The sequence below is a fragment of the Pseudomonas sp. BYT-1 genome, assembly GCF_023611805.1.
Classification (GTDB): Bacteria; Pseudomonadota; Gammaproteobacteria; order Pseudomonadales; family Pseudomonadaceae; genus Aquipseudomonas; species Aquipseudomonas guariconensis.
Genome location: NZ_CP072559.1, coordinates 1,374,030 through 1,833,135, shown reverse-complemented (window position 1 = coordinate 1,833,135; position 459,106 = coordinate 1,374,030). Strand labels below are relative to the sequence as shown.

The window sequence follows — 459,106 nt, the reverse complement described above, 5'->3', positions numbered from 1 at the left end:
AGGGGTATGGGAAAATGCTGCCCGGCTTGATAGGCCAGACCCGTTTAGCGTGTCGTTCCCTTTTGGGGGACGGGCACAGAGTGAACGCGTAGGTTAACCGTTTTACCCGGCAAACGCACTGGCACAGGCCTGCTTGTCCGATGTGCGTATGTTCTTGTCGTCTGGGTGACTCTGTGACGCGGTTAATGCTGGCAGATAGGATCAAGCCCGTCTGCCTTAAAATCCCTATCAAATCGATCGATTTTTCTTACAAGTTACACAAACCTGCCGAAAACGCCGGCTTGTCCTCGGCAGGTCATTCCTCAAAGCGGTTTGTCAGCCGCGTCTATCCCAACGCTCTGCCAAAAGCGTTTGATTTCGTGAATGTTGCCAAAGTTGTAGCGTGGCCCGGTGTAAAAGCCACCGTCACCGGAACAAAAAATTTCGGAGTCGACGCCGGTCTGCGGCAAGGTTTCGCTACCGGCGCTGTATAGACGGGCTTGCGCCCAAACAGGTTTGTGCATGACTTTCTACCTTTTTCACGGTTTACATCAGGATTGATGTGCTTGCCACAGCGCCTGGATGCGCTGGTGTATATGCTGCTCCTGCGAACCAAGCCCCGAATAGATCGGCCGCAGTTCCTCATCGAAACACCACTCCTGCCGCCCATTTCGGCTCGCGGCAGGAACAGCGACCATCAATGCCAACGACAGGGAAAACTCCTCGGGAGGAATCTGATAATGCAGGTCCTCAAAGGCACGCATATGTAGGAGCTTGCCTGGGCTCAAGCGAACTTCTTCAGGCTCACCCAGTACAGGCCTGGTCCGCGCGTCGACCTGCGCTGCATTGAGTATCGGGTACTTCATGGTTCGGTAGCCGCAGCCTTGATAACCCACGGCATACAGTTCGAAATCATGGGTATGTGGCACGCCATAGATGAAGGTTTGCCGCTCAGCCTGCGCTTGGGCCGGCAACCAGCAGGTCATTCGCAGCGAGACGTACTGCGAGGCATGCAACGCAAAACCGTACGGGCTGTACACCTGCTCCCCGCGGCTGAAGGCGTGTTGCTGGATGTGCTCATACATGCACTCCCCAAGCAGGCTGCGATTCTGCGCAAGCGCCAGAAGGTCGGCGCTGATCGCGTCCTGCTCTCGCTCAAGATCCCGCTGCTCGAGTCGCTCGATGAATGTATCCAGTTTCATGCCGCCCCCTGCCCAAGGTAGTTCGACAGCATGTCGTCGAGTGCAGGGTCGGATAGTGAGCGAAGGACCTTCAGATAATGCTCAAGATGCCCTGGAGCCAATCTCATCAACACCTCGAAAGCCCGCCAACGGACAGCCGAATGGTGGTGATAGATCAGCTCACCTGCCACAGCTTCCAGATACGGATCCTCGATGCGCTGGAGTGCATCGAGCCACACAAGAAAGCGCGAAACCTGCGGATCGGCGGGAAACCAGGCGATACGTGCCAGCGTGGTGCGGTCGAACACCTCGATGTCACTGCCGGGGTTTGGCAGGTTCAAGCTGAAGACCAGACGCTCTGACCGTTCATCTGGGCATAGCGCCACCACCTTACAAGCACCGTCTACAAGCACGGGCGCTTGGTGTGTCACCTCCACCTTCACACCGTTGCACAGGCGGTCGGATTCGCGGTTGAACAGCCATAGGGGGTATTCGAAGCCCTGGGGTGCAAACCAGATGCTGTAACCCGAAGTGGCATACAGATGATCCGCTGTCGAGCGCACCCGCGTGACATCCAGTGCAACAGGTTCATGTGGGGCATTGAGTCGTAGACGCTCACTGAAATGAGCGACCGTGCCACACAACATGGCCTTGCTCCCAGGCTCGCCCTGGTCTTTCATGCGTTGGTCAAAACCCTGCCATGCGGCGTTGACGAATGCACGCATGTCGGTACACCTCACCTGTTCCAACAGGACGGCCGGTTCGGGTTTCCTACTCAGCAATGCTTCCATGAAGTTTTCTTTCATCCGCTCTTCTGATCTCGAGCGGGATGATCTCTGACATGGGTAACGTCATTAAGATGGAAGTAATCCCCTGAAACGACAAAGGCCACCCGAGGGTGGCCTTTGTGCGCGTGGGGGGTAAAGCGTATTACTTCTTCATTTCCCAACCGGTCAGCTCGGCCAGCGCCTTGCCGATGTCAGCCAGGGAACGCACGGTTTTGACACCAGCGTCCTGGAGGGCGGCGAACTTCTCGTCCGCAGTACCCTTGCCACCGGAGATGATGGCGCCAGCGTGGCCCATGCGCTTGCCCGCAGGCGCGGTAACGCCGGCGATGTAGGAAACGACAGGCTTGGTCACGTTGGCCTTGATGTAGGCCGCGGCTTCTTCTTCAGCAGAACCGCCGATTTCACCGATCATAACGATCGCTTCGGTCTGCGGATCTTCCTGGAACAGCTTCAGGATATCGATGAAGTTGGAGCCTGGGATCGGGTCACCACCGATACCAACGCAGGTCGACTGACCGAAACCTGCGTCGGTGGTCTGCTTGACCGCTTCGTAGGTCAGGGTGCCGGAACGGGAAACGATACCGACCTTGCCTGGCAGGTGGATGTGGCCTGGCATGATGCCGATCTTGCACTCGCCCGGGGTGATGACACCTGGGCAGTTAGGGCCGATCAGGCGTACACCCAGCTCGTCGCACTTGACCTTGGCGTCCAGCATGTCGAGGGTAGGAATACCCTCGGTGATGCAGACGATCAGCTTGATGCCACCAAAGGCAGCTTCCAGGATCGAGTCTTTGCAGAACGGAGCCGGAACATAGATGACCGAAGCTTCGGCGCCGGTGGCCTCAACCGCTTCCTTCACGGTGTTGAACACCGGCAGGCCCAGGTGGGTGGTGCCACCCTTGCCTGGGGTTACGCCGCCAACCATCTTGGTGCCGTAGGCGATGGCTTGTTCGGAGTGGAAAGTACCCTGCGAGCCGGTGAAGCCCTGGCAGATGACTTTGGTGTCTTTATTGATCAGGACGCTCATTACTTGCCCTCCGCAGCTTTGACAACTTGTTGAGCAGCGTCGGTCAGGCTGGTTGCCGCAATGATGTTCAAACCGCTTTCTGCCAGTACTTTAGCGCCCAGTTCGGCGTTGTTGCCTTCGAGGCGAACGACGACCGGAACTTTAACGCCGACTTCTTTCACTGCACCGATGATGCCTTCGGCAATCATGTCGCAACGAACGATGCCGCCGAAGATGTTGACCAGAACGGCCGCGACATTGCTGTCGGACAGAATGATCTTGAACGCTTCGGTAACGCGCTCTTTGGTAGCACCACCGCCAACGTCGAGGAAGTTGGCCGGCTTGCCGCCGTGCAGGTTGACGATGTCCATGGTACCCATGGCCAGACCGGCACCGTTGACCATGCAGCCGATGTTGCCTTCCAGGGCAACGTAGTTCAGTTCGAACTTGGCAGCGTGGGCTTCACGGGCGTCGTCCTGGGACGGGTCGTGGAAGGTCTTCAGCTTTGGCTGACGGTACATGGCGTTGGCGTCGATGTTGATCTTGGCATCGAGGCAGTGCAGGTCGCCGTCGGCCTTGATGACCAGCGGGTTCACTTCCAGCAGGGCCAGATCGTGATCCTTGAACAGCTTGGCCAGGCCAACGAAGATCTTGGCGAACTGTTGAACTTGCTTGCCTTCCAGACCCAGCTGGAACGCCAGTTCACGACCTTGGAACGGCTGAGCGCCGACCAGCGGATCGATGGTAGCCTTGAGGATCTTCTCGGGAGTTTCGTGAGCGACTTTCTCGATGTCCACGCCACCTTCGGTGGAAGCCATGAACACGATACGGCGGCTCGAACGATCGACTACAGCGCCCAGGTACAGCTCTTTGGCGATGTCAGTGCAGGATTCGACCAGGATCTTGGAAACTGGTTGACCGTTGGCATCGGTCTGGTAGGTGACCAGGTTCTTGCCGAGCCACTGTGCAGCGAACGCCTTGGCGTCTTCCTTGCTGCGAACCAGCTTGACGCCGCCCGCCTTACCGCGACCACCAGCGTGGACCTGGGCCTTTACGACCCACTCGGAACCGCCGATCTTGTCGCAGGCTTCTGCAGCTTGCTCAGGGGTATCGACTGCGAAACCCTTGGAAACTGGCAGGCCGTATTCAGCGAACAGCTGTTTACCCTGATACTCGTGAAGATTCATGCTTTTTACCGTCTTCGTTAGGTACTGCGCTTCGGCGCTGCGCCATCACTGGCGCCGCACCACCTGTGACCGTTGACCCCGGGTTTCCCGTGTGATCCGGTCCGGCGGACGTTCCGCGGTGAGTCTTGCACGCAAGACCCACGACGGGCAGCCCGCCGTGGTTTCTTATAATTAACGCTTCTTACGGTTGGCGACGTGAATGGCGCCGCCATTCACAGCCAGCGCTGCTTCATGCAGCGCTTCGGACAGGGTCGGATGGCTGAAGACCATCATGCCCAGATCCTCGGCACTGGTGCCGAATTCCATTGCGATCGCGCCTTGCTGAACCAGCTCGGCAGCCGATGGGCCGATCACGTGAACACCCAGGACACGGTCGGTCTTGGCATCGGCGATGACCTTGACGAAACCGCCGGTATCGTTGGCTGCCATCGCACGGCCGCTGGCCGCGAACGGGAAGGTGCCCACGTTAACCTCAACGCCCTCGGCCTTCAAGGCCTGTTCGGTCTTGCCGACCCACGCGATTTCCGGGTGGGTATAGATGACCGACGGAATCAGGTCATAGTTCATCTGGGCTTTGTGGCCCTTGATGCGCTCGACGACCATGATGCCCTCTTCCGAGGCCTTGTGCGCCAGCATCAGACCACGGACCACGTCACCGATGGCGTACACGCCCGGTACGCTGGTCGCGCAGTAGTCGTCGACGTAGATGTAGCCACGCTCGTCGATGGTCACACCGCTGTCGGCAGCCAGCAGGTCGGTGGTCACCGGACGACGGCCCACGGCCACGATCAGTTTGTCGAAGACGATCTTCTGCTCGCCGTTGGCGTCGGTGTAGGTGACTTCGACTTCTTCGCCATTGACCTTCGAGCCGGTCACGCGAGCGCCCAGCTTGATGTCCAGGCCTTGCTTGGTCAGGGTCTTCTGGGCTTCCTTGGAAACCGCGGTGTCAGCGGCCATCAGGAAGGTGTCCAAGGCTTCCAGGACGGTCACCTGGGCACCCAGGCGGGACCATACCGAACCCAGCTCCAGACCGATCACGCCTGCGCCGATGACGCCCAGACGCTTCGGTACCGATTGGAATTCCAGGGCGCCGGTGGAATCGACGATGACTTTCTGGTCGACCGGAGCAGGCGGAATGTCGATCGGACGCGAGCCGGAGGCCAGAATCACGTTCTCGGCTTCGATGACTTCGGTGGTGCCGTCAGCCTTGGTGACTTCGACTTTCTTGCCAGCCAGCAGTTTGCCGTGACCTTGGATAGAGGTAACACCGTTGGCCTTGAACAGGGTGGCGACACCACCGGTCAGGTTCTTGACGATGCCAGCCTTGCGGCCAACCATCGCAGCAACGTCCATCTTCACTTCGCCAGTGGAGATACCGTGGACGTTGAAGCTCTCTTTGGCCTCCTTGTACTTCCAGGAGCTGTCCAGCAGGGCCTTGGAAGGAATGCAACCCACGTTCAGGCAGGTACCGCCCAGGGCCAGTTTGCCCTCGGCGTCGGTGTATTTCTCGATGCAGGCGGTCTTGAGGCCGAGCTGAGCAGCCTTGATCGCGGCCACGTAGCCGCCAGGACCTGCACCAATCACCACTACGTCGAATTTCTGGGTCATAAAAGATTCCTTTTTAGCTTCAAGCGGCAAGTTGCAAGCCGCAAGACTGGCAAGCTTCGACGTGAAGCTTGCCGCTTGCAGCTTGCAGCTGCGCGATTAGATGTCCAGCAGCAGACGAGCCGGATCTTCCAGCAGATTCTTGATGGTCACCAGGAAGGTTACCGCTTCCTTGCCATCGATCAGGCGGTGATCGTAGGACAGCGCCAGGTACATCATCGGGCGAATGACCACTTGGCCGTTGATCGCCATCGGACGCTGGATGATGTTGTGCATGCCCAGGATGGCAGCCTGCGGCGGGTTGACGATCGGGGTCGACATCATCGAGCCGAAGGTACCACCGTTGGTGATGGTGAAGGTACCGCCAGTCATCTCTTCGATGGCCAGTTTGCCTTCGCGGGCCTTCTTGCCGAAGGTGGCGATGCCGTTCTCGATCTCGGCCAGCGACATCGATTCGGCGTTGCGCAGGACAGGAACCACCAGGCCGCGGTCGCTGGAGACGGCAACGCCGACGTCAGCATAACCGTGGTAGACGATGTCGTTGCCATCGATCGAGGCGTTGACGGCCGGGAAGCGCTTCAGTGCTTCGGTGGCAGCCTTGACGAAGAACGACATGAAGCCCAGGCGTACGCCGTTGTGGGACTTCTCGAACAGGTCCTTGTACTTCGAGCGCAGGGCCATGACTTCGGTCATGTCCACTTCGTTGAAGGTGGTCAACATGGCCATGCTCGACTGGGCTTCGACCAGACGCTCGGCGATCTTGGCGCGCAGACGGGTCATCGGCACACGCTTCTCGGTGCGATCGCCTGCGGCGGTGACCACTGGCGCAGCAGCAGCGGCAGGCTTGGCAGCCGGAGCGGCGGCAGGCGCGGCCTTCTTGTTGGCGATGGCGGCAACCACGTCTTCCTTGGTGACGCGGCCACCTTTACCGGTGCCGGCAACCGAAGCCAGATCGATGCCGTTCTCTTCAGCCAGCTTGCGAGCGGCTGGAGCGGCGATCGGGTCTTCTTCGCCAGCGTCGGCGGCAGCGGCAGCCGGAGCAGCAGCGGCCGGGGCGGCGGCAGGCGCGGCGGCGGCAGCGCCACCTTCAACGATCGAACCCAGGACTTCGTCGGACAGGACGGTATCGCCCTCGCCCTTGACGATGTCGCCCAGCACGCCGTCGGCGGTGGCCAGAACTTCCAGGACGACCTTGTCGGTCTCGATGTCGACGATCAGCTCGTCACGCTTGACGGCATCGCCCGGCTTCTTGTGCCAGGTGGCAACGGTGCCGTCGGCGACCGATTCCGGGAAGGTTGGGGCTTTGATCTCGATAGCCATTATCAGTGTTTCCTTAAATTCGGTTTCAGGTGCGCGAAGGCGTTAGACAGTGAAAGCATCCTGCAGCAGTTTTTCCTGCTGCTCGGCGTGCATCGAAGCGTAGCCACAGGCTGGCGCGGCGGAAGCGTCGCGACCGGCGTATTCCAGGACCAGCGCCTTGTTGTGGCGGGTCAGGATACGGCGCATGTGATGCTGGCTGCTGTACCAGGCGCCCTGGTTCATCGGCTCTTCCTGACACCAGACCGCGTGCTTGAGGTTGGTGTAAGGCGCCAGGATTTCCACCAGGTCGTCCTCAGGGAACGGATACAGCTGCTCGATACGCACGATGGCGATGTCTTCGCGGCCTTCGGCACGGCGCTTTTCCAGCAGATCGTAGTAGACCTTGCCGCTGCACAGCACGAGGCGCTCGACCTTGGCCGGATCGAGAGTGTCGATTTCCGGGATCACGGTCTGGAACGAACCTTCGGCCAGATCTTCCAGGGTCGAGACGGCCAGCTTGTGGCGCAGCAGCGACTTAGGCGTCAGGACGATCAGCGGCTTGCGCAGCGGACGGATGACCTGGCGGCGCAGCAGGTGGTAGATCTGAGCCGGAGTGGTCGGTACGCAGACCTGGATGTTGTGCTCGGCGCACAGCTGCAGGTAACGCTCCAGACGCGCCGAGGAGTGCTCGGGACCCTGGCCTTCATAGCCATGCGGCAGCAGCATGGTCAGGCCGCACAGACGACCCCACTTGTGCTCGCCACTGGTGATGAACTGGTCGATCACGACCTGGGCACCGTTGGCGAAGTCACCGAACTGGGCTTCCCAAATCACCAGCGCGTTCGGCGTGGTGGTGGAGTAGCCATATTCGAAGGCCAGTACCGCCTCTTCCGACAGGAAGGAGTCGTACAGCTCGAACTTCGGCTGGCCCGGGAACAGATTCTGCAGCGGTACGTAGGTGCTGGCGTCCTTCTGGTTGTGCAACACCGCATGGCGGTGCGAGAAGGTGCCACGACCGATGTCCTGGCCGGTCATGCGGATCGGGTGACCTTCGAACTGCAGGGTGGCGTAAGCCATGGTCTCTGCGTAACCCCAGTTGATCGGCAAGCCACCGGCCTGCATCTTCTGGCGGTCTTCGTAGATCTTCGCGACCTGACGTTGGACGACGAAGCCTTCCGGCAGCTCGAGCAGCTTGGCCGACAGGTCCTGCAGGGTCTTGAGGTCGAAGCGGGTGTCGTGACGCGCAGTCCAGGCATGGCCCAGGTACGGACGCCAGTCGACGAACAGCTCGCGGTTCGGCTCCTTGACCAGGCTCTTGACCACGTGCAGACCGTTGTCCAGGGCGTTGCGGTACTCGTCGATCTTGGCCTGGGCGCGCTCGGCATCGATGCGACCAGCCTGGATCAACGCGTCGGCATACAGCTCACGGGTGGTGCGCTGCTTGCTGATCTGCTGGTACATCAGAGGCTGGGTACCATTCGGCTCGTCGGCCTCGTTGTGGCCGCGACGACGATAGCAGACCAGGTCGATGACCACGTCACGCTTGAACTGCATGCGATAGTCGATAGCCAGCTGAGTGACGAACAGCACCGCTTCCGGATCATCGCCGTTCACGTGCAGGATCGGCGCCTGGATCATCTTGGCGACGTCGGTAGCGTACTCGGTGGAGCGCGAGTCCAGCGGGTTGGAGATGGTGAAGCCAACCTGGTTGTTAATCACGATGTGCACGGTCCCGCCGGTCTTGAAACCGCGAGTCTGCGACATCTGGAAGGTTTCCATGACCACGCCCTGACCGGCGAACGCAGCGTCACCGTGGATCGAGATCGGCAGAACCTTGTCACCCACGGTGTCGTTGCGACGGTCCTGGCGGGCGCGCACCGAACCTTCCACCACCGGCGAGACGATTTCCAGGTGGGAGGGGTTGAACGCCATGGCCAGGTGGACTTCGCCACCGGGGGTCATCACGTTGGAGGAGAAGCCCTGGTGATACTTCACGTCACCGGAGCCCAGCTCGTTCATCTTCTTGCCTTCGAACTCGTCGAACAGCTCGCGCGGGTTCTTGCCGAAGGTGTTGACCAGCACGTTCAGGCGGCCGCGGTGGGCCATGCCGATCACGACCTCCTTGGTGCCGTAGGAGCCGGAGCGCTGGATCATTTCGTCCAGCATCGGGATCAGGCTTTCGCCGCCCTCGAGGCCGAAACGCTTGGTCCCCGGGTACTTGGTGCCCAGGTACTTTTCCAGGCCTTCGCCCGCGGTGACGCGCTCGAGCAGGTGAGTCTGCACGTCAGCGGAGAATTCAGGACGGCCACGAACGCTTTCCAGACGCTGCTGGAACCAGCTGCGCTGCTCGGAATCGACGATGTGGGTGAACTCGGCGCCGATGGTGCGACAATATGTCTTCTGCAGCGCATCGAAAATTTCGCGTAGGCTCGCTTCCTCTTTGCCGATGAACAGGTCACCGGTACGGAAGGTCGTATCAAGGTCGGCATTGGTCAAGCCGTAGTGATTGATCGACAGGTCTACGGGCGCAGGACGCTGCCACAACCCCAACGGGTCGAGCTTGGCAGCCTGATGGCCGCGCATACGATAGGCCTGGATCAGTCGCAGAACTTCAACCTGCTTCTTCTCGTGTTCACTGCTCACGCTCCCGGCGGATACCGGTTGGGCGCGGCGCTGGTTCTTTGCCAGCAGTACGAAATGGTCGCGGATTGTAGAGTGCGATACATCGGTAGCGGTGCTGCCGTCGGCGGGCAACTTCTGGAAGTAGGTGCGCCACTCTTCTGGCACAGCGTTAGGGTCGTGCAGGTAGAGCTCATAAAGCTCTTCCACATATGCAGCGTTACCACCTGAAAGGTGGGCGCTTTCCCACATGCGCTGCATCACGCTTTCTTGCATGCTTGGTCACCCTCGGTTAGGGGACTGATCGGCAAAAGCCACAGCAAACCTGGAAAAGTCCGAACACAGCGACTGAACCACGCCACCTGGATCCTGCTGATTTTCCGGGTACCAGCCCGGAAGCCCCTGCTGGTCTCATATCTTCATAGGTAATGAGCGCGGGCTTTGTGGGCCCTTGCTCGGGTTTTACCTTGGTGCGGGCTCAGCGCCCGCACCTCGGCTTACTGCAGGTGCAACATTTTTGAATCAGGTGCCGCTTTGCAGCAGCATGTTACGTACGTGACCGATTGCCTTGGTCGGGTTCAGACCTTTCGGGCAAACGTTTACGCAGTTCATGATCCCGCGGCAGCGGAATACGCTGAACGGGTCATCCAGGGACGCCAGGCGCTCCTGAGTCTTGGTATCACGGCTGTCGGCCAGGAAGCGGTAGGCCTGCAGCAGCGCGGCGGGGCCCAGGAACTTGTCCGGGTTCCACCAGAACGACGGGCAGGAGGTCGAGCAGCAAGCGCACAGGATGCACTCGTACAGACCGTCCAGCTTGTCGCGGTCTTCCGGCGACTGCAGACGCTCGATGGCCGGGGCCGGCGTGTCGTTCTGCAGGAACGGCTTCACCTTCTCGTACTGCTTGTAGAAGATGCTCATGTCGACGACCAGGTCACGAATGACCGGCAGACCCGGCAGCGGGCGCAGAACGAGCTTGTTGCCCTTGACCACCGACGACAGCGGAGTGATGCAGGCCAGGCCGTTCTTGCCATTGATGTTCATGCCATCGGAACCGCAAACGCCTTCACGGCAGGAGCGACGGTACGAGAAGCCCTCGTCCTGCTCCTTGATCAGTGCCAGCACGTCCAGGACCATCAGATCCTTGCCACCGGTATCGACCTGGAAGGTCTGCATCTTCGGCGCCGAATCGGTATCCGGGTTGTAACGATAAACTTCGACTTGCAACATAGCGGCCACCCTTAGTAAGTCCGGACTTTCGGTTCGAAGGCAGGAACTGTCTTCGGCGCAAAGTTGACGCCACGCTTGGCAACGCGCTTCTCACCCGGGTAGTACAGGGTGTGGCACAGCCAGTTCTCGTCGTCACGGTCTTCGTAGTCTTCACGGGCGTGAGCACCGCGAGACTCTTTACGGGCTTCGGCCGCGATGGCGGTAGCTTCGGCGACTTCCAGCAGGTTCTGCAGCTCCAGCGCTTCGATACGCGCGGTGTTGAAGGCCTGGGACTTGTCGTTGATCTTGACGTTGGCAATACGCTCGCGCAGACCAGCCAGCTGAGCGATACCCTTCTGCATGTATTCGCCAGTACGGAATACACCGAAGTAGTTCTGCATGCAGCTCTGCAGCTCGCGCTTGAGGCTGGCAACGTCTTCGCCAGTGGTGCGCTCGTTGAGCTTGTTCAGGCGGTTCAGGGCTACGTCGACGTCGGTGTCGCTGGCGTCGCGGTATTCGACGCCTTCGGTCAGCGCCTTCTCCAGATGCAGACCAGCTGCACGGCCGAAGACCACCAGGTCCAGCAGCGAGTTGCCGCCCAGACGGTTGGCACCGTGAACCGATACGCAAGCCACTTCACCTACAGCGAACAGGCCTGGGATGATCTGATCCTTGCCTTCGGCGTCCATGGTGATGGCCTGGCCATGAATGTTGGTGGCGATACCACCCATCATGTAGTGGCAGGTCGGGATGACCGGAACCGGCGCGACCACAGGGTCAACGTGAGCGAAGGTCTTGGACAGTTCGCAGATACCTGGCAGGCGGCTGTGCAGCACCTCCTCGCCCAGGTGGTCGAGCTTCAGCAGCACGTGGTCCTTGTTCGGGCCCACGCCGTTGCCGGCGATGATTTCCTTGACCATGGAACGGGCGACGACGTCGCGACCAGCCAGGTCTTTGGCGTTCGGCGCGTAACGCTCCATGAAGCGCTCGCCGTGGGCGTTGATCAGGTAGCCACCCTCGCCGCGGCAACCCTCGGTGACCAGTACACCGGCACCGGCGATGCCGGTCGGGTGGAACTGCCACATTTCGATGTCCTGCACCGGCACGCCGGCACGCAGGGCCATGCCGACACCGTCACCGGTGTTGATCAGGGCGTTGGTGGTCGAGGCGTAGATACGGCCCGCACCGCCAGTGGCCAGTACGGTAGCCTTGGACTTGATGTACAGGGTTTCGCCGGTTTCGATGCAGATCGCGATCACGCCGACAAAAGCGCCGTCCTGGTTCTTCACCAGATCAACGGCATAGTACTCGTTGAGGAAGGTGGTGCCTGCTTTCAGGTTGCCCTGATACAGGGTGTGCAGCAGCGCGTGACCGGTACGGTCGGAAGCGGCGCAGGTACGGGCGGCCTGGCCACCCTTGCCGAAGTCCTTGGACTGGCCACCGAACGGACGCTGGTAGATACGCCCAGTTTCGGTACGCGAGAACGGCAGACCCATGTGGTCCAGTTCGAAGACCGCAGCAGGGCCTTCCTGACACATGTACTCGATAGCGTCCTGGTCACCGATGTAGTCGGAACCTTTGACGGTGTCGTACATGTGCCAGCGCCAGTCGTCGTTCGGGTCGGCCGAAGCGATGGCGCAGGTGATGCCGCCTTGGGCGGATACAGTGTGCGAACGGGTCGGGAAGACCTTGGTGACTACGGCAGTCTTGTGACCGCCCTGGGCCAGCTGCAGCGCAGCGCGCATGCCGGCACCGCCGCCACCGATGATGATGGCGTCGAAAGAAATGGTTGGAATGCTAGCCATGGATCAGATACCCCAGAGAATCTGCACACCCCAGACGAAGTACGCGAACATCGCAACGCCGCACACAGCCTGGAACAGGAAACGAATCGCAGTCGCCGACTTGCCGAAGGACATCGGCGTCAGGTAGTCGGTGGCAATGGTCCACATGCCGACCCAGGCGTGAGCGCCCAGGGCAACGAGTGCCAGCAGACTGAAGATACGCATCGCGTTGTTGGAGAACAGACCGTGCCACTGGGCATAGTCGAGACCCGGGTGAACGGCGACGTAGCCGATCAGGAAAATGAAGTAAGCCGCGAGAACGACCGCAGATACGCGCTGCGCCATCCAGTCATAGAGGCCCGAACGCGACAGGTTCGTGACATTAGTTACCATACCCAAACTCCCGCCAGAACGATCAGCACCACGGAGATGACGATCACGATTTTCGAGCCCAGCTTGCCGCCCTCGAGCGTCTCACCGACACCCATGTCCATGATCAGGTGGCGTACACCTGCAACGAGGTGGTACAGCAGGCCGGACAGCAGGCCCCAAGTCACCAGCTTGGCCAGCGGACTGGTCAGACACGCCTTCACCTCGGCAAAGCCCTCCTCGGAACCCAGCGACTTGCCCAATGCGTAAAGCATGATGGCCAGGCCAAGGAACAGGATGACGCCGGAGATACGGTGAAGAATGGACGTGTACGCGGTGATCGGGAGTTTGATGGTCCTTAGGTCTAGGTTTACAGGTCGTTGGCTTTTCACGGCTTTTTTCACACTGAAGAGCCCCTAGCTAACAGGGCAAAGTTGTTGGTAAGTGTACTGGTCAGGTACCCACCACCCAGGGAGCGACGACCCCCAGCGGAACGGGCTTGCAAGCCCCTGGCGGTCGGTTGCGGAGTATAGACAGTTAGGCTGCTTATGACAACGTGAGGGGCTAGCCCAAATAGCGCATTGCCTTTAGCGAACAAAAGGCGTAAATGGGCGAGAATTTCGTGAAAAATCAGGGCTCAGAGGGTGTTTCAACCAGCCTTTAGGCAAATTGACATTCGAATTTATCCCTCTATAGTGGTGCGGGCCCTGCGTGGGGGGTCTGTCTGATGATTTCAAGCATTAATAGGAGGCCACATGGCTGACAAAAAAGCGCAGTTGGTCATCGAGGGCGCTGCCCCCGTCGAGCTGCCCATTTTAACCGGCACCGTTGGTCCCGATGTTATCGACGTCCGCGGGTTGGGGGCTACTGGTCACTTCACCTTCGACCCCGGTTTCATGGCGACTGCGTCCTGCGAGTCGAAGATCACCTACATCGATGGCGACAAGGGTGTCCTGCTGCACCGCGGCTACCCGATCGAACAGCTCGCCGAAAAATCGGACTACCTGGAAACCTGCTACCTGCTGCTCAACGGCGAACTGCCGAACGCCGAGCAGAAGGCCCAGTTCGTCAGCACCGTGAAGAACCACACCATGGTTCACGAGCAGCTGAAATCCTTCTTCAACGGCTTCCGCCGCGACGCTCACCCGATGGCGGTGATGTGCGGCGTGGTCGGCGCCCTGTCGGCGTTCTATCACGACTCCCTGGACATCAACAACCCGCAGCATCGCGAGATCTCTGCGGTGCGCCTGGTCGCAAAAATGCCGACCCTGGCCGCGATGGTCTACAAGTACTCCATGGGCCAGCCGATGATGTATCCGCGCAACGACCTGTCGTACGCGGAAAACTTCCTGCACATGATGTTCAACACGCCGTGCGAGATCAAACCGATCAGCCCGGTGCTGGCCAAGGCAATGGACCGGATCTTCATCCTCCACGCCGACCACGAGCAGAACGCCTCTACCTCCACCGTGCGCCTGGCGGGCTCCTCGGGCGCCAACCCGTTCGCCTGTATCGCCGCCGGCATCGCTGCACTGTGGGGTCCGGCCCACGGCGGCGCCAACGAAGCCGTACTGACCATGCTCGATGAAATTGGCGATGTCTCCAACATCGACAAGTACATCGCCAAGGCCAAGGACAAGAACGATCCGTTCAAGCTCATGGGCTTCGGTCACCGCGTTTACAAGAACCGCGACCCACGCGCCACCGTGATGAAGAAGACCTGCGACGAGGTGCTGAGCGAACTGGGCATCAAGAACGATCCGCAGCTCGAACTGGCGATGCGCCTGGAAGAGATCGCACTGACCGATCCGTACTTCATCGAGCGCTCGCTGTACCCGAACGTCGACTTCTACTCCGGCATCATCCTGAAGGCGATCGGCATTCCGACCAGCATGTTCACCGTGATCTTCGCCCTGGCACGCACCGTCGGCTGGATCTCGCACTGGAAGGAGATGCTCTCCAGCCCGTACAAGATCGGCCGTCCGCGCCAGCTGTACACTGGCCACGAGCAGCGTGACATCGTTGACTTGAAAGACCGCAAGTAAGCTCTTCGAGCCGAACGTAAAAAAGGCTGCCCTTGGGCAGCCTTTTTTATAGCGCAGCAACCGATAGACCGCTGCTCACCGCTTCGCGGGCATGCCCGCCCTCAGACTCAGGGCTTTTCAGCCTTGTCGCGCAACCCCTTGAGGGTATTGAACGGCGCGTCGACCACAAACTTGTTGGCCAGCCAGGACGGCACACTGCCTCCAGGCTCGGTGTGCACTTGGTAGGTAACCTCGGTGCTGTCACCCTTGGGCACCAGCTTCCAGAAGCCTTGGACCTGTGCCACACGCACATAGCCCTTTTCCTCCGGCAGGTATTTGGGGTCCTCCTCGAGCTTTCGGACCAGGCTGCCGTCAGCCTCCTCGGTGGTGGTCACGTGAAGGATCGAATCACGCGGCGTCACCGGCCAGGGCGTATTGAAACGAGTATAGGTCCAGCTCTGCGCGCCATCCTGCTTGAGCAGCTTTTGCGACTCGCACTCATGAATCCACTTGCAGGCACCTACGGTGTCCTCCTGCAAAGCCTTGACCTTGGCCAGCGGCGCCTTGATCAAGGTCACGCCGCGATAGGCTTTGTACTTCGAACCCGGCACTTCACTGAGGGACACCTTGATGCCGTCCTCATCCTTGGCCACCTGCCAGTTCTCGGCCCAGGCAGCCGGCGACAGCAGAACACCGACGCCACACAGCAGTGCAATACGCTTGATCGATCTCATCGTTTTGTTCCTTGTTGTCGAAGATCCAACCTGTTACGCCGCCGTCATTTGCTCCAACCAGCCGAGAATCCTGATCGCCTCGTCGCGATCATTGCCGCACACCTCCACGTCCGCCTTGAACCCACCACACACCGCCGGCCGCTCAGCCTTGCCGAACAACTCACAGAGGTTGTCAGTGGTCAGGTGCAGGCACCGCTCGCCAGCTGGCTTGCCCTGGGGCATGCGCGGCATCGGCGAGCTGATGGATGGGGCAATGCAGCATGCGCCGCAGCCCTCTCGGCATTTCATGAAACAGGACTCCCACGAGCAAAACGGGACGAATGTCCCTGGATAGTAACCGCTCAAACATATGTTTGAAATTGCGGATCGGATGAAATCTGCCGTGACCCGGCAGTCAGTTGGAACACCTACTGACGAAACTCGAAATCGATAGCAGCGCCCTCCACATCATGACGACTGTCGTTGCGCAGCTGTAACTGCATTTCGTTGTTGATCAGGCGCCCATTGAGTTGGAAGGGACTGTCATCGCTGACTGGCTTTTGCGGAAACATGGACGGCAGCAAAGGCTTGCGCCGCATCACCGGATCACCCACCTCTGGCTTGAGTTCTTCCACCATCGCGGCAGGCAAACTCAGGTCTAGCTTTGGCTTGGGCAACGGCTTGGCGACCGCCTTGGTCAAAGGTTTTTTGCGCACTACCTTGCCGGACGGCTTGGCCTTGCCCCTGCCCGGCGTCTTGCTCGCGACTTGGCCGGCCTTGTTCGCCGCCTGCTTGCGTACCGGCTTGGCCGCCGCCTTGGTTTGCGTCGCAGACGCTTTGGCCGCCGGCTGCGTGGCGTGTGCCATAGCAGCGGACAGGCACAACGGCGCCAGGCAAAGGAGTAGGACAAAAGAGCGAAGCGCTTTCATGGACATCAGGAGCGTGCTGGAAAAGTGTGCGTATGCTCTCTGTTCCGAACGCCACTGACAAGATTTACAACAGTGATCCTGTCGACGATTTGCATAACTGATGAGCCAGCAGACCCAGCGTGATCACTGCACGCTCGGCCTCCTTGTTCCATGGAATGCCGCAGTTGAGCCGAATGCAATGGTTGAACTGCTCGGTGTTGCTGAAGATAAGCCCCGGCGCGATGCTGATGCCTTGCTCCAACGCCCGCACATGCAGATCTTGGGTGTTGACCCTCCCAGGCAGGCTCACCCAGAGAATGAATCCTCCCGTAGGCCGGGTCATCTGCGTACCTTCAGGAAAATGCTGCTGCACGGCCAACTGATAGGCGCTGAGGTTCTTGCGGTACTCCTGGCGGATGTACCGCAGGTGGCGGTCATATCCGCCGTTTTCCAGATAGGCGGCCACACCCATCTGGGTGACGCTGCACGCCGAATGGGTGGTGAAGGTCTGCAGGCGCTGGATCTCGTCCTGGTAACGACCGGCGATCATCCAACCTACCCGCACTCCAGGCGAAAGGGTCTTGGAAAAGCTTGAGCAGTAGATGACCCGATCCAGACGATCGAATGCCTTGAGCGCCTTGGTCCGGCCTTGCTCGAACATCAGTTCGCCATAGATGTCGTCCTCGACGATCTGGATATCGAAGTCCGAGGCCAGACGCAACAGCTGCTTTTGCCGATCCTCAGGGATCGTACCCCCCAAGGGATTGCTCAGACGCGGGGTCAACACCAGGGCCTTGATTGACCATTGGTTGGCAGCCAACTGCAAGGCCTCAAGACTGATGCCGGTCGACGGGTCACTCGGAATCTCGATGACCTTGAGCCCCAACAAGTCGGCCAATTGCAGCAATCCATAATAGGTGGGCGACTCCGCAGCGATCAGGTCGCCTGGGCGAGTCAGTACCCGCAACGACATTTGCAGGGCATCGACGCAACCATGGGTCACCACCACCTCACGCGGATCGACCAGCACCCCGGCGTCACGCATACGAATGGCTATCTGCCGGCGCAGTGGCTCGAAGCCAGGACTGAACATGTAACTGAAGGCGCGCGGGCTGTGAAAGCGCGTCACTTTGGCCAATTGCTGATGCAGAGCCCGCACCGGCAAATAGTCAACGTGCGGGACTGCCGCACCAAAGGGGAAAACTCCGTCTCGTCGCGCCTCGGTCAGCACCTGTTGGATGATGCTCGCACGAGTGACCAGGCCCGGCCGCTCGACCCGGGCGATATCAGGGGTCTGTGCGGTGAGTGCCGGGGTCTGGTGCACGTAGTAGCCGGACTGCGGCCGCGCGCGGATCAGGCCTTGATCCTCCAGATTGGCATAGGCCTGCAGCACCGTGGCATGACTGACGTTGAGCTGGGCGCTCATCTTGCGCACGGAGGGCACACGCTCACCAGGCTGGTAGACACCTCGGCGGATGTCATCGGCCAGTTGCTGGGCAATGCGCTGGTACAACAGCAGGTTGGTCATGGCGGCTCTCGAAACGCGGACGGGTTCGTTGTTCTTGTGCGACTCAAAGCCGAGTCAGAATACCGTAACAGTTACGAAGTGTACTGGGACAGATTGGAGAATAGTCAACAATACAGTGAGGTAACAATCACAGAATCAACAAACCCGCCCGTTACCGACGAACGAGATAGCCAAAAACCTACAAGAACGCCCGGCTTCAACGCGCTGGCGCGAGCTTGCCCTTGTCGTCGGAAAAGACGATTTCGACCCGACGGTTCTGCGCCCTGCCCCGCTCGGACGCATTGGCGTCGATCGGATACTGGTCGCCATAGCCTTCGACCTGTATGCGTTTTTCGTCTACACCCAGGTCGATCAACATATCAGCCACGGCCTGGGCACGATCCCGCGATAGTGCGAGGTTATCCTCGGGCAGTCCGGTACTGTCGGTATACCCTTCGACCCGCACCACACGACGAGGATTGAGCTGCAGGAACTGGACGAGCTTGAGCACCGTGCGGCTGGCAGAGGTCTTGAGCTCGGCGCGACCAGTGTCGAACAGCACATCGCCCAACGTCATCACCAAGCCACGATCGCTTTGCTCGGAGGCCATGGCCGCAATCTGCGCTTCGACCCACTTACCCTGCTGTTGGACGCTGGCCAATTTGGCTTCGCGCAGACCCAGCTGCAAGCGCTGGCGCTCCAGGTCGAGCTTGGCCAGACGCTCTTGATTGAGGGCCAACTTGGCATGCTCGGCCGCGATCTCGCTGTAGCGCTTGCTCAAATAGGCGTAGTGACGCACGTCGGACCCGGTGCCGATGTAGCTCGAGAGACGCTCGGCACGCGCCAGGGATTCACCAGCACGAATCACATCGCGCGGCGCGCTGCGCAGCACATCGGCGTCATCCTTGACCTTTTGGAAGGCGACCGCCGCTTCATCGAGCGCCGACTCGCTGCGCTGGCTCGCGCAACCCTGCAACCCGACCAGCGCCATCAGCGCCAGTGCAGCCATTGATTGGCGACGCATCATGGCTGGACCTCCAGTTGCTTGCGAAGGCGCTTGACCCGCGCCTGCACGACCTGAAGCTGCTCTTCGCTCTTCTGGGTCAACACCCGAGCCTCGGCCAGGCGCGCATCCAGCTCGGCCTGCTCGGCGCGCATGCGCGCGTCACGGTAATCCTCGGTGGCCATGTTGGTCTTGGCTCTCGCCAGTTTGTCTTCGGCCAGTTTCAATTCCGCCACCTGCTCGGTGGCACCGACGGCCTTGGCCTGCTCCAGGGCCTGCTCGGACAGACGCATCTGCTCGTTGGGCGCAGGATCGTTGGCACAGCCAGCCAGGCCGAGCATGGCCAAGGCAAGGATCAGTGGTTGGGTTCTCATTGCATTCCTACTGTTTAGGGGCATCCAGCGGCGCCTGCATCTGCGCCTTCCAGCGCTCGACATTGCGCTGCAGCACAGCCTGGGACACCCCGGAGATCGGCAATTCTGTCAGTTTTTTTGCCAGTTGTCCGCGCAGCCAGGCGTCATTGCAGGCCGAGTTGTGCGACACAGCGAGGTACAGGCCTGGGCGGTCCACCGGCAAGCCTCGGGCGATCAAGTCATTGCCCATCCCCAGACTCTGGACCATGCCCATGCCCGAATAGCGCCCGGCCAGCACATAATCGACCTGGCCCAGTACCAGTTTCTGGAAGGCCTGAGTCAGGTTCTGCGCAGGGGCCAGCTTGAGCTGGGCCTTGGCGAAGGCTTCGAAAGCCGGAGTCAGGCGAGCCCGCTCGGAAATACTGCCTTGGTACTGGGCAAGGTCCGCCGGCCCGTCGAAGACCAACGTGGCGTCATGACGAGTCCAGACAAGGTACTCGTTGAGCTGCAACGGCGGATGGATGTAGTCCAGGGCGGTCAACTGTTCGACCTGCATGGGCGTATCGATCAACAGGTCCATACGCCCGCTGCGCACCTCCTCCAGCGCCTGGTCGCGCTTGCCGGCGTGCAGCACTTCGACCGACACCCCAAGCTCGGCGGCGACCTGACGCAGCAGGTCGACATTGGCACCGATCAGATGCCGAGGATCTTTCGGATCCTGCCAGGAATACGGCGGAGCATCCGGGCTGCCAGTCGCCACCAGGCGTTCGCACTTGCCTGCTGCCATTGTCCATGGCGCCGACAACGCCGCCATGCAGGCCAGCACCCTGCCCGCTTTGCGAAACTCCATGCCCTACTCCTTGCAGCCAGAAAAAAGCCCGGCCCTCGTTTCGGAGGGCCGGGCTTCTTTATAAGTGAAGCCGCCGGATCAGACCAGCTTTTCCAGCTCTGGAACCGCCTCGAACAGGTCGGCGACCAGGCCGTAGTCGGCGACCTGGAAGATCGGTGCTTCTTCGTCCTTGTTGATCGCAACGATCACCTTGGAGTCCTTCATGCCCGCCAGGTGCTGGATCGCGCCCGAGATACCGACGGCGATGTACAGCTGCGGCGCAACGATCTTGCCGGTCTGGCCGACCTGCATGTCGTTGGGCACGAAGCCTGCGTCGACCGCGGCACGCGAGGCACCGACAGCAGCGCCGAGCTTGTCGGCCAGGGCGTACAGATGCTTGAAGTTGTCACCGTTGCCCATGCCGCGACCGCCGGAAACGACGATCTTGGCAGCGGTCAGCTCAGGACGGTCGGACTTGGCCAGCTCTTCACCAACGAAAGCAGACTTGCCAGCGTCGTGCACGGCACCAACGGCCTCGACAGCAGCCGAACCACCCTCGGCGGCCACGGCGTCGAAGCCGGTGGTACGCACGGTGATGACCTTGACCGCAGCGCTGGACTGCACGGTAGCAATGGCGTTACCGGCATAGATCGGGCGCTTGAAGGTGTCGGCAGACTCGACCGAGATGATCTCGGAGATCTGGTCGACGTCCAGCAGCGCGGCGACGCGTGGCAGGATGTTCTTGCCATTGGTGGTGGCCGGAGCCAGCACGTGGCTGTAGCCCTTGCCCAACTCGGCGATCAGCGGCGCTACGTTTTCCGGCAGCGCGTGAGCGTAGGCGGCATTGTCAGCGATCAGTACCTTGGCAACGCCAGCGATCTTGGCGGCAGCTTCAGCGACACCACCGACGTTCTGGCCTGCGACCAGCACATGGATATCCCCACCGATCTTGGCGGCAGCGGCAACAGTGTTCAGGGTAGCCGGGGCAACGGCACCGTTTTCGTGTTCAGCGACAACCAGGATAGTCATTTAGATTACCTTCGCCTCGTTCTTCAGTTTCTCGACCAGTTCAGCCACCGACTTGACCTTGATACCCGCGCTGCGAGCAGCCGGGGCTTCGACTTTCAGGGTCTTGGTGGTGGAAGCGGTGGAGACGCCCAGCGCGTCTGGAGTGACAGTCTCCAGCGGCTTCTTCTTGGCTTTCATGATGTTCGGCAGCGACGCATAGCGTGGCTCGTTCAGACGCAGGTCGGTGGTGACGATCGCCGGCAGGTTCAGCGCGACGGTCTGCAGGCCGCCATCGATTTCACGGGTGACGTTGAGCTTGTCGCCAGCCACTTCGACCTTGGAGGCGAAGGTGCCTTGGGCGTAGCCGGTCAGCGCAGCCAGCATCTGGCCGGTCTGGTTGTTGTCACTGTCGATGGCTTGCTTGCCAAGGATGACCAACTGTGGCTGCTCTTTATCGACAATGGCCTTGAGCGCCTTGGCCACGGCCAGGGAGTTGAGCTCTTCGGCGGTCTCGACCAGGATGGCGCGATCGGCACCCAGCGCCAGGGCGGTACGCAGCTGCTCCTGAGCAGCGGTCGGACCGACGGCAACGGCGACGATCTCGGTCGCAACGCCCTTTTCCTTCAGGCGTACGGCTTCTTCCACGGCGATTTCGCAGAAGGGGTTCATGGACATCTTGACGTTTGCAAGGTCGACGCCGGAGTTGTCCGCCTTGACGCGAACCTTGACGTTGTAGTCGACCACTCGTTTGACAGCTACAAGAACCTTCATGGATTCCTCGTTACTCTCCGGTGAAAAGAATGTCGCCTGGGGCATGCCCGGCGATTGCGCGTGGGTACAAGGGCACCTCTAAAAACGTTCCTGACTGCGGGGAATTTCCTGTGACCGAACAGTCCTGTTTCGACTTCGCCGGCAAAACCGACGGGTCATTTTCTGTCGTGGCGTGTAGACTCCACTACAAAACCGGATTCGGCCCGAAAACCCTGCTCCATGCCTGGTCTTTAGGGGTACACCTGCGCCCGGCGGTCAGCCTACGGCGAGCGTAAAACCGCTCGTATCTTGACCGTAACACCTAATCCGGTCAATACGGCAAATCGGCCAGCCTCCAGCCGCGTTCCAGTGATTTTACTGGGCTCCGGCAAATTCAAACAAACGTTTGTATTGGACCCGCCAAGTGGTGTAGATATAATGCGCGGCCAAGACAAAGCGGTGTAGTCCGTCATCCACGAAGCTACAGCTTACACAGTCGTGCATGGCCCTCCATCACCCAAAAAGACAAGACAAGCAACAGCGATGAGCCTTGAGTAGGAGAGAACCAGTGGAACGCGAATACATGGAATTCGACGTGGTCATCGTCGGCGCAGGCCCGGCGGGCCTGTCCGCCGCCTGCCGCCTGAAGCAGAAGGCCGCCGAAGCCGGTAACGAGATCAGCGTCTGCGTGGTCGAGAAAGGCTCGGAAGTCGGTGCCCACATCCTCTCCGGCGCGGTGTTCGAGCCACGTGCTCTGAACGAACTGTTCCCCGACTGGAAAGAACTCGGTGCTCCGCTGAACACCGAAGTCAAGCGCGACGACATCTATGTACTCAAGGATGCGAGCAGCTCGACCAAGGTCCCTGACCTGTTCGTGCCAAAGACCATGCATAACCAGGGTAACTACATTATCTCCCTGGGCAATCTGTGCCGCTGGCTGGCCCAACAAGCCGAGAACCTGGGCGTGGAAATTTACCCAGGCTTCGCCGCCCAGGAAGCGCTGTTCGATGAGAACGGCGTGGTCCGCGGGATCATCACGGGCGACCTGGGGGTCGACCGCGAAGGCAACCCTAAAGACGGCCTGTACACGCCAGGCATGGAACTGCGCGCCAAGTACACGTTGTTCGCCGAAGGCTGCCGTGGTCATATCGGCAAACAGTTGATCAAGCGCTTCAACCTCGACAGCGAGTCCGACGTCCAGCACTACGGCATTGGCCTCAAGGAAATCTGGGAAATCGATCCGGCCAAGCACGAGCAAGGCCTGGTGGTGCACACCGCCGGCTGGCCGCTGGACGTAGTGAGCGCCGAGAACACCGGCGGCTCCTTCCTTTATCATCTGGAGAACAATCAGGTGGTGGTCGGCCTGATCGTCGACCTCTCCTATGCCAACCCCTACCTGTCGCCATTCGATGAGTTCCAGCGCCTGAAGCACCACCCGGTGATGAGCCAGTACCTCGAAGGCGGCAAGCGCATCAGCTACGGTGCCCGCGCCATCTGCAAGGGCGGCCTGAACTCGCTGCCGAAGATGGTCTTCAACGGCGGCGCACTGATCGGTTGCGACCTGGGCACCCTGAACTTCTCCAAGATCAAAGGCAGCCACACCGCCATGAAGTCCGGCATGCTCGCCGCCGACGCCGTGGCCGAAGCTCTGTTCGCCGGTCGCGAAGGTGGCGACACCCTCGACAACTATGTCAGCGCCTTCAAAGCCAGCTGGCTGTATGAGGAGCTGTTCGCCAGCCGCAACTTCGGCCCTGCGCTGCACAAGTTCGGCCCCTTGCTCGGTGGTGCGTTCAACTACATCGACCAGAACTGGTTCGGCGGCAAGCTGCCGTTCACCCTGCACGACACCAAGCCAGACTACGCCTGCCTCAAGCTGGCGGCCGATTCGCAGAAGATCGACTACCCCAAACCCGACGGCAAGCTCAGCTTCGACAAGCTGAGTTCGGTGTTCCTCTCCAGCACCAACCATGAAGAGGAACAGCCCTGCCACCTGAAACTGGCCGATGCCAGCGTACCGATCGCCAGCAACCTGCCGCTGTATGACGAACCTGCCCAGCGCTACTGCCCGGCCGGCGTGTACGAAGTGGTTACCCAGGAAGACGGCAGCAAGCGCTTCCAGATCAACGCGCAGAACTGTGTGCATTGCAAGACCTGCGACATCAAGGACCCGGCCCAGAACATCACCTGGGTCACTCCAGAAGGCGCAGGCGGGCCGAATTACCCGAACATGTAACATCGCCCCGCATGAAAAAAGCCCCCAAGGCCAGGCCTTGGGGGCTTTTTCGTTTGGGTTGCAGGCCATCACATCGCCGGGGTTTGCGTCCTGTATCGGATCTGCGTACTGCTCGTATCCAGCCCAAGTTGGGCCAGCCGTTCGCGCACATGTGCCAGACATGTGCCGCCATCGGGCAGGTAATGCCCGGACGCGTCGTTGATCATCCCCAAAAGATCCTGCACAGCCATGTGGGTCGCAACACGAGTGATGGTGAGCTCTCCGGCGCACACCACTGGATTGCCGGAGCCGAGTTGGCTATGACGGATATAGCTGCTGCGGGACGCGGTCTTGTCCCAACGCCGGATGATGATGCTTCCCTGTGGGGTGTAGACCCACGTGTAAGAATCGATTGCGGTATTGGGCTCAAGATAGACCGGTTTCTTGTCTTTGAGATCGTAGGCCAGAAGCCTGCCCTGATACTCGCCAATCAACTGGCACACCCCCGTGAGCGTTTCCGGTTCATACGAACGCCAATTCAGCCAATCGGACAGCAGTGGCCCCCAATTGACCGGATAGGTGCACCCGGCAAAGTCCAACGGCGTCTGACCGCCCTCCTCACGCCAGTCCAGCCAATTGATCGTACCCGTCCAGTTTGCGCCTGACGTTGGCAACAGCCATGGACTGTCGGACCCGAGCACACGGTTGCTCATGTGGTCATTGACCACCAGATCCAGCGCGTTCATACGCCATGCTGGACCGTAGCCGTCGCCGCTTACCTGATACAGCTCCACGCTGACGAGTTCGTCGGCAAAGATGGTGCGCCCTTGGAACATACTGGCCAGATCCACCTCGGCAGCCAGCGCCGAGCCTCGTTCGAAATTCCTGGCCAGAAGCTGCTGATGACGGCTGCCATTGATCGAGAAGTAGACGCTGTCCGAAGTCCCGGCGCTGTAGTCGTCGCAGACCTGCACATGCAGGACCAGCTTCTCGACCTGCATGCCCGACGCCTTGTTACGCGGTCGTTTCACCTGCCAACGCACAGATGGCAACCCCGGGTCCTGAGGCTGAAGCCAGACCTCGCCATGCGCCGGGTCTGCGCACAGCGCCTGCGCCTGAGGGCCAAACACAAGCACCCCTTCGGGAGAAAGATGCCATTTTTCAAGCCCTTGGGCGGGCGGCAGACAACGTACTCCCAGGCCAAGGACTTGACCGGTGGCGACGCTGCTCAGTTTTCCGTCCTTGAACATCCATTGCATGGCCAGGGTCTCCGGCCCCGAATCAATGCGCACGCCCTTTTCATCGGCCATCAGCAAAGCATGGTCATGGCCCAGGCAAAAAGGGATACCCACTGGCAATCCCTCGATTTCGGACTCGCGGCCGTCCTTGCCATCCAGCGAATCAAGTTCCAGGTGCGAGATTTCCACCTCATGGCCATTGGCATCGATCAGACGCAGTGCAACGCCACTGGCCGCCTCCTGGATATCAGCGATATGCCGGAACCCTTGCAGAGGTCGGCCCCCCGTGAGCCGCTGGCCATCCCCATAGACCACCAGCCAGGCCTGCTCATGGTGTACCCGGTCATCAAAGACGCAGGCTTTGCTGTTTCCCCAGCGTATGACGGGCGTACTCATCACAGGGGCATGACCGGGATCAGCCTCTGGCGTGTCGCGCGCCACACCGGAGAACAACATGTCCTGGGGGATTTCCGGCAGTTGCTCGCGCGTCTGCCACTTCACGTTAAAGCCATACATCGGCAGCCTCCAAATCCGGTAGATGCGGGTGCTTGAATCAAGCACCGAGCAATCTACGCAGAGGCTCCACCACCGACAGTCAGTGCCGTTCCCCTTACCTTGCGTGAACCCAAGCTCGCGCACCGTAGGACACGCACTGCACCTTCAGAGGGGCGAGGTAGCCGAGCACGACGTCGCGCACGCCACTCCACGACCGCGGAAGTAGGCCGCCGTCATGAAACCGACAAGCCCCATGATCAGGCAGAACCCGACGCACACCCAGGGGCTCCATGGCATCAATGCAATCAACGCCAGCGGCGTGGTGCTGGCCCATAAGGCATAGGCGATGTTGTAGGTGAAGGAAATACCCGACACTCGGATCTGCGCCGGGAACAACCCGACCATCACTGATGGCACCACCCCTACCACACCGCAGGACAACCCTGCCAAGGCATAGGCCAGCCACGTCCAGCCAAACTGCCCCACCAGACTTGCGTACAACGCTCCGATGCCCACAGGCAACAGCAGGCTGTAGATCATCAAGGCGCGCCAGGCACCGATGCGGTCGACCAGCAAGCCGGCCAGCACGCAACCCATGTTGAGAAAGACAATTCCCACGCTGCTCAGGGCGAAGGTGTGGCCCGCTGCGATGCCGAAGCGCTGCTGCATCACGGTAGGGGTGATCACCACCAGCACCACCACTGCCGACGTCAGCACGCAAGTCAGCAAGGCCGCCGGAATCAGTGCATGACGATGCGTGCCCAGCACGCTACGCAGCGGGAAGGCCACTGGCTGTTCCTGGCGTTCGCGCAGGGCCAGGAACACCGGCGTTTCACTCAACCAGCGGCGCAACCAGACGCCGACGACACCAAACACACCGCCCAACAGGAAGGGATAACGCCAGGCGTAGTCGAGAATCTCCTGCGGACTGTAAAGCTTCGCCAACAAGGTCGCGGTCAAGGCGCCCAGCAGGTAGCCGAAGGTCAGTCCGGCTTGCAGAAAGCCCAGGGCATAGCCGCGTCGGCCCACAGGCGCATGTTCGGCAACGAAGGTCCAGGCGCTCGGCACCTCGCCACCCACCGCAGCGCCTTGGAGGATACGCAACGCCAGCAAGATCAGCGGCGCGGCATAGCCGATATCGGCATAGGTCGGCATCAGGCCGATCAGCAGGCACGGCAGGGCCATCATCAGGATGCTCAGGCTGAACACCCGCTTGCGCCCCAGGTGGTCGGCGAAGTGCGCCATCAGGATGCCGCCCAGGGGCCTGGCCAGGTACCCGGTGACGAAAATTCCGAAACTCTGCAGCAGCCGCAACCACTCAGGCATTTCAGGCGGGAAAAACAGCTGGCTGAGGGTCAGGGCGAAGAACACGAAGATAATGAAATCGTAGATTTCCAACGCGCCGCCCAACGCCGCCAGGCCCAGGGTCCGGTGATCGCCGCGGCTGAACCGGGGTGCACGGGCGGTATCGATGACAGTCATGGCATGGTTCCGCAAATCGGCAAAGGGCAAGAGGATAGCAAATGCCACCCCCTTGCCCCACCTGACTCAGCTCGAACGGCTGAACACTGTGTGGCCGAAGTTTCGGTGCCGGATCGGATTGCCCTTGCCCGCCAGGCTCGCCGGCAGCGGCAACTGCCCTACCACCAAAGGCAGGTCGATGATCGCCATGAACGATTGCAGCGCCTCGTCATCCGGTACGCGCGGCAGGCTGATGTTCACCGCCTGGCGCTGGGCCTGAGGCACTGCGGGCACCTTCAGGTGCTGAGAATGGTAGAGCAAGGCATGCTGGATCTGGGTGCTGACCTGGCAAAAGCGCGCCAGGTCGACGCCGGCGTGGCTGGCCAGCTCGATGTTGCCGATCAATAGATTGAATGGCTGCAGCGCGCTCTGCACCAAACGCTGGAGGTCTTCGAAACTTTCCACCGGGGCGATGCGGTAGTAGCCCAGGCCATTGAGCATTTTTTCCAGCTGCAAACGTTGGCACGGATGCTCGTCGGCAATGAGGATGCGCATGGTCTTGTTTGCCATTGTCTGCACCTGGGCAACGAGGCGTTGAGGGAATATGCCCTGCCCCTACTGCGCCAGTACAGGCAACCACCACGACGGGGGCCCGGCCGGGGTCTTTCCTTGATAGTTGTCGGGAAAGCAGGAGAAATCAAGTCGCCAGCATGGGGAATTTTCATTTCCCATCAAGGGTGTAACGCGGCTGATACGGGTGTTTCAGGGATGTGTCGGCAACGTCAGGATTCCCACTCGCGCATGCGTACGCGGCAGTGTTTCATGGCATTGACAATATGCTTTTCCACCAGGCTGCGAGAAATCCCCAGGCGCTCGGCGATCTGCGGGTGAGACAGCCCTTCGAGTTTGCGCAGCAGGAAGCTGTCCCGGCAGGGTTTGCTCAGCTCATCAAGGGCGCGCTGCATCAATTCCAGGCGCTGGTCCATCTGCATGCTGTGGGACAACCCAGGCCCGTGCCAGCGCTCGTCGGTGTCCAGCACTTCCAGCGGCTCGGCCTGGCGCACCTGATGACGTCGGTGGCGATCGACCACCAGGTTCAGCGCAGTGCGGTACAAAAAAGCGCGCGGGTGTTCGATGCGCTGAGCGTCGGTGCGCTCCAGCACTCTCAGGTAGGCATCGTGGGCGACGTCCTCCGCCGCCTGACGGTTGCCCAGGCGCGCGGAAAGGAAACTCACCAGCTCACGATAGTAATGTTCCACGACGGTACCTGGCATTTCCTTGCTCGACACTTGCAATCGGAACACGGGACGAAGTGATATCAGCGCGACATATTACAAATTATAATTATTCTCAGCAACAACCCACCCCCACTTCTCGAATCGACTAAATCTCCCCGTTGTGGCTTCGTCTACCTGAGACCGCCCTGCGTGCCACGATTGGCCGCGTGTGACTTTCACCCCTGGCCGGAAGCCCGCATGAGACGCTTAATCCACACCCGCCGTCGGATCCTGCTCGGTGGCCTGGGCCTGCTTGGCCTGGGCGCCATCCTGGCCTGGAAGACCCTGCCCTTCGGCACCCTGCCGGTTAGCACCGTCCAGGTCGTGCGAGGCGATATCGAAAGCAGCGTCACGGCCTTGGGCACCTTGCAGCCCAGGCGTTATGTCGATGTGGGCGCCCAGGCCTCCGGGCAGATCCGCACGTTGCACGTGGAGGTGGGCGATGTGGTGCGCCAGGGTCAGTTGCTGGTCGAGATCGACCCGTCCACCCAGCAAGCCAAGCTCGATGCCGGTCGCTACTCCATCGAAAACCTCAAGGCCCAACTGGCCGAGCAACGCGCCCAGTACCAGCTGGCGACGCAACAGTACCAACGCCAACGTGATCTAGCCGCCGCAGGCGCCACCCGCGAGGAAGACCTGCAAACAGCCCAAGCCCAACTCAAAGTGACCCAGGCGCGCATCGACATGTACCAGGCGCAGATCCGCCAGGCTCAAGCCAGCCTGCGCAGCGACGAGGCCGAGTTGGGTTACACGCGCATCTATGCCCCCATGAGCGGCACCGTGGTCGCTGTGGATGCCCGGGAGGGCCAGACCCTCAACGCCCAGCAACAGACGCCGTTGATCCTGCGTATCGCCAAACTCTCGCCGATGACCGTCTGGGCCCAGGTATCGGAGGCCGACATCGGCAAGGTCCAGCCCGGCATGAGCGCCTACTTCACCACCCTGGCCGGCGGCAAGCGCCGCTGGAGCAGCCGCGTGCGGCAGATCCTGCCGATCCCGCCCAAGCCGTTGGACCAGGCCAGCCAGGGCGGCGGCAGCCCGGCCAGCGCCAGCGCCGGCACCACCGGCAACAAGGTGGTGCAGTACACCGTGCTGCTGGATGTCGACAACCCCGATGGCGCCCTGATGGCCGAAATGACCACCCAGGTGTTCTTCGTTGCCGGCCAGGCCAAGCAGGTGCTCACAGCCCCCCTGGCCGCTCTGGAGGACGCCGATGACGACGGCCTGTACTTGGCCCAAGTGCTCAATCGCGAGGGCAAGATCGAGCAGCGCCAAGTGCGAACGGGCCTGAGCGATCGTCTGCGCGTGCAGATCCTCGAAGGCCTGAGTGAAGGCGAACAACTGGTTATCGGCGCCCCGGCCGCCAGCGGAGGTTGAATGCCTGTCCCTCTGATCGAACTCACCGACATCCGCAAGGCCTATGGCGGCATCGACACACCGAAAGTCGAGGTGTTGCGCGGCATCAGCCTGACCATCCACCCCGGCGAGTTCGTCGCCATCGTCGGTGCCTCGGGCTCAGGCAAGTCGACGCTGATGAACATTCTCGGCTGCCTTGATCGTCCCAGCGCCGGCAGTTATCGCTTCGCCGGCAAGGACGTCGCCGACCTGGACAGCGATGAGCTGGCGTGGCTGCGTCGCGAGGCCTTTGGCTTCGTGTTCCAGGGCTATCACCTGATCCCCTCGGGCTCCGCCCAGGAAAACGTCGAGATGCCGGCCATCTATGCCGGAACGCCCGCCGCCGAACGCCACGCCAGAGCTCGTGCGCTGCTCGAACGCCTGGGGCTGGCCAGCCGCACCACCAACCGCCCGCACCAGCTCTCCGGCGGCCAGCAACAGCGGGTATCGATCGCCCGGGCACTGATGAACGGCGGACACATCATCCTCGCCGACGAGCCCACCGGCGCGCTGGACAGTCACAGCGGCGCCGAAGTCATGGCCCTGCTGGATGAGCTCGCCCACCAAGGCCACGTGATCATTTTGATCACCCACGACCGCGAAGTGGCGGCACGAGCTCATCGGGTCATCGAGATCCGTGATGGCCTGATGCTCAGCGACTCAGCCGACGAGCAACCTGCAACCGCTACGTACCCAGGCCTGCAAGCCGACGAGCTGCGCCAGCGTCTGGACCGCGGCGCCACCCTGCGCGGCGCCTGGAAAGGCGAGCTGCTCGAAGCCCTGCAGGCGGCCTGGCGGGTCATGTGGATCAACCGCTTCCGCACTGCCTTGACCTTGCTCGGCATCGTCATCGGCGTCGCCTCGGTGGTGGTGATGCTGGCCGTCGGCGAAGGCAGCAAGCGCCAGGTCATGGCACAAATGGCCGCGTTCGGCTCGAACATCCTCTACCTGTCCGGCAAAGCGGCGACACTGCGCGAACCTGCAGGCCTCATCACCCTCGATGATGTCGACGCGATCGCCGAACTGCCACAGGTCAAACGCGTCATGCCGGTGATCGGCGAAGAACTGATGGTGCGCTACGGCAACAACAGCCAGCAGTTCTATGTCGGTGGCAACAACACCTGGTTCCCGGAAGTCTTCAACTGGCCAGTGGTCGAAGGGGCCTTTTTCAGTGAGTCTGACGAGGCCAGTGGTGCTGCCGTGGCGGTGATCGGGCAGAAAGTGAAGGAGAAGATGCTCGGCAACCGGCGCGACCCGCTGGGCCAGTACCTGTTGATCGGCAACGTGCCGTTCCAGGTCGTGGGCATTCTGGCCGGCAAGGGTGCAAGCTCGGGGGACCAGGACAGCGACGAGCGCATCGTGGTGCCCTACTCCGCCGCCGCCATCCGCTTGTTCGGGCGCTATGAGCCCGAGTACATCGCCATTGCCGCTCTCGACTCATCCCAGGTCCACGCCACCGAGGCGGCCATCGACCACCTGCTGCGCCAGCGCCACCAAGGCAAGCGCGATTTCGAACTGACCAACGATGCAGCCTTGATCCAAGCCGAAGCCCGCACCCAGAACAGCCTGTCGCTGATGCTCGGCGCGATTGCCGCCATCTCCTTGCTGGTTGGCGGCATCGGCGTGATGAACATCATGCTCATGACCGTGCGCGAGCGCACCCGTGAGATCGGCATCCGCATGGCCACTGGGGCCCGTCAGCGCGACATCCTGCGTCAATTCCTCAGCGAAGCGGTGATGCTGTCGATGGTCGGCGGGGTCACCGGCATCGTACTGGCCCTGTGCATCGGCGCAGGCCTGATGCTGGCCGACATCGCCGTGGCCTTCGCTCTACCCGCCATGCTCGGTGCATTCGCCTGCGCCGTCGTCACCGGCGTGGTGTTCGGCTTCATGCCAGCCCGCAAGGCCGCTCGCCTCGATCCGGTCAAAGCCCTCACCAGCGTATAACTCATGACATTGCCCAGCCGCATCAGCCTGTTGACCCTGAGCCTCGCCCTTGCCGCGTGCAGCACACCGCCCAGTCCAGAGGCCGATATCACCGCGCCGGCGGCCTGGCAGGCGCAGCGCGAAGACGCCACCCGCCCTCTGCCCGATGCCATCTGGTGGAAGGCATTCGCCAGCCCCCAGCTGGACCAATTGATCGAGCGAGCCCTACGCAACAGCCATGACCTCGCCGCCGCCACCGCACGGGTGCGCCAGGCCCAGGCCCGCGCAGTGATCGCCGGCGCACCTTTGTTGCCAGAGCTGCAGTTCGGCCTGGATGCCAGCCGCCAGCGCCTGTTGCGCGGCGACGGCAACGACCAACTCGATGCCAGCAGCAGCGAGCGTACCAGCACCTCCTTCGGCACCCGCCTGAGCGCCAGCTACGAGATCGATTTCTGGGGAGGCCTGCGCGCTGCACGCGACAGCGCCTTGCATGGCCTGGACGCCAGTCGCTTCGACCGCCAGACGGTCGAGCTGACGCTGACCTGCGCGGTGGCCGACAGTTACCTGCAAGGCTTGGCACTGGAGGAACAACTGCGTATTGCCCGTCTGAACCTGGACAATGCGCGTGACGTGCTGGCGCTCGTACAAGCGCGGGAACGCTCAGGTTCGGCCACACGCCTGGAGTTGGCCCAGCAGCGCAGCCTGGTGGCCGCCCAGGAACGCCAGGTGCCGCTGTTTGAGCAGCGATGGCAAGACAGCCGCGTCACCTTGGCCACTCTGCTGGGCGAGCCGGTCCAGCACCTGCCCGCCAACCGTGGCACGATCGGCGCCTTGCAATGGCCGCGCATCGGCAGCGGCGTCCCCAGCGATCTGCTCGGCCGCCGCCCCGATATCGCCGCTGCCGAGGCACGCCTGGCGGCAGCCAGCGCCAACGTTCAGGTCGCCCGGACCGCGCTGTTGCCCAAGCTGACTTTGGGCGCCGACCTGGGCAGCGGCGCGCGCACCTTCGCCCAGATCCTGGACAGCCCCTATTACACCCTCACCAGCGGGCTGATCGCGCCGGTCTTCAACAACGGCCGCCTGCGTGCCGCCCGCGACCTGGCCACTGCCGAGCAGCAAGAACTGCTGGAAAACTACCGGACGAGCATTCTGGCGAGCTTTGCCGACGTGGAGAAGGCGCTCAATGCCATCCAGGGTGTGGACCACCAGCGCCAGTGGCAGGACGAGGAAGTGCGCCAGGCGCGCATCGCCTTCGATCTTGCCCAGCAACGCTATGCCGCCGGCGCAGAGACCCTGCTCAGCGTGCTGCAGACCCAGCGCACCCTATATGACGCGCAGGACCAGCAGGCGCAATTGCGCCTGGCCCGGCTACAGGGCAGCGTGGCGTTGTACAAGGCGTTGGGGGGTGGCTGGCAGGTGCCTTCGCGCTGAAGGGCATCGGGGCCGCAATGCGGCCCCTGGACATCGATCAGGACACGATGTTCTTCAGCGAAAGATGCCGCGCATACCAGGGCCGGCGAGGCACCCGCCGCACCAGATCGCCGATCGCATCATCCTCGCCAAAGGTGATGCGCAGCGCCAGTTTCATGATCTCGACATCCATCTCCACCGACTTGCCGGGACGCGTGCCAGGAACCGTGCTGCAACCATGGGTGTCCGGCCCCAGCCAGGGGTCATCGACCTCTACCCAGCGCCCTGGCGCGAACCAGTCCACACCGTTGACCTGCATACGCCGCACCTGGCCTGGGTGGTAGCGCTCCTGGGCGCGGTACCAGTCCTCGATCCGGTCGTCGATCCAACCATGGAAGCCCCAGAACACAGGGTTCACATGGGAAGAGAACGGGTCACCGAGAAAGTCGTTCTCCGGCCCGAACCAACGCAGGGCGAAGTCAGCCGGATCGCGGGCGAAAGGCACCGGCGCACCATTGAGCGGATCACGCGGCACCGAAGCCCAGCACATGTGCAGCCAGTCGTGCAGGGTCATCTCCATCTCCGATCCCAGCGCGCCCAGGCTCAGCTTCGCGAGGTACCGAGGGTCCTGGTATTGCGACTCCCAGACCTGGAAGTTACTGCAAAACGTCTCGCTGGCCTTGATCGCCGACACCCACTGCCCATAGGGCTCATCATCCGGCGCCTGCCAGCTCGGTGGCACACAGCAACCATCGTGATTCTCGTGATAGCGGGCAAAGCCTGCCCGGTCGAGCTCGACATTTGGCGCAGGCAATGGGAAGTGCGTCCAGGATGGTAAGTCCTGCAGCTGACGAGCGGTCTGCAGCATATGCCTGTGCATGAACAGAAAATCGATCCCCGAGCCATTGCGGTGCTTGCGCGGGCCGCGGGCATCGCGCTCACGCTCCCGTGGGCCTGGCTGCCAGCCCAGGCCACGCAGGGCGCCGCGCTGCTGTTCGGACAGGTCGTGCCATTTGTCCCGGGTGGCATGCCAAAGCTGGTGGAACAACCGATGCTCGGCACTGAGCACCCAGGCGTGCATCTGTGGCGTATAGCCGATGCGCTCGCGCGCTTCGGGGAAGCGCCGCTTGACCGCGACGAAGCGGCTGTCGGCCACCGGCAGCATGAGCGGTCGGTCCAACCGCTGCAGACGTCCGCTCAGGGTACCGGTGCCAGCATTGGCGAAATCGCCCCAGACCTCGTCGAGGCTGGCAATGCATTCGTAGCTGGCCCCTCCCTGCTGGTTCAGCAAGCGCCAACGCACCTGCGCAGACGATGCCTCGACCAGATCGCCCAACACTCGATAGCGGGCCACCCCGTCACTACGCAAGCGCTCACCGGTATCGACAAAGCCGCGCAAGCCGCGCCCCTTGGTGGCAACGTCGAGAAACAGCTCGACACCGACCACGGGCAACCCTTCAAGGCCCGCTTCTGTGCCTTCGAAGCGCAGGTCCCAGATGCCACGCAGGTGATCGGCCAGTACTTGTCCTGCGTAGTCGGCCAACTCGACGCTGGCCTCCCCTGGCGTGACGATGTCGTCCTCAGGATCGTGGGTCAGCGCCTTGTGTGCGTGATAGGCAGCCGTACCGGTTGCCCCCGCCACTGCCAGGCCTGCGATGAATCCTCGTCGGGAAATGCCCATTGCGCCTCTATCCGTTCCAGCCACACTGCGGGTTCTGTCCAAGCTAGGACGTAACCTGGATCGGGAAATTTACTGCTGGCAGAAGCCCCCGAGCCTTGGCAGGTTCCGTTCGTTCAACCGGCGGACACCGCTGCCTGCACGGCCTGAGCAAAGCGGTCGGCCACGTCGTCGATTTGTTCGGCACTGATGATCAGCGGTGGCAGGAAGCGCACCACCGCACCGTGGCGCCCGCCGAGCTCCAGGATCAAGCCGCGCCTGAGGCATTCGCGCTGAATTTTCGGTGCCAGGGTGCCGTTGGCCGGAGCCCGGCCCAGCGCATCGACGGCGCCATCCGGGTTCACCAGTTCGACCCCAAGCATCAGCCCACGCCCCCGAACATCTCCAAGCTGCGGATAATCCTGCTGCACACGCAGCAAGTGGCCACGCAAGCGTTGGCCCATGGCCTCGGCGTGCTCGGCCAGGCGATGCTCGACCAAGTAGCCCATCACCGCGGAACCTGCCGCCATGGCCATTTGGTTACCGCGGAAGGTACCGGCATGGGCTCCAGGCTTCCAGGTGTCCAGCCAGTCGCGATAGACCACCACCGCCAGGGGCAGGCTGCCGCCGATGGCCTTGGACAGGGTGACCACGTCCGGCACGATGCCGGCGTGCTCGAAGGCGAACATGCGCCCGGTGCGGGCAAAGCCACTTTGAATCTCGTCGACGATCAACGCGACGCCGGCCTGCTCGGTGATACGGCGCAGGCCACGTAACCACTGGATATCCGCAGGGATCACTCCGCCTTCGCCCTGCACCACTTCGACGATCACCGCCGCCGGCAACGCGACACCGGCTTCCGGATCGCACAGCAGGTTCTCCAGGTAATGCAGGTTGGCACGCACGCCCGCCTCGCCACCCAGGCCGAAGGGGCATCGATAGTCATAGGGATACGGCAGGAACTGCACGCCATTGGCCAGCAGCGCACCCAGCGGCTGTTTCGGCCCCAGGCTGCCCATCAGGCTCAACGCCCCCTGGGACATGCCATGGTAGGCCCCCTGAAAGGCCAGCACCGTGCTACGTCCCGTGGCGGTGCGTACCAGTTTCAGCGCCGCCTCTACCGCATCGGTGCCGGTCGGTCCACAGAACTGAACCTTTGCCTCCCGGCGCAAGGCTTCGGGCAGGATGCCGAACAGGTCCTGGACGAAGCGGTCCTTGACCGGCGTGGTCAAGTCCAGGGTGTGCAGGGGCAGCTCTTCGGCCAGCACGCGCTGGATGGCCTCGATCACCACCGGGTGGTTGTGGCCCAGGGCCAGGGTGCCGGCACCTGCCAGACAATCGATGAACTGACGGCCTTCGACGTCCTCGACATGGATGCCACGGGCACGCTTGAGTGCCAAGGGAATACGCCGCGGGTAACTGCGGGCGTTGGACTCCTGTTGCTGCTGGCGCAACAGCAGGGGGGAATCCTCGAACTCGTACAGCGTCTGTGGCGCGCTGCTCGGCAGGACCTGGGCAAGGCTGGAAGCGATCGACATCGGAAAAATCCTCGCGAACAAGCGAATGAGCCCCGCCACGCCCCGGTAAGCGGATGGGTGTCGGGTGGTTATCGCTTGGAAAACGCTTCAGCGAGGCAAGGATTTAGCTGTCAGGCAGGTTTTTCCGCAGGCGCACTCTTCGTGGGTAAACCCGCTCCCGCAGAGCCCAGGTGGGCCGAATGGGAACGGGTTTAACCGTCATGAGGTTTGCGCCACATCGAGGATCAAGCCTCCTGGCGCGCCGGCACCTGCAGCCACACCCGCAGCCCATCGTTGTGGCTTTCGAAGCGCAGGCTGCCGGCGCAGCGCTGCACGATGGCCTGGACAATCGCCAGCCCCAACCCGCAGCCACCGCTCTGGTCATGACGCCAGAAGCGTTCGGTCAGGTGCTCGATGTCCTCTTCGGCGATCCCCGGCCCGTGGTCCCGAACCATGAAACCCACCTGCCCGTCGGCCATCTGCACCTCCAGTTCCACCGCGTTTTCGCCGCCGTGGCGCAGCGCGTTGTCCAGCAGGTTGCGCAACGCCGCCACCGCCAGCGGCGCGGGCATGCCCAGGTAGATCCGGCTGGCCTCCTCCGGCAGGCGTACCACGATGCGGCGGTTGTCGCCGCCGCCGGCGTCTTGCACCGCCTGGCGTGCCACCTGCTCGGCGCTGCACTGCACGCCGTCGTCGAACGACAGGCTGCCCTCAACCCGGGCCAGCATCAGCAGTTGTTCGAGAGTCCGGTGCATGCGGTCAGTGCCTTGCTCGGCATGCTCAAGGGCCTGCTCGCGGACCGCGCCGTCAGTCATGCGCGCGACCTGCAGGTGGGTCTTGATCGCCGTCAGCGGGCTACGCAGCTCATGGGCGGCATCGTCGGTCAGGCGCCGTTCGCGCTCGATGGTCTGGGCGATGCGCAAGAACAGTTGATTCTGGGTCTCGAGCAATGGCTGCAGCTCACTGGGCATGCCCGCCACCTGCAGCGGCTCGACGCTGTCGGCGCGGCGTCTGCGCAGCGCATCGCGCATGCGGTTGAGCGGCTCCAGCCCTTTGCCGACGCCGATCCACAACAACCCTAGGCTGCCAAGCAGGGCCATCAATACCGGCGCTGAGGCTGCCAGCAAGATCGAGCGATTGAGCGCCTCGCGTTCCTGGTGACGGTCGGCGGTGGTGATGCGCACATCGCCATGGTTGTAGGTGAAAGTGCGCCACAGCGCACCGTCGATGGTCTGGTCACGGAAGCCACTGCGCTGATCGTCCATGGCACCGTCGTGCTTGTGGTTGCTGGCCAGGATCTCGCCGCGCAGGGAGCTGACCTGGCAGGCCATGCCATCCGGCACGCTGAGCTGGTCGGCGGAGAAATGCGCATCCTCGCCCTTGGCCGCCAGCGGCTGCGGCAGTTGTTCGATCAGCCCGGCGACCATACGCGCCGATGCGACCAGCCGTTGGTCGAGGGAAAACATCATCTGTTGGCGCAGGTCGCGCAGCATCCAGGCGGCGGCCAATGCCCAGATGATCACGAAGGCGCTGCCAAGGATCAGCGTCAGGCGCGCGCGCAGGCTCATGGTGCTGGCTCCTGCGGAGCCTGCGCCGGGCCTAGGCGATAACCCAGGCCGCGCACGGTCTCGACGATGCTGTTGCCGAGCTTGCGGCGCAGGTGATGGATATGGACGTTCAAGGCATTGCTTTCGACCTCGTCGCTGAAGCCATAGACGCAGTCCTTGAGCTGCTCGCTGGAGAGCACCCGTCCGGGATTTTGCAGCAAGGCCTGCAGCAGCGCCTGCTCGCGGCGGGACAGGTCCACCGCCCGGCCGGCCAGGGTGGCCTCGCAACTGCTGGGGTCGTAACGTAGGGGGCCATGCTCGATGACATTCACCGCACGACCCGCTACGCGCCGCAACAGAGTGTGCAGACGGGCCGCCAGTTCGCGCAGGTCGAAGGGTTTGAGCAGGTAGTCGTCGGCCCCGGCCTGCAGGCCATCGACCCGGTCGGTGACCGCATCGCGGGCGGTGAGCACCAGCACGGGCAGGGTCACGCCTTGTTGGCGCAGGCGGCGCAGCAGTTTGAGGCCATCTTCGTCGGGCAGGCCCAGATCGAGGATCATCACATCGAACTGCGCAGCCTGAAGCAAGGCCTGCGCGGCCGAAGCGGTGGCCACCCTGTCCACGGTCAAGCCTTGGGCGGCGAGGCCGGCGCAGATGCCGCTGGCGATCAGGTCGTCGTCCTCGCAAAGCAGTACGTGCATGAGGGGTCTCCGATGGGGAAGCTTGTATTGCACGCTTGGCGGATTAAGAACCGATTATGAATGATTAACGAGACGGCTGTACCCGCCCATTGCCAGTCGAACCTCGGGCGGCACTTGCAGAATGGCAGCAAAACGACACCGGTTAACTTTGGGTTAATCAGCCAAGGCCAGCATGGCCAGATTCACAGTACTGCCAAGGCGAAGACATGCGCGTTCTCCTGCTCTTCCTGACATTTCTGCTGGCCGGCCCGCTGCAGGCCAACCCGTTCGAGACCAAGCCCGACTTCCTGCCGGTCAACCAGGCTTTCGTCCTGACCCATGACCGCCAGGCCGACGGCCAGATGCGCCTGAACTTCCAGATCAAGGACGGCTATTACCTCTACCAAAAGCGTCTGAAGTTCGACGGCCTCGCGCCTGAACAACAGCCACAGCTCCCTCCCGCCGAAAACCACCATGATGAGTTCTTCGGTGACAGCGCGGTCTACCGCCACCAACTCCAATTGCTGATACCCGCCACTGCCCAGGGCCAATTGCGCCTGGGCTGGCAAGGCTGCGCCGATGCAGGCTTGTGCTACCCGCCTCAAACCACCGCCATCGACCTGGGTGGCCAGGCAATGCCGGCTTCGGATCAAGCCACTGACCAGGCCCTGGCCAGCGACCTGCAACAGGCCAGCCTGGCGTGGAGCCTGCTGGCGTTCTTCGGCCTTGGCCTGCTGCTGGCCTTCACGCCCTGTTCGCTGCCGATGCTGCCGATCCTCGCCGGGCTGGTCCTGGGCAATGGCGCCAGCGCCCGCCGTGGCTGGCTGCTGGCGGGGGTCTATGTACTGAGCATGGCGCTGGTCTATGCCGGCCTTGGCGTGGTGGCCGCCCTGCTCGGCGCCAGCTTGCAGGCGTGGCTGCAACAACCCTGGTTGCTGGGCAGCCTGGCAGCGTTGTTCGTGATGCTCGCCCTGCCGATGTTCGGCGCCTTCGAACTGCAACTGCCTGCCGCCCTGCGCGATCGCCTGGACCGTGCCGGCCAAGGCACCCGCGGTGGCAATGTGTATGGCGCAGCCCTGCTCGGCGCGCTCTCCGGTCTGCTCATGGGGCCCTGCATGACCGCACCGCTGGCCGGCGCATTGCTGTACATCGCCCAGAGCGGCGACGTGCTGCAAGGGGCGTTGGTGCTGTTCAGCCTCGGGCTGGGCATGGGCGTCCCTCTGCTGTTGCTGGTCACCCTCGGTAACCGCTACCTGCCCCGCCCCGGCGCCTGGATGAACCTGGTCAAGGGGCTGTTCGGTTTCGTCTTCCTGGCCATGGCCCTGTACACCTTGCGCAGCCTGCTGCCGGCCCCGTTGCTGCTGGCCCTGGGTGGCGCCTGGTTGATCGCCCTGGCCTGGGCCGCCTGGCCGGCCCTGCACCGTTTGCCGGCCCTGCGCGCGATCCCCTTGCTGGGTGCGCTCTGGGGCGGGCTGTTGCTGGTCGGCGCGGCCGCTGGCGGCGACGATCTGTGGCAACCCTTGCAGCCCTTTGCCGGCAGCGGCGTGCAAAGCGCGGCCAAGGCCGAGGACGCCTTCGTCACTGTCAGCCAGCCCCAGGATCTGCAACGCGAACTGGACGCTGCCAAGGCGCGTGGCCAGTGGGTCATGCTGGACTACTATGCCGACTGGTGCGTGTCGTGCAAGGTGATGGAGAAACAGGTATTCGCCCGGCCCGATGTGCTTGCCGACCTCGCCAGCGTGCACCTGGTGCGCCTGGACGTCACCGCCGACACGCCCGCCAGCCGCGAGTTGCTGCAACGCTACCAGGTGCCAGGCCCGCCCAGCCTGATCTGGATCGGTCCGGAAGGCGACGAGCGCCGAGCCCGGCGCATCACCGGTGAAGTGGATGCCGCAGCCTTCAAGCAACACTGGGCACAGACCAGGAGCCAAGGCTGATGCTGACTGTGACCCTGGGGCCACTGACCATGGCCCTCAACCACCTGCTACTGCTCGCGGCCCTGGCCGTGGCCAGTGTCGTGGGCTGGTGGGTGGCCCGGCGCGGCGGTGAAAGCCCCGAGTCGGCGCTGTTCAACCTGTTCCTGCTGGGGCTGCTGTGTGCCCGCGCAGGTTTCGTCCTGGCGTACTGGCCGATGTTCCGCGACGATCCGCTGCAGGCGATCGACATTCGCGACGGCGGTTTCCTGCTGTGGGCCGGCCTGATCGGCATCGTCATCGGCGCGCTGTGGCAGGGCCGGCGACATCCGGGCCTGCGTCGGCCACTGGGCTGGGCGCTGCTGAGCGGTGCGGTGTTCTGGATCCTTGCCAGCCTAGGCAGCCATCTCTACAGCAAAGGCACCGAGTTGCCGACATTGAGCCTGCGCAATGCCGGCGGCCAATCGGTGGCACTGCACGATTACCGAGGCAAGCCGCTGGTGATCAACCTCTGGGCCACCTGGTGCCCACCGTGCCGTCGGGAAATGCCTGTGCTGCAACAGGCCCAGGACGAGTACCCGCACGTGACGTTCCTGTTCGTGAACCAAGGCGAGACGCCGGAGAACGTCAGCACCTTCCTGGCCACCACCGGCTTGAGCCTGACCCACGTGCTGTTCGACGGTAGCGGTCAGCTGGCCCAGCAGGTGGGCTCCATGGCCCTGCCCACCACCTTGTTCTACACCGCCGAAGGGCGCTTGATCGGCAGTCACCTGGGCGAGTTGTCCCGGGCCAGTCTGCACCGCGCCCTGGAACCTTTCGAGCAGGCCAACCTGCCCGCCTCCGCCGCACAAGGAAATTGACATGCGATTGAATGCCCTCCTGCCCCTTGCCCTCATGGCTTTCACGGCCCCCGCATTGCAGGCTGAAGAGTTGCCCAAGGCCATCGAGCAACTGCAAGCCAAGGGCGCCGAAATCAAAGGCACCTTCGATGCGCCCAATGGCCTCAAAGGCTATGCCGCTGCCTACCAGAACAACGGCATCGCCCTGTACCTCACCCCCGATGGCAAGCACGTGCTGGTGGGCAGCCTGTTCGACGAACAAGGCAAGGACCTCAGCGCCGAGCCGCTGGAAAAACTCGTGTATGCCCCGATGAGCAAAGCGATCTGGGCGAAGATGGAAAAAACCGCCTGGATCGCCGACGGCAGGGACGACGCACCGCGCAAGGTGTACCTGTTCAGCGATCCCAACTGCCCGTACTGCAACATGTTCTGGGAGCAGGCGCGGCCTTGGGTGGAATCGGGCAAGGTGCAACTGCGCCACATCATGGTCGGCATCATCCGCGAGGACAGCCCGGGCAAGTCAGCGGCGCTGTTGGCTGCCAAGGACCCGGCCAAAGCGCTGCAACAGCATGAGAAAGCCGGCAAGGCGAGCACCCTCAAGCCGCTGGGGACCATCCCCGAGGCGGTGCGTCAAAAGCTGGAGGCCAACATGGCCTTGATGGAAGAGATGGGCTTGGCAGCGACCCCGGCGATCTTCTACCAGAATGACAAAGGCCAGTTACAGAGCCAGCAAGGCGCGCCGCGGCCCGAGATGCTCGGGCAGATTCTGGGCAAGCGCTGAACAGTAGCCTGCCCAGCCCCCTGATGCGCGGGTAAAACCGCCCCCGCAGGCACCGTGGTTGTGAGAACACCGCAGTGTCTGCCAGAGCGGGCTTCCCGCGAAGGGGCGCAACGCGGCCCCTACACCTCAAAGCGCCTCCAACTCCGCCATCAGGTCACTGAGCCGGTCGACCTTGCCCTCATCCAGCGCGCTGCCCTCCAGCGCTCGCACGTATTCGGCCAATGCCTCCACCGTGTTGCACTCGAACATCGCCCGCAGCGGCACATTCAGTTGCAACTGTTGTTGCACACGCGAGGCGATCTGGGTTGCCAACAATGAATGCCCGCCCAACTCGAAGAAGTTGTCGTGCACCCCCACGCGCTCGACCTTGAGCACATCGGCCCAGATCCCCGCTAGCGTGTGCTCCAGCTCGTCGCGGGGCGCCAGGTAGTCCTGGCTGTGCTGCGCGCCGATGTCGATCGCAGGCAGGGCCTTGCGGTCGAGCTTGCCGTTGGCGTTGTGGGGCAGGTTCGCCAGCCAGGCCCAGTGCAGCGGCACCATGTATTCCGGCAACTCGGCGCGCAGACGCGACTTGAGCTGCTCCAACAGCACGGCATAGGCCGCCACGCCCTGATGCGCCACCAGATAGCCGACCAAGTGCTTGCCGTTGATGCCTTCCTGTACGCCCACCGCCGCATCGCGAATCTCGACCTGCTCATGCAGACGGGCTTCGATCTCACCCAGCTCGATGCGGTAGCCGCGGATCTTCACCTGGTGGTCGATCCGGCCCACGTACTCGAGCACACCATCGACCCGGCGCCGTGCCAAGTCGCCCGTGCGGTACAGACGCTCGCCTGGGGCACCGTAGGGGTGAGGGATGAAAGCCAGCGCCGTGCGCAGCGGGTCCCCCACATAGCCACGCCCCACGCCGGTACCGGCCACGCACAACTCGCCCACCGCTCCCAAGGGCACCAGCGCCTGGGTCTCGTCGAGCAAGTACAGTCGGTTGTTATCGGTCGGCGTGCCAATCGGCAGGTAGCTGCCGCGGGTAGATGCAGCATCGACCCGGAAGAACGCCACATCGTCCGAGCACTCCGCCGGGCCATAGGCGTTGACCAGCCCGATGTGCGGATAGCGTTGCAACCATTGGGCGGCCAGCTCCGGAGGCATGGCCTCACCGGTTGGCAGCATCCAGCGCAGGCCCTCGAGTGCCCGCTGCTCGCTGGCGAGCATGCCCTGGATCAGCGAAGGCACACTCTCGAGCACCGTGATGCCAGTGGCCTGCACGTGCGCCAGCAGGCCTTGTGGGTCGTGGGCGATGGCGTTCGGCACGATCTGCACCCGGGCGCCGAACAAGGGCGCTGCGAGGAACTGCCACACCGAAATATCGAAGCTCTGGGACGCGGTCTGGGCGATCACGTCGTGCTCGTCCAACTCCAGGTACGGCACCTTGCTCAACTGGTTGTTGAGCATGCCGCGTTGCTCGACCATCACCCCCTTGGGCAGGCCGGTGGAGCCGGAGGTATAGATCACGTAGGCCAGGTTGTTGGGCGCGCTGTAGATGCCTGGGTTGTGACTGGCCATGGCACTGGCTTGCACCTGCTCCCATACCAGCAGCGTCGGCCTGGCGACCCCGGAGATCTCGTCGAGCAACTGACGCGCCTGCTCGGCGCAGGCCGCCGTGCACACCAGCACCGGCGTGCGGCTGAGTTCGACGATGCGCTGCAGGCGCGCAGGCGGCAGGCCCGGGTCCAGCGGCAGATAACCACCGCCGGCCTTGAAGCAACCGACGATCATGCCCAGCAGCGGCAGACCACGCTCGGCGAGCAGCGCCACCGGCTGATCGACGGCCACGCCCGCGGCGATCAAGGCATGGCCCAGGCGGTTGGCCACAAGGTTCAGCCCGGCGTAATCGCAGGACGCGTCCAGGCAGCGAGCGACCGTGCGCTCAGGGTGCGCGGCGACCCGCGCCTCGAACAGCTCGACATAGCTCTGCTCCAGCGCATAGGCGTGTTCGGTGCGGTTGCAGTCTTCCAGCAGGAAGCGTTGCTCGGCTTCGCCAAGCAACGGCAGTTCGGCCACATCACCGTCAAAGCCGTCTACAAGCGCCAGCAGCAGGCGCTTGAACTCGGCCAACAAGCGCTCGACGGTGGCGAAGTCGAAGTAACGCTGGTCGAACGACAGGTGCAGGCCCAAGTCGTCGCCCGGGTAGCACACCGCCGTGAGCGGGAAGTTGGTGTGGGTACGGCCCGAATCGGAGCTGGCGTTCAATTGCTGGGCATGGTCCAGCACGGCGGTTTCCACCGGGGCGTTCTCGAACACGAACAGGCTGTCGAACAGTGGCTGGCCCTTGGGCAGTTCGCTGCACTCCTGGATCGCTACCAGCGGCAGGTACTCGTACTCGCGCAGTTCCATATTGCGCTCAAGCAGGCTTTGCAACCATTGCCCCACGCGCTGACGCTGGCCCGGCTCGGGCAGTCGCACACGCAGGGCAATACTGTTGATGAACAGGCCGACAGTGCGCTGCATCTGCGGCAGGCTGACCGGGCGGCCGGCCACGGTGACGCCGAAGACCACGTCGCGCTCGCCGCTGTAGCGGGCCAGCACCAGCGCCCAGGCCGCCTGGGCGAAGGTGTTGATGGTCAACTGATGGGCCTGGGCCAGCTCGCGCAGTCGCACGCCGTCGCGCACGTCCAGGCGGGTGTAGCAGTCGCCGACGATCATGCCGTTGCCCGCATGGTCATGGCGCAGCGGCCGGTCGCTAGGGATGGCCGTGGCGCGCTCGAAGCCTGCCAGGTTGCGCTGCCACCACTGGCGCGCCTCACCCAGGTCCTGGCGTTGCAGCCAGCCGATGTAGTCGCGGTAGCGCGGCGGCACCGGCAACTGAGCGGCGCGCCCCTCGCCCAGGGCCTGGTAGAGCGCGAAGAAATCGTTCATCAGCAACGAACGGCACCAGGCATCGATGAGGATGTGGTGGTTGCTCATCATGAACCAGTAGCGGTCGTCAGCAACCCGTACCAGCCGCAGGTGGAAAGGAGCCTCGCGCAGCAGGTCGAAGCCGGCTTCGCGCTCCTGCTTGTGCAGCGCTTGCAGGCGCGCCTCCTGGGCCGCGTCGTCAAGACCGCGCCAGTCTTGGTAGTCCAGCGGCGTCTTGCCTGGTTTGTGGATGATCTGCAGCATCGCTTCGCCGGCGTTCCAGCTGAACGATGCTCGCAGGGCCTCGTGGCGCGCCACCACGGCCTGCCAGGCCTGGGCGAAGCGCTCGTGATCCAGGGCGCTGTGGATGCGGTAGCGGTCTTGCATGTAATAGATGCCTGTGCCCGGTTCCAGCAAGGTGTGCAGCAGCAGGCCTTCCTGCATGGGCGTGAGCGGGTAGACATCCTCGATCTGCGCTGCCGGTACCGGCAAGGCGTCGATCTGCGCCTGGGTCAGGCGAGCCAGCGGGAAATCCGAAGGCGTGAAACTGCCGGTGCCGTCGGCCAGGCAATGGCCGACCAGGGCCAGCAGCTCCTGGCGATAGGCCTCGGCCAACGCGGCGATGGTCGCCTCGTCATAGCGCTCGGTGCTGAAGGTCCAACGCAGTTGCAGGGCACCGCCATACACCTGGCCATCGACGCTGAGCCAATTGGGCAGCGGCGCATCCAGGTCATGGGCCAGGCCTGCCGGCGCATCCAGCGGCTGGAACAGCGCGGCACTGTCGAACTGCTGGTCGAATTGACCCAGGTAATTGAAGGTGATGCGCGCCTGGGGCAAGGCGGCCATGGCTTCGCGCCCGGTGGTGTCGGCCAGGTAGCGCAGCACACCATATCCCAGCCCCTTGTGCGGCACCTGGCGCAGTTGTTCCTTGATGCCCTTGATGGCCGCGGCGACGTCCTGTTCGGTGTCGCCCAGTTGCGGCGTCAGGCACAGCGGATAGGCATTGGTGAACCAGCCGACGCTGCGGGTCAGGTCCATGTCCTCGAACAGGCCGTCACGACCATGGCCTTCCAGTTGCACCAGTACCTGGCTGTCACCGCTCCAGCGGCACAGGGTGCGCGCCAGGGCGGTGAGCAGCAAGTCATTGACCTGGGTCCGGTAGACCGCAGGTGCCTGTTGCAGCAACTGGCGGGTCTGCTCCTCGTCCAGGCCGATGGCCAAGGTACGGGCATGGCGGTGCAGGTTGCCGCCCTGGGGATGATCGCAGGGCAGTTCGCGACGGGCAGTACCGAGCTGATCCTGCCACCAGCCAAGCTCGTCACGCAGCGAGTCGCTGCCGGCATAGCTGACCAGGCGCGCGGCCCAGTCAGCCATGGCGTGGGTCTTGGCCGCCAGTGGCTGGCCGCGGTAGAGCGTCTGCAGGTCCTCGAGCAACACGCGCCAGGACACACCGTCCACCACCAAGTGATGGATCGCCAGCAGCAAGCGCTGGGCGCCCTGCCCGTCGGTCACCAGCAGCGCACGCAGCAATGGGCCTTCGGCAAGGTCCAGGCTGCGCTGTACATCGGTGTACAGCGCCTGGCAATTCTCGAAATCCGCCACGGTGGCGACCCACAGTAATTGCTGGCCAGGCGATTGGACGTACTCGGCCTGCCAATGCCCGTTGGCCTGGGTAAAGCGCAGGCGCAGGCTGTCGTGATGCGCCACCAGCGCCGCCAGGGCGTGCTCCAGCGCCTGAGTCTGCAACGGCTGACGGACCTCCAGCAGCACGGTCTGATTCCAGTGTTGAGGGTGAACGATCTCGCTGTCGAAGAACCATCGCTGGATTGGCGTCAGGGCGCTGCTGCCCTGCCGAGCGCCCTGCTCGATGCCGCTTTGCGCCTCGCTACGGCTGACCACGGCGGCGAGCGCCTGGACAGTCTGATGTTGGAACAGATCGCGCGGGGTGAACTGCAAGCCCAGCTGGCGGGCGCGACTGACCACCTGAATCGACAAAATCGAGTCGCCCCCCAATTCGAAGAAGTTGTCCTGCACACCGATGCGGGCAACGTTGAGCACCTCTTGCCAGACCTGCGCCAGTTGCTGCTCCAGTTCGTTGGCCGGCGCCTGATAGTGCTGGCGTGCCTGCTCGATGTCCGGCGCCGGCAAGGCGCGGCGATCGAGCTTGCCGTTGCCCATCAGCGGCAGGCTGCTCAGCAGCACCAGGTGCGCAGGCACCATGTAATCCGGCAGGTGCTGCCGGGCATGGGCCTTGACCGCCTCGCGCAGGGCCACCTGGGTGTCGGCGTCAGCGCTGGCCTGCGGGCAGACCAGATAGCCCACCAATTGCTTGCCCCCCGGCAGGTCCAGGGCGACGACCACGGCTTCATCGACAGCGGCATGGGCCTGCAGCTGGCTTTCGATCTCGCCCAGTTCGATACGGAAACCACGGATTTTCACCTGCTGATCGGCACGCCCCACATACTCGACCAGACCATCGGCGCGCAGGCGCACCAAATCCCCTGTGCGGTACAGACGACCGCCCTCCTGACTGAACGGGTCGGCGACGAAGCGCTCAGCCGACAGCCCCGGACGATCGTGATACCCCTGGGCAAGACCGGCGCCCCCAATGTACAGCTCACCGATGCCGCCCTGAGGCAGTAACGCCAGGTCATCATCCAGAACGTAAGCCGTGCGCGCCCCGATCACCCGGCCGATCGGCACGCTGCCCGCATCCGCCGGCAACTGCTGCGGCGCAAGGCAGGCCAGCGGCATGACCACGGTTTCAGTCGGCCCGTAGGCGTTGAAGAACTGCTGTGGCAGGAATGCCTGGCGGATTCGCTGCAGATGCTCCCCGGTCAATGCTTCGCCCCCGGTGATCACCAGGCGCACCGGCAACTGCTCGTGCTGCCCAAGCAGGTACTGGGCCAACTGGCTACCGTAACTGGGGGTAAAGCCCAGGATGCTCACCTGCTGCGCGCGCACCAGCTGGCAGATCTCTTCGGCACCCCACTGGCCCTGGCCACGCAGCACCACCCGAGCGCCGCACAACAGCGGCGCCAGCAGGCGCTCAGTGGCGGCGTCGAAGTTGATCGAATAGAAGTGCAACTCGCAGTCGTCGCTGCGCATGCCGAAGGCCGCGATCACCGCCTGGCAATGCATGGCGATTTCGCCATGGCTGACCACCACACCCTTTGGCTGGCCGGTGGAGCCTGAGGTGTAGATCAGGTAGGCCTGATGCTGCGGCAGGTTGAGGTTGTCCAGTGGCGCATCGCTGTAATGCGCAAGCGACGCGGCATCGTCTTCCAGGCACCATTGGGCCACGCCTTCAGGCAGCCCCCCTATGGCATCGAACAGAGCACGCTGCCCGAGCAGCAGGCCGAGTCGGCTGTCCTCGATCATGTAGCGCAAGCGGTCGAGGGGATACTCCGGGTCCAGCGGCACATAGGCACCGCCGGCCTTGAGGATGGCAAGCAAGCCCACGACCATTTCCAGCGAACGCTCCAGGGCAAGGCCCACCCGCACCTGCGGCCCGACGCCACGTTCACGCAGGGCGCGGGCCAGGCGGTTGGCCTGCTGGTCCAGTTCAGCGTAGGTCAGGTGCTGGCCGGCGAAGGTCAGCGCCCGGGCCTGAGGGCTGCGCGAAGCCTGCAAGGCGAACAGGCCATGCAGGGTCTGCTCGAGCTCGAGGCCTTGCTCACCCTGCAACTGGCCGACCAGCGCGTGCTGCTCAGCGTTGCTGAGCATCGGCAGCTCGCACAGGCGCGAGCCCGGGGCATCGATCAGGCCGACCAACAATTGCTGCCAGTGCTCAGCCATGCGGGCGATGCGCGGCTCGTCGAACAGGTCACGGCTGTAGGTCAGGCAGCAGCCCAGGCGACCGTCCAGGTCAGTCACCTCCAGGTAAAGGTCGAATTTGGTCGCACTGGCGTCGTTGACCAGGTAATCCACGCTCATGCCCGCCAGTTCGCGGCTTTGCTGGAAGGCCCAGCGCTGGACATTGCACATCACCTGGAACAACGGGTTGTAGGCGCTACTGCGCGGGGGCTGCAAGGCCTCCACCAGCTGGTCGAATGGCAGGTCCTGGTGCGACTGGCCATCGATCACGGTGCGACGGACCTGTTCGAGCAATTGGCTGCCGGTCATTTGCCCATCGAGCTCGCAACGCAGCACCTGGGTGTTGAGGAAGGCGCCAATCAGCCCTTCGCTTTCCGGGCGGACACGGTTGGCCATCGGCGCGCCGATGCGCAGGTCGCGCTGACCGCTATGGCGGTGCAGCAAGGCGGCCAGGGTGGCGGTCATGGTCATGAACAAGGTCAAGCCATGCTGGCTGTTGAAGGCATGCACACGTTCGACCAGCGCGGGGTCGAGGTCGAAGCGGTACAGCTCGCCACGATGGCTCTGTACGGCCGGACGCGGACGGTCCGAAGGCAGCGCCAGCACCGGATGCTCGTGCCCCAGGCGGGCTTTCCAGTAGGCCAGTTGGCGGGCTGCTTCTCCGCTTTCGAGCCACTGGCGCTGCCAGACGCTGTAATCGAGGTACTGCACCGGCAGCGGCGCCAGGGGCGACTCGCGCTCATCGACGAAGGCCTCGTACAGCTCGCCCAGCTCACGGGCGAAGATGTCCATGGCCCAGCCTTCGGTGACAATGTGGTGCAGGGTCAGCACGAAGTAGTGTTCGCGCTCACCGGTCTTGACCAGGCAGGCGCGCAGCAACGGGCCGCGCGCCAGGTCGAACGGCAGGTGCGCCTGCTCATCGGCCAGTAGCTGCAAGCGCTGCTGGCGATCTTCGCCCTGGAGCGCGGAAAAATCATGCCACTGCACACGCAGCGGGCTGTCTTCGGCCACGCACTGATATGGCACGCCGTCGATCTCAGGGAAGGTCGTGCGCAGGGTCTCATGGCGCACGACCAGGGCCTGCAAGGCCCGCTCGAAGGCATCCACATGCAACACGCCGCGCAGGCGCGCCATACCGCCGACGTTGTAGGCCGGGCTCTCCGGCGCCATCTGCCACAAAACCCACATGCGCTGCTGCGAATACGACAGCGGCACTGCCTGGCGCCGATCGACCCGCTCGATGACGCCTTGCCGGTTGTGCCCGCCGTCGGCCTGAATGCGCTCGATCTCGGCGCAGAAGGCGCCCAGTTCGCTGGCCTCGAACAAGGCCTTGAGCGGCAGCTCGACGTCGAGCGCCTGGCGGGTACGCGAGACGATCTGGGTGGCGAGCAGCGAGTGGCCACCGAGGGCGAAGAAGTCATCCAGAAGACCGACCCGCGGCAGATTCAGCACCTCACGCCAGATCGCCGCCACCTGTTTCTGCACAGCGCTTTGCGGCTCGACATGACCGCGTTGCTGCCAGACCGGTGCCGGCAGTGCCTTGCGATCAACCTTGCCGCTCGGCCCTAGGGGCATCTGTGCCAGGTGAATCAGTTGCGCCGGCACCATGTAGGTCGGCAGGCGCTCGCCCAAGGCCGCGAGCAGCGCCTCGGACTGTTCGACACCGCTGTAGTAGCCGACCAGCTGCGCACCGACGGCATCGGGGTGGACCAGCACCAAGGCCTGGTCGACGCCCGGCTCGGCCAACAGGCAGGCCTGGACCTCCTGGGGCTCGACACGAAATCCTCGCACCTTGACCTGTTGATCGAGGCGGCCGAGGTATTCCAAGGCTTGCTGCGGCACCAGCCAGCGGGCACGGTCGCCGCTGCGGTACAGGCGCTCGCCGTTGCCATCGGGCTGGGGCACGAAGCGTTCGGCGGTCAGCCCAGGACGGCCCAGGTAACCACGGGCCAGTCCCGCGCCGCCCAGGCACAACTCGCCCGGTACGCCCGGCGCGGTCAGTTCCAGCTCGTCATCCAGCACTCGGCACAGCACGTTGCCCAGCGGCCGGCCGATCGGCGAGCGTTCGCCATCCTGCGTCTGGCAATGCCAGTGGGTGACGTTGATGGCGGTCTCGGTCGGGCCATAGCGGTTGTGCAACTGCACCTGCGGCAAGACTTGCAGCACGCGGTCACGCAGGTGCGCCGACAGCGCCTCGCCGCCGGAGAACACCCGGCGCAGGCTGGTACAGCTCGCCGCCAGCGGCTCCTGGACAAACACCTGCAGCAACGGCGGGACGAAATGCAGCGTGGTCACGCCATGGGCCTGCACCAGCTCGGCGATACGCCGCGGGTCGCGGTGCTCGCCAGGGCCGGCCAGTACCAGCGTGCACCCCTGGATCAACGGCCAGAAGCACTCCCACACCGATACGTCGAAGCTGATCGGTGCCTTCTGCATCAGCACGTCGCTGTCGTCCAGCGCGTAGGTGCCCTGCATCCATTGCAAGCGCTCAGCCAACGCGGCATGGGTGTTGCCCACGCCCTTGGGCTGGCCGGTGGAGCCTGAGGTGTAGATCACATAGGCCAGGTTGTCGCCGTCCAGGTGCAGGCCTGGGGCATGGCTCGGCCAGCTGTCCAAATGCAGCTGATCCAAAGCGATGGCACTGACGCCCTGGACCTGCGGCAGGCGTTCGAGCGTGGCGCTGTGGCTGAGCAGCAGTGCGGCGCCACAGTCGCTGAGCATGTAAGCCAGGCGCTCGGTCGGGTAATCGACATCCAGCGGCACATAGGCGCCACCGGCCTTGAGGATGGCTAACAGACCGATCATCAACTGTGGCGAGCGTTCCAGGGCGATGGCCACGCGGGTGTCCGGGCCGACGCCCTTGTCACGCAGGTAGTGGGCCAGGCGATTGGCCTGCTGGTGCAGGCTGGCGTAGTCGAGACTGCCACCTTCCCACACCAGCGCCGTACGCTCCGGTGTGCGTTGGCCCTGGTCGGTCAGTTGCTCGACCACCAGGCGCTGGGCGCTCGGCGCAGGCGCCTGCCCCCAAGCCAGCATTTGCGCATGGCCTGCGTCGTCGAGCAAGCGCACCTCGCCCAGCACGCGCTGCGGGCAGGCGCAGACTTGCTCGAGCAGGGTCAGCAGGTGCCTGGCCAGACGTTCGATGGTATCGGCCTCGAACAGCTCGGCGGCATAGTCGAACGCTAGACTCAAACGCCCCTGGTGATCCTGCTCGCTGTGCAATTGCAGGTCGAACTTGGCCTCGCGGCTATGCCAGGGCAATTCTTCGGCGAGCAGACCAGGCAGGCGGCGCAGCGCCGAAAGATCACGCTGCTGATGATTGAACATCACCTGGAACAGCCCCTGCTCGCGGGCATCTGGCAGCGCCTCGAGCAATTGCTCGAATGGCAAGTCCTGGTTGGCCTGGGCCAGCAGTGTGGCCTGGCGCACCTGGGCCAGTAACTGATTGAACGGCAGGCGGCCATGGAGTTCGGCGCGCAGCACTTGGGTGTTGATGAAAAAGCCCACCATGCCCTGGGTTTCCAGGCGCGGGCGGTTGGCGTTGGGCACACCGACGCGGATATCGCCCTGACCGGTGTACCGGTGCAACAGGCCTTGCCAGGCGGCCAGCAGGACCATGAACAGGCTAGCCTGCTGCTCGCGGGCCAACGTGTCCAGGGCAGTGGCCAGCGTGGCGGGCACCTTCACGCTCAGACGCGCGGCGCGATGGGTGCGCTCAGTGGCGCGCGGATGGTCGGTGCACAGGTCGAGCACCGGCAATTCATCGCCCAGTTGCGCCTTCCAGTGGTTCAACTGCCGCTCACCTTCGCCGCCGGCCAACCATTGGCGCTGCCAATGACCATAGTCGGCGTAGCCCAGCGGCAGGGGCGCCAGGTTGGCCTGAAGGCCTTGGCAATGGGCGGCGTACAGCTTGGCGAATTCGTCGAGCAGGATGTTCAACGACCAGCCATCGGCAACGATGTGGTGCAGGGTTACCCAGAGCTGGTGGTCCTCATCGCCCAGGCGCGCCAGCGTGACGCGCAGCAGCGGTCCTTGGGTGAGGTCGAACGGCTGCCGCGCCTCGGCCTCGCGACAGGCCAGGACCTGCTCGGCGTCCGCCCCTTGCAGATCCGTGCGGTGCAGCTCGAAGGTCGCCTCGGGCAAGACCTGCTGCATGGCCTGGCCGTCGACCTCGCAAAAATGCGTACGCAAGGACTCGTGACGTGCCACCAGCGCCTGGAAGCTCGCCTGCAGCGCCGACTCGTCCAACTCACCCCGCAGGTGCAAACCGGCAGGGATGTTATAGGCCGCCGACTCCGGCGCCAGCTGCCACAGTAGCCACAGACGGTTCTGCGCCAGCGATTGCGGCAGAGCCTTGCCACGCCCCAGAGCATCGATGGCCGCGGACGCGGTGCCACCTTCGGCCAGGCTCGCTGCCACCGCAGTGCTGTAATCGGCCAGGGTCGGCGACTCGAACAGCGTGCTCAGGCTCAGGCCGACACCCAGTGCGTCCGCCAGGCGAGCGGTCGCCTGGGTGGCGGCGATAGAGTTGCCGCCCAGCAGCAGGAAATGATCGTCCGGTGCCACCGTTTCGACCTTGAGCACCTCGCGCCAGATGGCCGCAATACGCTCCTGCAGCTCACCACCTATCGCCTGCGCAGCCACAGGCGCTTCGACAGTCGGAAAACGTGCATAGCAGTCCAGGCTGCCATCGGCCATGCGCAGGCGGCAGGCCGAGCGCTGGAGCTTGCCACTGGAGGTCTTGGGCAAGGCGCCGGGGTTGAGCAGCAGTACCACCGCAGGTGCCTGGCGGCAGGCATCGGCAATGACCTGGCGCACAGTACGGATCAGGTCCTGAGGTTTGATGACCTTCTGCACGTTGCGGCTGATCTCCACCGCCACGCCGATACCCTCTTCCCCCTGGTCGTCCACGGCGAATACCGCGACACGGCCTTTACGCAGCCCTTCGACCTCGCGTTCAAGGGTCTTTTCCAGGTCCTGTGGGTAGAGGTTCTGGCCCCGAACGATGAGCATGTCTTTCAGGCGCCCGGTGACGAACACCTCGCCATCACGCATGAAGCCCAGGTCCCCGGTGCGCAGCCAGGTCTGGCCGTCCTGCTCGACAAAGGTGCGTGCGGTGGCCTCTGGGTTGCGCCAATAGCCCTGCGCGATGCTCGGCCCTGCAGCCCACACTTCGCCGATGCGGTTATCGCCCAACACCGCCAGGCGCTGCGGGTCGACGATGCGCACGGCGTGGCCGGGCTGCGGATAGCCACAGCTCATCAGTACACTGCCCTGGCCAGGTTCGGCGCGATTGGCGGCGAGCGCCTCGGCGTCCAGGGCCATGGCAGCGATGCCCTGGCCCCGGCGGCTACCGCTGACGAACAGCGTCGCCTCGGCCAGGCCGTAGCTGGCAAAGAAGCTGCTCGCCTCGAATCCACATGCACTGAACTTGTCCGCGAAGGTCTGCAGGCTGTCCTGGCGAATCGGCTCGGACCCTGAATACGCCACCCGCCAACGGCTCAGATCCAGGCCAGCCAGGGCCGCCTCGCTGACCCGCTCGCTACACAGGCGGTAGGCGAAATCCGGACCACCGCTGATGGTGCCGCCATAGTCGCTGATCGCCTGCAGCCAGCGCTGTGGCCGGGCAAGGAAATAGCCCGGCGACATCAGCACGCAGGGCACGCCGCTGAAGATCGGTTGCAAGAGCCCGCCGATCAGGCCCATGTCGTGGTACAGCGGCAACCAGCTGACGATCACGTCGTCCGGGTTCAGGTCGATGCCAAAGCCCTGACGGATCAGTTGCTCGTTGGCCACCAGGTTGCCATGGCTGACCTGCACGCCCTTGGGCAAGGCAGTCGAGCCGGAGGTGTATTGCAAGAAGGCAATGTGCTCACCGGTCAGCACCGGCTCGCGCCAGTCGGCCGCCAGCGCCGGGTCCAGACAGTCCACGGCCAGCAGGCCAGGGGCGCCCTGCTGCGCTAGGGCATCGAGGCCCTGCAAGCTGTCGCGCAAGGCGTCGACGGTGAGCAGCAGGCGCGGCTGGGCATCGTCGATGATCGATAGCAGACGCTCCTGGTGATGGCGCCGCGAAGATTCCGGCGGATACGCCGGCACGGCAATGACCCCGGCGTACAGGCACCCGAAGAACGCCGCCACGTAGTCCTGGCCACTGGGAAACAGCAGTACCGCCCGGTCGCCAAAATCGGTACGCGCCTGCAGCGCCGCGGCAATGGCCCTCGCTCGCAGATCCAGCTCCTGATAGCTGAGCACGGCCTGCTCGCTGGGATCATCGGCCAGAAAGCGCAAGGCGATCCGGTCGGGGGTCCGCGTGGCGCGCTGCGCCAGGGCGTGGACCAACGAGAGCGGGAGTTCGAAGGCGTCCATCATGGGGAGTTCCTGCCAGTGTCTGGATAAGTCGTGCCGACGCTGCGCCGCGAGACAGGCGCAAAGCGTTCGACAGCCGGATGTACACAGGGGAACGGATGGGCGGGGCAAATAATTAAACCGCTTGGCAGCGGCAGACAAAGCAGACGAGAGGCGAAAGGGGCCGATTTCAACGGTCGAGGCTTAGAACGCAAACGCCACGCTACTAATTACTTTTCGCATTTGACAATCATTATCATTGTGAATAATTTGTCGCTCGTCGTAGGAAGCGTCCTACACAGACGCCTTCCCCTTCCCTTCAGCGTCCAGGTGATTTCCATGGCGGAACAACTATCCACAAGTAAGTGCGATTCACCACTGCTCCAGGCATTCGTCGACAACCGCAGCATCCTGGTCAAGATCGCGGCCCGCATCACCGGCTGCCGTTCACGCGCCGAAGATGTGGTGCAGGATGCCTTCTTCCGACTCAGCGCCGCGCCGCAGATCACCTCGTCGTTCAAGGCCCAGCTCAGCTACCTGTTCCAGATCGTGCGCAACCTGGCCATCGATCACTACCGCAAGCAGGCCATGGAGCAGAAGTATTCCGGCAGTGAAGAAGAAGGCCTGAACGTCGTCCTGCAGAACGCCTCGCCCGAAACCACCCACATCAACCTCGCCACCCTCGAGCACATCGCCGAGGCCCTCGGCGAGTTGCCCCAGCGCACCCGTTACGCCTTCGAGATGTATCGCCTGCATGGCGTGCCGCAGAAAGACATCGCCAAGGAACTTGGGGTGTCGCCGACGCTGGTCAACTTCATGATCCGCGATGCCCTGATCCATTGCCGCAAGCACACCCGCCAGGCCTGAACCCGATGGGGCCGCTGTGCGGCCCCATCGGCTCAGGACAGTGAGCAGCGGTCGAAGAACCGCTCCCGCCCCAAGATCATCAACGCCGCCCGTTTGTGCGGAAAATCGAACTCTTTTTCGCAATGGAAGCACTGATCGTGCATGTAGCCGATCATCTTGCCGTTGTCGGCACGCGGCTCGGCGACCACCCGCTGGGTCCGCGGATCGTCCAAGAACAAATAGTGCACCAGCGCCGACAGCCAACTGGCTACCTTGTGCGGACCGCGATGGGCCTGCTCGCCCACCAGCATATGGATACCCCGGTCGTAGTCGTCCGCCGGATAGAACGGCGCGATGCGGTCCTCCTTGGCCCAGTAGGCCTCGAAGTAGGCAAAGGGCTGGTCATCGAAGCAGCCGATCAAGGTAAGGGTATGCGGGTCGGCCTGAAGCTTGGTCAGGTATCGGCGATGCTGTTCGAGCGTGCCGCCTTCCTGCCAGAACTGCAGCACACGTGCATCGTTCTGCCAGCGATTGAAGCGTTCCAGGTCCTGTTCGATTTCAAGCGTGCGCAGCGACACCCAGGCCCCCAGGCGCGCATCGAATCGCCGGTACACCTCACCTCGGGGCTTGGGTGCACGACGAGGATGGCGCTTGCCATCGCTGATCTGCATTTGCTGCGGATAAGCGCCGGCTTGCGCATCGCCCAGCCAGGGCTGCGGCAGTTGCCAGAACATCGCTCGCTCGCACAGGTACAGCCCTGGCTGGTCACCGGGCACCAGCAGGCCGCTGGCCAAGGCCGAATCCACTGGATGCGGGCAATGCCAGACCAGGCGCTGGCGCGCTGGATCCCGCGAGAGCAGCCAGTAGCAGGCTGCCCACAGCGCTTGCGCGGGGCGCGCTTGGCACACCTGCTCGAGGTGGACGTGCAGCGGCTCGCCTGGGGTCAGGCGAACCCGGATCAACGCTTGCCCCTCAAGGGTCAGGCTCAACCGGCAATCGTTTTCATCGGCGCTGAGACTGCGCCAACGCGGCAGGGAAAGGGGCTGCGAATCGGCATCGAACGGCATGGTCATGGCTCACGGCATTGAAATGAAGGCTCAATCCGGTAGACGTGACGGGCATTAGGGAATTTAGTGGCCGCTCGGCGCCACGACGTTGATCCGATAGGGCTGGAAGATGCGCAGCAATTCGCCGCTCGCGCGCAGCCGATCGAGCAAGGCGGCGAATGTCCGGGCATCGATCGGCGCGCCTGGGCGCACCATCGCATAGTGGTGATAGACCTGATCGACCCGCTCGGAGGCCATCAGCTGCGCCCGGCTGTCCGGGTTTCGCGCCATGAAGTCGGCTAGAAACGATCGCGTCGCCAGGGCAATGTCGACACGTCCACGCTGCACCATCAGCAAGTTGCTGTCGTGGGAGTAGGTCAGCGTGGCGCTGAAGTTCTGGCTCAGATAGCGAGGGTCGGAATTGAAGTCGGCAAAGGCGTAGTGATAGCCGTGGAACAATGCCAGGCGTTTGCCTTGCAGGCTGCTGAAATAGTGCTGGTCTCGCCCGGCCTGTTGGCGTGCGACGAACACTTCGGCATCTTCCAGGCCCATGTCTACGCTTTCGTGGGGAACCTGTTCCCAGCCCCATTTGGGATTCTCGAATATCGCGATGTCCGTGCGCCCTTGCTGGAAATCGCCAAAACGCCGAGGAATCGACGTGGGAACCTGCACGAAGTGGTAGCTGTGCTGTTGCTGGTTGAGGGCTTTGAGCAATTGCGGCAACAGGCCGTTGTCAGCGCCCTGCTCGGGACGCACGGTATAGGGCGGAAAATGCGCCGCCCCGACCCTCACCTCGACAACCGCTTGCGCCGACGCAGGCAGCGCCATCCACACTGCGGCGAGAATCAACAAGGAAGACAAGGCCTTCGAGCCGGTCACGGAAGTCAAAAGCAGACACTCATCACGGTTTGTGAATGGATTCAACTAAGCTAGGCGCTTTCCCGCCAGGGCACAACCTTCTGCGATGTCAAAACAGCAGCATTGTGCCAGGGGATGCCCTTGGGCCTCAGATTGGCTACGCTCTAGCGACCACGCAGGGGACTGCGTCTTGCACGGGAGCCCGGTATGGGGCATTGGCTGGTGATTGACCTGGAAGCGACCACCGATGACGGTGGCTGGCCCGTCACGGAGATGGAAATCATTGAAATCGGGGCGAGCCTGGTGACACGCGAAGGTCGCGAGATCGATCACTTCCAGCGCTTCGTGCGGCCCAGGCGGCGACCACAGCTGACCCCCTTCTGCCGTGAGTTGACCCATATCACCCAGGCCAGTGTCGACGGCGCAGCCTCCTTTACCGAGGTCTGGGCGCAGTTCGAGCGCTGGCTCGGCCATCATCAGGGGCAGTTGCAGGCCTGGGTCAGCTGGGGCGACTACGACCGCCAGCAGCTGCAACAGGAATGGAAACAGCACCAGCTCACCAGCCTGCTGCAGGCCCTACCCCACATCAACCTCAAACAGCGCTTTGCCAAGGCCCGCCAACTGCAGCGCCCGATGGGGCTGAACAGCGCCCTGCAACTGGCCGGCCTGCAGTTCGCCGGCCAGCAGCATCGCGCCCTGGAAGACGCCCGCAACACTGCGCGGTTACTTCCGTTGAGCCTGCCGGCCAGCGGCACCTGAATTCAGATGACGAGGTGTTGGGGCTTGGGCATACTGGCCAGCCTTTTTTCCTCCCTTTTTTCAGGAGTCGCTCCATGTTCAAGGTCAATGAGTACTTCGATGGCACCGTCAAGTCGATCGCCTTCACGGGCGAGGAAGGTCCAGCTACCGTGGGTGTCATGGCGCCGGGCGAATACGAGTTCGGCACGGCCAAGCGGGAAATCATGCACGTGGTGTCCGGCGCGCTGACCGTGAAGCTGCCGGGGAGCGATAACTGGGAAGTCTTCAAGGCGGGGAGCCAGTTCAATGTGCCTGCGGACAGCAAGTTCCAGCTGAAGGTGGCGGTGGATACAGCTTACCTGTGTGAGTATCGCGACTGAGCTCTTCTTGGGTAGTGTGATTATCCGTTTCTGGTGGTGACGCCACCGACGCTTTTCGCCTTTGCGGCGACTACTGTTGCTGTTGGGCAAAAGTAGGTCGCCGCAATGGCGCAAAGGTGACCAAGCGGCGGCACATCAGACGGATCAGCCACAAACCTCAAACCAACACCACTACCTCATCAGAAACGCAGCAACCCGCTCAGCCGCCACCTGCAGATGCCCCTCATGCGTCAAACCCGACGCCTTCAGCGGCTTCAAGTCATGATCCGCTGCCGCCAACCAACACAACTCGATCGCAGGCGACAACACATACCCCGCCACCGCCTCCCGGTTCCCCAGGGCATCGCGCTCGCCCTGGACGATGAGCGTAGGCGTGCGCAACCCCGCCAGATGCTCGACCCGGGGTTTTTCCGGCTTGCCCACCGCATAGAACGGATACCCCAAGCAAACCAAGGCATCGGCCCCCAGCTCATCGGCCAGCAGGCTCGCCATGCGCCCGCCCATGGACTTGCCGCCAATGGCCAACGGCCCCGCGACCAATAGTCGCACCTGCCGATACACCTCGCGCCAGCAGTCGAGCAGCACCTTCTGTGGGTTGGGCGGCCGCTTGCCGCCGCCCTCACGACGTTGGGCCATGTAGGGGAACTCGAAGCGGATCACGCCTACCCCTTGTGCTGCCAGCCTTTGCGCCATGTCCTCCAGAAAGTCGCTGTCCATCGGCGCCCCCGCGCCGTGGGCCAGGATCAGGCAGCCCTTGTAGTCCTGATCCCCCCGAATTCTCGGAGGATCGCAGCGCAAGCCTGGGATATTTCCCACCTGCGCCCATTGATCCCCGTCAATACCGGCAATGTGCCCATTACTCATGCTTGCCTCGCTATCTAGCCTGCCTATAACCGTGGATGGGAACCCATACATGAACACAACCAGCAGTACCGCCTATAACTACAAGGTGGTCCGCCAATTCGCCATCATGACGGTGGTGTGGGGAATCGTCGGGATGGGGCTCGGCGTTTTCATTGCCGCGCAACTCGTCTGGCCCTCCCTGAACTTCGACCTTCCCTGGACCAGCTTCGGCCGCCTGCGACCGCTGCACACCAATGCGGTGATCTTCGCCTTCGGCGGCTGTGCCTTGTTCGCCACTTCCTATTATTCGGTGCAACGCACCTGCCAGACCACCCTGTTCGCCCCCGCCCTGGCGGCGTTCACCTTCTGGGGCTGGCAGCTGGTGATCCTGCTGGCGGCCATCAGCCTGCCGCTGGGCTTCACCAGTTCCAAGGAATACGCCGAACTGGAATGGCCCATCGACATCCTGATCACCATCGTCTGGGTCGCCTACGCCGTGGTGTTCTTCGGTACGCTGATCAAGCGCAACACCAAACACATCTACGTCGGTAACTGGTTCTATGGCGGCTTCATCCTGACCGTGGCGATGCTGCATATCGTCAACAATCTGGAAATGCCCGTCAGCCTGACCAAGTCCTACTCGATCTATGCCGGCGCCACCGATGCAATGGTCCAGTGGTGGTATGGCCACAACGCCGTGGGCTTCTTCCTGACCGCAGGCTTCCTGGGGATGATGTACTACTACGTGCCCAAGCAGGCCGAGCGCCCGGTGTATTCCTATCGGCTGTCGATCGTCCACTTCTGGGCGCTGATCACCCTGTACATCTGGGCAGGCCCGCACCATCTGCACTACACCGCCTTGCCCGACTGGGCGCAGTCGCTGGGCATGATCATGTCGCTGATCCTGCTGGCGCCGAGCTGGGGCGGGATGATCAACGGCATGATGACCCTCTCCGGCGCCTGGCACAAACTGCGCAGCGACCCGATCTTGCGCTTCCTGGTGGTCTCGCTGGCCTTCTACGGCATGTCCACCTTCGAAGGCCCGATGATGGCCATCAAGACCGTCAATGCCCTCTCCCACTACACCGACTGGACTATCGGCCACGTCCACGCCGGCGCCCTCGGCTGGGTCGCGATGATCTCCATCGGCGCGCTGTACCACACCATTCCCAAGGTGTTCGGCAAGGAGCGCATGTACAGCATTGGCCTGATCAACGCCCACTTCTGGCTGGCGACCATCGGCACCGTGCTGTACATCGCCTCGATGTGGGTCAACGGCATCGCCCAGGGCCTGATGTGGCGCGCGGTCAACGCCGACGGCACGCTCACCTACTCCTTCGTCGAGACGCTGGTGGCCAGCCATCCTGGCTTCATCGTCCGCTTCGTCGGCGGCGCGATCTTCCTCAGCGGAATGTTGCTGATGGCCTGGAACACCTGGCGCACCGTGCGCGCACCGGCCACCGACGCCGCCCCTGCGAACGCCCAGCTGGCCTGAGGAGACACGCCTGATGAAACATGAAGTCATCGAAAAGAACGTAGGCCTGCTGGCTTTGCTGATGGTCTTTGCCGTCAGCATCGGCGGCCTGACCCAGATCGTCCCGCTGTTCTTCCAGGACGTCACCAACAAGCCGGTCGAAGGCATGAAGCCCTACACCGCCCTGCAGCTCGAAGGCCGCGACATCTACATCCGTGAAGGCTGCGTTGGCTGCCACTCGCAAATGATCCGTCCGTTCCGCGCCGAGACCGAGCGCTACGGCCACTACTCGGTGGCTGGCGAGAGCGTCTGGGACCACCCGTTCCTGTGGGGCTCCAAGCGTACCGGTCCGGACCTGGCCCGCGTCGGTGGCCGCTACTCCGACGACTGGCACCGCGCGCACCTGTACAACCCGCGCAACGTGGTGCCCGAATCGAAGATGCCGTCCTACCCGTGGCTGGTCGCGCAAAAGGTCGACAACAGTCACACCGACACCAAGATGCGCACCCTACGCACCCTGGGCGTGCCCTACACCGACGAAGACATCGCCGGTGCCCGCGACGCGGTCAAGGGCAAGACCGAGATGGATGCCCTGGTGGCCTACCTGCAGGTGCTGGGCACCGCGATCAAGAACAAGAGGTAACGATGGAACTGTCACTGGATATCGGCATGATCCGCGGCCTGGGCACCTTGGTGGTGATGATCGCCTTCATCGGCCTGAGCCTGTGGGTCTTCAACCGCCGCCGCGACCGTGATTTCGCCGAAGCGCGCCTGCTGCCCTTCGTCGATGACCGCCTGCCCCCTGCCGGGCAGGAACCTGCCATGAGGAATAATCGGTAATGACCACCTTCTGGAGTACCTACATCAGTGTACTGACCATCGGCAGCCTGATTGGCCTGACCTGGCTGCTGCTCGGCACCCGCAAGGGCCAGAGCAACAACACCACCGACCAGACCATGGGCCACAGCTTCGATGGCATCGAGGAGTATGACAACCCGCTGCCCAAGTGGTGGTTCTGGCTGTTCGTCGGCACCCTGGTGTTCGCGGTGGGCTACCTCATCCTCTATCCGGGTCTGGGTAACTGGAAAGGCATCCTGCCGGGCTACGAGAATGGTTGGACCCAGGTCAATGAATGGCAAAAGGAAATGGACAAGGCCGACGCCAAGTTCGGGCCGATCTTCGCCAAGTTCGCCGCCATGCCGGTCGAAGAAGTGGCCAAGGACCCGCAGGCACTGAAAATGGGTGGCCGCCTGTTCGCCTCCAACTGCTCGGTGTGCCACGGCTCCGACGCCAAGGGCGCCTACGGCTTCCCCAACCTGACCGACAAGGACTGGCGCTGGGGCGGGGAGCCTGAAACCATCAAGGCGTCGATCATGGACGGTCGCCATGGCGTGATGCCAGGCTGGTCCGAAGTGATCGGTGAACAGGGCGTGGCCGACGTGGCTGCCTTCGTGCTCACTAACCTCGATGGCCGTACCCTCCCTGAAGGCGCCAAGGCCGACCCGGTCAAAGGTCAGGAGATCTTCGCGGCCAACTGCGTGGCCTGCCACGGTCCTGAGGGCAAGGGCACCCCGGCGATGGGCGCGCCCAACCTGACCCACCCGCAGGCGTTCATCTACGGCTCGAGTTTCGCCCAGCTGCAGCAGACCATCCGCTACGGCCGTCAGGGCCAGATGCCGGCCCAGCGCGAAATCCAGGGCAACGACAAGGTGCATCTGCTGGCAGCCTATGTGTACAGCCTGTCGCAGGATGACGCGTCCGAAACCGTGACTGCCAAGTAACACCCTTCGCGGGTAAACCCGCCCCCACAGGAACAGCGCCGATCCTTGTGGGAGCGGGTTCACCCGCGAATATCCCGCCCAAGCACCAGGACAAGCGACGTCCGCCAAGGGCTGCGCCACCGCCCTCCCCGCCTCATCCCTCCTTGCACCCCCTCTGAACAGAACTAAGCTTGTTGCCACAGTGGCCTCGCTTATAGCGAACCCACATGGCGCGGCGCATGGCCTGACTCCGCGCACCGGCTTTTGCGGGTCGATCGCACAGGTTTCGGTAGACGTCCCTTCTTACCGGAGCCCTGCAGAAAAAGCTTGACCGATCGATCAGAAAAAGGCGAAAAACGGTACACATTACAAACATTTATTTGTGTACAATCATCCAGCCCCTAAACCGCGGGACGGTGGTGGAAAGGGCCTGGACACGGGTCGGCGTCATGATCCTTGCGTTGCCATAACCCTGGTGGTTATCGATACTGGCGCCGATTTTCGACCAACAAGAACACCCAAAACCGTGGAACCTTAGAATGAGCACTGCAATCAGTCCGACTGCTTATAACTATAAGGTCGTCCGCCAGTTCGCCATCATGACGGTGGTCTGGGGGATCCTTGGCATGGGCCTCGGCGTCTTCATTGCCTCGCAACTGGTATGGCCCCAGCTCAACCTGGACCTGCCATGGACGAGCTTCGGCCGCCTTCGCCCGCTGCACACCAACCTGGTGATCTTCGCCTTCGGAGGTTGCGCGCTGTTCGCCACTTCCTACTACGTCGTGCAGCGCACCTGCCAGACTCGGCTGATCTCCGACAGCATGGCCGCGTTCACCTTCTGGGGTTGGCAGGCAGTGATCGTCGGCGCGCTGATCACCCTGCCGATGGGCTACACCACCACCAAGGAATACGCCGAGCTCGAGTGGCCGCTGGCGATTCTGCTGGCCATCGTCTGGGTCACCTACGGCCTGGTGTTCTTCGGCACCATCGTCAAGCGCAAGACCAAGCACATCTATGTCGGCAACTGGTTCTACGGTGCGTTCATCGTTGTCACGGCGATGCTGCACATCGTCAACCACATGTCCTTGCCGGTCAGCCTGTTCAAGTCGTACTCGGCCTACTCCGGCGCCACCGATGCAATGATCCAGTGGTGGTACGGGCACAACGCTGTGGGCTTCTTCCTGACCACGGGCTTCCTGGGGATGATGTACTACTTCGTGCCCAAGCAGGCCGAGCGTCCGATCTACTCCTATCGCCTGTCGATCGTCCACTTCTGGGCACTGATCACCCTGTACATCTGGGCAGGCCCACACCATCTGCACTACACCGCGCTGCCTGACTGGGCGCAGTCGCTGGGCATGGTGATGTCGATCATCCTCCTGGCCCCGAGCTGGGGCGGCATGATCAACGGCATGATGACCCTCTCCGGTGCGTGGCACAAACTGCGCACCGACCCGATCTTGCGGTTCCTGGTGGTCTCGCTGGCCTTCTATGGCATGTCCACCTTCGAAGGCCCGATGATGGCCATCAAGACCGTCAACTCGCTGTCGCACTACACCGACTGGACCATCGGCCACGTCCACGCCGGCGCCCTCGGTTGGGTCGCGATGATCTCCATCGGTGCCGTGTATCACATGATCCCGCGCCTCTACGGTCGCCAGCAGATGCACAGCGTCGGCCTGATCAACGCCCACTTCTGGCTGGCGACCATCGGTACCGTGCTGTACATCGCCTCGATGTGGGTCAACGGCATCACCCAGGGCCTGATGTGGCGCGCCATCAACGACGACGGCACCCTCACCTATTCCTTCGTCGAAGCCCTCCAGGCCAGCCATCCGGGTTATATCGTCCGCGCCCTGGGCGGTGCGTTCTTCGCCTCCGGCATGCTGCTGATGGCCTACAACGTCTACCGCACTGTCCGCGCCGCGAAGCCGGCCGAGGCTGAGGAAGCCGCCAAGATCGTCGTCGTGGGAGCTCACTGATGAAGCACGAAGCAGTCGAGAAGAATATCGGCCTATTGGCCTTCTTCATGGTCATCGCCGTCAGCATCGGCGGCCTGACCCAGATCGTCCCGCTGTTCTTCCAGGACGTCACCAACAAGCCCGTAGAAGGCATGAAGCCGCGTACCGCGCTGGAGCTCGAGGGTCGCGACATCTACATCCGCGAAGGCTGCGTCGGCTGCCACTCGCAGATGATCCGTCCGTTCCGCGCCGAGACCGAGCGCTACGGCCATTACTCGGTGGCCGGCGAGAGTGTCTGGGATCATCCGTTCCTGTGGGGCTCCAAGCGCACCGGCCCGGACCTGGCGCGTGTGGGCGGTCGCTACTCCGATGACTGGCACCGCGCGCACCTGTACAACCCGCGCAACGTCGTGCCCGAGTCGAAGATGCCCTCCTACCCCTGGCTGGTGGAAAACAAGCTCGATGGCAAGGACACGCCGAAGAAAATGGAAGTCCTGCGCACCCTGGGCGTGCCCTACACCGACGAGGACATTGCCGGCGCCCGCGACGCGGTCAAGGGCAAGACCGAGATGGACGCCCTCGTGGCGTACCTGCAAGGCCTCGGCACCATCATCAAGAGCAAGCGGTGACACTGATGGATATCGGGATGATTCGTGGCCTGGGCACCGTCGTGGTGATGGTCGCCTTCGTAGGCCTGGCGCTGTGGGTGTTCAACCCACGGCGCAAGAAAGAGTTCGACGAGGCAACCCAGTTGCCGTTCGCCGATGATCCCGAAGCCAGCCGGCACGTCGAGCAAGCGCAAGCGAAAGCTTCTAGGAGCAAAGAACAATGACAACCTTCTGGAGTCTGTACGTCACCGTCCTGACCCTGGGCACCATCTTTTCCCTGACCTGGCTGTTGCTCTCCACCCGCAAGGGCCAGCGCGAGGAAATCACCGACGAGACCGTCGGCCATGCCTTTGACGGTATCGAGGAATACGACAACCCGCTGCCCAAGTGGTGGTTCTGGCTGTTCGTCGGCACCATCGTGTTCGCCTTGGGCTATCTGGTGCTGTACCCAGGCCTGGGTAACTGGAAAGGCGTCCTGCCTGGCTACCAGTACCTGGATACCGAAAAGCAGACCGAGTTCTCCAACGGCCAGGCCGGCTGGACCGGCGTGCACGAATGGGAAAAGGAAATGGCCAAGGCCGATGCCCGCTTCGGGCCGATCTTCGCCAAATTCGCCGCCATGCCGGTCGAGGAAGTCGCCAAGGATCCGCAGGCGCTGAAGATGGGAGGTCGCCTGTTCGCCTCCAACTGCTCGGTGTGCCACGGCTCCGATGCCAAGGGCGCCTACGGCTTCCCCAACCTGACCGACAACGACTGGCGTTGGGGCGGCGAGCCGGAGACCATCAAGACCACCATCATGAATGGTCGCCACGGCGTCATGCCGGCCTGGGCCGAAGTGCTGGGCGAGCAAGGCGTGGCCGATGTCGCAGCCTTCGTCCTGACCAATCTTGACGGCCGCACACTGCCCGAAGGCGCCAAAGCCGATCCGGCCAATGGCCAGAAGCTCTTCGCCGCTAACTGCGTGGCCTGTCATGGCCCCGAAGGCAAAGGCACTCCAGCGATGGGCGCGCCTAACCTGACCCACCCGCAGGCGTTCATCTACGGCTCGAGCTTCGCTCAGCTGCAACAGACCATCCGCTACGGTCGTCAAGGCCAGATGCCGGCTCAGGCGCAGATGCAGGGCAACGACAAGGTCCACCTGCTGGCGGCCTATGTCTACAGCCTGTCGCATCAAGACGCTGCGCAGCAGAAAGCAGAGTAACCACAGCAAGCGGCCCCGGCGATCACCACCGGGGCCGTTTTTTCTGGGCTGGCAGGATTGATAGGAGGAATCGCTACCGGATTCCGAAGGACAGGACACTAGGAAATTCTCTGGTGGACAGGCATCGAGCCTGACTTACCCAGAGGATTTAAGAAATGGCCTACCCCACCTATCCCGTAGCCCTACCCCCAAAACAGCCTGGCCGCTATGGCAACCGCCCGACACCCAGAGCGTTCGTGTTCGCATCCGATCCACAGTACCCATGGACGCCCGCGTCCGACTATGGCGAATATGAAAGCGACGCTGAACGCAACAAAGAATCGAAAGCCCTGATCAACGAGCAGTACGCCAGCATTGCGAGCTACCGCAACAGCTTGGGTGGCACGGGCGTCCCGGTGATGATCAATGGCGACATGACAGCATACGGGCACGGCTGGCAACGCAAAGTCCTCTACCCGATCATCGAGCGCCACCTGCACAAGAACTACTACTTTGGCCTGGGCAATCATGATTACAAGAACAACATCACCGATGAATTCGGAGGCTCATTCAACAACGGCGGGCCCCGGGACAGCGTGATGGATCTGCTCAATCACCACCGAGATGTGGTGGACACGATGGATGTCGCGACGTCGAGCAGCTACAGGCTGACCAGCTACAGCGGCAGCCTGGCATACAGCATCAGTTTCGGCAGGGTTCGTCTGATCCAGCTGAACAACGAGCCCACCTACCGTGTGGATTTCGACAGTGGCTGGGCATGGCCTTTCGAGCCCCGCGATAAGTTCAGGATCAATGACGCACTAGGCTGGCTGGAGGGGCAGTTGAAAGAAGCCTATGAGAACGGCCAGATCGTCCTGCTCAACCTGCATCAGCCAGACGATTGGGACGGCACCGAGGAGGACCTGATGCATTTCAGGGACATGATCAACCACTTCCAGGTCAACGCGGTGTTCGGTGGCCACTATCACACCGAAGCCGGAGGCTGGCATCGCTCCAACCGGCAATATGGCGCGGTCCCGGTCTTCCTGAGTGGTTCGGCCTCCCAGCGCACCTACCTGCTGGCCGAACTGGACGACGATGCCCAAGGGTTGGCCATCAAACGCGTGAGGAACAATGACTGGACCCAGGCCGAAACACTGAGGCACCTGAGGCTGTATCGGGCATAGACACTTGCCTGCGGCGGGCACGCCTTGTCAATTGACCTGCGTCAAGGCGAGCCCCAATACACGATAATCAAATGCAACCCAATGCGACTTAACGCCGCAGCCACACTCCAGGTGCCATGACGGGCGTATCATGCACGGACACCTGATGGGTCACAAACGCGGTCGGCATGCACTGGCCGCAGCGTTTTTCCACTGCCGTGGGACATGATGATGAGCAAGCAAATTCCGGTACATGACGTCACCCCGCCCGCCAAGAAAGGCAAGGAATCCGTCGACCTCTACGCCTCACGGGAAAAAATCTACACCCGTGCCTTCACCGGCGTGTTCCGCAGGCTGCGCATGGTCGGCGGGGCCATCCTGTTCCTGCTCTACTTCGGCACGGTGTGGCTGAACTGGGGCGAGCATCAGGCTGTGTGGTGGAACCTGCCCGAGCGTAAGTTCTACATCTTCGGCGCCACCATCTGGCCGCAGGACTTCATCCTGCTCTCGGGCCTGTTGATCGTGGCGGCCTTCGGCTTGTTCTTCATCACGGTGTTCGCCGGGCGTGTGTGGTGCGGTTATACCTGTCCGCAGAGCGTCTGGACCTGGATTTTCATGTGGTGCGAGAAGGTCACCGAGGGTGACCGCAACCAGCGCATGAAACTCGACAAGGCGCCAATGAGCACCAACAAGTTTTTGCGCAAGGCCGCCAAGCACAGTCTGTGGCTGCTGATCGGCTTCGTCACTGGCATGACCTTCGTCGGCTACTTCTCGCCCATTCGCGAACTGGTCACCGAGTTCTTTACCGGCCAAGCCGATGGCTGGGCCTATTTCTGGGTCGCGTTCTTCACCCTCGCCACCTACGGCAATGCCGGCTGGCTGCGTGAGCAGGTGTGCGTGTACATGTGCCCTTACGCCCGCTTCCAGAGCGTAATGTTCGACAAAGACACCCTGATCGTCTCCTATGACCCACGCCGCGGCGAGACCCGAGGCCCGCGCAAGAAAGACATCGACTACAAGGCCAAAGGCCTGGGCGACTGCATCGACTGCACCATGTGCGTGCAGGTCTGCCCCACCGGCATCGACATCCGCGACGGTCTGCAGATCGAGTGCATCGGCTGCGCGGCCTGCATCGACGCCTGCGACAACATCATGGAGAAAATGGACTATCCCAAAGGGCTGATCAGCTACACCACCGAGCACAACCTGTCCGGGCAGAAGACCCACATGCTGCGTCCACGCCTGATCGGCTACGCCGTGGTGCTACTGGTGATGATCGGTCTGCTTGCCACCGCCTTCGCCACCCGCTCGCTGGTGGGCTTCGATGTCAGCAAGGACCGAGTGCTGTATCGCGAAAACGCCCAAGGACGGATCGAGAACGTATACAGCCTCAAGGTCATGAACAAGGACCAGCGCGACCACGTCTACGTGCTCGACGCCACCGGCCTGCCGGGCCTGCAGCTCGAAGGCCATCGCGAGATCCGCGTCGCTGCCGGCGATATCGTCAGCCTGCCAGTGCAGTTGTCGGTCGCGCCCGAGCAATTGCCCTCGACCACCAACGAAATCACCTTCATCCTCAAGGACGCTGATCAAAGCGCCACCCAGGTTGAAGCCAAGAGCCGCTTCATCGGCCCGCAAATACGCTGAGAGAGAATTCGACAATGCCTGCCGCAACCGCCGACAGCCCCTGGTACAAACACCTTTGGCCGTGGATCATCATCGGTATCCTGGCCACCTCGGTATGCCTGAGCCTGACCATGGTCAGCATCGCCGTGCACAACCCCGACAACTTGGTGAACGACAACTACTACGAGGCCGGCAAAGGCATCAATCGCTCCCTGGATCGTGAACTGCTGGCCCAGACCCTCAACCTCAAGGCCAGTGTGCACCTGGACGAACTGACCGGCGAAGTCGATGTACGCCTGACCGGCAACAGCGCCCCTCAGACGCTGGAGCTGAATCTGATCTCGCCCACCCAGCCAGACAAGGACCGCAAGGTACAGCTAGCCCGCAGCGAACCCGGTCGTTACCTCGGCCAGCTCGACGACCGGGTCGAAGGCCGGCGCTTCGTCGAACTGCTGGGCAGCGAAGACGGCCACGTCTGGCGTCTGTTCGAGGAGGAGAAAGTTGCCCATGGCGTGACCCTGGCGCTGGGCGACGAGGCCCTGCAGGGCGCCGAGCACCAAGAGTAAACGATTCCCCGTTAGAGCAGGTTTACCGCACGATGGCGCCCGACTGGCGATGAGACAGGCAGTCCGGCGCCATTACGCGGTGAACCCGCCCCACAGGGTTGCGCTGCAGCCAGAAGACATCACATGACCCAACCCACCCCCTGCTACCACTGCGCCCTCCCCATCCCCGCCGGCAGTCGTTTCACCGCGGTAGTCCTTGGCGAGCCGCGTCAGTTCTGCTGCCCGGGCTGCCAGGCAGTGGCTGCGTCCATCGTCGCAGGTGGCCTGGAGCACTACTATCAGCATCGCAGCGACACCAGCGCTAACCCCGAAGCCCTGCCTCGGCAATTGCAGGACGAACTGGCGCTCTACGATCGCGCCGACGTGCAGCAGGCGTTCGTACGTCACCAAGACGAGCTGTCCGAAGCCACACTGATGATCGAAGGCATCAGTTGCGCCGCCTGCGGCTGGCTGATCGAAAAGCATCTGCGTAACGTGGCCGGCGTCGCCGAAGCACGACTGAACCTGTCCAATCACCGCTTGCTGGTGAGCTGGGACGACCGCCAATTGCCCCTTTCCCAGCTGCTGGCCGAACTGCGCCAGATCGGTTACGCGGCCCACCCCTATCAACCGGACCAAGCCGCCGAACGCCTGGCCCAGGAGAACCGCAGTGCGCTGCGCCGCCTGGGCGTGGCAGGACTGCTGTGGTTCCAGGCGATGATGGCGACCATGGCCACCTGGCCGGAATTCAACATCGACCTGAGCCCGGAACTGCACACTATCCTGCGTTGGGTCGCGCTGTTTCTGACTACCCCAATCGTGTTCTACAGCTGCGCACCGTTCTTCAAAGGTGCCGCCCGCGACGTGCGCACACGCCACCTGACCATGGACGTCTCGGTGTCTCTGGCCATTGCCCTGGCTTATGGCGCCGGCATCTGGACAGCCATCACCGGCAGCGGCGAGCTGTACTTCGACACCGTCGGTATGTTCGCGCTGTTCCTGCTCACCGGCCGTTATCTGGAACGCCGTGCGCGGGAGCGCACAGCAGCGGCCACCGCCCAACTGGTCAACCTACTCCCCGCCTCCTGCCTGCGCCTGGACAGCGTCGGAAACGCTGAGCGCATCCTGCTCGGCGAGCTCAACCAGGGTGATCGGGTCCAGGTGCTGCCTGGCTCGGTGATCCCCGCTGACGGGCGTATTGTCGATGGCCGCTCCAGCGTGGACGAATCGCTGCTCACCGGTGAATACCTGCCTCTGGCACGGCAGGTCGGTGACCGGGTCACCGGCGGCACCTTGAATGTCGAGAGCACGTTGACCGTGGCGGTCGAAGCCATTGGCCAGGACTCGCGCCTCTCAGCCATCGTGCGCCTGCTGGAGCGAGCCCAGTCGGAAAAACCGCGCCTGGCCGAGATCGCCGACCGCGCCTCTCAATGGTTCCTGCTGTTCACGCTGGTGGCCAGCGCAGCCATTGGCCTGCTGTGGTGGCAACTCGATGCGACGCGAGCCTTCTGGATCGTCCTGGCCATGTTGGTAGCGACCTGTCCCTGCGCGCTGTCCCTGGCCACTCCGACCGCCCTCACCGCCGCCACCGGCACCCTGCACAAACTGGGCCTGCTGGTGACGCGAGGCCATGTGTTGGAAGGGCTGAACCAGGTCGATACGGTAATCTTCGACAAGACCGGCACCCTCACCGAGGGTCGCTTGGCGCTACGCAGCATCCTCCCCTTGGGGGCGCTGCCTGCCGATCGTTGCCTGGCGCTGGCCGCCGCCTTGGAGAACCGCTCCGAGCACCCCATCGCTCGCGCCTTCGGTCGTACCGCCGAGCCAGCCGAAGATGTGCAGACCGTGCCCGGGCTGGGGCTGGAGGGGCGCTTCGACGGGCAGCAACTGCGCATCGGCCAGGCCACGTTCGTTTGCGCGTTGAGTGGCGCCCAGATCCCGCCAGTACCAGAGGCGCGTGGCCAATGGTTGCTGCTGGGTGATCGCCAAGGTCCGCTGGCCTGGTTCGGCCTGGATGATCGGCTGCGTGATGACGCACCTGCCCTGCTGGCCGCCTGCAAAGCCCGTGGCTGGCACACCCTGCTGCTATCGGGCGACAACTCGCCAATGGTCGCTGAAGTCGCCACACAACTGGGCATTGACCAGGCCATTGGCGGCCTGCGCCCGGACGACAAACTGGAACGCCTCAAGGCGCTGCAGGCCGAGGGTCGCAAGGTGCTGATGCTGGGAGACGGGGTCAACGACGTGCCGGTGCTGGCCGCCGCCGACATAAGCATCGCCATGGGTTCGGCCACTGATCTTGCCAAGACCTGCGCCGACGCAGTGCTGTTGTCCAACCGTCTGGACGCTCTGGTGCAAGCCTTCGACCTGGCCCGACGCACTCGCCGCAATATCATCGAGAACCTGCTTTGGGCGACCTTGTATAATGGCCTCATGTTGCCGTTCGCCGCCCTCGGCTGGATCACCCCGGTCTGGGCAGCCATCGGCATGTCGGTCAGTTCGCTGATCGTGGTGCTCAATGCCCTGCGCCTGACCCGGCCGACAGGCGCGAGCCTGCTTGCGAGCCAGACGCCCGCGACCGAAAGGAAACCGCTATGCCCGCCCTCTACGTCATGATCCCCGCGGCTCTGCTGATCGTCGGCGTGGCCGTCTACATCTTTTTCTGGGCAGTGGACAGCGGCCAATACGACGACCTCGACAGCCCTGCCCACAGCATCCTGTTCGACGATCAGGACCCACGCCACCAGGCCGCTGTCAAACCCGACGAAAACCAGCCAGACGACAAGGATCCGCCCACCCGTGCCTGACCTGCTTCCCCTGCTCGGCTCGGCACTGGTCCTAGGCTTGCTCGGCGGTGGGCACTGCCTGGGCATGTGCGGCGGCCTGATGGGCGCCCTGACGCTGGCCATCCCTCCTGAGCAACGCAGCCGTCGCCTGCACCTGCTGCTGGCCTATAACTTAGGGCGCGTACTGAGCTATGCCACCGCAGGCCTGTTGCTCGGCCTGGCCGGCGTGGCACTGGCCAGCAGCCCACTGGCCCAAGGCCTGCGCGTGGTCGCTGCACTGCTGTTGATCGCCATGGGCCTGTACCTGGCGGGGTGGTGGAGCGGCCTGACCCGCATCGAAGCACTGGGCCGCGGCTTGTGGCGCCACATCCAGCCCCTGGCCACTCGCCTGCTGCCAGTCTCCAGCCTGCCCCGGGCGCTGCTGCTCGGAGCCCTGTGGGGCTGGCTGCCGTGCGGCTTGGTGTACAGCACACTGCTATGGGCTGCCAGCCAGGGCAATGCCGCTCATAGCGCGGCCTTGATGCTGGCGTTCGGCATCGGGACCTGGCCGGTGCTGGTGGCTACGGGGCTGGCTGCCGAACGCATCGGCGCGGTGCTGCGGCGGCGCGGCGTACGCATGGCCGGGGGACTGCTGGTGGTCCTGTTCGGCCTGTGGACCCTGCCAGGGCCGCACCAGCACTGGTTGATGGGACACTGACAGCGCCTCAGCCCCAGCTACGCGCTCCCATCCAGACCCCGTTGATGCAAATCAAGACGAGCCCCAGCGGGCCGCCCTAGACTCCGGACACTGCCGCTCTCTCCGGGGACCACCATGCTCGACGACCTACGCTGGGACTGCGACCTGATCCGCCGCTACGATCTGGCCGGCCCACGCTACACCTCTTATCCGACCGCCATGCAACTGCACGGCGAAGTGGGTTCGTTCGACCTGCTCCACGCCCTGCGCGAGAGCCGTCGCGCGGTCCGCCCACTGTCGCTGTACGTACACGTGCCGTTCTGCGCCAACATCTGCTACTACTGCGCCTGCAACAAGGTCATCACCAAGGATCGCGCCAGAGCCCAGCCTTACTTGCAACGTCTGGAGCAAGAGATCCAGCTGATCGCCTGCCATCTGGATGCCAAGCAGCGGGTCGAGCAATTGCATTTCGGTGGAGGCACACCCACCTTCCTCAGCCATGTCGAACTGCGCCAATTGATGGCCACCCTGCGCCAGCACTTCCACCTACTGGACGACGACTCCGGCGACTACGGTATCGAGATCGACCCACGCGAAGCCGACTGGTCGACCATGGGCCTTTTGCGCGAGCTGGGCTTCAACCGCGTCAGCCTGGGCGTGCAGGATCTCGACCCGGCCGTGCAGCGCGCGATCAACCGCCTGCAAAGTCTGGAGCAGACCCGCACCTTGATCGAGGCCGCACGCACCTTGCAGTTCCGCTCGGTCAACCTCGATCTGATCTATGGCCTGCCCCGCCAGACCCCGGAAGGCTTCGCCCGCACCGTCGAGGAAGTGATCCGCCTGCAGCCGGACCGCCTTTCGGTATTCAACTATGCCCACCTGCCCGAGCGCTTCATGCCCCAGCGACGCATCGACAGCGCTGAGCTGCCAACGCCTTCGGCCAAGCTGGAAATGCTCCAGGGCACCATCGAGCAATTGACGTGCGCCGGCTATCGTTACATCGGCATGGACCACTTCGCCTTGCCCGATGACGAGCTGGCGATCGCCCAAGAAGAGGGCACCCTGCAACGCAACTTCCAGGGCTATACCACCCACGGCCACTGCGACCTGATTGGCCTGGGCGTATCGGCCATCAGCCAGATCGGCGATCTCTACTGCCAGAACAGCAGCGACCTGGCCACCTACCAAGACACCCTTTCCAGCGCCCAGCTGGCCACCCAGCGCGGGCTGCTGTGCAACCCGGATGACCGCCTGCGGCGCGCGGTGATCCAGCAATTGATCTGCCATTTCGAGCTGGACTTCGACAGCATCGAGCAAGCTTTCACCATCGACTTTCGAGGTTACTTCAAGGACCAATGGCCACAATTGCAGGCCATGCAGCGTGATGGTCTGATCAGCCTGGATGCAAAGGGTATTCGGGTACTGCCTGCCGGGCGACTGCTGGTACGTTCGGTGTGCATGGTGTTCGACGCCTATTTGGCCATGCACAACCAGCAACGCTTCTCTCGGGTGATATAAACAAACCGAGTCGATCAACCGCATGGACAGAACGCCTTGTCAGGCACACTATGGACAGTTAACAGGCCTTGGCATACTCCCGCCAGAGCCCCGGCCAGGTCGCACCAAAATAGCGCACGCTGGCCTACTGCCTATGCTGTGAGTTACCCTTACAGCTTATGTGTGCTTTCCCACAAGGATCGATAGAAATGTCCGAGCCAGTCAAACTGCGCCCACACAACCAGGCCCATTGCAAGGACTGCAGCCTGGCCCCCCTGTGCCTGCCCCTGTCACTCAATCTGGAGGACATGGATGCACTGGATGAAATCGTCAAGCGTGGCCGTCCCCTGAAAAAGGGTGAGTTCCTGTTCCGCCAGGGTGACAATTTCGGCTCGGTCTACGCCGTACGTTCCGGCGCCCTGAAAACGTTCAGCCTCAGTGATGGTGGCGAAGAGCAAATCACCGGCTTCCATCTGCCGAGCGAACTGGTCGGGCTGTCGGGGATGGACACCGAGGCCTACCCGGTGTCGGCCCAAGCCCAGGAAACCACCTCGGTCTGCGAGATCCCCTTCGAGCGGCTGGATGAGCTGTCGGTCCAGCTGCCCCAGTTGCGTCGCCAGTTGATGCGGGTCATGAGCCGGGAGATTCGCGATGACCAGCAGATGATGCTGCTGCTGTCGAAAAAGACCGCTGACGAACGCATCGCCACCTTCCTGGTCAACCTGTCCGCCCGCTTCCGTGCCCGGGGCTATTCGGCCAACCAGTTCCGCCTAAGCATGTCGCGCAACGAAATCGGCAACTATCTGGGCCTAGCGGTGGAAACCGTGTCCCGGGTGTTTACCCGCTTCCAGCAGAACGGCCTGATCAAGGCCGAGGGCAAGGAAGTTCATATCCTCGACCCGATCCAGCTGTGCGCGCTGGCCGGCGGCGCGATAGAAGCCTGAAGCCGCACCGGCAAGGTATACTGGCGCATCCGTTTTCCAGGAAAGCCACATGCACAGCGATACCTTCGATCTCAAAGCCCTGATCCGCCCGGTCCCGGACTTTCCCAAGCCGGGCGTGATCTTCCGCGACATCACCCCTCTGTTCCAGTCGCCGCGCGGGCTGCGCTATGTGGCCGACCAGTTCATCGAGCGTTATGTCGAAGCCGAGTTCAGTCACATTGGTGCCATGGATGCCCGGGGTTTTCTGATCGGCTCGATCATTGCCCACCAGCTGAACAAGCCACTGATCCTGTTCCGCAAGCAAGGCAAGCTGCCGGCCGACGTGCTATCGGAGGCTTACCAGACCGAGTACGGCGAAGCGTTTCTCGAAGTGCATGCCGACAGTCTCTGCGAGGGGGATTCGGTACTGATCTTCGACGACCTGATCGCCACCGGCGGTACCCTGCTGGCGGCCGCCAATCTGATCCGTCGCACCGGTGCCGAGGTGTTCGAGGCTGCGGCCATCATCGACCTGCCTGAGCTGGACGGCTCGCGCCGCCTGCAGGCTGCGGGCGTACCCACCTTCTGCCTGACCGAGTTTTCGCTGAGCGAGTTCTGATTTTTTGTCAGAGCCCTGCGCCTACAGGCGACTGCAGGCGCGGTTCTGTTCATGATTCAGAGCGAGATCGGCTTACGCCCGGCGAAGGCATGAGCCAAGGTACCGCCATCGACCAGTTCCAGCTCCCCACCCAACGGCACGCCATGGGCGATTCGCGAGGCGATCAGGCCTTTCTCGGTCAGCAACTGGGCGATGTAGTGGGCGGTTGCCTCCCCTTCCACGGTAGGGTTGGTCGCCAGAATCACTTCGGTGAAGCTGCCTTGCTCCTCGATCCGTGCCATCAATTGCGGAATACCGATCGCATCCGGGCCAAGCCCGTCCAACGGTGACAGATGCCCCTTCAGGACGAAGTAGCGGCCTCGGTACCCTGTCTGCTCCACTGCATACACATCCATCGGACCTTCGACCACACAAAGTTGTGTGTCGTCTCGGCGCGTGTCGGCGCATTGCGGGCACAATTCCTGCTCGGTCAGGGTCCGGCATTGACGGCAGTGGCCGACGCCTTCCATGGCCTGGCTCAGGGCCTGGGCCAGACGCAGACCGCCACTGCGGTCGCGCTCGAGCAACTGCAGGGCCATACGCTGGGCGGTTTTCTGGCCGACACCGGGCAGCGTGCGCAAGGCGTCGATCAGTTGGCGGATCAGGGGGCTGAAGCTCATGGGAAAGGCCTGACAGATCAATAGGAGGCGGTTTATACCGGCCGGGGTCATATACGTCAAATACCCCCCTTCAAGCGCCACCAGCAACGACCTCACTTCCCGCCGCCCTTGCTCTTCATGCGCGATAGTCCAGACACCATCAATCACGTATGAAGAGGGGCATGGGCAGCGAACCCGTTGTCGCTGATGTGCTGGATCAGCATGGCTTTTCACAGCCAAATAAAAAAGCCGCCCCGATCATCGGTAGCGGCTTTTCGATGCGCAGCCAGTCATTGCCTGGCCAGGCAACAGTCAGAACGGCATCTTGAAGCCCGGTGGCAGCTGCATGCCTGCAGTCATGCTACCCATCTTCTCCTGGCTGTTCTGCTCGACCTTGCGCACTGCATCGTTCACAGCAGCAGCGATCAAGTCTTCCAGCACTTCTTTGTCCTCTTGCATCAGGCTGTCATCGATGCTGATGCGCTTGACGTCATGACGACCGGTCATCACCACGCTGACCAAGCCGGCACCGGATTGGCCAGTCACTTCAGCATTGGCCAGCTCTTCCTGCATCTTGGCCATTTTTTCCTGCATCTGCTGGGCCTGCTTCATCAGGCCGGCCATGCCACCTTTCATCATGGGGGTACACCTCGATTGGGTCATGTGATGCGCCCCGGCTCGCTACCGGGCGCATGGTTATCCGTTCATTCGCCCTGGCTGACCAGGGCTTGCACAGGCTCAATAGTATCCTGTCGTACCGTCGCACCGAACTGCCGGATCATCTGCTGGATGAGTGGGTCCTGCTCGATCGATACCTCAGCCTCGCGCTGGCGCTCTGCACGCTTGCGCGCAGCAGCCTGGGCCGGAGTTTCCTGCTCGGGGCGGATCAGTTCGATCTTCAGTCGCAGGGTTCGTCCCAAGTGCTGATTCAGCGCATCGTTCAGCCGGCGCTGCTGGGTCGTATTGAACAGCGCGCCCTGCCCCGGGTCCAGATGCAGCAGCCAATCGTCACCATCAGCGGCAATCAGCGTACAGTTTGCGGCGATGTTGCCTGTCATACCGGAGACAGGCAACTGTGGGAATAATTCCAGCCATTGCAGAGCCAAGCCCGTGGCCGGCTTGGCCGCTGGCAGAGGCTCAGGCGCCTTCGCCGGCTCGGCTTCGTGCACATGCTCGGCCAATTCGTCCAGGTAGCTGAAACCTGCCGGATCGCTGTCAGGCGTGTAGTAATCCTCATCGAGCGGCGGTTCGTCGTCGCGGTCCATGCCTGCCGAGCCGTAGGCTGACGGATCGAAAGGCGGCTCGTCATGGCTTGGGCTCTGACTGGACACCGGAACAGTCTGAGCCTGCGGCGCGGGCGAGACGTCGGGCGCAGGTGACGCGACGGGGTCTTCCCACGGCAGGTCGATGACGTCATCCACCACCACATCCGGCTCCGGCGCAGCTACCTCGACTTGTCGCTCGGGCTCGGGCGCAGGTACCGGGTCGACAACCGCTGACGGTGGTTCGACCGGCGGCACAGCCGCTGGCTCAGCAGCAACAGCTGCCTGGGCCGGCGTCTCGGATTGCTCGGGAACACTCGCGACAGGCGGCTCGACGACAGGCGTCGCGGCTGCCACCGGTTTTGCCGGATCAGCTGTGGCCTGGCTGATCCCCACCGGCTTTAGTACCGGCTTCGGCGCATCTTCGGCATCCGCCGGGCGGAAAGCCAGCATGCGTAACAGGACCATCTCGAATCCGCCCCGCGGATCCGGCGCCAACGGCAGGTCCCGTCGACCGATCAGGCCCATCTGGTAATAGAACTGCACATCCTCGGCCGGCAATGCCGAGGCCAGGGCCAGCACGCGGTCACGATCGCCCTGGCCGTTGTCCACGGCCTCTGGCAGCGCCTGGGCGATCGCGACCCGGTGAAGCACATTGAGCATCTCGGCCAGCACGCCGTTCCAGTCCGGCCCCTGTTCGGCGAGATTGCGCACGGCCTCCAGCAGCGCCCGCGCATCGCCCTCCAGCAGCGCCTGGAGTACGCCGTACACCTGACCATGGTCGAGGGTTCCGAGCATTGCCCGGACATCGGCGGCCAGCACCTTGCCTTCACCGAAAGCGATGGCCTGGTCGGTCAGGCTCATGGCGTCGCGCATGGAGCCATCAGCCGCACGGCCGAGCAGCCACAGGGCATCCTCCTCGAACGGTACGTTTTCGGCAGCCAGGACATGGCTCAGATGCTCCACCACCCGCTCCGGGCTCATGTTCTTCAACGAGAACTGCAGGCAACGAGACAGGATGGTCGCCGGAAGCTTCTGCGGATCGGTGGTCGCGAGGATGAACTTGACGTAAGGCGGAGGCTCTTCCAGCGTCTTCAACAGGGCGTTGAACGAGTGGGTGGAAAGCATGTGCACTTCGTCGATCAGATAGACCTTGAAACGCCCACGGCTCGGCGCGTACTGCACATTGTCGAGCAGTTCACGGGTGTCCTCGACCTTGGTCCGGCTCGCCGCGTCGATCTCGATCAGGTCGACGAAGCGCCCCTCGTCGATCTCTCGGCAGACCGAACAGGTACCGCAGGGTGTTGAGGTAATACCGGTTTCGCAGTTCAGGCACTTGGCGATGATCCGCGCGATCGTGGTCTTGCCCACGCCGCGCGTACCGGTGAATAGATAGGCATGGTGCAGGCGCTGGTTGTCCAGGGCGTTGATCAAAGCCTTGAGCACATGGGCCTGGCCGACCATTTCGCGGAACGAGCGCGGGCGCCATTTACGTGCAAGAACCTGATAACTCATCAAAAAACCATCGCAACCTGAACAAGCGGAAGATCGCTAATGCTAGCGGAGCGGGGGCAAAATTGCACCCTGCCGAACTCGTCTAAGCTAAGGACAAACGCACGCATTGGCAGCGATCAAGGAGGATTGACGTGCACAAAGCCCTGCTCATCCTCATGCTCTGGGCCGGCAACGCCCTGGCCGAGCAGCCAGTGCTGCGATTCTCCGTCGCCGAAAGCTGGAGCATGCCGCTGATCCGCATCGAACAGGACCAGCCGGTGGAGGGCATTCTGTTCGATCTGATGCAGACACTGGCCCGGGAGACGGGCACACGGGCGGAATATCACGTCATGGCACGCCTGCGGGTGCAACAGGCGATGGACGCGGACGAAGTCGATGTACGCTGCCATGTGACCCCGGCGTGGTTCGACAACCGCTTCGACAAGTTCCTGTGGAGTGTCCCTCTCCTTCACCAGCGTGACCTGCTGGTCGGGAGCCCCGGCCAGTACGCTCCTACCCGCCTTGAACAACTGCCGACTCAGGCCGTCGGCACAGTCCTAGGCTATCGCTACCCCGCACTGGACGCATTGTTTGACCAAGGTCGGTTACGTCGCGAAGACAGTCGCAATCAGGTTCTCGTCTTGCAAAAGCTCCAGGCAGGCCGCTACCGCCATGCCGTGAGCAATGAATTCTCACTGCTATGGTTCAATCGCACACTGCCCCCGGCGCAACAATTACAGGCCCTTGCCGTACTGGAGGAGCAGGACTTGCGTTGTATCGTGCGCAATGACCCGACAGTCCCCACCCAGGCAGTGCTCAACGCCCTGGCACACATGAAGCAGTCAGGGCAGATCGAGCGGATTCTGCAGCGCTACAGCACCCCGCCCACACGGCCGGTCAGCTCGCAGACAGTGACATCGTCCCAGATTCTCGATCGCTGACCCTCACCACGGGCCCGCCTGCACCAGCATCGCACTCAAGAACAACCCCACCCCGAACACCATATGCGTCGCGACGCTGCGCAGGCAGCTGACCAGCGGCTTGGGCGTACGCGACGCAAAGAAGCCTGCCCCCAAGGCAGGCTGCATGAAACAAAGCGGTGCCACGACCGAGCACAAGCCGAAAGCCAGGGCCGGCCAGAGTGTTGGCGAGCTCAGCCACGCCTCCCCTGCCAAACTCACCAGCAATGCTGCAAAGGCGAGGCCGGTGGCGTAGTGCATGAGCCAGCCCAGTGCGCGTTCGTGCCTAATGGGCGCGGCCTTGGCGATTGCTTCATGGCGCAGATGCCCATGTCCCATATGGCCTACCCAACGTCCGACCATCGCATAGTTCAAGGTGGCAACGCCTATACGCTTGAGCATCAACGTCCACAGGTCCATGACCAGCGTGGCGCCGATGCCGATCGACAAAGTACTTAGGAAAGCAGTTGTGGCAGACATACGAACGCCCTCTGGCATTGACGGAAAATTCCATGCCGCGCAGCATAGAAGTTGAAGTCAACTTCAAGTCAAGGGATGCACAAATGGACATCGCCGATGTGGCCAGGCGCACAGGGGTACCGGCCTCGACACTGCGCTACTACGCCAAGAAAGGTCTGATCAGGTCGCTGTCCAGGCAGGGCGAGCGCCGACAATTCCCTGCCGATATCGCCCAGCGGCTGGGGTTGATCGCCCTAGGCCAGGCTGCAGGATTTTCACTGGATGAAGTGGGGGCGATGTTGGTGGAGCAGCAAGTCGATCGACAGATGCTGCGAGACAAGGCCGACGAGCTGGATCAACGAATCAAGCGCCTGCAAGCGATGAGCAAAGGCCTTCGCCATGCGGCGGCATGTCCTGAAGAGGATCACCTGAACTGCCCGACGTTTCAGCGACTGCTGAAGCTTGCCGCCGCCAGTACACGAGCGAAAAAGCAGGCCAAGCCTCAGTAACCGTGCGATTCCCGGAACGGTTGGCTCTTATGGTAGGCCACCCATTCCTCTACCTCATAGGGCAGGTAAAGCTGACGCCGCGCCCGCGAAAGTGCGATGTACACTGCACAGACCCGAGCATCGAACGCATAGGCGTCCTTGAAGGGGTCGGTGCTCATCAGCTCCGGCGTCAACAGCACGCGCTCGAACTCCAACCCTCCCGCATCCTCGGCCAGCATCAACAGAACGCTGCCGGGCTGGCCGGTCACCCGAGCCTTGACCTTGTTCAGCTCAGCGATACGGAAGCCTTCCTGCAGCCTGGCCTCGACCCAGACGAATGCAGCATCGTGCTGATGGATTTCGCGAACCTGCCGCCAATCCGTGGAGTGAGCGAAGGACGGATGCGACTCGTCACTATCCTGCTCTCCCCTGAACAACCTGATCGCGGTTTCCATGAAGCCCTGCAGGTTCATCTGCTCGGCAAAGGCGATTGCGTAATGCTTGCCGGCCAGTTCCATCGCCCATTTCATCGCGTCCCAGTGGGATGCGGTCAACACCACGCAGCCCTCCGGCGGCACAAAGCCTTCTGGATAGAACTCCACGCCGACCTCGGCGCTACCCGCGCCCTCGAATGCCAGCTTGGACTTTTGCGAATGCACGCTGATCAGCGGGTTGATCAAGCGCTCGACCTGAGGACCGCTACGCACGGAGAAGGCGATATCGCGCTGACGCACCTCGCGCTGCCTGCGCAGTCCCGGCCCCCAGGCGCGCTGGTACTCATCGCCAAGGGTAATCAGGACCTGACGGCCACGCTCGATGATCTGCAACAAGGACGCCGGCACGTCCTGGCTCTCGTCGATGATCACGTGGCTATAGCGGGCCGGCACACTGCAACCGGCAAGGCTTGCACGCTTGATCAGCAACAGTGCCAGGAATCCCGTGTGGCTGTCCCAGGCAGGATTAGCCTGGAGGTAGGTCCACAGCCGGCTTGAATATTCCAGCAGTACCCGACTGTCGAGGTTGGACAGCGGGTGTTCGAAATAGGGCAGGTGCCGGGCAGTGATGCTGTAGTCCCAGGACTCGCAGTAGTTCTTCAGCAGCTCAAGGCAGATCTCCAGCGTTTTCTCCGGTCCGTACTGGCGAAAACCGAGAATGCCCAGTTCCTCGGCCAAGGCACGTTTGCGCGGAACCCTCACGGCCTTGGCAGGAGCGCGTCGCGAGCCCTGCAACAACTCATGGGCGAATTCGCCAAACGTCTTGCCTCGCTTGCTATCGGCAGCGACACCCAGGCGCCGCCGCAGCGCGTGCAATTTGCCGGAGGTACGCGCCAGCGGCAGCACGCTCCCCGCGGGCAGGCAGTCCATCAATGCCCCGAGCAAATAGCTCTTGCCGATACCCGCATAGCCTTGAACGTGCAAGTCCTCGTCCGGATTGGCCCGCACTATCCTGACCAGCTTGTCCTGCTCGGCGGTGAGCCAGCGCTCCCTGTCGAACCTGGTGATCGCTTGCTGACGAAACGGATTGTTGCGCTGGTGGCGGCGGATCTTGAACTCGAAATCCCACTTGCCATCAGGTAACAGGTACTCGCCGGCCGCCACTTCGTCAGCCATCAGCAAATGCAGCTTCGAGCCTTTGATGAGCTCCAGCCCGAAGTACAGTTTTCGCGCATCGAACAACCGCCGCGCTTCCGACAACAGCCCTATCCCAGGTGAATGGCGAACATCGACCGACCAGGCCAACAGCCTGGCCAGTACCTTTTCGGCTGCAGAGGGATCGAGCACCTGCCCCTTGGCCTCGACAAGATTCTGGATAACCAATACCGCTGCCAACTGCGCATCGCCCAGCGCATCGAGCGCGCTGTGATCCTGGGCATCGAGCAACCCCTGGCAGGTCTCCAGGGAGACCGGCAGGAACACGGGGTTGGTGAAATCGTAGTGTTCAGGTTGCATACGCGCTCACGGGAAAATCATTCAACGCGGCAAGGCCCGTCGGCCTCGGCCACTGTCAGGGTGTACTCGTACGTCCCAAGGCTGCCCGACATGCCGCCCGGATAGCTTCGTGCTTCTGGGAGGCCGGCTTCCAGCGTGCCGTCGAGTTCATAGATTGCCATTTCCAGCAGCTTGCGCAGGTCCCGGGCGCTACCAGCCGAAACCTTGAGCTCAAAACCCAAAGCCCCTTGAGCGACGACGCCCTGATCAGTGTTTGCAATGACTTCGGCCTCGCCGAGGATGCGCTCATGCTCCTCTTCCATCTGGTCGAGCACCCTCGACAGCTCCAGAACCCGCTCGGGATGGGCAGCCATCAGGTCCTTGATTTCCAGGCGACGGATTTGCCAATCACGGATCTTGTGGCGGGTCTGGTCATCTAGGTGATCCATGGGCGTACCTCAGGAGGTGAAACAGCGAACGGAATGCCTTGCATGATAAGGCGCTCGCAGGGGCGGGAGAAAGACGCGCGGTATTACCAGACGTTGAATTCTGGCGCAGGGAGAGGGGTAGGAGAGACAGGTGAATCGCTTGGCGGACGCCAGAAATGGAGGCGGCCCCACCAGCCACACCCCGGCACACGATGTTCCCGCTATGGCTGCTCCCTTCCGGGCCTGACCAGGTTAACGGGTAATCGTTGCGGGGGGACCGATGGGGCCACCACGACGGCTCGCCATGTGACGAGCCGCGCCATTGTACCGGTCTGGGGCGAAGTTACAACCTCTGCATCGAGAAAAAACCATCATTTCTCAATGACTTGTCCCCTCCGCTGGTCAGACGGCGATGCCGTGACCCTCAAGGAAGGCGACAAACGCTTCCTCATCCAGCACCTTGACACCTAGCTCGCTGGCCTTGGCGAGCTTGGAGCCCGCACCGGGCCCGGCGACGACGCAATGGGTCTTGCTGGAAACCGATCCTGCCACCTTGGCACCGAGGCTTTCCAGCTTGTCCTTGGCGATGTCACGGCTCATGCGTTCCAGGGTGCCGGTCAGCACCCAGGTCTGCCCGGCCAGGGGCAGCCCTTGCGCGACCCTCTTCTCGCTGGCCCAGTGCATGCCGAAGTCGAGCAGTTGCGCTTCAATGGCACGGGCCAGCTGCTGGTTGGCCTCGACTCTGAAGAACTCCCGCACCGCCTCGGCCTGCTTGGTGTTCAGAGCCTGGCGCAGGTCAATACCATCGGCTTCGATGATCTTGTCCAGGGTACCCAGCTTGTCCACCAGTTTTTCCGCGCCCGTCGGCCCGACCGAGGGGATATCGAGCTTGGCGATCATGCCCGCCAAGGTAGTACTGGCGGCGAACTCGGCCGCCAGTTCGCCCTCATCCTGCAGCTGCATACCACTGTCGAGCAACTGCTGGATGACCTCAAGGTTGTGGTCATCCTCGAAGAAGTTATGGATCTCGTAAGCGACTTCCAGGCCAATGTCAGGCAGATAGGTCAGCACCTGCGGCAGCGCCTTTTGCACCCGCGCCAGGCTGCCCAAGGAGCGGGCCAGGACTTTGGCGGTCTCCTCGCCGACATCCGGAATCCCCAAGGCGAAGATGAAGCGCGCAAGGCTGGGCTGCTTGCTGGCCTGGATCGCCTCCAGCAACTTGTTGCTGGACACTTCGGCAAAGCCCTCGAGCTCGACGATTTGCTCGAACTTAAGGTCGTACAGGTCGGCCGGAGAGCGGATCAATCCTTCGTCAACCAATTGCTCGACGCTCTTTTCGCCCAGGCCGTCGATATCCATGGCTCGGCGCGAAACGTAATGGATGATCGCCTGCTTGAGCTGGGCGGCACAGGCCAGGCGCCCTACACAGCGGTAAACCGCGCCTTCACTGGTGGTCTCCTTGCCTTTGCTGCGCTTGACCAACTGGGTGCGCTCGACTTGCGAGCCACAGACCGGGCACTGACTGGGCACAACCACCGGACGGGCGTTGTCGGGACGGCGCTCGATCACCACCTGCATCACTTGCGGAATGACGTCACCGGCCCGACGGATGATCACGCTATCGCCAATCATCAGACCCAGGCGGGCGATTTCATCCATGTTGTGCAGCGTGGCGTTGGAGACCGTGACACCAGCCACCTTCACCGGCTTGAGCCGCGCCACGGGGGTGACGGCGCCAGTGCGGCCGACCTGGAACTCGACGTCGAGCACTTCGGTGAGTTCTTCCATGGCCGGGAACTTGTGGGCGATGGCCCAACGCGGCTCCCGGGCTCGAAAGCCCAGCTCGCGCTGGGCAGCCAGGCTGTTGACCTTGAACACCACACCGTCGATCTCGTAAGGCAGATCGTTGCGGCGGGCGCCAATGTCGCGGTAGTACGCCAAGCATTGCTCCACCCCTGCGGCATGGCGCAGCTCGCGACTGATGGGCAAGCCCCAGGTCTTGAGCTTCTCCAGGATACCGATATGGCTGTCGGCGATGGCCTCGGAGACCTGGCCCAGGCCGTAGCAGCAGAATTCCAGGGGACGGCTGGCGGTAATCTTGGAGTCCAGCTGGCGCAAACTGCCGGCAGCGGCGTTGCGCGGATTGGCGAAGGTCTTGCCGCCGCTCTCGGCCTGGGCGGCGTTCAGGCGCTCGAAGCCGGCCTTGCTCATGTACACCTCGCCGCGCACCTCAAGCACCGCCGGCCAGCCTTCGCCGTGCAGCTTGAGCGGGATGTTGCGAACAGTACGCACGTTAGCGCTGATGTCCTCGCCCGTGGTGCCATCCCCCCGAGTGGCGCCCTGCACCAGTTGGCCGTCGCGATATAGCAGGCTGACTGCAAGGCCATCGAGCTTGGGCTCACAGCTGTAATCGACCGCGGCCTGCTCAGCGAACAGATCGCCGGCCGGCAGATCCAGCCCCTCCACCACGCGCCGATCGAAGTCGCGCAGGTCGTCTTCCTCGAAGGCATTGCCCAGGCTGAGCATAGGAATTTCGTGGCGCACCTGGCTGAACGCCGCCAGCGCCGCCCCGCCGACGCGCTGGGTTGGCGAATCGGGCGTCACAAGGTGCGGATACTCGGCCTCCAGCGCCTTGAGCTCGTTGAACAGACGGTCGTATTCGGCGTCAGGCACGCTCGGCTCGTCCAGCACGTAATAGCGGTAATTGTGCTGTTCGAGTTCGGCACGCAGTTCATGGATACGGTTTTCGGCGTTCATCGTTCATCTTCTCTTGCAACGCAAAAGAGCAGCACAGGGCTGCTCTTTTTGCTCAAATCGGGCGGGCAGGATCAAGGCAGGTCCGCCCGCTGGGGGCCATCAACGCTTCTGGGTCAGCGCGCGACGCTCGAACTCGACGATGCGCTGGCGGTAGTGCTCGATGGTCTGGGCGGTCAGTACGCTACGCTGGTCATCCTTGAGCTCGCCGTTGAGTTCATGGGCCAGCTTGCGGGCGGCAGCGACCATCACGTCGAAGGCCTGCTTGGGGTGACGCGGGCCTGGCAGGCCCAGGAAGAAGCTCACCGCGCGAGTGCTGAAATGGTCGATATCGTCCAGATCGAACACCCCTGGCTTGACCGCATTGGCCATGGAGAACAGCACTTCGCCGTGACCGGCCATGCTCTCGTGCCGATGGAAGATGTCCATCTCGCCGAAACGCAGGCCGCTTTCGAGGATGTTCTGCAGCAGGGCCGGCCCCTTGAACCCCCCCTCGTCGCGGGAGATCACGCTGATCACCAGTACTTCCTCGGCCGGAGGCAGTTCTTTGACTGTATTGCCCGCGCCTGCACCGTTGTGGCGGCTGTGCTCGGCAGGACGATCATCATCGGCGTCGGCAAACAGGTCCGGCTCACGCGGCTCGGCAGCCAGGTTCAGGTCGCCCTGCTGTGGCTCGCTGGCGCGCTTGCCACGTTTGTTGGTTTTGGCTGGCTTGGGCTCACGCTCACGCGCCGGGGCGCTGACCGAAGGCAGATCGCTTTCGTCCAGCTCGGGTTCTTTTTGGGTTTCCAGTACGCGTGCAGGGCCCAGTACCTCGGCGCTGCCCTCGTCGTCCGGCAGATTGGAGTAGCTGCGATCCAGACGGAATTTCAACTTGCCCTTGCCGCCGCGCATGCGGCGCCAGCCGTCGAAAAGAATACCGGCGATGACAATGACGCCGATGACGATCAGCCATTCGCGCAGACCGATTTCCATGTAATCCCGTGCCTCTAAAAAATATGCTTGAAAACAAAGGCTTCAAAGCCCTTTAACACGTGGCGCCAACTCTATGTTCTGACAGGCGTTTTACCCACGCAAAAAATAAGTGACATAAAGCTAGCACGACCAAAGGCAACTTTACACCGTCTGTCGCACATGTCGGGGGGATTTCCCCACGTATCCTGCCTTATCTTCGCTCATCAGGCATCGACCATGGCCAACGCTTCCTCCACATCAACTGCAACAAGACGTGAGCAGCCTGGCTCGTGCATGGTCACCCCCATCAATTGATCGGCCATTTCCATGGCAATCTTGTTATGGGTGATGTAGATGAATTGCACGCTTTCGCTCATTTCCTTCACCAACCTGGCGTAACGTCCGACGTTGGCATCGTCCAGCGGCGCATCGACCTCGTCGAGCATGCAGAACGGTGCCGGGTTCAGCTTGAAGATGGCGAACACCAGTGCGAGGGCGGTCAACGCCTTCTCGCCACCGGACAGCAGATGGATGGTGCTGTTCTTCTTGCCCGGCGGGCGCGCCATGATCGTCACCCCAGTATCGAGTAGATCTTCGCCCGTCAGTTCCAGGTAAGCACTGCCGCCACCGAAAACTTTTGGAAAAAGTGCCTGCAAACCGGCATTTATCTGATCAAAGGTATCCTTGAAGCGATTACGGGTTTCCTTGTCGATCTTGCGGATGACGCTTTCCAGTGTCTCCAGTGCTTCCACCAGGTCGGCATCCTGGGCGTCCAGGTAACGCTTGCGTTCGGACTGCTGCTGGTATTCCTCGATGGCCGCCAGGTTGATTGCGCCCAGGCGCTGGATGCGCCCGTCCAGTTGCTCGAGCTCTTGCTCGGTGCCCTGCTCGCTCGCCTCGGGCTCGAGGGTGGCGAGCACACCCTGCAAGTCATAGCCATCGGCCAGCAGTTGCTCCTGCAGCGTCTTGCGACGCACATCCAGGCCCTGGGACTCCAGGCGGGACTGCTCAAGCTGACCGCGCAGCAACTGAGCCTGTTGCTCGGCCTGGGTTCGACGGCGCTCGGCATCGCGCAGTTCACGGTCGGCTTCATCCATATGCAGACGAGCCTGGCGCATTTCCTCATCGACGCTCATTCGCCGCTCCAGCAGCTCTTCGAGCTTCAGGCGCTGTTCTTCCAGCGGCGCTTCGCCCTCCTCCAGATTGAGGCTCAGTTGCTCCTGGCGCTCGCTCAGGCGTGCCGCCTGTAGCTCCAAACGCTCCAGGGCCTGACGGGTGGAATCATGCTGGGCCCGCAGGGAGCCCAGGCGCACCGCCAACTGATGGGCATGATCCTTGTACTGACGAGCCTCCTGACGGATACGATCGAGCCCTTCGCGCAGAGTGTCGCGCCGGGCCATCAGTTGCTCGCGCTGCTCGGTGTCTTGAGCCATCCGCTCCAGGGCTTCCTGTAACAGCAGACGGGCCTCGCCCAGTTGCTCATGCTCCATGGCCCGCTGCTCTTGCAGCTCGGCCAATTCTTGTTGCAGCCGGCGGCAGCGCAGCTGCACCTGCTCGGCGCGGGCTCGCCCGGCCGAAAGCCGCGCCTTGAGTTCGCCGAGCTGGCGGTTTTCGTCCTGACTGCGTCGGCGCAGCTGTTCACGCTGCGCTTCCAGGTCGCGCTGTTGTCCGCGCAGGTCCTGAAGGTGTTGCTCCAGTTGCTCCAGACGCGACTGGAGTTCGAGCTGCTCATGCCCCAGGCGTTCGATTTCCTGGCCACGGGCCAGAACCCCGCCTTGGGACTCCCCGCCCCGGCTGATCCGCAAAAAGTGTCGACCGATCCAATATCCGTCTCGACTGACCAGGCTCTGACCTTCCGCCAGCCCGGCTCGCAAGGCCAAGGCCTGTTCGAGACTCTCCACGGGACGTACCTGACCGAGCCAGGGCGCAAGATCCGTACGGCCCTCGACTTTGTCCAGCAGGCTGCCCGGCAGTCGAGCCCCCTGCGTGCTCGCCAGCAGCAGCCGCAGTTCGCCCTGCTCCAGGGCAGTGAAATCCAGTGAGGCGAAGTTTTCGACCAACACTGCTTGCAGATCGGCACCCAGCACGGCCTCGACCGCCAGCTCCCAGCCTGGCTCGACCCGCAGCCCTTCAGCCAGCCGCGGCTTATGCTCCAGCCCTTGGCCGCGCAGCCAGTCACTGGCACCCGCACCGGGCTCCAGGGCCGCCTGCTGCAATGCTTCCAGAGATGCCAGGCGCCCACCTAAACGTTGCAGTTCGCCTTGGGACTGCTGATGAGTCTCAGTAGACTGTTGCAACTGCTCGCGTACCGCGTCGAGCTGCTCGAGCACCTGTTGCTCGCTCATCTGAAGCGTTTCGAGCTCCAGTTCGCTACTTGCCACTTGCTCGGTCAACTCGAACAACGCGGCGTCTTCGGGTTCGGCCGCGAGCTGCTCGCGCTCTTCCTCCAGCTTGCGTTGACGCTCGGCCAAACGCTCCAGGCCAGCCTCCAGCTGCTGCAAACGGGACTGTTGCACTTCAGCCTGGCGCCGCGGCTCGGCGGACTGGGTATTGAAACTGTCCCATTGCTCCTGCCAGGCGTGCATGCCCAGCTCAGCCTCCTCGAGGGTGGCGGTCGCCTCTTCGGCGCTAGCCAAGGTCAGTTCCTGCTCGGGTTCGAGCATCGCCAGCTCTTCACCCAGGGTCGCCAGCAACGTGCGGTCATGCCCTAGGTGCGACTCAGTTTCCAGGCGGGTGCGCTCGGCTTCCTTGAGGTCGTCTTGCAATTGGCGCAAGCGTTGCTGGCCATGCTGGATGCTCTGCTCCACACGGGCGATGTCGCCGGCGACGGAATAGAAGCGACCCTGGACCTGATTGAAGCGCTCTGACAGCTCATGATGGCCGTCACGCAGGCGCTCGATACTCGCATCGGCATTGCGCTGCTCGGCCACCAGGGCTTCAAAAGCCACCTCCTGATCGCCGATGACCGCTTCGCGCTGGCGCACGCGCTCATCCAGCTCGCGCCAACGCAGGGCTGACAGGCGCGCCTTGAGTTGGCGCTCCTGAGCCTTGTACTCCCGGTATTTCTCGGCGGCCTGGGCCTGGCGGTGCAGGCGTTCAAGCTGGCGTTCGAGCTCCTCGCGAAGGTCGGTCAGGCGCGCCAGGTTCTCCTGGGTACGACGAATGCGGCTCTCGGTTTCGCGGCGACGCTCCTTGTATTTGGAGATGCCTGCGGCTTCTTCGATGAAATTACGCAGCTCCTCTGGCTTGGCCTCGATGAGCTTGGAGATCATCCCTTGCTCGATGATCGAGTAGCTGCGCGGCCCGAGGCCGGTGCCGAGGAAGATGTCCGTGATATCACGCCGCCGGCATTTGGTGCCGTTCAGGTAATAGGTGTTTTGCCCGTCGCGGGTGACCTTGCGGCGGATGGAAATCTCGGCGTAGGCGGCGTACTCGCCCAGCAACGTAGTCTCGCTGTTGTCGAACACCAGCTCGATGCTGGCCTGGCTCACCGGCTTGCGGCCGGATGAGCCATTGAAGATCACGTCGGTCATCGACTCGCCGCGCAGGTTCTTGGCCGAGCTTTCGCCCATCACCCAGCGCACCGCATCGATGATGTTGGATTTCCCGCAGCCATTGGGACCTACCACGGCGGCCATGTTGCTGGGGAAATTGACCGTGGTCGGATCGACGAACGACTTGAACCCGGCCAATCGAATGCACTTCAGGCGCATCGATCAGACCTGCGCCAGGGCCGCCAACACCAGCTCGCAACTGCGCTGGCTGTAGGCGACCAAGACCTCGCGGATACGTGCCTGGTCGCGGGCGACCACGGCTTCGAGCAGGCGAGCGAACAGTTCGAGGTAGTCGACCATGTTGGCCTGGCGCTGGTCCAAGGCCAGGTAATAGGCGCGGCTCATGGCAGGCTGCAGGTTTTCGACGGTTTCCTGCAGATAGGGATTGTCGGCGAATGGATAGGCTGCGCGCATCACCGCGAAGCTCTCGGCGACGAAGGTTTCGATGTCCTGGTTGGCATGGGCCCGCTGCAAGCGCTGCTGGATCTCGAGGAACGGCTCCAGATCACGCTCATGGCGCCAGCTGCTGGCTACCGCGTTGCCCAGCAGAATGTAGAACTCGCCCATCAGAGTGCACAGGCTGCGCACGCCACGTTCGTCCAGTTCGGTGACGTGGGCGCCGCGGCGCGCCAGGATCGCCACCAAATGTCGGCGTTCGAGGATCAACAGCGCCTCGCGCACAGAGCCGCGGCTGACGTTGAGCGCCTGGGTGACCTTCAGTTCCTGGATCCGTTCGCCCGGCTTGAGTTCGCCGCGAATGATCCGTTCGGCCAGGTAATGGGCAATCTGCTCGGAGAGGCTGTCCGGCGCCTTGAACGTCATGGTTTTCCTTCAGAATCTTGAACGGGGCACAAGGAGGCGATTGTAGCCTACTTGCCCGGCCGTCGCGCAGGGGTTCGCTGCGCTTTAATTCGACCTGTGGACGTGCTGCGAAGCCGGCGCGTTCTATGCTTTGAATATGACGATCTTGTCCCGTCGGGACGTGGCGTACGCAATTTCTTGACCTTTGAGTCAGAAATTTATTGACCAAATGGTCAAGCGTGCTTAGAGTCCGACCGAACAACAATAAAACCATTGCGAGGCCTTCCCCGTGATCCAGTTTCTCGTCAACCAGGAGCTGCGTAGTGAGCACGCCCTGGACCCGAACATGACGGTGCTGCAATACCTGCGTGAGCACCTGGGCAAACCCGGCACCAAGGAAGGCTGCGCCAGTGGCGACTGCGGCGCTTGCACCGTGGTGGTCGGCGAGCTGACCCAGGACGACCAGGGCCGTGACACGCTGCGCTACCGCAGTCTCAACTCATGCCTGACGTTCGTCTCGTCACTGCACGGCAAGCAGCTGATCAGCGTCGAAGGCCTGAAACACCAGGGTGAACTGCACAGCGTGCAGCGAGCCATGGCCGATTGCCATGGTTCCCAGTGCGGCTTCTGCACTCCAGGCTTCGTCATGTCCCTGTTCGCCCTGCAAAAGAACAGCGACGGCCACGATCTGCACCAAGCCCAGGAGGCCCTGGCAGGCAACCTGTGCCGCTGCACCGGCTACCGCCCGATCCTTGCCGCGGCCGAGCAGAGCTGCGCCCAGCCTTGCCGCGACCAGTTCGACGAGCAACAAGCCCAGACCATCGCCCGCCTCAAGGCGATCGCCCCGACCGAAACCGGTGAGCTCAACAGCGGCGACAAGCGCTGCCTGGTGCCACTGACCGTGGCCGACCTTGCCGACCTGTACAGCTCGCACCCTGAGGCGCGTCTGCTGGCCGGCGGCACCGACCTGGCCCTGGAAGTCACCCAGTTCCACAAGTCGCTGCCGGTGATGATCTATGTCGGTCACGTGGCCGAACTCAAGCGCATCGAAAAAACCGAGACCCACCTGGAAATCGGCGCCGCCACCCCGCTGACCGACTGCTACGGCGCACTCAACGAGGAGTACCCCGATTTCGGCGCCCTGCTGCACCGCTTCGCCTCCCTGCAGATCCGCAACCAGGGCACGCTGGGCGGCAACATCGGCAACGCGTCGCCGATCGGTGATTCGCCACCCCTGCTGATCGCCCTCGACGCCCAGGTGGTTCTGCGCCAGGGCGAGACCCAGCGCGCCCTGGCGCTGGAAGACTACTTCATCGACTACCGCATCACTGCGCGCCAGGACAGCGAGTTCATCGAGAAGATCATCGTCCCGCGTGCCAGCGCAGACTGGACGTTCCGCGCCTACAAGGTTTCCAAGCGCCTGGACGACGACATCTCGGCGGTGTGCGCGGCGTTCAACCTGCGTATCGAGGACGGTGTGGTGCGCGAGGCGCGGATCGCCTTCGGCGGCATGGCGGCCATTCCCAAGCGCGCCCGCGCCTGCGAGGCCGCACTGGAGGGCAAGGCCTGGGACCAGGCCAGCATCGAGCAGGCCTGCCTGGCCCTAGACGAAGACTTCACCCCGCTCTCGGACTTCCGCGCCAGCAAGCAATACCGCCTACTGACCGCACAGAACCTGCTGCGCAAGTACTTCATCGAACTGCAATCGCCGTACATCGAAACCCGGGTGACCGCTTATGTCTAACCATCACGTAGCCAAAAGCCAGGCCGAGATGGCCGAACTGTTCAGCCAGGACCTGACCACCGGGGTCGGCCGCAGCATCAAGCATGACAGCGCCGACAAGCACGTCAGCGGCGAGGCGGTGTACATCGATGACCGTCTGGAATTCCCCAATCAGCTGCACGTCTATGCGCGTACAGCCGACCGCGCCCATGCGCGCATCCTGCGCATCGACACCACGCCGTGCTACGCCTTCGAAGGCGTACGCATCGCAATCACCCATGAAGACATCCCGGGCCTGAAGGACATCGGCCCAGTGGTCGCCGGCGACCCGCTGCTGGCCATCGACAAGGTCGAGTTCTTCGGTCAGCCAGTGCTTGCTGTCGCCGCCCGAGACCTGGACACCGCACGCCGCGCCGCCATGGCGGCGATCGTCGAGTACGAAGACCTCGAACCGGTGCTGGACGTGGTCGAGGCCCTGCGCAAAAAGCATTTCGTGCTGGACAGTCACACCCACCAGCGCGGCGACTCGGACAGCGCCCTGGCCACCGCCCCCCACCGCCTGCAAGGCACCCTGCACATCGGCGGCCAGGAGCACTTCTACCTGGAAACCCAGATTTCCTCGGTGATGCCCACCGAGGACGGCGGCATGATCGTCTTCTGCTCCACCCAGAACCCCACCGAAGTGCAGAAACTGGTGGCCGAGGTGCTGGACGTGCCGATGAACAAGATCGTCGTCGACATGCGCCGCATGGGCGGCGGCTTTGGCGGCAAGGAGACCCAGGCCGCCAGCCCGGCCTGCCTGTGCGCGGTGATCGCGCGCCTGACCGGTCAGCCGACCAAGATGCGCCTGCCGCGCGTCGAAGACATGATGATGACCGGCAAGCGTCACCCGTTCTACGTGGAGTACGACGTCGGCTTCGACGACACCGGCCGCCTGCACGGCATCAACCTGGATCTTGCCGGCAACTGCGGTTACTCGCCTGACCTGTCCGGCTCGATCGTCGACCGCGCCATGTTCCACTCCGACAACGCCTACTACCTGGGCGATGCCACCGTGCATGGTCACCGCTGCAAGACCAACACCGCATCCAATACCGCCTATCGCGGCTTCGGCGGGCCACAGGGCATGGTCGCCATCGAACAGGTGATGGACCATATCGCCCGCCACCTGGCGCTCGACCCGCTGGCCGTGCGCAAGGCCAACTACTACGGCAAGACCGAACGCAACGTCACCCACTACTACCAGACCGTCGAGCACAACATGCTCGAGGAGATGACCGCCGAACTCGAGGCCAGTGCCGACTACGCCGAGCGCCGCGAGTCGATTCGTCGCTTCAACGAGCACAGCCCGGTGCTCAAAAAAGGCCTGGCACTGACCCCGGTGAAGTTCGGAATTTCCTTCACCGCGACCTTCCTCAACCAAGCCGGCGCGCTGATCCACATCTACACCGACGGCAGCATCCACCTGAACCACGGCGGCACCGAGATGGGCCAGGGCCTGAACACCAAGGTCGCACAGGTGGTGGCGCAGGTGTTCCAGGTCGATTTCGAACGCATCCAGATCACCGCCACCAACACCGATAAGGTACCCAACACGTCGCCGACCGCCGCCTCCAGTGGCGCGGACCTCAACGGCAAGGCCGCGCAGAACGCCGCTGAAATCCTCAAGAAGCGCCTGACCGAGTTCGCCGCGCGGCATTACAAGGTCACCGAAGAGGATGTGGAGTTCCGCAACGGCCACGTGCGGGTGCGCGACCAGATCGTCAGTTTCGAGCAGTTGGTGCAACAGGCCTACTTCGCCCAAGTATCGCTGTCGAGCACCGGTTTTTATCGCACGCCGAAGATCTACTACGACCGCGACCAGGCCCGCGGCCGCCCGTTCTACTACTTCGCGTTCGGCGCTGCTTGTGTCGAGGTGGTCGTCGATACCCTGACCGGCGAATACAAGATGCTGCGGGCCGACATCCTGCACGACGTTGGCGCCTCGCTGAACCCAGCCATCGACATCGGTCAGGTCGAAGGTGGCTTCATCCAGGGCATGGGCTGGCTGACCACCGAAGAGCTGGTGTGGAACGCCAAGGGCAAGTTGATGACCAATGGCCCAGCGAGCTACAAGATCCCGGCAGTGGCGGACATGCCGCTGGACCTGCGCGTGAAGCTGGTGGAAAACCGCAAGAACCCGGAGGACACGGTGTTCCATTCCAAGGCCGTGGGCGAGCCGCCGTTCATGCTCGGCATCGCCGCCTGGTGCGCCATCAAGGATGCCGTGGCGAGCATCGCCGACTACCGCGTGCAACCGCAGATCGATGCACCGGCGACGCCTGAGCGGGTGCTGTGGGGCTGCGAGCAGATGCGCAAGGCGGTAGCCGCCGAGCAGCCTGCCGAGCAGGAACTGGAAACCGTGACTCACTGACAACGCGAATCCCTGTGGGAGCCGGTTCATCCGCTTCCACAGGGGGCCGTGGCGCAACTTAGAGAGGCTGCATCATGCACCAATGGATCAACGCCCTCGCCGACCACCAGGCCCGCGGTGAAGCTTGCGTTCTGGTGACCATCATCGAGGAGCGCGGCTCGACGCCACGCAACGCCGGCTCGAAGATGGTGGTCAGTGCCGCGGGTCTGTTCGACACCATCGGCGGCGGACATCTGGAATACAAGGCGCTGCACATCGCCCGGCAGATGCTCGCGGAGCAGCGCACCACCCCGCATCTGGAGCGCTTCAGCCTGGGCGCGAGCCTCGGCCAATGCTGCGGCGGCGTCACGGTGCTGCTGTTCGAACCGATGGCCGCAGTGCAGGCGCAGATCGCAGTGTTCGGCGCGGGCCATGTCGGCCGTGCTCTGGTACCCTTGCTCGCCGCGCTGCCCTGCCGGGTACGCTGGATCGATTCGCGCGAGCATGAGTTTCCCGAGGTCATCCCCAATGGCGTGACCAAGGTCGTCAGCGAGGAACCGGTCGACGAAGTCGCCGAGCTGCCAGCGGGCAGCTATTGCATCGTCATGACCCATAATCACCAGCTCGACCTGGAACTGACCGCCGCCATCCTCAAGCGCAATGATTTCACCTGGTTCGGCCTGATCGGCTCGAAGACCAAACGGGTCAAGTTCGAGCACCGCCTGCGCGAACGCGGCTACGACGACGCCATCGTGGCGCGGATGCGTTGCCCTATGGGCCTGGCTGAGGTCAAAGGCAAGCTGCCGATCGAGATCGCCGTGTCCATCGCCGCGGAAATCATCGCCACCTACAACGCCTGCTTCGGCCAGCATGACGCTGCCGCCAATTCAGGCCCAATCGCCCAACTGCTGCCGCCCTCCCGGCGCAGCCAAGCCAATTGACGAGACCGTTATGAGCGCAACCCGCAAAGCCTACCGAGCCGCCATTTTGCACAGCATCGCCGACCCGGCCGAGGTGGGCCTCGACGCCTCCCATGAATATTACGAAGACGGCCTGCTGGTGGTCGAAGATGGCCGCATCAGTGCACTGGGTCACGCCAGCGACTTGCTGCCCAGGCTCGGCACCGACGTCGAAGTGATCCATCACCAGCACGCTCTGATCACTCCAGGCTTCATCGATACCCATATTCATTTCCCACAGACCGGCATGATCGGCTCCTACGGCGAGCAGTTGCTGGACTGGCTGAACACCTACACCTTCCCTTGCGAAAAGCAGTTCGCCGACAAGGCCCATGCCGACCAGGTGGCCAAGATCTTCCTCAAGGAACTGCTGCGCAACGGCACCACCAGCGCGCTGGTGTTCGGCAGTGTCCATCCCGAGTCGGTCGATGCCTTGTTCGAAGAAGCCCAGCGCCTTGACCTGCGCCTGATCGCCGGCAAGGTGATGATGGATCGCAACGCCCCGGACTACCTGACCGACACCGCCGAGTCCAGCTATGCGCAAAGCAAGGCGCTGATCGAGCGTTGGCACGGCAAGGGTCGCCTGCACTACGCGGTGACCCCGCGTTTCGCACCCACCAGCACCCCCGAACAATTGGCTCTGGCCGGTCAGTTGCTCAAGGAGTACCCGGGTCTGTACATGCACACCCACCTGTCGGAGAACGTCAAGGAAATCGACTGGGTCAAGGCACTGTTCCCTGAGCGCAAGGGCTACCTGGACGTCTACGACCACTACGAACTGCTGGGCGAGCGCTCGGTGTTCGCCCACGGCGTGCACCTGTGCGATGCAGAGTGCCAGCGCCTGGCCGACACCGGTTCGGCTGTGGCCTTCTGCCCCACCTCCAACCTGTTCCTGGGCAGCGGACTGTTCAACCTGCCCCAGGCCGAGCGCTTCAAGGTCAACGTGGGCCTGGGCACCGACGTGGGTGCCGGCACCAGCTTCTCGCTGCTCAACACCTTGAACGAGGCCTACAAGGTCATGCAACTGCAGGGCGCGCGCCTGCACCCGTACAAGTCCCTGTACCTGGCGACCCTCGGCGGTGCCCGCGCCCTGCGCCTGGACGACCGCATCGGCAGCCTGCGCCCAGGCAACGATGCCGACTTCGTGGTGCTCGACTACAAGGCCACCCCACTTCTGGACTACCGCATCCAGCAGTCCAACAGCATCGAAGAAACCCTGTTCGTGCTCACCACCTTGGGCGACGACCGCACCGTGCGTGAAACCTACGCCGCCGGTCGCTGCGTGCACCAGCGCTAAGGCTCCCGAGCCAGCCCTCGGTACAGCGCGCCGCCGATCGCCGCCCCGATCAGCGGCGCCACCCAGAACAACCACAACTGCTGCAACGCCCAGCCCCCGACGAACAGGGCTGGGCCGGTGCTGCGTGCGGGATTGACGGATGTGTTGGTCACCGGAATGGAAATCAGGTGAATCAGCGTCAACGCCAGGCCTATGGCGATGGGCGCCAACCCCGCTGGCGCGCGCGTGTCGGTGGCGCCCATGATGATCACCAGGAACATCGCCGTCATCACCACCTCGCTGACAAAGCCCGCCGCCAGCGAGTATCCCCCCGGCGAATGATCGGCGTAGCCATTGGAGGCCAACCCCGATGACAATTCAAAGCCCGCCTTGCCACTGGCAATGAAGTAGATCACCGCTGCCGCCAGGATCGCCCCGATCACTTGGGCAATCACGTAGGGCACGAACTCCTTGGCCGGAAACCGCCCGCCCACCACGAGCCCGAGCGATACCGCAGGGTTGAGGTGGCAGCCGCATCAGCCCTGGCTTCCCGCCCCATTAGCGATCACTGCGGGGCTGAAATGAAAAACGCCACCGCTCCGGTTGGGGAACGATGGCGTTGGTAGCAGCGGTCTGCCCGTAGACCGGGCAAACGATCAACCTTTGACCGATACCTTCGGCTTCTTCAGCAAATGCGAGAACACAGCATGCAGGTCGTCGGAGGCGCCCTCTTCGTCCAGGTTCAGCTTGGTGTCGATGTGATCCATGTGATGCATCATCAGATTCACCGCCAGCTCTGCGTCACGAGCCTCGATGGCGTCGATCAGTTGCATGTGCTCGTCGTAGGAGCAGTGCGAACGGTTGCCGCTTTCGTACTGTGCGATGATCAGCGAAGTTTGCGAAACAAGGCTGCGCTGGAAACTGATCAGGGGGGCATTGCCAGCGGCTTCGGCCAGTTTGAGGTGGAACTCGCCGGAAAGGCGGATACCCGCGCCCCGGTCGCCACGAGAGAAGCTGTCGCGCTCCTCGCGTACCATCTGGCGCAGTTCGTTCAGTTGCTCGATCGTGGCGTGCTGCACGGCAAGCTCGGTGATCGCGCGCTCGACCATGCGCCGAGAGAAGAACACCTGGCGCGCCTCTTCCACCGTGGGGCTCGCCACCACTGCACCGCGATTGGGCCGCAGTAGCACCACGCTTTCGTGAGCCAGGCGCGACAAGGCACGACGGATGATGGTGCGGCTGACGCCGAAGATCTCGCCCAGCGCTTCCTCGCTCAACTTGGTGCCCGGTGCCAGACGCTGCTCGAGGATCGCCTCGAAAATATGCGCATAGACGATGTCGTCCTGGGTACCGCTGCGGCCGGCCTTGCCATTGCGCGCAGGTTTCTTCAGAGGTTGCAGCTGTTCGTTCATGGGTTCTCGAGCACGAGGATCCGCCAGTCGGGACCTTGACTGTAATACCTGTCAGAGGGTGGCTGGCAAGTCCTGGATAGAAAATAAAGGGACCAAGGTATCGGTCTATTGTACACAGGCCATTCGATTTCTGCAGGTGGCCTTTTCCCATATAGCCACTACGCGACAGATCGCGCACACAAAAAATAAAACATTATTTGCATTATTTGTACACAACAGCATAATCCAGCGAGCAACTTTCTGACTCGAAAGTCAACAAATCGATCAGACGTCTGCCAATCCCCTCGCGGAACCGCCCAAGTGCATTGGCGCAGGACCAAGGTTCCGAAACAACAAGAAAGACTTGAGGAGTACTCGCTGTGGAAAGCCGCAAATCCGAAGCCCCTACGCTGGATCTCGCTCCACCGCTCGAAACGAGTTGGCTGGAACGGATTTTCAAACTCAAGCGACACGGCAGCACCGTCAGGACCGAGCTGATCGCCGGGGTGACCACCTTCATCACCATGGCCTACATCATTTTCGTCAACCCCAACATCATGGCCGATGCCGGTATCGACCATGGTGCGGCCTTCGTTGCCACCTGTATCGCCGCGGCCTTGGGCTGCCTGTTGATGGGCCTCTATGCCAACTGGCCGGTGGGCCTGGCCCCCGGCATGGGGCTCAACGCCTTCTTCACCTACACCGTGGTCGGCACCATGGGCTACACCTGGGAGGCGGCATTGGGTGCAGTGTTCGTGTCCGGTGTGCTGTTCATGGCCCTGACTCTCTCGCGCGTGCGCGAATGGTTGCTCAATAGCATTCCGGTCAGCCTGCGCCACGCCATGGGCGCGGGGGTCGGCCTGTTCTTGGGGCTGATCGGCCTTAAAACCGCCGGTATCGTCGTCGACAGCCCTGCCACGCTGATCAAGCTGGGTTCTCTGCACGAGCCTGGCCCACTGCTGGCGGCGGTATGTTTCCTGATGATCGCGGTACTGAGCTACCACCGCGTGTTCGGCGCGATCCTCATCAGCATCATCACCGTCACCCTGGCAGGCTGGGGCCTGGGACTGGTCCAGTATGGCGGGGTGTTCTCCCTGCCACCGAGCCTGGCTCCGACCTGGATGGCCATGGATGTAGCGGGCGTATTCAATGTCAGCATGATCAGCGTGGTGCTGGCGTTCCTGTTCGTGCATATGTTCGATACCGCCGGCACCTTGATGGGTGTGGCCCAACGCGCCAACCTGGTCGGTGAAGATGGCCGCATCGAGAACCTGTCCCGTGCACTGAAGGCCGACAGCGCCTCCAGCGTGTTCGGTGCTGCCGTCGGCGTACCACCTGTGACCAGCTATGTGGAAAGCGCCGCAGGCGTCGCCGCCGGGGGGCGTACCGGCCTGACGGCCGTGGTGGTTGGCCTGCTGTTCGTCGCCGCCATGTTCTTCGCACCGCTGGCCGGCATGATCCCCGCCTACGCCACCGCAGGGGCGCTGATCTATGTGGCCATGCTGATGATGGGCAGCATGGCACACATCCACTGGGACGAGGCGACCGACAGCATTCCTGCGATCGTCACCGTGATCATGATGCCGCTCACGTTCTCGGTCGCCGACGGCATCGCCCTGGGCTTCATCAGCTACGTGGCGCTCAAGGCCGGGACCGGCAAGTTCAAGGATATTTCTGCCAGCCTGTGGGTACTCTGCGCGATCTTCATCGCCAAGTTCGTGTTCCTCTGAGAGCCTGGCGCTGCCGAGGGCGCCTCGAACCCTCTCTCGCTCAAACAAAAAAACCCGATGGCAGTTCCCTGCCATCGGGTTTTTTAGTGGGTAACCGATTTACTTGGCGACGGACCCGGCGGCGCCGGAGGCCTGTCCACTACGCTTGCTCTTGAGCATGTAGAAGGCATACATCACCACCAGCCAGACCGGAATCGCATACACCGAGACCTGGATACCAGGGATCTGCAGCATGATGCCCAGGATCAGCACCACGAAGGCCAGGCACAGGTAGTTGCCATACGGGTACCAGAGCGCCTTGAACAGCGCCTTCTGCCCGGTGCGGTCCAAGTGCTGACGGAATTTGAGGTGCGAGTAGCTGATCATCGCCCAGTTGATCACCAGCGCAGCCACCACCAACGACATCAACAGCTCCAGCGCATGTTGCGGCATGAAGTAGTTCAGCAGCACCGCCACCAGCGTCACGCCGGCCGAGGCCAGGATCGAACGGACCGGTACGCCGCGCTTGTCGATCTTGGCCAGGCTTGCCGGGGCGTCGCCTTGCTCGGCCATGCCGTAGAGCATGCGAGCGTTGCAGTAGGTCCCGCTGTTATAGACCGACAGCGCCGCAGTCAGGACCACGAAGTTCAGCAGGTGCGCCGCCACGTCGCTACCGAGCAGCGAGAACACCTGGACGAACGGGCTGCTGCCATAGCTGCCGCCGGAGGCATCGATGCTCGCGACCAGGCTATTCCATGGGGTCAGCGACAGCAGGATCACCAGCGCGCCGATATAGAAGATCAGGATGCGGTAGATGACCTGGTTGATCGCCTTAGGAATCACGGTCTTTGGCTTGTCGGCCTCGGCAGCGGTGAAGCCCAGCATTTCCAGGCCACCAAAGGAGAACATGATGATCGCCAGAGCCATCACCAGGCCACTCACGCCATTGGGGAAGAAACCGCCATGGGCCCAAAGGTTGGTCACCGAAGCTTCAGGACCACCGCTGCCGCTGGTGAGCAGATAGGCACCCAGGCCGATCATGCCGACGATGGCGAGTACCTTGATGATGGCGAACCAGAACTCGGCCTCGCCGAACACTTTCACGTTCATCAGGTTGATCGCGTTGATCAGGATGAAGAAGCCCGCCGCAGTGACCCAGGTAGGGATCTCCGGCCACCAGTAGTGAATGTACTTACCGACCGCGGACAGCTCCGACATGCCGACCAGAATGTACAGCACCCAGCAGTTCCAACCGGACAGGAAGCCCGCGAAACCGCCCCAGTACTTGTGGGCGAAGTGGCTGAAGGAGCCGGCAACCGGCTCTTCGACGATCATTTCGCCCAGTTGGCGCATGATCATGAAGGCGATGAAGCCGCAGATGGCGTAGCCGAGAATCATCGACGGACCGGCGGACTTCATCACGCCGGCAGAGCCCAGGAACAATCCGGTACCAATTGCGCCACCCAGGGCAATCAGCTGGATATGGCGGTTCTTCAGGCCACGCTTGAGCTCGCCTGAAGGCATGTTTTGTCCACTCATGAACGAAGTCACCTGCTTGTTTTTATCTGTGACGGAATCGGACCCACCGCGCTCGTGGCGCAGCGGAATGGGCAAGGTGGTTACCTTGGGTTTCTTGGACGGGGGTGATGACACCGAGGGACAGGCCCCGGGCGACTCAACCAGGCGTCAGCAAGAGTGCGCGGTACGCATTGGGGTCACAGGTAAAACGCGGCGCATTGTATACCCCTGCGTACGCGCAGGCGTCAACGCGTTGCGTCATTTCCTGATGAAAAAACGCAGCGATCCTGGCGGGAAGGCCTGAAAAGGCAAGATGATCGGCGTACATGGCGCCTCCATTTGTTGTTTTCGATGCCCAGCTCTACGGCCAGGCCCTGCACACGGCATGGGCGCTATATCAGCGTGCGGCGACGGGTTGAACAAGGGGGCGAGTGGCAAAGAAACAGCTCTGGAACGCGGCACTTGGCAGAATTTGTTTACATGCACAGGTGTACCGGCAAAAACGGTCGAAATTCGTAAAGATTTTGTTACAAGCTGGTCGATAGGGTTTCCAGACCCCATAAAAAATCGCGTCGGATCAAGATGTTAGATTTCTAGAGGCGCAAAAAAGGGGCCACGAGGGCCCCTTTCCTATGACGCTGAGCAATCAGCCGCGTGGCTTGCCGCGGCCACGGCCTGCTGGCTTTTCGGCCTCCGGCTTGGCCGGACGCTTACGCATCTCGCTGGGGCGTTCGGCAACCGTGCTGCTGCGACCGCCCTTGCGTGGCGCCTCTTCACGGGTCGGACGTTCACGCGCAGGACGCTCGGCTTGGCCATCTTGGGCGGGACGCAGGGTACGCACACGTTCGCCACGACCGAGCGGCCGGGTGGACTTGCGCTGCATGCGCTCGAGCTTGTCCTTGGCCTTGAGGTTCAACGCTGGCAACGCCACCGGCTGCAGGCCGACTTCCGCTGCCAGGATGTCGATCTCGCCCTGGGTCATTTCGCGCCAACGCCCCATCGGCAGGTCGGAATTGAGGAACACCGGACCGAAGCGCACGCGCTTGAGGCGGCTGACCACCACGCCTTGGGATTCCCACAGGCGACGTACCTCACGGTTGCGACCTTCCATCACCACGCAGTGGTACCAGTGGTTGAAGCCTTCGCCGCCCGGAGCTTTCTGGATGTCGGTGAACTTCGCCGGACCATCTTCGAGCATCACACCCGCCTTGAGGCGATCGACCATGTCGTCGTCGACCTCACCGCGCACACGCACCGCATACTCACGGTCCATCTCGTAGGAGGGGTGCATCAGGCGGTTGGCCAGTTCACCGTCGGTGGTGAACAGCAGCAGGCCAGTGGTGTTGATGTCCAGACGGCCGATATTGATCCAACGCCCTTCTTTCGGACGCGGCAGGCGATCGAACACAGTCGGACGACCTTCCGGATCGTCACGGGTGCAGATCTCGCCGTCAGGCTTGTTGTACATGATCACGCGGCGGGTGGCCTCGGCGGCCTCCACACGCTTGATCAGCTTGCCATCGACGGCAATGGCATCGTGCAGATCGACACGCTGGCCAAGGGTAGCCTCGACGCCATTGACCTTGATACGGCCCTGGCTGATCCAGGCCTCGACGTCACGACGCGAACCGACGCCGATACGCGCCAGCACCTTCTGCAGCTTTTCGCCGGACGGAGGGGTGGATTGGGTTTCTTGCAGGTCTTGGTCACTCATCTGGGCACCTCCCGGTGTAGTAGTGAAAGCGTTTTTTGGCGAAAGATGCGCCAAAGGGGCGCGCATCATACGCGGTTCGGCGGACGAACGCACTGGAGACTAACGGTTTATCGCGATTGGGCTGTGAGTTTCCGCCCGAAGGTGCTGCAGCGTCACCCGCAGCCCCGCTGCACCTATGAGCGCGGGTTCATCCGCGAACGGGCCAGAGCGATCTATGACTCAGGCTCATCCTCGACGTTGGCAGCCTCATTCCGCAGATCATCGAAATCGGTCTTGAGCCCATCTTCCATCGCATCGAGCTCCACCAGCAGCGTCCGGAAGCTGGTCTCCTCCCGAGGCGGCGCCTCGCCCTCCTCGTCCTCACCCAGGCTCGCATCGGCCAGCGCCTGCAGGTGCGCAGGCACGGGTGCGTCATCCGGATCCAGCAACGGCTCGGTGTCCATTTCGCGCAGTTCGGCCAGAGCCGGCAGCTCATCGAGGCTCTTGAGGTTGAAATGATCGAGCAATGCCTTGGTGGTGGCGAACATCGCCGGTCGGCCGGGCACCTCACGATAACCGACGATACGGATCCATTCACGCTCCATCAGGGTCTTGATGATGTTGCTGTTGACCGCCACACCGCGCACATCCTCGATTTCGCCGCGGGTGATCGGTTGGCGATAGGCAATCAGCGCCAAAGTCTCCAGCAGCGCCCGGGAGTAGCGCTGCGGACGCTCTTCCCACAGCCGGCCGACCCAGGGCGCAAAGTCCTCGCGGATTTGCAGGCGATAGCCGGTCGCCACTTCCTTGAGCTCGAAGGCGCGGCCATTGCAGGACTTGGCCAGGATTTCCAAAGCCTTCTTGAAGACAGCAGGCGCGGGGCGCTCGGCCTCTTCGAGCAACTCGTACAGGCGCTCGAGCGATTGCGGCTTGCCAGAGGCAAGGAGGAAGGCTTCGATCAGCGAGGCCAGGTCACGGGGTTCGTTCAGGTTCATCGGTAGGAAAGGCTTGCTCGTGGTCACTCGGCCCGGGCACGGACATGGATCGGGGCAAAGGGGTCATTCTGCACCAGTTCGATGAGCGATTCCTTCACCAGTTCGAGAATTGCCATGAAGGTGACGACCACCCCCAACTTGCCTTCCTCGGCGGTAAAGAGCTCGATGAACGGCACGAAGCCGCCACCCTTGAGTCGTTCGAGCACTTCACTCATGCGCTCACGGGTCGACAAGGTCTCGCGGGTGATCTGATGGCTTTCGAACAGGTCGTTGCGCCGCATCACCTGGGCCATGGACAGCAGGATTTCCTCCAGAGAAACATCGGGCAACAGCTTGCGAACCTTGGCCTGAGGCGCCTCCAGGCGCGGCACGACAATCTCCCGGCCTACCCGCGGCAGCTCATCGAGGCCTTCGGCGGCGGCTTTGAAGCGCTCGTATTCCTGCAGCCTGCGGATCAGCTCGGCACGTGGATCGCCCTCTTCCTCCTCGACCTCGCTGGAGCGCGGCAGCAGCATGCGCGATTTGATCTCGGCAAGCATGGCAGCCATCACCAAGTACTCTGCGGCCAACTCCAGGCGCACGCTCTTCATCAGCTCGACGTAGGACATGTACTGGCGGGTGATCTCCGCCACGGGGATGTCGAGGATGTCGATGTTCTGCTTGCGGATCAGATACAGCAACAAGTCCAGCGGGCCCTCGAAGGCTTCAAGGAACACTTCCAGGGCGTCAGGAGGGATGTACAGGTCCAGCGGCAGTTCGGTGAGTGCCTCGCCGTAGACCAGCGCCAGTTGCAGCTGTTGCGGCGCCTCGCTGTCAGCGACCGGGGCCGGGGCCTCTTGCACCGTGCTCACGCGGGCGCCAGGAACGGCGCAGGGTCGCCACAGCCAACACGGATGACTTCCGGCTCGTCACCTTCCAGGCTGATCACGGTGGAAGCTTTGAGGTCACCGAAGCCGCCATCGATGATCAGGTCCACATGATGCTCAAGGCGCGCACGGATCTCGTAGGGGTCGGTCATCGGCTCTTCATCACCGGGCAGGATGAGGCTCACGCTCATCAAGGGTTCGCCCAATTCCTCGAGCAGTGCCCGGGCAATGGGGTTGGAAGGAACCCGCAGGCCGATGGTCCGACGCTTTTCATGCAACAACAGCCTGGGCACTTCCCGCGTGGCATTGAGGATGAAGGTATAGGGACCGGGAATGTGCGCTTTGAGCAGACGGAAGGTCGCTGTGTCGATCTTGGCGAACAACCCCATTTGCGAAAGGTCGCAACACAGCAGTGTGAAGTTGTGGTTCTTGTCCAGCTGGCGCAGTCGTCGGACCCGCTCCACGGCGGTCTTGTCGCCGATCTGGCAGCCCATCGCGTAGGCCGAGTCGGTCGGATAGACCACGACACCGCCCTTGCGGATGATCTCGACGGCCTGTTTGATCAGGCGCGCCTGCGGGTTTTCCGCATGAATCTGGAAAAATTGGCTCACGTAGTCGTCCTGTTCATACCGCCAAAGGCTGTTCATGGCTGAATCGGCGCCACAAAGGTGGCAGATCCTCGGGCAATGGCCGGTAGGCACCGATCTCGCCCCAGGTGCCGGGGCCGTGGAAGTCACTGCCAGCACTTGCCAGCAGGCCGAACTCACGGGTGAGGATGGACATCGTGCCCACCTGCTCGGCCGGCATCATCCCGTTGACCACCTCCAACGCCTGCCCGCCTGCCTGAATATAGTCTGCAATCAGCCGTCTGCGCTTACTGCGAGTCAACTCGTAATGCATCGGATGGGCCAGACTCACCCAAGCGTTGGACCGACGCAGCGTGGCGACGGTTTCCTCCAGGGTCGGCCAATGCAGCTTGACGTCGCCCAGCTTGCCGGCGCCCAGCCACTTGCGAAACGCCTCACCGCGGTCTTTGACGTGGCCGGCACGCACCAGGAACTCGGCAAAGTGCGGACGCGCCGGGGCATTGCCGCTGTCGCCCAGCTCCTGCTGCACCGCCCTGGCGCCTTCGAGCGTGCCGGGCATGCCCTTGGCCGCGAGCCGTCGGTCGATTTCCTCGGAGCGCAGCCAACGGCCACGGTGCAAGGCCTCGATAGCCTCGAGTAGCGGCGGTGCATCGAGCGGGAAGTCATAGCCCAGCACATGGATCGTGGCGCCCCCCCAGGTACAGGACAGTTCCACTCCACTGACCCAGCGCATGCCGTTGGCGTGGCAGGCCTGACGCGCCTCGGCCAGGCCTTCTATGGTGTCGTGGTCGGTCAGTGCCAACGTCTGCACCCCGTGCTCGTGGGCCCGGGCGACCAGGGCCGAAGGCGACAAGGCGCCGTCGGAGGCCGTGCTGTGACAGTGCAGATCAACATTCATGGAGGAGCGCTTTCGCTGGAATCGATGTTTGTTATTATGCCGTCACATCCCGCTTCTGGCTGCCACTGTGAAACAATTCATCGATTTCATCCCGCTGTTGTTGTTCTTCATCGTCTACAAACTCGACCCGCGCGCGGTCGAAATCGCTGGTCACAGCGTCGAGTTCGGCGGCATCTACAGCGCCACGGCGGTGCTGATTCTCAGCTCCCTGGTGGTCTACGGCGCGCTGTTCCTGCGCCACGGCAAGCTCGAGAAGGGGCAGCTGCTGACCCTGGTCGCCTGCCTGGTGTTCGGCGGCCTTACCCTGGCCTTCCACAGCGAAACCTTCCTCAAGTGGAAAGCACCGGTGGTGAACTGGCTGTTCGCCCTGGCCTTCGCCGGCAGCCACTTCGTCGGTGACCGGGTCCTGATCAAGCGCATCATGGGCCACGCCCTGAGCCTGCCCGAGGCAATCTGGACGCGCCTGAACCTGGCCTGGATCGGCTTCTTCCTGGTGTGCGGTGCGGCCAACCTGTTCGTCGCATTCACCTTCCAGGACTTCTGGGTCGACTTCAAGGTGTTCGGCAGCCTGGGCATGACCGTGATCTTCCTGGTGGCCCAGGGCGTGTACCTGTCGCGCCACCTGCATGACAGCGACCCCTCCACTTCCAAACCTAAGGATTGACATGCTCTACGCCATCATCGCAAGCGACGTCGAAGGTTCCCTGGAAAAACGCCTGGCTGCCCGCCCGGCGCACATCGAGCGCCTGCAGCTGCTCAAGGCCGAGGGACGTGTGATCCTGGCCGGCCCGCACCCGGCGATCGACAGCAACGACCCAGGCGCCGCAGGCTTCACCGGCAGCCTCATCGTCGCCGAATTCGACTCCCTGACCGCCGCCCAAGCCTGGGCCGATGCCGACCCGTACATCGCCGCCGGCGTGTACGACAAGGTCGTGGTCAAGCCATTCAAGCAAGTCCTGCCTTGATCGGACCGGGCCTCATGACAGGTTCATGAGGCCCGCGCTCATCTATTACGACCTGCGGCCGACAACCTTCTGAACCGATAGGAATCAGGAGTTCCAATGCGCCGAGGTCCGATGTCACTGCTGCTTTGCCTGCTGTCGCTGTCCCCTTTCGCCATTGCCGAAGAACCACTGTCGTTGACTGCCGCTGCGCAGATCACCGAGCTGCAGCAACGTCTGCAGGACAGTGAACAGCAACGCGCCGCGCTCAACCAGCAATTGCAAGACACCCAAAACGGGCAAGACAATACCCAGCTCGCACGCCTGCGCCAGGAAAACCAGCGCCTTAAGCTTTCGCTCAAGGAGCTGCAAGCCAGCGCCCCGGTACCGCTGCTCAGCGACCAGCAGTTATGGTTCGTGATCGGCTCGGCCGTTGCACTGTTTTCGGCTGTCTGCGGTATCTTAGCCAGTGGCGGACACAGAAGACGCCGTCAATGGTTGAATTGAGTGAGTCATGAGCGAGCTGTTACTGATTGATGATGACCAGGAACTCTGCGAGCTGCTCGGCAGTTGGCTGAGCCAGGAAGGGTTCGACGTACGTGCCTGCCACGATGGCCAGAGCGCGCGCCAGGCCTTGGCTGCCCATGCGCCGGCGGCCGTGGTGCTGGACGTGATGCTGCCTGATGGCAGTGGCCTGGAGCTGCTCAAGCAATTGCGCACCGAGCATGCGGAGTTGCCAGTGCTGATGCTGTCGGCCCGCGGCGAACCCCTGGACCGCATCCTGGGCCTGGAGCTGGGCGCCGACGACTACCTGGCCAAGCCCTGCGACCCACGCGAGCTCACCGCCCGCCTGCGCGCGGTGCTGCGTCGCAGCCACCCGGCAGCCACCAGCACCCAGCTCGAAGTCGGCGACCTGACCTTCAGCCCTGCGCGGGGCGTGGTCAGTGTCGATGCTCGCGAAATGACCCTCACGCTTTCCGAAAGCCGCATTCTCGAGGCATTGCTGCGCCAGCCTGGCGACCCACTGGACAAACAGGAACTGGCGCAGATCGCCCTGGGCCGCAAGCTGACCCTCTATGACCGCAGCCTGGACATGCACGTCAGCAACCTGCGCAAGAAAGTCGGCCCGCACCCTGATGGCCGACCTCGCATCGTTGCCCTGCGTAGCCGCGGTTACTACTACAGCCTGTAGCGGCAAGCGATGAGCTGCAAGAAGGCAGCCCCCCTCACGGATCTGTCTTGTAGTTTGCAGCTTGCAGCCCAAGCCTTTACCAAGTCTTTACGCTCACCTGACCGCCCTTGACCTTGCTTTCCCTAGACTGGGCTCATCCGGTAACCACCGGCCCATGAAAGGAGAAACACCATGCGCAAGACCCTTATCGCTCTGATGTTCGCCGCCACCCTGCCGACCGTGGCCATGGCCATGCCCGAAGGCGGTCCGCACCACGGTGGCTGGCATCATCGCGGTGACGCGCCTTTCGCCCAACTGGACCTGAGCCGCGACCAGCGCCAGCAGATCGGCAAGCTGATGGGCGAGCAAATGAAGCACCGCCGCGACATCACCGAACGTTACATCGCCAAGCTGCCGGCTGCCGACCAGAAGGCCATGAAAGACGAGATCAAGGCCAGCCACGACAAGACCCAGGCCGATATCCGCGCCTTGCTCAAGCCCGACCAGCAGAAGAAGTTCGACGAGCTGCAAAAGGAACGCGCCGCCCGCAAGGCCGAGTGGCAGGAGTTCCAGGCCTGGAAAGCTGAAAAAGGCACCAAGGCCCAGTAAGCTGTCAACCCTGCGCCCGACCCGCCTCCCGGCGGGCCGGGTTTTTCTTGCTTTCAGGAGGTGCTCTTGCGGTCATTGTTCTGGCGCATCCTGGCCAGCTTCTGGCTGGCCATCGCCCTGGTCGCCGGCCTGTCGATCCTGCTTGGCCACATGCTCAACCAGGATGCCTGGATCCTCAGTCGCCATCCGGGCCTCAATACCCTGGCCAGCCGCTGGACCCAGCACTATGAGCAGGAAGGCCTGGAGTCTGCCCAGCGCTTTCTGGAACGGCGCAAGCACCGCTTTGGCATCGACGTGCAGGTGCTCAACGACAGTGGCGAGGCCGTGGTCCCGGGCACTTTCCCACGTCGCGCCGCCGCCTTCGAGGCCCGTCAGCACAATGACCAGCGCCGTCTGCCCTGGCGTCGCCTGACCCAGGAATACACCAGCCCGGACAGTGGCGAGACCTACCTGCTGATCTACCGCATTCCACATCCGGCGCTCAACGCCTGGCACCGCGAGAGCCTGCTGTGGCCGCTCAGCGCCTTGGGAATCGCCCTGGTGGTGCTGACGCTGTTCAGCCTGTTCGTCACGCTGTCGATCACCCGCCCGCTCAGCCGGCTGCGCGGGGCGGTACACGATCTGGGACAAACCAGCTACCAGCAGAACAGCCTGGCGCGACTGGCGGCCCGGCGTGACGAGTTCGGTGTACTGGCCAATGACTTCAACAAGATGGGCGCGCGGTTGCAAAGCCTGATCGGCAGCCAGCGGCAACTGCTGCGCGATGTCTCCCACGAGCTGCGCTCACCCTTGGCGCGGCTGCGCATCGCCCTGGCCTTGGCCGAACGTGCCGAGCCTGAGCAGCGCCAGGCCCTATGGCCGCGACTGACCCGTGAGTGCGATCGCCTGGAAGACCTGATCAGCGAAATCCTCGCCCTGGCCAGGGTCGACGCCGAGCAGTCCCATGCCGAGCCAGTGGACCTCAACGCCCTGCTGGGCAGCGTGCGCAAGGACGCCCAGCTCAGCGTCCCGGAGCAGGAAATACGCCTGGAGGCCACCCCGGGGCTCACCCTGCAAGGCTGGCCGACACTGATCGAGCGTGCCGTGGACAACCTGGTGCGCAATGCCTTGCGCTTCAACCCGCCAGGTCAGCCGATCGAGATCCATGCCGTTCGCGAGGCTGGGCGGATCGTACTGAGCGTACGTGACCATGGGCCCGGGGTGGCCGATGAGCACCTGGCGCAGTTGGGGGAGCCATTCTTCCGCGCTCCTGGGCAGGAAGCACCTGGGCACGGCCTGGGACTGGCCATCGCCCGACGGGCAGCGGAACGCCACGGCGGGAACCTAGTGCTAGGCAATCATCCGCAAGGCGGGTTTGTCGCGACGCTGGAGCTGCCCTGCGAGATGATTACCGACTGAAAGGACCCAGGGCCGTGCAGCGGCCCTGGTGAATCACTCACCCCAGGCGTTGACGAAGTCGGCGGTAGCCAGCACCGGGGCGGTCCGTGGCTCAGCCATGGGCGTGCCGACATACAGGTAGCCGATCAGCTCCTCGTTGTCGGCAAGCCCCAGGCCTTGGTGCACATGAGCATCGAACGCCATGTCGCCGGTACGCCACACAGCGCCGATCCCCTGGGCATGAGCGGCGATGAGAATGCCATGGGCAGCGCAACCGGCTGCAAGGCGTTGCTCGGATTTGGGCACCTTGAAGTGGTCCTGCAGGCGAGCCACCACCACGATCAGCAAAGGCGCACGCAGCGGCATGGCCCGCGCCTTGTCCAGCGCGGCCTGGCTGGCATCGCCCTTCTTCTGTACCGCTTCGGCGAACAGCTCACCGAGCTTTTCGCGAGCCGCACCCTCGATGGTCAGGAAGCGCCATGGGCGCAGCTGGCCATGGTCCGGGGCGCGCAAGGCCGACTGGAACAGCGCTTCGCGCTGGGCGGCATTGGGCGCCGGGTCGGTCAGGCGTGGCACGGAAACACGGTTGAGCAATGCGTCGAGAGCCTCCATGGGCTACCCTCCTGGCAGATTGAAAAAGTGCGGCCATTCTCAAGCTGCACGCCGCAAGCTGCAAGCCGCAAGAAAAACGTCCTCTCACGCTTACCGCTTGCAGCTTGCAGCCTGCCGCTTAAAATGGCGCCCTTTCCGTTTCGAGTCAGAGCAGATCACATGGCGTTGCCGACCTTAAGGATCATTGGTTTCATCATCGGCATCTTCCTGATCACCCTGGCGGTCAGCATGGTCGTGCCCATGACGACCCTGGTGGTCTTCGAACGCACCAGCGACATGCCTTCGTTCCTCTGGTCGAGCCTGATCACCTTCATCGCCGGCCTGGCGCTGGTCGTTCAGGGGCGGCCCGAGCACGTCCACCTGCGCCCACGCGACATGTACCTGCTGACGGTCAGCAGTTGGTTGGTCGTGTGCGTGTTCGCCGCCCTGCCGTTCCTGTTGACCCAGCACATCAGTTACACCGACGCTTTTTTCGAAAGCATGTCCGGCATCACCGCCACTGGCGCCACGGTGCTCAGCGGGCTCGACAACATGTCCCCAGGCATCCTGATGTGGCGCTCGATGCTGCACTGGCTCGGCGGCATCGGCTTCATCGGCATGGCGGTGGCGATCCTGCCGCTGCTGCGAATCGGTGGCATGCGCCTGTTCCAGACCGAATCCTCCGACCGCTCTGAAAAGGTCATGCCGCGCTCGCACATGGTCGCCAAGTCGATCGTGGCGGTGTATGTCGGCATCACCGTTTTCGGCAGCCTGGCGTTCTGGTGGGCAGGCATGCGGCCGTTCGATGCCATCAACCATGCCATGTCGGCGATTTCCACCGGCGGGTTCTCCACCTCCGATCAGTCCCTGGCCAAGTGGGACATCCCAGCCGTGCACTGGGTGGCGGTGGTGGTGATGATCCTGGGCAGCGTGCCGTTTACCCTGTACGTGGCCACCTTGCGCGGTAACCGCAAGGCCTTGATCCGCGACCAGCAGGTCCAAGGCCTGCTCGGTTTGCTGGTGGCCACCTGGCTGGTACTGGGCACTTGGTACTGGGCCACCACCAATCTGCACTGGCTCGACGCCTTGCGCCATGTGGCGCTGAACGTCACGTCGGTGGTCACCACCACTGGGTTCGCCCTGGGCGACTACAGCTTGTGGGGCAACTTCTCGCTGATGCTGTTCTTCTACCTGGGCTTCATCGGGGGCTGCTCCGGCTCCACCGCCGGTGGCATCAAGATCTTCCGCTTCCAGGTCGCCTACATCCTGCTCAAGGCGAGCCTCAACCAGTTGATCCACCCCCGCGCGGTCATCAAGCAAAAATACAACGGCCACCGTCTCGACGAAGAGATCGTGCGCTCGATCCTGACCTTCTCGTTCTTCTTCGCCGTCACCATCTGTGTCATCGCCCTGCTGCTGTCGTTGCTGGGCGTGGACTGGATGACCGCGCTGACCGGCGCCGCGGGCACCGTCTCCGGCGTCGGGCCGGGCCTGGGCGAGGTGATTGGCCCTGCGGGCAACTATGCGACCCTGCCGGATGCGGCCAAATGGATTCTTTCAGGCGGCATGCTGCTCGGCCGTCTGGAAATCATTACGGTGCTGGTGTTGTGCATGCCGGCGTTCTGGCGTCACTGACCGACTCTGCCTCAAGGCGGGCGCGATACTCGCTTGGGGTGACATCGAACCAGCGGCGGAACGCCCGGTAAAAGTTGCTCGGGTCGGCAAACCCCAGCAGGTAGGCGGTTTCCAGCAAAGTCATGCCGGGCTGGGCCAGGTACTGTTCGGCGAGTTCCCGGCGGGTGTCGTCGAGCAAGGTCTGGAAGCTGGTGCCCTCCTCCTGCAAGCGGCGCTGCAGGGTACGCTGGGACAGGTGCAACGCCTGGGCGAGGGTTTCGCGCTTGGGCTCACCCTGGGGCAGGACGCGACACAACACCTGGCGCACCCGATGAGTCACCCGGCTTTCCGAGAAGCGTGCCAGGTACTCCCCTGCGAATCGGTCGTGCAGCACGGCCATGGCCTCGTTGGCCGTCGGCAGCGGGGCCTCCATGTCCGCCCGCTCGAACACCAGCGCATCATGGGGCGCACCGAACACCAAAGGGGCATGGAACGCCGTCTTGTAGGGCTCGACGTTCTTCGGCTGTGGCCCTTGGATCAACACCCGGCGCGGCTGGATGGCACGCCCACTGAGCCAGGTGCACAAGGACAACGCGCAAGCCAGCGACGCCTCGGCGCTATGGCGGGTGGGAGGCAGGTGGTCGCCATGCACGGTCAGCACCAGCGCGTAACCCTCCGGCTCCAGGCGAAAGCTCAGATCGGCGCTCTCGGCGATGATTCTCTGATAACGCACCAGGCGTTCGAATCCCTCGGCCAGGGTGCGGCTGGACATCAGCGCATAACCCACCACATGGAACGATGCCGGACGCACCACCCGGGCCATGTTCAGGCCAATCGCCTCATTGCCCGAAAGCTCCACCGCCAGCTGCCACAGGCGGGTCATGGCGTCCTGGGGAAAGCGCGCGTCAGGATCGTCCAGGGCCGCAAAATCCAGCCCGAGCTGCTTGAACATGGCCTGGCAATCGAGCCCTTCCAGCTCGAGCGCTTTGACAATCCCTGATGCCCAGCTGGCTGACGTGGTTCTCTCGCTCATGGCAGGCTTCTTGTGCTGACCGCTTCATGCGGCGAATCGAAAAGATACTCAATTGGCGCCTTTGGTCACTGGCCGGCTCCGACAATCACTCTAGACTCGATTCAGGCTCCGCGCCGTGTATCTGTTCACAACGCGAACCTGACGGGAGTACTGCCATGACCCCTACCGCACATTTTCGAAGTTTTGCCGAGTTCTACCCCTATTACCTGGGCGAACACAGCAACCCCACTTGCCGCCGCCTGCACTTCGTCGGCACCAGCCTGGTCATCGCCCTGCTCGCCTACACCTTCGCCAGCGGGCGCTGGCAACTACTGCTGGTCGTACCCTTTGCCGGGTATGGCTTTGCCTGGATCGGTCATTTCTTTTTCGAGAAGAATCGCCCGGCCACTTTCAGCCATCCGCTGTACAGCCTGCTGGGCGACTTCGCCATGTTCCGCGATATCCTGCGCGGCAAGATCAGCCTCTAAGGCAGCTAGGCCGTCTCACGTAGCGCGGCCAAGCGCTCGGCCTCGCGGGCCTGGGCATCGGCCAGGCGATAGAGTTCGATCTGCCCATCCCAGTGCTCGATCAGCGCCGTGCATGACTCCACCCAGTCGCCGCAATTGAGGTATTGCACCTCTCCTACCTGGCGAATCTCGGCGTGATGGATATGACCGCAGACAACGCCGTGCAAGCCCCGCCGGGTGCATTCGTGGGCGATGGCATCTTCGAAGTCACTGATGAAGTTCACCGCCCCCTTGACCTTGTGCTTGAGGTACGCCGACAGCGACCAGTAGCCGTAGCCATAGCGGGCCCGCCACTGGTTGAGCCAACGGTTGAGCACCAAGGTGAATTCATAGGCCCGATCACCCAGGAACGCCAGCCAGCGATGGTAGCGAGTAATCACATCGAACTGGTCGCCATGGATCACCAGCAGGCGCCGGCCATCGGCGGTCAAGTGTTCGGCCTCGTCCACCAATTGGATGTTACCCAGGATCAACTTGGAGTAGCGCCGCAGGAATTCGTCGTGGTTGCCAGTGACATAGATGACCTCGGTGCCGCGTTTGCTCAGGGTGAGCAACCGACGGATGACATTGGTATGGGCCTGGGGCCAGTAGATGCCACCGCGCAGCTTCCAGCCATCGATAATGTCCCCGACCAGGTAGATGCGGTCGGCCTGGTACCCCTTGAGAAACTGCGACAAGTGTTCGGCCTGGCAATCGCGGGTACCTAAGTGCACATCGGAAATCCACAAGGTGCGCACGCGTTGCTTGCGCGACGGGCGGGCGAGTTCGGCATGGGTCATGGGCAGGCTCCTGCGCTGTTTGCTGGAGACTGGCAGTTGCGGATGACAGGTTGGTGGCAGCGGCGTGACGGATTCCCCGGGCAACAGCCCGGTGTGTACACTAGGGCTCGAATGCAATGTGTTCACGAAACGGAGCGGGCAAGCGCAGCGTATTAGCGTATACGAGCATTCCAAACCCCGTTTCAACGCAGTGTGGGCGAGTGCGGATACATTTCGCACAGAGCCTAGCGCCCTGCCCCGCGAGGAAGCTCCCATGACCGCCGGCCCGATCCTCTCCCTGCGCCACTACCGCCACGACCTGATTGCCCACAGTCACGACCATTCACAACTGGTGTTTGGCCTGGGCGGCCGCCTGGATTTCGAGGTGCAGGGCCATGGCGCTTTAGTCCAGCGCCAGGGCCTGATGGTGGTGCCAGCCGGCGCACATCACACCTGCGGCAGTCCATCCGGCAGCGACTGCCTGGTGCTGGATGTTCCTGATGAACACTGGTTGTACGAGCAATTGGGCCGCCACGCCGATGCCAGCCGCCGCCTGCTGGATCGTCCAGGCCCTCTGAGCCTGGACAGCCGGCAGCAACAGTTGGTCGACTGGCTCGCCAGCAGCCCGGTGGATGACCCCTTGATCGCCCAGCAGGGCGCAGTCCTGCTGCTGGCCAGCCTCAACGCGCACACCCTGCCGGCGAGCGTCCAGCGGCGCCTGCCCTACGCGGCATTCGATGCGCACATCGAGCAGCACGCGGCCCACCCGCTGCAGGTGGCCGACCTGGCACGCCTGGCCGGTTTGTCCAGCGCCCGCCTGCATGCGCGCTTCGCCAGCGAATGCGCGATGACGCCGATGGACTACATCCGCCAGCGGCGATTGCTCAAGGCGCGACGTTTGCTGCAGCAGACCTGCCTGCCGATCGGCGAAATTGCCGCGCAGGTCGGTTACAGTTCCCAGAGTGCGTTTTCTGCCGCCATGCTGCGCGACTTCGGCCGCTCGCCCATGGCCTTGCGCCGCGAGCCTGGCGACAACTGACGCGAGGATCTCGACAGACAGTACGCGACAGCCCTCGTAGACTGGCCCTGGAATATCGAGCCAGCGGGTTGTTCGCCGGCCGCCTGACCCATCGCCGGATAAACCCGCTCGACCGCGCCTGGGCCACTGTCATCACAAGGACTACCATGAACCACCGCACCGCCCTTGGCGCCCTGCACATCGGCGCCCTTTTCTTCGGCCTTACCGGCGTCTTCGGCAAGCTGGCGACCAGTGCCAGCCCCACGACCATCGTCTTCGGACGCGCCGCCTTCGCCGTGCTCGCTCTGGCACTGTTCGCCAGCCTCGCCGGCCCCGGTTGGCAACGCCTCAGCGCCCAGGATGCGCGCCGGCTGCTGCTCGGCGGCGTGCTGCTGGCCGGGCATTGGGTCAGTTTCTTCATTGCCGTCAAGGTCGGCGGCGTGGCCATCGCCACCCTCGGCTTCGCCAGTTTCCCCGCCTTCACAGTGATTCTCGAAGGCGTGTTGTTCCGCGAGCGTATACGCCGCAACGAGGCCGTGCTGGTGGTGCTGGTAAGCATCGGCTTGGTCCTGGTCACCCCTGCCTTCGACCTGCAAAGCGAAGCGACAGGCGGGCTGCTGTGGGCGTTGCTCTCGGGATTGCTGTTCTCGCTGCTGTCGCTGACCAATCGCGCCGGTTCCGGACGGCTGCCGGCGGTACAGGCGGCGCTGTGGCAGAACCTGGTGGTCGGCCTGTGCCTGCTGCCCTTCGCCGGCCCAGGCCTGAACCAGGTAGCGACCATGGACTGGCTGTGGATCGCCCTGCTCGGCATCTTCTGCACAGGCGTCGCCCACAGCCTGTTCGTCGCCAGCCTGGCAGTGATCAAGGCGCGCACCGCCGCCGTGGTGTTCGGCATGGAGCCGGTCTATGGCATCGCCGTCGCCTGGGTGGTGTTCGCCGAAACGCCGACCGTGCGCATGTTGGTGGGCGGTGTGCTGATCATCTTCGCCATCGTGCTCTCCAGTCGCATGGCCGCCGAGCAACCGCCCAGGCAGCGCTCACTGGCCGAAAGCGCCTGATCAGCGATCGTTATGGCCCAGGTCGCGCTGCGGGTCGATCTGGTCGCGCAGTCGCTGCTTGAGCACCTTGGCCTCGGGGAAGCCACCATCGGCCTTGCGCTCCCAGAGCTGGATGCCATCGCAGGTTATGCGGAACACGCCACCGGTACCCGGCTCCAGGGCCACGCGGCCCAGGTCGTCGGCAAAGGTGCTGAGCAACTCCTGAGCCAGCCAGGCCGCACGCAGCAGCCATTGGCATTGGGTGCAATAAGTGATGACGATTTCAGGCTTGGGCTGCGTCATGGCAACGCGTCTCCTTCGGGATGAGCCGCTTATACTAGCGGTCTTTGACCACGGTTTTGAGACTCACGATGCGCCGCCTGCTGTTCTGCCTTTTGCTGATAGTCACCAGTTTCACTACCCTGGCCGCTGAAGTCGCCCGGCCCAAGGTCGGCCTGGTGTTGTCAGGTGGCGCGGCCCGGGGCATTGCCCATATCGGCGTGCTCAAGGCTTTGGAGGAGCAAGGTGTACGCATCGACGCTATCGCCGGCACCAGCATGGGGGCGGTGATCGGCGGGCTGTATGCCTCCGGCTACAGCGTCGAGGAGCTCGAGAAACTCGCCACCACCCTCGACTGGCAGCAGGCGCTGTCCGATGCACCGCCACGCAAGGACGTACCGTTCCGGCGCAAGCAGGACGACCGCGATTTCCTGGTCAAGCAGAAGCTCAGCTTTCGCGACGATGGCAGTCTTGGCCTGCCCCTGGGCGTGATCCAGGGCCAGAACCTCTCCCTGCTGCTGGAAAGCAAGCTGGCCCACACCGCCGACACCCGTGATTTCGACAAGCTGCCGATCCCTTTTCGCGCCGTAGCCACCGACATCGCCAGTGGCGAAAAGGTGGTGTTCAGCCGCGGCCACCTGCCCCAGGTGATCCGCGCCAGCATGTCGATCCCGGCGGTGTTCGCCCCGGTCGAACTCGACGGCCGCCTGTTGGTGGATGGTGGCATGGTCGACAACATTCCCGTCGATGTGGCGCGGGACATGGGGGTGGACCTGGCCATCGTGGTCGACATCGGCACCCCCTTGCGTGACCGCAAGCAACTGGCCACGGTGGTCGACGTGCTCAACCAGTCGATCACCTTGATGACCCGACGCAACTCCGAGGAGCAATTGGCCAGCCTGCACCAGGACGATGTCCTCATCCAGCCCTCGCTCGCCGCCTTCGGCGTGACCGATTTCGGCCGCGCCCAAGACATGATCGATGCCGGCTATCGCGCCGCCCGAGCCTTGGACAACCGCCTGGCCAGCCTGCGCCGCGCCGAGGGCGATACCGGGCTGGCCGTGGCTCGCTCGCCACGCCAGCGCCGGCCGATCATCACCGCGATCAGGGTGGAGAACGATTCGAAGGTCAGCGACGATGTGATCCGTTACTACATCCGCCAACCCTTGGGCGAGCCCTTGGAGCTGGATCGTCTGCAGACAGACATGGGCACTCTGTACGGCTTGGACTACTTCGACCGGGTGCAGTACCGCGTGGTGCACAAAGGCGATGACAACACTCTGGTGATCAATGCCCGCGGCAGGCGTGGCGGCACCGATTACCTGCGCCTGGGCCTGAATCTTTCGGACGACATGCGCGGCGACAGCGCCTTCAACCTCGGCGCCAGCTACCGGGTCAACGGTATCAACCGGCTAGGCGCCGAGTGGCTGACCCGTGCCCAGATCGGCGACCAGCAGGAGCTCTACAGCGAGTTCTACCAACCCCTGGATGTGGGCTCGCGCTATTTCATCGCGCCCTATCTGGACTTCGGCTCGCAGAACATCGAGGCGACCCTGGACAACGACCCGATCGCCGAATACCGCCTTGAGCGCTACGGCTTCGGCCTCAACCTCGGTCGACAGATCGGTACCTATGGCGAAGTACGCGTGGGGGTGGGCAAGGCCTGGGGCGAGGCCGAGGTACGCATCGGGGACCAGGACCTGCCTTCGGTCAGCTTCAACGAAGGTTTCTACGAGCTGAAGTACTCCTTCGACACGTTTGACAACGTGTACTTCCCCCACAGCGGCGAAGACATCGGGCTGGCCGTGCGCCAATACGACAAGTCGCTGGATTCGGACGAGCAGTACCGCCAGTGGGAGTTCAAGCTGGACAAGGCCTTGAGCAGCGGGCCGAACAGCCTGGTGCTGGGCGGGCGCTATGGGCGCACCCTGGATGACGCCCAGGTGGTGACCTCAAGCTTCGTGTTCGGTGGGGCCAGGCAGTTGTCGGGCTTTCGCCAGGACTCGGTGTCGGGGCAGAACATCAGCCTGATGCGCATGGTCTACTACCGCCGCCTGACGCCCCGCGCCTACCTACCGCTGGACTTCCCATTGTACTTGGGGGGCTCGCTCGAGCGTGGCCGGGCCTGGAACAACGACAACGAGTTCGACAGCGGGTACATCAACGCAGCGAGCATCTTCCTGGGCCTGGAGACACCGTTGGGGCCGTTGAACATCAGCTATGGAGCCAACGATGAACATCAGAAGGCGGTGTACCTGAACCTGGGTCATACCTTCTAAACCAGTGGAGCCGCCGTGCGGCCCCACGTGGCATGGATTCAGGATTTTTCGAGGTTGGCGAGAATCTTCGCATGCACCCGCATGCAGACTTCCAGATCAGCCTCGTCGACCCCTGTGAACAACTCCTGACGCAGGGCGTTGGCGATGGTCTCGATCTGGTCGATCAGCGGCTTGGCCGGTGGGCACAGCAGGATTTTCTTCGCCCGACGGTCTTCCATCACCGCCTGACGGCGCACCAGGCCTTGGCTCTCCAGGCTGTCGAGCAACCGCGCCAGCGTCGGCCCCTCGACCCCGACGCTCTGGGCCAGCTCGCGCTGGGTCGGGGACTCTTCGAAGCGGGCCAGGTGCAACAGCACCAACCAGCGTGCCTGGGACAGGTTGAGCCCGGCAAGGCGGCGGTCCAGTTCGGCGCGCCAGCCACGGGACATCTGGGCCAGCTGCATGCCGAAGCGGTGTTGGTTATCGGTCAGGGGCATAAGCGACTCTATGAACAGAACTAATTATTAGCCAGCTAATCATGCCCGACGCCAACAGGCAAGGCTGCAGCGCGCGGGAATGTCCGATAATCGTCAAAAAGCGTGACGAGGGTCAGTCACAGCTCGAACTCCGCGGCCAATGCCGCACGCACACAATGCAGCACGCCTTCAGGTACGCGCTGGCCGAACAATGGTGACACTGCCGATACCGGAGGCAGTTCGCCTTCGCCGTCAAGGAAGGCATCCTGCACTTCCATCAGCAGGTCTTCGGGCAGATCCAGAGCCTGCTCAAGGCTCAACTCCTGGCGACCAAGGGCCTCGGCCAGCAGGCTGTAGACATTCTTCTCACTGCAATTGAGCTGGCCGGCGATCTGCGCCGGCGTCATGCCGGCACGGGCCAGGCTGACCAGCTCGTGGCGAAGGTCGAGCACCACCTTCGGCGCCTGATCCCCCGTACCGCCATTGAGTACCTCGAGGAACGCTTCGCCGTAACGCTCCAGCTTGCGCGCACCGACGCCACTGACCTGGGCCATGTCGCTGAGGCTGGTAGGTTGGCTGCGCAGCATCTCCAGCAGGGTCGAGTCGGGGAAGATGACATAAGGCGGCACGCTGTGCTCCTCGGCCAGCTTGCGCCGCAGGGCTCGCAGCGCCTCCCAGAGCTCGCGCTCCTCGGCACGCACCAGCTGGCTGGCAGGGCTGCCGCCACCGGAGGATTTGGCCACGGCCTGTGGTTTGAGGTCGCGGCGCAACTGCAAGGTGACTTCGCCGCGCAACAAGGGCCGGCAACTGTCCGTCAGACGCAGCCCACCGTAGCCTTCCAGGTCGATGTCCACCAAGGCACGTGCCACCAGCTGGCGGAACAGCGAACGCCATTCGTGTTCGCTCAGGGCCTTGCCGACGCCGAACACCGACAGCTTTTCATGACCGAAACTACGCACCTTCTCGGTATCCTTGCCCACCAGCACATCGACCAGATGGCCCACCCCGTAGCGCTGACCAGTGCGGTATACCGCCGACAGGGCCTGGCGCGCAGGCTCGGTGGCATCCCAGGTCTGGACCTGGTCTACGCAATTGTCGCAATGACCGCAGGGCTGTTCGAGCACTTCGTCGAAGTACGCCAGCAGTGTCTGGCGGCGACAGCGGGTTTCTTCACACAGCGCCAGCATGGCGTCGAGCTTGTGCTGCTCGATGCGCTTGTGGCGCTCGTCGCCTTCGGAGTTCTGCAGCATCTGCTTGAGCATCACCATGTCCTGAAGGCCGTAGGCCATCCAGGCGTCAGACGGCAGGCCATCACGGCCGGCACGGCCGGTTTCCTGGTAATAGGCTTCCATCGATTTGGGCAGATCGAGGTGGGCGACGAAGCGTACGTTAGGCTTGTCGATGCCCATGCCGAAGGCAATGGTGGCGACCATGATCAAGCCTTCCTCGTTGAGGAAGCGATGCTGGTTGGCCGCACGGGTCTCGGCGGCCAGGCCGGCGTGATAAGGCAGGGCCGGGAAGCCCTGTTCGCAGAGGAAGGCGGCTGTCTCGTCGACTTTCTTGCGCGACAGGCAATAGACGATGCCGGCATTGCCACGGCGCTCTGCGAGAAACGCCATCAGCTGCTTGCGCGGCGCTTCCTTGGGCACGATGCGGTAGAAGATGTTGGGCCGGTCGAAACTCGACAGGAATCGCTCTGCGCCCTGCAGATGCAGGCGCTGGACAATCTCCTCGCGGGTACGCATGTCGGCCGTTGCAGTCAGGGCGATCCGGGGTACCTGGGGGAACAGCTCGGCCAGTTGGCCCAGTTGCAGGTATTCCGGGCGAAAATCATGGCCCCACTGCGAGACACAGTGAGCTTCATCGATGGCAAACAGCGCGATATCCAGGGTCCGCAGAAACTCCAGCATGCGTGGCTGCACCAGGCGCTCGGGGGCCAGATACAGCATCTTCACCTCGCCACGACGCAGGCGCCCGGCCAGCTCGCGTTGCTGCTCGGCACTCAAGGTCGAATTCAGCGCAGCGGCCGCCACCCCCAGTTCGTCGAGGGTGGCGACCTGGTCGTCCATGAGCGCGATCAGCGGTGAAACCACGACAGCAAGGCCCGGACGCAGCAAGGCCGGCACTTGGAAACACAAGGACTTGCCGCCGCCGGTGGGCATCAGCACCAGGGCATCGCCGCCACTGGCCACGCATTCGATGATCGCTGCCTGGCGCCCCCGGAAACTGTCGTAGCCGAAGATGTCCTTGAGGACGCGCTGAGCCTGTTCGAGCATTGGAAACTCCAAAATCGCCGTACCATCCTGGACACAGGCTGGACGAAAAATCCGCCGGACACACTTGCCAATGCGTAAGCGGCTTTTGCCGGAATGCCGGGGAAACGGCACCCTGGGTGAAAAATCGCGAAGTATACCCCAGTGCCCGCTCGCGCAGGATGCCTTGACTGCTTCCCCACGACAGACGTTCCCTTGGCCCCCAGCCGCCGCAAGGTGCTAGAATTCGTTATCGTTTATTCCCCAAGGTAGCCCTGTAATGTCCTTCGCCGAGCAACTGACCCGCCTGCAAGCCTTCCTCGACGCCGACGAGCTGCACGAAGAAGCGCTGGACTACGTCGCCGCCCATGGCTACCTGACCGCGCTGTCGATCTGCTCCGAGGAAGTTCCCGAGCGCGAATGGATCGACGCCCTGTTCGCTGAAGAGCCCCACTACGCGAGCGATGCCCAGCGCACCGAGATCGAGGCGACCCTGGTGGCCCTCAAGGCCCACATCGGCCGCCAACTGGCCAGCGACGACGAGTTCGAGCTGCCATGCGACCTGGACTTGACCGACGAGCCGGACGACTCCGACCTGCGCGGCTGGTGCATCGGTTTCATGGAAGGCGTCTTCCTGCGCGAGGAAGCCTGGTTCGAGAACGCCGAGGAAGAAGTCAGCGAAATGCTGCTGCCGATCATGGTCGGTTCGGGCCTGTTCGACGAGCAACCGGAGTTCGAGGATATCGCCCGCAATGCCAGCCTGCAGGATGACATGATCGTGCAGATCCCCGAGGCGCTCACCGCGCTGTTCCTGCTGCTGCACGCCCCTGACGAGAAACCTGCCCTGCTCAAGCCGCGCCACCACTAAGGTGGCCATGCGCTACCTGTTGCTGGCCATCGGCTGGCTCAGCGTTGCGCTGGGGGTGGTGGGGATCTTCCTGCCGGTGCTGCCTACCACCCCTTTCCTGCTGCTGGCTGCGGCGTGCTTCGCGCGCAGCTCGCCACGCTTTCACCACTGGTTGATCAACCACCCCAAACTGGGTCCGTGGATCCGCGATTACCTCAGTGGCGAAGGCATCCCGCTCAAAGGCAAGGTCTACGCCATCGGCCTCATGTGGGCGAGCATCGGCCTTTCCTGCTACCTGGTGCCCCTGTTCTGGGCACGGGCCTTCATGCTCACCAGCGCCGTGTTGGTCAGCCTGTACATTCTCAAGCAAAAGACCCTGCGCCGCCCCGGTTGACGCTCAATCGCTGAGCGACGACGGTTCGGACTCCACCACCAGCAACAGACACCCCCTGGGCGAACGCAACCAATGCTCGGAGCCTGCGGCGTAGACCAAGCTGTCGCCCGCGCGAAACACCTGACCATCGACATCCATGACTTCGCCCTCCAGCACCTGCAGCAACTCGGTGGCTGCGTGCCGGTGCGGCACTGAGCGGCTGCCGGGCGCCATTTTCATCCAGTAGGCCTGCCAGGGGCCGGTATCGGCCAGGATTTTCCAGCTGACGCCTTCCAGGCGCTGACCGCCCAAGAGCATGGGCTGCCACTGGACCTGGCTGGGGGTATGGGATTCGCGTAGGGACATGTGGACTGATTCCGAGGTGGGCTCGATCACAGTCTAGGGAGCTGACGCAGGCCCGGTGCTGCAGGTACGACCAGGGCGTATGCCCTGGCGTCGCATTTGTGCCTGGATCGAGAGGCGAGCCCGCGCCTGCAGGCGCGGGTCTCACGCCGCCCGTAACATTCAGACAGTATCCACTTTCAATGAGTGGTCATTGAGCATCCCATTGATGATAGTTGCAGTGTCCTGCCCCGAGGCGATCACCCCACCCGCGCCGGCCGTGACACCATAATGCTGAGCCAAGTCGACCCCGGCCAGCTCGATGGTCTGGGTGGGCGCCGCGCCCGCCACACTGCTGACTTCGATGGTCGAGACCACATTGGTTCCGGTACCGGTGACCTTGAAGTGCAGGTAGTCGTCCAGCGAGGCGGACGTGGCATGCTCTCCCTGAAGCAACTGCGACAGGTCGAGGCGATCACTGCCGGGGATGAAGTCAGTGACGGTGTCGTGCCCCACATCCCCCTTCTGCCACACAAACGTATCGTTACCGCCCCCCCCGGTGAGCCGGTCATTGCCCAGCCCGCCGATGAGGACGTTGTTGCCGCTATTGCCGATCAGGAGGTCGTTGTAGTCGGAGCCGATCAAGTTATCGATGCCATTGAGGGTGTCGATACCAGCGCCCCCGGTATCCTGCGCCCCCGTGAGGTTCAGGTTGACCGTCACCGCGCCGGGGGCCGAGGCGTAGCTGGCGGTATCGGTACCTGCACCGCCATCGAGCAGATCATTGCCCGGGCCGCCGATCAGCAGGTCATTGCCTTCCCCGCCGTAGAGCTTGTCATCACCACCGCCACCGACCAGCACATCGTTGCCAGCAGCACCGTGCAGGGTATCGTTCCCCGCGCCGGCAACCAGGGTGTCGTTGTCGGCAGTGCCGGTGAGCACACTGCCGCCCTGGTAGGTGATGTCGGCATTGCCCGTCGCGCTGCCGCCGTGGCCATCGCTCACCGTGTAAGTGCCGTTGTAGGCATCCTGCTCGGCATTGCTGTAATCGATCGACATCGTCAGTAGGTAGTTCACATTGCCGTGGCTGCCATTGCCGCTGGACAAGTTGATCATGTGGATGGAGTACGTCCCGTCGTGGCTGGCAGTGAAACCTTTGTCATTGTCGATGGCCTGGTAGCTACCGCTTTCGTCCTTCCATGCCATGGCGACCTGACTTGCCGACACGTCATGGTGCAGGTTCAGGGTCTCACCTTTCTTGAGCGTGACCGTCAAAACATCCTGGGCGTTGGCGAAGTTGCCGTTGGGCGAGGCCAGGAAGCCGCTCACGATCAGCGCGGCCGCCATGCTGTCGGCCGGCCCACGGAACTCGCTGCGCGCAAGGTCACGCACCCGGTTGGACAAGTTGCTGCCGGTACCAGTGAAGTCGGCCACAGGCGTGTCGCTTCCCACGCCAAAACCTGCGCCGTTGGGGGAAAACCGAGTGTCGAAGTAGGTCGAGGACACCGAGAGCTTGTCGTAATCAGGGTCGTTGTCATTGGCCAGCAGGGCCTCGGCCGGCACCGTCATCCCAGTGCCGGCGATATTGGTGATGAGATGGTCGGCCCCAGCCACAGGAGGCGCGTTCGTCACCTGCGGTTCACCGATCCAGGGCTGGCTGTCCTGTACCTTGATGCTGACGGTGGTGGTGCTTTCATCGCCGTCGGCGTCGCGGATGGTGTAGACGAAGGTGTCGGTCGCGCCATCGCTGCCCACGCTGTTGGGGTTGGCGTGGTAGCTGGCGCTGCCGTCGGCCTTGAGGATCAGGTAGCCATAGTTGCCCATGATCTGTGTGCCAACCTCACCATGGGCGGCGGTCGAAGTGTCGCTGCCAGCGCGCACGCCAACCACGACGTTGCCATTGGTCACCTTGTCCGCGCCCAGGTCATCGTTGTACAGCACATTGCCGGTGACCACCCCGCCTTCATGCACGATCGACTTCGCATCGGCGATGGCCTGGGGCACGTCGTCGACGATGTTGATGACGATCTGGCTGGTGATGGTATTGCCCTGCTGATCCTTCGCCTGGTAGGTGAAGGTCTCGGTCGTGGTATTCGGGCCATCGTTGACGCCACCTGGGGTCTTCGGCGCCGAGGTCAGGGTGTAGGTGTAGGTGCCGTCTCCGTTCAGATGAATCTGACCGTATTGCCCGACGGCATTGCCCACCAAGGTGTAGGTCAACGCACCGACCCCGCCTTGCACCGCACCGACCAGGGTGCCCGTTCCCGTCTCTCCCGTGGAGGTTGGATCGCTGCCAGTGACAGTCCCGGCCGCCAGGTCCTTGCCATCCTGATTCAGGTCCAGGGCTTTTTCATAAACCGTTACATCGCGGTCTGGGCCGATCACCGAAAGCGGATTGCCCTGCACATTGAGAGTGACGGTCGTGGTGCTCTCGTCGCCATCGGCGTCGCGGATTGTGTAGACGAAGGTGTCGGTGGCACCGGCACCCGCCACACTGTTGGGGTTGGCGTGGTAAGTCGCCCAGCCGTTGGCGTTGATGACCAGGTAGCCGTAGTTACCCATGACCTGAGTGCCGACATCGCCATGTGCGGAAGTCGAGGTGTCGCTGCCGGCGCGCACACCGACCACGACGTTGCCATCGACCACTTTGTCCGCCCCTATGTCATCGTTGTAGAACACGTTGCCGGAGACGACACCGCCCTCATGGACGGGTGCCGAATCCGGGTTGGCCTTGGGCACGTCGTCGACGATGTTGATGACGATCTGGCTGGTGATGGTGTTGCCCAGTTGATCCTTCGCTTGATAGGTGAAGGTCTCGGTCAGGGTGTTCGAGCCATCGTTGGCGCCACCTGGGGTCTTCGGCGCTGAGGTCAGGGTATAGGTGTAGGTGCCGTCTCCGTTGAGATGGATCTGACCGTATTGCCCGACGGCATTGCCCACCAAGGTGTAGGTCAACGCACCGAGCCCGCCTTGCACCGCGCCGACCAGGGTGCCTGTCCCGGTTTCACCCGTGGAGGTTGGGTCGCTGCCGGTGACGTTGCCAGCCGCCAGGTCCTTGCCGTCCTGGTTCAGGTCCAGGGCTTTTTCGTAAACCGTCACATCACGGTCCGCCCCACTGACCGACAGTCCACTATCCAGCACCTTGATAGTGACGGTGGTGGTGCTCTCGTCGCCGTCGGCGTCGCGGATGGTGTAGACGAAGGTGTCGGTCGCACCGGCACCCGCCACACTGTTGGGGTTGGCGTGGTAAGTCGCCCAGCCGTTGGCGTTAATGACCAGGTAGCCGTAGTTACCCATGACCTGAGTGCCGACATCGCCATGTGCGGAGGTCGAGGTGTCGCTGCCGGCGCGCACACCGACCACGACGTTGCCATCGGCCACTTTGTCCGCCCCTATGTCATCGTTGTAGAACACGTTGCCGGAGACGACACCGCCCTCATGGACGGGTGCCGAATCCGGATTGGCCTCGGGCACGTCGTCGACGATGTTGATGACGATCTGGCTGGTGATGGTGTTGCCCAGTTGATCCTTCGCTTGATAGGTGAAGGTCTCGGTCAGGGTGTTCGGGCCATCGTTGACGCCACCTGGGGTCTTCGGCGCCGAGGTCAGGGTGTAGGTGTAGGTGCCGTCTCCGTTCAGATGGATCTGACCGTATTGCCCGACGGCATTGCCCACCAAGGTGTAGGTCAATGCACCGACCCCGCCTTGCACCGCGCCGACCAGGGTGCCTGTCCCGGTCTCACCCGTGGAGGTTGGGTCGCTGCCGGTGACGTTGCCAGCCGCCAGGTCCTTGCCGTCCTGGTTCAGGTCCAGGGCTTTTTCGTAAACCGTCACATCACGGTCCGCCCCACTGACCGACAGTCCGCTGTCCAGCACCTTGATAGTGACGGTGGTGGTGCTCTCATCGCCGTCGGCGTCGCGGATGGTGTAGACGAAGGTGTCGGTCGCACCGGCACCCGCCACACTGTTGGGGTTGGCGTGGTAGGTGGCGCTGCCGTCAGCGTTGAGTATCAGGTAGCCATAGGTGCCCATGATCTGGGTGCCGACATCGCCATGAACAGGTGTCGAGGTATCGCTGCCAGCCCTTACGCCGACCACGGCCTTGCCCTCAGGAGCACCATCGGCCCCAACCACATCGTTGTGCAATACGTTGCCGGTGACCACCCCGCCTTCGTGCACGATGGATTTGGTATCGGGATTGGCTTGAGGCACATCGTCGACAATATTCACGTCGATGCTGCCGCTGGCACTGCTGCCATCGCTGTCGGTCGCAACGACGGTAAAGCTTTCGCTCACACTGTTGGCGCCATCGGCGTTCGGGTGCGCCTCATTGTCGGTCAGGGTGTAGCTGTAGCTGACGACGCCGGTGGCCGGGTTGTAGCCGGTCACGGTCAGGGTATTGCCCAGCGGTGTGGTGATCGATTGCGGGAAGCCCGCCACCACCCCGCCATTGACCAGGGTGATTCCCCCAACGACCAGCGTTTGCAGGCCATCGGCTGCGGTGACGGTAAAGGTCCCGCTTTGCGTCAATGCCGAGGCATCGGGGGCACTGCCGTCGGCCAAGTGCTTCTCGTGAACGGTGAGCTCGCCCCCTTTTACAGCCAGCCCATCGAGGGTAACCGGGTCGTTGAGGTTGGTGACATTGAGCACCAGCGTCGCCGTGCTGCTGTCCCCGTCCGCGTCGGTCAAGGTGTAGGTGAAGTGCTCCACGCCCAAGCCGCCACCGTGCAGGTTGATGAAGTCCGGGTCGTTGGTGTTCAGCGTGTAGGTGTAGGACCCGTCCGCCGCCAGCACCAAGGTGCCATAGGTGCCGACATAGGTACCGGCGGTGATCGGCCCGGATGGCACACGGTCGGCCCCCTGCACATCGTTGCTCAGCACATTGCCGGTCAAGGTGGTCTGCTGCTCGGTCGCCACCGTGGGGTTGCTGTCGTCCAGGGCTTTGGGCGCGTCGTCGACAATGTTCACGTCGATGCTACCGCTAGCACTGCTGCCATCGCTGTCGGTCGCAACGACGGTAAAGCTTTCGCTCACACTGTTGGTGCCATCGGCGTTCGGGTGCGCCTCATTGTCGGTCAGGGTGTAGCTGTAGCTGACGACGCCGGTGGCCGGGTTGTAGCCGGTCACGGTCAGGGTATTGCCCAGCGGTGTGGTGATCGATTGCGGGAAGCCCGCCACCACCCCGCCATTGACCAGGGTGATTCCCCCAACGACCAGCGTTTGCAGGCCATCGGCTGCGGTGACGGTAAAGGTCCCGCTTTGCGTCAATGCCGAGGCATCGGGGGCACTGCCGTCGGCCGAGTGCTTCTCGTGAACGGTGAGCTCGCCCCCTTTTACAGCCAGCCCATCGAGGGTAACCGGGTCGTTGAGGTTGGTGACATTGAGCACCAGCGTCGCCGTGCTGCTGTCCCCGTCCGCGTCGGTCAAGGTGTAGGTGAAGTGCTCCACGCCCGAGCCGCCACCGTGCAGGTTGATGAAGTCCGGGTCGTTGGTGTTCAGCGTGTAGGTGTAGGACCCGTCCGCCGCCAGCACCAAGGTGCCATAGGTGCCGACATAGGTACCGGCGGTGATCGGCCCGGATGGCACACGGTCGGCCCCCTGCACATCGTTGCTCAGCACATTGCCGGTCAAGGTGGTCTGCTGCTCGGTCGCCACCGTGGGGTTGCTGTCGTCCAGGGCTTTGGGCGCGTCGTCGACGATGCGAACGTCCAGGGTGCCACTGGCCACACTTCCATTGGTGTCGCTGACATGCACCGAGAGCTGCTCGCTGACTGCCTGTGCGCCTCCGGCGGTCGCCAGGGTGTAGCTGTAGCTGACCGTACCGGTGACCGGGTCATAGCCGGTGATGGTCAGGACATTGCCCAAGGCGGTGGTCAGCGACTGGCCGACACCCGTTACCACGCCTCCGGTGACGACATTGATACCGCCGACATTGAGGTTGAACACGCCATCGGGCGCCGACACAGTGAAGCTGCCGCCCTGGGTCAAGGCACCAGGGTTACTGGCAGAACCGTGCGGCAGATGGGCCTCTTGCAGGGTCAGCTCGCCTCCGGCGACGTCCAGTCCGTGCAGGGTGACCGGATTATCGGGATCGTCTGGGCCATCGGTTACCGGTCGGCGATCATCATCGAAGCGCGTATCCCCGGCATCGGGAATCGTGAACTCAGGGATGCCATTGAACCCTGCGGTGAGGAAACCAATCACCGGGTCGACGCGCCCGGCCACCTCGGTCAGCAATACGAAGCTATGGCCACCGCCCACCGCACCGGGCGCGCCGGTGCTGCTGGGGCCTGCCGCCGTGGCCTCGGCCTCCTGGCTCGGGTCAGCACCTGCGGCAATTGCCTTTTGCAAGCGCTCGACATCACTCAAGTCAGCCTCACTGGGCGCTATCGCTTCAGGGCCCTGCACATGCTCCGCGGGGTGGGCCAACAGCTCCGGCCGCAGCTCAAGGCTGCTGTCGCGCCCCAGGGTGAGCTCGCCACCGTTATCCAGGTGCACGGCTACAGCCCCCGCGGCGCCGGTCTCGAGTTGTTCTCCGGCATACAGCCGGTCACCTTCGACCAAGACCCGACGGGTGCCGTCCTGACCGACCGCGAAGACTTGCCCGACAACCTTGCTGACCACACCAAGTGATTTAGCCATGAACCAATGCCTCCATTGCCGAGTGATTCCCGCAACGCGAGGCTTTTGGAGGAAGGAGGAATTCGCGGCGTTGACCATGCACGCAGCGATGCGTCGATAACTGCGCCAGGCCCCGATTTCACGGGGGATCAAGGCTTATGGATGATAGTCGACGATGAACCCGGCAAAACGCGATGGCAAAATGACAGATGTCAATAAAATGTCGCCAAATAACGTCCTGCCTCCCTCCCCTCGTTAGATCCCTGCCCTCTGCTGCAAGAAAAACGGGAACTTTTCTCAGAGGCCCGAAAAACAAAGCGTGTGCGCTTATTCAACGGACGACCTGAGTAGAACAATGTCCGGTATTTCTTAGAGCGCATAAGTTTTTTTTCGCATAAATCTTATGAGGAAATCTTCTTAGTTCGCCTGGTAAATGTTCTTAGCTCTGTTGTTACAAACCTGAAACGGTTTGACTCTTATTTTTCGTCATTTTTTTGGCGATTGCAGGACTTTTTCGAGACCAGGGAGATGTACTCCATGCGCGTTCTAACCCCCATCACCAGTGCAATTCTGTTGGCCATGGCATGCGCCAACTCTCAGGCGATGTCGATCACCGAGGCTGTCCAGAACGCGGTGGACCAACATCCCGAAATCAGCGCCAGCCGTAACAGCCGTTTGTCGGCTGATGAAGATGTGAAGTTCGCGCGTGGGGGCTACTACCCCAGTGTCGACCTTATTGCAGGCTATGGTCGCCAACGCTCCGACAACACCAATACCCGTGGCTTCAACCCTGATGGTTCGCGCAACCACAACAAGGAAACCCTCAGCTACACCCAGTCGGAACTGCGTCTGCGGCAGATGCTCTTCGATGGATTCAATACCGCCAACGAGGTGGGCCGTACCGAGGCAGTGGCCAACTCCCGTGCCTACTTCACCCAGGCGACGGCCGAAACAGTGGCATTGCGTGCGATCGAGGTGTACCTGGAGGTGCTTAAGCGTCGCGAACTGGTGACCCTGGCCAAGAACAACCTGCAAGCCCACCTGCGGGTCAACGACCAGATCGGGCTTCGCAGCGAACGCGGCGTGGGCAGTAATGCCGACCTGGACCAGTCCCGTGCCCGCCGGGCCTTGGCCGAAAACAACCTGGACACCGCCGAAGTCGACTTGGCCGACGCCGAGGCCAACTTCTACAGCGTGGTCGGACGCATGCCCGATGAGCTCGAAACGCCGGTCACCATCAAGGGCGAGGTGCCCACCACCCTGGAGCAGGCACGCCAGGGCATGTTGGAGAACAACCCCTACCTCAAGTCGGCCCAGGCCGACGTGAATGCCGCCGAGCAACAGTACGAAGTGGCCAAGTCGCCCTTCTACCCACGCCTGGACGCCGTGCTGGCCACCGGCGCCAACAACAACATCGCCGGCCAGCGCGGCCATGACAACAACGATTGGCAGGCCGGTGTCGAGCTCAACTACAACCTGTTCCGCGGCGGCAGCGACAAGGCGCGCCTGCAGTCGGACGCGCACAAGATCAACCAGGCCATGGACATCCGCAACAATGCCCTGCGCGAGCTCAACGAGAACCTGAGCCTCGCCTGGAACGCCATGAACAATGCGCGCAAGCAGACCCCGACCGCCCGCGAATACGCCGAAACCACCCAACGGGTGCGCGCCGCCTACCAAGACCAGTTCGGCCTTGGCCAGCGCACCCTGCTCGACCTGCTCGACAGCGAAAACGAGCTGTACAACGCCAATCGTCGTTACACCGAAGTGCGCTATACCGAGGAGTTCTCCATGTATCGCGTGCTGGCGAACATGGGCGAGCTTCTGAGCAAGCAACGTATTTCGCTGCCGCCTGAGGCCATCGCCAAGACCGAAGTGCGTAACGAAGCCCGGTTGCCCGACATGCGGTAGTTCGTGCGTACTGCTGGCTGTTCATCCAGAAAGGATTGGTTTCCACCGCGGCAGGAGTAGACCATCGTGACCAGTATGCAAAGCGCGCAACCGCGCCTGGATGTTGATGATCCTTTGCTCGATGGCCTGCTGATTCTGTGCAAGCTGCACGGCTGCCCCGCCAGCCGTGCCGGTTTGTGCAGTGGCCTACCCTTGGCCGACCAGCGCCTGCCCCTTGAACTGCTGCCCCGCGCCGCTGCCCGCGCAGGGCTTCAGGCACGGGTACTGGAACGCACTCTGGCCAACATCTCGGAACTCAACCTGCCGGTTTTGTTGATGCTCAAGAACGGGCGTAGCGCCGTGCTGCAGCGCTGGGGCAATGATGGCCGGGCATTGATCCTGCCCTGTGAAGCCGAAGGTGGCGAACAATGGGTCGAACGCGAATCGCTGGAACAGGCCTATGCCGGTCAGGCGTTGTTCGCCCGCCCTCGACACACCTTGGAGAACCTGCGCACGCCCCTGATCCCGCGGGTTGACGCCTGGTTTCGCGATACCCTCAAACATTCGCGCTGGCTGTATGGCGATGCCCTCTTGGCCAGTCTGCTGATCAACCTGCTGGGGCTGATGGTGCCCTTGTTCGTCATGCAGACCTACGACCGGGTGGTGCCCAACCAGGCGCTGTCGACCCTCTGGGTACTGGTCGTCGGCCTGTTCATTGGCACGGCTTTCGAACTGGTGCTGCGCATGGTGCGCGCCCATCTGCTGGACCAGGCCGGCAAGAAGACCGACCTGATTCTCTCGGCCACCCTCTTCGAACGCATCACCGGCATGTCCATGAAGGCCCGGCCCGCCACCATCGGCGGCTTCGCCCAGAGCATTCATGACTTCCAGGGGCTGCGCGAATTCCTCACCGCCGTCACGCTCACCAGCATCATCGACCTGCCATTCGTGGTGCTGATGCTGCTGGCGATCGGCCTGCTCGGCGGCTGGCTGGTGTTGATCCCGCTGATCGCTTTTCCCGTGGCCGTGGCGTTTGCCCTGTTCATCCAGGTGCGCCTGCGCGACACCGTACAAAAAAGCCTGAGCCTGGGCTCGGTCCGCCAGGCCCTGCTGATCGAGACCCTCGGCGGGCTGGAGACGCTCAAGGCCTGCGGTGCCGAAAGCGAGCGTCAGTACCAGTGGGAACACACCAACGGCGCCATCGCCCGCCTCGATGCCCATGCCCGCAATCTGTCCTCCCTGGCCAGCAACGGCACGCTGTTCATCCAGCAGTTCTGTGGCATGGCCACCATTGTCGCCGGGGTCTACAGCATCATCGCCGGCAACCTCAGCGTCGGCGCATTGGTGGCCAGCTACATGCTCGGCAGTCGGGTCCTGGCGCCATTGGGGCAGATCGCCGGCCTGATCACCCGCTATCAGCAAGCCCAACTGACCATGCGCAGCACCGACGCCCTCATGGCCCTGCCCCAGGAGCGCCAAGCCGAGCACCAGGCCTTGGAACACACCACGCTCAAAGGTGGTCTTGCCCTCAACCACGTGAGCTTTCGCTACCCAGGACAGAGCGCCCTTGCCCTGCAGGACGTGCACCTGACTCTGCAGCCCGGCGAGCGCATCGGCATCATCGGGCGCAGCGGCTCGGGCAAGAGCACACTCGCCCGCCTGCTGATGGGCTTTCATCATCCGGAAGAAGGCCAGGTGCTACTGGACAACCTCGACCTGCGCCAGCTGGACATCGCCGACCTGCGCGTGCAAATGGGCTATGTCGCCCATGACCTGCCGCTGCTGGCCGGCAGCCTGCGCGACAACCTCACCTTGGGTGCCCGCCATGTCAGCGACGCGCGCATGCTCGAGGTGGCAGAGCTGACCGGCGTCAGCGAACTGGCCCGCCTGCACCCGCAAGGCTTCGACCGCCCGGTGGGTGAGCGTGGCCAGTTGCTGTCCGGCGGCCAACGCCAGTGCGTGTTGCTGGCGCGGGCATTGCTGCTGGAGCCGCCGATCCTGATCCTCGATGAACCCACCAGCCACATGGACAACAGCAGCGAGGAGCAACTGCGTCAACGCTTGCTGGCTTGTGTTGCGGGTAAGACCGTGGTGTTGGTCACCCATCGCACGTCCCTGCTGAGCCTAGTGGACCGGCTGGTAGTGCTGGACAACGGCAAGGTCGTCGCCGACGGGCCGAAGGACGCGGTCATCGACGCCCTGCGAAAAGGCCGCATCGGTGCTGCCGTATAGGAAGCAAACAAAGCCCGCGGATTCCGCGAGCCAGACGGGAGCAGGTTTATGCAAGGTGCGTCACCGCCGCGTGGGCGGACGAGCCCGCCCACAGGCCCCGGGCAAATCCATGTGTATCGCGTGGGTCAAAGAGAGGTAGGTCATGTCCCTGAGCCAGAGCATCCGCAGCCCCCACGGCAACGACAAGCGCGCCGAACGCGACTATATGCCGGAGCTGGCCGGCGCCACCTTGCAGGACTCCCCTCGCCTGTCGCGACTAACCGTGTGGCTGACGGCCGCCCTGCTGCTCGCAGCGCTGGCCTGGGCCCACTTCGCGGTGGTCGATGAGGTCACTGTGGGCGAAGGCAAGGCCATCCCGTCGAGCAAGGTCCAAGTGGTGCAGAACCTCGAAGGCGGTATCGTCACCGAGATCTTCGTGCGCGAAGGCCAGATGGTCGACAAAGGCGCCACCCTGCTGCGCCTGGACGACACGCGGTTTCTCTCCAACAAAGGCGAAAGCGAAGCCGACCGCTATGCCCTGACAGCCCAGGTCGAGCGTTTATCGGCCGAATCCGAAGGCCGCCCGTTCAACCTTTCGGACGAAGTGCGCGCCAAGGCGCCCCAGGTGGCCGAAGACGAAACGGCCCTGTATGAGTCGCGCCAGCGCCGCCTGGCAAGCGAGAAGCAGACCCTCAACGAACAACTGCGACAGAAGACTCAGGAGCTGGCCGAATTTCGCTCCAAGGTGGACCAGTACCGCTCGGCCCTGGGCCTGCTGCAACAGGAACTGAACATGTCCACCCCGCTGGTGGGCACCGGGGCGATTTCACCGGTGGAGATCCTGCGCCTGAAACAACGCGCCGTGGAGGCACGCGGTCAGCTCAATGCCACCAGCCTGGCGATCCCCCGGGCCGAAGCGGCCGTGGCGGAGATCAAGAGCAAGATCCAGGAGTCCGACGCCACCTTCCGCTCCGAGGCCGCCAAGGAGCTCAACGACAAACGTACGGAGCTGTCGAAGATCACCGCCACCAGCATCGCCATCGACGACCGGGTTAACCGGACGACGGTGGTTTCGCCAGTGCGCGGGATCATCAAGCTGCTCAAGGTCAATACCATTGGCGGCGTGGTACAGCCCGGCAGCGATCTGGTCGAGATCGTGCCGATCGAAGACAACCTGCTGATCGAGGCCAAGGTGCGCCCGCAGGATGTCGCCTTCCTGCACCCAGGGCAGACGGCGATGGTCAAGTTCAGCGCCTATGACTACACCATCTATGGCGGGCTCAAGGCCAAGCTCGAGCTGATCGGTGCCGATACCGTGACCGACGACAAGGGCAACGCCTTCTACCTGATCCAGGTGCGAACCGAAAAGAACCACCTGGGCGGGGACAACAAACCCTTGCTGATCATTCCGGGCATGGTGGCAACCGTGGACATCATCACCGGGCGCAAGAGTGTGCTCGATTACCTGTTGAAGCCGGTGCTCAAGGCCCGGACAGAGGCGCTGCGCGAACGCTGAACAGGCAGTTGCCAAACAGCAGGCAAAAAAAAGCCCGCCAGTGTGAGAGCGGGCATAAGGACCTACGAAGATTCTTCTAGCGACCAACTAGCTTCCACGATAGGTCGAGTAACTGTACGGCGAGATCAGCAGCGGCACGTGGTAGTGCTCTTGCTTCTCATCGATACCGAAGCGCAGGACGACCACATCCAGGAATGCGGTCTCCGGCAATTTCACGCCACGGGCGCGGTAGTAGTCACCGGCGCTGAATTGCAGCTGGTAGACACCCGTGCGGTAGTCTTCACCCTGCAGCAGCGGCGCGTCGACGCGGCCATCGCTGTTGGTCAGGGCAGTGTTCACCAGCTCCAGTTGCTGGCCTTCGACACGGTACAGCTCAACCTTGATCGAGCTGCCCGGGCAGCCGTGAGCGGCATCCAGTACGTGTGTGGTCAAACGTCCCATTTGCTTGTCGCCTCTTGTCGTATGCGTGGGCAAAAAATACACGGCAATCACCGCGCCAAGGGCCTGCGGTGTGCGGGAATGGCGCCATTAAGACACTTTCTCGATAAATTGTACACAATTTTTTGAACCCCTCTTGCACAACCCTCTCGCCCTCTCGATAAATACGGCATTCACCGCAAAGACAGGCCCCATGCCGACCTCAATGTCGTTATCTGACCGTTCAGGCAGGTTTCTTGCAACCCATTCCCAGCCGACAAAAGGGAAGAAATGCGGAAAAACAGGCTTACAAATGATTTCAGAACTTGTATACAATCACCCTCATCCGGTGGTGCGACATCCCGACGCGGTCCGCCCACCACCCGCACTAACGTACAAGAAGGAAGACTGCAGTGAGCGCTGACTACCCTCGCGACCTGATCGGTTACGGCAACAACCCACCTCACCCGCACTGGCCAGGGAACGCACGCATCGCTCTGTCCTTCGTGCTCAACTATGAAGAAGGTGGCGAACGCAACGTCCTGCACGGTGACAAGGAATCCGAAGCCTTCCTGTCCGAGATGGTTGCCGCTCAGCCTCTGCAAGGCGTGCGCAACATGAGCATGGAGTCGCTCTACGAATACGGCAGCCGCGCCGGCGTCTGGCGCCTGCTCAAGCTGTTCAAGGAAACCGGCGTTCCGCTGACCATCTTCGCTGTGGCCATGGCTGCCCAACGCCACCCCGATGTGATCCGCGCCATGGTCGAAGCCGGCCATGAGATCTGCAGCCACGGCTACCGCTGGATCGACTACCAGTACATGGATGAGCAGCAAGAGCGCGAGCACATGCTCGAGGCCATCCGCATCCTCACCGAACTGACCGGTGAGCGTCCGCTGGGCTGGTACACCGGCCGCACCGGCCCGAACACCCGCCGCCTGGTGATGGAGGAAGGTGGCTTCCTCTATGACAGCGACACCTACGACGATGACCTGCCCTACTGGGAGCCGAACAACCCGACCGGCAAGCCGCACCTGGTGATCCCCTACACCCTGGACACCAATGACATGCGCTTCACCCAGGTCCAGGGCTTCAACTGCGGCGAACAGTTCTTCCAGTACCTCAAGGACGCCTTCGACGTGCTCTACGCAGAAGGCGCCGAGGCGCCGAAGATGCTTTCGATCGGCCTGCACTGCCGCCTGGTCGGCCGCCCGGCTCGCCTGGCTGCGCTCAAGCGCTTCGTCGAATACGCCAAGAGCCATGACCAGGTCTGGTTCGCCCGCCGCGTGGACATCGCCCGCCACTGGCACGCCACCCACCCGTACAAGAACGAGAACGCCTGATGACCGCTTTCAAGACCCTCAAGCCATCGACCCTGGACCGCGACGCCTTCGTCAAGGCCTTCGCCGACATCTATGAGCACTCGCCGTGGGTTGCAGAAAAAGCCTACGACCTGGGTCAGCTGGGCGAACTGGACGAGATCGAGGCGCTGCACCAGCGCATGAGCGACATCCTGCTCAGCGCCAACCATGAGGATCAACTGGCGCTGATCAACGCTCACCCGGACCTGGCCGGCAAGGCCGCCATCCAGGGCGAGCTGACCGAATCCAGCACCAATGAACAGGCCGGCGCCGGGATCCACCAGTGCACCGCCGAAGAGTTCGCCCGTTTCACCGAACTCAACGACGCCTACAAGGCCAAGTTCAAGTTCCCGTTCATCATGGCGGTCAAAGGCAGCAACCGGCACCAGATCCTGGCCGCTTTCGAAAAGCGCATCCACAACGACGCCGATGCCGAATTCAAGGAAGCCCTGGCGCAGATCAACCTGATCGCCCTGTTCCGCCTGCTGCAACTTTAAAAGATGGTGCGATGGCCGCCCCGAGCGCGCGACACACTCGCCCCGGGGCTCGGCCCACACCCTAAACAGAACACAGAACAAAGAGATAACCGCATGCGCACTTTAGTGATCGAGCCCCTGACCAAAGAAGCCTTCGCCCCTTTCGGTGACGTGATCGAAACCGACGGCAGCGACCACTTCATGATCAACAACGGTTCGACCATGCGCTTCCACAAGCTCGCCACGGTCGAAACCGCCGAGCCCGAGGACAAAGCGATCATCAGCATCTTCCGCGCCGATGCCCTGGAGATGCCACTGACCGTACGCATGCTGGAACGCCATCCGCTGGGCAGCCAGGCTTTCATCCCGCTGCTCGGCAACCCCTTTCTGATCGTGGTCGCGCCAGTTGGCGATGCACCTGTATCAGGCTTGGTCCGTGCCTTCCGCAGTAATGGCAGGCAGGGCGTTAATTACCATCGCGGCGTCTGGCACCACCCGGTGCTGACGATCGAAAAGCGGGATGATTTCCTGGTGGTTGATCGCAGTGGTTCCGGCAACAACTGCGACGAGCATTACTTCACCGAGGATCAGATGCTGATCCTCAATCCCCACCAATAAGAAAAGGTCGGTCATCGTCTCGGTGATCGGCAAGAGGTACATACTGTGGAAGCACACCTTCACGAATGGCTGAACCTGAGCATTCGCTGGGTTCACATGATCACCGGTATCGCCTGGATCGGTGCATCGTTCTACTTCGTCTGGCTGGAAAACAACCTGAACCGGAGCAATCCGCGCGAAGGTCTGTCGGGTGACCTCTGGGCCATCCACGGCGGTGGTATCTACCACCTTGAGAAGTACAAGCTCGCACCGCCGAAGATGCCGGAGAACCTGCACTGGTTCAAATGGGAAGCCTATTTCACCTGGATGTCCGGTATCGCCCTGCTCTGCGTGGTGTTCTACTGGAACCCGAGCCTCTACCTGCTGGCACCGGGCAGCACCCTGAGCGGTGCCGAAGGCGTGGCCATCGGTATCGGCTCGCTGGTCGCCTCCTGGTTCATCTACGACTTCCTGTGCGATTCGCCCCTGGGCAAACGCCCTGCCCTGCTCGGCGCCGTCCTGTTCGTGCTGATCATCGCGGCCTGCTTCGGCTTCAGCCTGGTGTTCAGCGGTCGTGGTGCGTACCTGCACACCGGCGCGATCATCGGCACCATCATGGTCGGCAACGTGTTCCGCATCATCATGCCGGCCCAGCGCCAGCTGGTGGCCGCCATCGAGAAGAACGAAACCCCTGATCCGGTCCTGCCGGCCAAGGGTCTGCTGCGTTCGCGCCACAACAACTACTTCACCTTGCCGGTGCTGTTCATCATGATCAGCAACCACTTCCCGAGCACCTATGGCAGCCAGTACAACTGGCTGATCCTGGCCGGGATCGCAGTGGCTGCGGTACTGATCCGTCACTACTTCAACACCCGTCACGAAAGCAACAAATACGCCTGGACCCTGCCTGTCGGCGCCCTGGCGATGATCTGCCTGGCCTACGTGACAGGTCCGAAGCCGATGCCGACCGCACCTGAGCAAGCCGCGGCGAAGGTCGAGTACCAACCGCTGCCAGCGACTGCCATCGGTGGCAAGACCGCTGCCGAGCAACGTGCCGAAGACGCCGCCAAGGCTGCCCAGGCACCTGCCGCCCCGGCCGAAGCTCCTGCCCAGGCAACCGCCCAGGCCGCCCCGGGTGGGTTCGAGAAAATCCACACGGTCATCCAGGAACGCTGCACCGTGTGCCACTCGGCCAAGCCGACCAGCCCGCTGTTCAGCGCTGCGCCCGCCGGCGTGATGTTCGACACTCCGCAGCAGATCCAGGCTCAGGCCGCGCGCATTCAGGCGCAGGCTGTCGCCAGCCAGATCATGCCGCTGGGCAACATCACCCAGATGACCCAGGAAGAACGCAACATGGTCGGTGCCTGGATCGCCAAAGGCGCTCCGGTCAACTGATCGAAGCTGCAAGCTTCAAACCTCAAGCTGTAAGTAGTAGGTAACAAGCAAGCATCGAGCCCTGAGCCTCAAGCGGGAACCCCAAGCTTTTTTAAAGCTTGCCGCTTGAAGCTCGCGGCTTGGATCCGAGAATAAAAACAAAACTCGAGGTGCTGCATGTCCGAGTCCCGCAAGGCGTACATCCCCGTTGCGCCCCCACGACAGCCTCTGCCCCTGTTCCAACTGATCCTGGTGGGTCTGCAACATGTACTGCTGATGTACGGAGGTGCGATTGCCGTGCCTTTGATCATCGGCCAGGCCGCCGGACTGTCTCGTGAAGAAGTCGCTTTCCTGATCAACGCCGACCTGCTGGTCGCTGGCGTTGCCACCATGGTCCAATCGTTCGGTATCGGTCCCGTCGGCATTCGCATGCCGGTGATGATGGGTGCCAGCTTCGCTGCCGTCGGCAGCATGGTCGCCATGGCCGGCATGCCCGGCGTAGGCCTGCAGGGGATCTTCGGCGCGACCATCGCCGCCGGGTTCTTCGGCATGCTGATCGCCCCGTTCATGTCCAAGGTCGTGCGGTTCTTCCCGCCGCTGGTCACCGGTACCGTCATCACCTCGATCGGCCTCTCGCTGTTCCCGGTTGCGGTCAACTGGGCCGGTGGCGGTCATGAAGCCGATACCTTCGGCTCGCCGATCTACCTGCTGGTCGCAGGCCTGGTGCTGGCTGTGATCCTGCTGATCAACCGCTTCATGCGGGGGTTCTGGGTCAACGTCTCGGTGCTGGTCGGCATGGGCCTGGGCTACGTCCTGGCCGGTTCGATCGGCATGGTGGACCTTTCCGGTCTGTCCGAGGCACCATGGCTGCAAGTGGTGACCCCACTGCACTTCGGCATGCCGACCTTCAGCCTGGCTCCGATCCTGTCCATGTGCCTGGTGGTGGTGATCATCTTCGTCGAGTCCACCGGCATGTTCCTTGCGCTGGGCAAGGTCACCGACCGTGAAGTCACCCCTGGCATGCTGCGTCGTGGCCTGATGTGCGACGCCGGTGCATCGTTCGTTGCAGGTTTCTTCAACACCTTCACCCACTCCTCCTTCGCCCAGAACATCGGTCTGGTGCAGATGACCGGGGTACGCTGCCGCTACGTCACCATCGTCGCCGGCGCCCTGCTCATCCTGCTCAGCCTGCTGCCGAAGGCGGCCTTCCTGATCGCCTCGATCCCGCCCGCTGTACTGGGTGGCGCGTCCATCGCCATGTTCGGCATGGTCACGGCCACAGGGATCAAGATCCTTCAGGAAGCGGACATCTCCGACCGCCGCAACCAGCTGCTGGTCGCAGTCAGCGTGGGCTTTGGCCTGATCCCTGTGGTCCGTCCGGAGTTCTTCGCGCAGATGCCGCACTGGATGGAACCCATCACCCACAGTGGTATCGCCATGGCAACGGTCAGCGCCTTGGTGCTGAACCTGCTGTTCAACATCCTGGGTGGCGCCGAGCGCGCCGTGCATAACGCAGCCCACCAGCATTGAGCCAAGGGCGGCAATCCTGCCGCCCTGCTCTTTCATGCAGTAACCGCAACACCGGTGACCCACGCACGTGGGTCGCAGGGGGCGCGCTTGCGCGTCACAAACCACAAACAAGAACAAGAACCGGGAATCTCAACATGAAACGCATCACTTCGTCCCTGTTGCTGGGCAGCAGCCTGCTGGCCTCCCTCCCCGCTGTCGCGGGCGACTTGTTGGAGTGGCACGGCGAAAGCCTGACCTACCTGTACGGCAAGGACTTCAAGGTCAACCCAGGCATTCAGCAGACGGTGACGTTCGAACACGCCAACCGGTGGAAGTACGGCGACACCTTCCTGTTCATCGACAAGACCTTCTACAACGGCCAGGCCGATGCCAGCAAAGGCCCTACCACCTACTATGGCGAATTCAGCCCTCGCCTGTCGCTGGGCCGGATCTTCGACCGCAACCTCTCGTTCGGCCCGGTCAAGGACGTGCTGATCGCCATGACCTACGAGCGCGGTGAAGGTGACAACGAAGCCTATCTGATCGGTCCTGGCTTTGCCCTGAACGTGCCGGGCTTCAACTACTTCAACCTGAACTTCTATGTACGTAATACCGAAGGCAGCCGCCCGGGTGATAACGTCTGGCAGATCACGCCTAACTGGTCCTACACCATCCCCGTGGGCAAGTCCGACATCCTCATCGATGGCTACATCGACTGGGTGGTGGACAACGACGAGACCCGTCGTGGTACCTACCACGCTAACTTGCAGTTCAACCCACAGGTCAAATACGACCTGGGCAAGGCGCTCAACTGGGGCGCCAAGCAGCTGTATGTGGGTATCGAATACAGCTACTGGAAAGACAAGTACGGCATCGACAACAGTGGCAACATCGACAGCAATCAGAGCGTCACCAGTGCCCTGGTGAAAGTGCACTTCTAAAAGTTGACTCGTAGTTCAGGTTTTATGCCATAGTTACTCCCGGACGGAGTACTTGAGACCGGGCGCGCAAGTGGGTAATCTGCGCGCCCCCTCGATCAGGGCAGGAAGGATCCTGCCCGCGTTTACTGACCGCTCAGTCAATGAATTAGGGCGGTTGGCCAACGTGTTGCCAGCCTGAAACACCCATTTCATCCGTTCAGAACGTAGTCGAGCAGGATGGTTGTGACCAACCGGAAATGTTGGCGCAGCTCTTGCCCATTAGCTGTGGCCAATCGAAAAAAACTGACTCAAAAGACAAAAAATGCGCCTCAAGAGCGCTGACAACAGATCCACTCAAGGGAGCGACCTGCGCAATGCGTACCATCAACAGCCTGATTCTTGCCGGCGGCCTGCTGGCTTCCGGTGCCAGCTTCGCCGGCGATCTGCTGCAATGGCAGAACAACAGCCTCACCTACCTGTGGGGCAAGAACTTCAAGGTGAACCCTGAAACCCAACAGACCGTCACCTTCGAACATGCCGACGGGTGGAAGTACGGCGATAACTTCATCTTCGTCGACAAGATCTTCTACCAAGGCAAGAAAGACGCGAACAACGGCCCCAACACCTACTACGGCGAGATCAGCCCGCGTCTGTCGTTCGGCAAGATCTTCGACCAGAAGCTCGAGTTCGGCCCGATCAAGGACGTGCTGCTGGCCATGACCTATGAGTTCGGCGAGGGCGACACCGAGTCCTACCTGATCGGTCCCGGCTTCGACCTGGCCATCCCAGGCTTTGACTACTTCCAGCTGAACTTCTACCAGCGCACTACCGACGGCAGCCGTCCGGGTGACAACGTCTGGCAGATCACCCCGGTCTGGTCCTACACCATTCCCGTAGGTTCGTCGGACATCCTCATCGACGGCTTCATGGACTGGGTCGTGGACAACGACGAGAACCGCCGTGGCGACTACCACGCGAACCTGCACTTCAATCCGCAGGTCAAGTACGACCTGGGCAAGGCGCTGAAGGTGGGCGAGAAGCAGTTGTACGTAGGTATCGAGTACGACTACTGGAAGAACAAGTACGGCATCAAAGACAGCGATGGCTTCACCACCGATCAGAACACCATGAGCTTCCTGCTCAAGTATCACTTCTGATCTGAGTGGAGGGGCTGCTGCGCGGCCCAGTCGCAATAAGGCCGTTCCTCACAGGCGTGGGAACGGCCTTGTGCCGTCACGAACTGGGCTGCGCCCTCGCTAGCGAGCGGGCCGCAGCGCCCGCCAAACCTTGCTCAGCACGCCCACCAGCGCCAGCACCACACCGCCAGCCACCACACCGGCCACGCCATTGAGCAAGCCGCCGGTCAGCGACCCGCCCCGCCCTTCGCTGAATGCCTCGATGGCGTGATGCAGCGGCTCGATGCCATGCACCAGGATGCCCCCACCGACCAGGAACATCGCCGCGGTGCCGATCACCGAGAGGCTTTTCATCATGTACGGCGCAGCCCGCAGGATGCCATTGCCCACGGCGCGGGCCAGGCTGGACGTCTTGGTCGTCATCCACAAGCCCAGGTCGTCGAGCTTGACGATGCCGCCCACCAAGCCGTAAACGCCGATGGTCATCACCACGGCGATGCCCGAGAGCACGACGATCTGCTGCGTCAGCGGCGAATCGGCGACGATGCCCAGGGTGATGGCGATGATTTCCGCCGAGAGGATGAAGTCGGTGCGCACTGCACCCTTGATCTTGTCTTTCTCATAGGCCACCAGGTCGATGTTCGGATCGGCCAGGGCCTCGTTGCGCGCGTTGTGCTGCGCCTGGTCTTCGTCCTTGCTGTGCAGAAACTTGTGCGCCAGCTTCTCGAAGCCCTCGAAACACAGGTAGGCGCCACCGAGCATCAGCAAGGGTGTCACCGCCCAAGGGATGAACGCACTGATCAGCAACGCCGCCGGCACCAGGATCGCTTTATTCACCAGCGAGCCCTTGGCCACCGCCCACACCACCGGGATCTCGCGATCTGCACGCACCCCGGTGACCTGCTGGGCGTTGAGCGCCAGGTCGTCGCCCAGCACCCCTGCGGTCTTCTTCGCCGCGACCTTGGTCATCACCGAAACGTCGTCGAGCACCGTGGCGATATCGTCGATCAGTACCAGTAGACTGCTTCCTGCCATGATTGCCTGCATCCCATGGATTGAGTGGGTCGATTCTAGCCGAAAGAGGCCGCCTTGAGCGCCCGACAAGGCGGGTGCTACCATGCCGAACCCTCTCTTAGAGGTGGCCAGACAAAGGAAGATTCCCGACATGAGCACCATTCGCGAGCGCAACAAGGAGCTGATCCTGCGCGCGGCCAGCGAAGAATTCGCCGACAAGGGCTTCGCCGCCACCAAGACCAGCGACATCGCCGCCAAGGCCGGCCTGCCCAAGCCGAACGTCTATTACTATTTCAAATCCAAGGAAAACCTCTACCGCGAGGTCCTTGAAAGCATCATCGCGCCGATCATGCAGGCCTCCACGCCGTTCAACCCCGACGGCGACCCCAAGGAAGTGCTCAGCGGCTACATCCGCTCTAAGATCCGCATCTCCCGCGACCTACCCCATGCCTCGAAGGTGTTCGCCAGCGAGATCATGCACGGTGCCCCGCACCTCTCGCCCAACCAGGTGCAGCAGCTCAACGATCAGGCGCGGCATAACATCGAATGCATCCAGCACTGGATCGAGCGCAAGCAGATCGCCCCGGTCGACCCGCATCACCTGATGTTCAGCATCTGGGCCGCGACGCAGACCTATGCCGATTTCGACTGGCAGATCTCCGTGGTCACCGGCAAGCCCAAGCTGGCCGACAGTGACTATGACGCAGCGGCCGAGACCATCATCCGGCTGGTGCTCAAAGGCTGCGAGCCCGAAGCCGCCTGACCCGATTGCGGGCTGCGATGCAGCCCTTTCGCGACAAAAAGCCGCACGCAGCTCGCGTCATGCCCCTGCGACAAAAGGCCGCTCCCCAGGCACAAAGCCCCCCTTACGAGGGCAGCGATGAACCTAGGGAGCGGCCTTTTTTCGCGACAGGGGCGCGAAGCGGCCCCAGGATTAAACACTTATGCAGCTACGCCAGCATCGGCCTTCAGCCCCGCCTCCTCGATCGCACTGATCGCGCATTGCTCGTCGATATCCGACGTATCCCCGCTGATCCCTACCGCACCCAGCACCTTGCCCGCCTGATCACGAATCAGCACACCACCAGGCGCCGGTACCACCGGGCTTTCGCCCAAGCCATTGAGCGCGGCGAAGAATGCCGGGCGTTGCTGCGCATCCAGCGCCAGCAGGCGCGAGCCCTTGCCCAGAGCGACAGCCCCCCAGGCCTTGCCCATGGCCACCTGCGGACGCAGCAGGCTGGCGCCATCTTCGCGCTGCAGCGCCAGCAGGTGCCCGCCAGCGTCCAGTACCGCCACCGTCAAGGGAGCGGCGTTGATCTTGCGACCCGCTGACAGCGCGGCGTTCACCAGGCTGACGGCGACTTTGAGGGTCAATGCGTTCATGGAAAGGTCCTCTTCTTGTTGTGAGAAGCCCTAAGGGCAGTTGAAAACCGGATAGAGACAATAGAACACAACGGCGAGATTTTTTGTATACAATAATTTTAGACGATCGTGCACGATCAGACGAAACGCCGTTTTCACAGGCTTCCCGACGAAAGCCACTTCCGCTGATGAAAATGGATTGACCTAAAGCGTCGAGCGTGAATACACTCTGTCGCAAAGCAAGTTGTATACAATTACAAAATCGATGAGGCACAAACCATGAGCAAAATGAGAGCAATCGATGCAGCCGTTCTGGTCATGCGCCGTGAAGGTGTAGATACCGCGTTCGGCATCCCGGGGGCTGCTATCAACCCGCTGTACTCGGCCCTGAAGAAAGTGGGTGGCATCGATCACGTCCTCGCTCGCCACGTCGAAGGCGCTTCCCACATGGCCGAGGGTTACACCCGCGCCAACCCGGGCAACATCGGTGTGTGCATCGGCACCTCCGGCCCTGCCGGTACCGACATGGTGACCGGTCTGTACAGCGCTTCGGCCGACTCCATTCCAATTCTCTGCATCACCGGCCAAGCGCCTCGTGCTCGTCTGCACAAGGAAGACTTCCAGGCCGTTGACATCACCAACATCGTCAAGCCAGTCACCAAGTGGGCCACCACCGTTCTGGAGCCAGGCCAGGTGCCTTACGCCTTCCAGAAAGCCTTTTACGAAATGCGCACCGGCCGTCCAGGCCCTGTGCTGATCGACCTGCCGTTCGACGTGCAGATGGCCGAAATCGAATTCGACATCGACGCCTACCAGCCACTGCCAGTCCACAAGCCAGCCGCCAGCCGCGTCCAGGCTGAAAAAGCCCTGGCCATGCTCAACGAAGCCGAGCGTCCGCTGATCGTTTCCGGCGGTGGCGTGATCAACGCCGATGCCAGCGAGAAATTGGTCGAGTTCGCCGAACTGACCGGCGTACCGGTCATCCCGACCCTGATGGGCTGGGGCACCATTCCTGACGATCACCCGCAGATGGTCGGCATGGTCGGCCTGCAGACTTCGCACCGCTACGGCAACGCCACCCTGCTCAAATCCGACCTGGTGTTCGGTATCGGTAACCGTTGGGCCAACCGTCACACCGGTTCCGTCGACGTCTACACCGAAGGCCGCAAGTTCGTTCACGTGGACATCGAGCCGACCCAGATCGGTCGCGTTTTCACCCCGGACCTGGGCATCGTCTCTGACGCTGGCGCCGCACTGGATGCCTTCCTGGAAGTGGCCCGCGAGTGGAAAGCCGCCGGCAAGCTCAAGTGCCGTCGCGAGTGGCTGGAAGATTGCCAGCAGCGCAAGTCGAGCCTGCAGCGCAAGACCCACTTCGACAACGTGCCGGTCAAGCCGCAGCGCGTCTACGAAGAAATGAACCAGGTCTTCGGCAAGGACACCTGCTACGTCAGCACCATCGGTCTGTCGCAGATCGCCGGTGCCCAGTTCCTGCACGTGTACAAGCCGCGTCACTGGATCAACTGCGGCCAGGCCGGCCCGCTGGGCTGGACCATCCCGGCTGCCCTGGGTGTGGTCAAGGCAGACCCTTCGCGCAAAGTCGTCGCGCTGTCCGGTGACTACGACTTCCAGTTCATGATCGAAGAGCTGGCGGTAGGCGCCCAGTTCAACCTGCCGTACGTCCACGTGCTGGTGAACAACGCCTACCTGGGCCTGATCCGCCAGGCGCAGCGTGGCTTCGACATGGATTACTGTGTACAACTGGCGTTCGAGAACATCAACGCCACCGAAGCGGGCAGCTACGGCGTCGATCACGTGGCCGTGGTCGAAGGCCTGGGCTGCAAGGCACTGCGCGTGTTCGAACCGGCTGAAATCGCCCCTGCCCTGCTCAAGGCGCAGAAGATGGCCGAAGAGTTCCGCGTGCCGGTGGTGGTCGAGGTGATCCTCGAGCGCGTGACCAACATTTCCATGGGTACCGAAATCAACGCGGTCAACGAGTTCGAAGACCTCGCCCTGGTCGGCAACGACGCGCCTACCGCGATCTCGCTGCTGGACTGACCGCCTGACGCCCCCGCGCCGGCTGTGCCGGGGGCCTTCTTCTGCAAGGAGACAACCATGCCTCGCTTCGCTGCCAACCTGTCCATGCTGTTCACCGAGCAGGACTTCCTGGCCCGCTTCAAGGCCGCCGCCGACGCTGGCTTCAGCGGTGTCGAATACCTCTTCCCGTACGATTTCAGCGCCACCGAGATCAAGCAGCAACTCGACGCCCACGGCCTGACCCAGGTGCTGTTCAACCTGCCGGCCGGCGACTGGGGCAAAGGCGAGCGCGGCATCGCGTGCAACCCTGAGCGTGTCGAAGAATTCCGCGCCGGTGTCGACAAGGCCATCGAATACGCCAAGGTACTAGGCAATACCCAGGTCAACTGCCTGGCCGGTATCCGCCCGCAAGGCCCGGACTGCGCCACCGTCCGCAAGACCTTCGTGGACAACCTCAAGTACGCCGCCGACAAGCTCAAGGCTGCAGGTATCCGCCTGGTCATGGAAATGATCAACACCCGTGACATTCCGGGCTTCTACCTGAACACCACCAAGCAGGCCCTGGAGATCCAGGCCGAAGTCGGCAGCGACAACCTGTTCCTGCAGTACGACATCTACCACATGCAGATCATGGAAGGTGACCTGGCTCGCACCATGGAAGCCAACCTGAAGCTGATCAACCACATCCAGCTGGCCGATAACCCCGGCCGCAACGAACCAGGCACTGGCGAGATCAACTATCGCTTCCTGTTCGAGCACCTGGACCGCATCGGTTACCAGGGCTGGGTGGGCGCGGAATACAAGCCGCTGACCACCACCGAAGCAGGCCTGGGCTGGCTGAAAACCCACAACGCAATCTGAAAGCCGAGTACAGCCCCTGTGGGGTAGCAGACACCGTGGACGCGGGTTCACCCGCGTACACCGGCCAAGCCGGTGCCATCCACCGAAGTGTCTGCTTCGCGGGTAAACCCGCTCCCGCAGAGACCGCGGCTCACTTGAGATTTCTACAAATATAAAGAGGCACATTCTCATGGCTAAAATCGGTTTCATCGGCACCGGCATCATGGGCAACCCAATGGCCCAGAACCTGCAGAAGGCAGGTCACAGCCTGTTCGTCTCCACCCACCACGACGCCGCCCCTGCCAATCTTGTCGCCGCAGGCGCCGTCGCCCTGGCCAACCCGAAGGAAGTGGCCCAGGAAGCCGAATTCATCATCGTCATGGTCCCGGACACCCCGCAGGTCGAATCCGTCCTGTTCGGTGAGAACGGCGTTGCCGAAGGTGCAGGCCCGAACAAAGTCGTGATCGACATGAGCTCGATCTCCCCCACCGCCACCAAAGTCTTCGCCGAGAAGATCAAGGCCACCGGCGCTGCCTACCTGGATGCCCCGGTCTCCGGCGGTGAAGTCGGCGCCAAGGCCGGCACCCTGAGCATCATGGTCGGCGGCTGCCCGAAGGCCTTCGAACGCGCTCTGCCGCTGTTCGAAGCCATGGGCAAGAACATCACCCGCGTCGGCGGCAACGGCGACGGCCAGACCGCCAAGGTCGCCAACCAGATCATCGTCGCCCTGAACATCCAGGCCGTCGGCGAAGCCCTGCTGTTCGCCGCCAAGAACGGCGCAGACCCGGCCAAGGTTCGTGAGGCACTGATGGGCGGCTTCGCGTCCTCGAAGATCCTGGAAGTGCACGCCGAGCGCATGATCAAAGGCACCTTCGATCCAGGCTTCCGCATCAACCTGCACCAGAAGGACCTGAACCTGGCCCTGCAAGGCGCCAAGGAGCTGGGTATCAACCTGCCCAACACCTCCAACGCCCAGCAAGTGTTCAGCACCTGCGTCGCCCTGGGCGGCGGCAACTGGGACCACTCGGCGCTGATCAAAGGCCTGGAGCACATGGCCAACTTCTCGATCCGCGACGAGAAATAAGCTTCAAGCTGTAAGCCTCAAGCGGCGAGCGAACGCAGATCTGCATTTCGCTCGCGGCTTGTAGCTTGAAGCTTGCAGCTCTGGGGACCGCCCCTGGTTCGGCCTGCACGGAGGCAGTTCCAGGGGCGTTTTCGATTCTGCAGAACAATAAGATTTTGGGAGCCTGCCATGTCGGTCGATCCACAAAGAATTCTCCGCGAGCTGTTCGACACAGCCATCGCCGCCGCTCACCCCCGCCAGGTTCTTGAACCCCACCTGCCCGCAGACCGCAGCGGCCGCGTCATCGTCATCGGTGCCGGCAAGGCGGCCGCGGCCATGGCCGAAGTGGTCGAGAAGAGCTGGAAGGGCGAGGTGTCCGGCCTGGTCGTGACCCGCTACGGGCACGGCGCCAACTGCCAGAAGATCGAGGTGGTCGAAGCCGCCCATCCGGTTCCCGATGCCGCCGGCCTGGCCGTGGCCAAACGCGTGCTCGAACTGGTCAGCAACCTCACTGAAGACGACCGGGTGATCTTCCTGCTCTCCGGCGGTGGCTCGGCCCTGCTGGCCCTGCCTGCCGAAGGCCTGACCTTGGCCGACAAGCAGCAGATCAACAAAGCCCTGCTCAAGTCCGGCGCCACCATCGGCGAGATGAACTGCGTGCGCAAGCACCTCTCGGCGATCAAGGGCGGCCGCCTGGCCAAGGCGTGCTGGCCCGCCACTGTCTACACCTACGCGATCTCCGACGTACCGGGCGACCTGGCCACGGTCATCGCCTCCGGCCCCACCGTGGCCGACCCAAGCACCTCGGCCGACGCCCTGGCCATCCTCAAGCGTTACAACATCGAAGCGCCCCAGGCAGTCATCGACTGGCTCAACAATCCAGCGTCGGAAACCGTCAAGGCCGATGACCCGGCGCTGGCACGCAGCCACTTCAAGCTCATCGCCAAGCCTCAGCAGTCCCTGGAGGCAGCAGCGGTCAAGGCACGCCAAGCGGGCTTCAGCCCGTTGATCCTGGGCGATCTTGAAGGCGAATCGCGCGAAGTGGCCAAGGTCCATGCCGGCATCGCCCGTCAGATCGTATTGCACGGCCAGCCACTGAAGGCGCCCTGCATCATCCTCTCTGGCGGCGAAACCACCGTCACCGTACGCGGCAACGGCCGTGGGGGGCGCAATGCCGAGTTCCTGCTGAGCCTCACCGAGAATCTCAAGGGCCTGGCGGGCGTGTACGCCTTGGCCGGTGACACCGACGGCATCGACGGCTCCGAAGAAAATGCCGGCGCCATCATGACCCCGGACAGCTACGCCAACGCCGAGGCCTTGGGCCTGTCGGCGTCCGACGAGCTGGACAACAACAATGGCTATGGCTACTTCGCCGCACTGGATGCGCTGATCGTCACCGAGCCGACCCGCACCAACGTCAACGACTTCCGTGCCATCCTGATCCTCGAGACCCAGCCATCATGACGCCTGATAAGAAAGTCAAAATCCTCGCGACCCTCGGCCCTGCGATCAAAGGCATCGATGACATTCGCCAGCTGGTCGAGGCCGGGGTGAACATCTTCCGCCTGAACTTCAGCCACGGCGAGCACGCCGACCATGCGCTGCGCTACCAGTGGATCCGCGAAGTCGAGCAGCAGCTGAACTACCCGCTGGGCATCCTGATGGACCTGCAGGGGCCGAAACTGCGCGTAGGCCGTTTCGCCGACGGCAAGATCCAGCTGCAACGCGGCCAGGCCCTGCGCCTGGATCTGGACAAGACCCCAGGCGACAACCGCCGGGTCAACCTGCCCCACCCGGAAATCATCGCCGCGCTGGAGCCCGGCATGGACCTGCTGCTCGACGACGGCAAGCTGCGCCTGCGGGTGACCGCCAAGCACAGCGATGCCATCGACACCGAAGTGGTCGCCGGCGGTGAGCTGTCCGACCGCAAGGGCGTCAACGTGCCCCAGGCCGTGCTCGACCTCAGCCCGTTGACCGAAAAAGACCGCCGCGACCTGACCTTCGGCCTGGAACTGGGTGTCGACTGGGTCGCCCTGTCGTTCGTCCAGCGCCCCGAGGACATCGTCGAGGCCCGCCAGTTGATCGGCGACCGCGCCTACCTGATGGCCAAGATCGAGAAGCCATCGGCGGTGGACCAGTTGCAAGCGATCGCCGAGCTGTCCGACGCGATCATGGTCGCCCGTGGCGACTTGGGCGTGGAAGTACCCGCCGAGAGCGTGCCGCAGATCCAGAAGCGCATCATCAACACCTGCCGCCAGCTTGGCCGTCCGGTGGTGGTAGCCACGCAGATGCTCGAGTCCATGCGCTTCTCCCCTGCCCCGACCCGCGCCGAGGTCACCGATGTGGCCAATGCCGTGGCCGAAGGCACCGACGCAGTCATGCTGTCGGCGGAGACGGCATCGGGTGAGTACCCGTTGGAAGCCGTGCAGATGATGAGCAAGATCATCCGCCAGGTAGAAAACGGCCCGGACTATCAGGCCCAGCTCGACGTCGGCAGGCCCAAGGCCGAAGCCACGGTGTCGGATGCCATCAGCTGCGCGATCCGTCGCATCAGCGGCATCCTGCCGGTGGCCGTGCTGGTCAATTACAGCGAGTCGGGTTCCTCGACCCTGCGCGCGGCGCGCGAGCGTCCACGTGCACCGATCCTCAACCTGACGCCTAACCTGGCCACCGCCCGTCGCCTGAGCGTGACCTGGGGCGTGCATTCGGTGGTCAATGACCGCCTGCGTCAGGTCGACGAGATCTGCTCCACGGCCCTGGAGATCGCCCAGGCCCAAGGCATGGCCAGCCGTGGCGACACGCTGCTGATCACCGCCGGTGTGCCTTTCGGCAAGCCAGGGACGACTAATACCCTGCGGATCGAGACCTTGGCCTGATTCACCCTGGGGCGCCTGCGCCCCTGATCGCGGTCCTCGCCAGCGCCCTGCGGATGTGCATTCCCGTGGGGCTGGCGAAGCCTGCGATCGAGGGCCCAGCCCTGCCCATGAACAACAACCGGCGGAAAATCCGAGGCCCAGAAGAGGCCCACCGCTTCCCTTCCCACCTTCCTGACTGCCCCATGTACACCAAGAATTTCGTCAACCCGTGCCCCGACTGGGCCACGGCTTTGCTCAACGGCTTCAGCCAGGTTCTGCTGCTGCGCAATCCTTTTTGCGGCCTGTGCTGCCTGCTGGCCCTTCTGCTGACCGCCCCGAACCTGGTCGGCGGTGCCCTGCTCGGCGCTCTGGCCGGGTTGCTCACCGCCCAGCGCCGCGGTTATGAGCGCGCCGACCGCCAGGCCGGGCTGTACAGCTACAACGGTGTGCTGATCGGTATCCTGATCGCCGCCCTGCTACCCTGGTCGGCCATCGTGCCGCCACTGATCATCGCCGCCGGTGGTCTTTCCAGCATCCTCACACACCAATGGCGCAAACGCGGCGGCAAACTGCTCGTCGCCTATACCGCACCCTTCGTGCTGCTCGGCTGGGGCACCTTGCTGATGACAGAACCGATGCCCGCCTTGTTCACCGAAGCCAACCCGCTGTACGCCCTGCTGCGTGGCGTGGGCCAGATCTTCCTGCTGGACAATCCGTTGGCCGGCCTGTTAATCGTCATCGGCATGCTCGTGGCCAACCCCTACGCCGCGCTCTGGGCTTTGCTGGGATCGGCCATCGGCGGTGGTGTCGCGTTGCTAGCAGGCGAAGCCCAGGCGGCCTGGATGGGGCTGTACGGCTTCAACGCTGCGCTCGCCGCGCTGGCCTTCAGCCGTCAGGGCGAGCGCTTCTGGGTGACCTTGCTGGCCATTGCCCTGGCTTTGCTGTTGCAACCTTTGTTCAACCAGATACCGATCGCCGGCCTGACCGCGCCCTTCGTCACCGCCTGCTGGTTGATGCATGTGGGCAGTCATTTGCTGCAACTGAGCCAACGTCGCAACGTCGATCGCTTGCACAGCTAAATCGCAGCCCCTAGGCTCTGCCCATCGCACAAGGGAACGAGCCCATGGAAAACCCTGCGAGCCTGCGCGAGCGGCTCTACGTCATCGTCTTCCAGACCGACACCGTCGCCGGCCGGCGCTTCGACAAGATCCTGCTCTTGATCATTCTCGCCAGCCTGGTGACGGTGATCCTCGACAGCATCGACGAGGTCCATCAGGGCTATGCCGGCATGCTGGCCATGATCGAATGGGGCTTCACGGCGATCTTCCTGGTGGAGTACCTGGCCCGGCTGTACTGCTCGCCCAAGCCTCTGCGCTACGCCTTCAGCTTCTACGGACTGGTCGATCTGCTGGCGATCGTGCCGGGGATCATCGCCCTGTACTACAGCGACGCCCAATACCTGCTGATCGTGCGGGTCATCCGGATGCTGCGGATCTTCCGCGTGCTCAAGCTCAGTCCCTACCTCAAGCAGGCTCATTACCTGCTGGCGGCGCTGCAAGGCAGCAAGCAGAAGATCATCGTCTTTCTGGTGAGCGTCTCCACCCTGGTGACGGTGTTCGGCACACTGATGTATGTCGTCGAAGGCCCTGAGCACGGGTTCACCAGCATTCCCAAAGGCATCTACTGGGCCATCGTCACCCTCACCACGGTGGGCTTTGGCGACATCGTGCCCAAGACTCCGCTGGGCCAGGTACTGTCGTCGCTGGTGATGATCACCGGTTACTCGATCATCGCGGTGCCCACCGGCATTTTCACCGCCGAGCTGGCCAACGCCTTGCGCGGCGAACAGCTGCAACACGACTGCCCCACCTGCCGCAAGCACACCCACGAGCATGGCGCTGCATTCTGCTCACGCTGCGGCAATGCACTGTTCCCGAAAAACGAATAAGCAAAGAGCCATTTGGTCTTTAAGGCCTCAAGAACCAAAGGTTATAGTCGCTGGCAAATTGCCAAACATTTGAACCAGAACAAGGATAGCTTCGTGAAAAAGCTCTTCACCGCCTCGCTGCTCGCCGCAGGACTCGCCTTGGGCAACCTGGCCCAGGCCGCTCCCACCCTGCTGAACGTTTCCTATGACGTGATGCGTGACTTCTACAAGGACTACAACCAAGCGTTCCAAAAGCACTGGGAAGCCGAGCACAACGAGAAGGTCAACGTACAGATGTCCTTCGGCGGCTCGAGCAAGCAGGCGCGGGCAGTGATCGATGGCCTGCCGGCCGATGTCATCACCATGAACATGGCCACAGACATCAACGCCCTGGCCGACAACGGCAAGCTGGTGCCGGACAACTGGGTTTCGCGCTTGCCGAACAACAGCGCGCCCTTCACCTCCGCCACCGTGTTCATCGTGCGCAAAGGCAACCCGAAGGCCCTGAAGGATTGGCCCGACCTGCTCAAGGACGGCGTGCAGGTGATCGTACCCAATCCCAAGACCTCGGGTAATGGCCGCTACACCTACCTCTCCGCCTGGGGCTATGTACTCAAGCAGGGCGGCGACGAAGCCAAGGCACGCGACTTCGTCGGCAAGCTGTTCAAGCAGGCTCCGGTGCTCGATACCGGTGGCCGCGCCGCTACCACCACCTTCATGACCAACCAGATCGGCGATGTGCTGGTGACGTTCGAGAACGAAGCCGAGATGATCGCCCGCGAGTTCGGCCGCGACCAGTTCGAAGTGGTCTACCCGAGCGTGTCGGCCGAAGCCGAACCGCCGGTGAGCGTGGTCGACAAAGTCGTCGAGCGCAAGAAGTCACGCGCCGTAGCCGAGGAGTACCTCAAGTACCTGTGGTCGCCGGCGGCCCAGGAGATCGCTGCGCAGAACTACCTGCGTCCGCGTGATGCCACTGTCCTGGCCAAATACACCGACCGCTTCCCGAAAGTCGACTTCCTGTCGGTGGAGAAGACCTTCGGTGACTGGCGCACCGTGCAGAAGACCCACTTCAACGACGGCGGCGTGTTCGACCAGATCTACACCAGCAATTAAGCGAAAAAGGGGGCCTGGAGCCCCCTTTTTCATGGTGTGGTTTGCGCGACAAAGGATCGGCGCAGCTTGCTTCAGGCCTGACGGAACACCAGCGCCTTCAGCCCACCTTCCGGATCCGCATCTGGAAACTCCGGCGGGTTGTCCAGCCGCTCGACGAATGCCAGCCCTGGCGCATGCTCGGCCATGCCCTCGATCAAGAAACCCGGCCCGATGCCTGGATCATTGACACAGGCCAGCACCGTTCCCCCTTCCGTCAACAACTCTGGCAAGCGTCGCAGGATCTTGGCGTAGTCCTGGGTCAGTACGAAACTGCCTTTCTGGAAGGTGGGCGGATCGATGATGATCAGGTCATAGGGCCCGTACTTGCGCACCTTGCCCCAGGATTTGAACAACTCATGGCCCAGGTACGCGACGCGGGATGAGTCATGATCATTGAGCCGGTGGTTCTCCCGTCCCCGGGACAACGCGGCCTTGGCCATGTCCAGGTTGACCACCTGCTGCGCACCGCCGGCGATCGCCGCCACCGAGAACCCACAGGTGTAGGCGAACAGGTTGAGCACTCGCTTGCCCGCGGCCTGCTGGCGCACCCAGCGACGGCCATAGCGCATGTCCAGGAACAGTCCGTTGTTCTGGCGCACCCCTAGGTCGAGCAGGTATTTGAGCCCGTCTTCCACCACCACCCGTTGCTGGCAAGGCTCGCCCAGCAGCCATTGGCCAGGGCTCTCGGGCAGGTAGCGGTGCTGGATGAGGATGGCCTGGCCAGTCCATTGCGGGCGCTCGGCGAGGCTGCGCAGCATCGCTTGCAATTCTGCCAGCTGGCCCTCGGGCGGCTCACGGAACAACGCCACCAGCAGCACGCCTTCCAACCAATCGACCGTGATCTGCTCAAGCCCCGGCCAGCAGCGGCCACGACCATGGAATAGGCGGCGGGTCTCTTGCGGGGCGGGGTCGAGGGCGGCGAGCAAGTGCTGCTCGAGGGTAGGGATCGGCGAGGTCATGATCGGGTCGCAAGCAAAAAGAAGGCATTCTACCTAATAGCGCTCGCTTGGGCTTTTGAGGCTGCTACGCGGCCCAACGCAGGCGTTGCTAGGAGCAGCCTTGTTTCGCGGGGGGGCGCAAAGCGCCCCCGGTGGTTCAGGAGCCTTCGATCATTGGCCCTTCAGCGCGACCCTGCCCGAGCGGAACCACCACCCCTGCTGCATCCCTGCTGCAGCCAGCAAAATCGCCGCCACACCCAGCCACTGCAGCGGCGCCAGACGATGATCGAAGGCCACCCAGTCGACCAGGATCGCCGCGATCGGGTAGATGAACGACAACGCGCCGGTCAGGGCGGTAGGCAGGCGCTGGATAGCGCTGTACAGCAACACGTACATCACGCCGGTGTGCACGACTCCCAGCGTCAGCAGGCTGGCCAGTGCCGACGTCTCAACGGGTAGCCCCTCACCGCCGACCCACGGCGCCAGCAACAGGATGCCCGTGGTCACCTGAATCAGCGCGATCAGGTGCGGCGGCGTACCGCTCAGGCGCTTGATGATCAAAGCGGCCACGGCATAGAGAAAGGCCGCGCCCAAAGCCAGGACGATGCCCAGCAGATAGTCGCCCGCCCCACCCTGGCCGTTGCCATGGGCGCTGACGATGGCCAGCATGCCGAGGAAGGCCAGGCTCAACCAGGTCATTTTGGGTAGGGTGATCTTTTCATCCAGGAACAACGCTGCCAGCCCGACCAGCATGAACGGCTGCACGTTGTAGACCGCCGTACCAATGGCGATCGAAGCCTTGGAGTAGGAGGCGAACAGCAGCACCCAGTTGCCCACGATAGCCACGCCACTGGCCACCGCCAGCAGGAAGGTAGCGCGAGTCAACACACCGGGTTTGAGAAAGCCCATGGCAGCGCAGATCAGCAACAGGGTGACGGCGCCGAACACGCAGCGCCAGAACACCACTTCCAGCACCGGTTGACCGGACACCAGCACGAACCAACCGATGGTCCCGGAAATCAGCATGGCGGCGACCATTTCCAGCGAGCCGCGGCGCAACGAATTGTCCATCTCACACCTCCTGTCGAACATGGCCACAGTATGCCCAGTGCCCTAGCGTGCCATCCAGCGGATAAAAAAGGCGATTTCGTCATCTTGCCTTTACTATCAAGGCAGAAAACAAAAAACGCCTAACGAGGTACCCATGACCGATGACATCGACCAACTGCTGATCAATGCGCTGATGGAAGATTCCCGCCGCTCGCTCAAGGCCCTGGCCCAGGTCAGTGGCCTGTCGGCCCCCAGTGTCAGCGAACGCCTGCGGCGCCTGGAGGAACGTGGTGTACTGCGCGGCTACACCGTCGAGGTGGATCCGCGCAGCTTCGGCTACCAGTTGCAAGCCATCGTACGGATCCGCCCGCTGCCGGGTCAGTTGCAGGAGGTGGAGCGGCAGATCATTGCCATCCCCGAGTTCACCGAGTGCGACAAGGTCACCGGGGAAGACTGCTTCATCGCACGCTTGCACGTGAGGTCAATGGAGCAACTCGACACGCTGCTCGATCGCATCAATGTGCTGGCGGAAACCAATACCGCGATCATCAAGAAAACCCCGGTTAAACGCCGATTGCCGCCAATGGCTTGAAGTGGGATTTACGAAAAGCGTTATTGACATTTATCGATCGATAATTTGTACACAAGAATGTCACCTAAAGTGTCATTTTTGTGTGCACTTTTGTCCGTCATCCACTCACTCCCCTACACACTTCCCACCTAAAAATCTGACCAATCGATCAACTAACAGCGACGACGAGAAATAAAACCTGTTCAATTGGTCAACATATATTGCGCTTAATTCATCGACTTAACTTTCAGCGGGTTAAGTTGCAAAAGGCCATACCCGTAAAGTTGGTTTTTACCTGGCATGGAACTCGCTTTTGTGTGCCTATGTTTTGTATACAAATCAGACAAAACATACATACAAGAACTCGCAGCGCCTGCCTTACACAACAGGCCGTTGCGCCCAGAACCCAGTGATGCCAACGCTGCACCGACGAGATGGCGAGCCCGTGCGCTGCCCGCTCATCGCAGTCCACGCGCATCAGGAGCCTGACGCATGAGTACCAGCCTCAACCTAGCCCCTGAACTATCCGTTGCCAGCACCGCCTCCCCCTCTCTTCCATTGAATGGCCATTCGCCGGCGCTTGAACTCAGCCCGCGCCTGCATAACAGAGACCTCGCCCCTACTCGTATCGAGGGCCGTCGCTGGGGCCGCTACAGCATCTTCGCGCTTTGGACCAATGACGTGCACAACATCGCCAACTATTCCTTTGCCATGGGATTGTTCGCCCTCGGCCTGGGCGGCTGGCAGATTCTTCTGTCCCTGGCGATCGGCGCAGCGCTGGTGTACTTCTTCATGAACTTGTCCGGGTACATGGGACAGAAAACCGGCGTACCCTTTCCGGTGATCAGTCGCATCGCCTTCGGCATCCACGGCGCGCAGATACCGGCGCTGATCCGGGCGGTGATCGCCATCGCCTGGTTCGGTATCCAGACCTACTTGGCGTCCGTCGTGTTGCGCGTACTGCTCACTGCCGTGTGGCCGCAGCTGGCGGCCTACGACGATAACAGCCTTCTTGGCCTGTCGAGCCTGGGCTGGGTGTGCTTCGTGGCGATCTGGCTGGTGCAACTGGTGATCCTTGCCTACGGCATGGAGATGGTGCGCCGCTACGAGGCCTTCGCAGGCCCGGTGATCCTCTTGACCGTGGCGAGCCTTGCCGGGTGGATGTACTTCCAGGCCGATGCCCGCATCGCCTGGTCGGTGGCCGAACCGCTGACCGGTTATGAGATGTGGCGCAACATCTTTGCCGGCGGCGCGCTATGGCTGGCCATCTACGGCACGCTGGTGCTGAACTTCTGCGACTTCGCTCGTTCCTCGCCATGCCGCAAGACCATCCGTGTGGGCAATTTCTGGGGCCTACCGGTCAATATCCTGGTGTTCGCCACCATCACCGCGGTGCTGTGCGGCGCACAGTTCCAGATCAACGGCCAGGTCATCGACAGCCCCACCCAGATCGTCGCCTCCATTCCCAGCACAGCTTTCCTGGTTCTCGGCTGCCTGGCCTTCCTGATCGTCACCGTGGCGGTGAACATCATGGCCAACTTCGTCGCCCCGGCCTTCGTGCTGAGCAACCTGGCGCCACGCCATCTGAACTTCCGCCGCGCCGGCTTGATCAGCGCCACCCTGGCGGTGCTGATCCTGCCTTGGAACCTCTACAACAGCCCGCTGGTGATCGTGTACTTCCTGTCAGGTCTGGGCGCCCTGCTCGGCCCCTTGTATGGCGTGATCATGGCGGACTACTGGCTGCTGCGAAAAGGCCAGGTCAATGTACCCGAGCTCTACAGCGAGAATCCCGCGGGGGCCTACTTCTACACGCGGGGCATCAACCTGCGCGCCGTCGCGGCCTTCCTGCCGGCAGCCCTGTTGGCCATCGTGCTGGCACTGGTGCCCCACTTCCACAGCGTCGCGCCGTTCTCCTGGCTGATCGGTGCCGGCACCGCAGCCACCCTCTACCTGCTGGTCGCCCCGCGCAACCGCCAGTACCTCGACGTCAGCGGTGAAGCCATCGCCGTCGACCACAGCAGCCATTGATAGGGAAATCTCCATGCGCATTCTGATTGCCAACGTCAACACCACCACCGCCATCACTGACGCCATCGCCGAGCAAGCTCGCAGTGTGGCCTCCCCAGGCACCGAAATCGTCGGCCTCACGCCTTGGTTCGGCGCGGAGTCCGTGGAAGGCAACTTCGAGAGCTATCTCGCCGCTATCGCCGTGATGGACCGGGTGCTCAATTTCGATCAACCCTACGATGCCGTGATCCAGGCCGGCTATGGCGAGCATGGCCGCGAAGGCCTGCAGGAACTGCTCGACGTACCGGTCGTGGACATCACCGACGCCGCCGCCAGCACCGCCATGTACCTGGGCCACAAATATTCGGTGGTCACCACCCTGGACCGCACCGTGCCGCTGATCGAGGACCGCCTCAAGCTCTCCGGGCTGTACGACCGCTGCGCCTCGGTACGCGCCAGTGGCCTTGCCGTGCTGGACCTGGAAGCCGACCCGCAGCGAGCCGTGCAAGCGATCGTCGAACAGGCCGAACGCGCCGTGCGTGAAGACAAAGCCGAGGTGATCTGCCTGGGCTGCGGCGGCATGGCCGGGCTCGATGAACAGATCCGTCAACGTACGGGGGTACCGGTAGTAGATGGGGTCAGTGCAGCGGTGTGCATCGCCGAATCCCTGGTGAGGCTGGGCTTGAGCACCTCGAAAGTACGCACTTATGCGACACCCCGAGCGAAGAAAGTCGTGGGTTGGCCGATGATGTTCGGACGTTAAGCCGTCACTGGACGGCTGTCGCTTCCACACCTGCGCCATTGCAAGTGTGGAAGCGAGCTTGGGCATTACCGACCAGCAAAGGTGGATTCCAGCCGGCCAGGCACATCACTTCATGTGCTGATCTCGACGCCAGAAAAGACACATCCCCATGATCATTGCAAAAATCTTGCATAGCATGAGGTCAATGCCGCAAAACGTCTCGAGATGTATATAGAAGAGGCTGGCCAGCCCTCCCATGAATACGGCGACGCCCAACCATTTGCGCAACCTGGGCGCTTTTAGCCGCTGGTCGATGAAGAACGCCGCCACGAACATCGATACAAGAGAAAATGCATTTTCGTGCATTGGAGGCTCAATGCTTGAGGATCATTGAGGTGGACAACTGCCGAGGCCCGAGACCGCCGTGAACGCTGGCATCGATACCAATCAATCTGTCTCCCACGTGATAGTGCCGCAATCGTTCAGCGACAATAGCGGGGACATTGATTTTGGCTGCCACAGCGGTCCGCTGACGTCGGGCTGTGCCCGGGATCAAGCTGGTTAACGTCCAGCGCTGAGCATTGAGTGCGTCGCATTGATCACGGTTCAGAGGCTTTGAAATCGAAACTTTCAGAAGGCAGGGACGTTCCCTTGCCTGCATACGGTCATAGACCTTTATTACTCTTTCGATGATGCGATCGTTTACCTGTCGTGCCACGTCGAAGTAAAGCGCCCCGAATTGAGAACGTCGCATCACCTCAAACTCCAGAACGTCAAAGACCACACCCCGATAGCCGATCATTTGATGAATGTTCGTGAATTGCATGTGCCCACCTTAGCGTTCAAAGTCATCGCTCGAACGCAGAAGGTGCCTTGCCGGTGGAGCGAGCAATACCCGTCGTTTCGTTGTTTACCGGATGACTTTTCCTCACCTGCAACGCGGGTAAGACGCGGATGACTCAGTCATCGCGCGTCAATACTTCCAGCAACTCGATTTCGAACGTCAAGTCCGAATGGGGCGGGATCGAGCCCACGTTGCGCTCGCCATAACCCAGGTGCGCCGGCACTATCAGCTTGCGCTTGCCGCCGACACGCATGCCCATTAGGCCCTGGTCCCAGCCTTTGATGACGCGGCCGGTGCCAATAACGCACTGGAACGGCTTACCCCGCGTCCAGGAGGAGTCGAACTCGCTGCCATCGGCCAGCCAGCCGGTGTACTGGGTGGTGATCAGCGCGCCCTTGACCACAGCCTTGCCGTCGCCTTCCTGGATATCGATGATTTGCAGTTCGCTGCTCATGGCGGTTTCCTTGAAGCGGATTTGTGGCCGCCCTTTTCTCAGGAATGTGCCACTTTGGCAAGGCTTGATGCGCTAGCCAAGTTGCTCGAATGCCTCCTGGCCGGTCAATTCCTTGGTCTGGTTGGCGAAGCAGTACCAGGCGGGTTTCTGCTCGATGAAAATCTGCAAGTCGAAAGCCCAGGCTTCTTCGCCGTCCAACAGGCCTACCGGGATGGCATAGAAATCGTTGGCTTTGAGGCGGTAGTACAGATGTGTGCCGCACCGGCCACAAAAACCACGCTGGGCCCAGTCGGAAGAGTCGTAGACGCTTGGCGTGCGGCCTTCGATCGTTGGAGGGTGGCTGCAATGGACGACCAGTAGCGGGCCGCCGGTCCACTTGCGGCACATGCTGCAGTGGCAGGCGCTGATGTGGGTGTTGTCGACGGTCACTTTCAGGTGGGTTTCGCCGCAGAGGCAGGTGCCTTGTTTTTCCAGGGTCATGGTGAGGCTCCTTGCATTTGGGACTGGGAAGTATAGGTGGTGATTCTATTTGGGCTTGGGCTTTCAGGCTGTGTGAATATCCGGGTTTGGTGGGGGCGCCACCGGCGCTTTTCGCCTTTACGGCGACCTACTTTTGCTCTTGGGCAAAAGTAGGCAAAAGCCGTTGGCTCCCGCATCCGGCCCCTGCGCTGCGCTCCGGGGTCCCCTCGCTCCGGTGCCTTGCGGGGCTCCGCGGCCTCCGGCTGGCTGCGCCAGCCTCCATCTCGCGTCTTCGGCTACCGCCGAAGGGCGCTGCGCGCCTGCCCCTACAGACACCTCCACTCGGCCTTCTGAGGTCGCGATGGGTGGTGTCTGGACTATCGCGTAGCAAAAGCAACGGCAACGGCAACGGCAACGGTAAACAAGTTAATTGTTTTGGTGTTTGTTCCGGCCTATTCGGCGTCCCGATTTACCCGCGAATAGGCTTAAAGGCTCACCCCACAACCCACTCAGACAAAGATGACCCCACGCAGGTACAAAGCCCCCCGCCCACTGATGATCACCCGCCCATTCCCTGGCACTTCACATTCCAGTTGCCCCTTACGCGCCCCGCCCTGCTCGCACACCAACCGGCGCTTGCCCAGCCGCTCGGACCAGTAAGGCGCCAGCGATGTATGCGCCGACCCTGTCACCGGGTCTTCATTGACCCCAACCCGAGGGCCGAACCAACGGGTAACGAAATCAAACCCACCTCCGGGTGCTGTCACCGCAATTCCTCGCACGTCAAACGCCGAAAGCGCAACGAAATCCGGCGTCAGCGTGCCGAGCAGCTCGGCATCGTCGATCACCAGCACATAGTCATCAGTGCGATACAACGCCCGGGCACTGGTCAGCCCTAGCGCCTCGAGCAACGCTTGAGGAATATCAACCGCTACCGGCTGCTTGGCCGGAAAATCCATCGCCAGCAGCCCATCGGCACCTCGACTGACGCGCAGTTCGCCGCTGCGGGTATTGAACCGCAGCACCTCGGCCTGCTCCCCCAACTGCTCGAACAACACCCACGCCGTTGCCAAGGTCGCATGCCCGCATAGGTTCACCTCCACGGTCGGGGTGAACCACCGCAGGTCGAATGCCTCGCCGTTACGCACGAAGTAAGCGGTTTCGGAAAGGTTGTTCTCCGCGGCGATACGCTTGAGTGTTTCGTCGGGCAGCCAGGTTTCCAGCGGGACGACTGCCGCCGGGTTGCCGCCGAACGGCGTGGCGGAGAACGCGTCGACCTGGAAAATTTCGAATTGCATGCAAAGACTCCTAAAGCCCAGCACCTGGCTGGGCGAGTTCTGGAAAACGTTCAGGAACGCAAAAGCGCCAGTGAGTGCCGAGCGGCAAAGAATGTTTGCAAGCGGGGGCAGGAAAATGGCGATAGCCGCGCCACGCGTCCGACAGGACAGTCGGGCTCGAACGCCCCCCCAGCTCAACGGTGAGCTGGGATTATGCGTGGCAACCCACCAGTACAGTCAATGGAAAGATAGGATCAAAACTGTACTGTAACGGTCGGATGAACTACTGAGCGAAGGCGCGTCCCAGACCGCCTGGCACACCACTGCTGTCGGTTTCCTGCCAGGGTCCATCAGGGCTGAGCGACCAGCTCCAGCCGTTGTTCCAGCGGTAGTAGGTGCGCTGGCGATAGAAGGTATTGGTCTTGTTCTCCAGGACATAGACACCCATGCGCGGGTCCCAATGGCTGGCCCCGCCTGGTGGCGGGGCGAAGCTGGCAGAGGTACGCGGCATTGCTTTGGGCGTGGCGGCGGGCTTGCTCGGCTGGGTGCCCGGCTGCCCCCCTGGCAACGGTTTGACCGCTGGCCCCTGGCGGGGATGAGGGGCCTCTATCGGCGGCAAGCGCTCCTGGCTCGGCGGCTGCACCGTACACGCGGAAAGACCCAATGCCAGGGTGATCAGGGTCAAGCGCACAGTGCTGTTCATTTGAATCGCTCTCTTAAGGATCTGGGCTGTCGATGGTCAGTTGTTGGGTGCCCTGGGTTCGGTTGGGCAGCGGCGAGCTCTGGCCGATCCACTCGCCTCGGGTCGGTTGTCCGGCGCGCGATACGCGTGCAACGAGTTGGACTTGCGCGAAGTCCGACAGTTTCATCTGCGGCATCATCGCATCCGCGTCGGAAAGCTCCACTTCCACTGGCAGCTGGGCAACCGTCACGCGCTTGGCGGCCAAAGGCATGGGTGGGCCATTGCTGGCCCGGGCGAAGATGAACACCGTGTCGTCTGGCCTGACCTTGTCCTTGAGCGCATCCGCCAGGGCCACCCGCACCTTCAGGCGTGCAGCCTCAGGCGCGGCGGCCAGGGTGCCCCCTGCAGCCTTGAGGCGTTCGGCGGCGCGGTCGATCCCCCCCTGCAAGGCTGCGCGCGACGCGTCGCCTTCGGGCAGTTGGGCCAACAGACGTTGCCAGTAATCGATCGCCTCCTGATAGCGCTCGCCCTCGAACGCCGCGATGCCACGCAGTCCAAGGCTGGTCACCTCCTTGGGGTCCGCCTGGAGCGCTTCGTCGGTCAGGGCCTGTACCTGCGGGCTCCATTGTTTGTTGGCGGCAAAATACAGGGCCTGTGCCCACTGCCCGAGCAGCTCGGGCTGTCGCCCTGCGAGCGTAACGGCTCGCTCGAAGGTACGAGCCGCATCGGCGGGACGCTGCTCGGCCATGTAGGCCCGAGCGAGGAAGTACAGACCTTCGGCCGAGTCCGGCTGGGCTTGCACGGCGCGCTCCAGGCGCGCAGTCATTTCTTCCATCGATTGCGGCGCCTGGGCGAACTCCTGGGTCAGCTCGACCTTGTCCGCAGCGCCGAAATGCAAATAGAGGCCCAGGCCCAGCACCGGCACCAGCACCGCCGCAAGCAGCGGCAAGGTCTTGCCCAAGTGGCCCTGACGTGGCGCCTCGGCGCCCTCGGTGTCGGCCAACAGCTCACGGGCCGCCTCGTCGCGGCCCTTGGCCAACTGGTCGTTGTCGAGTACACCGGCTTGCTGCTGGGCAGCCAGTTCTGCCACACGCTCCTGGTATAAGGCGACGTTGAGGGCAGTACGGTCTTCCTCCTGCTGCCGACGCCGGCCACGCAGGATAGGGATCAGCAGAAAAGCCAGGGCCGCGAGCAACAGCAGGCCCGCGCTAAGCCAGAATTCAGTCATGGGTCTGTTCTTTATCCAGCAGTTTGGCGAGGCGCTCGCGTTCCTCGGCGGACAGCTGCGCGCAAGGGTTTGCCACAGTATTTCGGCGACGACGCACGATCAACGCCAGCACCACGAAGCCACCGACCAGGAGAATCCCCGGGCCGAACCAGAGCAGCCAGGTACGCCCGGTGAGCGCTGGCTTGTAGCGCACGAAATCACCGTAGCGGTCGACCATGAAGTCGACGATCTGCTGGTTGCTCTGGCCTTCGCCGAGCATGCGGAAGATTTCTCGGCGCAGGTCGGCGGCAATCGGTGCATTGGAATCGGCGATGTCCTGGTTCTGGCACTTGGGGCAGCGCAGTTCCTTGGTCAGCTGTTGGTAACGCTCACGTTCGGCGTCATCACGAAACTGATACGTATCGATGGCAGCCTTGGCCACGCCCGTCAGACTCAACCCCAGTACGGCAGCAGCAAGCCAGCGCTTCATGGCTGAGCCTCATCGACCAGCCCCTGGTACAGCGGCGCCAGTTGCTCGCGCCACACGGTGGCATCGACCACGCCCACATGCTTGTAGCGGATGATGCCCTTGGCATCGATCAGGAAGGTTTCCGGTGCGCCATACACGCCCAGGTCCAGACCGAGGCTGCCCTGCTCGTCACGGATGTTCAACTGGTAGGGATTGTGGAAATCCGCCAGCCACTTCAACGCCGCGGCGTTGTCGTCCTTGTAGTTGACGCCGTGGATCACCACGCCCTGCTCGGCCAGCTGGTTCAGGTACGGGTGCTCGACCTTGCACGAGGGGCACCAGGTCGCCCAGACGTTGACCAGCGCTGGGCGCCCCTGCAGGTCCGCGGGGGTCAGCGTACGATCGCCCTGCACCGAAGCCAGGGAGAACGACGGGAAGGGCTTGCCGATCATCGCCGAAGGCAGTTCGTCGGGCTTGAGGAACAGCCCCTTGTAGAGAAAGACCGCCACCAGCAGGAACACCGCCAGTGGCAACACCATGATCCAACGCTTCATGCAGTCGCTCCAGACATGCCCAGGACATCACGCACCCGGGCCTTGACCTTGACGCGATAGCGTCGGTCGAGAGCCGCCAGGAATCCGCCCAGCGCGGTCAGCAGACCGCCCAGCCAGATCCAGCGGACATAAGGCTTGATATGCACCCGCACCGCCCAGGCCCCGTTGTCCAGGGGCTCGCCGAGGGCGACATACAGATCGCGGGTGAAACCGGCATCGATACCGGCCTCGGTCATCATCGATTGCTGCACCGTATACAGGCGCTTCTCCGGATGCAGCACGGTCACCTCGCGGCCATCACGGCTTACCCGGACAGTGCCCTTGTCGGAAATGAAGTTCGGCCCTTCGAAATGCTTGGCTCCCTCGAACAGGAAGTGATAGCCACCCAGTTCCACGCTTTCGCCGGGGGCCATGCGCAGGTCGCGCTCAGCACTGTTGCTGCTCGCCAGCACCACGCCCAAAGCGCAAACCGCCAGGCCCAGGTGCGCCAGCTGCATGCCCCAGTAGCTGCGCGAGAGGCCGCGCAGCCCTTTGGCCAGGCCCTTGTGGCGGGTCTTGTCGAAGATGTCGCGAACGCCGGCAAGCACCACCCAGGCGGCCAGGGCGAAGGCGCTCAAGGCAGGCCATTCGAAATCGTCGACGATCAAGCCCGCGACCGGTGCCAGGATAGCGCTGCCGATCAACACCGGAGTCATCATGCCCACAAGCCACTTGCCGGGGGTGTCTTTCCAGCGCACCACCACGCCGATGCCCAGCACCACCATCAGCAATGCCATCAGCGGCAGGAACAACGCATCGAAGTAAGGCGGACCGACCGACAGCTTGGCGCCGGTCAAGGCATCGAGCACCAGAGGGTAGAGCGTACCGAGCAGAATCATCGAGGCGGCCACGACCAACACCAAGTTGTTGGCCAGCAACAGGGTTTCCCGCGACCACAGGGCAAAGCCCACCTGGCTCTTGACCACAGGCGCTCGAAACGCGAACAGGGCCAGCGAACCACCTACCACGAAGAGCAGGAAGATGAGGATGAATACACCGCGCGAAGGGTCGGCGGCGAAGGCATGCACCGAGGTCAGCACCCCGGAGCGCACCAGGAAGGTACCCAGCAGGCTGAGCGAGAACGCGGCGATGGCCAGCAGTACCGTCCAGCTCTTGAACACCCCACGCTTTTCGGTGACGGCCAGCGAATGGATCAGTGCCGTGCCCACCAGCCATGGCATGAAGGAGGCGTTTTCCACCGGATCCCAGAACCACCAGCCGCCCCAGCCCAACTCGTAGTAGGCCCACCAGGAGCCCAGGGTGATCCCCACGCCCAGGAAGGCCCAGGCGACGATGGTCCAAGGCCGCGACCAGCGCGCCCAGGCCGCGTCCAGGCGGCCGCCGAGCAGTGCGGCGATGGCGAAGGCGAAGGCCACCGAGAAGCCCACGTAACCCATGTACAGCATCGGCGGGTGAACGATCAGGCCGAAGTCCTGCAGCAACGGGTTGAGGTCGCGTCCGTCCGTGGGCACCTGCGGCAGCAGGCGCTCGAATGGGTTGGAGGTGACGATCAGGAACGACAGGAAGCCCACGCTGATCATGCCCATCACCGCGAGCACCCGAGCCAGCATGACTTGCGGCAACTGGCGCGAGAACACCGAAACGGCGAAGGTCCAGCCGCCGAGGATCAGGGCCCAGAGCAACAGCGAACCTTCGTGGGCGCCCCACACCGCACTGAACTTGTAGTACCAGGGCAAGGCGCTGTTGGAGTTGCTGGCCACATAGGCGACCGAGAAGTTGTCGGTCATGAAGGCGTGAGTCAGGCAGGCAAAGGCGAAGGCCAGGAAGGCGAACTGCCCCCAGGCCGCAGGCCGCGCCAGGCTCATCCACAGACTGTCGCCGCGCCAGGCGCCAAGCAGCGGTACGCTGGCCTGGACCCCCGCGAAGCAAATCGCCAGGATCATCGACAATTGCCCCAGCTCCGGGATGACCAATGCCGCGTTCATGGCTTGGGCTCCGTGCCGGTCGCGGCCTGGCCGCTTTCTTTCAGGGCCTTGGTGACCTCCGGCGGCATGTATTTCTCGTCATGCTTGGCCAGGACCTCGTCGGCCACCACCACGCCGTCGGCATTCAGTTTGCCCAGGGCGACAATGCCTTGGCCTTCACGGAACAGGTCGGGCAGGATGCCACGGTAGGTGATCGGCACCGACTTGTTGAAGTCGGTGACCACGAAGCGCACGTCCAGCGAATCGGGGGAGCGCTGCACCGAGCCTTTCTCGACCATGCCGCCGGCACGGATGCGCGTGTCCAGCGGCGCCTCGCCGTTGGCGATCTGGGTCGGGGTATAGAACAGGTTGATGTTCTGCTGCAGGGCGCTCAGCGCAAAGCCCACGGCGATGGCGACACCGACCAGCAGGCCCAGGATGAGGAACAGGCGTTTCTTGCGCTGAGGATTCACTGGTTGTTCTCCCGGCGCAGACGACGCGCCTCTTCTTGCAGGTAACGGCGCCGAGCCAGCAGCGGTGCGGCGACATTGAGCGCCAGCACTGCGAGGCAGATGCCGTAAGCCGACCAGACGTACAGACCATGGTGCCCCATGGCCAAAAAATCATTGAAGGAAGCGAAGCTCATCACGCGGCCCTCCGACCCAGGCTGTTCAACACTTCCTCCTTGACCCAACTGGCGCGCGCCTCGCGCTTGAGCACTTCAAGGCGCATGCGCAGCAGCAGCACAGCGCCAAAGAAGCAGTAGAAACCCAATGCCGTGAGCAACAGCGGCAGCCACATTTCAGAAGGCATGGCCGGCTTCTCGGTCAGGGTGAAGGTGGCGCCTTGGTGCAGGGTGTTCCACCACTCCACCGAGTACTTGATGATCGGGATGTTCACCACACCGACGATCGCCAGAACCGCGCAAGCCTTGGCCGCGCTGTCACGATTGCTGATCGCCTGGCCCAGGGCGATGATGCCGAAGTACAAAAACAGCAGGATGAGCATGGAGGTCAGTCGGGCATCCCAGACCCACCAACTGCCCCAGGTCGGCTTGCCCCAGATCGCCCCGGTGACCAGCGCCACGGCCGTCATCCAGGCACCGATGGGCGCTGCGCACTGCACGGCCACATCAGCCAGTTTCATCTTCCACACCAGCCCCACCACGCCAGCCACCGCCAGCAGTACATAGCAGGACTGGGCCAGCATGGCGGCGGGGACGTGGATGTAGATGATCCGGAAGCTGTTGCCCTGCTGGTAATCCTGCGGGGCAAAGGCCAGGCCCCAGATGACGCCGACCAGCAGCAGGAGAATGGCGCACCCGCTCAGCCAAGGCAGCATGCGGCCACTGATGGCATAGAACCATTTGGGGGAGCCCAGCTTGTGGAACCACGTCCAGCTTATCTTCATCAAGGTACATCCACGGTATTTGCCGGGCTTGGAAGCCCGGGACTCGTTATTCGCCGACGCTGATCTTCAGGCCAGCCGCGATCGCAAAAGGTGCCAGTGTCACCGCCAGGGCCGTCAGGCTGGCCAGCCAGAGCAGATGGCCGGTCGCCGGCATATTCTGCAATGCTGCCTGCAAGGCGCCACTGCCCAGGATCAATACCGGGATATACAGCGGCAGGATCAACAATGCCAACAGCAGGCCGCCACGCTTGAGGCCCACAGTCAGTGCCGCCCCCACCGCGCCCAGCAGGCTCAGCACCGGGGTTCCCAGTAGCAGCGACCCCAGCAGCACCGGCAGGCAGCCAGCTGGCAGCCCCAACATCAAGGCAAGCAATGGCGCCAACAATACCAGCGCCAGCCCGGAAAAGATCCAGTGTGCCAGCACCTTGGCCAACACCAGCAGTGCCAGCGGATGCGGCGACAGCACCCACTGCTCCAGCGAGCCGTCCTCGAAGTCGCTGCGAAACAGCCCGTCCAGCGACAGCAATACGGCCAGCAATGCCGCGACCCAGACCAAGCCTGGCGACAAGGTTTGCAACAATTGTGTCTCAGGACCGACCGCCAGAGGGAACAAGGCGACGACTATCGCAAAGAACACCAACGGGTTGGCCAGCTCCGCCGGGCGGCGGCACAACAGACGCGCCTCGCGGCGCAACAACAGGATGAATACACTCATGCCGCCCACTGCCCCAGGTTCAGTTCTCGATAACCCGATGGCTTGCGCTCGAGGTTGTGATGGGTGGTCAGCACCACCGTGCCACCTTGCTCGCAATGGGCCGCCAGGTGGGCCTCCAGTTGCGCCACACCTTGCTTGTCCAGAGCGGTGAAGGGTTCGTCGAGTATCCACAACGGGGGGCTGTCCAGATACAGCCGCGCCAAGGCCACGCGGCGCTGCTGGCCGGCGGACAACGTATGGCAAGGCACATCTTCGAATCCTCGAAGCCCCACGGCCTCCAGCGCCTGCCAGATGGCCCGGGCACTGGCCGGCTGATGCAGTGCGCACAGCCAGGCGAGATTCTCTTCGGCGGTGAGCAGGTCTTTGATCCCGGCGGCATGGCCGATCCACAGCAAGATGCTGGCCAGCGCATGGCGCTGCTCGGCCAACGGTTGGCCATTGAGCAGAATCCGACCCGCGGTAGGCTGCATCAGGCCGGCCAGCAACCGCAGCAGGCTGGTCTTGCCGCTGCCGTTGGGGCCACTGATCTGCAGCATGTCACCGGGCCGCAACTGGAAGTCCAGATGCTCGAAGAGCAATCGCCAGTCACGCTCGCAGGCCAGGCCCGCGGCTTGGAGATGAAGGGTCACGGTTTCGCCTTATCAATGTTGGGTTCAGCGCCGCGCGCCGTAGTCCGCGCGAACCCGCGCTGAACCCCAGTGTCTCAAGTCGCCCCGGTCACTGCCGTTATAGTGGCAGTGGCGGACGGCGGGCATTATTACATGGGACGTCTCGCTGCCAAGAGGGCGGGTCCGACAGGTTGTATACAATCATGACTGAAATCAATAGTCTCGGCGCACAATCCACGCTCGGACTCCAGGCGGGCAAGGCTGCGATGACCGGCGAGCTGCTGCGTCTGCTGCAATCACAGCCCGGCCTGCTGGCCCCAGGCGAGACCGCCCGGGCCGATGTGCTCTCTCTGCGCCAGGTGGGCCAGGATTTCCAGTTGCTGCTGCGCCTGACTTTGGCCAATGGCACCCAGACCCAACTGCAGGCCAGCGCCAGCCAGCCCCTGCCCCAAGGCAGCCAAGTGACCGTCGCCCAAACTGACAGCAACCGCCTGACGGTGCTCCTGCAGCAAGCCAACGCCAACAACATCGCCACCCTCACTCGCCTGGACACCGACAAAGTACCGGTCGGCACCCTGCTGCAAGGCAAGGTGCTGACTAGCCAGGCGCAGGCCGTGGCACCTGGCGAGGCGGCGAGCTTCCGCTCTCTGGTCAGCCTGCTCAACAGCGCCCAGGCCGGGGCCACCCTGACGGTGGACAGCCCACGCCCCCTGCCGGTGGGCAGCTTGCTCAGCGCGCAGGTCCAAGGCGATCAGTCGTTGCGCTTCGTGCCGCTGAGCGGCCGTCAGGACCAGTTGGCGATCGCCCAACAGCTCGGCACCCAGCAAAGTCGCCAAGCCTCGTTATCGGGTCTGCTCAATGCGCTGCAGCAGATCACCCGCGACCCTGGCGCCAATGACGAGCTCAAGACCAGCGCCGAACGTCTGCTGGCCAGCCTGCCCGAGGCCCGCCAGCTCGGCGACGCCAAGACCCTCGCCCAGGCATTGAACAACAGTGGCGCGTTCCTCGAGGCCAAGCTACTCGGCGGTGGCGGTGCAGGCCTGGTGCCGGACCTCAAGGCACAGCTGGTCCGGCTGGTGGCCCAAACGTTTCCCGACCTGCCCAGCAGCGCGCTGAGCAGCCCCGCCACCGCCGCCACCCTGGCTCAGGCGTTTCCGGCCATCGCCCGCAGCGCCCTGGGCATGCTCGACAGAAATAGCCCACGGCCCCAGCCTGGCACCTTTCCCCTGCCCTCGCGCCTGCTCCAGAGCCTGGAAGCCGAAGGCGACCTGCAACAATTGCTGCGTCTGGCCGCCGCCGCCATCTCGCGCTTGCAAAGCCATCAGCTGGCCAGCCTGCAGCAGACCGGTGTCACCGAGAACGGCAACCTGCAGACCACCTGGCAGACCGAGATTCCCATCCGCCATGGCCAGGAGTTCATTCCACTGCAGGTCAAGCTGCAGCAGGAGCAGACCCCGGAGCAACAGGCCGATTCGCAGCGCAGTCAGCGCGATCCGCTGGAGTCGCTGTGGCGAATCGAGCTGGCATTCGACCTGCCACCCTTGGGCCCGCTGCAGGTCCAGGCGCAACTGAGCCAGGGCCGGTTGTCAGGGCAGCTGTGGGCAGAGCAGCAGCAGACTGCGCAGTTGATCGAACGCCAATTGGGCGAGTTGCGCGAACGCCTGGTGGCCCGAGGCCTGGATGTGGGCGAACTGCAGTGTCACCCGGGCATTCCGCCCCAGGGGGCACGCACGCGCCTGGAACAACGTTGGGTGGACGAAAACGCATGACCGACAAGCAACCGCGCCAGGCCATTGCCCTGACCTACGACGGCCAGCAGGCTCCCACCCTCAGCGCCAAAGGTGACGACGAGCTGGCCGAGGCCATCCTCGCCATCGCTCGCGAACACGAGGTGCCGATCTATGAGAACGCCGAGTTGGTCCGCCTGTTGGCGCGCCTGGAGCTGGGCGAACAGATCCCCGAAGCGCTGTACCTGACCATTGCCGAGATCATCGCCTTCGCCTGGCAATTGCGCGGCAAGGTACCGGTGGGCTTTGACGACGAGCCCGCCGACGAGCGCGACATCACGCCCTTGCGCTTGCGCCTGCCCAATGAGCGCGCCTGAGCCACACACTGCGTGGCGCAGTCACATTCACCGACACGTCCTCAGAAAACGACCAAGTCCTGGGTAACTCATCTGGCAGATCGGCAGAGGCCGTCATCCCCGGCCCGCAACGCAGCCCCCCCAAACCAGCAACGTCGGCACCCTGCTGGTCGCCTATGAGGCCGAACTCGCCCCCCCCCCCTCGAATCGAGCCTGAATCGGGAGATTCCGGTGCTGCTGCAATCAGCGCTTGGCGAAGGCCAGTGCATTAGTGCCGTCGGCACGCAAAACGTCGAGATGACGAACTGCAACAGCAACGATGCACGGCAGATGTGAGGGTTCGACGAGGCGCGACGCTACCGCAACCTCGCGCCCCGGAAGTGCATGGCCTTCAACGTGTCGAATCATCTCGCGGGCCTTGAAGAAACGCCCCCGCGCCTGGCCCGTTTGCCAAGCGATGCGCCTTGGCGAACAGGCGCTATTTAACTACCCCCTCCGGCCCCCGCATCCACGCCATCGTGCCCCCTCGACTAACCACGCGAGCCATTACGATGACCCCTTCTTATGTAAACGATGCCGGCGTGCAATTTGTGCGCGATCACCTGGCCAACGTTCCGCGCCCCGACCGCGCCGCAGCCCAAGCCATCCGCCAATGGGCTGGCGATCGCGGGCTGGATGTGAACCCCGATCGCTGCGATGTGGTGGTGCTTCATCATCAATGGCGACCGGGCATCGGTCGGGTCGCTGTCGTCACCCAGAAAATGACCCTCACCCAGGCCGTGCTGTCGAACTGGCAAGGCGAGTCGGCGAACGACCTGATCGGCGCCGCCCTTGGCGCGCCATGGGCCGGCGCCTTCCCCGATGACAAGCGCATCACCCTCGTCGATCACCTGGACCCGCCTTCCGCCCTTGCCAATGGCCCAGGCTACGGCATCTACAACGGCCTGTTTCGCCAGACCACGCCACAGAAATACTCCCGCGACACCCATATCCAGCTGCCAGCAGAGGCGTTCGAACGTTTTATCTGGGCGCTGGACTTCCACGCCAGCTACCGGGCGATGCTGGACAGGTACTGGTCCGCGCACCTGGAAGGCCACCGGACCTCGGCGAAAATCGCCTTCATCGCCGCCTGCAACAAACAGGCGGCCGAAGGCAGCCTGTCGGACGCTGCGCGTCAACTGGCCTGGCAGGCGGCAGGGCTGGCGTGCGCCAAAGACTCGACCCAGGTGCGATTGCTGAACGTCTATGGCTACGTGGCGAGCCACTTGCCATGCATTCGTGATACACGCAGCGGCCTCACCCTGCTCTACATGCCAGGCAACAGCGCGCCCCTGCTCGAGTTCGCCAGCGAAGGCCTGATGCAGGATTGGTTCGCCGATCAGTGCAAGGACGCAGCCAAACGCCAGGCGCTCAGGCAGTTCTTCGCGCTCCAGGACACACCGGATGGGCTCAGTTTCAGTGGCCTGGATACCGCACTCGCCGGCCTCGGCGCCTACCCCTCGATGTATCGCCTCTCGACGCAACGCGCCGGCTTCACCCGCAGCGGCTACTGGGCCCCGCGCGAATACGTCAACTATCGCCCGGACCACTACAGCCCCGTCATCACCGGTGACCTGTTCACCGCGCTCAGCGAACAGCAGCGCCAACGCAGCTACGCCGATGCCGATTTCATCATCACCAGCGATAACGAGGTGAGCAAAGCCCGTTGGCGCGACTACCTGACCTGCGCCATGAACCTGCTGGCCCCGCTGACCTTCGTGATGCCAGGCCTTGCCCCAATGCTGGCCGTGGGGGGTGTCGCCCAGTTCGGTCTGGGCCTTGACCAGATCATCCACGGCCGAACCCAGGAGCAACAGGCCAGTGGCGTGCAGACCCTCACCTATGGCCTGTTCAACGCATTGCCGCTGGCCTCGCAAGCGCTGAGCCGGGGTGCGAAGCTGTTTCGCGTGAAAAGTGAAGGCTTCGTTACCCCCAGCTGGATCAATGAGCGATGGGGTTACGCGCTGAGCCCGATCGAACCACCGCACCTGCCGCAGACGGACGTGGGGCCGTACTTTCACATTCCCGCGCCGATCCCTGCCTTGCCCGACGGCGACCCGGCGATCATCGAAGCGGTCACCAGGACACCCCGTTACAGCAGCAGCCCAGACCAGTTGAGCGCACGCATCGACGGCCATCGCACGCAGATGATCTATGACATGAAGCACGATGCCTTCGTCAAGCTCGACAGCCTCAACGAGGTCGATCCGGTCCGCTATGTCGCCCGCACCGGCAGCACGGACCTGGTGCCTGTCGCCCCCGGGCGGGAAGTCAGCAACGCCACGCGCACCGCCACCCTGCGCGCCCTTGGTGTCGACCTGCCGCTGCCGGTCGAGCTGCCATCGGGGCCTGGAGCCGGCGCCAGCCCTATACCAGCGAAGGTCTCGTGCATCTGGCTAGGCGACAAGGTCATCGAGCCCATGCTGTTGACCAACCTCGCGAGCAACGCCGCCCGTCTTCGCGACAGCCGATACACACTGCGCTTGTACCTGTCGAAGGCGACACCCGCAGCCTATGCCCAGAACCTGCGCCAGCTCGCCGAGCACGCGCCAGGGCTTGAGGTCGTCCCCCTCGAAGAGCAGCCGTTTTTCCACACGTTCAGCCAGGGCAACTACTACGCCCAGTACCAGGCGGCCATTGGCGGCAACGCCGGCGTGGCCCGCCACTATGCCTCGGCCTGCGACGTCCTGCGCTTTTGGTTGCTGTACCAGGAAGGTGGCTTGTACATGGACGTGGACGATTACCTGTTGGCGCCCGGTGAACCGCGCACCCTCAACGGCAAGCCTGGGGAGTCGATCGACCAGGTGGAGTTGCTGGCCACAGGAGAAAGCCTGCTGCTCGCGCCGCCAATGGCCAATGAGAAGATGAGCATGTACTGCCTGTACGCCAACAGCCTGATCGGCAGCCACGCGGGCAATCCGACCTTGCTGGCGATCTCCGAGGAAATGCGTGCCCGTTACCTGGCCGAACCGGACTTCTACGACCGCAAGCCCAGCCTGGCCGAGGACCCGGCCGGCTTCTACCGCTATGCCGAGCGCCTCAGTTACCTCACGGGGCCGGCGCTGCTCACCGAGGTGGTCGACCAGCGCCTACCCGCGCTGCGCACCCTGCGCCAAGTCATGCACCTGCATGGCATGCCCGTGGATTCGGACACTTTCATCGACCTGGACGCCTACCGGCAGGCACTTCGCACGCTGCTGCCGCTCAATCGAATTGCCCGGGTCGGCAGCTACAAATCCTGGGCGCGGGACTGAAGCGCGAGGCGACCCGTCATTCGCCGCGGTGCAGCTTGCTCATCAGCTCCGCCTCGGCTTGGGTCAGGCCACAGGTGCGGGTCAGCTCATCGATGCTGGCCCCCATGCCCACCAGCTTGGCCGCCTGGGTGAACGTCACGCTGTTGGGGTCGCGCTGCTCCAGTTGCTGGAGTTTATCCGGCAACGGCGCGAGCACTGCGCGCAATTCATGGATCGCCTCGCCCATGCGCACCGTGCCGTTCTGGTAGTCATCCAGACGCTTGGCCAGGTCCTTGATGCGCTGGTCTCGCAGCGCATCGCCCTGGGCCTGCTGGGCCGCCAGCTCACGCTGGCGCTTGCTGTAGTTGAGGAAGAACCACAGGCTCAGGGCCCAGAGCAGCGCCAGGAAAACGACAGCAGCCTCGAAAATCAACTCAGATGTTCTCCAGCTCGGACCACTCTTCCTCGGTCATCATTTTGTCCAGCTCGACCAGAATCAGCAGCTCGCCGTTCTTGTTGCACACGCCCTGGATGAACTTGGCCGACTCTTCGTTGCCGACATTCGGCGCGGTCTCGATCTCGGACTGACGCAGGTAGACCACTTCGGCCACGCTGTCGACCAAGATGCCCACCACTTGCTTGTCCGCCTCGATGATGACGATGCGGGTGTTGTCAGTGACTTCGGTCGGCATCAGACCGAAACGCTGACGGGTGTCGATCACCGTGACCACGTTGCCGCGCAGGTTGATGATGCCCAGCACGTAGCTCGGCGCACCAGGCACCGGAGCGATCTCGGTATAGCGCAGGACTTCCTGCACCTGCATGACGTTGATGCCATAGGACTCATTGTCCAGGCGGAAGGTTACCCATTGCAGGATCGGATCTTCGGAACCTTGTGCAGACGACTTTTTCATTCCCCTACCCCTCAAAATCCGCCATTGGCGGTGTGCTCGCTATGGCCACGGCAGTTGTGGCCTTCAGTCATTGGTGTTTGGCATGCATTTGCTTGACGGCGCCGCTGGCGATCAGCTCGGCCAGTTCAGCGACATCGAGCAAGGCGCACATGTGTTCGATCACGGTGCCGGCCAGCCAGGGCCGCTGGCCACGCTGGCTGCGCCACTTGATTTCGGCCGGGTCCAGGCGCAGGGAGCGGCTGACCTGATGCACGGCCAGCCCCCATTCATAGCCCTGAACGGAAATCACGTACTGCAGGCCCTGGCGGAAATCGTCGCGATAGCGGTCGGGCATGACCCAGCGCGCGGTATCCAGGACCTTGAGATTGCCCGCCTGGCACGTAAGGATGCCCAGGAACCAGTCAGGCTGGCCGAACAGCGGCGTCAACTCCTGACCCGCCAGGCTGTAGATCGAGCCCAGGCAGACCAGCGGCACCGCCAGGGTCAGCCCTGCGACATCGAACAGCAAGCACTCGAAGGGCTCTGCCGCCCAGGCCGGGCGACCGTCCACCGTCGCCGGTGGCACAGGAGGATTGGCGGCCGGCAGGTAGACATCCACCAGTGGCGCCACCGGCTCGATTGCCTGGGCCTCGACTGCTGGAGTTTCGGGTTCGACGTTGACGGCCGCAGGCTCCGGCGTCACCTCGACCGGTTTCAGTACCGTTGGCAACACGGCCACTGCACTGGGCTCGGCGAAGGGTCGCGCAACAACTGCTGCTGGGGCGGCCTGACGCTCAGCGTCCCTGGCTTGCTCCTCACGCACCGCGGCGGCGAATTCATCGACGATCGCCTCTTCAGCCGGCGCTTGGGGCGCATCGAGCTCCTCGGTGGCGTCCTGCAACAGGCCATCGAGGTAGGACTGCAAGGCCAATTGCGGCTTGGTGGTGGTCTGCCGTGCTGGGTTCATCAGGCCACCTGCAATGCGGGTTTGTAGGTCAACAGATGCTTGAGCAATGCCCGGTAGGCGATCAGCCCCCGGCTCTTGCCATCGAACTGCGAAGGTGTGACCCCCGCCCGGCTGGCATCGCGCAGGCGCGTGTCGACCGGGATGTAGCCTTGCCAGACCTGCTCACCATAGCTGTCACGCAAGACCTTGAGCGTGCCAAGAGACGCCTGGGTGCGACGGTCGAACAAGGTCGGCACGATCTGGTAGGGCAGCGCCTGGCGCCGCGAGCGGTTGACCATGGCCAATGTCCCGACCATGCGCTCCAGGCCCTTGACCGCGAGAAACTCGGTTTGCACCGGGATCACCAACTGCTGGCTGGCAGCCAGGGCATTGACCATCAGCACCCCCAAAAGCGGAGGGCTGTCGATCAGGGCGAAGTCGAAATCCTGCCACAGCTGCGCCAGACTCTTGGCGATCACCAGGCCCAGGCCACTCTGCCCCGGCGACTGGCGTTCGAGCACGGCCAATGCGGTGCTCGAAGGCAGCAGCGAGATACGCTCGTCGCTGGTGGGCAGCAACAGTTGTCCTGGCAAGCCCTCGGGCACCGTGCCCTTGTGCAGGAACAGGTCGTAGCAGCTGTGCTCCAGGGCATCAGGGTTGTGCCCGAAGTAGCTGGTCATCGAGCCGTGCGGGTCGAGGTCGACGACGACCACGCGCTTGCCCGCTTCGGCCAGCAACCCGGCCAAGGCGATGGTGGTGGTGGTCTTGCCGACGCCACCTTTTTGATTGGCTACTGCCCAGACTCTCATCGTGCGTTGCTTCCCCCCGCAATGGCCGCCTGCCCTGCCGGGAACGGTTTGAATTCAGTGACGGACAATTGACGGGCTCAGCCCCCAACCGCCGGTGCAGGCGTTGTCGGTGCAGTTTGTGTGCCAGCCCGCCGCAAGGCCGCGTCCGGCGTGGCATTGGCGCTACCGGACCCGGTCAGGCTGCGGCGTACTTCCAGGTTGCGGGAAATCACCAGCACCACTCGACGGTTACGCGCCCGCCCTTCGGCCGTCTCGTTGCTGGCCACCGGCTGGTACTCGCCATACCCCACCGAGGCCATGCGCGCCGGGTTCACACCGTTCATCGCCAACAGGCGGACGATGCTCGCCGCTCGGGCAGAGGACAGCTCCCAATTGGTCGGGTATTGAGCGGTACGGATCGGCAGGTTGTCAGTGAACCCTTCGACGTGCACCGGGTTGGCGTAGGGCTTGAGGATGTTGGCCACCTTCTCGATGATCGAGAACGCTGTGTCGCTGGGCATGGCGTCACCGCTGCCGAACAGCAGCGATGAGTTGAGCTCGATCTCGACCCACAGTTCGTTGCCGCGCACGGTCATTTGGTCGGATTTGATCAGGTCGCCAAAGGCGTCGCGCACGTCATCGCTAATGGTCTTCAACGGGTCGGCATTGCTCTGGGCAAGGCCTGCGTCGGTTTGCTCGCTGTCCTTGATCAGCGGCTCGGCGGGTTTGACGCTGAGCGGGCGTTCATCGCCGATCGGGATGGGCTTCATGCTGCGCTCAGGGTCGTTGAATACGCCGAGCAGAGCCTGGGAGATGACCTTGTACTTGCCCTCGTTGATCGAGGAGATCGAATACATGACCACGAAGAAGGCGAACAGCAAGGTGATGAAGTCGGCGTACGACACCAGCCAGCGTTCGTGGTTTTCGTGTTCCTCGGTGTGACGACGGCGGGCCATGGCTTACTCCATGAAGCCTTGCAGCTTCAGCTCGATCGAGCGTGGGTTCTCCCCTTCTGCGATCGACAGCAGGCCTTCGAGCAGCATTTCGCGGTAGCGCGACTGGCGCAGCGCGATGGCCTTGAGCTTGTTGGCGATCGGCAGCAGGATCAGGTTGGCGCTGGCCACGCCGTAGATGGTGGCGACGAAAGCCACCGCAATGCCATTGCCCAGCTGAGATGGGTCGGCCAGATTGCCCATCACATGGATCAAGCCCATGACCGCGCCGATGATGCCGATGGTCGGCGCATAGCCGCCCATGCTTTCGAACACCTTGGCCGCTTGGATGTCGCGACTCTCCTGGGTCAGGAAGTCGACCTCGAGGATGCTGCGGATCGACTCGGGCTCCGCGCCGTCCACCAGCAGTTGCAGGCCCTTGCGCGCATACGGGTCGGGTTCGGCGTCCGCCACCCCTTCAAGACCCAGCAGGCCTTCCTTGCGCGCGGTCAGGCTCCAGTTGACGACCCGATCGATACCGCCGGGCAGGTCAACGCGCGGCGGGAAGAAAATCCAGCGCAGGATCTGCAATGCCCGCTTGAAGGCCGACAGCGGCGACTGCAGCAGCGCCGCCGCCAGGGTACCGCCCAGCACGATCAACGCCGCCGGGCCGTTGAGCAAGGCACCGACATGGCCGCCTTCCAGGAAGTTGCCGCCGACGATGGCGACGAACGCGAGGATCAGGCCAATCAGGCTCAGGACATCCATCAGACGCACGCCTCGACCAGATGCTTGCCGATCTCGTCCAGGCTGTAAACTGCATCGGCCAGGTTGGCCTTGACGATGGCCATCGGCATGCCATAGATCACGCAGCTGGCCTCATCCTGGGCCCAGACGGTGCTGCCGCCCTGCTTGAGCAGGCGGGCCCCTTCGCGACCGTCAGCGCCCATGCCGGTGAGAACCACAGACAGGACCTTGTCTCCATAGGACTTGGCCGCCGAGCCGAACGTGATATCCACGCAGGGCTTGTAGTTCAGGCGCTCATCGCCCGGCAGGATCTTCACCGCGCCACGGCCGTCGATCATCATCTGCTTGCCGCCAGGGGCCAGCAGGGCCAACCCCGGGCGCAGCATGTCGCCATCCTCTGCTTCCTTGACACTGATCTTGCACAGTTTGTCCAGGCGCTCGGCAAAGGCCTTGGTGAAGGCCGCCGGCATGTGCTGGATCAGCACGATCGGCGCCGGGAAGCTGGCCGGCAGTTGCGTCAGCACCCGCTGCAGCGCCACCGGGCCGCCGGTGGACGTGCCAATGGCGACCAACTTGTAGGGCTTGCGCTTGGGTGCTGGCGAATGGCTGCTGGACGCTGGACGGGCCACAGACGCAGCCGGGGTCGAAACGCGAGCCGTCGAAGGGCTTGCGAAGCTGCTGGTCGGTGCATGGCTGGCAGGCGCAGGCGCCGGGCTTGCCGTCGCGAAACCGCCGAACCGGCGGTTGCTGCGCGAAATGGTGTGGACCTTCTCACACAGCAACTGCCGGACTTTGTCCGGGTTGCGCGAGATGTCCTCGAAGTTCTTCGGCAGGTAATCCACCGCGCCGGCATCCAGAGCGTCGAGGGTGACCCGGGCGCCTTCGTGGGTCAGCGAGGAGAACATCAATACCGGCGTCGGGCAGCGCTGCATGATGTGCCGCACTGCCGTGATGCCATCCATCATGGGCATTTCATAGTCCATGGTGATGACATCCGGCTTGAGGGCGATTGCCTGGTCGATCGCTTCCTTGCCATTTGTCGCGGTACCCACGACCTGGATAGTCGGGTCGGCCGAGAGAATTTCCGAGACGCGGCGGCGGAAGAAACCGGAATCATCCACCACCAGGACCTTGACTGCCATAAACACTCCATTAGGCGGCGCAACCGCCAAGGTGCGCCACCGAAATCAAATTCGCCGGGCGGCGTAACGCTTGAGCATGCTCGGCACATCGAGGATCAACGCGATGCGACCGTCGCCGGTGATGGTCGCGCCGGACATGCCCGGGGTGCCCTGGAGCATCTTGCCCAGCGGCTTGATCACCACCTCTTCCTGGCCCACCAGCTGGTCGACCACGAAGCCGATACGCTGGGTGCCGACCGACAGGATCACCACATGGCCTTCGCGCTGCTCCTCATGCACCTGGTCCTGGACCAGCCACCGCTTGAGATAGAACAGTGGCAGCGCCTTGTCGCGCACGATCACCACTTCCTGGCCGTCGACCACGTTGGTGCGCGACAGGTCCAGGTGGAAGATCTCGTTGACGTTGACCAGCGGGAAGGCGAACGCCTGGTTGCCCAACATCACCATCAAGGTCGGCATGATCGCCAGCGTCAAGGGCACCTTGATGACGATTTTCGAACCCTGGCCCTTGGCCGAGAAGATGTTGATCGAGCCGTTGAGCTGGGAGATCTTGGTCTTGACCACGTCCATGCCCACACCGCGACCGGACACGTCGGAGATCTCGGTCTTGGTGGAGAAGCCCGGCGCGAAGATCAGGTTGTAGCAATCGGATTCGCTCAGGCGATCGGCGGCATCCTTGTCCATCAGGCCCTTTTCGACAGCCTTGGCCCGCAGGATGTTAGGGTCCATGCCCTTGCCGTCGTCGGAGATCGACAGCAGGATGTGGTCGCCTTCCTGCTCGGCCGACAGCACCACGTGGCCGGTCCGTGCCTTGCCGGCGCCTTCGCGCTCCTCGGGCATTTCGATGCCATGGTCGACGGCGTTGCGTACCAAGTGCACCAGCGGGTCGGCCAAGGCCTCGACCAGGTTCTTGTCCAGGTCGGTGTCCTCACCGACCAGCTCCAAGTTGATTTCCTTCTTGAGCTGGCGGGCCAAGTCGCGAACCAGCCGTGGGAAGCGGCCGAAGACCTTCTTGATGGGCTGCATGCGGGTCTTCATGACCGCGGTCTGCAGGTCGGCGGTGACCACGTCGAGGTTGGACACAGCCTTGGACATGGCCTCATCGCCGCTGTTCAGGCCCAGGCGTACCAGACGGTTACGCACCAGCACCAGTTCGCCGACCATGTTCATGATCTCGTCCAGGCGCGCGGTGTCGACCCGCACAGTGGTTTCCGCTTCGCTGGCCGTAGGCTTTTCGGCGGCTGGGGCTGCTGCGCGGGCCGGCGCGGCCGGTTTGGCAGCCGCAGGCTTGGCCACCGGCGCCGGTTCAGGCTTGGCGACAGGCTTGCTGTCGGCCTTGGCCACGGCAGAGGCCGCCACGGCCTCAGGCGCAGCCACGGCCGCGTCACTGGAGAACTTGCCTTTGCCGTGTAGCTGATCCAGCAAAGCTTCGAATTCGTGCTCGGTGATGTCACCACTTTGGGCGCCCGCCTCGACCGAAGCCGGTGCCTGGGCCGTGGCGCCGGGCAGTGCATCGGCGGCGAAGGTGCCCTTGCCGTGCAACTGATCGAGCAACGCTTCGAATTCATCGTCGGTGATTTCATCGCTGCTCGGCGCCGCGACGCTGTCAGCCGACACAGGCGCAGGCGTCTGGGCAGAAAACTGGCCTTTGCCATGCAACTGATCGAGCAGCGACTCGAACTCGGCATCGGTGATCTCGTCGCTGTCGCTTCCCGCGACCTCACCCTGCAGCTGTTCGGTAGCCTCGGCCTGGGCCTTCACCGCATCGAGCGAGTCGAGCAGTTGTTCGAACTCGCTATCGGTGATGTCGGGCTCGACCGCAGGCTCGGCTTCGGCGACGGCTGGAGCCTGGGCCGCAGGCGCTGGGGCCTCGGCACCGGCCGGCTCGGCCAGACGCGACAGTGCGGCCAGCAACTCCGGCGTGGCCGGGGTAATGTCGCTGCGCTCGCGCACCTGGCCAAACATGCTGTTGACCGTATCCAGTGCCTCGAGCACCACATCCATCAATTCCGCATCGACCCGGCGCTCACCTTTGCGCAGGATGTCGAACACGTTCTCGGCGATATGGCAGCACTCCACCAGCTCATTGAGCTGAAGGAAGCCGGCGCCCCCTTTTACAGTGTGAAAACCGCGGAAGATCGCATTGAGCAGGTCCGCATCTTCCGGTCGGCTTTCCAGCTCGACCAATTGCTCGGACAGTTGCTCGAGGATTTCGCCGGCCTCTACCAGGAAATCCTGGAGGATTTCTTCATCGGCGCCGAAGCTCATTGAACGTGCTCCCTAAAAACCCAGGCTGGACAGCAAATCGTCGACGTCGTCCTGACCGGACACGACATCTTCACGCTTATCGGCATGAATCTGCGGACCTTCACCCCGAGTCGGATGTTTTTCTTGATCTTTTTCAGCACGCAGCTGCTGGTGGTCATGTTCGATACCGGCAAAACGGTCGACCTGGCTGGCCATCAGCACGAGCTTGAGCAGATTGCTTTCGACTTCGGTGACCAGCGCGGTCACCCGTTTGATCACCTGACCGGTGAGGTCTTGGTAGTCCTGGGCCAGGAGAATGTCGTTGAGATGGCCAGCGACCTTGCGGTTCCCCTCGGCGCTTTGCGTCAGGAAACTGTCGACGCGCTTGACCAGATCACGAAACTCCGGCGCTGCGACTTCACGGCGCATGAAGCGCTGCCAGTCGGTGCTCAGATTCTGGGCCTCGGCCTGCAGGTCGTTGAGCAGCGGCGTGCTCGCCTCCACCAGGTCCATGGTGCGGTTGGCCGCGCCTTCGGTGAGCTTGACCACGTAGGACAAGCGCTCGGTGGCGTCGGTGATCTGCGACACTTCCTCGGCCTGCGGCATGCGCGGGTCGATCTGGAAGCTGACGATCGCACTGTGCAGCTCGCGGGTGAGCTTGCCGACTTCCTGGTACAGGCCGCGGTCGCGGGTCTGGTTCAGCTGGTGGATCAGCTGCACCGCCTCGCCGAACCGGCCGTGCTCGAGGCTCTCGACCAGTTCCTGGGCGTGTTTCTTCAGGGTCGACTCGAACTCCCCCAACGATGTGTTCATTTGCTCCATGGCGCCCCCTGACGTGACTCAGCCGTTGACGCGTTCGAAGATCTTTTCGATCTTCTCCTTGAGCACCTGGGCGGTGAAGGGCTTGACCACATAGCCGTTGACCCCGGCCTGGGCCGCTTCGATGATCTGGTCGCGCTTGGCTTCAGCGGTCACCATCAACACCGGCATACCCTTGAGGCGGTCATGGGCACGGACCTTGCGCAGCAGGTCGATGCCGGACATGCCAGGCATGTTCCAGTCGGTCACGAGAAAGTCATAGTGGCCGTTTTCCAGCATCGGCAACGCCGTGGTGCCGTCGTCGGCCTCCTCGGTGTTGGTGAAGCCCAGGTCACGCAACAGGTTCTTGATGATCCGCCGCATCGTCGAAAAGTCGTCAACGATGAGGATTTTCATGTCTTTGTTCAATTAGACCTCCAAGCAGTCTTAAACGCGCCCGGCCCCCGGACGCGCATTCAATCAATTCGGTACAACATCCAACGACGGTGGCGAACCCTGGCTCAACGTGCCCGCCATTCCCCGAGACGGCTGCGCAGGCGCGCGGCGCACTGGCTGTGCAACTGGCTGACACGCGACTCGCTGACCCCAAGCACCTCACCGATTTCCTTGAGGTTCAGCTCTTCGTCGTAGTACAGCGCCAGCACCAGACGCTCACGCTCCGGCAGGTTGGCGATGGCTTCGGTCAGCGCGGCCTGGAAGCGCTCGTCTTCCAGGTCCCGCGAAGGTTCCAGCTGGCCACTGGCGCCATCCTCGTGCAGCCCTTCGTGCTCGCCGTCCTGCAGGAGGTCGTCGAAGCTGAACAGGCGACTGCCCAGGGTGTCGTTCAGAATCCCGTAATAATCATCGAGACTCAATTGGAGTTCGGCAGCAACTTCATGATCTTTAGCGTCGCGACCGGTTCTGGCCTCCACGGCGCGTATCGCGTCGCTGACCATGCGGGTGTTGCGATGTACCGAACGCGGCGCCCAATCCCCCTTGCGTACCTCATCGAGCATGGCCCCACGAATGCGGATGCCGGCGTAGGTTTCGAAGCTCGCGCCCTTGCTGGCATCGTATTTGTTGGCCACTTCCAGCAAGCCGATCATGCCCGCCTGGATCAGGTCCTCGACCTGTACGTTGGCCGGCAGGCGCGCCAGCAAGTGATAGGCAATGCGCTTGACCAGAGGGGCATAACGTTCGACCAGTTCGTACTGGGCATCACGCGCCGCCCGGCTGTACATCTTGAAACCGCTCGCATTCATAGTACCGGTCCTGCGCTGGTAGGCTGCACCAGACGCTCGACGAAAAACTCCAGGTGCCCGCGCGGGTTGGCAGGCAGCGGCCAGCTGTCGACCTTCTGCGCGATGGCCTTGAAGGCCAGCGCACACTTGGATCGAGGGAAGGCCTCATAGACCGCCCGCTGCTTCTGCACCGCCTTGCGTACACATTCGTCGTAAGGCACGGCACCGACGTATTGTAAGGCGACGTCCAAGAAGCGATCCGTGACCTTGGTCAACTTGGCAAACAGGTTGCGCCCTTCCTGCGGGCTCTGCGCCATGTTGGCCAGGACCCGGAAGCGGTTCATGCCGTAATCGCGGTTGAGCAGCTTGATCAAGGCGTAGGCATCGGTGATCGAGGTCGGCTCGTCGCAGACCACCAACAGCACCTCCTGCGCGGCGCGCACGAAGCTCACCACCGAGTCCCCGATTCCCGCGGCGGTATCGATCACCAGCACATCGAGGTTGTCGCCGATCTCGCTGAACGCCTGGATCAGCCCGGCATGCTGGGCTGGCGCCAGGTGCACCATGTTCTGGGTGCCGGAGGCGGCCGGCACGATGCGCACACCGCCTGGCCCCTGCAACAGCACATCGCGCAGCTCGCAGCGCCCTTCGATGACATCGGCCAGGGTGCGCTTGGGCGACAGCCCCAGCAGGACGTCGACGTTGGCCAGGCCCAGGTCGGCATCCAGCAACATGACCCGGCGGCCGAGCTCGGCCAGCGCCAGGGACAGGTTCACTGAAACGTTGGTCTTGCCCACGCCACCTTTACCGCCGGTCACGGCGATCACCTGTACGGGATGCATGCTACCCATGTTTGTTCTTTACCTTGTCTCGGGGCCCAGGCCACATCAGGAGCTGAACACGACGCTCAGGATGCAGGTACTTTGCGCTGTCCATTCGTCAACCCGCACGCTTGCCTGGGTTGTGGTAGAGATCAGCGAACATGTCGGCCATCGCCTCTTCGCTGGGCTCGTCCTGCATCTGCACACTGACCGCACGGCTGACCAACTGATGTTTGCGCGGCAGTTGCAGGTCGTCAGGAATGCGCGGTCCATCGGTCAGATAGGCCACGGGCAATTCGTGACTGATGGCAAGGCTCAGCACTTCGCCGAGGCTGGCCGTTTCATCAAGCTTGGTCAGGATGCAGCCGGCCAGGCCACAGCGCTTGTAGCTGTGGTAGGCGGCGGTCAGCACCTGCTTCTGGCTGGTGGTGGCCAGTACCAGGTAGTTCTTGGCGGCGATGCCGCGTCCGGCCAGGCTCTCCAGTTGCAGCCGCAGGGCCGGGTCGCTGGCCTGCAGGCCTGCGGTGTCGATCAGCACCACGCGCTTGCGCAACAGCGGATCGAGCGCCTGGGCCAAGGACTGGCCCGGGTCGACATAGGTCACCGGCACATTGAGGATGCGCCCCAATGTCTTGAGCTGCTCTTGGGCGCCAATGCGGAAGCTGTCCATGCTCACCAGCGCCAGATGCTGGGCGCCGTACTTGAGCACGTAGCGCGCCGCCAGCTTTGCCAACGTGGTGGTCTTGCCCATACCAGCCGGACCGACCATGGCGATCACACCGCCCTCTTCGATCGGCTCGATCTCGGGGACCTGGATCATCCGTGCCAGGTGGGCCAAGATCATGCGCCAGGCGTGGCGCGGGTCTTCGATCTCGCCGGCAAGCTCGAGTGCTTCGCGAGCGATCGGGCCCGACAGGCCGATACGCTGCAAGCGACGCCAAAGGTTGGCCTGCTGCGGCTTGTTGCCCTGCAGTTGGCTCCAGGCCAGGGATCCGAGCTGGACTTCGAGCAATTCGCGCAGGCCCGACAGCTCCGAGCGCATGGCATCGAACAGACGCGGATCGACCGGTGCCGGCGCTGGAGCCGCAACCTGCGCCGGCGCGTCAACCTGTGGCTCGACCAGTGGCTCGGAGGCGGTCAACGACAATCCGGCGAACAATTGGCGATTGCCGATCTCGTCGCTTTCGTTGCGTGTGCTCAGTTCGGCCTGGGCGGTAGCGATGCGCGTCTGGGTTTTGCGCAGCTCGTCCTCGAGTTCGATGTTCGGCACGCGTGGGGCCAGGGCGGACAGCTTGTAGTCCAGCGCGGCCGTCAACTCGACACCGCCGGCGATGCGCCGGTTGCCGATGATGGCGGCGTCGGAGCCAAGCTCATCCCGGACCAGCTTCATGGCCTGACGCATATCGGCGGCGAAAAAACGCTTAACTTGCATAACCCACTACCTCAGCCGTTGGGGCCCACGGTGGCAACGATGGTGACTTGCTTGTTGTCAGGTATTTCCTGATACGCCAGAACATGCAAATTCGGTACAGCCAGGCGACCGAAGCGCGACAGCATGGCGCGGATCGGGCCGGCGACCAGAAGAATGGCCGGCAGGCCTTGCATCTCCTGACGCTGGGCCGCTTCGATCAGCGAACGCTGCAGCTTCTCGGCCATGCTCGGTTCCAGGAGAACACCGTCCTCCTGGCCTTGCCCGGCCCTTTGCAGACTATTGAGCAAAATCTGTTCCAACCTTGGCTCGAGGGTGATCACAGGCAGCTCGGACTCAACGCCGACAATGCTTTGCACGATGGCGCGACACAATCCGACGCGCACTGCCGCGACCAGCGCGGCGGTATCTTGACTCTTGCCAGCATTGTTGGCGATTGCCTCGGCGATACTGCGGATGTCCCGCACCGGCACCTGCTCGGCTAACAATGCCTGCAGGACCTTGAGCAAGCCTGACAACGAAATGACACCCGGTACCAGCTCCTCGGCAAGTTTAGGCGAACCTTTGGCCAATACTTGCAACAGTTGCTGGACCTCTTCATGGCCGATCAGTTCATGGCAATGCTTCTGCAGGATCTGGTTGAGGTGGGTGGCCACCACCGTGCTGGCATCGACCACGGTGTAGCCCAGCGACTGGGCCTGGGCACGCTGCCCGACGTCGATCCACACCGCCTCAAGACCAAACGCCGGGTCGCGCGCAGCGATACCGTTGAGCGTGCCGAAGACCTGGCCCGGGTTGATGGCCAGCTCCCGGTCCGGATAGATCTCCGCCTCAGCCAGGATCACCCCCATCAAGGTGAGGCGATAGGCGCTCGGCTGCAGGTCCAGGTTGTCGCGAATATGCACAGTGGGCATGAGAAAGCCCAGGTCTTGGGACAGCTTCTTGCGCACCCCCTTGATCCGCGCCAACAGCTGGCCACCCTGGTTGCGGTCCACCAGCGGAATCAGGCGATAACCGACCTCAAGGCCGATCATGTCGATGGGCGTCACATCGTCCCAACCCAATTCCTTGGTTTCCAAGGCACGCTGGGGCGATGGCAGCAGGTCCTGCTGGCGCTGCGCTTCTTCCTGGGCCTTGAGCTTGGCCTGTTGCTGACGACGCCAGACCAGGTAGGCACCGCCCCCGGCCGCCGCGCCAAGCCCCAGGAAGGCGATATGCGGCATGCCCGGAACCAAGCCCATGACGATCATCAGCGCCGCCGAAACAGCCAACGCTTTGGGCGAGTCGAACATCTGCCGATTGATCAGCTTGCCCATGTCCTCGGAACTGGAGGCTCGGGTCACCATGATCGCGGCGGCGGTGGACAGCAGCAGCGAGGGCAACTGCGCCACCAAACCGTCACCGATGGTCAGCAAGGCGTAGACCTTGCCCGCCTCGCCGGCCGACATGCCATGCTGCAGGATACCGATGAGCATGCCGCCGATAAGGTTGATGAACAGGATCAGCAGCCCGGCGATGGCGTCGCCGCGAACGAACTTGCTGGCACCGTCCATGGAGCCATAGAACTCGGCTTCCTGGGCGACTTCGGCGCGTCGGGCCTTGGCCTGAGCCTGGTCGATCAGGCCCGCATTGAGGTCGGCGTCGATCGCCATCTGCTTGCCAGGCATCGCGTCAAGGGTGAAACGTGCGCTCACCTCGGAAATACGCCCGGCGCCCTTGGTGACCACGACGAAGTTGATGATCATGAGGATGGCGAACACCACCGCACCGACCACGTAGTTGCCGCCGATCACCACCTCGCCGAAGGCCTGGATCACCTTGCCCGCAGCACCGTGGCCTTCCTGGCCGTGGAGCATGACCACACGCGTGGAGGCCACGTTCAGGGCAAGACGCAGCAAGGTTGCCACGAGCAGGATGGTGGGAAACGCAGCGAAGTCCAGCGGGCGCAGGGCGTATACGCAGACCAGCAGGACGACGATCGACAGGGCGATGTTGAAGGTGAAGAAAACGTCGAGCAGGAACGGTGGAATCGGCAACATCATCATTGCCATCATCACCAGCAGCAACAGCGGCACGCCCAGGTTGCCCCGGCCGAGACCAGCCAGGTTGTTTCGGGCGCTGTTGATTAACTGAGTGCGATCCACCGCAAATCCTCTTCAAGCAAAACTTTGACGCCTGAATGGGCGTTTGGCGCTGCCTTTGCAAGAAGCCTTCCAACTTTTGGGCGCGGTGTTTGAGTCGGGCTTTTTGAGGGGGCTTGTTGAATCGCGTGTATATCTGGTGTGGGTGGTGGCGCCTTGATGGCGGGTCACTTTGGTCTTGGCCAAAGCAACCAAAGCCGCTGCGCCCCCGCATACGGCCCGGTGCTGCTGATGGGGCGCAAGTTACAGGCGGTGCCTGGGCTGGCGTTGTTTCATTCAGTGGTTTTTGTGGTGAGCTTTTTGGCCCATTCGCGGGTAAACCCGCTCCCACAGGTACAGCACCCTTCTCAAGGACAGCGGTGAGCCTGTGTGCGGGCTTACCCGCGAATAAGCCGGAACTGCCAACAAATAATTAGCTTGTTTGCCGTGCCGTTGCCTTTGATACGAGATGGTTCAGACACCACCAATCGCGACCTCAGGAGGCCGAGCGGAGGTGTCTGGAGGGGCAGGCGCGCAGCGCCCTTCGGCGGGAGCCGAAGTCGCGAGATGGAGGCTGGCAGAGCCAGCCGGAGGCCGCGAGGGCCCGTAAGGCACCGGAGCGGAGGGAACCCCGGAGCGCAGCGCAGGGGCCGTATGTGGGAGCAAAACGGCTTTGGTTACTTTGGCCAAGACCAAAGTGACCCGCCGTAAAGGCGGAAAGGTGACTAAGCGTCGATGAATCAAACGGATATGCCCACCAACACCAACACCAACACCAACCAATGCAACCCAAAGCGACTCACCGATCACGCCGTAAATCCGGCGGAATCGGCAAATCAGGCTTCAAAGGCTCCGGCGCCTTGCCCTTCCCCGCCCGGTATTGCCGGATCTGGAACACATAAGCCAGCACCTGCGCCACCGCCAGGTACAACCCCGCCGGAATCTCCTGCTCAAGCTCGGTGGAGTAGTAGATCGCCCGCGCCAACGCCGGCGACTCGAGGATCTGCACCTGATGCTGAACCCCGATCTCGCGAATCTTCAACGCGATGAAATCCGTCCCCTTGGCCAACAGCAAAGGCGCCACCCCGCCCGATTCCGGGTCGTACTTGAGCGCCACGGCATAGTGCGTGGGGTTGGTGATGATCACATCCGCCTCGGGCACCGCCGCCATCATGCGCCGCTGCGAGGCTTCGCGCTGCAACTGGCGAATCCGCTGTTTGACCTCAGGCTTGCCTTCCGAATCCTTGTATTCGTCCTTCACTTCCTGCTTGGTCATCTTCAGCTTGTTATGCGCCTGCCAGATTTGGAACGGCACGTCGACCGCCGCGATCAGCAGCAATCCGGCAGCCATCCACAACGCGCTCCACCCGACCACCTGGACGCTATGGATGATGGCTTGCTCCAGCGGCTCGTTGGCAATCGCCATCAATGCCTGGCGATCGCTGGAAAGTACCGCCAGCGCCACCACCAAAATCACGAAAAACTTGGCAAACGCCTTGAGCAACTCAGTCAGCGAGTTCAAGGAGAACATCCGCTTGATGCCCGACAAGGGGTTCATGCGGCTGAATTTCGGCTGCAACAAGCTGCCAGAAAACAAGAAACCACCCAGGACGATAGGTGCGATGAAGGAAATCACGAACAGCATGATCACGATGGGCTGAACCGCCCAGATCGCCATCTTTCCCGAGACCAGGAGCAGGGTTCCCATGGCACTCTCATCCACCACCATGTCGCGGGTGAGAGAAAAGCTCATACGCATCAGGTCCATCAACGTTTCCGCCAGATACCCACCGAATGCCAGCAGGGCCCCGGCGCCAGCGAGGGTCACCGCTACTGTGTTGAGCTCCTTGGAGCGAGCCACTTCGCCTTTTTCACGCGCATCGCGCCGGCGCTTGTCGGTGGGTTCTTCTGTCTTGTCCTGACCGCTCTCGCTTTCTGCCATCTTCAGCGCGCCCTTGCCAGCTCACGCAGCCATTGCAGCGCTTCGCTGGCCAACAGCTGGTAATGGGAAAAAATGTCCGCCAGGGTGACCCAGAAGATGGCCAGCCCCAACACGAGGGTCAACGGAAAACCAATGGAGAAGATGTTCAACTGCGGCGCGGCACGCGTCATGACGCCGAATGCAATATTGACCACCAGCAGCGCAGTGATCGCGGGCAATACCAACAACAGGCCAGCGCCGAGGACCCAGCTCATGCGCCCGGCCATCTCCCAGAAATGATTGACCATCAGCGCACTGCCGATCGGCAAGGTGGTGAAGCTCTCGGTCATTACCTCCAGCACCACCAGATGACCATTCATCAGCAGGAATAGAATGCTCACCAGCATGGTCATGAACTGGCTGACGACTGTCACGTTGACACCGTTGGCCGGGTCAACCATGGAGGCAAAGGCCATCCCCATCTGAACGGCAATGATCTGCCCAGCCACCACGAACGCCTGGAACAGCATCTGCAAGGCCAGACCGAACAGCGCACCGACAATCACCTGCTCGGCGCACAGCAACACGCCGCGCAGGCTCAGGGGGTCGATCTCAGGCAAGGGCGGCAGCCCTGGAACAATCACCACGGTGATGGCCAAAGCTGCATAGAGACGGATGCGCGCGGGCAACATCTTGGTACCCAGGATCGGCATGGTCATCAGCACCGCCGTCACCCTGAAAAACGGCAGGATGAACGTGGCGACCCAGGTGCCAATCTGCGTATCGGTCAGCTCCAGCATGACTGCATCAACCGATCAGCTGCGGAATGCTGGTGTACAGACGGTTGAAATACTCCATGAAGCGCTGCAACAGCCAGGGCCCGATGACGATCAGGGTGACCAGCATCACCAGCAGGCGCGGCAGAAAGCTCAGGGTCTGCTCGTTGATCTGGGTGGCAGCCTGGAACATCGCCACCACCAGGCCGACCAACAGGCTCGGCACCACCAGGATGGCCACCATCATGGTGGTCATCCACAGCGCATCACGAAAAATGTCTACGGCAACTTCTGGTGTCATGCAGGGCTCTCCTTGATGGCGTCAGACGCCACCGAAACTGCCGGCCAGGGTACCCATGATCAACGCCCAGCCATCGACCAGGACGAACAGCATGATCTTGAACGGCAGCGAGATGATCAGCGGCGAGAGCATCATCATGCCCATGGCCATCAGCACGCTGGCCACCACCATGTCGATGATCAAGAACGGAATGAAGATCATGAAGCCGATCTGGAACGCGGTCTTGAGCTCCGAGGTGACGAACGCCGGTACCAGGATGGTCAATGGCGCCTGTTCAGGGCTGGCGATGTCGGTGCGTTTGGACAGGCGCACGAACAGGTCCAGGTCGCTTTGCCGGGTCTGGGCCAGCATGAAGTCCTTCAGCGGCCCCTGGGCCTTGTCGATGGCCTGCTGGGCGGTCATCTGCTCGTTCAGGTAGGGCTGGATGGCGTCCTGGTTCACCCGGTCGAACACCGGGGCCATGATGAACAGCGTCAGGAACAACGCCATGCCGGTCAGCACCTGGTTCGAAGGCGTCTGCTGCAGGCCCAGGGCCTGACGCAGGATGGAAAAGACAATGATGATGCGGGTGAAGCTGGTCATCAGGATGACGAACGCCGGAATGAAACTCAGCGCCGTCATGATCAGCAGGATTTGCAGGCTGACCGAATACTCCTGCTGGCCGTCCGCCCCATTGGACAGGGTGATGGCCGGAATCGACAGCGGGTCGGCAGCCAAGGCCATCGGCGCAGCCAGCAGCAGCGCCAGGGTCAACAATGAGCGCAATGCGCCGGTCATCACTTCTTGTCCTTCTGATCCTTGCCCATCAGCTCGAGCAGCCGCTGGGCGAACTCCGGCGTGGCCGGGCGGGCACTGGCGGGCACCTCCACAGGCTCGGCCAACACGTGCAATGCCTCGATGTTGCCGGGCGAGTGACCGATGAGGATCTGCTCCTTGCCCACCTGCACCAGCAGCAGGCGGTCACGCGGGCCGATCGTCCGGCTGCCGATGATATCGATCACCTGTCCACCGCGCGGTGTCGCGCCCTGCATGCGGCGCAGCAACCAGGCAAGGGCGAAGATCAGGCCGACCACCAGCAACAGGCCGAAGACCATCTGTGCCAACTGCCCGCTGAGGCTGCCGGGTGCGGCCGCAGCGGGTGCCGCTGCCTGGGTGGCCGCGATCACCGTCTCGCTGACGAGCAATGCGCCGAAGGCCATCACGGCCCGCATCGACCCCTTCACTCAGCGCAGCTTCTTGATGCGTTCGCTGGGGCTGATCACGTCGGTCAGGCGGATGCCGAACTTCTCGTTGACCACCACCACCTCGCCGTGGGCGATCAAGGTGCCGTTGACCAGCACGTCCAACGGCTCGCCCGCCAGGCGATCAAGCTCGATCACCGAGCCCTGGTTGAGCTGCAGCAGGTTGCGGATGCTGATTTCGGTGCTGCCCACTTCCATGGAAATGTTCACCGGGATATCCAGGATCACATCCAGGTTCGGCCCCTCGAGGCTGACGTTTTCATTGGGCTTGGGGGAGCTTGCGAACTCTTCCATCGGCAGGCGGCCGGCGCCGGACTTGCCGCTGTCGGCAGCCAGCAGTGCATCGATGTCGGCCTGGCCGGCGTCGCCGGTTTCCTGCAGGGCGGCAGCCCACTCATCGGCCAGAGCCTGTTCCTCCGGGGAGGTGATTTCGTTTTCGTTAGCCATGATGTCCTCGACAGGCATTCAATTCGGAAGGAGCGACCGGCACGCCGTCAGCGACGTTCGATCGGGTCGATGATCTGCAGCGACAAGGTGCCCTTGTGCGAGCCCAGGCGCGCCTTGAACGACGGCACGCCGTTGGCGCGCAGCACCAGGTGCTCGGGCAACTCGACGGGGATCACATCGCCCGGCTGCATGTGCAGGATGTCGCGCAGCTTGAGCTGACGGCGGGCCACGGTGGCCGAGAGCGGCACGCTGACATCGAGCACGTCTTCGCGCAGGGCCTTGACCCAACGCTCGTCCTGGTCGTCCAGGTCGGACTGGAAGCCCGCATCGAGCATCTCGCGCACCGGTTCGATCATCGAGTACGGCATGGTCACGTGCAGGTCGCCGCCACCGCCGTCCAGTTCGATATGGAACGTCGAGACCACCACCGCCTCGCTCGGGCCGACGATGTTGGCCATGGCCGGGTTGACCTCTGAGTTTATGTACTCGAAGTTGACCGGCATGATTGCCTGCCAGGCTTCCTTGAGGTCGACGAAAGCTTGGTCGAGCACCATGCGCACCACGCGCAGCTCGGTGGGCGTGAATTCACGACCTTCGATCTTGGCGTGACGGCCATCGCCACCGAAGAAGTTGTCCACCAGCTTGAACACCAGCTTGGCGTCGAGGATGAACAACGAAGTGCCGCGCAGCGGCTTGATCTTGACCAGGTTCAGACTGGTCGGGACATACAGCGAATGCACGTACTCGCCGAACTTCATCACCTGCACGCCGCCGACCGCCACGTCGGCGGAGCGACGCAGCAGGTTGAACATGCTGATGCGGGTATAGCGGGCGAAGCGTTCGTTGATCATCTCCAGGGTCGGCATGCGTCCGCGGACGATCCGATCCTGGCTGGTCAGGTCATAGCTTTTGACGCCACCGGGCTCGGCGGCGCTTTCGGTTTGTACCAGACCATCATCGACGCCATGCAACAGGGCGTCGATCTCATCCTGGGACAGCAGGTCCTGCACGGCCATTTCGGGCTCCTACTGCAATACGAAATTGGTGAACAGCAGCTGGTCCACGACCGGCTTGCCGACTTCCTTCTGCGCCACTTCCTGGACCACCGCGGTGGCCTTCTGGCGCAGCATCTCCTGGCCTACCGGGCTGCTGGCCAGGGTGTCGAAACCTTGTCCCGAGAACATCATGACCAGGTTGTTGCGGATCACAGGCATGTGCACCTTGAGTGCGTCCAGGTCGGCCTGGTTGCGCCCCTGCATGGTGATGCTCACCTGCATGTAGCGCTGGCGACCGTTCTGGTTGAAATTGACCACGAAAGCCGGCGCCAGCGGCTCATAGATCGCCGCCGCCTTGACGTTGGCCTGGGCAGGATCGACAGCGGGTGCCGACTCGCTCTTGTGCATGACGAACCACGTGGCGCCCACCGACAGGCCTACGGCCAGCAGCAATGCGAGCACCAGCAGGAGGATCAGCTTGAGTTTGCCTTTAGTGGCGGGGTCTTTGACTGCTTCGCTCTTCGCCATGCCAATAATCCGTCGTCCATCGGGGTTTCAAAGAAGGATGACGTGGCTTGAGCAAGTGTTATGCCAGATTTGAGCCGAGCGGGAGCAACCGACAAGCGTAGGAGCTGGTGACGGCCTGAGATGGGCTGCGCCGCAGCCCTCAGGCGTAGTAATCGACGGCGCTGTCGCCGATCACCACCTGATGTTCGACCGGCTGTGCACCATCGGCCAGTTCACCATCGTCCTCGCCACCGGCCGTGGCGCGCCGCGCCGCGACCCCGGACAGGTTCGAACCCTCCTGCTGAGCCTGCTGTTGCTGCTGGCCGCGGGATTGATCGGCAACGTTGACATCAGGCTGGGCCAGACCCTGCTGGGCGAACAGTTCGCGCAGGCGATGCACCTGACTGTCCAGAGCGTCACGCACCCCGGCGTGACCACTGATGAAGGTGACCTGGGTAGACTGATCCGCCGCGACATTGACGCGGATGTCCAGGCGGCCCAACTCGGCGGGTTCGAGTTGAATGTCTGCGGACTTGAGGTTCTGGCTGGACAGGTACATGACGCGATTCACCAATCCTTCGGCCCAGGCGTTCTGGTTCATCGGCAGCGGCTGATGCAGTGGGCTGGGCGGTACGGCATTGGCGGTCTTGGGCGTTGCGGCCTGGGTCAGGCTGGCCAGGCGATTGGCGAAGTCGTCGACCCGCGTGTCGCTGCTGGCGCTCTTGGTATCCTTCAAGCCGTTATCGAGCAGCTCGCTGAAGGCTTTGTCACCTGGCTGCGAGGTGTCGCCTTCGGCTTGTGGTTTGTCGATCAGGCTCGCCAAGGTATTGACGGCTACCTGCCCATCGTCGGGCTGGCCGCTGTCACTTTGACTGGTGGGCGCCGCATGGGCGGAGATCGTCCCTTTGGCCTGTGCACTTTGTTCCAGGGCCAGGCGCAAGGTCGGCAGGTTGGCCAACGGATCGGCCGCAGGGTCGAAATCCTCCACGGCCGGCGCCTGCTCCGACGGCGTCTCGACAGGCGCGGCCTGAGGCTGCACCGCGGCCTGCAGCACAGGCGCCACTGCCTCTGCCTGCGCCTGAATCAATTGCGCGCCAGGCTGGGCATCGGTGACCTGCCCGGCCACGAGGCTGGCATCGAGCAAGCTCGATTCGCTGCTGTCGCTGGTTTGATCGACCATTGGCAAGCTTTTGCCGCCATCGGCAACCGGCTGCGTATCGGCAGGCTCGGTCTTGCCGTCGATCGCACTGTCGGATTTGTCCTTGGCCTTGGCTTGGGTCGCCTTGTCATCACGCCCCTGGCGGGCCATGACCTGATCGAAGCCCCCCGTCTGGGAGCCCGCCGCCTGCGGCTTGTCCGCCGTCTGAGCAGCCGCGCGCGATGGCTTGCTCACCACACTGGCTTGCAGCAAAGGATTGGATGCGACAGGCATTGAAAGGTCTCCGCGCCGAATAATCGTGAATCGTCCAGGCAAAGACAGGCAAAAGTCGCGCCAGGTTGCTTCAACCTGCGGAAATACGCGCGCGCTCGGCGCGGTAGAAGCGCTGAACCTCGAGATACTCCTGGTCGATCCGGTTGATCAGGTCCTCGATGCCATACAGAGAATGCTTTCGCACACGCTCCTCCAACTGCCGACACAGCTCGGCCAGGCCCACCGCGCCCATGTTGCCGCTGCTGCCCTTGAAGCTGTGGGCCGCCAAGCCCAGCTCCTCGGCGCTGCGGGCCCCGTGCAATTGGTCTAGGCGGCGCTCGGAGTCTTCCAGAAAAGTCTCGAGCAATTGCAGATACCCCTCCTCCATGACCTCTTGCAGGTCGCTGAGGATCTTCGGGTCGATATGCATGTCAGCCACTTGCTCACTCCTTTGATCAAGTCCATGGGGCCTGCTTGCGCAGGGTCCGGCGCCAGCTGCTCACCAACAGAATACCACCCGCGCACAACGTCCACCCTCAAGCCACTCGGCGCTCTGGCTGAGGCTGCGCACCAGGTTCAGTCCGCGCCCGCTCAACCCCTGGGCCTGCCGCTGGCTGGACAGCACCTGGGCAACGTCGAATCCCAGGCCGCTGTCGCGTACGTCGATCTTCAGACGCCCGCCCCTGGCCCAGGGTTCAACTTCCAGATCGATTCGCACGAAGCCGTCATCCTGCCGCGCCAAGCGAAGGCTACGCTCGCGGTAGTAGTCGGCAAATCCTTGGGCGTCGTGCTTGAGACGCGAATCCAGGCCAAGCACCCCATGTTCCAGGGCATTGGCGTACAACTCGCTCAGGACCGTGTGCAACAGGCCACCGTTTGGCCGCAGGCCATGGATCTCCTGCAGCAGTTGAACGAGGTATGGCACGGGATTGAAACGTTTCAAGCTTTCGCCACGCAATTCGAAGTGCAACGACCAATGCAACGGACCAGAACGGCTGGCCTCGCTGTCGGGCACGGCCGCTGGCGCCTGCCACTGGGGCTCGACCATGGACACGTCACACAGGCTGATATCGTCCCGGGGGCGCCCGCCAAAATGCTCCAGTGCTTGCATCAACTCCGGCAGCAACTGCGCCGGATCGCGATTGGCGCGCAGCACCTGCTCCAGGCGCTGCACGCCGAATAACCGCTCCTGGTCATCGCAGGTATCGACCACGCCATCGGAAAGCAGCAAAAGCCGCTCGCCCACCGCCAGCGGCAACACCTCGGTGCTGTCATCGAAGCGCTCTGGCGAGAGGATGCCCAGTGGCAGGTGCCTCGATTGCAGCGTGGCCAGCACCTCTCCTGTAGCGGACAAACGGTAACCATCCGGCATGCCGCCGTTCCAGACCTCCACCGTGCCACGTTGATAGCTCAGGTCGAGCATCAGGGCGCAGCAGAACATGTCCACTGGCAGGATGTGCTTGAGCTTGGCGTTCATCTCCCGCAGCGTTTCTGCGACACCATGACCCTTGGCGGCCATGCCGTAGAACACCTCGGCCAAAGGCATGGCGCCAATCGCGGCGGGCAAGCCATGGCCGGTAAAGTCGCCCAGCAGCACATGCAGGTTGCCGTTGGGGGTATAGGCCGCCAGCAACAGGTCGCCATTGAACAGCGCGTAGGGAGATTGCAGGTAGCGAATGTTGGGCGCGCGTAGGCATCCGGCATGGGCCACCTTGTCGAACACCGCCTTGGCGACCCGTTGCTCGTTGAGCAGGTGATGATGATGCCGGGCGATCTGGTCTCGCTGCTCGAGCACCGTGGCATGCAACCGACGCAGCCGATCCATGGCGCGGATCTTGGCGCCGAGGATCACCGCGCTGTAGGGCTTGGCCATGAAGTCGTCGCCGCCGGCTTCCAGGCAGCGCACCAAGGCGTCCTGCTCGTTGAGCGAGGTGAGAAAGATGATCGGCACCAGCGCTTCGCCGGCCAGCGCCTTGATCCGACGCGCCGCCTCGAAACCGTCCATCACCGGCATCAGCGCATCGAGCAGCACCAGCTGCGGCCGCCGTTCGGCGAACAGCGCCACGGCCTGCTCGCCGTTTTCCGCGGTGAACACTTCATGACCCTGGCGCCGGACGATCTGCGCCAGCAACAACCGGTCTGCCGCACCGTCTTCGGCGATCAGCACGCTCAGCGCCCGTTCGGCCGGCATGGCGACGCTCAACTGATATCGAACAGTTTTTCGAAATTGGAGATGGCGAGGATCTTGCGCACGTCAGGGCTGGTGTTGATCACGCTGATGCAGGCGTCTTCACCGCCCTCATGGTCGCGCAGCAACAGCAGCATGCCCAATGCCGAGCTGTCCAGGTAAGTGGCGTCCTTGAGGTCCACGACCACTGAGTCAGGGCGGACGGGTTGTCGTTCGTAGGCATTGCGAAATTCTTGATGCCTGCCGAAGTCAAACCGCCCTTTGACGGTGATCGTGAGTTTTTTCTCGTCCTGTGAAAAATCGGATTCGACAGCCATGCCAGCGATTCCTTCGATGATGATGGCGAATGCGATCCTAGTAGGTTTAGCAGGCGCTACCGGCAATCGCAAATTGGCGCAGATGCCAGCAAGACGGTTACAGGTGATGATGACGCGGCAAACGCTGGGATAATTCATCCAACAGCTTTTGCTCACGCTTGTCTTCCGCCCGCCGGGCTTCGTCGAGATATCGCTGCACCAGCTTGCGCAACCCCTCGACCCGCGCATGGGCCTGCTGCCAGATGCCCCGGGCATTGTTGAGGTTGTTCTGGTGCCAGGCCAGGCTCTGGCGCTGCTGAGTCATCGCCGTTTCCAACTGACCGAGAAAGCGTTGGTAGTTGACAAGCCAGTTGCCGTTAACCCCCTGTCCGCCGCGGTTGATCCACTGCAACTGATAGTCTTCGCGAAAACGCTCAAGCTCGGCCAGCTTGGCCTGGGCCTGGGCCAACTGCTGCTGGAAGTGGCCAAGGCGCTGGGCGGCCTTGCGCTCGGCCTCCTCGGCCATCTCCACCACCGGCGCCAGGCGCGCGGCTCGACTGGGCAAGGCCATGACCTATCAGCCGCCTGCAGGCGAAGCGAAGATGGCGCCGAGCTGCTCGCGGCTCTGGGCCATGCCGACGTTTTCCTGAAGGCCCTGACGCAAGAAGCCCACCAGGCTCGACTGCAAGGCGATGGCCTGGTCGGTCTCCGGGTCTCCGCCTGGCACATAGGCACCGACGCTGATCAGGTCGCGGCTTTGAGACAGGCGCGACCACAACTGCTTGAAGTGCTGGGCTTGGCGCAGGTGATCCGGATCGACAACTTGGGGCATGACCCGGCTGATGGACGCTTCGATATCGATGGCCGGGTAATGCCCTTCCTCGGCCAACCGCCGAGACAGCACGAAGTGGCCATCGAGCACGCCGCGCGCCGCATCGGCGATAGGGTCCTGCTGGTCGTCACCTTCGGACAGCACTGTGTAGAAAGCAGTGATCGAGCCACCGCCTGGCTCGCCATTGCCCGCGCGCTCGACCAGCTTGGGCAGTTTGGCGAACACCGAAGGCGGATAGCCGCGGGTCGCCGGCGGCTCGCCGATGGCCAGGGCGATTTCCCGCTGGGCCTGGGCGAAACGGGTCAGCGAATCCATCAGCAGCAGAACGTTCTTGCCTTTGTCACGGAAATATTCGGCAATTCGCGTGCAGTACATCGCCGCGCGCAGGCGCATCAGTGGCGCATCGTCGGCAGGCGAGGCCACCACCACCGAGCGCTTGAGCCCTTCCTCACCGAGGATGTGCTCGATGAACTCCTTCACCTCGCGGCCCCGCTCGCCGATCAGCCCGACCACGATGATCTCGGCCTCGGTGAAGCGCGTCATCATGCCCAGCAATACCGATTTACCCACACCGGTACCGGCGAACAGGCCCAGACGCTGCCCACGCCCCACCGTGAGCAGCCCGTTGATGCTGCGGATACCCACGTCCAGCGGCTGGCTGATCGGGTCGCGGTTGAGCGGGTTGATGATCGGGCCGTCCATCGGCACCCAGTCTTCGGCTTTCATCCCACCTTTGCCATCCAGGGCACGCCCGGCACCATCGAGCACTCGCCCGAGCATGCTCATGCCCATGGGCAGCCGACCGCTGTCGTCCAAGGGCACGACGCGCGCCCCGGGCGCGATACCCGCGATACTGCCCACCGGCATGAGGAAGACCTTGGCGCCGGAAAAGCCCATGACCTCGGCCTCGACCTGCACCGGGTGGTAGCTGTCGTCGTTGATCACCAGGCAGCGACTGCCGACTGCGGTGCGCAGGCCTTCGGCCTCCAGGGTGAGGCCGACCATGCGCAGCAAGCGCCCCTCCACCACCGGTTGGTCCGGTAATTTAACCGCCGCCGCATAACCGCTCAGGCGCTTGCCGAAGCTGGTGCGCTCAAGACGCATCGCCATGCTCCGGGATGCTTGTTTCCAGCTCAAGGGCAAGATCCGGCGCGGCCGGGTGCAGGGACTGGTCGTGCAATTGGTCGAACAATTGCGCCAGCGCCTTTTCCAGGCGCGTTTCCATGGTCGCATCGATGCGGCTGTGCAGCGTTTCGATCCGGCAACCGCCAGGCAACAGCGACTCGTCCTCGAGCAGCTTCCAACGCTCTTCGTGGCGTTCGCGCAGGGCCTTGGCCAGCTCGAAATCCTGAGGGTTCAGATGGATGCGGATATTCTCGGCGCCCATGGGCAGCAGCTTGAGCGCCTCGCGCAGCACATGGGTTATCTGGCTCGAATCGCTGCGCAGCTCGCGACCGATCACCTGACGAGCCATGTGCGCCACCAACTGCACCAGGCCACGCTCGATCTGGGTGTCCTGTTCGGCGATAGGTTCGAGCAGTTGCCCCATCAGTTGTTCGAGGCTGGCCAGCTTGGCCGCCAAAGCCACCTCGGCCTCCTGACGCACTTTCAGCTGGGTACTGTGGAAACCTTCGCGCTCACCGGTGGCGAACCCTTCGTTGTAGGCCTCCTGACGGATCGCTTCGAGCTCTTCGAGGGTCAGTGGCTGGACTTCCTCCAGCGGCACCTCCTCGATCTCTTCCTCGACGATCTCAGGTTCCGGTTCAGGCTCCGGCTCTGGCTCCGGGTCGAAGCTGGGCAACGCCCAGACATCGACGCCCTCAAGATCGCGGGCGCGGATCAGATCGCTGAGGTGTTCATTGGTGGACATGTCAAAACCTCATGGCTACGAGCTGCACGCTTGCAGCGACAAGAAAAGGCCATACGCTTTTCTTGCCGCTCCAAGCGTGCCACTTGCGGCTTAAATCATTTCTTCGGCGCCTTTGCCGCCAAGCACGATCTCGCCGGCCTCGGCCATACGCCGTGCGATGGTGAGGATTTCCTTCTGCGCCGTCTCCACGTCGCTGACCCGCACCGGCCCCTTGGCCTCCAGGTCGTCGCGCAGCAGTTCCGAGGCGCGCTTGGACATGTTGCGGAAGATCTTGTCCTTGACCTTCTCGTCGGCGCCCTTGAGCGAGACGACCAGCACGTCGGAGGACACCTCGCGCAGCAGCGCCTGGATGCCACGATCGTCGACGTCGGCCAGGTTGTTGAAGACGAACATCAAGTCTTCGATCTGCTCGGACAGGTCGCCGTCGATATCGCGGATCGCATCCATCAGCTGGCCTTCGACCGAACTGTCGAGGAAGTTCATGATGTCCGCGGCGCGCTTGATACCGCCCAGGGTGGTGCGCGCGGCATTGGAGTTGCCGGAGAACTGCTTCTCGAGGATCTGGTTCAGCTCCTTGAGCGCCGCCGGTTGCACGGTATTGAGCGACGAGACGCGCAGGATGATGTCCAGGCGCACCTTGTGGTCGAAGTTACTCAGCACCTCACCGGCTTGGTCCGGGTCCAGGTAGGCCACCACGATGGCCTGGATCTGCGGGTGTTCGTAGCGGATGACATCGGCCACGGCACGCGGCTCCATCCACTTGAGGCTGTCCAGGCCACTGGTGTTGCCACCCAGCAGGATGCGGTCGATCAGGCCGTTGGCCTTGTCCTCGCCCAAAGCCTGGTTGAGCATCTTGCGGATATAGCCGTCGGAGCCCACGCCCAGGCTGGTCTGGTCGCCGACGATTTCGACGAACTCGCTCATCACCTGCTCGACCTGTTCGCGATGGACGTTGCCCATCTGCGCCATGGCCACACCGACCCGCTGCACTTCCTTGGGCCCCATGTGTCGCAGGACCTGGGCGGCGTCGGTCTCGCCCAGGGAGAGCAGCAGGATCGCCGCCTTGTCGACGCGGCTCAGCTTGGCGGTAACGGCTCGGTTGTCACTCATCGGCGTTGATCCACTCTTTCACGACCTGGGCCACGCGACCCGGGTCTTCGGCCACCAGGCCTTTGATTGCGTTCAACTGTGCTTCATAGCCCTCGCTCGGGCTCGGCAACAGAATGCTTTGCGGGCCACCCAGGGTGACGCGGTCGTTGGCCAGTTCGCCATCCAGACCGATCATCCCGCCCAGCTCCATGTCGCTGTCGGTGGCGGCCTGCTTGCCGCCACCTGTGATGTTGTTGAGCACCGGACGCAGCACACCGAATACCAGCACCAGGATGAACACGACACCCAGCACCTGCTTGACGATGTCCCAGAACCAAGGCTGCGAGTAGAACGGAATGTCCTCCAGCTCCGTGCCACGGTCAGCGGAGAACGGCACGTTGACCACGGTCACGCTGTCGCCACGGCTGGCATCGAAGCCCACTGCGTCCTGCACCAGGCGAGTGAAGCGCGCCAGGTCCTCGGCACCCCATGGGGCGCGGGTGGCTTCGCCGGTGGCGGCGTCGACCTTGACCTGGTCGTCCACTACCACGGCCACCGACAGGCGCGTCAGGCGGCCCTGCTGCTGACGGGTGTGGCTGATGGAGCGATCGAGCTCGAAGTTCTTGGTGGTCTGCTGACGCTTGTCAGCCGGGTAAGGCGCCAACATCGGCTGGCCAGTGGCCGGGTCCATGATCTGTTGGCCATTGGCGTCCACCAGTGGCTGGCCTGGCTGGATCGCACCGGCAGGCGGCGCCGAGGCGGTGGCATTTTCAGGCGCCGAGGCACCGGCCGGCGGCTGGTTGCTCAGGGCACCGGGCACGCCTTGCGGGGGCTGGCTGCTGGAGCGCTGTTCATTGACCGACTGCTCGCTGCGAAGCGCTGGCTGATCTGGGTTGAACTGCTCGGAGGTGGACTCGACCGCGCTGAAGTCGACGTCGGCCGATACCTCGGCCTTGTAGCGGTCGTTGCCCAGCACCGGCTGCAGGATGTTGTGCACACGCTGGGTCAACAGGCCTTCCATGCGGCGGCTGTAGTCGAACTGCTTGCCGGCCATGGTCAAGGCGGTGTCCTGCAACTGCTCGGAGAGCAGGTTGCCCTTCTGGTCGACCACGGTCACCTGGGACTTGTCCAGTTCCGGCACGCTGGTGGCCACCAGGTTGACGATGGCCATGACCTGGCCGGCCTCCAGGGCGCGTCCCGGATACAGCTCGACCAGTACCGATGCGCTGGGCTTGCGCTCGTCGCGCACGAACACCGAGCTCTTGGGAATGGCCAGGTGGACACGGGCGGCCTTGACGTTGTTCAGGCTCGATACGGTACGCGCCAGTTCGCCTTCAAGGCCCCGACGGTAGCGGGTGGCCTCCATGAACTGGCTGGTACCCAGGCCCTGCTCTTTATCGAGAATCTCGAAGCCGATGTTGCCATCGCTTGGCGCGACACCGGCAGCAGCCAGCTTAAGGCGCGCGCGGGAGAGATCGTCGGCCTTGACCAGCAAGGCGCCGGAGTTGGGCTCCACGCGGTAGCCGATGTCCGCGGAGGCCAGGGTGTCCATGACCTGCTTGGCATCCAGGCCCGCCAGGCTGCCGTACAGCGGCCGGTAGTCCGGTTGCTGCGACCAAAGCACCACGGCGAAGCCGATCGCCACGCTCGCGGCCAGTCCGACCAGCAGGCCGACCTGACGCAGCATGGGCATCTGCGAAATGTTTTCCAGGAACGACATGCCGAACAGCGGCGGCTTGGGCGCTGGCGGACCACTCTTGGCGGGGGGATTGTCGACGACTGCTTCAGCCATGGCTCACTCTGTCCTCAAACCGGCATCTGCATGATGTCCTGGTACGCCTGGACCAGTTTGTTACGGACCTGGGTCAGGGCCTGGAACGACACGGAAGCCTTTTGCGAAGCAATCATGACGTCAGTCAGGTCAACACTGCGGATTCCACGGTCATCTGGCCACCCATTCCATGAGCATCTGACCACCGATTCCATGGTGATCCGGCCACCCATTCCACGCGTATCCGACCACTGATTCCACGGCCATCCGGCCACTCAACCGGGCAGGCAGTAACGCAGGATTTCTTCACTACCATCGACCTCTTTTTCGAAGCAGAGAGGTCGTCGTGGAGCGTTTATCCATGCGTAAGATTCGCGAAGTACTTCGTCTCAAGTTCGAGGTCGGGCTATCGGCTCGCCAGATTGCAGTCAGTGTGCAGGTCGGTCGTGTCACCGTCGGCGATTACCTCTGTCGCTTTGCCGCCAGCGGCCTCAGTTGGCCCTGTTCGTTGTCCGATGCGGAGTTGGAGCAGCAGCTGTTCCCGCCATCGCCGGCGGTGCCCAGTGAGCAGCGGCCACTGCCTGATTGGTCTTGGGTGCACGCCGAGCTGCGTCGCCCCGGCGTGACCTTGGCGCTGCTCTGGCAGGAGTATCGCCTCAGCCAGCCGAAAGGCTTTCAGTACAGCTGGTTCTGCGAGCACTACCGGGCCTGGCAGGGCAGGCTGGACGTGGTGATGCGTCAGGAGCATCGCGTCGGCGAGAAGTTGTTCGTCGACTACGCCGGGCAGACGGTGCCGGTGATCGACCGCCACAGCGGCGAGATCCGCCAGGCGCAGGTGTTCGTCGCGGTGCTCGGCGCATCCAGCTACACCTTCGCCGAAGCCACCTGGTCGCAGCAGTTACCTGACTGGCTGGGCTCCCATGCCCGCTGCTTCGCCTTCCTCGGCGGCGTGCCGGAGATCGTGGTGCCGGACAACCTGCGAAGCGCGGTGAGTAAGAGCCATCGCTACGAGCCGGACATCAACCCCAGCTACCGCGATCTGGCCGAGCACTATGGCGTGGCGGTGGTGCCGGCGCGGGCACGCAAACCGCGCGACAAGGCCAAGGCCGAAGTCGGCGTGCAGGTGGTCGAGCGCTGGATCCTCGCCGCGCTGAGGAACCGCCAGTTCTTCTCCCTGGATGAACTCAACAGCGCTATCGCCGGGTTGCTGGAGCGGCTCAACCGACGACCGTTTCGCAAGCTGCCGGGCTCCCGGCACTCGGCCTTCGAAGCCCTGGATCGTCCAGCGCTGCGCCCACTGCCGGAGCAGCCCTACGTCCATGCCGAGTGGAAGAAGGCGCGGGTGCACATCGACTACCACGTCGAGGTCGATGGGCACTACTACTCGGTGCCGTACCAACTGGTGAAGAAACAACTGGAAGTACGCCTGACAGCGCGCACGGTGGAGTGCTTCCACGCCAATCAGCGGGTGGCCAGCCACCTGCGCTCAGCGCACAAGGGCCGGCACAGCACACAGGCCGAGCACATGCCCAAGAGCCATCGCGAGCACGCCGAGTGGACGCCGCAACGGCTGATCCGCTGGGCCGAGCAGACCGGACCGAACACCGCCGGCGTGATCGGCCACATCCTCGAACGGCGCATCCACCCGACTCACGGCTACCGGGCCTGCCTGGGCATCCTGCGCCTGGGCAAGACCCATGGCGAAGTGCGTCTGGAGCTGGCCTGCCGTCGCGCCCTCAGCCTCGGTGCGTGCAGCTACAAGAGCCTCGAATCGATCCTGCGCCAGGGTTTGGAAAGCCTGCCGTTGGCTCAAGCCAACCTGCCCCTGCTGCCGGACGACCACGCCAACCTGCGCGGCCCCGGCTACTACCACTGAACCCAAGGAAACTCACCATGCTGCCCCATCCGACCCTGGACAAGCTGCAAACCCTGCGCCTGCACGGCATGCTCAAGGCGCTGAACGAACAACTGAAAACCCCGGACATCGACAGCCTGAGCTTCGAGGAACGCCTCGGCCTGCTGGTCGACCGCGAGCTGACTGAACGCGACGACAAGCGCCTGAGCAGCCGCCTGCGCCAGGCCCGGCTCAAGCACAACGCCTGCCTCGAAGACATCGACTACCGCAGCCCGCGCGGGCTGGATAAGGCGCTGATCCTGCAACTGAGCGGCGGCCAGTGGCTACGCGACGGCCTCAACCTGATTATCGGCGGCCCCACCGGCGTGGGCAAAACCTGGCTGGCCTGCGCCCTGGCCCACCAGGCCTGCCGAGAGGGCTACAGCGTGCGTTACCTGCGCTTGCCGCGCCTACTGGAGGAGTTGGGCCTGGCTCACGGCGACGGGCGCTTCGCCAAGCTGATGAGCAGCTACGCCAAGACCGACCTGCTGATCCTCGATGACTGGGGTCTGGCCCCGTTCACCGCCGAACAGCGTCGCGACATGCTGGAGCTACTGGATGATCGCTACGGCCAGCGCTCGACCCTGGTCACCAGCCAGATGCCGGTGGACAACTGGCACGAACTGATCGGCGATCCGACCCTGGCCGATGCCATCCTCGACCGCCTGGTGCACAACGCTTATCGGATCAATCTGAAGGGGGAATCGATGCGCAAACAGACGAAGAAATTGACGACACCGAGCGCCTCAGACTAACAATGCAACCCCTGCGTCGCTGCGCTCCGACTGCCCGGCCGGATGGCCGTGGAACAGGTGGCCAGATGGCCGTGGAATGCCTGGCCAGATGAGAGTGGACTGGGTGGCCGGATGGCGTGGAATCCGCAGTCAACACCGCTCTTGCCGATCTCGAAGGCGTTGGACAGCTGGGTCGAGGCCTGCTGTACCTCATTGACCTTGCCGATGGCCTGGCCGAGCATGTCGGCAAAGCTGCTCTGGCCAGGGGCCAGTTCAGGCGCGGCAGCGACCTTGGACTGGGACATGGCTTCGGCCTGCATGGCCCGCATGTCCAGCATCAGACGATTGAATTCAACACCTTGGGTCATGGACTTCTTCTCTCCGGCGGCCGCATTTTTTTGACGCTCATGCAGCGAATGGGCTGGAACTAGCAACAAGAGTGCCAGCCCTGCATGCGACCTTTAAAACTGGTTTCAGCCGTACAGGCTGGCTTCGACGTCGAACCCCGCATCACGCATCTGCGCAAGCTTGTAGCGCAGTGTCCGCGGACTGATACCCAAGCGCTCGGCGGCTTCCTTGCGGCGGCCACGCTCGGCGCGCAGGGTGTCGATGATCATCTGGAACTCATGGCGACGCATGTCATCGCCCAGCCCCCCGGATTCGGCAGGTACCTCGCTCACGGCCACCGCAGGTACCGACAAGGCAATGGCACCGGCCAGACAGAAATCCGCCGCCTCGATCACCCCACCCTGCTGCAGGATCAAGGCGCGCTGCAAAGCGTTGTCCAGCTCGCGCACATTACCCGGCCACGGATGCCCTTGCAGGCAGGCTCGCGCCTCGGCGGACAACCGCACCGGGGCATGCTTCATCTTGGCCACATGGCGCGCCAACAGGCGCTCAGCCAGCGGCAGAATGTCGGCGCTGCGCTCGCGCAGCGGGCGCCAGGCGAGCGGGAACACCGACAGGCGATAGTAGAGGTCCTCACGGAAGCGCCCGGCGGCGACCTCCTCGGCCAAGTCTCGGTTGGTGGTCGCCAGCACGCGGATGTCCAGGGCGATCGGCTTGCGCCCACCCACCCGCTCCACCTCACGCTCCTGCAGCACGCGCAGAAGCTTGGCCTGCAAGCCCAGGGGCATTTCGGAAATCTCGTCGAGCAACAAAGTGCCGCCATCGGCCTGCTCGAACTTGCCGGCCTGGGCGGCAATGGCCCCCGTGAAGGCGCCTTTCTCATGGCCGAACAACGTGGCTTCGAGCATATTGTCGGGAATGGCTGCGCAATTGATCGCCACGAAGGGCTGCGCCGCGCGCGGCGATTGCTGATGGATATAGCGCGCCAGCACTTCCTTGCCGGTCCCGGACTCGCCGGAAATCAGCACGGTCGAATCACTGCGCGCCACACGCGCGGCCAGCTCCAGCAATTGCCGGCTGGCAGGCTCACAGGCGACCGGCCCCTCTTCATCGGCACCGCCCACGCGCCCGGCGGCATGACGCTCCACCAGGCTCAGCAGCGCCTTGGGCTCGAACGGCTTGACCAGGTAATCGACAGCGCCCTGGCGCATGGCCTGCACGGCACGCTCCACCGCGGCGTGGGCAGTCATCAGCAACACCGGCAATTGAGGATGCTGGGTACGCAGCTGAGCCAGCAACTGGTGCCCATCCATGCCCGGCATGTTCACATCGCTGACCACCAGGCTGAAGGACTCGCCAGCCACTGCCTCGAGCGCCTCCTCGCCACTGCCCACCGCACGGTAGGCGAAACCGCCGATTTCCAGGGTATCGCCCAAGGCCTGGCGCAGGACACGATCGTCCTCGACCAGCAACACCTTGATCGTCATCACGCCTCCCCCATCGCCGGCCCGCCGATCAACGGCAGCACCACGTCCACACACGTTCCTCGGCCGACCTTCGAGCGCAGCCGCAGACTACCCTGGTGCGCCCGCACGACAGCCTTGACCACCGCCAACCCCAAGCCGGTGCCGGTGGACTTGGTAGTCAGGAAGGGCTCGCCCAAGCGCGCTAGCAGATCGGCCTCGATGCCACAGCCGGCATCGCTGATGCACAAGTGCAGGGCCTGATCGCGCCGGTACAGGTGCACCTTCAGGCGCGCCGGCCCGGTGCTGGCTTGCAAGGCGTTTTCGATCAGATTGAGCAAGGCGCCCACCAAGGTGTCGCGATTGCACAGCAGCTCACCGAGATGGCTGTCGCATTGCCAGCGCACGCTATGGCCTTGGACATGGGTTTGGGCTGCCTGCTGCAACGCCTGGAACAAAGCCTTGGGGCTCATGCGGTCGCCCAGCGGCAGTTCGCCGCGAGCGAACACCAGCATGTCACGGACCTGATGCTCCAGCTCGTGCAGGCGCTCCTTGAGGCTGCCGGCGAAGCGCTGGCGGGTTTCTTTGGGCAATTCTTTTTCTGCGTCGGCCAAATGGCCGGCATAGAGCATCGCCGCCGACAATGGCGTGCGGATCTGATGGGCGAGTGAAGCGACCATGCGCCCCAGCGACGACAATCGCTCATGGCGGGCCAGTTGATCTTGCAGGCGGCGGGTTTCGGTCAGGTCGTTGAGCAGCACCAGTTGCCCGGGCTCGGCATCGAGCGAGCGCGTTGCGATGGACAGACGCCGGCCGTCACGCAACGAGATTTCATGGCCGTCATCCTTGCGCGGAGCGAAGCTGCGGGCGATCACTTGGCGCCAGAGCTCTCCGACCAATGGCTCGCCCAGCAACTCGCATGCCGCCGGGTTGGCCTCGCGCACATACCCCTGATCGTCGATGACGATCACCCCGCCGGGCAGCAGGTCGAGCAGGTTCTGCAAACGATTGGCCAGGCGCTCTTTTTCATCCAGCTCGGCCATGCGCTGAGCACTGACCACGGCCAATTCACCCTTGAGCTGGCTTACCCGAGCTTCGAGCAGGCTGTAGGACTCACTGAGCTGATCAGAAACCTGATTGAACAGGGCGAACGCCTGCTCCAGGCCCTGACGGCTTTCCTGCTCGACCGAGGTGCGGCCGTGCGCGTCGGGGGTTCGGGAGATGTGGGCGACCTGGGGCATCATGCTCTCTCGCGTGGCTGACCGTCATAAAAACGGTGTGTTGCCAGCGGTGTAGCAATAGCCGTGCCGGGTATAAGGAAATGCCGCGACCTTCATCGCAAGGCGGCGTTGCACCACCCGGCTGCAGAGGGCTTGCCGGCGCGAAGGCTGCAAAGCAGCCCCGCTTGTAGAAAAGCAGAAGGCGTCAACCTTCTGCCTGATCGTCACCTTCTCGACGGCTCATGCCGTACTTGCGCATCTTTTCCACCAGCGTGGTGCGGCGGATACGCAAGCGCTCGGCGGCTCGCGCGACGATACCGTTGGCGTCGTCCAATGCCTGCTGGATCAGGCCCTGCTCGAGGTTGCCCAGATAATCCTTCAGGTCCAACCCTTCTGGCGGGAGCATGGCGCTGCCGGAGAAGCTTGGCGCGTGACCGTTGATCGCCGCACGTTCTTCCAGATCGCTGCGCAGGCTGTCGACCATCTGCTCGTCTTCGTCATCGACGTAACGGAATTTCTTTGGCAACTCGGAAACCCCGATCACCCCGTACGGATGCATGATCGCCATGCGCTCGACCAGATTGGCCAGCTCACGGACGTTCCCCGGCCAACCGTGACGGCACAGGGACATGATCGATGCTGAGTTGAAACGGATCGAGCCGCGCTTCTCGTGCTCCATGCGCGAGATCAGCTCGTTCATCAACAGCGGAATATCCTCGACTCGCTCACGCAGCGGCGCCATTTCGATGGGGAAGACATTCAAGCGGTAGTACAGGTCTTCGCGGAAGGTCCCTTCCTCGATCATGGTCTCGAGGTTCTTGTGGGTCGCGGCAATGATGCGTACATCAATGCTCTGGGTCTTGTTGCTACCGACCCGCTCGAAGGTGCGCTCTTGCAGCACACGCAGCAGCTTGACCTGCATCGGCAGCGGCATGTCGCCGATCTCGTCGAGGAACAAGGTCCCGCCGTTGGCCAGCTCGAAACGCCCGGCGCGGCTGGTGATGGCCCCGGTGAAGGCGCCCTTCTCATGCCCGAACAACTCGCTCTCGAGCAACTCGGCCGGAATCGCCCCGCAGTTGACCGGCACGAACGGCGCTTCGCGGCGTTTGGAGTGGTAGTGCAGGTTGCGCGCCACCACCTCCTTGCCAGTGCCGGACTCACCGAGAATCAGCACGCTGGCATCGGTATCGGCCACTTGCTGCATCATCTGGCGCACATGCTGGATGGCACGGCTGGTGCCGACCAGGCTGCGGAACAGATTGGGTTCGCGCTGGCGGCCGCGCTCGCGGGCCTGGTCGTACATTTCACGATAGACCTGGGCACGGTGCAGCGAATCGAGCAACTGGCTATAGCTCGGCGGCATTTCGAGATTGAACAGAACGCGACGGCGTAGGTCTTCCGGGAAGTCCGCAGAAGAAATTTCACCTAAAAGCAGAACCGGAAGGAACTCATCCCATGCAGCCACTGTCTTAAGCAGCCCAAGGACACCCGCCGGAGCATTCACGGTCCCGATCAGTACGCACAGCACATCGCGACTCGACGACAAAGAAGCAACCGCCTGCTGCCAATCATGGCTGGAGCAGGAGAGGTTTTCTTCGCCTAGAAAATTCAGGACCACCGCCAGATCGCGGCGGCGTTCGCTGTCGTCATCGATCAGGAGGATCTTGGTTTCACGCCACATGCGTTAGCAACTTCCCTAGTCATTTCGACGCCCGCAGGCGTGCTCGACATCATTCCGACTGAATGATCAGTGCTCGGACGTCTGATTTTGCGAAAACAGTCACTAGTTAAGTCAAAAAAACGCACACAGTCAAATTAATGGCGCGCGATTTTTTGCACCCCTCCAGCGTCAACTGAAGAGATGGTATACCTTTGCGGCATTTTTCGCCTGACGAATCTGCGTCATCTCGTCGACTATCGATTGACGTTCGCCACTTGCAATATCAATAAGTTGCCGATAAACGCCCAGCAACTGCTCTAGGCTGCCCTTTACCGCATCTTCGTTGAGCGAGGCCTCCGCCAGCACGTCATCGACGCAAATTCGGCACTCCAAGTCGAGCTCGCCGATCGCATCCCAATCACGACTATCCAATGCCGCCAGCAGCGCCTCACGGGTCTGCTCGATACGCTCGATCACCTCGCTCATTGCAACCTCTCCCGAATCAGTCTGCCGGCTGCTGATCGCCGATCGCGTCCCAGCCTTCCTTGACCGTGATGAGCAGACGCGCCACCTCATCAATGATCGCCGGATCGTTCTTGACGTTGGCTTCGACCAGGCGACGGCTCATGTAGCTGTACAGGTTGTCCAGATCGGTGAGGCTGTCGGCATGGTTTTCAAGGTCCAAACCTTCGCGCAACCCGCCGATGATGTCGATGGCCTTGCCGATCAGAATGCCGCGCTGAGGGACGTCGTTGCGCGCCATGGCGCCCTTGGCCTGGGCAAGACGATCGAGACCACCCTGCATGAGCATTTGTACCAGACGGTGCGGACTGGCCACGGAGGTCTGCGCCACACCATTGACTTTCTGGTATTGCCGGAGGGCCAACATCGGGTTCATGGATCTACCTCGTTGCAGCGAAAAAGGTTGCGTATACCTGTGTATCGTCGCGGCGTCAAAGAACTTTAGCTATAAAGCCAGAAGCCCGGGGCATCCTGTAGACGCCGCCGGGCTTTTTAGTGTCCGCCTGAAAGGATCAGGACTTCTTGGCCTGGGCGTTGATCGCTTCGAAGATCGAGGTGATCTGGTCGGCTTGGGCTTTCATCTTGCCCAGGGCGGTGTCCAGGGCGACGAATTTCTTGGTCAGGGACTCGGTCAAGGACTCAGTACGACGATCCAATGCAGCCTGCTGGTCGCTGAGGTTCTTGGCAGCCTTGTCGAGATTGGACTTACGAGTCGCTAAGCTGCCATCGGTGGCGTTGTACGGGTCAATGGCCTTGTTCATCCGCTCAAAAATGCCGTTGGTACCCGTGAACAGCTCTTGCACCTCAGTACCAAGCTTCTTGTCGTTCATTGCCGCGCTGAACTTGACACTGTTGAATTCGAGAGTGCCGTCCTTCGTAGTATTGACACCCAGCTGACTTAGGGTAGTCAGCTTGTCGCCCGCCCCAACCTCAGCAAGCACCTTACGCATGTCCGCAAGCAAGGAACGTGTAGTCGGGTCGTTGGTCAAGGGACCAAGCGATTTCACTGTACCATCGGTGTTTTTGGTGGGCGAGGTCAGATCGGTGATGGCCTTCTGCAAGGTGTTGTAGGCATCCACAAAACTCTGGACCGATTTCTTAAGCCCATCGTTATCAGCAGAGACCGTCAGCGCCGTTGGCGTTGCGTTGTTGCTGGCATCCTTGGCACTGACGCCCGTGAGCTCCAGGGTCAGACCACTGATGGCGCCCTCAACTTTGTTGGTCGCGCTCTTAACGGTCAAACCGTCGATGGTCAGCTCTGCATCCTGTGCCTTGGCAGTGATGAAGCCCGCACCATCGCCCGACATCTGCGTTCCGCCATCGATGATAAGCTCGGGTATGCCAGAAACGGAGAGATCGGTGTTTGCCCCTGTGGTGGTGGAACTGAGGACCAGTCTCGAACCGCCACTCTCGTTGATGATGTTGGCGGAGATGCCGCTCGCCCCCAACTCCTTATTGATCTGATCGCGAACGCTCTGCAGCGTAGCGCCATCGGCAATGTCGAGTTTGTAGGTCTTACCGCTAGCACCTTGACTAATGACCATCTGGCCGGCCGTGATTGGCGTACTGGCGCCGCCCGCTTGGCTCGCACTGGCAACCTTGGAGCTGGTGGCTAGCTGTTTCACCGCGATGTCATAGCTACCGGCCACTGCACTGTTGCTTGACGTGACCTTGACCACCGACTCGTTCGCCGATTTGGCCATAAAGGCATTGAAGGACGGAGCATTGCTGTCGTTGAGCTTCTTCATGGCGTCCTGGAACGCCGTGAGGGCACTGCGCAGCGAGCCAATACCCGAGATCATCGCGCTATTGTTGCTAGTCTGCCGGGCGATCTGCGCTTGCTTGGCGGCAGTATCAGCGCCCACTAGCGCCTTGACCATCGCACCAATGTCGAGACCAGAACCCAAACCTACGCTGGATGTAATCGGGCTTGCCATGCTGTTGTCCCTCTCGTCAACGCGTCAATCCTGCTCCGCAGAACCAACATGATTCACATCAATTGCTCGCCGCCGGTCAAACCTTGGCGTCGAACAGAACACTTTTGACATCGCTCAGACTATGGGCTATTCGCAGGGCCTCTTCCGAGGGAATCTGACGGATCAGCTCACCACTGTCGCTGGCAATGACCTTGACCACGATTTTGCCGGATTCTTCATCAGTAGAGAATTCCAGGTTACGTCGGGTTTCTTTCAAAAATTTTTCGATTTCCGCGACGGCATTCTTCACATCGTCGACGCCCTGCACCTTGACGGGGTCGCCCTTCTTAGCGTCGTCGGAAACTTCTATAGGCCGGACAACCGGCTTTTCGTCGACCTGCTCGGTTTGGCGTGTCGCCTGATAGGACAGGTTCAGCTTGAGGCTCATGTCCATCGTCACCACCTCACAATGAAAAGGCGGGGAAGCGCCACAGGTGCACTCCCCCGCCGACAACTGTCAGGCAGATTAGCCCAGCAGCTTCAGGACTGCCGACGGCAGCTGGTTGGCCTGGGCCAGAACCGAGGTGGAAGCCTGCTGCAGGGTCTGCTGCTTGGTCAGCTGGGCAGTTTCAGCAGCGAAGTCGGTGTCCTGTACACGGCCACGAGCAGCTTCGGCGTTCTCGTTGATGTTCTGCAGGTTGTTGATGGTGCTGGTCAGACGGTTTTGGGAAGCACCCAGATCAGCACGAGTGGTGTTGATCGCTTGCAGAGCGTCATCGATTGCGCTCAGGGCCGCAGTGTAGTTGGCCTCCATGCTACCGGTACCAGTACCAGTGGTACCGGTGATAGCCTTGCCAGCCAGACCGGTCAGTGCAGCGCCGGTGCCAGTGGTCTTCATCGCCGAGCTCAGGCTGATGGTGATCTGGTTGTCGCTACCGGTGTTCGAGCCAACCTGGAAGGTCATGACGCCAGAGGTGCCATCCAGCAGGTTCTTGCCGTTCAGCTGGGTGCTGTTGGCGATACGGTCGATCTCTTTCAGCATCGACTGGAACTCTTTGTCCAGAGCCTCACGGTCTTTGTCGCTGTTGGAGTCGTTTCGAGCCTGAACAGCCAGTTCACGCATACGCTGCAGAATGTTGGTCTGCTCCTGCATCGCACCTTCAGCAGTCTGAGCGATGGAGATGGCATCGTTGGCGTTCTTGATCGCCATGGTCTGACCGCGAATCTGCGAAGTCATGCGGGTAGCGATCTGCAGGCCAGCGGCGTCGTCTTTGGCGCTGTTGATTTTCAGGCCGGAGGACAGACGGGTCATCGAAGTGCTCAGTGCGTCGGAAGCACGGTTCAGGTTCTTCTGAACGCCCAGAGAGGTAGTGTTGGTGTTAACGGTCAAAGCCATGACGAATTCCTCGTTGGATTGGGTACTACGGCTTCCGGCCTTGGCAATTCGCCGGGGGTGTGGCCTAGAGAACCTTCGTAATGTTTATCGTCGTCAGGGCAGTTTGCTTTAGGGCCTTTTTCGTTTTTTTTTGCTGGCACCATGCCAGCCCAATGAAATCAAGCAGTTGACGCCAGAAAATCGCCGTTAAAAATAAAAAGCGCCGACCGGAACCCGGTCAGCGCTTTTTCATGCCACTACCCCTTAGTCGTTACGCTCAAGGATGGCAGACCCCCACGATAGGCCTACACCGAAGCCACTAAGTGCGACACGCTTGCATGGCGAATTCAGCACGTATTTCTCCAGCAAGAGCGGGATGCTTGAGGAGACCGTATTGCCCGTCTCGACCATGTCCTTGACAAACTTCTCGCGCTGCTTGCCCTCATTGAAACGCTGAGAAACAGCATCGACGATCGCAGCACTGCCCTGATGCAAACAGTAGAGATCGATATCGTCAGCCTGCAACCCGCTCGCCTCGAGCAACTGTTGCAGGTGCGCCGGAACCTTGACCAGTGCAAAGTTATAGACTTGGCGACCGTTCATGAAGAATTTGCCGTCGGTCGTACGCAGATGCTCTGCCCCTGCCCCATCACTGCCGAATAGCGACTTGCCCAGTTGCCAGCTCGCATCTTCACCCATCCAAGTCGCCGTGGCGGCATCACCGAACAGCATGGTGGTGTTACGGTCTTCCGGGTCGACAATCTTCGAATAGGGGTCGGCGGTGATCAGCAACCCATTCTTCAGACCTGCCGCCTCCATGAACCCCTTCAGGGCATAGATGCCGTAAACATAGCCGGAGCAACCCAGCGAAATGTCGAACGCTGCGATGTGGGTCGGCAGTCCGAGCTTTTGCTGGACGATAGCCGCGGTGTGCGGCAGCCCTTCAGCGTCGCCGTTCTGAGTGACGACAATCAGCGCTTCGATGCTAGCGGGGTCGAACCTCGGATTGGCTGCAAACAACGCCTTGGCGGCCTCGACACACAGATCGGAGGTTTCCTGCGAGGCGTCCTTGCGCGGCAAGAAAGTCGAGCCGATCTTGCCGAAAATGAAATCTTGATCTTTGCCGAATTTCGCACCTTGGGCGTAATTGTCGACGCCCTCCACAGGTACGTAACTGGCGATGCTTTTAATGCCAATCATTGTGGCTTCCCGGTAGACATGGCGGATAGTGCGGGATTGGCCCTGCAATGCAGGCCGTGCAAGCCTCGTCGACGTGGCTGCCCGCAGACTGAATAGATTAGAGATGCACGTTTCGACTGCCAAGTCACGGTTATACGACCAAAGCATCGGACGCGGCAATGCCGCGCCCGATGCTCACATCTTAAGTGGGGAGCCAGGCGTCGCGCCAAGCCTGTAAAGTGACACCTTCAATCAGTCCATCGGCCAAGACCGCATCGCGTAACGCATCCCCTAGCATGGCGCAAGCATCCAAGTCCGACAGATGAAGCCGGATAGCCTCTAGCCATGCTTGCGTCTGGTTGGGCACGCGTTTGAAGGGGTAACCAGCATACGATTGGTAGCTGGGCGCATCGGTGCAGATGACGGGCACACCGCAAGCGCCCAACTGCAGTAGCCGCACGTCGCTATTAAGGTCATTGAACATATTCTGCTCACGCGGCAGCAACGCCAGATCCAGATTCAATCCGGCCAACATCGCGGGGTACATTGCTTGCACTACCATAGGCTGAAAATGCCGCACACAGCCGCGCAGCTCTTCCGGGCAGTAGCCGTAAAACACCCAATCCACTTCATCCGCCAATGCCTTGATCACTTCCAGAATCGGCGTCAAATCCCCCATCCCCGAACCATCGCCTATCCAACCAACACGTGGTCGAGCCGATACCCGCCGTAGGCCCGACACCCCTCTCCAAACGGACGCCGGCAAACGCGTTGGCAATACCTGGATATCACCATGCAGGCCAGCATAAAGCTCCGCCATCGCTGGCGTGGCCACAATCAGGCGGTCGATATGGGTAAGCCCCCGATGCAAATATCCGAGCATATCCCTGGCCTGAACCAGACGGCTTCCCCGAAGTGGCGGCACCAGGGTGTGCCCCAGGTCCAACACTCTGAATGCGCGCGAGAACATGTGCATCTGTTGCATAGCTGACAAGCGTGTCTCGCTCAGGTGCTGGTGCATGACGATGACATCAGGCTGCACCCGCTCCAGCTCCACCACCGATAGCGGTTGCATACTCACCATTCCGTCGATCACGCCGCTTTCGCGTAAAGCGTCGAATGGATGAACGGTGCGCAGCCAAGCATTCTCAGCAAAGCCTCCGGGATGCGCGATCACTTTGGGTAATACCGTCCGCCCCACATCTGGGCGACGTATACATTGCCCTGAGGCAACCCTGAAACCTTGGGCCCTCACCAGCGAGAAGCCGCGGTTGTAGGCGGGGTCTTTTGCCAACACCGGCAACCAGCGCCGATACATGACCGCTTGCTCATCCTCCGTGCCCGCGTCGGTTGCCGCAGGCTCCACGACCAGCTGCGTCCAAGGGGTGAAAATATTGAGATATCCAGCCTGCTGCAGTTTGAGGCATAGGTCGACATCAGCCCAGCGAGCGAACAACGGGTCCTCATCGAAGCCGCCCGCTTGCAGGAACAAATCACGACGTAACAGCATGCACTGCTGACTGAGAGCCGAAACAGAGTGAGCCACCTGTAAGCGGTGCAGGTCACCCGTGTCCTGCATGCCAAAGCCCTCGAACGCCGGGCCGGCGACGCCACCGAGCCCCAACACGTAGCCTGCGTTGTAGATCTCACCGGAAGGAGTCAACAATTTGCCACCTACCACGCCCACTTCCGAGCGTCCGGCATGATCTAACAAATGATCCAGCCAGTCCTTCCCCAGCTCCACCACCGAAGCGCCGAGCCAGACCAGATAGTCGCCGCGCGCCTCCTGTGCCGCTAGATTGCATAGCCGCAGCCACGGCACCCCATCTGCGAAGGACAACACACGCATCACACCACCAGCTACTCGCTCGACGGCCTCAAGCCAGGCGTGTACTTCTGCATCCAAGTCCAATGGAGCGATCAACAAGATCTCCAGGCTCGGGTGTCGGGTCCGCTCCAGCAGCGAAGTGATGCAACGCTGGAATTGCGCCAGCGTCCCACGAAGCGGAATCACTATGCTCACCGATGCCTGGAGGTCGCTGCCATAACCAACGTGATAGTGTCCTGCCTGGTGGGCGACAACCTGCGCCTGAGTGAAACCGCGAGCCTGCAGATGACGCTCGATTGCAGCCTGCTCGTCGGTACAGATATGCGCCTGAGCCTGCTCCCGCACAAGTAGAGGTTCGGCCAGATGTACGACACTACCTAACCCGAACTGCTCAAGTAGACGCAATTGGTAATCCAACTCGAAAGCTTTGCCGCTCCTAGGATCGAAACCGCCCAGTTGCAGCAACGCCTCACGGCGCAGCAGCCAATGCGCCGACATGCCGTACGGATACCCCAGGAGCAAGTCTAAGTTCAGGTCTGGACGCAGCATCGGCTGAAGCCGGCCATTGGGCGCCCTAGACACCTCGTCCAAGTAAAGAGCCTTGCATTCGTCCGACAATCCAACGAGCTCACGGGAAATGAGCAACAAGGCGTCATGGCTGAACGCCACACCAGCTCGCACGATTAGCTGCCAGCCTGCCGCAGACTGCTTTATCAGCGCATTGAGCATGTCGCCAGCAAGCCCGCCTTGCCAATGCACATGGCGCATGGCGACACCGCGGGTTTCGCAAACACGCCAGGACGGCGCCAACACCGTCACCGCCAGCGTATCGAGTGGGCAGCCGTCAAGACTGGCCAAGGTACGCAGCAATGCCGAAGAATCCGGAGCCTCATCGAGCACCAGAATCTCCAGTACCGGTAGTGCCGCGCGTTCATCGCTAGTGATCAGCTCGAAACGACGTTTGGCTGCTCGCTGACGTTCTTGCAACCAGGCAGTCGGTGATTGCGCGGTTTCAGCTGGCAGCAGCTCGCACGCTGCTGCCTGGGTAGTGGCAATGAAGCGGTCTAGTGCAATCCAGAATTCTCTCTGTTGCTGCAGCAGCCGCTCGCGCGCCAGCCCGAGGGTACTTCTGGCTCGAGCGAGCTCCTCGGGCTCCAGGCTCCAAGCCACGCCATAACTCTTGCTTTCCTGGATGGAAATCTTGTTTGCCACCCACTCGCTTGGCAACACCACCGCCAGGCAACCGCAGAGCACAGCTTCGGCCGCCAAGCCGGAAGACTCACCGCAGTAGAAATACTCACATTGCTGGAAAAGATCGGAAAGCGCCTCCCAGCTCTCCGGCCAGGTGGACGTGATTTCGACCGCATCCTCTGGCAGCAAAGCGGGATCTATCGCTCGCTGTCCCCGGCCGCGGTAATAACAGACCTTACCCGGGATGCGCTTTCCAGGGTCATCACCGGGACGGAATATGCTCAGGTCGAACGCTGGCAAAAACAGCACCTGATCCGCCGACATGCCTGGTTGCACTAGGTCTCGTGTGTAGGCATAGAGAATGTCGTTATCGCCATAATCGCCAGTGCCGCGAATGAAACCCGGCTGGTTCAACAGGTAGCGAACCACCACATTGCCCTGCAGCGGATTGCCATCGACAACCTCCGGGTAAATGACGATCGGCTCCAGCCCAACCGCTTTGTGCTGGCGTTTAATCTCTTCGCTCAGGAAGGGAGTGAGAAGTTCGGGGTGTCCCTGGTCAGAGCAAATATAGGCCTCCTGACCGGACCGGTTGAGTGCATCGCAGAGCATATGCATGACCCGAATACCGGCGGAACTGCGGACATAAGACCAAATATAGATGTAGTAAGGCTGAGGACGCTTGGAAAAAAGTTCACGCATCGGCATCGCCTCATGAGCGAAATGGATAGGCCTGAGATTGGGGGGGCATGGTTCAAGACATCTAAAAATTTCTATTACGCCCAAGCGGTCGCGCCCATCGGGCCATACTGTCGATACACTCGTCCAGCGTGGTCCAAGCCTCCAGTCCCAAAGCCCTGGCCCGGCTGATGTCCGGTACGTAAAACGACCTGGACGCACCCTCAGGTCGTCCCAGGATGCGCAGCGGCTTGTGTGGCGCGATTCGAGCGATAACTCTGGCCGCCACTTCGGCGATGCTCACCGCGTGGTCAGAACCGACGTTATAGGCTTGACCGGGTTCGCCGCGAACAAGCAGCCACAACAGCCAGGCTGAAAGATCGGCACCATGCAAATAACTGCGGACTGCCTCGCCACTGGAATTGAGCACGATCTGCTCACCGAACAGCGCATCACGCACGAAGTTACCGATGGCAAAATGCGCATCAAGTGGCAAACCCGGTCCGGCGAAAGCGAAACAACGGCTCATGACAACTGGCAAACCGTGGACCTGGCTGTACAAGGCGGCGAGTGTTTCCTGAACACGCTTGCCTTCGCCGTAGGCGCTGCTGGCTTGGTTGCTGGGACAAGCACCGGGGTGATCTTCGCGAACGCCTCGACCATCGGGCAGCCCACCGTACTGGGCGCCGGAACCTGTGATGAGCACCCGCTCGCAGCCGCTGTCGACCGCCAGGTCGAACACTCGACAAGCACCCTCGGTGAGCGTCTGCAGCAGCTCCAGGGGGCGCGCATGCGCAGCGGCCGAAGTGTCCGCCGCGGCGTGCACGATCATCTGTACCGGACGCCCCGGCAATGTTTTTAAATGACGAATGTCGGTTGTTAGCCAGTTCAACCAAGGACAATCGCGATAACCGGGCAACATCGCCAAAAAAGCGTTGGGATTGCGCGAAATCAGAGTGACCTCGATGGTGGCCCCCTGATGATTTAGCAGGTTTATCAGTGCCAAGAGCCAACGCCCGAAGAATCCAGTCCCGCCAGTAATCAGCAGGTGCCGTCCCTCCAGTGCTTGGCGAAGTTCGCCAAGCACTGGCAAACGCAACAGCTCTTCACGCACCTGTCCATCGTTGCGCGGATCAAAAGCATTCAACATCATGCCAACCTCACCAGCACCCCTATCACCTCAGCCTGACGCCACCCCAGATCAACAGGCAATAGATGGCTATCCACCCGTTTCAGGCCACAGCCCTCGATCAGTCGCTGCAACGCCAACTCGGTGAAGAAGTTAATGTGTTCATGCCAGTGACGCTTGCTGGCAGCCAACGCCAGGCTGCCAGGCCGTTCACGCATGAGCCCTTCATGCGGTACTTCAAGATAGAGCAAGGTATCGCGGTCCATGGCAGGCAGCATTTGCTTGATCAAAGCACGGGGAGACGGTACGTGCTCGAGAACTTGGCAACAGGTGATCAAATCGTAGCGGCCACGCGCCAATTGCTCCGGCCCAATGGCTTCGGCGCCTTCAGCTAGTTCGACGGCAGAAATATCATGAACATGCAATAGACTGTGTCGCCCCCGAAACGGCGTATTCAGGCCGCTACCGCCACCCCAGTCCAGTACGGCGGGCCGCTCCGGCAGATGGGGTGCAAGCCAGCGCTCGATATCGGCGATGTACGCCTCACGGCCCTGATAGTGTTCGGCAATAGCAGCATAACCCGGCTCGTACTGTTCGCGCTCACGGGTGTATTGAGCACCCCGATAGCCGCTGTACAGTGCTGCCATCTGGGCATCGGAGAAACGGTAATCGAGGAACAGCGCACCACAAGCCTGGCATTGCAAGGAGTTGCACAGGGTATAAGCCATCCCAACGCGCAAGTCGCGCAAACCCCATTCGGCGGTAATTTCCACCGGTTCGTGATCGAATACCCGTTTGGCGACGAAAGGCATCAACACCGCAGCGGACTTGTCCAAATGGACGCTATCACAGCAGATGCAGGCCCTAGCGATGAAGTCGGAGGGGCTCACCATGTGCTTCGCCCTCCATCAACCACTAGGTTTGCGCCGTTCATGTAGGTAGAGGCGTCCGAGCAGAGGAATGCGATTGCACCGCGATACTCATCGGCCTCAGCCATGCGCCCGAGGGGGATTAATTGGGTCAGCCGACTGAGGAAAACATCGTTCTGTCCCGCGAATACCCCTCCTGGCGACAGGGCATTGCAACGCACACCTTGTTCGCACCAGTAGGTAGCCAGGTACTTTGTCAGACCGATGAGGCCATGCTTGACCACTGAATAGGTGACCGGCTTGACTGGTTGGTTGTCGGCGTCGCGATCCTCAAGCCGATATAGCCGCTGGTCAGGTGCAATGACCCCAAGGTCTGAGGCGATGTTGACGATCACACCCCGGCCCTGGCTCGCCATTAGGCTGCCGAATACCTTGGCGCAATTGAACGCCCCTCCCAGACCGACATCCAGATCCAGCCGCCACTGTTCCCATGGAAAATGCTCAAGGCGCGAGAAGTCCTGACCATCGGTGTTTTCCACTTTGGGGTTACGGGCTGCGTTGTTGATCAGGATGTCAACACGGCCTAAGCGCTGCTGCACGTCGTACGCGGCAGATTGCACGCCCTGCAGATCGGTTATGTCAGTGACCTTGGTGAACGCTTCGACACCATATGCCTCGTCCAGGCGCTCGGCGTTGCGAGCCAAACCTTGGGCGTCGATGTCAAGCAGCACGGGCCGGCCGCCAAGGCTCGCGATGGTGGCGGCATGCTGGTAACCGAGCAACCCAGCGCCACCAGTGATGATCGCCACGCGATCGGCAAGACTGAACAGGGCATGCATATCACTCATCTACCATCACCTCATCCAGACGGACCTCCCGTTGAGCCTTCAACGACTTTAAAGCGGCCAGAGCCAGACGCAGGCTTTGCACTCCGTCGGTCAGATCGACGACTGGCCGTTCACCGCTGGCCAGACACTCGAGGAAATGCCTGGTTTGAGCCAGAAACATGTCGTTGCGCACGAAGCCGGTGAAGGTATCTTCCTCACTGAGCTCGCCTTGGGCGTCGTATACACGCAAGCGATTGGCCAGCAGATCCATTTCAGCGATACCAGTATCACCGGCAATTTTGAACAGGCGAACCGGGGGGCGTTGCAGGAAGTCCTGATGCAACAGCACCGGGAAACGGCCCGTCTCGCCCTGGTAGCGAAGCAGCGACGACACGCTGTCTTCGACGTCAATCTCAAGACCACTCAACTGGCCACCGTGGCTGGTAATGCTCTGCGGCAATCCGAAGAACCAATAAAGCAGGTCCATCTCGTGGATTTGCGACAGCACCACACCGCCGCCTTGATCGGCCCGCGCCGCGTACATTTGCCGATAGTCTTCGTAGCGGTGCCAATTTGGCAGGTACTCACCGATTTCAGCGCGCACGCTAAGCAAACGACCGAAGAAACCGCCGTCGAAAAGCGCTTTCATGCGCTGCAGGCCGGGATGGAAGCGAAAGTTGTAACCGACGTGGAACAGTAGACGGCGCTGACGTACTTCGGCGAGCAACTCGGCAACGCCGTGCAGGTCACTGGCGAGCGGTTTCTCCATGAACACCGGCACGTTGGCCTTGACACAGGCCAGGGCAACCGGCACGTGCAGAGCATTGGGATTGCAGATGAATACGGCCGCAGGCGCTGCCGCTAGGGCCGCATCCAGGTCGCGATGTACGGTAATGGCGTAGTCCGTCTCGAGGTTGGCCCCCTCGTCAACGGTCAGGTTGTCACGCAGTTTGATCGTCTGCCCACGTACGCGGAAAGCATGCACTTCCAAACGCTCGCCAAGCAATTGACGTAAGTTTCGCAGATGGCGTTGGCCGATCCCGCCCAGGCCGCAGAACAGGATTCTCATAAGCGCGCCTCCGCTTTTTTCTCAAGCAAGGCAACGCCACGCAGCCACTGACAGGCAAGGTCTGCCATCTGCGCGAGCCAGCGCACTTCGTCACCCGCCTCGCCACGGGCGACTTGCAGCACAAAATCGCCGCGATAGTCAAAGCGGCGCAGCTGTTCGAGTAACTCGGCAAAGTCGGTATCACCCTGCCCCAGCGGCACGGTGCTGCTACCGAGCCGGCGGTCCTTGATGTGGAAGCTACCGATGCGTGCACCGTAGGCGGCAAATTCTTCACGCGGGCAATAGCCCAGCGAGGCACTATTGCCCGCATCGTAGTTGACCAGTACTAGAGGGTGCTGCAACCGCGAGAGGAATGTAGCGAAGGGTTGAGGCGCCAGGTCGGTTTCCAAGTGCAGCTCAACGCCATGACGCTCTGCGTCAGGTAGCACCTTGCACAGAGCGGCAATGATCTGCTCACGCTCTTGCTCGGTGCGCATACTAGAAGCATCGACAAACGGCAGCACTACGCGTGTCACGCCCATTTCCGGGCAGATCCCAAGCAGCCATCGCAAACGCTCGAGTAAGGCCTCGTGTTCGATGTCACTGCAACGCAACAGAGGGCAGTCCATGAAATAGTCGGCGCAGATCGACACCACCGAGACCTCATGTGCCGTCAGTGCCTCACGTAGTTGCGCACGCCCTTCGGCTGTCTCCAGAGGATTGGCCCCCTCGCCATACAGGTCGTAGATCCACTCGATGCCACGCAGGCCGGCCTCGCGAACACTCTCTATTTCGCGCATCCAGCCCTCGCGGGGAAACGACTGGAAGCGCCCACCCTCGGGCGCGCCAAGACGTCCTTGCATAGTGTATAGGCCGGCATCGGCGTACTGGCTCAGGTAATCGCTCATGTCAGTCATCCACTAGCGCAATCAACATGTTGGCCCGCAGCTCATCGGGCTCGAGGAAGGGGAAAAGGTCCTCCAAGGGTCTGGAGACCATCACACCGTTGTGGCCGATACGCGAGGTCACTCGCGGACCGATAGCCTGGTCCGGTTCAACCATCACTTCGCAGAGCACTGGTCCTTCTTGCGCCAGCACTTGGTCCAAGGTGGCCCGCAGATCAGTTTCGCCGTTGATTCGCACGGTCGGCAGACCGAAGGCCGCGGCCAGCGCCGAAATGTCAGGCAAAGTCAGACCAGAGTCCGGGTCGCACCCAATCGTCTCCTTGAAATAACCACCTTGAGACGCACGAATCGATGCGTAGCCGTTATTGTTCAGGACAAAATATTTGATTGGCAAACGCAACCGGCGGACAACTTCGAGTTCCTGAATATTCATGACGAAACCGCCATCGCCGTCCACCGATATAGTGCGGCGCCGTCCGCTGCCTAAGCAGCCACCGATCGATGCCGGCAGGCCGTAGCCCATCGAGCCCAGACCACCTGTAGCCACCGCACGCTGGCCACGCTTCAGACGCACGGCCAGCCAGAACGTATCCAGCGCGGCGCCGGAACTGCCCGGGATGATCTGGTCGCCCTCCGCCATGGCATCCGACAAAGTTTCGGCGAATACATAGGTGTTCACATAAGTGCTTGGCTTGCGGTACTCCGGTAACACCACCGGGTAACTGTTCTTCCAGGCGGTGCAACGCTCAATCCAGGCGGGATAGGCATACATCCCTTGAGCGGTAGCTTGAGCCAGACCATCGATGAAGGCTTTGGCATCGCAGATGAAGCGCTCGTCCGGCATGTCGCCGAGCTTGGCAATCTCGGCAGGGTCGATATCCACAACCACGATACTGGCTGCCCGCGCAAACTGTGCACGGTTGAAGCCGGTGATGGAGAAGTCCATGCGGCACCCGATGGCTAGCACCAAGTCAGCGTTCTGCACGGTGAAATTTGCCCCTCGGGCAGCCACCGTCCCACAACGACCGAAATACAACGGGTGGTCGTACTCCAGCAGGTCAGCCCCGATCCAAGTGGTCAGCGTCGGGATGCCAAGTTGCTCGACAAGATTGCGCAGGCTGTCTTCGGCCGAAGCGCAGTGTACGCCGTTACCTACCAGCAACACCGGGCGCTGTGCCTGCTTGAGGCGCTGCGCCAAGCGCGCCAACGCCGCACCATCGGGCTGCGCCAGCTCACCGACAGGCGGCTGGTAGCCCTGCAATTGAGCGGGATCGATCTCGGTAGCCTGCACATCCAGGGGCACATCCAGCCATACCGGCCCCTTGCGCCCGCTGTTCATCAGGTACACGGCTTTTTCCAGCTCGTAGCGTACCTGCGAGGGATCGAGCAAACAGACCGCGTACTTGCTCAAGGGTCTGACCACACTGACGATGTCCAGCTCCTGGGTACCGAGCTGGCGCAAGCCGGTGTCGCCCTTGAGGTCTGCACGCTTGACCTGCCCTGAAACGAACAGCATCGGCGTGGATTCGAACCAGCCGCCGGCCAGGCCGGTTAGAGCATTGGTTGCACCGGGCCCAGAGGTGACCAGGCAAGCGCCGAAGCGGCCGGAGGTACGTGCATAACCTTCGGCGGCAATGGCCGCACCCTGCTCGTGCAGCATGCTCACCGCACTCAGCCGCGGCTGACGGAGCAAGGCGTTGTTCAGGTGCATGGCACCGCCGCCTGGGAGGAAAAACACATGCCCTATGCCCTGGTCGGCAATGAATTGGAAGATATAGTCGGCAACGCGCATAGGGCTTTACTCGGCACTGTACTGGGAGGGAAGACGGTCTGCGGGCACAGCGTATAGAACCAGATCCCAGCCTTCAGCAAGGTGCGGTCCAAGGCTGAAGTGGTAACCCGGATAGTAGCCGTGCAACTGCAGCAGGATGCTCCAGAGGTGCTCCTGCTCGTGATACACGCACACAGCAATAACAGGATGGCGCTCACTGATCAGGCGCTGGCCGCCCGCCAAACACTGCGGCTCAAAGCCTTCGATGTCGATCTTGATGAACGTAGGCTCCGCAATGGCCTTAGCAAGATCGTCGAGCGTGGTCACCTCAACGCGCTCGCTACCGCTACCGACTCGAGCGGCAGGCCCGCCGCTGGCTTCGATGAATATTTCGCCACGGCTATCGCCCACCGCCATTGCATGAGCATAGAAGCGTTCCCGCCCATCGAGCCTGGCTAGTGTGGCGCACAACGCCGCATAGTTGGCCGACGAGGGTTCGAAGGAGTGGATCTGGCTGAACGGACGCCCGCTGTTCAAGTAGCCTTCGACGGAATCACCGTTGAATGCGCCGATGTCATAGACCACCTCATCGGCCCGCTCATTGCAGAACGCTGCATCGAAATAGATCGCCCGCGGCGAAGCCGGGGGCAGCAAGTCGTAGTCGAGGAACAAGCGCCATTGCACATGATCGACGAACAGCTGCCGTGACGCCTCGTCACCGAGCAATGCGTAGGCTTGTCGGATTTCATCAGCTTTTGCGACAACTTTTTCGGGCAGGTCGAGCGAATAGTGCGGCAGGAAACTTTGCGGATAGCGCCATGCCAAGTGCCCGAACAGTGCGATACGCTCGAAACCCAACGCCTGCAACGGGCCGAGGCGATCTTGCATACGGTCTGTGGCTTCCCCGCACCAGATGGTAGCGATCAGCCCTGGGAGTTCACCTGGGTGCTGCTCCACGTATTGGGCCGGACCATACACCTGCAAGCCAAGTATCTCACTGCCCCAGAGTTTGGGGTTGTTGTCGATGAACGCCAGGGGATGCAGCCCCATGCCTTGTAGCACCTTGAGCGCCTTTTTCCCTAGGTTGCCCGCACCGAACAGGATGAAGGGTTTATCCAACCCTCCCAGCAGTTGGTCAAGGGTCTCGAACTGGCGGCGGCGGATCGCTTCGACAGGCTCACTCAGCAAGCGCTCCAGACGGTCATTAAGGTGGTCAATTGTCATCTATGGCGCCTCACAATGATTCGAGGTAGCGCAATGCCGACCAGAAGCCGGCACCGTGGTCCTTGTGGCCCTGCCAGACTTCGGGAATGAAGCTGGCATGCCGATTGTTGACAATCTGCGCCCAAGTGGCAGGCCAATCGATGTCTCCAGTGCCCATCAGCACGCCCTCGCCATTGGTGCCCTTGGCATCGGCCACATGCAGATGTGCCGAGTACGGCAACAGCAGCGCCAACGCCTCCTGGAAGTCGAGGCCGAAGTGGAAACAGGTCATCTGCAGGTGTGAAAGGTCCAGGCACAAGCGCAGACCATGCTCACGGGCCTGGGCCGCCAATTCCTCGGGCATCATGAAGATGTTCTGATGGCGTTGACCGCCAAAGTGCCAAGGGAAAGGCGCCATGTTCTGTGGGATGAGTTCGGTGCCGCTGAAGTCGATCCGCGCACAGGACTCATAGAAGCGTTCGTACAGCTCCGGGCGCATGGCCAACGGGCGCGGTGCGTCGGCCGAGAAACCGCCGATGTTGGCGACGATCAGGCGAGCATCGGCATTGGGGAAGAACTCGCCCATCTGCAGTGTGGCGTCCACCACACGCTGCAGGTTGTCGATGGATCGTTGGCGGTAGGCCAGGTCATCGGCGACCAGATCCAGCAGCTCGCTGTTCTCGAACAGCTCCGGCGCATGCACCACCAGTCGCGAACATTCGACCGGTGCAAGGAACGGCTGCGGCTTCAGGCCCAGGTCACGGTACGAGAGGTGGAACTCGAACAGGTCTGGCTGGATGCGTCGACGGTAATCCAGAAAATCGTGATAGCGCACCGGCACCCCCCAGCGGATCGGTAGCTGGAACGCCAGTTTTTCCTCGGCCTGCTGCGCTTCGAGGTCGCTTTCGAACAGGAAGTCGCCCTGGGCGATATCGCGCTGGGCCGGCTTACCCAGCAACTCTGGCAGGCGGTACGGCGCCAAGCCCTGGCCAGGGCTGGCGATGCGCAGCATATCCTGCGTCAGGACACTGCCACGGGCGATGTCGCAAGAAGCAATCACGCTCTTGCCAAGATTCTCGCGGTTGAGCAACTCACCTTGGCTGGCATGGCGGCCTGGCCCCTGCCAGGGCAAGGCCAGTTCCAGTTGACGAATGCCGTCGACCAACTGACGGAACTCGGTAGGTTCCAGGCTGGCCAGATGGTCCGGCCCTTCCATGTTGCGATCCAGGGTGATGTGGCGCTCGACCAGCTTGGCGCCCAGCGCGACAGCCCCAAGGGTGATGGCAATACCGCGCTCATGACCGGAGTAGCCCACCAGACTGTGCAACTCCTGCAGGCGGCGCAGATAGCCGAGTTGAATATCGCTCTCCGGAGCAGGATAGGCGCTGTTGCAATGCAACAGCGCGAAAGGTGTACCGAGAGCATTGAGCTGTTCGACGGCACGAATGATCTCGTGCTCGAACGACATACCAGTGGAGAGGATCAACGGCTTGCCCAGGCTCGCGGCCTTGGCGATCAGGTAAGGGTTGCACAGGTCCGCCGAGGCGATTTTCAAGGCCGCCACATCGAACGAAGCCAGCGCATCGACACTGGGTTCGTCCCACGGCGTGCACAGGTAGGTGATGCCCCTCTGCGCACAGTACTCACGCACCTGGCGGTGCTCGTCGAGACTCAGCTCGACTTTGTCCAGCAGGTCCTGGATGTACTCAACGCCCAAGTCTTCGGCACGCGATCCATCGGCCTTGCGGCGATAGAGTGCTTCGCGATTGCGCAACTGGAACTTGACGCAGTCGGCACCCGAGTCGATGGCCGCATCGACGAGCTGGAAGGCCAACTCCAAGGAGCCGTTGTGGTTGTTACCCACTTCGGCGATGACGTAGACGCGCTCACCGCCAAGCGGGATGCCGTCGAGATAAAGGGTGGTCATTGGATTTTTGCTCGCCATGAGGTTACGCCGCTGGATTCAAAGCGGAAATTCTGGGTCTGGCAGCCAAGCTCGGACAGCACGCGTATCACGCGCTGGCGCTGTTGTGGCTGGACGTAGAACAGGAAGAAGCCACCACCACCGGCGCCCAGCAGCTTGCCGCCGACGGCTCCGGCTGCGATGGCGGCGTCATAGATATTGTCGAGGCGACCATGACTGATCGCCGAGGAGAACCGCTTCTTCAGGCGCCAGGCCTCATCCAGGCAGATACCTACCCCTCGCAACTCACCGCGAATCAAATGACGGTGCATGCGACGGCACAGCGCCACACTGGCATGCAGCAGTTCCGTCTGGGTTTCTTCGGCGGCGATTTCCTCACGCTGCAGCTCGTGCAAGCGCCCAGAATCGTGGGAGATACCGGTATCGCAAAGCAGCAGGCATGATTCGAACTCGTTGCGAATCGCCTCTTCCAGCCGGATCGGGTGAACCAGGTTGCGCTGGTTCTCGAACTCGATCAGGTTGAAGCCACCAAATGCCGAGGCGTATTGATCCTGCCAGCCGCCTGCAATGCCAAAGCACAGACGCTCAGCCTGGAAGGCAAGCTCAGCGATCTCGTAGGTGCTCCAGCGGTCCTGGCGCAGCTCGTTGAACACTGCAATGGTTGCCGTAGTCGCAGCGGAAGATCCACCCAAGCCGGAACCCACTGGGAAATCCGAACGTAGGAACAGATCGAAACCGTAGCTGGGCTTGATGACCGCGACGATGGTCGCCAGCAGGCTTTTGTCTTCTGTTGCCAACAAATCCGCCAGCGAATCGAAGTGTTCTTCCCGAGCAAGGTCCTCTGCATGAATGTTAATCAGCTTGTCCTTGCGCGGCACCAGAGTGGCATGGGCATACAGGCCAACCGTGCAGCTCAGTACCGCCGCCGGGTGATCGATGAAAAAATACGTAAGATCGGTGCCGCCACCACAGAAGCTCATGCGCACCGGCGCGCGCGCCCTAGCCAGCACAGGTACCTCGGGGCTGGCTGCGAGCTGGCGTGTGTAGACCTCGACCAACCGTTGCTCGGCATCCACCCCTGGAATGGCGAGATAACCCAAGTCGAAGAGCTTGAGCAGTTCCTCACGCGCGGTGCCGACGGGCACCGCGCGGAACTGCCGGTTCATGCAGGCAGTTACCGGCAGGTCCGTTTTCCCGCCTTGCAACAGATGACGACGCAGGTCGCCATTGGTCACCACGCCCACCAATCGCCCCACATCATCGACGACGAAGACGATTTGCAGCGCACCGGCTTCGATGTGCTCGACAGCATCAAGAATGCTGCGTCGATCGCTGATGCTCAGGGTTTGGACGAGTGAACTCATTGTGCGGTGTCCAATTGAAATTCAGTGGAATAACGGGCGAAGGACTCTGGCGTACCGATATCGATGAATCGGCCCTCGTACTCGCATACCATGACCGCCTCACGTTCCAGCAGCTCCGGCAGCAAATCACGCTCCAACGAGCAAGCCTGCACCACACGCCCGCTGAACGCTGCGGCGTCGAACGCATAAACGCCAGCGTTGATCAGCCCCGGGCCGACCACCCCCTTCTCCTCGATCGAACACAGCCCATTGGCCTGATCGAGAGACAGGCTGCCATAGCGGCTGCGATCATCGACCTTGACGCCGACCACGACGTGCCCCAACGCCTCTACCGCCAGACGATACGCAGGCGCGTCCAGATAGGTGTCGGCATTGAGCACTAGGTAACGGCCATGGGGGGCCTGTTCGGCCAGTGCGTTCAGCAGCGCGCCGCCGGTACCGAGTGGTTCGGCCTCGACCACCAGCCGCAGCACCAGGCCACAGGCCTTGGCCAATGCATCCAGGTGCTCGGCCATCTGGTCGGCACGGTAATGGGCACACAGCACTACCTCGGTGACGCCTGCTCGTGCCAACTGGCACAACACGACCTGCAGGAACGGCACACCATGTACAGCGACCAAAGCTTTCTGGGTGCCCTGGGTCACGCTCTGCAAACGCGTACCAAAGCCGCCACACAGAACGTAGGCGCGCATTAGCGCAGTCTCCGCACGTAGTCTTCGATATTGCGGGCGGCATGCTCGAGGTGTTCTTCGCCCAGGCCAGGCCACAGCCCGATCCAGAAGGTGTCCTTCATGACCTTGTCCGTCACGCTCAGGTCGCTCGCCACCCGGTACTGCTGGTCTTTCATGTAAGGCTGGCGCGTCAGGTTGCCGGCGAACAGCAGGCGCGTGCCGATCTTCTGCGCATCCAGATGACGCAGCAGGTCCAGGCGCTCGACGCCACAGCCATCGCGCAGGGTCAGGGGGTAGCCAAACCAGGATGGATCGCTGTTGGCGGTGGCCTGCGGCAGGATCAACTGCTCGGCGCACCCGGCCAGGCGCTCGCTGAGCCAAGTGAAGTTGCGCTTGCGCGCGGCGATGAAGTCATCGACACGGTCCATCTGCGCCAATGCACAGGCGGCCTGCATGTCGGTGATCTTGAGGTTGTAGCCCAGGTGCGAGTAGGTGTACTTGTGATCGTACCCCTGCGGAAGGTCGCCCAACTGCCAGCAAAAACGCTTGCCGCAGGTGTCGTCCTCGCCTGGGCCGCAGTAGCAGTCGCGACCCCAGTCACGGAAAGATTCCACGATGCGCTTGAGCAACGGAGAGTCGGTGAACACGGCGCCCCCCTCCCCCATGGTGATGTGGTGCGCGGGGTAGAAGCTCAAGGTACCCAGGTCGCCGAAGCTGCCGACTTGGCGACCATCGTAGGTGGAGCCCAGCGCGTCGCAGCAGTCTTCGATCAGCCACAGCCCATAGCGGTCGCACAGCTCGCGCACCACCTTGAGGTTGAAAGGGTTGCCCAGGGTATGCGCCAACATGATGGCCTTGGTGCGCGGCCCGATCGCGGCCTCGATCAGGCTCGCGTCGATGTTGTAGGTGCCCATCTCGATATCGACGAACACTGGCACCGCACCGAACTGCAGGATCGGGTTGACGGTCGTGGGAAAGCCCGCCGCCACGCCGATGACTTCGTCGCCTTTGCCAATGGCACGGTCACCCAAACGCGGCGAGGTCAGCGCGGAAAAGGCCAGCAGGTTGGCCGATGACCCGGAGTTGGCGGTCAACACGCCACGACGCCCCAGATAGCGCGCCAGGCGCTTTTCGAAAGCCTGGTTGAAACGTCCGGTGGTCAGCCAGCCGTCCAGTACGGCTTCGGTCATGGCTTGCAGTTCCGGCGCGCCGATGACTTTGCCCGACGGTGGTACGGCATGCTGGCCGGGTACGAACCCGGGCGTGGCGAGCTCCAGCTCCGCGTAACGACCTACGAGTTCGGCAATTTGCTGGCGCAACTGCTGCGCCGTCTGATCAGTCATCGGTTTTCGCCTTCATGGTCCGCGATCTGCGCGCGGCAAAATTGCTGCATGTCCTGGCCTTCTCGCCAGGCGCAATGCCATTGGAGGGTTCGCTGCAAGGCCTGCGCCAGGCCCCAGCTCGGACGCCAGCCCAAGCGCTGGCGTGCCATGGAAGAGTCGAGGGTCAAAAGACCTGCCTCATGGGGCTGCGCAGATGGCTCGACCGCCCAGCGCGCCTCGCCAGGCCAAAGCCGGGCCATGGTCTCTACCACCTCGCCAACTGTTGCGGTGCCTTCGCTGTCGGGGCCGAAGTTCCAGGCCTGGGCGACCGCCTGCCCCTGTTCGATCAGAGCCTGGGCCAGCATCAGGTACCCCTGCAGGGGGTCGAGCACGTGCTGCCAAGGGCGCACCGCGCCTGGGTAGCGCAAGGTCAGCGACTCGCCGGCGTCCCAGGCACGCAGGATGTCCGGAAGCAGGCGATCGGCGGACCAGTCACCACCGCCAATCACGTTGCCGGCCCGAGCGGTGGCCAGCGCCACGCCTTGGTCTTTCAGGAAGGACTCGCGCCAGGACGCGCAAAGCAACTCGACGCATGCCTTGCTGCTGCTATAAGGGTCATGCCCACCCAGGGCGTCCTGCTCGCGATAGGGCCACAACCACTCGCGGTTCTCGTAGCACTTGTCGGTGGTCACCACCAGGACCGCGCGAACCGAGTCACACTGGCGCACGGCTTCTAGCACATTCACCGTGCCCATGACATTGGTGGCGTAGGTTTGCGCGGGCGTGCGATAGGACTCGCGTACCAACGGCTGGGCCGCCAGGTGCAGGACGATCTCAGGGCGGAATGCCACCAGGCTGCTGGCGAGCCTGTCGGCATCGCAGATGTCGGCGAACTCGCCTGAAACCCGTTCGGCCAGCCGGGCCTGATCGTGGAGTGCGGGGGTAGTATTGGGCGCCAGCGAATAGCCGTATACCTCAGCACCCAGCTCGCTGAGCCACAAGGCCAGCCAGCCGCCCTTGAAGCCGCTGTGGCCGGTCAGGAAGACCCTGCGCCCGGCCCAGAAGCTGCGGCTTACGGCCATACTCGCCATTGCGCCTCTCCGGACTTCCAGCGCTCTTCCAAGTAGTTACGATCACGCAACGTATCCATGGCCTGCCAGAACCCGCGATGGGTATGGCTCATCAGTTGTCCGTCCTGTGCCAGGGCGCGCATTGGCTCGTACTCCCACGTCGTGCTGTCACCGTCGATGTAATCGAAGATGCCCGGCTCCAGAACGAAGAAACCACCATTGATCCAACCGCCATCGCCTAGGGGCTTTTCCTGGAAACCCTGGACCTGCTCACCACGCACATCGAGGGCGCCATAACGCCCTGGTGGCTGAACAGCGGTTACCGTGGAGAGCTTGCCGTGGTTTTTGTGGAAATCGACCAATGCGCCGACATCAACATCGGCTACGCCGTCGCCGTAGGTGAGACAGAAGGTGTCGTCGCCGACATAGTCACGAACGCGCTTGATGCGACCACCTGTGGCGGTATTTTCACCGGTATCCACCAACGTCACGCGCCAGGGTTCGGCATTGCGGTTGTGGATATGCATGCGGTTTTCCGACATGTCGAAGGTCACGTCGGACATATGCAGGAAATAGTTGGCGAAGTATTCCTTGATCACGTAGCCCTTGTAGCCCAGGCAGATCACGAAATCGTTGATCCCATAGTGGGAGTAGATCTTCATGATGTGCCAGATGATCGGCTTGCCACCGATCTCGATCATGGGCTTGGGACGAAGATGCGACTCTTCGCTGATGCGTGTACCCAGGCCGCCGGCCAGGATGACTGTTTTCATTGTCGACTTACCTTCAAAGGCCGCGGCGCGTGACCGGACTGACAAAATACTGACCAATTCAGCAACTTGAGCTTACAAAGCAAAAAGATTGCCAATTCGCGCTGTCACTTGAGCAAACAGTTGGAGCGCGCCCGTTGGCAAACTGCCAGAGACAGGGAGGACGACAGAGGTGATGGGCACAGAGGGAAGAGAAAGAGGGTGACGTAGTCAGCGGAACATGCACAACAACAGCCAAAGCGCCAAATGGGCCGCTGCAAATTCACTGCAGCAACCCCGACCAGATTGCCTGGTCGGGGAAGAGCTAGGCACGCTCGACTTTCAATTAATCATTTCGAAAGTGGGTGTCACTGCAACCGCTCGAGCCAGGCAAGTGGCGAGGCAGAAGCATCATGTCCAACGAACGCCCCAGGCCAACGTGCCTGAAGGGCCAACACCAAGCTGGCATCGGCCGCAGGCGCAGGCTGCGCGAGCAATTGTGCATGCGGCGTCCAGATTACGAGTTGCCCAGCCTCGGCAGCTGCCAGGCAAAGATCGATATCGGCCCCGAACTCCAACTGCAAGCCACCACAGTGTTGGAACACATCTGCGCGCACCATCAGGCAGTCACCACTGACCGCCGCGCAGCTACGCGCCGCCAGCGACCAACGTTCCTGGGTACGGATTTCTGCAGAGAGCCCTTGCCAAGGCGACACCAAGCGCGGCCCCTCCAGCAAAGCGTATCCTGCATGCAACAACGCACCATCGTCAGCTTGCAGCAAAGCCCCCACCACGCCGACCTCCGGACGCTGGGCCTCGTTGAGCAATTGCTCAATCCAGGCAGGGGTGATCACCTGACAACGCTCAGACAACAGCACCAGGTAGTCACCTCGCGCTTCACTGGCTGCCAGATTGAGCAGGGCGCTACGGGGTGCTCCTGCCTCTACGGGCACCAACCGCACACGCCCGCCCAAGTGCTGCAGGCCGACCAATGCCTGCTCGTCGCCCACCACCAGTACTTCATAGCGCGGATAACGAGTACGCTGCAGCACACTGGACAGGCACGCTAGCAGACGCTCCTGGTCACCCTCACTGGCGAGCAAGATACTGACCATTGGCGTCGCGGCATGACGATAGTCGATGGTCAAGCCATCTTTGTGCTCGCGGATCTGCGCTCGGTAACCCAGCTGTGTCAGGTGCCGGTTAAGCACCTTGGAAGCCTCCTCGAGCATTGCTGGGGACGACTGACTACCGATCACCAAGAAATCGTCAAGGTGCGCCAGGCAGCCCACTCCTTGGGTCTCGACCAGACGCAGCAGCAGATCGAGCTCCAGCGCTTGACGATAGGAATCGCTGTAGCCGAGATCCAGTACAGCTTGACGACGCATCAGCCAATGACGGGACATCAGCCCGGCTTGACTGCGTAGCAGGTCTAGGTCGGCGCCAGGACGCACCACTGCATGTAGGCGCCCTTCTTCGTCGCGCTGCACTTCGTTGGCACATACAGCTTGGCAGGCCGGCGCTGCCGCAAGCTCCACCAGCAGGTGCAACAAGCCACCCGCCAACAGCTCGTCGCCCGCCTGCAGCAGCATTAACCATTCGCTGGACAGCTGGCGCACCACCTGATTGAGATGGCCCACCCAGTTATCGTCATTGACCTGAATGAAATGCAAGGTGTCACGCGCGGTGGTGATGACCGGCGGCTTGCCACCCTTGAGCACCACGAGCTTAAAATCGCGGATGCCGCTGCTCAGCAGGCTGTCGAAGGTGCTCTGCAGGCTCATGTCATCGTTGCCCAAGTCCAGCACGATGAAGGCGATCTGTGCTGCTGGACGCTTGGCCAAATACGCGGCGACCTGCTGGCGCGCAGCAGCATCGGGCGCACCGGCCTCTAGCGCCGCCAACAATCTGCCCGACACAGTAGCCTGCAGGCGCGGCAGGCGATCGATACCTGGGATCTGCGCCAGACGCTCAAGCCATGCGCTCAACTCTCGAGCCCGGTCCATGTCGCCAGGGCCGGTCAGGGTATCAAGCAGGCGCCTGCAGACCTGCGGATCGAACAACCCCAGCCCCAGCGCCTGCCAATGGCGCAACTGCAAACTCTCGGGCGTATCGTTAGGGTGAACCTGCGCCAGGTGATGCTGACGCACCCAGCGCCCTTCCAACGCCTGGTGTTGTACTTCACCTGCCGGCCATGCGTGACAAAGAAACTCCAACGCCGTCATCTGCTCGAACAGCGCCTTGTTGTAGTAAGGCATTTCGACGAACTGGCGAGGCTCGAACAAGCGCTCTGGATCATCGAGCACACTGCTCCACGTCGACGTAAACAGCAGCGGAGTATCGCCAAGGTCAAAGGTCCCACGCACGAAACGGCTAAGTACCGCATAACCCGTATCGCCAGCGCACAACGCCTGATGCTCGGAATCCCACTGGCGCAAATCACGTAGTGCCTGGTTCAGTTGCTCATCATGGGCGACTAGGTTCGTAGCGTTTGGCCCGCAGGCGCAGAGCACGTCGGTCTGTTCGAGGCAGTCGATAGCGCCGAGCGACAGCAATGCGTAGGACAAACCCAGGCGAAACGCGGTGAACTCGGTGGTGACAGGGGTCGTCGTGAGCACCGCCTGCAAGGTAGACACCCGCATCACCGCGCGCCAAGCCTGGCGCTCAGCGTGGCCATACTGGCGCAGACGCGCAAGGGCAGTGTCATCCTCCAGCGGCGGTATGGGGGAACCCAGCTTGTGATACCGCACCTGCGCATTACCCACTCGATAGCCCAACGCATATCCTTGGGCTGCGATGGTTCGCGGCCGCTCGTGCAGGTATTGACTGGCCGCCTGCAGCGCCGCGGCGAGTACGAAATCAGTTTCCAGGCTCAGCACCACGAACGGGGTGGTGACCGACTGCAGCGCACGATGCAGAGACTCACGGTACGCCTCGCCAGTGCCCAGCGGCGGCAGCGGTTCGAGCGCCAGGCAGGGAATACCGGCCTGCTGGTAGTAATGTTGTGCACGGGTACGGTAATCGGCATCACCCTGCCCCATCAGGACGACAGTCACCTCGATGCTCGGTGCGGTTGCGATTTCGGCCATAGCGCCCTCTCAAGATAGCGATTCAGCACCCGGCGACGCCGGGTGTGCGGGTTCAGTCCGCCAACCAGGCATTGGCCCAGTGCTGCAAGTGGTGGGAATTGAGTACATAGTCACGCAGCACCGCCTCGCGCAGGGCATCGCCCTGGCGATAGCTGGCCTGCGGGTCGTTCAGGTGCATGCGAATGGCCTCAAGCCACTGCTCAGTGCTGTTGTCTTTGACGCGCGTGCACGGCAGGTAACCCGCATAGGCTTTGGTGTCCGTGCAGATCACCGGGAATCCGCAGGCTCCGTACTCCAAAAGACGCAAGTTGCTCTTGCAATCGTTGAATAGGTTCTGCTCCAGCGGCGCAAGCGCCAGATCAAGGTTCAGGCTGGCCAGTTTGCGCGGATAATCGGCGAACGGAATGCCCTCGTAGAATTCCTTGACATAGGGTCGCAGCATCTGCGGACACATGCCGAAGAACACCCAATCCACATCGTTGGCCAGGGTCTTGATCACCTCCAGCAGCAGTTCCAGGTCACCACGGTGACTGGTCCCGCCCGCCCAGCCAACCCTGGGCTTGGCACTGGTCTGCCGCTGACTGGTCAGCCCCGCCCATAGCGATGCTGACAACATGTTGGGGACCACGCGGATATCTTGGTGCATGCTTGATAGTGCATCGGCCAACGGCTCGGTGGACACCACTACCCGATCGCACAACCCTACCCCTTCCCGGACTAGTTCGCGGATGTTGCTTGGCAATTGCCGCACATGATCGTTCTTCTTCGACGGCTCGATCACGTAATCGTCCAGTTCGTAGATACGGCGCGCGTTGGAGTAACGCTTGAGCAGGCTCATTTCCTTGAGGCTGTGGGGCATATAGCGGCACTGCAGGATCAGCACGTCGGGCTTCTCCCGCTCCAGCTCGATCAAACCCGGCGTGGTGTAGTTGATCCGCCCCTGGATCCACCCGCCCCGTTCGAGCTCGGTGAACGGCTGCACGACTCGGTAATGGCCGATGGCCGAGGTGTTGCTGGGCAGCCCCAGCACCGACGGCATCGCGCGGGCAATGAACGGATCCCAGCCAGTGCGCAGGCCGGGTTCGAAGTTGAAATTTGCCAGTTTCAGGCTGAGGTTCTGGTTGTAAGCCGGGTCCCAAGCAATGCTTGGTAGCCAGCGCTCGAAAAAGCGGTCGCTGTCCTCCCCCTTGATCACCTCGCCTTGCTGCTCAGCGGGGAACTTTACAACGCGCGAGAATGGCGTCCACACCGCTAGGTAACCCAGCTCACGCGCACGCAAACACAGGTCGGCATCGAACAAGGACTGCTCCAGCGCCGTGATATCCAGCCCCTTCAACTCCATGAACAGTTCGCGCCGCACCGCCAGACAATCCAAGCTCAGCGCCGACCAGTTCTGCACCACACCCAGACGATTCATATAGCTGTCGGCATTCACCGCGCAGCCGACGAAAGCACTGCCGATCACGCCATTGAGGCCAAGCACCAGACCTGCGGACACGACCCGGCCATCGTTGGAGAACACCTTAGGGCCGACCATACCGACTTCGGGGCGCTGGGCATGCTGCATCATCTCGGCCAGCCAGGCCGGGTCGAACAGCACGCAGTACTGGTCCAGCAGCACTAGGTATTCGCCCAAGGCCTGTTGGCTGGCGAGGTTGAAACTGGCCGCCGCCCCTCGCGCCGCCACTTGCGTAACCCGCAATTGGCCGCTCCCCAGTCCCGCCATATCCGCCAGCCAGGCGACAATCTCTGGAGGCGTCTCCTCACTGGCGACCAGCAGTACCTCAAAATCGGCATACGACGTATTGGCCAGCAGCGACTGGACGCAGCGCATCAGGGACTGCAGGTTGAGGCCGGCATGGATCAGGATCGTGACGCTTGCAACACGTTCATGGGCATAGGTAACGCGGTTCGCACTACCCACTCGTTCAACTTGGGCCTGCACGCCCAAGCGCAGCAGGTGAGCCTCCACAATCCGGGCCGTCTGCGCCTGCACCTGCGGCTCAGCCAACCACTGGGCATAAGTGTGCTGACAATGCACCAACACTTCGGCGATATGCTCCACGGCCTGCAAACCATAAGTTTCGACCACACGCCATAGCAGATCCTGCGGCGCGAGGCTGTCGAAACTTGGATCGAAGCCGCCCAGTGCTTGTAACGCGGCGCAGTTGAACGCCAGCAGCCGGCCGGCATAAGGCAGGCTACGCATCAGGTCAAGGTTGAAATCCGGCTTGAGGATCGGCAATGAGGGCGCCAGGGTGTCATGACTGCCCTCATCGCTGTACAGGCACACGCAATCGGCCCTCAGCGCCATGCGTTCAGCCATGATCACCAGGGCGTGCGGGTGCAGGCGATCACCTGCACGCATCAGGTAGATCCACTCGGCCTGCTCATTGCCTAGCAGCCATTGCTCAAGCTGGGCCAAACCGTTGCCGTGTCGTGCAATGAACTGCGCCTGCCCGGCAAGGGCCTCACAGGAAGGCGGAGCGATCAGCAGAAGGCGACTTGGCGCATAGGATTGCTCGGCCAGGCTTTGCAGGGTGCTGCGCAGTGCACTGTCCTCACCTTCTTCGCAGAACACCACCGGCACGATACGGGGCAAGGTTGGCCATTGTTCCAGACGTTTGGGCAGCAGCTGCATCTGGCCCGGCGACAACTTGCGGTGCTCCAGCCATTGTTCGTACAACTCGGCGAAATCAAGGCTATGAGTGCCTACCTGCTGGTTCAGGCTGGCCATTTGCTTGGCGAACACCGCGCGCAGATCGACTTCTTGCCAGTCCTGCGTACCGTTCTCGGCATAAGCCGCGAACGGCAGGTAGCGCACCCAGCCAGTCGCCGGCGGTGCCTCGCCGGTACGCGCTTGCAGCATCTGACGTAACCACTCGGTCTCAACCTTGAACGCCTCGGTCATCGCACTGTGGTGACTGAGCCTGCCGGGATACACCCGCTCCAGACTGAGAATCTGCTCGAGGCTGCCCAGATCGCCACGACGCAGAAGACAGGCATACAGCGCCAGGTCGAGCCGAGCGGCGAAGCCCTGGCCATTCTGCACCAGCGCCGCCAAGTACTCCTCCACCTGGGCACGGCGGAACAGGGAATGACTGATGCCACCGAACAGATTGGGCAGGTTGTCAGCGATCGTGTCGAGCAGATCAGTGCCCTTGAGCACGGCACTTTCGGGGGAAATGACGAAATTCAGTGGCCGTGATGGCAGCAAAACGTCATCGGCGGCACACACCAGGCGCTGGCCGATGACCATGCTGACTCCTGGCCAATCGGCAAGCACCTGGGCTTGCAGACTGATGCAATGCCCCAAGAGCGTGTCGTCATCACAGAGAAACTTGATCAGCTCACCACGGGACTGCTCCAGACACGCCATCAGGTTACAAGCAAAGCCCAACCGCCGCGGATTGCGCACATGGCGTAACGATACAGACGACGCCTCACCCAGCTCGCGACAGATCGCCTCGATCTGCCCGTCTGCACTATCGTCGCAGACGACGATCTCCAGGTACGGATAGTCCTGAGCCAACGCACTACTGAGCGTACTGCGGAAGAAGTCGGGATTGAACGCTGGAATGGCGATGGTAACGAGGGGTTGTGCGTTCACGGATGCTCACTTAAACGATTGATCGTTCTGCTCGGGGGGCGGAGTCAACCGGAACTAACTGCCCCTGTGGCACTTCACGGCATTGCGCCGGACGGGAACAAGGCGACTGCCTGTCAGCCGCCTTGGGCGATCACGTCTCGATCAGATGTAGTTAACCAACGACAACCCAGCGATCTTGGCGTAAGACTGCATCGACGCCTGCAGCATGTTCTTCTGCATCTCCAGTCGAAGCATCACTTCAGCTGGATCACTTTCACGGATTGAACTTTGGGTCTTCTTGTTCTCGGTACTCAAGGACTCGTTGGTCTCGGCTTGCACATCCAGGGCCTGGCCACGACCACCGATAGCGGAAATCGACGAGGACACCTGATTGATCGCGCTGCCGATATTGCCCACCGCCGAGTCCAACGACGCCAGGAAATTCTGCCGCGCCACAGGATCGCCGTCCTGCGGCGTGGTCAGCGCCTTGCGCAGTTGCCCGATGGTGTCGAGCACGTTCTGGGTCTGATGGGTATCGACTTTCACCGCGAAGGAGTCGCCGGCATTCGGTGCGCCTGAGAGTTCGAAGTCCACCCCGGCAGCTGTCGCGGTGGTGCCGCTCAGCGTGCCGTTCGAGATTGGTCGGCTATCGGCGGTAACAGGCGCCGCATAAAGTTCGAAGTCCGTGGCGCTGGTGAATTTGAGCACTGCACCACCACCCGGGAACGCCGCTTTGTAGGCAGTGTCATTGCTGACGCTGGCGCCGGTGATCTGTGCAGTAGAGGTATTACCCGGGCTACGGGTACCGGCAATGGAGTCGGCTTTGGAGCTCAGGCTGAAAGTATGACCAGCCAGGGCAGCGTCCGGATCCGCCTCATCACCTGGCTGGAAGGTGACTTTCAGGCGCAGGTCGACACCACGGAAGCTGATGCTGCTGTTATCGCCATTAGGGTTGAAGGTCCCGCCCTGGCTGGCTTCCAGGGTCACATCCGTGCCATTGGCATCGAGAATCTTGAACTGAGTGCTGCTGGTGAACTCGATGCTGTACGGCTCGCCACTGCGGAAGCGATCGTTGTAGGTCGCGCTGCCGGAGACCTGACCATTGGACAGGCTGATACGGCCATCATCGATTGCCGGATTTGTCAGGCGGGTCTCGCTACGGCTGGTGTTCAGCGCCTGCTCGAACGCGTCGTAACCGGTCTCGTTGGCCGCCAGGCTGAGCATGTCGCCCACTTGCAGATTCAATTTGCCCTGGTCACCCTGGTAGGTGTAGGTGCCGTCAGAATTGCGCACATAGGGCGGGGTGTCGCCCTTGGAGCCGGAGAACAGGTATTTGCCGTTCTCATCCTTGCTGTTCATCAGCGAGAACAGTTGCTCCTCAAGCGACGCCAGTTCATCGGCGTTTGCTTTGCGGTCAGCATCTGTGAAACCACCGTTACCGGAACTCACCGCCAACTCATTGACCCGCTGCAAAATGGTCCCAATGGCATTGAGCGTGCTCTCAGCAGTCCCCAACGCATTGCGCACGTTGACGATGTTGTCGCTGTACTGCTCCAGCATGTTCTGCTGCTGCTCGAGCTGCAGCAGGCGCGCGGCGCCCACCGGATCGTCGGCGGCGGTGCGGATGCGCAGGAAGTCGCTGGCCTCCTGGCTCGTCTTGTTGACGTTGGAGAAGGTGCGCTGGTAGTTGGCGCTGCTGGTGTTGTAGAACTGCGAAGTGGAGATGCGCACGGTCTACGGCTCCTTAAAGACTGTTGATCAAGGTGGCGAAGGTTTCCTGGGCCGCCTTGATGATCTGCGACGACGCGGTGTAGTACTGCTGGAACTTGACCAGGTTGCCGACCTCTTCGTCGACCGACACGCCCGACACCGAATTGCGGCCGTCCAGCGCGGACTGCTGCAGGGCGTTGGTGGCATTGCCGTCCATGGTGGCCTGGGCGGTCTTGCCGCCGACGTTGGATACCAGCTTGGCGTAAGCGTCGGTGAAGCTGATGCCCTTGCCGTCGGCGCCAACGCCCACGGTGCCCTTGGTCTGCAGTCCGAGCACCGACTGGGCATTGCGGTTGTCGGCAGAGCCCGCGCCGGTCAGCGACACGGTGAAGTTGTCACCGCTTTTCGGCGCACCGGAGACGCTCATCTCGAAAGTGAAGGTCTTCTGGGTGGCGCCGTCCATGATCGGGTTGCCGCTGCCATCGACCATCGGCACCGAGAGCTGCAGCTTGTTTTCCTGGCCCGGAATGATGGTGCCGCTGCCGATGGCGTTGCCCTTGGCGTCGTACATCGTGTAGGCCTGGGGCGAGGTGCTGTCGTCACCGAACACCAGCTTGACCGGGGTGGAATACTTCAGGCCTGTCTGCAGGTCGGCGCGCTGGGCTGCATCGTAGATGTCCAGCTCCGAGGTCAGGGTCGGCGGGGTGACCGCACCGGTGCCCTTGTTGCCGGCACCGTTGGTGCTGGTCAGCGGGGCGGCCATGGCCAGGCGATTGGGGTCGGTGAGCACCGACTCCATACCGGCGGCGGCATTGCGGGTCGGGGTGATCTTGAAGCTGTCACCGGCGCTCAACGCACCGCCCTTGAGCGACAGGGTGAAACCATCGATCACCGGAGCCGGGTCATCGGAAAGATCGAACGAGCCCATCTCGGTGCCTTCGGGCAGCTTGCGCACGGTATAGGCCGTGGCACTGGTGAAGGTCACCTGGTAGTCGCTGGTGGTGAGCTTGCCGGTGTCCTTGATGTTCACATCCAGGTTGCCGGAGCCTGCGCTGTTGCCCAGCTTGGGCACGCTGCGCTCGCTCATGGCCTTGGCGCTGTTGATGTCGCCGAACAGAATCGCACCGAACTCGCCGTTCTTGTCGATACCCTGGGCCAGTTGGCTGTTGATGGCATCGGCCACCACCAGCGCCACACGGCCCAGCTCGTTGAGCGCAGGGTCGAGGGTCTCCTTGCGGTAACGCAGCAGGCCACCGAGCTCGCCGCCGGTGGTGCTGTTGGTGATGTCCATCTTGGTGGTGCCGCGATTGAGCACCAGGTTCATGCGGGTCGGATCGGTCTGGCTCGGCTCGACGCCCAAGGTCTGGGTGGTCTTGCCCAGCACCAGTGCCTGACCATTCTTCAGGTAGATGTCGTAGTTGCCTTCGCGCTCCACCACCTCGGCACCGATCAACGCGGTCAGCTCGCGCACGGCGCCATCGCGCTGATCGAGCAGGTCGTTGGGCTGGCCCTGTACCGCCGAGATCCGTGAGATCTGGTCGTTGTACTCGGCGATCGTCGAGGTGAGCTTGTTCACCTGGTCGGCGATCGAGGCCATGTTGGTGTTGATGTTGGTGTTCTGCTGGTTCAACTGCGCCGACAGGGTGTTGAAGCGCTTGGCCAAGGTCTGGGCGCTGGTCAGCAACAACTGGCGTGAGGCGTCCTCGTTGGGCTTGGCCGAGGCGTCCTGCATGGCGCCGAAGAAGCTCTTGAGCGCAGCGGTGATGCCGGTATCGGCGCTCGACAGGGCGGTGTCCAGCGGGGTGATCTGGTTCAGGTAGGAAGTGGCGTCGCTGGACAGCGACGTGGTGGTGCGCAGCTGGTTTTCCAGGAAGGCGTTGTACACCCGACGCACATCGGCCAGGGTGGTACCACTGCCAATGAAGACCTGGCCATACTGCTGCGAGCCCTTGGTCTTCTGCACGATTTGCTGGCGAGAATAACTGTCGACATCGGCGTTGGCGATGTTGTTACCCAGGGTGTACATCCCCGACTGCGCGGCGCCCAGGCCCGACATGCCAATATTGATCAAACTCGCCATGGTTCCAAACCCTTAAAGTTTCGTTGTGGTACCGAGCATCGCGTAGCTCTCGTACGACTTCATCTGTCTTGCGATCTGCGAGATCTTGCTGGCGTAGTTGGGGTCAGTGGCATACCCGGCCTTCTGCAGCTCTCGCACGAACTGTTCCGGGTTATCGGCCGACTTCACCGCATCTTGATAGCGCGCATTGTTCTGCAGCAGGCTGACCAGGTCATGGAAGCTGTCCTGATAGGAATCATAGGAACGGAACGCCGCAGTCTCCTTGACGAACTGCCCGCCACGAAACTCGCTGGTGATCGCCCTCGCCTGACCACCCTGCCAGCTGCCGGTGGCCTTGATGCCGAACAGGTTATGGCTGCTGCTGCCGTCGGCATTGCGCATGACCGACTTGCCCCATCCGGTCTCCAGGGCGGCCTGAGCCACCAGGTAACGGGGGTCGATACCGATGCGCTTGGCGGCCTGTTCGGCCATCGGCAGCATGGTGGCGACGAATTGGTCGCTGTCGGTGAAGGCCTTCTTCGGCGCAAGTGGTGGCTGGGCCACAGCGCGGCCAAGAATGCGCGTGCCATCCGGCGCGGCGAAGGCACGGGCAGCACTGGCCACCTGCTGACCTTCACGGGCCGGCACAGCAGCGGTATTGGTAGTGGTCGCCGACGGCACGATGCCGGCCAGCAAACGGTCGGTCAGCTTGCCTGGCAGCGCCAGGCGCCGCGAGTTGAGCGCGGCCACATCATTGCGGGTGCCGGCCGTCTCACTGAAATGCATGGGCTCGGCCACCTTGCTGCCCCACAGCGCCGGGGCATGCCCTTCGATACGTGGGAACGGGCTGGTGTTGACCGGCGCAGGCTTGTTCTTGGACAGCTGACGCACCAGCACATCCTGCAGACCGATACCGCCACCCTCGCGGGACATGCTCACGGCCAACTGCTGGTCGTACATGTCGCGGTACTGCTTGACCGTCTCGCTGTTCATCGGGTTGTCGTCGGCCAGCACGTCACTGGCTTTGCGCGAGGCCTTGAGCATCTCGCTGATGAACAACGACTCGAACTCCTGGGCCACCTTGCGCACGTTGGCATCGCTGTCGCGGTCACCGTGCTTGAGCGAGCTCAGGCGGTTGAGGTCGGTGTAGGCACCGCTGTCGGCGTGTCCGGAAACCAGGCTCTTGGAATTCATGGGCTGGCGTCCTCAGATCACGATCAGGTCGGCTTGCAAGGCGCCGGCCTGCTTCAGGGCTTCGAGGATCGCCATCAGGTCGCTGGGCGCCGCGCCCACCTGGTTCACCGCACGCACGATCTCGTCCAGGGTGGTGCCCGGGCCGAACTTGAACATTGGCTTGGCTTCCTGCTGGGCGTTGACCTTCGAGCGCGGCACTACAGCGGTCTGGCCATTGGAGAACGGTCCAGGCTGGCTGACGATCGGGTCTTCAGTGATGGTCACGGTCAGGCTGCCGTGGGTGACCGCCGCCGGCGAGACCTTGACGTTCTGGCCGATGACGATGGTGCCGGTACGCGAGTTGATGATGACCTTGGCCACGGCCTGGCCCGGGTCGATCTCCAGGTTCTCCAGGATCGACAGGTAGTCCACGCGTTGGCTCGGGTCCATGGGTGCGGTGACGCGCACCGAGCCACCATCGATGGCCTGGGCCACGCCTGGGCCGAGCATGTCGTTTATCTTGTCGACAATGTGCTTTGCAGTGGTGAAGTCCGGACGATTGAGGTTCAGCGTCAGGCTGTTGCCTTGGTTGAAACCGCTCGGCACGGCGCGCTCGACGGTGGCACCGCCAGGAATTCGGCCAGCCGACGGAACGTTGACGGTGATCTTGGAGCCGTCGCGGCCTTCGGCATCGAAGCCCCCGACCACCAGGTTGCCCTGGGCAACGGCGTAGACATTGCCGTCGATACCCTTGAGCGGCGTCATCAATAGACTGCCGCCGCGCAGGCTCTTGGAGTTGCCGATCGAGGAGACGGTGATGTCCACCACCTGGCCAGGCTTGGCGAACGCAGGCAGGTCGGCGTGCACCGACACGGCTGCAACGTTCTTGAGCTGCACGTTGCCCGACCCTGGCGGAACCTTGATGCCGAACTGCGACAGCATGTTGTTGAAGGTCTGCAGGGTGAACGGCGTCTGGGTGGTCTGGTCACCCGTACCGTTCAATCCCACCACCAGGCCATAGCCGATCAACTGGTTGGTACGCACGCCAGAAATACTGGCGATGTCCTTCAGGCGCTCGGCGTGAGCACCGAACGCGCAGGACAGGAGCAGGGTCGCGGCAATCAGCTGCCTTAGGTTGAACATGGTCATTGGACTCAGAAGGGCCAAAGCGGGCTCATGAAGAAGCGGTCCAGCCAACCGGGCTGGCTGGCGTCGGCGAACGAACCTGTGCCCGAATAGGTGATGCGCGCATCGGCCACACGCGTGGACGGCACGGTGTTGTCAGTGGCGATGTCATCGGCACGGATCAGGCCGGCGATGCGCACCAGTTCCTCACCGGTGTTCAGGGTCAGCCACTTCTCGCCGCGCACGGCGACGATGCCATTGGGCAGCACTTCGGCCACGGTCACGGTGATCGAACCGGTCAGGGTGTTGCCCTGGGTGGCCTTGCTGTCACCCTTGGTCGCCCGTTCGCCTTTGTAGCCGGCCTCCAGAGACAGGTCGCCGCCACCGAACGGGTTGTCGGTGTTCGGCGTGGTGCCGAACAGCGAGGTCAGGCCGATGTTGGCGTTGCTGTTTTTCTGGATCTGAGACCCTGCGTTCTTGCTCGCCGAGGTGCGCTCGTTGAGGGTGATGGTGATGATGTCACCCACCCGGAACGCCTTGCGGTCGGTGTACAGGTTCTGCTCGAAACCGGCCTGATAAATCGAGCCGTTGGCCGCCGACGCCGGCAACGGGGTACGCGGCAGAACCGGCGCATAGTACGGGTCGTTCGGCTTGGGCGTCGGTGCGACGCAACCGGCCAACAACACCGCGCCCCCCAGGGCGAAGACGGACAACAGACGATTCATGACGCTTACCTCACGTGTAACGGGCTTGGGTCTTACAGCTGCTGGGTGACGAACGACAGCATCTGGTCGGCGGTGGAGATGACCTTGGAGTTCATCTCGTAGGCGCGCTGGGTGGTGATCATGTTCACCAGCTCTTCCACGGTGCTGACGTTGGAGTTTTCCAAGGTCTGTTGCAGGGTGGTACCGAAGCCGTTCAGGCCTGGGGTGCCGACCTGTGGTGCGCCGCTGGCTGCAGTCTCGAGGAACAGGTTGTTGCCGATGGCCTGCAGACCTGCCGGGTTGATGAAGTCGGCGGTCTGGATGTTGCCGATGATCTGCGCGGCCGGGTTGCCGGCAGTGGTGATCGACACGGTGCCGTCCTGGCCAACGGTGAAGGTCTGGGCATCCGGCGGCACGACGATCGCAGGCTCAAGGGCAAAACCGTTGGCGGTGACGATCTGGCCGTCGGAGTTCAGGTGGAAGGTGCCGTCACGGGTGTACGAAACAGTGCCGTCAGGCTGCAGGACCTGGAAGAAACCGCGACCATTGACGGCCATGTCCAGCGGGTTCTCGGTGGTCTGCAGGCTGCCGGTCTGGAAGTTCTTCTGAGTACCGACAATGCGCACACCGGTACCGACCTGCAGGCCCGAAGGCAGCTCGCTGTCCTGGGTCGACTGAGCACCCGGCTGACGCTTGATCTGGTACAAAAGGTCCTGGAACTCGGCGCGATCACGCTTGAAGCCGGTGGTCGAAACGTTCGCCAGGTTGTTGGAGATGACGGTCAGGTTGGTGTCCTGGGCGGACAGGCCGGTCTTAGCGACCCAAAGAGCCGGAAGCATTTAGTGTTCTCCTCGTGCGCCTGTTTTACGGCACCCGTTCAAAAGTGATTAGCCGATTTGCAAAACACGCGCCATGGCTTCATCGCCTTCCTTGGCCGCGTTCATCATCTTGACGTGCAGTTCGAATTGACGGGACAGCGCCAGCACCGAGGTCATTTCCTCGACGGCATTGACGTTGCTCGACTCCAAAAAGCCCGACGCCACCCGCACGTTGACGTCGGCATCGGCGGGCTGGCCGTTCTTGGTGTGGATCATGCCGTCCAGGCCCTTGGTCAGGTTCTTGGTGTCCGGATTGACCAGCTTGATGCGGTCGACCTCGGCCATGACCCGCGGGTCCTCGCCCATGGCGCGAATGCTGATGGTGCCGTCTTCACCGATCTCCACCTTCTGCTCAGGCGGAATCGCGATCGGGCCACCGTTGCCCATCACCGGCATGCCATTGCCGGCACGCAGCACGCCCAGGGCATCGATGTTCAGGCTTCCGGTGCGCACATAGGCTTCGCTGCCGTCCGGCGCCTGCACGGCAATGAAGCCATCGCCGGTGACTGCCACGTCCAGTTCGCGACCGGTCTCGACCATTGCGCCAGCAGTGAAATCCGTGGCCGGGCGTTCGCTCATGGCGAAGGCGCGCGCCGGAAAGCTGTCACCGAACACCGGCATCGAACGCGCCTGCTCCAGGTCGCGCTGAAAACCGTTGGTGGAAACGTTCGCCAGGTTGTTGGCGTGGGCCCGCTGGGCCAGCGCGTTCTGGCTGGCACCGGTCATGGCCACGTAAAGCATTTTGTCCACAGTCATTCTCCACTGCACTGACGAGCGATTGCCGCCGACGTTGCTGTGCAGGCACTAAAGCAAGTTCCGAACCAACTTTTGAAAAGCATGAAAAAGCCCGTGAATACGGGCTTTGAGGGAAGCCATTTGTAATGGGCAACGCCGGATATCCGGCGCCATCTTGCCGCTGACGGCAATCAGCTACAGCTCGCGGCAACCGGCGTTGTTGTACGGGCCGGCGAAGCGCTTCCACCCCTCCCCCGGCGACCACTGCGAGCACACCAGGCGGCCGTCGGCCTGACTCTCCCAGCGCCACCACGGCGCAGCAGCCGCGTGAGCCTGGAGCAGGCACAGCGCTGCGGCGAGCGTCACGATCCATTTCTTCATGAGCCTTTCCTCGAAAACGACGAACCCCTTTACCAGGAAAGGGGTTCGCGCACACTCGACCGACCAGCGACCATCAGGTCATCTGGATGATGGTCTGCATGATGGTGCTTTCGGTGGAGATGGTCTTGGCGTTGGCCTGGTAGTTGCTCTGCGCCTTGATCAGCTCGACCAACTCCTGGGTCAGGTTGACGTTGGAGGCTTCCAGCGAGTTGGACTCCACGCTACCCAAGGTACCGGTCTTGGGTGCGTCGATGCCTGGAATGCCGGAGGAGAAGGTTTCGGTCCAGCGGGTGCCACCGATCTGCTGCAGGCCCTGCTCGTTGGCGAAGCTGGCAACGGCCACCTGACCGATCGCACGGGACTGCTGGTTGCTGAAGCTGGCGAACATCACACCGGTGGAATCGATGCTCAGGCTCGACAGAATACCGGTGGCGTAACCGTCCTGGGACTGCGACATACGCGCGGTCTCGGTGTTGTACGAAGTGGTGCTGTTCATCGACAGACGCATGCCACCGGCATTGCCCGCCGCGCCATTGGCAGCCCAGTTACCCGAAGCATCCTTGGACGCCGGAATCCAGCCAGTCATGGTGAAGGTGTTGTTGTTCACGGTGAACGACGAACCAGGCGGCAGGCCGGTGTTGTTGGCCGTCATCGCATTGACCGAACCGTCGCTGTTGAAGCTGATGGTGCCGCTCAGCGGCGTGGTGCTGGCCGGGTCGAACGGATTGCGTCCATCGACCAGGGTGTACATGGTCCACTGGTTGGTGCCGGTCTTGCGATAGAACTGCTCCATGGTGTGCTCGTTGCCCTGACTGTCGTACACCTTGGTCGGGAACGACTTGGTGTAGGTGGTTTCGTCAGAGGGATCGAACGGCTTGTTCGGCACCATGGTACCGGTACCGTCGTCGACCATCAGCGGAATGTCGGTGGCCGAGGAATTCAGGTTGATGCCCTGGTCGATCAGGGACGTGGCCTTGGGGGCCAGAGCGGAGGTGTCGATCTTCAGATCGGTCAGCACGCCCTTCTGGATCTTGCCGGTCGAGTCGGCGGCATAGCCTTGCAGGCGCAGGCCGTCCGAGGTGACCACATAGTTGTCTTTGTTGGTCTGGAAGGCACCGGCACGGGTATAGACCATCGAGCCGTTGTCCGACAGCACGAAGAAGCCCTGCCCCTGGATACCCATGTCCAGTACGTTGCCGGTGTTGTTGATGTCACCCTGGCTGAATTGCTGGGAGACGGCCGCCAGACGCACACCGTTGCCCACTTGGTTCTTGCCGACACCCAGGCGGTTGGCACCTGCGTAGACGTCCGCGAACTCGGCGCGCGACGACTTGAAACCAACGGTATTGACGTTGGCGATGTTGTTACCGGTGACATCCAGCTGCTTGTTGGCAGCGTACAGACCACTAAGACCGATGTTGAAAGACATGAATTCGCTCCTTGTGCCGCTCTAGCCGGCCTTAGATACCAATGGTTTGCACGCTGGACAGAGAAACTTTCCCGAGCCCTGCAAGGTTGAGCATCATCTCGCCATTGGGGTTGATGCTGACGCTGGTGACCTTGGCTGGCAGCAGGGTGTACATCTGCGTCGACTTGCCATCGACCATGGTGGTGGCCGAGAAGCTATAGGTGCCCGGGTCGACCTTTTCACCCTTGTCATTGGTGCCATCCCAGATGAAGTCGGCGTAACCGGCTTTCTGCTGGCCCAACTCGATGGTCTTGATGGTGTTGCCGTCTTTATCCTTGATGGTGATCTTCGCCTCGCTGATACCTTGCGGGACGATGAACTGGCCATTGAAACTCTGGGTGGTGTCGACCACCGCTTTATCGTTCTGCACGATCACCGAACGACCCACCAACGACGAAGCCTGCAGGGCCTGGGACGAACCCATGGCACCGGCAATGGAATTGACCGTGCTGTTGAGCGTGGTGATGCCTTCCAGACTGCTGAACTGCGCCAGCTGGGCGACGAACTCGCTGTTATCCTGAGGATCGAGCGGGTTCTGGTGCTGCATCTGGGTGACCAGCAACTGCAGGAACGCATCCTTGCCCAGGGCGTTCTTGTCAGTGTTCTCGGGTGCGGGCTTCTTGGTGGTGCCAGTGCTGACGCCCGACGCCGCGAGGACGTCGTTGAGGTTCACACCGCCGGTGCTGTTGACTGCCATGATCCTGACTCCTTATCACTGACCGAGGGTCAGCACCTTCTGCATCATGGTCTTGGCGGTGTTCATCAGCTCGGCGTTGGTCTGGAACGCACGGCTGGCGGAGATCATGTCAGCCATCTCCTCCACCACATTGACATTGGGGTAGTAGACGTAGCCGTCCTTGTTCGCCGCCGGATGATTGGGCTCGTAGCGCGCCTCAAGGTTGCTCTGATCCTCGACGATGCCCATCACCTGCACACCCTGCCCCGCTTCGCCCTGATCCTGGAACAGCGACTGGCCAGCGCCGTTCTGGGCTTGCTGGAAGGTAGTGGCGAACACCGGATGACGCGCGCGATAGGTCTGGTCGATGCTCGAGGAAACAGTCTCGGCGTTGGCGATGTTGGAAGCGACGGTATTGAGGCGGGTGTTCTGCGCGCTCATGCCGCTACCGGCAATATTGAAGACACTGGCAAGGGACATGATCACTCTCCGCGCAGGGCCGAAACCAGCCCTTTGAATTTGCTGTTGAGCAGGGTGAAGCTGGCCTGGAAGCCGATGGCGTTCTCTGCGTAGTTGGACTGCTCGATCTGGGCGTCTACGGTGTTCTGGTCGATCGACGGCTGCATCGGCGTGCGGTACTTGAGGGTATCGTCGCCCATGGCCAGGCCTTCGGCCTCGATGTGGCGGTTATTGGTGCGATCCAGGGCAATGCGCCCTTTCTGCTGCTTGTCGGCTTCAGCGGCGAGCACCGCCGAGAAATCCATGTCACGCGCCTTGTAGTTAGGCGTGTCGGCGTTGGCGATGTTGTTGGCCAGAACCTCGGCGCGCTGGGCGCGGAAGCTCAATGCCTGCTCATGGATGCCGAGCGCCTTGTCGAAGCTGATGCTCATGTCTGGGAAACCTTCGAAGGTTGACCGGAAGAATCGTGAGCAAGCTAGAGCAAGGTTTGTGCCAAGCGATAAAGCCCCAGTAAAACCGGGCACTGAGGCCCTGCTTGCCGGCGGCAATGCCAGAAAAGCGGCAATGGATTACCGCTTGGCGTCAGCAAAGCGGCAATGGGCACCGGCAAAAAAAGGGGCCGCGATGCGGCCCCTGTCTGGGTTTATTTTGCCTGGTAGATGATCCCCGGGCTGCACTGGACCATCTGGTAGTGATCCGGCAACCCGTTGAGCGCCTCGGACGCCCCCAGGAACAGATACCCGCCCGGCTTGAGCGTGCTGTGGATGCGCATGAGGATGTCCTTCTTGACCTGGGCCGAGAAGTAGATCAGCACGTTGCGGCAGAACACGATGTCGAACTTGCCCAGCGCCGCATAGCTGTCGAGCAGGTTGAAGGAACGGAACTCGACCCGGCTGCGGATCGGCGCTTTGACCGCCCAACGACCCGGCCCCTTGGTGTCGAAGTAGCGCTGCAGGCGCTCCTGGGACAAGCCGCGACCAATGGCCAGGCTGTCGTATTCACCGGTCTTGCAGTTGGTCAGCATCGACCCGGACAAGTCGGTGGCAACGATCTGCGCCCCCATCTTCAGTTGCCCCAGGTTGCTGCGCTCGAACTCGTCGATGGCCATGGAGATCGAATACGGCTCTTGCCCCGAGGAGCATGCCGCCGACCAGATCCGCAGGCGCTGGCCCGGGTTGTTCTTGATGAACTCCGGAATCACCTTGTTCTTGAGCACCTCGAACGGATAGGTGTCACGGAACCACAGGGTTTCATTGGTCGTCATCGCATCGACCACCTGCTCACGCAACCCGCTGCGCGGCTGGCTCTGAATTCGCTGCACCAGCTCACCGAGCGACTTGATGCCCTGCTGCTCCATTAGCTTGTTGAGACGGCTGGAGACCAGGTATTGCTTATTCTCGCCCAGCAAGATGCCACAGGCTTTCTCCAGGAAGACCCGGAACTGTTCAAAATCCAAATTACCCGTAGACAATGCTGCCGCCTCTTTCAAATCCCTGGTGCCAGGGGTTGCCCCCCCGGCCGTTTCAATGCGTCGCCTTGATCCGATCGACCACCCGCTGGGCGAGGTCGTCCGGCTTGAATTTGGCCAGGAAGTCGTCGGCGCCGACCTTCTTGACCATGGCCTGGTTGAAGACCCCGGACAGCGAAGTATGCAGGAGGATGTGCAGCTTTTGCATGCGCGGATCGCTGCGAATCTCCGCCGTCAGGGTGTAGCCATCCATCTCCGGCATTTCGATGTCGGAGATCATCATCAGGAATTCTTCTTCCGGACGCTTGCCCTCTTCCACCAACTTGTTCAGGTAGTCCAAGGCCTGGCGACCATCGTTGAGGGCTACCACCTCCACCCCTACCGACTGCAGGCAACGGCTGACCTGCTTGCGCGCCACCGACGAATCATCGACGGTCAGCACGCGCAGCATCATCGCCTTGTCTTGCACCTCGGCATCGACCACCCCCACGGACACGTCCTCGGACGATGGCGACACTTCGGCAAGAACTTTCTCTACGTCGATGACCTCCACCATCCGCCCGTCCACACGAGTGACAGCGGTCAGGTAGTGGTCACGTCCGGTCCCCTTGGGTGGCGGATGGATCTCCTCCCAGTTCATGTTGACGATGCGCTCGACCGAATGCACCAGGAAACCTTGGGTCTTGGTGTTGTACTCGGTGATGATCACGAAACTGTTGCGCGTCTCTTCCTGCAGCCCCGGCAAGCCGGTCGCCATCGACAGGTCGAGGATGGGGATGGTCGCGCCGCGAATGTTGGCCACCCCACGCACCACCGGGTGGGACTTGGGCAACAACGTCAGCTCCGGGCACTGCAACACCTCCCGGACCTTGAACACGTTAATGCCATAGAGCTGCTCGCCATTGAGGCGGAACAGCAACAGCTCCAGACGATTCTGCCCCACCAGTTGCGTGCGCTGGTTGACCGAATCCATGACTCCAGCCATGCCAGACTCCTCTAGTTTTGGCCCATTTACCGACTCGGCACGGGCTTTGCTTTTTTGAGCGCCATGTACACGAAAACGACATTTTACCGACGCCTGACGCGCCTGATGACCGGCTTGATAATGGCGCTATGCCTGCTGGCACCCGGCACACGCGCGCTGGCCGATGCGGTTACCTTGCCTGAACAACTTATCGGCGTCACCCAGGGGTTTCTTGAATTCACCGTGGAGGATTATCTGGCCACCACCCAGACCACTGGTCGCTACGAGATCCAGGTCAACCCGCTCGACCCGCGCCTACGCATGCCGCTGTGCAGTCAGCAACTGGACGCTTCGCTTGAAAGTCCAGCACAGCCGCTGGGCAGGGTCACGGTGCGGGTACGCTGCAACGGCAGCGCCCCCTGGACCGTGTTCGTCCCGGCCCAGGTGAAGCTGTTTCGCGAGGTGGTGGTGATGACCCGCCCGCTCAGGCGCGAGAGCGTGATTGGCGAAGGCGATGTCAGCCTGCGTGAGCGCGACGTGGGCACGCTCAATCAAGGCTTTCTCACAAGCCTGGAACAGGCCGTGGGCATGAAGCTGCTGCGCCCGACGGTGCTCGACCAGGTCCTGACGCCCCAGCATCTGGAGCAGGCCGAGGTGGTACGCAAGGGCGATCATGTGGTGATCACGGCCCGCAGTGGCAGCCTTAGCGTGCGCATGCCTGGCGAGGCCTTGAGCAAAGGCGGGCTGTCTGAGCAGATTCGCGTGCGCAACCTGAACTCCAAGCGCGTGGTCAAGGCACGGGTGATTGGGCCTGGACAGGTAGAAGTGGCCATGTAAGGCATTTGCGGCGCCCGCGAGGCGGGACAGGATAAAAACTAGCGACGGGGAACGGGTTTTCCTAAACTGTGTCAGAAAACGGGTCATGCGCGCTTGCCGACAGGTGGCGATACATTCGTGCCTAAAGTTTTTTTCGGGTTGGCCGAAAACAGGGCAAGCGTCCAAATTCCCAGAGGTTTCTGATCATGGTCATCGACTTCAGTCGTTTGAATAATTCTCCGGCCGTCACGGGCGGGGTTCGCAGCAATACCGCGACCGGTAGCGCCCCGAAAGCCGGCGAAACCAGCGAAGCGCCACAGACTGCCAGCGGAGAAGCGGTACACCTCAGCCAAGAGGCCCAGCAGTTGCAGAAGATCAGCGACAAGCTGCGCGACCAGCCAGAAGTCAACAGCGCCCGCGTGGCCCAGTTGAAACAGGCGATCGCCGACGGCAGCTATCAGGTCGATGCCGGCCGGGTCGCCAGCAAACTGCTTGATTTCGAAGCCCAGCGCTAACCCTCCGGGGCGCTGACTTCAAGGACGCAAAAGCCAAGAGCCAGCCATGCACGACACCACTTTGCTGCAACTGATCGAAGACGACATCGCGCCAACGCAGGAACTGCTCGAACTGCTTCAGAAAGAAGCCGTCGCCCTGCATGGCCGGGACATGCAGGTGCTGGAGAACATCCTGGCACGCAAGCAGTCCCTGATCGTCCTGCTCGAGCAGCAAGGCATGCGGCGCAACCAACTGCTGGTCGGCCTGGGCTTATCCGCCGACCGGGCCGGTGTGCAGGCCCTGGCCGCGCAATCCTCCCTGGGCGAGGTCATGCTGCAACAACTCGACGTACTCACCCAATTGATGGATGCCTGCCAAAAGGTCAACGAGACCAACGGCCGGATCATCCAGCTGCAGCAACACGCCACGGCCAATCAGATCAGAATCCTCATGGGTGGCGATTCCCCGTCGCTCTATGACAGCCGCGGCGCCACCTCGCCCATGGCTAAGGCCCGCGCCATCAGCCAAGTGTGATTATTTCTATCAAGGCACGGAACATACTGGCAAAATGCCGTTACTTGCGTGTGTCGTTTTTGCCTGGAGATTGATTACCCGTGTTCAATGCATCCGATGCTCCCCAGCCGCCCAAGGTGCTCACCACACCCTTGGAAATCGCAGCCAACCTGCGTCAATTGCTGGATAGCCACGATCCGCTGATCATCACCTTCCCTGAGCGCAGCCAGCGGTTCCAAAGTTACGTCGTGCATGTGGACCGTGACGCCAATACCCTGGCGCTGGACGAAATGATCCCTCGCGACGGTGAAAAGTACATCGAGAATGGCGAACCCTTCCGCATCGAAGGTTTCCATGATGGCGTGCGCATCGCCTGGGAATGCAACACCGCGACCACCATCACCGAGATCGATGGCCATCGCTGCTACCGTGCCCCCCTGCCGACCGAGATGACCTACCACCAGCGCCGCAACGCCTTCCGCGCCGCGCTCAAGCTGTCGCAGCTGGTCGATATCGTGCTCGACGGTGAACGACTCAAGGGCAAGGGCGCCCTGCGTGGCAAGTTGCTGGACATCTCCGCCACAGGCTGCAAGCTGCGCTTTGAAGGCAACATCGAAGAGCGCCTGCAACTGGGTGAGGTGTATGAGCGCTTCGCCGCCAGCAATCCGCTGGGCATGTCGCAGGCGATGGTAGAACTGCGTCACCTGCACTTCGAAGAGCGCCTGAATACCACCTTCGCTGGCGTGCGCTTTCACAACCTCAATGGCCAGATGCAGCGCAAGATCGAGAGTTTCGTCTACCAGTTGCAGCGCGAGGCACGACGCTTCGACAAAGACGACTATTGAGTGTCGAATGTCCCATGAAAAACGCCACCCATCGGGTGGCGTTTTTCATTGCTTTGCAGCTTGCCTGAAGACCGGCTCAAACCGACTTGTCGACCTCGGCCTGGGGTGCACCCGCCTCTTCCCGGGGCTTTTGCTCCTCGGCTTCGGTGTCTTCGGCCGCCACCGGCGCTTGCATCACGTCCTGCACGGTCTGCTCATCGACCCGAGGGTCCAGCGCTGCCGACAAGGGTGAGCCCGCCGCTGGCATGGCCACGTGGCCCAGCGGCGCGTCCTGCACCTGATGCAGGCCGGTGACGGCCTTCGGCCGGATCCGCCACACCAGCACCAAGGCGAAGAACAGGAAGAAGGCATAGAGCATTTGCGGCCCCAGGACCTTCATCAGCACACCCGCCGCCAGCGGACCGATACAGGCCCCCACGCCGTAGGTCACCAGCAACATGGCCGTCAGCGAGACACGGCGCTCGCTTTCGACATGGTCGTTGGAAAACGCGACCGCCAGCGGATAGAGGCAAAATTGCAACAGCGAAATCACGAAACCGACGGCGAACAGCAACTCCAGCGGCACGCTGGGCAGCACCGCCAGCGGCAATGCAGCCAGCGCCAGACCGATCGAGACGCTACGGATCAGCACCGCACGATCATAGCGGTCCGACAGCCAACCCAGCGGCCACTGCACCACCAAGCCCGCGAAGATGCAGCTCCCCATGAACAGACCGATCTGCTCGGTGGTAAGCCCCTGCTTGGCCGCATACAGCGGCGCCAGACCATAGAAAGAACCTACGATCAGGCCCGAACCCAGCACCGTCGACAACGACTGCGGTACCCGTTTGAGGAAGAACTTCGGCTCCATCGGCGCCGGGCGCAACGGTGCCGGGTGGATGCGCCGGGTCATCGCCACCGGCACCAGGCACAGGGCAAAGCACATGGCGACCAGCATCAGCAGTTCAGGGCCGAGCTCCGGATGCACCACCAGGATCAATTGGCCGAGTACCAAACCCAGGTAGGAGGCGATCATGTATCCACTGAACACCGCCCCGCGGTGCTTCACATCGGCCTGCTCGTTGAGCCAGCTTTCGATGACCATGTACTGGCACATCATCCCCAGGCCCACGATCATCCGCAGCCCTACCCACACCGGGAGCCAATTGGTCATGCCATGGCCGAGCACCGCCGCGCAGACGATGCCCGCGCACGTGGCGTAGGCGCGGATGTGCCCGACCCGGCCGATCAGCCGGTGGCCGACCTTGCCGCCCACGGCCAGGCCAAAATAGTTGGCGGCCATCAGGGCACCGACCCAAAGGCTGTCCACATGGTCGGCGGCCAGGCGCAAGGCCAGGTAGGTACTGAGCAGGCCCGAGCCGATCAGCATCATCAAGGCAGCGAAATACAGCGACTGAAACGGCTTCCAGATGTTTCGCATACGTCCCGTCGGGCTCCCTGGTCAGGTGGCGTTAGCTTGCAGGCAAGCATAAAAGCAAATTCGCCGCAGCGCAGGCCCCCATCGGCTAAATAGCCAGCCGGGGGGCGTGTCCAGTGTCGGTTGTGTCGCGATCAGGCCTGTGCGGCTAGCACCCGCCGCTCCCAAGGGGTGATTTCGTCGAGGAAATCCGTCAGCTCCAAGGTCTTGGTTGCGACATACCCATCGATGAATTCGTTCCCGAACATCTGACGCGCCAATGCGCTGCGCTTGAGGCGTTCCAATGCGCCATGCAGGGTGCAAGGCAGGTTCAGGTGCTCCGGCACTTCGAACTCGCCCTGGATCGCGGCCGTAGGTTCCAGGCGCTGCTCGATGCCGTGCAGACCAGCGGCCAAGCTCGCAGCGATGGCCAGGTACGGGTTGGCGTCGGCCCCAGGTAGCCGGTTCTCGACCCGTCGAGCCACAGGCGAACTGGCCGGGATGCGCAAGCCGGCGGCTCGGTTGTCATGGGACCAACAGGCATTGTTGGGCGAGGCGTACGGGTGGCACAGGCGTTGGTAGGAGTTGACGTTGGGCGCGAACAACGCGGTGAAGTCAGCCATGCAGGCCTGCAGACCGCCGATGAAGTGATGGAAGGTATCGGTCGGCTGCCCGGCCTCATCGCTGAAGACGTTGCGGCCACTGTCGATGCGCACCAGGCTCTGGTGGATATGCATCGAGCTGCCCGGTGTTCTGGCCAAGGGCTTGGCCATGCACACCACGGTCAGGCCATGCTTGAGTGCGACTTCCTTGAGCAGGTGCTTGAACAGGAAAGTCTGGTCGGCCAGCAGCAACGGATCGCCGTGAAGCAAATTGATCTCGAACTGGCTGACGCCCATCTCGTGCATGAAGGTGTCACGGGGCAAGCCTAGGGCGGCCATGCACTGATACACCTCGCTGAAAAATGGCCGCAGGCCATTGTTGGAACTGACGCTGAACGCCGAGTGCCCCAACTCGCGACGGCCATCCTTGCCCACCGGCGGCAAGAACGGCTGGTGCGGATCGGTATTCGGTGCAAAGACGAAGAACTCCAGCTCCGTGGCCACCACCGGCGCAAGGCCAAGCGCGGCATAGCGCGCGATCACGGCCTTGAGCTGGCCCCGGGTGGAAAGTCCGGACGCCACACCGTCGAGCTCGACTGCATCGCAGATGGCCAGCGCCCGCGGCTCGTCGCTCCAGGGCAGGCGATGGATCTGGGCAGGTTCGGCCACCAGGGCCAGGTCGCCATCATCGCTGCCATAGAAACGGGCTGGCGGGTAACCGCCCATGATGCATTGCAGCAATACACCCCGAGCCATCTGCAAGCGGCGCCCTTCCAGAAAGCCCTCGGCAGTCATCACCTTGCCGCGGGGTACACCATTGAGGTCGGGGGTGACGCATTCGATCTCGTCGATGCCGGTCAGACGTTCGCTGAGGGAACGCGGGGCTTCGGTCGTCATGACGCTGTCCTTCTTGTTGTTTTGCAGGCCGGAAATGGCGTTAGGCACAACATAGGCGTCCGCTGTTGAAAATATCAAGCGAGGATGGGCGGCAGTGTGGAAATTTATTAACACCCGCGGTCGCGCCGCTGTATTCGCCACCGGATTGGCGCAACCTCGGGCTCCCATCAGCCCGATACGACGCTATTCGCGCAAGGTCATGCCATTGGCCGGCAAAGGCAGCGCGGTCTTGTAGCGCACCTGCTTGAGGGCAAAACTCGAACGGATGTTAGCCACTCCGGGCAAGCGAGTCAGGTAGTCGAGAAAGCGCTCCAGCGCCTGGATGCTGGGCAACAGTACGCGCAGCAGGTAGTCCGGATCGCCGGTCATCAAATAGCACTCCATCACCTCAGGCCGCTCGGCGATTTCCTCCTCGAAGCGGTGCAACGCCTGCTCCACCTGTTTCTCCAGGCTGACGTGGATGAACACGTTGACGTCCAGCCCCAGCACCTCGGGTGCGAGCAAGGTCACCTGCTGACGGATGACGCCCAGCTCTTCCATTGCCTTGACCCGGTTGAAACAGGGCGTAGGCGACAGGTTCACCGAGCGGGCCAGCTCTGCGTTGGTGATGCGGGCATTTTCCTGAAGGCTGTTGAGAATGCCGATATCGGTGCGATCGAGTTTGCGCATGAGACAAATTCACCGGTTTTTTGTGTTTATGCGGAATGTTTATCTGCGCCGTCAGGCAAAGGCAATCAACTTGAGAGAAAAATTCTTCAGCGGTCCCCCTATGATGTAGTTAGCGCTGACCTACCAGTCACAAGCCGGTACTCAGCGGCGACCGCTTCAAAGCTCACAAAAACAACATTCGAGCGAGCGTAAAAAGCATGAACGAGTACGCCCCCCTGCGTCTGCATGTGCCCGAGCCTACCGGCCGGCCAGGCTGCCAGACCGATTTCTCCTACCTGCGTCTGAACGACGCCGGCCTAGTCCGTAAACCCCCGATCGATGTAGAACCCGCCGACACTGCGGATCTGTCCTACAGCCTCATCCGTGTGCTGGACGAACAAGGCAATGCCGTCGGTCCATGGGCCGAGGACATCGACCCGCAGGTCCTGCGCCAGGGCATGCGCGCCATGCTCAAGACGCGGATCTTCGACAACCGCATGGTCGTTGCCCAGCGCCAGAAGAAGATGTCCTTCTACATGCAGAGCCTGGGCGAGGAAGCCATCGGCAGCGCCCAGGCGCTGGCCTTGCAATACACCGACATGTGCTTCCCGACCTACCGCCAGCAGAGCATCCTGATGGCCCGGGACGTGTCCCTGGTCGAGATGATCTGCCAGTTGCTGTCCAACGAGCGCGATCCGCTCAAGGGGCGCCAACTGCCGATCATGTACTCGGTGCGCGAGGCAGGCTTCTTCACTATCAGCGGCAACCTGGCCACTCAGTTCGTCCAGGCCGTCGGCTGGGCCATGGCCTCGGCCATCAAGGGCGATACCAAGATCGCCTCGGCCTGGATCGGCGACGGCGCCACGGCCGAGTCCGACTTCCATACCGCCCTGACCTTCGCCCACGTCTACCGCGCCCCGGTAATCCTCAACGTGGTCAACAACCAGTGGGCGATCTCGACCTTCCAGGCCATCGCCGGCGGTGAGTCCACCACCTTCGCAGGCCGTGGCGTGGGCTGCGGCATCGCCTCCCTGCGGGTCGACGGCAACGACTTCATCGCGGTCTACGCCGCCTCGCGCTGGGCCGCCGAACGTGCCCGCCGCGGCATGGGCCCGACCTTGATCGAATGGGTCACCTACCGCGCAGGCCCACACTCCACCTCGGACGATCCATCCAAGTACCGCCCGGCCGATGACTGGAGCCACTTCCCGCTGGGCGATCCGATCGCTCGCCTCAAGCAGCACCTGATCGCTATCGGCCACTGGTCCGAAGAAGAACACCAGGCCGTCACCGCCGAGCTCGAGGCCGAGATCATCAAGGCGCAGAAAGAAGCCGAGCAGTACGGCACCCTGGGCAATGGCCACATTCCTAGCGCCGCCTCGATGTTCGAGGACGTGTACAAGGAAATGCCCGACCACCTGCGCCGCCAGCGCCAGGAACTGGGGGTCTGAGATGAACGATCACAACAACAGCATCCATCTGGAATCCGCCATGTCCACCACCACCATGACCATGATCCAGGCCCTGCGCTCGGCCATGGACATCATGCTCGAGCGCGACGACAACGTGGTGATCTACGGCCAGGACGTCGGTTACTTCGGCGGCGTGTTCCGTTGCACCGAAGGCCTGCAGAACAAATACGGCAAGTCCCGCGTGTTCGACGCACCGATCTCCGAAAGCGGCATCGTCGGCACTGCCGTGGGCATGGGCGCCTATGGTCTGCGTCCGGTGGTGGAGATCCAGTTCGCCGACTACTTCTACCCCGCCTCCGACCAGATCGTCTCGGAAATGGCCCGCCTGCGCTATCGCTCGGCCGGCCAGTTCATCTCTCCACTGACCCTGCGTATGCCGTGCGGCGGTGGCATCTATGGCGGCCAGACCCACAGCCAGAGCCCCGAGGCGATGTTCACCCAGGTGTGCGGCCTGCGCACCGTGATGCCCTCGAACCCCTATGACGCCAAAGGCCTGCTGATCGCCTCGATCGAGTGCGACGACCCAGTGATCTTCCTCGAGCCCAAGCGCCTGTACAACGGCCCGTTCGACGGCCACCACGACCGCCCGGTAACGCCGTGGTCCAAGCATCCGCAAAGTGCAGTGCCCGATGGTTACTACCAGGTACCGCTGGACAAAGCCGCCATCGTCCGCCCAGGTAACGATGTCACCGTACTGACCTATGGCACCACGGTGTATGTGTCCCAAGTGGCCGCCGAAGAGACCGGCGTCGATGCCGAAGTCATCGACCTGCGCAGCCTGTGGCCATTGGACCTGGAAACCATCGTCGAATCGGTGAAGAAGACCGGCCGCTGCGTGGTGGTCCATGAGGCGACCCGCACCTGCGGCTTCGGCGCCGAACTGGTGTCGCTGGTGCAGGAGCACTGCTTCCATCACCTCGAAGCGCCGATCGAGCGCGTCACCGGTTGGGACACCCCCTATCCCCATGCACAGGAATGGGCTTACTTCCCAGGACCTTCGCGGGTAGGTGCGGCATTGAAACGGGTCATGGAGGTCTGAATGGGCACGCACGTCATCAAGATGCCGGACATCGGCGAAGGCATCGCACAAGTCGAGTTGGTGGAGTGGTTCGTCAAGGTCGGCGATGTGATCGCCGAAGACCAGGTGGTAGCCGATGTCATGACCGACAAAGCCACCGTGGAGATCCCCTCGCCGGTCAGCGGCAAGGTATTGGCCCTGGGCGGCCAGCCCGGTGAGGTGATGGCGGTCGGCAGCGAGCTGATCCGTATCGAAGTCGAAGGCAGCGGCAACCACGTGGACGAACCCCACGCCAAGCCGGTCGAAACCGTCGCGCCAGCCGCACCCGCCCCGGTTGCTGCCGCACCGCGCCTCGAACCGCAGCCGACCGCCAGCCCCGTGTCCAGCGCCAGCGTCGCCGCGCCGATCGTGCCACGCCAGGCGGGCGAAAAACCCCTGGCCTCCCCAGCGGTGCGCAAGCGCGCGCTGGATGCCGGTATCGAGCTGCGCTACGTGCACGGCAGCGGCCCGGCCGGGCGCATCCTGCACGAAGACCTCGACGCCTTCATCAGCAAGCCGCACAGCACGGCCGGCCAGGCGCCAAGTGGCTATGGCAAGCGCACCGACAGCGAGCAGATTCCAGTGATCGGCCTGCGCCGCAAGATCGCCCAGCGCATGCAGGATGCCAAGCGTCGCGTCGCGCACTTCAGCTATGTCGAAGAAATTGACGTCACGGCCCTCGAGGCCCTGCGCCAGCAACTGAACGCCAAGCACGGCCAAGACCGCGGCAAATTGACCTTGCTGCCGTTCATCGTGCGCGCCATGGTCGTGGCCCTGCGCGACTTCCCGCAGATCAACGCCACCTATGACGACGAAGCCCAGGTCATCACCCGCCACGGCGCGGTGCACGTGGGTATCGCCACCCAAGGCGACAACGGCCTGATGGTGCCGGTGTTGCGCCATGCCGAAGCCGGCAGCCTGTGGAGCAACGCCAGCGAGATCGCTCGCCTGGCCAATGCCGCGCGCAGCAACAAGGCCAGCCGCGAGGAACTCTCCGGCTCGACCATCACCCTGACCAGCCTCGGCGCACTGGGCGGCATTGCCAGCACGCCGGTGGTCAACACACCGGAAGTGGCCATCGTGGGCGTCAACCGCATGGTCGAACGGCCGGTCGTGGTCGATGGCCAGATCGTCGTGCGCAAGATGATGAACCTGTCCAGCTCCTTCGACCACCGGGTGGTCGATGGCATGGATGCCGCCTTGTTCATTCAGGCCGTGCGCGGCCTGCTGGAACAACCTGCCTGCCTGTTCGTGGAGTAAGCATGCAACCGATCCTCAACACGACCCTGCTGATCATCGGTGGCGGCCCTGGCGGTTACATCGCCGCCATTCGCGCCGGCCAACTGGGCATCCCTACGGTACTGGTCGAAGGCCAGGCCCTTGGCGGCACTTGCCTGAACATCGGCTGCATTCCGTCCAAAGCACTGATCCATGTGGCCGAGCAGTTCCACCAGGCCTGTCACCACGATGAGCAATCGGCGCTGGGCATCAGCGTATCTTCGCCGCGCCTGGACATCACCCGCAGCATCGCCTGGAAGGACGGCATCGTCGATCGCCTGACCTCCGGCGTTGCCGCCTTGCTCAAGAAGAACGGGGTCAAGGTGATCCATGGCTGGGCGAAGATCCTAGACGGCAAGAGCGTCGAGGTCGACGGCCAGAAAATCCAATGCGAGCACTTGCTGCTGGCAACCGGCTCCACCAGCGTGGAATTGCCCATGCTGCCGCTGGGCGGCGCGGTGATTTCCTCCACCGAGGCCCTGGCCCCGAAAGCCCTGCCCCGTCATCTGGTGGTGGTCGGCGGTGGCTACATTGGCCTGGAGCTCGGCATTGCGTACCGCAAACTGGGCGTCCAAGTCAGCGTGGTGGAAGCGCGCGAGCGCATCCTGCCGACCTATGACGGCGAACTGACCCAGCCGGTGGCCGACTCGGTGAAGAAACTGGGCATCGCCCTGTACCTGGGCCACAGCGTCGAAGGCTATGAGAACGGTTGCCTGCTCGCCAACGACGGCCAGGGCGGCCAACTGCGCCTGGAGGCCGATCAGGTGCTGGTCGCTGTGGGCCGTCGACCACGCACCCAGGGCTTCAACCTCGAGTGCCTGGACCTGAAGATGAACGGCGCGGCCGTGGCCATCGACGAGCGCTGCCAGACCAGCATGCGCAACGTCTGGGCCATCGGCGATGTGGCGGGCGAACCGATGCTGGCCCACCGGGCCATGGCCCAGGGCGAGATAGTCGCGGAAATTATCGCGGGCAAGTCACGGCGCTTCGAGCCTAGCGCCATCGCGGCGGTGTGCTTCACCGACCCGGAAGTGGTGGTGGTCGGCAAGACGCCCGAGCAAGCCAGCCAGCAAGGCCTGGATTGCATCGTCGCGCAGTTCCCCTTCGCCGCCAACGGCCGGGCCATGACCCTGGAATCGAAAAGTGGCTTCGTGCGGGTGGTCGCCCGCCGTGACAACCACCTGATCCTCGGTTGGCAGGCCGTAGGGGTGGCGGTCTCGGAACTGTCCACCGCCTTTGCCCAATCCCTGGAAATGGGTGCCCGCCTGGAAGACATCGCCGGCACCATCCACGCCCACCCGACCCTGGGCGAGACAGTCCAGGAAGCGGCATTGCGGGCCCTGGGCCACGCACTGCATATCTGACACTGAAGCGGCGACAGCCGATTTGGCCCGCTGCGCCCCAGGCGCGGCGGGCATTTTTTTGTCCTCATTCCCCGGATTTCGCCGATGTCTGTAGAAGCGGGTTTACCCGCGGCTGCGGCAGCGCACTCAACGACGCATTCGCGGGTAGACCCGCTCCCCTAAGGTGCGCACGACGCTCAAGAACAGGGGGTGGCCCTCACTCGAAGATGGTGTTCTTGCCCGCAGCCTTGGCCCGGTAAAGCGCTTGGTCAGCGCGCGCCAACAGACCATGCTGGTCCTCATCGTCCTGCCAGCGCACCACGCCAAAACTCATGGACAGGCGACAATCGCCGATCGGCTCCATGTCGTCCAGCGCCTGGCGGATCTGCGTGGCCAGCTCCACCGCTTGCTCCACCGGGGTCTGGGGCAAGACGGCGACAAATTCGTCGCCTCCCCAGCGCGCCAGCAGGTCCTGCTTGCGCAAACACGCCCGGACGCGCTCCACCGCCTCGACCAGCGCTGCATCGCCTCGGGCATGGCCGTAGCGGTCGTTGATCGGCTTGAAATCGTCCACATCCATGACGATCAGCGACAACGGCTGGCGGAAGCGCCGGGCACGCTCGCACTCCTGGCGTAGGGTCTTTTCCAGCCGATAACGATTGGCGGTGCGGGTCAGGGCGTCGCGCTCGGCGAGCTCGAGATTCTCGTCAAGCTGGCGCTGCAGTTGCTGATTGACCCAGGACAGCTCGCGGGTACGCTCGGCTACCTGGGTTTCCAGCGACTGGTTCCTCTGCTGCAGTTCGATCACCAAGCGCTTGCCCGCGTCGATGTTGCGGTGGGCGCCGAGCATGCGCGCCACCGAGCCATCTTCGTTGCGGGCGATAATGTGGCCGCTGTCTTCGATCCACAGATAGCTGCCATCCTGGCAGCGGCAACGGTATTCGATGCGGTAGCGCTCGTTGCGCTGGTTGATGTAAGCCTCGAAGTGGGCCATCACCCGTGGGTAGTCCTCGGGGTGGATCACGCTCTCCCAGGTCAGCACGGTGTTGGCCATCGAGTGGCTCTCGTAGCCGAGCATGGCGTACCAGCCAGGGTTGCGGTACACGTACCCGGAGTTGGCATCCCAATCCCAGATGCCGTCGCTGATAAGGTCGAACAAGGTATGCAGTTGCTGCTCGCTGAAGCCGGCAGGCATCGGCCTGGACTGCTGACTCATGGACGCTCTCTCCTGGTGTCCAGCAACTGCGCCTTTCTGGGCTGCTGATGGTCATGGTGATTGCCGCCAAGCGGCAAACCTGTGCCTCTGAATGGCAAGCTTAGCGCCAAACTCGATTGGATCCAGATAGCCGATGCGGCCGCTTTCATGCCTTTTCAAGCCGCTGGCACAGGTTTTGCCCCTTCGGTGGCGTCATTGATTCGCAAGGAGCAAACCTGATGATCACCCTTAATGGCCTGGGCTGGCAGACTGCCGTTCAGCAGTACAACCGCACCGGCGCCGAGCAGCCGTTGGCCGCAGTGCTGCCGATGCGCCTGCCCGTCGCCCCTGCCACCGCCACGCCACAGCAGAACGGCCAGAGCAGCACCTCCGGGCAGAACGCCGAGGATGCACGCAAGGAAGCCTTCGCCAAACTCATGGTGATGCTGCAGAACCCGGACGTCGCCGCGCGCCAGCAGGCCAGCGTCAACGAGCAGGACACCAGCGGTGCCCTGGAGGCGTTCCGCGACTACATGGCCAAATCACCGGAAGAGAAGATCAAGGAGAAGTACCTCGCCGAGCTGGGCCTGAGCGAGGAGGAATACAACGCCTTGCCGCCTGAGCAGAAGGAAAAGATCGACCAGCAGATCGCCCAGCGAATGCAAGAAGACGTAGAGCTCAAGACCCAGGCGAAGATGGCCGGGCGCCAGGACGTGGAGCTGTAAGCGCGCAGCCACCTCCCACAAGGCTAGCGCTGCGCTTGTGGGAGCTGGCCACGCCTGGGATGGGCCGCAACGCGGCCCCCTGTCACCTCACGGCTCCTTCACTCCTATGGTATCGCCGATCAGCGACTGCGCCTTCAGTGCAGGCCGAGGCGCGGTGCGCAAATCAGCCACCTGGCTGGCCGTCACCGACGCTGCCTGGTTACCCCAACTGCTGCGAATGAAGTTGACCACATCGGCTACCTCCTGGTCCGTCATGCGCCAGGCGAAACCCGGCATGGTGAACGTCGATGGCGCAGTTGCCGTGGCCGGCAGGGTATAGCCGTCGAGCACGATGTGGATCAACGAGGTGGCATCAGCGCTCTGCAACACCGGGTTGCCCGCCAACGCCGGGAACACCCGCGCATAGCCCTTGCCATCGGTGCGATGACAGGCAGCGCAGTTGTCCACGTAGAGAGCCGCGCCGGGCTTGGTATCGTCCCCTTTCCACAATGCCTCGGCGACCTGGCGATCTTCCTGGAATGGCTTGTCGTCCGGATTCAACGGTGGCAAGGACTTCAGGTAGCGGGCAATGGCAGTCAGGTCGGCCTCGGTCATGTACTGCATGCTGTGCTCGACCACATCGCTCATGCCACCGAATACCGCGGTACGCTCGTTTCGCCCGGTCTTGAGGAAGGCGACGATTTGCGCCTCGCTCCAACTGCCCAGGCCATCCTTGTGATCCCCTCGCAGGTTCTTGGCGATCCAGCCTTCCAGCGGCGCGCTGCCGGAGAGGTAGGCATCCCCACCGGCAGCATCCAGGGCTTTTTCCTGCATGGTCAAAGCCCGGGGCGTATGGCAGGCGCCGCAGTGGCCAAGGCCTTCGACCAGGTAGGCGCCACGGGCCAGTACCGGGTCACGTCCTGCTGCGTCGAACGGTTTGACCTCAGGTGCGAACAAACCACGCCAGAACGCCAGCGGCCAGCGCATGCTCAGCGGCCAGGGGATATCGCTCTCTTTGTTTGCCTGCTCAACCGGCTGCACGCCGTGCATGAAATAGGCATACAAGGCCTTGATGTCGTCATCGCTGACCCGCGCATAGGACGGATAGGGCATGGCCGGATACAACGTGCTGCCGTTCAGCCCGATGCCCTGGCGCACGGCACGCTCGAAGTCTTCGAGGCTGTAGTCGCCAATGCCGGTCGGATCCGGGGTGATGTTGGTCGAATAGATCGTGCCGATGGGCGTCTGCATGGGCAGCCCACCGGCGAAGGGCTTGCCCCCCTTGGCGGTGTGGCAGGCCACGCAATCCCCAGCCCGGGCGAGGTATTCGCCCTGCTTGATCAACGCCGGGTCGCTCATCTGGGCTGCGTGCAACAGGGTGCTGGCGCCCAGGCTCAGGGCGGCGATCAGAATACGTTTCATGGTCGGCCTCCTATGCCTGCACCAGCGGGCCGGGATTTTTCAGGTACTGCTCGCGAATGGCCCGCGCCGACCAGTACGTCAGCGCCGCTACCAGACCGGTGGGGTTGTAGCCCAGCCCTTGTGGGAAGGCCGAAGCGCCTGGCACGAACACGTTGTGGACATCCCAGCTTTGCAGGTACCGATTGATCGCGCTGGTCTTCGGATCGGTGCCCATGATCGCCCCGCCATTCAAATGAGTGGTCTGGTACACCGTGGCGTCGAAATGCTGACCGAACGCCTTCATCGACGCGGTGATCGCCTTGGGCCCCATGGCCTCGGCGATCTTGCGCATGCGCTCGACCATGAAGCGATTCATCTTCACGTCGTTGTCCTTCCAGTCGAAGGTCATGCGCAACAGCGGCTGGCCGTAGGCGTCCTTGTACACCGGGTCCAGATCCAGGTAGTTGTCGCGATAGGACTGATGCGCACCATGGGCATCCATCGACAGCATATGGCTGTAGCTATCGGCCACTGCGGCTTTCCAGGCGCTGCCCCATTTGGGCGTGCCCGGCGGCACCTTGGTACCGGAGATGGGTTTGGTCCCGGCCTGGTTGACCCAGAACGGCGAGCCGCCCACGAACCCTTCGGGGCCGTGGTCGAAGTTGTCGGCATTGAAATCGTCCACCGCCACGCCATTGCCCCCGGCGCCGATGAACGGGTTGGTGTGGTGGCTGTTCTTGTCGAAGAACGCCGTCACGGTGGAGAGGTTCTGGAAGGCGAAGTTGCGGCCCACGACGCCTTCATTGCTGATCGGATCGTACGGCTTGCCGATGCCCGAGAGCAGCATCAGGCGCACATTGTTGAACTGGAACGCACCGAGGATCACCAGGTCCGCCGGTTGCTCCACTTCACGGCCCTGGGCATCGACGTAGGTCACGCCGGTGGCGAGGTTCTTCTCGGCATTGAGGTTCACCCGCAGCACATGGGCATTGTTGCGCAGCTCGAAGTTCGGCACCTGGCGCAGGGCCGGAAGAATGTTCACATTGGGCGATGCCTTGGAATACATGTAGCAGGCGTAGCCACTGCAGAATCCGCAGAAATTGCACGGCCCCATCTGCGCGCCGTAAGGGTTGGTGTAAGGCCCGGAGGTATTGGCCGAAGGCAGGTTGTAGGGGTGGTAGCCCACTTCCCGGGCAGCCTTCTCGAACAGCTGCGCCGAAACGGTGTTCTTTTGCGCCGGCAGCGGGAAGTCATCGGAGCGGTCCGCAGCGAACGGGTTGCCACCTTTGTCGCGGCCCACCACCTGCCCCTTGATCGTCCAGGCGGTGCCGGAGGTGCCAAAGACTTTTTCGGCGAAATCGAAGTACGACTCGAGCTCTTCGTAGCTGACACCAAAGTCTTGGATGGTCATGCCCTCAGGGATGAAAGCCTTGCCATAACGTTCCTCGTAATGGCTGCGCATGCGCAGTTCCATCGGGTCGACCCGAAAGTGCACGCCTGACCAGTGCAGCCCTGCCCCACCGGTGCCTGTGCCAGGCAGGAAAGCGCCGAACTGGCGGTACGGGACGGCAAGGTCGTTCACGCTGTGGCGCAAGGTCACGGTTTCGCGAGAGATGTCCATGAACAGCTTCTTGCGCGAGTTGTAGGTCAGCTCGTCCATGGTCTGCGGATAGACCCCGTCCGGGTAGGTGTCACGGGCAGGGCCTCGCTCCAGCGCCACCACGTGCAAGCCTGCCTCGGTCAGCTCCTTGGCCATGATCGCGCCGGTCCAGCCGAACCCGACGATGACTGCATCGACTTTCTTCATCACTTGGGCCATCTCAACCTCGCTCGCCACTGATCGATACCGGCGGGAAGGGGTAACGCTCATCGCGCTCCACCCAATCCATGAAATCGGCGCGCGCGCCAGGGAAGCCAATCAGCTTCCAGCCGGCCAGCCCTTGGTTGCCACCGTGCAGTGGGTCACTGAAAAAGCCTTCGCGGGTATTGAGCCAGAGCATGGCGAAGAAGGTCACCGCCGGTACCGAGGCAAGTGCTGCCTGGCCGCTGTCCAACGCTTCCAGGGCTTGCTGCTGTTGGGCCGGGCCCAGCTCGGCGAACGGTTTGCCCCATTGCGCCTGGCACCAGGCATCGGTCTCCTGGATGCCCAGGCGGTAGATCTCCTGTGGGCTGAGCTTGAGCTGGTAGCCCAGTTCGGCCGGGGCATCCGGGCGGAACGGCCCCTGCATGTACCACATGCCGCCGCTGCCATAGCGCGTATTGAGCTGACGGTCGATGAACTCCGGCACGCCGGCTTCGGCGGCGCCCGGGCCGAGTGCGTCGGATGGAATCAGCACGGCCACGGCGGCGCTGATGAAGGCCCACTCCTCGGCAGTGAAAAAGGTCGGCTGATAGGCACGCGCCCTTCCCTGTTCAGGAGCAGCGGCAGGTGAGGGATCGGCAGGCTTGGCGGTTTCAGCGAGCACCACGCTACCCATGCCGGTGCTGGCGAGGGTCGCCACCGGGATGAGCGTCAGGGATTTTCGCAAGAACTCGCGCCGCGCCGGTTGTGCGAAGGCAGGTTCGTCGTTGGACATGGCTCAGGTCTCTTCTTCAATAGGTCAATCAGGTCGTGCAAGGCATACGCTCCGTTGGTCGGGGCTGTTGTTTTGGGTAAAGCATAGACATCGGGGTTGTAGCGACGCCCTCGCAGGCAAGCCTGCGAGGGGGGGAACGCGGGATTACCCTGCCCGGCGCTCCCAGGCCTGGGGGTTGACCAGGTTCGCCGGACGCTCGCCTGCCAATGCCGCGAGCAGGTTGTCCACCGCACAGCGCGCCATGGCTTCACGGGTCTCTTCGGTGGCCGAGCCGATGTGCGGGGTCACCACCAGGTTGTCCAGTTGCAACAGCGGCGAGTTCGCCGGCAACGGCTCCTGCACGAAGACATCCAGCCCGGCACCGCGAATGCGCCGCTCACGCAAGGCCTGCAACACGGCAGGCTCGTCCAGCACGCGACCACGGGAGATGTTCACCAAGATCGCCGAAGGCTTCATCAAGGCCAGCTCAGGGGCACCGATGAGGTTCTCGGTTTGCGCGCTCAGGGGCACGCACAGGCAGACGAAATCCGACTCGGCCAACAAGGCCTGAAGACTGCGATGGCGTGCCCCGTAACGCGCCTCCACCTCGGGGCGCGGCTGGCGGGTGTGATACAGCACCTGCATGCCAAAACCAGCGTTGGCCCTGCGCGCCAAGGCCTCACCGATACGACCCATGCCGACGATACCGAGGGTCTTGCCATGCACGTCGCAACCAAACTGCGCAGGGCCTATCCCGGCGCGCCAATGGCCGTCGCGGATCCAGCCGTCCAGCTCCACGACCCGCCTTGCGCAGGCCAGCAGCAGGGCGAACCCGGTGTCGGCTGTGGTCTCGGTGAGCACGTCGGGGGTGTTGGTCAGCAAGACACCGCGCCGGTCCAGCTCAGCGATGTCGTAGTTGTCCACCCCCACCGAAACGCTGGAGACCACCTCCAGTTCCGGCGCCAGGTCGAGCAGTTCGTCGCCCAGGCGCAGGCTCGCACCCAGCAGGCCGTGGGCGCCTGGCAGTGCCGCGCGCAGGCGGGCCAGACCGTCGGCCGCGGGCGCCTCGACCAGCGTCACTTCGGTGTGGGCCTGCAAACGCTGCATGAGCTGATCGGACAGGCGTTTGTAGAGAACGATGCGTTTCTTCATGGTCGGATCCTATTGACTGGGCGCCAGGCGCGGGCGCTGCACCTGTTGCGAAGGGTTGAGAACGGCGGTCAGGGCCACAGCCACCAGCAGCGCGCCGCACATGAACAGGTAGGAGGCACCTGGGCCACCCGTGGCGCCATTGAGGTAGCCCACCAACCACGAGCCGGAAAACGAGCCCAAGGCCCCCATGCTGTTGATCAGGGCCATGGCACCACCGGCGACATTGCTCGGCAGCAGCTCCGGGACGATGGCGAAGAACGGGCCATAGGGGGCGTACATGCAGGCACCGGCAATCACCAGCAACGTGTAGGACCACCAGAAGTGCTCGGTGCCCAGAACATAGGAGCCATAGAACGCCAAGGCGGCGATCAGCAATGGCGGCCAGACGAAGCGTTTGCGCTTTTGCATCCGGTCCGAGGCCCAGGACACGCCCAGCATGGCCAGCACCGCCCCCAGGTAGGGGACCGCCGACAGCCAGCCAGCGGTAACGATGTCCAGCGCGGCAGCCTGCTTGAGAATCGATGGCAGCCAGAGCACGAAGCCGTAGACCCCAATGCTCCAGCAGAAGTATTGCAACGACAGGATGATCACCTTGGGCGAGCGGAAGGCTTCGCGGTAGTTCTTCACCGGCTTGATGCCCTGCTGCTCTGCGGCCAGAGCCTCGCGCAGCGCTGCCTTGTCTTGCGCGGCCAGCCACTTGGCCTGTTCTGGGCGGTCATCCACCAGGCGCCACCAGATGAAAGCCCAGAGCACGGCAGGCAACCCTTCGATGATGAACATCCAGCGCCAGTCGAAGTGCTTGACCAGGTAGCCGGAAACCACCGACATCCAGAGGATGGTCACCGGGTTGCCGAGGATCAGGAAGGTATTGGCCCGCGAGCGCTCGGCCCGGGTGAACCAGTGGCACAGGTAGATCAGCATGGCCGGCATCACCGCCGCCTCGACCACACCCAACAAAAAGCGGATGCCGATCAACAGGTAGACGTCCTGGACCATGCCCGTGAGCGTCGCCAGCCCACCCCAAAGGATCAGGCTGACGAAAATGAGTTTCTTCACGCTGCGCTTTTCGGCATAGATGGCGCCGGGAACTTGGAAGAAGAAATAACCGAGAAAGAACAGCGCCCCCAGCAGCGAGGACAGGGCCGGGGTGATGTGCAAGTCATCGGCCATGCCTGAGGCCGCCGCGAAACCGTAGTTGGCACGGTCGAGGTAAGCGAGGCTGTAGGTGATGAAGACGATCGGCATGATGTACCACCAACGCCGTGGAGCAATTCGGTCGATCTGCATGGTGTGTCTCCTGAGCTTTTTGTTCTTGTTGCAACAGGTCCCGGCCAGGCCGGCAGGTTCGGTCGTCATGCGCTCGCGCGCATCTCGAAATGGTCCAGCTCAAAGCGTTGCGGCAGCCCTTCCATGTCTCCGCGCGATTGCACAGCCCGGCTGCCACACCAGTTGCCGCGCGTCACGGCGCGACGCAGGTCGTGGCCTTCGAGCAAGGCGCTGATCACGCCGACGGCAAAGGCATCGCCCGCCCCCACCGTATCCACCACCTGGGCCACCGGCTGCGGCGCTACCATGCCCTCGGCGCCCGCGGTATTGCGGTAGTACGCGCCTTGTGCCCCAAGCTTGATTGCCACCTGCTGCACACCACGCTCCAAGTAGAAGCCGGCGATGGCCTCGGGTGACTGCCTGCCGGTCAGCAGACGCCCCTCCTCCAGGCCCGGTAGCACCCAGTCGGCCTTGATCGCCAGGGCATTGATTTCCTGCACCATGGTCTGCAAGTTCGGCCACAGCGACGGGCGTAGGTTCGGGTCGAAGGACACACTCCGCCCACAGGCACGCATGGCATCCAGCAAACTGTGGGAAAGTTCACGGCAAGATGCCGACAAGGCTGGTGGGATACCCGTGGCATGGAGGTGTCGCGCTTTGAGCAGGCTTGGCCGTAGCACAGCGGATGACAGGTGACTGGCCGCAGAGCCACGACGAAAATACTCGACCTGCGGATCTCGCCCGTCGTCGCAGCGGGCCTTGAGTTGAAAACCTGTCGGATGTTCAGGGTCGATTTCGACGTCGTCACAGCTCAGCCCCTCACGGCGCAGGCTGGCGAGCACGAAGGCGCCGAGAGAGTCGGCGCCCACCCGGCTCAGCCAGTTCACTTTCAGACCCAGGCGGGCCAGGCCGATGGCCACATTGCTGTCGGCTCCGGCGATGCGCTTGGCGAATCCCTCGACCTGGGCCAGATCGCCACACTGCTCGGCCACGAACATGGCCATGGTTTCGCCGAAGCAGAGCACGTCCCAGTCAGCCATGGCACACCTCCGCCTCGAGCGCGGCCAACTGCACAACCTGCTCACGCGTGAACGTCAATAGATCGTCACTCACCAGGGGGTACTCGATTGCCCGCGGCACGCCTGGGGCAAAACAGGCCATCAGCTCACGCCAATCGGCCAAATCGCTCGCTTGCGGCGGGATCGCCGCCCTGCGGCCATCGGTGCGGCGCTCGACGGCCTTGCAGTGCACGTAACGCACCCAGGGTCCCAAGGCCCGCGCGGCCTGCAGGGGACACTCGTCCTGCCAGTACCAGTTACCGATATCGAAGGTCATGCCCGGTGCCAGGCCTAGGTTCGCAGCACGCTGGAAGAAGCTCAGCAGCGGCTGCAGACGCCCGCCTTGAACGGTCTGGTCGTTCTCCACGTAGAGGGCTGTCCCCTGCCCCAGCAATGGGCGCAAGGCCTGAAGGTCGCAACTCTCGCGATAGTGGCCGAGGGAGACCTTCAAGGCTACAGCACCAACCTCGTTGGCCAATTGCAACCGTCCCGCCACGTGCGGCTCCAAACTGCCATCCTCGCGCCACAGTTCCAGCGGTGTGGAGAACAGGCTTTCCAGGCCCAGCGCCGCACTGGCACTGGCAAGTTCGGCGGCGTCAGGCCATGCCTCGAACAACTCCTCGCGCCACTCCACGCGACACGCACCGGCCGCAGCCAGCAGAGGCAGGTAAGCGAGCTGACCATGGTGGCGTACGGTATCGGCGCCGAAGCTCGACAGGCTGATGGAAACAGGGTTCGCGTGCATCGTTGTAGTCCTTGTTCTTGTCGAATGAAACCGGTTTCATTTCCAGGTAAAAAACAGCGCGACACGCAGGCCGCGCTGTTTTTCAGTCAATGGGTCGGCTGGAACCTCGAACGATGAGTTCAGCACGAAGGTCCAGGCGCCGGGCGGGCAATCGACTGCCTTGCATACGCTCCAGCAGGCACTGGAACGCGGCCGCGCCGATGCGCTCAGTGGGTTGTGCCAGGGCAGTGATGCCGCCCCCGACCAACGGGTACCAATCCAGATCATCGAGGGAGACCAGGCCCAGATTATGGAACGGATGCTCGGCACGTCGGTGCAGATGCCGCATGACTTCAAGGGTAGCCACACCGTTGCAGCTGAACAGCGCCTGCGGACCATGACCTGCGCCCGCCAAAAATCCTGCCAACTGCTCCGGCAGGCGACTGCTCACTTCCAGGACTTGACCGCGCATGCCGGGCCTGCGTGCGATGGACGCCTGGAACGCAGACACCCGCTCCTGACGCGAACTGGTGCCATCGAGGGGCTCGGTGACCGCCAGGATGTCGCGATAACCTTGCCGCTGCAGGTGCTCCAATGCTTGTTCGACGGCGTCGGTGTTGTCTAGCCCCACCAGGTCGGTCTGCAGCTCGGCCAGTTGTCGGTCCACCAACACCATCGGCAGCTCGCGGCCCAAGCTGGCCAACTCACCCGCATGGTGGCCAAGGGTGTTCACGATCAGACCATCGACGTTGTACGACTGCAGCGCCTGCAAGTGCAGGCACTCCTGTTCGTCATCGCAGTCGGTGTTGCACACCACCAAGCTGTAGCCATGCTGGCGGCAAGCCAGCTCGACGCCATGCATCACCGCCACGGAATAAGGGTTTCGGATATCGGCCAGCAGCATGCCGATCAGGCCGGTACGGCCTCGCTTGAGCGCGCTGGCCATACGATTGGGGCGATAACCGAGCCGTTCGATCACCGCCTCGATACGTTGGGCAGTGGCATCGGCGAGCAATTGCCGGTCGCCGCCGATGTAGCGCGAAACCGTAGCCTTGGAAACGCCGGCAGCCTGGGCTACCTCGCTGATGGTGACCCGCCCGCGGGCAGGCGCATGCATCTTGTTCACCCTATGACCTTCTTGTCTGTACTTATGGGCAGGGTTATGAAAACGGTTTCAATAAATCAGGGATACGGAATTCCGTCAATCGAAAATCCCAAGGGGGACTGATTGCTTGATGATCGGTGATGGGGGACGAAAAGGTAATGCAGCATTACCGAAAGATGGCGTCCCCGGCAGGAATCGAACCTGCATCAAGGCCTTAGGAGGGCCCCGTTCTATCCATTAAACTACGAGGACGGATAGCTGGACTCCCACATGGGGAGCTCCATTCAAGATGCTTCGCAGCAGCCAGACTGGTGTGCGAAGGCGGCGAGCATCTTAACCAGCGTTCAACCGTTTGTCATGCCTGAATCGGCTTTTTAGCCGTAGCCCTTTTCAGCAAAGCAAGACTGCTCAGGCCCGCAGGAACGGCACCTCCAAGCGGGTCATGCCTAGACAGCCGGCTGCGCGATCACGCCCTCCTCGACCAGCAAGCGCAGCAAGGCCTTGACGGTATCGGCCAGGGAAGTCGAGTTGTCCAGCACATGCACGTCAGGGTCATCTCCGGCCTGCAACAGGGCACTGCGCGCCAGGCGCTGCTCGACCTGCTCCACTGACTCCCGCCCCCTGGTCAACAGCCGCTCACGAAGCACCTGGGGCGCCACTTCCAGGCGAATGGCCAGCAGGTTTGGATACCGCCGGCGCGCTTCTGGCAAATAACCACGAGACCCATTGACCAAGACATGGCGACCACTGGACAGCCATTCATTCACCTGCACCGGAATCCCATACTGCAGGCCGTTGGCCTGCCAGTGCATGGCAAATTCCCCGTCCTCGCACATCTGCTCGAACACCTCGGGGCTGACGCTAAGGGCAGCCTCCCCCCTGGACTCGGCCGATCGGGTAATGACGCGTCTGGCGACTTCGACGCCGTTTTCGAGTAAATGCACGCGCGCAGCATCAATAAGGGAATCTTTTCCCGATCCAGACGGTCCTATCAGAAATATCAGGCGACCTCCCAGCCGGGACGTCCCGCTTGCGTCATGTCGCATAGCCACTATGCTCAAATGAGGGAACCTGCATATTTTAAGGATTTTCTATAGCCATTGCTGATTTTTGACAGATTTTGGCGGCAATAAACTGACAGCCTCACGGGTCGAAAAAAGCAAAACTTTTCAAACCAGTACTCATTTCTGATAATTGGTACTGGCAAAAAGCCTTTATTCGGATCACTATTTGTCACAGAATTGACGCCAATGAAACGGCGGCCATAGGGCAAGATGAGCACCCAGATTTGAGAACACGGTTGAACATTTTGTCACCGCCACGGTCGTAGCCACCACCGTGCGGCCAATTTGAGAACCGCTTCCCCTGAACCAGAAAAACCGGTCAATGTATATGCGCCCAATGAAACAGGCTATCTATTCAAGCCGCACCGCTGACAAGTTCGTCGTCCGCCTGCCAGACGGAATGCGTGAGCGCATTGCCGAGGTAGCGCGCAACCACCACCGCAGCATGAACTCCGAGATCATCGCACGCCTGGAACAAAGCCTTATCCAGGAAGGTGCGCTGGGCGACGAGCTGAGCATGCGCCTGGACAGTCCCGAGCTGAGTCTGCATGAGCGCGAGCTGCTGCAGCGCTTCCGCCAACTCTCCCACCGCCAGCAGAACGCGCTGGTCGCCCTCATCGCTCACGATGTGGAAATGGCTGCAGACGCTTCCTGAGTTTTGCACCACCCATAAAAAAGCCAGCTCAATGCTGGCTTTTTTTATTGCAGATCTGGTCCGGATGCTCAGAGCAGGAACAAGGTGGCCAACCCTAAAAAGATGAAGAAACCACCACTGTCGGTCACGGCAGTGATCATGACACTCGACCCCATCGCTGGGTCGCGCCCCAGACGGGTCAGGGTCATCGGAATGAGTACTCCCATCAACGCAGCCAGCAACAGGTTCAGCGTCATCGCGCCGGTCATCACCAGCCCCAGCGACCAACTGCCATAAAGCCAGAAGGCCACTGCACCTATCACCCCACCCCAGATCAGGCCATTGAGCAGCGAAACCGCCAGCTCCTTGCGCATCAGACGACCGGTATTACCCGGCGAGACTTGGTCCAGTGCCATGGCACGTACGATCATGGTGATCGTCTGGTTACCAGAGTTGCCACCAATACCCGCAACGATCGGCATCAAGGCGGCCAGGGCGACCAGCTTCTCGATGGAGCCTTCGAACAGGCCAATGACCCGCGAAGCCACGAAGGCGGTGATCAGGTTAATGGCCAGCCATGCCCAGCGGTTACGCAGCGAACGCCAGACCGAAGCGAAGATGTCTTCTTCTTCGCGCAGACCCGCCATGTTGAGCACTTCGCTCTCACTCTCCTCGCGGATGAGGTCGACCATTTCATCGATGGTCAGACGACCGATCAAACGGTCACTTTTGTCCACGACTGGCGCGGAAATCAAATCGTATCGTTCGAAGGCCTGGGCGGCATCATAGGCATCTTCCTCGGGATGGAAGGTCACCGGGTCATTGGCCATGACCTCCGCGACTTTCTTTTCCGGGTCGTTGACCAGCAGACGCTTGATCGGCAGCACGCCTTTGAGGATGCCGTCGTAGTCGACCACGAACAGTTTGTCGGTATGGCCAGGCAGCTCCTTGAGCCGGCGCAAGTAACGCAACACCACTTCCAGGCTGACGTCTTCGCGGATGGTCACCATCTCGAAGTCCATCAGCGCACCGACCTGCTCCTCGTCGTAGCTCAGGGCCGAGCGTACGCGCTCACGCTGCTGCGCATCGAGGCTTTCCATTAGCTCATGGACAACATCTCGCGGCAATTCCGGCGCCAAGTCGGCCAGTTCGTCCGCATCCATCTCCTTGGCGGCCGCGAGCAACTCGTGATCGTCCATGTCGGCGATCAAGGTCTGGCGTACGGCGTCGGAGACTTCGAGCAAGATGTCGCCGTCACGCTCGGAGCGCACCAACTGCCATACCGTCAGACGGTCTTCCAGCGGAAGAGCTTCAAGAATATAGGCGATGTCGGCGGGGTGCAGGTCGTCGAGCTTGCGCTGCAGCTCGACCAGGTTCTGACGGTGGACAAGGTTTTCCACCAGATCGTGGTGGTGACCTTCCTGACGGTGCGTCAGGTCCTCGACCACCCGCTGGCGCTGCAACAGTTCGATCACCTGGGCCAGGCGATCCTGCAGGCTCTCTTGGGCTTTCTTTACTTCTACTTCGGTCATAGGCGAACTCCACTCCCAGCAGCGGAGCACGCCGGGAGAATCAATCGGTCAGATCTAGCTTGGTAAATCGTGTTATCGAGTAACTACTGGGTAAGTCCATGGTGGTATTCCACTAGCCCCGGCGGGGCTGACGGGCGCAATCATACACTGCATCAGCTGTCAGATCGCTTAAAATTTTGGCCAGAACAATCGTTTGCGCGATAAAGCTACGACAACGCTCGAAACCAACAGTGCGACGGCGGCAAAAAAGAAAAAAGCACATACGACAGAATGTGTCAGACCTGTGCAACACCTGTTCTTGAGGGCATCGCACCTGGAATGAGCTTAGTTCGACATTGCTGACAATTCAGCGACACGGAAAAACAAAAAGCCCGCTCTAATCGAGCGGGCTTCTTGGTGTGTGGCGGACTCAGGAGGATTCGAACCTCCGACCGCTCGGTTCGTAGCCGAGTACTCTATCCAGCTGAGCTATGAGTCCGTAGGGTGGTATTTTTAGACCAGATTACCACTGGTTGCTGAAGCTGCCTTGACTGGCAAAACCGCCTCAAAAGTGGCGGACTCAGGAGGATTCGAACCTCCGACCGCTCGGTTCGTAGCCGAGTACTCTATCCAGCTGAGCTATGAGTCCGTAGGTGGTATTTTTTAGACCAGGTTACCACTGGTGAATGAACTGCTTTGACTTAACAAAACCGCCCATTAAAATGGCGGACTCAGGAGGATTCGAACCTCCGACCGCTCGGTTCGTAGCCGAGTACTCTATCCAGCTGAGCTATGAGTCCGTGTCTTGCCGTGCATTATAGTTCGCTGAATCGCTTTGCCAAGCACTTTTTCGTTTAATTTCAACGACTTAAGTGATCTGCCAATTACAGCGCCCTACACGAAAAATGGCGGTGAAGGGGGGATTCGAACCCCCGATACCCTTATGAGGTATACTCCCTTAGCAGGGGAGCGCCTTCGGCCACTCGGCCACCTCACCGCAACACGGGGCGTATAATAACCAGACCCTTCCCCGTTTGCAAACCCTTTTTTGAAAAAAAATCGATAAAAATTAAAGGGTTGGTTCTTCGTCCTTCTCTTTCTTGATCCGCAGGTAGATTTCTTCGCGGTGAACGGCCACTTCTTTAGGGGCGCTCACACCAATGCGCACCTGGTTGCCTTTCACACCCAGGACCGTCACGGTGATCTCACCGTCTCCAATGATCAGGCTCTCGGCGCACCGACGAGTCAGAATCAACATAACTTTCTCCTCACGCAATTCAATCAGGGACAACAGTCTGTAATGGGCAGGGCCTAGGCCGGGAAAGCAGCAGGCCCAGGTGAGCCATCGCGCGAGGCAGGACAGGTACCTGCGCAACAGCCAGAAACGCGAAGGGCGCGGCAAGCCGCGCCCCTCCAGGCAGCGTCTTACTCGCCCTGTCGGGCAGGAGCGTCAAGTTCGAACGCGGTGTGCAGCGCGCGAACAGCCAGCTCCAGATACTTCTCTTCGATGACGACCGAGACTTTGATCTCGGAGGTGGAGATCATCTGGATGTTGATGCTCTCCTTGGCCAGGGCTTCGAACATGCGGCTGGCGACACCCGCGTGGGAGCGCATGCCGACGCCGACGATGGAAACCTTGGCGATGTTGGTGTCGCCGATCACTTCACGGGCGCCGATTTCACGGGCGGTGTTCTCCAGCACGCTATGCGCCTTCTCGTACTCGTTGCGGTGCACGGTGAAGGTGAAGTCGGTGGTGTTATCGTGCGAGACGTTCTGCACGATCATGTCGACTTCGATGTTCGCCGCGCTGATCGGACCGAGGATCTTGAAGGCAACGCCGGGGGTATCCGGCACGCCGCGAATGGTCAGCTTGGCTTCATCACGGTTGAAGGCGATACCGGAAATGATCGGCTGTTCCATGGATTCCTCTTCATCAATGGTAATGAGGGTACCCGGACCCTCCTTGAAGCTGTGCAGCACGCGCAGCGGAACGTTGTACTTGCCTGCGAACTCGACCGAGCGGATCTGCAGCACCTTGGAGCCGAGGCTGGCCATTTCCAGCATCTCCTCGAAGGTGATCTTCTCCAGGCGCTGTGCCTGTGGCACCACGCGCGGGTCGGTGGTGTAGACACCATCGACATCGGTGTAGATCTGGCACTCATCAGCCTTGAGCGCTGCCGCCAGGGCCACGCCGGTGGTGTCGGAGCCGCCACGACCGAGGGTAGTGATGTTGCCGTGCTCATCGACCCCCTGGAAACCTGCCACCACGACTACGCGACCGGCCTTGAGGTCGGCGCGAATCTTCTGGTCGTCGATCTGCAGGATGCGCGCCTTGTTGTGCGCACTATCGGTGAGGATTCGCACCTGGTTGCCGGTGTAGGACACTGCCGGCACGCCACGCTTGATCAGGGCCATGGTCAACAGGGCAATAGTCACCTGTTCGCCAGTCGATACGATCACATCCAGCTCACGCGGGACGGGATGATCGGTAATCTGCTTGGCCAGGTCGATCAGGCGATTGGTTTCTCCGCTCATGGCCGAAAGCACTACCACCAGGTCGGTGCCTTGGTCGCGGAATTTCTTGACCTTGTCGGCAACCTGCTCGATCCGCTCGATGGAACCGACAGAGGTGCCGCCAAATTTCTGTACGATCAACGCCATTTCAAAGCTGCCTCAGCCCACGATGGGCACCCAATAAACAATCCATCACGCCAAGGCCCACTACTAGACAGTGGGCCTCGGTCATCTCAAAGCCCCTGCTCGGCGAACGGCACGGCCAGGGCCAGGGCATCGTCCAGCGCAGCGACGTCGACGCCACCACCCTGGGCCATGTCCGGACGGCCACCGCCCTTGCCACCGACTTTCGCAGCGGCCTGTTTCATCAGGTCACCAGCCTTGAGTTGGCTGGAGAGGTCCTTGGTCACGCCGGCCACCAGCACGACCTTGCCCTCATGCTCGCTGCCCAGCAGGATCACTGCGTGGCCGAGCTTGTTCTTCAGCTGATCGACCAGGGCCAACAGAGCCTTGCCGTCCTGCCCATCCAGGCGAGCGGCGAGAACCTTGGCGCCCTTGACCTCAACGGCCGCATTGGAGAGATCGTCCCCGGCGGCGCTGGCGGCCTTGGCCTGCAGCTGCTCGAGCTGCTTTTCCAGCTGACGGTTGCGCTCGAGCACAGCCGACAGCTTGTCGATCAGGTTGTCACGATTGCCCTTGACCAGCTGCGCGGCTTCCTTGACCTGCTCTTCGGCAGCGTTCAGGTAGGCCAGCGCGGCGGCGCCGGTGATCGCTTCGATACGGCGTACGCCAGAGGCCACGCCGCCCTCGCTGATGATCTTGAACAGGCTGATATCACCGGTACGCTTGGCATGGATACCGCCGCACAGCTCCACCGAGAAGTCGCCACCCATGGTCAGCACGCGCACGGTATCGCCGTACTTCTCGCCGAACAGGGCCATGGCGCCCTTGCGCTTGGCGGTTTCGATGTCGGTGATCTCGGTTTCCACCGCAGTATTCTTGCGCACTTCGCGGTTGACGATGTCTTCCAGCGCCTTGATCTGTTCAGGCTTCACCGCCTCGAAGTGGCTGAAGTCGAAACGCAGGCGCTGGCTGTCGACCAACGAACCCTTCTGCTGGACATGCTCGCCCAGTACTTGGCGCAGCGCTTCGTGCAGCAGGTGAGTGGCGGAGTGGTTCAGCGAGGTGGCGTGCTGCACGTCGGCATCGACCTGCGCCGCGACCTCGGCACCCACGCTCAGCGCGCCACTGGCGACAACGCCGTGGTGCAGGAAGGCGCCACCGGTCTTGGTGGTGTCACGCACATCGAAACGCATGTCGCCGGCCTGCAGGTAACCGGTGTCACCTACCTGGCCACCGGACTCGGCGTAGAACGGGGTGCGATCCAGGATCACGACGCCCTGCTCGCCTTCGCCCAGTCGCTCGACGGACTGACCATCCTTGTACAGGGCAACGACCTTGCCCTTGCCTTCGGTGGTGCTGTAGCCGAGGAAGTCAGTGGCTACATCGACCTTCACCAGGCTGTTGTAGTCCATGCCGAAGGCGCTGGCGGAGCGGGCACGCTCGCGCTGGGCCTCCATCTCGCGCTCGAAGCCGGCTTCGTCGATGGTCAGTTCGCGCTCACGGGCGATGTCGGCAGTGAGGTCCATGGGGAAACCGTAGGTGTCGTACAGTTTGAACACCACGTCACCTGGCACTACGTCACCCTTGAGCTGGGCCAAGTCCTGTTCGAGGATGCGCAGGCCTTGTTCCAGGGTCTTGGCGAACTGCTCTTCCTCGGTCTTGAGAACGCGCTCGATGTGCGCCTGCTGGGCTTTGAGCTCAGGGAAGGCGTCGCCCATTTCGGCCACCAAGGCCGCGACGATCTGGTAGAAGAAGCTGCCCTTGGCGCCGAGCTTGTTACCGTGACGGCATGCACGACGGATGATGCGGCGCAACACATAGCCGCGGCCCTCGTTGGAGGGCAGTACACCATCGGCGATCAGGAAGCCGCAGGAACGGATGTGGTCGGCGACAACTTTCAGCGAAGGTTGATCGTCGTTGCTGCAACCGATGGCCTTGGCCGCGGCGGCCAGCAGACTGCGGAACAGGTCGATCTCATAGTTCGAGTGCACGTGCTGCATGACCGCACTGATGCGCTCCAGGCCCATCCCAGTGTCCACCGACGGGGCCGGCAGCGGGTGCAGGACGCCATCGGCGGTGCGGTTGAACTGCATGAAGACGTTGTTCCAGATCTCGATGTAGCGGTCGCCGTCCTCTTCTGGCGAACCGGGTGGGCCGCCCCAGATGTCCGGGCCGTGATCGTAGAAGATCTCGGTGCATGGACCGCATGGGCCGGTGTCGCCCATGGTCCAGAAGTTGTCGGAAGCGTACGGCGCCCCCTTGTTGTCACCGATGCGCACCATGCGCTCGGCCGGTACGCCGACTTCCTTGGTCCAGATGTCGTAGGCTTCGTCGTCGCTGGCGTAGACGGTGACCCAGAGCTTTTCCTTCGGCAGGTTCAGCCACTTATCGGAGGTCAGGAAGGTCCAGGCGAAGGTAATGGCATCGCGCTTGAAGTAGTCGCCGAAGCTGAAGTTGCCCAGCATTTCGAAGAACGTGTGGTGACGAGCGGTATAACCGACGTTTTCCAGGTCGTTGTGCTTGCCGCCGGCGCGTACGCACTTCTGGCTGCTCACGGCACGGGTGTAGGCGCGCTTCTCCGCACCCAGGAAGCAGTCCTTGAACTGGTTCATGCCTGCGTTGGTGAACAGCAGGGTCGGGTCGTTGTTCGGGATCAGCGAACTGGAGGCGACTCGGGTATGTCCCTGCTCTTCGAAGAAGCGAAGGAAGGCTTCACGGATTTCGGCGCTTTTCATAGGTTCTTCCACGGAAACGGCGGCCCTAAGGGGCAAACACGTCGACGAAACGACGGCAAAGGGCCGCATTATATCGGTCCTGCAAGCAAGGTGCAGTGTGTTTATGCGATAGAAAGCGTCGTTTCGACGGCTTTTAAGGCGCTTGCAAATTAAAAAGACATGGCCGGATGCTAAATGCAGCCTTTCGCCACTGGCAAGCCCATTACCGCCCAAGGGAATGGAAAATGGAACAGACGGTGAATGAAAAGGTTTTTATCAGAGATTGGCGGCCAGAATCGGACTGCCCCCCCATTAGCACAGGGGCCACCTTTTCGGCCCTACATGTATAGCGACGCGTCCGCCCTCTACCGACTTAGCCTGCCCTCCCCATTCAAAGGAGGTCACGCTGATGACAACCCAAGCAGCAAACGCACAGATCATCGATGGCAACGGCAAAGTTCAGGAAGTCGCTATCGGCGAGATGGACGAGGCCATCGCCTACGACAATCCGACCGAGTCACAGCTCACCGCAGCACGGGTCTATTTCAACTACGAGCTGTTTGATCTCTACAAGGCAAGCAATGTCCATGTTCAGCGCAGGCTCATCGAAGCGATCGACGCCGGGACTGTGGCCGGCACATTCGACGAAATCCTGGTCTGGCTCACCACCACCGACGTGACACTGCGCCAGGAAGGCGCCTTCACCCTGCAAGCCGATGGCCAGCCTTTGACCATCCAACAAGCCTCGCCGAAGCAGCGCATTCATCTGCTGTTCATGGGCACGGAAGCCCCGGCGCATCTCACCGAGGGCATCACCCTTCCTCTGCGCGTGGACGGCAACGCAGGCGCGCAGGCGCAATTCGAGGTCACGGCGATCGACCATCTGTATCTCTACGGCACACCGCAGTTCCAGGAAAGGGTATTCGAGCAGTTGGCCTTGCTGCCAGGCTATCCGCAGCTCAGCCGGCTATTGGATACGGCGCGCAAGCAGTACGCCACGGTGCCTGACATCGTATTGATGCAATGCCATGCAGGCCCGCCCCAACAGGGCCCCGGCTTCGACCTGCACAGGGCGATGCCGGACAAGTACGCCCATCTGTTGAGCGGAAACTACACAGTCGTGCTCTATGATCCCTACGATGCAGAAGGCCTCGACGGGCTCACCACGCTCCTGCGGATGCTGCAACACGCATACGACACCCTGGCGTCCGGCATGTTATTCCCAGCCCCAACGCAGGGCGACTGACCACCTCAAGGCCGGCTGAGACCGGCGCCGGACACAATGAAAACCCCTGCCCTGAGGCCGCTTTTGGCCTTGGGGCAAGGTTCAGGATCTGGGTATGAGCTTGGCCAAAGAAAGGCGCGGACGCGCCAGGCCTGGAAGTACGAGAGTCTGCGAACGCGTCAGCCAAGCTCACCGGCCAACGCAGGCACGATCAAGATGCCAGCGCGCAGCCCATTCCTGACCTTGGGGTTGGGGAAAATGATGCGCGCGCCCTCCTCCTCGACGACCCAGCGCATTTCAGCCAGGTCTTCAGCCAGCAGGTAGCCCTTGCTGAGCTCAGAGAAGTTTTCGATGTCAGCGGGCAGGTGCAGGTGGAAGTTATCGCTGTGCTTGATGATCTCGCGGGCGACGCTGAACAGCTGCAATCCATCGAGGCTCTCTTCGCCCTCAGGCTCGTTGCCCTCGATGATCTGCAACAGGCGAGCCTGCAAGCGGTCCAGGTTGACTTGCTGGTTATGACCAAACGGCCGCGCCTTGCCCAGCTCCAGCGTGAAAGCCTCGGCTTCCAGTTGCTCGTAGGTGAAAGCACTGAAGGTGATCGATGACTTGTTCTGCAGCAACACCGCTTCCATCCCCGCGGCGTTCAGGCGAGCCAGCTCACGACGGGAATGGCGACGCCCTTCCTTGTACGGATACAGCGCGAACTGCTCGATCTTCGAACCCCGGATCGCCGTGTGCAGGTCGTAATGCAGGCGGGTACGCCCCGGCAGGCTGAAGAACACCCGGGCGAACTGCTCCAGCTCTGCCGCGCGCAAGGCCTCGGGGCCACTGGAGAGTTCATGCCGACCGTTGAACAGGCGGTTGATGTCTTGCTCGACGTAACGCTCGCCCTTGCGGATCGCCTCGGGATTGCCGAACAGGAACAATACACGCGCCCGTGGCTTGATCTCGCCACGGGCCACACCGTGGAGGAGCTCGTCGAGCAGTTCAATGGGTGCGGTTTCATTGCCGTGGATGCCGGCCGACAGCAGCAGGTCCAGGCCATTGTCCTTGCCTTCGGGCGGACGTACCTCAAGGGCGCCCTCCCCCAGCCAGCGCAAGCGCACGCCCTCGACCGTCACTTGCGTTTTCTCGGCCGGTTCATGATCGGCCAGGGTCAGGTCAAGCAGTTTTCCGAGGGCGAGCATAGGGCGTTTCCTTAGTGATGGTGACCGCAATCCGGGCCATGCACGTGATCGTCGTCACCGACTTCAGCCGGCTCCATTTCCAGTTGCAGGCTGACCAGGTTGGTCGCCATGGGGCGCAGCAGCAGGTTGGCGTATTCGGTATCGCCTTCCTCCACGTCGACGCCGATCAGCAGCTGGCCGCGGCCATCCTGCTGGATCCAGACTTCCTTGCCCTGCCAGACCACAGCAAAGCGAGTGCAGGAGGTTTCCAGCTGGGTACCATCGTTGTCTTCAAGGATCAGCCGCAGGGCATCGGACATTACAAGTTCTCTCTCAAGGTTGGCGTTGGAACGGATAGACCGAACCCAGTTTCAGGATTTGGGTCAGCTCATCCAGTGCCGTACGGCATTCGTCCAGCAGTTGCGGGTCGGCCAGGTCCGCTTCGCTCAGGCGATCGCGGTAGTGCTTGTCGACCCACTGGACCAAGGTATCGTACAGCGGCGCGGTCATGATAACGCCTGGATTGACCGCTGCCAGTTCGTTGTCCTTCAAAGCGACCCGCAGACGCAGGCAAGCCGGGCCACCGCCGTTCTGCATGCTCTGCTTGAGGTCGAACACCTGGACTTCCTTCACCGGGCCACCCTGGCTGGTCAACTGCCCCAGGTAGGACCATACCCGCTCGTTGTTACGGCACTCCTCCGGCACCACCAACAACATGGAGCCATCATTCCGGCTGAGCAGCTGGCTATTGAACAGGTAGGAGCGCACCGCGTCCTCCACCGTCACCTCGGCCCGCGGCACACGGATCGCCTGGAAGTTGCCGCCCTTGCTGGCCAGTTTAGCCTGCAACTGGCCAAGCACCGTATCGGTCTCGAGGAAGGCATCCTCGTGATAGAACAGCACTTCGCCATTGCCTACCGAAATCACGTCGTTGTGGAACACACCCTGATCGATCACCGCCGGGTTCTGTTGAGCGTAGACCACACCGTCATCGGCGAGCCCGTGCAGCCGTGCCACAGCCTGGGACGCTTCCAGGGTCTGGCGCGCCGGGTACTTCTGCGGCGCCGGGTACCGGCTGTCGAAGGCGCTGCGCCCGTAGACGAAGAACTCAACGCCTGGCTCGCCATAGGTACGGCAGAAGCGCGTGTGGTTGGCCGCACCTTCGTCACCGAATTGGGCGACTGCCGGCAGGGCCTGGTGGTGGGCGAAGTGCTTTTCGTCCGCGAACATGGCGCCCAGCACACGGCTGGTGGTGGGATGCTCGATACTGCGGTGGTACTTGCAGTTCAGGTTGGCAGCGGTGAAATGCACGCGGCCATCGGCGGTGTCGGCGCTGGGGCTGACGGTCGCGGCGTTGGCCACCCACATGCTCGAGGCCGAGCAGCTTGCCACCAGCAGAGGCATGGCCTCTTTCGCCGCGCGGCGGATCACCTCGGCGTCGCTGCCGCTGAAGCCCAGGCGACGCAAGGCTGCAACGTCCGGACGCTCCTGCGGGGCCAGCACGCCTTGCTTGAAGCCCATGTCGGCCAGAGCCTTCATCTTCGCCAAGCCTTGGCGCGCCGCTTCACGCGGGTTGGACTGCTGCTGGCTGTTGCTCTGCGAAGCCACGTTGCCGTAGGACAGACCACCATAGTTGTGGGTAGGCCCCACCAGGCCATCAAAATTCACTTCGTAGGATTTCATCGGCTAGGCTCCGAGACCTGTTGTTATAGGGTGACGCCCGGCGTCAGGGTCGCCGGCAGAGTGAGGCTCGCGGTCTCCAGCGAAGCCACTGGGTAGGCGCAATAATCAGCCGCGTAATAGGCGCTGGCGCGGTGGTTGCCGCTGGCCCCGACGCCACCGAACGGCGCGCTGCTGGCGGCGCCGGTCAGTTGTTTGTTCCAGTTGACGATGCCGGCGCGACTGCGCAGCCAGAAGTACTGGTAGCGCGCCCGGGAGTCCGACAGCAGCCCTGCGGCCAGGCCGTACTGGGTGTTGTTGGCCTCGTCGATCGCGGCATCGAAGTCGCTGTAGCGGATCACTTGCAGCAGGGGGCCGAAAAATTCTTCGTCCGGGCGGCCAGCCACAGCAGTGACGTCGATGATGCCGGGGGTCAGCAGGGCAGCGCCGGCTTGTGGCTGGGTCATCTCCAGCAGCGCCACGGCGCCTTTACCCAGCAACTCGGCCTGGGCATCCAGCAGTGCGCGGGCAGCCTGCAGCGAAATCACCGACCCCATGAACGGCGCCGGTTGCTGGTCGAACGCGCCGACACTGATGGCACGGCTGACTTCGACCAGACGCGCCAGCAGCGCGTCACCCCAGGCGCCTTGAGGCACCAGCAGGCGGCGAGCGCAGGTGCAGCGCTGGCCGGCGGAAATGAAGGCAGACTGGATGATGGTATAGACGGCAGCGTCCAGGTCCTGGACCTCGTCCACCACCAACGGGTTGTTGCCGCCCATCTCCAGGGCGAGGATCTTGTCCGGACGACCAGCGAACTGCTGGTGCAACAGGTTGCCGGTACGGCTGGAGCCGGTGAAGAACAGACCATCGATACCGGGATTGGCGGCCAGCGCGACACCGGTCTCACGGGCGCCTTGCACCAGGTTGAGCACGCCTGCCGGCAGCCCCGCCTCGATCCAACACTTGACGGTCAGCTCGGCCACCTTGGGGGTCAGCTCACTGGGTTTGAACACCACGCAATTGCCCGCCAGCAAGGCCGGGACGATGTGGCCGTTGGGCAGGTGCCCAGGGAAGTTGTAAGGGCCGAACACCGCCACCACGCCGTGGGGTTTATGTCGCAGCACGGCAGTGGCGTCGGCCAGGGGCCCACTCTTCTCGCCCGTACGCTCACGGTAGCTCTGCACCGAGATGGCCACTTTGTTGACCATGCTGGTGACTTCGGTGGCCGATTCCCACAGAGGCTTGCCGGTTTCCTCGCCGATGCAGCGGGCCAGGGCGTCACCATTGGCCTTGAGCTTTTCGGCAAAGGTTTCCAGCACACCGATGCGCGCATCCAGGCTCAACTGCGCCCAGGCTGGAAAGGCCTGGCGTGCGGCCTGCACGGCTGCCTGCACCTGCGCCTCGTCGGCCCCCTGCCCCTCCCAGACTACGGCCTGGGTCACCGGGTTGAGCGATTGCAGGGCCTGGCCCTGCCCGGCCTGCCATTGGCCGGCGATGTAATGGGTCGTCATTTAATTGGCCTCCCGGCTAGCGGACAGCGTCACGGCGCGCACACTGTCGCCGGCCCCCAGGCGCAGGCGCTTGGCGGTCTGTGGATCGACTACCAAAGTGCCAGCCGCCAGGCGTGCCGGCGCCGCGGTGATGCGGCAGTCCTCGCGCTTGCGGTTATGAATCAGATAAGGGGTCGCATCGTCGCCTGGCGTCCCGACCGCCAGCACCAGGGTCTGGCTTTCGCGCACGGCACGGATCTTCGAGGTTTCGCATTCGATGGCCGGGCCGGCGTCGAAGATGTCGACATAGCCCTGGTAACTGAAGCCTTCGCGCTTGAGCATGGCCAGCGCAGGCTCGGTGTCGGGGTGCACACGACCGATGATGTTGCGCGCAGCCTCCGACAGGAAGCAGGTATACAGCGGGAACTTGGGCATCAGTTCTGCGATGAAGGACTTGTTGCCTACACCGGTAAGGTAGTCGGCCTGGCTGAACTCCATCTTGAAGAAGTGCCGTCCCAGGCTCTCCCAGAATGGCGAACGACCGTTCTCGTCGGACATGCCACGCATTTCGGCGATGATCTTGTTGCCGAACAGCTCTGGGAATTCGGCGATGAACAGCATGCGCGCCTTGGACAACAGGCGGCCATTGAGGCCGCTGCGGTAGTCGCCCCGCAGGAACAGGGAGCACAGCTCGGAGTTGCCCGTCAGGTCGTTGGCCAGGAACAGGGTCGGGATCTCGCGATAGATCTTCAGTTCCTGGGAGGCGCTGACGGTCAGGCCGACGCGGTAGTTGTACCAAGGCTCGCGCAGTCCCACGGCGCCGGCGATGGCGCAGATGCCGACCACCAGGCCTTCGTCGTTCTCCAGCACGAACAGGTAGTCGGTATCAGCGCGCTCGGCCTCGCCACGGAAGCTCTTCTCGGCCCAGCCGACACGGTGTCCGAGGCGACCTTCGTTGGCCGGCAAGGTGGTCAGGCCGGTGCCGGTGCTGCGTGCCAATTCGATCAGCGCGGGTAAGTCGCTGCTGCGTACGGGACGAACGATCATGCTATCTCCTTGTGCGGCGGCTCGTGCCTACCGCGAATCTCTCTGAACCGGCGCCCCGACACGGGCGGGCCGGGCGCAGGCTTAGACGGCGACCAGGCGGACACTGCCGCCCTCACCGACCCCCAGGGCATCAGCGGCTTCGTGGCTGAGGCTGACCGGTTTACCCGGCACCCAGTCCAGCTCCAGCAGCACGGCGCGGTAATCCTGCAACTGGCCGTTGCAGACCAGATAGGCGCGCCCGCCCTTGATCGGGCTATCGTCGAGTTTTACCGGCACCACCCGGCTCTGGGCGATCGAGCGGATGCCCGAGGTGCGCGCGTGCAACGTCGGGCCACCGTCGAAGATGTCGATGTAGTGCTCGGTCTCGAAGCCTTCGCGCATGAGGATGTCGAAGGTGATCTGCGCTCGCGGATGGACCTGGCCCATGGCCTCCTGAGCCTCATCGGCCAGCAGCGGCACGTAGATCGGGTAGTGCGGCATCAGTTCGGCGAGGAAGGTGCGGCTCTTCAGGCCACACAGGCGCTCGGCGTCGGCGTAGTTGAGGTCGAAGAAGTTGCGACCGATGGCGTCCCAGAACGGCGACTCCCCCTGCTCGTCGCTGTAGCCGACGATCTCGGTGACCACCGAATCGGCAAAGCGCTCCGGATGCGAAGCCATGAACAGCAGACGACCGCGGGAGTTGAGTTCGGCGAAGGCGCCGTTCACCAACTCCGGCAGCACGTAGAAGCTGGTCAGCAGGCTGTTGCCGGTCAGGTCGTGGCACAACGACAGGACGTGGATCTTGTTGTGGATCTTCAGCTCGCGCGAGGCGTGCACGAAGGTCTCGTTACGAAAACTGTAGAACGGCTCGGAGTAGCCCGCCGAGGCGACGATCGCCGAGCAACCGACGAGCTTGCCGGTTTCGTTGTCCTCAAGGACGAAGAAGTAGCTTTCTTCGCCGTTGAAGCTCACTTCGGCGGCAAACGACGTTTCCGAGGCGGCGATCTTGTCGCCCAGGCGACCGGCGTCGTCGGGCAGCGAGGTGACACCAATGGGGCTGTCGGCAGCCATGCGCTGCACTTCGTTCAGATCCGCCATTTGCGCGGGGCGCATCACCAGCATGGTGTCACTCCTTTGGGAAAACAGGCCGACGCATCGGCACGGAAAAACAACGGGCGCGCTACTTCGTTGGAAAGCGGGCGCCCGCGCAGAAATTCGGGTATCGCCAGCCCCGACCGCAGTCAGGGCCGGCGAAGGTGACCGCGGGCTATCAGCCCTGGGTCAGCTTGGCCACAGCACGCTCGAAGCGCGCCAGACCTTCGTCGATGTCAGCATCTTCCACCACCAAGCTCGGGGCGAAGCGCACCACGTCCGGGCCGGCTTGCAGGACCATCACGCCTTCTTTCTCGGCGGCATTGAGGATGTCCTTGGCCTTGCCTTTCCAGGCATCGCTGAGCACGCAACCGATCAGCAGGCCGACGCCACGCACCTGGGTGAACAGGCCGGACTGCTGGCCGATCTTCTCCAGGCGAGACTTGAAGCGCTCGTGCTTGGCCTTGATGCCGGCCAGCGTCTCAGGCGTGTTGACCACGTCGAGCACGGCGCAGGCCACGGCGCAGGCCAGCGGGTTACCGCCATAGGTGGTGCCGTGGGTGCCGACGGCCAGGTGCTTGGCAAGGTCGGTGGTGGTCAGCATGGCGCCAATCGGGAAGCCGCCGCCCAGGCTCTTGGCGCTGGTGAGGATATCCGGGGTCACGCCATAGTGCTGGTAGGCATACAGCGAGCCGGTACGGCCCACGCCGGTCTGCACTTCGTCGAAGATCAGCAGCGCGTTGTATTCGTCGCACAGCTTGCGCGCGCCTTCCAGGTAGGCCTTGTCAGCCGGAACCACACCACTCTCGCCCTGGATCGGCTCGATCACCACAGCGCACGTCTTGTCGGAAATCTGGGCTTTCAGCGCTTCGAGGTCGTTGTATGGCACATGGCTGATACCGGTGATCTTCGGACCGAAGCCATCGGAGTACTTGGGCTGGCCACCGACACTGACGGTGAACAGGGTGCGACCGTGGAAGCTGTTCACGGTGGCGATGATCTCGTGCTTCTCCGGGCCGAAGCGGTCATGGGCCACGCGACGGGCCAGCTTGAAAGCGGCCTCGTTGGACTCGGCGCCAGAGTTGCAGAAGAAGGCACGCTCGGCGAAGGTCGCGTCCACCAGCTTGTGGGCCAGGCGCAGGGCCGGCTCGTTGGTGAAGACGTTGGACACATGCCACAGGGTATTGGCCTGCTCGGTGAGGGCCTTGACCAGCGCCGGATGGCAGTGACCCAAGGCGTTCACGGCGATACCACCGGCGAAGTCGATCAGTTCGCGACCCGACTGGTCCCAGACTCGGGAGCCCTCGCCTCGCACAGGAATGAAGGCCGCCGGAGAATAGTTGGGAACCATGACCTGGTCGAAATCGGCACGTTGCACCGGGGCTTGCTCAACGGACATCTGAGTCTCCTGAAGAGGAACGCTGGCCTGGAAGTGGCGAGCGATGGGGGGATTGTAAGGACTGATCGGCGCCTGTCCTTGCTGCCAGGCGACAACTTGTTACAGCGCAAAACCCTGTTTCAGGCAGGTTTTCGGCAATGCGACAAACACTGTCGCAATCGCGCAGTGTACGGGAGAGAAAGGGATGGGTGAACGGGTGTTCACATAAGAAGAGCGGTGGCCTTTTCGCAGGTGAGCCCGCCCGACAGGCCACGCCGGGCACCAACGCCGACGGGGACCTGCAGGCGCAGGTTCACCTGCGAAAAAGGCCGACTCGAACGATCAGACTCAGCCCTTTTCGGCAGGCGCCGAACTGAGCTCGAACGGGCTGGCGCTGCGCCGCTGATTGCGGTCTTCGCGCGGGGTGGCCCCAAAGAAGTTGCGGTAGGCACTGGAGAAATGCGGCCCGGAGGAAAACCCGCACGACAACCCGATCTGGATGATCGACTTGCTGGTCTGCATCAGCATCTGCCGCGCCTTGTTCAGGCGCAGCTCCAAGTAATACTGGCTGGGTACGCGATTGAGGTACTGCTTGAAGATTCGCTCGAGTTGCCGACGGGACACGCACACGTGCTGGGCGATTTCGTCGGTGGTCAGCGGCTCTTCGATGTTGGCCTCCATCAGCAGCACCGCCTGGGTGAGCTTCGGATGGCTGGAGCCGAGCCGATTCTGCAGCGGAATACGCTGGCGCTCGCCTCCTTCACGGATGCGCTCGACCACCAGCTCCTCAGACACCGCTCCGGCAAGCTCGGCGCCGTGATCACGCGCCAGCACCGCCAGCAGCAGGTCGGTGACAGCCATGCCACCGCATGCGGTCAGGCGATCACGGTCCCAGTCGAATAGGTGACTGGTGGCGATGACCTTGGGAAAGCGCTCGGCAAAGTCATCCTGCCAACGCCAGTGCACTGCGGCGCGATAACCATCGAGCAGACCCAGCGCCGCCAGCGGGTACACACCGGCCGACAGACCACCGATCAGGCAACCGCTGCGCGCCAATTGCTTGAGCGCGGACGACAGGGCCGAGCCCACCGCCACTGGCGGCTCATCCGCCAGAAGAAAGAGCTTCTGACAGCCCTCCAGACGACCGCTCCAAGGCTCGCCCGGCAAGCGCCAGGCCCCGTCGGGCGCTACTTCAGCCTGGAGAAACACCAACTCGTAAGACACATCCGGATGCACCCGCTGGGCGACCTGCAGCACTTCCTCGGCCAGCGCCAGGGTCAGCGGCCGGGTACTGGGCCAGATGAGAAATCCGATTCGCTGGGTGGTCATAGGGCGTGGTCCGAAACCTGGGATCGTTCGTGTCTGTGGCGCCGGGTCAGGCTGCGCTTCGCTGCGCAGCATGCCCTATTCTGGTGCAAGGTGCAGCCTTTACTTCAGGCTGCCGGAAAGAAACTGCTTGAGTCGCTCCGACTGCGGATTGACCAGCACTTCACGCGGGTTGCCGCGCTCTTCCACCAACCCCTTGTGCAGGAACACCAATTGGTTGGACACCTCACGGGCGAAGCCCATTTCGTGAGTCACCACGACCATGGTGCGGCCTTCCTGAGCCAGCGATTGCATGACCTTGAGCACATCGCCCACCAGCTCCGGGTCAAGGGCCGAGGTCGGCTCGTCGAACAGCATCACCTCAGGCTCCATGGCCAAGGCCCGGGCGATCGCGACCCGCTGCTGCTCACCACCGGACATGTGCCCGGGGAAGGCATCCTTGCGATGGGCCACGCCCACCTTGTTCAAGTAGTGCTCGGCTTTTTCCAGCGCTTGCTTGCGGCTCACGCCCAGCACATGCACAGGAGCCTCGATCACGTTCTCCAGCGCCGTCATGTGCGACCAGAGGTTGAAGTGCTGGAACACCATCGACAGGCGCGAACGCATGCGCTGCAACTGTTTGGGGTCGGCGGCCTTGAGGGCGCCATCCTTGCCGGGGACCAGCTTGAGCTCTTCATTGTTGAGCAGGATCTTCCCGGCGTGCGGCTGCTCGAGCAGGTTGATGCAGCGCAGGAAGGTCGACTTGCCCGAACCACTGGAGCCGATGATGCTGATCACGTCGCCCGCCTTGGCTTCGAGCGAAATGCCCTTGAGCACTTCGTGGCTGCCGTAGCGCTTATGCAGGTCTTGGACTTGAAGTTTGTACATGCTGTCGGTTCTCACAGAGCGATCAGTGCTTGCGTGGCGCCAGGTAGCTGAGCCAGCGGCGTTCGGCCATCTTGAACAGGCGCACCAGAATGAAGGTCAGGCACAGGTAGAACACGCCCGCCGTGATGTAGGCCTCGAAAGGCAGGTAGTACTGGGCATTGACGGTACGTGCCGCGCCCGTGATGTCGATCAGGGTGACGATCGAGGCCAGACTGGTGGTCTGCAGCATCATGATCACCTCGTTGCTGTACTGCGGCAGCGCCCGGCGCAAGGCCGACGGCAGCAGGATGCGGCGGTACATCATCATGCGCGACATGCCCATGGCCTTGGCCGCTTCGATCTCACCGTGCGGGGTGGCCCGCAGACTGCCGGCGATGATCTCGGCCGTGTAGGCGCTGGTATTGATCGCAAAGGCCAGGCACGCGCAGAAGGTCGCGCTCGACAGCCAGGGCCAGAGGAAGCTTTCGCGCACGGCTTCGAACTGCGCCAGACCGTAGTAGATCAGGAACAGCTGCACGAGCATCGGCGTGCCACGGATCACATAGGTATAGAGCCAGGCGACCAGGCTCACCAGCGGCTGCTTGGAGACACGCATCAGGCCCAGGGGAATGGCCGTCAGCAAGCCGAAGAACAGCGACAGCGCCAGCAGCTTCAAGGTGGTCAGCAGGCCGCCCAGGTAAAGGGGCATGGCCTCCCAGATGACGTTGTAGTCGAAGATCATAGTTCAGCCACCTTTACGCCCACCGAATAGCGTCGCTCGAGGTACTTCAGGGCCAGCAGCGAGATGCTGGTGAGCACCAGGTACAGTGCCGCTACTGCCAGGAAGAAGGTAAAAGGCTCGCGTGTGGCGTCGGCCGCCTGCTTGGCCTTGAACATCATGTCCTGCAGGCCGACCACCGAGATCAGCGCCGTGGCCTTGGTCAGCACCAACCAGTTGTTGGTGAAGCCCGGGATCGCCAGACGGATCATTTGCGGCACCATGATGCGGAAGAAAACCTGCATGCCGCTCATGCCATAGGCCATGCCCGCCTCGGCCTGCCCTTTGGGTATACCCAGGAAGGCACCGCGGAATGTTTCGGAAAGGTACGCACCGAAAATGAAGCCCAAGGTGCCCACACCGGCCACTAACGGATTGAGGTCAATGTAGTCTTCATAGCCGACCAGCGGCGCAATGCGGTTGATCAGATCCTGACCGCCATAGAAGATCAGCAGGATCAGCACCAGATCTGGAATGCCACGGATCACCGTGGCGTACATATCACCCAGCCAGGCCAACCAGCGTACTGGCGACAAACGCAGCGCCACGCCGATCAGGCCAAGCACGATAGCCAGGGCCATCGACGACAGGGCGAGCTGCAGCGTCAGCCATGCCCCATCGAGGATGACTGCCCCGTAGCCTTTCAACATGATTGGGATTCCTCGGGACTTGGAATGAAAAATGGTGCAAACCTCAGAGCCTCTGCTGTTTGCACCATTGCACAGGTGAAACCCGACGTCTTACTGAGCTTCAGGCCCATAGATGTCGAAGTTGAAGTACTTGGCTTCGATGGCCTTGTACTTACCGTTCTTGCGGATCGCGTCGATCGCGGCATTGATGCGCTCACGATTGGCGTTGTCGCCCTTGCGCACGGCGATGCCGACGCCGTCACCGAAGTACTTCACGTCGGTGAACGATGGACCGACGAAGGCAAAGCCCTTGCCGGCGTCAGTCTTGAGGAAGCCGTCCTCGAGCAGGGTGGCGTCGGCAACGGTGCCGTCCAGGCGACCGGCTGCGACGTCGAGATAGATTTCGTTCTGAGTGCCGTAAGGCACGACGGTGGCCCCTTTGGGCGCCAGGACTTCCTTGGCGAAGCGGTCATGGATCGAACCGCGCTGCACGCCGATCTTCTTGCCGCTGAGTTCATGCAGGTCTTCGCTGACCTGAGTGCCATCCTTCATGACCAGGCGAGCCGGGGTCAGGTAGTAGCGCTTGGTGAAGTCGACCGACTTCTTGCGGTCTTCGGTGATAGACATGGACGAGAGAATGGCGTCGATCTTGCGCACTTTCAGCGCCGGGATCAGGCCGTCGAACTCTTGCTCGACCCAGGTGCACTTGGCTTTCATCTCTTCGCACAGGGCGTTGCCGATGTCGTAGTCGAAACCGGCGATGCTGCCGTCGGGTTGCTTGAAGGCGAAGGGTGGGTAGGCAGCCTCGATACCGATTTTCAACGGTTTCTCATCGGCCTGCGATACCAGGGACAACACGGACAGCGCCAGGGCGCCAAGCAGTGCGAGCTTCTTCATCAGGTAACTCCATCGGTACAGGGCAATACAAGGCAGGTGTAACGACTGCCCGACATGCGAATGGGTACAACGCGAGCCGCGGGGGTATCGACCAAGGTCGCAGACCACGAGCGAGTGAGTGGCATTTTAACGACAGCCCGGTGGCCGATATTTCTTCAAAGCGACAACTACTTACAGAAGCGCCTTGAACCGCGGCGGGCGATATTGACAGCTCCCGCGCAATATGCAAGAGCAAAAGAAAAATAACCTATAAGCCAAGCAATAAGCGGGCCTATTATTGGCAAAGCCTTGTACTCCGGCAAGTCCAGCGTGCCAGCTTGCAAGAAAAGCCCGCGCGCAGCACCACAAAGGTATCTAACTGTTTCGACTCGCCCCGCTTTTGTGCGAATCCGGTGACAGGAAAGGTTACCGATGAATGTCGGGTAACATCCCTCCAGTAAAGCAAAAACCCCGCCGGTTGCCCGAGCGGGGTTTCGTTGTTTCGAAAAACGCGAGCGAAAGGGGCGCGAAGCGCCCCACAACCATCACGCCGACGCCAACGCCATCGACTTGTGGGTGTCGATCAGATGCTGCACCACCCCAGGGTCGGCCAGCGTCGAGATGTCCCCCAACGCATCGTATTCACCCGTGGCGATCTTGCGCAGGATGCGCCGCATGATCTTGCCCGAGCGAGTCTTGGGCAGCCCCGGCGCCCACTGGATCACGTCCGGCGAAGCGATCGGGCCGATCTCCTTGCGCACCCAGTTCTTAAGCTCCAGACGCAGCGCCTCGCTCGGTTGCTCGCCAGCATTGAGCGTCACGTACACATAGATGCCCTGCCCCTTGATGTCGTGCGGCACGCCCACCACCGCAGCTTCGGCGACCTTGGCATGCGCCACCATGGCGCTTTCGATCTCGGCCGTGCCCATGCGGTGACCGGAGACGTTGAGCACGTCATCGACGCGGCCGGTGATCCAGTAGTAGCCATCCTCGTCACGGCGGGCACCGTCACCGGTGAAATACATGCCGCGGAAGGTCTTGAAGTAGGTATCGACGAAGCGGTCGTGGTCGCCGTACAACGAACGCGACTGGCCCGGCCAGGAGTCGAGGATCACCAGGTTACCCTCGGCAGCGCCCTCGATCAGATTGCCCAGGTTGTCCACCAACGCCGGCACTACGCCGAAGAACGGACGGGTCGCCGAGCCAGGCTTCAGGCCCGTGGCGCCTGGCAGCGGGCTGATCAGGATGCCGCCCGTCTCGGTTTGCCACCAAGTGTCGACGATCGGGCAACGCTCCTTGCCCACAGTCTGGTAGTACCAGTTCCAGGCTTCAGGGTTGATCGGCTCGCCCACCGAACCCAGCAGGCGCAGGCTGGAGCCGTCGGCACCGGCCACTGCGGCCTGCCCTTCGGCCATCATGGCGCGAATGGCAGTCGGTGCGGTGTAGAGAATGTTGACCTTGTGCTTGTCGATGATCTTCGACACGCGGGTGATGTCCGGGTAGTTCGGCACGCCTTCGAACAACAGCGTGGTCGCGCCGTTGGCCAGAGGGCCGTAGACGATATAGCTGTGACCGGTGACCCAACCCACGTCGGCGGTGCACCAGTAGACTTCGCCCGGACGGTAGTCGAACACCCGCTCGTGGGTCAGTGCGGCGTACACCAGGTAGCCACCGGTGGTGTGCAGCACACCCTTGGGCTTGCCGGTCGAGCCGGAGGTATAAAGGATGAACAGCGGCTCCTCGGCACCCATTTCCTTCGGGGCGCAGTGGCTGGAGGCGACCTTCATCAAGTCCTCGTACCAGATGTCACGGTGCTGGTGCCAGGCAATGTCACCGCCAGTGCGCTTGCACACGATGATCTTCTGAACGCTGCTGGTTTCAGGGTTGGTCAGAGCCAGGTCGACATTGGCCTTGAGCGGGGTACGACGACCACCGCGCACACCTTCGTCGGCGGTGATGACGACCTTCGAGCGGCAGTCGATGATGCGCCCAGCCAACGCCTCGGGCGAGAAGCCACCGAACACCACCGAGTGGATCGCGCCGATGCGTGCGCAGGCCAGCATGGCCACCACGGCCTCAGGGATCATCGGCATATAGATAGTCACCACGTCACCGCGGTGCACGTCCTGGCCACGCAGGGCGTTGGCGAACTTGCAGACCTGTTCGTGCAACTCGCGATAGGTGATGTTACGGCTGTCAGCCGGGTCGTCGCCTTCCCAAATGATGGCGACCTGATCGCCACGCTCGGCCAGATGACGGTCGAGGCAGTTGTAGGAAACGTTCAGAGTGCCATCAGCGAACCACTTGATGTCGACATGGTGATCGTCGAAGGAGGTCTGCTTGACCTTGGTGAAGGGCTTGATCCAGTCCAGGCGCTGGGCCTGCTCGCGCCAGAAGCCGTCCGGGTTGATCACCGACTGCTGGTACATGGCCTTGTAGGTGGCCTCGTCGGTCAGGGTATTGGCCGCAACCTCGGGACGAACGGGATACAGGGGAGCCGCACTCATCTGTTTTACCTCGGTGTAATAGTTGTTTTTGTATGGAATCGTTTGTAACTGTACCAGAGCGCGAAAAGCCATTCGACGTTGGTAGTAGCGAAACGCTGAATTCCCTACAAAAACTTACACAACCGCTCTAACCCAGCACTCACAGGGCGGTGAAGAAAAAAAAACGAGGAGCCGATCCTGGGGATTGTTACAGATTCTGTCAAAAGGCAAAAAAACTTTATCAAAAGTCCATCTGTTTCAGTGCACTGCCCCGCCATAAAATTCATCTCGCCAACAACGGCAAGGCGATTAACTCAAGTAACAGCCCCCACGAAGGCAAGTTGATCCCTCTCTTGATCCGATAGTTAAGACCTGGCTGTACTCGCGGCGCCAAAAGCGCCGCGTGCCCCCTCACGACCTAAAATAGGTAAATTGAAAATGAAAGCGTTACTGGCATTGGTACTTGGCGGTCTTTGCAGCGCGGCGATGGCCGACGAAGTTGCAAAGGATGTCGAGCAGATTCCGGTTGAGCAGTACAGTTACTCGCAGCATCTGGACATCGCCCGGGTGCTCTCCATGAGCGAAGTCCCGAACGTCTGTGAAGTGGTTCCAGCCCGCATGACGTATGAGGATTCCCAGGGCCAGAAGCACATCCTCGAATACCGCGTGATGGGCAACGGCTGCTCCAACGGCTGACATTGGCAGTAACGCCCGCTGCGCCTCGAACATCCCGAGGCGCGGCGCCAAAAGTTGTGTTTACTCAATATCCGAGTAATTCATATCTCTTACTTCATTCCGCCGATTTGTTGAGCGAGTAATCGCGCAACTTATTGGCTATTGTCGTATGTGAAACACCCAGACGTTTGCCCAGCGCTCGACTACTGGAATATTCCGTCATCAAGGATTCCAGCACGGCCTTTTCAAATCGTCCGACAATTTGCGCAAGATCCCCTTCCAGCGAAAACTCACCCAATGGTTGCCGCGCCCCATAGTCTGGCAGGCGAATATGCTCGCCCTTCACTACACCGCCCTCGCACAACGACACCGCCTGGAACAGCACGTTCTCCAACTGGCGCACATTGCCTGGCCAGTGGTACTGGCTGAGCTTGTCCATCGCCGCTGGCGCCAGACGCGGCATCGGGCAACCAATCTGCCGACTGGCCTGGTCGAGAAAATGCTGCACCAGCCCGTCCAGCCCGTCCATGCACTCGCGCAGCGGCGGGATATGCAGCGACAACACATTGAGGCGGTGATACAGGTCCTGGCGGAACTCGCCCCGGGCGCACAACTCGGAGAGATCGACCTGGGTGGCGCAAATGACCCGCACATCGAGATACACCTCCTCGTCACTGCCCACCCGGCGGAAGCAGCCATCCTGCAGGAACCGCAGCAGCTTGACCTGCAGGCGCGGGCTCATCTCTCCCACACCGTCGAGAAACAACGTGCCACCGGCGGTCAGCTCCAGCAGGCCCAGCTTGCCTTCGGCCCGGGCGCCTTCGAAAGCCCCCGGGCCATAGCCGAACAGCTCAGTCTCAGCCATCGATTCCGGAAGGCCCGCGCAGTTGAGTGCCATCAGCGGCGCCTGGCCGCGTGGGCTGGCCAGGTGACAGGCACGCGCCAACAGCTCCTTGCCGGTACCCGTTTCGCCTTCGATCAGCAGCGGTGCATCCAGAGGCGCCATGCGCCGCGCCTCGCGCACCACCGCAGCCATCACCCGAGAGCTCTGGAAAATACTGTCGAAGCCGCGCAGCTCCTGCTTGCGCACGTTGTAGATACGCTCACCGATACGATCTGCCCGGTGTAGCGTCAGCACCGCACCCGCCAGCGCCTCGCTGTCGTCGTGCTCCGATTGCAGCGGCGCGATATCGGCAAGAAACACATCGCCCTTGACCTTGACGCGCAAGCCGTTGATCCGCGACTTGTTGGCCCGTACCAGTTCCGGCAGGTCGAAGTCCTCGACATAGCGCGCCAGCGGAAGCCCCGGCACTTCGTCGACCCGCACCCCCAGCAACTGGGCGGCGCCGCGGTTGGCCGCGACGATGCTGCCGCCCATGTCGACCGACAATACCGGGAAATCCAGCGCACCGAGCAAGGCGTTGAGTTCCATGTGCCGGCGTTCGCTGGGCATCAAGCCTACGCGTTTGACCCCGAACACACCGGCGATCGACTCGAACTTGGGCCGCAGCGCCTGGAACTGCAGGTTGATCAGGTTCGGGCAGTGCAGGTAGATGGCATTGCCGTGATCGCCGCCAACCTCCCCACGCAACACGTTGATGCCGTATTCCACCAACAGGTTGAGGATGTCCCGCAGGATGCCGATGCGGTTCTGACAATGCACTTTGATACGCATGGAAAAGCCCCGAGGCGCGCAGAAATTTCAGCGACGCGTGGAAAAGTCGTAAAGATAAGCTGACAAAAACCCAGCTAAGGCCAGCTCGATGCCTGTGATTTTCCGGCATCCCGGCCTTTTTGTAAAATTAACGTTACAGAAACTACGTAGCGATTCGGCCCACCCACGCGCCATACCCCGTGCAAAGGCTCAGGCAAGGGGATATTCCTTAAGGCATGTCCTGCACATAACAAGAAAGCCCTCACCAGGAGAGCCACATGAAACAGACGCAATACGTGGCACGCGAGCCCGATGCGCATGGTTTTATCGACTACCCGCAACAGGAACACGCGGTGTGGAACACCCTGATCACCCGACAGATGAAAGTGATCGAAGGCCGCGCCTGCCAGGAATACCTCGACGGCATCGAGCAGCTCAAGCTGCCCTACGACCGCATCCCGCAACTGGGCGAAATCAACAAGGTCCTGGGCGCCACCACCGGCTGGCAAGTCGCCCGCGTCCCTGCGTTGATCCCTTTCCAGACCTTCTTCGAGCTGCTGGCCAGCAAACGCTTCCCGGTGGCCACGTTCATCCGTACCCCCGAAGAGCTGGACTACCTGCAGGAACCGGACATCTTCCATGAGATCTTCGGCCATTGCCCGCTGCTGACCAACCCCTGGTTCGCCGAGTTCACCCACACCTACGGCAAGCTGGGCCTGGCGGCGACCAAGGAAGAACGCGTCTACCTGGCCCGCCTGTACTGGATGACCATCGAGTTCGGCCTGATGGAGACTGCCCAAGGTCGCAAGATCTACGGCGGCGGCATCCTCTCCTCGCCCAAGGAAACCGTCTACAGCCTGTCCGACGAGCCAGAGCACCAGGCGTTCGATCCGATCGAAGCCATGCGCACGCCCTATCGCATCGATATCCTGCAGCCTCTGTACTTTGTCCTGCCTAACCTCAAGCGTTTGTTCGACCTGGCCCACGAAGACATCATGGGCATGGTCCACCAGGCCATGAAACTGGGCCTGCACGCGCCGAAGTTTCCACCCAAGGCGGCTGCCTGAGCTGCCTTGTCGATAACAACTCAAATCGGAAAAACACCCATGAATGCCTTGAACCAAGCCCATTGCGAAGCCTGCCGCGCCGACGCCCCTAAAGTCACCGACGAAGAACTGGCCGAACTGATCCGTGAGATCCCGGACTGGAACATTGAAGTGCGTGACGGCCACATGGAGCTGGAGCGTGTCTTCCTGTTCAAGAACTTCAAGCATGCCCTGGCCTTTACCAACGCCATCGGTGAAATCGCCGAAGCCGAAGGCCACCACCCTGGTCTGCTGACCGAGTGGGGCAAGGTCACCGTTACCTGGTGGAGCCACTCGATCAAGGGCCTGCACCGCAACGACTTCATCATGTGCGCCCGCACCGACGAAGTCGCCAAGACCGCCGAAGGGCGCAAGTGATGCATTTCGCGGCCATTGGCCGGGTCCCAGGCGACCCGATCCTCGGGCTGATGGAAGCCTACGCCCGCGACACCAACCCGGCCAAGTTCGACCTGGGCGTGGGCGTGTTCAAGGACGCCCAGGGCATGACCCCGATTCCCGCGGCGGTCAAGCAGGCCGAACAGCGCCTGGTGGAGCATCAAGCCACCAAGAGCTACGTGGGCGGCCATGGCGATGCTGAGTTCGGCCGCCTGGTCAGCGAACTGGTCTTGGGCAGCGCCTCGCCGCTGCTCGACAGCCACCGTGCCGGCGCCACCCAGACCCCTGGCGGCACCGGCGCCCTGCGCCTGGCGGCGGAGTTCATCGCCCATTGCCTGCCGGGGCGTGGCATCTGGCTCAGCGACCCCACCTGGCCGATCCACGAGACCATTTTTGCTGGCGCCAAGCTTAAGGTGTCCCATTATCCCTACGTGGGTGCGGACAACCGCCTGGATGTCGCCGGCATGCTGGCCGCTTTGGAACAGGCTCCGGAAGGCGACGTCGTGCTGCTGCACGCCTGCTGCCACAACCCCACCGGTTTCGACCTGAGCCAGGACGATTGGCGCGCCGTGCTCGAAGTCGTGCGCAAGCGCAACCTGCTGCCGCTGATCGACTTTGCCTACCAAGGTTTCGGTGATGGTCTGGAAGAAGACGCCTGGGCGGTTCGCCTGTTCGCTGCGCAACTGCCTGAACTGCTGATCACCAGTAGCTGCTCGAAAAACTTTGGCTTGTACCGCGACCGGACCGGCGCACTGCTGGTCTGCAGCCATGACGCCGAAAAGCTCCTGGATGTACGTAGCCAACTGGCGCTGCTGGCCCGCAACCTGTGGTCCACACCACCGGACCATGGCGCCGCGGTGGTCGCACAGATCCTCGGCGATCCGGCCCTCAAGGCGCTCTGGATCGAAGAGGTCAACGCCATGCGCCAGCGCATCGCCGAATTGCGCGAGGGACTGGTCAAGGCCTTGGCCCCCCATGGTCTGGCCGAGCGCTTCGCCCACATCGCCGCGCAACGCGGGATGTTCTCCTACACAGGGCTGAACCCGGAGCAGGTCCGCCTGCTGCGTGAAAAGCACAGTGTGTACATGGTCGGCACAGGTCGGGCGAATATCGCCGGGGCCGATGCGCAGCGACTGGAGCAACTGGCAGCGGCCATCGCCGACGTCTGCCGGTAAGTGCCTATTCGCGGGTAAACCGCTCTGCCAAGGCTTGCACGAGGCCTTTGCCGGAGCGGGCTTACCCCCGCGAAAAAGCTTCCCCGATTGTCCGATAGCCGCCCGCAAAACCGCGCCGCAGGGCGGAAAAAACTCAAACTGTCATCCGGACTCCTGTATCCTGCCCCAGCTTTTCGAAGCCACACACGCGCCTGGCGCAGTCTTTTCACTCACACTTGCGAGGAACGACGAGATGCATGAAATCCCGAATCTTCCCTTCCCAAGCCTGAACCCCGAAGAGCAAACCGTTGCCGCCCACACCGAACCGACGCCTGCCGTCGAACAGGATGGCGACGATCAATCCAGCGCTGACCAGGAATAAATCGCGCATCCCCCAGACTGTGTGAAAACAGCTGACTCGCGGGAACTTGCCCGTCATCGCGTTTTCACACCGTCCAGAACCCTCTACCCGCCAAAGACCTCCATGCCCGACTCACCGCGTCCCCTTGCGGTCACCCTGCAAGTCGTCTCCATCGTCCTTTTCACCTTTATCGGCTACCTGAACATCGGCATTCCCTTGGCCGTGCTGCCGAGTTATGTGCACAACGACCTGGGTTTCAGCGCAATTGTTGCGGGGTTGGTGATCAGCGTGCAGTACCTGGCCACCCTGCTCAGCCGCCCCCATGCCGGGCGCATCATCGACAATCTCGGCAGCAAGAAGGCCGTGATGTATGGCCTGCTCGGCTGCGGCCTGAGCGGCGTGCTGATGCTGGCCAGCAGCTTCTTCCCCCACCTGCCCTGGCTGAGCCTGGCGTGCCTGCTCATTGGACGCCTGGTGCTGGGCAGCGCAGAAAGCCTGGTCGGCTCAGGCGCCATCGGCTGGGGCATCGGCCGGGTCGGTGCCGAGCACACCGCCAAGGTGATTTCCTGGAACGGCATCGCCAGCTATGGCGCCCTGGCGGTTGGTGCGCCGCTTGGAGTGCTGATGGTGAAAAGCCTGGGGCTGTGGAGCATGGGCGTGAGCATCATCCTGCTGGGGATCATCGGCCTGTTGCTGGCCTGGCCCAAGCGTGCCGCGCCGATCGTCGCCGGCGTGCGGCTACCGTTCCTACGGGTCTTGGGCAAGGTATTCCCGCATGGCTCGGGGCTGGCCCTGGGCTCGATCGGTTTCGGCACCATTGCCACCTTCATCACGCTCTATTACGCCAGCCGCGACTGGAACAACGCAGCGCTGTGCCTGAGCGTGTTCGGGGCCTGCTTCATCGGGGCCCGCTTGTTGTTCGGCCACTTGATCAATCGTATCGGCGGGTTCCGCGTGGCCATCGCCTGCCTGGCCGTCGAAGCCCTTGGCCTGTTGATGCTATGGCAGGCGACCAGCGCGGAGCTGGCCCTGGCGGGCGCCGCCCTCAGTGGTTTCGGTTTTTCGCTGGTATTTCCGGCGCTGGGCGTGGAGGCAGTCAATCAAGTCTCAGCTGCCAACCGCGGGGCTGCGGTGGGCGCCTATTCGCTATTCATCGATCTGTCGCTGGGCATCACCGGGCCCTTGGTGGGCGCGGTGGCGTCGGGCTTCGGCTTTGCTTCGATCTTTCTGTTCGCCGCCGGCGCGGCGGCTTGCGGGCTAGTGTTGAGTCTCTATCTGTACCGCCAGGCACGACGCCCGCGCCAGCACGCCGACGAAACCTGAGAGCCCTGCACTGCCTGATCCGTTTCTTCGCGGGTAAGCCCGCTTCCACAAGGGTTGGCGATGATCCTTGTGGGGGCGGGTTTACCTGCGAAGAGGCCAGAACGGCTAACGCTGCGCGTACTGCAACACCACTTCCAGTGGATGGCGCATCTGACGCTCGGTCATGCGCTTGACCTGGCTGCGGCACGAATACCCCGTGGCCAATGGCTCTCCCTCCTTGTCCAGCTTGGTGGCCCAGGACTGCTCGAAGATGGTCCGCGAGGTCTGCTGGTTGCGCGCCTCGTGGCCATAGGTGCCGGACATGCCGCAGCAACCGGTAGCCTCAGTGACCAGTTTCAGGCCCAGACGCGCGAACACCTGTTCCCACTGCCGGGTGCTGGCCGGCACATTGGTCTTCTCGGTGCAGTGGGCCATCAGGCGGAAGCTGCCAGCGTCGACGGCAGCCTGCTCCGGCAGCACGTCCATCAGCCACTCCTGGGGCAACAGTACCTTCGGACAGCCGTCCAAGCCATCGACCTTCTGGTACTCCTGGCGATACACCAGGGTCATGGCCGGGTCCAGGCCTACCAGCGGTACACCGCATTCGGCCAGCGCCTTGAGCTGGGTGGCATTGCGGATCGCCGCCTTGGCGAAGGCCCCCAAGAAGCCCTGCACGTGCAGCGGCTTGCCATTGGCGCTGTAAGGCGCCAGGAACACCCGATGGCCCAGACGATGCGCCAGCTCGATGAAGGCCGCCAGCAATGGCGTCTCGAAGTAACGGGTAAAGGCATCCTGAACCAGCACGATGGCGCGCTCGCGCTGGGCCGGGGTCAGCTCGCGCAGAGCCGGCACACTCGCCACACCGACGCGGCAGCGGGTCAAGGTCGACTGGAAGTTGAAGCGGCTGATCAACGGGCTGTCGACCATGCCGACCTTGTCGGCCAATAGCTTGCTCACCCATTTGGAGCCCATCACGGCGTTGTACAGGCCAGGCGCGTGAGCCAGATACGGGATGGTGAACTCCAGCGAACCGATCAGGTAGTCGCGCAGCGGGCGCTGGTAACGGCCGTGGTACAGTTCGAGGAAGCGCGAGCGGAAGTCCGGCACGTTGACTTTGATTGGGCACTGTCCGGCACAGGATTTACAGGCCAGGCAGCCGGCCATGGCGTCATAGACCTCGTGGGAGAAATCCTCCTGCCCCTGCTGACGGGCGCGGGCATTGCGCAGGCGTGCCGGCAAACCCTTGAGCCAGGACACCTTGCCACGTGCGGCAGCGAGCACATCGATATCCGCCTCGCCCTGCAAGCGCAACCATTCGCGAATCAGCGAAGCGCGGCCCTTGGGCGAATGCTGACGCTCGCGGGTGGCTTTCCAGGAGGGGCACATGGCGTCGTTGGGGTCGTAGTTGTAGCAGGCGCCGTTACCGTTACAGTGCACCGCGCTGCCAAAGCTCTGCCAGACACGCTCGTCGATGGTGCGGTCCAGGTCGCCGCGCAGGGTCACGCCATCGACCGGGGTCAGGCCTTCGCTGCTGTCCGGCGGGGTGCAGATCTTGCCCGGGTTGAGCTGGTTATGCGGGTCGAAAGCGCCCTTGAGGCGTTGTAGCGCCGGGTACAGCTCGCCGAAGTATTCCGGCACGTATTCCGAGCGCAGGCCCTTGCCGTGCTCGCCCCACAACAGGCCGCCATAGCGTTGAGTCAATGCGGCGACGGCATCGGAGATCGGCTTGACCAGCGCAGCCTGGGCCGGATCCTTCATGTCCAGGGCTGGGCGCACGTGCAGCACACCGGCATCGACGTGACCGAACATGCCGTAGGCCAGGCCATGGCTGTCGAGCAATGCACGGAAATCAGCGATGTAATCGGCCAGTCGCTCCGGCGGTACCGCAGTGTCTTCGACGAACGGCTGCGGGCGAACCTCGCCCTCGACATTGCCCAGCAAGCCCACCGAGCGCTTGCGCATGGTATAGACCTTGGTCACCGCCTCGGCGCCTTCGGCCAAGGTATGGCCCAGGCGCTCGACGCTGGTATCGGCTTTCAAGTGAGCGATGAATGCCTCGACCCGAGCGTTGACCTCGGCCGGCTCGTCACCGCAGAACTCGACCAGGTTGATGCCCAGGGTCGGACGCTCGGGGTCGGCCGGAAAGTATTCAGCGACGCTGTGCCAGACGATGTCCTGCATCGCCAGCATCAGCACCTTGGAATCGACGGTCTCGATCGACAATGGCTTGTGCGCCATCAGCGCGTTGGCATCGCGCAGGGCATCCATGAAGCTGGTATAGCGCACGTTCACCAGCACAGCGTACTTCGGAATCGGCAGCACGTTGAGCTTGGCCTCGACCACATAGCCCAGCGAGCCCTCAGCGCCGCACAGCACGCTGTTGAGGTTGAAACGGCCCTGTTCGTCGCGCAGGTGCGCCAGGTCGTAGCCGGTCAGGCAGCGGTTTAGCTTGGGGAAAGTGCTCTCGATCAGCTCGCCCTGGGTTTGCTGGATCTCCCGGGCCATGCGGTACACCTCACCGACCCGGCCGGGCGCAGCGCAGGCCTGCTCCAGCGTGGCATCGTCAATCGGCAGGCTGTGCAGACGCTCACCGCCGAGCAGGATGCTGTGCAGTTCGAGCACGTGGTCGCGGGTCTTGCCGTAGGTGCAGCTGCCTTGGCCGCTGGCGTCGGTGTTGATCATGCCACCGACGGTGGCACGGTTGGAGGTGGACAGCTCCGGGGCGAAGAACAGCCCATGGGGTTTGAGCGCAGCGTTGAGCTGGTCCTTGACGGTGCCGGCCTGAACCCGGACCCAACGCTCCTCGACGTTGATCTCAAGGATCTTGTTCATGTGCCGCGACAGGTCGACAACGATACCGTCGGTGAGCGACTGGCCGTTGGTGCCGGTGCCGCCACCACGCGGGGTCAGCTTGATCTGACGGAACCGTGGCTCGGCCATCAAGGTGGCAACCCGGGCGACATCGTCGGCGTCCATCGGGAACACCGCCGCCTGGGGCAGGCGCTGGTAGATGGAGTTGTCCGTGGCAAGCACGGTACGGGTGCCGTAGTCGGCGCTGATCTGGCCACGGAAGCCGCTGTTGCGCAGCGCTTCGAGGAATTCTGGGTAGTGGGCGGCGGGCGCACGGGTCGACAGCTGGGCGATCATCGAAGGATGGCCTCTATATAGGCAAATTCACGGAAATACTGTCACTCCGGCATGGATGGACTGTGCAGGGATGACGAATGCGCCAATGTTCCTGTAGTTTCCAGCCAAGGGCAAACGGATATTCCTGCCGCTATCGATGAGTTTTGCGAATGAATTACCGCCACCTGACCCCATCGATGTCGTTACTGCTGGCCTTCGAGGCCGCCGCCCGACATGAGAGCTACACCCGCGCTGCTGCCGAACTGTCCCTGACCCAGAGCGCGGTCAGCCGACAGGTGCAGGCGCTGGAGCAGCAGCTGGGTTTGACGCTGTTTCGCCGTGAAGGGCGCCAGGTCCAGCTGACCGACGTAGGCCGCCTGTATCAGCGCGAGCTCAGCGAAGCCCTGGGGCGCATCCGCAGCGCCACCTTGCAGGCCCTGGCTTACCAGTCGGGCGTCGGTACCTTGCGCCTGGCTACCTTGCCGACCTTCGGCTCCAAATGGCTGCTGCCACGCCTGCATGCGTTCTATACCGCGCACCCCGGGATGCTGGTGCACATCCATTCACGGATCGAAGCGATCAACTTCGACACCAGCGAAATCGACGCCGCCATCGGTGTCGCCACCCATGACCTGCCGGGACTGATCTGCCATCGGCTGCATGCCGAAGAGCTGGTCGTCATCCTGCCACCAACGGCTGCGGACGATGTCCAAGGCTGGGACCCTGCGCGCATCAGCGAACAAGTGCTGCTCAACGTCGCCAACAACCCGCATGCGTGGGGCGAGTGGTTCTCCCACCATGGCCTGCCCCATCGCAGCATGCGCCTGGGGCCAAGCTTCGAGCTGACATCGCATCTGATCCAGGCCGTACGGGCGGGAATCGGCATCGGCCTGGTACCGCGGATCCTGGTGGAAGAAGAATTGGCCAGCGGTGAGCTGGTCAGCGCCGGGGGCGCCTTTGCCAGCCAGCGCAGCTATTACCTGATCTATCCACCGCGCAACGAGGCGCTGCCCTCGCTGCGGGCGTTCCGGGGGTGGTTGCTGGAACAGATCTGATCGCCGCCTAGCCGTGATTGCGCTCGAACGTCTCCCGCCCCATCGCCTCGATCTGCCCTTCGATCAAGGCATCGAAAGGCCGGCACAGCGCATCGAAACGCCCAACGCCCTCCAGGGCATTCAAGGCTTCGACCACGGCCTCGATGGTCGACAAGGCGCCCGGCTCCGGCGCCTTGCGCAACCGGTAGCGTGAGGGCGGTACCTGACCCAGGGTCACCCGTGGCAACGCGTCGAGCAGCGGATTGAGATACAGCAGCTTGCGTGCCTTGCGCCAAGTGCCATCGGGCACGATCAACAACAGCGGCGTATCGTCTGCGATTTCGTAAGCCGACAACACCTGCGCCTGCTCCCCTGGGAACAACAGCACCGGCCGGTACCCGGGTGTGGCGAGCAGCGCCGGCAGGTCATCGAATACCTCGCCTACCCGCAGTTCGGCGTTCACCAGGCCAAGCGCGGCCAGGCGTGCGGTGTTCAAAGCATGGGACACTTCGCTGGGATGCTGCAGCAGGACCACGCGGGTCCTGCTGTCGAGGCTGGGAATCAATGGGCAAAGGCAGTGATCGAGCGGACGCTGGCAGCGTTCGCAGCGGGGTCTGGACATCGGCTTCTCCTTACCCGGCGCAGTGTGCCACAGCCGCTCGGAAAAGCCCCACATCCCTGTGGGAGAGGTGAATTTTCAGCGATTGAATCGTTCGGCCAGGCTGTGCAGGTACTCGGCCATGCGTTCGAGGTCCTGGCTGATCTGCGCGCCCTGCTTGGCCTGCCCGGCGCTCTCGTCGCACAAGTGGGCGATCCGCACGATCTGCTGATTGATGTCCTCGGCGACATGGCTCTGCTGCTCCGAGGCCGTTGCCATCTGCTGGCTCATGCCAGTGATACGGCTGACCGCCTGGACGATACCGGACAACGCCTCCTGGACCGCTTCGACGCTGTGCACGCTGTCTCGGGAAATCTGCTCGCCGCGGTTGGCGGTGGTGACCGCCCGCTCGGCGCCCGAACGCAGCGAGGCGATGATGTGATGGATTTCGTCGGTGGAAGCACGGGTGCGCTGGGCCAGGGAACGTACTTCATCGGCCACCACCGCGAACCCACGCCCCTGCTCGCCCGCCCGCGCGGCCTCGATCGCTGCGTTGAGCGCCAGCAGGTTGGTCTGCTCGGCAATGGAAGTGATCACATCCACCACGCTGCCGATCGACTGGGTCTGTTCGGCCAGCGCATTGACCGCCTGCCCGATGTCGTTGACCGCATCGCTCATGCTGCCCATGGCCTTCAGACTCTGTTGCGCCAGCTCACTGCCTTGCTGGGCCAGATGATCGGCATCGCTGGCGGCGTGAGCGGTGCTTTGCACGTTGTGGGTAACTTGCTGGATGGTTGCGGCCATCTGGGCGATGGCGGTGGCCGACTGGTCGGTCTCGCTGCGCTGGCGGTCGAGCATCTGCGCCTGGGCATCGGACAAACCGGCCGACTCCGCCGCCCGCGACTTGACCCCGACGCCGGCATCCACCAGACGGGTCAGGGCTGTTTGCAGGCGAGCCTCTTCACTGATGATGGCCAAGTCCAACTGCCCTTGCAGACCAGGGTTGTCGCTGTAGGTCAGGGCCACCAACGGGCTGGTGAACGCCTTGGGGTGCTCGGCCAAGGTCCGGCGAATGGCTTGGTTCTGCCGGTGTTCGATCCAGTACCAGGCCCCCAGCATGCTGGCCATCAGCACGCCCAGCGCCGCGTACTGCGGTAACCAGAGATAAGCGGCGGCCGACGCGAGACCTGCGCCAATCAGCGGCAAGCCATGTTGCAGCCCGGACCCGAGGCGTGCGGCCCAAGGCACTGCCGAACGTCCGCCACGCAAACGCGCATAAAGCGCCTCGGCACGGCGAATCTGGTCACGGGTCGGGACCGAACGTACCGACTCGTAGCCGCTGATCCGGCCATTTTCATAGATGGCCGTGACGTAGGCGCTGACCCAATAGAAATCACCGTTCTTGGCGCGGTTCTTGACCACCCCCATCCAAGGTTTGCCCTGCTTGATGGTTTCCCACATGTGGCCAAACACCGACGGTGGCATGTCGGGGTGCCGCACCAGGTTGTGCGGCTGCCCCACCAGTTCGTCGTAGGTAAAACCGCTGATGGCCACGAACGCGTCATTGCAATAGGTAATGCGGCTGTTCAGGTCGGTGGTGGAAATGAGCCGCTGGTCGGACGGGAAGGTTCTTTCTTGCTCTGTGACGGGCAAATTCATGCGCATCTGGGCAGTCCTTGCTTTGTTAGATGATGGGAAATTTCATCAAAGCAAATAGATATTTAGCAGAACGCCATCACTCCAGTCGCATGCCTCCCAGGAAATTTACACAGCCTGACGCAATGTTCTAAAAGCGACGTTTTTTAACTGACATTCAGTTGCGACTTGAGCAGGTCACGGAAGGTCTGGATCAAGGGCTCGCGGCTACGCCCACGGCGGATGATCAACGAAAACGGCGCCTGATAGCCAAAGGTGGCAGGCGACAGGACGCGCAGGTCTCCCTTGTCGACCCAGGCCTGGGCATAGTGTTCGGGCAGATAACCGATATAGGCGCCGGAGAGGATGAGAATCAACTGGGCCTCCATGCTCTCAACCGTCGCCGCGCTGTGCTTGAAACCGTGGCGCGCCAGCTCCGCTTGGCTCCAGTAGCCCCGCCCCACCATGCGTTGTTGGGTGATCACTTCTTCCGGCACCCGCCGCTCGCCGAACAACGGGTGCCGGCTGCTGCAGTACAGCCAGTGCTGCTCGCGGTACAACGGCTGATACACCAGACCGCTCATGCGCGAAGAGAAGGCGCCGATGGCCAGGTCCAGGCGGTTGTCCTGTACCCCCAGTTGCAACTCATAGGGGCTGGAGACCGACAGGTGCAGATGCACCGCCGGATGCTCCTGGCTATAGGCCCCGATGGCCTCGGCCAGCGGCAGGGCGCGGTCGCCCACGGTGGAGTCGATCACCCCGAGATTGAGGGTACCGCGCAGCTCGCCCTTGAGCGCCGCGGCGTATTGCTCGAAGCCATCGAGTTCGGCCAGCAGGCGCAAGGTCTCCTGGTGGAATAGCTCGCCTTTGCTAGTCAGGCTGAAACCGCCACGGCCACGGTGACACAGGACGATGCCCAAGGCGCTTTCCAACTGGCTCATGTAAGTGCTGATGGCCGATGTGGAGAGGTTCAGTTCGCGCTGGGCATTGGCGAAGCCCTGGTGGCGTACCACGCTGACGAAGATACGCAGCAGTTTCAGGTCGGGCAGTGAAGAAGCCATGGTGCAACGGTTCCGCAGGGTGGAAATCACCAGAGTCTAACCCGCTGTGAACGGATAGTTTAGAAAATCCTGAAGTAAGTATTTGTCTGTAGCGATTCCTCCTGCCCACTACCTTGCGCAGACTGGCTCCCAATGTCCCTGCCCGCCGGCGTCTCCTTGCCTGCCTGGCACGCTGCGGCACAGGTTCGAACAAACAAAACAATCGACCGACTGATGAGGCCCACCGTGGAAAAGATTCTCCACCAACCACTGGGCGGCAACGAAATGCCGCGTTTCGGCGGCATCGCCACCATGCTCCGTCTCCCCCACCTGCAAAGCGCCGAAGGCCTGGACGCCGCGTTCATTGGCGTACCGCTGGACATCGGCACTTCGCTGCGCTCGGGCACTCGTTTCGGTCCGCGTCAGATCCGCGCCGAGTCGGTGATGATCCGTCCGTACAACATGGCGACCGGAGCCGCTCCGTTCGATTCGCTGTCGGTCGCCGACATCGGTGACGTGGCGATCAACACCTTCAACCTGCTCGACGCCGTGCGCATCATCGAAGAGGCCTACGACGAGATCCTCGAGCACAACATCATCCCCCTGACCCTCGGTGGCGACCACACCATCACGCTGCCGATCCTGCGTGCGCTGCACAAAAAGCACGGCAAGATCGGCCTGGTGCATATCGACGCCCACGCCGACGTCAACGATCATATGTTCGGTGAGAAGATCGCCCACGGCACCACCTTCCGCCGCGCCGTGGAAGAAGGCCTGCTCGACTGCGACCGCGTAGTGCAGATCGGCCTGCGCGCCCAGGGCTATACCGCCGATGACTTCAACTGGAGCCGTCGTCAAGGTTTCCGCGTCGTGCAGGCCGAAGAGTGCTGGCACAAGTCGCTGGAGCCGCTGATGGCCGAAGTACGTGAAAAGGTCGGTGGCGGTCCGGTGTACCTGTCGTTCGACATCGACGGCATCGACCCAGCCTGGGCGCCTGGCACCGGCACCCCGGAAATCGGTGGCCTGACCACCATCCAGGCGATGGAGATCATCCGTGGCTGCCACGGCCTGGACCTGATCGGCTGCGACCTGGTCGAAGTCTCGCCGCCCTACGACACCACCGGTAACACCTCACTGCTCGGCGCGAACCTGCTGTTCGAGATGCTCTGCGTTCTGCCGGGCGTGGTACGCCGCTGAGCGAGTAGTCACACACCTTTGTAGGCGCAGGCTGCCTTGCGATGACGATGGCATGACCGGCCATGCAGTCCTCGCGACCGTGATCGCCGGGCCAGCCCGCACCGACGAAGGACGTGAACGCAATACCTGCGGCAGGAGCCATTAGGAAGGGCCATAGAGGCCCGTCAACACAAGACAAGACCGCTGGGCGCCATGAACCGCCCGGACGGTCGATCTCGCCATAATAAAGATAATCGGGAGACCCCCAATGGCCTTGGACATCTTCGTTGTACTGATCTATGCCGCAGGCATGCTCGGCCTCGGCTGGTATGGCATGCGACGCGCGAAAACCCATGAAGACTACCTGGTGGCAGGGCGCAACCTCGGCCCTACCTTGTACATGGGCACCATGGCCACCACCGTGCTGGGCGGCGCTTCCACTGTCGGCACCGTGCGCCTGGGCTACGTCCACGGCATTTCCGGCTTCTGGCTGTGTGCGGCCCTGGGTCTGGGGATCATCGCCCTGAACCTGTTCCTCGCCAAACCCCTGCTGCGCCTGAAGATCTTCACCGTCACCCAGGTTCTGGAGCGCCGCTACAATCCGATGGCCCGTCAGGCCAGCGCAGCGATCATGCTCGCCTATGCCTTGATGATCGCGGTCACTTCGACCCTGGCCATGGGCACCGTGCTGCAAGTGCTGCTGGATGTACCGTTCTGGATGGCCCTGCTGTTCGGCGGTGGCGTAGTGGTGGTGTACTCGACCATCGGCGGCATGTGGTCGCTGACGTTGACCGACATCGTCCAGTTCATCATCAAGACCGTGGGCCTGATGTTCATTCTGCTGCCGATCTGCCTGTACAAGGCCGGTGGCTGGGACACCCTGGTAGCCAAGCTGCCGGCGGCCAGCTTCAGCTGGACCACCATCGGCTGGGACACCATCATCACTTACTTCCTGATCTACTTCTTCGGCATCCTGATCGGCCAGGACATCTGGCAACGTGTGTTCACCGCCCGTGACGAGAAGGTCTGCCAGCGCGCCGGTACTGTCGCCGGTATCTACTGCGTCCTGTACGGCCTGGCCTGCGCCCTGATCGGCATGGCTGCCCACGTGTTGCTGCCTGACCTGGCCAACCCGAACAATGCCTTCGCCGAAATGATCAAGGGCCAACTGCCAGAAGGGGTCCGTGGCCTGCTGATGGCTGCTGCCCTCGCAGCGATGATGTCCACCGCCAGCGCAGGCCTGTTGGCGGCCTCGACCACCCTGACCGAAGACCTGCTGCCTAAACTGCGTGGCGGCAAGCAATCGAGCCTGGGCGTCAACCGCCTGTTCACCCTCCTCACCGGTCTGGTGGTACTGGGCATCGCCCTGGCGGTGAACGATGTGATCAGCGCCTTGACCCTGGCCTACAACTTGCTAGTCGGCGGCATGTTGATTCCGCTGATCGGGGCGATCTTCTGGAAGCGCGCCACCACCGCAGGCGCCATCACCAGCATGGCGCTGGGCTTCGCTACCGCACTGTTCTTCATGTTCAAGGACGGTCTGGATGCCAACTCGCCGATCTACTACAGCCTGGCGATCGGCCTGGTGAGCTTCGTGGTGGTCAGCCTGCTGTCGCGCCGCCCGGTGGCAACCGTCAACCTGGCGTGATGTAAAGCGAACGCTTGGCGCCCCGACGGGCGCCAGGCAAGAAAAAGCAAAGGCCGCGGCATCGTCAGATGCGGCGGCCTTTTCGTTTCAGCGGCGACGCGGTTGGCGCTTGCGCTGCTCTTCGTCGGTAGGAATCGGCACCGGTTGCAGCGGAGGTGGGAGCAAGCCCAGGGCGACGGCAAGGTCATGGAGCCAGTTGTACATTCGATTGTTCATAAATGCCCCCTTAACGGGTCAACCTCACGGCGATTCAGTCCTTCGATGCTTCATACAGATCATAGCCCGATGTCCTACATCGCGCATGCCTCTGATCCTACAGATAGGGGCGAGTTTGACGCGGATCAAGCGGAAATGGCACGTGCCGACCGTCGGTCAATTGTTTCCCGTTGTTGCACATCGATCCACGCCTGCAGATTGGCCCCCAGCATGCCCTGGCGCCACATCAGCCAGGTGACTGCATGATCGAACGGCGCCTGCAAACGGTGCGCCTGCACCTGGTCGCGACCAGGTAGGGTGTCGAGCATGGACTGGGCCATCAATGCCACCCCTGCCCCGGCAATTACGCACGCCAGCATGCTCTGGTATGACTCGATCTCCATCACCCGCCCCATGGGGGTGTGGTCATGGGCGTACCAGGCTTCCAGGCGCATGCGGTAGGAACAGCCCTGCCGGAACGCGAACACTGCACGCCCCGCGACGTCCCGCGCGCTGTGAACCGGCGGATGTTCCGGGCGGGTGATCAGCACCAGCACCTCCTCGCACAACGGCACGCCATCGAGCCCGGCCAGGCTCAGCGGGCCGTCCACCAGCGCTGCGTCCAACCGGTGGGCCAGCAACCCCTCCAACAATTCACCACTGGGCGCGGCTTGCACCTGCAGGTTCACCGCCGGGTAGGTTTGGTGATAACGCGCCAGCAACGGCGGCAAATGCGTCGCCGCGGTGCTGTACATGGTACCGAGGACGAAGTCGCCTGCCGGTTGACCGCCCTGCACCGCAGCGACCGCCTCATCGCGCAGGGTCGACAGACGATTGGCGTAGTCCAGCAGGACCTTGCCTGCCGGAGACAACTGCAAACGCTGGCGCTCGCGCACGAACAGTTCCACCCCCAGTTGCTCTTCCAACTGACGCAGGCGCGTCGACAGGTTCGAAGGCACCCGATGCAAGCGCTCGGCAGCACGCGTGACCGACCCCTCCTCGGCCACGGCCTGGAAGATGCGCAGTTGGCTGAACTCCATGGCATTCTCCAAAACAGAATAACTTGATCATCATTATTCAATTTTATTGAAAGTCAATCCCCTCTAACCTGCCCTCATCATTTTCGTCTGGCAGGAGACGCCGCCATGTCACCCTTAGTGCAACTGCTGGCCAGCGCCATGGCCTTGATGATGGCCATGGGCATCGGCCGCTTCGCCCTCACCCCGCAACTGCCACGCCTGATCACCGAAGGTCAGCTCGACCTGACCGCAGGCGGCCTGGTCGCAGCGGCCAACTACCTGGGCTATTTTCTCGGCGCGGTCGACAGCATGTTCGCCCGTCAGCCGGGCCAAGTGCGCCTGCGTCTGCATGCCGGCCTCTGGCTATGCGTGTTGCTGACCCTCGCCTCCTGGGCTGCCGATGGCTTCTGGGGTCATATGCTCCTGCGCTTCGGCACAGGGGTGGCCAGCGCCTGGGTGTTGGTGATGATCACCAGTCTCAGTCAGCAAGTGGCCACCGCATACGGCCGTCCTCGCCTCGGCGCCCTGGTATTCGCCGGGCCAGGCGTGGGTATCGCCTTGACCGGCCTGCTGGCCCTGGGCGCACACTTGCTGGGGCTGGGGTCGGCCGCCCTTTGGCTGATCTATGCGGTGGCGGCGCTGGTCGTGCTGTTGGCCGTATTGCCCTGGCTGCCGCAGCCGCAGGCCACGAAGGTGCCGTCGGGCATGACCGACAGCGCAGCTGTACCCACCACCGGGATCGGACGGCTGGGCGTGATCTACGCCCTGTATGGCATCGGCTACATCCTGCCGGCGACTTTTCTGTCACAGATGGCCAGCCGTCAGTTTCAGGGACATTGGGCGGCCGATCTGTTCTGGCCGGCGTTCGGCCTGGCGGCAGCATTGGGCGTGGTGCTGGTCAATCTGCGGCGCCCCACCCGGACATCCACCTGGCTGAGCGCGACTTTGTGGTTGCAGGGCCTGGGTGTGCTGGCGTGCTTGCTGGGCGACGGTCTTGGCCTGGCCTTGGGCGTGCTGCTGTGTGGCGCCCCCTTCCTGGCATGCATGCAGCTGGTAATGCAGCGCTCGCGAGAGTTGGCGCCCCATGCGACCCAACGGAATGCCGGCCTGTTGACCGCCTGTTTCGCGTTGGGGCAGCTCAGCGGCCCCTTGCTGGCAGCAGCGAGCACTCACTATTGGGGCGGGCTGCAGCCTGCCTTGATGCTCGCCGCAGGCGGGCTGGGGTTGGCCGGTGTATTGGCGCTGACCGGCATCAGCGCCGCCCAGGTCAGCACGCCAAGGGCCTGCACCAGTTCCTGAAGTCCGATCGTGTTCGTTCCATCAGCCCACGAATCTGCGTAACTGCTGACGCACCCAGGGTTCGGCGCTGACCAGGATGACCCCGCCCAGGACCATCAATGCGCCCAACACGAAGTTCAGGCTCAAGGGCTCGCCCAGCAACAGCACGCCGAAGGTCACGCCGAACAACGGCGTGATGAAGGAAAACACCGCCAGGTTGGAGGCCAGGTACTTGCGCAGCAACCAGAACCAGGTCAGGTAACTGATGAAGGACACCACCACCGCTTGGAACAACACGCTGCCAACGGCTACCGGTGTGAACGCAACCCTGCCGATCTGGCCGCTGACCAGCGCAATCAGCAGCAACCCGACAAAGCCCACCAGCAACTGATAGAACAGGGTCAGATCGGCCGGGGCTTCCGACAGTCGCGACCCACGCACCACCACAGTGGTCGCGCCCCAGGCCAGGCCCGCCAGCACGCCCAAGGCGTCACCGAGCAACATTCGCCCATCCAGTTGGCTCAGCGACATTCCGCCGGCGAACGCCGTGGCGATCCCGGCGAAAGCCAACAGGATGCCCAGCCACTGCAGCAGCCGCAGGCGCTCGCTTGGCAGCGTGAAATGCAACCCCAGGGCTGTGAACACCGGGGCAGTGTAGAGAAACACCGACATGTGCGCCGCCGATGTCAGCTTCAGCCCCTCGGCGATGAACAAGAACTCCAGGCCAAACAAGGCGCCGGCCAACATGCCCGCCCGCCAGGTGCTGCCCACCATGGACCAGCCGCCGCGCCAGCAGACCAGCAGCCCCACCAGCACCGCGGCGATCCCGGAACGCAACGCCGCCTGCATCACCGGCGCAATGTCGCTGGCGGCCCATTTGATCATCACCTGCTGGCTGCCCCAGATCAGGCACAGGCCCAGCATGACCTGCAACGCAAAAGCATCGGGGTTCTTGCGGGCCGCGCTCATGGGCGACCCCCGTGGTCTATCGATGGCATGGGCGAGGTCCTGTCTCTGGCAAATGAGTGCCGATTATCGGGTTTGCCAGGGTGCCCATGCCAGTCTCAAAACGACCTCAAGCGATTTGCGCCTTGGTGGCCACCTGTTCGAAAGTCGCCTCATCGAGGGCGTCGTCCTGTTCGTCCAGCACCTGACGCGGATGCTCGAACCCAGGGATGCTGCTGTCGATCAGGCTGAGCAGGCGCGAGCCACGCTCGGTGAGAACGAAATTCTCGCCATTACCGCCGTCCTCCTCCGGACGGCTTTCGATGTAACCGCGCTCGAAGAGGATCTTCTCGTACTCGCAGGCCCGCGTCTTGAGATGATCCAGATCGCCCACCGGCTGACCGGCGGCGGCCAGGGCAGCCGCATGCTGCTCGGCATAGGGACGTGGCGTGAAGCTGTGGCCTGCGCTGTTCTGCACTTCATGCAACAAGCGTTCGATCAGGTCCCAGTCATAGGTGCTCATGTGGTGGCCTCCTGCTGTGAACGTGTGGGGTACACAGCATGGGACCGGTGAGTGGTGATGGGTGTTCCGGCGAAATCGGATGGCTAAAAAGCCGCTGGGACATACAGCGCTCTGTCAGGGTCAATGCCACCCATGCCATCTCGTTGAACTTCCAGAGTTCCCGTCTTTCAACCGCGTACACCCCACTCGGGAGGAAAATGGATGAAACGCTTACTGCCCTTCATGTGCGCGAGTGCATTGCTCTACGCCTTGCCCGGCTGGGCCTGCACACCGGAAGAAGCGACTCAGAAACGCGAGGAGCTGGCCGGGCTGGTGACCCAGTTGACGGAGCAGAATCCGCAGAAGGCCAAGGAAATCAACGAGGAGTTGCAGGGGATGGATCTGGGCACGGCCAGCAAGGACCTGCCGGACAAGTGCCAGCTGATCGACAAGCGAATCCAGGAACTCAAAGCAGCGGAGAAAAAGGCAGACTAACCCGCTGAAGGCCCTTTCACGGCAAACCCGCTTCCACAAGGATGACGCCCCCCCCAGGTGGTGGGAGCGGGTTGATCCGCAAAGGGCCGCGCAGCGGCCCTGATGAGCTTACTCCGCCTTGGGCGCGCGTTTCTTCAGCGGGGCCATGCCATCGGCACTGGCCAAAGGCGCCTTGGACTTGGGCTTGGCGGCCGGCTTGCGCTTGGCGGTGGCGCCTTTCTTCTCGCCTGCCTTCTTCTCGATCTTTTTCTTCTTGGTACCGGCGGCCTTGCCCGAGGCCTTGACCTTCTTCGGCCCGCTGTAGGTGCCTTTGACCTCTTTGATGACCCGGCGCTCGAACTGCTGCTTGAGGTAGCGCTCGATGCTCGACATCAGGTTCCAGTCGTTGTGGCAGATCAGCGAGATCGCCAAGCCCTCGGCACCTGCGCGCCCAGTACGACCGATGCGGTGTACATACTCGTCGCCACTGCGCGGCATGTCGAAGTTGATCACCAGGTCCAGACCATCGATGTCCAGGCCACGCGCGGCCACGTCAGTCGCCACCAGGACCTTGGAACCGCCTTGTTTGAAACGGTCGATCGCCAGCTTGCGGTCCTTCTGGTCCTTCTCGCCGTGCAACACGAAGGCCTTCACATCCTTGGCCACCAGGTGACCGTAGATCCGGTCGGCCAGGGCACGGGTGTTGGTGAAGATGATCGCCTTCTGGTAGGTCTCGTTGGCCAGCAGCCACTGGACGATCTGCTCTTTGTGCTGGTCGTGGTCGGCGGTGATGATCTGCTGGCGGGTGCCCTCGGAGAGCTGCGACACGCTGTTGAGCATCAGGTGCTCAGGATCCTTCAGCACCTTGCCGATGATGTCGCGCAGGGCTGCACCACCGGTTGTGGCAGAGAACAGCAGGGTCTGCTCACGGTTTTCGCATTCTTTGCACAGGCGCTCCATGTCCTCGGCAAAGCCCATGTCCAGCATGCGGTCGGCCTCGTCCAGTACCAGCACCTGGACATGGGACAGGTCCAGGTTGCCGGCATTGAGATGTTCCAGTAGACGACCCGGGGTACCGATCAGCACGTCCGGGACCTTGCGCAACAGTGCGGCCTGCTCCTTGAAGTCCTCGCCACCGGTAACCAAGCCCGACTTGACGTAGGTGAACTGGGAGAAGCGCTGCACCTCTTTGAGGGTCTGCTGGGCCAGCTCACGGGTCGGCAGCAGGATCAGCGCGCGGATCTCGACGCGGCGCTCGCGCAGATCGACCAAGCGATTGAGCAATGGCAGCACGAAGGCAGCGGTCTTGCCGCTGCCGGTCTGCGCGGTCACCCGCAGGTCACGCCCTTGCAGGGCCAGGGGAATGGCCGCTGCCTGCACCGGAGTCGGCTCGACAAAGTTCAGCTCGGCCACAGCTTTGAGCAGGCGTTCGTGCAGGGCGAATTGGGAAAACACGGATGTACCTCGGGCAGTCGCTGGAAATTCAGTTGCATAGGGTAACGTTTTCCATCGCTGGCGCCGAATTTCTTTTGGCAACTTGTTGCCGATCCGCGCTCTAATGGGCCTCGTTTTCGCAACACAGACCCTGCTATTACCCTCATGGATATACAACGACTCTGGAACGACGCCCTGGACCTCTGGGGCACCCTCGATCAACACCCCATGCTGCATGCGGCGCTAGGCCTGACGGTGCTGCTGTTGATTTCCCTGATCATCGGCCGCCTCGCGCGCTTTCTGATGCTGCACGCCAGCCGGTTGCTCGCTCGGCAGCAACCGCTCAAGTGGCTCGATGACCTGCGTCACAACAAGGTCTTCCACCGCCTGGCCCAAACCACCCCCTCGCTGGTGATCCAGTTCGGCCTCAAGCTGGTGCCGGAGCTGGGCGACACCGCCCAGCATTTTCTCGGCAACGTCGCCCTGGCCTTCACCCTGCTGTTCATGACCATGGCCGTCTCCTGCCTGCTCGATGCCCTGCTGGACATCTACGCCCGAACCGAGCACGCCCGCACCCGCTCCATCAAGGGTTACGTGCAGCTGGCCAAGATGATGCTGTGGATCTTCGCCTCCATCGTCATCGTCGCCACGCTCATCGACCGCTCGCCGCTGTTGCTGCTGTCCGGTCTGGGTGCCATGTCGGCGGTGCTGCTATTGGTGTACAAGGACACGCTGCTGTCGTTCGTCGCCAGCGTGCAGCTGACGAGCAACGACATGCTCCACGTCGGAGACTGGATCGAGATGCCTCAGGTGGGCGCCGATGGTGACGTGGTGGACATCACCCTGCACACGGTCAAGGTGCAGAACTTCGACAAGACCATCGTCTCCATCCCCACCTGGCGCCTGATGAGCGAGTCCTTCCGCAACTGGCGCGGCATGCAGCAATCAGGTGGGCGCCGCATCAAGCGCAGCCTGTTCATCGACGCTGTGGGCGTACGCTTCCTTACCCCGGAAGAGGAGCAGCGCCTGAGCCAGGTCCGCCTGCTGGGTGATTACCTGGCGCAAAAGCGCAAAGAGTTGAGCACCTGGAACGAGTCGCTGGGCCCGGTGGCCGCTCTGTCGGCCAACCGTCGCCAATTGACCAATATCGGTACCTTCCGCGCCTTCGCCCTGGCCTATCTGCAGAACCACCCCGACGTGCAGCAAGGCATGACCTGCATGGTCCGCCAGATGCAGGCCACTGCCGAGGGCGTGCCGCTGGAGATCTACTGCTTTACGCGCACCACTGCCTGGGGCGAGTACGAGCGGATCCAGGGCGATATCTTCGACTATTTGCTGGCCGTGTTGCCGGAGTTCGGCCTGAGCTTGTATCAGCAGCCAAGCGGCAACGACATGCGAGTGGGTCTTGCTGGCAGGCCTCATTCCGCACAACGGCTGAGTGAACTCACCGAGGCTTGAAGCCGGCAGAACGGGGCCGCGCTGCGGCCCCAACGAGCCCTGACACTGTCAGCCAGATGCTGTTGCCGGGCGCTGCAGGCCCAGCCGGCTCATCCAGACCGACCCCAGAATCACCGCCCCGCCTATGAACAGCCGCCCCAGCGGCTCGTCCTGATTCCAGATCAGCAAGTTGAGCAACAAGCCCACGGGCACATGCAGGTTGTTCATTACCGCCAGTGTGCCACCACTGACCAGGCAGGCCCCCTTGTTCCACCAGTACAGTCCAAGGGCGGTCGGGAACAAACCGAGGAACAACAACACCAGCCATTGCACGTCGGTGCTTGGCAGGTGCTGGGCGTTGCCGAACAACGCAAAGGCCGGCAGCACGACGATCAACGCCCCGAGGTAGAAGTAGCCAAAGCGCCGGTAGTGCGGCAGATCACTGGGATGCCGGGCGACCAGATGACGGTAGAGCACCTGGCCGGCGGCATAAGTGAAGTTGGCCAACTGCAGCAACAAAAAGCCCATGAAGAACTCACCACTGATGCTGTCGAAGCGGATCACCGCGGCACCGGCCACCGCCACCAGCGCAGCCAGCAAGGCCCAAGCGTTGAAGCGGCGGTTGAGCGCATCTTCGATCAAGGTCACATGCAGCGGTGTGAGGATGGTGAACAGCAGCACTTCCGGCACCGTCAGCACGCGGAAGCTCAGGTACAGGCAGACATAGGTGATGCCGTACTGCAGCGCCCCGATCAACAGCATCGCACGCATGAAGCGCGGCTCCACCTGGCGCCAGCGGGTCAGTGGCAGGAACACCAGCAGCGCCAGCACCACCCGTGCCAGCACTGCGAAGTAGCTGTCCACGTTGCCGGCCAGGTAGACCCCGATCAGGTTGAAGGAGAACGCCTGGATCAGCGCGACGATTATCAGATAGCCCATGATTGCCTCTCGTGAATCAAGGCGGCGACCTTAGCCGGTTGGCCTGCCGTCGTTCAACTATCAAGGCTTCGGCTAGCGCCGGGAACACAAGGCAGTGGCCTCGGCTGACGCGGCAAAAAAAAGCCCGGCCATCATATGGCCGGGCGGATACACCCAAAGGAGCGACAGGTGTCAGGGGTTGGGAATGCGTTGCGTGTCAGGCCACTGCCGCCAGCTTGGCCTTGGCCTGATTCAGGCCCTTCTCGTGGAAATCGCTGCTCATGTTCAAACCTTCGGCGTGAATGAACTCAACGTCGTGGATGCCGATGAAGGCCATGACCTGGCGCAGGTAGGGTTCCTGGTGGTCGGTGCTGGCACCGGCATGAATGCCGCCACGGGCAGTGAGCACAATGGCGCGCTTGCCAGTCAGCAGGCCCTGCGGGCCGGTCGGGGTGTACTTGAAGGTGATGCCGGCACGCAGTACATGGTCCAGCCAAGCCTTCAGCGTGCTGGGGATGGTGAAGTTGTACATGGGCGCAGCCATCACCAGCACGTCAGCGGCCAGCAGTTCATCGGTCAATTCATTGGAGCGAGCCAGAGCCTGAAGCTCGGTCGGCGAGCGCTGCTCCTGTGGCTTCATCCAACCACCGAGCAGGTCCGCGTCCAGGTGCGGTACAGGGGTAACCGCCAAGTCGCGCACACTGATTTCATCGCTCGGATGAGCGGCCTGCCATTGCTGGATGAAGTCGCGGGTCAATTGACGAGAAACGGAATCCTGCTGGCGGGCGCTGCTTTCAATGATCAGTACGCGGGACATGGGAGCCTCCATCGGCAAACAAGGGGATGCGATTCGATGGAGGTGAGATTAAGACTTGACCTATCGATAAAAAAGCGTAAAAAGTGGGTGCAATCTATCGATTAATCAGTTCCTTCGGCTTTGCAGCTCAATGCGATGCGCAGCTTGATGATCTCCCGGTTGAAGGTGGCCGTGACATCGCGGCTCTTGCCCGCCGGCACGTTCACCCGTCGCACCCGCGGCGCTTCAGGCCCATTGCGGAAGGTTACCTTGCACGCCGCCGGGACCTGCCCATAGTTGTTCAGGGTGATCGAGCCGATATTGCGCGCGGTGTCGTAGGTGGTGTAGTCGAGCTTGACCCCTTCCAAGTCCTTCTCGACATCGATGGGGTAATAGGCCATCGCCCCGAGGGGCAGGCACATCAGCAATGCCGCACAACATTTCTTCATAGGGCGCTCTCCTTGACAGAGCGCAGCTTAGGACAACAGGAGCCGAAGATGAAAGCGCCACGCGTAACCCTGGATCAGTGGCGAACTCTCCAGGCAGTGGTCGATCATGGCGGATTCGCCCAGGCCGCCGAGGCCCTGCACCGCTCGCAATCGTCGGTGAGCTACACGGTCGCACGGATGCAGGAGCAACTGGGCGTACCACTGCTGCGCATCGATGGTCGCAAGGCGGTACTGACCGAAGCCGGCAACGTGCTGCTGCGCCGCTCACGCCATCTGGTCAAGCAGGCCAGCCAGCTCGAGGACCTCGCCCACCACATGGAGCAAGGCTGGGAGGCCGAGGTGCGCGTAGTGGTCGACGCCGCCTACCCCAGCGCCCGGCTGGTCCGCGCCCTGAGTGCCTTCATGCCGCAGAGCCGCGGTTGCCGCGTACGCCTGCGCGAGGAGGTGCTGTCGGGCGTCGAGGAAGTCCTGCACGAGGGAATCGCGGACCTGGCCATCAGCAGCTATAGCATTGGCGGCTATCTGGGCGCCGAGCTCAGTTCGGTGGAATTCATCGCCGTTGCCCACCCCGATCACAGCCTGCATCGCCTGGGACGGGAAATCACCTTCCAGGATCTGGAAAGCCAACTGCAAGTGGTTATCCGCGACTCCGGTCGCGCCCAGCCCCGCGATGTCGGCTGGCTCGGCGCCGAGCAACGCTGGACCGTCGGCAGCCTGGGCACCGCCGCCACCTTCGTCAGCAGCGGGCTGGGCTTTGCCTGGCTGCCACGGCACATGATCGAGCGCGAGCTGCAAGAGGGCGTGCTCAAGCCTTTGCCGCTGGATCAGGGTGGCAGCCGCCATCCGCTGTTCTACCTTTATTCGAACAAGGACAAGACCTTGGGTCCGGCCACGCAGATCCTCATCGAGCTGCTGCGCAACTTCGACACCGCGCCACTGGACGTGCCCTTCGCAGCCCCCCCGCAAGCCTGAGAGGACCGCGCCCATGGCCTATTTCGAACACGAAGGATGCACGCTGCATTACGAGGAATACGGCCAGGGCGAACCCCTGGTGCTGTTACACGGACTGGGCTCAAGCTGCCAGGATTGGGAGCTGCAGGTCCCGACGCTGAGCCGAAACTACCGGGTGATCCTCATGGACATCCGCGGCCATGGGCGCTCCGACAAACCCCGTGACGGCTACCAGATCGCGACCTTCAGCGCTGACCTGCTGGCGCTGCTGGAGCACCTGCACACCGGCCCCGTGCACTTCGTCGGCCTGTCGATGGGGGGCATGGTGGGTTTCCAGTTCGCCGTCGACCACCCCGCCTGGCTGCGCAGTCTGTGCATCGTGAACAGCGCACCTGAGGTCAGGCGCAACTCCGTCGCCCACTGGATCTGGTGGATCAAGCGCTGGAGCCTGGCCCGCATCCTGAGCGTCGAGACCATCGGCAAGGGCCTGGCCGAACGCCTGTTTCCCAAGCCCGAACAAACCGAGCTGCGTCACAAGATGGCCCAACGCTGGGCACGCAACGACAAGCGCGCCTACCTCAAGAGCTTCGATGCCATTGTCGACTGGGGGGTGCAGGAACGCATCGGGCAGATCCACTGTCCCACCCTGGTGATCGCCGCCGACCATGATTACACCCCGATACAACTGAAGGAGCGCTATGTCGCCCTGATGCCCCAGGCAACACTGGCGGTCATCGAGGATTCGCGGCACGCTACGCCCCTGGACCAACCCGAGGTCTTCAACCAGACCCTGCTGTGTTTTCTCGCAGCCGCCTCCACTCCTCAAGGATCTTTGAGCCCATGCTGAAAAAACTTCTGCTCACCGCCTGTTCGGTCGCCTTCGCCACCAGCGTCATGGCCTCCGACAAGACCCCTCACGTCCTGCTCGACACCAGCTTCGGCCCGGTCGAAATCGAGCTCAATGCCGAGAAGGCGCCGATCAGCACGAAGAACTTCCTCGAGTACGTCGACAGCGGCTTCTACAACAACACCATCTTCCACCGCGTGATCCCGGGCTTCATGGCCCAGGGCGGCGGTTTCACCGACCGGATGGTGCAAAAGCCAACCCGCGACCCGATTCGCAACGAAGCCAGCAATGGCCTGGCCAACACCCGCGGTACCCTCGCCATGGCCCGCACCTCGGACCCGAACTCGGCCACCAGCCAGTTCTTCATCAACGTGGCCGACAACGACTTCCTCAACCCAGGCCGCGACCGTGGCTATGCCGTGTTCGGCAAGGTGACCAAAGGCATGGAAGTGGTCGACCAGATCGTCAACTCACCCACCACCATCAAGCAAGGCATGCGTGACGTGCCGACGGACCCTGTGTACATCAAGTCCGCCAAACGCATCGACTGACCGAAGGTCTCACAAGGACGTGAAACCGCCTCAGGGTCGGATGGAACAGGAGTGTGCCCATCATGCTGTACCGTCGTTTCGAACAATTGATCGACATCTTTCGCGAGGCACCGAGCGAAGCACCGCCTAGCCAGGTATGGCCGTTCTACCTCTATTACCTGCGCCAGGTCTGGCCCAGCTTCCTTGCACTGCTGGTCGTCGGGCTGGTGGCGGCCCTGATCGAAGTGGCCATGTTCAGTTACCTGAGCCGCATCATCGACCTGGCCCAGGCCACCCCGGGCAGCGAGTTCTTCAGCCTGCACAGCGGCGAGCTGATCTGGATGCTGGTGGTGGTCCTGGTGCTGCGCCCCGTGTTCTTCGGCCTGCACGACCTGCTGGTGCATCAGACCATCAGCCCCGGCATGACCAGCTTGATCCGCTGGCAGAACCACACCTATGTGCTCAAGCAGAGCCTGAATTTCTTCCAGAGCGACTTCGCCGGGCGTATCGCCCAGCGCATCATGCAGACCGGCAACTCCCTGCGCGACTCTGCCGTCCAGGCTGTCGATGCCCTGTGGCACGTGCTGATCTATGCAATCAGCTCGCTGGTGCTGTTTGCCGAGGCCGATTGGCGCCTGATGCTGCCGCTGCTGACCTGGATCGTCTGCTACATCGGCGCGCTCTATTACTTCGTTCCGCGGGTCAAGGAGCGCTCGGTGATTTCCTCCGATGCCCGCTCCAAGCTGATGGGGCGGATCGTCGACGGCTACACCAACATCGCCACGCTCAAACTGTTCGCCCATACCGACTACGAGCAACAGTATGCCCGCGAGGCGATCAGCGAACAGACCGAGAAAACCCAGCTGGCCGCACGGGTCGTCACCAGCATGGACGTCGTCATCACCGGCCTGAACGGGCTTCTGGTGGTGGGGACCACAGGCCTTGCCCTGTGGTTGTGGAGCCAGTCGTTGATCACCGTCGGTGCCATTGCCCTGGCCACAGGCCTGGTGATCCGCATCATCAACATGTCCGGCTGGATCATGTGGGTGGTCAACGGCATCTTCGAGAACATCGGCATGGTCCAGGACGGCCTGCAGACCATCGCCCAACCGGTCAGCGTCACCGACAAGCCCAATGCCCCTGCGCTGAAGGTCAGCCGTGGGGCCGTGCATTTCGATGACGTGAGCTTTCACTATGGCAAGGGCAGCAAAGTCATCGACGGGCTGAGCCTGGATATTCGTCCCGGCGAGAAGATCGGCCTGATCGGCCCGTCCGGAGCCGGCAAGTCGACCCTGGTCAACCTGCTGCTGCGCCTGTACGACGTACAGGGCGGGCGGATCACCATCGATGGCCAGGACATCGCCGAGGTCAACCAGGCCAGCCTGCGCGCGCAGATCGGCATGATCACCCAGGACACCTCTCTGCTGCACCGCTCGATCCGCGACAACCTGCTGTATGGCCGTCCGGATGCCAGCGAAGCGCAAGTCTGGGAAGCCGTGCGCCGGGCCCGGGCCGATGAGTTCATCCCACAACTCTCAGATGCCCAGGGGCGCACCGGCTTCGATGCCCATGTCGGCGAGCGTGGGGTCAAGCTTTCAGGCGGGCAGCGGCAACGGATCGCCATTGCCCGGGTACTGCTCAAGAACGCGCCCATTCTGATCATGGACGAAGCCACCTCGGCGCTGGATTCGGAGGTCGAGGCGGCGATCCAGGAAAGCCTGGAAACCCTGATGCAGGGCAAGACGGTGATCGCCATCGCCCACCGCCTGTCCACCATCGCCCGCATGGATCGGTTGGTGGTGCTGGACAAAGGGCACATCGTCGAGAGCGGCACCCATGCCGAGCTGCTGGCCCAGCATGGGCTTTATGCCCGGCTCTGGCATCACCAGACCGGAGGGTTCGTCGGGGTGGATTGATCGCCGCAACTGCGCCCGTTCGCGGGTTTACCCGCGAACAAAGGGCCAGGCGGCGGCTCTCAATCCTTGCGGTAAGGCAACATCCCCAGCGCCTCTTCGGCATAGGCCTTGACCCCTGCCCGCTCCTGCTCGAGAAAATCCTCGACCGCCCGACGCAACCCCGGATGCAACAGGTAATGCCAGGAGCGCGTCAGCACCGGCTCGAATCCGCGTATCAGCTTGTGCTCTCCTTGGGCCCCAGCATCGAACCGCTGTATCCCTTGGCTGATGGCAAAGTCCATACCCTGGTAAAAACAGGTCTCGAAATGCAGGCGGTCGAACTCGGCCAGGCAGCCCCAATACCGGCCGAAGAGGCTGTCGCCACCGACCAGGCTCAAGGCCATGGCCACATCCCGCCCTTGCTGGCGCGCGATGACCACGCGCACTGCCTCGGGCATGCGCTCTGCCAGCAGGCTGAAGAAGTGGCGGGTCAGATAGGGCGTGCGGCGGCGCACCGCGTAGGTGTTGGCATAGCACAGGTAGATGAAGTCCCATTGCACCTGGCTCAACTCATCGCCACGGTACCAGTGGAAGTCGATCCCCTGCCCCGCCACTTGTTCACGCTCCTTGCGCATCTGCTTGCGCTTGCGTGAGCTGAGGGTGTCGAGGAAATCCTGGAAGTCCCGATAGCCACGATTGTGCCAATGAAACTGGCAGCCCAGGCGCTCCATCCAGCCCGGCACATCGGCGATCTGCTCATCCAGGGCACGGTCGGTGAAGTTGATGTGAGCGCCTGAGAGCCCTCCCTTGACCAGGTACTCAGGGATGGCCTGGAGCAACAGCAGGCCATCGGCGCAGTCTGCCGCCAGCAGGCGGGGGCCACTCACAGGGCTGAAGGGCACCGCGCCAAGCAGCTTGGGGTAGTAGGGAATGCGGGCTCGCTCGCAGGCATCGGCCCACCCCTGGTCGAACACGTATTCGCCGAACGAATGCCATTTGCGATACGCCGGCAGCACCGCGCGCACCTTTTCATCACGCTCCAGCACCAGGTGCTCGGTGGCCCAGCCTGTGGCAGGCGCGACGCTGCCGCTGTCTTCCAGAGCGCTTAGAAACGCATGGCGCAAGAACGGCTGGCCCTCGGGGACCAAGGCGTCCCAGGTCGCCGCCGGCAGATCGTGCAAATGAGCAAGGCTGTACAGGCTGGTCACGATTTCGACTCGCTGCAAAGAGATGGCCAGTATCCCGGATATGGGGCCCCGCACTCAAATGAAGGGGCGCTTGGATCCCACGCACTTAACCGCAGTGCCACCAAATAGACATCATTCTGTCATTCCCCCTCGCAATACTTGCGCCTGTTTTTCGGAACCCCAGCAACCTGTCTATTCAGGCCCTTTCCGAAGACATGCCAACTTGGGGGTGGGCGCCAAAGCCTCCCCACTTTTTTCCAACAGGGAGAACCTTATGCGTCTTGTTTCTACACTTACCGGAGTCAGCCTCACCGGCATGATGCTGGCACTGAGTGCTCCGGCCAGTGCTGCAGTCGACGCCAAGCTGCTCGAAATGCTCCGCGCCAACGGCTCGATCAACCAGGCGCAGTACAACGAACTGCAGGCCGATCTGGCCAAGGAAACCAAGGAAAAGGCAGAGCAGAAAGCCCAGTCCGAGCGTCTGAGCTCCTTCGAACAGAAAGTGGCCTGGGCCGCCAAGACCCAGATCAAAGGCGACGTGCGCCTGCGCTACGAAGACGTCAACGTCGACGACCCCAACCGCAAGAGCCCCAACCAGGACCGCGAGCGCGTCCGTGCCCGTGTCGGCTTCTACAGCGAGATCAACCCGCAGGTCGATGCCGGCGTGCGCGTGGCCACCGGCAGCAGCGCCGATGCCCGCTCCACCAACCAGAGCCTGGACAATTACTTCGAGAAGAAATCGTTGTGGGTCGACCTGGCCTACCTCGACTGGCACCCCACTGCCGTGCCGAACCTGCACTTGATCGGCGGTAAGATGATGCAGCCTTGGGTGAGCATGGGCGACATCATCTGGGACAGCGACATCAACCCAGAAGGCGTGGCCGTCACCTACAAGACCGACCTGGGCGCGGCCGAGCTGTTCGGCAGCGCCGGTCACTACAACCTCAAGGACAACGTCGACGGCGAAGGCGTACAGTTCAAGCACGACGCGCAGCTCTATCACGGCCAGTTGGGCGCCCGCTTCAATGCCGGCGACACCGTCAAGGTCACCGTGGGCACCAGCATCTACGGCTATGACAATGACAAGGACGCAGCCCCACTGCAGGCCTTTGGCAACACCACCAACGAGTTCAACCTGGTGGAAGGCTTCGGCCAGGTCGACTTCACCGGTTTCGCCATCCCGCTGTCCGCCTATGGCCAGTACGTGAAGAACACCGAAAGCACCGACGGCGAAGACAAGGCCTGGCTGGCCGGTCTGAAGACCAAGCTTGGCGCCTGGAGCCTGGATTACAACTACCGCGACGTGCAGCGTAACGCGGTGGTCAGTGCCTTCACCGACTCCGACTTCGGTGCCGGCTACACCGGTTCCCGTGGTCACAAGTTCAAGGTCGGTTACGAAATCGACAAGAACTTCTCGCTGGGCGCGGCCTACCTGATGGCCAAGACCGACCTGTCGCAACTGCCGAACAGCGATGCCGATGTCGACACCCTGCAGGTCGACCTGGAAGCCAAGTTCTAAGCGCGAGCTCCCCTGCGTTGCTCAGGCGGGAAGTGCCGACCCCATCCGGCGCTTCCCGCCTTTTTTATAGGCCATTGGCAGATAAACCCGCCCTCACCAATTGGGCGCTGCCCGTTGAGGGCGGCACTCTACCTGTGGAAGCGGGTTTACTCGCGAAAAGACCTGGGCAGGAATCAGCGCTTGCGCAAGATCACACTACCGATCGAATAGCCTGCGCCAAACGAACTCAGCACACCCAGCGCACCTTTGGGCAGATCATCCTGATACAGGTGGAAGGCAATCACCGAACCTGCCGAGCTGGTATTGGCATAGCGATCCAGAATCACCGGCGCGTCTTCCTCGGCCACATCACGGCCGACCAGCTTCTTGACGATCAGGTGGTTCATGCTCAGGTTCGCCTGGTGCAGCCAGAAGCGCTTGACGTCGGTGGGCTGCAACCCGTTCTCGCCCAGGTGCTGGCCGATCAGTTCGGCGACCATCGGGCACACTTCGCGGAACACCTTGCGGCCTTCCTGGACGAACAGTTTGTCCGGCGCCCCGATGCCCTCCTCCGCCGCGCGGTTGAGGAAGCCGAAGTTGTTGCGGATGTTGTTGGAGAACTGGGTCAGCAGCTTGGTACTGACAATGTCGAACTGATGCTTGGAGGTGGCTTGGTCGGCACGTTCGATCAGCACTGCAGTCGCTGCGTCACCGAAGATGAAGTGGCTGTCGCGGTCGCGGAAATTCAGGTGGCCGGTGCAGATCTCAGGGTTGACCATCAGCACCGCACGCGCCTGGCCCAGTTGCACGCTGTTGGCGGCGGTCTGGATGCCGAAGGTGGCCGAAGAGCAAGCCACGTTCATGTCGAAGGCAAAACCCTGGATGCCCAGTGCCTGCTGCACCTCGATGGAAATGGCCGGGTACGGGCGCTGCAGGTTGGAGCAGGCGACGATCACACCGTCGACATCGGCCGCTGTGCGTCCCGCGCGCTCCAGGGCCTGGCGAGCAGCGGCCACGGCCATCTCGCAGAGGATCGACGGTTCGTCGTTGGAGCGCTCCGGCAGGCGCGGCTTCATGCGCTGGGGATCGAGGATGCCCGCCTTGTCCATGACGAAGCGGCTCTTGATACCGGAAGCCTTCTCGATGAAGGCCGCATCGGACAGCGGCGCAGCTTCGATCTCGCCACGCTCGATGGCGGCCGCGTTGTCTTGATTGAACTGCTGGGCCCACGTGTTGAAGGATGCCACCAGTTCTTCGTTGGAAATGCTCTGGGCCGGGGTGTACAGGCCGGTGCCGCTGATCACGACGTTATGCACGGTCGTTCCTCTGGTCAAAGGCCACCACCACACGGCGCTGGCCGGAAAAGGGCAACATAATGGCACTTTAGTGCCAATTTGTAGGCAAGGGTTTGCCCCTCGGTCACGGAGCAAACCTGCACCCACAGAACCTGCGGGGGCGGGCGTGTCCCGCGATGGGTCGCACAGCGGCCCAAATTCCCACAAGTTTGCCACATTTCCCGGGCTTTAGGCTTCCACCTGCCCCCACTGTTTGCTCAAACGCTTGTCGGAAACCGGTACCTTGGTTCCCAACTGCTGGGCAAACAACGACACCCGGTATTCCTCCAGCCACCAGCGGTAGACCGTCAGTTGTTCGTCACGCTTGCCCTCTTGGGCATGCTTGTCGGCCCGGGCCTTGTACTGCGCCCACAGATTGGCCAGCTCGCCACTCCAGACACGGTCCTTCTGCACCTGGGCGCCAAGCTTCTCCAGACGAAGTTCCACCGCCTTGAGGTAACGCGGCAACTCCTTGAACCACGCAGCCGGTGTCTCGCGGACAAAGCCCGGATAGACCAGGTTGGCCAGCTGCTGCTTGATGTCGTTCAAGGCCACTGCCTGGCTCAGGTCGATCTTGCCCTTGAAGCGCTTCTGCAAACCGTGCCACAGCTTGAGCACCTCCAGGGTCTGGCGGGCCAAGCGTTCGGCGTGCTCGGCCCAGTTGCCACGCTTACGCTCGGCAAGGCCGGCCAGGGCAGCGCCATCTCGGGGCAGCGGCGCCTCGCCTTCAAGGATGCAGCTGTCCAGGCTGGCCAGCAGAATGTCCTCCACCAACGCCTCGACACGCCCCAACTCGCGATACAGCAAGCCCAGTTCGGTCAGCCCCGGGAGCTTGCCCCGCAGGAACTTGGCAGGCTCGGCCAACTGTTGCAGCAACAGCCGTTGCAAGGCTCGGCGATGCTGGAACTCGGCTTCGGCCTGGGTCGAGAATCGCCCTTCACGCACGGTGCCGGCCTCTTCCACCAAGGCCGGGTAGACCGTCAACGACAGGCCAGCGATCTTCTGCTGCGCCGTCTGCGCCACTTCAGAGAACGCCTTGGCCTGCACCGGTTGCTCGGCCTTGTCGTTGCGCGGCATGGCCAATGCCGCCTGGCTCGCGGCGGCAAATCGTGCTGTCAGCTCGGCCAGGTCACGACCTTCGCCAAGGAACTTGCCTTGGCCATCGACCACTTCGATGTTCATGCGCAGGTGGCTTTCGACCAGCCCGGCAGCTTCCGTCCAGGCCTCGTCGGACACCCGAGCGCCCGTCATGCGCAACAGCTCCTGACCCAACGACTGAGGCAAGGCCCCCTGGCCAAATGTCATGCGCGCCAGGGCGGCCTTGACGAAGTCCGGCACCGGCACGAAGTTCTTGCGCAGGGCCTTGGGCAAGTTGCGCACCAAGGCCACGCATTTGGCCTCCAGCAGGCCTGGCACCAGCCACTCCAAGCGCTCGCCCGGCAGGTTCGGCAGCAGCGGTGCCGGCACCCGTATGGTGACGCCGTCTCGCGGATGACCCGGCTCGAAGTGGTAAGTCAGCGGCAGGCGCAGGTCGCCGACCTGAAGGCTGTCGGGATACTGCGCGGCCGTAACCTCGCTGGCCTCACGGGCCAGCACGTCCTCTTCGCGCATGATCAGCAGGTTCGGATCCTTCTGGCTGTTCATCCGGTACCAGCTGTCGAAGGTCGCAGTCTGGTGGATTTCTGCAGGCAAACGCGCCTCATAGAAGGCATAGAGCGTTTCTTCGTCGGCCAGGATGTCGCGCCGACGAGCCTTGGCTTCCAACTCGTCAAGCTGCTCGAGCAGGCGCTTGTTGGCGGTCAGGCACTTGGCCCGCGACTGGATCTCGCCGCCGACCAGGCCTTCGCGGATGAACAGCTCGCGCGAGGCCACCGGATCGATAGGCCCGAAATGCACAGGCCGGCGGCCGACCAGGATCAGCCCGTACAGGGTGATCTGTTCGTAGGCCACCACCTGGCCTCGCTTTTTCTCCCAGTGCGGCTCGAAATGGTTCTTCTTGACCAGATGCGTGGCCAGCGGCTCGATCCAGTCCGGTTCGATCTTGGCCACCATGCGCGCATAGAGCTTGGTGGTTTCCACAAGCTCGGCAGCCATCACCCATTGCGGACGCTTGCGGCCGATGCCCGAGGACGGGTGGATCCAGAAGCGCCGCTGGCGTGCGCCTTGATAGTCGCCCTCTTCAGTCTTGTGGCCGATCTGGCTGAGCAGGCCACTGAGAATGGCCTTGTGCATACGCGGGAAATCCGCAGGCTCTTTGTTGACCGACAATTGCAGGTCGCGGCAGATCAGCGCTAATTGGCGATGGGCGTCGCGCCACTCACGCAGGCGCAGGTAATTGAGAAAATGCTTGCGGCACCAGTTGCGCAGCGGGTTGGCGGTCAGCGCCTGGCGCTGTTCCTCGAACCCGCGCCACAGGTTGACCAAAGCCGCGAAGTCGGAGTCAGGATCTTTCCACAGGGCATGGGCCTGGTCGGCGGCCTGCTGGCGTTCCGGAGGACGCTCGCGCGGGTCCTGCACCGACAGGGCGCTGGCGACGATGAGCACCTCCTGCAGGCTGCCCTGGCGAGCGCCTTCGAGCAGCATGCGCCCCAATCGGGGGTCGATCGGCAGACGCGCCAGTTGGCGGCCCAAGGGTGTCAGCTGGTTCTCGCGGTTGACCGCCGAGAGCTCCTGCAACAGGTTGAAACCGTCGCTGATGGCTTTGCCATCCGGCGGCTCGATGAACGGAAACGCATCGATGGCGCCCAGGCGCAGGTGCAGCATCTGCAGGATCACCGCGGCCAGGTTGGTCCGCAGGATCTCTGGGTCAGTGAACGCGGGCCGTGCGTTGAAGTCCTCTTCGCTGTAAAGACGTACGCAGATGCCCGGTTCGACACGACCGCAACGGCCCTTGCGCTGGTTGGCGCTGGCCTGGGATACCGCCTCGATCGGCAAACGCTGGACCTTGGCGCGGTAGCTGTAGCGGCTGATGCGCGCGGTGCCGCTGTCGATCACATAGCGGATGCCCGGCACGGTCAGCGAGGTTTCGGCAACGTTGGTGGCCAGCACTACCCGGCGCCCGGTATGGGGTTGGAAGATCTTCTGCTGCTCGGCCGGCGTCAGGCGCGCGTACAACGGCAGGATCTCGGTATGGCGCAATTGGGCCTTGCGCAGGATCTCGGCGGCATCGCGGATCTCACGCTCGCCCGGCAGGAACACCAGCACATCGCCGGGGCCCTTGCCCTCGCTGCGTTCGTGATGGGCCAGCTCATCGAGGGTAGCGAGGATCGCCTGGTCGACGGTCAGGTCGTCCTCGACCCGGTTGCCCTCTTCGTCCTGTTCGCTGGTCAGCGGGCGGTACCAGGTTTCCACCGGGAAGGTACGGCCGGACACCTCGATGATCGGCGCCCCGTCGAAATGCTTGGAGAACCGCTCCAGGTCGATGGTTGCCGAGGTGATGATCAGTTTCAGGTCCGGGCGACGGTGCAGGAGCGTCTTGAGGTAGCCGAGCAGGAAATCGATGTTCAGGCTGCGCTCGTGGGCTTCGTCGACGATGATCGTGTCGTAGCGCTCGAGGAAGCGGTCATGCTGGGTTTCGGCCAGCAGGATACCGTCGGTCATCAGCTTGACCAGGGTGCCCGCATCGCTCTGGTCCTCGAAACGCACCTGGTAGCCCACCAGAGCGCCCAGCGGTGTGCCGATCTCCTCGGCCACCCGTGCCGCGACGCTGCGCGCGGCGATCCGGCGGGGCTGGGTATGAGCGATCAGGCCATGCTGACCGCGGCCCATTTCCAGGCAGATCTTCGGCAACTGGGTGGTCTTGCCCGAACCGGTCTCGCCGGCAATCACCAGAACCTGGTGCTCGGCCAGGGCCTTCTTGATCTCGTCGCGCTTGGCGGCGATCGGCAAGCTGTCGTCGTAGCGGATGCTCGGCACGCTGTTCTGGCGCGCGACAACCTGGGCACAGGACGCCTGGACCCGCTCCACCCATTGGGCAAGCTTGGCCTCGTCGGGGCGCTTGCGCAGCTCGTGCAGTTGCCGCCGTAGCCGATGGCGGTCGGCGATCATGGCGTGGTCGAGGTTCTTCAGCAGTTGATCGATGGCGTGGTCTGTCATGGGGCTTTTTGATGATGCAGGTGAGCCTGCTTTTTCATGATCGTCATTCGGAAAGTCGGGCGATTGTCGCAGATTTGCCGGTTCTCTGCTGCCTATGCGGGACTCTTCGCGGGTAAAGCCGCTCCCAGCAATTGCACAGAACTTGGAGGCCGCCCGGTCCTGTAGGAGCGGGCTTACCCGCGAAGACGCCAGCACGAATGTTTAGCCAATCACGGAATGAAGGTTGCCATTCACTGCTTTAATCAACCTTATGCCCCGTGTGAGTATCCACCGATGACCTGCCGACCGAGCAATGCGCGCCCCACCCTTCCCAAGGCCCGGGCCCGCGCCGGCGAAAACCCGCTGGTACATGTCATCCTCGCCTTCTGGGCCCTGTGGCACTGCCGCCACGCTCGCCCACCGGATACTTCGTTCGCGCCTCACTGATCCAGCCTCGGCCATCCCTGGCCGACATCAATCAGCCCGACTCGCCGCCCACCTGCGGCCGGTCCTGTGCGCCTGCGGGCGCGAGCGAACATCATGCATTTTGCCAACCCCGAGCAAGCCCGTCGCTTTCTGGCCGACAACCCCGATATCGAACTGTTCGAGCTGTTCATCCTCGATGCCAACGGCGTGCCCCGCGGCAAGCTGCTGCACCGGGACGAACTGCTGGCCGTCTATGAAAGCGGCCGCCCGCTGCCGAGCACCATTCTGGGCCTGACCTTGAATGGCGACGATGTGGAAAACTCAGGCCTGGTCTGGGATGTCGGCGACATCGACTGCCGCGCCTACCCTCTGGAAGGCAGCCTGGTGCGCCTGCCCTGGCGGCGCGTGCCGACGGCTGCCGTGCAGGTCAGCATGCACCCCAGCCAAGGGCTGCCCGCCAGCGTCGCCGACCCGCGCCACGTGCTGATTCGCACGCTCGATGCGCTCAAGGCCGACGGCTATTACCCGGTGATGGCCTGCGAACTGGAGTTCTACCTGCTCGACCAGCAGCGCGACGCCCAGGGGCGTCCGCAACCGGCGCTGGACAATGACGGTGGTCGCCCCCGCACCACCCAGGTCTATGGCCTGCGCGAGCTGGAGCAGATCGAGCCGTTTCTCGCCGACCTGTACGCCGCCTGCAAAGCCCAGGGCATCCCGGCGCGCACCGCCATCTCCGAATATGCGCCCGGCCAGGTGGAAATCACCCTGGAACACGGCGATGCACTGCAGGCCATGGACCAGGCCGTGCGTTACAAACGCCTGGTCAAGGGCATCGCCCATGCCCACGGCATGCAGGCCTGCTTCATGGCCAAACCTTTCGCCCACCTGGCCGGCACCGGCATGCACATGCACCTGAGCCTGGCCGACGCCGAGGGCCGCAACCTGTTCGCCAGCGATGATCCCGCCGGCACCCCGCTGCTGCGTCAGGCCGTGGGCGGGATGTTGCGCCACCTGCGCGAGTCGCTGTTGCTGTTCTGCCCCAACGCCAACTCCTACCGGCGCTTCCAGGCCAACAGCTATGCGCCGCTGGCGCCCACCTGGGGGGTGGACAACCGCACCGTGAGCCTGCGCGTGCCGGGCGGGCCTGCCAACAGCCGGCATGTAGAGCACCGCATCTGCGGCGCCGACGCCAACCCTTACCTGGCTTCCGCCGCGATCCTCGCCGCGACTCATCAAGGCGTACGCGAACAACTCGACCCGGGTGCCCCGATCGAGGGCAACGGTTACGCCCAGGCCACCGAACACCTGCCCACCGAATGGCTCACCGCCCTCGAGGCGCTGGAGCATTCGAGCTGGGCCCGGGAAGCACTCGGCGAAGCCTTCCTCGGCGTCTATCTGAAGGTCAAGCGCGCCGAGTATCGCCAGTTCATGGCCGAAGTCGGCGAACAGGACTGGCGCTGGTACCTGCACCAGGCCTGAGCCCCATTCACAGTAAGGAACGAACATGAACTCAGCAGTGAACAACGGGCCGGCCCAACGGGCGCCGTCCTACTACACCGCCACGCTCAACGACCCGACCCAATACCCCACCCTGACGGGCACCGAGCAGGTCGACGTGGCCATCATCGGCGGCGGTTTCACGGGCGTCGCCACCGCCGTGGAACTGGCCGAACGCGGCCTGAAGGTGGCCATTGTCGAAACCAACCGCATCGGCTGGGGCGCTAGCGGACGCAACGGCGGTCAGGTCACCGGCAGCCTGTCGGGTGACGAGGCCATGCGCACGCAGATGCGCAAGCGCCTGGGTGAAGACGTGGACGATTTCATCTGGCACCTGCGCTGGCGGGGCCACGAGATCATCGAGCGGCGCGTGGAGCGCTACGGCATCGACTGCGATCTCAAGCGCGGGCACCTGCACGCAGCGATGAAGCCTTCGCACATGGATGAACTGCAAGCGAGCTACGACGAAGCCCAGCGCCGTGGCATGGGCGACCTGGTGCACCTGCTCGATCGCAATGCCGTCAGCGAACATCTGCAAAGCCCGCTGTACCTGGGCGCCCTCAAGAACCGTCGCAACCTGCACCTGCACCCGCTCAACCTATGCTTGGGCGAAGCGCGCGCAGCCCATGGCCTGGGCGCACTGGTTTTCGAGAACTCCGAGGTGCTGGAGATCGTCCATGGGCCACGCCCGGCGGTGGTCACCGCCCGAGGCCGGATCGAGGCGCGCCAGGTGCTGCTGGCCGGCGATGTCTATCACAAGCTGGAAAAGCGCCAGCTCAAGGGCAAGATCTTCCCGGCCATGGGCGGCATCGTCACCACTGCGCCGCTCGGTGAGCTGGCCGACCAGATCAACCCCCAGGATCTGGCGGTATACGACTGCCGCTTCGTTCTCGACTACTACCGTCTCACGGCCGACAAGCGCCTGCTGTTCGGCGGTGGCGCCAACTATTCGGGCAAGGATTCGCGGGACATCGAAGCCGAGCTGCGCCCGTGCATCGAGCGCACCTTCCCAGCGCTCAAGGGTGTGCCGATCGAGTTCAAGTGGAGTTGTGCGATGGGTATCGTGGTCAACCGCATTCCGCAATTGGGCAAGCTGTCGGACAACGTCTGGTACTGCCAGGGTTACTCCGGGCACGGTATCGCCACCAGCCACATCATGGGCGAGATCATGGCCGAGGCGCTGACCGGGACGTTGGAGAAGTTCGACACCTTCGCGGCGTGCAAGCACATCAAGGTGCCAATGGGGGACTTGCTGGGCAATCCGCTGTTGGCGGCAGGTATGTGGTACTACCAGATGCTCGAGAAACTGCGCTGATCACTGAGGGCTGCGTGACAGCCCCAGGATCCGAACCTTGGTTGCGCAGGGCTGCAATGCAGCCCTGCATGAGCAACGTCAGGCGATCTTCTTCAGGCCCTGCTTCTTGAGCTCTTCATCACGCAGCTCACGGCGCAGAATCTTGCCGACGTTGGTGGTCGGCAGCGCATCGCGGAACTCGATGTGACGAGGGACCTTGTAGCCGGTGACGTTGGCGCGCATGTGCTCCATCACCTGCTCCTTGGTCAGGGTCATGCCCGGCTTGACCACGATGAACATCTTGATCACTTCGCCCGACTTTTCGTCCGGCACACCGATCGCCGCGCACTGCAGCACGCCCGGCAGACTGGCCAGTACGTCTTCGAGCTCGTTCGGATAGACGTTGAAACCGGAGACCAGGATCATGTCCTTCTTGCGATCGACGATGCGCATGTAGCCATCGGGCTGGATGACTGCGATATCGCCCGTCTTCAGCCAACCGTCCTGGTCGAGAATTTCAGCGGTGGCCTCTTCGCGCTGCCAGTAGCCCTTCATGACCTGCGGGCCCTTGACGCACAGCTCACCGACCTCGCCCAGGCCCAACTCGCGACCGCTGTCGTCGATCACCTTGCACAGGGTTGAAGGCACAGGAATGCCGATGGTCCCGACCTGGTTGGCCTCGGCCGGGTTGACCGCTGCGACCGGGCTGGTCTCGGTCATGCCGTAGCCTTCGCAAATTGCGCAGCCAGTGACGGTCTTCCAGCGCTCGGCCACGCTCAGTTGCAAGGCCATGCCACCGGAGAGAGTGATCTTCAGCGCCGAGAAGTCCAAGGCGCGGAAGGCGTCGTTATTGCACAGGGCAACGAACAGGGTATTGAGGCCGACGAAGCCGCTGAACTTCCATTTGCCCAGCTCCTTGACCATCGCCGACAGGTCACGGGGGTTGCTGATCAGCACATTGTGGTTGCCGATCAGCATCATGGCCATGCAATGGAAGGTAAAAGCATAGATGTGGTACAGCGGCAGCGGGGTGATGAGGATCTCGCAGCCTTCGTGCAGGTTCGCCCCCATCAGGGCGCGACATTGCAGCATGTTGGCCACCAGGTTGCGGTGGGTCAGCATGGCCCCCTTGGCAACCCCGGTGGTGCCGCCGGTATACTGCAGCACCGCGACGTCGTTCGGCTGTGGGTTGGCTTCGGTCACCGCGCCGCCCTTGCCCAGCGCCAAGGCATCGTTGAAGCGTACGGCGCCCGGCAGGTTGTAGGCCGGCACCATCTTCTTCACGTACTTGATTACGCTGTTGATCAGCAGGCGCTTGAGCGGTGGCAGCAAGTCGGCCACTTCAGTGACGATGACGTGCTTGACCTGGGTCTTCGGCACCACCTTCTCGGCCAGATGCGCCATGTTGGCCAGGCACACCAAGGCCTTGGCGCCGGAGTCGTTGAACTGGTGTTCCATCTCCCGCGCAGTGTAGAGCGGGTTGGTATTGACCACGATCAAACCTGCGCGCATGGCACCGAATACGGCCACGGGGTATTGCAGGACATTGGGCAGTTGTACGGCAATCCGATCACCCGGTTTGAGGTCGGTATGCTGTTGCAGCCAGGCGGCAAAGGCGCCCGACAGGGTGTACAGCTCACCATAGGTGAGGGTTTTGCCCAGGTTGCTAAAGGCCGGTTTGTCGGCAAAGCGTTGGCAGGATTGCTTGAGCACCGCCTGGATATTGGGGAACTCGTCAGGATTGATTTGCGCCGTTATCCCGGCTGGGTACTTATCCTTCCAAAAATTTTCGATCATGGAAGCCCGCTCCTTCAGCAACAGCGAATTCGTCACGCATTACGCGTTTATTATTGATATGGGATGACGGCTCATTGCAAACCGGATCATCTGGAAGCGCGCCGAGAGTAACAGCTTTGCCAGGGGTCGACTAGAGCCCAAATCGGCCCAATCGGTCACAAAAATGACTCAAAGAAATGTATCGGTCATTTTTAGAGTATTTATCCAAAACGTCGCAATTCAAGCCGAAAACGGCAGGATAGAGCGGTTTACAACCACCCTATTCTGCCGCTCGAAGAAACCTGCGTGAAAATCAGGCGATATCCCGCAGCTCGCGACGCAGAATCTTGCCCACCGGGGTCATGGGCAGCGAGTCACGCAATACGATGTATTTGGGCACTTTGTAACCGGTGAAGTTGGCTTTGCAGTACGCCTTGAGCTCGTCGACGCTCAAGCCTGCTTCTCGCGGCACCACGAATAGCTTGACCGCCTCGCCGGAGCGATCGTCGGGCACACCGATGGCCGCGCAGTTGGCAACCTTGGGATGGCCCATGACCACTTCCTCGATCTCGTTGGGGTACACATTGAAACCCGAGACGATGATCATGTCCTTCTTGCGATCGACGATCCGGGTGAAACCGTCCGGGTCGATCACGGCGATATCGCCAGTCTTGAGCCAGCCGTCGGCATCCAGCGTCTGTGCGGTGGCCTCAGGTTGGCGCCAGTAGCCTTTCATGACCTGCGGGCCTTTGATGCACAACTCGCCCCGTTCGCCCAGAGGCAGCTCGTTGCCCTCGTCATCGATGACCTTGAATGCTGTGCCAGGCACAGGAATACCTACCGTCCCCAGACGCGCCAGCGCGCCGTAAGGATTGGTGCTGGCGACCGGAGAGGTCTCGGTCAGGCCGTAGCCCTCGACGATGCGACAGCCCGTCAGGCTCTCCCAGCGTTCGGCCGTGGCCTTGACCAAAGCCGTGCCTCCGGAGTTGGTGACCTTGAGCGAGGAAAAGTCCAGGGACTTGAAGCCAGGGTGATCCATCAAGGCGACGAACAAGGTGTTCAAGCCAAGCAAGGCAGTGAAACGCCACTTGCCCAGCTCCTTGATGAAGCCGGGAATATCACGGGGATTGGTGATCAACACGTTATGGTTGCCGGTGACCATCATGCACATGCAGTTCGCGGTGAAGGCATAGATGTGGTACAGCGGCAGCGGTGCGATCATCACCTCCTGGCCATCCTTGATCAGCTTCTGCCCATCCGGGCCGTGCTGGGAGAAACAGGCCAGCACTTGCAACATGTTGGCCACCAGGTTCCCATGAGTGAGCATGGCCCCCTTGGCCAGCCCCGTGGTGCCACCGGTGTACTGCAGCACCGCGACATCATCGAGGCTCAGGGGCACCGGCTTGGGCACCCCCGACCGGCCCTGGCGCAGCACCTGCTTGAACGATATGGCCTGGGGCAGCCGGTAGGCCGGCACCATCTTCTTGACCTTGTCGACCACGGTATTGACCAGCCAGCCCTTGGCGAACGGCAGCAGATCGCCCATCTTCGCCTCGATCAGGTACTCGATATCGGTGTCGCCCAATACCTCTTGGACCCGCTTGCCGAACATGTTCAGGTAGACCAGGGCACGGGCACCGGAATCCTTGAACTGATGGCGCATTTCTCGCTCGGTGTAGAGCGGGTTGGTGTTCACCACGATCAGCCCGGCGCGCATCGCGCCGAACACGGCAATGGGGTATTGCAGGACATTGGGCATCTGCACCGCGATGCGATCGCCCGGAACGAGGTCGGTGTGCTGCTGCAACCAGGCGGTGAAGGCAGCGCTATAACGCTCGAGGTCGCTGTAGCTGAGGGTCACGCCCAGGTTACTGAAGGCCGGACGGTCCGCAAAGCGCTTGCAGGAGCGCTCGAACACGTCGACGACCGATCGATAAGCAGTGATCTCGAGGGTGGAGGGCACGCCCGCCGGGCGTTTGTCGTTCCAGAAGTCGGCTTGCATCTTATTGTTGTTCCTCTGCCATGCGCTGTCCCTGACCTGCCTGCCCAAGCTCACGAAGGGGCAAGAAGGCGTTGAATCGACGTTAGCAGGTAAGCAGGAGACGGCATATACGCCAAGTGCCGCCATTAACATTGTGAATCTTATTTGTGCCCTTCCTGCAATCAGGCCCATTGGGCATACACTGTCTGCAACCCATGAGCCAAGGACTCGCCATGCCCCATGACGCCTTCTGGCTGCCCGCCAGCGAGCATTGCAGCTTGTATGTCCATCAGTGGTTGCCGACAACACCGGTCAAGGCCGTGGTGCTGCTGGCCCACGGCATGGCCGAGCACGCCGGTCGCTACCAGCGCCTGGGGCATGCCCTGGCCGATGCAGGTTTCGCCCTGTTCGCCCCCGATCTACGCGGCCATGGCCGCACCGCGGAACTCGGCAATCTCGGCCTATTCGCCCGCCATCATGGCTGGAACACCGTGGTCAACGACCTTGGGTTGGTGGCCCAGCACATCGGCCAGCAGTTTCCCGGCACACCGCTGTTTCTGTTCGGCCACAGCATGGGCAGCTACATCGCCCAGGCCTACCTCATGCACCACAGCGCCAGCCTCCAGGGTGCCGTGCTCAGTGGCTCGAACTTCCAGCCGCCGCTGCTCTACCGCACCGCCGCGCTGATTGCACGCCTGGAGGCCTGGCGCCAGGGCTATCTGGGCAAGAGTGCACTGATCGAATGGCTGTCCTTTGGTTCGTTCAACAAAGCGTTCAAGCCCAACCGCACGGCCTTCGACTGGCTCAGCCGCGATGCCGAGGAGGTCGACAAGTACATCGCCGACCCCCTGTGCGGTTTTCGCTGTTGCAACCAGCTGTGGATCGACCTGCTCCAGGGCCTGGCGCAGATCAGCCAGCCGAAGAACCTCGCGCAGATTGACCCGAACCTGCCGATCCTAGTCCTGGGCGGCGAATGTGATCCGGTCAGCGACGGCAAGCGTCTGAAGCATCTGGCCGACGCCCTGCGCGCGACCGGCAACCGCCATGTGCAGCTGCGCCTGTACCCTGCAGCGCGACACGAAGTGCTCAACGAAACCAATCGCGACGAGGTCACCGCCGACATCCTCGGCTGGCTGGAGCAGGCGCTGGCCCTTGGCCGCCCTGCCCGCAGTGAATGATGTACACTTGCTCGTCCGCCCCTTAAGGAAGCCCAGATGTCCCAGGTCACCAACACGCCCTACGAAGCCCTCGAAGTCGGGCAGAAAGCCAGCTATGAAAAGTCCGTGGAAGAGCGCGACATCCAGCTGTTCGCTGCGATGTCCGGTGACCACAACCCGGTACACCTGGATGCCGAATTCGCCGCCAAGAGCATGTTCCGCGAGCGTATCGCCCATGGCATGTTCAGCGGTGCACTGATCAGTGCCGCGGTTGCCTGCACCCTGCCAGGCCCAGGCACCATCTACCTGGGTCAGCAGATGAGCTTCCAGAAGCCGGTCAAGATCGGCGACACCCTGACCGTGCGCCTGGAGATTCTCGAGAAGCTGCCCAAGTTCAAGGTGCGCATCGCAACGAATGTGTACAACCAGAACGACGAGTTGGTGGTCGAAGGCGTCGCCGAGATCCTGGCTCCGCGCAAACAGCAGACCGTCGAATTGGTCAGCCCACCGAACTTCGTTGCCAGCTGATCGAGCCCGTCGACAGTACGCCTTCACGGGTGAACCCGCTCCTACCAGGCCAGCGCTGCCCTGAAAACCGTGGGCGCGGGTTCACCTGCGAAAGATTCACTCGCGCCGCCTAGCGTTCCAGCTCCCGCAGACACCGCTCGATGTGCCGCCTCTCCGGCCCCTGCCGGGTAAGCGCCAGCGCCTGCTGCCAGGCTGTGCGGGCCTGCTCGTCCTGACCCAACTGACGGTGCAACTCCGCCCGGGCAGCATGGGCCAGATGATAGTCGCGCAACTCGCCACGCTGCAGAATCGCCTCGATCGCCACAAGCCCCGCCCTTGGCCCGTCACGCCTGGCCAATGCCGCCGCCCGGTTAAGCTCGACCACCGGTGACGGCCAGTGCCGTTGCAACACATCGTACAACCCTACGATTTCCTGCCAGTCGGTCTGCTCGGGACTGGAAGCCTCGGCATGCACCGCGGCAATGGCCGCCTGCACGCTATAGGCACCGAACTGCCGGCTGCGCAGTGCTTGTTGCACCAATTGGCAACCTTCGGCGATCTGGGCACGATCCCACAGGCTGCGGTCTTGTCGGTCCAGAACCACCAACTCCCCCGCCGCATCGCTGCGCGCTTGCAATCGCGAGGCCTGCAGCAGCATCAACGCCAACAGCCCAAGCACCTCGGCATCCGGCAACAACTGGGCAAGCAACCGTCCGAGCCGGATCGCTTCGTCACACAGCTCACGCTGTATCAGGTCATCACCCGTGGAGGCCGAATAACCTTCGTTGAAGACCAGGTAGACCACTCGCAGCACACTTTCCAGGCGCTCTGGCAGTTCGGCCAGCGCCGGTACTTGATAGGGAATGCGCGCATCGCGGATCTTGGCCTTGGCGCGCACGATGCGCTGGGCAATGGTCGCCGGGCTCTGCAGGAAGGCTCGGGCGATCTGCTCGGTGGTCAGGTCGCAGACTTCACGCAGGGTGAGCGGCACCTGGGCATCGGCTGAAAGCGCCGGGTGGCAACAGGTGAAGATCAGCCGCAGACGATCATCCACCAAGTCCTCCTCCTCGCCGGGACCCTGCCGTTGGTCCTCGAGCAACATGACCAGATCCGCCTGGGATCGGTCGAAGCGGGCGCGCCTGCGCAAGGCGTCGATGGCCTTGAAGCGGCCCGCAGACACCAGCCAGGCACGCGGGTTGTCTGGGATGCCATCGCGTTGCCAACGCTCGACCGCAATGAAAAAGGCGTCGTGCAGGGCCTCTTCGGCGAGATCGAAGTCGCCCAGCAGGCGGATCAGCGTCGCCAGGATACGCCGGGAGTCCTGCCGATAGACCGCCTCGACCTCCCGCCGCACCTGTTGAGCCTCGAGCATCAGTCCGGCATCCGCTGGGTCACCACCTCGACCAGCCGATCCAGGCTTTCACCCCAGCCCTGGTAAAAACCCATCTCCTCATGAGCACGGCAGTCGGCGGCGTTCCAGTGCAAGGCGCGTGCGGTGTAGCGGGTCTTGCCCTGTTCCTCGTCGAAGGTGATCACGGCCGTCATGAACGCTTTGTCCGAAGGTGCCCAGCCCGGCCCGAAGGCATCGGTAAACACCAACCGCCGCGGCGCGACAATCTCCAGGAACACCCCCTGGTTGGGATACTCGGCGCCATCGGGCGCTCGCATCAAGGTCCGGAACAGCCCGCCCACCCAGAGTTGCAACTCGCACTCGGGGGTGGTCATGCCATGGGGGCCCCACCACTGTGTCAGCCACTGTGGCTCGGTCCAGGCGCGAAACACCTTGGCCGCAGGAGCATCGATCAAGCGTGTGATGGACAACTCGTGTGGCGACTGTTGCGGGCCGGGCTGTGCAAGGCTCATGCTGGTCGTTCTCCGTCGTCAGGGTTGCAACTCACGTACAGGCCGTACCTCGACGCTACCGACTCGCGCCGCCGGAATGCCTTTGGCGATGTTCAGTGCCTCGTTCAGGTCGCGCGCATCGACCAGGTAGAAACCCGCCAATTGCTCCTTGGTCTCGGCAAACGGACCGTCGGTCAGGCTCATGCGCCCACCCCGCACACGCACTGTGGTGGCGGTCTGCACAGGTTTGAGCGCCTCGGCCGCAAGCATTCGCCCGGCCCCCTGCAACGACTCAGCGTAGGCCATGCATTCGGCATCTTCAGGGCTGTCGGGCAGGCTGTGCAGCAGCCCTTCGTCACAATAGACCAGGCACAGGTATTTCATGGTCGTCTCCAATGCTGCGCAAAGGTGCGTTTGCCGATGAGCGGCAGGGTCGTTAAGGCTTGAGGTTGAACAGGGCTTTCTGGGTTTGCATGTCGAACGGTGCCGACCAGTGCTCGTGAATGACCTGCCATTGCCCGCCACTACGACGATAGCCTACGGTGGCCCGCATGAAGCCGCATTGGCTCTCGTCGTCCGAAGGGCCGCAGCGATTGAGCCAATGGGCAAAGCCCAGGTCACCGTCGGCATGCACGGTCAGTTGCGCCAGTTCGAACACCATGGGCCCGGTGCAGAAGCTCATGCACATTTCCCAGTGCGCCCGGTAGGCGGCCTTACCCTTGAATTGCAATGCGTTGATGGCATCGAAGGCGACGATGTCGTCAGCGTACGGCGCGCAGATGGCGTCCAGGTCGCGGTCGCGCACGGCCTGCATCCAGCGGTCGATCAATTGGTTGAGTTGGGTTTCGGCGGTGTTCATCGGTGTTTCCTCCAATCGGTCATGAGCGGTTGGCGCCTCAAGTTTCGGCGCCTTCATGACTGGTCGAATGGTGATTGGGGAAATCGACAAGGCAGGCGAAAAAAAATCAAAGCAGCAAACACTGCGGCTTTTCAGCTTTGACGTGTAGGAGCGGGTTTACCCGCGAATACCAAAATCGTTGCTCACGGACAAATCACAGCCCCGGAAAATCACATGGCAGGGCTCGCAAGGATGAACTCACGGTACCCTGAAAGCACCACGTATCCGGCAAAGTAACAGAAGATCGCCGCCGAAAGCAGGTACGACCACGTCAGCAGACGATCCCCCAGCAAACGCCCGCCGTGACTGGCGATAGCACACAGGCCCAGGCACCACACCACCCCGGCCGCAAAGAAGCCGCCCAGGAACAGTCCGGCCTCCAGCGGCCCACCGGCACCGGAGCGGGAAATCAGCACCCCGCCCACTGCCGCGAACCAGAGGATGGCACTAGGCGAAGACATGGCCAGGAACATCCCCCGCAAGAATTCGCGCCAGGCCGGCTCCACCACTGCCTGTCCACTGGCCTCCAGATGCCCACCGCGCCAGGCCGCCAGCAACATCTTCAGCGCGAACCACACCAGCAGGGCCGAGCCGCCCAGCCACAACGTCCAGCGCACCGCTTCGAACTGCAGCAGCACGGTCATGCCCGCGAGCGCGGCAACGGCATAGATCAGATCACCCACGCACGTCCCCAGCCCCAGCCACACGCCTTGCATGAAACCGCGTTGCATGGCCAGGGTGATCATGGCGATGTTGGCGACACCGATGTCCAGGCACAGGGACAGGCTGAGGAGGAATCCATTCGAAAAGGGCATGGGAGACTCGGTCATGCAGGTTCAAGGGAAGGCGATTGTGCCTGAGCGCGTGATGCCCTGTTCAGATCTTTCGCGCATGAAACATCGCCTGAATACCCTCAAGCACCGAGCAGCACCCGCGCATAGCGCTCTCGATCGATGTTCGCCCCGCTCAGCACCACCGCCACACGCTTGCCGGCCTGACGCGCGCGCTCTTGCATCAACGCCGCCAGGGCCGCTGCGCCGGCACCTTCGGCGGTGTTGTGGGTGGCTTCGTGGTAAAGGCGCATGGCCTGGGCGACTTCATCGTCGGTGACGCGCACGATGCGTGCGGCGTGTTCATGAACCAGCGCGAAGGCATCAGGGTGCGGAACCCGGCAGGCCATGCCGTCGGCGAAGGTGTCGGCGGTCTCGGTAGTGACGATGCGTCCCTGCTCGAAGCTCTGGGCATAAGCATCGGCAGCACTGGAGACCACGCCGACGATCTGGGTCTTCAACCCCAGCAGGTTGCGCGCCTGGATCAGACCACAAATACCCGAACCCATGCCGATCGGCACGTAGACGCAATCCAGGTCTGCCACCGCATCGAACAGCTCCAGCGCATAGGTGGCCACGCCGCGCACCAGCTCCGGATGGAATGAAGGCACCATGGCGTAACCCAGCGACTCTGCAAGCCTGGCGGCTTCTTCGCGGGCCACATCGAAATCGACCCCGTGTTCCACCAATTCGGCGCCCAAGGCACGCATGGCGGCGTTCTTTTCTCGCGAGTTGCCTTCCGGCACTACGATCACCAGCGGCACCCCAGCCTGACGCGCCGCCAGCGCCATGCTCTGGCCATGGTTACCACGGGTGGCGGTGACCAGCCCTCGCGGTGGTTTGCCATTGGCCAACAGCGACCGCACATAGACCAGCCCGCCACGAACCTTGAAGGCACCGGTCGGCGCATGGTTTTCGTGCTTGACCCAGACCTTGCAACCCAAACGGTCGGCCAAAAGCGGCCAGGCATGCTGCGGTGTGGCGGGAACGTGCTGGTGGACGAAGTCGGCGGCTTCACGCAGGGCGGGCAGGTCGAACATGGACGATATTCCTTCATCAAAGGGAGATCGATCCTAAGCCCGACCCGACGCCGAGGTAAACCTTATCTGCCCACCGACAGTTTCAGCCCTGGCTGCAACCCTCGCCCATGGCGCGGTACTGGATGGTGTGTACCTGGCCCTGGTGGTCTTCGTAGGTCATGGTCGCAGGCACCACCTCGCAGACGTTGGGGATGGTCGACAGGCTGATCACCCGCTTGATGTCCAGGTTGGTGGAATAGTCGTACTGCTCGACTGCAGGTTGGTTGGTGGCGGTCTTGACCTCATCGGCGAAGGCGAGCGAGGACATACCGACCAGTGCGAGAATCAGTAAAGCTTTCATGAGAGGTTGGCCTTAAAAGCAATCAACTCGATTGACTTCATATGCCGTGAATGGCGCGGAGAAGTTGTCATCACTCCGAAGATGACACGAAGTACCGATCCCGTTTCGTACTGCCGGGGGATGTCTGAAAGTCTACTCCCCGCCTGGAATAGTTGAACCCCGAACTCGGACAATCACTCTTGCGAACCCTGCAACAATCTGCGAAAAAACGCCTCCACGAAAACCCTTGTCCACGCCCATGAATCCGCTCCATTGCAGCCCTCTGGGGCCCCTTGAACGTAAGCTACTCGATCATTTCTACCGCCAGCACGACTCTCGCATGCGCGCCGCGGGCGATGGCCAATGGTGGGTGGCACGGGCGGGAGGTATCGTCGCGGGCATGAGCCTGAGCCCCGTGGCCCAAGGGCACTGGCTCACAGGCCTGTTCGTTGCGCCAGCGTGGCGTGGCCAACAGGTCGCGTCCCAGTTGATCGAAGCGGCACTGCAGGTCACCTGCGGCCCGACCTGGTTGTTCTGCCATCCTGATTTGGAGGCCTTCTACCAGCGCCAGGCCTTCACCCTGACAGATACGCTGCCCGAGGCACTGGCCTCACGGCTGGCGCGCTACCAGCGCAGCAAGCGTCTGGTGGCAATGGTGCGAGATCAGTCGTCACGTGCATCGAGCCCAGGGAACAGCACCTCGGTATAGCCGAACTTGCTGAAGTCCTGAATGCGCGACGGGTACAGCCGGCCGATCAGATGGTCGCATTCATGCTGCACGACACGGGCGTGGAAACCGTCGGCGAAGCGGTTGATCGGATTGCCATCGGGGTCGATGCCCTCGTAACGGATGTGCTTGAAGCGCGGCACCACACCGCGCAGCCCCGGCACCGACAGACAGCCTTCCCAGCCGTCCTCGACCTCCGGGGACAAGGGCGTGATCACCGGGTTGAGCAGGATGGTCTGGGGTACGGGTTCGGCATCCGGATAACGCTCGCTGCGCTCGAAGCCGAAGATCACCAGTTGCAGGTCGACGCCGATCTGCGGTGCGGCCAGGCCCACGCCGCCCACATGGCGCATGGTCTGGAACATATCGTCGATCAGCGCCTGCAACTGCTCGCTGCCGATCAGGTCCGCCGGTACCGGTGGGGCGATGCGCAACAAGCGTTCGTCGCCCATCTTGAGGATGTCACGGATCATCGGGGGTTCGGCTCACTCGGCTGGGGCTCGACAGGATGTTCATGGCCGAGCACTGTCAATGTCTCCTTGGAGGTATGACCTGCGGCTTCCTTCTCACCAGGGTTCTTGCCTTCGGCCGACATGTGCTCGATCACCGCGTTCATCTCGGCACCGAGCAGCAGCACGGCGGCGGAAATGTAAAAGTACAGCAGCAGGACGATGATTGCCCCGATACTGCCGTACATGGCGTTGTAATCGGCGAAGGTCTTCACATAGTAACCGAATGCCAGCGAAGCAATGATCCACACGACCACCGCCAATACCGAGCCTGGGGTGATGAAGCGAAACTCCTGCTTCACATCGGGCATGACGTAGTAGATCAGCGCCACCGCCACCATCATCAGAATGATGATCGCCGGCCAGCGCAGGATGGTCCAGACCGTGACGATGACCTCCTGCATGCCCACCTGGGCGGCGATCCACTCCATCACCTGCGGCCCTAGCACCATCAGCGCCGCCGCCGCCAGGAGCATACCGGCGATGCCGATGGTGTAAACCACCGACAGCGGGATGCGCTTCCAGACCGGCCGCCCTTCGGGTACGTCGTAGGCGGCGTTCATCGCGCTCATCATCAGGCGCACGCCGGCCGAAGCCGTCCACAGGGCGATGACGATACCCACCGAGAGCAGCCCCCCCTTTGACTGCTGCAGCTGGTCGATCACCGGATTGACCTGCTCCAGGGCCTGGGGCGGCAGCACCAGCTCCGACTGCAGGCGCAGCCAGGAGAAGAAGTCCGGCAGGTGCAGGAAACCGATCAGGGCGATGAGGAACAACAGGAAGGGAAACAACGAAAACAGCATTTGGTAGGCGAGCGCGGACGCATAAGTGGACATCTCGTCATCGAGAAACTCGCGGACGGTGCGCACCAGCACGCGGTGCAGGGGCAAACCGCGCAGGTTGGGGAAAAACATAGCGTCTCCTTTCGCTGCAGGATCGTGTCAGGTGAAGGCCAGCCAATCGGGCAGGCACGTTTCAATGATGCAAGTCTAATAGACCACATCAGACACGTTGCAGCTCAACGCCAGGCCAACAAAAGAAAACAGCTACAAATGCCTGTAGACCGACCGGGGCTGAACCGTAAGCGCCTTGCTGCTGGACCGGGCCGCTGCTCCCAGGCTTGTTTGCCCGCAGCCGGCCCCGCACAATACCAGGCCTTATCTCGCGTCAACCCGCAGGAACCTGCATGAAACTCGACAAACCCACCGCCATCGCCCGCCGTAACCAAGCGCTGGAGCGGCCGGTGCTCAACCGCGACAACACCCTGCTCGCGATCCTGGACCGCAAACGCAACCTGTGGTGGTTCGATGTGCCGACGGCGCTACTGCGCAAAGGCCAGCCCGACTGGGTCAACCTGCTGCTGCACACCCCCGAGACCGATGAGCTGCAGCACCTGAAAGTGCCGACCAACTTCCTGCGCGCTCACCAGGAGCAGATGGAAGTCCGTCATCCGGGCAAGCGGCGCTCGACCATCAGCCTGGCCCTGAGCGCCGACCGTGACTCGCTGCTGCGCGACACCCGCCCCGGTGGCGAGCAGCTGGACTTCACGCCCTTCCTGCAGGGTTGATCAGGCCCGTTCGATGCGATCGTCAAGGATGACGATGCGGCCTTGCTTGTAGAGGGCGCCGATCGCTTTCTTGAAGTTGCCCTTGCTGACATTGAACAGTCGGCTGATCACTTCAGGGTCGCTCTTGTCGCACACCTCGAGCATCCCGCCCGCAGCCTCCAGGCGCGCCATGATCTGCTCGGGCAGGCTGTCGACCAGGACCTTGCCCACCGGCTGCAAGCTCAGGGCGATCTTGCCGTCGTGGCGCACTTCCTTGATGTAACCCTTCTCATGCATGCCCGAACGCAGGAACTTGAACACCTCGTTCTTGTGGATCAAGCCCCAGTGGCGGTTGTTGATGATCGCCTTGAAGCCCATGGGCGTCTGCCCGGCCACCAGCAGTTCCACCGGCTGGCCGGCCTGGTAGTCGGCCGGGGTGCGATCGAGGTAGCGGTCCAGGCGTGCGGTGGCGGTGATGCGACGGGTACGTTTGTCCAGGTAGACGTGCACCACGCAGTAGTCGCCGATCTTCAGCGGACGCGACTCTTCCGAATAGGGCATCAACAGGTCCTTGGACAGCCCCCAGTCGAGGAAGATGCCCGCGCCGTTGATGTCCTTGACCTTGAGACTGGCGAACTCACCGACCTGTACCTTGGGCTTTTCGGTGGTGGCGATCAGCTGGTCTTCGCTGTCGAGGTAGATGAACACATTGAGCCAGTCGTCGATCTCGGCGTCGACGTCCTTGGGGATGTAGCGCTTGGGCAGCAGGATCTCGCCATCCGCACCGCCATCCAGGTACAGGCCGAAGTCCGTGTATTTCACGATTTGCAAACTGTTGTAACGCCCAAGCAAAGCCATTTACGAAGATCCTCAAGACAAGGCGGCTATTCTACACCTGAACAGCCTTCGCCGCCTGGCCGTCCGTGCCCAGGAACCGACGGAGCTCCCTTGCGTCTACTGCCCGGCAAGCTCCAGCAAGGATTCGCCCATGCCAGTCACCCTACGCCCTGTGTTCATCATCGTCCTGTGCCTGACCCTGGCAGTGGCCGCCTGCAGCCGCATCGACCTGGCCTACCGCAACCTCGACGTGCTGGTGCCCTGGTCCCTGGATGACTACCTGAACATGAACCGCCAGCAGAAAACCTGGCTCGATGAGCGTCTCAAGCAGCACCTGGCCTGGCATTGCAAGACGCAACTGCCCGGCTACCTGGAGTGGCTCGACCAGATCCGCCAGATGGTCGTCACCGACCAAGTCACCGACCAGGCACTACTGCAGCGCACCACCGAAGCTCGCCAGGCCATCGGCCGGGTCGCCGAGGCGATCACCCCCTCCGCCACCCAGCTGTTGCGTGGCATGAGCGACGAGCAGGTCGCGCAGATGCGCCAAGCCTTTCTTGATGACATCCGCGAGCGCCAGGCCAACTATGTCGAGACGCCCCTGCCCAAGCAGATCAACGACCGCGCCAAACGCATGGAAAAGCGCCTCGAACCCTGGCTGGGCGAACTCAACGCGTCCCAACGCCTGCGCGTGCTGACCTGGTCCCAGGCCCTCGGCGACCAGAATCGTCAGTGGATCGCCAACCGCGCCCACTGGCAGCAGCAACTGGTGCTGGTCATGGCTCAGCGCGACACGCCCGCCTTCGAGCCCCGCATCGCGCAGTTGCTGCAACGCAAGGAGAGCCTATGGAGCCCGGAATACCGCATTGCCTTCCAGCATTCCGAACAACAGGCCCGCAGCCTGCTGGTGGACCTGATGAAGCAGAGCACCCCGGTACAACGGCAGTACCTCCAGGAACGGCTGAGCAAGGTGCGCAACGACTTCACCGAACTCAAGTGCATGAAGGGGTAGCACCTTTGCGCTGTCGCCAGCCTCCAGATCAGGCTGTAGCGCCTGGCGACAACCTGCGATGGGCTCTAAGCCAGCCTCAAACGCTCACCGCACCTTGCGCCGATACGGAAACACGTCGATGACCTTCCCGTCACGGATCGTCGCCTGCAGCCCCTTCCAGTAATCGGCGTCATACAGCTCGCCATGCAACCGGCTGAACAGCCGTCGCTGGCCGATGTCGGCGAACAGAAACGGCGGAAACTCCTCCGGAAACACATCGTGCGGCCCGATCGAATACCACGGTTCGCCGGACATCTCGTCCTCCGGATAACGCGGCGGCGGGATATGCCGGAAGTTCACCTCGGTCAGGAAGCTGATCTCGTCGTAGTCATAGAACACCACCCGACCATGACGGGTGACGCCGAAATTCTTGAGCAGCATGTCACCAGGAAAGATGTTCGCCGCCGCCAGTTGCTTGATCGCCAGGCCGTAGTCCTCCAGCGCTTCCAGCACTTGGGCTTCACTGGCCTGTTCCAGGTAAAGATTGAGCGGCGTCATGCGCCGTTCGGTCCAACAGTGACGGATCAGCACTGTGTCGCCCTCAAGCTTGACGGTCGAGGGTGCCACCTCCAGCAGCTCGGCCAGGCACTGCGCTTCGAACTTGGCCTTGGGGAAACGGAAATCGGCGAATTCCTGGGTATCGGCCATGCGCCCGACCCGATCGACGCTTTTGACCAGACGGTACTTGTCGATCACCGTGGCCCTGTCCACGGTCTTGGACGGCGAGAAGCGGTCCTTGATGATCTTGAACACAGTATTGAAGCCGGTCAGGGTGAACACGCTCATCACCATGCCGCGCACCCCAGGCGCCATGACGAAGCGATCCTCGGTACTGGCCAAGTGATTGATCAACGCACGGTAGAACTCGGACTTGCCGTGTTTGTAGAAGCCGATTGAGGTGTACAGCTCCGCGATGTGCTTGCCCGGCAGGATGCGCTTGAGGAAATTGACGAACTCCGCCGGCACCGGCACATCGACCATGAAATACGAGCGGGTGAAGGAGAAGATGATCGACACCTCGGCTTCGTCGGTGATCACCGCATCCGCCTCGATGCCATGGCCCTCGCGGTGCAGCAGCGGAATCACCAGCGGCCACTGCTCATCCGGCGTGTACAGCCGCCCCACCAGGTAGGCGCCCTTGTTGCGGTAGAGCACCGGTGAGAACAGCTCGACGGCCAGCGAGGGATCCTTGCAGACCCAATCGGGCAAGCATTCGCGCAGTTGCTGCTCAAGACGTGCTACGTCCCCGTCCAGGTCGCCATAAGGCACACTGAACGGGTAATCAGCAAAGATCGAGCGCAACAGGCTCCGGACGCTGCCGTCAGGCTGATAGATACGGGTCTGTGCAGCCCGCTCATGTCCGCGCATCGACGGCCGGGTGGTATGGATGAACATGCAGCCATCGCTGATCAGGTCGTGGCTGAACAGGCTGCAGAAGATCGAGTTGTACCAGGTCTCGGCCAACTCATCGTCAAGGCGCGGGTCGATCAGACGGATGTAGGCGTTCTTCACCAGTGGCCATTGCTCGACATCCAGCAGTACCGCCTCGGCAAAGCCATCGCGCAGCCAGCCATTGACCTGGGCGACCTTTTCTTCATAGAGATTGATGCGTGCCGCCGCAGCCTGCTGGATCTGCTGCCACAGCGCCTGTTCGAAGCGCTCGCGCGCGCCCAGGGTGATGCGCCGGAAATGTTCGCGGTAGTCGTCGAAACCATCGAGGATCATCCGGGCGATCTCGGCCGCCGGCCATGACTGGGACATGCAGGGGACTCCATGCGGGGGTTCAACACGCAAGCTTAGTTGCCCCTGCTTTCGTCGTGCCCTTTTCACAGGCAAACCCGTTCTTGCAGGACAATCGCCGCCCTGTGAGCGCGCACCCACGAAAGGCCACGGACAAATTCTCACAGCAAGAAAGGACAAGAACCGCGCTCAGTCGATGGCGTACACTCGCGCCCTTGCCGATTGCTGGAGACCGCTGTGAGCCCCATCGCCCTTGCCCGTCTGCTGACCCTTGCCGCTGTCTGGGGGGCGAGCTTCCTGTTCATGCGCATCATCGCGCCGGAACTCGGCACCGTGCCGACAGCGTTCTTTCGCGTCTCGATCGCGTGTTTGGGTCTGATCGCCATTCTCGCCGCGGCGCGGGTGCGCTGGGACTTCAACGGCAAGCTTGGCGCCTGTCTGGTATTGGGGATGATCAACTCCGGGATCCCGGCCACCTTCTATTCAGTGGCCGCGCAGGTGCTGCCAGCCGGCTACTCAGCCATTTTCAACGCCACCACGCCGCTGATGGGTGTGCTGATCGGCGTGCTTTGCTTCCGCGAGCCCATGACCCTGGCCAAGCTGTGCGGCATATTCCTGGGGCTGTTCGGCGTCGGCATCCTCAGCGGTGCGGGCCCGGTGGCGTTGGATCTAGCCTTGTTGCAAGGTGCCCTGGCCTGTCTGGCCGCGACCACCTGCTATGGCTTTGCCGGGTTCCTTGCGCGACGTTGGGTGAGCGATCTGGATAGTCGGTTGTCGGCCTTGGGCAGCATGCTCGGCGCGACCTTGCTGCTGACGCCGGTGTTCGCCTGGAGTGCCCTCACCCAGCCACCGGCCAGCTGGGGCGGTTGGCCGGTGTGGCTGTCATTGCTGGGCCTGGGCCTGCTGTGCACGGCGTTCGCCTACATCCTGTACTTCCGCCTGCTGGCCGAGATCGGACCGGTCAAGGCCAGTACCGTGACCTTCCTGATTCCGGTATTCGGCGTCCTGTGGGGCGCCTGGCTGCTGGACGAGCCGCTGTCGATGGCGCATCTCTATGGTGGAGTGCTGATCGGTGTGGCCTTGTGGCTGGTGCTGCGTCCGGCCAAAAAATAGGGCCATGGCCCTATCACGGGACAAGGCCCTGCGTCTTGGCAATGGCGTACACCCATTCGCGAAGAGGGCCGCAAAGCGGCCCTCGGTGCATCAGGCTTCAGCCGTACGCAACACCGGCTTGCGGAACACGAACAGCAGCCCGACGACGATCAACCCCATGCCCAGCAGGCTGAGCGGTGCCAGACGATTGCCGAAGATCAGATAATCCATCACGGCAGTCACCGCAGGCACCAGGTAGAACAGGCTTGTGACATTGACCAGGTTGCCACGGGCGATCAGGCGATACAGCAGCAAAGTCGCCAACAGCGAGACCACCAGCCCCATCCATGCCAGCGCACCGATGAAGCTTGCACTCCATTGCACCTGGAGCGGCTGAAATGGCGCGAACACTGCGCACAAGGCAAAGCCGGCTATGTACTGTAACGGCAAGGTACCCATGGGGTTGTCGGTGATGCGCTTTTGCAGGATCGAGCCCAACGTCATGCTGGCCAGCGCCAGCAGGGCGAACAGCATCCCAGCCAGGGATACCCCGCCCAGGTTGAGGCCTTGGTAGACCACCATCACCAGCCCCCCAAGCCCCAAGCCAAGCCCGAACAGCCGGCTCCAGGAACGCTGGCGCTCCATCAGCACAACGGTAAGGATCGGTTGAACACCCATGACCGTGGCCATGATGCCAGGGGTGACGTGGGTGTTGAGCGCAAGCAGATAGAAGATCTGGTAAGCGCCCAACAACACGCAACCGGTACCCAGGGCGCGCAGCACGGCACCACGACCACGCGGCCAGCGCAGCCCCAGCAGTGGGCTGACCATCAGCAGGCCGGCAAGCGCCAGGGCCGAGCGTAGCAGGAGGAAGGCAAAGGGGCTGGCCTGGGCAAGGCCAAGCTTGGAGACGATCGCCCCGCTGCTCCACAGCAGGACGAACAGGCTGGTCGTGGCCGCCGAGGCCACGGATGCTTTGGAAAAGACAGACATGTATTGCCACCTGTATAGGGCAAATGAGCCGAACGGCAGGCTGTCGCGTTAGCGAGGGAGGTAGCCGACCGTGTTCAGTAGGTTGCGAGTGTGATGGGAGGCGGCCAGAGGCCGATCAGCCCAGCACCACTGCGCAAGGAGGCGGAGCTACGCCGCCTACCACGCCACTGACAGGTGGTGGGTAATGACTGATCATGGCCGGCTGCTGACTGCCACGCACAACCACGCCCGCGACAGGCGCGAGGACGACAGCTGTGATGGAAGGGATGGCAGGCATGATCGGGTCTTCGGAGAAGAGAATGTTTCGGAATATAACGGCGAATCCCGGGCCGGGCAATAGCTGCATTCTGGATTGGCAGATCAGGCCCTTTCGCCGGTAAACCCGCTTCCGCACGTTCCAGGTTGAGCCGGTGGGAGTGAAAAACCCGCTCTCAAGGTTTGCGCTGAGCCTGTGAGAGCGGGTTTACCGGCGAATGCGATGACAGGTGATTCAGAACAGCCAACGGTACAGCAGATACGCCACCACCACCGCCAGCACTGGCCGCAGGATGCGGTAGGCCTTGGGATTTGCGCGCTTGAACTGCTTCACGCGGGTGCTGATCTTGTTGCTGAAGCGCTTGCTCCAGGCATAGGCCTGGTTGATCCCGCCCACGCGCTCGTCATCGGTGTTCTGCGGCGCAGTGGCGCGGCCCAGGAAGGCGCTGACCTTGCGGTTGATGCGGGTCATCAAAGGGCTGCTGAGCGGGCGCTCGATGTCACAGAACAGAATCACGCGGGTTACGTCGGTTTCGTTCTTCACCCAGTGCACATAGGTCTCGTCGAACATCACGTCCTCACCGTCGCGCCAGGCGTAGGGCTGGCCGTCGACGTAGATGCGGCAATTGTCAGAATTCGGAGTAGACAGGCCCAGGTGATAACGCAGGGAGCCGGCAAACGGATCGCGGTGCGGGTTCAGATGGCTGCCACCGGGCAGCAAGGCGAACATGGCGCCCTTGACATTGGGGATGCGGCTGACCAGTTCGACGGTCTTGGGGCAGAGCATTTCGGCCGAGGGCAGCGGCTTGTCGTACCACTTCAGGTAGAAGCGCTTCCAGCCCTTCTTGAAGAACGAGCCGAAGCCTGCGTCATTGTCCTTTTCCGCGGCACGAATGTAGCCCTCGTCGAACAGGCGCATGGCCTCTTCGCGGATCACTTCCCAGTTGTCCTTGAGCACATCGAGCTCGGGAAACCGCTGACGGTCCAGGTAAGGCTTGGACGGCACGCCGGAAAACAGGTACATCAGGCTGTTATAAGGTGCGAACAGCGCCGAATGATTGACGAACTGGCGCAGCACGGGAAGACGTGCCTTGCCGCGCAGGTGCACGAACAGCACACTGGAGAAGAACACCAGCAGGACACCTGCCTTGGCGGCGAAGGAAAAGGTCATGCAACACTCCTTGGAGAAGAAACCAGGCCGTGGCCTGCTCCATTCAAAATCATCCGGCCATCATAAACCCATCTGCCCCTGGTAAAAACCTCCAGGGACGCAGTGCAGTTTTCAGGATCTTGCAACAAAGAGTGCTGCCCGGCATTGCTCCGGATCAGCGGTGCATCAGAAAAGCGGGGCCGCCACACGGCCCCGGTATCGCCAGGACCGCGTGTTACTGCTGGTTTTCCTGTTCGGTGAACAAGTCACTGAACAGCATGCTCGACAGGTAACGCTCGCCCGAATCCGGCAGAATCACCACGAGCGTCTTGCCCTGCATCTCGGGCTTCTCGGCCAGGCGCACGGCGGCAGCCATCGCCGCGCCACAGGAAATACCGCAGAGAATGCCCTCTTCCTGCATCAGGCGCAGGGCCATGGCCTTGGCCTCGTCGTCGGTGACGGTCTCGACCTGGTCGACGATGGACAGGTCAAGGTTCTTCGGCACGAAACCTGCGCCGATGCCCTGGATCTTGTGCGGGCTTGGCTTGAGCTCTTCACCCGACAGAGTCTGGCTGATCAACGGCGAGGCCACCGGCTCCACCGCCACTGACAGGATCGACTTGCCCTGGGTGTGCTTGATGTAACGCGAAACCCCGGTAATGGTACCGCCGGTGCCGACGCCCGCCACCAGGACGTCTACCGCGCCATCGGTGTCGTTCCAGATTTCCGGACCGGTGGTCTTTTCGTGAATCGCCGGGTTGGCGGGGTTATCGAACTGGCCCGGCAGGAAGTAGTTGGCCGGGTCGGAGGCGACGATTTCGTTGGCTTTCTCGATCGCGCCCTTCATGCCCTTGGCCGGGTCGGTCAGCACCAGTTCGGCCCCCAGCGCCTTGAGCACCTTGCGCCGCTCCAGGCTCATGGATGCAGGCATCGTCAATACCAGCTTGTAGCCACGGGCAGCGGCGACGAAGGCCAGGCCAATGCCGGTGTTGCCCGAGGTGGGCTCGACGATGGTCATGCCCGGCTTGAGCTTGCCGCTGCTCTCGGCGTCCCAGACCATGCTCGCGCCGATCCGGCACTTGACCGAATAGCCTGGGTTGCGTCCTTCGATCTTGGCCAGGATGGTCACACCACGCGGAGCGATGCGGTTGATCTGCACCAACGGCGTATTGCCGATGGAGTGGGCGTTGTCTGCGTAGATGCGGCTCATGGCAGGAGTCCTTGAACTTTGTAGGAGCAGGGAAAGCTTCAAGGGTAAGCCTGCCCCGGGGGGCAGTAAAGCCCGTTCGAACTCCCCACAGGCCATAGCGGTCAACCGGACAACCTGCCCCGGAGAGCCCTCGATGAAAGCTCGCTATCGTTGGCCGCTGATAGGCCTGGCCAGCCTGGTCGCGCTGTTGCTGGCCCTGCACCTGGCCCTGCCCTACCTGGTCCGTGACTACCTCAACGACCGGCTCGCGGACATGGGCGACTACCGCGGGCACATCACCGACGTGGACTTGGCCTGGTGGCGCGGGGCCTACCAGATCAATGAGCTGAAGATCGTCAAGACCAGCGGCAAGGTACCGGTGCCGTTTCTCGATGCCCCGCTGATCGACCTCTCGGTGAGCTGGCGTTCGCTGTGGTACGACCATGCCGTGGTCGCCGAGGTCGTCTTCGTGCACCCAGAGCTCAATTTCGTCGACGGTGGCAACAAGCAGAACTCCCAGACCGGCCAGGGTACCGACTGGCGCCGGCAGCTAGAAAAACTGCTGCCCATCACCCTCAACGAGGTGCGCATCGAAAACGGCACCCTGACCTTTCGCAACTTCAATTCCAAACCGCCTGTCGATCTGAAGGCCACCCAGTTGGACGCGAGCATCCGCAACCTGACCAACGTACGCGACGAAAAAGGCCGCCGCGACGCCCATTTCGACGGCACAGCGCGGCTGCTGGGCGATGCCCGGGTGGAAAGCCGTGCCACTTTCGACCCGTTCAGCGATTTCGACGATTTCGAGTTTCGCCTGCGCGCGACCGGTATCCAGCTGCGCCGGCTCAATGATTTCGCCAGTGCTTACGGCAAGTTCGACTTCAATGCAGGCCATGGCGATCTGGTGATCGAAGCCCAGGCCGAGAAAGGCCGTCTGCACGGGTACATCAAGCCTCTGCTGCGGGATGTGGATGTGTTCAATTGGCAGCAGGACGTGGAAGACAAGGACAAAGGCTTCTTCCGTTCGATCTGGGAAGCGCTGGTCGGCGCCAGCGAAACGGTGCTCAAGAACCAGCCCAAGAACCAGTTCGCCACCCGCGTGGAGCTGAGCGGTAGCGTGCACCAGCGCAACATCAGCGCCTTCGAGGCGTTCCTGCAGATCCTGCGCAACGGCTTTATCCAGGCATTCAATGCACGCTACGAACAACCGCCGCCCGATTCCGACTGAAGCGGGGCGCGACGCACCATTCAGAGACTGAATGACCAGTCTGCGTTTTCTCTCGCCTGGGCCCGCGTTATAGTCGCTGGCAATGACAAACACGTATCGCCTCTTTCGCGGGTGAATCCGCTGCCACAGGGCTAGCGTCACCGCTTCCTGTGGGAGTGGTCTGCCCGCGAAAGGGTCTTGAATGACACCCCGCAGAGGATCGGTTCATGAAGTTCGAAGGCACCCGCGACTACGTCGCCACAGACGACCTGAAGCTGGCGGTCAACGCAGCCATCACCCTGGAGCGCCCGCTGCTGGTCAAGGGTGAACCGGGCACCGGCAAGACCATGCTCGCCGAACAGCTCGCCGCCTCCTTCGGCGCCCGCCTGATCACCTGGCACATCAAATCCACCACCAAGGCCCACCAAGGCCTCTACGAATACGACGCGGTCAGCCGCCTGCGCGATTCGCAACTGGGTGTGGACAAGGTCCATGACGTGCGCAACTACCTGAAAAAGGGCAAGCTCTGGGAGGCTTTCGAGGCCGAAGAACGTGTGATCTTGCTGATCGACGAGATCGACAAGGCCGACATCGAGTTCCCCAACGACCTGCTGCAAGAACTCGACAAGATGGAGTTCTACGTCTACGAGATCGACGAGACGATCAAGGCCAAGCAACGTCCGATCATCATCATCACCTCCAACAACGAGAAGGAACTGCCCGACGCCTTCCTGCGCCGCTGCTTCTTCCACTACATCGCCTTCCCCGACCGCGACACCCTGCAGCGCATCGTCGACGTGCACTTCCCCAACATCAAGCAGTCGCTGGTCAGTGAAGCGCTGGATGTGTTCTTCGACGTGCGCAAGGTGCCGGGCCTCAAGAAAAAGCCATCCACCTCCGAGCTGGTCGACTGGCTCAAACTGTTGATGGCCGACAACATCGGCGAAGCCGTGCTGCGCGAGCGCGACCCGACCAAGGCCATTCCGCCGCTGGCCGGCGCCTTGGTCAAGAACGAGCAGGACGTGCAACTGCTCGAGCGCCTGGCCTTCATGAGCCGGCGCGGCAACCGCTGACAGGAGCCGGCCATGCTGCTCAATCTGTTCAACGAAATGCGCGCGGCCAAGGTGCCGGTGTCGGTGCGCGAACTGCTCGACCTGCTCAATGCCTTGCAGCAGCGGGTGGTGTTCGCCGACATGGACGAGTTCTATTACCTGGCGCGGGCCATCCTGGTGAAGGACGAGCGGCATTTCGACAAGTTCGACCGGGCCTTCTCCGCCTACTTCAAGGGCCTGGAGAATCTCGACCGACACCTGGAGGCGTTGATCCCCGAAGATTGGCTGCGCAAGGAGTTCGAGCGCTCGCTCAGTGACGAGGAACGTGCGCAGATCCAGTCCCTGGGCGGGCTGGACAAGCTGATCGAGGAATTCAAGAAACGCCTTGAAGAACAGAAGGAACGTCACGCCGGCGGCAACAAATGGATCGGCACCGGCGGTACCAGCCCATTCGGCTCCGGCGGCTACAACCCCGAAGGCATCCGCGTGGGCGAGGCCGGCAAACGCCAGGGCAAGGCGGTCAAGGTATGGGACCAGCGCGAATACAAGAACCTCGACGACCAGGTCGAACTGGGCACACGCAACATCAAGCTGGCTTTGCGTCGCCTGCGCAAGTTCGCCCGCGAAGGCGCTGCCGAGGAACTGGACATCGATGGCACCATCGACCACACCGCACGGGATGCAGGGCTGCTGAACATCCAGATGCGCCCGGAGCGGCGCAACACGGTCAAGCTGCTGTTGCTGTTCGACATCGGCGGCTCCATGGACGCCCACGTCAAGGTCTGCGAGGAGCTGTTCTCCGCGTGCAAGACCGAGTTCAAGCACATGGAGTACTACTACTTCCACAACTTCGTCTACGAGTCGGTGTGGAAGAACAACCTGCGCCGTACATCGGAGCGTTTCTCCACCTTCGACCTGCTGCACAAGTATGGCGACGACTACAAAGTGGTATTCGTCGGCGATGCGGCCATGGCGCCTTACGAGATCACCCAGCCGGGCGGTAGCGTGGAGCATTGGAACGAAGAAGCCGGGTACGTGTGGATGCAGCGTTTCATGGAGAAGTTCAGGAAGATCATCTGGATCAATCCGTATCCCAAGCAGGCCTGGGACTACACCGCCTCCACCCATCTGGTGCGCGAGCTGATCGAAGACAAGATGTACCCGCTGACCTTGCAGGGGCTGGAAGACGGGATGCGTTACCTGTCCAAGTAATGGCGTTGCCCGTTTCGCGGGTAAACCCGCGCCCACAGGTGCAGCACATCCATTGCGGACTGTGCTGCACCTGAGCAACTGCCCTGCATAGGCCCGTCGCAGGCCAGCCCGCACCTACCGGCTTAAGCACGTACCTTGTGCAAGCCGGGGTCCGGCGCTCCGATTGCCCCGCCAGAGGGCCGGCAGCCTCACCGCCAACGTTGCAGATAAGCCTGCTGCTGCTGCCAGGCCAGCTCCTGCACCACCGCCCTGAAGCGCACCACCGCCCCGGGCAGGCACTGCGCCAGTTGCGCCAGCGCCAGGGGCGTCAGCGCTCCAAGCCGTGGATACCCACCAATGGTCTGCCGGTCATTGAGCAGCACGATCGGCTGCCCGTCCGGCGGCACCTGCACGGCGCCCAAGGGGATACCCTCCGAAATCATCGGCGCGCCCTGGTAGACCAACTGCGGCCCGAGCAGGCGCATACCCATGCGGTCGGCGCGGCTGTCCAGGGTCCACTCACGATTGAACGCCTCGAACAAGCTGGTGCCGCTGAATGCGCCGATCTGTGCGCCCATCACCAGCTCCAGTTCGGGCTTTTGCGGGTAGGTCGGACGCAAATGCTGCGCCACTTCACGCAAGGCAGGCGCCCCCTTGGCGAACGACAACACTTGCCCTTTGGCCAGCGCCTTCCCTCGCCCATCGAGGCCGCCGAGCGCCTCGCGTGCCACGGTCGCGCAACTGCCCAATACCGTCTCGGCCTGGAACCCGCCAGGCGCTGCCACGTAAGCCCGCGCGCCTTGCCGAGGTTGGCGAAGACTCAGGCGCTGGCCCTTGCCCAAACGCAAGCTGCGCCAGGGCTGGACAGGCTGATCGTCGACACGCGCATCCAGATCTCCACCGGCCAGGGCCAAGGTGCAATCGTCCTCGGCGACCAGCGTGAAGCCCCCCAGCGTCACCTCCACCACCGGCGCATCCAGCGCATTGCCCAGTAGCCAGTTGGCCCAGTACATCGCCACCCAATCCAACGCCCCACCCTGGGTCACGCCTAGGTGGCGTACGCCGAAACGCCCGGCATCCTGCAACTGACACAGCGCGGTGCTGGACTCGATCGTCAATCGCTTCATGCCAGGGCCTCCAACGGGCTGTCGTCGCCGCCCAATGCCATGAACTGCTCGTGAGACACCGCCACGAAACGCACCCGATCACCTGGTTGCAGCAGGCTGTAACCCTCACGTGCGTGGTCGAACAAGCGCACCGGGGTGCGGCCGATCAGGTTCCAGCCGCCTGGCGAGACCGCCGGGTAGGCGGCGGTCTGGCGCTCGGCGATGCCCACGCTGCCCGCTGCCACGCGCTTGCGCGGGGTACTCAGGCGTGGGCTGGCCAGGCGTTCATCCACCAAGCCCATGAAACCGAATCCCGGCGCGAAACCCAGGGCAAACACCGGGTACTCCCGCTCGCTGTGCAGGCCGATCACCTCCGCCTCGCTCAGGCCGCTGCGGGCAGCCAGCACCGGCAGCTCCGGCCCGACGCTGGCGTGGTACCAGACCGGGATCTCATGGCGACGCCCGGTGTTGCCCGCATCCGGCTGCAAATCCGCCAATGCCTGGTCGATCAGCGCGCGCGCCTGCCCAGGTGCCTGCTCGAACTGCACCATCACGGTGGTATAGGAGGGGACCAAATCCACCAGCCCCGCCCCGAAGGCTGTGCGCAGGCGCTGGCTGGCAGCCAGGATCCACGGCATGTTGGCCTCATCGATGACGTCGAACAGGCGCACCATCAAGCTGTCGATGGCCACCACCTCGATGCATGGGTTCATGGCTGCTCCAAGGCGTCGAGGGCCTGGCGGATCTGCCGCACGGCCGCCACGGAGCTGTCATTGTCGCCATGCACGCAGAGGGTACCGGCATCCAGTTGCACAGCACTGCCGTCATCGGCCACCAGCGCCTCACCACGGGCCAGGCGCAAGGCCTGCTCGATCACCAAGGCCGGGTCGTGATGCACCGCGCCGGGCAGGCGCCGGGAAACCAGATGACCGCTAGCGGTATAGGCCCGGTCGGCAAAGGCCTCGAACCACAACGGCACACCGATCGCCTCGCCCAGGGCGCGTGCGGCGCTGTCGTCGGCGGTGGCCATCAGCATCACCGGCAGTCCCGCATCATAGGCGGCCACGGCCTCGAGTACTGCGCGCAGCTTGAGTGGGTCGGCCATCATGTCGTTGTACAGCGCGCCATGGGGTTTGACGTAGGCCACGCGGCTGCCCAGCACCTTACAGATCCCCTCCAGCGCGCCGATCTGGTAATGCAGCAGGTCTCGGATCTCCTCGTTGCTGCACGCCATGGAGCGGCGGCCGAAACCGACCAGGTCCGGGTAAGCCGGGTGCGCGCCGATGGTCACGCCGTGCTCCAGTGCCAGGGCCACGGTGCGGCGCATGGTGCCAGGGTCGCCTGCGTGGTAGCCGCAAGCGATGTTGGCGCAATCAATGTAAGGCATCACCTCGGCGTCCAGGCCCATGCGCCAACTGCCGAAACTCTCGCCCATGTCGCAATTGAGAAGCAGGCGTTTCACCGGTCGAACTCTCTTGTGGTTGTTCATGTGCCTACCTTACCGTGCCTGGAGTTGTTTGCCGCGTGTTTCAGGCAGGCTCAGGGCCGCGAGGATCACCACACCGTAGGACACCGCGGCAAAACCACCAATGCCCAGGCCCAAAGGCACTTTCTGGCTGAGCATGCCGATCAGCAGCGGGAAGAACGCAGCGATGGCGCGCCCCACGTTGTAGCAAAAGCCCTGCCCCGAACCGCGTATGCGGGTGGGGAACAGCTCGGTCAGGAAAGCCCCCATGCCGCTGAAGATGCCCGAAGCGAAGAACCCCAGCGGAAAACCCAGCCACAGCATGACGCCGTCACTGACCGGGATCTGGGTATAAAGCAGCACGATGACGAACGAGCCGACAGCGAACAGGATGAAGTTCTTCTTGCGACCCAGCAGATCGGTCAGGTACGCGCTGATCACATAACCCACGTAGGAGCCGACGATGACCATGGCCAGGTAGCCGCCGGTGCCCAGCACGCTCAGGCCACGCTCGTTCTTGAGGAAGGTCGGCAGCCAGGAGGTGATCGCGTAGTAACCGCCCAAGGCGCCGGTCGTCAGCAGCGAGGCGCGCAGGGTGGTCCAGAGCATGCCTGGGGCGAAGATTTCATAAAAATGCGACGGCGCCTGGGCCTTTTCCACAGCCTTGGCTTGGCGGTAGACCTCCGGGTCCTTGACCAGGCGGCGGACGAAAATCACGAACACTGCCGGCACGATGCCCAGCAGGAACAGCGCCCGCCAGGCCTGCTCCGGCGGCAGGAAGGAGAACAGCAACGCATAGAGGATCGCCGTCAATCCCCAGCCGATGGCCCAGCCGGACTGCACCATGCCCACGGCCTTGCCACGGTCCTGGGCGCGGATCACCTCACCGATCAGCACCGCGCCGGCCGTCCACTCGCCGCCAAAGCCGAAGCCCATCAGGGTCCGGGCGATCAGCAGTTGCTCATAGCTCTGGGCGAAGCCGCACAGGAAAGTGAAGAAGGCGAACCACAGCACGGTCAGTTGCAGGGTGCGCACCCGGCCGATGCGGTCGGAGAGAATGCCGGCAATCCAGCCGCCCAGGGCCGAAGCGATCAGGGTGCTGGTATGGATCAGCCCAGCCTCGGCGGTGGTGATGCCCCACATCAGGATCAACGTGGGGATGACGAAACTCAGCATCTGGGTGTCCATGCCATCGAGGCCGTAGCCGATCTTGCAGCTCCAGAAGGTGCGTCGTTGCTGACGGTCGATGTCGCGGTACCAGGCGAAGGGGCCGTTGGACGGCCGGGGGGCTGCCTGCTGCACGCCGGTTGGGTTCATGATTGCCTCGGCTTGTTGGTATTGTTCTCTGGGCGACGCGTTGCGTCGCGGCCTGGGCGTCATTGTTCAGAGGCCGTGCGCTGGGCGTCCAACGATAAAAACCGCCGGTCTGGAACAAGAAAAACTGATCATGAACCTTCGCTTCCTCGAAACCTTCGTCTGGGTTGCCCGGCTCAAGAGCTTTCGCCTCACCGCCGAGAAGCTCTTCACCACCCAGGCCTCGGTGTCCAGCCGCATCGCCGCGCTGGAGGCGGACCTGGGCGTGAAGCTGCTGTTGCGCGATTCGCGCGGAGTCAGCCTGACACCGGAGGGCAGCAAGGTGCTCGAATATGCCGAGCGCATGCTCGACACCGCCAAGGCCATGAAACAGTCGCTGGACACTGACCGGGCCAAGGTCGGGCGGATCCGCATCGGCGTGATGGATACGGTCATCCACACCTGGATGAGTGCCCTGGTGGCCGAACTGACCGAGCGCTACCCGCAGGTAGAGATCGAACTGGTGGCCGACACGGCCCTGAACCTGCGCGAGCAGCTGCAGAAGGGCTTTCTCGACGTGATCCTGCAGACCGACCTGCTGCGCCAGGAGTCGATCCGCAGCCTGGACCTGGCACGCTACCCCATGGGCTGGATCGTTGCCGCGGGCTCGACCCAGCAGCATGACTATGCCTCGCTGGCCGAGCTTGCCCGCGAACGGATCATCACCTTCTCGAAGAACTCGCGCCCGCACCAGGAGGTGCTCAGCCTGCTGCAGGCGGCCGGCGCCGAGACACCTCGTTTGAATTGCGTGAATTCAGTGGCAGCCATCACCCGCCTGCTGCGCGATGGCTTCGGCATCGGCGCCCTGCCCCCGGCGCTGGTCGATGCCGAACTTGCCCGCGGCGAGTTGGTGCTGCTGGGTGGCTTGCAGCCACCGCCGAGCCTTGAGCTGGTGGTGGCCTGGCAGACCGGGGTGGAGCTGGTGGAAGAAGTGGTGAGCCTGTGTCGGCAAGTGCTGGAGCGCTACGCGCAGGATGCGGGGGAGCAGCGGATCGTGCTGGTCTGAATCGACGGCGGTGTCATCTACAAGGGCAAACCCGCTCCCACAGGCACGCCGCTGAACGTGAAGTTTGCCCCGGCCCTGTGGGAGCGGGTTTCCCGCGGACCTTAGCGCCAGCTCTCTTTGACGGCCGTGCGACGCCCGCCGAGCGCCACCCAACCAAGCCCCAGCAACAGGCTTTCGATCACCAACGCCAGCACGAAGCCGGCGCCCAAGCCCCAGCCGATCGCCTCGGGCACCAGCAGGATCTGATAGCTGTAGCCATTGAGGGTTTCCTCGCGCAACTGAGGATCGGCCTGCACCAGCACATGCCAGGTGCGGCTCAGCCACGGGCCTTGCAGCGCCTGCCACTCGTTTTCCAGCAACTGGTTGCGGATCAGCAGGCTTTCGATGCTGTTGGCATCGCTGTTGAACACCGGGTCATCGCTGCTGCGGTAATGGCGTATGAGGGCTTGCAGGTCGCCTTTGAAGAAGCGTTGCGCCGTCTCTTCGAACCCTGAGAGCGCCTCACGCGACTCGAACAGGTGCGCTTCGACCCGTTGGCTGTAATCCTTGATCAGCCCCGGAACCTGAAGACCGACCAACAAGCCGAAGGTGAACAACAGCAACCGCAGGTAACCTCTGAACATGCAATGGCTTCCCTAGCTCTGCCCCTGGGCTACGCACTCGCCATGCCGCCACAGGGCCCATTGACCCGGCTCGTAGCGGTGCCAGGTCTCGTTTTCGGTCAGGGCCTCGGTGGCGATCACCGTGACCACATCGTTGGGGGTGGTTTCAGCCTGGAAGTCGACGTTCAGGTCGAAGTCCTTCAGGCGCGCCGGCCCGAACGGCGCACGGCGGGTGATGTGCACAAGCTTGGTCGAGCAGAAGCAGAACAACCAATCGCCGTCGCTCAGCAGGCAATTGAACACGCCTTGGCCGCGATATCCGGCACAGGCTTCGACCAGCACCGGCAGCAGCTGTTCGATTTCAACCGGTTCCGGGAAGGCTTCACGCACGCGGTTGAGCAAGTCGCAAAACGCCGCCTCGCTGTCGGTATCGCCCACCGGGCGGTAGAAGGTGGTCTGGCCACGGAAATCGCCCAGCTGGCCGTTGTGCGCAAAGCACCAGTTGCGGCCCCAGAGCTCACGCACGAACGGGTGGGTATTGGACAGGCACACCTTGCCGACGTTGGCCTGTCGGATATGACCGATGACCACTTCACTCTTGATCGGATAGCGCTGCACCAGATTGGCCACTTCCGACTCGCTGCTCGCGGCCGGGTCCTGGAACACCCGCAGGCCACGCCCTTCGTAGAAACCGATGCCCCAGCCGTCGCGGTGCGGGCCGGTACGCCCACCGCGCTGCATCAGGCCGGTGAAACTGAAGACGATGTCAGTGGGGACGTTGGCACTCATGCCCAGCAGTTCGCACATGTTCGATGCCCCTTGCCTACAGACGTGGCTCGACCCGGCCACGGCCGGTGCCGACAGGCACCGCCGGCAGCGGATCGTCGCGGTAGCGGTCGCGACGGTCGGCGGCGACCGGCGCCTCGACCATCACCTGCTCATCCTCGGCAGCCTGGCGCTTGGCGGCGGCATCGGCCTTGGCCCGGCGTTCGCGGGCGCGTTTTTCCAGCGGCCAGCGCACCACCACGAACACCCCGTACAGGATGAACGCAATCAAACCGTACATAGCCAGGTCCGAAGCAGCGCGCCAGGCGTTGTTGCCGACCTTGAAGGCCACGTCCAGCGCCGTGATGGCGATGGCCGGCGCGAAGCTTTCCTTGACCGGGTCAACGATGGTGGGCGTCAGCAACAGCACCGCCATGACCACCCGCAGCGGTTCGCGCAGCCAGCGCCACATCCAGCCAGTGAGCTTGAAACCCACCCACAGGCAGCCCAGGGCGGCAAGGGCGTACAAGCCCCAGGCGAGCGTATAGTCGTTCTCGGTCATGGTGTTCGTGCAAGCCAGGTAAAGAGACGCCTATGATAAACACTTTTGGACCGCGCCGCCCTCTTCACGGGCAATCCCGATTCCACAGGTCGCAAGCCATGCAGACGACCCGTAGGAGCAGGCTTACCCGCGAACAGGCCCATGCAGCCCACCCCTTGCCATGAGACTGCCAATGCCCAACACGCCCCAGCCGCCGATCGCCCACGCCGACAACGCCCCCGACCCGTACGCTTGGCTGCAACAGCGCGACACGCCCCAGGTGCTGGCTTACCTGAACGCGGAAAATTCCTACCAGCAGGCCTGCCTGGCCGACCAGGCTCCCTTGCGCGAGCAACTGTTCGAGGAAATCAAGGGCCGTATCCTGGAAACCGACCTGTCGCTGCCCTCCCCCTGGGGCCCGTACCTGTACTACACCCGCACCACAGCAGGCGATGAATACCCGCGCCACTACCGCTGCCCGCGTCCGGCGGACGACAGCAACACCGTCGATGAAAGCCGCGAAGAACTGCTACTCGACCCCAACGTGCTGGCTGCTGACGGCTTCCTGGCGCTGGGCTCCTTCAACGTCAGCCCCGACCATCGCCTGCTGGCCTACAGCCTCGATACCAGCGGCGACGAAATCTATACCCTGTACGTCAAGGACCTGACCAGCGGCGCGGTCACCACCCTGCCCTTCGAGGACTGCGACGGCAGCATGACCTGGGCCAACGACAGCCGCACGCTGTTCTTCGCCGAGCTGGACGACACACACCGCCCATGGCGCCTGCGCCGTCACACCCTCGGTGAGGACACCGCCCAGAGCGTGTTCGAGGAAGCCGATGGGCGGTTTTTCCTGCATTGCTATCGCACCAGCTCCGAGCGCCAGCTGGTGCTGCTGCTCAACAGCAAGACCACCAGCGAAGCCTGGGTACTGGACGCCGCGACTCCACAGGCCGCGTTCACGTGCCTGGCGCCCCGGGTCGAGGATCACGAGTACTACCCCGACCACGGCCAGCTCGACGGCCAGTGGCGCTGGTTCATCCGCAGTAACCAGGACGGTATCAATTTCGCCCTGTTCCACGCCCCGGCCGAGCAGGTGCCGACCCGTGATCAATGGCAAGTGCTGGTCCCCCATCGTGACGACATCATGCTCGAAGGCCTGAGCCTCAATGCCAGCGCGCTGACCCTGAGCCTGCGCGAAGGCGGCCTGCCGATCATCGAAGTGCACCCGCGCGACCTGCCGCCCTACCGCGTCGAGCTGCCGGATGCCGCCTATAGCCTGTACGTGCAAGACAGCCTGGAGTTCGTCAGCCCCCGCGTGCGCCTGCGCTACGAAGCGCTCAATCGGCCGGCCCAAGTGCGCCAGCTGGACTTGGCCAGCGGCGCCCAGGCCGTGCTCAAGCAGACGCCGGTGCTGGGTGAGTTCGACGCCGACGACTACGTCAGCCAGCGCCTGTGGGCGGTGGCCAAGGACGGTACCCGGGTACCGATCAGCCTGGTGCGCCGCCGTGACGATCTGGGCAAATGCGTGCCGCTCTACCTGTACGGCTATGGTGCCTATGGCGAAAGCCTCGATCCTTGGTTCTCCCATGCCCGTCTGAGCCTGCTGCAACGGGGCGTGGCCTTCGCCATCGCCCATGTGCGTGGCGGCGGCGAGCTGGGCGAGGCCTGGTACCGGGCTGGCAAGCAGGAACACAAGCAGAACAGCTTCGATGACTTCATCGCCTGCGCCGAACACCTGATCGCCGAAGGTGTGACCGACTCCGCGCACCTGGCCATCAGTGGCGGCAGCGCCGGCGGCTTGCTGATAGGTGCGGTGCTCAACCAGCGCCCGGAGCTCTTCCGTTGCGCCATTGCCGAGGTGCCGTTCGTCGACGTGCTCAACACCATGCTCGACCCAGAGCTGCCGCTGACCGTCACTGAATACGACGAATGGGGTAATCCGCAGGAGCCGGACGTGTACCAGCGGATCAAGGCCTACGCCCCCTACGAGAACCTCAAGGCCCAGGCCTACCCAGCCATGCTGGTGGTCGCCGGCTACAACGACAGCCGCGTGCAGTATTGGGAGGCAGCCAAGTGGGTGGCACGTCTGCGTACCTGCAAGACCGACGACAACCTGCTGCTGCTCAAGACCGAAATGGGCGCCGGCCACGGTGGCATGAGCGGCCGTTACCAGGGGCTGCGCGATGTGGCGCTGGAGTATGCCTTCGTGCTCAACGAGCTGGGGGTGATGTAATCCGCATTTCACCCAGCCGCTAATGCTTGATCGGCGCCTTCGGCGGCTCCGGCTGTAGCCCTGGCAGAGGCTGGTCTTTGCGCGGCCCGGGCAGCGGCATCGGCGGCAGCAGCGGCGCACCGGGCCGGTTGTCGCCGGCCTTGGGCGGCGTGCTCGGGGTGATCTGTGGGTAAGGTGTCGGCGTCGGCGTGCCCGGCGCCCCTGGCACTGACGTGTTGATCCGCGGCGTCGGCTGGCCCGCAGCCTCGGCGCACGGCGCAAGAGCAAGGATCGATACGGCGAGGATCGCAGGAAACATCAGCAACCTCCTGTCTGGAACCTACCTACAGGCTATGCCCATTCCTGCGTTTTCGCCTGTCCGAGGACAGCGCAGGCGCGCTAGACTCAACGGTAAAACCGTCATCCGCCTGAACACTAGAAAGGTAACACCCATGAGCTCGGCCTCTACTTCCGCCGCCACTGCCCGCCTCGACCGCATCCTCGCCGACGCCAAGCGCGACAAGGAAATGGGCTACCGCGACAAGGCCCTGAAGATGTACCCGCACGTCTGCGGCCGCTGCGCCCGCGAGTTCTCCGGCAAGCGCCTGAGCGAACTGACCGTGCATCACCGCGACCACAACCACGACAACAACCCCCAGGATGGTTCGAACTGGGAGCTGCTGTGCCTGTACTGCCACGACAACGAGCACTCGCGCTACACCGACCAGCAGTATTTCAGCGAAGGTTCCACCAGTACCCCGAGCATCGCCAAGGCAACCCACAACCCGTTCGCCGGCCTTGCGAGCCTGCTCAAGAAAGACTGATCGTCGAATCGCCTCCGCTGCCGCCGGCGAGTCCGTATAATCGCGCTTTTTTTGCGAAGGACCCCGGCACGTGGCAAACAAACGGTACAGCTGCATCGGCCTGTTCAATCCCAAGTCGGCAGAGAACGTAGGTTCGGTGATGCGCGCAGCAGGTTGCTACGGCGTCAATTCGGTGTTCTACACCGGCAAGCGTTATGAGCGCGCCCGCGACTTCGTCACCGACACCAAACGCGTGCACTACGACATCCCGCTGATCGGTATCGACGATCTGCAGCGCATCATCCCCCTGGGCTGCACCCCGGTGGCCGTGGAACTGGTCGAAGGCGCCCGCCCCCTGCCCGAGTACACCCATCCCGACCGCGCGCTCTACATCTTCGGTCCCGAAGACGGCAGCCTGAGCGCCGATGTCCGGGCCTGGTGCGAAGAAACCATCTACATCCCCACCGAAGGCTGCATGAACCTGGCGGCAACGGTGAATGTGGTGCTGTATGACCGCATGGCCAAGGGGCTCAATACCCGCTCGGGGCCCAAATTCAAATGAACACCACCTTCGCGAGGGGGCCTTCGCGCGGTTGAAACGCTCTCCAACAGGTTCCGCCTGGCAATCGAACTGAACGGCCAGCAGCCGTAGCGGGTCAGTTACTTACACCCCACACGGAGACCAAGCCATGCGTGATACCCCTTTGCTTGTGCATACCCATAATGTCCACGGCTGGGAGCGTGCCAGCTCCCTGGCAGGCGGCGCGCTGATGATCGGCAAGGGGCTGCGCCATGGCGGCGCGCTCGGGCTGCTGCAGATCGTGGTAGGCGGCATGGCCCTGGCCCGCGGGATCAGCGGACACTGCTCGACCAAGGCATGGTGGCAACGTCACAGGGCGGAGTACCTGCGCCTGCGCGACGATATCGAACGCAGTGCGGAGCAGTTGAAGGCGCTCAAGGCCAAAGGCTGAGCCGCCTGCGTGGCGCATTCGCGGGTAAAGCCGCCTCACAGTGGGAACATCGAAACATCTGTGGAGCGGGCTTACCCGCGGACAAACCCTCGGAACTTCAGCGCAGAACCTTGCTGTCCAGCACCTCGGAAGATCGTCCCAGCACGCTTTCGCTGAGCTGGATGAACTCTGCCGTGCTGACGCTGGGCAGGCGCATCAACGCACGGGTGACGTCGTCCAGCGAGCGTTTGTTCTGGGTGTGCAGGCGGATCTCGCGGTCCAGGGCCTGGAGCAGCAGCACACCTCGGGCAACCTGGGCGGCATCAGCCCTCTCCCCTCTCAGACGGGTGACCTTGGCAGCCTGTTTGTGCAGGCGCGCCTGCCAGGCCTCGTAACGGTCATCACTGAGCCCCCCAGCCCGGCGCAGCAGCTCGGTGGCGTAGTAGTCAGCCAGGCTTTCCCCGAGCCAGTCGCTGCCCTCACGGTCGTTGATCTGGGCGAATACCTGAACCAACTCACGCATCAAAGGGCTGGCGCCACTTTCACCGATCAATGGCCGGTTGCTGTGCAGATAGATGGAATTACGCCCGGCCAGCGCCCCGCGCCACATTTCATCCCGCGCCCCCACCAACAGCAGTTTGGGCGGATTGCGCGGGAACACGGCCTGCACCTGCGGCCAGACGAAAGTCAACAAAGTCAGTGTGTCCATCCGCCGCAAGCCCTGGCCTTGCGGCGCGGCCACGGTGACCTCCGTCTCGCCCAACCGCGCCCGGCGACTGCCAAGGTTGCCAGCAAGCATCCAGCCGGTCGGACGGTCGAACAGGCGCGAGACATCGTCGATGCGAAACTTCTGCTTGCCGATACGTGGCCAAGCGGTTTCTACGCTCTTCCAGCCTGTCGGCAACTCGAACATCAGGCGCGCCACCAGCTCGGTGCCGTCCTGCTGGTCCAGGCGCGCTGGCGGCACCAGCTGGTCCCCGCGAAACAACGCCCAGTGCGGCGTGATGCGGCTTTCATAGGCGCCGCCCCGTGGTTTTTGGTCGAGCTGCACGCGATAGCTGAGCTGGGTCTTGCCCGAGGCCGGGCGCCAAATCCCCCGCTCGCCCTGCACCTGCCATTGGCCATCGGCGTGAAAATCGCTGTACGCGCTGTGCTTGCCCAGGTCGAAATCCAGGCTGCGCACCACACTGCCATCGGCCAGGGTCAGATGCACCTCGGCCTGCCCGCTCGCCGGCAGCAGGCGCACCTGGTAATCCAGATCGACTTTCTTGGCCCAGGCCGGCGTACAGGCCAGAAGGCCCAGAACCCACAACAAATGGCAACGCATGCAGAAACTCCTTGTTCCCAGAAGCGAAAGACAAAAATGCGCGACGTGATCAGCCGGCGCGGAAGATGAGGTGGTCTTCCCAGTCGTCCTCGTCGACATCGTGCTCGCTGAGCATGCGCCCAGACTGGGAAATACGCTGTTCATGCACTTGGTTGCGATCCCCGCAGACCAAGTGATGCCAGGCAGGCAAGTCCTTGCCTTCACTGACCAAGCGATAGCCGCAGGTGGTGGGCAACCACTTGAACTGGTCGGCCTTGCCCGGGGTGAGCTGGATGCAGTCGGGCACCTGGGCGAAGCGGTTCGGGTAGTCGCTGCACTGGCAGGTGGTGAGGTCCAGCAGTTTGCAGGCGATGCGCGTGTAGTAGACGCTGTTGTCGTCCTCGTCCTCGAGCTTCTGCAGGCAACACAGGCCGCAGCCGTCGCACAGCGACTCCCATTCTTGCGGGTCGAGTTGCTCGAGGGTCTTGCGCCGCCAGAAGGGCGCGGTATCGGCGATCATCACACGTGTTCCTGCTTGGGCCAGCGGCATGCTTGAAACAACACGCTTCAAGCAAGAGCGGGCGTAACGGCTTTTTCTTGTGGCTAGCAGCTTCAAACGCGCAGCTGCCGCCATGGCGGCGCCAGTCTAGAGCCTGTCCCGAACCAAAGCCAGACCGCTTGTCAGTGCCGACCAGACGCAGTAGCGTGCGCGCTTTCCCGTCCATTTGCAGGAGCACGCATGAGCGCCAACCCACGCATCGCCGACTACGCCATCAATGAGCAGTTCATCAACCGCTGGTCGCCACGGGCGTTCACCGCCGAGCCGATCAGCGAGCGGACCCTGCTGAGTTTCCTGGAGGCCGCGCGCTGGGCGCCTTCGGCCTACAACTCACAGCCTTGGCGCTTCCTGTATGCCCGCCGTGACACGGCGAACTGGGAGCGCTACCTGGGCATCCTCAACGAGTTCAACCGCAGCTGGGCGCAACAGGCCTCGGCGCTGGTACTGGTGATGTCCAAGACCACCTTCGCCGCCCCTGGCTCCAGCGAGGAAAAACCGGCCCTGTGGCACACCTTCGACACCGGTTCCGCCTGGGGCCACCTGGCGCTGCAAGCCAGCATCAGCGGCTGGCACACCCATGGCATGGCCGGTTTCGATCAGGAGCTGGCTCGCAAGGAGCTGAAAATCCCCGAAGGCTATGCGCTGCACGCGATGGTGGCGATCGGCAAGCTCGGCGACAAGGCCACCTTGGCCGAGGCCCTGCAAGCGCGTGAAGAGCCAAGCCCACGCCGTCCGCTGAGCGAACTGGCGGCCGAGGGCGACTTCAGCCTCTGAGGCTCTCCCGGCCCTGATGCGCGGATGAACCCGCTCCTGCAAGAGACCGTGCGGTCTTTGTGAGAGCGGGTTCATCCGCGAACTGCGACCGACTCAGTACCCGCGCTTGAAATCCACTTCCCCGCGCAACCCCTGCCCCGCCTGATACGCCTGCATGTTCTCGACAAACAACCGCACCATCGCCACCGGCGAGGTGGGCGCCGAGCTGTGCCCGGTCAACAGCAGGCCCCAGGCCGTCCAGAACGGATGGCGCTGAGGCAGCGGCTCCTGCCGGCAGACATCGATCACTGCCCCGGCCAGATGGCCCTGCTTCAAGGCTTCCACCAGGTCGGCATCGACCACTGCCACGCCGCGCCCGGCATTGATGAACAGAGCGCTGGGCTTGAAGCACTTGAACAGAGCAGCATCGTAGAGATCATGCGTCGCCGGCGTGTCCGGCAGCAGGTTGAGCACGTAGTCGGCCTGCGCCACCATGCGCGGCAAGTCCTCGAGCCCGGCCACCTCGACGAATGGCGCCTGCTCGCGGGCACTGCTGGCAATGCCATACAAGGTCACGCCGAACGGCACGAGAAACTCGGCGACCCGCTGGCCGATATCGCCCGTGCCCACCACGAGCACCCGACGACCTTCGAGGGAGCGCCCCGGACGATCATCCCAACGGCGCTCGACTTGACTGACCAGACGCGCCAGCACGTCGCGCTCGTGAATCAGCATGTAGGTGAGCATGTATTCGGCCATCACCTGGCCGAAGATACCGACCGCACGGGTCAGGCGGTAATCACGCGGCAGGCCTTTGGCCAGCAGCGGCGTGATGCCGGCCCAGGTGGACTGTATCCACCGGGGCGCATGGCCCTGGCGCAGCAGACTGGCAAGCAGGTCGGGCTGGCCCAGCCATACCGGGCAGTCAGGCGCCAGACGCGATAATTCGGCGGAATCGCCGCTGGTCACGATATCCAGCTCTGGCGCCGCCTCGCCCAGCAGGCGGGCATAGTTGGCATGATCCTGTTCAGCGATCAGAACGCGCATGTAGAAGACAACCTTGGCAAACAACGAAAACGACCCGGCAGGCGGGTCGCTTGACGAACGATGGGGACCGGGCCGAGGTCAGGCCGGGTCGTTGCGGCGCAGCAGCTCTTCGGGCAGGTGCTCGATGTAGTCGTCCTCGGGCGGTGGCATCTGCAGGTGGTAGCCCTGGTTGTCGAGGTTCTCAAGCACCTTGGCGATGTCCTCACGCGCCAGCTTGCGCTCGGGGGTCAACACCAGGTCGAAGGCATGCACCGGGGTGCCAAAGAAGGGCAGCAAGGCCTCGGGCACTCGCGCCAGCCCCTCGGCCTTGAGCACATAGAGGTACATTTCGTTCTTGCGAGGGCTCTTGTAGATCGAGCAAATACGTTTCATCAGGAGTCTCCGGCGCCTGCCAGGCTGTCCAGCAGGGCCTGGCCCATGCGCTCGCGGCGCCAGCCGCGCAGCGAATCGGGCAGTTGATAGGGGCCGTTGGGGAAGCCGCTCTTGAGCAAGGCTTCGAGGGTTTTCTTGCGGAGCATCAGTTCCGGGGCGATACCCAGACGCTCGCCTTCGGCCTGGCCGACCGCGCGCAGACGCTTGAGGATGCCGGAGGCCTCGATCGGCAGCGGCTCGGGCAAGGCTTGCGGCCACTGTTCGGCCGGCAGGCTCGCCGCGCGCTTGATCAAGCCAAGCAGGAACTCGCCGTCTTGGCGGATGGTGCGCGGGTGCATGTCGTCGATCCGGGCCAAGGCCGACAGGTTGTCCGGCTGGCTTTTGGCCATGGGCCAAAGCGAGTGCTCACGCAGCACGCGGTTGCGCGGCACATCACGGCTGCGGGCCTCACGCTCGCGCCAGATGCACAATTCGCGCAGCACCGCCAGTTGCTGGGGGCTGAGCTTCCAGGCGAGCTTCACGTCGCGATAAAGCAGCTCCGGCTCGACTTCGCGGCGCAACTGGGCAACCAGCTCGGCGCCGTCTTCGAGCACCCAAGCATACTTGTCGTCCGACAGGCGCGGGCGCAGGGCACTGAACAGCTCGGCCAGGTGCACGGCATCCTCGGCGGCGTAGCTGACCTGGGTTTCGGACAATGGCCGTTGCAGCCAGTCCGAACGGGTTTCGCCCTTGGGCAACTCGATGCCTAGGACCTCTTGCACCAGGCGCGAGTAGCCCATGGAGAAGCCGATATTCAGATAGCCGGCAGCCAGCTGGGTGTCGAACAGCGGTTGCGGCAGCTTGCCGGTCAGGCGCAGGAGCACTTCCAGGTCTTCGCTGCAGGCGTGCAGCACCTTGACCACGCCGTTGTCCTCAAGCAGCTCGGCCAGCGGCTGCCAGTCGCGGATCAGCAATGGGTCGATCAGAAAAGCCCGGTTGCCTTCACCGACCTGGATCAGGCCGGCCTTGGGATAGAACGTGTCGACCCGCATGAACTCGGTGTCGAGCGCCACGAAGGGCAGCTCGCGCCAGGCCCGGCAGTGTTCGGCCAGGGTCTGGTCATCTCGTATCCAGTGTATTTCGATGCCCACGAGGCTCTCCCACAAATAATGGCGGGCAGTATATACGGCGCGGGCATTGGGGGTGAAACCTGCGCCATCCTTGGTTTGATCAACGGTCGGCGGTCATCCACGGCCGGCAGCTGGCGAACATATCCATCGATTGCCGGTAGACCTCGGTACGCACCTGCAACAGGCCGAGCATCGAATGGAACAGATTGTCCTGGCTCAGCGGCGCGTCGCGCAGACGGCCCAGGCAGTCGGTGTCGAGGGCGAAGTCCTGGCGGTAGCTGTCGGAGAACCACACCAAAAGCGGCACATGACGCTGTTGCTCGGGCGCCAACATGTAGGGTGTGCCATGCAGGTACAGGTTGTATTCGCCCAGCGACTCGCCATGGTCGGAGAGGTAGATCATCGCGGTGTCGACCTTGTCCTGACGGCTGCGCAGGAGATCGATCAGCGAGCCCAGCACCTGGTCAGTGTAAGCCAAGGTGTTGTCATAGCTGTTGACGATGGCCTGCTGGTCGCACTGGTTCAGGGCGTTGCTCTGGCACACCGGGGTGAAGCGCTCCGCGCTGGCCGGATAGCGCTTGTAATAGTCCGGGCCATGGCTGCCCATCTGGTGCAGTACCAGCACGGTGTCCTGAGTCAGATTGTCCAGCAGCTCGCCAAGGCCCTGCAGAAGGATCTCGTCGTGGCATTCACCATCGGCGCAGAGCTTAGGGTCCTTGAGGTTGCTGACATCGACGAACTGCACCCGGTCGCAGGTGCCTTTGCACCCGGACTGGTTGTCGCGCCACTGCACGCTCAGGCCGGCGCGCTGGAGGATGTCCAGGAGTCCTTCGCGGTTCTTGGCAACGCGAGCATCGTAGTCCTTGCGTGGCATGCCGGAGAACATGCACGGCACCGACACGGCGGTTTCGGTGCCGCACGAATGCACATCGCTGAACGCCAGCAGGCCTTGCTCCTGGTTCAGGCGAGGCGTGGTGTCGCGTCCATAACCCAGTACCCCGAAGTTCTCGGCCCGGGCGCTCTCCCCCACCACCAGCACGGTCAGCGACTTGCGTTCGTGGCGCTGCCAGGCATGGGGGTCGCGCTTGGCGTCCTCACCGTAGTGCTGGAACGGCCGCGCGGCACTGCTCAGGCGCTCGCTGACATAACCGAACGAGGCGCCGACGATGTTGCTCGGGGTGAGCATCAGGCGGATTTCATGGTGGTTGCGAAACAGCGAAGACAGCCCCTGGTAGTTGACCAGCGCCACTGAGCCCAGGGCCGCCACGCAGGCACCGCTGACCACCAGCTTGCCCAGCAGCTCGCGATGCCAGGGCCGATAGGCGATCCTGGCCTTCCACAGCAGCACCGACGGCAGGACGCCGAGCAGGCCGATGTAAAGGGCAAACTTGATCGACAGCAGGTCACGGACTTCGGCGACGTTGGTCTCGGCCATGTTGCGGAACATGCCTGTGTCGATCAGCACACCGTACTGGTTCATGAAATAGGCAACCCCCGCGCCGCTCATGAACAACACGATCAACAATGGCTTGAGCACATACCTGAACGCCACCAGCGTCAGCAGCAGGTTGAACGCGAACAGCATCATCACGGCGAAGGCCAGTAACAGCCACATGCCCACCATGCCTGGAGGTACAGCGGTTTCCAGGTGCTCCCAGAGCGCGGTATTGAACCCGATCAACAGGTAAAGACTGGCCAGCAACGTGACCCATTCGGCCCGCAGTGTTTTTACGTTCAAGATGATGTTCGCAGTCGAGAATTAAGATCGGCCCACGCACCTGCCAGGGCACCGGGGAAGTTGGCCGAACTCTAGAAAGCACACCATCAAGATTTTGTGAAAAAGACGCCAACAAAGGGTTGGCTGATATCTTTTTAACATTAAATGAATTTCATCTTTTCCCGGCGGGCAGATGTAGCTTGGCGTAAGGCTCGCGGTCGATATCCTGCACCTCTACGCACAGCTGGATATCCAGCCCCTCGCGAGCGGCGATTACTTCGCTCAGCACCTCCAGCAGGCTGGCGGACAACTGCTTCTTCACCTGCGCCGAACGCCCGCTGAGAATCGCCAGCCGTACATGGGCAAACGCCCGTTCGAGCGGTGCGGTGCCCACCCGGTAATGGGCGAAGGCCTGGGCACGGCTCTTGATATCCAGCTCGTCGGCGAACTGCCCGCTGCCCACCAGGGTGTGGTTCAGGCGCATCAGCAGCAGATCGACATTCAGATCGGCCAGGTTGTCGCTGTATTCCAGGTTCAGATGAGGCATGGCGCGGGTTCCAGGTCATGGCGGGAGTGCCACAGCCTACTCCAGTCCCGCAACCGGGCAAAGGCGACTATCCTCAAGGTTCAGGACTTTTTGCCAACCCCTGACCCGAGGTGAAGAAATGCCAGTCCCGCATGATCTGCTCGCTGACCTGCACATTTCCGCTGACGATTTCCAGGCGCTGATCGACAAGGACCAGACGCTCCATCAACTGCACAAGGAGTACAACGCCAAGGACAAGGAAGTGGTGGCCGCCGAAGGCAACGGTACCGCTGACGACGCGGTCAATCGCTTGCGCAAGGAGCGCCTGCTGATCAAGGACAAGATCGAACGGATCGTTCATCCCTCCAGATAACATTCCCTCTTCAAAAACATTCGCGGATGAACCCGCTCCCACAGGTTCTGCAAAAGCCAATGGGAGCGGGTTCACCCGCGAAAGCCAGACATACGACCCAAGCGGCTGTCGTTACGCCCCGGCCGAAGCCTTGAGCCCGGTCTCCAGATCCTCGATCAGGTCGCGGTAGTCTTCGATACCCACCGACAGGCGCAGCAGGTTCTCGCTGATGCCCATCTGCCCCTTCTGCTCGGGGCTCAGGGAGTTGTGCGACATGCTCCAGGAGTGGTTGATCATGCTCTCCACCCCTCCCAGCGAATCGGCCAGCACAAAGATCGACAGCGCTTGCACCAGGCGGTTGACCGCAGCGCGGTCGCCCTTGATCTTCATCGCCACCACCGCGCCGCCGCCGCGCATCTGTCGCTTGCACAGCTCATGCTGCGGATGGCTTTCGAGCTGCGGGTAATACACCTGCTCGACCTGCGGATGCCCCTCTAGGAACTGGGCCACGCGCAGGGCGTTGGCGCACTGGCGCTCCATACGCACATCGAGGGTCTTGAGCCCGCGCAGGGCCAAGTAGCAGTCGAACGGCCCCTGGATCGCGCCCACGGCCATGCTGATGCGGCGCAGGCGCTTGAGCAGCTCGTCGTTGGCCGCCACCACCACGCCACCGATCAGGTCGGAGTGCCCCCCGATGTACTTGCTCGCCGAATGCATCACCAGATCGACCCCCAGGGTGATCGGGCGCTGGTTCCAGGGTGAGCAGAAGGTATTGTCGATGCAGGTGAGGATGCCGCGCTCACGGGCCAGCGTGCACACTGCCTGGATGTCCACCAGGTGCAGCAACGGGTTGGTTGGCGACTCGATCCAGATCAGTTGGGTCTCGGGGCGGATGGCGGCGGCGACGGCGTCCAAGTCGTTGAGATCGACATAGGTGGTGGTCAGGCCCGAGGTGCGGCTGCGGTAGTCCTCCAGCAGGCGGAAGGTACCGCCATACACGCCGTTCATCACCACGACGTGGGCGTCTTTGGACAGCAGTTCCAGCACGGTGGCCGTGGCGCCGACACCCGAAGCGGTGGCGACCGCGCCCACGCCCTCTTCCAGGGCGGCGACGCAGGTTTCATAGGCGTGGCGGGTCGGGTTGCTGACCCGGCTGTAGGCGTATTCGGGGTGGTCATCCAGACCGCGCTTGATGAACGAGCTGGTGGTGACGATGGCCGGGAAGATGGCGTTGTCGGCGACGCTGGTCTGCTCGCCGGCGTGGATGGTACGGGTGGCGAAATTGCGCGGCTTGTTGTCGGACATGGTCGGGTCCATTGACGATGATGAGGAAGGAAGGCGCCACTATGGCATATCCACTGCCCTTCGCCGAGCGGGGGATGAATCTGCTGCCTGGGCTGTTTGGCTATTCTCGTTATTCTTCAAGCACGCTAATCTCGAGAAACTTTTTCTCAACGGGCGCCCGATAACGGTATGGACAGTTTCGATCAACATATCCTCACCCTGCTCCAGCGCGATGCCTCCATCTCCCTCAAGGACCTGGCCGAAGCCGTCAATCTCTCGACCACGCCTTGCTGGAAGCGGGTCAAGCGCCTGGAGGATGAGGGTTTCATCCGCGGCCGCGTCGCCCTGCTCGCCCCCGAAAAGCTGGGCCTGGGACTGACCGTGTTCGTCCAGCTCAAGACCCAGCGTCACGACAGCGCCTGGCTCGAGCAATTCGCCAGGGTCGTGACCGGGTTCGAGGAAGTGATGGAGGTGTATCGAATGTCCGGCGACTGGGACTACATGCTGCGGGTAGTGGTGGGCGATATCGCCGCGTATGACCGTTTCTACAAGAAGCTGATTACCAGCACCGACGGCCTTTCGAACATTACCTCGAGCTTTGCCATGGAGCAGATGAAGTACACCACGGCGTACCCGGTTCACCGCTGAACGCTGGGGCCGCAAAGCAGCCCCGGCCTTCAGTCAGTCTGCGTGGCTGACTTCGATTCTGTTGTCCGCACGCGCCTTCTGAAGCTTGATCGCCACGAACTTCGACGTTGGAGTGTAGGTCCCTTCGCCGTAGCTCTCCAGCGGCACCAGCGGGTTGGTCTCCGGGTAGTAGGCAGCCGCCTGGCCCTCGGGCAGGTCGTAGGCCACCAAGCGGAAGCCCGATACGCGCCGCTCACGGCCGTCTTCCCAGAGCGAGACCATGTCCACCTGCTCGCCGGGCTCGAAGCCCAGGCGGCGGATGTCAGCTTCGTTGACGAACACCACCTCGCGCAGGCCGAACACGCCCCGGTAGCGGTCGTCCAGGCCGTACAGGGTGGTGTTGTACTGATCGTGCGAGCGCAGGGTCTGCAGGATCAGGTCCGGCTGGTCGCCGCGGGCCAGGACCTTGGCGTTGACCAGTTGCTCAGGCAGTTCGCTGGGCGTGAACTGAGCCTTGCCGGTCGCCGTGTTCCACGTACGATCGGCGGCCGCGTTGCCCAAATGGAAACCACCCGGCTGCGCTAGGCGCGTGTTGAAATCGGCAAAGCCTGGGATCACATCGGCAATCAGTTCGCGGATGCGTCCATAGTCGCCGATCACCCATTCCCAATCGATCGGATGGTTACCCAGGGTCGCCTTGGCCATGCCGGCAATGATCGCCGGCTCCGAGCGCAGGTGCGGCGAGCGGGGTTTGAGCTGGCCGTGGGAGATGTGCACCATGCTGAACGTGTCTTCGACCGTGACGCCTTGCGGGCCTTCGGCCTGCAGGTCGATTTCGGTGCGGCCCAGGCACGGCAGGATCAACGCATCACGGCCGGTCACCAGGTGCGAGCGGTTGAGCTTGGTGGCGATGTGCACCGTCAGTTCGCAGTTGCGCATCGCCGCATGGGTGCGCGGTGTATCGGGCGTGGCCTGGGCGAAGTTGCCCCCCAAGCCGATGAACACCTTGGCCCGCTTCTCTTCCATGGCCTTGATCGCCAGCACGGCGTTATCGCCATGCTCGCGGGGGACCTTGAACTGGAAGCGTTTTTCCAGGGCATCGAGCAAGCGGGCCGGGGGTTTCTCGTCGATGCCCATGGTGCGGTCACCCTGCACATTGCTGTGGCCGCGTACCGGCGAGAGGCCTGCGCCAGGCTTACCGACGTTACCGCGCAACAGTTGCAGGTTGACGATTTCCTGGACGGTCGGCACCGAGTGACGATGCTGGGTCACGCCCATGGCCCAACACATGATCACCCGCTCAGCCTTGCGGTACATGCGTGCGGCCAGCTCGATCTCAGCCAGGCTCAGGCCGGACTGCTCGACGATATGCTCCCAGGAGGTCGCATCCACCGCTGCCAGATAAGCCTCCACGCCATCGGTATGCTCGGCGATGAAAGCGTGGTCGAAGACGGCCGGCTCGCCCTTGGCCTGGGCCTCGCGTTCCCACAGCAGCAAGAACTTGGCGATGCCGCGCATGACCGCCATGTCGCCGCCCAACGCCGGGCGGAAGTACGCAGTGTTGGTCGGCTCCGAGCCGTTGCTGAGCATTTCGAAGGGGTGCTGCGGATGCTGGAAGCGCTCCAGGCCACGCTCCTTGAGCGGGTTGAAGCACACCACCTGGGCACCGCGCTTGACCGCTTCGCGCAGCGGTTCGAGCATGCGCGGGTGGTTGGTGCCGGGGTTCTGGCCGATGACGAAGATCGCGTCGGCTTCCTCCAAGTCATCGAACACCACAGTGCCCTTGCCCACACCCAGGGTGCTGGACATGCCCACGCCACTGGCTTCGTGGCACATGTTCGAGCAGTCCGGGAAGTTGTTGGTACCGAAGGCCCGCACGAACAGCTGGTACAGGAACGCCGCTTCGTTGCTGGCCCGCCCAGAGGTATAGAACTCGGCCTGGTTGGGCGACTCGAGCGCCTGCAGGTGCTGTGCGATGAGCGCGAAGGCGTCGTCCCAGGAGGTTTCCACGTAATGGTCGGTGGCCGCGTCGTAGCGCATCGGGTGGGTCAGTCGGCCCTGGTATTCGAGCCAATAGTCGCTCTGCTCGGCCAGGGCACTGACGCTGTACTTGGCGAAGAAGGCCGGGTCCACCGAACGGCCGGTGGCCTCCCAGTTGACCGCCTTGGCACCGTTCTCGCAGAACTTGACCATGTCGCTTCCCGGCGATTCGCCCCAGGCACAACCGGGGCAGTCGAAGCCGCCGTTCTGGTTGGTCTTGAGCATCATGCGCAGGTTCTTGAAGGCGTTCTCGCTGCCCAGCCAGGCCTTGGTCACACTCTTGAGCGCACCCCAGCCAGCGGCGGGGCCGTTGTAATCCCTGATGTGGTTGTCTTCGCTCATGGGGGTCCTCGGGCGCTTGAAAATGCACCGGCAGTGAATCTCCGGCTTTTTTCCAGCCTATGAAGAGCGGCCCCAACGCGTCCAATCGATATGCCTGACAGTGTGATAAACGGTTTCGATCAAGACCGGCAAGCCGCGTATTTCTTGGCCTGCGGCCATGATAGAGGAGACTGATCGTTTAGTCGGGGAAAGCAATTTGACGGGGGTGCGCACAGGTTATAGCTTGGAACTAGTCCGCGGCGCCCCGCCGCTTCACCTAACCTGCAGAGCACGATCGTGGAAGAAAACACCCGGGCACTGATCGACGGATTCAATCGGCGCATCGACTATCTGCGGATGTCGGTGACCGACCGCTGCGATTTCCGTTGCGTCTACTGCATGGCCGAAGACATGCAGTTCCTGCCGCGCCAGCAGATCCTCAGCCTCGAGGAGCTGTATCAGGTGGCCGAGCGTTTCGTCGCCCTGGGGACCCGCAAGATCCGTCTGACCGGTGGCGAGCCTCTGGTACGCCAGGGCATCGTCGAGCTGTGCGCACGTATTGCCGCGCTGCCTGGTCTGCGCGAGCTGTGCCTGACCAGCAACGGCTCGCAATTGGGCCGTCTGGCCCAGCCGCTGTTCGATGCCGGCGTATCACGCCTGAACATCAGCCTCGACAGCCTCGATGCCGAGCGTTTCCGCAGCCTGACCCGCACGGGTGACTTGAACCAGGTGATCGCCGGCATCGACGCCGCGCGCAGCGCCGGGTTCCAGCGTACCAAGCTCAATTGCGTGGTGCTAAAAGGCCGCAACGACCATGAAATCATCGACTTGGTGCGCTTTGCCGTCGATCGGGAACTGGACATCTCCTTCATTGAAGAAATGCCCCTGGGCGTGATCAACGAGCATGAGCGCGGCGAGTCCTACTGCTCCAGCGATGAGGTGCGCGCACGCATCGCCGAGCATTTCACCCTGGTCGACTCGGCCGAGTCGTCCCAGGGCCCGGCCCGTTACTGGCGCCTGGCCGAAGCACCACACACCCGGGTCGGTTTCATCTCGCCCCACAGTCACAACTTCTGCGCCACCTGCAACCGCGTACGCCTCACCGTCGAGGGCCGCCTGCTGCTGTGCCTGGGCAACGAGCACTCGATGGACCTCAAGCAGATCCTGCGCGCCCATCCAGGCGACGCCGAGCGCCTGGAACGGGCCATTCGCGACGCCATGCAGCTCAAGCCCTACCGCCATCACTTCGAAGTCGGTGGCGAGGTGCAGATCCTGCGTTTCATGAACATGACCGGCGGCTGACCGGCCGCCTCTGGAACACCATGATCGTCCATCCCCGCCCCGATGTGCTGCGCGTGCTGTTCACCCTCAAGGGGTCGATCGTCAAACGCATTGCCCTGCGCTGCCTGATGGTGACCTTGCTGGCCGCCTTGATCGTGCTGATAGAGCATCACTTTCCGGCGTTCTTCTACCCGGTCAGTGCTACGCCATTCACGCTGCTGGGCCTGTCGCTGTCGATCTTCATGAGCTTTCGCAACAACGTCTGTTACGACCGATGGTGGGAGGGTCGCAAGGCCTGGGGGCAACTGATCATCGAAGCGCGCTCGTTCATCCGCGAAAGCCAGGTGATCAACGATGAGCACCTGCGCGCCCGGCTGCTTCGCGGGCTGTGCGGCTTTGCCCACGCCCTGAATGCGCGACTGCGCAACGAAGATGAACTGCAGGCTGCCGGCCCCTGGCTGGCCGAGGCTCCCCGCGCAGGCTCTTACAACCCATGCGACGCCATCCTGCGCGAGATCGGCGAGCAGTGCTCGCGCCTGGCCGCAGACAAGCACATCAGCGAATGGCGTTACACCCTGCTCGAACAGCGCCTGGTGGGGATGTCGCAGGTGCAGGCGACCTGCGAGCGGATCAAGAGCACACCAATGCCCTTCCCTTACACGTTGCTGTTGCATCGCACCAGCTACATCTTCTGCCTGCTGTTGCCCTTCGCCCTGGCCGAACCCCTAGGCTGGCTGGCCCCGGCGTTCACCACCATCATCAGCTACACCTTTTTCGGTCTGGACGCCATCGGCAACGAGCTGGAAGACCCGTTCGGGCGCGATGAAAACGATCTGCCGACCGATGCTCTGGTACGCACCGTCGAGCGCGACGTGCTCTCAGCCCTGGGACACGAGCCACTGCCGCCGGCGTTGATGCCGGTCGATCATGTGCTGAGCTGAGCAACCGCCGCGCGGCCTGTCGCAGTGGGCTTATGCGTGACTACATCAGTGGGCCCACCAGCGCATTCGCGGGTGCCTGCCAAGCGCTTGTCTAGCCGCGGCTTTCGCAGGCTCCCACCGCCTTGAGGTGCGGGACGAAGTTGCATGGCCGGTGCCGCGCATCCAGCTGCTCCACCAGAATGCCTTCCCAGGCCGTGCGACAGGCGCCGGTCGAGCCCGGCAGGCAGCAGACCAAGGTGCCGTTGGCCAGCCCGGCCAGGGCCCGGCTCTGCACGGTCGAAGTGCCGATATCGAGAATCGACAGTGCCCTGAACAGCTCGCCGAAGCCATCGATACGCTTGTCGAGCAGGCACTCCACCGCTTCGGGGGTACTGTCGCGACCGGTGAAACCCGTGCCACCGGTGATCATCACCACCTGCACCTGTTCATCGGCGATCCACTGGGCGACCTGGGCGCGGATCTTGTAAAGGTCGTCCTTGAGCAGCGCGCGCGCCACCAGGCGATGACCGACCTCCACCGCTCGGGTGGCGAGCAGCTCGCCCGACGTATCGTTATCGAAGGTGCGGGTATCGCTGACGGTCAGCACGGCGACATTGAGCGGTACGAACACTGCATCCGGTTTCACACTCACCTTGGTTTCCTCTGCATGGGGCATGGTCACATCACGCTAGGGCCAACCCTTGGGCGACGTCCAATCGATATGACGAACCAAACCATCAACCGGCTCTATCATCACGAAACAATGGCCAGCCACGGCAGACTTGGTTAAGGTCGCGCAATCGACTCCTTGCCTGCCAGACCGCGCCATGGACATCAAACAGCTCAAATTCCTCATCGCCCTCGACCAGACCCGACACTTCGGGCAGGCCGCCGCGTTGTGCCACATCACCCAGCCAACCTTGTCCATGCGCCTGCGCAATCTCGAAGACGAACTGGACCTGGTACTGGTCAAGCGCGGCCAGCGCTTCGAGGGCTTCACCGAAGCCGGCGAGCGCATCCTGGCCTGGGCCCGCACCCTGCTCGCCGCTCACGACGGCCTGCAGGCCGAGGCCGCCAGTTGCCGTGGACAGGTGGTCGGCAGCCTGCGCCTGGGCACCGTGCCGCTGGCCAGCTTCAATCCCATGCACCTGCTGCTGCCGTTGCGCGAGAAGTACCCGGAGCTGCACTTTCAGGTCAGTTCGCTGAGCTCCGAGCAAATCATCGATGGCTTGAGCCGCAACCAGCTGGACCTGGGGATCTGCTACCTGGACCAGGTCAATACCAGCTTCTTCGAGGTGATCGAACTAGGCACCACCACCATGGGCCTGCTGCATGACACCCGGCATTTCGCCTTCGACGGACCGCAACTGCGCTGGGAAGCCTTGGCCAACCTGCCGCTGGGCCTGCTGAGCAAGGGCATGCACTACCGTCAGTCGTTGGACCTGAGCCTGCGCAGCCGGGGCCTGGAGCCAGCTGCGGTGCTGGAGAGCGACTCCACGTTCCAGCTGATCCAGGCCATCAACACCGGCCTATGCTGCGCGGTGATGCCGCTCGATTGCGGGCTGGAAGAGTTGTCCGAGCACTTGCGCATCCTGCCCATCGCCGATGCCAGCATTCACAGCCCGGTAGGCTTGCTGCTGCGCCGTAGCGAGCCGCGCTCGGCGATTGCCGAGCAGTGCTTCGACGAGGCCAAGGCGCTGTTTGCCCAGCAACCCTGAGCGTGTCCCGGTAGATCTCAAGGATGCTCCGGATCGTGCCCCAACGACTGCCGGCGATGAACCTTGACGGTTTGCGGAGAAATCGCCAGACGTTCAGCCATGGCCTTGGATGAGGAACCACGCAGGATCAACCGAGCGCCCCGCCCTGAAATGACTCAACGCATCGCGCACCTGGGCCGCCACCGGCTCGCCCGCCGGGATCAGGCGTTGGCGCAGATCTCATCAACGACCACCAAAACTAGGAAACAGAGCGCAAGCTACCCAGCGCCTCGCCCGTCAGGAACAACAGCGAGAACAGCTCGCTCTGGGAGTTCACGTCCAGCTTGCGGTACACGTTGCGCCGATGGACCTTCACCGTCTCGGCGGAAAGCGCGAGCTTGGCCGCGGCCTCCTTGTTGGAGTGGCCGGAGAGGATCAAGCGCACCACATCCAGTTCCCGTGCGGTGAGCACCGACTCCAGCTGCCGGCGCGCTTCATCGCGACCTTGGGCAAAGTCCAGCGCCGGTTTGCCCGCAGGTGCCCGCTCCGGCAGGCTCTCGAAATGCAGGCGCTGGCGCATCAGGCCGATCAGCCATGGGCGGATCAGCTCCAGCATGGCGAGCTGCTCGGCGCTGAACCGTCGGCAGCCCCCCAGCGACAGGCACAGCGTGCGCCCCTGCCCCACCACCACGTTGAACTGGACTTCGTCGGCGACCACGTTATGGGTGAAATACAGCCGGTAGTAATCAGTCTGCTGGAAGTGCTCCGGGGCGATGTCGGCCAAGCGCACCAGACCGGTCTGCGCCTGCTCCCGACTGTTGAGGTAGAACGGGTCCAGCAGGTACAGACCATTGGCGTATTCGCTCACCAAGGGGTCGATGCCCTCCCGGTCATAGGGGCTTTGGTCGAAGATCAGTGGCTTGTCTTGGCTGAACAACAAGGCAACCCAGGAATCCACTTCGACGAAGTCGCCCAGCAACGTGGCCAGCGTGCGCCAGAAGCTTGGTCGATCGAGGTGCTCGATGCACTGGCCTATGCCCTGGTGCCACGAAAGATCCTGCAGACTCAGGCCCATGCCTACCCCCGGGTTAACCACTCGGCGTGATTGTTTTGACAGTCGTTGTTTTCATACTTGCATCACCCTTTGCAAAAGTCACCCGACCTCAAAGCGGTCGGACACCACGAGACGGACGCCCTATGAAGATCGAAGTCATACAAACCACGACGCGCGATGGCGACACGCCCTACAACCTCAGTTGCATCCTCAAGGACATCGCCCAGTGTGCGCCGGACACCGACGTCGTGCTGTTCCCCGAGTCGCACCTGACCGGGTTTCTCAGCCAGGAAGACGTCGGCATGCTCTCGGAATCTGTCGAGGGCGAAGCCGTGCAGGCGGTGGTCGAAGCGGCGCGCCAGCGCAATGTGGCGGTGGTGCTGGGGCTTTATGAAAATGCCCATGGCACCTTCTACAACACCACGCTGTTCATCGCGCCAGAAGGCATTCTGCTCACTTACCGCAAGACCCACCTGTGGGTGCCGGAGCATGGCATCGTGGTGCCTGGGGATCGCTTCTCCACCGTGGAATGGCGTGGGGTGCGCATCGGCCTGCTGATCTGTTACGACAGCGAGTTCCCCGAGACGGCCCGGGCACTGACGGCGCTCGACGCACAGGTGATGCTGATCACCGATGGCTTGGCCGAGCCCGAGGATGACGTGCATCGTGTGTCGGTGATGGCCCGGGCGATGGAGAACCAGGTGTTCGCCGTGGTGGCCAATCGGGTGGGCAATGGGCCGGACGACTGCATGTTCGTCGGCAACAGTCTGGGGGTCGACCCCTTTGGCAGGACGCTGTTCGAGGCAGGCCGGGGCGAGTCACGGCATACCGTGACCCTGGATCTGTCGCTGATCGGCAAGGCCCGTGCCTTCCACGACTACCGCGCCAACCAGCGCATCGCCCTGCCGGGTGAGCGCATCGAGCATCCCAACGGCCTGCGCGAACTGCTCATCGGCTAAGTCCCGGGTGGCGCCTGTACTAAACCGCGGCGCCTGCTTCGCGAGTAAACCCGCTCCCTCAAGTGCTGCAGTGTCATTAGAAACACTGCTGTACCTGTGGGAGCGGGTTTACCCGCGAAGTGGCCAGATCTGTCGATACAGGACTATCGCCATCCCCTCTCAATGCCGGGCCAGCACCGCCTCACCCGCCACACCAGCAGGCGCTTCGTCGATCTGCGCCATGCTCAGGCGCGAAGTCTCGCGCAGCATCAGCGAACACACCGCTACCAACGCCAATGCCCCAGCTCCATACAGGGCCACGCCCAGCGGGTTGTGGTCGGTGAGGATGAGGATCGCCGTGGCGATGCTCGACGCTGTCCCACCGCCCAGCGCGGCACCGATCTGATAGCTGGCCGAGATCCCGGAATAGCGCATGCTACGCGGGAACTGCTCACCCAGAAATGCAGGGATCGGCCCCTGGGTCGCGCCCATCAGCAAGCCCGTGAGGCTGTAGGCGAACAAAGCGATGCCGAAACTCTTCATGCCTACCAGTTCGAAGAAGGCGAACAGCCCGAGCGCCATGACCACCGCACCGAACACCATCACCGTGCGCCGGCCCAAACGGTCGGACAGGTAGCCGAACAGCGGCGCGGAGAACACGATAGCGATCGACAAGGTCAGGTCGAACATCAATGCCTGGGTGCTGCCGAAGCCCACCTGGGTGGCGTAGGTCAGGAAGAACGTGCTGCCGATGTAGGCGATGGTGCAATAGCCGAAGGCAATGCCGGTGCACAGCAACAACTGGCGCGGACGCTGGCGCAAGGCTTCGGCCAAGGGTGCACGGACCGGCTTGACTGCCGGGGCTGCGACCGGTGCCGGTGCTTTCAAGCGTGCGTACAGGCCGATCAGCACCAAGGTGCCGCCGAGCCAGAACGGGATGCGCCAGGCAAAATCCACCAGGTTGTCGTTGAAGGCGGCACTGACGATGGTGAACACCACAGCGCCGAGGATGCCACCGACGCCGATGCCCATGCTGGTAAAGCTACCCCACAGTCCTCGCCTGCCCGGCGGCGCCGACTCGATGCCGAACAGCGCGGCACCGCCCCACTCGCCACCGGCGGCGAAGCCCTGGATCAGACGCAACACCACCAGCAGGATCGGCGCAACGACGCCGATACTGGCATGGCTTGGCAAGCAGCCGATGAGGAAAGTGCTCAAACCCATGAGCAGCAAGGTCGCGACCAGCACCTTCTGCCGGCCGATGCGATCGCCATAGTGGCCGAACACCAAGCCGCCCAGCGGCCGGGCGAAGAAGCCGGCACCAAAGGCGCTGAAGGCCACCAAGGTCGCGGTCAGGTGATCCATCTGCGGGAAGAACACCTGGGGAAACACCAGCGCAGCCGCGGTGCCGTAGATGATGAAGTCATAGAACTCCAGCGCAGTGCCCATGCCGGAGACGCAGAAGGTCCGCAGCGCAGACCGGGACGACGCAGGGTTGGATTGTTCCGCATGCATTGTTGTTGTTCTCGTTGTCAGCGGGTGCCGCCCTGCTCAGGCGGCACCGAGTGGGGCTCAGAAACGTTCGAAGCCAGCCTTGGCCAGTTGCAGCGGCGTGCCCGCCACGTATTCCAGTACGCAGCGCTCGGTATCGATCCCCACGCTCAGCAGGGTTTCCCAACGTTCGGTGTCGGGCATGGCCATGTCCGGGTGGAAGCAGATCGGCGCGCTGTCACCTTGTGCGCCACACATGGCTTCGGCGCGGGCGCGCAGATCGGCACTGCCCATCTGGCCGATTACCTGCTCCAGGTGGCCCAGGCGGCACTGGGTATCGGCACGGTCGGCAACCTGCTCGCCCAGGCTCAGTTGCGGGTCGAGGAAGTGGTTGGTGTGCAGCAACCAGCCGTCTTCACGCGGCAGCACCAGCGCCGTGCGCTCAGGGCTGAGCTCGATGCTGACGGCGCGCGGGCTGCTGTCCTCGCGGGAGAACACGGTGAGCACGGTGGAGGCACTGACCCGCGCCGAACGGGCCAGCTCGATGGCCTCCTCGACGCTGCTGGCCTCTTCGAGCAGACGACGGGCAATGGCGTGCACCGGCACACCGCCGCTGTCGTTGTCACTGGTGTGGTGGAGAATGTTGAAGTGCAGCCCCAGACCTGCGCTGTTCACGCCCAGCTTGGCAAGCATGCCGAATTCGCAGAACAGCTTGACGTTCATGCCACGTTCGGTGTGCAACGCCAGCATCAGGCCATGAGGGCAAAGGCTGTCGTGCCAGTCCCAGGTCTGCAGGGTCTGCGGCGCCCGCGGACCGCGCGGGGCATGCACGGTGGTGGAGCATTCGCTGTGGCGGGTGCGTGCAGCCAGCACCTCGGTGCGCGCGTTGAGGCTTGCCAACTGCCACACCGGCAGGTCGGCGCCGCTAGCCATGCCGATCACCTCGGCCGCCAGATTCGGGCTCCAGGCTTCCAAGGCGGCCAGACTGTTTTCGCCGATACGTTGCGCCTCGCGCACGGACACGCCAACCCGAGGGAAGAAGTCCAGATAGAGCTGGGTGGTATGACGGATCTGCTCGGCGAAGCGCTCGCCGATCTGGCGACCACGCTCGGCAGGCGTGCGGATATCGGTGACTAGGGTATGGATCTTCACTGCGGGGAACTCCTGGTACAGCAGGCTCGGGGCATCGTTGCTGTTCTGGAAAGAGTGGGGCCGCCTCGCACCTCCGCTGCATGCACCTGCCTTGGGGGTGGCAGATGGTACTGGACCGGGCACGAAGTGGCCGCTGTGTTCAGGCAACCACCGCTAGCCTAGCGAGCCGCCCGCGGTGGATCATCGCCACAACCCGCACAACTTTTGTGCCCAGGCGGAACAATTGCGCCCCGCAGCCCGATCACAGCCCCTGGCTGCGCAGTTGCTCGTGCAGCAAGGCGATGAACGCCTGCACCTTGCGCGTGTTGCGCCGATGGGGCAGGTACAGCACGTGCACCCAGGGCCCGAAGGCACTCAAGGCCCGCCAGTAGTCCGGCAATACTTCCACCAGTTGCCCGCTGGCCAGATAAGGCGCGGCGCACCAGGTGGGCACGAACTGCAGGCCATGGCCATCGAGCAGGCAGGCGAGCAAAAAGTCGAAATTGTCGCTCACCAGCCGGGGCGTGGGCTGGCGCACACGCAACGTCTGGCCTTCATGCTCGACCCACCAGAAGCTGCGGTTTAGCAGCGGATGACGCAACAGCAGCCAGTCGTGCTGGGCGTAGTTCTCCAGGGTGATGGCCTCACCACGTCGGGCCAGGTAGTCGGGGCTGGCACACAGCACCACGCGGTTCTCGATCAGCGGCTGGGCAATCAGTTCGGGCTGGTCGGTGGGGCCATCGCGCAGCGACAGATCGTAACCGCCATCGATCAGGTCTTCATTGGCATCGTTGAGGTTCACCTCCAGACGCACCTGCGGGTGTTCACGCATGAAGCGAAAGCAGACCTGGTTGAGAAACGCCGGGCCGAACGAAGGCGGCGCGGTGATGCGCAAGGTGCCGCGCAGTTCGTGCTGCAACTGCTCCACCTCCTCGGTCACCAGTTGCAGATGCATCAAGGCCTGGCGCGCACCTTCCAGATACACCGTCCCGGCCTCGGTCAGGGCCATACGCCGGGTGGTGCGCTCGAACAGGCGCACGCCGAGCTCGGCTTCCAGGTGAGCGACGGCCTTGGTGATGGCCGAAGGCGTTTTACCCAACTGCTCGGCCGCACGACTGAAGCTGCCGTGTTCGGCGGCGGCGACGAAGATGGTCAGGGCCGTCATTTTGTCCATGGTTTCTTCCTGTTCGGCACAAGCGAGGCAATGAAGAGCGCGTGCGGGTATCCACGCCTTTCCATCAAACCCGCAAACACCGCGGATTTGAATAGGCGTCGAGCGGCGTGTGGCTTGCGCCATGGCAATCATAGGCCAGGGATTGTTTCCCGATCGCGAAAAAAGTTGTGCCTGTCGTCGCATTTAACCGGCCTTGCGCGTTGGCTAGGCTGCGGCGCAATCACAACAAGAACGAGGCACCGAATGAAGCACCTCCTGAAGATGGCGATCAGCGCGGGCCTGGCCTGCACCTCCCTGCACAGCTTCGCGGCAGTGGACGTGATCTTTCACAACGCCAAGGTCTACACCGCCGAGCCAGGCCAACCGCTGCAGCAAGCGGTGGCGGTCGAGGGAGAGAAGATCGTTGCCGTGGGATCCGACCAGGCCGTGCTGCGCCTGAAGGCCGCCGCCACCCGCGTCATCGACCTGGGTGGCAAGGTGCTGATGCCGGGCATGCTCGATTCTCACTCCCATGCCATCAAGGGCGGCCTGCAACTGGAACTGGCCAACCTGATGGGCGAGCAGATCCCGCTCGATGAACTGGAACAACGCCTGCTCGAGTGGCGCAAGGATGGCAAGGCCGTGCGAGGCGAATTCCTGGTCGTCGGCGGCGTGCCAGGGGCCTATTGGGATGACATCCCAGCCCTGGAGCAGCGCTTCAACCACGGGCAATGGGCCGAGCAGCCGATCCTTCTGGCCGCCAATGATATGCACACCGGCTGGGCCAACCTGGCCCTGCTCAAGCGCGCCAAGATCGATGCCAAGACCATCGCGGCATTGCCTGCCGAGGCGCGCAGCACCATAGGCCAGCATGAGGACGGCACACCCAACGGGTTCCTGGCCGATGCCAGTTACTACCCGGTGACCGACCTGCTGCCACCGCTCTCCCACGAAACCCTGATGACCGCCGGCCGCATGGCCCTGGACTACTCCAAGCAGCTCGGCATTACCGGCTGGATGGACCCACTGGCCAACGAACTGCCCGGGGCGGACGTGAAGAACGACTCGCTCGGCGTGCTGCCGGTCTATAAGGACCTCTCCCAGCGCGGCGAGCTGACGGCCCACATTGCCGCGCTGCTGATGGCCGACTCAAAGGCCCGCCCGGCCGACCTGGATGAGCTGGACAAGGTACGCCAGCAGTTCCTCGGCGTGCGCAACCTCACCCTGCCCGGCATCAAGGTCTTCGCCGACGGCGTGGCCGAGATGCCGGCGCAGAGCGCAGCGATGCTCGAACCCTACAAGAACTCCGGCCAACGCGGCGAACTGCTGCTGGACCCGAAACACTTCGGTGAGCTGGTCGATGCCGCCGATGCACGCGGCTGGCTGGTGCACGTCCATGCCATCGGCGACCGCGCCGTGCGCGAGGCGCTCAATGGCGTAGAACAAGCCCGACGAGCCCGTCACAGCGGCGTCCCCCATTCGATCACCCACCTGCAGATGGTCAGCGCCCAGGACTACCCGCGCTTCAAGCAGCTCGATGTGATCGCCTCGATGCAGTTGTACTGGGCCAGTGCCGACGAGACCAACCTCGATCTGGTCAAGCCGTATGTCGATGAACACGCCTTCGCCCATAGCTATCCGGCCCACTCGCTGTACAAGGCCGGGGCGACCATCGCCGGGGCAAGTGACTGGCCGATCACTACCCCGGAGCCGTGGAAGGCGATCTACCAGGCAGTGAGCCGCAAGGGCCCCAAGGGGGTGCTCAACGCTGACGAGGCCATCGACCGGCAAACCATGTTCCAGGCCTACACCCTCAATGCCGCCCGCGCCATGCGTCTTGAGCAGCAGGTGGGCTCGCTGAAAGTCGGCAAGCAGGCGGACATGATCGTCTTGGACCGCGATGTGCTCAGCGTCGACCCCGAGGCGCTGCGAGATACCCAGGTGTTGCAGACCTGGTTCGCCGGCAAGCAGATCTACCAGCGCTGATCGCTTGGCGGGCCAACCCGCTCCACAGGTGCAACACCGACGCCTGTGGAGCGGGTTTTATCCGCAAAAAGCCACACCCCGCGTCACCCGTGCACAACAACAATAAACGGAAAGCATCGAATGACCTTACGCAACCTCATCGCAGGCGGCCTGCTCGCCTGTGCCCCGCTGGCCCATGCCATCGACCTCAATGACGATTTCAGCCTCGAGGCCAAGGCTGGCGTGTTCAGCGACTACCGCACCCGTGGCATCTCCCAGACCCAGAACGATCCAGCCCTGCAGGGGTCGCTGACCCTGGCGCACGCCAGCGGCCTGTACGCAGGCGTATGGAGTTCGAACGTCGACTTCGGTTTCGGCAGCAGCACACGCCAGGAGCTGGACTACTATGCCGGCTACTTCTGGCAGATCAACGACGATGTCACCCTCGATACTTCGTACATCAAGTACGTGTACCCGCGTCAGGGCAACTTCAACTATGGCGAGTACCACACCGAACTGCGTGCCTGGGGTGTGCTGCTCGGTGGTAACTACTCGGAGAACTTCAACGGCGACCAGTCGATGCTCTACAGCTATATGGGCTACACCACCCTGCTGCCGTTCGACACCGACCTGCTGGTGCGCTACGGGCGCAACGACTACAAGGACCCAAGCTGGTTCGCCAATGACGGGACCAGCCGGGACGACTATCACGAGTGGGAAGTTAAGCTGACCCGCACGATGCTGTCGCTCGATTGGTCGGTCAGCTACATCGACACCGACCTTTCCGAAAACGAATGCGCCAGTTACCTGGGTTTCAAGGATGTCTGCTCGGCCACGGTGGTGGCTGCGGTCAGCAAGACATTCTGATCCCTGCGGCCCCCAGGGCTGCCGCCGGCTCCCACGGGTACTGCGCCGAGCCTGAGAACGGCGCGATACCTGTGGGAGCGGGGCTACCCGCGAAGGACCCGCCTCAGATCCTGAAGCTGCCCACCAGTTGCTTCAACCGCCCCGCCTGCTGGCTCAGGGCATCGCAATGGCGCAGGGTTTCGTTGAGGTTCTCTACCCCTTGCTGGTTGAGGCTGTTGATCTGGGTGATGTCCAGGTTCAGGCTCTCGACCACTGCGCTCTGCTCCTCGGTGGCGGTGGCCACCGACTGGTTCATGCCGTCGATCTCGCCGATGCGCTGGGTCACGCTGGCCAGGCGTTCACCCGCCTGGTTGGCCACCTGCACGGTCTGTTCGCTGGACACCTGGCTTTCGTTCATGGTGTACACCGCCTCGCGCGAGCCCACCTGCAGGCTGGTGATCATGCGGTGGATTTCTTCGGCCGACTCCTGGGTGCGGTGGGCCAGGTTGCGCACTTCATCGGCCACCACGGCGAAACCGCGCCCGGCCTCGCCAGCACGGGCGGCCTCGATGGCGGCGTTGAGTGCCAGCAGGTTGGTCTGCTGGGAAATGCCCTTGATCACGTCGAGGATCTTGCCGATCTCGTCGGTGCTGGCGTTGAGCGTCTCGATCTGCTCGCACGACTCGCTGATCTTCTGCGAAAGCGCGGTCATGGCGTTGATCGCATCGTCCACCACCTGACGCCCGTCGTTGGCCTGCTCGCTGGCGCCGCTGGCGTGTTGCGAGGCGTCGGCGGCATTGCGGGCGATTTCCTGGGTGGCTGCGCCCAACTGGTTGATCGCCGCGGCGACGCTGTTGGTGCGCATGCTCTGCTCCTCGGAGCCGATGATCGAAGCATTGGAGGCGTGAACCACCTTCTCCGACAGGTCATGCACCAGGCGGGTGGCCGAGGACACCTCGCTGATCGAGGCGTGGATGCGCTCGACGAAGCGGTTGAACGACGTGGCCAGCTCGCCGAACTCGTCCTTGTGCTGCACCGCCAGGCGGCGGGTCAGGTCGCCTTCGCCTTCGGCGATGTCCTGCATGGCGCGGCCCATGGTGGTCAGCGGGCGCATCAGCACCGGGATGAGCAGGCCCAGCAGGCCGGCGATGGCAGCCACGGCGATGAGCATGGCGATGATCGCCGAAGTACGGAACTGGCTCAGTGCGGCGTAGGCTTTGTCTTTGTCGATGGACAGACCGATATACCACTGCGCCGAAGGCAGGCCTTCGACCGGAGCAAAGGAGATGATCCGATCCTGGCCGTTGAGGGTGACGTCCTGCATGCCTGGCTCGACCTTCAAGGCGGCATCGGGGTAGATGTCCTTGAGGTTCTTCATCAACTGGTCCTTGTCGGGGCTGACGATGACCTGGCCGTTGCGATCGGCGAGGAAGGCGTGGCCGATGCCGCCGAAGTCTACCGAATTGATGATCTTCACCAAGGTATCCAGGGTCAGGTCGCCACCGACCACCCCAAGCAGGGCGCCGTCGGCGCGGCTTTTGACGGGCGAGGCAATGGTGACCATCAGGCCACCGACAGCGCCTTGGTAGGGAGCTGTGATCACCGTATGGCCGGCACTGGTTGCCGCGTTGTACCAAGGCCGTTGGCGCGGGTCGTAGCCATCGGGCATCTGCGTGTCGGGACGCTGGGTGAACACGCCAGTGGCATGGCCCAGGTAGGTGAAGAGGAAGTTACTGGTGTAGGACGGTTGCTCGATCAACCCGGCCAGGTTCTCGCCGGCGCCCTGCTGGGCGATGTCCTGGGCCAGGTTTTCCAGTACCAGGATGCGTCCGGACATCCAGTTCTGCACGCTGCTGGCGGTCAGGGCGCCCGCCTGTTGCACGGACGACTCGATGTTCTGGCGGATGATGTTGCGCTGCAGGTAGTCGTTGTAGAGGGTAAACAAGGCAAACGCCAATACCACGATGCCACAGGCACTGAGCAGAATCTTATGGCGGAATTTCAGGTTCATGTTCAGAGACCTTGGTGATTTTTCTTTTTTTTAAGGTTGCACGCTCACCCCGCCGTCGCGGGGTTCTACCCATTCGCTATCGGCTGCCCACGCTCGGTTCTTGAGTACCCCTTAGCGGTTTTCCGACCTGCGGCACGCAACGCCTTCGCGCGCCCTCATGCCTGGCAGATTTCAAAGGCTCACCTGCATCTGTAGGGGTACGCCTCCTACAAACGCCCCAAAAAACCCTTTGACCCATGCAGATCGCAAGGTGCCGCCCGACGTTTTGCCCACCGATAATGGACCCACAACAACAAAGGGGCTCACCCCCGCAGAGGCACGAAGACAATGTACAAAGACCACATAGTCAAAACGCGTGCGACCGATAACGTCGCGTTCATGGGAACGATCGCTGTCGTCATCTTCGTCGTCGCGCTCTTCTCTGGCGTAGGTGAAGGCAGCCTGGCCCGGCTCATGGGGCCGATCGTGCTCGACCTGCAAGCCCCCTTGCTGCGCAATATCGCCGTGGCGGCCACCCTCTCGACCACGCTGGTCCTGAACCTGTTCATCCTCGGACGCTTCCCGTTGCGGGCGCAGATCATCACGGTCTGGTGTGAACTGCTGGTGCTGTTCTTGCTGTTCTTCGACACCTTCAACCTGTCTTACAGCTTCATCGCCAGCAAGGTCGGCTACATGATCACCCAAGGGGTGTTCACCACCGTCTATGTTTCCACTCTGTCTATTGCCATCGCGTTCGTCCTGGCCCTGCTGGGCGCCACGGCGCGGTTGTCCACCAACGGCTTCGCCATCGCCATCGCCAGCTTCTACACGTCGTTCTTCCGCGGCGTGCCGCTGTTGATCCAGATCTACCTGATCTACCTGGGCATTCCACAGCTCGGCTACGTGGTCGGCGCAGTGCCTGCCGGGGTACTGGCGCTGTCGCTGTGCTACGGCGCCTACATGACTGAAATCTTCCGCGCCGGTATCAGCAGCATCCCGAGGGGCCAGTGGGAAGCTTCGCGGGCAATCGGTCTGACGCCCTGGCAGACCATGAGCCGGGTGATCCTGCCGCAGTCGATGCGCTTGATCATTCCGCCGACCGGCAACCAGTTCATCTCGATGCTCAAGGACAGCTCGCTGGTCTCGGTGATCGGCGTCTGGGAGCTGATGTTCCTGGCTCGCACCCAGGGACGCGCCGAGTTCCGCCACCTGGAAATGCTCATCACCGCCGCCGTGCTCTATTGGCTGCTGTCGATTGTCCTGGAGACCGTCCAGGCCCGCCTCGAAAAACGCTTCGACCGCGCCCACCGCTGAACAAGGAGCATCACGATGAATCAAGCCTTCGCCTGCGCGGCGCCACACGCTGCAGTCTCGATCCGTGACCTGCAAAAATGGTACGGCGATTTCCATGTGCTCAAGGGCATCGATCTGGAGATCGCCAGCGGAGAAATCGTGGTCGTCTGCGGCCCTTCAGGGTCAGGCAAATCCACATTGATCCGCTGCCTCAACCTGCTCGAGGACTTTCAGAAAGGCCAGGTGCTCATCGCCGGCGCCCCGTTGACCCGCAGCGCCGACAGCGTAGCCGGGATCCGCCGCCAGGTGGGCATGGTGTTCCAGCAGTTCAACCTGTTCCCGCACCTGACCGTGCTGGAAAACCTGATGCTCGGCCCGCGGCTGGTAAGCAAGCTCAGCGAGGCCCAGGCACGCGCACTGGCCTACGAGTACCTCGATCGAGTACGTATCAAGAGCCAGGCCGACAAGTTCCCCGGCCAGTTGTCAGGTGGCCAACAGCAGCGTGTCGCCATCGCCCGCGCCCTGTGCATGCGCCCGCGCATCATGCTGTTCGACGAGCCCACTTCGGCGCTGGACCCGGAAATGGTCAAGGAAGTGCTCGACGTCATGGGCGAGCTGGCCCAGGACGGCATCACGATGCTGTGCGTGACCCATGAGATGGGGTTCGCCCGCAAGGTCGCCGACCGGATCATCTTCATGGACCAAGGCCGCATCATCGAGCAGGCCAAACCCAACGACTTCTTCGACACCCCCCAGCATGCGCGGGCCCGGGAGTTCCTCTCGCAAATCCTCAGCCACTGAAACCACACCTTGCTACCGCACGCATTCGACACCCACTACCGTGTAACCGGAGACGTACCGATGACCTCAGTTGCTCGTATCTTCGCTGCCGCCGCCGTCGCCAGCGCCTTATCGATCACCACCTGCGCCGCCTGGGCAGGCGCGACCCTGGACCGAATCCAGCAAAGCAAGGTCCTGAAAGTGGCCACCGCCGCGAACTGGCCGCCCCAGTCATTCCTGGGCGAGGACAACACCTTGAAAGGTTTCGACATCGATGTGGCCAACGAGATCGGCCGCCGCATCGGCAGCAAGGTGACGTTCGTCACGCCGGAGTACGGCATCATCACCGCCGGGCACTGGTCCAGCCGCTGGGACCTGTCGGTCGGCTCCATGACGCCGACCACCGAACGTGGCCGGGTGCTCGACTTCCCTGCCATCTACTACTACACCCCATACGTCTTCGCCGTGCACAAAGACGCCGCCGGTACCCAAGTCGCCGACCTCAACGGCAAGACCATCGGTGTCGAAGCGGGCACCACTTCCGAGGATTACATCAATCGTCGGCTGAAGATCGACGCCGCAGACGTGCCGCCGTTCAGCTACAGCATCGAGCCCGGCGACGTGCAGACCTATGGCGATAGCATGGGCCCGCTCGACGACCTACGCATGGGCAACGGCACGCGCCTGGATGCCACGCTGTCCGCCCTGCCCACGGTGATGGGGGCCATCAAGCACGGGTATCCGATCGTGCCGGTGGAGGGCAAGCCCGCCTACTACGAGCCCCTGGCCATCGCCGTGGACAAAGGTGACGAAGCCTTCAATGCCCAACTGGCCAAGATCATCGCTGACATGAAGTCGGACGGCACACTCAAGCAACTCTCCGAGAAGTGGTACGGCACCGACCTTACCCGCGTCCAGTAACCCCTGACTGCCCGGCCCACGCCCTTCATCACGAAGGGCGCACGGCCCGCCTGCGCCTCGAAAAAAGGATGACCGACCCGATGTCCAGCTACACCAACAACTATTACACCGCCACCATGCGCCCTGCCCCTTCGCGCCCGACACTGGCGGGCAAGGCGCAGGCAGATGTGTGCATCATCGGTGGCGGCCTGGCGGGCCTGAGCACGGCCTGGGAGCTGCTTGCCCGAGGGCGCTCGGTGGTGCTGCTGGAGGCAGCCCGCGTGGCCTGGGGCGCCTCCGGTCGCAACGGCGGCTTCGTACTGCAGGGCTGGTCCGAAGGCCTGTCGGCCATCGAACGACGCTGCGGTACCCATACGGCCGGGGCGTTGTTCCGCCTCTCGCTCGAAGGCGTCGACATCGTGCGAGCGACGATCGCTCAACATGGGCTACCCGGTTGCGCGCCCACCACGGGCAAGCTCAGCGTGGTGCGCTATGACGACGGCGACAACCTCCAACGCCAGCGCGATCGTCTGGCGCGCGAGTTCGGTTTTGAAATGGAGTACCTCGACACTCGGGCGATCCGCGACAAACTCAACACTGACCGGTACTTCCAGGGGCTGCGCGACAGCCACGGCTTTCATTTCCATCCCCTGAACTACTGCCTGGGCCTGGCCGAGCTGATCGAACTCAAAGGTGGCAGGATCCATGAGCAGTCGCCGATGGTTCGGGTCGAAAGCCGCGCCGGGCGCCATCAGGTGATCACCGCACAGGGCAGCGTCGAATGCGCTGAGGTGGTGTACTGCTGCGGCGGCTATGGCGGCCCAGAGTTCGGCCCGCTGCGTCGCGCCTTCCTGCCGATTGCCACCTACGTGGTGCTGACCGAACGCCTGGGCGAGCGCCTCGCGGACGTGGTTCGTACCACCGATGCAGTCGGCGACAACCGCCGCGCCTCGGACTACTACCGCATCGTCGATGGCGACCGCCTGCTCTGGGGCGGACACATCACCACGCGCAACTTGCAGGATGAAAAGCGTCTGGGGCAACTGCTGACCCAGGACATCCTCGCTGTCTACCCACAACTGCGCGGCCTGAAGATCGAAAAGGCCTGGTCGGGCCTGATGGGCTACGCCCGCCACAAGATGCCGCATATCGGCCCGTTGGGCGCGGGGCGGTGGTCTTGTGCATCGTTTGGGGGCCATGGTATGAACACCGCACCTGTCGGGGCGCGCGTGGTGGCCGAGGCCATCTGCGGCGAAACGGACCGCTACCGCCTGTTCGATGCCTATGGCCTGGAATGGAACGGCGGCCCCTTTGGCCCTGCGGCGGCACAGACGGTCTATGCCGGCCTCAAGCTGATGGACAAGTTCCAGGAGGCGCGGTCGCAACGGCGGGCCATCAAGTACTGACCACCTGATCAAGGCCCACGTCCATGGATGCGCAAACCCCCGGTTCACTGTTCAGCCTGACCGAAAAAGACCGGCAACTGCTCGCGCTGCTGCAAGCCAACGCGCGCGAGCCCACCGCCTCGCTGGCACGCAAGCTCGGCGTCTCGCGTTCGGCAGTGCAAGAGCGCATCGCTCGCCTGGAAAAAGCCGGTGTGATCACCGGCTACAGCGTGCGCATCGACCAGGACAAGCTGCAGCAAACCATCAACTGCTTCACCATGACCTCCTGCACCAACAAGAGCTACACCGATGTGATGACCTCCTTGCGCAAGATGGAGGCGGTCCAGGCGGTGTATGCCGTATCGGGCGAAACAGACTTCATCATCCACCTGGCCACCCACACTTTGGGCGAGCTCAACGCCGAGCTCACCCGCATCAACATGATCAAGGGCGTGGCGCACACCGCCTCGCATATCGTCATGGAAACCAAGTTCAGCCGGCGGTTGATGCTGTAGTCATCGGTTGCGCTCATCCATGTCCAACGCACTGTATGGCCGGTTTCCTGCGGATCTGTCACTAACGCCCGGGATGGGCCTGCACTAGCATCGGTCACTCCGTCGGAGTGCAGCGCATGAATGAATTCCCCTGCGATATCGATTTCTCGGGCCTGACACCTCGCAGGCTGGAAGTGAACGACCACGCGATGATCTGTGACCACCGAGAACGGATGTTCCGGGAGGCCGGGGGCGATCCTTCGCAACTGCGTGTGATGACCGAACACTTTCGGCCCTGGCTGCTGCCGCGCCTGACCGATGGGCGCTACTACGGGTTCGCCTTGATGGACGGAGCAGTCAACGCGGCGGCGATCGGTCTGATGAGCATCGACTGGCCGCCCCACCCTTCCCATCCGAACCAGGATCAGCGCGGTTATGTGCTCAATGTGTTCGTCGAACCGGCCTACCGGCGGCGGGGGTTGGCGTCGGCCTTGATGCGACTGGCCGAGGCTGAGTTCCTCGCGCGTGGGGTTGGCTTTGGGGTACTGCACGCAACGGAAGTTGGCCGGCCGGTATATGAGGCACAGGGATGGAAGGCCACTGCCGAGATGGCCAAGTCACTGTGTTAGATAGTTGTGCTTTTGGTTTGGATGGTTGGACCTCAACAACTAATATCATAACGCCACTACTTGTTGGGCTCGGGCAATAAAAAACCCCCTACTCCATTAAGAGAGGGGGTTCTGATTACACCCAATCGAGGTGTAATCCATGCATCCAAAATTACTGCTGTTGTGGCAGCTTGTCGATCGGGCCGCAACCACCGATAACTTTGGAAATGGAAACCGATGGGTGGAACAGGTAGTCGTACGAGCAGTTCTTTGGCTGGTTGTAGACTTGGCCGGTGCAGCCGGAGAGCAGGGCCACGCCCGAAATGACAGCAACAGCGGCAGTGGCTTTGATCAGCTTTTTCATTACTAAATCCTTTAATTTATAATTCACCATCGCACTGATGGCGGCGCGATATTAACCACTTTGTCAAAAAAAATAAACGTCGTTTTCATGGTGCCATAACAAGAGTCGGCAACTTCCTGAGCGCACATAACGCACCGTTATCCAATTGGATTGTTTTTAACTAGCGAGCCATGCAAACAGCAACGCAAGCAACATCCGATTAAAACAAATGTTCGAACGTTACTTGCACGTTGCAACCAGCGCCTAGTTGTATTCAGGTAGCGCTTGAAGTCCACTTCACAGCAGGCGTCGAATGTCCTCGACGACCTGACGATTCACCCAGACGCCTTGGGCCAACGAGCGCTTGCGAGCATTGAAGCGCCGCTGGGAAGGCAAGCGTGCCCCCTGGCCGGTGATGGCGACGAACAGATGCTCTGCCCGCTGCAACCCGGCTTCGAGGTCGTCGCCGAGAAACGCCTTGGGGTCAAACGCCAGCAACAGTTCGCCATGGCAGGGCGTGGCACCGGCGCCGCCATCGAAGGCCATGGACTCAAGGCTGGTCATGTCGCCAATCAGTGCGCCTGCCAGCAGCTCGATCATGGCTGCCAGGGCCGATCCCTTGTGTCCACCGAAGGTCTGCATCGCGCCGGCCAGCGCAGCGCTGGCGTCGTTGGTCGGCTGGCCCTCGCTGTCCAGCGCCCAGCCATCGGGGATCGGCTTGCCCTCCCGCGCATGCAGCTCGATATCCCCCCGGGCGATGGCACTGGTGGCGAAGTCGAAGACGAACGGCTCGCCAGCCGGGCGCGGCCAGGCGAACGCCAACGGGTTGGTGCCGAACACGCCCCGCTTGCCTCCTGCCGGCGCTACCCAGCTGTGGCTCGGGGTCATCGCCATGCCGACCAGGCCATGGGCGGCGATGGCCTCCACCTCCGGCCACAATGCAGAAAAGTGGAAGCAGTTGCGAATCACCAGGGCAGCAATGCCCTGCCGACGGGCCTTTTCCACCAGCACGGGAAGGCCGGTCTGGAAGGCCAGCAACGAGTAGCCCTGGTGGGCATCGACCTTGACGATCGAAGGCCCGACGTCATGCAGCGTCGGCAGCACCGCCGGATCGACCTTGCCAGATCGCAGCGAACGCACGCACACCAGCACCCGGTACAGGCCATGGGAATGGCACTCGTCGCGTTGACCTTGGGTGATCACTTCGGCGATGGCCTGGGCGTGGGCAGTGGACATGCCGTTGGCCAACAGCGCGCTGACGGCCAGTGCATGGACCTCTTCGAGCGTCATGTGGACCCTGTCATTCATTTGCGATTACTCCCTGAATGCGACCGCGGCAGCCCTAGGCTGCCGCGGTGCGTGCGTGAAAATGCCAGGCGTGGCGGAGTCGACCTGCGACTCAGCGTGCGTGGGCGGTGGTGAATCCTTTGGCGCTTGGCTGGACGTTCGGTTGTTCTTCCTCTTCATCGGCATCCAGACGCAACAGGTGTGCCGGCACGCCGGTGCGTGCGCCCCAGTAGTAGATGCCCAGGGAGCACAGGCCAACGACGACATTGTCCAGCGGATGGGCGAGCACGCCGATGCCACCGAAACTGCCGAGTTTGGAGAACACGATGATCATCGCGTAGAAGCCCACCAGCCACAGCGACGAATGCACTTGCTGCTTGAGCGACAGGTGTTCGGTGGGCACGAAACGGCCGGCCAACAGATAGACGACGAACATCAGGATCTGCAGGCTCAGCAGCCAGGACACCGTGCTCCAGCCCGACCAGTAGACGATCAACGAAGCGATGATGAACGACACCGGCCCCAGCACGCTCATGGCCTTGACGCGGAATGGGCGCTCCAGGTCGGGTGCGCTGCGGCGCAAGGCGGCGACCGAGACCGGAGCGACCGCGTAGCTCAGCACCAGGGCTGCCGATACCACGTTGATCAGCGCCTCCCAGGAAGGGAACGGCAGGGTCCAGAAGATCGACAGGCCGAAGGTCAGCCACAACGCCGGGCGCGGGATGCCGGATTTCTCGTCGATGCGGGTGAACACCTTGAAGAAGGTGCCGGTCCGCGCCCAGCCGTAGATGACCCGTGGCGTGGCGTTCATGTAGATGTTGCCGCAGCCGCTCGGCGAGATCACCGCGTCGGCGACCACCAGGTAAGCCAGCCAACCCACGCCCAAGGCGACGGCGATGTCGCGGTAAGGCAGCGAGAATTCCTTGTTGATCAGGCCCCAGCCATTAGCCAGCATCTCGGTCGGCACACTGCCCAGGAACGCCACTTGCAGCAGCACATAGATGGCGGTGGACAACAGCACCGAGAGGATCAGCGCGATAGGAATGGTTCGTTGCGGATTACGCACTTCGCTGGCCACCGAGATGATTGGCGTCAGCCCCAGGTACGCGAAGATGATGCCACCGCCGGAGACCGCCATTTCGATGCCGGACATGCCGAACGGCGCGAAGCCCTGAACCTCGAGGTTTTCCGGGCGGAAGAAGCTGTAGAGCACGACGATGACCAGCAGCGGCACGATGAACTTGAACGTGCTGATCAGGTTGTTGGCCTTGGCGAAGGTCTTGACGCTGCGGTAGTTGACCACGAAGAACAGGCACAAAAGGGCGAATTGCACCAGCCAGCCGGCCAGGGTCGCGTCATTGGTACCCGGATGGGTCAGTTGTGGAAACCAGGCCGCGGCGTACTGACGCGAGGCGACGACTTCGATCGCCACCAGGCTCGAGAACGCGATGATGGTGATGAAACCCATCAGATAGCCCAGCAAGGGCCCGTGGGAAAACACCGGATAGCGCACCACGCCACCGGCGCGCGGCAAGGCGGCGCCCAGTTCGCAGTAGACGATGCCCAGCAGCAGCACGGCGAAGCCGCCGATCAACCAGGAGATGATGCCTGCCGGGCCTGCGATGGCCGACACATGGCTGGCGGCGAACAGCCAACCGGAGCCGAAAATGGCCCCCAGACCGATGAACGTTAAGTCCATCAGCGACAGTTGTTTCTTGAATTTACCTTGGCCTGACATAGCTAAGCCCTTTTTTGTGGATTATTGAAATAGGCAGAAACTGTGTTGCAGATCAGTGTGCTTGGGCGGTGAAGTTGCAGCCTCTCGATTCGAGAATGCGCGCTCACCGGGTGTCCGGTGCGTGGCGCTCTGTTTTTAAGCGATGGGTGAACAAACCCCCGTCCCAGAGAGGCGGGTGGTCTATGGCCGCCTGTGGATCGAAGGGTCCGACGAGGTGCCTGGCACGCTCTGTCTTTTTTAGGTTGAACTGATCGCGGCCACGATTGCTTGATGGTTTTCATCAGCCCTGATGACGAATTCAGCACAATTTGCAGCCACGACTTGACGCGAGGGCCAGCCGCCGAGGCATCCTGAACGGCAAACACAGCCCCTGTCGAAAGCACCCCAGGCTGCCTTCGCTCTCTCAGGACACGCACCATGCCCGAGCAGCATTTCTCCACCTTCAGCGAAGGCCTCACCGCCCACCGGCCGAAAGACATGAAGGAGCTGATGGCCTGCATCTCGCTGATGCAGCCCATGCTCGACGCCATTCCCAATGCGGTGATCTTCGTCAAGGACGCCCAGGCCCGTTACCTGATGGCAAACCGCACGCTGGTCGAGCGTTGTGGCCTCAAGTCCCTCGCCCCCCTGCTCGGACGCACCAGCGCGCAAGTCTTTCCCGCACAGCTCGGGCCGGGCTATACCGAGCAGGACCGTCGCGTCCTGGAAGGCGGCCTGGTACTGCAGGATCAACTGGAGGTGCACCTGTACGGCAGCCAGGAGCCGGGCTGGTGCCTGACCCACAAGCGCCCGATTCTCAATCGCCGCGGCGAGGTGATGGGGCTGATCGGCATTTCCGTCGACCTGCAGTCAGCCGCCCAGGCTCACCCGGCGTACCAGCGGCTATCGGCGGTGGACACGTACATCCGCGAGTACTACCACCGCCCGATCACGCTGGACGACCTGACCGAAGTCGCCGGCCTCTCGGTGGCGCAACTGGAGCGGTACTGCAAACGCATCTTCCACCTCACGCCCCGGCAGATGATCCACAAGGCACGCCTCGAGCAGGCGCACCTGCTGCTGCGCACCGACCTACCGATCACCGAGATCGCCCTGCGCTGCGGCTACACCGACCACAGCGCGTTCTCGCGCCAGTTCAAGACCATGACGGGCTTCACCCCGCGCCAGTACCGACAGGCAACCCGCAGCTGACCATCGGACAAAACACCTGACCGCACGTCACTGTGGGCGCGGGTTCACCCCGCAAATACGGGGCTGAACTCACCACCGCACTCTCGGCTGAACACGCTTGCACAGGTATCGATATCCGCCGAGGGAACGCATGAGGGGGTTGATTGTATAAAATCTACATTGTATAAAATCTGCAATCCGCCCATCCCAGCCCCCCGGCGAATGCGTTCAGAGGATTTACAATTTCAATGAAAAGCATCCATGTCATCGACTCCCACACCGGCGGCGAACCTACCCGCCTGGTCATGAGCGGCTTCCCTGCCGTCGCCGGCCAGACCATGAGCCAGAAGCGCGACGCATTGCGTAACGACCATGACCAATGGCGCCGCGCGACCCTGCTCGAGCCACGCGGCAATGATGTGCTGGTCGGCGCCCTTTACTGCGAGCCCGTCTCGCCGGACGCCACCTGCGGAGTCATCTTCTTCAACAATACCGGCTATCTGGGCATGTGCGGCCACGGCACCATCGGCCTGGTCGCCTCGCTGCATCACCTGGGGATGATCGAACCAGGCGAGCACAAGATCGACACCCCCGTCGGCCCGGTCAACGCCACTCTGCACGCCGATGGCGCCGTCACCGTGCGCAACGTGCCGGCCTACCGCTACCGCCATGATGTGCCGGTCCAGGTGCCTGGCTATGGCGAAGTGCGTGGCGACATCGCCTGGGGCGGCAACTGGTTCTTCCTGGTGTCCGACCACGGCCAGGTGCTGGAACTGGCCAACGTCGAAGCGCTGACCGCCTACACCTGGGCGATCCTCCAGGCTCTGGAGGCCAGCGGCATCTTCGGCGAGGACGGCGGCGTGATCGACCACGTCGAACTGTTTGCCGCCGACCCGCAGGCCGACAGCCGCAACTTCGTGATGTGTCCGGGCAAGGCCTATGACCGTTCCCCGTGCGGCACCGGCACCAGCGCCAAGCTCGCGTGCCTGGCCGCCGACGGCAAGCTCGCCCCAGGCCAGACCTGGGTCCAGGCCAGCATTACCGGCAGCCGATTCGAAGGCCGTTATGAACAGGAAGGCGAGCGCATCCGCCCTTCGATCACCGGCCGCGCCCATGTCACCGCCGACAGCAAGCTGCTGATCGACGAGCAGGACCCCTTCGCCTGGGGCATCTGCCAATAACCCCCACGCGCGTCGCGTGCGATGCGCGCCTCCTTCACGACCGACCTGAATGAATGCTTCAAGGAGCCCACAATGACTGACAACATCTTCACTGGCTGCATTCCTGCCCTGATGACCCCCTGCACCCCGGACCGCAAGCCAGACTTCGACGCGCTGGTGAAAAAGGGCCGCGAGCTGATCGATATCGGCATGAGCGCCGTGGTGTACTGCGGCTCGATGGGTGACTGGCCGCTGCTGACCGAAGCCGAGCGCCAGGAAGGCGTGGCCCGCCTGGTCGCCGCTGGCATCCCGACTATCGTCGGCACTGGCGCGGTCAACTCCCGTGAAGCCGTCTCCCATGCCGCTCACGCCGCCAAGGTCGGCGCCCACGGCCTGATGGTCATCCCACGCGTACTGTCCCGTGGCTCGTCCATCCCGGCCCAGAAGGAACACTTCAAGGCCATCCTGAACGCGGCGCCGAACCTGCCGGCGGTGATCTACAACAGCCCCCACTACGGCTTCGCCACCCGCGCCGACCTGTTCTTCGAACTGCGCCGCGAACACCCGAACCTGATCGGCTTCAAAGAGTTCGGTGGCGCGGCCGCCATGAGCTACGCCGCCGAATTCATCACTTCCAAGGATGAAGAAGTCACGCTGATGGCAGGCGTCGACACCCAGGTCTTCCACGGTTTCGTCAAGTGCAACGCCACCGGCGCAATCACCGGCATCGGCAACGCACTGCCACGTGAAGTGCTGCTCTTGATCAAGCTGTGCAAGGAAGCGGCCGTGGGTGATGCCAGGGCACGTCGCCTGGCCCTGGAGCTCGAAGGCGCGCTGGCGATCCTGTCGTCCTTCGACGAAGGCGTGGACCTGGTGCTGTACTACAAGCACCTGATGGTCCTGAACGGCGACAAGGAATACACCCTGCACTTCAATGCCACCGATGTGCTGAGCGACAGCCAGCGCCGCTACGCGGAGAACCAGTACGCCCAGTTCCGCCGCTGGTACGCCAGCTGGTCGGTTGAAAACAACCTGGTCTGATCCCGCCCCGCGTCACCTCCCTGAGGCGGCGCGCCCCCTTTGGCGCGCCGCCCTCACCGTCCCGCCCGACGCGAGAATCCGTCTTTCCCGACCTCAGGAGAGCCCCATGAGTCTTTCAGGTAACCTGCTGATCGGCCAACGCGCCATCGCCGGTACACAAGCCCCGGTCTTCGCCATCAACCCCGCCACCAACGCGCAGCTCGAACCGGCCTATCCAGGCGGCAGCCGTGAGCATGTCGAGCTCGCCTGCAGCCTGGCCTGGGAAGCCTTCGACCGTTATCGCGATACCTCGCTTGAAGCACGTGCCGCCTTCCTCGAACGCATCGCCCAGAACATCGAAGCCCTCGGCGACACGCTGGTCCAGCGCGCCGTGGCTGAAAGCGGGCTGCCGCAAGCACGCATCCAGGGCGAAATCGGTCGCACCTGCTTCCAACTGCGCACCTTCGCCCGCACCGTCCGTGCCGGCGAATGGCTCGACGTGCGTGTGGACGAAGCGCTGCCTGAGCGCCAGCCACTGCCGCGTCCGGACTTGCGCCAGCGTCATGTCGCCCTAGGCCCTGTGGCGGTGTTCGGCGCCAGCAACTTCCCCCTGGCCTTCTCGGTGGCCGGTGGTGATACCGCCTCGGCCTTCGCCGCCGGCTGCCCGGTGATCGTCAAGGCCCACAGCGCCCACCCGGGAACCAGCGAACTGGTTGGCCGCGCCATCCAGCAGGCCGTTCAGGATTGCGAACTGCCCGAGGGGGTGTTCTCGCTGCTGTATGGCTCCGGTACCGAAATCGGCATTGGCCTGGTCAATGATCCACGCATCAAGGCCGTCGGCTTCACCGGCTCGCGCAGCGGTGGCGTAGCCCTGACCCAGGCCGCCCAGGCACGCCGCGAGCCCATTCCGGTGTATGCCGAAATGAGCTCGATCAACCCGGTATTCCTGTTCGAGTCGGCACTGGCCAACCGCGGCGCCGCACTCGCCGAAGGCTTCGTCGCCTCCCTCAACCAGGGCGCCGGCCAGTTCTGCACCAATCCGGGTCTGGTGATCGCAGTCAAGAGCCCTGCCCTGGACGACTTCATCGCCACCGCCAGCACTGCCATCGCCAAGAGCCCAACCCAGACCATGCTCACGCCCGGCATCTACAAGGCCTACAGCACAGGCGTCCAAGCCCTGGCAGCCAATGCCAATGCACGCCTGCAAGCCAAAGGTGCCGAGAGCGAAGGCCACAACCAGTGCCAATCGCACCTGTTCGTGACCACTGCCCACGACTTCATGCGTGACCACACCCTGCAGGCCGAGGTGTTCGGCTCCTCTTCGCTGATCGTCGAGTGCGACGACCTGGCCCAGGCCAGGCAAGTGGCTGAGCAACTCGAAGGCCAGCTCACGGCCACCGTGCACATGGACGATGCCGATACCGACGCGGTTGCCAAACTACTGCCAACCCTGGAACGCAAGGCCGGACGCATCCTGATCAATGGCTGGCCGACGGGTGTTGAAGTGTGCGATGCGATGGTCCACGGAGGCCCGTTCCCGGCCACCTCCGATGCCCGCAGCACCTCGGTGGGCACCGCAGCGATCCTGCGTTTCCTGCGTCCGGTGTGCTACCAGAACTTCCCCGACAGCCTTCTGCCAACGGCGATCAAGCAGGGCAACCCGCTGAACCTCAGCCGCTTGGTCAACGGCCAGCGGGTTAGCTGACCGGCAATGGCGCATCCACCTACAGGACGTCGGTGGATGCGGTTTTGCCCTTTGCATACAATATGCAAATTCCAATCGGGTTCTCGAACAGTACTATGGCTAGCTTCAAGACACGTGCCCAGCACGTTGCGGACGATCTTCGCAAACGCATCCTCAGCGGTGAGTTCAAAGGCGCCACCCAATTGCGCCAGGACGCGCTCGCGCGGGACTACGACGTCAGCCGGATCCCCGTGCGCGAGGCGCTGCTGACCCTCGAGGCCGAAGGGCTGGTGCAGTTCCATCCGCATCGGGGCGCATTCACCACCGAACTCTCCACCGCCACCATCCGCGAACTCTTCGACCTGCGCGTATTGCTCGAATGCCGGGCCCTGGCGCAGGCCATCCCGAAACTGACCCCAAGCGAACTCGACCGGGCCGAGCGCCTGCTGGACCAATACGACGCCGCACTGGATTCAGGCAGCGACATCGACAACTGGAGCGAGCTGAACTTCGCCTTCCACACTGCCTTGTACTCGCCGGCCCAGTTGCCGGAAACCCTGGCGATGATCACGCACCTCAATACCAAGTGCGATCGCTACATCCGCATGCAGCTGCTCTACACGCGGGAAATCCAGAAAGCCGAAAAAGAGCACCGAGAACTGCTGGAACATGCCCGCAACAAAGACATCGAGGCGGCCTGCCGCCTATTGGACCGCCACATCCGCGAAGCCTGCGAGGGCATCGTCGCGGTCCTGGAAAACAGCCTGAACCACTGACCCCCTGCCCTGAGCTTCGTCGCCAGGGCGCGGTTTGAACACGACAATTGTATAAAATCTACGATCACCGAGGTGTGAGCAGATGCTTTCAAACGAACTTCACCGCAACGGTCACGAGGTCTATGACATCGCCGTGGTCGGCGCCGGCATCGTAGGCGTGGCCTGCGCCCTGGCCTTGTCGCGCCAGGGCCATCGGGTGCTGGTGCTCGACCGGGATGAGCCGGGCCAGGGGGCATCCTTTGGCAATGCCGGTCATCTGGCCACCGAACAGGTCTTCCCCATCGCTGACGTGTCCATTCTCAAGCGCTTGCCGGCGATGCTGCTGGACCCGATGGGCCCGCTGCGCCTGGACTGGCGTTACCTGCCCAAAGCCCTGCCCTGGTTCACACGTTTGCTGCTGAACCTGCGTCAACGCCCCTACCGCAACAGCGTCGCCGCCCTGCGCGCCCTCAACGAGGCGAGCCTGGATGCCTGGCGCCGCCTGCTGGGCTCCACCGGCAACACGCAGTTGCTCAAGGAAGACGGCTCCCTGCTGGTCTTCGAACGCCCTGAATCGCGCACCGCGATCGACGCGCTCAAGCAGAAGATGCAGGCTCAGGGCGTGCCCGTCGATTTCTGGGACGCCAACGCCGTGCGAAATGTGGCGCCGCAGTTGTCCGAATCGATCCAGGGCGCACTGTTTTTCCCCGCGACCGGTCATTTCATCGACCCTCACCAGGTGGTCAGGGCGCTGGTGCAAGCGGCCCAGGACAAGGGTGTTCGCTTCGCCCGCCAGCGCGTCGAAGGTGGCCGGGTGCATGCCGATGGCGTTGTGCTGCGCACCGACAAGGGCGAGGTCAATGCCCGAAAAGCATTGATTGCCTGCGGTGCCCACTCCGCCAAACTTACCCAGCAACTGACCGGCAAGAGCGTGCCGCTGGACACCGAACGCGGCTATCACCTGATGCTGCCCAACGAGCACGGCCGCCTGCCCATGGCTGTCACTTCCCTGGAGCGCCGCTTCATCATGACGCCCATGCAAGGCGGCTTGCGCCTGGCCGGCACCGTGGAGTTCGCAGGGCTGGAGCGAGCGCCGAACATGCGGCGGGCCTGGCAACTGCATCGGCTGACCGAGGGGCTGTTCAAGAACGCGCTGAATGTAGAAGCGGCGAGCACCTGGATGGGCTTTCGTCCGTCCCTGCCGGACTCGCTGCCGGTGATCGACCAGGCCTGCGACGGCAAGGTTTTGCTCGCCTTCGGTCACCAGCACCTGGGGCTTACCCAGGCAGCGACGACTGCCGAACTGGTTGCCTCCATGACCGGATCGGTGCCCGCTGGTGCTGGGCAGTTGCCTGCGCTTGCGCCTTACCGTTTGGATCGGTTCTGAAGTCGGGGGCTGCTTTTCAGCCCCCAGCGTCTCAGCGCTTGGCCAACTCCTCGTCCACCGCCCGCAATGACTTGCCCCGGGTCTCGCGGGTCGCGGCCACCGCGACGATCGAGATCAGCGCAGCCCCCACCAAGTACCAGGCAATCGGCGTCGAGCTGTTGTACTCCTTGAGCAAAGTCACCGCGATCAGCGGCGCCAGCGAACCCGCCAGGATCGGTGCGACCTGGTAGCACAGCGACAGCGCCGTGTAGCGGACGTGGGTCGGGAACAACTCCGCCATCAGCGCTGAGTAAGGCGCGTAGGTCATGGACTCGATGGCCAGGCCCAAGGTGATCGCGGCCATGATCAGCCACTCATTGCCGGTGTCCATCATCGGAAAGCCAACGAAGCCCCAGAACCCGGTCAGCACCGCCCCGACCAGGTACACCGGCTTGCGGCCGATGATGTCCGACAGGTACCCCATGGCCGGAATCATGAAGAAGTGCAGTAGGTGCGCGCCGAACATCAGCAGCAAAATCTGCGAGGTGTCCTTGTGCACCACGAGCTTGAGGTAGGTAATGGAGAAGGTCACCACGGTGTAATAAAGAATGTTCTCGGCAAACCGCGCGCCGATGCCGATCAGCACCGCACGCCAGTGCTTGGTCAACACCTCCACCACGCCCAGTTGCGTCTGCGCCACTTTCTGTTGGCGCGCCTGCGCCTCCTTGAAGATCGGCGCATCATCCACCCGCTTGCGGATCCAATAGCCGATCAGAACCACGACCGCGGAGAACCAGAACGCCACTCGCCAGCCCCAATCGAGGAACTGCGCCTCCGAGAGGCTCGAGGACAGGATCAGCAGGATGACCGTGGCAATCAGGTTACCGGCCGGAACACCCGCCTGGGGCCAACTGGCCCAATACCCCCGACGGTTGTCCGGGCTGTGCTCGGACACCAACAGCACCGCGCCTCCCCACTCGCCCCCGAAGGCAAAGCCCTGGATCAGTCGCAGCAACACCAACAGCACCGGGGCGGCATAGCCGATCTTTTCGAAGGTGGGCAGGCAGCCCATCAGGAAGGTCGTGATGCCCACCACCACCAAGCTGATCTGCAGCAGGTGCTTGCGCCCCAGCTTGTCGCCATAGTGGCCGAACACCAATCCCCCCAAAGGCCGCGCCAGAAAGCCCACGGCATACAGTGCGAAGGCCGCGATGATGCCATCCATCGCGCTGCCGGTCTGACGGAAGAACAACTGGCCAAAGACCAGGGCCGAGGCCGTGCCATAAAGGAAGAATTCGTACCACTCCGCCACAGCGCCGGCCATGGCGGCAGCCACCACGCGTTTGATACCGGCGGGCGCATGGTCCGCCTTACGGTCAAGCGTTTTGGATGCCACAGAGGTCGTAGAGGTCATCGATGTTCCGCTCCGTTGATCGTTCGTCCTCGGCGTCCGGCCCCAATGTCCGGGGATGGATCGCCCACTTTTGTTATATCGTATTTCGTATACGATTTTATCCGAGCAAGAATGGGGCCAGCACTTCGCCCGGCTTCGGGCAAAGCGGCGCAGGGCGCGCTGCTACAGGGCTATCGGGTAAAACGGGACATGCCGCACAGGGCCGGGCGGCCCCGAGGGACTGTTACGGGAGGAAGCAATATGGCAGGCGATGCCACAGAAGGGATCAGCCTCAGCGCCGGTCGCTCAGCGATGGGGCAAGTGCTCGTAAAGGCTCTGGCAGACGCCGTTGATGTGCGCTTCGATCAGCTGTGCGGCCAGGTCGGCATCGCGGTTTCGGCACGCGGCGACGATGTCCCGGTGTTCGTGATCGGCGCGCTCCTTGCCGGCTGACAGGCTCATCTGCATGCGCAGGTAGCGCTCGACCTTGTCGTGAATCGAGCGGATCAAGCCCACCAAAAATGGCCTTTGCGCGGGCTCATAAAGACATGCATGCAGCGCCCAGTTCAGTTCGGCCCAGCGGCCAATGTCATCCTCGCCAATGAACTCGGCGCAAATCCCTTCCGCTTTCTGGAACGTCTCTTCGGTCATGTTCGGCACCGCCAGGCGGATGGCCTTGACCTCCAGCAGCACACGCACCTCGAACATCTGCGCCAGCTCAGGCTCGGAAATCTTGGTCACCAAGGCGCCACGGTTGCGGTGAAAATCCACCAGCCCTTCCGCCTCCAGGCGCTTGAGCGCTTCGCGCACCGGGATCTTGCTCACGTTGAACGCCTGGGCGATGTCGTCCTGACGCACCGGCTCGCCTTCGGCCAGATGCCCGGAAATGATCGCTTCACGCAGGTGCTCGGCGATGATTTCAGAGGTCGAGGGTGTGACACCCAGATTGGGGGCTTTGCGGGGCAGGATCGGCACGGCGGCATCCAGAGGCAATACAGTGTGGATATCTTATACGATACGCGGCACGACCGGCGCCAACCCAGTGCCTTCGCGGCGGCGCTGATCAGCACATCGCGACCGGCGCTGATGCCCAGCTCACCGCGATTCGATGCGTACGGCGTTGTTGGCGATTTCCTTGTGGATGCGGTCGTTGACGCTGCGGGTATCGACCGAGGTGACGGTGCGTTCGTTGATGGACGTCGCCGATCAGGTGTCGGTTTTCGAAATAAATGCGATTTTTCGGAAATTAATGCGACTAGGCTGATTCTCTTAGCTTCTGGCGCACTTGGAAAATGAGCAATGCGTCAGCCAATAGGCTCCGGAAAAAATCGGGAGCCAGCACCATTATCAGATAAGCGCTTTGAATGGGGATTCATGGAGCTCTTACGAAAACAGCGATTACCGCAAGCGCTAGTAATCTGCGTGGGTCAACAATCACGACCCCACCCGTTCCGGGTGATCAAGCGCCAGTTCGGCTACGTGAAAGTGCGCTTCCGCGGCCTGGCCAAGAATACGGCGCAGATGGTCACGTTATTTGCCCTTTCGAACCTGTGGATGGCTCCCCGACATTTACTGGCGAATGCAGGAGAGGTGCGCCTGTAATGCGCGGAATGGTTGCTGCGAGGCACTCGCGGCAACCAAAAATCATGAAACAAACGACGGATTTGATCATGTTTTGACCAGCCGTCGTTTTTGAAATCACTGATGGCGAAGTGACCGGGAAATTTCGGGCTACTTCAGACCATCCTTAAGTCCACCTTATTTAAACAGGAGGTTCTTGCCTCTGAAAAACCCAAACCCCAGAGTCCTCAATCGGTGCTGGATAATCTACTCTTAGGCACTCCGCCGTAACCTCACACTCAGAACAATAATCCGCAACAACCTCTGCTTCAATAAAAGAGGACAGTTCAGAGTCACCCCCTGAAATCTCCCCACCAATATAAAATCTTACATTCAGACAATGCCCTTTCAGAGTGAATACAACTGCCCGCATATTAGCTGAAACACAACCCAAAAGCGCTCTTTGCAGAGAGAGCCTGGCAAAAACACAGCATCGATATTCATATCACGGCCTCACCGTAACCGTTAATCCCATCTTTAGAATAGTGAATAATTCCATTGGAAGCTGGCATAGCCTTTCCTGCCACAGGATCAACATAATTGCCAATAGTCTGCCAAAGCTCACTCTTTATTTTGATCCTGGCGCTCCTACTGGAAGATTCCCGACCTGCTGTCCAGTGCCTGCCTTTTCCGCCAGCATTCTTGGGTCAGAAGTTAATGTGCTTCGTCCGGACGTATATGAATTATGCCCAAGAAAATGTTTTTCTTGAGCGCTCCATTTTATTTCTGGGACTGTAGCAGTTGCTTTTGCACCCAAAAGCCTAGTAAACCACTACACCCATCAGACTCGGCACAGGAGAAACTCTGCCGTTAAAAAGCAGAGCGGGTAGCTTTGAGTCTTGACGCGTGGCCGGCTAGTGGGTGTCTCATTTTCATCATATTGCCACTACCCCTCAATCGACCTCTTCGCCAAAATTATTGATTCTAAGAAACCAGCCAGCGGGATTTTTAGAACTGAGCCTTTCAAGTCAGCAAACACCTCAAGTTCTAACTTATCCACTCCTTGATCCTGATTAATTTGAGCTACCGACTCTCCCTTATACTGAATTTCAATAGTCAACTTCTCATAGCGGCTATCGCTAAACCCAAAAATCTCAAAGTCAGGGTTGCTGTCAAGTTTCATAGCTGCACCTTTGGATCTAAGAAACCCGAGAATGAGCCATCACTATTGAACCGTAGCCCTCTACCATCTGGCGTTCTCACCTCTAGCCCACCCCGACTCAAATTTTTAAAGGTTGCGTCAGGATGTTTGAGAATTTCATTAACAATTCCTTGAGCGGTAGCATTTTTCTTTTCAATCCCACCTGGAAGCTTAGGGAATGTTCCAGTTGAGCGCTGCCCAGATGCATGTTTTGTCAGGGCTCTAGCGGCCTCTGTCAGACCTTCCTTATTAATAGGATTTGCCGCCGCTGAGACGAGGTCATCAACCGTGCGCCCACCAAAGCTTCGCAATGCGCTGGAGGTTGCTTTTGCACCTACTTTAGCATTTTTCGCGAGATTACCAGCTGCCGCCATTTGCAAGACTTGCAAAGCGAAAGCCGTACGATCTCCATACTTCAGCCGGATCAACTCCTGCTGAATGGCAGTGATCGCCTCATCATTCGACTGGGAAGCCAGGAGTACTCCAACAGCAGCCCTGACATCCTCATGCCGTAAGCGATGGCCTGGCTCACGCTCTGCTGGTCGATGTGCTTGATGTCGATCTTCAGCCCTTCCACGGCCTTGATCGCGACGTTGCCTTGGGCAATCAGCTGGGTCTGGCGCAGCGTCTCATCGGTTTGGCCCTTGCCTTTGGATGACTGCCAGGCCAGGTTGCCTTTGCTCTTCTCATGGCTCTCTTGGTGCAGGTCTTTCACTGCTTCGAAGGTGACGCTGCCTCCGCTGACGATGGCGATGTCGTTACCGCTGTCGAGTTTGGCGCCCTGGTACTTCTGGTCGCCGCCGCTGCGCAAGGTGATGTCGACGCCCGCGCTGATTTCGCTGCCTCAAACTCAATCTGCACTTCGCTGCAGCACCTCCTCATAACGTCGCCTGATACTCACTACCCCCTGTGCACCATTAGCCCACCATTTCCTTTAAGAAACGAAGCCCATTCTCGTCCCGAATTGCATATACGCTTTCATACTGAAAAGAAAGAATAAATTTGCACGTTTTTTTTCTCAGATAAAAAACTCAAAAAATGCTTAATTTCATTAGCGCTCGCTGCCAAAGAGTCGATTGGACAATGAAATGCACCTCTCACCCCCACATTCCAACTTAAATTCGCCCCTTCAGTTACCACCTCACTTAAACCATCACATTCACAAAATACAAAATATGTATTAGAAATTTCAAAATTCCCTGACACACCGTCACTCTCAGAACAAACATCAGCCCCAAACTCAGATAGCACCTGGGAAATTTCACCCAAAGCAATACCAGACTCTATCTCAAGACTCATAGTTACTGTCATTTCACAACCTCAATCACTTTGAACTCCCCACCCTTCATGAGGTATAATTTTTTCAAACCTTCAACCGGCTTAAGGCTCAAGGCATCTCCCACTTGATTGATAGTCAAAGGAGAGTCAGCCAAGTTAATTACTATGCTACTGGCCTGCTTTTTGACCTTATCACCTATTGTCATCAGCACAGAACCTACACTGCCAGTTCTCGGAGATGCAACATCAGCCAACTCTCCATTGATACGCAAATCCGGGTTGGCTCCTTTTTTACCAGTATTAGCCAGTTGCTCAACGTCATTGAATCGCCCCTGCTTTCCTAGACACTCTCCAAGCTCAGAAAATAGCGTTTCTCATACTCTACTGGCGACAGCTGCATAGCACTGCTGTGTCGACGTTTTGGGTTATAGAACATCTCGATGTAATCGAAAATATCACTTCGGGCTTCGTCACGCGTTGCGTAGATCTTTCGTCGGATTCGCTCCCGCTTCAAAAGCTGGAAAAAGCTCTCGGCTACGGCGTTGTCATGGCAGTTTCCTCGCCGACTCATGCTGCTAATCACGTTGTTTGCCTTCAAGAAGCTTTGCCAATCTGAGCTACTGAATTGACTGCCCTGATCTGAATGAATCATCACTTGCTGCTGTGGCTTGCGGCGCCACACGGCCATCAACATCGCGTCGATCGCCAGGTCGCTGCCCATCCTGGGCTTCATTGACCAGCCAATCACTTGGCGAGAAAACAGATCCAGCACTACTGCCAGGTATAGCCATCCTTCATAGGTGCGGATGTAAGTGATGTCTGTCACCCAGACCTTGTTCGGCTCACTGACCTTGAACTGCCGCGCAAGGTGGTTAGGCGAGGCGACGGTTGGCTTTCCGCCATAAAACCCTGGGCGCCGTCGATAACCCGTTTGTGAACGCAGCCCCTCTGCCTGCATCAAACGTCCGACTCGATTTCGCCCACAGATCTCTCCCAGCTCTCGCAGGTCATCGTGAATCTTGCGATAGCCATACACTCCTCCGCTTTCTAACCAGGCATGCTTGATCAAGCCAAGCAGGCGTTGATCTTCTTTTGCTCGGGCAGATTGAGGCTCGGCCAACCAAGCGTAGTAGCCGCTGGGGTGCACCTTGAGGGTTTGGCAAAGGCGCCGCACGGGGTAATCCGTCGAGTGCTTCTTGATGAAGGCGTACTTCAGCCGCACTCCTTGGCAAAGTACGCGGCGGCCTTCTTTAAGATGTCTCGCTCTTCCGTCACGCGCTTGAGTTCAGCACGCAGCTTGCGCAGTTCGGCTTGCTGGTCATCGTCTTGCTGACGCTGATCTTGGGGTTTGCTGTAGAGCTTGATCCAGGCGTAGAGACTGTGAACGGACATGCCCAAACGCTGGGCAACATCGGCGACAGGCTTGCCTTTCTCGGTCACTTGTTTGACCGCTTCGATCTTGAATTCTTCAGGGTAACGCTGACGACTCATGACACCTCCTATTTGGGCCTCATTATGAGGCTTGGAGGTGTCTACGAAACCAGCGGCGATTCATAAGCGTTATGAACATCGCATTGATGCATGTGGCCATCCCCTTCAAGAGCAACCGGAAAGGTGCCAGCTTCTTCACGTCGAATGACCCGATTCTGGAACCAGACTTAGCCGCTCTACTCGAGGGCAACCTGATCCAGGACGTGCTGGCTCCGTTGGGCGCAGATGGCTGGACGCTGGTCAGCGTACAGCCCGTGTGCCGCGCCGAGATCAAGATCGGCAACCACAATGCCCAAGGCTGGGCCTATGGTTTCCCGATGCCCACAGGATATCTCCTGTTCCTACAACGAGAGCGACTATGAAGCTATTTATGAGTCATATCCTGTCGCTTTTGCACCGAGTTAGTCCGGAATTTCTTCCACAAATGGCTCACGGACAGAGTTCAGGAATTTTTTGTCGACAGCGCCGATCGTAACGAAATTAATTCTGGCCTGCTCAAGGCTGACGGAATTCGCCCCCCATCGTAAGTCGGATCACGGAATTGTGCATCGTCATCTTCCCACCCACAAACAGGGCAAATCTCAAAAGTTCCTGGAGGACTCTCATCAAACGTCAAAAATTCACAACAAGGGCAAGGGTGTCTCACTGCTTAATCTCCTATTGCCGATTTCAGTAGTTAATTCCATCAGTAGGAGGAAACATCGTTCTAGGTGCACCATCTTGCTGTAACACACCAAATGTACTTGTACCTGGGTCATATCTAAGTGTGTCCCCTCGTGCATTGGTCTTTGCCGTGCTGGTGATGTTTTGCAGCGCCTGATTGACCGCGAATCGACTGATGTCGCCCACCGTATTCAAACGGTGTGGCGATCTTGCCAGTCATTCGCGATGTGGGTAGTACCGTCAACAACTATATGGATGGCCAGTACCATCGCCTAGGCGGCGCTGCATGACGTCCGCCGAGCAGGCCGAGCATGTAGTCGCTGTTGAGGAAGCCTTTGAGGCTGCCCCAATTGAATTGGGTTGACCAATCTGCAAAACACCTGAGCGCGCCTTATAGATTGGTCGAACATAATATTTTTAAAGAGCGGTGGATAAGCAAAGCGTTATCTACCCTACATCCAGGCTACTCGCTCAATTAGACAGGGACTTCCTTGAGTATCGTTCTTCTAATATTTCAGCAGACCTTAGAACACTCTCCCCCTCATCAGGAAAGAAAGCAGAGTAAACATCAGCTGCAACTTTCATCAGAAGAACGTAGTCAGGCACTGGGATACTTGAAGTTTCCACTTCACCCAAAAAGAAACTGACCTCATTGAAGTCTTCCGGGTCGTCCCAGTCCTGATCAAGTGAGTAGAAAAAACCCTCACTTACAGAGAAGCCAACTCCCCGCGAAGCGTCATAGATAAACGCAGGAAAATTAGTTCGCCCTCTCACTATAGATGCCTCTATCAGCTCATAAAGGTCCTCATAATCCAGGCCAGTTGAAGCAAATGATTCCTTGAGGCTTTCAAGCCAAGCCAAGCCAGCCATCAGTTCGTCCTCGGCGGCATAGTAATGAAGGAGTTTGTTATTTCTCCAGTTTTGCTATTACGTATCACCTGGAAGTAATAGCCGTCAACCTTAATACTAGCCTCTCTCAACGCCGGACTGGTTTTGAAGAAAGCCTCGGCCTGAACTGCCGCGCGACTAGACATATCAGCCACCTTGCTATCCGGCAGCACCTTTGGATCGTATGTCGTTTTCGTGGATGTAGGCTTATACCCACCAATCAATTCGCCCTTAGTGTTGGTTCTAGGCAACTGATAGCGGTACTCAACAAGACCTGGAAAGCGGGCGTCCGTGATTTTGTTGGAGATTTTCGCGCCGGTTATTTCAACCGACTCTAGGAAGGCATCGCTATTATGAGCCCCAGAGATCGTGCCCGCCTTGCTATTTCGCACGCCAATCTGAGTGTTGTGACTGAGAACTGACTCGCCAAAGTTCTTCGGAAGTGTGGAAGCTGCTTGACCTCCTGTCGTGGCAGTTCCTTTTGCACCCGCAACCCGCTCAGCCTTAACCGCCGCCCAGTACTCATATGCCTTGTTTACATTAGACGAAGCCCCAGGTACAGCCCCTGCTCCCGGACGGCTACCACCCGCCCCCGCCATCCCGGCAATGCCGCCAATGACGATAGCACCGAAGCCATACACTTCATCCAAGGAATCCAAAGCTTTGAAGCTTCGATCAAGCAGCTCGAACTTGATGTTCTCACACGTGGGCGTCGTGCACTGTAGCGTTCCGAGCGCGGCCAGCCCGCCTTGGATCTGGGTCATCAGGTCCTTCGCGCGTACCGGCCCCATGGTTTTCAGCGCGTCATCAAGGTTCTCCAGACTCTCCTTGTTGTAGCCGCTGCCAATCCACATGTCCCGTTCACAGCTTGGTTTACCCTTGCAACTGTGAATGTCTTCAACCAGGTCTTCCGCTCGCTCATGATTGAGGAAGTTGTATTGAGTGGCGTTCTTGGCAATCCAGGCACCGGTCTCCATCCCTTTACCATCGGGCTTCACCAACCCTGCCGCCACGAGGCCCACCAACTGCGACGACATGACCAGTAAGGCGTCCCTGTTCTTGGGACTCAACCGTGTAACGGCTTGCCTCAACTCGGTCGCCAACGCTTCGTTGGCACCAGCGGCAATGGCGCCACTGGCGAAGTCCTTGCCCGCGGCCTCGGCCACCAGCCCACCTACCAGCGCGTGCGCCGCAATCTTCTGCGCACTGCCATTTTCCAGGTGCAGATTACCCACAGCATTGAACGCAGCGGCGGCTAGCGTGTTGTACAGCGAGTCTTTTAACGCGCTACCGAAACTTCCTCCCTGCCCCAATGCTTGGCTCAAAGCCGTGCTGGTGATGTTTTGCAGCGCCTGATTGGCGGCAAATCGGCTGATGCCCTCAACCGTATTCAACGGCGCAACGACCTTGCCAGTCACCGATTGTGTTTCGGTGCCCGTCAACTTATCGAAATAACCTGCGCTCAGCCCACCCACGATGCTGGCAATGGCTATTTGCTTGAGGCTGTCGCTGCTGAAGCTATCCTGCAGTACCTTACCCAGGTCACCCTTGTTGTTGATCAGGCTGACCGCGGCAGTGCTGGACAGGCTCCCTGCCGCACCAACACCCGCCCCAAACGTTACCGTAGCCGTTCCCACTCCCGCGCTACCGAGCGCACCGGCGGCAGCCAGCCCGCCAATCGCGGCTGCCGCAATCGCAATGGCAATCTGTGTGGCCGGCCCCATGCCCGAGTTGCTGTACTTCCAACTGTCATGGATCTCCCGCACCTGCCGCCAATCCACATCCCCGCGCTTTTCCGCCTCCTTCAGCCACGCCAAATTCGGGTCGGCCTTGACCATCGCGTCGATGGCCTGGCTCACGCTTTGCTGGTCGATGTGCTTGATGTCGATCTTCAGCCCTTCCACGGCCTTGATCGCGACGTTGCCTTGGGCAATCAGCTGGGTCTGGCGCAGCGTCTCATCGGTTTGGCCCTTGCCTTTGGATGACTGCCAGGCCAGATCGCCTTTGCTCTTCTCATGGCTCTCCTGGTGCAGGTCTTTCACTGCTTCGAAGGTGACGCTGCCACCACTGACAATGGTGATGTCGTTACCGCTGTCGAGTTTGGCACCTTGGTATTTCTGGTCACCGCCGCTGCGCAAGGTGATGTCGGCGCCCGCGCTGATCTCGCTGCCCACCGCCTTGATGTCGGTGACTTCGTCACGCTGGGTTTTGCTCTGGCCCCAGTTGCCCTTTTCCTTCATGTCGTACAGCGAGTAGTCGCTGTCGTTGGCGGCGAGCAGCTCGATCTTGTCGCCGGCCACCAGGTAGGCTTCATTGCCAGCGCCGATCTTGCTGCTGACGAGGGTGATGTTTTCGCCGGCATTGACCAGCACGTCGCCGCCCGCCTTCAGCTCGGCGGACTGCTGGCGGACCATGTCGTCCTGGCGCTGGATTTCCTTGCCGCCGCCTTTGTAGTCGCTGTTGCTGTGCGTTTCGTTCGCGGCGGCGCTGATCAGCACATCGCGACCGGCGCTGACGGTCAGGTCTCGGCCCGCCTCGACCCGGCTGGCCACGACATTGACGTCACGACCGGCGTTCACTTGCAGGTCCCCGCCCACCTGCACGTCGCTGCCGTGCTGGGTGACCTCGCTGATATTGCCGGTGACCCGACGGCTCTTGAAGTCGGCGCTGTCGACTTCCTGCGCGGACACGATGCTCAGGTCACGCCCAGCCTGCAATGCCGCGTCGCCCCCGGCCTGGATCACGCTGCCGGTGCTGACCAGGTCGCGCCCGGCGATGATGCCCAGCTCACCGCGCGATTCGATGCGTGCGGCGTTGTTGGCAATTTCCTTGTGGATGCGGTCGTTGACGCTGCGGGTATCGACCGAGGTGATGGTGCGCTCGTTGATGACGTCGCCGGTCAGGGCCGAAAGATTGACGTCGCCACCGCTGATGATGCCACCAGCGGCATTGCGGATGCTGTCCATCGCCAGCAGGTCGAGCCGCTTGCTGGCTTCGATCAGGCCAGTGTTGTCGAGGTGGGTGGCCGTGGCCGAGAGGTTGCCACTGGCGCGCAAGGTACCTTGGTTGCTCAGATCGCCGCCGCTGATCAAGGCCACATCATTGCCCATGATCAACGCGCCGTTGGGGGCCAAGCGGCCATCGGCCTGGGCCAGGTAGAGCACCGGCACCAGGACCTTTTCGCCGTTGACCACCGCCTCTTCGAGCCAGACGATGTCGTGGGTCAGTGCGGCGACCTGTTCGGCGGTCAGGCCGACGCCCACCTTCAGCTGAACGCGGTCTTTGTAGGCAATGGCGTTGTCCATCAGGTACTTGAACAGGGCTTCATCGTTGGCTATGCCATCGATGTAACGCTGGCCGGTACGTGCCACCACGGCCTGTTGGATCAGGCGCTGTTCATAGAGGCCATCACCCAGGCGCTTCTGCGCCTTGTCCGGGTCGTAGCCGACCCGGTCGAGCAGATAGTCCGAGCCCAGGAAACGCTTGAGCTTCGTCAGCTCAGGGTTGGTTTCGATCAGGTATTTGTGGCTGTTGTCCGGGGCAGCCGTGTTGGGCACGCCCTGTACACGCGGCACGCTCAAGGTAGAACCGGACACCGCATTGGCGCTTTGCCCGGCGACGATGAGCCCGCCTGTGCCTTGTGCGCTGCCACCGGCACCGCTCTGGCCACTGAGGCGGAACAGGCCGTTTTCACCTTGAGGCAGGGTGAAGCTCGGCAGGCTGATGGGGTTGACCTGGCGCTGTACCAGGTCCGGCGGCAATTGCGAGGTGACTGCGAACTGGCCGGTAGTCGCACCGTTGGCCGTGTTGACGTTGCGCTTGCTGATGGGCTGGGAGCCGGCATTGCGACGCACCACACTGTTGTCGAACTGGTCGCTGGCATTGATGTTGACGTTGCCGGCGGCCTGAAGCACGGCGTTGGCGACTGGTGTGCCCGACACTTGTACTTCTGCCGTTGCAAGGCCATGGAAGTTATGCGCGGGGTAACCGCCGGACTCGAAGACCTGCTGACGCGTCAAGGCACCAGGGTTGTAGTCCGGCGAGGCGGGATCGTTGTAGCGGTTGTACAGGTCCTTGTTGGCCCTGAATGTCCAGTAATAGGAATCGGTGCGGGTATAGAAAGACCCGTCCAGGTGCTTCTCGACGCCTCCCGCCGCTCCTTGGTTACGGAAGGTGGCAGCATGGATATCGATGTTGCCGCCCGACGCGATGCTGCTGTAGAGGTTATCGAACGCGCCACCGCGGAACCGGAAGTCACCACCGGCGGTGATGCTCGCCTGGGGTGAATCGTGCGTGACGACGTCCTCGTAGCGCTCCCAGGACTGGAACTTGAACTCACAGCCCTTACCGTCGCAGACGTCGTCAGCGAACATTCGGATGTTGCCGGCGACCAACTGCTGGCCGATCTGGAAATCGTCGTCACGGCGATTGTCGAAGTCCTGCACCAACAGCGTCATGGCGCCGGCGCTTTCGAAACTGCCGGAAACGTTCTGGACGCTGCTCGCCCAGCCTTGCTGGTCATTGGCGGCGATATGCAGACTGCCCAGGCTGTAGACATCGGCATAGCGGTTGTTGAAGTTCCCGACGCGCAACTGCATGTCGCCGCCGCTGAAGATCAATCCGTTTTCGTTGAGCAGGGTCGCGGCGGTCAGGTGCAGATCATCCGCACTGCCCAACGTGCCGTAGTTGTTCAGCGTGGCGGCGCTGACACGCAGGTCTTGGGTCGACGTCAACCGCCCTCTGTTTTCGACCAGGCCGGTGCTGGTAACGCTGGTGGTGCCTCCCCCGATAATGCTGCCTGCCTGGCCAAGCGTGATGGAACCGGTGCGCAACGTGAGGTTGCCCACGCTGCTCAGGCGTGCGCTGCTCCCGTAGTTACCCGTCAAGGTGAGGTCGAGGCTGCCATCGCTGGCAATCAGCCCGCTGTTGCTCCAGTTGCCGCCGCTGCCGGTCAAGCGCTGCACTGCGAGCAACTGACCATTGGCGCCCTGATTGAGTTGGCCAATCGTCAGGTTGAGATTACGCGCCTGGATGATGGCGTTGTTGGTCCAGGCGGAAGCTTGATAACTGAGGTCGCCATTGGTCGTGAAGCTGCCCCCGGCCAGGCCGGCCTGGGCCAGGTTGATGCCGAAATTGCCGGTGCCGACATGCAGCACGGTACCCGCAGTGTTCTGCAAAGTGCCTGCGCGAAGGTCGAGGTTTTGGGCCGCCGTCTCGATTCGACCGAGTCGGTTGTTCAACAGACCGGATGCAGCTAAAAGCGTGGTACCTGTCTGGCCCAGCGCGCGAATGGCGCCGGAGGTGTTGTCGATACTGGCAGCTGACAACGTCACCGGCCCGCTGCTTTCGATCAAACCGTATTGGTTGCTCAAGGCGCCTTGCAGGCTGAAGTCGATACTCGCGGCACCGACCTTGCCGCCCAGGCCGGCACTGCTGCCCTGGTTCAACAGTTGATTGGCGCGTACGTGCAGCAGCTCGCTGGCATACAGCCCACCGCCACGGTTATCGAGTTCGCCGGTAACGATGCGGCTTTCACCGTCGATCGCCGAGAGGTGGCCTTTGCGGTTATCGATGGCCGCCGTCGCTTGCACATCGAGCGATTGCGCCTGGGTCGTGCCTGCGTTGTTGCCGAACCAGTCGGTGACCAGTTTCAGCCAGCCCGCACTGCTGAGAACACCGCCGCTGCCGTTGTCCAACCGGGTGCTTTGCAAATCCAGATTGCCGGCCTGGCTGGTGATGTGCCCGCCCTGGTTGTTGGCCACCTCCTGGATGCGCAAGGTCGTGTCGAGCTGCCCTCGCAGGGTGCCGTCGACGTTGTCCAGGTCAGAAGCCGCGATCTCCAGCGTTCCCGCCTTGCTGTAGATCAGGCCACCCTGACGGTTGACCAGGGCCTCGGTCAGCGTCAGGTCTAGTGCATCCTGACTGGCGATGGTGCCAGTTGCACTGTTGTCGAAGCGCCCGGCGAGGATGTGAAGCAGCCCTTGGCTGACCAGTTGCCCACCACGGTTGTCGACGGACCTGGCAGTCAGATCCAGCGGTCCGGCGCTGGCCAATGTGCTGCCCGCCCCGATGTTGAGTAGCGCACCGAGCAAGCCAAGGCGCAAATCACCATCACTGACCAGGCGGCCACCGCTGTTGTCGAGGCTGGCGGTGTCGAGCTTGACCCCGTTCGCGGTGATCTGCCCGCCGCGGTTATCCCAGGCCTTGCCACTGCCGACCAGGGTGCCGTGGGCGCTGAGCAGCCCGCCACTGCGGTTGTCAAGATTACCGGCCAGCTTCAGGCCAAGATTGCCCTGAGTTGAGAGGATGCCACTGGTGTTATTCAGGCTTGCGGCGTCGAGCGTGATATCGCCCCGGCTGACCAGCGCACCCTTGCCATGGTTGTCCAGCGCACCGCTCAACGTCAGGCCAAGTGCACCCTCGCGGCTGGAAAGCGTGCCGCCTGCGCTGTTGTCCAGGCTGACGCCTTCGACGGTCAGCCCCTGCCAGCCAGACATCAACCCTTGGTTGGCATTGCGCAAGGTGGCCGCCTGCAGGCCGAGCTGGCCTGCGCTGATGATCCGCCCTTGATCGCCGTTCTCGAGCGTGCCGCGGGCGACGAGGTCAAAGCTTTGCTTGCTGGAAACCTCGCCACCCCGGTTGTCGAAGTTACCCAGCCCTTTGATCTGCAGCAGGCCGCCTGCGCTGAGCAAGCTGGCGCGATTGTCGAAATCGCCCGGCTGAGCGCCCGTCCCCAGTTCGATCAGGACGTTGCCTTCACCAATCAGTCGCGCCTGTTGCTGAACCAGGCGGGCAACCGTCAACTGCAGGTTCTGCTTGGCAGAGACCTCACCACCGCCTAGGGATTCGAACTGCCCGGCCCGAAGCGTGAGTGCGCCCTGACTGGTGATCAGACCGCCGGATGTGCCACTGGCGTTGCTGCCATTGAGGACATTGCCGGTGGTCAGGTCGAGCCCCTGGCCGGCGCTGATCACACCGTCGCGGTTGTCGAGATTGCCCGAGGTGCCCGTCAGTCGCCCTTGGGCGATCAGGCGTCCATCGCGGTTGTCGGTCGCGCCGAGGGCAAGGGTTAGGTTGCCGTCGCTGGCAAGGCTGCCACCCTGACTGTTGTTCAACGCGCCAAGGTCGAGCTGCACGTCACCCAGGCTGCTGATCACGCCGAGGGCACTGTTGTTCAGGTGTGTGCCAGAGATGCTGACGCCGGCATCGCCGACCATCAGGCCACCGCGATTGTCCAGGCTGGGGCCCTGCACCTCGAGCGTGCCCTTGGCCGAAAGCAGGCCGTCTGCCTGGTTATCGAGCGTCTGTTTCACGCGCGCCTGAAGGGTGCCGTTACTGACGAGGTTGCCCTTGCCACTGTTGTCCAGCCGCTCAAGTTCGAACGTCAGCGACTGCTCGGCCGAGAACAAACCAAGCTGATTGATCACCTCGCCGCCCGCTACATTCACGCGATTGGCGATGGCCTTGCCCTCGCGGTTATCCAGCCGCGTGGCGCTGATACCGAGCTGAGCGTCTGCGACAAGGCGGCCCTTGCGGTTATCGAGCGTTCTGGCTGTTAGCTGGGCATCGGCCCCTTTGAGCGTGCCGCCCTGGTTGTCCAGGGTGCCTGCCTTCACCTGCAGGTTGCGGCTGGCCACCACACTGGCGCTGTTGCGCAGATCCTGCGCCGTCAGCGTTACATCGCCCTGGGTGTTGCGACTGTTGTCTGCATTGACCCCAGCCTCGACGATACCGCTGTTAACGAGCTGCGCGCCGCTGAGCTGGACATGCCGCCCGGCTGCCACGCTCTGGTTGTTGCTCAATTGGCCGCGAGCGCTCAGCTCAGCGGTACCAGCGGCATACACAGGGCCATCGACGGTGACCTGCTGAGCCTTGGCGCGCAGATCGCCTGCGCCGCTGACCTGAGCCATGCGCAATTGCCCATTGGCGTCCAGCTGGATATCGCCACCGCTGGCGATCAGCTTGCCATCAAGCTTTACACCCACTCCAGCTTCTGTACCCACCAGCTTGATCGACCCGGCGTACATGCCGCCCAACGCCGAAGAGTCGATGGCCAGCTCTGGTTTGGCGCTGCCGTTGTCAGTGCGAGCAGTGGCAGCCAGTGTGCGGGCGTCGACATCGTTGCGCCCGGCGACGATGGTCAGCTCGCGGGCCTGGATCTGGGCGTTGATCTTCGCGCTGCGGGTGATGATCTCGAAGCTATCGACGTTGGTGGCGTTGAGCCCCGCCCCTTCGATGATTACTTGGCCTTGGTCGACCTGGTGACGGGCCAACTGGCCATTCTCGATCACCGGTCGCCCCGTGCTCAGCGTGGCCCGGGGCGTGTTGATGAAGCCGCAACCGTCACAGGTGATGCCGTGGGGGTTGGCGACGATGACGTGTGCCCGTTGCCCTGCAACTTCGGTGTAGCCGCGCAACTGGCTGGGGTTGGTACCGTTGACTTCGTTGAGGATGGTAGTAGCGGCGCTGCCCTTCAGATTGGGATTGCCGAGGACGATGCCACCCAACTGGGTCGCCTGGGTCCGCCCGGTGGCATTGTTGAGGATGACGCCCTGCTTACCGACGTTGTAATCACTGAAGCGGTTGTGCGAGAGCCCGCTGCCGTTGGGCGCGGCGATGTTGACGATCGGTACGCCGTTGCCCGCCCGATCAAGGCTCGTCCCCGGCGCACTGACCACGATACCTTCACCCGCCTGGGCCCATAACGGCTGCCAGAAGATGGCATTGGCCAATATGAAGGCCAAGCCACGCTTGGGCAATCCGCAAAAGCGCTCACGGGGTTGAATGCTGGCCGAGCGTTGGCGGGCCAGGAAGGCGAATAGGCGAACGTCCATGTGTGCTCTCGTGAATCAGGTGTCAGATGAACAGGTCCAGGCGCAAATACACCGGGTGTTCCTTGTCGGGCAGCGCATCGGGACGCTCCAGGCTGCGGGCGAAGGTCACGCTCGCCGCGAGGTGCTCACCCCGGGCGAACAACTCCAGCGAGTGGCTGCTGGCACGCCCATGGAAGTCGCCGTTGTAGCGGTCATTGCGGATCACACCCAAGTCGTAACCCAGGCCCATGCCGTACTCGGCGACGATCGGCCGCAAGGAGGGCCAGGTGACCGGTCGACTCCAGCGCAGATCGTTGCGCCAGTAACCACCGCTGTCGCCGGACAGCGACTGGTCCTTGAACCCCCGAATCGAAGCCAAGCCCCCTAAACTGATACGTTGCGAGCTGAACAGCACATCCTCGCTGCGCTGGCCGTTGGCCAGGCTACTGAAGCTCAGGCGCTCGCCTAGCAGCTCGAAGCCTTGGATGAAGCTGAGGGTCGCGCTGTATTTGCGATAACGCGCCACTGGTTCGCCGGGCCGCGGATGACCATTGTCCTGGGCATCGAAAGCACCGATGCCCTGCTGAATACCGAGATCGAAGTTGACGAAAGCCCGACCCAGGCGGCGGCCATGGTTGATGCCGAACTGCGCCTCGCTGAGGCGATTGCTGCTCGCGTTCAGGCGGGTATCTTCGATGTAGTTGTTGGTACGCAGGTGGGCGAGCCCAGCGTTCAAAGCGGTCTTGCTGACTGCGTCGCGGTGCACAACGCGCTCGGCGCGCAGTTGGTGGTTCTGGTTGTCACCGGTCTGCTTGAAGGCAAAGCCGTTGGCCCGCGCTGTCGAGCGGTATTCGCTTTCGCTGTAGCTGTAGCTGAAGTTCCACCAGCCCCATGGCAGGTTGTAGTACAGCACGCGGTTGTTCGACCCTTGCGTGTGGTCGCTGACCACATCATGGCCCCCACGCAGCACCAGTTGGTCGGCCAGGCCAAGCGGGCTGTCCCATTCAAAACCCACATTGGCTTGCTGCTCGCCTGTGCTGCGTTGGCCTTCATTGTTGCGCGACAGCGAGGCACGCCAAGGCTTTTGCGGAGTATTGCGCACCAGCACCCGGCTACCGCCGACCGCTTCGCCTGGGGTCAGCTCCATCTTCGCCTGGTTCGACGGCAAACGATTGAGCTGGTCGACCATCTGCTCGATCTCTCGCAGATTGAGCAACTGGCCCGCCGAACCGGGAAAGGCCATGGCCAGCTCACGTTCGGACAGACCACTGCTGTCGTCGGGGCGAAAACTTTCCAGACGCCCTTCCACGACCACCACCTGCAAATGGCCTGACGAAAGATCCTGTTGCGGCAAGTACGCACGACTGGTGACCAAGCCGCGCGCCAAGTACTGGTCGGTGATGGCCTTGAGCAAAGCGTTGAGCTGGGATACGCCCAGGCATTGGCCGATGAAAGGCTTGAGCAGTGCCTGACGGTCACTGGCCGACAGGCTGTCGGCGCCTTTGAGTTCGATGGTGCTGATGTCGAAGCAGCGCACGTCTTCCGGACGCTGGGAGGGTGCGGGCTGGGCAGCCTTACCCGGCAAAGAACGCAGCTCCTCGAGTCGGCGCTGTTGTTCTTCGAGCAGGCGGTTCTGCCGTTCACGGATCAAATCCTGGTCGCCCGGCGAAGCCCACACGGAGCTGACGACACTGCCAAACACGACGCACAAGACAAACCCTTGCGCGGTAAGCTGACCGCACTTCATTGACGCTTCCCTGAGTCATAGAAAATCGGGGAGCGATGTTATTTAGGTGTCACATTAGCGTCAATTTAACACCGCCCTTTTGGCGGTAAGACGGTTCTGAAATTCGGATAAGCGACTACAACGCACCAAGAGCTGGTGCGGATAAATACGGCGCTGCATCCTCCCAGCTACGAAGCAGAGCAAATGCCAAGCATTCGACCGAGAATGCAAAAAGCCCCTGAAACTTTCGTTTCAGGGGCCTTTCATGTATGGCGGAGAGATAGGGATTTGAACCCTAGGTACCCGCGAAGGTACAACGGATTTCGAATCCGTCCCGTTCGACCACTCCGGCATCTCTCCAGTGGCGCGCATCATACCAGCGATTTCGCGAAAGGCAAACCCTTCTTTGAAAAAAATCCGCGTGGTATCAGGCGCTTGCGTGAACGTGTCGCTTAGAGCGGCACGCCCAGACGCTTGGCCACTTCCTCATAGGCTTCGATGACATCACCGAGGCCCTGACGGAAGCGGTCCTTGTCCATTTTCTTGCGGGTTTCCTTGTCCCACAGACGGCAGCCGTCCGGGCTGAACTCGTCGCCCAGGACGATCTGGCCGTGGAAGACACCGAACTCCAGCTTGAAGTCCACCAGCAGCAGGCCGGCGTCATCGAACAGCTTGCTCAGCACTTCGTTGACCTTCAGCGACAGCTGCTTCATGGTCGCCAGTTGCTCGGCGGTGCCCCAGCCGAAGGCGACGACGTGGGATTCGTTGATGAAGGGGTCGCCCTTCTCGTCGTTCTTCAGGAACAGTTCGAAAGTCGACGGCTCCAGCTTGATGCCTTCCTCCACGCCCAGGCGCTTGACCAGGCTGCCGGCGGCATAGTTACGCACCACGCATTCGACCGGGATCATGTCCAGCTTCTTGACCAGGCACTCGTTGTCGCCGAGCAGCTTGTCGAACTGGGTCGGAATGCCGGCTTCTTCCAGCTTTTGCATGATGAAGGCGTTGAACTTGTTGTTCACCATGCCTTTGCGATCGAGCTGTTCGATACGCTTGCCGTCGAACGCCGAAGTGTCGTTACGGAACAGCAGGATCAAGCGGTCGGCGTCGTCGGTCTTGTAAACCGATTTGGCCTTGCCGCGGTAGAGTTCTTCGCGTTTTTCCATGATGGGCTCCGCTTGCTTGAGTGGGTGGGCTAGGCGATTTCGCGCCAGTCGAGCCCATGTTCCTGATTCGCCACCTGGAGCCAGTCCGGGTCGCACCCCAAGGTGTCGACGAAGCACTGGCGGGCCAGTTGTGGCCGGTTATTCTTGCTGCTGAGGTGGGCCAGCACCAGGTGCTGCAGATGTTTCCAGCCCAGCTCGGCCACCAGGCTCGCGGCCTGGTGGTTGTTCAAATGTCCCTGGCTGCCGCCGACCCTGAGCTTCAGGAAGTGCGGGTAGTGCCCGCGCGCCAACATGTCACGACAGTGGTTGGCTTCGATCAGCAGGGCGTCCAGGCCTTGGTAGCGCTCCAACAGATGCATGTCGTAGGAACCAAGGTCCGTGAGCATGCCGAAACGTCGACGCCCATCACTGACCACATACTGCAACGGCTCGAGCGCGTCATGTTCGACCCGCGCCGCGCTCACTTCCAAAGCGCCGATACGCAGGCTGTCGCCACACCGGAGCAGACCACTGGCAGGCACCGGCTTGCGCATGCCACGCAGGGTCCCCTCGCTGAGATAGACCGGTACATTGTAGCGCCGAGCCAGCAACCCCACCCCATGCACATGGTCGGCATGTTCGTGGGTCACCAGCACGGCGCTCAGTTGTGCCGCGGACACCCCGAGCAACGCCAGGCGTCGCTCGGTCTCCCGCAGGGAAAAGCCGCAGTCGACCAGGATGAACGTGTCACCACTGGCGATCAGCGTGCCGTTTCCCTGGCTACCGCTTCCAAGTACCGCGAAACGCACTTAGCCCAGGTGGTCCTGAATCATGCTCAGCACGCGGCGGGCCACATCGGCCGGCGCCACGGTGTTGATGTTCTTCTCGACAGTGACCTGCACGCTTTCGCCAACCTTGCTCAGACGGACCTGATAACGCTCGGCGCGAGCCTCACGCTCTTCCTTGCTCGGCTCGCTGCCGAACAAGCGACCGAAGAAGCCAGGCTGGTCCTGTTTGTCGTCGGGTTTCTCGGACAGGTTGATGTAGTAAAGGCCCAGACTGCGGTTGATGTCCTCGACACGCCATTCGCCCTGCTCCAGGGCGCGGCCCACGCTGGACCAGGCGCGATCCAGATCGGCGCCCAGATAAAGTACTGGGTTGCCGCTGCCGTCTTCGGCCAGGCTGACGCGGCTTGGCGCGTCGAAGTCGCGGGCGGCGAGCAGCGAGACCGAACCGCCCTTCTCGGCGCTGCGGTTCATGCTGGCCAGCATTTCGTCGACCAACAGGGCGTCAGCGCCGGTATTGGTGGAGCTGGAGGGGAAATCAGGTTCGGCGGTGCTGCCGGCCGGACGCTCGACGCTGACGACATACACTTCGGAGGTGTTGCGCTGCACGCCTGGCTCCATGCGCACACGGACACGTACTTCGCTGTCCGGGCTGCTGGAGGAGCTGGCAAGACGTTGACCCAGGGACGCGGAGAGCTCGTCGAAACGCTGCCAGGTGGTGTTGAATTCACCGGTCTGCGGACGCTCCTCGGCGATGCGGAAGCCGTTGTCCTCGAAGAACTGGCGCGCCACCGGCCAGACTTCCGCCGGGGAGCGCTGGGCCAGCACCCAACGGCTGCTGCCGCTGCGCTGCAGGGTGAAATCGCTTGCCTCGGCCGTGGCGGTCAACGGCTGTGGACGGGGCACCTCGAACTCGCCGGTGGCACGATCGTCGGCGACGTTACGCGGGATCGGCAACAGCGGATCCAGGCGCTTGGGGTTGCTGGCGTCCGGCGGCAACTGCATCGGCGCAGTCGGGTGCGCCTGCAGGTAATCGCTGCCGCGGTCGCGGAAATAGCCGTCCTCGCCCCACAGCCAGCCGCAACCGCTGGTGCTGGAAATGATCAGGGCAAGGGTGGAGAGACCAGCCAGTCGCTTCATGCGGGGTACTTCCTCGATTAAACCAGTACGCCGGACTGGCGCAGGGCCGCACGGACTTTTTCGTGGCAGCCTTCGCTCAGCCAGGTGAGCGGCAGGCGGATGCCTTTTTGCATCAGGCCCATTTCCACCAGCGCCCACTTCACCGGAATCGGGTTGGCTTCGCAGAACAGGTCCTTGTGCAGCGGCATGAGTTTTTCGTTGATTGCGCGGGCCTTCTCGGCATTGCCCTCAAGGGCGGCCTCGCACAGATCGGCCATTTCGCGCGGGGCGACGTTGGCAGTGACGGAGATGTTGCCCTTGCCGCCCATCAGGATCAGCTCGACGGCGGTCGGATCGTCGCCGGACAGGACGATGAAGTCCTTGTCGACGCCGTCGAGGATGGCCTTGGCGCGCACCAGGTCGCCGGTGGCTTCCTTGATGCCGATGATGTTCTTGACCTTCGACAGGCGGATGACGGTCTCGGCCTGCATGTCGCAGGAGGTGCGGCCGGGTACGTTGTAGAGGATCTGCGGGATGTCGACGGCTTCGGCGATGTGCTTGAAGTGCTGGTACAGGCCTTCCTGGGTCGGCTTGTTGTAGTACGGCACGACGAGCAGGCAGGCGTCGGCGCCTGCGTTCTTCGCGTTCTGGGTCAGGTGGACGGCTTCGGCAGTGGAGTTGGCGCCGGTACCGGCAATGACTGGGATACGGTGGTTGCTGCGCTTGACGCGTTCGACCACATGCTTGATGACCAGGATGTGCTCCTCGACATCCAGCGTGGCGGACTCACCGGTGGTGCCGACAGCGACGATCGCGTGAGTGCCTTTTTCCAGGTGGAAGTCTACAAGTTTGTCGAGGCTGTCCCAATCAAGACGCCCTTGTGCATCCATGGGAGTGACCAATGCCACCATACTGCCCACAATCATGTAACTGCTCCTGCCGGAAAAAGAGAGCGGTAATGGTACTGGCGCCATCGGCCTTGCACAAGCGAAGCAGGCGGGTGGAGCATTCCCCTTCGCGCTGCTTTTCGCTACCCTTCTCCCTTTGATCGGCACAGCGTGGCCCGCCGGGCCGTCGACAATGCTCCGCGGCTCCGCGCCAGCGTCCACGACCTCGAATGCGAGCCCGGGGCCCTGCCGACAGGAGGCTTATGCCTGTCCTGTGCCGACCGCTCATCGCTTTAGGAATGCTGCATGTCCACCCCCACTGTCCGCGAACAATTCCTTGTCATCAGTGCCTTGGGTCCCAACCCCATGGAGCTGGCCAACGTTCTCAGCCGCGCCGCCTTCGACAATCGCTGCGCGGTGATCACTTCGCGCCTGACCCGCCATGGCGAGACCAGTGCCCTGGTCTTGCAGGTCGGTGGCAGCTGGGATGCCCTGGCGCGCCTGGAGGCGGTACTGCCAGGCTTGGGCAAGAAGCACGGCCTGACCCTCGACGTAGTGCGCAGCGCCGATCAGGAAGTACGCCCCCAAGCCCTGCCCTACGTGGCCTATGTCAGCGCCGCCTATCGCCCGGATATCGTCAGCGAGCTGTGCCAGTTCTTCCTCGATCACCGCGTCGAGCTCGAGAGCATGACCTGCGACACCTACCTGGCCCCGCAGACCGGCAGCAGCATGCTCAATGCCCAGTTCACCGTGATCTTGCCGGCCGGTACCCAGATCAGCTGGTTGCGCGACCAGTTCCTGGACTTCGCCGACGCCCTGAACCTGGATGCGCTGATCGAACCCTGGCGCCCACAGAATCCCATGTAAGGAAGCCCACCATGGCCGTAGCACTCGACCAACCCGTCGCCGATTTCCAGGCCCAGGCCACCAGCGGCCAGTCCGTTAGCCTGGCCGACCTCAAGGGCCAGCAAGTGGTGCTGTATTTCTACCCCAAGGACAGCACCCCGGGCTGCACCACCGAAGGCCAGGGTTTCCGCGACCAGCACGAAGCCTTCCGCGCCGCCAACACAGTGGTGTTCGGCGTCTCCCGCGATGGCATCAAGTCCCACGAGAACTTCAAGGCCAAGCAGGGCTTTCCGTTCGAGCTGATCAGCGACAAGGACGAGGCCCTGTGCCAGCTGTTCGACGTGATCAAGCTCAAGAAGCTGTACGGCAAGGAATACATGGGCGTGGACCGCAGCACCTTCCTGATCGACAAGAACGGCGTGCTACGCCAGGAATGGCGCGCAGTGAAGGTGCCCGGACATGTGGATGCGGTGCTGGCAGCCGCCCAGGCGCTGAACAAGCCCTGATATGAGCGCTCACCTCTTCGCGGCTGAACCCGCGAAGAGGTGAGCAGTTACAATATGGGCGCCACTGAAGGCTCGTGCCTTGGCCAGGCATCGAGCACGGCCTTGAACAGTGTTGCCAGCGGGATCGCGAAGAAGATCCCCCAGAACCCCCACAGCCCGCCAAACAACAGTACTGCGCAGATGATCGCCACCGGGTGCAGGCTGACTGCCTCGGAGAACAGCAGCGGCACCAGCACGTTGCCATCGAGCGCCTGGATGATCGCGTACACCGCCATCAGATAGATGAACTGGTCGCCCCAGCCCCATTGGAACAACGCGATCAAAGTCACCGGCACGGTCACCACCACCGCTCCCACATAGGGCACCACCACCGACAACCCCACCAGCAAGGCCAGCAGCGCCGCATAGTTGAGCCCCAGGCTAATGAAGGCGATATACGTGGCAATGCCGCAGATCAGGATCTCGATACCTTTGCCGCGGATATAATTGGCGATCTGCCGGTTCATTTCATCGCCTACACGATTGAGCAGCGTACGCTGACGTGGCAGGTAGCCACCAACCCAATGGGCGATCAGCTCACGATCCTTGAGGAAGAAGAACACCAGGATCGGCACCAGCACCAGGTAGATCATCGCATTGACCAACAGCGGCAGGCTGGACAGGGAGAACGTCAGCGCCCACTGGCCGAACTTGCCGATCTCACCACGCACCGACTCGATGGCGCGCAGCACTTGTTCATCGGAGACCAGGTGCGGATAACGCTCTGGCAGCAACAGCAGCAGCGACTGCCACTTACCCAGCATGCCCGGCAGCTCGTTGAACAGCGTGATCAACTGGTGCCAGAGCAACGGAACCAGCACCAGCAGGAACACCGCCAGTGCCCCCATGAACAACGCGAACACCAGCCACACCGCCAGCCGGGTGGGAACGTGCAAACGCTCCAAGGCATTGACCAGGCCCTGCATGAGAAACGCCAGGACCATCCCGGCCAGCACCGGTGCGAGCATGCCGCCCAGGGTCAGCACTGCAGTGAAAGCCAGGAACAGCAGCACTGCCAACACCACCGCCTCCTCATCGGAGAAGTAGCGCTGCATCCAGTCTCGAAGCACTTTGAACATTAATGATCCTTGGGATAAGACTCAGGCCTTGCGCAGCCAGTAGGTGTAGACACCGGCCTCGGCGGTTTCACGAAGCAGCGTATGACCGGCGAGCTGGGCAAAAGTGCGGAAGTCGCGCTGGGAGCCGGCGTCGGTGGCGATCACCTTCAGTACCGCGCCGCTGGCCAGCCGATTGAGCTCCATCTTTGCCTTGAGCAAAGGCAAGGGGCAATTGAGCCCACTGGCATCGAGTTCGGCATCGCAGGTGGGGGTGTCGATCATCCGGGCATCTCCTGGCGGGGCATCAGCATTGCAGACAAGTTCGCTAGGATAACGCCACTGGTCGCCAACGTGTGAGCCAGCTACAGTAAGGCTCTTTGATCGATGCGAGCTTCATGCATGAATCTACTGCGCCCCACCCTGTTGACGCTGGCCTGCCTGATGGCCCTTCCCGGTCATGCCGACGACCTGCCGTCACTGGGCGACGCCAGTTCCGCGATCGTCTCGCCGCAGCAGGAGCACCAACTGGGCCGGGCCTGGCTTAGCCTGCTGCGCGGCCAGGTCAACCAGCTGAACGATCCGCAGCTCAAGGACTACGTCGAGACCAGCGTCTACAAGCTGGCCGAAACCAGCCAACTGCAGGACCGCCGCCTGGAGTTCATCCTCATCGACAGCCGTGAGCTCAACGCTTTCGCCGCCCCCGGCGGGATCGTCGGGGTCAACGGCGGCCTGTTCCTCAACGCCCAGACCGAAGGCGAGTACGCCTCGGTCCTGGCCCACGAACTGGCGCACTTGTCCCAGCGCCACTTCGCCCGGGGCGTCGAGGCTCAGCAGCGCATGCAACTGCCCATGATGGCCGCGCTGCTGGCCGGTATCGTGCTGGCGGCCGGTGGTGGTGGCGACGCCGGCATCGGCGTGATCGCCGGCACCCAGGCCGCAGCGATCCAGGAACAGCGCCGCTTCTCTCGACAGAACGAACAGGAAGCCGACCGCATCGGTATCCTCAACCTGGAAAAAGCCGGTTACGACCCCCGCAACATGCCCAGCATGTTCGAGCGCCTGGCCCGCCAGTATCGCTATGACGCCAAGCCCCCGGAATTCCTGCTCACCCACCCGGTCACCGAATCGCGTATCGCCGACACCCGCAACCGCGCTGAACAAGCGCCCAAAGGCGGGGTCGAGGACAGCGCGCGCTACCAGCTGATCCGCGCCCGCGTCGCGCTGATCTACGAAGGCACACCAGGCCTGGCGGCCAAGCGCTTCCGTGCCCAGCTAGACGAAGACCCCACCCTGGATGCCGCGCGCTATGGCCTGGCCATCGCCCAGATCAAGGGCGGCCAGCTCAACGAAGCGCGGGCCAACCTGCAGCCGCTGCTGGCCAAGGCGCCCAACGACATCACCTACAACTTGGCGCAGATCGACCTGGACATCACCAACAACCGCCTGGCCGACGCCCAACAGCGGGCCGAGCGCCTGCGCGCGCTGTACCCGAGCAGCTACCCGCTACAACAGATACGGGCCGACCTTCTGATCAAGCAGAATCGCCCCGCCGAGGCGGAAAAGGTATTGGATGATCTGATCAAACGCCGACCGGACGATCCGGACGTGTGGTACGACGTCGCCGAGGTGCGCGGATTGTCAGGCAACACTATTGGCCTGCACCGGGCACGTGCCGAGTACTTCACCTTGGTCGGCGACTTCGACCAAGCCATCCAGCAACTGGACTACGCCAAGCGCCGCGCAGGCAGCAATTTCCCACTGGCCTCGCAGATCGATCAGCGCCAGCGGGAAATCATGGAACAGCAACGGATGGTCAAGGAGATGATGGGCCGCTAAGGCCAAGGGGGCGCTTTGCGCCCCAGGGCAATGTGGGTCAGGCGTTGCCGGAAAGCTTCAAGCGCGCTGCCTGGGTGAAATCAAGCATGCGATTGAGCGGTTTGATCGCTTTGGGCACAAGCGCAGGATCCACGAAGATCTCGTTGCTGCCCTTGCGCAGGCAGTCGAGGGTGCGCTCCAGGGTGTTCATGGCCATCCACGGGCAATGGGCACAGCTACGGCAGGCCGCACCGTTACCCGCGGTGGGCGCTTCGACGAACTCCTTGTCCGGGCACAGCTGCTGCATCTTGTAGAAGATGCCGCGGTCGGTGGCGACGATGAACGTCTTGTTCGGCAGCGTCTGGGCTGCCTTGATCAGCTGGCTGGTAGAGCCCACCGCGTCGGCCAGTTCGATCACCGCCTCCGGCGATTCCGGATGGACCAGGATCGCCGCGTCCGGATACAGCGCCTTCATGTCGGCCAACTGGCGCGACTTGAATTCCTCATGCACGATGCAAGCGCCATCCCACAGCAGCATGTCGGCACCTGTTTGCTTCTGGATGTAGCGCCCCAGGTGCTGGTCCGGCCCCCAGATGATCGTCTCGCCGTTGTCCATCAGGCTCTCTACGATCTCCAGCGCGCAGCTGGAAGTCACCACCCAGTCTGCCCGCGCCTTCACCGCCGCCGAAGTATTGGCGTAGACCACCACGGTGCGCTCCGGGTGCTGGTCGCAGAAGGCCGAAAACTCCTCCACCGGGCATCCCAGGTCAAGGGAGCAGGTCGCTTCCAGCGTCGGCATCAGCACGCGTTTTTCCGGGGTGAGGATCTTCGCGGTCTCACCCATGAAACGCACGCCTGCCACTACCACGGTACTGGCGGGATGGTTCTTGCCGAAGCGAGCCATTTCCAGGGAGTCGGACACACAGCCGCCCGTTTCCTCGGCCAGCGCCTGGATCACCGGGTCGCAATAGTAATGGGCCACCAGCACGGCGTTCTGGGCCTTGAGCTCGGCAGCGATGGCCGCACGGTAATCGGCCTCCTGCTCGGGCGTCAGCGGATTGGGCTGCTTGGCATCAAGATGGGCTTGAACCAACAGGCGTTCGGAAATCTGGGTCATGATCGCTGAACCTGCAGGCGCATGTGCGCGTCAGTCGAGTGTATCACCCGGCCCTGGCAGATCGGCTAAAGGGTGCCGGATGGCCGAGCGACCATCGCGACCCATCTGCGGGCGCGGACTATTATCGGAGGCCGAAGGCTACAGACAATCGCGCCAATTCAAAAGCCTTTTTTACGCCCTCAGGCCAGGGCCGACGGGGTGTCTGCACTGGCCTGGGCGAACGCATCTCACCCTTGTGACGACAGCGCCGCCAGATGAGCGCCCAACAGCACACCGAACTCCGTCAGGGTCATCTTCCTGCCGTTGAAGTCGACGATACCATCGGCATAATTCAGGCTGGAGATCACGTCATCGCCCTGCACAGTTCCCATGCCACTCTGCAACGCCATCATGCCGACCATCTCCCCCGCCTGACGCGACTGCATCGCGATGGCCTGGGCATCCGTCTGGCCGTCCAGCAAGGCCTGCAGGGTCGCCAGATCCCCGAGCATCGGCTTGGAGACGGACAGCTTGCTTTGCAGGCGGCTGACCATCTGCTCGCCTACCTGGGTCGGTGTCAGATCGAACGAGGGCGGATTGGCCAGGTCCACCGCCAGACTGAAACGACTCTCGCCGTTAGCCGTCTTGAATGACAACTCCTCCAACGCGACCTGCGGCTTGGCTGCGAGCATTCTCTGCAAGTCCGCCTGAACCTTCGCCCGCTCTTGCGGCGTCATCTCGAACGAAGGCTGCGCCTCTCCCCGGGCCGCGCTTTGCTGCAGTTGCGGCATGCGGGACTGGTACCAAGCGATCAACCCCTGCATTGCCGGGATGTCTACGGATTTCATGCTCCAGATCATCCGCCCGCTGCCCACCGCGCGTCCGGCGTAGGTAATGTCGGCGACCTTGTACTCCAGGCGTCCGGACAGCTTGTCTTCGCCCTCGGCGTCATAGCGATTGTTCTGCTCCAGGCCTTTGAGCACCAGGACTTCCTGCTTGTCGCCCAAGGTCACTTGGGTTTCGGCCAATGTCATGTCCAGATTGCCGACATAGATCATGTCATGGCCGGTGCCTTTCAGAACGCCAGCGACCTTGAAGCCGTTGAGCAGCACTTTGACCGGGGGCTGGTCGTCACCGACCAGATTCAGCGCCAGTCGCTCGGCCTTGCCGTCGACCCGCATCGATTGGCCGTCACGATCCCCCCGCAGCAGCAGGCGCATGCCAGAGAAATCGAGACTGCTGCCGTCATCTTCGCTGAACTTGACAGGGGCCAGACGGATGTCGCTGGACAAGCTGCCGTCATAGCCCAAGCTGACCTGGCTGGTGATCGGCGCCTGTTCGCCGGCGGCGGTGTACCAAGACGCGGTAACATCGTCCTTGTCCAACTGACTGTTGCTGGTGGCCAGGACCGGCGCCAGATTCAGGGATTTGACCCGCGACCAGGGGAACGGGCCATGTTCGATTCGGTCGGTCACGCCCAAGTCGAAGCTCAGCGGCTCGCCTTCGCCTAGCCAGAGGTCTTTGGCTTTGATCCGGTAGTGCGCGGTACTGGTGAAGAAGTGCTGATCCAACGAGACCAGTTCCAAGGTCATGCTGCCCCCGGTACCGGCGACCGCTTTCTTCAGTTGCTCGTTGCCCAGGGCAATGGAACGCTCCAGCTCTGCGGGCAATTGCTTGCCCGTGTACCAGGCGCCGCCGGCGGTGACGGCGGCGATGACGACGGCCAGGCCGCAGAGAATGCCTACTGATTTCTTCATGAATAAGACCGATTGCTGTCCATAGGAGGCTGATACGCGGCACCCAGCGCCACGCGGGGAGCCAAGATTATCACTGCCCGCAAAGGGACGCCTGGGCGCGCGATCTTTGCATCGCTGCAATGTAAAGTTTTACGAACACAATAATCGACATAGCGACGGTAACATTCCAAAAAACGACCACTCATCTGGATAAACCGTCGATAAACCTTCATCAAAGTTACATCTTGTCACGTTTCACTTGACACCATCCCGCCCTTCGATTTTTATTTTCACCACCCGCCCAGCGCCCCACAAACGAAGAAGAACAGCGCCGCCATCATGACTTCAGTCCGCCCGCCACCTTCGACGTTTTAGGCCCTGCCAGCCCGACACAGGCGTCTCTCGCGCCCATATCCGCTCCGACAAAAAAGGTGAACAACATGGAGCCCACCCGCTCGCTCTTGCCGTGCCTGTCACACACCGTGCCCGCCTCCCAGCCCCAGGAGCGTTGCCAGCATGCAGCCTGACCACAGCACTCACGGCACCGCCCAACTGAGAAAGTCCCTGCGTCTCTGGCACGTGGTCATCATCGGCCTGGCCTACCTCACGCCGATGACCGTGTTCGACACCTTCGGCATCGTCTCCGGCCTCACCGCCGGACATGTCCCAAGCGCCTACATCCTGGCGCTGGCCGGCATTCTGTTCACCGCGCTGAGCTACGGCACGCTGGTGCGCCGCTTCCCGCAATCCGGCTCGGCCTACACCTACACCCAACGCGCCATCAACAAGCACGTGGGCTTCCTGGTGGGCTGGGCCTCGCTGCTGGATTACCTGTTGCTGCCGATGATTAACGCCTTGCTGGCCAAGCTGTACCTCTCGGCGATGTTCCCGGAAGTCCCTGAATGGGTATGGGTCGTGGGGTTCGTCACCCTGATCAGCCTGATCAACATGCGCAGCATCAACTTGGTGGCAAGCTTCAACACCCTGTTCGTCGGCGTGCAGATCGTGATCATGACGGTGTTCGCGTACCTCTGCGTGCGCGGTCTGAGCCAAGGTG

General features: G+C 62.4%; 402 protein-coding genes, 6 tRNA genes, 1 other RNA gene and 10 pseudogenes (1 of these 419 running past the window's edge). 147 read left to right on the top strand and 272 right to left on the bottom strand.

Annotated features, from left to right (window positions below; genetic code table 11):
- Positions 1-302: 302 nt before the first annotated feature.
- From J5X93_RS08325 to sdhC, 12 genes are all read right to left on the bottom strand, one after another.
- Positions 303-503, bottom strand: coding sequence for a hypothetical protein (locus J5X93_RS08325; protein WP_043211409.1), 201 nt, complete (start codon positions 501-503; stop codon positions 303-305).
- A gap of 27 nt (positions 504-530) precedes the next feature.
- On the bottom strand, positions 531-1,181 hold the full coding sequence (locus tag J5X93_RS08320; protein WP_043211410.1) for a hypothetical protein: 651 nt from the start codon (positions 1,179-1,181) through the stop codon (positions 531-533).
- On the bottom strand, positions 1,178-1,951 hold the full coding sequence (locus tag J5X93_RS08315; RefSeq protein ID WP_182941415.1) for a hypothetical protein: 774 nt from the start codon (positions 1,949-1,951) through the stop codon (positions 1,178-1,180). Before J5X93_RS08315 ends, J5X93_RS08320 begins: the two co-directional genes overlap by 4 nt.
- Before the next feature lie 139 nt (positions 1,952-2,090).
- The gene (gene sucD, locus J5X93_RS08310) at positions 2,091-2,975 is read right to left on the bottom strand and encodes a succinate--CoA ligase subunit alpha (protein WP_043211414.1); all 885 of its coding nucleotides are present in this window, start codon (positions 2,973-2,975) and stop codon (positions 2,091-2,093) included.
- On the bottom strand, positions 2,975-4,141 hold the full coding sequence (sucC, locus tag J5X93_RS08305) for an ADP-forming succinate--CoA ligase subunit beta (RefSeq protein WP_011534748.1): 1,167 nt from the start codon (positions 4,139-4,141) through the stop codon (positions 2,975-2,977). Before sucC ends, sucD begins: the two co-directional genes overlap by 1 nt.
- 171 nt (positions 4,142-4,312) lie before the next feature.
- Positions 4,313-5,749, bottom strand: coding sequence for a dihydrolipoyl dehydrogenase (gene lpdA, locus J5X93_RS08300; RefSeq protein WP_043211417.1), 1,437 nt, complete (start codon positions 5,747-5,749; stop codon positions 4,313-4,315).
- Positions 5,750-5,845: 96 nt separating this feature from the next.
- Positions 5,846-7,066: a 2-oxoglutarate dehydrogenase complex dihydrolipoyllysine-residue succinyltransferase gene (gene odhB / locus J5X93_RS08295; protein ID WP_043211419.1), complete on the bottom strand. Its 1,221-nt coding sequence runs from the start codon at positions 7,064-7,066 to the stop codon at positions 5,846-5,848.
- Between the two features lie 42 nt (positions 7,067-7,108).
- Positions 7,109-9,940 carry a 2-oxoglutarate dehydrogenase E1 component gene (locus J5X93_RS08290; RefSeq protein ID WP_043211421.1) on the bottom strand — a complete coding sequence of 944 codons (2,832 nt, stop codon included), beginning with the start codon at positions 9,938-9,940 and terminating at the stop codon, positions 7,109-7,111.
- Between the two features lie 246 nt (positions 9,941-10,186).
- Complete coding sequence (locus J5X93_RS08285; protein WP_043211423.1) at positions 10,187-10,891, bottom strand: succinate dehydrogenase iron-sulfur subunit; 705 nt, start codon at positions 10,889-10,891, stop codon at positions 10,187-10,189.
- Between the two features lie 11 nt (positions 10,892-10,902).
- The gene (sdhA, locus tag J5X93_RS08280) at positions 10,903-12,675 is read right to left on the bottom strand and encodes a succinate dehydrogenase flavoprotein subunit (protein WP_043211425.1); all 1,773 of its coding nucleotides are present in this window, start codon (positions 12,673-12,675) and stop codon (positions 10,903-10,905) included.
- Positions 12,676-12,678: 3 nt separating this feature from the next.
- Positions 12,679-13,047: a succinate dehydrogenase, hydrophobic membrane anchor protein gene (sdhD, locus tag J5X93_RS08275; protein WP_043211427.1), complete on the bottom strand. Its 369-nt coding sequence runs from the start codon at positions 13,045-13,047 to the stop codon at positions 12,679-12,681.
- The gene (gene sdhC, locus J5X93_RS08270; protein WP_023628897.1) at positions 13,041-13,427 is read right to left on the bottom strand and encodes a succinate dehydrogenase, cytochrome b556 subunit; all 387 of its coding nucleotides are present in this window, start codon (positions 13,425-13,427) and stop codon (positions 13,041-13,043) included. The genes sdhD and sdhC overlap by 7 nt, the downstream gene beginning before the upstream one ends.
- A gap of 351 nt (positions 13,428-13,778) precedes the next feature.
- Between sdhC and gltA the strand changes: the two genes are divergently transcribed.
- Positions 13,779-15,068, top strand: coding sequence for a citrate synthase (gltA, locus tag J5X93_RS08265; RefSeq protein WP_043211428.1), 1,290 nt, complete (start codon positions 13,779-13,781; stop codon positions 15,066-15,068).
- Between the two features lie 107 nt (positions 15,069-15,175).
- Here gltA and J5X93_RS08260 read toward each other — a convergent pair whose 3' ends face one another.
- From J5X93_RS08260 to J5X93_RS08220, 9 genes are all read right to left on the bottom strand, one after another.
- Positions 15,176-15,781, bottom strand: a complete 606-nt coding sequence (locus J5X93_RS08260) for an START domain-containing protein (RefSeq protein ID WP_043211429.1) — start codon at positions 15,779-15,781, stop codon at positions 15,176-15,178.
- 33 nt (positions 15,782-15,814) lie between these two features.
- Positions 15,815-16,069 carry a YkgJ family cysteine cluster protein gene (locus J5X93_RS08255; RefSeq protein WP_090345922.1) on the bottom strand — a complete coding sequence of 85 codons (255 nt, stop codon included), beginning with the start codon at positions 16,067-16,069 and terminating at the stop codon, positions 15,815-15,817.
- A 119-nt stretch (positions 16,070-16,188) separates the two neighbouring features.
- Positions 16,189-16,689 carry a hypothetical protein gene (locus J5X93_RS08250; RefSeq protein WP_043211452.1) on the bottom strand — a complete coding sequence of 167 codons (501 nt, stop codon included), beginning with the start codon at positions 16,687-16,689 and terminating at the stop codon, positions 16,189-16,191.
- A 64-nt stretch (positions 16,690-16,753) separates the two neighbouring features.
- On the bottom strand, positions 16,754-18,196 hold the full coding sequence (locus J5X93_RS08245; protein ID WP_043211432.1) for an aminotransferase-like domain-containing protein: 1,443 nt from the start codon (positions 18,194-18,196) through the stop codon (positions 16,754-16,756).
- Positions 18,197-18,392: 196 nt separating this feature from the next.
- Positions 18,393-19,202: an OmpA family protein gene (locus tag J5X93_RS08240; protein WP_043211433.1), complete on the bottom strand. Its 810-nt coding sequence runs from the start codon at positions 19,200-19,202 to the stop codon at positions 18,393-18,395.
- Entirely contained in the window at positions 19,199-19,552 is a 354-nt protein-coding gene (locus tag J5X93_RS08235) for a DUF4398 domain-containing protein (protein WP_043211434.1), read from the bottom strand. The genes J5X93_RS08240 and J5X93_RS08235 overlap by 4 nt, the downstream gene beginning before the upstream one ends.
- A 7-nt stretch (positions 19,553-19,559) precedes the next feature.
- Positions 19,560-20,381 carry a substrate-binding periplasmic protein gene (locus J5X93_RS08230; protein ID WP_043211436.1) on the bottom strand — a complete coding sequence of 274 codons (822 nt, stop codon included), beginning with the start codon at positions 20,379-20,381 and terminating at the stop codon, positions 19,560-19,562.
- Positions 20,382-20,459: 78 nt separating this feature from the next.
- Positions 20,460-21,389 carry an electron transfer flavoprotein subunit alpha/FixB family protein gene (locus J5X93_RS08225; protein ID WP_182941417.1) on the bottom strand — a complete coding sequence of 310 codons (930 nt, stop codon included), beginning with the start codon at positions 21,387-21,389 and terminating at the stop codon, positions 20,460-20,462.
- Entirely contained in the window at positions 21,390-22,139 is a 750-nt protein-coding gene (locus tag J5X93_RS08220) for an electron transfer flavoprotein subunit beta/FixA family protein (protein WP_043211439.1), read from the bottom strand.
- Between the two features lie 547 nt (positions 22,140-22,686).
- Here J5X93_RS08220 and J5X93_RS08215 point away from each other — a divergent pair.
- Positions 22,687-24,351, top strand: a complete 1,665-nt coding sequence (locus tag J5X93_RS08215; RefSeq protein ID WP_043211441.1) for an electron transfer flavoprotein-ubiquinone oxidoreductase — start codon at positions 22,687-22,689, stop codon at positions 24,349-24,351.
- A gap of 68 nt (positions 24,352-24,419) precedes the next feature.
- Here J5X93_RS08215 and J5X93_RS08210 read toward each other — a convergent pair whose 3' ends face one another.
- From J5X93_RS08210 to J5X93_RS08195, 4 genes are all read right to left on the bottom strand, one after another.
- Positions 24,420-26,084: a hypothetical protein gene (locus J5X93_RS08210; protein ID WP_182941419.1), complete on the bottom strand. Its 1,665-nt coding sequence runs from the start codon at positions 26,082-26,084 to the stop codon at positions 24,420-24,422.
- A gap of 144 nt (positions 26,085-26,228) precedes the next feature.
- Entirely contained in the window at positions 26,229-27,545 is a 1,317-nt protein-coding gene (locus J5X93_RS08205; protein WP_052352466.1) for an MFS transporter, read from the bottom strand.
- 66 nt (positions 27,546-27,611) lie between these two features.
- A complete protein-coding gene (locus J5X93_RS08200) occupies positions 27,612-28,094 on the bottom strand; it encodes a histidine kinase (protein ID WP_102081758.1) in 483 nt (160 codons plus the stop codon).
- 212 nt (positions 28,095-28,306) lie between these two features.
- The gene (locus tag J5X93_RS08195; RefSeq protein ID WP_070574319.1) at positions 28,307-28,783 is read right to left on the bottom strand and encodes a sigma-70 family RNA polymerase sigma factor; all 477 of its coding nucleotides are present in this window, start codon (positions 28,781-28,783) and stop codon (positions 28,307-28,309) included.
- 216 nt (positions 28,784-28,999) lie between these two features.
- Here J5X93_RS08195 and J5X93_RS08190 point away from each other — a divergent pair, with 216 nt between their 5' ends.
- From J5X93_RS08190 to J5X93_RS08180, 3 genes are read left to right on the top strand one after another with little or no spacing between them, the layout of a single operon-like run.
- Positions 29,000-30,178 carry an efflux RND transporter periplasmic adaptor subunit gene (locus J5X93_RS08190; protein ID WP_090345928.1) on the top strand — a complete coding sequence of 393 codons (1,179 nt, stop codon included), beginning with the start codon at positions 29,000-29,002 and terminating at the stop codon, positions 30,176-30,178.
- The gene (locus tag J5X93_RS08185; RefSeq protein WP_090345931.1) at positions 30,179-32,143 is read left to right on the top strand and encodes a MacB family efflux pump subunit; all 1,965 of its coding nucleotides are present in this window, start codon (positions 30,179-30,181) and stop codon (positions 32,141-32,143) included. It begins immediately after the preceding gene.
- Between the two features lie 3 nt (positions 32,144-32,146).
- The gene (locus J5X93_RS08180; protein WP_182941421.1) at positions 32,147-33,553 is read left to right on the top strand and encodes an efflux transporter outer membrane subunit; all 1,407 of its coding nucleotides are present in this window, start codon (positions 32,147-32,149) and stop codon (positions 33,551-33,553) included.
- Positions 33,554-33,590: 37 nt separating this feature from the next.
- Here the strand turns inward: J5X93_RS08180 and pvdP are convergent, their stop codons facing one another.
- From pvdP to J5X93_RS08160, 4 genes are all read right to left on the bottom strand, one after another.
- A complete protein-coding gene (gene pvdP / locus J5X93_RS08175) occupies positions 33,591-35,213 on the bottom strand; it encodes a pyoverdine maturation tyrosinase PvdP (RefSeq protein ID WP_102081755.1) in 1,623 nt (540 codons plus the stop codon).
- Positions 35,214-35,326: 113 nt separating this feature from the next.
- Positions 35,327-36,727: an aspartate aminotransferase family protein gene (locus tag J5X93_RS08170; RefSeq protein ID WP_102081754.1), complete on the bottom strand. Its 1,401-nt coding sequence runs from the start codon at positions 36,725-36,727 to the stop codon at positions 35,327-35,329.
- A gap of 224 nt (positions 36,728-36,951) precedes the next feature.
- The gene (locus J5X93_RS08165) at positions 36,952-38,274 is read right to left on the bottom strand and encodes an ATP-binding protein (RefSeq protein ID WP_090345942.1); all 1,323 of its coding nucleotides are present in this window, start codon (positions 38,272-38,274) and stop codon (positions 36,952-36,954) included.
- Entirely contained in the window at positions 38,271-38,954 is a 684-nt protein-coding gene (locus J5X93_RS08160) for a response regulator (protein ID WP_070574229.1), read from the bottom strand. The genes J5X93_RS08165 and J5X93_RS08160 overlap by 4 nt, the downstream gene beginning before the upstream one ends.
- Before the next feature lie 206 nt (positions 38,955-39,160).
- Between J5X93_RS08160 and dsbD the strand changes: the two genes are divergently transcribed.
- The 3 genes from dsbD to dsbG are packed head-to-tail and all read left to right on the top strand — an operon-like array spanning position 39,161 to position 42,466.
- Entirely contained in the window at positions 39,161-40,870 is a 1,710-nt protein-coding gene (gene dsbD / locus J5X93_RS08155; protein WP_182941423.1) for a protein-disulfide reductase DsbD, read from the top strand.
- Complete coding sequence (locus tag J5X93_RS08150) at positions 40,870-41,706, top strand: TlpA disulfide reductase family protein (protein ID WP_043212321.1); 837 nt, start codon at positions 40,870-40,872, stop codon at positions 41,704-41,706. Before dsbD ends, J5X93_RS08150 begins: the two co-directional genes overlap by 1 nt.
- Position 41,707: 1 nt before the next feature.
- Positions 41,708-42,466, top strand: coding sequence for a thiol:disulfide interchange protein DsbG (gene dsbG, locus J5X93_RS08145; protein ID WP_182818333.1), 759 nt, complete (start codon positions 41,708-41,710; stop codon positions 42,464-42,466).
- A 126-nt stretch (positions 42,467-42,592) separates the two neighbouring features.
- Here the strand turns inward: dsbG and J5X93_RS08140 are convergent, their stop codons facing one another.
- Positions 42,593-55,546, bottom strand: a complete 12,954-nt coding sequence (locus J5X93_RS08140) for a non-ribosomal peptide synthetase (RefSeq protein ID WP_250034613.1) — start codon at positions 55,544-55,546, stop codon at positions 42,593-42,595.
- A 315-nt stretch (positions 55,547-55,861) separates the two neighbouring features.
- On the opposite strand from J5X93_RS08140, the gene J5X93_RS08135 reads away from it, so the two are divergent.
- A complete protein-coding gene (locus J5X93_RS08135; protein ID WP_043212316.1) occupies positions 55,862-56,389 on the top strand; it encodes an RNA polymerase factor sigma-70 in 528 nt (175 codons plus the stop codon).
- A 32-nt stretch (positions 56,390-56,421) separates the two neighbouring features.
- Here J5X93_RS08135 and J5X93_RS08130 read toward each other — a convergent pair whose 3' ends face one another.
- Together J5X93_RS08130 and J5X93_RS08125 are read right to left on the bottom strand one after the other, a co-directional pair.
- Entirely contained in the window at positions 56,422-57,435 is a 1,014-nt protein-coding gene (locus J5X93_RS08130) for a GNAT family N-acetyltransferase (protein ID WP_182943351.1), read from the bottom strand.
- Positions 57,436-57,498: 63 nt separating this feature from the next.
- Complete coding sequence (locus J5X93_RS08125; RefSeq protein ID WP_377735421.1) at positions 57,499-58,242, bottom strand: substrate-binding periplasmic protein; 744 nt, start codon at positions 58,240-58,242, stop codon at positions 57,499-57,501.
- 237 nt (positions 58,243-58,479) lie between these two features.
- Here J5X93_RS08125 and J5X93_RS08120 point away from each other — a divergent pair, with 237 nt between their 5' ends.
- Positions 58,480-59,031, top strand: a complete 552-nt coding sequence (locus tag J5X93_RS08120) for a 3'-5' exonuclease (RefSeq protein ID WP_043212313.1) — start codon at positions 58,480-58,482, stop codon at positions 59,029-59,031.
- Between the two features lie 74 nt (positions 59,032-59,105).
- Complete coding sequence (gene ppnP, locus J5X93_RS08115; RefSeq protein ID WP_043212311.1) at positions 59,106-59,390, top strand: pyrimidine/purine nucleoside phosphorylase; 285 nt, start codon at positions 59,106-59,108, stop codon at positions 59,388-59,390.
- A gap of 171 nt (positions 59,391-59,561) precedes the next feature.
- Here ppnP and J5X93_RS08110 read toward each other — a convergent pair whose 3' ends face one another.
- The gene (locus tag J5X93_RS08110) at positions 59,562-60,254 is read right to left on the bottom strand and encodes an alpha/beta family hydrolase (protein WP_043212341.1); all 693 of its coding nucleotides are present in this window, start codon (positions 60,252-60,254) and stop codon (positions 59,562-59,564) included.
- A 49-nt stretch (positions 60,255-60,303) separates the two neighbouring features.
- Between J5X93_RS08110 and ccoN (J5X93_RS08105) the strand changes: the two genes are divergently transcribed.
- The 17 genes from ccoN (J5X93_RS08105) (at position 60,304) to J5X93_RS08025 (ending at position 77,054) form a co-directional block, all read left to right on the top strand.
- The gene (gene ccoN, locus J5X93_RS08105; RefSeq protein ID WP_043212309.1) at positions 60,304-61,728 is read left to right on the top strand and encodes a cytochrome-c oxidase, cbb3-type subunit I; all 1,425 of its coding nucleotides are present in this window, start codon (positions 60,304-60,306) and stop codon (positions 61,726-61,728) included.
- A gap of 13 nt (positions 61,729-61,741) precedes the next feature.
- Positions 61,742-62,350: a cytochrome-c oxidase, cbb3-type subunit II gene (ccoO, locus tag J5X93_RS08100; RefSeq protein ID WP_043212308.1), complete on the top strand. Its 609-nt coding sequence runs from the start codon at positions 61,742-61,744 to the stop codon at positions 62,348-62,350.
- Between the two features lie 8 nt (positions 62,351-62,358).
- Positions 62,359-62,547, top strand: a complete 189-nt coding sequence (locus J5X93_RS08095; RefSeq protein ID WP_043212339.1) for a cbb3-type cytochrome oxidase subunit 3 — start codon at positions 62,359-62,361, stop codon at positions 62,545-62,547.
- Positions 62,547-63,488 (top strand): cytochrome-c oxidase, cbb3-type subunit III, encoded by a 942-nt coding sequence (ccoP, locus tag J5X93_RS08090; RefSeq protein ID WP_043212306.1) that lies wholly within the window; start codon positions 62,547-62,549, stop codon positions 63,486-63,488. The genes J5X93_RS08095 and ccoP (J5X93_RS08090) overlap by 1 nt, the downstream gene beginning before the upstream one ends.
- A gap of 518 nt (positions 63,489-64,006) precedes the next feature.
- Positions 64,007-65,449 (top strand): cytochrome-c oxidase, cbb3-type subunit I, encoded by a 1,443-nt coding sequence (gene ccoN / locus J5X93_RS08085; RefSeq protein WP_043212304.1) that lies wholly within the window; start codon positions 64,007-64,009, stop codon positions 65,447-65,449.
- A complete protein-coding gene (ccoO, locus tag J5X93_RS08080; RefSeq protein WP_043212301.1) occupies positions 65,449-66,057 on the top strand; it encodes a cytochrome-c oxidase, cbb3-type subunit II in 609 nt (202 codons plus the stop codon). Before ccoN (J5X93_RS08085) ends, ccoO (J5X93_RS08080) begins: the two co-directional genes overlap by 1 nt.
- A gap of 5 nt (positions 66,058-66,062) precedes the next feature.
- The gene (locus J5X93_RS08075) at positions 66,063-66,260 is read left to right on the top strand and encodes a CcoQ/FixQ family Cbb3-type cytochrome c oxidase assembly chaperone (protein WP_070092136.1); all 198 of its coding nucleotides are present in this window, start codon (positions 66,063-66,065) and stop codon (positions 66,258-66,260) included.
- Positions 66,257-67,237 carry a cytochrome-c oxidase, cbb3-type subunit III gene (gene ccoP / locus J5X93_RS08070; protein WP_043212299.1) on the top strand — a complete coding sequence of 327 codons (981 nt, stop codon included), beginning with the start codon at positions 66,257-66,259 and terminating at the stop codon, positions 67,235-67,237. Before J5X93_RS08075 ends, ccoP (J5X93_RS08070) begins: the two co-directional genes overlap by 4 nt.
- Positions 67,238-67,473: 236 nt before the next feature.
- Positions 67,474-68,403, top strand: coding sequence for a metallophosphoesterase family protein (locus J5X93_RS08065; protein ID WP_178113760.1), 930 nt, complete (start codon positions 67,474-67,476; stop codon positions 68,401-68,403).
- A 210-nt stretch (positions 68,404-68,613) separates the two neighbouring features.
- Positions 68,614-70,029 carry a cytochrome c oxidase accessory protein CcoG gene (ccoG, locus tag J5X93_RS08060; RefSeq protein ID WP_043212297.1) on the top strand — a complete coding sequence of 472 codons (1,416 nt, stop codon included), beginning with the start codon at positions 68,614-68,616 and terminating at the stop codon, positions 70,027-70,029.
- Positions 70,030-70,043: 14 nt separating this feature from the next.
- Positions 70,044-70,574 carry a FixH family protein gene (locus tag J5X93_RS08055; RefSeq protein WP_043212295.1) on the top strand — a complete coding sequence of 177 codons (531 nt, stop codon included), beginning with the start codon at positions 70,044-70,046 and terminating at the stop codon, positions 70,572-70,574.
- Between the two features lie 123 nt (positions 70,575-70,697).
- Positions 70,698-73,169: a heavy metal translocating P-type ATPase gene (locus tag J5X93_RS08050; RefSeq protein WP_182941427.1), complete on the top strand. Its 2,472-nt coding sequence runs from the start codon at positions 70,698-70,700 to the stop codon at positions 73,167-73,169.
- Positions 73,148-73,360, top strand: coding sequence for a cbb3-type cytochrome oxidase assembly protein CcoS (ccoS, locus tag J5X93_RS08045; RefSeq protein WP_043212290.1), 213 nt, complete (start codon positions 73,148-73,150; stop codon positions 73,358-73,360). Before J5X93_RS08050 ends, ccoS begins: the two co-directional genes overlap by 22 nt.
- On the top strand, positions 73,353-74,036 hold the full coding sequence (locus J5X93_RS08040; protein WP_043212288.1) for a sulfite exporter TauE/SafE family protein: 684 nt from the start codon (positions 73,353-73,355) through the stop codon (positions 74,034-74,036). Before ccoS ends, J5X93_RS08040 begins: the two co-directional genes overlap by 8 nt.
- 114 nt (positions 74,037-74,150) lie before the next feature.
- A complete protein-coding gene (gene hemN / locus J5X93_RS08035; protein WP_043212285.1) occupies positions 74,151-75,533 on the top strand; it encodes an oxygen-independent coproporphyrinogen III oxidase in 1,383 nt (460 codons plus the stop codon).
- A gap of 188 nt (positions 75,534-75,721) precedes the next feature.
- Positions 75,722-76,456 carry a Crp/Fnr family transcriptional regulator FnrA gene (fnrA, locus tag J5X93_RS08030; protein WP_182941431.1) on the top strand — a complete coding sequence of 245 codons (735 nt, stop codon included), beginning with the start codon at positions 75,722-75,724 and terminating at the stop codon, positions 76,454-76,456.
- Positions 76,457-76,505: 49 nt separating this feature from the next.
- Entirely contained in the window at positions 76,506-77,054 is a 549-nt protein-coding gene (locus J5X93_RS08025) for an adenine phosphoribosyltransferase (RefSeq protein WP_043212282.1), read from the top strand.
- 56 nt (positions 77,055-77,110) lie between these two features.
- Here the strand turns inward: J5X93_RS08025 and recR are convergent, their stop codons facing one another.
- Entirely contained in the window at positions 77,111-77,713 is a 603-nt protein-coding gene (gene recR / locus J5X93_RS08020) for a recombination mediator RecR (protein ID WP_070574258.1), read from the bottom strand.
- Between the two features lie 161 nt (positions 77,714-77,874).
- Between recR and J5X93_RS08015 the strand changes: the two genes are divergently transcribed.
- Positions 77,875-78,021 carry a hypothetical protein gene (locus tag J5X93_RS08015; RefSeq protein WP_178113759.1) on the top strand — a complete coding sequence of 49 codons (147 nt, stop codon included), beginning with the start codon at positions 77,875-77,877 and terminating at the stop codon, positions 78,019-78,021.
- Here J5X93_RS08015 and J5X93_RS08010 read toward each other — a convergent pair.
- Together J5X93_RS08010 and dnaX are read right to left on the bottom strand one after the other, a co-directional pair.
- Positions 78,005-78,331, bottom strand: a complete 327-nt coding sequence (locus tag J5X93_RS08010; protein WP_043212277.1) for a YbaB/EbfC family nucleoid-associated protein — start codon at positions 78,329-78,331, stop codon at positions 78,005-78,007. The two genes, J5X93_RS08015 and J5X93_RS08010, sit on opposite strands and share 17 nt — an antisense overlap.
- A gap of 65 nt (positions 78,332-78,396) precedes the next feature.
- Positions 78,397-80,469 (bottom strand): DNA polymerase III subunit gamma/tau, encoded by a 2,073-nt coding sequence (gene dnaX / locus J5X93_RS08005; RefSeq protein ID WP_182941433.1) that lies wholly within the window; start codon positions 80,467-80,469, stop codon positions 78,397-78,399.
- 155 nt (positions 80,470-80,624) lie between these two features.
- Between dnaX and J5X93_RS08000 the strand changes: the two genes are divergently transcribed.
- Positions 80,625-81,389 carry a substrate-binding periplasmic protein gene (locus J5X93_RS08000; RefSeq protein WP_232111682.1) on the top strand — a complete coding sequence of 255 codons (765 nt, stop codon included), beginning with the start codon at positions 80,625-80,627 and terminating at the stop codon, positions 81,387-81,389.
- 3 nt (positions 81,390-81,392) lie between these two features.
- On the opposite strand, the gene J5X93_RS07995 is transcribed toward J5X93_RS08000, so the two are convergent.
- Complete coding sequence (locus J5X93_RS07995) at positions 81,393-81,887, bottom strand: DUF2938 domain-containing protein (protein WP_090346009.1); 495 nt, start codon at positions 81,885-81,887, stop codon at positions 81,393-81,395.
- Positions 81,888-81,970: 83 nt separating this feature from the next.
- On the opposite strand from J5X93_RS07995, the gene J5X93_RS07990 reads away from it, so the two are divergent.
- Complete coding sequence (locus tag J5X93_RS07990; protein WP_043215544.1) at positions 81,971-82,375, top strand: helix-turn-helix domain-containing protein; 405 nt, start codon at positions 81,971-81,973, stop codon at positions 82,373-82,375.
- Here the strand turns inward: J5X93_RS07990 and J5X93_RS07985 are convergent.
- The 7 genes from J5X93_RS07985 to J5X93_RS07955 all read right to left on the bottom strand — a co-directional run bounded on the left by J5X93_RS07985 (position 82,369) and on the right by J5X93_RS07955 (position 92,794).
- Positions 82,369-84,303 carry a hypothetical protein gene (locus J5X93_RS07985; RefSeq protein ID WP_182941437.1) on the bottom strand — a complete coding sequence of 645 codons (1,935 nt, stop codon included), beginning with the start codon at positions 84,301-84,303 and terminating at the stop codon, positions 82,369-82,371. The two genes, J5X93_RS07990 and J5X93_RS07985, sit on opposite strands and share 7 nt — an antisense overlap.
- A gap of 17 nt (positions 84,304-84,320) precedes the next feature.
- Complete coding sequence (locus tag J5X93_RS07980; protein ID WP_102081743.1) at positions 84,321-84,731, bottom strand: hypothetical protein; 411 nt, start codon at positions 84,729-84,731, stop codon at positions 84,321-84,323.
- A 165-nt stretch (positions 84,732-84,896) separates the two neighbouring features.
- Positions 84,897-84,993: signal recognition particle sRNA small type (gene ffs, locus J5X93_RS07975), an RNA gene on the bottom strand.
- 119 nt (positions 84,994-85,112) lie between these two features.
- Entirely contained in the window at positions 85,113-87,467 is a 2,355-nt protein-coding gene (gene ligA, locus J5X93_RS07970) for an NAD-dependent DNA ligase LigA (protein ID WP_182941439.1), read from the bottom strand.
- 99 nt (positions 87,468-87,566) lie between these two features.
- Entirely contained in the window at positions 87,567-88,439 is an 873-nt protein-coding gene (gene zipA, locus J5X93_RS07965; RefSeq protein ID WP_043215536.1) for a cell division protein ZipA, read from the bottom strand.
- 203 nt (positions 88,440-88,642) lie between these two features.
- Positions 88,643-92,131, bottom strand: coding sequence for a chromosome segregation protein SMC (gene smc, locus J5X93_RS07960; RefSeq protein ID WP_182941441.1), 3,489 nt, complete (start codon positions 92,129-92,131; stop codon positions 88,643-88,645).
- A gap of 3 nt (positions 92,132-92,134) precedes the next feature.
- Positions 92,135-92,794, bottom strand: a complete 660-nt coding sequence (locus tag J5X93_RS07955) for a GntR family transcriptional regulator (protein ID WP_070574271.1) — start codon at positions 92,792-92,794, stop codon at positions 92,135-92,137.
- 268 nt (positions 92,795-93,062) lie between these two features.
- Between J5X93_RS07955 and xdhA the strand changes: the two genes are divergently transcribed.
- The 4 genes from xdhA (at position 93,063) to guaD (ending at position 99,144) form a co-directional block, all read left to right on the top strand.
- On the top strand, positions 93,063-94,517 hold the full coding sequence (xdhA, locus tag J5X93_RS07950) for a xanthine dehydrogenase small subunit (protein WP_182941443.1): 1,455 nt from the start codon (positions 93,063-93,065) through the stop codon (positions 94,515-94,517).
- Positions 94,510-96,909 carry a xanthine dehydrogenase molybdopterin binding subunit gene (gene xdhB / locus J5X93_RS07945; RefSeq protein ID WP_090345974.1) on the top strand — a complete coding sequence of 800 codons (2,400 nt, stop codon included), beginning with the start codon at positions 94,510-94,512 and terminating at the stop codon, positions 96,907-96,909. Before xdhA ends, xdhB begins: the two co-directional genes overlap by 8 nt.
- Before the next feature lie 74 nt (positions 96,910-96,983).
- Positions 96,984-97,829 (top strand): xanthine dehydrogenase accessory protein XdhC, encoded by an 846-nt coding sequence (gene xdhC, locus J5X93_RS07940; protein WP_090345977.1) that lies wholly within the window; start codon positions 96,984-96,986, stop codon positions 97,827-97,829.
- 10 nt (positions 97,830-97,839) lie between these two features.
- Positions 97,840-99,144: a guanine deaminase gene (gene guaD, locus J5X93_RS07935; RefSeq protein WP_043215799.1), complete on the top strand. Its 1,305-nt coding sequence runs from the start codon at positions 97,840-97,842 to the stop codon at positions 99,142-99,144.
- Here the strand turns inward: guaD and aqpZ are convergent.
- Both aqpZ and J5X93_RS07925 read right to left on the bottom strand, forming a co-directional pair.
- Positions 99,141-99,656: pseudogene (gene aqpZ / locus J5X93_RS07930) on the bottom strand (aquaporin Z); the annotation flags it as partial. The gene guaD and the pseudogene aqpZ overlap by 4 nt on opposite strands.
- A 123-nt stretch (positions 99,657-99,779) precedes the next feature.
- Positions 99,780-100,535 carry a GntR family transcriptional regulator gene (locus J5X93_RS07925; RefSeq protein ID WP_043215798.1) on the bottom strand — a complete coding sequence of 252 codons (756 nt, stop codon included), beginning with the start codon at positions 100,533-100,535 and terminating at the stop codon, positions 99,780-99,782.
- 359 nt (positions 100,536-100,894) lie between these two features.
- Between J5X93_RS07925 and J5X93_RS07920 the strand changes: the two genes are divergently transcribed.
- Entirely contained in the window at positions 100,895-102,244 is a 1,350-nt protein-coding gene (locus J5X93_RS07920; protein WP_043215797.1) for an NCS2 family permease, read from the top strand.
- A 99-nt stretch (positions 102,245-102,343) separates the two neighbouring features.
- Here the strand turns inward: J5X93_RS07920 and J5X93_RS07915 are convergent, their stop codons facing one another.
- The 6 genes from J5X93_RS07915 to J5X93_RS07890 form a co-directional block, all read right to left on the bottom strand.
- Entirely contained in the window at positions 102,344-103,762 is a 1,419-nt protein-coding gene (locus J5X93_RS07915) for an amino acid permease (RefSeq protein ID WP_167358113.1), read from the bottom strand.
- Positions 103,763-104,387: 625 nt separating this feature from the next.
- Complete coding sequence (gene rluB, locus J5X93_RS07910; protein WP_090345983.1) at positions 104,388-105,455, bottom strand: 23S rRNA pseudouridine(2605) synthase RluB; 1,068 nt, start codon at positions 105,453-105,455, stop codon at positions 104,388-104,390.
- A gap of 212 nt (positions 105,456-105,667) precedes the next feature.
- Positions 105,668-106,429 (bottom strand): SMC-Scp complex subunit ScpB, encoded by a 762-nt coding sequence (scpB, locus tag J5X93_RS07905; protein WP_182941445.1) that lies wholly within the window; start codon positions 106,427-106,429, stop codon positions 105,668-105,670.
- Positions 106,430-106,452: 23 nt separating this feature from the next.
- Positions 106,453-107,271, bottom strand: coding sequence for a segregation and condensation protein A (locus J5X93_RS07900; protein ID WP_102081788.1), 819 nt, complete (start codon positions 107,269-107,271; stop codon positions 106,453-106,455).
- Between the two features lie 5 nt (positions 107,272-107,276).
- The gene (locus J5X93_RS07895) at positions 107,277-107,906 is read right to left on the bottom strand and encodes an L-threonylcarbamoyladenylate synthase (RefSeq protein WP_043214365.1); all 630 of its coding nucleotides are present in this window, start codon (positions 107,904-107,906) and stop codon (positions 107,277-107,279) included.
- 13 nt (positions 107,907-107,919) lie between these two features.
- Positions 107,920-108,780, bottom strand: coding sequence for a PHP domain-containing protein (locus J5X93_RS07890; protein WP_043214317.1), 861 nt, complete (start codon positions 108,778-108,780; stop codon positions 107,920-107,922).
- Between the two features lie 67 nt (positions 108,781-108,847).
- Here J5X93_RS07890 and J5X93_RS07885 point away from each other — a divergent pair, with 67 nt between their 5' ends.
- The 6 genes from J5X93_RS07885 (at position 108,848) to J5X93_RS07860 (ending at position 112,899) form a co-directional block, all read left to right on the top strand.
- Positions 108,848-109,444 (top strand): septation protein A, encoded by a 597-nt coding sequence (locus J5X93_RS07885; protein WP_043214319.1) that lies wholly within the window; start codon positions 108,848-108,850, stop codon positions 109,442-109,444.
- Position 109,445: 1 nt separating this feature from the next.
- The gene (locus tag J5X93_RS07880; RefSeq protein ID WP_090345991.1) at positions 109,446-109,745 is read left to right on the top strand and encodes a YciI family protein; all 300 of its coding nucleotides are present in this window, start codon (positions 109,446-109,448) and stop codon (positions 109,743-109,745) included.
- Positions 109,746-109,841: 96 nt separating this feature from the next.
- Positions 109,842-110,228, top strand: coding sequence for an SH3 domain-containing protein (locus tag J5X93_RS07875; RefSeq protein ID WP_090345993.1), 387 nt, complete (start codon positions 109,842-109,844; stop codon positions 110,226-110,228).
- A gap of 7 nt (positions 110,229-110,235) precedes the next feature.
- The gene (locus tag J5X93_RS07870) at positions 110,236-110,913 is read left to right on the top strand and encodes a response regulator transcription factor (protein ID WP_043214326.1); all 678 of its coding nucleotides are present in this window, start codon (positions 110,236-110,238) and stop codon (positions 110,911-110,913) included.
- Between the two features lie 171 nt (positions 110,914-111,084).
- Positions 111,085-111,501 carry an LTXXQ domain protein gene (locus J5X93_RS07865; protein WP_043214328.1) on the top strand — a complete coding sequence of 139 codons (417 nt, stop codon included), beginning with the start codon at positions 111,085-111,087 and terminating at the stop codon, positions 111,499-111,501.
- Between the two features lie 60 nt (positions 111,502-111,561).
- Positions 111,562-112,899, top strand: coding sequence for a sensor histidine kinase (locus tag J5X93_RS07860; protein ID WP_043214329.1), 1,338 nt, complete (start codon positions 111,562-111,564; stop codon positions 112,897-112,899).
- A gap of 33 nt (positions 112,900-112,932) precedes the next feature.
- On the opposite strand, the gene J5X93_RS07855 is transcribed toward J5X93_RS07860, so the two are convergent.
- Positions 112,933-113,490 (bottom strand): nitroreductase family protein, encoded by a 558-nt coding sequence (locus J5X93_RS07855; RefSeq protein ID WP_043214331.1) that lies wholly within the window; start codon positions 113,488-113,490, stop codon positions 112,933-112,935.
- Positions 113,491-113,649: 159 nt separating this feature from the next.
- On the opposite strand from J5X93_RS07855, the gene J5X93_RS07850 reads away from it, so the two are divergent.
- Complete coding sequence (locus J5X93_RS07850) at positions 113,650-115,104, top strand: TrkH family potassium uptake protein (protein ID WP_043214333.1); 1,455 nt, start codon at positions 113,650-113,652, stop codon at positions 115,102-115,104.
- Here J5X93_RS07850 and J5X93_RS07845 read toward each other — a convergent pair.
- The gene (locus tag J5X93_RS07845; protein ID WP_043214335.1) at positions 115,061-116,116 is read right to left on the bottom strand and encodes an AraC family transcriptional regulator; all 1,056 of its coding nucleotides are present in this window, start codon (positions 116,114-116,116) and stop codon (positions 115,061-115,063) included. The genes J5X93_RS07850 and J5X93_RS07845 overlap by 44 nt on opposite strands.
- Positions 116,117-116,271: 155 nt before the next feature.
- On the opposite strand from J5X93_RS07845, the gene J5X93_RS07840 reads away from it, so the two are divergent.
- On the top strand, positions 116,272-116,583 hold the full coding sequence (locus tag J5X93_RS07840; protein ID WP_043214337.1) for an Mpo1-like protein: 312 nt from the start codon (positions 116,272-116,274) through the stop codon (positions 116,581-116,583).
- A gap of 5 nt (positions 116,584-116,588) precedes the next feature.
- On the opposite strand, the gene J5X93_RS07835 is transcribed toward J5X93_RS07840, so the two are convergent.
- Positions 116,589-117,401 (bottom strand): UDP-2,3-diacylglucosamine diphosphatase, encoded by an 813-nt coding sequence (locus tag J5X93_RS07835; RefSeq protein WP_043214340.1) that lies wholly within the window; start codon positions 117,399-117,401, stop codon positions 116,589-116,591.
- A gap of 253 nt (positions 117,402-117,654) precedes the next feature.
- Between J5X93_RS07835 and J5X93_RS07830 the strand changes: the two genes are divergently transcribed.
- Both J5X93_RS07830 and J5X93_RS07825 read left to right on the top strand, forming a co-directional pair.
- Positions 117,655-118,419 (top strand): AraC family transcriptional regulator, encoded by a 765-nt coding sequence (locus tag J5X93_RS07830; protein ID WP_090345996.1) that lies wholly within the window; start codon positions 117,655-117,657, stop codon positions 118,417-118,419.
- 146 nt (positions 118,420-118,565) lie between these two features.
- Positions 118,566-119,456: a DMT family transporter gene (locus J5X93_RS07825; protein ID WP_102081737.1), complete on the top strand. Its 891-nt coding sequence runs from the start codon at positions 118,566-118,568 to the stop codon at positions 119,454-119,456.
- Here J5X93_RS07825 and J5X93_RS07820 read toward each other — a convergent pair whose 3' ends face one another.
- The gene (locus tag J5X93_RS07820; RefSeq protein WP_043214349.1) at positions 119,457-119,738 is read right to left on the bottom strand and encodes an Rdx family protein; all 282 of its coding nucleotides are present in this window, start codon (positions 119,736-119,738) and stop codon (positions 119,457-119,459) included.
- A 68-nt stretch (positions 119,739-119,806) separates the two neighbouring features.
- Here J5X93_RS07820 and J5X93_RS07815 point away from each other — a divergent pair, with 68 nt between their 5' ends.
- Positions 119,807-121,993: a patatin-like phospholipase family protein gene (locus J5X93_RS07815; RefSeq protein ID WP_182941447.1), complete on the top strand. Its 2,187-nt coding sequence runs from the start codon at positions 119,807-119,809 to the stop codon at positions 121,991-121,993.
- A 38-nt stretch (positions 121,994-122,031) separates the two neighbouring features.
- Here J5X93_RS07815 and J5X93_RS07810 read toward each other — a convergent pair whose 3' ends face one another.
- Positions 122,032-122,469, bottom strand: a complete 438-nt coding sequence (locus J5X93_RS07810; RefSeq protein WP_043214353.1) for a MarR family transcriptional regulator — start codon at positions 122,467-122,469, stop codon at positions 122,032-122,034.
- A gap of 116 nt (positions 122,470-122,585) precedes the next feature.
- Entirely contained in the window at positions 122,586-124,724 is a 2,139-nt protein-coding gene (gene recQ, locus J5X93_RS07805) for a DNA helicase RecQ (protein ID WP_043214355.1), read from the bottom strand.
- Positions 124,725-124,980: 256 nt separating this feature from the next.
- Between recQ and J5X93_RS07800 the strand changes: the two genes are divergently transcribed.
- Both J5X93_RS07800 and J5X93_RS07795 read left to right on the top strand, forming a co-directional pair.
- On the top strand, positions 124,981-125,568 hold the full coding sequence (locus tag J5X93_RS07800) for a YecA/YgfB family protein (protein WP_043214359.1): 588 nt from the start codon (positions 124,981-124,983) through the stop codon (positions 125,566-125,568).
- A gap of 7 nt (positions 125,569-125,575) precedes the next feature.
- Entirely contained in the window at positions 125,576-125,941 is a 366-nt protein-coding gene (locus J5X93_RS07795; protein ID WP_043214361.1) for a YbaN family protein, read from the top strand.
- 3 nt (positions 125,942-125,944) lie between these two features.
- Here J5X93_RS07795 and J5X93_RS07790 read toward each other — a convergent pair whose 3' ends face one another.
- A complete protein-coding gene (locus tag J5X93_RS07790) occupies positions 125,945-126,286 on the bottom strand; it encodes a cupin domain-containing protein (RefSeq protein WP_052352502.1) in 342 nt (113 codons plus the stop codon).
- A 159-nt stretch (positions 126,287-126,445) separates the two neighbouring features.
- Positions 126,446-132,904 (bottom strand): retention module-containing protein, encoded by a 6,459-nt coding sequence (locus tag J5X93_RS07785; RefSeq protein ID WP_250342648.1) that lies wholly within the window; start codon positions 132,902-132,904, stop codon positions 126,446-126,448.
- A gap of 516 nt (positions 132,905-133,420) precedes the next feature.
- On the opposite strand from J5X93_RS07785, the gene J5X93_RS07780 reads away from it, so the two are divergent.
- The 3 genes from J5X93_RS07780 to J5X93_RS07770 all read left to right on the top strand — a co-directional run bounded on the left by J5X93_RS07780 (position 133,421) and on the right by J5X93_RS07770 (position 138,500).
- On the top strand, positions 133,421-134,794 hold the full coding sequence (locus J5X93_RS07780; RefSeq protein WP_090345527.1) for a TolC family outer membrane protein: 1,374 nt from the start codon (positions 133,421-133,423) through the stop codon (positions 134,792-134,794).
- 75 nt (positions 134,795-134,869) lie between these two features.
- Positions 134,870-137,005 carry a type I secretion system permease/ATPase gene (locus tag J5X93_RS07775; RefSeq protein ID WP_182943353.1) on the top strand — a complete coding sequence of 712 codons (2,136 nt, stop codon included), beginning with the start codon at positions 134,870-134,872 and terminating at the stop codon, positions 137,003-137,005.
- Positions 137,006-137,147: 142 nt separating this feature from the next.
- Positions 137,148-138,500, top strand: coding sequence for an HlyD family type I secretion periplasmic adaptor subunit (locus J5X93_RS07770; RefSeq protein WP_043214847.1), 1,353 nt, complete (start codon positions 137,148-137,150; stop codon positions 138,498-138,500).
- 87 nt (positions 138,501-138,587) lie between these two features.
- Here the strand turns inward: J5X93_RS07770 and uraH are convergent, their stop codons facing one another.
- Positions 138,588-138,941 carry a hydroxyisourate hydrolase gene (gene uraH / locus J5X93_RS07765; RefSeq protein ID WP_043214849.1) on the bottom strand — a complete coding sequence of 118 codons (354 nt, stop codon included), beginning with the start codon at positions 138,939-138,941 and terminating at the stop codon, positions 138,588-138,590.
- A gap of 389 nt (positions 138,942-139,330) precedes the next feature.
- Here uraH and puuE point away from each other — a divergent pair, with 389 nt between their 5' ends.
- The 7 genes from puuE (at position 139,331) to J5X93_RS07730 (ending at position 146,308) form a co-directional block, all read left to right on the top strand.
- Positions 139,331-140,257, top strand: a complete 927-nt coding sequence (puuE, locus tag J5X93_RS07760) for an allantoinase PuuE (RefSeq protein WP_043214851.1) — start codon at positions 139,331-139,333, stop codon at positions 140,255-140,257.
- Positions 140,257-140,772 carry a 2-oxo-4-hydroxy-4-carboxy-5-ureidoimidazoline decarboxylase gene (uraD, locus tag J5X93_RS07755; protein WP_043214853.1) on the top strand — a complete coding sequence of 172 codons (516 nt, stop codon included), beginning with the start codon at positions 140,257-140,259 and terminating at the stop codon, positions 140,770-140,772. Before puuE ends, uraD begins: the two co-directional genes overlap by 1 nt.
- 93 nt (positions 140,773-140,865) lie before the next feature.
- Positions 140,866-141,369, top strand: coding sequence for an ureidoglycolate lyase (locus J5X93_RS07750; protein ID WP_043214855.1), 504 nt, complete (start codon positions 140,866-140,868; stop codon positions 141,367-141,369).
- A 45-nt stretch (positions 141,370-141,414) separates the two neighbouring features.
- Positions 141,415-142,743 carry a urate hydroxylase PuuD gene (locus J5X93_RS07745; RefSeq protein ID WP_043214857.1) on the top strand — a complete coding sequence of 443 codons (1,329 nt, stop codon included), beginning with the start codon at positions 141,415-141,417 and terminating at the stop codon, positions 142,741-142,743.
- A 156-nt stretch (positions 142,744-142,899) separates the two neighbouring features.
- Entirely contained in the window at positions 142,900-144,252 is a 1,353-nt protein-coding gene (locus J5X93_RS07740; protein WP_043214859.1) for a nucleobase:cation symporter-2 family protein, read from the top strand.
- A gap of 134 nt (positions 144,253-144,386) precedes the next feature.
- Positions 144,387-145,172 carry an outer membrane protein OmpK gene (locus J5X93_RS07735; protein WP_182941451.1) on the top strand — a complete coding sequence of 262 codons (786 nt, stop codon included), beginning with the start codon at positions 144,387-144,389 and terminating at the stop codon, positions 145,170-145,172.
- Positions 145,173-145,525: 353 nt separating this feature from the next.
- Complete coding sequence (locus J5X93_RS07730) at positions 145,526-146,308, top strand: outer membrane protein OmpK (RefSeq protein WP_043214863.1); 783 nt, start codon at positions 145,526-145,528, stop codon at positions 146,306-146,308.
- A 99-nt stretch (positions 146,309-146,407) separates the two neighbouring features.
- Here the strand turns inward: J5X93_RS07730 and J5X93_RS07725 are convergent, their stop codons facing one another.
- On the bottom strand, positions 146,408-147,322 hold the full coding sequence (locus J5X93_RS07725) for a DUF808 domain-containing protein (protein ID WP_182941453.1): 915 nt from the start codon (positions 147,320-147,322) through the stop codon (positions 146,408-146,410).
- Between the two features lie 130 nt (positions 147,323-147,452).
- Between J5X93_RS07725 and J5X93_RS07720 the strand changes: the two genes are divergently transcribed.
- Positions 147,453-148,064 carry a TetR/AcrR family transcriptional regulator gene (locus J5X93_RS07720; protein ID WP_043214865.1) on the top strand — a complete coding sequence of 204 codons (612 nt, stop codon included), beginning with the start codon at positions 147,453-147,455 and terminating at the stop codon, positions 148,062-148,064.
- Positions 148,065-148,243: 179 nt separating this feature from the next.
- Here J5X93_RS07720 and J5X93_RS07715 read toward each other — a convergent pair whose 3' ends face one another.
- On the bottom strand, positions 148,244-148,684 hold the full coding sequence (locus tag J5X93_RS07715) for a GlcG/HbpS family heme-binding protein (protein WP_043214867.1): 441 nt from the start codon (positions 148,682-148,684) through the stop codon (positions 148,244-148,246).
- A gap of 258 nt (positions 148,685-148,942) precedes the next feature.
- Between J5X93_RS07715 and gcl the strand changes: the two genes are divergently transcribed.
- The 8 genes from gcl to J5X93_RS07675 all read left to right on the top strand — a co-directional run bounded on the left by gcl (position 148,943) and on the right by J5X93_RS07675 (position 158,495).
- A complete protein-coding gene (gene gcl, locus J5X93_RS07710; protein WP_043214870.1) occupies positions 148,943-150,718 on the top strand; it encodes a glyoxylate carboligase in 1,776 nt (591 codons plus the stop codon).
- Between the two features lie 57 nt (positions 150,719-150,775).
- Positions 150,776-151,558, top strand: a complete 783-nt coding sequence (hyi, locus tag J5X93_RS07705; protein WP_043214871.1) for a hydroxypyruvate isomerase — start codon at positions 150,776-150,778, stop codon at positions 151,556-151,558.
- 169 nt (positions 151,559-151,727) lie between these two features.
- Positions 151,728-152,621: a 2-hydroxy-3-oxopropionate reductase gene (locus tag J5X93_RS07700; RefSeq protein ID WP_043214874.1), complete on the top strand. Its 894-nt coding sequence runs from the start codon at positions 151,728-151,730 to the stop codon at positions 152,619-152,621.
- A 168-nt stretch (positions 152,622-152,789) separates the two neighbouring features.
- Entirely contained in the window at positions 152,790-154,064 is a 1,275-nt protein-coding gene (locus J5X93_RS07695; protein WP_070576725.1) for a glycerate kinase type-2 family protein, read from the top strand.
- Positions 154,061-155,476: a pyruvate kinase gene (gene pyk / locus J5X93_RS07690; protein WP_090345523.1), complete on the top strand. Its 1,416-nt coding sequence runs from the start codon at positions 154,061-154,063 to the stop codon at positions 155,474-155,476. The genes J5X93_RS07695 and pyk overlap by 4 nt, the downstream gene beginning before the upstream one ends.
- Positions 155,477-155,658: 182 nt before the next feature.
- Positions 155,659-156,534, top strand: coding sequence for an urea transporter (locus J5X93_RS07685; RefSeq protein WP_182941456.1), 876 nt, complete (start codon positions 155,659-155,661; stop codon positions 156,532-156,534).
- 44 nt (positions 156,535-156,578) lie between these two features.
- A complete protein-coding gene (locus J5X93_RS07680; protein WP_043215650.1) occupies positions 156,579-157,403 on the top strand; it encodes an ion transporter in 825 nt (274 codons plus the stop codon).
- A gap of 93 nt (positions 157,404-157,496) precedes the next feature.
- The gene (locus J5X93_RS07675; protein ID WP_043215648.1) at positions 157,497-158,495 is read left to right on the top strand and encodes a sulfate ABC transporter substrate-binding protein; all 999 of its coding nucleotides are present in this window, start codon (positions 157,497-157,499) and stop codon (positions 158,493-158,495) included.
- Between the two features lie 71 nt (positions 158,496-158,566).
- On the opposite strand, the gene J5X93_RS07670 is transcribed toward J5X93_RS07675, so the two are convergent.
- Positions 158,567-159,493, bottom strand: coding sequence for a class I SAM-dependent methyltransferase (locus J5X93_RS07670; RefSeq protein WP_043215647.1), 927 nt, complete (start codon positions 159,491-159,493; stop codon positions 158,567-158,569).
- 150 nt (positions 159,494-159,643) lie between these two features.
- Complete coding sequence (locus tag J5X93_RS07665; protein ID WP_043215645.1) at positions 159,644-160,543, bottom strand: DMT family transporter; 900 nt, start codon at positions 160,541-160,543, stop codon at positions 159,644-159,646.
- Between the two features lie 133 nt (positions 160,544-160,676).
- On the opposite strand from J5X93_RS07665, the gene J5X93_RS07660 reads away from it, so the two are divergent.
- The 3 genes from J5X93_RS07660 to J5X93_RS07650 all read left to right on the top strand — a co-directional run bounded on the left by J5X93_RS07660 (position 160,677) and on the right by J5X93_RS07650 (position 163,863).
- Complete coding sequence (locus J5X93_RS07660) at positions 160,677-161,114, top strand: Lrp/AsnC family transcriptional regulator (RefSeq protein ID WP_043215643.1); 438 nt, start codon at positions 160,677-160,679, stop codon at positions 161,112-161,114.
- A 471-nt stretch (positions 161,115-161,585) separates the two neighbouring features.
- Positions 161,586-163,121, top strand: a complete 1,536-nt coding sequence (locus tag J5X93_RS07655; RefSeq protein WP_102081318.1) for an NCS1 family nucleobase:cation symporter-1 — start codon at positions 161,586-161,588, stop codon at positions 163,119-163,121.
- A 13-nt stretch (positions 163,122-163,134) separates the two neighbouring features.
- Entirely contained in the window at positions 163,135-163,863 is a 729-nt protein-coding gene (locus J5X93_RS07650; RefSeq protein WP_250342647.1) for an aspartate/glutamate racemase family protein, read from the top strand.
- 105 nt (positions 163,864-163,968) lie between these two features.
- Here J5X93_RS07650 and J5X93_RS07645 read toward each other — a convergent pair whose 3' ends face one another.
- The 15 genes from J5X93_RS07645 to ccmA form a co-directional block, all read right to left on the bottom strand.
- On the bottom strand, positions 163,969-164,208 hold the full coding sequence (locus J5X93_RS07645) for a hypothetical protein (protein WP_090345516.1): 240 nt from the start codon (positions 164,206-164,208) through the stop codon (positions 163,969-163,971).
- Between the two features lie 7 nt (positions 164,209-164,215).
- The gene (locus J5X93_RS07640) at positions 164,216-164,668 is read right to left on the bottom strand and encodes a hypothetical protein (protein ID WP_043215635.1); all 453 of its coding nucleotides are present in this window, start codon (positions 164,666-164,668) and stop codon (positions 164,216-164,218) included.
- Between the two features lie 133 nt (positions 164,669-164,801).
- On the bottom strand, positions 164,802-165,140 hold the full coding sequence (locus J5X93_RS07635) for an FKBP-type peptidyl-prolyl cis-trans isomerase (protein ID WP_043215633.1): 339 nt from the start codon (positions 165,138-165,140) through the stop codon (positions 164,802-164,804).
- 72 nt (positions 165,141-165,212) lie between these two features.
- Positions 165,213-165,620, bottom strand: coding sequence for a GFA family protein (locus J5X93_RS07630; RefSeq protein WP_043215631.1), 408 nt, complete (start codon positions 165,618-165,620; stop codon positions 165,213-165,215).
- A 488-nt stretch (positions 165,621-166,108) separates the two neighbouring features.
- A complete protein-coding gene (locus J5X93_RS07625) occupies positions 166,109-166,897 on the bottom strand; it encodes a PhzF family phenazine biosynthesis protein (protein WP_090345513.1) in 789 nt (262 codons plus the stop codon).
- 262 nt (positions 166,898-167,159) lie between these two features.
- Complete coding sequence (locus tag J5X93_RS07620; RefSeq protein WP_043212847.1) at positions 167,160-167,579, bottom strand: hypothetical protein; 420 nt, start codon at positions 167,577-167,579, stop codon at positions 167,160-167,162.
- A 13-nt stretch (positions 167,580-167,592) separates the two neighbouring features.
- Entirely contained in the window at positions 167,593-168,786 is a 1,194-nt protein-coding gene (ccmI, locus tag J5X93_RS07615; RefSeq protein ID WP_043212845.1) for a c-type cytochrome biogenesis protein CcmI, read from the bottom strand.
- Entirely contained in the window at positions 168,779-169,255 is a 477-nt protein-coding gene (locus J5X93_RS07610; RefSeq protein ID WP_182941458.1) for a cytochrome c-type biogenesis protein, read from the bottom strand. The genes ccmI and J5X93_RS07610 overlap by 8 nt, the downstream gene beginning before the upstream one ends.
- Entirely contained in the window at positions 169,252-169,788 is a 537-nt protein-coding gene (locus tag J5X93_RS07605; protein ID WP_182941460.1) for a DsbE family thiol:disulfide interchange protein, read from the bottom strand. Before J5X93_RS07605 ends, J5X93_RS07610 begins: the two co-directional genes overlap by 4 nt.
- The gene (locus J5X93_RS07600) at positions 169,785-171,773 is read right to left on the bottom strand and encodes a heme lyase CcmF/NrfE family subunit (protein WP_043212837.1); all 1,989 of its coding nucleotides are present in this window, start codon (positions 171,771-171,773) and stop codon (positions 169,785-169,787) included. Before J5X93_RS07600 ends, J5X93_RS07605 begins: the two co-directional genes overlap by 4 nt.
- Positions 171,770-172,225 carry a cytochrome c maturation protein CcmE gene (gene ccmE / locus J5X93_RS07595; protein WP_090345508.1) on the bottom strand — a complete coding sequence of 152 codons (456 nt, stop codon included), beginning with the start codon at positions 172,223-172,225 and terminating at the stop codon, positions 171,770-171,772. The genes J5X93_RS07600 and ccmE overlap by 4 nt, the downstream gene beginning before the upstream one ends.
- Entirely contained in the window at positions 172,222-172,398 is a 177-nt protein-coding gene (gene ccmD / locus J5X93_RS07590; RefSeq protein ID WP_043212833.1) for a heme exporter protein CcmD, read from the bottom strand. The genes ccmE and ccmD overlap by 4 nt, the downstream gene beginning before the upstream one ends.
- Positions 172,398-173,162, bottom strand: coding sequence for a heme ABC transporter permease (locus J5X93_RS07585; protein ID WP_043212831.1), 765 nt, complete (start codon positions 173,160-173,162; stop codon positions 172,398-172,400). Before J5X93_RS07585 ends, ccmD begins: the two co-directional genes overlap by 1 nt.
- Before the next feature lie 46 nt (positions 173,163-173,208).
- Positions 173,209-173,877: a heme exporter protein CcmB gene (gene ccmB, locus J5X93_RS07580; RefSeq protein ID WP_043212857.1), complete on the bottom strand. Its 669-nt coding sequence runs from the start codon at positions 173,875-173,877 to the stop codon at positions 173,209-173,211.
- A complete protein-coding gene (gene ccmA, locus J5X93_RS07575) occupies positions 173,874-174,506 on the bottom strand; it encodes a cytochrome c biogenesis heme-transporting ATPase CcmA (RefSeq protein ID WP_090345506.1) in 633 nt (210 codons plus the stop codon). The genes ccmB and ccmA overlap by 4 nt, the downstream gene beginning before the upstream one ends.
- 182 nt (positions 174,507-174,688) lie before the next feature.
- On the opposite strand from ccmA, the gene fliK reads away from it, so the two are divergent.
- The 3 genes from fliK (at position 174,689) to J5X93_RS07560 (ending at position 179,861) form a co-directional block, all read left to right on the top strand.
- Complete coding sequence (gene fliK, locus J5X93_RS07570; RefSeq protein ID WP_182941462.1) at positions 174,689-176,254, top strand: flagellar hook-length control protein FliK; 1,566 nt, start codon at positions 174,689-174,691, stop codon at positions 176,252-176,254.
- Positions 176,251-176,589 carry an EscU/YscU/HrcU family type III secretion system export apparatus switch protein gene (locus J5X93_RS07565; RefSeq protein WP_090345503.1) on the top strand — a complete coding sequence of 113 codons (339 nt, stop codon included), beginning with the start codon at positions 176,251-176,253 and terminating at the stop codon, positions 176,587-176,589. The genes fliK and J5X93_RS07565 overlap by 4 nt, the downstream gene beginning before the upstream one ends.
- A 530-nt stretch (positions 176,590-177,119) precedes the next feature.
- Complete coding sequence (locus tag J5X93_RS07560) at positions 177,120-179,861, top strand: dermonecrotic toxin domain-containing protein (RefSeq protein WP_090345501.1); 2,742 nt, start codon at positions 177,120-177,122, stop codon at positions 179,859-179,861.
- 16 nt (positions 179,862-179,877) lie between these two features.
- Here the strand turns inward: J5X93_RS07560 and J5X93_RS07555 are convergent, their stop codons facing one another.
- The 32 genes and pseudogenes from J5X93_RS07555 to fliE all read right to left on the bottom strand — a co-directional run.
- Positions 179,878-180,273: a DUF2802 domain-containing protein gene (locus J5X93_RS07555; RefSeq protein WP_070577156.1), complete on the bottom strand. Its 396-nt coding sequence runs from the start codon at positions 180,271-180,273 to the stop codon at positions 179,878-179,880.
- Between the two features lies 1 nt (position 180,274).
- The gene (locus J5X93_RS07550; protein WP_003254393.1) at positions 180,275-180,754 is read right to left on the bottom strand and encodes a chemotaxis protein CheW; all 480 of its coding nucleotides are present in this window, start codon (positions 180,752-180,754) and stop codon (positions 180,275-180,277) included.
- Positions 180,755-180,821: 67 nt separating this feature from the next.
- Positions 180,822-181,700: a CheW domain-containing protein gene (locus J5X93_RS07545; protein WP_043212820.1), complete on the bottom strand. Its 879-nt coding sequence runs from the start codon at positions 181,698-181,700 to the stop codon at positions 180,822-180,824.
- The gene (locus J5X93_RS07540) at positions 181,700-182,488 is read right to left on the bottom strand and encodes a ParA family protein (protein WP_043212817.1); all 789 of its coding nucleotides are present in this window, start codon (positions 182,486-182,488) and stop codon (positions 181,700-181,702) included. Before J5X93_RS07540 ends, J5X93_RS07545 begins: the two co-directional genes overlap by 1 nt.
- Before the next feature lie 77 nt (positions 182,489-182,565).
- Positions 182,566-183,423 (bottom strand): flagellar motor protein MotD, encoded by an 858-nt coding sequence (gene motD / locus J5X93_RS07535; protein ID WP_043212815.1) that lies wholly within the window; start codon positions 183,421-183,423, stop codon positions 182,566-182,568.
- A 3-nt stretch (positions 183,424-183,426) separates the two neighbouring features.
- Entirely contained in the window at positions 183,427-184,167 is a 741-nt protein-coding gene (locus tag J5X93_RS07530) for a flagellar motor protein (protein WP_043212813.1), read from the bottom strand.
- A complete protein-coding gene (locus J5X93_RS07525; protein WP_090345499.1) occupies positions 184,167-185,288 on the bottom strand; it encodes a protein-glutamate methylesterase/protein-glutamine glutaminase in 1,122 nt (373 codons plus the stop codon). The genes J5X93_RS07530 and J5X93_RS07525 overlap by 1 nt, the downstream gene beginning before the upstream one ends.
- A gap of 45 nt (positions 185,289-185,333) precedes the next feature.
- Positions 185,334-187,556 (bottom strand): chemotaxis protein CheA, encoded by a 2,223-nt coding sequence (locus tag J5X93_RS07520; protein WP_090345497.1) that lies wholly within the window; start codon positions 187,554-187,556, stop codon positions 185,334-185,336.
- Positions 187,557-187,568: 12 nt separating this feature from the next.
- On the bottom strand, positions 187,569-188,357 hold the full coding sequence (locus J5X93_RS07515) for a protein phosphatase CheZ (protein WP_043212807.1): 789 nt from the start codon (positions 188,355-188,357) through the stop codon (positions 187,569-187,571).
- 18 nt (positions 188,358-188,375) lie between these two features.
- Positions 188,376-188,750 carry a chemotaxis response regulator CheY gene (locus tag J5X93_RS07510; protein ID WP_011534888.1) on the bottom strand — a complete coding sequence of 125 codons (375 nt, stop codon included), beginning with the start codon at positions 188,748-188,750 and terminating at the stop codon, positions 188,376-188,378.
- 104 nt (positions 188,751-188,854) lie between these two features.
- Complete coding sequence (gene fliA / locus J5X93_RS07505; RefSeq protein WP_043212803.1) at positions 188,855-189,595, bottom strand: RNA polymerase sigma factor FliA; 741 nt, start codon at positions 189,593-189,595, stop codon at positions 188,855-188,857.
- Entirely contained in the window at positions 189,592-190,425 is an 834-nt protein-coding gene (gene fleN / locus J5X93_RS07500; protein ID WP_043212801.1) for a flagellar synthesis regulator FleN, read from the bottom strand. Before fleN ends, fliA begins: the two co-directional genes overlap by 4 nt.
- A gap of 88 nt (positions 190,426-190,513) precedes the next feature.
- Positions 190,514-191,827, bottom strand: a complete 1,314-nt coding sequence (flhF, locus tag J5X93_RS07495) for a flagellar biosynthesis GTPase FlhF (protein ID WP_043212799.1) — start codon at positions 191,825-191,827, stop codon at positions 190,514-190,516.
- Positions 191,828-191,838: 11 nt separating this feature from the next.
- Positions 191,839-193,968 carry a flagellar biosynthesis protein FlhA gene (gene flhA / locus J5X93_RS07490; RefSeq protein ID WP_043212797.1) on the bottom strand — a complete coding sequence of 710 codons (2,130 nt, stop codon included), beginning with the start codon at positions 193,966-193,968 and terminating at the stop codon, positions 191,839-191,841.
- A gap of 775 nt (positions 193,969-194,743) precedes the next feature.
- Complete coding sequence (gene flhB / locus J5X93_RS07485; RefSeq protein WP_182941464.1) at positions 194,744-195,886, bottom strand: flagellar biosynthesis protein FlhB; 1,143 nt, start codon at positions 195,884-195,886, stop codon at positions 194,744-194,746.
- 2 nt (positions 195,887-195,888) lie between these two features.
- A complete protein-coding gene (gene fliR / locus J5X93_RS07480) occupies positions 195,889-196,665 on the bottom strand; it encodes a flagellar biosynthetic protein FliR (RefSeq protein ID WP_182941466.1) in 777 nt (258 codons plus the stop codon).
- Between the two features lie 7 nt (positions 196,666-196,672).
- Positions 196,673-196,942 carry a flagellar biosynthesis protein FliQ gene (gene fliQ / locus J5X93_RS07475; RefSeq protein ID WP_043212792.1) on the bottom strand — a complete coding sequence of 90 codons (270 nt, stop codon included), beginning with the start codon at positions 196,940-196,942 and terminating at the stop codon, positions 196,673-196,675.
- Positions 196,943-196,963: 21 nt separating this feature from the next.
- A complete protein-coding gene (fliP, locus tag J5X93_RS07470) occupies positions 196,964-197,719 on the bottom strand; it encodes a flagellar type III secretion system pore protein FliP (RefSeq protein ID WP_043212790.1) in 756 nt (251 codons plus the stop codon).
- Positions 197,719-198,153 (bottom strand): flagellar biosynthetic protein FliO, encoded by a 435-nt coding sequence (gene fliO / locus J5X93_RS07465; RefSeq protein WP_182818217.1) that lies wholly within the window; start codon positions 198,151-198,153, stop codon positions 197,719-197,721. Before fliO ends, fliP begins: the two co-directional genes overlap by 1 nt.
- A gap of 12 nt (positions 198,154-198,165) precedes the next feature.
- Positions 198,166-198,630 (bottom strand): flagellar motor switch protein FliN, encoded by a 465-nt coding sequence (fliN, locus tag J5X93_RS07460; RefSeq protein ID WP_043212852.1) that lies wholly within the window; start codon positions 198,628-198,630, stop codon positions 198,166-198,168.
- A 47-nt stretch (positions 198,631-198,677) separates the two neighbouring features.
- Positions 198,678-199,646, bottom strand: a complete 969-nt coding sequence (gene fliM / locus J5X93_RS07455) for a flagellar motor switch protein FliM (protein WP_043212789.1) — start codon at positions 199,644-199,646, stop codon at positions 198,678-198,680.
- A gap of 9 nt (positions 199,647-199,655) precedes the next feature.
- The gene (gene fliL / locus J5X93_RS07450; protein ID WP_043212786.1) at positions 199,656-200,153 is read right to left on the bottom strand and encodes a flagellar basal body-associated protein FliL; all 498 of its coding nucleotides are present in this window, start codon (positions 200,151-200,153) and stop codon (positions 199,656-199,658) included.
- A 139-nt stretch (positions 200,154-200,292) separates the two neighbouring features.
- Positions 200,293-201,564: a flagellar hook-length control protein FliK gene (locus J5X93_RS07445; protein ID WP_182941468.1), complete on the bottom strand. Its 1,272-nt coding sequence runs from the start codon at positions 201,562-201,564 to the stop codon at positions 200,293-200,295.
- A gap of 70 nt (positions 201,565-201,634) precedes the next feature.
- On the bottom strand, positions 201,635-201,982 hold the full coding sequence (locus J5X93_RS07440; RefSeq protein WP_043212781.1) for an Hpt domain-containing protein: 348 nt from the start codon (positions 201,980-201,982) through the stop codon (positions 201,635-201,637).
- Positions 201,983-202,042: 60 nt separating this feature from the next.
- The gene (locus J5X93_RS07435; protein ID WP_182941470.1) at positions 202,043-203,734 is read right to left on the bottom strand and encodes an ATP-binding SpoIIE family protein phosphatase; all 1,692 of its coding nucleotides are present in this window, start codon (positions 203,732-203,734) and stop codon (positions 202,043-202,045) included.
- Between the two features lie 8 nt (positions 203,735-203,742).
- The gene (locus J5X93_RS07430) at positions 203,743-204,048 is read right to left on the bottom strand and encodes an STAS domain-containing protein (protein ID WP_043212774.1); all 306 of its coding nucleotides are present in this window, start codon (positions 204,046-204,048) and stop codon (positions 203,743-203,745) included.
- Between the two features lie 97 nt (positions 204,049-204,145).
- Positions 204,146-204,598, bottom strand: a complete 453-nt coding sequence (gene fliJ / locus J5X93_RS07425; protein ID WP_182941472.1) for a flagellar export protein FliJ — start codon at positions 204,596-204,598, stop codon at positions 204,146-204,148.
- A 6-nt stretch (positions 204,599-204,604) separates the two neighbouring features.
- On the bottom strand, positions 204,605-205,963 hold the full coding sequence (gene fliI / locus J5X93_RS07420) for a flagellar protein export ATPase FliI (RefSeq protein ID WP_182943355.1): 1,359 nt from the start codon (positions 205,961-205,963) through the stop codon (positions 204,605-204,607).
- Positions 205,953-206,729, bottom strand: coding sequence for a flagellar assembly protein FliH (fliH, locus tag J5X93_RS07415; RefSeq protein ID WP_043212766.1), 777 nt, complete (start codon positions 206,727-206,729; stop codon positions 205,953-205,955). The genes fliI and fliH overlap by 11 nt, the downstream gene beginning before the upstream one ends.
- A gap of 90 nt (positions 206,730-206,819) precedes the next feature.
- Positions 206,820-207,839: a flagellar motor switch protein FliG gene (gene fliG / locus J5X93_RS07410; RefSeq protein ID WP_043212764.1), complete on the bottom strand. Its 1,020-nt coding sequence runs from the start codon at positions 207,837-207,839 to the stop codon at positions 206,820-206,822.
- Positions 207,832-209,610, bottom strand: a complete 1,779-nt coding sequence (fliF, locus tag J5X93_RS07405; RefSeq protein ID WP_070571548.1) for a flagellar basal-body MS-ring/collar protein FliF — start codon at positions 209,608-209,610, stop codon at positions 207,832-207,834. The genes fliG and fliF overlap by 8 nt, the downstream gene beginning before the upstream one ends.
- A 14-nt stretch (positions 209,611-209,624) precedes the next feature.
- Positions 209,625-209,756: pseudogene (gene fliE / locus J5X93_RS07400) on the bottom strand (flagellar hook-basal body complex protein FliE); the annotation flags it as partial.
- A 194-nt stretch (positions 209,757-209,950) separates the two neighbouring features.
- Here fliE and istA point away from each other — a divergent pair.
- Both istA and istB read left to right on the top strand, forming a co-directional pair.
- Positions 209,951-211,465 carry an IS21 family transposase gene (gene istA, locus J5X93_RS07395; RefSeq protein ID WP_218816148.1) on the top strand — a complete coding sequence of 505 codons (1,515 nt, stop codon included), beginning with the start codon at positions 209,951-209,953 and terminating at the stop codon, positions 211,463-211,465.
- A 17-nt stretch (positions 211,466-211,482) separates the two neighbouring features.
- A complete protein-coding gene (gene istB, locus J5X93_RS07390; protein WP_250034212.1) occupies positions 211,483-212,238 on the top strand; it encodes an IS21-like element helper ATPase IstB in 756 nt (251 codons plus the stop codon).
- Positions 212,239-212,366: 128 nt separating this feature from the next.
- Here the strand turns inward: istB and J5X93_RS07385 are convergent.
- The 40 genes and pseudogenes from J5X93_RS07385 to J5X93_RS07190 form a co-directional block, all read right to left on the bottom strand.
- Positions 212,367-212,585, bottom strand: a pseudogene (locus J5X93_RS07385) (flagellar hook-basal body complex protein FliE); the annotation flags it as partial.
- Positions 212,586-212,690: 105 nt separating this feature from the next.
- Entirely contained in the window at positions 212,691-214,052 is a 1,362-nt protein-coding gene (locus J5X93_RS07380; RefSeq protein WP_090345482.1) for a sigma-54-dependent transcriptional regulator, read from the bottom strand.
- Positions 214,052-215,269, bottom strand: coding sequence for a sensor histidine kinase (locus tag J5X93_RS07375; protein WP_182943357.1), 1,218 nt, complete (start codon positions 215,267-215,269; stop codon positions 214,052-214,054). Before J5X93_RS07375 ends, J5X93_RS07380 begins: the two co-directional genes overlap by 1 nt.
- A gap of 184 nt (positions 215,270-215,453) precedes the next feature.
- Complete coding sequence (gene fleQ / locus J5X93_RS07370) at positions 215,454-216,929, bottom strand: transcriptional regulator FleQ (RefSeq protein ID WP_070571546.1); 1,476 nt, start codon at positions 216,927-216,929, stop codon at positions 215,454-215,456.
- 168 nt (positions 216,930-217,097) lie between these two features.
- Positions 217,098-217,394, bottom strand: a complete 297-nt coding sequence (locus tag J5X93_RS07365) for a flagellar protein FliT (protein ID WP_043210877.1) — start codon at positions 217,392-217,394, stop codon at positions 217,098-217,100.
- A gap of 16 nt (positions 217,395-217,410) precedes the next feature.
- Positions 217,411-217,806, bottom strand: coding sequence for a flagellar export chaperone FliS (gene fliS, locus J5X93_RS07360; protein WP_043210879.1), 396 nt, complete (start codon positions 217,804-217,806; stop codon positions 217,411-217,413).
- A 136-nt stretch (positions 217,807-217,942) separates the two neighbouring features.
- Positions 217,943-219,367, bottom strand: a complete 1,425-nt coding sequence (gene fliD / locus J5X93_RS07355; protein WP_182941477.1) for a flagellar filament capping protein FliD — start codon at positions 219,365-219,367, stop codon at positions 217,943-217,945.
- Positions 219,368-219,443: 76 nt separating this feature from the next.
- Positions 219,444-219,800, bottom strand: a complete 357-nt coding sequence (locus J5X93_RS07350) for a flagellar protein FlaG (RefSeq protein ID WP_182941479.1) — start codon at positions 219,798-219,800, stop codon at positions 219,444-219,446.
- 72 nt (positions 219,801-219,872) lie between these two features.
- Positions 219,873-220,742 carry a flagellin domain-containing protein gene (locus J5X93_RS07345; RefSeq protein ID WP_182941481.1) on the bottom strand — a complete coding sequence of 290 codons (870 nt, stop codon included), beginning with the start codon at positions 220,740-220,742 and terminating at the stop codon, positions 219,873-219,875.
- A 243-nt stretch (positions 220,743-220,985) separates the two neighbouring features.
- The gene (locus tag J5X93_RS07340; RefSeq protein WP_182941483.1) at positions 220,986-221,921 is read right to left on the bottom strand and encodes a ketoacyl-ACP synthase III; all 936 of its coding nucleotides are present in this window, start codon (positions 221,919-221,921) and stop codon (positions 220,986-220,988) included.
- A gap of 181 nt (positions 221,922-222,102) precedes the next feature.
- A complete protein-coding gene (locus J5X93_RS07335) occupies positions 222,103-225,621 on the bottom strand; it encodes a glycosyltransferase (RefSeq protein WP_182941485.1) in 3,519 nt (1,172 codons plus the stop codon).
- 61 nt (positions 225,622-225,682) lie between these two features.
- Entirely contained in the window at positions 225,683-226,750 is a 1,068-nt protein-coding gene (locus tag J5X93_RS07330) for an NAD-dependent epimerase/dehydratase family protein (RefSeq protein ID WP_232092047.1), read from the bottom strand.
- Positions 226,747-227,538 carry a class I SAM-dependent methyltransferase gene (locus J5X93_RS07325; protein WP_250034608.1) on the bottom strand — a complete coding sequence of 264 codons (792 nt, stop codon included), beginning with the start codon at positions 227,536-227,538 and terminating at the stop codon, positions 226,747-226,749. Before J5X93_RS07325 ends, J5X93_RS07330 begins: the two co-directional genes overlap by 4 nt.
- A 74-nt stretch (positions 227,539-227,612) precedes the next feature.
- Positions 227,613-228,443 (bottom strand): SDR family oxidoreductase, encoded by an 831-nt coding sequence (locus J5X93_RS07320; protein ID WP_182941489.1) that lies wholly within the window; start codon positions 228,441-228,443, stop codon positions 227,613-227,615.
- Positions 228,436-229,491 (bottom strand): Gfo/Idh/MocA family protein, encoded by a 1,056-nt coding sequence (locus J5X93_RS07315; protein WP_182941491.1) that lies wholly within the window; start codon positions 229,489-229,491, stop codon positions 228,436-228,438. The genes J5X93_RS07320 and J5X93_RS07315 overlap by 8 nt, the downstream gene beginning before the upstream one ends.
- Positions 229,488-230,378, bottom strand: coding sequence for a sugar phosphate isomerase/epimerase family protein (locus tag J5X93_RS07310; protein ID WP_197971507.1), 891 nt, complete (start codon positions 230,376-230,378; stop codon positions 229,488-229,490). The genes J5X93_RS07315 and J5X93_RS07310 overlap by 4 nt, the downstream gene beginning before the upstream one ends.
- A 1-nt stretch (position 230,379) precedes the next feature.
- Positions 230,380-232,167, bottom strand: coding sequence for a thiamine pyrophosphate-binding protein (locus tag J5X93_RS07305; protein ID WP_182941495.1), 1,788 nt, complete (start codon positions 232,165-232,167; stop codon positions 230,380-230,382).
- A gap of 6 nt (positions 232,168-232,173) precedes the next feature.
- Complete coding sequence (locus J5X93_RS07300; RefSeq protein WP_182941497.1) at positions 232,174-233,370, bottom strand: FkbM family methyltransferase; 1,197 nt, start codon at positions 233,368-233,370, stop codon at positions 232,174-232,176.
- Between the two features lie 10 nt (positions 233,371-233,380).
- A complete protein-coding gene (locus J5X93_RS07295) occupies positions 233,381-235,276 on the bottom strand; it encodes an N-acetylneuraminate synthase family protein (protein ID WP_182941499.1) in 1,896 nt (631 codons plus the stop codon).
- A complete protein-coding gene (locus J5X93_RS07290) occupies positions 235,273-236,637 on the bottom strand; it encodes a GHMP family kinase ATP-binding protein (protein ID WP_182941502.1) in 1,365 nt (454 codons plus the stop codon). Before J5X93_RS07290 ends, J5X93_RS07295 begins: the two co-directional genes overlap by 4 nt.
- Positions 236,634-237,329, bottom strand: a complete 696-nt coding sequence (locus J5X93_RS07285; RefSeq protein ID WP_250034606.1) for a sugar phosphate nucleotidyltransferase — start codon at positions 237,327-237,329, stop codon at positions 236,634-236,636. The genes J5X93_RS07290 and J5X93_RS07285 overlap by 4 nt, the downstream gene beginning before the upstream one ends.
- Positions 237,329-238,651 (bottom strand): lipopolysaccharide biosynthesis protein RfbH, encoded by a 1,323-nt coding sequence (rfbH, locus tag J5X93_RS07280; protein WP_070092454.1) that lies wholly within the window; start codon positions 238,649-238,651, stop codon positions 237,329-237,331. Before rfbH ends, J5X93_RS07285 begins: the two co-directional genes overlap by 1 nt.
- On the bottom strand, positions 238,648-239,721 hold the full coding sequence (gene rfbG / locus J5X93_RS07275) for a CDP-glucose 4,6-dehydratase (RefSeq protein WP_197971508.1): 1,074 nt from the start codon (positions 239,719-239,721) through the stop codon (positions 238,648-238,650). The genes rfbH and rfbG overlap by 4 nt, the downstream gene beginning before the upstream one ends.
- Complete coding sequence (gene rfbF, locus J5X93_RS07270) at positions 239,703-240,473, bottom strand: glucose-1-phosphate cytidylyltransferase (RefSeq protein ID WP_182818140.1); 771 nt, start codon at positions 240,471-240,473, stop codon at positions 239,703-239,705. The genes rfbG and rfbF overlap by 19 nt, the downstream gene beginning before the upstream one ends.
- Before the next feature lie 344 nt (positions 240,474-240,817).
- Positions 240,818-243,538 (bottom strand): glycosyltransferase family 2 protein, encoded by a 2,721-nt coding sequence (locus J5X93_RS07265; protein ID WP_182941506.1) that lies wholly within the window; start codon positions 243,536-243,538, stop codon positions 240,818-240,820.
- A 52-nt stretch (positions 243,539-243,590) separates the two neighbouring features.
- A complete protein-coding gene (locus J5X93_RS07260) occupies positions 243,591-247,148 on the bottom strand; it encodes a glycosyltransferase (RefSeq protein WP_182941508.1) in 3,558 nt (1,185 codons plus the stop codon).
- A gap of 141 nt (positions 247,149-247,289) precedes the next feature.
- Complete coding sequence (locus J5X93_RS07255) at positions 247,290-248,858, bottom strand: flagellar hook-associated protein 3 (RefSeq protein ID WP_182941510.1); 1,569 nt, start codon at positions 248,856-248,858, stop codon at positions 247,290-247,292.
- A gap of 13 nt (positions 248,859-248,871) precedes the next feature.
- Positions 248,872-250,917, bottom strand: coding sequence for a flagellar hook-associated protein FlgK (gene flgK, locus J5X93_RS07250; RefSeq protein ID WP_182941512.1), 2,046 nt, complete (start codon positions 250,915-250,917; stop codon positions 248,872-248,874).
- Positions 250,918-250,929: 12 nt separating this feature from the next.
- Positions 250,930-252,090: a flagellar assembly peptidoglycan hydrolase FlgJ gene (flgJ, locus tag J5X93_RS07245; protein WP_043210910.1), complete on the bottom strand. Its 1,161-nt coding sequence runs from the start codon at positions 252,088-252,090 to the stop codon at positions 250,930-250,932.
- 12 nt (positions 252,091-252,102) lie between these two features.
- The gene (locus J5X93_RS07240) at positions 252,103-253,212 is read right to left on the bottom strand and encodes a flagellar basal body P-ring protein FlgI (protein WP_043210987.1); all 1,110 of its coding nucleotides are present in this window, start codon (positions 253,210-253,212) and stop codon (positions 252,103-252,105) included.
- An 11-nt stretch (positions 253,213-253,223) separates the two neighbouring features.
- Positions 253,224-253,919, bottom strand: coding sequence for a flagellar basal body L-ring protein FlgH (flgH, locus tag J5X93_RS07235; RefSeq protein ID WP_070092462.1), 696 nt, complete (start codon positions 253,917-253,919; stop codon positions 253,224-253,226).
- A gap of 32 nt (positions 253,920-253,951) precedes the next feature.
- Positions 253,952-254,737 (bottom strand): flagellar basal-body rod protein FlgG, encoded by a 786-nt coding sequence (gene flgG, locus J5X93_RS07230; protein WP_043210912.1) that lies wholly within the window; start codon positions 254,735-254,737, stop codon positions 253,952-253,954.
- Between the two features lie 48 nt (positions 254,738-254,785).
- A complete protein-coding gene (gene flgF / locus J5X93_RS07225) occupies positions 254,786-255,526 on the bottom strand; it encodes a flagellar basal-body rod protein FlgF (protein WP_043210915.1) in 741 nt (246 codons plus the stop codon).
- Positions 255,527-255,706: 180 nt separating this feature from the next.
- Positions 255,707-255,892, bottom strand: coding sequence for a hypothetical protein (locus tag J5X93_RS07220; RefSeq protein WP_182941514.1), 186 nt, complete (start codon positions 255,890-255,892; stop codon positions 255,707-255,709).
- A gap of 73 nt (positions 255,893-255,965) precedes the next feature.
- Positions 255,966-257,321, bottom strand: a complete 1,356-nt coding sequence (gene flgE, locus J5X93_RS07215; protein WP_043210920.1) for a flagellar hook protein FlgE — start codon at positions 257,319-257,321, stop codon at positions 255,966-255,968.
- Between the two features lie 31 nt (positions 257,322-257,352).
- Complete coding sequence (gene flgD / locus J5X93_RS07210) at positions 257,353-258,057, bottom strand: flagellar hook assembly protein FlgD (protein ID WP_043210921.1); 705 nt, start codon at positions 258,055-258,057, stop codon at positions 257,353-257,355.
- Between the two features lie 15 nt (positions 258,058-258,072).
- A complete protein-coding gene (gene flgC / locus J5X93_RS07205; protein WP_043210925.1) occupies positions 258,073-258,516 on the bottom strand; it encodes a flagellar basal body rod protein FlgC in 444 nt (147 codons plus the stop codon).
- A gap of 2 nt (positions 258,517-258,518) precedes the next feature.
- Positions 258,519-258,926 (bottom strand): flagellar basal body rod protein FlgB, encoded by a 408-nt coding sequence (flgB, locus tag J5X93_RS07200; RefSeq protein WP_043210926.1) that lies wholly within the window; start codon positions 258,924-258,926, stop codon positions 258,519-258,521.
- Between the two features lie 212 nt (positions 258,927-259,138).
- Positions 259,139-259,966, bottom strand: coding sequence for a protein-glutamate O-methyltransferase CheR (cheR, locus tag J5X93_RS07195; RefSeq protein WP_043210928.1), 828 nt, complete (start codon positions 259,964-259,966; stop codon positions 259,139-259,141).
- Between the two features lie 52 nt (positions 259,967-260,018).
- Positions 260,019-260,948 (bottom strand): chemotaxis protein CheV, encoded by a 930-nt coding sequence (locus J5X93_RS07190; protein WP_043210931.1) that lies wholly within the window; start codon positions 260,946-260,948, stop codon positions 260,019-260,021.
- Between the two features lie 63 nt (positions 260,949-261,011).
- On the opposite strand from J5X93_RS07190, the gene flgA reads away from it, so the two are divergent.
- The 4 genes from flgA (at position 261,012) to J5X93_RS07170 (ending at position 263,596) form a co-directional block, all read left to right on the top strand.
- The gene (gene flgA, locus J5X93_RS07185; RefSeq protein ID WP_043210934.1) at positions 261,012-261,764 is read left to right on the top strand and encodes a flagellar basal body P-ring formation chaperone FlgA; all 753 of its coding nucleotides are present in this window, start codon (positions 261,012-261,014) and stop codon (positions 261,762-261,764) included.
- A 185-nt stretch (positions 261,765-261,949) separates the two neighbouring features.
- A complete protein-coding gene (gene flgM, locus J5X93_RS07180; protein ID WP_043210935.1) occupies positions 261,950-262,258 on the top strand; it encodes a flagellar biosynthesis anti-sigma factor FlgM in 309 nt (102 codons plus the stop codon).
- Positions 262,259-262,304: 46 nt separating this feature from the next.
- Positions 262,305-262,772 carry a flagella synthesis protein FlgN gene (locus tag J5X93_RS07175; RefSeq protein ID WP_043210937.1) on the top strand — a complete coding sequence of 156 codons (468 nt, stop codon included), beginning with the start codon at positions 262,305-262,307 and terminating at the stop codon, positions 262,770-262,772.
- 80 nt (positions 262,773-262,852) lie between these two features.
- Positions 262,853-263,596, top strand: coding sequence for a flagellar brake protein (locus tag J5X93_RS07170; protein ID WP_102081339.1), 744 nt, complete (start codon positions 262,853-262,855; stop codon positions 263,594-263,596).
- A 76-nt stretch (positions 263,597-263,672) separates the two neighbouring features.
- Here the strand turns inward: J5X93_RS07170 and J5X93_RS07165 are convergent, their stop codons facing one another.
- The 3 genes from J5X93_RS07165 to bkdR form a co-directional block, all read right to left on the bottom strand.
- Positions 263,673-265,016 (bottom strand): MFS transporter, encoded by a 1,344-nt coding sequence (locus J5X93_RS07165; RefSeq protein WP_043210941.1) that lies wholly within the window; start codon positions 265,014-265,016, stop codon positions 263,673-263,675.
- Between the two features lie 131 nt (positions 265,017-265,147).
- Entirely contained in the window at positions 265,148-266,389 is a 1,242-nt protein-coding gene (locus J5X93_RS07160) for a glutamine synthetase family protein (protein ID WP_180962691.1), read from the bottom strand.
- A gap of 285 nt (positions 266,390-266,674) precedes the next feature.
- A complete protein-coding gene (bkdR, locus tag J5X93_RS07155; protein WP_043210945.1) occupies positions 266,675-267,160 on the bottom strand; it encodes a Bkd operon transcriptional regulator BkdR in 486 nt (161 codons plus the stop codon).
- Positions 267,161-267,357: 197 nt separating this feature from the next.
- Here bkdR and J5X93_RS07150 point away from each other — a divergent pair, with 197 nt between their 5' ends.
- From J5X93_RS07150 to lpdA (J5X93_RS07135), 4 genes are read left to right on the top strand one after another with little or no spacing between them, the layout of a single operon-like run.
- Positions 267,358-268,590, top strand: coding sequence for a 3-methyl-2-oxobutanoate dehydrogenase (2-methylpropanoyl-transferring) subunit alpha (locus tag J5X93_RS07150; protein ID WP_043210948.1), 1,233 nt, complete (start codon positions 267,358-267,360; stop codon positions 268,588-268,590).
- Position 268,591: 1 nt separating this feature from the next.
- Positions 268,592-269,650 (top strand): alpha-ketoacid dehydrogenase subunit beta, encoded by a 1,059-nt coding sequence (locus J5X93_RS07145; RefSeq protein ID WP_043210951.1) that lies wholly within the window; start codon positions 268,592-268,594, stop codon positions 269,648-269,650.
- Positions 269,651-270,928, top strand: coding sequence for a dihydrolipoamide acetyltransferase family protein (locus tag J5X93_RS07140; protein ID WP_043210953.1), 1,278 nt, complete (start codon positions 269,651-269,653; stop codon positions 270,926-270,928).
- Between the two features lie 2 nt (positions 270,929-270,930).
- Positions 270,931-272,310 (top strand): dihydrolipoyl dehydrogenase, encoded by a 1,380-nt coding sequence (gene lpdA, locus J5X93_RS07135; RefSeq protein ID WP_250034603.1) that lies wholly within the window; start codon positions 270,931-270,933, stop codon positions 272,308-272,310.
- 196 nt (positions 272,311-272,506) lie between these two features.
- On the opposite strand, the gene J5X93_RS07130 is transcribed toward lpdA (J5X93_RS07135), so the two are convergent.
- The gene (locus J5X93_RS07130) at positions 272,507-273,505 is read right to left on the bottom strand and encodes a diguanylate cyclase (protein WP_043210958.1); all 999 of its coding nucleotides are present in this window, start codon (positions 273,503-273,505) and stop codon (positions 272,507-272,509) included.
- A 218-nt stretch (positions 273,506-273,723) separates the two neighbouring features.
- Between J5X93_RS07130 and J5X93_RS07125 the strand changes: the two genes are divergently transcribed.
- Positions 273,724-274,209, top strand: coding sequence for a hypothetical protein (locus J5X93_RS07125; RefSeq protein WP_232092049.1), 486 nt, complete (start codon positions 273,724-273,726; stop codon positions 274,207-274,209).
- Positions 274,210-274,296: 87 nt separating this feature from the next.
- Here J5X93_RS07125 and J5X93_RS07120 read toward each other — a convergent pair whose 3' ends face one another.
- The 10 genes from J5X93_RS07120 to phnN form a co-directional block, all read right to left on the bottom strand.
- Positions 274,297-275,610, bottom strand: a complete 1,314-nt coding sequence (locus J5X93_RS07120; protein ID WP_250034601.1) for a cytochrome c — start codon at positions 275,608-275,610, stop codon at positions 274,297-274,299.
- Positions 275,611-275,620: 10 nt separating this feature from the next.
- Positions 275,621-277,408: a GMC family oxidoreductase gene (locus J5X93_RS07115; protein WP_250034600.1), complete on the bottom strand. Its 1,788-nt coding sequence runs from the start codon at positions 277,406-277,408 to the stop codon at positions 275,621-275,623.
- Between the two features lies 1 nt (position 277,409).
- A complete protein-coding gene (locus tag J5X93_RS07110) occupies positions 277,410-278,165 on the bottom strand; it encodes a gluconate 2-dehydrogenase subunit 3 family protein (RefSeq protein WP_182941524.1) in 756 nt (251 codons plus the stop codon).
- Positions 278,166-278,309: 144 nt separating this feature from the next.
- Positions 278,310-279,296, bottom strand: a complete 987-nt coding sequence (locus J5X93_RS07105; RefSeq protein ID WP_043210968.1) for a 2-hydroxyacid dehydrogenase — start codon at positions 279,294-279,296, stop codon at positions 278,310-278,312.
- Positions 279,297-279,305: 9 nt separating this feature from the next.
- A complete protein-coding gene (locus J5X93_RS07100) occupies positions 279,306-280,583 on the bottom strand; it encodes an MFS transporter (RefSeq protein ID WP_043210970.1) in 1,278 nt (425 codons plus the stop codon).
- Positions 280,584-280,648: 65 nt separating this feature from the next.
- Positions 280,649-281,602 carry a sugar kinase gene (locus tag J5X93_RS07095; RefSeq protein ID WP_090345415.1) on the bottom strand — a complete coding sequence of 318 codons (954 nt, stop codon included), beginning with the start codon at positions 281,600-281,602 and terminating at the stop codon, positions 280,649-280,651.
- Positions 281,595-282,365 carry an IolE/MocC family protein gene (locus J5X93_RS07090; protein WP_043210974.1) on the bottom strand — a complete coding sequence of 257 codons (771 nt, stop codon included), beginning with the start codon at positions 282,363-282,365 and terminating at the stop codon, positions 281,595-281,597. The genes J5X93_RS07095 and J5X93_RS07090 overlap by 8 nt, the downstream gene beginning before the upstream one ends.
- 82 nt (positions 282,366-282,447) lie before the next feature.
- Positions 282,448-283,461, bottom strand: coding sequence for a LacI family DNA-binding transcriptional regulator (locus J5X93_RS07085; RefSeq protein ID WP_250034878.1), 1,014 nt, complete (start codon positions 283,459-283,461; stop codon positions 282,448-282,450).
- Positions 283,462-283,626: 165 nt separating this feature from the next.
- A tRNA-Arg gene (locus tag J5X93_RS07080) sits at positions 283,627-283,701 on the bottom strand.
- A 194-nt stretch (positions 283,702-283,895) separates the two neighbouring features.
- Positions 283,896-284,495, bottom strand: a complete 600-nt coding sequence (gene phnN, locus J5X93_RS07075) for a phosphonate metabolism protein/1,5-bisphosphokinase (PRPP-forming) PhnN (protein WP_043210976.1) — start codon at positions 284,493-284,495, stop codon at positions 283,896-283,898.
- 346 nt (positions 284,496-284,841) lie between these two features.
- Here phnN and J5X93_RS07070 point away from each other — a divergent pair, with 346 nt between their 5' ends.
- Positions 284,842-285,168, top strand: a complete 327-nt coding sequence (locus tag J5X93_RS07070) for an Arc family DNA-binding protein (RefSeq protein ID WP_003254499.1) — start codon at positions 284,842-284,844, stop codon at positions 285,166-285,168.
- Between the two features lie 68 nt (positions 285,169-285,236).
- On the opposite strand, the gene mgtE is transcribed toward J5X93_RS07070, so the two are convergent.
- The 8 genes from mgtE to alaS all read right to left on the bottom strand — a co-directional run bounded on the left by mgtE (position 285,237) and on the right by alaS (position 292,030).
- Positions 285,237-286,679, bottom strand: coding sequence for a magnesium transporter (mgtE, locus tag J5X93_RS07065; protein WP_043210979.1), 1,443 nt, complete (start codon positions 286,677-286,679; stop codon positions 285,237-285,239).
- 401 nt (positions 286,680-287,080) lie between these two features.
- A tRNA-Arg gene (locus J5X93_RS07060) sits at positions 287,081-287,157 on the bottom strand.
- 73 nt (positions 287,158-287,230) lie between these two features.
- Positions 287,231-287,307 (bottom strand) — tRNA-Arg (locus J5X93_RS07055).
- A gap of 74 nt (positions 287,308-287,381) precedes the next feature.
- A tRNA-Arg gene (locus J5X93_RS07050) sits at positions 287,382-287,458 on the bottom strand.
- Positions 287,459-287,564: 106 nt separating this feature from the next.
- Positions 287,565-287,655, bottom strand: a tRNA-Ser gene (locus J5X93_RS07045).
- 72 nt (positions 287,656-287,727) lie between these two features.
- Positions 287,728-287,916: a carbon storage regulator CsrA gene (gene csrA, locus J5X93_RS07040; RefSeq protein WP_043209419.1), complete on the bottom strand. Its 189-nt coding sequence runs from the start codon at positions 287,914-287,916 to the stop codon at positions 287,728-287,730.
- 167 nt (positions 287,917-288,083) lie between these two features.
- Positions 288,084-289,319 (bottom strand): aspartate kinase, encoded by a 1,236-nt coding sequence (locus J5X93_RS07035; protein ID WP_043209416.1) that lies wholly within the window; start codon positions 289,317-289,319, stop codon positions 288,084-288,086.
- Between the two features lie 86 nt (positions 289,320-289,405).
- Positions 289,406-292,030, bottom strand: a complete 2,625-nt coding sequence (gene alaS, locus J5X93_RS07030; RefSeq protein ID WP_043209414.1) for an alanine--tRNA ligase — start codon at positions 292,028-292,030, stop codon at positions 289,406-289,408.
- Positions 292,031-292,418: 388 nt separating this feature from the next.
- Between alaS and J5X93_RS07025 the strand changes: the two genes are divergently transcribed.
- On the top strand, positions 292,419-293,255 hold the full coding sequence (locus J5X93_RS07025; protein ID WP_250034598.1) for a hypothetical protein: 837 nt from the start codon (positions 292,419-292,421) through the stop codon (positions 293,253-293,255).
- Positions 293,256-293,413: 158 nt separating this feature from the next.
- Here the strand turns inward: J5X93_RS07025 and astE are convergent, their stop codons facing one another.
- From astE to acs, 13 genes are all read right to left on the bottom strand, one after another.
- Positions 293,414-294,421, bottom strand: a complete 1,008-nt coding sequence (gene astE / locus J5X93_RS07020; protein ID WP_043209412.1) for a succinylglutamate desuccinylase — start codon at positions 294,419-294,421, stop codon at positions 293,414-293,416.
- Positions 294,422-294,432: 11 nt separating this feature from the next.
- Positions 294,433-294,720, bottom strand: a complete 288-nt coding sequence (locus J5X93_RS07015) for a hypothetical protein (RefSeq protein WP_043209409.1) — start codon at positions 294,718-294,720, stop codon at positions 294,433-294,435.
- A 13-nt stretch (positions 294,721-294,733) separates the two neighbouring features.
- On the bottom strand, positions 294,734-296,083 hold the full coding sequence (astB, locus tag J5X93_RS07010; RefSeq protein WP_250034596.1) for an N-succinylarginine dihydrolase: 1,350 nt from the start codon (positions 296,081-296,083) through the stop codon (positions 294,734-294,736).
- A gap of 23 nt (positions 296,084-296,106) precedes the next feature.
- Positions 296,107-297,570 (bottom strand): succinylglutamate-semialdehyde dehydrogenase, encoded by a 1,464-nt coding sequence (astD, locus tag J5X93_RS07005; protein ID WP_182941532.1) that lies wholly within the window; start codon positions 297,568-297,570, stop codon positions 296,107-296,109.
- A complete protein-coding gene (astA, locus tag J5X93_RS07000) occupies positions 297,571-298,596 on the bottom strand; it encodes an arginine N-succinyltransferase (RefSeq protein WP_043209403.1) in 1,026 nt (341 codons plus the stop codon).
- 81 nt (positions 298,597-298,677) lie between these two features.
- Positions 298,678-299,697, bottom strand: a complete 1,020-nt coding sequence (gene aruF / locus J5X93_RS06995) for an arginine/ornithine succinyltransferase subunit alpha (RefSeq protein WP_250034594.1) — start codon at positions 299,695-299,697, stop codon at positions 298,678-298,680.
- Positions 299,698-299,845: 148 nt separating this feature from the next.
- Positions 299,846-301,066 carry an aspartate aminotransferase family protein gene (locus J5X93_RS06990; RefSeq protein ID WP_182941534.1) on the bottom strand — a complete coding sequence of 407 codons (1,221 nt, stop codon included), beginning with the start codon at positions 301,064-301,066 and terminating at the stop codon, positions 299,846-299,848.
- Between the two features lie 327 nt (positions 301,067-301,393).
- Positions 301,394-302,374, bottom strand: coding sequence for a transcriptional regulator ArgR (gene argR, locus J5X93_RS06985; protein ID WP_043209396.1), 981 nt, complete (start codon positions 302,372-302,374; stop codon positions 301,394-301,396).
- A gap of 99 nt (positions 302,375-302,473) precedes the next feature.
- Positions 302,474-303,238 carry an ABC transporter ATP-binding protein gene (locus J5X93_RS06980; RefSeq protein ID WP_043209394.1) on the bottom strand — a complete coding sequence of 255 codons (765 nt, stop codon included), beginning with the start codon at positions 303,236-303,238 and terminating at the stop codon, positions 302,474-302,476.
- 22 nt (positions 303,239-303,260) lie between these two features.
- Entirely contained in the window at positions 303,261-303,959 is a 699-nt protein-coding gene (locus J5X93_RS06975; RefSeq protein ID WP_043209392.1) for an ABC transporter permease, read from the bottom strand.
- Positions 303,956-304,645: an ABC transporter permease gene (locus tag J5X93_RS06970; protein WP_043209390.1), complete on the bottom strand. Its 690-nt coding sequence runs from the start codon at positions 304,643-304,645 to the stop codon at positions 303,956-303,958. The genes J5X93_RS06975 and J5X93_RS06970 overlap by 4 nt, the downstream gene beginning before the upstream one ends.
- A 90-nt stretch (positions 304,646-304,735) precedes the next feature.
- Positions 304,736-305,521, bottom strand: coding sequence for an L-arginine-binding protein AotJ (gene aotJ, locus J5X93_RS06965; RefSeq protein ID WP_043209388.1), 786 nt, complete (start codon positions 305,519-305,521; stop codon positions 304,736-304,738).
- Between the two features lie 524 nt (positions 305,522-306,045).
- Positions 306,046-308,007, bottom strand: a complete 1,962-nt coding sequence (gene acs / locus J5X93_RS06960) for an acetate--CoA ligase (RefSeq protein ID WP_090345401.1) — start codon at positions 308,005-308,007, stop codon at positions 306,046-306,048.
- Between the two features lie 417 nt (positions 308,008-308,424).
- On the opposite strand from acs, the gene J5X93_RS06955 reads away from it, so the two are divergent.
- The gene (locus J5X93_RS06955; protein ID WP_043209383.1) at positions 308,425-308,682 is read left to right on the top strand and encodes a DUF2790 domain-containing protein; all 258 of its coding nucleotides are present in this window, start codon (positions 308,425-308,427) and stop codon (positions 308,680-308,682) included.
- A 94-nt stretch (positions 308,683-308,776) separates the two neighbouring features.
- Here J5X93_RS06955 and J5X93_RS06950 read toward each other — a convergent pair whose 3' ends face one another.
- Positions 308,777-310,336 (bottom strand): sigma-54-dependent transcriptional regulator, encoded by a 1,560-nt coding sequence (locus J5X93_RS06950; protein WP_250034592.1) that lies wholly within the window; start codon positions 310,334-310,336, stop codon positions 308,777-308,779.
- A 257-nt stretch (positions 310,337-310,593) separates the two neighbouring features.
- Here J5X93_RS06950 and phhA point away from each other — a divergent pair, with 257 nt between their 5' ends.
- The 5 genes from phhA to J5X93_RS06930 all read left to right on the top strand — a co-directional run bounded on the left by phhA (position 310,594) and on the right by J5X93_RS06930 (position 314,634).
- On the top strand, positions 310,594-311,382 hold the full coding sequence (gene phhA, locus J5X93_RS06945; protein WP_043209381.1) for a phenylalanine 4-monooxygenase: 789 nt from the start codon (positions 310,594-310,596) through the stop codon (positions 311,380-311,382).
- 39 nt (positions 311,383-311,421) lie between these two features.
- Positions 311,422-311,778 carry a 4a-hydroxytetrahydrobiopterin dehydratase gene (locus J5X93_RS06940; protein ID WP_028691075.1) on the top strand — a complete coding sequence of 119 codons (357 nt, stop codon included), beginning with the start codon at positions 311,422-311,424 and terminating at the stop codon, positions 311,776-311,778.
- Positions 311,775-312,971, top strand: a complete 1,197-nt coding sequence (locus J5X93_RS06935; protein ID WP_167358103.1) for an amino acid aminotransferase — start codon at positions 311,775-311,777, stop codon at positions 312,969-312,971. The genes J5X93_RS06940 and J5X93_RS06935 overlap by 4 nt, the downstream gene beginning before the upstream one ends.
- Positions 312,972-313,203: 232 nt before the next feature.
- Positions 313,204-313,332: a hypothetical protein gene (locus tag J5X93_RS28290; protein WP_256543836.1), complete on the top strand. Its 129-nt coding sequence runs from the start codon at positions 313,204-313,206 to the stop codon at positions 313,330-313,332.
- Between the two features lie 102 nt (positions 313,333-313,434).
- On the top strand, positions 313,435-314,634 hold the full coding sequence (locus J5X93_RS06930) for an MFS transporter (RefSeq protein WP_250034589.1): 1,200 nt from the start codon (positions 313,435-313,437) through the stop codon (positions 314,632-314,634).
- A gap of 105 nt (positions 314,635-314,739) precedes the next feature.
- Here J5X93_RS06930 and ydiJ read toward each other — a convergent pair whose 3' ends face one another.
- Complete coding sequence (gene ydiJ, locus J5X93_RS06925; RefSeq protein WP_102081350.1) at positions 314,740-317,760, bottom strand: D-2-hydroxyglutarate dehydrogenase YdiJ; 3,021 nt, start codon at positions 317,758-317,760, stop codon at positions 314,740-314,742.
- 149 nt (positions 317,761-317,909) lie between these two features.
- Between ydiJ and J5X93_RS06920 the strand changes: the two genes are divergently transcribed.
- The gene (locus tag J5X93_RS06920; protein ID WP_043209372.1) at positions 317,910-318,794 is read left to right on the top strand and encodes a LysR substrate-binding domain-containing protein; all 885 of its coding nucleotides are present in this window, start codon (positions 317,910-317,912) and stop codon (positions 318,792-318,794) included.
- 7 nt (positions 318,795-318,801) lie between these two features.
- Here J5X93_RS06920 and J5X93_RS06915 read toward each other — a convergent pair whose 3' ends face one another.
- From J5X93_RS06915 to J5X93_RS06905, 4 genes and pseudogenes are all read right to left on the bottom strand, one after another.
- Positions 318,802-319,395, bottom strand: coding sequence for a tRNA-uridine aminocarboxypropyltransferase (locus J5X93_RS06915; protein ID WP_250034587.1), 594 nt, complete (start codon positions 319,393-319,395; stop codon positions 318,802-318,804).
- 75 nt (positions 319,396-319,470) lie between these two features.
- Positions 319,471-320,451, bottom strand: a pseudogene (locus J5X93_RS28520) (methyl-accepting chemotaxis protein); the annotation flags it as partial.
- 303 nt (positions 320,452-320,754) lie between these two features.
- A pseudogene (locus tag J5X93_RS28515) lies at positions 320,755-321,030 on the bottom strand (PAS domain-containing protein); the annotation flags it as partial.
- Between the two features lie 143 nt (positions 321,031-321,173).
- Positions 321,174-322,067, bottom strand: coding sequence for a LysR family transcriptional regulator (locus J5X93_RS06905; protein WP_043209367.1), 894 nt, complete (start codon positions 322,065-322,067; stop codon positions 321,174-321,176).
- A 225-nt stretch (positions 322,068-322,292) separates the two neighbouring features.
- Between J5X93_RS06905 and speB the strand changes: the two genes are divergently transcribed.
- On the top strand, positions 322,293-323,243 hold the full coding sequence (gene speB, locus J5X93_RS06900) for an agmatinase (RefSeq protein ID WP_043209365.1): 951 nt from the start codon (positions 322,293-322,295) through the stop codon (positions 323,241-323,243).
- A 247-nt stretch (positions 323,244-323,490) separates the two neighbouring features.
- Positions 323,491-324,870 (top strand): sodium:solute symporter family protein, encoded by a 1,380-nt coding sequence (locus tag J5X93_RS06895; protein ID WP_043209362.1) that lies wholly within the window; start codon positions 323,491-323,493, stop codon positions 324,868-324,870.
- A gap of 87 nt (positions 324,871-324,957) precedes the next feature.
- Here the strand turns inward: J5X93_RS06895 and J5X93_RS28285 are convergent, their stop codons facing one another.
- A complete protein-coding gene (locus J5X93_RS28285) occupies positions 324,958-325,086 on the bottom strand; it encodes a PA1414 family protein (protein WP_256543834.1) in 129 nt (42 codons plus the stop codon).
- Between the two features lie 125 nt (positions 325,087-325,211).
- Positions 325,212-326,105 (bottom strand): putrescine utilization regulator PtrR, encoded by an 894-nt coding sequence (ptrR, locus tag J5X93_RS06890; RefSeq protein WP_250034585.1) that lies wholly within the window; start codon positions 326,103-326,105, stop codon positions 325,212-325,214.
- A gap of 105 nt (positions 326,106-326,210) precedes the next feature.
- Here ptrR and J5X93_RS06885 point away from each other — a divergent pair, with 105 nt between their 5' ends.
- Positions 326,211-327,383, top strand: a complete 1,173-nt coding sequence (locus tag J5X93_RS06885; protein WP_250034581.1) for a YbfB/YjiJ family MFS transporter — start codon at positions 326,211-326,213, stop codon at positions 327,381-327,383.
- Positions 327,384-327,404: 21 nt separating this feature from the next.
- Here J5X93_RS06885 and J5X93_RS06880 read toward each other — a convergent pair whose 3' ends face one another.
- Positions 327,405-328,331, bottom strand: a complete 927-nt coding sequence (locus tag J5X93_RS06880) for a DMT family transporter (protein ID WP_043209356.1) — start codon at positions 328,329-328,331, stop codon at positions 327,405-327,407.
- 106 nt (positions 328,332-328,437) lie between these two features.
- The gene (locus J5X93_RS06875; RefSeq protein WP_043209353.1) at positions 328,438-328,830 is read right to left on the bottom strand and encodes a transcriptional regulator; all 393 of its coding nucleotides are present in this window, start codon (positions 328,828-328,830) and stop codon (positions 328,438-328,440) included.
- A gap of 201 nt (positions 328,831-329,031) precedes the next feature.
- Between J5X93_RS06875 and J5X93_RS06870 the strand changes: the two genes are divergently transcribed.
- Complete coding sequence (locus J5X93_RS06870; RefSeq protein ID WP_043209351.1) at positions 329,032-329,304, top strand: hypothetical protein; 273 nt, start codon at positions 329,032-329,034, stop codon at positions 329,302-329,304.
- A gap of 108 nt (positions 329,305-329,412) precedes the next feature.
- Here J5X93_RS06870 and J5X93_RS06865 read toward each other — a convergent pair whose 3' ends face one another.
- A complete protein-coding gene (locus tag J5X93_RS06865; protein ID WP_043209349.1) occupies positions 329,413-330,738 on the bottom strand; it encodes a DEAD/DEAH box helicase in 1,326 nt (441 codons plus the stop codon).
- 144 nt (positions 330,739-330,882) lie between these two features.
- Between J5X93_RS06865 and J5X93_RS06860 the strand changes: the two genes are divergently transcribed.
- Positions 330,883-332,175, top strand: a complete 1,293-nt coding sequence (locus J5X93_RS06860) for a mechanosensitive ion channel family protein (RefSeq protein ID WP_250034579.1) — start codon at positions 330,883-330,885, stop codon at positions 332,173-332,175.
- 48 nt (positions 332,176-332,223) lie between these two features.
- On the opposite strand, the gene J5X93_RS06855 is transcribed toward J5X93_RS06860, so the two are convergent.
- From J5X93_RS06855 to J5X93_RS06845, 3 genes are all read right to left on the bottom strand, one after another.
- Positions 332,224-333,093: a carboxylate/amino acid/amine transporter gene (locus J5X93_RS06855; RefSeq protein ID WP_043209345.1), complete on the bottom strand. Its 870-nt coding sequence runs from the start codon at positions 333,091-333,093 to the stop codon at positions 332,224-332,226.
- Between the two features lie 196 nt (positions 333,094-333,289).
- Positions 333,290-333,889, bottom strand: a complete 600-nt coding sequence (locus J5X93_RS06850; RefSeq protein WP_090345378.1) for an FMN-dependent NADH-azoreductase — start codon at positions 333,887-333,889, stop codon at positions 333,290-333,292.
- 101 nt (positions 333,890-333,990) lie between these two features.
- A complete protein-coding gene (locus J5X93_RS06845) occupies positions 333,991-334,317 on the bottom strand; it encodes a hypothetical protein (RefSeq protein WP_043209340.1) in 327 nt (108 codons plus the stop codon).
- A 48-nt stretch (positions 334,318-334,365) separates the two neighbouring features.
- Here J5X93_RS06845 and J5X93_RS06840 point away from each other — a divergent pair, with 48 nt between their 5' ends.
- The 4 genes from J5X93_RS06840 to J5X93_RS06825 all read left to right on the top strand — a co-directional run bounded on the left by J5X93_RS06840 (position 334,366) and on the right by J5X93_RS06825 (position 338,561).
- A complete protein-coding gene (locus J5X93_RS06840) occupies positions 334,366-335,289 on the top strand; it encodes a PA3225 family LysR-type transcriptional regulator (RefSeq protein WP_043209339.1) in 924 nt (307 codons plus the stop codon).
- 13 nt (positions 335,290-335,302) lie between these two features.
- Complete coding sequence (locus J5X93_RS06835) at positions 335,303-336,115, top strand: alpha/beta fold hydrolase (RefSeq protein WP_182818026.1); 813 nt, start codon at positions 335,303-335,305, stop codon at positions 336,113-336,115.
- Positions 336,109-336,666, top strand: coding sequence for a peptidylprolyl isomerase (locus tag J5X93_RS06830; RefSeq protein ID WP_250034577.1), 558 nt, complete (start codon positions 336,109-336,111; stop codon positions 336,664-336,666). Before J5X93_RS06835 ends, J5X93_RS06830 begins: the two co-directional genes overlap by 7 nt.
- Before the next feature lie 62 nt (positions 336,667-336,728).
- Positions 336,729-338,561, top strand: coding sequence for an ABC transporter ATP-binding protein (locus tag J5X93_RS06825; RefSeq protein WP_043209332.1), 1,833 nt, complete (start codon positions 336,729-336,731; stop codon positions 338,559-338,561).
- A gap of 59 nt (positions 338,562-338,620) precedes the next feature.
- Here J5X93_RS06825 and J5X93_RS06820 read toward each other — a convergent pair whose 3' ends face one another.
- The gene (locus J5X93_RS06820) at positions 338,621-339,748 is read right to left on the bottom strand and encodes a GNAT family N-acetyltransferase (protein ID WP_250034575.1); all 1,128 of its coding nucleotides are present in this window, start codon (positions 339,746-339,748) and stop codon (positions 338,621-338,623) included.
- A 253-nt stretch (positions 339,749-340,001) separates the two neighbouring features.
- Here J5X93_RS06820 and J5X93_RS06815 point away from each other — a divergent pair, with 253 nt between their 5' ends.
- Positions 340,002-341,246 carry a putative porin gene (locus tag J5X93_RS06815; RefSeq protein ID WP_250034572.1) on the top strand — a complete coding sequence of 415 codons (1,245 nt, stop codon included), beginning with the start codon at positions 340,002-340,004 and terminating at the stop codon, positions 341,244-341,246.
- Between the two features lie 173 nt (positions 341,247-341,419).
- On the opposite strand, the gene J5X93_RS06810 is transcribed toward J5X93_RS06815, so the two are convergent.
- Together J5X93_RS06810 and hrpA are read right to left on the bottom strand one after the other, a co-directional pair.
- Positions 341,420-342,541 (bottom strand): beta-ketoacyl-ACP synthase III, encoded by a 1,122-nt coding sequence (locus tag J5X93_RS06810; RefSeq protein WP_043209328.1) that lies wholly within the window; start codon positions 342,539-342,541, stop codon positions 341,420-341,422.
- Between the two features lie 207 nt (positions 342,542-342,748).
- Positions 342,749-346,654, bottom strand: a complete 3,906-nt coding sequence (gene hrpA, locus J5X93_RS06805; protein ID WP_090345371.1) for an ATP-dependent RNA helicase HrpA — start codon at positions 346,652-346,654, stop codon at positions 342,749-342,751.
- A 519-nt stretch (positions 346,655-347,173) separates the two neighbouring features.
- Between hrpA and J5X93_RS06800 the strand changes: the two genes are divergently transcribed.
- Both J5X93_RS06800 and J5X93_RS06795 read left to right on the top strand, forming a co-directional pair.
- Positions 347,174-348,538, top strand: coding sequence for a glutamine synthetase family protein (locus tag J5X93_RS06800; protein ID WP_250034570.1), 1,365 nt, complete (start codon positions 347,174-347,176; stop codon positions 348,536-348,538).
- A gap of 25 nt (positions 348,539-348,563) precedes the next feature.
- Positions 348,564-349,871: an NAD(P)/FAD-dependent oxidoreductase gene (locus J5X93_RS06795; protein WP_043209323.1), complete on the top strand. Its 1,308-nt coding sequence runs from the start codon at positions 348,564-348,566 to the stop codon at positions 349,869-349,871.
- A 78-nt stretch (positions 349,872-349,949) separates the two neighbouring features.
- Here J5X93_RS06795 and fadD1 read toward each other — a convergent pair whose 3' ends face one another.
- Positions 349,950-351,647 (bottom strand): long-chain-fatty-acid--CoA ligase FadD1, encoded by a 1,698-nt coding sequence (fadD1, locus tag J5X93_RS06790; protein WP_043209321.1) that lies wholly within the window; start codon positions 351,645-351,647, stop codon positions 349,950-349,952.
- A gap of 292 nt (positions 351,648-351,939) precedes the next feature.
- Positions 351,940-353,628, bottom strand: coding sequence for a long-chain-fatty-acid--CoA ligase FadD2 (gene fadD2 / locus J5X93_RS06785; RefSeq protein ID WP_043209319.1), 1,689 nt, complete (start codon positions 353,626-353,628; stop codon positions 351,940-351,942).
- 212 nt (positions 353,629-353,840) lie between these two features.
- Here fadD2 and J5X93_RS06780 point away from each other — a divergent pair, with 212 nt between their 5' ends.
- Together J5X93_RS06780 and J5X93_RS06775 are read left to right on the top strand one after the other, a co-directional pair.
- Entirely contained in the window at positions 353,841-354,785 is a 945-nt protein-coding gene (locus J5X93_RS06780; RefSeq protein ID WP_070571450.1) for an alpha/beta hydrolase, read from the top strand.
- Between the two features lie 36 nt (positions 354,786-354,821).
- The gene (locus J5X93_RS06775; protein WP_043209315.1) at positions 354,822-355,292 is read left to right on the top strand and encodes a MaoC family dehydratase; all 471 of its coding nucleotides are present in this window, start codon (positions 354,822-354,824) and stop codon (positions 355,290-355,292) included.
- A gap of 109 nt (positions 355,293-355,401) precedes the next feature.
- Here J5X93_RS06775 and J5X93_RS06770 read toward each other — a convergent pair whose 3' ends face one another.
- From J5X93_RS06770 to J5X93_RS06740, 7 genes are all read right to left on the bottom strand, one after another.
- A complete protein-coding gene (locus J5X93_RS06770; protein WP_102081357.1) occupies positions 355,402-356,643 on the bottom strand; it encodes an RNA polymerase sigma factor in 1,242 nt (413 codons plus the stop codon).
- On the bottom strand, positions 356,643-357,134 hold the full coding sequence (locus J5X93_RS06765) for an SRPBCC family protein (protein ID WP_090345367.1): 492 nt from the start codon (positions 357,132-357,134) through the stop codon (positions 356,643-356,645). The genes J5X93_RS06770 and J5X93_RS06765 overlap by 1 nt, the downstream gene beginning before the upstream one ends.
- 18 nt (positions 357,135-357,152) lie before the next feature.
- Positions 357,153-357,497 (bottom strand): YciI family protein, encoded by a 345-nt coding sequence (locus J5X93_RS06760; RefSeq protein ID WP_043209307.1) that lies wholly within the window; start codon positions 357,495-357,497, stop codon positions 357,153-357,155.
- A 52-nt stretch (positions 357,498-357,549) separates the two neighbouring features.
- The gene (locus J5X93_RS06755; protein WP_090345365.1) at positions 357,550-357,972 is read right to left on the bottom strand and encodes a YybH family protein; all 423 of its coding nucleotides are present in this window, start codon (positions 357,970-357,972) and stop codon (positions 357,550-357,552) included.
- 209 nt (positions 357,973-358,181) lie between these two features.
- Complete coding sequence (locus tag J5X93_RS06750; protein ID WP_043209304.1) at positions 358,182-358,826, bottom strand: LysE family translocator; 645 nt, start codon at positions 358,824-358,826, stop codon at positions 358,182-358,184.
- Positions 358,827-358,924: 98 nt separating this feature from the next.
- Entirely contained in the window at positions 358,925-359,881 is a 957-nt protein-coding gene (locus tag J5X93_RS06745; RefSeq protein WP_043209302.1) for a threonine dehydratase, read from the bottom strand.
- An 82-nt stretch (positions 359,882-359,963) separates the two neighbouring features.
- Positions 359,964-360,221 carry a DUF2790 domain-containing protein gene (locus J5X93_RS06740; RefSeq protein ID WP_043209299.1) on the bottom strand — a complete coding sequence of 86 codons (258 nt, stop codon included), beginning with the start codon at positions 360,219-360,221 and terminating at the stop codon, positions 359,964-359,966.
- 238 nt (positions 360,222-360,459) lie between these two features.
- On the opposite strand from J5X93_RS06740, the gene J5X93_RS06735 reads away from it, so the two are divergent.
- Positions 360,460-360,909 carry a GNAT family N-acetyltransferase gene (locus tag J5X93_RS06735; RefSeq protein ID WP_090345359.1) on the top strand — a complete coding sequence of 150 codons (450 nt, stop codon included), beginning with the start codon at positions 360,460-360,462 and terminating at the stop codon, positions 360,907-360,909.
- Here the strand turns inward: J5X93_RS06735 and def are convergent.
- Both def and J5X93_RS06725 read right to left on the bottom strand, forming a co-directional pair.
- Positions 360,864-361,400 (bottom strand): peptide deformylase, encoded by a 537-nt coding sequence (gene def, locus J5X93_RS06730; protein ID WP_043209294.1) that lies wholly within the window; start codon positions 361,398-361,400, stop codon positions 360,864-360,866. The two genes, J5X93_RS06735 and def, sit on opposite strands and share 46 nt — an antisense overlap.
- Positions 361,397-362,350, bottom strand: a complete 954-nt coding sequence (locus tag J5X93_RS06725) for a YihY/virulence factor BrkB family protein (RefSeq protein WP_043209293.1) — start codon at positions 362,348-362,350, stop codon at positions 361,397-361,399. Before J5X93_RS06725 ends, def begins: the two co-directional genes overlap by 4 nt.
- Positions 362,351-362,622: 272 nt before the next feature.
- On the opposite strand from J5X93_RS06725, the gene J5X93_RS06720 reads away from it, so the two are divergent.
- Positions 362,623-363,003 carry a hypothetical protein gene (locus tag J5X93_RS06720; protein ID WP_043209291.1) on the top strand — a complete coding sequence of 127 codons (381 nt, stop codon included), beginning with the start codon at positions 362,623-362,625 and terminating at the stop codon, positions 363,001-363,003.
- Here the strand turns inward: J5X93_RS06720 and J5X93_RS06715 are convergent, their stop codons facing one another.
- Complete coding sequence (locus tag J5X93_RS06715; RefSeq protein WP_043209290.1) at positions 363,004-363,840, bottom strand: CvfB family protein; 837 nt, start codon at positions 363,838-363,840, stop codon at positions 363,004-363,006.
- A gap of 130 nt (positions 363,841-363,970) precedes the next feature.
- Here J5X93_RS06715 and J5X93_RS06710 point away from each other — a divergent pair, with 130 nt between their 5' ends.
- Entirely contained in the window at positions 363,971-364,831 is an 861-nt protein-coding gene (locus tag J5X93_RS06710; RefSeq protein WP_090345357.1) for a DUF6279 family lipoprotein, read from the top strand.
- Positions 364,832-364,915: 84 nt separating this feature from the next.
- Here J5X93_RS06710 and aceK read toward each other — a convergent pair whose 3' ends face one another.
- Positions 364,916-366,631, bottom strand: a complete 1,716-nt coding sequence (gene aceK, locus J5X93_RS06705; RefSeq protein WP_182941555.1) for a bifunctional isocitrate dehydrogenase kinase/phosphatase — start codon at positions 366,629-366,631, stop codon at positions 364,916-364,918.
- A gap of 216 nt (positions 366,632-366,847) precedes the next feature.
- Between aceK and J5X93_RS06700 the strand changes: the two genes are divergently transcribed.
- Positions 366,848-367,723 carry a DMT family transporter gene (locus J5X93_RS06700; RefSeq protein WP_102081362.1) on the top strand — a complete coding sequence of 292 codons (876 nt, stop codon included), beginning with the start codon at positions 366,848-366,850 and terminating at the stop codon, positions 367,721-367,723.
- Between the two features lie 90 nt (positions 367,724-367,813).
- Here J5X93_RS06700 and J5X93_RS06695 read toward each other — a convergent pair whose 3' ends face one another.
- The 3 genes from J5X93_RS06695 to cysK form a co-directional block, all read right to left on the bottom strand.
- A complete protein-coding gene (locus J5X93_RS06695) occupies positions 367,814-368,695 on the bottom strand; it encodes a DMT family transporter (protein WP_182941557.1) in 882 nt (293 codons plus the stop codon).
- A 490-nt stretch (positions 368,696-369,185) separates the two neighbouring features.
- Positions 369,186-370,121 carry an aspartyl/asparaginyl beta-hydroxylase domain-containing protein gene (locus tag J5X93_RS06690; protein WP_043209281.1) on the bottom strand — a complete coding sequence of 312 codons (936 nt, stop codon included), beginning with the start codon at positions 370,119-370,121 and terminating at the stop codon, positions 369,186-369,188.
- A gap of 214 nt (positions 370,122-370,335) precedes the next feature.
- On the bottom strand, positions 370,336-371,310 hold the full coding sequence (gene cysK / locus J5X93_RS06685; protein WP_090345350.1) for a cysteine synthase A: 975 nt from the start codon (positions 371,308-371,310) through the stop codon (positions 370,336-370,338).
- Positions 371,311-371,443: 133 nt separating this feature from the next.
- Here cysK and J5X93_RS06680 point away from each other — a divergent pair, with 133 nt between their 5' ends.
- From J5X93_RS06680 to J5X93_RS06670, 3 genes are all read left to right on the top strand, one after another.
- Positions 371,444-372,517, top strand: a complete 1,074-nt coding sequence (locus J5X93_RS06680) for a DUF748 domain-containing protein (protein WP_102081365.1) — start codon at positions 371,444-371,446, stop codon at positions 372,515-372,517.
- Between the two features lie 206 nt (positions 372,518-372,723).
- A complete protein-coding gene (locus tag J5X93_RS06675; protein ID WP_043209275.1) occupies positions 372,724-373,569 on the top strand; it encodes an AAA family ATPase in 846 nt (281 codons plus the stop codon).
- Positions 373,570-373,581: 12 nt separating this feature from the next.
- Entirely contained in the window at positions 373,582-374,760 is a 1,179-nt protein-coding gene (locus J5X93_RS06670; protein WP_043209273.1) for a vWA domain-containing protein, read from the top strand.
- Between the two features lie 188 nt (positions 374,761-374,948).
- On the opposite strand, the gene J5X93_RS06665 is transcribed toward J5X93_RS06670, so the two are convergent.
- From J5X93_RS06665 to J5X93_RS06650, 4 genes are read right to left on the bottom strand one after another with little or no spacing between them, the layout of a single operon-like run.
- A complete protein-coding gene (locus J5X93_RS06665) occupies positions 374,949-375,866 on the bottom strand; it encodes a 5-oxoprolinase subunit C family protein (RefSeq protein ID WP_102081366.1) in 918 nt (305 codons plus the stop codon).
- Positions 375,863-376,558: a 5-oxoprolinase subunit PxpB gene (gene pxpB / locus J5X93_RS06660; protein ID WP_090345346.1), complete on the bottom strand. Its 696-nt coding sequence runs from the start codon at positions 376,556-376,558 to the stop codon at positions 375,863-375,865. Before pxpB ends, J5X93_RS06665 begins: the two co-directional genes overlap by 4 nt.
- The gene (locus J5X93_RS06655) at positions 376,555-377,334 is read right to left on the bottom strand and encodes a 5-oxoprolinase subunit PxpA (protein ID WP_182941559.1); all 780 of its coding nucleotides are present in this window, start codon (positions 377,332-377,334) and stop codon (positions 376,555-376,557) included. Before J5X93_RS06655 ends, pxpB begins: the two co-directional genes overlap by 4 nt.
- A 9-nt stretch (positions 377,335-377,343) precedes the next feature.
- The gene (locus tag J5X93_RS06650) at positions 377,344-378,627 is read right to left on the bottom strand and encodes an MFS transporter (RefSeq protein ID WP_182941561.1); all 1,284 of its coding nucleotides are present in this window, start codon (positions 378,625-378,627) and stop codon (positions 377,344-377,346) included.
- A 130-nt stretch (positions 378,628-378,757) separates the two neighbouring features.
- Here J5X93_RS06650 and J5X93_RS06645 point away from each other — a divergent pair, with 130 nt between their 5' ends.
- Positions 378,758-379,669: a LysR family transcriptional regulator gene (locus tag J5X93_RS06645; protein WP_043215489.1), complete on the top strand. Its 912-nt coding sequence runs from the start codon at positions 378,758-378,760 to the stop codon at positions 379,667-379,669.
- A 101-nt stretch (positions 379,670-379,770) separates the two neighbouring features.
- Here the strand turns inward: J5X93_RS06645 and J5X93_RS06640 are convergent, their stop codons facing one another.
- Genes J5X93_RS06640 through J5X93_RS06630 form a run of 3 tightly spaced genes read right to left on the bottom strand, consistent with a single transcriptional unit; the run spans position 379,771 to position 381,598 of the window.
- Complete coding sequence (locus J5X93_RS06640) at positions 379,771-380,292, bottom strand: DUF2937 family protein (protein ID WP_043215487.1); 522 nt, start codon at positions 380,290-380,292, stop codon at positions 379,771-379,773.
- Between the two features lie 12 nt (positions 380,293-380,304).
- Positions 380,305-381,078 carry a class II glutamine amidotransferase gene (locus tag J5X93_RS06635; protein ID WP_043215485.1) on the bottom strand — a complete coding sequence of 258 codons (774 nt, stop codon included), beginning with the start codon at positions 381,076-381,078 and terminating at the stop codon, positions 380,305-380,307.
- 16 nt (positions 381,079-381,094) lie between these two features.
- The gene (locus J5X93_RS06630; protein ID WP_182941563.1) at positions 381,095-381,598 is read right to left on the bottom strand and encodes an MFS transporter; all 504 of its coding nucleotides are present in this window, start codon (positions 381,596-381,598) and stop codon (positions 381,095-381,097) included.
- Between the two features lie 172 nt (positions 381,599-381,770).
- Between J5X93_RS06630 and J5X93_RS06625 the strand changes: the two genes are divergently transcribed.
- On the top strand, positions 381,771-383,813 hold the full coding sequence (locus J5X93_RS06625) for a S9 family peptidase (RefSeq protein WP_182941565.1): 2,043 nt from the start codon (positions 381,771-381,773) through the stop codon (positions 383,811-383,813).
- Positions 383,814-383,832: 19 nt separating this feature from the next.
- Here J5X93_RS06625 and J5X93_RS06620 read toward each other — a convergent pair whose 3' ends face one another.
- Entirely contained in the window at positions 383,833-384,111 is a 279-nt protein-coding gene (locus J5X93_RS06620; protein ID WP_043215479.1) for a hypothetical protein, read from the bottom strand.
- 133 nt (positions 384,112-384,244) lie between these two features.
- Here J5X93_RS06620 and J5X93_RS06615 point away from each other — a divergent pair, with 133 nt between their 5' ends.
- The 3 genes from J5X93_RS06615 to J5X93_RS06605 all read left to right on the top strand — a co-directional run bounded on the left by J5X93_RS06615 (position 384,245) and on the right by J5X93_RS06605 (position 385,566).
- Positions 384,245-384,616: a YajD family HNH nuclease gene (locus tag J5X93_RS06615; RefSeq protein ID WP_043215477.1), complete on the top strand. Its 372-nt coding sequence runs from the start codon at positions 384,245-384,247 to the stop codon at positions 384,614-384,616.
- Positions 384,617-384,686: 70 nt separating this feature from the next.
- Positions 384,687-385,157 (top strand): RNA methyltransferase, encoded by a 471-nt coding sequence (locus J5X93_RS06610; RefSeq protein ID WP_043215476.1) that lies wholly within the window; start codon positions 384,687-384,689, stop codon positions 385,155-385,157.
- Positions 385,158-385,284: 127 nt separating this feature from the next.
- Positions 385,285-385,566, top strand: a complete 282-nt coding sequence (locus J5X93_RS06605) for a YgaP family membrane protein (RefSeq protein WP_043215502.1) — start codon at positions 385,285-385,287, stop codon at positions 385,564-385,566.
- 97 nt (positions 385,567-385,663) lie between these two features.
- Here J5X93_RS06605 and J5X93_RS06600 read toward each other — a convergent pair whose 3' ends face one another.
- Positions 385,664-386,872, bottom strand: coding sequence for a hypothetical protein (locus J5X93_RS06600; RefSeq protein WP_102081369.1), 1,209 nt, complete (start codon positions 386,870-386,872; stop codon positions 385,664-385,666).
- Between the two features lie 49 nt (positions 386,873-386,921).
- On the bottom strand, positions 386,922-387,371 hold the full coding sequence (locus tag J5X93_RS06595) for a YcgN family cysteine cluster protein (RefSeq protein WP_043215470.1): 450 nt from the start codon (positions 387,369-387,371) through the stop codon (positions 386,922-386,924).
- A gap of 219 nt (positions 387,372-387,590) precedes the next feature.
- Between J5X93_RS06595 and J5X93_RS06590 the strand changes: the two genes are divergently transcribed.
- Positions 387,591-388,184 (top strand): nitroreductase family protein, encoded by a 594-nt coding sequence (locus tag J5X93_RS06590; protein WP_182941567.1) that lies wholly within the window; start codon positions 387,591-387,593, stop codon positions 388,182-388,184.
- Between the two features lie 93 nt (positions 388,185-388,277).
- Here J5X93_RS06590 and J5X93_RS06585 read toward each other — a convergent pair whose 3' ends face one another.
- The 5 genes from J5X93_RS06585 to J5X93_RS06565 all read right to left on the bottom strand — a co-directional run bounded on the left by J5X93_RS06585 (position 388,278) and on the right by J5X93_RS06565 (position 392,955).
- The gene (locus J5X93_RS06585) at positions 388,278-389,210 is read right to left on the bottom strand and encodes a D-2-hydroxyacid dehydrogenase (RefSeq protein ID WP_043215467.1); all 933 of its coding nucleotides are present in this window, start codon (positions 389,208-389,210) and stop codon (positions 388,278-388,280) included.
- 78 nt (positions 389,211-389,288) lie between these two features.
- Entirely contained in the window at positions 389,289-389,582 is a 294-nt protein-coding gene (locus tag J5X93_RS06580) for a YcgL domain-containing protein (protein WP_043215465.1), read from the bottom strand.
- Entirely contained in the window at positions 389,582-390,712 is a 1,131-nt protein-coding gene (gene rnd, locus J5X93_RS06575; RefSeq protein WP_070571426.1) for a ribonuclease D, read from the bottom strand. The genes J5X93_RS06580 and rnd overlap by 1 nt, the downstream gene beginning before the upstream one ends.
- Before the next feature lie 79 nt (positions 390,713-390,791).
- Positions 390,792-392,432, bottom strand: a complete 1,641-nt coding sequence (locus J5X93_RS06570; protein ID WP_182943365.1) for a phosphoethanolamine transferase — start codon at positions 392,430-392,432, stop codon at positions 390,792-390,794.
- 148 nt (positions 392,433-392,580) lie between these two features.
- Positions 392,581-392,955, bottom strand: coding sequence for a 5-carboxymethyl-2-hydroxymuconate Delta-isomerase (locus J5X93_RS06565; RefSeq protein WP_182941569.1), 375 nt, complete (start codon positions 392,953-392,955; stop codon positions 392,581-392,583).
- 118 nt (positions 392,956-393,073) lie between these two features.
- On the opposite strand from J5X93_RS06565, the gene J5X93_RS06560 reads away from it, so the two are divergent.
- A complete protein-coding gene (locus tag J5X93_RS06560; RefSeq protein WP_182941571.1) occupies positions 393,074-393,307 on the top strand; it encodes an HP1242/YdcH family protein in 234 nt (77 codons plus the stop codon).
- Positions 393,308-393,418: 111 nt separating this feature from the next.
- Here J5X93_RS06560 and J5X93_RS06555 read toward each other — a convergent pair whose 3' ends face one another.
- Positions 393,419-394,603, bottom strand: a complete 1,185-nt coding sequence (locus J5X93_RS06555; protein WP_043215825.1) for a trans-sulfuration enzyme family protein — start codon at positions 394,601-394,603, stop codon at positions 393,419-393,421.
- 156 nt (positions 394,604-394,759) lie between these two features.
- Here J5X93_RS06555 and J5X93_RS06550 point away from each other — a divergent pair, with 156 nt between their 5' ends.
- Positions 394,760-395,218: an Lrp/AsnC family transcriptional regulator gene (locus J5X93_RS06550; protein WP_182941573.1), complete on the top strand. Its 459-nt coding sequence runs from the start codon at positions 394,760-394,762 to the stop codon at positions 395,216-395,218.
- 33 nt (positions 395,219-395,251) lie between these two features.
- Here J5X93_RS06550 and J5X93_RS06545 read toward each other — a convergent pair whose 3' ends face one another.
- Positions 395,252-397,579: an FdhF/YdeP family oxidoreductase gene (locus tag J5X93_RS06545; RefSeq protein ID WP_102081370.1), complete on the bottom strand. Its 2,328-nt coding sequence runs from the start codon at positions 397,577-397,579 to the stop codon at positions 395,252-395,254.
- A gap of 276 nt (positions 397,580-397,855) precedes the next feature.
- Between J5X93_RS06545 and moaA the strand changes: the two genes are divergently transcribed.
- Both moaA and J5X93_RS06535 read left to right on the top strand, forming a co-directional pair.
- Positions 397,856-398,860, top strand: coding sequence for a GTP 3',8-cyclase MoaA (gene moaA / locus J5X93_RS06540; protein WP_043215298.1), 1,005 nt, complete (start codon positions 397,856-397,858; stop codon positions 398,858-398,860).
- Positions 398,861-398,880: 20 nt separating this feature from the next.
- A complete protein-coding gene (locus J5X93_RS06535) occupies positions 398,881-399,780 on the top strand; it encodes a bestrophin family protein (protein ID WP_043215296.1) in 900 nt (299 codons plus the stop codon).
- A 91-nt stretch (positions 399,781-399,871) separates the two neighbouring features.
- Here J5X93_RS06535 and moaB read toward each other — a convergent pair whose 3' ends face one another.
- A complete protein-coding gene (moaB, locus tag J5X93_RS06530; RefSeq protein WP_372240768.1) occupies positions 399,872-400,435 on the bottom strand; it encodes a molybdenum cofactor biosynthesis protein B in 564 nt (187 codons plus the stop codon).
- A gap of 151 nt (positions 400,436-400,586) precedes the next feature.
- Between moaB and J5X93_RS06525 the strand changes: the two genes are divergently transcribed.
- Positions 400,587-401,477 (top strand): LysR family transcriptional regulator, encoded by an 891-nt coding sequence (locus J5X93_RS06525; RefSeq protein ID WP_043215294.1) that lies wholly within the window; start codon positions 400,587-400,589, stop codon positions 401,475-401,477.
- Positions 401,478-401,494: 17 nt separating this feature from the next.
- Here J5X93_RS06525 and J5X93_RS06520 read toward each other — a convergent pair.
- A pseudogene (locus J5X93_RS06520) lies at positions 401,495-401,687 on the bottom strand (LuxR C-terminal-related transcriptional regulator); the annotation flags it as partial.
- 28 nt (positions 401,688-401,715) lie between these two features.
- Entirely contained in the window at positions 401,716-402,531 is an 816-nt protein-coding gene (locus J5X93_RS06515; RefSeq protein WP_102081375.1) for a helix-turn-helix domain-containing protein, read from the bottom strand.
- A gap of 122 nt (positions 402,532-402,653) precedes the next feature.
- Between J5X93_RS06515 and J5X93_RS06510 the strand changes: the two genes are divergently transcribed.
- Positions 402,654-403,469, top strand: a complete 816-nt coding sequence (locus tag J5X93_RS06510) for a carbon-nitrogen hydrolase family protein (RefSeq protein ID WP_182941575.1) — start codon at positions 402,654-402,656, stop codon at positions 403,467-403,469.
- A gap of 159 nt (positions 403,470-403,628) precedes the next feature.
- Here the strand turns inward: J5X93_RS06510 and J5X93_RS06505 are convergent, their stop codons facing one another.
- The 3 genes from J5X93_RS06505 to J5X93_RS06495 form a co-directional block, all read right to left on the bottom strand.
- Positions 403,629-404,963: an MFS transporter gene (locus J5X93_RS06505; protein WP_043215279.1), complete on the bottom strand. Its 1,335-nt coding sequence runs from the start codon at positions 404,961-404,963 to the stop codon at positions 403,629-403,631.
- Positions 404,964-405,020: 57 nt separating this feature from the next.
- Entirely contained in the window at positions 405,021-406,091 is a 1,071-nt protein-coding gene (locus tag J5X93_RS06500; protein ID WP_043215277.1) for a C45 family autoproteolytic acyltransferase/hydrolase, read from the bottom strand.
- Between the two features lie 241 nt (positions 406,092-406,332).
- A complete protein-coding gene (locus J5X93_RS06495) occupies positions 406,333-407,244 on the bottom strand; it encodes a LysR family transcriptional regulator (RefSeq protein WP_043215275.1) in 912 nt (303 codons plus the stop codon).
- Between the two features lie 243 nt (positions 407,245-407,487).
- Between J5X93_RS06495 and J5X93_RS06490 the strand changes: the two genes are divergently transcribed.
- Complete coding sequence (locus J5X93_RS06490; protein WP_182941577.1) at positions 407,488-409,209, top strand: amidohydrolase; 1,722 nt, start codon at positions 407,488-407,490, stop codon at positions 409,207-409,209.
- Positions 409,210-409,329: 120 nt separating this feature from the next.
- Positions 409,330-410,055 carry a TorF family putative porin gene (locus J5X93_RS06485; RefSeq protein ID WP_043215270.1) on the top strand — a complete coding sequence of 242 codons (726 nt, stop codon included), beginning with the start codon at positions 409,330-409,332 and terminating at the stop codon, positions 410,053-410,055.
- A gap of 103 nt (positions 410,056-410,158) precedes the next feature.
- On the opposite strand, the gene J5X93_RS28510 is transcribed toward J5X93_RS06485, so the two are convergent.
- Together J5X93_RS28510 and J5X93_RS28505 are read right to left on the bottom strand one after the other, a co-directional pair.
- Positions 410,159-410,899, bottom strand: coding sequence for a methyl-accepting chemotaxis protein (locus J5X93_RS28510; RefSeq protein ID WP_390483917.1), 741 nt, complete (start codon positions 410,897-410,899; stop codon positions 410,159-410,161).
- Between the two features lie 114 nt (positions 410,900-411,013).
- A pseudogene (locus tag J5X93_RS28505) lies at positions 411,014-412,045 on the bottom strand (HAMP domain-containing protein); the annotation flags it as partial.
- A gap of 327 nt (positions 412,046-412,372) precedes the next feature.
- Between J5X93_RS28505 and J5X93_RS06475 the strand changes: the two are divergent.
- From J5X93_RS06475 to J5X93_RS06450, 6 genes are all read left to right on the top strand, one after another.
- Complete coding sequence (locus J5X93_RS06475; RefSeq protein ID WP_070574336.1) at positions 412,373-413,338, top strand: amino acid ABC transporter permease; 966 nt, start codon at positions 412,373-412,375, stop codon at positions 413,336-413,338.
- 15 nt (positions 413,339-413,353) lie between these two features.
- A complete protein-coding gene (locus J5X93_RS06470; RefSeq protein ID WP_102082643.1) occupies positions 413,354-414,118 on the top strand; it encodes an amino acid ABC transporter ATP-binding protein in 765 nt (254 codons plus the stop codon).
- Between the two features lie 60 nt (positions 414,119-414,178).
- Positions 414,179-415,018 carry an ABC transporter substrate-binding protein gene (locus J5X93_RS06465; RefSeq protein WP_043214731.1) on the top strand — a complete coding sequence of 280 codons (840 nt, stop codon included), beginning with the start codon at positions 414,179-414,181 and terminating at the stop codon, positions 415,016-415,018.
- An 80-nt stretch (positions 415,019-415,098) separates the two neighbouring features.
- On the top strand, positions 415,099-416,403 hold the full coding sequence (locus tag J5X93_RS06460) for an NAD(P)/FAD-dependent oxidoreductase (RefSeq protein ID WP_102082647.1): 1,305 nt from the start codon (positions 415,099-415,101) through the stop codon (positions 416,401-416,403).
- Positions 416,404-416,426: 23 nt separating this feature from the next.
- Positions 416,427-416,897, top strand: a complete 471-nt coding sequence (locus tag J5X93_RS06455; protein WP_043214728.1) for an Lrp/AsnC family transcriptional regulator — start codon at positions 416,427-416,429, stop codon at positions 416,895-416,897.
- A gap of 116 nt (positions 416,898-417,013) precedes the next feature.
- Positions 417,014-417,505: a GNAT family N-acetyltransferase gene (locus J5X93_RS06450; RefSeq protein WP_102082642.1), complete on the top strand. Its 492-nt coding sequence runs from the start codon at positions 417,014-417,016 to the stop codon at positions 417,503-417,505.
- Between the two features lie 151 nt (positions 417,506-417,656).
- Here the strand turns inward: J5X93_RS06450 and J5X93_RS06445 are convergent, their stop codons facing one another.
- The 3 genes from J5X93_RS06445 to J5X93_RS06435 form a co-directional block, all read right to left on the bottom strand.
- Positions 417,657-417,848, bottom strand: coding sequence for a YhfL family protein (locus J5X93_RS06445; RefSeq protein WP_043214725.1), 192 nt, complete (start codon positions 417,846-417,848; stop codon positions 417,657-417,659).
- 276 nt (positions 417,849-418,124) lie between these two features.
- The gene (locus J5X93_RS06440) at positions 418,125-419,135 is read right to left on the bottom strand and encodes an Ldh family oxidoreductase (protein WP_182941581.1); all 1,011 of its coding nucleotides are present in this window, start codon (positions 419,133-419,135) and stop codon (positions 418,125-418,127) included.
- A gap of 91 nt (positions 419,136-419,226) precedes the next feature.
- Positions 419,227-420,852 (bottom strand): APC family permease, encoded by a 1,626-nt coding sequence (locus J5X93_RS06435; RefSeq protein ID WP_043214720.1) that lies wholly within the window; start codon positions 420,850-420,852, stop codon positions 419,227-419,229.
- Between the two features lie 477 nt (positions 420,853-421,329).
- On the opposite strand from J5X93_RS06435, the gene J5X93_RS06430 reads away from it, so the two are divergent.
- The 6 genes from J5X93_RS06430 to J5X93_RS06405 all read left to right on the top strand — a co-directional run bounded on the left by J5X93_RS06430 (position 421,330) and on the right by J5X93_RS06405 (position 428,028).
- Positions 421,330-422,043, top strand: a complete 714-nt coding sequence (locus J5X93_RS06430) for a helix-turn-helix domain-containing protein (RefSeq protein ID WP_414628463.1) — start codon at positions 421,330-421,332, stop codon at positions 422,041-422,043.
- A 227-nt stretch (positions 422,044-422,270) separates the two neighbouring features.
- Positions 422,271-423,203: a 4-hydroxyproline epimerase gene (locus J5X93_RS06425; protein ID WP_182941585.1), complete on the top strand. Its 933-nt coding sequence runs from the start codon at positions 422,271-422,273 to the stop codon at positions 423,201-423,203.
- Positions 423,204-423,275: 72 nt separating this feature from the next.
- A complete protein-coding gene (locus J5X93_RS06420) occupies positions 423,276-424,223 on the top strand; it encodes a dihydrodipicolinate synthase family protein (protein ID WP_043214714.1) in 948 nt (315 codons plus the stop codon).
- Positions 424,224-424,329: 106 nt separating this feature from the next.
- Complete coding sequence (locus J5X93_RS06415; RefSeq protein WP_043214711.1) at positions 424,330-425,907, top strand: aldehyde dehydrogenase (NADP(+)); 1,578 nt, start codon at positions 424,330-424,332, stop codon at positions 425,905-425,907.
- A 95-nt stretch (positions 425,908-426,002) separates the two neighbouring features.
- Positions 426,003-426,662 carry a GntR family transcriptional regulator gene (locus tag J5X93_RS06410; RefSeq protein ID WP_043214709.1) on the top strand — a complete coding sequence of 220 codons (660 nt, stop codon included), beginning with the start codon at positions 426,003-426,005 and terminating at the stop codon, positions 426,660-426,662.
- 82 nt (positions 426,663-426,744) lie between these two features.
- Positions 426,745-428,028: an NAD(P)/FAD-dependent oxidoreductase gene (locus J5X93_RS06405; RefSeq protein ID WP_182941587.1), complete on the top strand. Its 1,284-nt coding sequence runs from the start codon at positions 426,745-426,747 to the stop codon at positions 428,026-428,028.
- 31 nt (positions 428,029-428,059) lie between these two features.
- On the opposite strand, the gene abaF is transcribed toward J5X93_RS06405, so the two are convergent.
- Both abaF and J5X93_RS06395 read right to left on the bottom strand, forming a co-directional pair.
- Entirely contained in the window at positions 428,060-429,421 is a 1,362-nt protein-coding gene (abaF, locus tag J5X93_RS06400; protein ID WP_043214705.1) for a fosfomycin efflux MFS transporter AbaF, read from the bottom strand.
- 285 nt (positions 429,422-429,706) lie between these two features.
- Positions 429,707-430,366: a GntR family transcriptional regulator gene (locus J5X93_RS06395; protein ID WP_070094388.1), complete on the bottom strand. Its 660-nt coding sequence runs from the start codon at positions 430,364-430,366 to the stop codon at positions 429,707-429,709.
- A gap of 477 nt (positions 430,367-430,843) precedes the next feature.
- Between J5X93_RS06395 and J5X93_RS06390 the strand changes: the two are divergent.
- A pseudogene (locus J5X93_RS06390) lies at positions 430,844-431,002 on the top strand (IS5/IS1182 family transposase); the annotation flags it as partial.
- A 160-nt stretch (positions 431,003-431,162) separates the two neighbouring features.
- Here the strand turns inward: J5X93_RS06390 and J5X93_RS28500 are convergent.
- The 9 genes and pseudogenes from J5X93_RS28500 to J5X93_RS06360 all read right to left on the bottom strand — a co-directional run bounded on the left by J5X93_RS28500 (position 431,163) and on the right by J5X93_RS06360 (position 434,930).
- Positions 431,163-431,429, bottom strand: a complete 267-nt coding sequence (locus tag J5X93_RS28500; protein ID WP_494338087.1) for a MafI2 family immunity protein — start codon at positions 431,427-431,429, stop codon at positions 431,163-431,165.
- Between the two features lie 31 nt (positions 431,430-431,460).
- Entirely contained in the window at positions 431,461-431,598 is a 138-nt protein-coding gene (locus J5X93_RS28380) for a polymorphic toxin type 50 domain-containing protein (protein ID WP_182943367.1), read from the bottom strand.
- Positions 431,589-431,777, bottom strand: a complete 189-nt coding sequence (locus tag J5X93_RS28375) for a polymorphic toxin type 50 domain-containing protein (RefSeq protein ID WP_349815816.1) — start codon at positions 431,775-431,777, stop codon at positions 431,589-431,591. Before J5X93_RS28375 ends, J5X93_RS28380 begins: the two co-directional genes overlap by 10 nt.
- Before the next feature lie 129 nt (positions 431,778-431,906).
- Complete coding sequence (locus J5X93_RS06385) at positions 431,907-432,143, bottom strand: hypothetical protein (protein WP_182941590.1); 237 nt, start codon at positions 432,141-432,143, stop codon at positions 431,907-431,909.
- Positions 432,140-432,550 carry a tRNase toxin domain-containing protein gene (locus tag J5X93_RS06380; protein ID WP_250034566.1) on the bottom strand — a complete coding sequence of 137 codons (411 nt, stop codon included), beginning with the start codon at positions 432,548-432,550 and terminating at the stop codon, positions 432,140-432,142. The genes J5X93_RS06385 and J5X93_RS06380 overlap by 4 nt, the downstream gene beginning before the upstream one ends.
- A 128-nt stretch (positions 432,551-432,678) precedes the next feature.
- Positions 432,679-433,005: pseudogene (locus J5X93_RS06375) on the bottom strand (hemagglutinin repeat-containing protein); the annotation flags it as partial.
- A gap of 134 nt (positions 433,006-433,139) precedes the next feature.
- Positions 433,140-433,472 carry a hypothetical protein gene (locus J5X93_RS06370; protein WP_250034564.1) on the bottom strand — a complete coding sequence of 111 codons (333 nt, stop codon included), beginning with the start codon at positions 433,470-433,472 and terminating at the stop codon, positions 433,140-433,142.
- Positions 433,469-433,711 (bottom strand): CdiA C-terminal domain-containing protein, encoded by a 243-nt coding sequence (locus tag J5X93_RS06365; RefSeq protein ID WP_148921476.1) that lies wholly within the window; start codon positions 433,709-433,711, stop codon positions 433,469-433,471. Before J5X93_RS06365 ends, J5X93_RS06370 begins: the two co-directional genes overlap by 4 nt.
- A 68-nt stretch (positions 433,712-433,779) precedes the next feature.
- Positions 433,780-434,930, bottom strand: a protein-coding gene (locus tag J5X93_RS06360) for an IS3 family transposase (RefSeq protein ID WP_088136181.1) whose coding sequence is annotated in 2 segments (ribosomal slippage) — positions 433,780-434,687 and positions 434,687-434,930 — 1,152 coding nt in all. Because the reading frame shifts where the segments join, the coding sequence is not laid out codon by codon here.
- A gap of 71 nt (positions 434,931-435,001) precedes the next feature.
- Here J5X93_RS06360 and J5X93_RS06355 point away from each other — a divergent pair.
- Positions 435,002-435,292: a hypothetical protein gene (locus J5X93_RS06355; RefSeq protein WP_230387447.1), complete on the top strand. Its 291-nt coding sequence runs from the start codon at positions 435,002-435,004 to the stop codon at positions 435,290-435,292.
- A 39-nt stretch (positions 435,293-435,331) separates the two neighbouring features.
- Here the strand turns inward: J5X93_RS06355 and J5X93_RS06350 are convergent.
- The 9 genes and pseudogenes from J5X93_RS06350 to dapA form a co-directional block, all read right to left on the bottom strand.
- Positions 435,332-435,576 (bottom strand): annotated as a pseudogene (locus tag J5X93_RS06350) (CPCC family cysteine-rich protein).
- 488 nt (positions 435,577-436,064) lie between these two features.
- Positions 436,065-436,463, bottom strand: coding sequence for a hypothetical protein (locus J5X93_RS06345; protein ID WP_043214263.1), 399 nt, complete (start codon positions 436,461-436,463; stop codon positions 436,065-436,067).
- Entirely contained in the window at positions 436,463-445,315 is an 8,853-nt protein-coding gene (locus tag J5X93_RS06340) for a two-partner secretion domain-containing protein (protein ID WP_182941598.1), read from the bottom strand. Before J5X93_RS06340 ends, J5X93_RS06345 begins: the two co-directional genes overlap by 1 nt.
- A 22-nt stretch (positions 445,316-445,337) precedes the next feature.
- Positions 445,338-447,041: a ShlB/FhaC/HecB family hemolysin secretion/activation protein gene (locus tag J5X93_RS06335; protein WP_102082627.1), complete on the bottom strand. Its 1,704-nt coding sequence runs from the start codon at positions 447,039-447,041 to the stop codon at positions 445,338-445,340.
- 249 nt (positions 447,042-447,290) lie between these two features.
- A tRNA-Ser gene (locus J5X93_RS06330) sits at positions 447,291-447,380 on the bottom strand.
- A 92-nt stretch (positions 447,381-447,472) separates the two neighbouring features.
- Positions 447,473-448,183 (bottom strand): phosphoribosylaminoimidazolesuccinocarboxamide synthase, encoded by a 711-nt coding sequence (gene purC, locus J5X93_RS06325; protein WP_043213139.1) that lies wholly within the window; start codon positions 448,181-448,183, stop codon positions 447,473-447,475.
- Between the two features lie 29 nt (positions 448,184-448,212).
- Positions 448,213-448,971, bottom strand: a complete 759-nt coding sequence (locus J5X93_RS06320) for an MBL fold metallo-hydrolase (protein ID WP_043213137.1) — start codon at positions 448,969-448,971, stop codon at positions 448,213-448,215.
- A complete protein-coding gene (gene bamC, locus J5X93_RS06315; protein WP_043213134.1) occupies positions 448,972-450,087 on the bottom strand; it encodes an NlpB/DapX family lipoprotein in 1,116 nt (371 codons plus the stop codon).
- Between the two features lie 17 nt (positions 450,088-450,104).
- Positions 450,105-450,992: a 4-hydroxy-tetrahydrodipicolinate synthase gene (gene dapA, locus J5X93_RS06310; RefSeq protein ID WP_250034562.1), complete on the bottom strand. Its 888-nt coding sequence runs from the start codon at positions 450,990-450,992 to the stop codon at positions 450,105-450,107.
- Positions 450,993-451,259: 267 nt separating this feature from the next.
- On the opposite strand from dapA, the gene J5X93_RS06305 reads away from it, so the two are divergent.
- Positions 451,260-451,820, top strand: a complete 561-nt coding sequence (locus J5X93_RS06305; RefSeq protein WP_043213129.1) for a glycine cleavage system transcriptional repressor — start codon at positions 451,260-451,262, stop codon at positions 451,818-451,820.
- A gap of 11 nt (positions 451,821-451,831) precedes the next feature.
- The gene (locus tag J5X93_RS06300) at positions 451,832-452,305 is read left to right on the top strand and encodes a peroxiredoxin (protein ID WP_043213128.1); all 474 of its coding nucleotides are present in this window, start codon (positions 451,832-451,834) and stop codon (positions 452,303-452,305) included.
- 47 nt (positions 452,306-452,352) lie between these two features.
- Here the strand turns inward: J5X93_RS06300 and J5X93_RS06295 are convergent, their stop codons facing one another.
- Both J5X93_RS06295 and J5X93_RS06290 read right to left on the bottom strand, forming a co-directional pair.
- The gene (locus J5X93_RS06295) at positions 452,353-453,423 is read right to left on the bottom strand and encodes an AI-2E family transporter (protein WP_090346129.1); all 1,071 of its coding nucleotides are present in this window, start codon (positions 453,421-453,423) and stop codon (positions 452,353-452,355) included.
- A gap of 21 nt (positions 453,424-453,444) precedes the next feature.
- Entirely contained in the window at positions 453,445-453,684 is a 240-nt protein-coding gene (locus J5X93_RS06290; protein WP_043213126.1) for a sulfurtransferase TusA family protein, read from the bottom strand.
- Between the two features lie 117 nt (positions 453,685-453,801).
- On the opposite strand from J5X93_RS06290, the gene J5X93_RS06285 reads away from it, so the two are divergent.
- Positions 453,802-455,238, top strand: coding sequence for a M48 family metalloprotease (locus tag J5X93_RS06285; protein ID WP_043213125.1), 1,437 nt, complete (start codon positions 453,802-453,804; stop codon positions 455,236-455,238).
- A gap of 37 nt (positions 455,239-455,275) precedes the next feature.
- Here the strand turns inward: J5X93_RS06285 and nadA are convergent, their stop codons facing one another.
- Entirely contained in the window at positions 455,276-456,334 is a 1,059-nt protein-coding gene (gene nadA / locus J5X93_RS06280) for a quinolinate synthase NadA (protein ID WP_043213124.1), read from the bottom strand.
- A 227-nt stretch (positions 456,335-456,561) separates the two neighbouring features.
- Positions 456,562-458,070, bottom strand: a complete 1,509-nt coding sequence (locus J5X93_RS06275) for a YdgA family protein (protein ID WP_182941600.1) — start codon at positions 458,068-458,070, stop codon at positions 456,562-456,564.
- Positions 458,071-458,565: 495 nt separating this feature from the next.
- Between J5X93_RS06275 and J5X93_RS06270 the strand changes: the two genes are divergently transcribed.
- Positions 458,566-459,106, top strand: partial view of an APC family permease gene (locus J5X93_RS06270; protein WP_043213121.1) — the 5' end (the start) only. The gene runs 812 nt beyond the window's last position; the window shows 541 of its 1,353 coding nt (coding positions 1-541); it begins with the start codon at positions 458,566-458,568; its stop codon lies beyond the right edge, outside the window.

What these genes read in the sequence shown, in the direction of transcription:
- J5X93_RS07995 (WP_090346009.1), bottom strand. Translation starts at nt 81,887, where the DNA reads ATGTCTGCCACAACTGCTTTCCTAAGTACTTTGTCGATCGGCATCGGC.
- J5X93_RS06770 (WP_102081357.1), bottom strand. Translation starts at nt 356,643, where the DNA reads ATGCTCGAGGCTCAACAGGTGCGGCGGGAGGTCGAGGCGGTCTATCGG.
- J5X93_RS07630 (WP_043215631.1), bottom strand. Translation starts at nt 165,620, where the DNA reads ATGACCCTGGAAAAACAAGGCACCTGCCTCTGCGGCGAAACCCACCTG.
- J5X93_RS07145 (WP_043210951.1), top strand. Translation starts at nt 268,592, where the DNA reads ATGAACGATCACAACAACAGCATCCATCTGGAATCCGCCATGTCCACC.
- J5X93_RS07810 (WP_043214353.1), bottom strand. Translation starts at nt 122,469, where the DNA reads ATGCCCCTGACCGATAACCAACACCGCTTCGGCATGCAGCTGGCCCAG.
- J5X93_RS28285 (WP_256543834.1), bottom strand. Translation starts at nt 325,086, where the DNA reads ATGAACAATCGAATGTACAACTGGCTCCATGACCTTGCCGTCGCCCTG.
- J5X93_RS07990 (WP_043215544.1), top strand. Translation starts at nt 81,971, where the DNA reads ATGGACATCGCCGATGTGGCCAGGCGCACAGGGGTACCGGCCTCGACA.
- J5X93_RS06720 (WP_043209291.1), top strand. Translation starts at nt 362,623, where the DNA reads ATGAAACTCGACAAACCCACCGCCATCGCCCGCCGTAACCAAGCGCTG.
- aceK (WP_182941555.1), bottom strand. Translation starts at nt 366,631, where the DNA reads ATGTCCCAGTCATGGCCGGCGGCCGAGATCGCCCGGATGATCCTCGAT.
- J5X93_RS07350 (WP_182941479.1), bottom strand. Translation starts at nt 219,800, where the DNA reads ATGGACATGAGCCTCAAGCTGAACCTGTCCTATCAGGCGACACGCCAA.
- J5X93_RS06620 (WP_043215479.1), bottom strand. Translation starts at nt 384,111, where the DNA reads ATGTTTCCTGCGATCCTCGCCGTATCGATCCTTGCTCTTGCGCCGTGC.
- J5X93_RS06445 (WP_043214725.1), bottom strand. Translation starts at nt 417,848, where the DNA reads ATGAAAAAGCTGATCAAAGCCACTGCCGCTGTTGCTGTCATTTCGGGC.
- dnaX (WP_182941433.1), bottom strand. Translation starts at nt 80,469, where the DNA reads ATGAGTTATCAGGTTCTTGCACGTAAATGGCGCCCGCGCTCGTTCCGC.
- J5X93_RS07715 (WP_043214867.1), bottom strand. Translation starts at nt 148,684, where the DNA reads ATGAACGCATTGACCCTCAAAGTCGCCGTCAGCCTGGTGAACGCCGCG.
- J5X93_RS08200 (WP_102081758.1), bottom strand. Translation starts at nt 28,094, where the DNA reads ATGGCAAACAAGACCATGCGCATCCTCATTGCCGACGAGCATCCGTGC.
- J5X93_RS08150 (WP_043212321.1), top strand. Translation starts at nt 40,870, where the DNA reads ATGCTGACTGTGACCCTGGGGCCACTGACCATGGCCCTCAACCACCTG.
- J5X93_RS07740 (WP_043214859.1), top strand. Translation starts at nt 142,900, where the DNA reads ATGTCCGAGTCCCGCAAGGCGTACATCCCCGTTGCGCCCCCACGACAG.
- lpdA (WP_250034603.1), top strand. Translation starts at nt 270,931, where the DNA reads ATGCAACCGATCCTCAACACGACCCTGCTGATCATCGGTGGCGGCCCT.
- J5X93_RS08255 (WP_090345922.1), bottom strand. Translation starts at nt 16,069, where the DNA reads ATGAAATGCCGAGAGGGCTGCGGCGCATGCTGCATTGCCCCATCCATC.
- fnrA (WP_182941431.1), top strand. Translation starts at nt 75,722, where the DNA reads ATGTCCGAGCCAGTCAAACTGCGCCCACACAACCAGGCCCATTGCAAG.
- J5X93_RS07625 (WP_090345513.1), bottom strand. Translation starts at nt 166,897, where the DNA reads ATGCAATTCGAAATTTTCCAGGTCGACGCGTTCTCCGCCACGCCGTTC.
- J5X93_RS06425 (WP_182941585.1), top strand. Translation starts at nt 422,271, where the DNA reads ATGAAAAGCATCCATGTCATCGACTCCCACACCGGCGGCGAACCTACC.
- J5X93_RS08235 (WP_043211434.1), bottom strand. Translation starts at nt 19,552, where the DNA reads ATGAGAACCCAACCACTGATCCTTGCCTTGGCCATGCTCGGCCTGGCT.
- odhB (WP_043211419.1), bottom strand. Translation starts at nt 7,066, where the DNA reads ATGGCTATCGAGATCAAAGCCCCAACCTTCCCGGAATCGGTCGCCGAC.
- ccoS (WP_043212290.1), top strand. Translation starts at nt 73,148, where the DNA reads ATGCCCGCCCTCTACGTCATGATCCCCGCGGCTCTGCTGATCGTCGGC.
- csrA (WP_043209419.1), bottom strand. Translation starts at nt 287,916, where the DNA reads ATGTTGATTCTGACTCGTCGGTGCGCCGAGAGCCTGATCATTGGAGAC.
- J5X93_RS06795 (WP_043209323.1), top strand. Translation starts at nt 348,564, where the DNA reads ATGAACTCAGCAGTGAACAACGGGCCGGCCCAACGGGCGCCGTCCTAC.
- J5X93_RS07870 (WP_043214326.1), top strand. Translation starts at nt 110,236, where the DNA reads ATGAGCGAGCTGTTACTGATTGATGATGACCAGGAACTCTGCGAGCTG.
- J5X93_RS06745 (WP_043209302.1), bottom strand. Translation starts at nt 359,881, where the DNA reads ATGTTCGACCTGCCCGCCCTGCGTGAAGCCGCCGACTTCGTCCACCAG.
- J5X93_RS06295 (WP_090346129.1), bottom strand. Translation starts at nt 453,423, where the DNA reads ATGTTCAAAGTGCTTCGAGACTGGATGCAGCGCTACTTCTCCGATGAG.
- J5X93_RS07985 (WP_182941437.1), bottom strand. Translation starts at nt 84,303, where the DNA reads ATGCAACCTGAACACTACGATTTCACCAACCCCGTGTTCCTGCCGGTC.
- rfbF (WP_182818140.1), bottom strand. Translation starts at nt 240,473, where the DNA reads ATGAAAACAGTCATCCTGGCCGGCGGCCTGGGTACACGCATCAGCGAA.
- J5X93_RS07835 (WP_043214340.1), bottom strand. Translation starts at nt 117,401, where the DNA reads ATGACCCATGCCGAACTCGCCCGCCCGTCGCGCAAGCAACGCGTGCGC.
- hyi (WP_043214871.1), top strand. Translation starts at nt 150,776, where the DNA reads ATGCCTCGCTTCGCTGCCAACCTGTCCATGCTGTTCACCGAGCAGGAC.
- J5X93_RS06680 (WP_102081365.1), top strand. Translation starts at nt 371,444, where the DNA reads ATGAAAGCTCGCTATCGTTGGCCGCTGATAGGCCTGGCCAGCCTGGTC.
- J5X93_RS07335 (WP_182941485.1), bottom strand. Translation starts at nt 225,621, where the DNA reads ATGCGTGAACTTTTTTCCAAGCGTCCTCAGCCTTACTACATCTATATT.
- J5X93_RS08160 (WP_070574229.1), bottom strand. Translation starts at nt 38,954, where the DNA reads ATGCACGTACTGCTTTGCGAGGACGACGACCTGATCGCCAGCGGCATC.
- J5X93_RS07525 (WP_090345499.1), bottom strand. Translation starts at nt 185,288, where the DNA reads ATGGCAGTCAAGGTCCTGGTGGTGGATGATTCCGGTTTCTTCCGCCGC.
- fliR (WP_182941466.1), bottom strand. Translation starts at nt 196,665, where the DNA reads ATGCTGGAGCTGACCGATACGCAGATTGGCACCTGGGTCGCCACGTTC.
- J5X93_RS06635 (WP_043215485.1), bottom strand. Translation starts at nt 381,078, where the DNA reads ATGTGCGAACTGCTGGGCATGAGTGCCAACGTCCCCACTGACATCGTC.
- fliQ (WP_043212792.1), bottom strand. Translation starts at nt 196,942, where the DNA reads ATGACACCAGAAGTTGCCGTAGACATTTTTCGTGATGCGCTGTGGATG.
- J5X93_RS06665 (WP_102081366.1), bottom strand. Translation starts at nt 375,866, where the DNA reads ATGAAGCGATTGACGATCGAGTCCAGCACCGCGCTGTGTCAGTTGCAG.
- recR (WP_070574258.1), bottom strand. Translation starts at nt 77,713, where the DNA reads ATGAGCTTCAGCCCCCTGATCCGCCAACTGATCGACGCCTTGCGCACG.
- fliP (WP_043212790.1), bottom strand. Translation starts at nt 197,719, where the DNA reads ATGACCGGCGCATTGCGCTCATTGTTGACCCTGGCGCTGCTGCTGGCT.
- J5X93_RS06835 (WP_182818026.1), top strand. Translation starts at nt 335,303, where the DNA reads ATGGCCTATTTCGAACACGAAGGATGCACGCTGCATTACGAGGAATAC.
- J5X93_RS07865 (WP_043214328.1), top strand. Translation starts at nt 111,085, where the DNA reads ATGCGCAAGACCCTTATCGCTCTGATGTTCGCCGCCACCCTGCCGACC.
- J5X93_RS08320 (WP_043211410.1), bottom strand. Translation starts at nt 1,181, where the DNA reads ATGAAACTGGATACATTCATCGAGCGACTCGAGCAGCGGGATCTTGAG.
- ccoO (WP_043212308.1), top strand. Translation starts at nt 61,742, where the DNA reads ATGAAACATGAAGTCATCGAAAAGAACGTAGGCCTGCTGGCTTTGCTG.
- J5X93_RS06475 (WP_070574336.1), top strand. Translation starts at nt 412,373, where the DNA reads ATGTACAAAGACCACATAGTCAAAACGCGTGCGACCGATAACGTCGCG.
- J5X93_RS07310 (WP_197971507.1), bottom strand. Translation starts at nt 230,378, where the DNA reads ATGAGCGATTACCTGAGCCAGTACGCCGATGCCGGCCTATACACTATG.
- J5X93_RS07610 (WP_182941458.1), bottom strand. Translation starts at nt 169,255, where the DNA reads ATGAAGCGCTGGCTTGCTGCTGCCGTACTGGGGTTGAGTCTGACGGGC.
- J5X93_RS06940 (WP_028691075.1), top strand. Translation starts at nt 311,422, where the DNA reads ATGAATGCCTTGAACCAAGCCCATTGCGAAGCCTGCCGCGCCGACGCC.
- J5X93_RS06340 (WP_182941598.1), bottom strand. Translation starts at nt 445,315, where the DNA reads ATGGACGTTCGCCTATTCGCCTTCCTGGCCCGCCAACGCTCGGCCAGC.
- hemN (WP_043212285.1), top strand. Translation starts at nt 74,151, where the DNA reads ATGCTCGACGACCTACGCTGGGACTGCGACCTGATCCGCCGCTACGAT.
- purC (WP_043213139.1), bottom strand. Translation starts at nt 448,183, where the DNA reads ATGGAAAAACGCGAAGAACTCTACCGCGGCAAGGCCAAATCGGTTTAC.
- J5X93_RS07770 (WP_043214847.1), top strand. Translation starts at nt 137,148, where the DNA reads ATGTCCCTGAGCCAGAGCATCCGCAGCCCCCACGGCAACGACAAGCGC.
- J5X93_RS08250 (WP_043211452.1), bottom strand. Translation starts at nt 16,689, where the DNA reads ATGAAAGCGCTTCGCTCTTTTGTCCTACTCCTTTGCCTGGCGCCGTTG.
- J5X93_RS06565 (WP_182941569.1), bottom strand. Translation starts at nt 392,955, where the DNA reads ATGCCTCATCTGAACCTGGAATACAGCGACAACCTGGCCGATCTGAAT.
- astE (WP_043209412.1), bottom strand. Translation starts at nt 294,421, where the DNA reads ATGCTCGCCCTCGGAAAACTGCTTGACCTGACCCTGGCCGATCATGAA.
- J5X93_RS07725 (WP_182941453.1), bottom strand. Translation starts at nt 147,322, where the DNA reads ATGGCAGGAAGCAGTCTACTGGTACTGATCGACGATATCGCCACGGTG.
- J5X93_RS07305 (WP_182941495.1), bottom strand. Translation starts at nt 232,167, where the DNA reads ATGCGCGTTGCCGACTATATCTTCCAATTCATTGCCGACCAGGGCATA.
- J5X93_RS08025 (WP_043212282.1), top strand. Translation starts at nt 76,506, where the DNA reads ATGCACAGCGATACCTTCGATCTCAAAGCCCTGATCCGCCCGGTCCCG.
- J5X93_RS06370 (WP_250034564.1), bottom strand. Translation starts at nt 433,472, where the DNA reads ATGACAGTAACTATGAGTCTTGAGATAGAGTCTGGTATTGCTTTGGGT.
- J5X93_RS07015 (WP_043209409.1), bottom strand. Translation starts at nt 294,720, where the DNA reads ATGTCCGATGCCCTGCGGCTGATCCTTGAAGACAACGATGGTACCCAG.
- J5X93_RS06815 (WP_250034572.1), top strand. Translation starts at nt 340,002, where the DNA reads ATGCGTCTTGTTTCTACACTTACCGGAGTCAGCCTCACCGGCATGATG.
- J5X93_RS07290 (WP_182941502.1), bottom strand. Translation starts at nt 236,637, where the DNA reads ATGAGTTCACTCGTCCAAACCCTGAGCATCAGCGATCGACGCAGCATT.
- fliM (WP_043212789.1), bottom strand. Translation starts at nt 199,646, where the DNA reads ATGGCCGTGCAGGACCTGCTGTCCCAGGATGAGATCGACGCCCTGTTG.
- J5X93_RS07340 (WP_182941483.1), bottom strand. Translation starts at nt 221,921, where the DNA reads ATGATTGGCATTAAAAGCATCGCCAGTTACGTACCTGTGGAGGGCGTC.
- J5X93_RS07530 (WP_043212813.1), bottom strand. Translation starts at nt 184,167, where the DNA reads ATGGATGTCCTGAGCCTGATTGGCCTGATCCTCGCGTTCGTCGCCATC.
- pyk (WP_090345523.1), top strand. Translation starts at nt 154,061, where the DNA reads ATGACGCCTGATAAGAAAGTCAAAATCCTCGCGACCCTCGGCCCTGCG.
- J5X93_RS06860 (WP_250034579.1), top strand. Translation starts at nt 330,883, where the DNA reads ATGGATATACAACGACTCTGGAACGACGCCCTGGACCTCTGGGGCACC.
- fliA (WP_043212803.1), bottom strand. Translation starts at nt 189,595, where the DNA reads ATGAATGCGAGCGGTTTCAAGATGTACAGCCGGGCGGCGCGTGATGCC.
- J5X93_RS07720 (WP_043214865.1), top strand. Translation starts at nt 147,453, where the DNA reads ATGAGCACCATTCGCGAGCGCAACAAGGAGCTGATCCTGCGCGCGGCC.
- guaD (WP_043215799.1), top strand. Translation starts at nt 97,840, where the DNA reads ATGAGCGCAACCCGCAAAGCCTACCGAGCCGCCATTTTGCACAGCATC.
- J5X93_RS08180 (WP_182941421.1), top strand. Translation starts at nt 32,147, where the DNA reads ATGACATTGCCCAGCCGCATCAGCCTGTTGACCCTGAGCCTCGCCCTT.
- J5X93_RS07665 (WP_043215645.1), bottom strand. Translation starts at nt 160,543, where the DNA reads ATGGACAATTCGTTGCGCCGCGGCTCGCTGGAAATGGTCGCCGCCATG.
- J5X93_RS06920 (WP_043209372.1), top strand. Translation starts at nt 317,910, where the DNA reads ATGAATTACCGCCACCTGACCCCATCGATGTCGTTACTGCTGGCCTTC.
- fadD2 (WP_043209319.1), bottom strand. Translation starts at nt 353,628, where the DNA reads ATGCAAGCCGACTTCTGGAACGACAAACGCCCGGCGGGCGTGCCCTCC.
- J5X93_RS06590 (WP_182941567.1), top strand. Translation starts at nt 387,591, where the DNA reads ATGAGCGCCAACCCACGCATCGCCGACTACGCCATCAATGAGCAGTTC.
- J5X93_RS06975 (WP_043209392.1), bottom strand. Translation starts at nt 303,959, where the DNA reads ATGATCTTCGACTACAACGTCATCTGGGAGGCCATGCCCCTTTACCTG.
- flgA (WP_043210934.1), top strand. Translation starts at nt 261,012, where the DNA reads ATGTACACGAAAACGACATTTTACCGACGCCTGACGCGCCTGATGACC.
- aruF (WP_250034594.1), bottom strand. Translation starts at nt 299,697, where the DNA reads ATGCTGGTGATGCGCCCCGCGCAAATGGCGGATCTGAACGAAGTGCAG.
- J5X93_RS08325 (WP_043211409.1), bottom strand. Translation starts at nt 503, where the DNA reads ATGCACAAACCTGTTTGGGCGCAAGCCCGTCTATACAGCGCCGGTAGC.
- J5X93_RS06415 (WP_043214711.1), top strand. Translation starts at nt 424,330, where the DNA reads ATGAGTCTTTCAGGTAACCTGCTGATCGGCCAACGCGCCATCGCCGGT.
- J5X93_RS07850 (WP_043214333.1), top strand. Translation starts at nt 113,650, where the DNA reads ATGGCGTTGCCGACCTTAAGGATCATTGGTTTCATCATCGGCATCTTC.
- J5X93_RS07095 (WP_090345415.1), bottom strand. Translation starts at nt 281,602, where the DNA reads ATGGCTGACTGGGACGTGCTCTGCTTCGGCGAAACCATGGCCATGTTC.
- J5X93_RS06950 (WP_250034592.1), bottom strand. Translation starts at nt 310,336, where the DNA reads ATGCGTATCAAAGTGCATTGTCAGAACCGCATCGGCATCCTGCGGGAC.
- ccoO (WP_043212301.1), top strand. Translation starts at nt 65,449, where the DNA reads ATGAAGCACGAAGCAGTCGAGAAGAATATCGGCCTATTGGCCTTCTTC.
- sdhD (WP_043211427.1), bottom strand. Translation starts at nt 13,047, where the DNA reads ATGGTAACTAATGTCACGAACCTGTCGCGTTCGGGCCTCTATGACTGG.
- J5X93_RS07545 (WP_043212820.1), bottom strand. Translation starts at nt 181,700, where the DNA reads ATGAACCCAGCACGGCAGACCACCACCAAGCCGCAATTGGCCTTGCAG.
- J5X93_RS06740 (WP_043209299.1), bottom strand. Translation starts at nt 360,221, where the DNA reads ATGAAAGCTTTACTGATTCTCGCACTGGTCGGTATGTCCTCGCTCGCC.
- J5X93_RS06550 (WP_182941573.1), top strand. Translation starts at nt 394,760, where the DNA reads ATGGACAGTTTCGATCAACATATCCTCACCCTGCTCCAGCGCGATGCC.
- J5X93_RS07220 (WP_182941514.1), bottom strand. Translation starts at nt 255,892, where the DNA reads ATGAAGAAATGGATCGTGACGCTCGCCGCAGCGCTGTGCCTGCTCCAG.
- ccmD (WP_043212833.1), bottom strand. Translation starts at nt 172,398, where the DNA reads ATGAGCTTCGCTTCCTTCAATGATTTTTTGGCCATGGGGCACCATGGT.
- fliO (WP_182818217.1), bottom strand. Translation starts at nt 198,153, where the DNA reads ATGCGGGCCGTGATGGCCTTCGGCGCATTGCTCGTCAGCGAGACGGTG.
- J5X93_RS08220 (WP_043211439.1), bottom strand. Translation starts at nt 22,139, where the DNA reads ATGAAGGTTCTTGTAGCTGTCAAACGAGTGGTCGACTACAACGTCAAG.
- hrpA (WP_090345371.1), bottom strand. Translation starts at nt 346,654, where the DNA reads ATGACAGACCACGCCATCGATCAACTGCTGAAGAACCTCGACCACGCC.
- J5X93_RS07565 (WP_090345503.1), top strand. Translation starts at nt 176,251, where the DNA reads ATGACCGACAAGCAACCGCGCCAGGCCATTGCCCTGACCTACGACGGC.
- fliF (WP_070571548.1), bottom strand. Translation starts at nt 209,610, where the DNA reads ATGGCTGAAGCAGTCGTCGACAATCCCCCCGCCAAGAGTGGTCCGCCA.
- J5X93_RS07700 (WP_043214874.1), top strand. Translation starts at nt 151,728, where the DNA reads ATGGCTAAAATCGGTTTCATCGGCACCGGCATCATGGGCAACCCAATG.
- acs (WP_090345401.1), bottom strand. Translation starts at nt 308,007, where the DNA reads ATGAGTGCGGCTCCCCTGTATCCCGTTCGTCCCGAGGTTGCGGCCAAT.
- J5X93_RS06930 (WP_250034589.1), top strand. Translation starts at nt 313,435, where the DNA reads ATGCCCGACTCACCGCGTCCCCTTGCGGTCACCCTGCAAGTCGTCTCC.
- J5X93_RS06595 (WP_043215470.1), bottom strand. Translation starts at nt 387,371, where the DNA reads ATGATCGCCGATACCGCGCCCTTCTGGCGGCGCAAGACCCTCGAGCAA.
- J5X93_RS06870 (WP_043209351.1), top strand. Translation starts at nt 329,032, where the DNA reads ATGAAACGCTTACTGCCCTTCATGTGCGCGAGTGCATTGCTCTACGCC.
- J5X93_RS07655 (WP_102081318.1), top strand. Translation starts at nt 161,586, where the DNA reads ATGAGTACCAGCCTCAACCTAGCCCCTGAACTATCCGTTGCCAGCACC.
- flgC (WP_043210925.1), bottom strand. Translation starts at nt 258,516, where the DNA reads ATGTCCCTTGCCAGTGTCTTCAATATTGCCGGTAGCGGCATGAGCGCG.
- J5X93_RS07330 (WP_232092047.1), bottom strand. Translation starts at nt 226,750, where the DNA reads ATGATGTTGAATGCTTTTGATCCGCGCAACGATGGACAGGTGCGTGAA.
- J5X93_RS07730 (WP_043214863.1), top strand. Translation starts at nt 145,526, where the DNA reads ATGCGTACCATCAACAGCCTGATTCTTGCCGGCGGCCTGCTGGCTTCC.
- J5X93_RS06555 (WP_043215825.1), bottom strand. Translation starts at nt 394,603, where the DNA reads ATGGACCCGACCATGTCCGACAACAAGCCGCGCAATTTCGCCACCCGT.
- J5X93_RS06525 (WP_043215294.1), top strand. Translation starts at nt 400,587, where the DNA reads ATGGACATCAAACAGCTCAAATTCCTCATCGCCCTCGACCAGACCCGA.
- J5X93_RS08245 (WP_043211432.1), bottom strand. Translation starts at nt 18,196, where the DNA reads ATGACCAACCTGCTGTTGTACCAGCGCATTGCCCAGCAACTGGCCGAT.
- ligA (WP_182941439.1), bottom strand. Translation starts at nt 87,467, where the DNA reads ATGAACGCCGAAAACCGTATCCATGAACTGCGTGCCGAACTCGAACAG.
- J5X93_RS07125 (WP_232092049.1), top strand. Translation starts at nt 273,724, where the DNA reads ATGATCACCCTTAATGGCCTGGGCTGGCAGACTGCCGTTCAGCAGTAC.
- J5X93_RS07085 (WP_250034878.1), bottom strand. Translation starts at nt 283,461, where the DNA reads ATGCATGCGCCTGCCCGCGGGCGGGTCACCATCAGCGAGGTAGCCCAG.
- J5X93_RS06285 (WP_043213125.1), top strand. Translation starts at nt 453,802, where the DNA reads ATGAATCTACTGCGCCCCACCCTGTTGACGCTGGCCTGCCTGATGGCC.
- J5X93_RS08230 (WP_043211436.1), bottom strand. Translation starts at nt 20,381, where the DNA reads ATGGAGTTTCGCAAAGCGGGCAGGGTGCTGGCCTGCATGGCGGCGTTG.
- J5X93_RS06655 (WP_182941559.1), bottom strand. Translation starts at nt 377,334, where the DNA reads ATGAACAACCACAAGAGAGTTCGACCGGTGAAACGCCTGCTTCTCAAT.
- J5X93_RS08050 (WP_182941427.1), top strand. Translation starts at nt 70,698, where the DNA reads ATGACCCAACCCACCCCCTGCTACCACTGCGCCCTCCCCATCCCCGCC.
- J5X93_RS06800 (WP_250034570.1), top strand. Translation starts at nt 347,174, where the DNA reads ATGCATTTTGCCAACCCCGAGCAAGCCCGTCGCTTTCTGGCCGACAAC.
- J5X93_RS06970 (WP_043209390.1), bottom strand. Translation starts at nt 304,645, where the DNA reads ATGTTGAAAGGCTACGGGGCAGTCATCCTCGATGGGGCATGGCTGACG.
- flgG (WP_043210912.1), bottom strand. Translation starts at nt 254,737, where the DNA reads ATGCTTCCGGCTCTTTGGGTCGCTAAGACCGGCCTGTCCGCCCAGGAC.
- J5X93_RS07240 (WP_043210987.1), bottom strand. Translation starts at nt 253,212, where the DNA reads ATGTTCAACCTAAGGCAGCTGATTGCCGCGACCCTGCTCCTGTCCTGC.
- uraH (WP_043214849.1), bottom strand. Translation starts at nt 138,941, where the DNA reads ATGGGACGTTTGACCACACACGTACTGGATGCCGCTCACGGCTGCCCG.
- J5X93_RS06515 (WP_102081375.1), bottom strand. Translation starts at nt 402,531, where the DNA reads ATGGGCCTGAGTCTGCAGGATCTTTCGTGGCACCAGGGCATAGGCCAG.
- flgE (WP_043210920.1), bottom strand. Translation starts at nt 257,321, where the DNA reads ATGTCTTTCAACATCGGTCTTAGTGGTCTGTACGCTGCCAACAAGCAG.
- ccmI (WP_043212845.1), bottom strand. Translation starts at nt 168,786, where the DNA reads ATGACTGAATTCTGGCTTAGCGCGGGCCTGCTGTTGCTCGCGGCCCTG.
- J5X93_RS06640 (WP_043215487.1), bottom strand. Translation starts at nt 380,292, where the DNA reads ATGTTCAGAGGTTACCTGCGGTTGCTGTTGTTCACCTTCGGCTTGTTG.
- J5X93_RS08165 (WP_090345942.1), bottom strand. Translation starts at nt 38,274, where the DNA reads ATGAGCCTGCGCGCGCGCCTGACGCTGATCCTTGGCAGCGCCTTCGTG.
- J5X93_RS08210 (WP_182941419.1), bottom strand. Translation starts at nt 26,084, where the DNA reads ATGTATGGCTTTAACGTGAAGTGGCAGACGCGCGAGCAACTGCCGGAA.
- J5X93_RS07175 (WP_043210937.1), top strand. Translation starts at nt 262,305, where the DNA reads ATGCACGACACCACTTTGCTGCAACTGATCGAAGACGACATCGCGCCA.
- J5X93_RS07585 (WP_043212831.1), bottom strand. Translation starts at nt 173,162, where the DNA reads ATGAAGATAAGCTGGACGTGGTTCCACAAGCTGGGCTCCCCCAAATGG.
- J5X93_RS06470 (WP_102082643.1), top strand. Translation starts at nt 413,354, where the DNA reads ATGAATCAAGCCTTCGCCTGCGCGGCGCCACACGCTGCAGTCTCGATC.
- J5X93_RS07955 (WP_070574271.1), bottom strand. Translation starts at nt 92,794, where the DNA reads ATGACGTTCAAGGCGCCGGACAGCCTCTCCGAGCAGATTGCCCATTAC.
- J5X93_RS06455 (WP_043214728.1), top strand. Translation starts at nt 416,427, where the DNA reads ATGGATGCGCAAACCCCCGGTTCACTGTTCAGCCTGACCGAAAAAGAC.
- J5X93_RS06355 (WP_230387447.1), top strand. Translation starts at nt 435,002, where the DNA reads ATGAACATCGCATTGATGCATGTGGCCATCCCCTTCAAGAGCAACCGG.
- J5X93_RS07120 (WP_250034601.1), bottom strand. Translation starts at nt 275,610, where the DNA reads ATGAAACGTATTCTGATCGCCGCCCTGAGCCTGGGCGCCAGCACCCTG.
- J5X93_RS07845 (WP_043214335.1), bottom strand. Translation starts at nt 116,116, where the DNA reads ATGAGCGAGAGAACCACGTCAGCCAGCTGGGCATCAGGGATTGTCAAA.
- sdhA (WP_043211425.1), bottom strand. Translation starts at nt 12,675, where the DNA reads ATGGCTAGCATTCCAACCATTTCTTTCGACGCCATCATCATCGGTGGC.
- J5X93_RS07515 (WP_043212807.1), bottom strand. Translation starts at nt 188,357, where the DNA reads ATGGAGCAAATGAACACATCGTTGGGGGAGTTCGAGTCGACCCTGAAG.
- J5X93_RS07035 (WP_043209416.1), bottom strand. Translation starts at nt 289,319, where the DNA reads ATGGCGTTGATCGTACAGAAATTTGGCGGCACCTCTGTCGGTTCCATC.
- rfbG (WP_197971508.1), bottom strand. Translation starts at nt 239,721, where the DNA reads ATGGCGAGTATGGCCGTAAGCCGCAGCTTCTGGGCCGGGCGCAGGGTC.
- J5X93_RS07430 (WP_043212774.1), bottom strand. Translation starts at nt 204,048, where the DNA reads ATGGCTGTCGAATCCGATTTTTCACAGGACGAGAAAAAACTCACGATC.
- J5X93_RS07925 (WP_043215798.1), bottom strand. Translation starts at nt 100,535, where the DNA reads ATGAACGAACAGCTGCAACCTCTGAAGAAACCTGCGCGCAATGGCAAG.
- J5X93_RS08130 (WP_182943351.1), bottom strand. Translation starts at nt 57,435, where the DNA reads ATGCCGTTCGATGCCGATTCGCAGCCCCTTTCCCTGCCGCGTTGGCGC.
- J5X93_RS08290 (WP_043211421.1), bottom strand. Translation starts at nt 9,940, where the DNA reads ATGCAAGAAAGCGTGATGCAGCGCATGTGGGAAAGCGCCCACCTTTCA.
- flgH (WP_070092462.1), bottom strand. Translation starts at nt 253,919, where the DNA reads ATGAATCGTCTGTTGTCCGTCTTCGCCCTGGGGGGCGCGGTGTTGTTG.
- J5X93_RS06885 (WP_250034581.1), top strand. Translation starts at nt 326,211, where the DNA reads ATGTCACCCTTAGTGCAACTGCTGGCCAGCGCCATGGCCTTGATGATG.
- J5X93_RS07550 (WP_003254393.1), bottom strand. Translation starts at nt 180,754, where the DNA reads ATGAAAAAGTCGTCTGCACAAGGTTCCGAAGATCCGATCCTGCAATGG.
- sucD (WP_043211414.1), bottom strand. Translation starts at nt 2,975, where the DNA reads ATGAGCGTCCTGATCAATAAAGACACCAAAGTCATCTGCCAGGGCTTC.
- cysK (WP_090345350.1), bottom strand. Translation starts at nt 371,310, where the DNA reads ATGAGCCGCATCTACGCAGACAACGCCCACTCCATCGGCAATACGCCG.
- xdhB (WP_090345974.1), top strand. Translation starts at nt 94,510, where the DNA reads ATGTCTAACCATCACGTAGCCAAAAGCCAGGCCGAGATGGCCGAACTG.
- J5X93_RS06275 (WP_182941600.1), bottom strand. Translation starts at nt 458,070, where the DNA reads ATGAAGAAATCAGTAGGCATTCTCTGCGGCCTGGCCGTCGTCATCGCC.
- bkdR (WP_043210945.1), bottom strand. Translation starts at nt 267,160, where the DNA reads ATGCGCAAACTCGATCGCACCGATATCGGCATTCTCAACAGCCTTCAG.
- argR (WP_043209396.1), bottom strand. Translation starts at nt 302,374, where the DNA reads ATGACCACCCAGCGAATCGGATTTCTCATCTGGCCCAGTACCCGGCCG.
- J5X93_RS06675 (WP_043209275.1), top strand. Translation starts at nt 372,724, where the DNA reads ATGAAGTTCGAAGGCACCCGCGACTACGTCGCCACAGACGACCTGAAG.
- J5X93_RS06980 (WP_043209394.1), bottom strand. Translation starts at nt 303,238, where the DNA reads ATGTACAAACTTCAAGTCCAAGACCTGCATAAGCGCTACGGCAGCCAC.
- J5X93_RS07140 (WP_043210953.1), top strand. Translation starts at nt 269,651, where the DNA reads ATGGGCACGCACGTCATCAAGATGCCGGACATCGGCGAAGGCATCGCA.
- sucC (WP_011534748.1), bottom strand. Translation starts at nt 4,141, where the DNA reads ATGAATCTTCACGAGTATCAGGGTAAACAGCTGTTCGCTGAATACGGC.
- zipA (WP_043215536.1), bottom strand. Translation starts at nt 88,439, where the DNA reads ATGGAAATCGGTCTGCGCGAATGGCTGATCGTCATCGGCGTCATTGTC.
- astD (WP_182941532.1), bottom strand. Translation starts at nt 297,570, where the DNA reads ATGACGACCCATTACATCGCCGGCCAATGGCAGGCCGGGCAGGGCCAG.
- J5X93_RS06585 (WP_043215467.1), bottom strand. Translation starts at nt 389,210, where the DNA reads ATGCGCGTTCTGATCGCTGAACAGGATCATGCCAACTATGCCCGCCTG.
- alaS (WP_043209414.1), bottom strand. Translation starts at nt 292,030, where the DNA reads ATGAAAAGCGCCGAAATCCGTGAAGCCTTCCTTCGCTTCTTCGAAGAG.
- J5X93_RS08315 (WP_182941415.1), bottom strand. Translation starts at nt 1,951, where the DNA reads ATGGAAGCATTGCTGAGTAGGAAACCCGAACCGGCCGTCCTGTTGGAA.
- J5X93_RS07190 (WP_043210931.1), bottom strand. Translation starts at nt 260,948, where the DNA reads ATGGCTGGAGTCATGGATTCGGTCAACCAGCGCACGCAACTGGTGGGG.
- fliI (WP_182943355.1), bottom strand. Translation starts at nt 205,963, where the DNA reads ATGCGTCTTGAGCGCACCAGCTTCGGCAAGCGCCTGAGCGGTTATGCG.
- fliJ (WP_182941472.1), bottom strand. Translation starts at nt 204,598, where the DNA reads ATGGCCTTGCCCAGTCGAGCCGCGCGCCTGGCGCCGGTGGTGGAGATG.
- J5X93_RS06580 (WP_043215465.1), bottom strand. Translation starts at nt 389,582, where the DNA reads ATGAAACGTATTTGCTCGATCTACAAGAGCCCTCGCAAGAACGAAATG.
- J5X93_RS07160 (WP_180962691.1), bottom strand. Translation starts at nt 266,389, where the DNA reads ATGACTGCCGAGGGCTTTCTGGAAGGGCGCCGCTTGCAGATGGCTCGG.
- J5X93_RS06990 (WP_182941534.1), bottom strand. Translation starts at nt 301,066, where the DNA reads ATGTCCGTTGAGCAAGCCCCGGTGCAACGTGCCGATTTCGACCAGGTC.
- J5X93_RS07875 (WP_090345993.1), top strand. Translation starts at nt 109,842, where the DNA reads ATGCGCCGAGGTCCGATGTCACTGCTGCTTTGCCTGCTGTCGCTGTCC.
- fliG (WP_043212764.1), bottom strand. Translation starts at nt 207,839, where the DNA reads ATGAGTGACAACCGAGCCGTTACCGCCAAGCTGAGCCGCGTCGACAAG.
- J5X93_RS07105 (WP_043210968.1), bottom strand. Translation starts at nt 279,296, where the DNA reads ATGAAGAAACGCATCGTTCTCTACAAACGCCTGTCCGATCAGCTCATG.
- flhF (WP_043212799.1), bottom strand. Translation starts at nt 191,827, where the DNA reads ATGCAAGTTAAGCGTTTTTTCGCCGCCGATATGCGTCAGGCCATGAAG.
- J5X93_RS06750 (WP_043209304.1), bottom strand. Translation starts at nt 358,826, where the DNA reads ATGCCCTTTTCGAATGGATTCCTCCTCAGCCTGTCCCTGTGCCTGGAC.
- motD (WP_043212815.1), bottom strand. Translation starts at nt 183,423, where the DNA reads ATGGCCCGCCGTCGTCACACCGAGGAACACGAAAACCACGAACGCTGG.
- bamC (WP_043213134.1), bottom strand. Translation starts at nt 450,087, where the DNA reads ATGAAGCGACTGGCTGGTCTCTCCACCCTTGCCCTGATCATTTCCAGC.
- J5X93_RS08120 (WP_043212313.1), top strand. Translation starts at nt 58,480, where the DNA reads ATGGGGCATTGGCTGGTGATTGACCTGGAAGCGACCACCGATGACGGT.
- def (WP_043209294.1), bottom strand. Translation starts at nt 361,400, where the DNA reads ATGATCCGTGACATCCTCAAGATGGGCGACGAACGCTTGTTGCGCATC.
- J5X93_RS07650 (WP_250342647.1), top strand. Translation starts at nt 163,135, where the DNA reads ATGCGCATTCTGATTGCCAACGTCAACACCACCACCGCCATCACTGAC.
- J5X93_RS07115 (WP_250034600.1), bottom strand. Translation starts at nt 277,408, where the DNA reads ATGGCCCAAGTGATGAAGAAAGTCGATGCAGTCATCGTCGGGTTCGGC.
- uraD (WP_043214853.1), top strand. Translation starts at nt 140,257, where the DNA reads ATGACCGCTTTCAAGACCCTCAAGCCATCGACCCTGGACCGCGACGCC.
- ydiJ (WP_102081350.1), bottom strand. Translation starts at nt 317,760, where the DNA reads ATGATCGCCCAGCTGTCGACCCGTGCGCCCGCCGCCCACTACCCAGAA.
- J5X93_RS06710 (WP_090345357.1), top strand. Translation starts at nt 363,971, where the DNA reads ATGCCAGTCACCCTACGCCCTGTGTTCATCATCGTCCTGTGCCTGACC.
- J5X93_RS06545 (WP_102081370.1), bottom strand. Translation starts at nt 397,579, where the DNA reads ATGAGCGAAGACAACCACATCAGGGATTACAACGGCCCCGCCGCTGGC.
- J5X93_RS06755 (WP_090345365.1), bottom strand. Translation starts at nt 357,972, where the DNA reads ATGAACACCGCCGAAACCCAACTCAACCAATTGATCGACCGCTGGATG.
- J5X93_RS06345 (WP_043214263.1), bottom strand. Translation starts at nt 436,463, where the DNA reads ATGGCTGGCTTGGCTTGGCTTGAAAGCCTCAAGGAATCATTTGCTTCA.
- J5X93_RS07795 (WP_043214361.1), top strand. Translation starts at nt 125,576, where the DNA reads ATGCGCTACCTGTTGCTGGCCATCGGCTGGCTCAGCGTTGCGCTGGGG.
- fliN (WP_043212852.1), bottom strand. Translation starts at nt 198,630, where the DNA reads ATGGCTAACGAAAACGAAATCACCTCCCCGGAGGAACAGGCTCTGGCC.
- J5X93_RS07315 (WP_182941491.1), bottom strand. Translation starts at nt 229,491, where the DNA reads ATGAGAATCCTGTTCTGCGGCCTGGGCGGGATCGGCCAACGCCATCTG.
- J5X93_RS06460 (WP_102082647.1), top strand. Translation starts at nt 415,099, where the DNA reads ATGTCCAGCTACACCAACAACTATTACACCGCCACCATGCGCCCTGCC.
- J5X93_RS06895 (WP_043209362.1), top strand. Translation starts at nt 323,491, where the DNA reads ATGGCCTTGGACATCTTCGTTGTACTGATCTATGCCGCAGGCATGCTC.
- J5X93_RS06410 (WP_043214709.1), top strand. Translation starts at nt 426,003, where the DNA reads ATGGCTAGCTTCAAGACACGTGCCCAGCACGTTGCGGACGATCTTCGC.
- J5X93_RS06725 (WP_043209293.1), bottom strand. Translation starts at nt 362,350, where the DNA reads ATGTTTTTCCCCAACCTGCGCGGTTTGCCCCTGCACCGCGTGCTGGTG.
- J5X93_RS06650 (WP_182941561.1), bottom strand. Translation starts at nt 378,627, where the DNA reads ATGAACCCAACCGGCGTGCAGCAGGCAGCCCCCCGGCCGTCCAACGGC.
- ccoN (WP_043212304.1), top strand. Translation starts at nt 64,007, where the DNA reads ATGAGCACTGCAATCAGTCCGACTGCTTATAACTATAAGGTCGTCCGC.
- J5X93_RS07445 (WP_182941468.1), bottom strand. Translation starts at nt 201,564, where the DNA reads ATGCCTGTCGCATCCAATCCTTTGCTGCAAGCCAGTGTGGTGAGCAAG.
- J5X93_RS06955 (WP_043209383.1), top strand. Translation starts at nt 308,425, where the DNA reads ATGAAAGCGTTACTGGCATTGGTACTTGGCGGTCTTTGCAGCGCGGCG.
- J5X93_RS08185 (WP_090345931.1), top strand. Translation starts at nt 30,179, where the DNA reads ATGCCTGTCCCTCTGATCGAACTCACCGACATCCGCAAGGCCTATGGC.
- J5X93_RS06430 (WP_414628463.1), top strand. Translation starts at nt 421,330, where the DNA reads ATGAAGGAGCTGATGGCCTGCATCTCGCTGATGCAGCCCATGCTCGAC.
- J5X93_RS06435 (WP_043214720.1), bottom strand. Translation starts at nt 420,852, where the DNA reads ATGTCAGGCCAAGGTAAATTCAAGAAACAACTGTCGCTGATGGACTTA.
- J5X93_RS06495 (WP_043215275.1), bottom strand. Translation starts at nt 407,244, where the DNA reads ATGGACAAAATGACGGCCCTGACCATCTTCGTCGCCGCCGCCGAACAC.
- J5X93_RS07685 (WP_182941456.1), top strand. Translation starts at nt 155,659, where the DNA reads ATGTACACCAAGAATTTCGTCAACCCGTGCCCCGACTGGGCCACGGCT.
- flgD (WP_043210921.1), bottom strand. Translation starts at nt 258,057, where the DNA reads ATGGCAGTCAACAGCACCGGCGGTGTGAACCTCAACGACGTCCTCGCG.
- ccoP (WP_043212306.1), top strand. Translation starts at nt 62,547, where the DNA reads ATGACCACCTTCTGGAGTACCTACATCAGTGTACTGACCATCGGCAGC.
- fliK (WP_182941462.1), top strand. Translation starts at nt 174,689, where the DNA reads ATGACTGAAATCAATAGTCTCGGCGCACAATCCACGCTCGGACTCCAG.
- J5X93_RS06625 (WP_182941565.1), top strand. Translation starts at nt 381,771, where the DNA reads ATGCCCAACACGCCCCAGCCGCCGATCGCCCACGCCGACAACGCCCCC.
- J5X93_RS06490 (WP_182941577.1), top strand. Translation starts at nt 407,488, where the DNA reads ATGAAGCACCTCCTGAAGATGGCGATCAGCGCGGGCCTGGCCTGCACC.
- gltA (WP_043211428.1), top strand. Translation starts at nt 13,779, where the DNA reads ATGGCTGACAAAAAAGCGCAGTTGGTCATCGAGGGCGCTGCCCCCGTC.
- J5X93_RS06880 (WP_043209356.1), bottom strand. Translation starts at nt 328,331, where the DNA reads ATGAGCGCGGCCCGCAAGAACCCCGATGCTTTTGCGTTGCAGGTCATG.
- J5X93_RS07560 (WP_090345501.1), top strand. Translation starts at nt 177,120, where the DNA reads ATGACCCCTTCTTATGTAAACGATGCCGGCGTGCAATTTGTGCGCGAT.
- J5X93_RS28510 (WP_390483917.1), bottom strand. Translation starts at nt 410,899, where the DNA reads ATGCGCACCAACAGCGTCGCCGCGGCGATCAACCAGTTGGGCGCAGCC.
- J5X93_RS06670 (WP_043209273.1), top strand. Translation starts at nt 373,582, where the DNA reads ATGCTGCTCAATCTGTTCAACGAAATGCGCGCGGCCAAGGTGCCGGTG.
- J5X93_RS07815 (WP_182941447.1), top strand. Translation starts at nt 119,807, where the DNA reads ATGCGCCGCCTGCTGTTCTGCCTTTTGCTGATAGTCACCAGTTTCACT.
- J5X93_RS08190 (WP_090345928.1), top strand. Translation starts at nt 29,000, where the DNA reads ATGAGACGCTTAATCCACACCCGCCGTCGGATCCTGCTCGGTGGCCTG.
- J5X93_RS28290 (WP_256543836.1), top strand. Translation starts at nt 313,204, where the DNA reads ATGCATGAAATCCCGAATCTTCCCTTCCCAAGCCTGAACCCCGAAGAG.
- J5X93_RS06440 (WP_182941581.1), bottom strand. Translation starts at nt 419,135, where the DNA reads ATGAATGACAGGGTCCACATGACGCTCGAAGAGGTCCATGCACTGGCC.
- smc (WP_182941441.1), bottom strand. Translation starts at nt 92,131, where the DNA reads ATGCGCCTGAAGTGCATTCGATTGGCCGGGTTCAAGTCGTTCGTCGAT.
- scpB (WP_182941445.1), bottom strand. Translation starts at nt 106,429, where the DNA reads ATGAACCTGAACGAACCCCGTGACCTGGCCTCGCTGATCGAAGCCTTC.
- J5X93_RS06690 (WP_043209281.1), bottom strand. Translation starts at nt 370,121, where the DNA reads ATGACCTTTTCCTTCGCCGCCAAGGCAGGTGTCCTGCTGGTGTTCTTC.
- J5X93_RS07880 (WP_090345991.1), top strand. Translation starts at nt 109,446, where the DNA reads ATGCTCTACGCCATCATCGCAAGCGACGTCGAAGGTTCCCTGGAAAAA.
- ccoP (WP_043212299.1), top strand. Translation starts at nt 66,257, where the DNA reads ATGACAACCTTCTGGAGTCTGTACGTCACCGTCCTGACCCTGGGCACC.
- fleN (WP_043212801.1), bottom strand. Translation starts at nt 190,425, where the DNA reads ATGGGTAGCATGCATCCCGTACAGGTGATCGCCGTGACCGGCGGTAAA.
- J5X93_RS06775 (WP_043209315.1), top strand. Translation starts at nt 354,822, where the DNA reads ATGTCCCAGGTCACCAACACGCCCTACGAAGCCCTCGAAGTCGGGCAG.
- astB (WP_250034596.1), bottom strand. Translation starts at nt 296,083, where the DNA reads ATGAAATCCTACGAAGTGAATTTTGATGGCCTGGTGGGGCCTACCCAC.
- J5X93_RS07130 (WP_043210958.1), bottom strand. Translation starts at nt 273,505, where the DNA reads ATGAGTCAGCAGTCCAGGCCGATGCCTGCCGGCTTCAGCGAGCAGCAA.
- ppnP (WP_043212311.1), top strand. Translation starts at nt 59,106, where the DNA reads ATGTTCAAGGTCAATGAGTACTTCGATGGCACCGTCAAGTCGATCGCC.
- J5X93_RS06385 (WP_182941590.1), bottom strand. Translation starts at nt 432,143, where the DNA reads ATGAAACTTGACAGCAACCCTGACTTTGAGATTTTTGGGTTTAGCGAT.
- J5X93_RS07070 (WP_003254499.1), top strand. Translation starts at nt 284,842, where the DNA reads ATGCGCCCAATGAAACAGGCTATCTATTCAAGCCGCACCGCTGACAAG.
- J5X93_RS06855 (WP_043209345.1), bottom strand. Translation starts at nt 333,093, where the DNA reads ATGGGCTATCTGATAATCGTCGCGCTGATCCAGGCGTTCTCCTTCAAC.
- J5X93_RS07090 (WP_043210974.1), bottom strand. Translation starts at nt 282,365, where the DNA reads ATGCACGCGAACCCTGTTTCCATCAGCCTGTCGAGCTTCGGCGCCGAT.
- J5X93_RS06335 (WP_102082627.1), bottom strand. Translation starts at nt 447,041, where the DNA reads ATGAAGTGCGGTCAGCTTACCGCGCAAGGGTTTGTCTTGTGCGTCGTG.
- J5X93_RS06405 (WP_182941587.1), top strand. Translation starts at nt 426,745, where the DNA reads ATGCTTTCAAACGAACTTCACCGCAACGGTCACGAGGTCTATGACATC.
- fleQ (WP_070571546.1), bottom strand. Translation starts at nt 216,929, where the DNA reads ATGTGGCGTGAAACCAAGATCCTCCTGATCGATGACGACAGCGAACGC.
- ccoN (WP_043212309.1), top strand. Translation starts at nt 60,304, where the DNA reads ATGAACACAACCAGCAGTACCGCCTATAACTACAAGGTGGTCCGCCAA.
- ccmB (WP_043212857.1), bottom strand. Translation starts at nt 173,877, where the DNA reads ATGAGTGTATTCATCCTGTTGTTGCGCCGCGAGGCGCGTCTGTTGTGC.
- phnN (WP_043210976.1), bottom strand. Translation starts at nt 284,495, where the DNA reads ATGCGACATGACGCAAGCGGGACGTCCCGGCTGGGAGGTCGCCTGATA.
- J5X93_RS06505 (WP_043215279.1), bottom strand. Translation starts at nt 404,963, where the DNA reads ATGCATGCGGAACAATCCAACCCTGCGTCGTCCCGGTCTGCGCTGCGG.
- J5X93_RS07775 (WP_182943353.1), top strand. Translation starts at nt 134,870, where the DNA reads ATGCAAAGCGCGCAACCGCGCCTGGATGTTGATGATCCTTTGCTCGAT.
- J5X93_RS06420 (WP_043214714.1), top strand. Translation starts at nt 423,276, where the DNA reads ATGACTGACAACATCTTCACTGGCTGCATTCCTGCCCTGATGACCCCC.
- J5X93_RS06825 (WP_043209332.1), top strand. Translation starts at nt 336,729, where the DNA reads ATGCTGTACCGTCGTTTCGAACAATTGATCGACATCTTTCGCGAGGCA.
- J5X93_RS08075 (WP_070092136.1), top strand. Translation starts at nt 66,063, where the DNA reads ATGGATATCGGGATGATTCGTGGCCTGGGCACCGTCGTGGTGATGGTC.
- J5X93_RS07915 (WP_167358113.1), bottom strand. Translation starts at nt 103,762, where the DNA reads ATGAGTGGACAAAACATGCCTTCAGGCGAGCTCAAGCGTGGCCTGAAG.
- J5X93_RS07265 (WP_182941506.1), bottom strand. Translation starts at nt 243,538, where the DNA reads ATGGCCGAAATCGCAACCGCACCGAGCATCGAGGTGACTGTCGTCCTG.
- J5X93_RS07600 (WP_043212837.1), bottom strand. Translation starts at nt 171,773, where the DNA reads ATGAACGCGGCATTGGTCATCCCGGAGCTGGGGCAATTGTCGATGATC.
- abaF (WP_043214705.1), bottom strand. Translation starts at nt 429,421, where the DNA reads ATGACCTCTACGACCTCTGTGGCATCCAAAACGCTTGACCGTAAGGCG.
- J5X93_RS08140 (WP_250034613.1), bottom strand. Translation starts at nt 55,546, where the DNA reads ATGATGGACGCCTTCGAACTCCCGCTCTCGTTGGTCCACGCCCTGGCG.
- mgtE (WP_043210979.1), bottom strand. Translation starts at nt 286,679, where the DNA reads ATGACCGAAGTAGAAGTAAAGAAAGCCCAAGAGAGCCTGCAGGATCGC.
- J5X93_RS06760 (WP_043209307.1), bottom strand. Translation starts at nt 357,497, where the DNA reads ATGAAATACCTGTGCCTGGTCTATTGTGACGAAGGGCTGCTGCACAGC.
- J5X93_RS07320 (WP_182941489.1), bottom strand. Translation starts at nt 228,443, where the DNA reads ATGAGTGATATGCATGCCCTGTTCAGTCTTGCCGATCGCGTGGCGATC.
- J5X93_RS07375 (WP_182943357.1), bottom strand. Translation starts at nt 215,269, where the DNA reads ATGCCCCAGGTCGCCCACATCTCCCGAACCCCCGACGCGCACGGCCGC.
- J5X93_RS08135 (WP_043212316.1), top strand. Translation starts at nt 55,862, where the DNA reads ATGGCGGAACAACTATCCACAAGTAAGTGCGATTCACCACTGCTCCAG.
- J5X93_RS06615 (WP_043215477.1), top strand. Translation starts at nt 384,245, where the DNA reads ATGAGCTCGGCCTCTACTTCCGCCGCCACTGCCCGCCTCGACCGCATC.
- J5X93_RS07165 (WP_043210941.1), bottom strand. Translation starts at nt 265,016, where the DNA reads ATGCGAAACATCTGGAAGCCGTTTCAGTCGCTGTATTTCGCTGCCTTG.
- rluB (WP_090345983.1), bottom strand. Translation starts at nt 105,455, where the DNA reads ATGAGTGACCAAGACCTGCAAGAAACCCAATCCACCCCTCCGTCCGGC.
- J5X93_RS07660 (WP_043215643.1), top strand. Translation starts at nt 160,677, where the DNA reads ATGACCGATGACATCGACCAACTGCTGATCAATGCGCTGATGGAAGAT.
- flgB (WP_043210926.1), bottom strand. Translation starts at nt 258,926, where the DNA reads ATGAGCATCAGCTTCGACAAGGCGCTCGGCATCCATGAGCAGGCATTG.
- nadA (WP_043213124.1), bottom strand. Translation starts at nt 456,334, where the DNA reads ATGACCCAGATTTCCGAACGCCTGTTGGTTCAAGCCCATCTTGATGCC.
- J5X93_RS07100 (WP_043210970.1), bottom strand. Translation starts at nt 280,583, where the DNA reads ATGCAGATCGACCGAATTGCTCCACGGCGTTGGTGGTACATCATGCCG.
- J5X93_RS06830 (WP_250034577.1), top strand. Translation starts at nt 336,109, where the DNA reads ATGCTGAAAAAACTTCTGCTCACCGCCTGTTCGGTCGCCTTCGCCACC.
- istB (WP_250034212.1), top strand. Translation starts at nt 211,483, where the DNA reads ATGCTGCCCCATCCGACCCTGGACAAGCTGCAAACCCTGCGCCTGCAC.
- lpdA (WP_043211417.1), bottom strand. Translation starts at nt 5,749, where the DNA reads ATGACCCAGAAATTCGACGTAGTGGTGATTGGTGCAGGTCCTGGCGGC.
- J5X93_RS07110 (WP_182941524.1), bottom strand. Translation starts at nt 278,165, where the DNA reads ATGTCCAACGACGAACCTGCCTTCGCACAACCGGCGCGGCGCGAGTTC.
- gcl (WP_043214870.1), top strand. Translation starts at nt 148,943, where the DNA reads ATGAGCAAAATGAGAGCAATCGATGCAGCCGTTCTGGTCATGCGCCGT.
- fadD1 (WP_043209321.1), bottom strand. Translation starts at nt 351,647, where the DNA reads ATGATCGAAAATTTTTGGAAGGATAAGTACCCAGCCGGGATAACGGCG.
- ccoG (WP_043212297.1), top strand. Translation starts at nt 68,614, where the DNA reads ATGAGCAAGCAAATTCCGGTACATGACGTCACCCCGCCCGCCAAGAAA.
- J5X93_RS06305 (WP_043213129.1), top strand. Translation starts at nt 451,260, where the DNA reads ATGTCCACCCCCACTGTCCGCGAACAATTCCTTGTCATCAGTGCCTTG.
- flgM (WP_043210935.1), top strand. Translation starts at nt 261,950, where the DNA reads ATGGTCATCGACTTCAGTCGTTTGAATAATTCTCCGGCCGTCACGGGC.
- J5X93_RS07325 (WP_250034608.1), bottom strand. Translation starts at nt 227,538, where the DNA reads ATGCCTTTCGTCGCCAAACGGGTATTCGATCACGAACCGGTGGAAATT.
- flgK (WP_182941512.1), bottom strand. Translation starts at nt 250,917, where the DNA reads ATGGCGAGTTTGATCAATATTGGCATGTCGGGCCTGGGCGCCGCGCAG.
- pvdP (WP_102081755.1), bottom strand. Translation starts at nt 35,213, where the DNA reads ATGGGCATTTCCCGACGAGGATTCATCGCAGGCCTGGCAGTGGCGGGG.
- dapA (WP_250034562.1), bottom strand. Translation starts at nt 450,992, where the DNA reads ATGATTGTGGGCAGTATGGTGGCATTGGTCACTCCCATGGATGCACAA.
- J5X93_RS07890 (WP_043214317.1), bottom strand. Translation starts at nt 108,780, where the DNA reads ATGAATGTTGATCTGCACTGTCACAGCACGGCCTCCGACGGCGCCTTG.
- astA (WP_043209403.1), bottom strand. Translation starts at nt 298,596, where the DNA reads ATGATCGTTCGTCCCGTACGCAGCAGCGACTTACCCGCGCTGATCGAA.
- J5X93_RS07825 (WP_102081737.1), top strand. Translation starts at nt 118,566, where the DNA reads ATGAACCACCGCACCGCCCTTGGCGCCCTGCACATCGGCGCCCTTTTC.
- J5X93_RS06780 (WP_070571450.1), top strand. Translation starts at nt 353,841, where the DNA reads ATGCCCCATGACGCCTTCTGGCTGCCCGCCAGCGAGCATTGCAGCTTG.
- J5X93_RS07780 (WP_090345527.1), top strand. Translation starts at nt 133,421, where the DNA reads ATGCGCGTTCTAACCCCCATCACCAGTGCAATTCTGTTGGCCATGGCA.
- J5X93_RS07790 (WP_052352502.1), bottom strand. Translation starts at nt 126,286, where the DNA reads ATGTCCCTACGCGAATCCCATACCCCCAGCCAGGTCCAGTGGCAGCCC.
- recQ (WP_043214355.1), bottom strand. Translation starts at nt 124,724, where the DNA reads ATGCTCGAACAGGCTCAGCGCGTCCTCAAGGACATCTTCGGCTACGAC.
- J5X93_RS06630 (WP_182941563.1), bottom strand. Translation starts at nt 381,598, where the DNA reads ATGACCGAGAACGACTATACGCTCGCCTGGGGCTTGTACGCCCTTGCC.
- J5X93_RS06715 (WP_043209290.1), bottom strand. Translation starts at nt 363,840, where the DNA reads ATGGCTTTGCTTGGGCGTTACAACAGTTTGCAAATCGTGAAATACACG.
- J5X93_RS06600 (WP_102081369.1), bottom strand. Translation starts at nt 386,872, where the DNA reads ATGCGTTGCCATTTGTTGTGGGTTCTGGGCCTTCTGGCCTGTACGCCG.
- flgJ (WP_043210910.1), bottom strand. Translation starts at nt 252,090, where the DNA reads ATGAATTCCAAGAGCCTGGTTTCCGGACACGCCGACAGCGGTGCCTAC.
- J5X93_RS07300 (WP_182941497.1), bottom strand. Translation starts at nt 233,370, where the DNA reads ATGACAATTGACCACCTTAATGACCGTCTGGAGCGCTTGCTGAGTGAG.
- dsbD (WP_182941423.1), top strand. Translation starts at nt 39,161, where the DNA reads ATGCGCGTTCTCCTGCTCTTCCTGACATTTCTGCTGGCCGGCCCGCTG.
- J5X93_RS08110 (WP_043212341.1), bottom strand. Translation starts at nt 60,254, where the DNA reads ATGAGTAATGGGCACATTGCCGGTATTGACGGGGATCAATGGGCGCAG.
- dsbG (WP_182818333.1), top strand. Translation starts at nt 41,708, where the DNA reads ATGCGATTGAATGCCCTCCTGCCCCTTGCCCTCATGGCTTTCACGGCC.
- J5X93_RS07295 (WP_182941499.1), bottom strand. Translation starts at nt 235,276, where the DNA reads ATGACCACCCTTTATCTCGACGGCATCCCGCTTGGCGGTGAGCGCGTC.
- phhA (WP_043209381.1), top strand. Translation starts at nt 310,594, where the DNA reads ATGAAACAGACGCAATACGTGGCACGCGAGCCCGATGCGCATGGTTTT.
- J5X93_RS06645 (WP_043215489.1), top strand. Translation starts at nt 378,758, where the DNA reads ATGAACCTTCGCTTCCTCGAAACCTTCGTCTGGGTTGCCCGGCTCAAG.
- J5X93_RS06765 (WP_090345367.1), bottom strand. Translation starts at nt 357,134, where the DNA reads ATGAGCCTTGCACAGCCCGGCCCGCAACAGTCGCCACACGAGTTGTCC.
- J5X93_RS08010 (WP_043212277.1), bottom strand. Translation starts at nt 78,331, where the DNA reads ATGATGAAAGGTGGCATGGCCGGCCTGATGAAGCAGGCCCAGCAGATG.
- J5X93_RS06875 (WP_043209353.1), bottom strand. Translation starts at nt 328,830, where the DNA reads ATGAGCACCTATGACTGGGACCTGATCGAACGCTTGTTGCATGAAGTG.
- J5X93_RS06450 (WP_102082642.1), top strand. Translation starts at nt 417,014, where the DNA reads ATGAATGAATTCCCCTGCGATATCGATTTCTCGGGCCTGACACCTCGC.
- J5X93_RS07820 (WP_043214349.1), bottom strand. Translation starts at nt 119,738, where the DNA reads ATGACGCAGCCCAAGCCTGAAATCGTCATCACTTATTGCACCCAATGC.
- J5X93_RS06485 (WP_043215270.1), top strand. Translation starts at nt 409,330, where the DNA reads ATGACCTTACGCAACCTCATCGCAGGCGGCCTGCTCGCCTGTGCCCCG.
- J5X93_RS07365 (WP_043210877.1), bottom strand. Translation starts at nt 217,394, where the DNA reads ATGAGCGAGGTGATCGAGCGTATCGAGCAGACCCGTGAGGCGCTGCTG.
- J5X93_RS07435 (WP_182941470.1), bottom strand. Translation starts at nt 203,734, where the DNA reads ATGCCGGCCGAACGGGCGCTGAGCGTGCTGATCGCCGAAGACGGTGCG.
- J5X93_RS07800 (WP_043214359.1), top strand. Translation starts at nt 124,981, where the DNA reads ATGTCCTTCGCCGAGCAACTGACCCGCCTGCAAGCCTTCCTCGACGCC.
- J5X93_RS06605 (WP_043215502.1), top strand. Translation starts at nt 385,285, where the DNA reads ATGCGTGATACCCCTTTGCTTGTGCATACCCATAATGTCCACGGCTGG.
- J5X93_RS08240 (WP_043211433.1), bottom strand. Translation starts at nt 19,202, where the DNA reads ATGATGCGTCGCCAATCAATGGCTGCACTGGCGCTGATGGCGCTGGTC.
- J5X93_RS07640 (WP_043215635.1), bottom strand. Translation starts at nt 164,668, where the DNA reads ATGCAATTCACGAACATTCATCAAATGATCGGCTATCGGGGTGTGGTC.
- J5X93_RS06735 (WP_090345359.1), top strand. Translation starts at nt 360,460, where the DNA reads ATGAATCCGCTCCATTGCAGCCCTCTGGGGCCCCTTGAACGTAAGCTA.
- J5X93_RS08125 (WP_377735421.1), bottom strand. Translation starts at nt 58,242, where the DNA reads ATGGCGCTGCCTGCGTCGGCGCAAGCGGTTGTCGAGGTGAGGGTCGGG.
- J5X93_RS07750 (WP_043214855.1), top strand. Translation starts at nt 140,866, where the DNA reads ATGCGCACTTTAGTGATCGAGCCCCTGACCAAAGAAGCCTTCGCCCCT.
- J5X93_RS08055 (WP_043212295.1), top strand. Translation starts at nt 70,044, where the DNA reads ATGCCTGCCGCAACCGCCGACAGCCCCTGGTACAAACACCTTTGGCCG.
- flhB (WP_182941464.1), bottom strand. Translation starts at nt 195,886, where the DNA reads ATGGCAGAAAGCGAGAGCGGTCAGGACAAGACAGAAGAACCCACCGAC.
- J5X93_RS08225 (WP_182941417.1), bottom strand. Translation starts at nt 21,389, where the DNA reads ATGACTATCCTGGTTGTCGCTGAACACGAAAACGGTGCCGTTGCCCCG.
- J5X93_RS08170 (WP_102081754.1), bottom strand. Translation starts at nt 36,727, where the DNA reads ATGTCGATCGCTTCCAGCCTTGCCCAGGTCCTGCCGAGCAGCGCGCCA.
- J5X93_RS07540 (WP_043212817.1), bottom strand. Translation starts at nt 182,488, where the DNA reads ATGAGAGTCTGGGCAGTAGCCAATCAAAAAGGTGGCGTCGGCAAGACC.
- fliD (WP_182941477.1), bottom strand. Translation starts at nt 219,367, where the DNA reads ATGGCAAGCCCGATTACATCCAGCGTAGGTTTGGGTTCTGGTCTCGAC.
- moaB (WP_372240768.1), bottom strand. Translation starts at nt 400,435, where the DNA reads ATGCCCCATGCAGAGGAAACCAAGGTGAGTGTGAAACCGGATGCAGTG.
- fliL (WP_043212786.1), bottom strand. Translation starts at nt 200,153, where the DNA reads ATGGCGAAGAGCGAAGCAGTCAAAGACCCCGCCACTAAAGGCAAACTC.
- J5X93_RS07380 (WP_090345482.1), bottom strand. Translation starts at nt 214,052, where the DNA reads ATGACGATCAAGGTGTTGCTGGTCGAGGACGATCGTGTCCTGCGCCAG.
- J5X93_RS06915 (WP_250034587.1), bottom strand. Translation starts at nt 319,395, where the DNA reads ATGTCCAGACCCCGCTGCGAACGCTGCCAGCGTCCGCTCGATCACTGC.
- J5X93_RS07855 (WP_043214331.1), bottom strand. Translation starts at nt 113,490, where the DNA reads ATGGAGGCTCTCGACGCATTGCTCAACCGTGTTTCCGTGCCACGCCTG.
- J5X93_RS06845 (WP_043209340.1), bottom strand. Translation starts at nt 334,317, where the DNA reads ATGAAGAAATGTTGTGCGGCATTGCTGATGTGCCTGCCCCTCGGGGCG.
- rfbH (WP_070092454.1), bottom strand. Translation starts at nt 238,651, where the DNA reads ATGACTGATCAGACGGCGCAGCAGTTGCGCCAGCAAATTGCCGAACTC.
- istA (WP_218816148.1), top strand. Translation starts at nt 209,951, where the DNA reads ATGCGTAAGATTCGCGAAGTACTTCGTCTCAAGTTCGAGGTCGGGCTA.
- pxpB (WP_090345346.1), bottom strand. Translation starts at nt 376,558, where the DNA reads ATGAACCCATGCATCGAGGTGGTGGCCATCGACAGCTTGATGGTGCGC.
- J5X93_RS07980 (WP_102081743.1), bottom strand. Translation starts at nt 84,731, where the DNA reads ATGGATCACCTAGATGACCAGACCCGCCACAAGATCCGTGATTGGCAA.
- J5X93_RS06535 (WP_043215296.1), top strand. Translation starts at nt 398,881, where the DNA reads ATGATCGTCCATCCCCGCCCCGATGTGCTGCGCGTGCTGTTCACCCTC.
- J5X93_RS08260 (WP_043211429.1), bottom strand. Translation starts at nt 15,781, where the DNA reads ATGAGATCGATCAAGCGTATTGCACTGCTGTGTGGCGTCGGTGTTCTG.
- ptrR (WP_250034585.1), bottom strand. Translation starts at nt 326,105, where the DNA reads ATGGAGTTCAGCCAACTGCGCATCTTCCAGGCCGTGGCCGAGGAGGGG.
- fliH (WP_043212766.1), bottom strand. Translation starts at nt 206,729, where the DNA reads ATGTCCACCAATGAACACCTCAGCGATCTGATCCGCGCCCGCGATCTT.
- J5X93_RS07345 (WP_182941481.1), bottom strand. Translation starts at nt 220,742, where the DNA reads ATGGCTTTGACCGTTAACACCAACACTACCTCTCTGGGCGTTCAGAAG.
- fliS (WP_043210879.1), bottom strand. Translation starts at nt 217,806, where the DNA reads ATGAACCCGATGTTGGCCCTCCGGCAATACCAGAAAGTCAATGGTGTG.
- J5X93_RS06840 (WP_043209339.1), top strand. Translation starts at nt 334,366, where the DNA reads ATGAAAGCGCCACGCGTAACCCTGGATCAGTGGCGAACTCTCCAGGCA.
- J5X93_RS07510 (WP_011534888.1), bottom strand. Translation starts at nt 188,750, where the DNA reads ATGAAAATCCTCATCGTTGACGACTTTTCGACGATGCGGCGGATCATC.
- J5X93_RS07025 (WP_250034598.1), top strand. Translation starts at nt 292,419, where the DNA reads ATGACAACCCAAGCAGCAAACGCACAGATCATCGATGGCAACGGCAAA.
- J5X93_RS07680 (WP_043215650.1), top strand. Translation starts at nt 156,579, where the DNA reads ATGGAAAACCCTGCGAGCCTGCGCGAGCGGCTCTACGTCATCGTCTTC.
- J5X93_RS07695 (WP_070576725.1), top strand. Translation starts at nt 152,790, where the DNA reads ATGTCGGTCGATCCACAAAGAATTCTCCGCGAGCTGTTCGACACAGCC.
- J5X93_RS07735 (WP_182941451.1), top strand. Translation starts at nt 144,387, where the DNA reads ATGAAACGCATCACTTCGTCCCTGTTGCTGGGCAGCAGCCTGCTGGCC.
- J5X93_RS06465 (WP_043214731.1), top strand. Translation starts at nt 414,179, where the DNA reads ATGACCTCAGTTGCTCGTATCTTCGCTGCCGCCGCCGTCGCCAGCGCC.
- J5X93_RS07785 (WP_250342648.1), bottom strand. Translation starts at nt 132,904, where the DNA reads ATGGCTAAATCACTTGGTGTGGTCAGCAAGGTTGTCGGGCAAGTCTTC.
- J5X93_RS07150 (WP_043210948.1), top strand. Translation starts at nt 267,358, where the DNA reads ATGAACGAGTACGCCCCCCTGCGTCTGCATGTGCCCGAGCCTACCGGC.
- J5X93_RS06300 (WP_043213128.1), top strand. Translation starts at nt 451,832, where the DNA reads ATGGCCGTAGCACTCGACCAACCCGTCGCCGATTTCCAGGCCCAGGCC.
- aotJ (WP_043209388.1), bottom strand. Translation starts at nt 305,521, where the DNA reads ATGAAGAAGCTCGCACTGCTTGGCGCCCTGGCGCTGTCCGTGTTGTCC.
- J5X93_RS08285 (WP_043211423.1), bottom strand. Translation starts at nt 10,891, where the DNA reads ATGTTGCAAGTCGAAGTTTATCGTTACAACCCGGATACCGATTCGGCG.
- J5X93_RS07645 (WP_090345516.1), bottom strand. Translation starts at nt 164,208, where the DNA reads ATGCACGAAAATGCATTTTCTCTTGTATCGATGTTCGTGGCGGCGTTC.
- J5X93_RS06695 (WP_182941557.1), bottom strand. Translation starts at nt 368,695, where the DNA reads ATGTCTGTCTTTTCCAAAGCATCCGTGGCCTCGGCGGCCACGACCAGC.
- J5X93_RS07635 (WP_043215633.1), bottom strand. Translation starts at nt 165,140, where the DNA reads ATGAGCAGCGAACTGCAAATCATCGATATCCAGGAAGGCGACGGCAAG.
- J5X93_RS06560 (WP_182941571.1), top strand. Translation starts at nt 393,074, where the DNA reads ATGCCAGTCCCGCATGATCTGCTCGCTGACCTGCACATTTCCGCTGAC.
- J5X93_RS07285 (WP_250034606.1), bottom strand. Translation starts at nt 237,329, where the DNA reads ATGCGCGCCTACGTTCTGTGTGGCGGCTTTGGTACGCGTTTGCAGAGC.
- J5X93_RS06850 (WP_090345378.1), bottom strand. Translation starts at nt 333,889, where the DNA reads ATGTCCCGCGTACTGATCATTGAAAGCAGCGCCCGCCAGCAGGATTCC.
- J5X93_RS08205 (WP_052352466.1), bottom strand. Translation starts at nt 27,545, where the DNA reads ATGACTGTCATCGATACCGCCCGTGCACCCCGGTTCAGCCGCGGCGAT.
- J5X93_RS07670 (WP_043215647.1), bottom strand. Translation starts at nt 159,493, where the DNA reads ATGACCTCGCCGATCCCTACCCTCGAGCAGCACTTGCTCGCCGCCCTC.
- J5X93_RS06905 (WP_043209367.1), bottom strand. Translation starts at nt 322,067, where the DNA reads ATGGCTTCTTCACTGCCCGACCTGAAACTGCTGCGTATCTTCGTCAGC.
- J5X93_RS07830 (WP_090345996.1), top strand. Translation starts at nt 117,655, where the DNA reads ATGACCGCCGGCCCGATCCTCTCCCTGCGCCACTACCGCCACGACCTG.
- J5X93_RS08000 (WP_232111682.1), top strand. Translation starts at nt 80,625, where the DNA reads ATGCTCTGGGCCGGCAACGCCCTGGCCGAGCAGCCAGTGCTGCGATTC.
- J5X93_RS07605 (WP_182941460.1), bottom strand. Translation starts at nt 169,788, where the DNA reads ATGAAGCGTTGGATCATGGTGTTGCCACTGGCGGTGTTCCTGCTGGTG.
- J5X93_RS06290 (WP_043213126.1), bottom strand. Translation starts at nt 453,684, where the DNA reads ATGATCGACACCCCCACCTGCGATGCCGAACTCGATGCCAGTGGGCTC.
- J5X93_RS08015 (WP_178113759.1), top strand. Translation starts at nt 77,875, where the DNA reads ATGGGCAGCGAACCCGTTGTCGCTGATGTGCTGGATCAGCATGGCTTT.
- J5X93_RS07840 (WP_043214337.1), top strand. Translation starts at nt 116,272, where the DNA reads ATGACCCCTACCGCACATTTTCGAAGTTTTGCCGAGTTCTACCCCTAT.
- J5X93_RS07620 (WP_043212847.1), bottom strand. Translation starts at nt 167,579, where the DNA reads ATGAACAGCACTGTGCGCTTGACCCTGATCACCCTGGCATTGGGTCTT.
- J5X93_RS06510 (WP_182941575.1), top strand. Translation starts at nt 402,654, where the DNA reads ATGAAGATCGAAGTCATACAAACCACGACGCGCGATGGCGACACGCCC.
- xdhC (WP_090345977.1), top strand. Translation starts at nt 96,984, where the DNA reads ATGCACCAATGGATCAACGCCCTCGCCGACCACCAGGCCCGCGGTGAA.
- J5X93_RS07520 (WP_090345497.1), bottom strand. Translation starts at nt 187,556, where the DNA reads ATGAGCTTCGGCGCCGATGAAGAAATCCTCCAGGATTTCCTGGTAGAG.